We start from the raw sequence: 461,373 nt of genomic DNA, 5'->3' as shown, positions 1-461,373 counted from the left end.
AACAGGACAGCCCGAAATTAAATGGCCATAGGGAGTTTGATCGGCCCCAGGAAATCAGTTCTTCAAGTTTGGTAAGGAGAATACTTTTTTCTATATCTTCTGTGCTTATTGCTTCCGGGGGATTGCCGCGTTCAGTGGCAATGAGATCTTCGGCTTTGGTCAGCTTCCAGCGCATTATAAATTCTCATTATTGTGATCGGGATTGTTGCCGTTTATCCAAACTTTTTTGCTGTCCGCCCCAGTCAAGTGCCCCCAGGCGCCACAAGTAAATAAGCCCCACCAGCAGTATCAGGATAAATACCGTGGCCTCAATAAATCCGAGCAGGCCGGTTTCATAAAATGCGATGGACCAGCTGAACAGATAAATGGCCTCTAAGTCGAAAACAATGAATAAGATGGCAACCAGATAATAGGCGACAGAGAGGCGCAGACGCGCATTACCTTGCGAGACGATACCGGATTCATAGGGCTCATCCGTGGCCGGGTCTCTGCGTTTTTGGCCGAGAAAATAGGAGAGGCCGAGCATTAAGGTAATTAGAGCAAATACGGCCAAGCAGTAAACTATCAGCGGCCAAATCTGAGGGGTAAACTGATCTGGATAGTTCAACGGTTCTCTCTCCGTTTTCGTACTAGGCCTGGGCCAAGTTAACCACTGATGCCGCGACAAACTCTACAACACCTCAGTCATTTGTGGGGAGTATTTTTATCTGGCGTGGAAAGATACTTCTAGTTAGGCTCCCCAGCCTGTTTGGTGTAAATTTGCGCCCTGCTGGCACAAATTTAATGAGTTTGGCTGATCATCCATTGTTTATAAATCCTTGCGACAGTTAGCGCCAGTGCCTATAAAGAACGTTTATTTATTATAAAGTTTGTTTTTATAGAGGTTTATTCTGTGATTTTTTCTGCCGTGTGTTTTTGTGTGGCGTATTGCTTACATTGTTGGAATGTTTCGATTTTGGCCCGATAGTTAGCTTTATTTTCTTGGTTAGATTTTGATATTTTTTGATTTTTGACTCTGTGTTTTAGGTTTTGTTGTGGGTTTTCAGATTGTTTCAATTGGCTCGTTCTATGGAGGGGGCTGAAGAATCTATATGATCTGTAGGTTTTGAAGGGTAGGGTTCTCTTCAAAATATATCTTAAGTTTTCGTGTTGAGTTCTTAATCCTTACTGCTGGGGGAGGAGGCTGCCCTTTTGGGGGTGTCTGGATAAGTTATTATGCCAATTTTATAGGTGGGAGTGTTCAAGCTGGTTTCTGATAATAGTCAAGTGTAAAACTTGGTGGGTATATTTCGGGCAGGTCCCGAGAGGCGAGATCTGCCCGTGTAAGTCTCTTTTTTAAGTTATGATCTAACTCGGATCGTATAGAATTCAGGATAATAATTCTCACTACATCCGACAGTTCTTACCATTACGTCTTTACCTGTTACAAATGCTTCTCTTAAAACTTCGAAAGCTCTAGTCCCGCCTGGGTTTTCTTCAGTGTAGAGCTGAGGAAATTGGATATATCCAGAGTTACTACAGCCAGTTCCAGCATTTCCTGGATCATTTAGTGTAAATGATGGGGTACTACCTGTACCGGTATAGATCTCAGTAACTTTTGTCCAGTCAGACTCGCCAAGCCCAAATGCCGAGCTTGAAATGGCCAAAGTGGAGCATAACAAAATTGATTTTGTTTTCATTTTTACAGTCCTTGTAATTGATTTTTGCTGAGGTTTAAATATTGCTTATTTATTTGATGGTTTCAAGAATTGTTTGTATGTTAGTGAAATTCTAATATTTACGAAAATGCTTTTTGTTAACGATTTGAGGGTGACTTTGAGCGTGCTAGAAATTTGTGGTGGGTTTTTTGTGTTATGATTTTAGGGGTTATGTAAAGTTGATAGTGGTGTGCTTGTTGCACCTGCTTGACATAAATATTTTTAATCTATAAATTTTAAATCTCAGCCCGCATAATTAAACAGCCGTCCTTATGAGGGATAAGTGGGTGTGGTTCTAATGTGATGCTTTTTACGGCATTAAACCCCTGTTTCTCATAAAAGTTAATGGCCCGGCTATTGTCAGCAAATACGATAAGGCTAAGTTCGCTGTATCCCTCATTACCTGCCTTTTCTTTTATATGGTGTAGTAGGGATTGCCCAATTCCTAATCCTTGATGGGGCTTGTCAACGCAAATAGCATCCAGGAAATAGCTTCCTTCAACTCTGCTGGAATAAAATTCACGGAACCTCTCTAGCCGATCAGCCGGTAAAAAATTTTCAAGCTGATCAGTTATGCAGTGGTAGTGCGCAGGATATGATAGTGCCATTCCGATAATATTTTCATCAAGCTCGGCAACAATAGCACTGCGAAAAGTATGTGGATAAACGTCTTGTTTTAAGCCATTGTAAAGTAGCTGTAAAGCAGAGCAGTCTGGTATTAAATCATGAAAAAGATATTCAACAGCACCCTCGGACGCAATATAGTCGAGCTCAGCAATACGCTGACAGTCTGCTTGAGTTCCTTGTTTATAGTTTACATGCATCTTTCATTCCCTGAAAAATATGATTTAAGTGATCTGGTAGGGCTTTAACTGTATTTTATACAGAAAGTATTATTACCCTGCAAGATAACAATGTATATAGGTTTAGATAAGGGGGTGTTTTTAAGTCTGGATATGCCAGATTTTCTCTGTTTTCAAGGCTCTCAAGATATACTCTCTTGAGAGCCTTAAGTATCTCATTATAAGATATTGATGTTTCAATGATATTTTCTGAACCTCTTAAGATCAACACTTCGGACAGTTTTAGAAAGCTGGCGCTCTTAACTTATGAGGTTACAGCTTACCGAGGCCTACTTTATCAAAGGTCTAAGGTGGCCCAGAGCTGCTGATAACTGACCTGTATGGCTGTAAGCCGCAGGGTTACTGGGCTAAAACTGTCCGAAGTGTTGTTAAGGTATCAGGTTTTAGTAAGGCCTCGAATCTATTGAAACTCTCGTAGATTAATTATATGGAAGCTAAAAGAGTGTTTCTGTCAATGGTGGGTGTGTTGCCCTCTGTTTTTGGTTTTAATAAACAATGGATTTATTCATTTAACTTTTACCCGGAGAATTTAGAGTGGCGAAAAAGTAGTTGAAAGCTGTTCGTTGGTTATACCTAGCGATATACAACATTTTCTAGCTCATCATTTGCGTAAGCATCTGAATTTGTAAGGTGGCCGTCAAATGGCCCAATTTTGTTTACATGCAGTCCTTGCTTAAAAACTATTTGCAGTCCATGCTCACGCTCCCAATCGCAGGAACACTCTAATGAGATATATACCGACTTATCTCCGTGTGGGCGACGTGATACTGTTGCTGTGCTGCCAAATTTAATATGCTTCCAAATTTCATCTGGAGTAGCTATTTCAATATACCAGTCATCACCTGGTATAAGTTGTACAAAGATATCTTTGTAGTATCGGTATATATGATCTTGTGCTTCCTTTAATGTTGAGTCATCAATGGATAAAAAATTTTGTATTGCCTCATGAAATTCTTCTTTTGCTTTATCGTCCTTATACTCATCTAAGATAAACTCGAATTGCTCGCCACCAAGCGCGTTAACTGCAATTGGTTTGCTCATTATCCAATTGTTAAATTGATCTTCTTCAACTTCACCCAAAAATGGGATTTCAATCATCGTTAAATTCCTCAAGGAGTATAACGCTCAGCGCATTAAGGTTAGGCCAGTAGGGCCAAATTCGTTTCTGCTTACTGTGAGGTGCGGCTATTAAACAGCCTCCCCACTGTAATGGAGCTTAACCAGATAGTAACAGAAACTACTGTAAACTGGCCTAGTGAATGGAGGAAGAGTTTTTCCCAAAAATCTATTTCCTCAGTTAGCAATGGGTGCCATACATATATAAGTGTCAAATTTCCAGGGAATAGGAATAGTTTGTATCCGGGCATGCCACCGCCCCAGACATTCCAGTTTAGTGCAAATGCAATCAGCCCTATAGCTAAAGCTAAACTACCACTATAAAGTGCAATAGCAACTGTGTTAATTTTATTCATTGTGCCTCACAATGTCAGCAGGTGAGGGCGCAGAATGCGCCCTGTTGGTAGCCTGGCTAAATGTTGCATTACTTATGGTGAATCTCTAAGGGTAATATTACTCCATCAAGTGCATTGTCTGAAATTAAATACCTTTCGAGCCAAGTCATAAGGCCAGGCTTACCTTGTTGGTTTTTTTGAGGTGAAATTTTTGATTAACTGAGTCCAATCTTTTTCGAGTTCATTGAGTGTTTTCCCTGTAACTTTCTTGGGGTTTTCTCCCGCATAAATTTCTAGGTACTTGTCTAAGCCGTAATTCTCAATTAAGAACTGAGTAAACGCTCCCTCTTGCAGATATGCTAGCCTTCTTCCTAGACCTGTTTTTGCTGAGTGCCTTACGTTTTCTGCTTCTGGTAGTGCGATTAACTCTCCGTATTCCGTCGATTTTTCTGCGACAGCACGATACAAGTCGACACCAAAATCAGGGTATTCTGCTGATTCACCAAATCTATGTTGTAAAAAAACAGCTAGTCCATCATCAAAAAATCGGTCTTCATAGCCATTTTTTTTATTTTTCCGGTAAGCACTTACAGCATAAACGTGTGCAAGTTCATGAATGACGGCTAAGCCGTTATCTTCATTACTTTCTTCCGAGAATTCGGAGAGAACTCTTTTCTCTGGAATATGAATTGTATTCCAGTTTTGATAAGGAGTTCGACGTTGTTTCGAGATGTAGACGGTCAACCTTTCTTTAATCGGTGTCCCTGTATAATTATTCGACTGATTAAGGTAGGCCAATACGACTTTTCTATTGTTAATAACTCTTTCTGCAAGTTGTTCAACTATAGAGGTTGGTACGTTTGGATCGTATTCAATGGTAAAATCCCGGGTCTTGTAGCTTTCTGCGATCGTCGGCGTAGAAAGTATGAGGGTCAGTAGCAAGAGCTTCTTGAGCATAAAATCATCCTTGTAAGAGCTGTACCTTACATTGTGGCATACTTAGTCTTTTCGAGCTATTAGGTGCCACCTTTGTTTCAGACCCAGTGCATAGGTTAGGCCTAGGATTAAACATATACCAGAGCTGATAAGCCAGAAAGTTGGTGAGTTATCTGGAAAAGCGGGCATTATAAAGTAAAACCCCAGTGCGCGGACTAAAAGTAGTGCGGAAATAATTATTAAGCCAAGCCGAATCAAGGGTAGTCTAAGAATTAACCCCGCCCCAGAAAAAGCGTAGGCAGCGCAAAGCAATAAAACGGCAGAAATAATGCTGGTTACAATGGTCGGGTAGGGGTGGCCGCTTTCAGCGAGCTGGGCCATTTGCTCACCAGCACCGAGAAATCGATACCAATCACCGCCAAACACTATACATCCGATATGAACCAAAGAAGCCAAAACTGTAAGCAACCCGGCTACTTGTAAAAAGTTGACTTTCTGATTGTTCATTTTCTCTCCTTGAATAGCCTAATGCCTAAAGCACCGTAGAAAATTTTTCTAAATGGGTGAGACAAATTGTCTCGTATTATTGTGGATCAGAGTGTTTAGTAAAAAGTGAAGTTTGAGGGGGTTAGGAGGCATTTAGCCAGCCTTGTTCAACGGCATGCTCAAGTTTTGTAGTAAACCACTTATATATTTCTGGATTTTCATTTTCAATAAACGCATGCATTTTTAATACTTGATCCTTATGAATGTTGTTGTCCTGCCATGCACGACCTTCGCTAGTAATATTGTGTATAAATGGCAGCAGTCGGTCGATTACTTTTAGTAGTTTTGCCTCTTTACTCTCTCCTAATTCCTGTTCCTCCCAGAGCTCGACAAGACTTCCAATTGGATTGCCGGGATGTGAAGCGATTTTGTTTACACTTTTACGTTCCTCAATGTGGGCCTTGTCTCTATTGCTACTGTAAAGAAAAGTATCTCCTGTACCGATTTCACCAATATCGTGAAGCAGTGCCAGCTTGATAAGCTTTGCTACATCATAATCATCTTGCAATAGCTCTGCGAAAGCCCAGCAGGCCATGGCCAAATGCCAGGAATGCTCTGCTGAGTTTTCAACTCTCTCTCCACCGTTGATGTAGGTTTGTCGGTTCACAGATTTCAAGGCATCTAGCTGAAGCATGAAATCGGATACTGCTGAAATTCTATCGGTCAAGTATTGCCTCCTAACGCTTACGGCGCGGCCGCGAATTCAGGCCCAAAAAGTGTTTAATTGCGATCTTATTTGTTAATGTGACTTGTCCATCATGACATATTTTTATTGATCAGCCAAAAAAGTAGTACTGATAGGAAGAGTAGGGCTGTAAAACTTGCTATGAACCAGGCGCCACCAACAAGTAACCAAGTTTCCCAGTGAATTAAACCTTCACAATGTATTTCACACTGCGGGTTGTGCTTCCATGCAATATACATCGCTAAAATAGCTGGAATAGCACTGATTATTGAGGAATATATTAAAGATATTCTCATGTTTTATTGAAACCCTAATGGCTATATATTGGATTCTGAGAACGCTCACACCATACTTCTGTTAGCTGCATGTGACTTTCAGGTTCTCAGGGGATATTGCCAGGAATTTCCCGTAGAACTTGTTTGAAACCCTGTAGCTTGGCGTGTAGGAAACGATCACCATTGTAGCTGAAGGTCCAAGCAATAAAGCTAACATTAAGGATTACTGTAAGCCAGAATATAGTGCGGAAAGGTTGCTTTGATGTTTTATGCTTGAAAAGCGCCTGAGCAAATATTGCTCCAGGCCAGCCACCGAGTAATGACAATATATGAAGTGTATTTTCACTCACTCGCCACCTACCTTTTAAGGCCGCCGCTTTGTCTCGGCCATAGACGAGTATTGAGATAAAAGATAAAACACCAATCAGGCATATCATTTCAATTGGATATTCATTTTTATATACGGAATAACCGAGGAGGCTCCCAAAGCCAAGCGCTAGCATTGTATTAGATGTGAAAGGTGATCTGCTCTCTTTTTTGTTTGTGAGCTTCACACCTACTGCGCAGGTTCGTTTTTTTGAATCTTTTGAGGTTGTATATTCAACCTCTTCACCCACCAGAGAAGATGAGAGTCTGAATTTACAGTCAGTAGTGTGGACGAAAATATCTTTTCCATTACTACCCTCAATAAATCCAAATCCTTTAGAGCTATTGTATTCTTTTATTTTTCCTTTCATCAAAGATTTACTCATTAGGGATGAACAGATTTACCTTCATATGAGGTAAATGAATTATAGTTTACTGCTTTTTTTAATGTCAGTTTATCTGGTATTAGTAATCCCTGGAAATAGCAAGATATATTTTCATTATAATCTCTGGCCATGTAATACTGTTTTGGCTCTTGTGCTGTAGATGTTAAGTTCTTGAGCTTGCTAAGCATTACTTTTGTGCAAGTCTAGAGTGTCCCCTGAGCAGGATTTAGTGCTAACCCCTCTGATTAACAACCATAGACCAAATGTGATTTCAAAAAAAGCGCCTGGCAGCATGAGGTGTTTCAATATTTGAGGTGGCTCGAGTAGCAAAATATTTGAAAATCCATAAGCCACCATCGACATGTATGTGAAAGCCCCCCAAAGAGTCAGCCATTTCGGTACGTAATTTGAAACATAAAATAAATACATGAAGATAGTCGCGCCTATACCCATTATAATCAAAAGAACGTCCCAGATTGAGCCACTCATATTAACGAAGATACTGGCTAATGCATGCAGTTGGTCCTCTTGAAATACATTTGAGTACTCTTGGGTTCTTAAAATTGCAATAACCGTTAACGTGGTAATTGTTGCAACAAACCCAAGGAGGCCCTCCCCAAATCTGAAAAGTAGTGCTAGAAAAGCAATATTTTTATTTATCGTTTTTGTGACCAGGTACTGTGCCCAGGATGCCCAAATAACAGCGATAAACATAATAATGTCTATGGTCTGAGCAAATCTGAATCTAACCTCTGTCTCATTAAAAGCTCCAAAATCATATATTCCTTTCTTGAAAAGTAGCGAGTTGAGCATTCCTAGAATAATATAAGTTAAGTATGCTGCACCTAAGTGCCTAGCATATAGTCTAAGTGGTGACCCTGTATTATCCATCAGTAATTATCCTTCGATTGTTACGCGCGACTAGAATTCTAACGTATTAATAATCCACAGTTGAAGTGGGGTAGAGCTTGAGTCACTGAATTCCGAAAATAAGCTGTTAATTAATTTTTTGACGCTGGTTGTTAGGTTGGATCATTTGCCTGCTAATCTTGTCATACTGCCTATAACTTCAGTTTTTATTTCGGTGCAATTATCGGAATATTTTCAGTTGTATATAATACTAATTTTAGGTTAAGTTTTGTGCAAATTGGTACCACTCTCCTGCTAAGCGCAGTGTGGGCTGCCTGGTTTTGGATGAATATTTTACTCGCGAAGAAAATTTCAAAAATTTGTTATGAATTTAGTTTCTTCCAAAGCTCTTTTTCTGTTGGTGCCATATTTTTATGCTTGAGTTTAACGCCGCCACCACTTGTAACTGCCTTGGCCCATTTGACAACGTTTTTGATGGTTTTATCCTGCCAATTATTGCTCTTTAGTAAATCCTCTAATGATGCAATGTCAATGGATACTTTATTCTTATGAAGGGTTCTTAATGTAACCTTGATTCTATCTTCATCATTAGGGTGCAATGATGAAGTGTTGCATGTGATAGTTAGATATTCAAATGCTTTGTCAATTAATTGATTCAAGATTCACTTCCTTTTGATGTATAGCGTATAACCTGTATTTTATACACACCTTTTAGCCTTATTCAAAGCTTTATATGGAGAAATAGTCCAGTTCCTCCCGTTAAGCTGTACACAATTTATCCAGTGGTGTTATTTAAAAACCTTAAGCCTCTTGAGCTTTGCGATAAACTTAAAATTTCTTAGAAGTACAAGACTCACTGATTAGATAGCCGCCAGCCCGCCAGACAAGTCTCCAAGAAAATTACCCTCTTCAAGTGCTTTACCTAAAAATTTAATGTAACACTAAATTCAATCTGTGGCGGGTTGGCTTATTCGGTCTCAGCTGGTTTATATGCTGCTTCAATGAGTCTATAGCTCGCTAGGCCAACAGAGAATAGCATTACTCAGGTCGATTCTGGGAGGGCAGGCCTTATTAGCTAAAAAGTATGGGCAATACTGTATGACCTATGTGGATCTTAATTTCATTCGTATCAGGCTCAGAAGGTCCAACTATATCTCGATTCAGCAATGTATTCGTGTAGTGGCCTCCGCACAGTAGCCACAAGCTCCGTTGCCCTTTGCCGGTCCCGAGATAAAATGTCAAAGGGGCTTCCATTCCAACTAAATCATTAGCTGGAGCTGGTTGACTGGGGCGGAATGTATAGGAGGTTTTTCCTATTGCTCGGTTGTATTTTGATACTGTGCGTCTAGATTATTAATGGGCTTTTGCCGGAAGTGTATAAATCACTTATTGGAACTAGGGGGAGTGATTTAGATGTATTGGAGGGAAGATGGGCCGCTTTGAACTGTTGTGTATTGTTGCTTTTGGTGAGATGCGGATATCTTTCTGGTGGGTCTTTTTTTTGATAATAATCACGTCAATATTTTTTTCGAAAGATGCAATATCTGATGAATCTGTTGTGGAAATACAATGTCAGGAAGAGAATGAAGAGTGTTATAGCGCTAAGTTAGAAGATGAATGTAACGGGGATGAGGCCTGTATAGCAACGGGAAGGCTTCTTTCTCCCTTTGTCGATCTAACAAGTAGTCGTGCCGGTGAGGAGGCATTACAGGCAAACCTGCAAAAAACTGAAGAGATCTATCTAAATTCTACACGGAACGAGAGGGCCGAAGCCGCTACAAATTCTCAGCTTCAGGAAATAGTCATTCCAATAAGGAATGTTTGGGTTATTGCTGCGCCTGAGTTGAGTGAGAAATTTAATTCCGGCAACTTACCTGACCCAGGTCCTAATACCCCTCCGCAGAGCTACCTCAATTTGATCAGTGGCAGTACTAACGATTTCACCAGTATCGTTAGTTCACTAAAGAGTTACTTTGCCACCTTCGATGTTTATGGCAATGCTTATGGCCGCTTGCCCAATGTTACTAATCGGGACCCCAGGCCTTTTCAGGTCTCTCAATCGATCTATAGCAACGCCTGGACACCAGCCAACACTGATCTGTTTGCGGTTGAGATTCAACAGTGCACTGTGCCGCCTCCTCCCTACGCTGACGAATCTTGGGAAGACCTATCGGAAAGCCCGGCCTTTCCCAGTGGTCACTCAACTATTGGCAATACGATCGGGATTATCTCAGCGATGACTGCCCCGCAATATTTCAAGGAGCTCGTTTATGCCGGTACACAATTTTCTTATAGCCGAGTCATCTTTGGTGCCCACTATTCTCTAGATGTAATTGGCGGTCGTATTGTCGCCACCTACAATATTGCGAATGCTCTTAACGGTACCTACGATTATGATAATCCCATCACCTTGGCAGGCTTAAAAGCGGCGGGGGTGGACTTACAGGATTATCTCGGGTCGGGAGGTGAGTCCCCTTACGCAGCTGCCTGTGCGGAGGATGTCGGCGCCTGTATTCGAGCAGGCGTTATTCCCAGTGCTGCGGCTTTCGAGCAGGAGCGTGAGGCCTACCGCTACTTACTTACCTTTGGTCTGCCGCCGGTGGGGGCCACAGATTTGCCGTCCATAGTACCTGAGGGCGCGGAGATCTTATTAGCTACGCGGTTCCCTTATCTCTCCAAAGAACAGCGTCGTAGTGTCTTGGCGACTACACAGATACCCTCTGGGTCCGTACTGGATGATGGCAGTGGCTGGGCGCGGCTCGATCTCTTCTCTGCTGCCGATGGCTTTGGCTCCTTCGATAAGGATGTCTCTGTTAGCCTTGATGCAAGCCAAGGTGGTTTTAATGCTTTCGATATCTGGGCCAACAATATTACTGGCACTGGCGGTCTCATTAAGAATGGTAGTGGAACACTGGTTTTGGCTGGCGATAGCAGCTATTCAGGTGGCACTAATATTCAGGCCGGCACACTAGCATTGAGTGGTTCAATCAAAGGGGGGGTTACCGTTGCGGATGGAGCTCAATTTATCAATGGGGGAAGTCTCACCGCAATCGGCTCCAGTAAGGTGGTCTCTGCTGGCAATCTAATTAATGATGGCGTGATTCAGAGTGATGTAATGAACTCTGGATACCTGTCCGGTAACGGCCAGATCAAGGGCGACCTAGTTACTTACGGTACAGTTGCTCCGGGTAACTCTATTGGTCGAATGGATATTGATGGTACCGTGACTTTCAAGGCCGGCTCTGTCTACGAAGTGGATATCGCCGCTGCTGGTCGCAGTGATCTGCTCGCCGTTACTGGGCCGGTTACCCTCAACGACGTTAATCTGTCGGTTTCTGTAAGCAACCCCTCTACTATCGGCTTACAGAGCTATTCGATCTTAACCTCCGATACTGAGATTGATGGCAGTGTAGGCTCGCTGACGGACCCCTTTGCCAGCACTTATCCCTTCATAGATCTTACAGCTTCAGTTGATAGCGGCGTTCTCACCCTGGCTACGGTCCGCAGTGATGTGTCTTTTACTTCTGCGGCTCAAACGCCCAATCAAGTGAATGTTGCTGAAGCGCTTGATAGCCTTGCTCCCGAAGGGGGGTTGATGGATGCGCTCGTCTCTTTAGATCGACCGAGAGCACCTGCTGCATTTGTCGCACTTTCTGGTGAGATCTATGCTTCAGCCCAGACAGTTCTGCAAACTCAATCTATTTTTCTACGCGATGCAATCGGCGGTCGGCAGCGCCAGGTTGGCCTGCCAAGTACCGCTAGCGGTGGGCTCAAGAGTGGCCCGCAAACTGCCCCTTTGTCTGGAATGGAGGCAACGATTTGGATGCAGGGTTATAAGGCCTGGGGCAGTACCGGTTCCAGCTCCAACACAGGCAGGCTCTCGCGCTCCATTGGAGGGGGCACGATTGGCTTTGATGTAAGCCCTCGCGAGGATATTACACTCGGCCTGGCTGGCGGATATAGCCGTTCCAGCTTCGATATTGATTCCAGGCGCTCTACTGGAGACAGCGACAACTACGACCTCGCGGTTTACGCTGTGAGAAAATTACGCCCGGTTAATCTGCGAGGAGCCTTAACGTACACCTGGAGTCATGTTTCGATTGATCGAGATGTTATTGTCCTGAGCTATTCAGGCAGCTTTGAGAACAATTACGATGTTGGTACAGCCCAGGCCTTTGCTGAGATTGGCTATGACCTGGAATTGCAGAATCTATTTGTCGAGCCTTTCGCTAATATTGCCTATGTTAACCGTAGGGCGGACGGATTTACTGAGTACGGTGGTGGAGCTGCACTCCGAGGCATCGGTTATACTCAGGATAATGGTTTTAGTACCCTTGGATTACGGGTTGCCAGTGACCTGCTAATTGGCGATGGACGTTTGAGCGCTGAGGGCCGCCTGGGCTGGTTGCATACTTTCGGTGATCTAACGCCTGAGGCAAAACTAGCCTTTGCCACTGGTAGTAGTTCCTTCTTTGTGGATGGTGCACCCCTCGCGAGGGATAGTGCAGTGGTCAATGCCACTCTAGGGTATAGGCCCAGGGATAACGTTATTCTGGGACTCTCTTATTTTGGTTTACTCGCTGACTCCGCACGCGACAATGCCATAACCGCACAGATCTCAGTAGCTTTCTAGCTCCCCGGTCTACTTTGCTATTGATTGCGGAGAGGTGCTGTGTTGCTGATGCTATCAATAAGAAGGCGATCTATGGGTATTCAACAATTAGCTTGTCGAAAAGATGGGCTTGATTTCGTTACGTGATCGTTGTGTAGGGGTTCCTTATGGGTAAGGAGTCGCTATTGTGGACTTGCATGATGGGGGGCGAAGAAGCTACCGGCTACCCGATTTAAACTCTAAGATGCTGCTAAGACATACCATTTTCTGTATTCAACTCTGAAGTGCATCAGTTAATTATCTGGAAAAGAGCGGTCAGCTGAAGGTAGTATCAGCGGCTTCTTCTCTGTCAAGAGATTAAGTGAGGGTAAAACATTGCCGGCAGCTGACCAAAGAGCAGCGATACCGGATTTGGGTGCTAAAGAAAAGTGATTGGAGCCAGAGCGCAATTGCCAGGGAGATTGGTGTTAACCAGCCTACGATCAGCAGAGAGTTCTCTTGTAATCGAGGCGGAAGAGCGGCGTAGGTAGGCAGGAAATTAATTGCGGGTAGGGGGCCGCCCATTGCGGACCCGTTCGATGGGTGGTGTGGGTGCCGGTAGCTAGAAACTACCGGCTACCAGATTTATAGCTTTATCACAAATTTGTCAGACTCTAGCTTCTTCGATACAAGGTTAAAAACTTTGTAGCGAAGTTCATCTGACACTTGAACAAGCAAGCCTAACGTCTGTTTATCGGAGAAATACTCGTACTGGATGATTTTGTTTAATCCAGTATCAAGGCACTCAAGGGTTGTTCCATCCGTAGCGCTGACACAAGCACTTACCCCTTCAGATTTGGGGAGAATCTCCACATAGATGTAGTCGGACGTCGATTCATTTGTTTGATTATCATATGTTGTAAGAATGCGATGTTCAATAATTTGAGAATTATTGTCCGGAAGTAACCATATAGGCTCTTCCCCGATTTGACTTAAGAAAAGCAGGTTTCGAAGAGTTCGACTATATCCCCCAGAGTTTAAAACACCGTCACGCTTTGAATAGACGCGTATATACTGGATTCCTTTGTCTCGAATTGTTTCTACATCTGAAAGCTCAATTATTTCTTTAGTTTCTTTGTCAGGAGTAGCAATTTCTACCGAATTTATCCTTGTGCTTTTCGTTACCTCTTGAAAGATAAAAAAAGCCCCAATTAATGAAGTAGTTAATAATAGTAGAAAGAGTATTGAGTTAACTCTGTTGATTGTTAGAAATATCTTATTATTTTCCATATCTATCCTTGGCTATAACGAGGGTGTAGAAAAACTCAGCCCTCCTTTCGTATTGTGCTTCTACATGAAAAATAGCCTACTCATCAGTGAGAGCTAAATCAGAATTCAGGTAGAATCACCATATGTGGTCAATGTTTGATCATACTTGAGGGGCTATAGATGTACATTAGTTTTTCTACAGCTTGAACGCAGGTCGTCCTGCGAGGAGCCAAAGACCCGAAGCAACCTGCTTGTACTTGGTACGCTCAGTATGGGCGTGGACTAATGGGGTGAAAGCCCCCTGTGGGAAGGTCACCATTTAATGAATTCCATTAAATATTAACTGCCAGCGAATGGCAACTGCAACATCGTGAGGTCTTGTGGGGAGGAAGCCGCTAGCAAGAGGAGTCCTATTGAGGCTTAGCCTGGAGGCGAGGTGACCAGGGGCATCGAAGCCATGTGATTTAACGAGTAGAGTAAATGGCGTAGTTGGGTAGTGAAAGTTCACGTTCTTATCTGGGGAGATCTGTTTAGCGTGACCACTGATTCATAAATAGACCCCGCCCGCTAGCCACTATCCTGGGGATAGACAAAAGTGCTGGGACATAGCTATGCCTCAGTCAGTAATGGCCAAGGCAATCTCTAATGTCTACCCTTAATCTTGGTAACTATCTCATTAATTAATTCAGGAGGTAATAACGATTTAGACAAGTACTGCTGCCCCCCAGATTTAGCTACCAAAATAAGCCCTAAATCGGTTTCAATAATACGCACGATATCTGCCCACAACAGAGCTGTTATCGTATAAGGATTCTGCGTCTGGATTCCATCCTTATCTATGGTCAATTTCACTTCACTACCGGCACTTTTCCCAAGCATCTGTCGTGCTAACCACCAAGCTCGCCGATATCGAATGTGAATCAGTTCCAGCACGCCTAATGCAATTAACGTGCAACTTGCGATCTTAGGTTGCTCAGTAAATAACAGTAATCCCGCACCAGAAGATAATAATAATGTAGGAAGAAGATAATTGGGCTTGACATTTTTCCCATAGGGTAGAGATTGATCATAGCATTCGGCAAGGTAATCTCTAGATAAGGTAAATTGAGTATTAAAAGGCTGCATAAAAACAACTTATTGTGTCTGGTAAATTTGTCGTAGCACTACAGTGAGTGTCAGGATGATCCTTTAAGCTAATGTCAAATACGCCACATTTCTCAATAAGGCCTGGACTTAGCCCCACATAACGCCTTTAGCAACGGCAAATTACGGAATTGAAGGCGTAGTAATTTGTCCGCTTGCCTAAATTTGGCACGCCCAGCGTGGGCGTGGACTAATGGGGTGAAAGTCTCGTGCAGGAAGATCACCGTTTAATGGGCGCCATTAAATGCTAACTACCATCGAATGGCAACTGCAATACCGTGAGGTCTTGTGGGGAGGGGCTCGCTAGCAAAACTACGAGCTGGCGAACAGGCGAAGCAGATCTAGCGAAGCAGATCTAGACACCCACCAAACAGGAAGTATAAGTCGCCAACCCTCTTGACAAAGGGCGGAAACACTACAATATACTGGATATTCATCCATATAAATGTATGCCCAGCTGATGACTCTACCTAGAAGCAGTCAGATATCTCTCGATGCAACCCCTTATTACCACTGCGTATCTCGCTGTGTACGGCGAGCATTCCTTTGTGGTCGGGATACTGCTTCCGGGAGAGATTACGGGTATCGGCGCGAATGGATTCAAAATCGTATGCAGCAATTAGCTGAGGTTTTTGCGCTGGATATTGCCGCTTATGCGGTTATGAGTAATCACTACCATATTGTGCTCTATATCGACACAAAATCGGCTAACAAGTGGTCTCTTACAGAGGTAATTACTCGCTGGGAAAAACTCTTCAAAGCCTCTAGCTTGGCCCAGCGCTATCTTCAGGGTGATACCCTTGATCACGCTGAGGAAGACAGGCTAAAAGAAGTCGTTTCCCTATGGCGGGAGCGTCTAATGGATATCAGCTGGTTTATGCGCTGTTTAAATGAATCCATCGCCCGCCAGGCCAATGCTGAAGACAACTGTACAGGCCGCTTTTGGGAGGGCCGGTTCAAGTCTCAGGCTTTACTGGATGAAAGAGCACTCGCCGCCTGTATGGCCTATGTAGACCTTAACCCCATCCGTGCCAATATTGCCAAGACACCTGAAGAGTCTGATTACACTTCGATTCAACAGCGAATTCGTGCGGCAGTCTCAGGTAAGCAACCCAAAAATCTACTTTCGTTTGTCGGCGGTGAGCGTTTGAATATGCCGAAAGGGCTACCTTTCCAGCTGGATCACTATTTGGAGCTAGTGGACTGGAGCGGCCGGCATTTAGACCCCAGAAAACGAGGTTGTATTGCCGAAAACACGGCGCCTATTCTGGAGCGACTCGGAATTTCACCCAAGCACTGGCTCTATCTCAGCCGGAACTTTGAAAGTCGCTTTAAAGGCTTGGTGGGATCGGTAGAGGTTGTACAAAAAGTTTGTGCTCAACTCGATAAACGCTGGGTACACGGTATAAGCGACTGTCGGCGCCTCCTCTCAGCTACGCCCTGCTAATCTACCCCGGCCTCAAGTACTCAACAGCACGATTACCGCCCTTTTGTCGAAAAACAGCGATCCCAATAGCCTGAAGACCAATTCCAAGTATTTAATCTCCTTTACCTGTAAATCAAAGAGAAAGAGCCGCCAGAGAGGGAGCTAGCTCTATTGCCGGCACCACTCTCCAGTCATTGGCTGTCCTAGATCGCCGTTGGCTCCTTAGCCCAAGGAGACTCGATAAAGCACCATTCAACATCTTGCCAGCCGCCTTCCGAGGCAACAAACGAAACTCCTATTGACTTAGCAGACTTTAGGTCATATTTATTCGCAGAGCATAGATTTATAAGAGTATTTCGCCGTTCTCCCTTCTCTTTTTGAAGTAAGGGAAGAAAAAGGAAACTGCACTCAATTCTAGGCACTAAAAATCGAATCCTGGACACCCACCAAATAGAAAGTATAAACCGCAATCCCTATTGACAAAAGATTGAAATCCCACAAAATGCTGTATGTTTATACACATAAATACGCGTGTAACCGATGAATCTACCGCGAAGCACCCAGATATCTCTTGATGTAACACCGTACTATCACTGTGTCTCCCGCTGTGTACGGCGTGCATTTCTTTGTGGCAGAGATGCTGAATCTGGAAAAGATTACGAGCATCGGCGCAAATGGATTGAAAGCCATATGCATAAGTTGGCCGAGGTGTTTGCGCTAGATATTGCCGCCTATGCGGTAATGAGTAATCACTACCATATAGTGCTCTATATCGACACAAAATCGGCTAATAAGTGGTCTCTTACAGAGGTAATTACTCGCTGGCAAAAACTTTTCAAAGCTTCCTGCTTGGCTCAGCGCTATCTTCAGGGGGATACCCTCGATCACGCTGAGGAAGACAGGCTAAAAGAGGTCGTTTCCTTATGGCGGGAGCGTCTAATGGATATCAGCTGGTTTATGCGCTGTTTGAACGAGTCTATCGCCCGGCAGGCCAATGCTGAGGACGGGTGTAGCGGCCGCTTTTGGGAGGGCCGGTTCAAGTCTCAGGCTTTACTGGATGAAAGAGCACTCGCCGCCTGTATGGCCTATGTAGACCTTAACCCCATCCGTGCCAATATTGCCAAGACACCTGAAGAGTCTGATTACACTTCGATTCAACAGCGAATTCGTGTGGCAGTCTCAGGTAAGCAGCCCAAAAATCTACACCCGTTTGTCGGCGGTGAGCGTTTGAATATGCCGAAAGGGCTACCTTTCCAGCTGGATCACTATTTGGAGCTAATGGACTGGAGTGGCCGGCATTTAGACCCAAGAAAACGGGGTTGTATTGCCGAAAACATACCTCCTATTCTGGAGCGACTCGGCATTTCACCCAAGCACTGGCTCTATCTCAGCCGGAACTTTGAAAGTCGCTTTAAAGGCTTGGTGGGATCGGTAGAGGTTGTACAAAAAGTTTGTGCTCAACTCGATAAACGCTGGGTACACGGTATAAGCGACTGCCGGCGCCTCCTCTCAGCTACGCCCTGCTAATCTGCCCCGGCCTCAAGTACTCAACAGCACGATTACCGCGCTTTTATCGAAAAACAGCGATCCCAATAGCCTGAAGACCAATTCCCAGCATTTCATCTCCTTTACCTGTAAACCAAAGAGAAAGAGCCGCCAGAGAGGGAGCTAGCTCTATTGCCGGCACCACTCTCCAGTCATTGGCTGTCCTAGATCGCCCCAGGTAGTGGAGTTTTGGGGGTAGAGTGGCGTAGCCATTCTAAAACGGAGCGAAGACGAAAACGTCGGCTGGAGTAGTTTGTTAGGGCGTATGAACTTACCATTGTAAAGCCTCTGGTTTTTCCTTTTGCCTTGTAAGACAAACGTGAAAAGCCACATATGAATTTATACTTCCTTCGTATTTGAATTCTACTTCAGAGATTCTGGCAAATACTTTTACATTTGTAACATCTAATACAGCTTTTTCAATAACTTTAGTGTATTCTGTAATACTTAGTTTAGTAAAATCACAATCTTCATAAGCGGTAAATGCGTTCCCCACTTTAAGTTGAACGTTAATTGCAATGGAATCCGGCTCACTTTGACCATAATAATGAAAGCTATTAACTATTCTACTGTCATAAGATATGTTTTTAACTTCTTGTTTAAAGTGTTTTATAATCGAACTTTCGAGACAGTTAATACTTATGTCTCTTAAACCTATTTCATTTTTTTCCATTTCTTTACCTTTCTATACTCCGATAAATAAAGACCCTAACGCCCTACTCAGCTCCGTTTTGGTCTGGTTTGTTAGGGTACGTGGATTTACCATTGCAACGACTCTGGCTTTACCTTTTTCCTTGTAAGCCAGATTTGAAAATCTATATATGATTTTTCATATTCTTCGTATTTGAATTCTACTTTGGAGATTCTGGCAAATATTTTTACATTTGTAACATCTAATACAGATTTTTCAATAACGTTAGTAGATCCTGCAATGCTTAGCTTAGCAAAATCACAATCTTCATACGCAGTATATGAGTCTCCCACTTTAAGTCGAACGTTAATTACAATGGAGTCCGACTCCCCTTGACCAAAATACTGAAAGCTGTTAATTAATCTCCTGTCATAAGATATATTTTTAATTTCTTCCTTAAAGTATGTTCTAATCGAATTTTCGAGACAGTTAATACTTATGTCTCTTAAACCTATTTCAACCTCTTCCATATCTTTTCCTTTCTATACTTCGATAAACTGAGGCCCTAGCGACCGCAGCAGGCGCAATTATTATTTATAGCCGCAGGCGATGTGAGATAAATTTCGCTCTGATTGTGTTTGTTATGTGTTATCAAGAACATTGCTTAATGCGGCGCTCCAATTAGGGAGTATACCGTGATCGAAATGAATCAATCTACCTTCAAAATGCTCTTGTCCCCTACCACTAGTATGATCATCAATTAGAATATCACCCTTGAGCAAACCTTTGTTGCTGCACATTATTAAATTCTTAGTTAGATCATAGTCAAATTTATCTTCAACCCATATCCGCTTTTCTGTATAGGACTGCGGATTTCTAGTAGATGGGGCAGTAAGAATATATAAATCAATATGAGCTTCAGATCTCAATCTTTCAATTGCCCCATTTATTGGATCTAAATCTTTGAAGAATCCAGGTTTGCTTTGTGGAAACTCTACCTCAGGACTCTTTTCTTTCTCTGATGCTATTCCTGTAGTGTAATCACAGAGAACATCATCCATATCTACGTAAATTATCATTCGTACTCTCTTGCCACATAACAGTGTATCCAAAAGCAGCCGTATTATATCACCAGTCAATATATTCCAAGAGGGAAAAATCCTTCTCGTCAGAAAAAAACATATAAACCAGTATGTTAGCCTACACCGGTGAAATATTACTCTAGTAGATATATTGCGGCTGCATTATATCTCGATATTTCGCTGCTTTTAATCTTCGAAATGGAGATTACGAAAATGTAACAGAATGTATACAAAAGCAGCAAAGTGGAGCTGCTAGGGAGGATCTATTGTTTCTGGGTTCCAAAGCGAAAGGCAGTGAAGAGTACCAGTTTTAACTGCCACTTTTATGCACAGTCGAAATTTTCAAAGCATGAGCAACCAAAAATATAGGCACAAAAATAATCTTATTGGATTTTATTCAGTTTGTTTTAGTGTCAAAGCTGCGTAAAATCGGTGGATATTTATCGGTATTTGGGTTGTCATTGGGCAGCCTTCTGAAAGCCGATGATCAAAGAGATTCGAGAGAGCCAAGAATTTCCTAAAAACCATTCCCTCAAAGGAGAACGGTAGTGTGACATAAGAGTAGGTAAAAGGCGTTGAGCCAAGGTGTGCTAACACCTGGGGCAAGCTAACCAAATTGATAACTAGACTATCAAAATGGCTATAAGGATCATACGCTAGAAACCCGCTCGTCTTCAATAGAGTGGAGTCCATTCAGCAGTTTTGGGCATGTCTCCTGGCTCTGGAAGCGTTGCGTCTGCCTTTTCTACTTCTATGCCTACCATTCTCGCGCTCCAGCTGATACTTCCGTAACAGTTACTTCCAAATCCTTCCATTAAGGGAGGTCTACGTATGGTTTGAGTATTAATAGGAAGCAAATATGTTGATCTTAAAGCGCCGGACGGGTGAAAACTCACGGATTGGAGCGAGCGTCTCAATTACGGTATTGGAAGTTAAGGGTAATCAGGTAAAGATAGGCATACGTGCTCCCAAATCTCTACCCGTTCACCGTGAGGAAATCTATAGACGTTTGCAGAAGGAGGGGGTGTTAGGGGATGGCGTTGGTTGAGATTATGGAGCGCCGCGAAGTAGCGGCGCGCGTTGGCGTGTTCAGTCCGCCGGGTGATAGGGTTAACACCCTCTTAAACAGTTTGTTATGCCACTAGCGATCACTGGTTGCGACTTTGCTTGCTAGCCCAATAAGCAAAACACCCGAGACACCCTCAAGTGCTCGTGAGTAGCGCTGAGAGTTTGGATGACTAAAGACCCAACTACCAACTGATGCATATATGACATTACACAGTGTTGCTAATGCGCTAAACAATAAACCAAGCACCAATAATTGCATTGATGTCGAGCCTGTTGATGTATCAATAAACTGAGGTAGGAACGAAAGGAAAAATAGTGCTACTTTCGGATTCAAGACACTAACAATAACACCTTGTACAAATACATTTTTTTCGCTATCAACACTTTCACTTACCACTATTTGGCTATCCCCACGCCACATAGAGAGCAACGATTGAATACCCAAATAGACCAAGTAAGCGGCACCTAACCATTTTACCACACTAAAAGCCACCGCCGAGCTGAGGATTATCGCAGATAAACCTAAAGACGCTGCTAATGTATGAGCAAAGTAGCCAACACCAAGTCCCATTGCAGCTTTAAAACCAGTTACCAACTTGCCTTTCATCGTGTTTGAAACAATATAAATTACGTCTGGCCCAGGTATCATATTGATAGCAAGACAAGCGACTACAAATAGTAGTAGTGAGTTTAAATCCATTTTCTTTCCTCCATATTTAAAGCCTTGTGGCATAACATTTATATAGTACTTATTCTGACCACTATTATCATGATTACCATCCTGGAATCAATCTAACGGAGAAATGCGTAGAAACCTTGAGAAATCAATAAATTACCTACAAACTTGAACTCTTGTCCCAAATGCAAAAATGAACACTTTGCCCACTATCCCCAATGAATAGACTTTCTCTAACTCATTGTCGTACCTAGAGCTTTCAATCAATCTGGATCTTTACAAAAAATAGCAGTCAAGCCGATTGAAAATCATGTTGATTTCTTATCAGGTACTTAGGAGGGGTGAAAAATGAAGCGGTGCCTGAAGCGTTTCACCGCGTTTTAGGCCGTATACCATTTCGGTAAAGCTGATTTTGGAGCTGACAAACCCATAGGCGAAGCAGGTACATTGCGCACATGCTCGGATTCTGGAGTTGATAGAAAACCGAAAGGCACTAGTTCAAGAAGGGGTTGGCTGATTTATATCAAAAAAAGAAAAGGGGGCAGCGCCCCCTCTTTTAAATCAGCTCCACTCTTCACCGGAGCGGACTACCAGAACCATTAAAGGTTGCTGATTTCCTCAAGCTGCTGTTGCAGACGCTCGTGAGCACCTTTCATTTCTGCAAGCTTGTCCTTCTCCTTGGCAACAACGGCCTCGGGGGCTTTGTCTACAAACTTGGGATTGTTGAGCTTGCCTTCGACTCGTGCGAGTTCTTTGGACAGTTTATCAATCTCTTTTTGCAGACGGGCGCTTTCGGCTTTAACGTCGATCAGGCCGGCCATGGGTACCAGCAATTCCATATCGCCTACCAGGGCAGTGGCGGAGGCTGGTGCAGCTTCTCCACTTTCCAGCCAGGTGATTTCTTCGAGGCTGGCCAGTTTGATCAGCAGGCTGCGGGCTTGCTCCAGCAGTTCTTGGTCGCGGCTGGAACCGCCGCGCAGGATCAGTGGGATTTTCTTCGCTGGGGAAATATTCATTTCACCGCGAATATTGCGTACGCCTTCAATAACCTGCTTCAACCAGGCAACAGCCGCCTCCGCTTCCTCGTCGATCACGCTGTTATCGGCTTCCGGGTACTGCTGCAGCATAATGGTGTCACCGTTGGAGCCGGCCAGGGTTTTTACACGCTGCCAGATTTCTTCGGTGATAAACGGCATCAGCGGGTGGGCCAGACGCAAAATGGTTTCCAGTACGCGGATCAGGGTGCGGCGGGTGCCTTTTTTCACTGCGTCGGAGGCGTTGTCGTCCCACAGTACCGGCTTGGACAGTTCCAGATACCAGCTGCAGTACTCACTCCAGATAAAGTCGTACAGGGCCTGGGAGGCGAGGTCGAAGCGGTAGGTGTCCATGGCTTCGCGCACGGTGATTTCGGTGCGCTGCAGTTGGGAAATAATCCAGCGGTCGGCGATGGTCAGTTCAAAATCCGTGCTGCCGTCCTGTCCGCAATCGTGCTCTTCGCAGTTTTGCAGTACATAGCGGGAGGCATTCCAGATCTTGTTACAGAAATTGCGGAAGCCTTCGATACGGCCTACATCAAACTTGATGTCGCGGCCGGTGGATGCCAGCGAGTAGTAGGTGTAGCGCAGGGCATCGGTACCGTAGGCTTCGAGCCCTTCGGGGAAGTCCTTGCGGGTTTGTTTTTCGATCTTCTCGCGCAGGTGCGGCACCATCATGCCGGAGGTGCGCTTGGCTACCAGGCTCTCCAGGTCGATACCGTCGATCAAATCGATGGGGTCGATTACGTTGCCCTTGGATTTGGACATCTTCTGGCCGTGGTTGTCGCGCACCAGGCCGTGCACGTACACGGTATTAAACGGTACTTCCTTCTTGAAGTAGAGGGTCAGCATCATCATGCGCGCGACCCAGAAGAAAATAATATCGAAGCCGGTGACCAGTACGGAGCTGGGGTGGAAGGCTTTCAGTTCTTCGGTATCTTCTGGCCAGCCCAGGGTGCCGAAGGTCCACAGGCCGGAGGAGAACCAGGTGTCGAGTACATCGTCGTCCTGGCGCAGGCTGATGTCGGCGCCCAGGTTGTGCTTCTCGCGCACTTCCTCTTCGCTGCGGCCAACGTAGACTTTGCCTTCGTTGTCGTACCAGGCGGGGATGCGGTGGCCCCACCACAGCTGGCGGGAAATACACCAGTCCTGGATATCGCGCATCCAGGAGAAATACATGTTCTCGTAGTTTTTCGGTACGAACTCAACGCGGCCATCTTCAACGGCGGCGATGGCTTCATCGGCCAGGGGCTGGGTTTTTACGTACCATTGATCGGTGAGCCAGGGCTCAATCACGGCGCCGGAGCGGTCTCCGTGAGGTACCTTGAGGGTGTGGGGTTCTACTTTTTCCAGCAGGCCGAGGGCGTCCAGGTCGTCGACAATCTGGGTGCGCGCGGCAAAGCGCTCCATGCCCCGGTATTTTTCCGGCACTGCGTCGTTCAGGTGGGCGTCGGCATCGAGGATATTGATCATCTCGAGGTTGTGGCGCTGGCCCATTTCGTAGTCATTGAAGTCGTGGGCCGGGGTGATTTTTACACAGCCGGTGCCGAATTCACGGTCGACGTATTCGTCGGCAATAATCGGGATTTCACGATCCGCCAGGGGCAACTTGATGGTCTTGCCGATCAGGTGCTGGTAGCGCTCGTCTTCCGGGTGTACGGCGACGGCTGTATCGCCGAGCATGGTTTCCGGGCGGGTAGTGGCGACCACCAAGTGGCCGGAGCCGTCGGAGAGCGGGTAGCGGAAGTGCCACAGGTGACCCTGCTTTTCTTCGTTTAATACTTCCAGGTCTGAGATCGCGGTGTGGAATTTCGGGTCCCAGTTCACCAGGCGCTTGCCGCGATAAATCAGGCCGTCTTCATACAGTTTGATAAAGACTTCCTGCACCGCTTTGTAGAAGCCGTCGTCCATGGTGAAGCGTTCGCGGGACCAGTCGGGGCTGGCGCCCAGACGGCGCAGCTGGCGGGTAATGGTGCCGCCGGACTCTTCCTTCCACTCCCAGACCTTCTCAATAAACTTGTCGCGGCCCAGGTCGTGGCGGGATACGCCTTCGGCGCCCAACAGGCGCTCTACCACCATCTGGGTGGCGATACCGGCATGGTCGGTGCCCACTTGCCACAGGGTGTTGTCGCCCTGCATGCGGTGGTAGCGAATCAGGGCGTCCATAATGGACTCCTGGAAACCGTGGCCCATATGCAGGCTGCCGGTGACATTCGGCGGCGGGATCATAATGCTGTAGGGCTTGGCTTCTTTGTCCCCGGAAGGCTTGAAGTAGCCGCTCTCCTCCCAGGTTTTGTACCACTGCTGTTCTATGGCGTTGGGCTGGTATGTTTTGTCCATGCGGGTGGGAAACCTTGTATTTTACTGACTGCGTGCACAGCGTCTTGGCTCAGGATAGTCTGGTGCTTGCTCGGGCTGCGCGGAAAAGGCGGGAATTATACCGCCGGGGTCTAATGGGAAAAAGGCGGTATTTGAGCTTAGGAAGCCTCTGAATAACTCCGTAATGCCTCTGCGGGTCTTGAAGGCCGCAGATGTTAGGCGCAGCTCGCCGCGAATGGCCGTAGCCCTTGGCAAGAGCTGCAACGCAGCAGCTGTGGCCTTCAAGGCCCGCCCTTCGGGGCTTGCAGAGCGATTCACACTCCGCGTTACGACTTCTTGAAAGGTCTAGACATTCCTGCGAAGCCGCGCCTTGATTGTGAACCGCTCTGCATGCCAGAGGTATCACGGAGTAATTCAGAGGCTCCCTTAATCCCAAACGCCGAGTTCGTCGACCACCTGCTCTATTTGAGCGCGCAGGCGGCGCTCCAGTTTGGGCAGTTGTTGGGCGACGAGTTGCTCGATCAAATCTTGGCGCTGGCGCTCTTTGGCCGATAGCTCAGGGGCTGCGCTCGGAAGCCCTTTGTGCGGCTGGAGCTGGCTGTTCGCCGTCGCAGTTTTTTCTCCAGCCCCAGGGGCTTCGGTTTTTGGCTGCACAGTGGAGGCGATACCGGTGTCCGTTTTATTGGGCAGCGGGCGCCCGCCGGTGAGGCGAGCGCGAATATGGTCTGGCAGAAAAGGATTTTCTGTCCGGCCCCGGGGTTTTGGCGCTGGCTTTCGATTGGGCTCTGCGCTTGAGCCACTTTCGGCGCGGCTTAACGCGGGCTTTTTCTCCACCGGTATCTCAACCTGCCTCTGCTCGGCTGCGGCTTGGGCTTGTGGCTCAGGCTTTTGCTCGGGCTCTGCGGCTGAGCGGTTTTCTGCACTGCTGCTTAACGGGGAGCTTTCCTCCGCCGGCACCTCAACCTGTTTCTGTTCCGCTGAGGGTTGCTCCGCTGTGGCTTGGGGGCTTGGTTCAGGTTCCTGCTCGGGCTGTGCGGCCGAATAATTTTCAGTGCTATTTAAAGAGGGGCTGTCCTCTGCCGGCACTTCAACCGCTTCCTGCACCGCTTCGATTTCTGCGAGGGCGAGTGCTTCGTCCTCCTCGGCGGTCAGCTCTTGCAGCGGGCGCAAAAGCGCTAAGTCAGATTCCGCCAGCGACATAGATTGTTGCGCCAGCATCTCTTCTTCGACCGGTGAAAACAAAATCGGCAGATCGATATCCTCCAGCGAGATATCGATATCTTCAAATTCGCTGGTTGCCGGCGTCCCGCTGGGTTTGGCGGTGTCGGCAATGCTGGGAAGTGCCGGCGGCTCAGGGATTACAGGATCGCCCTGCTTGGCCACTTGGCTGAGCACGGGGATATCTTCACTGTTTTCGTCGCTGACAAGCAGGGTGTGCAGCGAATTCAGTTCATCCAGAAATTCGCTGGACTTTTTGTGCTCTTGTCTGCGGTGCTTGTGTTTGTTTTTCTTGCCGGACATGACTCTCGGACGCAGTTAGAGGCTCTGGTTAATCTTGTGGGATTGTAACGGATATCCGCGATCGCGGAAGTGACCAAATCGCAATCGTGACCGTTTTAATGGTTCTGGTTGCTGAATCACAATCTCTGCCAAGCGCTCGAAGCGGCTAAACCACTTGGGAACCTTGGTGCAGAGGTTGATCAGTAGGCCGTGGTGATCGGCGGGATCGTCGCCACTGTTAATTTCTATTTGCGCCTGCTGGTTGTCAGCCTGGGGGGCGTGGGGCAGGAAGCTGTCCTCGCGAAAGCTCCACAGCAGTTGGTCCATCTGTTCCACTCTCTGCGGATTATCCACCGCAATAAGTACCCGCATACCCGCGCGGTAGGCTTTCTCAGCCAGGCGACAGGCAAAAATATCGGCGTGTTCCGGTTGATCGGAGGAGAGGATATAGAAATCAATGCGAGTCATTAGGGGTACTGGTCAAATAATTCCGGCCGTATTGATGCGCTACCGATAAACAGAAGCGGCCCACTGGTGGGCCGCTCGGTGCGCCGGACACCGAGGGTGCCGGCGGCTATTGTGCGCTTTGGCTGCTTATTTGCCCAGTAGATATTCAACCAGTAGGGGCACCGGACGGCCGGTGGCCCCTTTCTGCGCGCCGGACTTCCAGGCACTGCCGGCAATATCCATGTGCGCCCAGTTGTAGTCTTTGGCAAAGCGCGCCAGGAAGCAGGCCGCAGTGACGGAGCCGGCTTCGCGCCCGCCGATGTTCTGGATATCGGCAAAGTTGGAATCCAGGGAGGACTGGTACTCGTCCCACAGCGGCATCTGCCAGGCGCGGTCACCGGTGGTTTCGCCGGCCTGGAGGAGATCCTTGGCCAGTGCTTCGTTGTTGGCGTAGAGACCGGTGGCGTGGTGGCCCAGGGCAATAACGCAGGCACCGGTGAGGGTGGCGATATCGATAACCGCGCTGGGCTTGAACTTGGCGGCGTAGGTGATGGCATCGCACAGCACCAGGCGGCCCTCGGCGTCGGTGTTGAGGATCTCGATGGTTTTGCCGGACATGGAGGTTACAACATCGCCGGGCTTGCTGGCGCGGCCGCTGGGCATATTTTCAGCAGCGGCAACCAGGCCCACGACATTGATAGACGGCTGTAACTCAACCAGGGCGTTCATCACACCGAAAACACTGGCGGCGCCGCCCATATCGTATTTCATCTCGTCCATAGCGAGGCCCGGCTTGATGCTGATGCCGCCGCTATCGAAGGTGATGCCTTTACCGACCAGTACCACCGGCTTTTCGCCGGTCTTGCCACCTTTGTAGTTCATGGCGATCAGCGCGGGCGGCTGGTCGCTGCCTTTGGATACGCTGAGGAATGCACCCATGCCCAGGGATTGCATTTTTTTCTCATCCAGCACGCTGGTGGTGAGTTTTGTGTGCTTTTTAGCCAGGGCCTTAGCCTGGGCGGCTAGGTAGCTGGGGGTGCAGATATTGCCGGGCAGATCGCCCAGTTCGCGGGCAACGTTGCTGCCCAGTGCCTGAGCTGCGCCCACTTCCATACCGCCCTGGATGCCTTTCAGCTGTTTTTTCTCCGGGGCGTGGATGGTAAATTTTGCCAGCGGCAGGGGCTTCGCATCGGTGCGGGACTGGGTGTAGCGGTAGCTTGCCAGGCCGGCGGCCATGGCGATTTGCTGTGCTTTCCAGCGGTTGTCGACACCCTCGACATCCACTTCACACAGGTAGCTGGCGGCATCTTTAAAGTTCTTTACCCCGTTGGCACTGCTGGCTGCCAGCTTGCGGAACTCTGCCTGGCTGAGAGCGCCTTTGCCGGTGCGTACTACCAGTACGCGCTCGCTGGGAACATCGATAAGATTGATCAGCTGGGTGCTGCCGGATTTGGCCCCCAAGTCCCCGCGCTTGAGGATTTTCGCAATCATTCCCCCGGTCAATTTATCCAGGTTTTTTCCACTTTCGCTGAGGTTATTTTTGGCATCTGCTGAAATAATCGAGCAGGCGCTGCGCTGTTTACTGATATCTGCAACCTTGGCGGAGAACTGCATTTTTCGCTTTCCTTAAAATCTGACAATAGATTGCATGCCTCAGAGTCGAGACATAGCAAGAATTTTTAGTGATAATGCGTCGCACAAGTTTAACCCGCCTGCTTATGGATTGCTGTACCCGGTGGGCAACTTACTCATTTTTGATTCAGCTACCATCACACCGCTGTCACCAAGGAATTTGTTCGCCCTGTGATTATTTTTCGCTATCTCTGCCGCGAGCTGCTGTTTGCCACGCTGGCGGTCAGCGCAGTTTTGCTGTTAATTGTGATGAGCGGCCGATTCGTGAAATATCTGGCGGAAGCTGCCGCTGGGGATATTTCCGCGAATATCCTGTTCTCCCTGATGGGGTTCCGCTTGCCGGGATTCCTGGAACTGGTTTTACCGCTGGGCCTGTTTGTGGGGATTCTCCTCGCCTATGGCCGCCTCTATATAGAAAGTGAAATGACCGTTTTGCACGCCTGTGGCTTTAGCGACTGGCGTCTATTGGGTTACACCATGATCCCGGCGCTGGCGCTGGCGTTGGTGGTGGCCTCTATGAGTCTGTATTTCTCCCCGGCGGGTATGGCGCGCTCTACCAGCTTGCTCACTGCGGAAAAAGCCCGCAACGAGTTTGATCATTTGGTGCCAAAGAAATTTGTCTCCTCCCAAGGGGGCCGCGCGGTTTACTACGCCGATGCGCTGAGTGAGGACAAGTCCACTATGTTGGGGGTGTTCCTGGCGGAGTTGGGCGGCGCAGAAGCGGAAACCGAGGCGGACCAACAGGTAGTTATCCGCGCCCGCGAAGGCGTGCAGGAAATCGATCCGAAGACGGGCCTGCGCTATTTGGTTTTGCGCGACGGGTTTCGCTACGAGGGCGTTCCCGGCGAGCGGGAGTACCGCCAGATGAAGTTCAGCAGTTACTCCGTCATTCTTGAGGTGCCCCGCGAGCGCAGCCGCCAGCGGGACCAGATGGAATCCGCCTCTACCCTGGAGCTGCTCAAGGGCGATGACCCGCAGCAGCGGGCCTATCTCTACTGGCGTTTCAGCCTGCCGATCTTGGTATTGGTGGTCGCCGTGCTGGCGGTGCCGCTCTCCCGCACCAACCCTCGCCAGGGGCGCTTTGCGAAGATGATCCCCGCGATTTTGCTGTATATCACCTACCTGGTGATCTTGCAGGGGGTTCGCGGGGCGATTGAGGACGGCAAGATTTCCAACCCGGCAATGATCTGGCTGGTACACCCGCCGTTCCTGCTGCTCGGCTTGCTGTTGTTAGCGGGCAGAAATTGGCGCAAGGCGCCGCCCAAGCGTTTGCCCGAGGGTGTGAAGGAGTCGTCAGGTGAGTAAGCTCGATCTATATATCGCCCGCACCGTTATCGCTGCTGTGGGCGGTGCACTGATGATTATCCTCGGCCTCACCGTGGTCTTTGCCCTGGTGGATCAGTTGGGAGAGCTGGAGAAGGACTACGGCTTTGTCGACGCCCTCAAATATGTGGGCTGGACCCTGCCGGCGCGTATTTACGAGCAGCTGGGCTTTTCCGCCCTGGTGGGCTGCCTGGTGGGGCTGGGCTCGCTGGCGGGCACCAGTGAGCTGACCATTATGCGGGCTGCGGGCATTTCCATTGGCCGGATTACCTGGTCGGTGATGAAGCCGATTACCCTGTTGATTTTGCTCGGCCTGGGGCTGGCGGAATTTGTTATTCCCCAAACCAACGTGATCGCCGAGAGCGATAAAGCCCGGGCGCTGGGTGAGCTGGAAGCGAGCGGTCTGGAAAGCGGTCTGTGGCTGAAAGACAGCGGTGAGTTTGTTCACTTCAATGCGGCGCTGCCGGATGGTGAACTCTACGGTGTTACCCGCTATCACTTCGGTGCCAATCGGGAGCTGGAGCGGGTAGAGTTTGCCGAGCGCGGCCATTTTGATGGCGAGCGCTGGGAGCTGGAGAATAGCCGCACCACCCTTTTTACCGGTGAGCATACCGAGAGTGAAACTGTATCCACGAGCGAGTGGAAAGCGGAGATCTCGCCGGAGTTGTTCGCCCTGGTGGTGCCGCTGCCGGCGGACCTGTCACCGCGCAACCTGTGGGCCTACGGCAAGTTCCTCGACCGCAAGGGTGAGGACTCCAGCCGCTACTGGTTGCAGTTTTGGAAGAAAGTGTTGCAGCCGCTCACCATCGCCAGCCTGGTGATGGTGGCGATCTCCTTTATTTTTGGCCCCCTGCGGGAAGTGACTACCGGGCTGCGCGTATTTATCGGCCTGGTGGTTGGCCTGGTGTTCCAGTTTATCCAGGATATCCTGGGGCCATCCTCCCTGGTATTTGGCTTCCCGCCTTTCCTCGCCGTGCTCTTGCCGATACTGCTGTGCTTCGGCGCCGGCTGGTATCTACTGCAAAGGGCCCGCTAGGGCCCCGCAGGGTCTATTTGGATTTCTTGGGCAGTATGCGCACTTGGGATTCGGAGATAAGGTCATGCCAGGTGGCCTTATCGGATCTGGCCCAGGCCGAGAAGAAACCGAGCCCCAGACAGGCAATCGACAGGGGCGCGACTATGGCGCGCAGAACACATTGGCGCCAGGTGAGCTGAACCCCATTGGGGCTCGCCAGCAGCAGGCGCCAGGCGCGCATTCCCACCGTTTGGCCCGCCGCCCGCCAGGACCAGAAGTAATAGCCGGCAATAACCGCCAGCGCGCCCAGCTGGAAGAAGGGTCCGCTGACACAGGGGTTGTAGTCATTTACCTCGGGCTGGCAATTGAGCCCCACCACTGTCGACGCAACCATCATCGCAATAAAGCCGTAAACCACCAATAGGCCCATCAGTATCAGCAGGTCGTAGAGCAGTGCCGCCAGGCGCCGGCCTACCCCGGCAATCGGGAGTTCAGGGAAAGATTTGGGGGGGGTTGAGCTACTCACGGTTATCTCCGCCGGTTTAGGTGGCGGAGATTCTAACAAACCTGTAAACGGGGAAGGAGAGGGGAGGCGCCGGACTTCAGGGACTCGTTAAAACTCCAGTTCAAAAGAGAACTTGAATTTGTCGTCGGACAGGGAGATTCCATAGTCCACCGAGCCGCCAATCTTGCCCTCGTGATCGGTGTAGCGGAGCAGGCCAATACGCGCGGCGCGGGAGTTTTGTGTCTTGTAGGTGTCGAGGCCCATGCGCAGGATTTTGGACAGCGCTTTGCCGCCTCTCAGGGGCTTAAACTTGTCCGGGCTGGTGTGCATTTGCAGCCACTGGTAATTCAGGCGCCGCTGCAAATTGCTCATACTGTTGGTACGCAGGTACTCGGCGGCCTGGGTTAGGGCGTCGTTATCCATGGCAAATGCGGAGTCGGGAAAGATCAAGCTGCCGGATTCCAGGTTCAGGGCTTCGCGGGAATCTGGAATAAACAAATCATCGGCAGAGCAGACACAGCACACCGGCAGGAGGGCTAGACCAAGAATCTTTGGCACTAGCTGATTGACGCTAAATCGAAAACTGCAAAGTAGCATTGCGGTTGCCCCTGGATATCAACTTCTCGTGTCATTGGTCGTATACGGTCGTTGAATTTATTATGGATCATCGCAAACAAAGCATTTTTTCGAACAAATTAGGCGGCTGTTGCCACTCTGCTTACTTGACGGTCGGAAATATTCAGCACCTTCCTTGAAGATCGCATGAAATGGGTACTTTTTCATTTTTGCCCAAGTAGTCGCAAATGTGATTAAGGGACCGCCAATGTTTTTTTATTATTATTTTGATATTTCTGCGCCAAAGCTGATGAAAAAATACTCTTAAATTACTACCGGTTCCACCGGGCCGGAGCCCGGTTGTCGGGAAGGCGCGCGCAAATACGCTACGCCACTATTTTCCCGCAAATAATCAGTGAGGAGGGGGCTGATAGAGGGTCGGCCTTGGGTTCGTGTATTGCATCTATAGCGAGGCCGCTGTTGTTAAATAACTGCACCCAGCTCTCCAGTGTGCGGAAATACCAGGGCGCGGCCTCGGCAAAGTTCCCCTCAATCCCGTCCCAGGAACCCGGGCGCCAGCCATCCCGGTAGGGCTGTTCCGCACAGGCCCAGTGGGGGTGAAGTGTTTGGACCACAAAGTGTCCACCGTCGAGCAGCAGTTCGCGCGCCCTGCCAAACAGCTGCTCGACGGACTCTTTTCCGATAAGGGAAAAATTACATACGATCAGTGCAAATTGTTGCTCCAACTTTTCGGCGCAGATTTCCTCGTATTGCAGTTGCCGGTAAGAGTCACAGCTACCGGCGCGGGCGCGGGCAATATTGACTAAATCTTTTACGCCATCGACACCGCATACCGGAATACCCTGTTGTGCGAACACTCTGCTGAGCCAGCCCTCACCGCAGCCGATATCCAAAATCGTTGCGGGTTGGTAGGCGCTGATGGCGCTGACAATGGCGGCGTCGGTGACCAGTCGGCGGCTGGGGATGGCGGCCTTATCTACTACTTTAGTCCACTCGTGCGCATTCTTATGCCAGCTGGCGAGGACTTGATCATCACTGAATTCGGAATTGGGCATGCTTGGGGGACCTCCAGCCTGTCATTATTCTGTGCTTGAGTGTACCGTCAGCTGACATCCAGCTACAAAGGTGCTGAGGTCCCATGTCCACTCAAATGATTTTTGATTATGTGATCGTAGGTGCTGGCTCCGCCGGTTGTGTTTTGGCAAATCGGCTCAGTGCCGAAGAGCAGCATCGAGTTTGTCTCTTAGAGGCGGGCCCCAAAGATCGGAGCCCCCTGATTTCTATCCCGGTGGGTATCGGCGAGTTGTTACCGGGTACCCGCTATAACCTGCACCACCACACCACGCCACAGCAGCATCTGAACAACCGCAAACTATTTTGGCCGCGAGGCAGAACCCTGGGCGGGAGCAGTGCGATCAATGCCATGATTTATATCCGTGGCAATAGCGACGATTACGATGCTTGGGAAGCTGCGGGCAATCCCGGTTGGGGTTGGCAGGGGCTGCTGCCTTACTTCCTGGTGGCGGAGGGCAATGAGCGCGGCACCGATGCCTATCACAGCGGCTACGGTCCTCTGTCGGTATCGGACCTAAAGTGGACCACCGAAGCGAGCAAGGCTTTTTTACGCGCGGCAGAGTCCCTGGGATACCGGCCGAATAATGACTTTAACGGCAGGCAGCAAAATGGGGTGGGCTTTTACCAGGTGACACAGCGGCGCGGGCGGCGCTGTTCTGCGGCAGCCGCTTATCTGCACCCGATTGCCAACCGTTCAAATCTGCGCGTTCGCACCGATAGCCAGGTGGCGCGAATTATTCTCAGTGGAGAAAAGGCCACCGGGGTCGAATTACTCGATGGCACTAAAATTTTGGCGAACAAAGAGGTGATCTTAAGTGCGGGTGCTATTCAGTCGCCACAGTTGCTGCTGCTGTCGGGTATTGGCGACCAGGATCAGCTGCGCAAGCAGGGTCTGGCCTCACAGGCGCACCTTCCGGGGGTGGGTAAAAATTTGCAGGATCACCTGGATATTATCCAAGTGGTGGAGGCCTCGGAGCCGGTCAGTTTTTCCGAAGCGCTATGGCCCAAAGTGCTCACTGCGTTGCGCCTGCCGGAACTGATCCTGTTTAATAAAGGACCCCTGAGCAGTAATGTGGCCGAGGCGGGGGGCTTTGCCAGTTCCAGTTTGGCGGGGAGCAACCCGGATATTCAATTCCACATGACGGCGGTCCCAACCTTTCAGCACGGTTTTAACAAGCGCACCTGCTATGGTTACTCCCTCCACGCCTGTGCCCTGAGGCCCAAGAGTCGCGGTGAGATCACCTTGAATTCCACCGACCCGCGCAAACTGCCGCGAATAGAGCCCAACTATCTGAGCGAGCCCGAGGACCTGCAAGTGATGGTGGAGGCGTTCGAAATGGCACAGGAGATCCTCGCCCAGGAGGAGTTGAGTCGCTATCAGAAAAAGTCACTGCGTCCAGAGCAGAAGTTGAGTGATAGAGAGGCAATCATCCACTATATTCGCCAGCATGCAGAATCCATCTATCACCCGATAGGCACCTGCCGAATGGGCGATGATGAATTAGCTGTCGTGGATAGCGAGCTAAAAGTACGCGGAGTGGATGGACTGAGGGTTGTGGACGCCTCCATAATGCCCACCCTGATCAGTGGCAATACCAATGCGCCTGTGATCGCTATTGCGGAGAAGGCGGCAGATTTGATTTTGCAGCGATCTCCGCACTCGTTTGTAAAAGAGAATAGACACACTCAGGAAGTTGAATGATCTGGCAATGCCCGCTCTGTGCTGCCCCCTTAACCTTAGGTAAAGATTCTTGGCACTGTACTAACCGACATAGTTTTGACCGCGCGCGCGAGGGCTATGTCAATCTGTTGCCTGTTTATCGCAAGCGCCGCAAAGATCCCGGTGATTCCTCCGAGATGTTGCACGCCCGGCGGCGCTTTCTCCACGCCGGTTACTACCGGCCCCTGGTCGATAGCATTGCGGCGCTAATGCCCTACAAGCCCGGCCGCCGCTTGCTGGATATCGGCTGCGGCGAGGGGTATTACCTGCGGGAACTTGAGGCGGCCGGCTGGCATGGCCACGCGCTTTCCGGTATCGATATTTCCAAGTCCGGTGTGCGTATGGCGGCCAAGCGCGATACCAGCGCTCAGTTTGTGGTTGCCAGCAATGTGAATCTGCCGGTGGCCTCAGAGTCCGTGGACAACCTGCTAAAAATCTTTGCTCCGGCGCCAGATCACGAGATGGCGCGGGTGATTAAAGTCGGGGGGCATCTGTTGGATGTATCCCCCGGCCCCGATCATCTGTGGACATTAAAGCAAGCCCTGTATCGGGAACCGCGCAAACACCCCGCCCCCAAAGTGATCGACAAGTTGACGCCGGAAGTCGATTTGCGCTGCTGCTTTCCTTTCGTGCTGAAGGGTCAGCAGGCCATTTCAGATTTTCTCGCGATGACGCCTTTTGCCTGGAAAGGCAATCGGGAAGCGCGGCAGCAGCTGGAAGAGCGCGACAGCCTGGAGCTGGAGGCGGATTTTGTTGTGCGCCGTTTTATAAAACACAGCTAGCGGTCACAGCGGCTAGACAGTAGCGCCTCCTATGTGGCGTTTGACAGAGAGACGATAGAGGTAAAAGGGCAGCTTGATGGCGACTCCCAGAGACTTTGGATTTATGCGGCGAGCCCTGGAGCTTGCCCAACTCGCCGCTGAGCGCGGTGAAGTACCGGTGGGTGCAGTTTTGGTACAGGATGGAAAAATTATCGGCGAGGGCAGCAACCGGCCCATCGGCAATTGTGACCCCAGTGCCCATGCGGAAATTGTCGCCCTGCGGCAAGCGGCGGATAAGCAACAGAATTACCGCCTGCCAAACACCACTTTATATGTGACGATTGAGCCCTGCACCATGTGCTTTGGCGCTCTGGTACACGCGCGGGTAGGGCGCTTGGTGTACGGCGCCACCGAGCCCCGGGCCGGTGTGGTGGAAAGCCAGTTGGAATTGGCCCAGGCCAGCTTTTTTAATCATAAGATTGCGGTGGAGTCGGGGGTTATGGCGGAAGAGGCGAGTAACTTAGTGCGCGAGTTCTTTCATGATCGACGCTGATTTACTGCTGGCCTTCGCGGTGAATGTGCTGGTTGTTGCCATTGTCGTCCTGATTCACCACGAAGCGCTCAGCGCCCTTGCCCGTATCGGCGGCTGGGTACCGATCAGGCACAATCTGGCGATTGTTCTGGGGGTGTTTGGTGCCCTGATTGCCCATGTGGTCGAAATATGGCTATTTGCCTACTGCTATTACTTTATGGTGAATTCGCCCTATTTTGGCACCCTGGTAGGTAACTTTAATGGCAGTCTGCTCGACTGTGCCTACTTCTCCTTTACCACCTATACCTCACTGGGGTTTGGCGATATTGAGCCACTGGGACACCTGCGTTTTACCGCCGGACTGGAAGCCCTCACAGGACTGGTAATGATTACCTGGACCGCCTCTTTTATGTTTTTAAAAATGCAGCGCTATTGGGAAGATTAAGGCGAGACCACTTGAGGCTTTGGGGGCCGGAATTGAGAGGGCAAAATAGGGGCTGAGGATGAACTCGGGCTTTATCAAAATGGCACTGGTCCTGGGGCTGCTCAGCTCTGTGGGCCCTATGGCCATCGATATGTACCTGCCCGCGCTGCCGCAAATAACCAAAGCCCTCAACACTTCAACGAGTGTCACACAATATACCCTAATGGTCTATTTTGTCGCCTTTGGGGTATGCCAGCTACTCTATGGTCCCACCTCGGATATCTTTGGCCGCAAACCGCCACTCTATTTTGGCTTATCACTTTTTACCATTGCATCAATTTGTTGTGCTTTAGCGCCAACGATTGAGTGGCTGATCGTTTTTCGGTTTTTTCAGGGGGTCGGTGCGGCTTCAGTGATGTCTATCCCCCGGGCCATTATTCGAGATTCTTACACTGGGATGCAGGCAACCCGCCTTTTAACCACCGTAATGCTGGTATTTTCAATTTCTCCTCTGCTGGCGCCACTTATTGGCAGCCTGTTGTTGGTGAATTTTGGCTGGCGCAGTGTATTTATCGGAATTTCCGTTGCTGCGGCCTTGTGCTTGGTACTCGCCATAACCAGTCTGCGCGAGAGCCTGAAACCAGAAAATAAAGTTCCCTTTAAGCGAAGCGCCCTGTTGCAATCCTTTGTGCTATTGCTGCGCGACCCTATTTATCTCGGGCTGATTGGCATTGGCGGATTTGGCTTTTCCGCGTTCTTTGCTTTCCTTTCGACAGCCTCATTTTTATATATGGGCTATTACGGTTTGCAGCCCACTCAGTTCAGCTTAGCGTTTGCCTTGAATGCTATTGGTTTCTTTCTGCCGAGTCAGTTTGCCGCGAATCTCGGCGCGCGCTTTGGCCCGGTGAGGCTGGTCAAATGGAGTGTGGCCGGTTTTGCCCTGAGTGCGATAACCATGTATACGGTCGTTACGGCGGGCTTCGATCAATTTATATTTCTTATATTAATGCTGTTGTTGTGCAATATGTTTTTGGGGATGTTGCTTCCCATGGTGCTTATCCTATCTCTGGAGCAGCACGGACCTATTGCGGGAACGGCCTCCTCTCTGGGTGGGGCGATGCAGTTATCGATGGGCGCAATATCAATTGCAATGATCAGTCTAATATTTGACGGTACCCCCGGGCCTCTGGTCAGCGTTATCGCTGTTTGCAGTCTTCTGGCACTGGCAGTATCGATTTTGGTCCTGCGCAATGTACACAGTATTGCGGCGGATTGAGGCGTGCTCTATCGGGTGCCGGCTGGATTTGATCACAACAGTCACCGCCACCCGATAGGAAGATTTTAGGGGAAATTTACGCGGCTCTAGTAGGCGCCGGCGCTGTAGATTAATTCATAGCTATGGCTGTAAATTTCCAAAATGTTACCGAATGGATCTTCCATGTAAATCATGCGGTAAGGCTTTTCACCGGGGTAGTAATAGCGGGGCTCCGGCATGCGTTTTTTGCCTCCAGCGGCAACAATTTTATCCGCCAGCTCTTCCAGGTTGGGATCTTGCACGCAGAAGTGAAAGATACCGGTTTTCCAGTACTCAAAATTGTCTTCGGGGTTTTCCTGATTGTTAAACTGGAACAGTTCTACCCCAATCCGGTCTCCGGTGGATAGGTGGGCGATGCGGAAACTGCCCCAGTTGGGACCAAATACGTCGGTACACATTTCACCGATAGCGCTCTTGTCCTCGGTGATATCGGTGGGCTTCATAATCAGGTACCAGCCCAGCACCTCGGTATAAAACTTTACGGCTGCTTCCAGATCTGGCACTGAAATACCGATGTGAGAAAAGGTTCTCGGGTATGCGCTGCTCATGGCAATCTCCTTGGTTGAATACGGCCAAGTTACAACCTATAGCTCATTACGTATAATTATCATTTGTTATCTTTTTGAGTAATTTCTGTAATGATTAATCCAGTGTGGCTGCGGAGCTTTTGCACCCTGGCGGAGGAGGGGCACTTCACCCGCACGGCGGATCGCTTACATATGACACAGTCTGGGGTAAGCCAGCATATTCGCAAGCTAGAGGAGCACCTGGGGGTCGCCCTGTTAATCAGGCAGGGTAAGCACTTCGCGCTCACAGATGCGGGTGGCAGGCTTTACCGGGAGGGGCAGGGGATTATTCAAGCGCTCTCCAACCTGGGGCATATTATTGGCGAGGACCCACCGCATCAGGGCGCGGTAAGGGTCATGTGCCCAGGTAGTGTGGGGCTTAAGCTCTACCCGAAGCTGCTGTCCCAGCAGCAAGTCCACCGGGGGCTGGCGATCAGCTGCCGCTTTGCCCCCAATTTGGATGTGGAGAAGGCGATCGCAGAAAACGACGCTGATATAGGATTAATGACTAGTCCTCCACAAGCGCAGGAGGTTGATAGCAGGCCGATCGCCAGTGAGCAGTTGCTGCTGCTGACACCGGCAGAGGTGGCAAGCCCTGACTGGCAGCAGCTGTTAGCCTTGGGGTATATCGGCCACCCCGACGGTATCCATCACGCGAGTCTATTATTGGGGGCAAACTTCCCGCAATTTCGCAGCCTTAACGATTTCCAGCAAAAAGGCTTTTCCAATCAAATCAGCTTGATTCTGGAGCCTGTTAGCCTGGGCTTGGGTTTTACCGTTTTGCCCAGCTATGCGGTAAATGCGTTTCGAGAGCCGAATTTGATCAGGGCACACAGCCTGGAGAAGCCCGTGAGTGAGACACTCTTTTTGGCGCTTCGACGCAGTCAGGTTGTGCCCGCCAGAGTGGAGTTTATTATCCGCGAAATGGAGAAATGGCTTTAATCAGGTGCGCAAAAATCCAGAATTGTAAGATTGACTCGCGGCGGGGCGAATAGCTACTGGTGCAAGGCCTTTTGCGCATGCTCTGTGAGATTGATCGTGATCTGCTTGATTAGCTTCGACTTTAAGTTCCAGACGTGCCAGTAAAGGGGGATCTGCAAATAGTGATCCTCTGTGAACTTGATCAGTTTTCCACTTTTTATCAGGCTGGCCACCTGAATGTCCGGCGCCATCCCCCAACCGAGTCCCAGGGTCAAAAAGCTGAGAAAGCTTTTTGACGAGGGGATTTCATGGGAGGGGTATTGGCCGGTCTCCACCCCCCAAAACTGTTTCAGGTAGCGGCTCTGTAATTGATCCTTGTAGCTGAACTCCACTGCCGGAGCGTAGCGAAACTCTTCAACATTAATTGGATCTGAGAAAAACTTCTTCTTAAACGCCTTGGTGCACACCGGGTAATAGGCCATATGACCCAGCAGTACCGACTGGCACCCCTGGAGGTTGCTGGTGGTGGAGCTGATGCAGCCGATAACCTCGCCATTCTTTAATAGCTCATGGGTGGCTTCCTGGTCATCTACTTTTAGGTCCACCAATAGCTGTTGAGATCGAATCAGTGGTGTGATCGCGGTCAGAAACCAGGTATCCAAGCTGTCCACATTCAGTGCGATACGAACCTTATTCTGATTGCTATAGCGGGTCTTGCCCCCCTCGGGATCGATATCCGTGAGCAGCTCCTGCTGTAATAGATGCATTTGTTGGTAGTAGCCCAGCACTTTGAGGCCGGCCTCAGTGGGGCGCAATGGGCTGGAGCGGATCAGCAACGCCTGCCCCACCTGGCTCTCTAGCGCTTTGATTCGCTGGGAAATTGCAGACTGGCTGATATGGAGTAGCGCGGCGGCTTTGTCAAAACTGCGCTCTTCCAGCACAAAGGCAAAGGCCTGGAGTTGCTTGAGGTCTAGCATAAGAATTTCTTATGAGGGATCAGTATAATTAAATTTACTTATTCTAGTTTGCCTCTTAATCTCGCGCCACCATTCAGGCCCGCAGCCCTGCGGGTATTTCCAAATTAGAGAGTGAAACACAGGAGGTATTGTGTTTTCAGGGTTGTTGTTGGCACCGCTCGCAAAAGGTTTTTTGACTACCATCAGCTTGATTATGGCGATTGGAGCGCAGAACGCATTTCTGCTGACGCAGAGTATCCGTCGTCAATATCACTATAGTATCGCGGCATTATGTGTAGTGATGGATATCGCCTTGATTTCTGCCGGTGTGTTCCTGGTTGCACATATTGCACAGGCCGGTGGCGACTGGATGATCTGGCTAACCTGGCTCGGTGCGGCTTTCCTTTTCTCCTATGGCGCTATGGCCTTCCGCTCGGCTTTCTCCAATAAAGGTCTGGGGGAGCAAAAAGAGTGGATGAAGTCCCGCCGCTCAGCTCTGCTCACTGCGGTAGCCTTAACCCTGCTCAACCCCCATGCCTACGTGGATACCATCGTGCTTATCGGCTCGGTGGGGGCTCAGTATGCCGGCCAGGGTTCCTGGTTTTTCGTACTGGGCGCATGCAGTGCCTCCCTGTTGTGGTTCACTCTGCTCTCTGTAGGGGGCAGCATGATGCAGCCTCTATTTAAAAACCCCAGAACCTGGCAGGTGCTCGATGTTCTGGTGGGGATTATGATGTGGACCATTGCGATCAGCTTGCTGTGGACACAGTAGCCATTTGATAACGGCTGCCAGAGATAGCTGTAGATCCGCTTTACAGCTATCTTTTTATCTCATCGCGATTTTTTATTGCCCGCCTTAGCTCTCCCCGAGCATAGCCCCCGATCTACTTGCTCGCTCACTGCGACTACTCAAATAGTGCCCCAATTGCATACAGGGTCTCTCCACCAGCCAGTAAAGAATTGCTGCCAGAGCAAAACTGAGCAGGGTGATAAGCACCAGAAGGGTGGGCAGAGGATAGTTTGCCAACCCTTGCCCCCAAGGTTGGGTTATCGCCCAATTGCCGACAAAGACAACCGCCAGGTGAAACAAGTAAATGGAATAGCTGATAGTCCCCAGCGCAGCCAGATATCGCAGGGGTTTTACTCGGAGCAATACAAAGGCCAGAAAAATTGCCAAAGCGATAAAATGAGATAAAGCGAAGCGCAGTGGGGTTTCACTGATCGATCTACCGATAAAGTGCAGGATGGCAACGAATAACGGAATAGAGAAAGTGGCAAGCAGCCCCCACAACAGGTAGCGGTAACCGCGCCTTGTCTCATAGTAATATCTGATCAGGGCCCCGCAGAACATTACTGCAATCGCAAAGGGGAGGTAACTGGTGGTAGCGGGAAGTTGTAATAGAGGGTTGGGCGATTGCCCCAGCAGTTGCAGGCCGACAAATACCGATAGAGTCCCCCAGCACAGCATAAGCAGGTATCTGGGATTCCCCAGTAGTCGCAAATGAAACATCAGCGCGCAGAGGCAGTAAAAAACCAGTTCTGCGGTGAGGGTCCAATAGAGAGTCTGGACACTTGTAAACCCTATAAGCCCCTGCAACATAGTCGTATTGGCCAGAATCGTCCCTGCAGAGAATGATCGCTCAGCGAGCGCCCATGCCAATCCGATTATTACGGCCAGGGACAGCCAATAGGCGGGGTACAAGCGGAAGAAGCGGCGAATCGCAAAGCTCTTTAGGGAGCGGTTTGATACGAGGAGGCTATGGGGAATGACAAAGCCGGAGATCAAGAAAAAGCAAAGCACCCCAATCCGGCCAAAATCCAGCTGACTGATAAGTTCAGCCAGCCCTGTGCCGTGCTGAGCGATAGAGGGCGTGCGGATAAATACTTCACTACCGTGTTGCCAGACAACTAAGGTTGCAGCCAGCCCCCGCAGTGCATCGAGATTGAGAAGACGTGTGCTCATGTCTGACGACCTATATCCTTGGTCAATTTAATGGTTCCTTCGGTGCTCTGGGGGTGTATTCCCGCTGAGTGGGCGGTCAGGAATCCGCCTGGGCAAGGCTGTAGTTTTAGAGGGGCTAACTCATTATTTTTCGCAGTAAAAGAGTCCCACCCCGAAGGGTGGGAAATCTATTAATGAGCCTGGTGTTCTAAGGCTCCCAGGAAAGTGGCGATTTCACCCACTTGCTGTGTGCTCAATTTTTGACCCAGCTGGTACCAGGCCATATCGTAAATTGCCTGTTCAATAGTTTCCACGCTCCCATCATGAAAGTAGGGGGCACTTCTGCTTACATCACGCAGCATAGGGACCTTGAATACCATCTTATCACTTTCATGACCTGTAACTTTATAGCGACCCAAATCTTCCTGGTGTGGATATTGATTGGCTAAGCCCAGTTTCTGGTACATGTTTCCACCCAGCGTTGCGCCATTGTGACATGCCGTACAACCGGTATTGATAAAGGTTTTCAAGCCTTTTAACTCTTCTTTTGTCAAGGCGTGATCGTCACCTTCCATAAAAACATCAAAGCGATCATTTGTGATCAGTGTGCGTTCAAATGCGGCAATAGCCTGAGCAATATTATCGTAAGAGATCGCATTCTCATTACCAAAAACACGCTTGAAGCTCACTTGATATTCATCAATTTTTGATATTTTTTCCTCAACAGCTTCTGCCGAAGGCATACCCATTTCCACAGGGTTTAGTATTGGACCTTTTGCTTGTTCTTTTAGGTCTTCAGCGCGGCCATCCCAAAATTGAGCTAACTGGAACCCGGAGTTCCATACCGTTGGGGAGTTGCGATCCCCTTGAGTACCGGGCAGTGCGCCCAGTGATGTTGCCTTGTTGTCAACGCCGGAGCCGTTATAGCTACCGACTTGGTGGCAGTCGTTACAGGACTGGCTGTCATTGATTGAAAGCCGTTTGTCCATAAAGAGTGTTTTCCCCAGCTCAACCATGGCAGGAGTGTCCCCCTCACTGCCGGGCATCGTATCTGAGAGAGTGCCAAACATAATTTTTGATTGCTGGCGTAGTTGATTTATATCAACTTCAACTTCTGCCGATATGGAACTGGACAGCAAGCTTGCCGCCGCCATCACACTGCCAATTATTGAAAATTTTAGATTTGTTTTCCCCGAAAACTTCTTTTTGATCACTTTAGTATCTCTCCCATGCCTCAAAAAATAATGCCGGTCCATCTGCCATTTTATCAAAAACTGAATGGCTTCACTATATGATTGGCAGCGCCTATCTGACATCGTAACTTATAAAAATTACTATTAATTTTTGCTTGTGCAAAGCTGTTCACAAAATAAACCTTCGTTGTTCAGTTTGTGCTCGGATAGGGAGTTCTTAACAGCGTATTGTTGGCTCTTGAGCTTTTAGTTGGCTAGTTGAAAAATATTGCATGCGTGAATTGATAGTCAGCTTAGGGGCTTGTTGCTGTATGAAGTGCAGTAGAGGCTGGTTGTTTAAAAATCGTGAAAGTGTTATTTCACTAAAGAAATATGGGGAAGGACTGGCAGCCTGCTCGCTACCGTTAGTATGCTTAGAGGGCGCTAGTGTGAGGTTAAAAACACTTCTGAAATTTTAACCTCATAGCTGTTGCGTTGCAGTACTTACCAAGGGCTATACCATTTGCACTGAGCTGCAATTAATCTCTGAGAGGTATTGCGGGGTTATTCACAAGTCTCTTAACTGCCAAGAGCCCATCTAACCCCAGACGCAAATACTCCCGTATTAACCGCCCAGTAAGAGCTTGCAAATGACCCAGCTGTCACTCCAAGGGCCACTTTTACCTGGCTAAACTGCCAGCGTTCGCGAAAGCCTAAATATACCAATATCCCCAGGGTGGTGAGCATCATGGGCTCGTAAAAATATCGAATGGGTGCATCAAAAGGGAATAGAAACAAGCCATAGATTAACCTGCCTAATCCAGGCGGCAGTATAACTATCAAACTTAGCATCATGCACAGCATATGTTTTTTAGGGGATTTTCGCTGAAGAAAGCCTGAGAGAAGAAAGAAAACAAAAAGTGGCAATAAAAATAAGTCAACCCAATAGACCAGCTGAAAAATTTTATCCTTTTCCAGGGTGGACTCAAGCGTAGTGGAGAACACCCAGGATGAGGTGCCGATAAACAAGGTGGCTACGATTAGGGACAGCCAGCCTAGATACTTATGCAGAGATGTATTTTGGCTGAGTGCCAGATAAGCTTGGCTGCATATCAATAAAATCCAAAGGAAAGAAATTATCCCGTGGAAATGGTGCATTGTAGATAGGCTTTGATAAGCCATAAAGTAGCTGGGGGAGAACCCTAGTACAATTATTGCGGATAGGCTACAAACCCAAAAGAAAATAGACCTGGAACTCAAACTGTCATCCTTACATAGTGATATCTGAACTTGTTGGGTGAAAATGTTGCTGACTAAAATTTATCCAAAAGCAATGTATAACTATCTAAACCTTAGCTGGGGTTAAATAGGGTAGCATGTATCTATTCTGTCACAGCGATCTTCATGCAATCGATCTCAGGCTGGGATATACCATAGTTACCAGTTAAATCATTTAGGGATGTCAAGCCAGTAAATATCTAAAGTAGGCAGCTTTGGTCTTGATTGCTATTGATAGTTATTTAAGTAACAGCCTGCTTTCAATGGGAAAAAATTCACTCGCTGCATTAATTAGTGCCCCAGCGGTTAAATCCGGCACGCCATATACTTCAACCTTCTTGCCTCTATCTAAGCGGAGTTTGTGGGCTAGAATATCAAAATCACCATCTCCTGAAACTAAAACGATAGTATCTGCCAGATTTGAATATTCCATTGCATCGATAGTTATACCCACGTCCCAGTCGCCCTTGGCGGAGCCATCGGACCTTTGTGTAAAGGGTTTTAATTTTACTTCAAAGCCGATAGATCTTAATATATTTTGAAATTCACTCTGTTTTCTATCGCCACGATCAATGGCGTAAGCCGTAGCTTTTACCACATCTCTTCCGCCGGTAGCTTCCCGCCAAAACTTATTGTAATCAAAGTTTCGTTTGTAGATTTGTCTACATGTATAGTAAACGTTTTGCACATCAACTAATAAAGCAACCCTTTCCATTTAAAAATCCAGTAGCTTGTTGCATCTAATGCTAACAGCAGTGGGCACCATTAGCTGTCACTTGGGCAGATACTTTATGACGCTGGTTTTTCATATTCAAGTGATGACTGTCTGATCAGTCTAGCTCGCCTCTCCGATTGATGCAGATTTTTGGTTAAAATTTGACCAGCCTGAAGGAAGCTCCAGGTATAGCTGGCGTACAGGAGCATCTTTCTCAGGCGATGGGCTACTAGATGGCGGCCTCTATGAGGGATTGGATACTACATAGTAGAGAATAAGCGGCCTAAATGGCTTTAATTGTGGGGTCTATCACTCGGTTGTTGTACTGGCGTCAATTTTGGGTTGACAGGGACGGGCCACTGTATTCTATACTGTATGCATATACAGTTACTGTGTGGGGGAAGCATGGGAATCAAAAGCATTATTTTTGACGGGGAGCCTATGCTGATCTGTCGTTACCGGTCGAGCTATAACAATCAGCCAATGTACGCAATCAGCATCCTCAATTATACAAAGTACGTACGCAGCTTTTCGGTTTCCGTAGATATAGATCTGCGCAGCGAGTTGGAGCTAACACTAGCGCAGATGCGAGGGGTTGAGACCAATATGAATTGGGTAGAGCCTTAGTAGAGGCGTGATCTACTATTGCCCTAAATGACTCCTCTTTGCTGGTGGCTGTTTAAAGAAATTTATATGGAGATAAAGCATGGAGAGAAAAACCAACAGATTTGCCATATTTGCTGAGCGTATTCATTTAATGAATGGTGGCGCAAAGAGTTTTAGAGGGTCTGCGCCAACTGGCGAGAAGGCAATGGAGCTTGCGGAAGAGATAGCCAAATCTGAGAAAGCGCAGTTTTATTCTTGGCTACAGATTCTTGATATATCTAGTGGGGAATTTATCGAGTATTCTATAAAGAGCGGTGGAGTGCTGGAAGAAAGGGATTGCTAGAAGTGAATGGTATACGTAAAGCTTGAATTTTAATATTTTGTTCTTTTTCAACCTGAAAGGATTCGGTAAGTTGGCTTTTGGGGCAGTTTAACTGCCCCAGAGTAAAATTTGCTACTTTTGTTGTTCGCTCTTAGGTGTGAGATAGTCTCTTAGCCTGAATAATAAAACTGCTAGGAATAAAGGAAACAAATACCCTGTTACATTGTTGGCAATCATTAGTACGATTTGCGTTTGCCTGAAAAGCTCCATGTCACCGATATACTTATGTATATATATTGGGGCGGCAAGGTTAATTATCTGCAACGCGAGTATAAGTATGCTTAGGATTGCCGATATAGTTATAAGTGCAAAATCTTTCGGTAGTAATATTTTTTTATACTTTATTGTCAATATTATATACAGGGTTGGCGGTATAAGTATAAGTACAGCGCAAAGAGCCAAGAGAATTACCAAATAAATCACAGTTGCCATCCGCGTCTAAACCCTTTAGTTATGGGTATTGTAGGAAATAAATTTTAAATTGTGCGCTTGTCTCAGTTTCTTGAGGGGTTATTTAGTCAACACTTCGGACACTTTTGAGGGGCAAATTGGGGGGGCGTGGTGCTGGAATCCATGGGCGGAGACTGAGAGAATAAGGTTTACGAAATCTGATTAACGCAGTAACCGCCCATGGAAGACACAATTAAAACAGTTTTTGCCAAAATGTCCAGTGTTGGTAAGCCCCAGCAGAAATTTATGATGACTCTATTGTCGGTACTGATGGTCTTTCGAGGCAAGGCGACCTATCTGAATATGGACAGATTCAGCACCTCAAGTGAGAAGCGTTATCGACGCTGGTCACATAGATGCTTTGACTTCACCCAGTTTAACACCACATTATTTGCCAGTGAACTCCAAGAAAATCGTGAATGTGTCGCCGCTACTGATGCCAGTTTTATCAGTAAATCTGACAAAAAGACTGATGGCCTAGGGTGGTTTTATAACGGCAGCGCTGGAGAATCACAACGCGGCCTTGAGATCTCTACGATTAGTGTCACCGACTTGAAAACAAATACTGCCTATGCCATAGATTCCCAGCAAACGATCGATGAAGAAGGAAAATCGAGGGTTGAACAATATGTGAGCCATGCTCTCAAAGTTCTACCGAAGTTGCTTAATCTTGAGATTAAATATCTTGCAGCAGACGAATTTTATAGTAAAAAGGCATTTGTTAACCCAATTCTTCAGGAAGGAATGCATATCGTTGGAAAGTTACGGATTGATGCTAATTTGCAGTGGCTATACGAGGGGGAATACAACGGTCAGGGACGCCCTAAACGGTTTGACGGAAAAGTTGACCTTGAAGATTTATGCCGTTTTAATTTTTCTGGAACTTTTGATGCTAAAGTTAAAGTCTACACGAAGGTGGTGCACGCCAAATTTTTAAAGCGCGCCATACGCGTGGTGCTGCTCAAGCCTATCGATGACGATAAAAAAGGAAGTGCGCTACTGTATTCTACAGATACGAATTTAGATGCAGTGAAATTGGTCTCGTACTACAAATCAAAATTTCAAATAGAGTTCTTATTCAGGGATGCGAAGCAATACACCGGATTAACTCACTGTCAATCCGTACGAAAGAAAGCCATAAACCTTCATGTTAATGCGTCTCTGACAGCGCTGAATTTACTGAAATTTGAAGATCGCAGAGAGATACAGACAGATGCACCTACAGTTATCTCAATCGCCAGCTGGAAGCGCCGCAAGTTCAACCAGCATCTGATGGATAGGGTTTTTAGCAGCTTAGGTCTGGACCGAAGCTGTGAAAAAGTCAGCTACATTTATGATCGCTACAGCGATTACGGGGCAATTGCGGCATAAAAGTGTCCGAAGTGTTGGTCCATAACAGTTCTCTTTAACTGTGCGGGCCTATTTTAAGGGCCGTAAAGAATAGGCTGAATAGCATGATTGCTGTGGGCTGAGAGAAGGGGTGAGTCTGAAAATAAAACCGCCCCCACTATGTGAGGGCGGTTTTTTAACAATGAATGAGTTATAGATCTTCGATTTCAACTTGGCAGGGGTGCCCATCTTTCCAGTTGGCATATAAGGCGTTACTGTCAGTATCTTTACTGCTACTTAAACGCTTCTCTACATCTTTACCGCCTAATACCATAGTAAGCTCACCACTATTTAGCAGTTCCCAGGCACAAATGCTGGATGCATCGACAGTCAAAAATGGTTTTACTGGCTCAACCCGAGATGTTGCAGCTCTAACATCCATGTAGTATTTATTGTCCTTGGCGTTAACTAATTTAAGATAAAAAGCGCCGTTTTTCTTGGAATAAAATTTCTTTTCAAATTCGGCGGCATGGGCTTTTTCTCCGCCGCTTCGGAAAATGTCACCCTTAAGAAAGACATAACTGCAATCCTTACCTTCTTGATTTAGCTTTATAATAACTTTGCTTATGATGATCTCTTTTGACCTATGTATGGTAGAGGTTTGAATAATTACGCAAATGCGCAATGCTATTTTGGTTCGATCGAGTGAGTTGGTGAATAGCACTTATGCTTTGAATAATACGGTATAGGGGGTTTTTTCTATATAGGCAGCATATAGGCTGTGTAAGAGGCGTGTTGTAGGTTTAGATGTACTCTAGGAGTCTTCTGTCTTTAAAAATTATTGAAGCTATAGGGTGTGGAGATTGTTTGTCGGTGACCATAGGTAAGCGTTGATTGAGTGGTAAGGAGGTGGGTAGATTTTCTGTAGGTATATATTTCTCGACTATCCTAAGGGGCGTAACACTTTCCTAATACTATATCGCTTAAGTATTCTACTTGGCGTAATGCAGATAGATTTTATAAAAAATGGACTTTTTCAGGGTTTGATTTCGAGCTTTGTATTGGGTTTATATGTTTGGCGCTAAAAACTACTGTCCTACCGGTGGAGGGAATTGCTTAAATTACTGTTATATGTTTTAAAGAAAATGGAACCTATGCTGGGTGGGAAAGGTTTTTAGGATTGAAGTAAATCGATGAATAACTCAGTAGAAAGTAGGAGGTGAGCAGTGGTGTTGCCGTAGTGGGTTGGGCAGGCCTCTGTATTGAAATTGAGGGCTTCTTGCATGGGCTCCGATGCACAAATAGTCTATAGAGTTAGACTTCAGTAGAAAAATCAACAAATCAATTAAAGAGATTCAAGATGAAAAAAGTTACTGATCGATTATATTTTACACTTTGGATATTTTTTTGTATTTTGTGTAGTCCCGCGCTTTCTAGTGATAAGTCAAAGGAAGATCAAAGCTATCAAATAGAGTCTAATCATTCCGATGATGAGCAGTTCGATGTGTATACCTACTTAGAATGGGATGAGGAAGCTGTTCAGCCGGACTTTTCTGGATATTACGCCCGAATCAAGAAACTTAGTGATGGTCGTCTCGCTTTAGTCTACGAGCGTGCACTGCGTACAAAGGTGAGATTCAGTTCAGACCTTGGTAAAACCTGGTTTGATGAAATCGATGTTTCAGGTAAGGACGGCTATAGTTATGCAAATCCTGAAATTATTGAGCTAGAGAATGGTTGGTTGGTCTATGGAGCAAATGGTAGACCGACAAATCAAACTTCTACTAACTTGTTACCTTATACGATAAGTGTCAATATTTCCATAGATAGGGGAGTAACATGGAGTAATGATATCCTTGTGTATACCTGTGGAACGACATTCAGTACCGGCTGCTGGGAGCCTAGCTTTCTACAGTTACCTAATGGCGAATTACAGATCTATTTTGCCGACGAGAGTGAATATCTCAACAGTAATGAGCAGCAGATTTCTATGCTGTCTTCACCTAATCATGGACTGACTTGGCTAAACAAAAAAGCTATCAGCTACAGCCAAGGTAGTCGCGATGGAATGCCTGTACCACTATTGCTCAATAATAGTCAGGAGATTGTTGTTGCCATTGAAGATAATGGAATCAATGGCCAATTCAAACCTACCACTGTTAGGACAAGTCTTGAAAATAATTGGAATCAAGGTCCGGTGCTGAAAGGAGATCCTCTCCGAGAGCTTGCGGTTTCTTCTAACCTGTTACCTTATGAAACCTATGCCGGTGCTCCTTATATTGTTCAATTGTCGGGAGGGGAGACCCTGCTCTCGATACAGTCAAATATCGGTCGGAAAACCACTAATAGAAATATACAGGTTTACATTGGTGATGAAGAGGCAAGAAATTTTACTCGCCCTTCAACGCCCTTTCCAAGTCTTGGAGATGATGAAGAGCTGCTCTGGAATGGCCTGGGAGTATTGGATGACTCAACTGTTATCTCAATAGCCTCTCCTGGTCTGAGAACTTCGGTAGGCCATGTTAAGCGAGTGCGACTTGAGTGGCAGAAAGGCGGTTGCCAGGAACACTTTGAGCCAGGATATTTTATCAAACAATTGTATTCGCAAACTATTGAGTCCTGCGCAAAAGCCTGTGAAGACGAGGGGTGTAGCATGTTTCAAATTGGACGGGAAGATGATGTTTCAGGGAGGCAGGGTTGGTGTAATCTGTATGCCAAGCAGTGTACTAACAATTATGACCCCACTTGGGATACATATACACCACTGGAACTATAGCGGCATCCACAATTCGCTAGATTGATGCTGGACTGTGAAGTTATGCTTCGATTCATATATGTAGCGAATGATACAGTGATATTAGGATTTTTCTAGAGGTCTGGGCATTCACGGTATTTTTGTGGGTGCCCAGGGCTACTTTTATATTGAGTTTATCTCATCAATATAAATTTGTTGAAAATTTGGCCAGTCGTAGAGTGCTTCAGGGTTAAAGTCTTGCCCGTCAGGCCACTCAAGGTTACCACCATCATTGAGTTTAACTTGCTTAAAGTAAGCTGTATCTTTCAGTTTGCTCAACCAGCCTTTGCCGATCACAGGTTCAAAGTCAATTGTTTGTTTTGTTCCATCAACAAAGTTTAGTTCAATGGTATAGTTACCAATAATTTTGTAGTTGTTAATTGACCACTTGTCTAAATCAGACATAATCTATCGTGATTTTATTAATGCTTGAGTGCTGAGGATAATCACTTGTTAAGCTTCCTCACTAACTCTAGACCATACATCATAGAATCCTACTAATTTCATATAGCATGAGATTTCATATTCGAGATCAGGTAACATTTCAAGATTATCTTTACTGCCCATTACCTCTATTCCGTCTCTATGGTCATTGTGAATAGAGCCTACAACGTACCAGATAAATAGGGAAAATTTTTCTGCTTCATTGGTAGTGCCCACTCCCTCTTTTAGTATCTTGTTTATAGTGCTATCTTTGTATGGTTCTACGTAATGGAGCAGTAAATCTTGAATGTGAAAATATCGTATAAATTTAATCATTATCCTGCTTGAGGTCTCAGGGTGGTTTTTGTTTTAGTGAGGTGTGAGGCAGCTTAAAAAATAGCTGTTTCAGCGATGTGAGCTTCCCCCACCTTTACTTTTCACTATTTCATAAGAGGTAAACCTATGGAAGGCAATCCCCCTATCTCAGTTGTTTTTTCTGGTTGATGCATCACGGGTAGGGGCTATAAGACTTTGAGGTGTCAAAAGTCATATATTGGGAAATAGCTTCTATAACCGCATTGGCACTATTCTTAGCATAACCACCACCACCAAGTATAACAGCGGGGATAGAGTGCTGATTAAGAGCACTTAAGGTTAACTTTTCCCTCTCTACGATATCTTCAATTTCTAAGCGAAGTCCGCCAGTTTATCGCAGCTTAGGGGGTCGGTACCTGCAACTACAAAGGCTATTTTATAATCAGAATCTAATTTTTCCAGTGCCTCGCTATATCGATTTAGATATTCCTGGCCTTCTGTACCTGGATTTAGGGGAACTGAGATATTTACCCGATTCCGTGTATAGTTTGATGCAGGATAAATTCCAGCATTGTATACATCTAAAATCGTTACGTTTTCATTCTCCATAAATGTGTGTGCGTTGCCGTTGCCATGATGAGCATCTGTGTCGATTATTAGTATTTTATCTTCAGGCTTTAGTTGGCCGCTTTTTATCAATTGCTGATAGCAAATCCCAATATCGTTATAGATACAGAACCCTTCCATACTTTGTTGCATAGCGTGATGATATCCGCCGGAGAGATTCCAGTAGATCTCACTCTTTTCAAGAGCAGACTCCGCACCAAGGATAGTTCCTGCAACTGCCCAGCGCATAGGGGAGAGGATTTCCTTGTCTAATAGTGAAAAGCTAATCAGCGGGATACCGGGAAGCTCAAGTGCTTGAAGAATTTCATCTTTACTGCGCACTCTAGGTCTCATGCTGCTTGATAGGAATTCATCGATAACCTCCATACTGGCTGGAGATTTAGGCTCTATAAAACTAATCCCTTTATTGTTTTTTAGTTGATGTTGAATCTTCTGAAACTTGGTCCCATCAAATGGGTGTAGATAATTTAGTGGTCCAAGATTTATATTGTAATGTTTGCTGTAGATGACATTCATGGGAATTCCTTTTCAAGTGTATTGAGATTTTTGGATGCCTTAAAGTTTTATTTTGGGTCTGGTGTCGCGTTTAAGCCCCTAGCTACCATGCTCAAATAGTATTTTTAATCTATCGGCCCCGGAGCGGCTAGATATTAAAGTGGTTTTATGCTCATCATCAATAATCACTGCCAACTTTCCATTTAAATAACGCTGAACCTCCAAGACTCTATCCAGATTAATTAGGTAGCTGCGGTGTAGGCGCAGAAATTGATCTGGGTTGAGCTTTTGTTCCAGTTGATCCAGGCCCATTTGTAGAGGTTTGATGCCTTTGCTGGTGTGAGCAATAATTGAGCCCTGTTCAGACTTAATATACGAAATATCACTCAGATCAATAAAGGTCATGCGATCATCGCACTTACTTACGAGGCGCTTCAATTCGGTTGAATCACCCTTAACCTGGGTGCTGTTATGGAGAAGTTCAATTCGCTTCTGAGCTTTTTCAATGGCAGCTTTTAAACGTTGTAACGGGAAAGGTTTGAGTAAGTAATCGATGGTATCGTGGTTAAAAGCATCAATAGCAAATTTGGAATATGCAGTTGTAAAAATAATATAGGGTTGGTAGGTTAGAGCGTCTAGTACATCCAACCCACTAAGATGCGGCATTTCAATGTCCATCAGCAGTAGCTGTGGTTGATGCTCCTCAATCAGACTCAACGCTTCTAGACCAGATTTTGCTTCTGCTACCAACTCAACAGAGCTAATAGTTGCCAGCTGAACTTTTAACTTATTTCTTGCCGGTGCTTCATCTTCGGCAATAATTACCCTTAAATTCATACAGATATCTCAACTTTAACGTGGGCGCCGCATTGATTACTCAGAGTAAGTTTACCATTTGGCTGTAGCTCAATACGCTGGCGTAAATTATGAATTCCAGTTCCCTGTGAGTGGCTTAAATTAAGAACGCTTTCCTGAAATCCATGTCCATTATCTACAACTTCAATAATTACCTTGTCATTCTCCAAATAGATACGGCATTGGATATGTAAGTTTTCTATCTTGCGGCAGTGCTTGAAGCAGTTCTCAAAGATTGGCTGTAATAGCAGGGGCGGAATAGAAATATCGCAGGCTCTTGGGTCTGCCACAATATCTACTGTTAAATGATCGCCAAAACGGGTTTTTTCTATTTCTAAATATTTGTTGATCAGTTCAATTTCTTCTTTAATTGTAGTTTTTTCTAGTTCGCCAGTGTCGAGAGAATATCTCAATATGTCCGCCAGCTTGTGTAAAATTTCATCCGCAAGGTGTGGGTCGCTATGAATATAGGAGGAGATAGTATTGAGGCTATTGAACATAAAATGTGGATTAAGCTGGTAGCGCAATTTTTGTAATTTGGCTTTCTGCATGGCGAGCTTTTGCTCAGAGGCTTTATGGCGGTATTCCAGCATGGCGTAAGAGCAGTATAAACAGGTAGCCCACATCAGCCCATTAAAGATAATACCAAGCCCCATATTCAAGCCGCCTTCAACACTGAATGCGAACTCTATAAACCAGCTGACGCACTGGTTTCCAATAGTCATATGGACTACCAGGATCATCCACTCTATTAACAATGAATGATAGCCCCTACGCCTAAGGCGCAATACAATGAGGGCTGTGGACCAGGTCGGCAGCCAATAAAAGAAGACAAACCATATCGGCGCACCAGTGAGAGCACTGCTAACCGAGCTTATATCTCCCGATTCAAAAAATACAAATACGCAAGCTATATCCAGTAACAGAACGACGACAAATGATTTTGCAAAGAAAGGATGTTTAAGATCTTGTAGTATTGACATAAAATATTGATGAGCAATAGTCATCACAGTTTATTTTAGATTGGTAAATTATATGGGGAATACAAAAGATAAGATAGTTCTAATTCAACCCAGCTTGCGTGTATATTTCTAACCCAAAGTTGAACATCAGCACTCACAAGTCATAACTTAAATGAGAGCTGATGCTATAAAGTTCTTTTATATGTTGTGACCTTGCTTCTCCGCTGAAGATTCACAGCTAGAACCGATAGGGGGAGTGGCATGACTCCTCTCGATAAGCTGTTTTCTTTCTATAGCTGCACCTGCAAGATAAATTTTTTCTGGGTTTGTAATTGCTTGTATGTTCTTAATCGGGTTTTCATTTAGCAGGATAAAGTTAGCGCGTTTTCCCTGGGAAATTGACCCTATATCCTCACCTGCATTTAGAGTTTGAGCTGCAACCTGTGTCGTAGAGAGTAAAACTTGTTGACTGGATAGACCAGCTTTGCGCAGGGCTAAAATTTCACTGATTAAACCCAGTCCGTGTGGTGAATAGGGGTTGCCAGAGTCAGAGCCTGCGCCAATTTTAATACCGGCTTTAGCAAGCTTTATAACATTATTATATGCTACGGACTTTTTCTGCCACGCTAGTTCTCTAATGGTCGTTGGTGCTTGGACTTCGTTAAATAGGCAGGCCTGCATTTTGGGGTGTATAGGTGCCAAGTCTAATTGACTGATAGATTGATGCTCATGTTCGTCCCCCTGATTATGATATACCGACAGAGTGGGTATATAGGTAACCTTGTTTTGTTGCATAAGCTCTATAAACTCATTGTCCACCGGCTCAAAATTAATACCGTGGGCTAAAGCGGTGGCACCGGCCCTGATTGCTCGCTTTCCATCCTCCAGGGTGGAGACATGAACAAAAAACGGCAGGTTGGCGCTTTGGGAGCGTTTGCCGATCTCTTCGAGTACATCATCTGAAAGCGGGACGACAGTGCCATCAAATGTCTCTATGATGGCTTTGGTTAACTTTGGTCGATAACTTAAATGTGCATCCCAGCTCGCGCTGATCTGCTCGACACTATCAATCTCATGAACCTTCACCCCGAACTGGGTACCGTGACCTTTAGGATTGGTGAAGGCGGGACCGGATGCAAACACTAGTGGAGCAGAATCGTCCAGCTGGCGTATAGACTGCATTATCTCGCTGGACATCAGAAGGTCTGTAACAGCGGTAACACCATAATAGAGATGATTGTTTAAATTGGTTTCTAGCGGTAAGTGCTGATAATTCTTATAAGTTGACCCAGATGCACTCAGATGCACATGTAAATCGATTAAGCCCGGTATCGCATAAGCACCCTGGGCATCGTGGCTAGTCTCGGCAGATAGGGCTGTGTTGGTCATTGGAGTGATTTTGGCTATGCGGTCATCCTGAATGTATATACGGCTTTTCTCACTGAAACCTTCCGCATTACTGGTCAATATTTGTACATTGTCGATTCTCAAATCGTAGTCACTCTCTTTTGTTTCAAGAGCGAAGCTAGTACTTGAGGCTAATAGTAAACTAGAGGCAATAGCTGTAGCTTTCATGTGGGTTTCATTTCCTATTGAGTTTTGATCTAGCTTATAGCGACAGCAATCTTGGTGTTGCAAAAAAGGATCAATCGACATATTCGTAGCTGAACGAACAGTTTAAGCTTGTGAGTGGTGTGCTATTGAGGTGAGTTGCAGTGGCTGCTCCCGGTTTGGCAGGGTGAACCCTGGCCGTGGGAGGCAGTTCAACGCGGTCTCTTTATCGATATAAAGGACGATAGAGCAGTAGTTGCTTGTTGCGGTATAAGCGATGATACCCCGGGCAAATTGCCAGTCGGGTTTTGCGCTCACTTGAGACGATGCCCATAGTGACCCCATATCTCTACCATACAGGCACTTTTCGGACACCCTGGTAGCTACAGTGGCATTTGAGCGCTGCGAGGAGGAGAGGGCGCTTTATCAACGGTTCTGACAGATGTCCAGAATGGTCGCTTCTAGACTTGCTCTGCCCAAGTAGCTGCCATCTAATAGCTCATTCAGATGGAAAGGGCATGATGCCTATAAATTTGCTCGCTATAGGGAACCTCAAGCATGGCAAACCGCGCTTATCTTTACAGTCTTAATCATCAGCCAAAATCCTATTCAGATCGCCCTGATACGATCTCGGGTTTATCCGAGTGGCCATATAGCGTCCCCTTCACTTATCGCGTGTTAATGTCCGGAAATCCAAAACTGTGTACATCGCTCGTCTCAGATGGCTTTGAGGATGATTCGCCCGATAGTAAAACTAGGCTTTATGCGATCAGCAGTGACTTTGAGGCAGGGTTTGCGCGCTTAAAAAAATTTATTGAAGTTCTGCGGGTTATCGGGAAGGAGATTTCTAATCTACAGGATTCAATGCTAAATAAAACACTAGAGTTCCTTGAAGATCATAAGAATCACTACCTGCTACTTGAGACTATCGAACTAGACTGCATGGATGGCAATGAGGAAGTAGTTTTGCGTGGCTATGTTGAAAGCGAAATCAGCGCTTGCCGTGCAGCGGGGGCTGCTATTGATGCACTGCCTGAAGACCCGAAAATATCAGCGGATATTGTCAAAAATGCAGCGGAAAACAACTCGGAGTCCGTTCTGAGCGCATTTTATGGGCTCCAGTTCAATGAGAAATTTGACGATATTAGCAGTGAGCCACCCATAGGTTTATATTGGAGTGATGTTCTTTTTTATGAATTGGAGAATAAAAAGGAATTTGAGGTGGCTCCTGATCATTGAGTAGGGCGGTCTCGGGTCTCCTTGTGCTAGCTTTGGGTCAGTTTAAAGGTTTGTTAGAGAGATGGCCTCGGCATCTAGCCATGCAGCTTCTTTGGCGACATAAAGGGCAATATAGTCGTGATTGCTCATCGTTTTATATACCTCTTTCTTAAGGCTGTGCGATGTTCAGCGCGCTCTTTAGGGCTGTGCCTTGATAGCGGAGTAGCTGATATGACAAAGCCCTTCAGCTTAAGACTGTGATGATAATTGTGCAGTCTTATCTTATCGGCATAAGATTTTTTAAGTCGCACGGGCTCGAATTCAAGTGCTTTCTTCATTTTATAGGTGTGAAGGTTTAAGGCATAGGCTTTGCGTTTAATCGATTTGCCACTTTCAAAGGCGCCCCATGATTCGATCTGGTAGTGACTGGTTTTCTTAGTACCGTGCCAATAAATAGTAGAAGGGGGATTTTTGGTGATTGAGGACAGTGTTGCCTTGTTGGGCTGAGATGCCTGTTTCCTCGGTGAACTTGGGACGGGTAGGTCTGTCCAACTGAACAAGCGCGGTTAGTACGGACATTTCATAGTTGACCGGAGATAGCCCAAAATAAAATGCTCAAATAGGTGTTATAAGTTGGGGCTGGCTGGCGATATGGTTGAGAATTGACGGATTTCTAGGGCCGTGTTTATCAAGGGGAAAATATGGAAATTTTTAGGGAATAATAGGAACAATAAACTACTATTTTGTTTTTATTAATAATTTTGTTCTGCACTTGATGAAGGTGACACTTGAGGTTGCTATTTTTGTGGATATCCAGAATGGGTAAAAGCGCTATTTAATGAGGTGATAATTATGTTTGCACGGAGGAAGTCTTACGGTTTTTTGTTGGTGATAGCTCTTATGGGGTACTGGGTTTCTCCTCCGGCATGGTCTCATGTGCGCTGGTTTGTACAAAATGATAGCAAGACAGTTGAGTTTGAGTGGAGTTGGATTTATGCACTCGTGCTTTTCGGTGGCTTTTTATATTGTATGGTGAATAGATCTTTACAATCACTTGAGTCTGTAGCGGTTCGCAAAGTATCTGATAAAATTCCCTACCTCTGGTCCGACATTGGCCGTCGCAAAGTTTGGCACTTAACATCCGCATTGATCGGGCTAACCTTTATTTTTAATTATTTTTCGGATGTATTGTTAGCGCCCAATCTGGAGTTCTCTCCCGCGCAAAGCTTTGTCAATAAGTTTCAATTAGCAATTGGTATTGCACTAACTTTAGGTATTAGCCTAAGAAGTTCTGGGTATCTAATCTTATCGCTCATGCTCTTGATCGCGGCTAGTTATCCGCTCTCAATCTGGATTGATTATAGTTTTGAATTTTTAGGGCTTGCACTGGCGTTTATTTGGTATAAAAAACCGGATCTTGGACTGTTTGCCTTACGTTGCGGACTAGGCCTTCAGTTAATGACTCTGGCAATTCACAATAAATGGCTCAACCCCCATTTAGGCCTTGAGTTTCTACAGCACTACCATTGGAATTTTATGTCTTACCTGGGATGGCATTCTTTCTCAGATTTGACGTTCGTTTTTTCTGCTGGAATGGCTGAGTTCTGCTTTGGATTGGTTATCTTATTGGGCTGGTCAACACGGTTGGTAACCATTACAGCATTAAGCTTCTTCGTTTTGACTGCATCTATTCTCGGTATTCATGAATTGATAGGCCATCTACCAATACTTGGTGCTGGAATTCTACTAATTGTTTTTGGTGGGGGAGGGTGTAACTTAAGTTATATCAGAAGACCACTGCAACTAGAATCTCAGGTAGTCACTAGGTATGCCAATTAAATAACTAGTGGGTTTGGGTGTCTGTAGATTAGGTTTGGCACTGATATGTAAGAGCATATCAGTGCGTATAATTGGAATTGACAATGTACCACATTGAAAATGGTAGTCGCTAGATCAAGCGTGATCTCTTACATAGTGAATTATTAAAGCTAGGCTTGGTCAGAGGTATCTTTCCAAATTTGAGAGTATCCCTGCTCCGCCATCAGCAATCTATTTAATACACTACACTAGTTGATGACCGTAGCTGCCGATGCCGGTCGAGAGAAAGCCAGTGTGTATATTTATGGGTGTTCATCTAGGTATGCGAATTAAATAACCAGTGAGATTTGAGCCTGCATGGAAGAGGCATTGGTTACGCTCTATTTGTAGTCATTGACTAGCTGCCCATTTGATGACTCCTTGAATTGAGGATATTTGTCATCAATTTCGTAAAAATCAGCTTTTTCGCCGGTGAAAATATGCCCCATAGTCTTCAACCCGGTTGGGCCATCTAGTGATCCTGCAATAATTCCAGTTGCATCGAGATTAAATGGTTCCCAGAATAGGCTTGAGCCACATTGCTGGCAGAAGCCTCTGCGGGCTACCTCTGATGTTTTATACCACGCCAGTCCGTCATCTTTTGTTATCTTAATATTGACCTTGCGGGCCTTTGTATGAGGGCCGAAACTTCCATGTAGCTTTTGACACATACTACAATGACAGTTAACTACGTTGCGTAGTGGCCCTTTAACCTCATATCGCACTGCCCCACACAGGCAGCCACCGGAAGTAACTGAATTCTTGCTATTCATATATTGAACCTGTAGATGCAAAAGCTTACTTAAATGGGGGTTGTTTGGCGGCAAGGGCTTGACGGGCAATAGACTCGTTTAAGCAGCGCATAAACCAGCTGGGATCCATCAAGCGATTTCGCCATAGGTTGATGGTTTCTTTGAGTGCCGTGATCGAGAGCATCCCCCCTGAAGATGGCGTAGGGCCAAGCTGGAGGCTTTGAATATTTTCTGCCAGCGGATATGACCTGGGTATCAGGCCAGTTCAGTGCTTTTTCTTTGTCGATATAAAGTACAGCATGGTAATGGTTGCTCATTACTGCATAGGCAGCGATATCAATAGTGAAGACTGAAGCCAGATCATGCATCCTAGATTCAATCCACCCGTGACGATGCTTATAGTTTTTACTAGGCTCTGTATCCCTGCCACACAGAAATGCTCTTTTTACGCAGCGGGAGACACAGTAATAACAGGGCGTGGCGTTGAGCACTGCGTGGAAGAGGTATTGGTTGCGCCCTATTTACACAGTATTTGATCCGGTATTTTATGTGGTGTCAATATGGGTGGCGCTTAAAGCTACTATTTTTGTGAGTGTCAGGGATTATCGCTTCCAGGATTACCTTTTATTTGTGAGGGCTGAACTCTGATATTTCATACCATCGTGCAAGTTAGATGGAAATATTCCTACTTTTTACCGCATAATAAAAACAGGAATATAAGCTATTTGACGCATGCTGTAATAAAATAATAGTATAGCTCAAAGCAAGCCAAACAAATATGAAGCGAGAGGGGAAAGGGATGATTCGCTTTTTATTTCATGGGGGAACAAGAGAGAAAAATTCGAATGGCTCAACTAGAGATATAGGAATAGCGCATAATAGTGCCTTTTATTTTGCGGCAAAAAATGTTGCTAATGATTACACTGATGGTGAAAAGCGCTCAATAAAAATAACTACCGGCGCCGACATGGTAAAAAAAAATAAATGCATGCGCCCCAACTCTATCCTCTCTCTTGATATTTTTAGCCATGGAACACCTTATTCTCTAAATTTTTCAGTTAATGAAAACGAAAATTGCGGACTAGTGACTGGTTGGGCAGCAAAGCAAGGACTTAGGTTTCACTACTCCTCCTTGGAAGATGGTATCTATAACTTTTCAGCAGATAGTCGATATGTATCTGATATAAACTTCAATGTATTCTGCAATGAAGCCAGAATTCAGATTCATGGTTGCAACACTGCTAAAGGCTTTATGCCTGGGAATACTCTCGTAGAGGAATTCTCTGAGCAGATATATATAGCAAACAAAAAAAAGTCTTACGTAATAGGCCATACAAAAAAATCAAATCCAAACATCAATGGAGACAACACAACTATAAAGGGGCAAGACTACCGTCATGGAGAAAGGTCCGTTTACTATAATGGAAAATTATTAAGAAAAACCACTCAAAAAGGGCTAATCTTACACTCAGAAATCCAAGGGTTGATAAAGTAATGAAGGCTAAATGGATCGCACTGGGTTGTATGGCTTTTTCTTTAGGAGCTTTGCTTCTTGCGCATCAGCTCAAATCTAAAGAGGCTGTCGTAAGTGCACGCTATGAAAAGCTGGCCTGTGAGAGTTGTTACCACATGACAGTTGTAAAAAGCAGCAGTCCAGATCTTTTGGGGAAGACGATAATACCAATAGCAAGCGATATCGATATCGAGAAGATGATTAATGATATCGTCTTAAAAGATCAAAAATCTTGCTTGAGAGGTAGGCCATATGTATTTAATTACAATATATTTAAAATCAATCCAGGCGGAATAAGATTCAAGGTGATATCTCAAGAGCTTGAAGAGGCTTGTGAATCCATAAGTAAGTAAAATTATGGTTGCCTAGTTATATTCAGAATTCCCTATCGCTCCTTTTGAAAACAATCGAGTAGAATTCTAGATGGATATTAAATAAAAATATAAACCGACAGCATAATTGATAAAAGAGTGAAAACCTATAGGGCGCTGGATTTTTGTACGGGTTGATGTGTGTTCGATCGACGACTGTACCCCGAAGCACAGAGATATCTCTTGATGCAGTACTCCATAATCATGAATGGATTGAGGGTCGTATGTACAAGTTCTAAGAGGTTTTTGTGCTGTTTAAATGAGTCTGCCAGCTCGCTAGGTCAATGCGAAAGACAGCTGTACAGATCGCTTTTAGGAAGGCCGTTTTAAGTCCCAGGCTTTACTGAAGAAAAGAGCCCTCACTGCCTGCATGGCCTATGTCGACCTCAAGCCGATATGTACCAGTATCGTAAAAATACCTGAAGAGTCTAATTACACTTCGGTTCAACAGTACATTCGTGCGGCGGTCTCAAGTAAGCAGTCCAAAAATCTACTTCCATTTGTCGGCGGTGAGCGTTTGAATATGCCGAAAGGGCTAGTTTTTCGGCTGGACCACTATCTGGAGTTGGTGGGCTGGAGCAGTCGGTATTTAGCCCTCAGAAAACGAGGTTGTATTACCGATAGCATGCCTCCTATCCTGGAACCGCTCGGTACCTCACCCAGGTACTGGTTTTATCTCAACAGGAATTTTGAAAGTCGCTTCAATGGCTTGGTGGGATCAGTGGAGACGGTACAGCAAGCTTGTATCCAGCTCGGTGAACGTTGGGTGAATGGCATAGGCGCTGCCGAGGCTTCCTCTCAGTCACGTTCTGCTAATCTACTCTCATCGTAAATACTCGATAGTACGACGACTCCTCTTTTCTCCAAAAATAGCGGTTTCCAAAACCTGAATACAAACCTTCAGTATTTTGTCTCCTTTACCTCTAAATCAAGGAGAAAGAGCGGTCGGAGGGGGGCTCCACTAATAGCACCATGCTCCAAAATGTGGGTGTCTAGGATTGCTTGTTTCGGCCGTTTTAACTGGTTTACACTGGTGCATTTTTCTTAATTTTTTGAAAAAGAGATAGTTAGAGACCTTTGTATGGGGGCAATATGGGTGGTACTTGAAGCTACCACTTTTGTGGGTGTCCAGAATCGTTGCCTATGGCCAGTCAGATCAGCCATTTATTAGAACGGTCTTGTCGCGGGGGGGGTGGAGTTCCTGCGCTCGATCGTGAGGATTTAGCATGGCAGCAAAGCGACTTAGTACGGCAGAGAGTGGACGCACAGGCAGAGTGGAGCCGGGAGACCCACGGGGATATTCTGGAAAGTTCATTGCGTAGGATTATTCAGGCTGCGGAATTGCAAAGCAGCTGTGACAACGAGTACCGACAAGTTAAAGAGCATTCGATAGAGGAAATTGCTGGCGTAAAAATTATTGAAGCACTTGGAGCTTTACGTTTCTTATCTGCTGGCAGTCTGAACTTATCAGCGCTGGATAATCTAAATATTACAACCGCTAGTGATATTGATATTTCAGCGGGACGCGACTTAAAAGAACAGATCGGAAATATTCGCGAATCAGTGGCCAAGGTTCGCCAAACCATCAAAGTAAAAGATGGTGGCAAGGTTTGGTTAGGTAGTGAATCTTTAAATGTGCTGAAAGTGCTAGAGGATTTAATAGGCGTAGTGTCTGCACTGGCCGCCACCCTGGCGACTCACTCGCACCCAGGGAGTGGGCAAAAGCCAACCCAAGAGGCGGCAATTAGTGGGCACAAGAGCAGCGCGGATACTTTGAAATCTCAGCTTAGCTCGATTCGGGCTTAAGCTGGTTATACACTTAAAAGGAGAGAAGTTATGAATAATAGAGTAAACAGGTACGCCATTTTCGCGGAGCGGGTTCACTTGATGAATGGCGGAGCTAAGAGCTTTAGAGACTCTGCGCCAACTCAAGAGGCGGCAAAAGAACTGGCAGAGAAGATTGCTAAATCTGAAAAAGCGCTGTTTTATTCCTGGCTGCAAATTCTGGATATTGTGACAGGCAAGTTTACTGAATACTCGATTGGGAGGGGTGGGGTTTTGGTGGAGCGATGCCTAGACTAATAGTCATCGCTTAATTCTTGGCCGCCACCGTTACGACTTTCGTTTTCAAAGGTTAATTGAAGTCGATACAAGTGGCGGCAGAGATTTGTCTGCTTGTTAATTATCTTGCTGAGATAGGTGAAGTATTTCACCAATTATTAGGTAAGTATTTAAAAATAATGCTCTTGCTTCCTCAGTGGTCACGTCACTATGGACACCGGTTGAGACCCGGCCATACAGATTGTTCAAGTTTTGCCTAAATCTTTTTCTTCTTGATGAGCTATCAGTTTTTTCATGAATAAACACATTGATTCTGTTTTGATATTTATTCGCTTTTAGAGATATTTCATTGCCGTCTATTTCAAATGTATCATCGGTTGGTGGATATATAGCATCTGCAAATGATTCTATTACTCTACGGCAGGTTGTTAAGGCTTGACTAGTCGCTTCTGAGTCACCTTCGGCGAGTCGGTTCATTACAGATGGAATCTGTTCAAGCACATCGCCACATGCTGTACCTATTAACGAATCCACATCATTTTTGTACATTTCAAATATAGATTCTGAAAGGCTATCAAATTCTTTTTCGTAATATATTTCACTTACAAACTCATGTAGTTTTGCAAGCACTCTGCTCCTTATGCCATTCAATCTAGATATTAATCTTGATGATTCTGATATGGAATTTGTCACCTGTCTGGTGGCGACAAATGCCATATTTCCAGATGTGTTTGGGATGCGTAACATTTGAAGCTTTGCTTTTTCAGCTTCGATAGCTGCTTCTTGTTCTGCTAGTGGTCCCCAAAATCCTTTTTTATTAGCCGCATCAACCCAACGACCAGTTAAGTTCATGTACTTGAGAGAGATTTCATTTGTATCGTTGTAGCCTCCCATTTCCATTTTTAGCCAATATTTAACCTCTTCTGAGCCTACCCAGCGAGAGAGCCTTGACGCTTTAAGAATCAAGTTTTCTGCACTAGTTCTGCTAAGCTCGATGTCGTCGAGTAATTCTTTTGCTAAATTTAGAATGTGTTCTGAACGGCTTTGATCTACCACGTGACTTCCTTCTTATGGTTGAAATTTTATCCTGCAAAGTGTTTTTGATATTTCAGTTTTTTCTCTTCTGTAAGTTATTTTTGGCCCAGAAGTCAGCACCTTCGGTATTTTTATCGGTGGGTGGTTTGGCTACTTTGGGTTTTTAATGGGAGAGCGAGCTGTAGGTAAACCTGTATTGTTGTCTGTTTACTAGATTTGCTACTTTTCTTTTTTTTGAGGTGGAATTTTAAAAGCTATTCGCCCAGTTTCTTAATCTTGACTCACGAAAGTAAACTAATATTTCTTTGTGGATGGATGCGTACATTTCATTTTTGTTTTTGCGATCTAACAATGCTTGTGCATATCTTCCTTTCACAAATTTATCTACGATATCATTCTTTTTTTTATCAAGATATTTTAATGCAAAAACCTCAGCATAGCCTTCAGCTTTAATCATATTTATGTCATGTCCATTGAATCGGATATTTTTGCCATTTTCCATATCTGATACATGGCCTAATTCGTGGAGTAGTGCAACGTATCGCAGAACTGTAGTTTTTTTATCATCACTGATATTTGACATTATAAAAACCGCTGATTTTATTTGGTTATCTACGCGAAAGAATGTGGTTTTACCTTTGGTACTTGTTCCTTGCCCGTAGTCGTCAGCGATGGTGTCACTATGAATAGATCCGCTAATTATTTCATCATGTACAATTTCTAACTGTCTAAAGAGAACCTCGGAATCTTCTAGAAGAACTTTTTGGGGCACTTCGTAAATGGAGGGGCTCTCTAGCCCCAATTTGGATTCCAATATTTCATTTATTCTAGAGTTGATTATTTCGCTCAGGTCTGTGCTTTTTATCTGATCAGCCATATTTTTCTGTACCTCCATACAGTTTTATTATTGGTGAGATGGTGAGTCGCCTACGACAATGAGGAGGTAGAGTGGTTTTCATTTTCCTTCATTGCGTCTTGGTAGCCCGCAAAAGCGGCCAAACAAGCATCGGGCTTTAAAACCCCCTTAAAAATTCGCATAACCAACTCCCTCTGATCGCCCTTGATCAATAATTGTGCAACAAAAAAGGGCGCAGGTCACTCCTCCCCACGCCTGCCGATTTTGGGCGCTGTTTTGGTTGATGAAATGAGACTAGCGGCCCTGGCCTGAGCTGGTGCGGGGTTTGGGTAAGAATTGGATTTCACACTTTGAAGAGTTGCGAAGAGAGGTGAAAGGATGTTGCACGGCCGGAAGGCTAGGTGGGTGCAAAGTGTCAACGCGATTTTGCGTTGACACCTTGTTGACACTTTGGCGCCAAAACCAACAAATAAGTCTTTTACAAAGTGGCTCGCGCAGAAACAAAAAACCCGCGAAAGCCTACGCTATCGCGGGTTTGAGAGATGGTACCAGAGGCCGGACTCGAACCGGCACGCTTTTAAGGGCGGGGGATTTTGAATCCCCTGTGTCTACCAATTTCACCACTCTGGCACTTTCGCTGTTCGACCTGAAGGTCGCTGCGAAGAGGGCGTGATTATAGCAATGCTTTGGCCAGGGTCAACTAGTGATTTCAATAACTTAGCGCATTTTCTGTCGTCCTAGTTGAGGAGCCTCTGAGAAACTCCGTAATGCCTCTGTGGGTCTTGAGGGCTGCAGATGTTAGGCGCAGCTCGCCGCGAATGGCACAGTCCTTTGCAAGAGCTGCAACGTGGCAGCTGTAGCCCTCAAGGCCCACCCTTTGGGGCTTGCAGAGCAATTCACACTCGGCGTTGCGGCTTCTTGCAAGGTCTAGACATTCTTGCAAAGCCGCGCCTTGATTGTGAACTGCTCTGCATGCCAGAGGTATCACGGAGTTTTTCAGAGGCTCCTTAACAGCTCCTAAAATTTCCTATAACCTTCGCGACCTCTCCATAGTTTCTAGATTTCCAGGATTCCATGCAGCGTCAGGACTTTGACTTTCATCTGCCCGATGAGCTGATCGCCCGCGCGCCCACCGAGGAGCGCCGTGGCAGCCGCCTTTTGTGTCTGGATGGGCCCAGTGGGGCCATCGTACATCGGCAGTTCCCAGATATTCTCGACCAGGTACAGGCCGGTGACCTGATCGTCTTTAACGATACCCGGGTGATCCCGGCGCGCCTGTTCGCGCAGAAGGAGACCGGCGGTAAGCTGGAAATCCTGGTGGAGCGGGTGCTCAACCACACCGATATCTGGGCCCATGTGCGCTCCAGCAAGTCGCCCAAGCCCGGTTCCAGCATCGTCCTCGAAGACGGTACCCGCATTGAAGTGACCGGCAGAAAGGACGCGTTGTTCGAGCTGTCCTTCCCCAAAGAGGAGGGCGTGCTGGCGATTCTGGAGCGCCTCGGCCATATGCCGCTGCCCCCTTATATCGACCGGGACGACGACGCCAGCGATCGCGAGCGCTACCAGACGGTCTACGGCCGCAACGCCGGTGCCGTGGCGGCGCCGACGGCGGGGCTGCACTTTGATGATGAGATGATCGGTGCATTGCGGGATAAAGGCGCCGAGGTGGTGTTCGTGACCCTGCATGTGGGCGCCGGCACCTTCCAGCCGGTGCGCGTGGACAATATCTTTGAACACCAGATGCACAGCGAAGTGCTGGATGTCTCCCAGGATGTGGTGGATGCGGTAGCCGCTTGCCGCGCCCGCAATGGCAGCGTGATCGCGGTGGGCACCACCAGTGTGCGCGCGCTGGAGAGTGCGGCGCGCAGTGGCCAGTTGCAGGCCACCGTGGGGGAGACCGATATCTTTATTTACCCGGGCTATGAGTTTCAGGTGGTGGACAAGTTGGTCACCAACTTCCACCTGCCGGAGTCCACCCTGTTGATGCTGGTGAGTGCCTTCGCGGGATACCAGCACATGATGGCCGCCTACCGGGCCGCTGTGGAGGAGCGCTATCGCTTCTTTAGTTACGGCGATGCCATGTTTATTACCCGCGATCCCAATGCCGTAAAAGAAGAAGTCGCACCAGCGAAAGGAGATACCCCGTGAGCCGCGAATGTTTTATGCAGTTTGAAGTGGACACCACCGATGGCAAGGCCCGTCGCGGCCGCCTGCGCTTTCCGCGCGGCGTGGTGGAAACCCCGGCGTTTATGCCGGTGGGCACCTACGGCACCGTAAAAGGCATGCTGCCGAGGGATATCGAGGGGATCGGTGCGCAGATTATTCTGGGTAATACCTTCCACCTGATGCTGCGCCCGGGCACCGAGGTGGTGAAAGCCCACGGCGATCTGCACGATTTTACCCAGTGGTCCGGCCCGATCCTTACCGACTCCGGCGGTTTCCAGGTATTTAGCCTGGGGGAGCTGCGCAAGATTACCGAAGAGGGGGTGTCCTTCCGCTCGCCTATCGATGGCAGTCCGGTATTTTTGGACCCGGAAGAATCCATGCGCGTGCAGCGGGACCTGGGCTCGGATATCGTAATGATCTTCGACGAGTGTACCCCCTATCCGGCTACCACCGATGAGGCGCGCAAGTCTATGGAGCTGTCCCTGCGCTGGGCGGAGCGCTCCAAGAAGGCCCACGGCGATAGCCCGTCGGCGCTGTTCGGCATTGTGCAGGGCGGTATGTACCCGGAATTGCGCGATGTGTCCCTGCGCGGTCTCACCGAGATTGGCTTCGATGGCTATGCCATTGGCGGCCTGTCTGTGGGCGAGCCGAAAGAGGAGATGATCAAGGTCCTGGATCACCTGGCTCATAAAATGCCGGAAGACAAGCCGCGCTACCTGATGGGCGTGGGCAAGCCGGAGGATATTGTTGAGGCGGTGCGTCGCGGTGTGGATATGTTCGACTGCGTTATGCCCACCCGCAATGCGCGCAACGGCCACCTGTTTACCTTCGAGGGGGTGGTAAAAATCCGCAACGCCAGACACCGCCATGATACGGGTCCCCTGGAGGAAGAGTGCGATTGCTACACCTGTGAGAATTTCTCCCGCGCCTACCTGCACCACCTGGATCGCTGCGGTGAAATTCTCGGCGCGCAGCTGAATACGATTCACAATCTGCGCCACTACCAGCGCCTGATGCAAAAGCTGCGCGATGCTATTGCCGCCAATGAGCTGGAGGCTTATGTCGCCGAGTTCTACCAGGGCCTGGGCCGCGAAGTGCCGCCGCTGGAGGCCTGATCGCCGCGCACTTTTATCCTATTTGGGGGGCAGTCGACCGCACGACTGTGCCCCTGTCATTTGTCCGCTCTCCCGATCCCCGTATAATCAGCCCCACTTTTGTCGGCGGCTGTGTACCTTGCAATCCGTTCACTGCGCCCACATATCCAGGCAATTGCCTCGGCAGATTGCCAAGATTTACCGGCCCTCGGGGTCACACTAGAACAATGAGAACAGCATGAATCGCTACCCGATCTGGAAGTACTTTCTGATTCTCGCGGTTGTGGCCTTTGGCCTGACCTATGCCGCGCCCAATCTCTACAAGCCGGACCCTGCCGTGCAGATTTCCGGGCAGTCCAGTGCGCTCACCATCGGCCCAGAGGTCCTGGAGAATGCACAAAAAGCCCTGGATGAAGTCGGCATTGCGCACTTCGGCGGCGAAGTGGGGGATAAGTCTGTACTGATTCGTTTAAATTCCATGGAGGAGCAGTTGCCGGCAAAGGAGGCGATTCAAAAAGCCCTTGGAACCTCTGACTATGTTGTCGCCCTGAACCTGGCCTCCACCACGCCCCAGTGGATGAAAGATATCGGTGCTAGCCCGATGAAGCTCGGTTTGGACCTGGCCGGTGGTGTGCACTTTCTGATGGAAGTCGATACCAACACCATCGTCAAGAACAACATGGAGAGCTATGAGCAGGAAGTGAAGACCAAGCTGCGCGCAGCCAAGGCCCGTTACCGCAATGTGGAGTTGGTGGAGGACCGGGAGATTATTGCCCGCTTCCGCAACGAGGAATTGCGCAGCCTGGCGATGTCCACCCTGCGCAAGGAATTCCCGCAGCTTCAACTGCGCGAGTCCGGCAGCGGTGAAAACCTGGAGATCCGCGCAACCCTGACCGAGCAGGAAACTAAGCAGCTGGAAGATGATGCCGTCACCCAGAACCTTTCCACCCTGCGCAACCGGGTGAACGAGCTGGGCGTTGCCGAGCCGATCGTACAGCGCCAGGGCCGCAACCGCATCGTAGTGGAGCTGCCCGGTGTGCAGGACACCGCCGAGGCCAAGCGTATTATCGGCAAGACCGCCAACCTGGAATACCGAATGGAAGCCCGCTCTGATGAGCTGGTCTCCAACAAGGAGTACTTCGAGTACCGCGATGAGCGCCAGGCGCAGATGTACGGCGGTGCCTGGTTGGAGCGCCAGATCATTATCAAGGGCGACAGCGTTACCAATGCCCGCGTCGGTTACGACGAGAGCGGCTTCCCTCAAGTAAATATCACTCTCGACGCCCGTGGCGGCGAGATGATGCACCGCGCTACCTGGAAAAATGTCGGTCGCCGTATGGGCACCCTGTTTATCGAGACTCGCTTTGAGCCGGTAACCGAGATCGACGAAAACGGTAACGAAGTAATCGTGCAGAAGCGCACCGAAGAGCGGAAAATTATCAGCCTGGCCACGGTACAGAGTGCCCTGGGCAAGCAGTTCCGCACCACCGGTCTGGACAGCCCGGCCGAGGCGCAGGAACTGGCCCTGTTGCTGCGCGCCGGTGCCCTGGCCGCGCCCATGTACTTTGTCGAAGAGCGCGTGATCGGCCCATCTCTGGGTGCGGATAACATCAAAGTGGGTGTGCAATCCGTACAGATCGGTCTGCTGGCCGTGATTATCTGTATGCTGATTTCCTACCGCGTATTCGGCCTGGCCGCGAACCTGGCGCTGGCGGTGAATATGATTCTGCTGGTGGCGGTGATGTCGCTGCTGGGCGCAACCCTGACGCTGCCCGGTATTGCCGGTATCGTATTGACTGTGGGTATGGCGGTGGATGCCAATGTGCTGATCTTCTCGCGAATACGGGAGGAGCTCAGGAATGGGATGCCTCCCCAGACCGCGATCAGCGCCGGTTTTGACAACGCTTACAGCACCATTGTGGATGCGAATATCACCACCTTAATTGTGGCGGTGATCCTGTATGCCATCGGCTCCGGCCCGGTACAGGGCTTCGCGGTAACCCTGTCGATCGGTATTCTCACCTCCATGTTCAGCGCCATTATGGGTACGCGAGCGATTATTAACTTGTTCTACGGCGGTCGCCGTGTACAGAAGCTCTGGATTTAAGGGGGTCAGTCATGAGTGAGACCAAAGTGGATAACGACAAAATTACCGAGTACATGGGCAAGCGCGTCTACGACTTTATGCGCTGGCGCAAGATCGCCGGGGTTGTCTCGGTGGTGCTGGTACTGGCCTCCATCACCGCGCTGGCCATGAATGGCCTCAAGTTCGGCCTGGATTTTACCGGTGGTACCCAGGTGGAAGTGGGCTACGAGGTGACACCCGCTATCAGCGATGTGCGCGAGCAGCTGGAAGCGGCGGGCTACGACGGTGCTACGGTGGTGAATTTTGGTTCTGAGAAGGACCTGCTGATCAAGTTGCCCCCTTCAGTGACTGAAGAGGAAACCAAGATCAGCGCTACCAGCCAGGAGACAGTAACCCCCATTGGCGACAAGGTGGTGACACTGTTGAGTGCGGGCAGCGACGGTGAGGTGGAACTGCGTCGGACCGAGATGGTGGGCCCCCAAGTGGGTGCGGAGCTGCGCGACGACGGCGGCCTGGGTATGATGCTGGCCCTGTTTATGGTGATGATTTACGTCGCCCTGCGCTTCCAGTACAAGTTCTCTTTCGGCGCGGTAGCGGCCCTCGGCCACGATGTGATTATCGTGCTGGGCTTCTTTGCGGTGATGGGTTTGGACTTCGATCTGACCGTACTGGCGGCGGTGCTGGCGGTAATCGGTTACTCCCTGAACGATACCATCGTGGTGTCGGACCGCATCCGCGAGAACTTCCGCAAGGTGCGCAAGGCTGAGGCGGAGGAGATTATCAATATCTCTATCAGCCAGACCCTGGGCCGTACCTTTATGACCTCTTTCACTACCTTGCTGGTGCTGTGGGCACTGCAATTCTTCGGTGGTGAGCTGATCCACAACTTCTCCCTGGCCCTGATCGTGGGTGTGGTTGTGGGTACCTACTCCTCTGTGTACGTGGCTGCCAACGTGCTGATGGGGCTGAAGATCAACAAAGAAGATCTGATGCCGCCGGTGAAAGAGGGTGCGGAACTGGAAGAGATGCCCTGATCTGAGCGATAGCTGGCTGCGCTAGCGCAGCCCTGCTCAAGCGGCCCCGGCCGCGCCTCGCAGTAAAGTTGCGCGGCGCTGTCGGGGTTTTTTTATGGCTGCGAGATTTTTGCCGCGCCTTAGGCTCTGGGTTTTTTGCCGAGGGTAATGTGCTTGGGGCCGGAGCTGTGGGTCTGGCCGCTGACGCCTTTGGGTACCTGCTCGATCTCACCGCCGCCGGCGAGGAAGGCCTTTACCTGCTCTTCAATACTTTCACTGGTTTCGAGGGGGGCAGTCTGTTTGCGGTTGGAAGAGGAGGGTTTTTTGGCCACGATGAATATCCGTTTCTTATTAGTGGGCAGGGCATCTTAGCATTGTCTGCACAAAAAATCACCCAAGTGGCCAGAGTCTGCGCATAGCGGATACTTTGCCGGCAGGTTTCGACACTCCGTGTCGCCTGCGGATAAATCGGGCTGCGTGGCTCAGCCCGATCGGCAGGGGGTTACTCGAGCTCTTCGATGGGCTCTTCTGTCGCCAGCGGCCAGCCGCCCAGGGCTTTCCACTTGTTGACGATACCGCAGAACAGAGTGGCGGTTTTCTCTGCGTCGTACTCGGCGGAGTGGGCGCAGTTGTTATCGAACTCAATGCCGGCCACTTGGCAGGCTTTGGCCAATACGGTCTGGCCGTAGGCGAGGCCGGCGAGGCTGGCGGTATCGAAACAGGAAAACGGGTGGAAGGGATTGCGTTTGATACCGGTGCGCTCAACCGCCGCATTGACAAAGCCCAGGTCGAAGTGCGCGTTGTGGGCAACCACGATGGCGCGGGTGCAGCTGTGCTTCTTCACGGCGCTGCGAATCTTGCGGAACAGTTCGGGAATGGCAATTTCTTCCGGCCAGGCGTCGCGCTCCGGGGACTCCAGATCGATGCCGATAAAGTCGAGAGCGGATTGCTCGACGTTGGCACCCTCGAACGGCTCCAGGTGGAAGCTGTGGGTCTCCAGGGGGAAGAGGTTGCCGTCGTCATCCATATCCAGGATCACTGCGGAAATCTCCAGCAGTGCGTCGGTGCGGGCGTTAAAGCCGCCGGTTTCCAGGTCGATAACCACAGGCAGAAAGCCTCGGAATCGCTGGGCGAGAGGGCTTTTTGGTCCAGTGGGTTCTTCGGCGGGTGTCACAGTGGTTCCTTGTAAATCTTGTCGTCAAGCCAGCAGCGTGTGGCGCTGCGGGGGCAGGGGTTATTGTCGAATCACGCGCCCGCCGGGGATGCTCCCCGCGCAGGCGCTGTTATTGGGTGTTGGCCGATTACGCCAGCTGCCAGTTTAGGGTTTCACCGGCGGCCAGGGGAATCAGATTTTCACCGCCCATCTCCAGTTTTTCCGGCAGGGTCCAGGGGCTCTTAACCAGGGTGATGGTGTCTTCGTTGCGCGGCAGCTCGTAGAAGTCGGGGCCGAACTCGCTAGCGAAGCCTTCCAGTTTATCCAGTTTGCCCGCGCGCTCGAATACCTCGGCGTAGAGCTCGATGGCGGAGTAGGCGGTGTAGCAGCCGGCACAGCCACAGGAGTGTTCTTTCTTGTGGTCAGCGTGGGGGGCCGAGTCGGTGCCGAGGAAAAATTTCGGGCTGCCGCTGGTGGCCGCTTCGATCAGCGCGTTTTGATGGTAGCCGCGCTTTAGGATCGGCAGGCAGTAGTAGTGCGGTTGAATGCCGCCCACCAGCATATGGTTGCGGTTGTACAGCAGGTGGTGCGCGGTGATGGTAGCGGCAACGCCTTCGCGGGCGCCCTGCACAAACTCTACCGCCTGGGCGGTGGTGATATGTTCAAACACCACTTTCAGGGTGGGGAAGTCGTCGACCAGGTGGGACAGGGTCTTTTCGATAAAGGCCTGCTCGCGATCGAAAATATCGATATCGCTGGTGGTGACTTCACCGTGTACCAGTAGCTTCATACCGCAGGCCTGCATTTCTTCCAGGGCTGGGTAGATGTTGGCGATATCGGTCACACCGGAATCGGAGTTGGTGGTCGCGCCCGCTGGGTACAGCTTGGCGGCGATAACCCCGGCTTCGTGGGCCTGGCGAATAACGGCGGCATCGGTCTTGTCGGTGAGGTAGATCACCATCAAGGGTTCAAAGGCGTTGCCGGCGGGAATCTGGGCGCTGATGCGCTCCTTATAAGCCACTGCGCTGGCGGCGTCAGTTACGGGGGGCACCAGGTTGGGCATGACAATGACGCGGCGGAATTGTTTTGCGGCATCGGGCACAGTGCGCCCGAGAGCGGCGCCGTCGCGCAGGTGAATGTGCCAGTCGTCGGGGGCGCGAAGGGTAATTTGCTCCGTCATGGTACTCCGTAAAGCTTCTTAGCGTGGTGACTCATTGTGCGGCGCGAATGCTACCCGAAGCTGTGCAAAATTGCGATGCGGCAAGGGTTAAAAAGTAATCAATTGTGCTTACTCGCGCCTTGGCGCTAGTCGATCGCGAGCTTAGGCGCTACAATCGCGCCCCGACAAAGAGTGTGGGTATTATTGTGCCCGCCATTTACCGATCCTGGGCATATCTCCAAGAATAACTCCCCCAGACTGACACTTGTTTCGCGTAGTGACATTCCACGTCTCCGCGCTTTTGTCGTGGCGACGTTTTTCCGGCAGCAGAGGACAGCAATGAGCAAAATCGAAAAGGTGGTACTGGCATACTCCGGTGGCTTGGATACGTCGGTAATCGTGCGATGGTTGCAAGAGACCTATGGCTGTGAAGTAGTGACCTTCACCGCAGATATCGGCCAGGGTGAAGAGGTGGAACCGGCCCGCGCCAAGGCCGAAGCCCTCGGGGTTAAAGAGATTTATATCGACGACCTGCGCGAAGAGTACGTGCGCGATTTCGTCTTCCCGATGTTCCGCGCCAATGCCATTTATGAAGGCGAGTACCTGCTGGGTACCTCTATTGCGCGCCCGCTGATCGCCAAGCGCCTGATTGAGATTGCCAACGAGACCGGTGCCGATGCCATTTCCCACGGCGCGACCGGCAAAGGCAACGACCAGGTGCGCTTCGAGCTGGGCGCCTACGCGCTGAAGCCGGGCATCCAGGTGATCGCCCCCTGGCGCGAGTGGGACCTGAACTCCCGCGAAAAGCTGATGCAGTACTGCGAGCAGCACAATATTCCGGTGGATTTCTCTTCCGGCAAGAAGAAGTCCCCCTACTCGATGGACGCCAACCTGCTGCATATCTCCTACGAGGGCGGCAACCTCGAAGACCCCTGGGCGGAAGCCGAAGAGGATATGTGGCGCTGGAGCGTGAGCCCCGAGGCGGCTCCAGAAGAGCCCACCTATATTACTTTGGGCTTTGAGAAGGGCGATCCCGTCTCTATCGACGGCGAGCGTCTGAGCCCTGCTACTTTGCTTGAGAAGCTGAACAAATTGGGCGGAGCCAACGGCATCGGTCGTCTGGATATCGTGGAGAACCGCTACGTGGGAATGAAGTCCCGCGGCTGTTACGAAACCCCCGGCGGTACCATTTTGATGAAAGCGCACCGCGCTATTGAGTCCATCACTCTGGACCGCGAAGTGGCGCATATGAAGGACTCTCTGATGCCGCGCTACGCCGAGCTGATTTACAACGGCTACTGGTGGTCTCCGGAGCGCCGCATGCTCCAGGCAGCGATCGATGAATCCCAGGATGTGGTGAACGGTGAAGTTCGCCTGAAACTGTACAAGGGCAGCGTCAGCGCTGTGGGTCGCCGCTCTGCGGACAGCCTCTTCGACGAGCGCATTGCGACCTTCGAAGACGATGCGGGCGCCTACGACCAGAAGGATGCGGAGGGCTTTATCAAGCTTAACGCCCTGCGTCTGCGCATTGCCGCCGGTAAAGGAAGAAAATTGATTTAGTTGATTTAGATCAGCAATCAGCGGACAGGGATACGCTTAAATCCTTATCCGGCCAATAGTAACCACAGCGTCTCACAGGTTGTGGTTACACACCTTCTGTGGTGGGCCAGTCCCGCACAGTGGAACCGAATCTTAAAAGCAACGGAAGTAAAAACATGACGACAACGGTGGCAAAGACCGGCCCTGTGCCGGACTATGACTACAATATCGTGCGCCAGTTCACCATCATGTCCGTGGTCTGGGGCATTTTTGGTATGGGCATGGGCGTATTGATTGCAGCCCAGCTAGCCTGGCCTGAACTCAACGACTTTTGGCAGCCCTTCTCGCACTTCGGGCGCTTGCGTCCCCTGCACACCAACGCGGTAATTTTCGCCTTTGGTGGTAGTGTTCTCTTTGCCACTTCTTTCTATGTGGTACAGCGCACCTGTCAGGTCCGCCTCTGGGGTGGCTGGCTGATCCCCTTCACCTTCTGGGGCTGGCAGGCTGTTATCGTCGCTGCCGCAATTACCCTGCCGATGGGCTTCACCTCCACCAAGGAATACGCTGAGCTAGAGTGGCCCATCGATATTCTGATCACCCTGGTTTGGGTTGCCTACGCGCTGGTGTTCTTCGGCACCATCATGAAGCGTAAGACTTCCCACATCTACGTGGCGAACTGGTTCTTCGGTGCTTACATCGTCACTATTGCCATTCTCCACGTTGTAAACAACCTGGAAATCCCGGTTGGCCCGTTCAAGTCCTACTCCATCTACTCGGGCACCAAGGACGCAATGATCCAGTGGTGGTACGGCCACAACGCGGTAGGCTTCTTCCTGACCGCCGCCTTCCTCGGCATCATGTACTACTTCGTACCCAAGCAAGCTGGCCGTCCGGTCTACTCCTACCAGCTGTCTATCGTTCACTTCTGGGCCCTGATCTCCCTGTACGTATGGGCCGGTGGTCACCACCTGCACTACTCAGCGCTGCCCGACTGGGCGCAGAGCCTGGCGATGGTAATGTCCCTGATCCTGCTGGCACCTTCCTGGGGCGGTATGATCAACGGCATCATGACCCTGTCCGGCGCATGGCATAAGCTGCGCACCGACCCGACCCTGCGCTTCCTGGTGGTATCCCTGTCCTTCTACGGTATGTCTACCTTCGAAGGCCCGATGATGTCCATCAAGACCGTAAACGCCCTGTCTCACAACACCGACTGGACCGTTGGCCACGTACACTCCGGCGCTCTGGGCTGGGTTGCGATGATCTCTATCGGCGCCCTGTATCACCTGGTTCCGGTTCTGTGGAAACGCCGCGAAATGTACAGCTCCAAGCTGATCAACGCGCACTTCTGGCTGGCTACTGTAGGTACCGTTCTGTACATCGCCGCGATGTGGGTCAACGGTATTACCCAGGGTCTGATGTGGCGTGCATTTAACGCCGACGGCACCCTGACTTACAGCTTCGTAGAGAGTGTTGTGGCGAGCCACCCGGGCTACGTTGTCCGCTGGTTGGGCGGTGCCATGTTCCTGGTCGGTATGCTGCTGATGGCTTACAACGTCTACCGCACGATTACCGAGAAGGTAAACGATGCCGAAGCCGATAACACCGTTCGTGCAGTGCCTGCGGCATAGGAGTTTAGATCGTGAAGAATCATGACCTCGTAGAAAAAAACATCGGCTGGATGATCTTTTTCACCGTGATCGCCATCAGTTTCGGCGCCCTGGTTGAGATCGTTCCGCAGTTCTTTACCAAAGATAACTACACGCCGCTGCCGGGGCAGAAGCCGCTGACAGCATTGGAGCTGGAAGGCCGCGATATCTATATTCGCGAGGGCTGCCACGTTTGCCACACCCAGATGATTCGTCCTCTGCGTGCGGAAGTTGAGCGTTACGGCCACTACTCCATGGCACAGGAATCCATCTACGAGCACCCCTTCCTGTGGGGCTCCAAGCGCACCGGTCCCGACCTGGCGCGCGTAGGTGGACGCTACTCTGACGAATGGCAGCGCGCGCACTTGTACAACCCGCGCAGCGTTGTGCCCGAGTCGATCATGCCCGCTTACCCCTGGTTGTTCGACAATGTGGTAACCGGTGAATACACCGCGCGTAAGATGGAAGCGCTGCGCTTTGTCGGTGTGCCCTACACCGATGAGGACATCGCCAACGCTGCTGAGCCTTTCAAAGGTGGCAAGGTGATGGAGATCGATGCGCTGGTGGCTTACTTGCAGCAGCTGGGTACCCTGGTTACCCAAAAACGCTAATAGCGAGGAAGGAAACTCGTGACTATTGAAACTTTGCGGGAAATCGGTCTGGTTCTGGGCTCTATAGCATTTCTGGCGATTTGCTGGTGGGCCTTCTCTCCGAAGCGCAAGAAGCGCTTCGAGGAAGATGCCAATTTGCCGTTTGCCGATGAAGAGCGACAAGCCGACAGGGACAAGTCGGCCGCTCAGCGGGACGAATCCAATTCCGGGGATAAGCCCGGAGCCAATCGAAAACAGGGGCAGGATAAGTAATGAGTACATTCTGGAGTGTGTGGGTAATTGTGCTCACCCTCGCCAATCTGGCGTTGATTACCTGGGTGCTGTTCGCCAACCGAAAAGTGGCGGTGGACGACCAGGCAGAACCGGAAAACAAAACAACGGGCCACGTATACGACGGCATCGAGGAGTACGATAACCCGCTACCCAAGTGGTGGTTCATGCTGTTTATCGCCACCTTGGTGTTCTCTGCGGCATACCTGGTGATCTACCCGGGTCTGGGTAACTTCAAAGGTGTTGGCGGTTGGTCATCTGTCGGTGCTCTGGAAGCTTCCCAAGCTGAGGCCCAGGAGAAGTTCAAGGAGACTTTCGGCAAGTACGTCGATATGCCGATCGATGAAATGGCACAGAGCCCGGAAGCGTTGAAAATGGGTTCGCGCATTTTCGCCAACAACTGTTCTGTGTGTCACGGTGCCGATGCCGGTGGTAACTTCGGCTTCCCGGACCTGACTGACAAAGACTGGCTGTACGGCGGCACTCCGGAGAAAATCCTGGAGACCCTGCACAACGGTCGTCAGGGCATGATGCCCGCTCAAGGTCCGGTGATCGGTGAGGAAGGCGTGAAGAACACTGCCGAGTATGTTCTCTCCCTGAATGGCCTGGAGCACGACACCACTATGGCCGCTGAGGGTCAGAAGGTGTTCAACACTGTGTGTATGGCCTGTCACGGTCTGGATGCCAAGGGCAACCAAATGCTGGGTGCGCCCAACCTGACTGACAACATCTGGCTCTACGGCAGCAGCCGCGACCAGATCCAGCACACTATTCGCGGCGGTCGTACCAATATGATGCCCGCGCAAAAAGACAAGCTGCGCGAAGACAAAATCCGCTTGGTAGCGGCCTATGTCTACAGCCTGTCCCAGCAGGAAGAAGAAAAGCAGTAATTTACTATTGAGGCCCGGCATTTGCTGGGCCTTGTTTTATCAAGGGACTCCGGGCGCTACAGGGACGGAGAAAAAAGCCTCAACATAAGTGGCTACCTGGCCCGCGTACAAGATGTGCCCGTGCGAGAGTGAGGTTTGTGTGAGTGATTTAATTCCAACCCGTGAGGAACAGGAAGGTGATGGCGAAGTTCGCTATCGCATGTTGTATGAGTCGGAAGACAAAGTCTACATCCGACATATCAAGGGTGTTTTCACCCGCGTTCGCAAATATACCGGCCTGCCGCTGCTGCTGGCTTTTTTCTTTCTCCCCTGGATCAATATCGACGGGCGCCAGTCGGTCTTCTTTGATCTTCCCACCCGCCAATTCCATATTTTCTGGACCACGTTCGGGCCCCAGGATGGCTTCCTTTTAGCTTGGCTGCTGATCATTGCCGCCTTCGCGCTGTTTGCGGTCACCACCTTGCTGGGCCGGGTGTGGTGTGGCTTCACCTGTCCGCAGACCGTCTGGACCATGATGTTTATCTGGGCGGAAAGGGTCTGTGAAGGCGATCGCAACAAGCGCATGAAGCTCGACAAGGCGCCCTGGAACCTGGAAAAGGTGCTGCGCAAGGGGGGTACGCACGCCATCTGGCTGCTGATCTCGCTGGCAACCGCGCTGGCCTTTGTGGGGTATTTCTACGGGGTGCGCGATCTGGTAGTGGATCTGGCCACGTTTAACGCCCACCCGCAGGGCGTTTTCTGGGTTGCTTTCTTTACTTTTGCCACCTATATGAACGCGGGCTTCCTGCGCGAGCAGGTGTGTAAGTACATGTGCCCCTATGCCCGTTTCCAGTCGGTGATGTACGACGAGGATACGCTGGCGGTCTACTACGATGCCAAGCGGGGTGAGACCCGGGGTCCGCGTAAAAAGAACGTGGATTACAAAGCGGAAGGTATGGGCGACTGTATCGACTGCTACTGGTGCGTGCAGGTGTGCCCGGTGGATATCGATATCCGCGACGGCATGCAGTACGAGTGCATCAACTGCGGTCTCTGTGTCGACGCCTGTAACAGCGTGATGGACAAGATGGGCTATGAGCAGGGCTTGATTCGCTTCACCTCTGAGGACGAGTTGCAGGACGGTAAGACCCGCTTCCTGCGCCCGCGCCTGTTTGGTTATGCCCTGATTCTGCTTGCCATGACCGGTCTGTTCGCGCAGCAGGTGATGACCCGCAGCCCCATCGAGGCTGAAGTCTCCCGCGATCGCGGCAGCCGTATGTTCCGCGAGTCCCAGGGGCAGGTGCAGAACGTCTACACGGTGAAGATCAACAATATGGATCAGGCGCCCCACGAATTCACCATCAAGGTGGAGGGCAAGCCCGGTTACGACTATTCCGTTCGCAAACCAAAGACGATCTACCTGGTGCCGGGGGAGATGTTCTCCGTTCCTATCCGGGTCGGCGTGCCCAGAGATCAGCTGAAGGACACCAAGCACGATATCGAGATTGTTGTCCAGGCAGTCGACAATCCTGAGCTGACAGATAGGCGCCGAGCGGTGTTTATTGGTCCAAAGCAGTAGACGGGGCGCCAATCCCGTTGCAAAGTACGGGCCCGCCCAGGCGGGCTCGACTTTTGTGTAAAAACGGTAACTTTTTGGTAACGCGATGAATGAACCAACCCCCAAACCCTGGTATCGGGAACCCTGGGCGTGGATGGTACTGGCGCCACTGATTACAGTGGTGGTGGTGTCGACAATCACAGTCTCAATAGCGGTGCGTTTTGCTGACGACAAGGTCAGCGATACCTACTACAAAGACAGCCGCATGTATCACTTCAGCGCCGAGCAGGATCAGCGCGCGCAAGCGCTGGGCTTGGCGGCACTGGTTCAGTTCCAGCGCTCTGAGAATCGGGTGACCGTGGAATTGAACGGCAATCTCGACTACCCCAAAGCTCTGCTGCTCACATTGAGCCACCCGGTAGAGTCCGATCTGGACAAGCATATCGAGCTGTCCCAGATCTCTGTGGGTCGCTATCAGGGCACATTGCCGGAGGGCCTGGCCGACCGCTGGTATCTGCGCCTGATGCCGGAGCTCGATCCAGATGCGCACCAGGACGCCGACTGGCGCCTGAAGGGTGAAATTAACTTTGATCTCGGCGATGCCGTGCCACTGAATGCTGTAACTCAATGACTTCGCCTTCCTCCCCCTGTTATCACTGCGGGCTCCCCGTCCCCACCGGCAGCAATCACTCGGTGGTGATCGAAGGGGTGGCCCGGGAAATGTGTTGTCCCGGCTGTGAAGCGGTAGCCAGCGCTATCGTTTCCGGTGGCCTGGACGGTTTCTATCGCTTTCGCGAGAAAGAGAGTGACAGGCCGGAGGAGGCCCAGCCCCGGGATCGCTGGGCGGCATACGATCTGCCGGAAGTACAGCAGCAGTTTGTCCACGACTGGGATAATGGCAACAAGATTGCCTCGCTGTTGATTAGCGGTATTACCTGTGCGGCCTGTGTGTGGCTGATAGAAAAACACCTGGGCCAAATGGGCGGGGTTGTGAAAGTCTCGGTCAACGCCAGCACCCAGCGCGCGCAGATCGCCTTTAATCCCGACGAGATTAAACCCAGCGAGCTGTTTGGCGCCCTGGAGCGGATCGGCTACAGACCCGCCCCGGCCACGGCGGCCAATCAGGAAAGTGTAATCCAGAGCGAGCACCGCGCCGCCCTGCGCCGCCTGGGGGTCGCCGGGCTCGGCACCATGCAGGTGATGATGTTTGCCATCGCCCTGTACTTTGGCGCAGCCGCCGAAGAGGGTGTCGGCGAGTTCGAGCGCTATTTCCGCTGGGTTTCCCTGCTGGTGGCGACACCGGTGGTGTTCTACGCCGCGCGCCCATTTTTCAGCGCGGCGCTGCGCAGTCTGCGCGCCCGTCACCTGAGTATGGATGTACCGGTATCCCTGGCGATTGGTATGGCCTATGTCGCCAGCTTTTACGCCACCGTATTCGGCACCGGCGAGGTGTACTTCGAATCTATTTCCATGTTCACCTTCTTCCTGTTGTTGGGACGGACGGTGGAGATGCGCGCCCGCCATCGGGCGGGCTTAGCCAGCGGTGGTCTGGCTCAGTTGCTGCCGATGACGGCGGCCAAATATCAAGGGGACGATCTTGTCCATGTGCCAGTGGCGGCCTTGGCTCCTGGCGATAAAGTGCTGTTGCGCCCGGGAGATACAGTCCCCGCCGACGGGGAGGTGCTGGAGGGCGTGAGCGGTGTGGACGAGTCCCTGCTCAGCGGCGAATCCGCGCTGCAACAGAAAGCTGCGGGCAGTCCGGTTTACGCGGGCAGCGTCAACGGCGACTCCAGCTTGACCATCAAGATCACCGCCGCAGGGCAGGCCACGCGCCTGTCCGCTATCGAGCGCCTGGTGGAGCGGGCACAATTGGACAAACCCAACCAGGTGGCCCTGGCCGACCGGGTGGCGGGTATTTTTGTCGGCGTTGTGCTGTTTGCCGCGCTGGCGGCATTTGCCGTCTGGTGGCAAATCGATCCCAGCCGCGCTTTCTGGGTATCCCTATCGGTTTTGGTGGTGACCTGCCCCTGTGCGCTGTCGCTGGCAACGCCGGCCGCTCTGGCTTCCGCCACGCTGCGCTTGCAGCAGCTGGGACTTCTTGTCGCCGGCGGCAATCTGCTGGAAACACTGCCGCGTATTGGCCGGGTGCTGTTCGACAAGACCGGCACCCTGACGCGCGGCGAGCCGAGAATCCTGCATATTGATTTGCTGCGGGCCAACTGGAGCGAGCAGCGGGTTAAGGACGTTGCCGCAGCCCTGGAATCCCAGACCAATCACCCCCTGGCCAGGGCCTTCCGCGCCTGGCGCGGCAATCTCAGCGCCAGCGATCTGCAAGTGCACACCGGTGCCGGCCTGGAGGGGCAGATCGAAGGGGAGTGTTACCGGCTGGGCAAGGCGAGCTTTGTCTCCAGTGAGGCCATTCCTACGCCTGAAGGGGAGGGGCAGTGGCTGTTGCTCGGCGACGCTCGGGGGCCCATTGCCTGGATTGCCCTGGGGGATAAATTGCGCGCTTCGGCAGCGGCGGCGGTTGCGGGGCTGAGAGAGCAGGGGCTCTCCGTCGAGCTGCTCAGCGGCGATCAGTCCGCGGAAGTCGAGCGATTGGCCGGGCGCGCCGGCATCGATAACTACCGCGCTGGCGCCTCGCCGGAGGACAAGCTCGAACATATGAAGCAGCTGCAAAGGGGCGGCGACAAGGTGCTGATGGTCGGGGACGGTATCAACGATGTACCGGTGCTCTCCGGTGCCGATGCCTCCGTGGCGATGATGTCTGCGGCGGATTTGGCCCAGTCCCGCGCCGATGCCATTTTGCTGAACGGAGATCTCGAAGTGCTGCCTAAAGCGATAGGGCTGGCGCACAAATGCCGCAGCATCGTGCGGCAGAACCTGGCCTGGGCGCTGGGTTACAACGTGATTGCCTTGCCGCTGGCCTTTTGCGGCTTGGTGCCGCCCTGGGCTGCGGCGATCGGTATGTCCCTCAGCTCGCTGATCGTAGTACTCAACGCTCTGCGCCTGTCCCGTGGGCAGGCGCAGGACGAAACCCCTGTGACCGCCGAGGCCTAGGGCCGCGCTCGCAGAAAGAGGAGGTGTAACGAATGGAAAGTCTGTATTTCCTGATACCCATTGCGGTGATTTTGGTTGGCTTTGCGGTAAAGCTCTTTTTTTGGGCCGTGAACAACGGCCAGTACGACGACCTGGAAACGGAGGGTCGCCGTATCTTGTTTGACGATGATATGCAGCAGGACAAACCTGAGGCGGAAGGGACGCGGGAGAAGTAAGTGGGAGAGTGGGGGTTTTTGGCTGCGGCGCTGGCGATCGGCTTTTTGGGTAGCAGCCACTGTATCGGTATGTGTGGGGGAATTTCCGGCGCACTGGGCATGGCGGTGCCGGGCAAGAAGACCGCCTGGATGCAGCTGGGTTCCTACCAGCTGGGGCGCCTGGGCAGCTATGCGCTGATGGGGGCACTGGCCGGTGCCCTGGGGGCGGCGGTATTGCCGGTGCTGACTCCGCTGCGCTTTGCCGCCGGGATTATGTTGATTCTGATGGCGCTGTATATCGGCGGCATCTGGAGTGGTTTGTCCTGGATTGAAAAGGGCGGCAGGTACTTGTGGCGCTACGTGCAGCCACTGTCGGCGAAACTGCTGCCGGTGCGCTCTGCGGGCCAGGCCCTGGCCCTGGGTTCCCTGTGGGGCTGGCTGCCCTGCGGTTTGGTCTACAGCGCGCTGACTTTCGCCCTGGCCCAGGGCAGTGCCGAGCGTTCCGCCCTGGCCATGTTCGCATTTGGTTTGGGCACAGTGCCGGCGATGCTGGCCACCGGGGCCGCCGCCGCTCAGGTGCGCGGCATAGTGCAGAAGCCGGGGGTGCGCTACGGTTTTGCCGCCGCAATTTTACTGTTTGGGATCTGGACCCTGTGGGGGGCAATGGGCCACAGCGGCCACGGCGATCACGCCAACCACGGGGCGATGGGCGAGATGCAGGCCCCCGCTGAAGACAAAGAAGAGCAGGGGCACCATCACCACCACCACTGAGCGCGGTGATGGTGGCTGCGCAACTGGGCGCTAGAGATCGATCCGCAGGGACAGGTCGATAGCGCGCAGGTGCTTGGTCAGGCTGCCGGAGGAGATATAGTCCACTTCCAGTTCGGCCAGTTGCGCGATGCGATCCCGGTCGACGCTGCCGGAAATCTCAATTTTGGCCTTGCCCTTGGCCAGTGCCAGGGCCGCCCGGGTGTCTTCGTCATTAAACTCGTCGAGCATAATCACGTCGACATTGACCGCCAGCGCCTGTTGCAGCTCCTCAATATTTTCCACTTCGACTTCGATCAGGGCCTCCGGCTTGATAACGCGGGCCTGGGCAACGGCGTGCTCAATACCGCCGGCGGCAGCGATGTGGTTCTCCTTGATCAGGAAGGCGTCGTAAAGTCCGATGCGGTGATTGTGGCAGCCACCGCAGAGCACGGCGTATTTCTGTGCGCTGCGCAGACCGGGAATGGTTTTGCGCGTGTCGAGAATTTTCACCTCGGTGCCCGCCGCTCGCGCGGCGAACTCCGCCGCAGTTGTGGCGGTGCCGGACAGGGTCTGCAAGAAATTCAGCGCGGCGCGCTCGCCGGTGAGGATGGTGCGGGCGTTGCCCTCCAGCTCAAAAATTACCGCGTTGGCAGCGATGCGCTCGCCGTCCTCGAAGTGCCAGGTGAGGGTTAACTCCGGGTCCAGGGCGTGAAAAATCGCCTCCACCCAGGCGCGACCACTCAGCGTGCAATCTTCGCGGGTGATTACCCGGGCCCGGGCCGTGCGCTCCGCTGGGATCAGCTGGGCGGTGATATCGCCACTGCCAATATCTTCCTCCAGGGCGGCTTGCACTGCGCGTTGCAGATCGGTAGTGATATTGGGAATAGCCGTGTCTTGTGGTCGCATTGGAAAACCTCGAAATTAACGCCGGCGCAGTTTACCAAAACCCCCGGGGTTTTGACTGCCCAACTGGGGCACTTGAGGGGTAGCAGCTGGCTCGACCAATGGCTGTGACAGGCATCTCAAATCTGTCGTGCAACGGTGTAAGTTTTCCCAATATCCCGAGTAGAATGGTCGGAGATTGAACTTGGTCAAAGCGCAGGCGCTATTCAGGGGGGTATGAAAGCGCCTTTTGTACGGTCAAATATTGAGTGAAATCAAGAACTTCGGCAGATATTTCGCGCATGATCGCGGCGACATATCAACGGGGTGGCAGTGTGCTGAGCGGGAGATATCAGGCGCCCGATCCGATTTGCAAGAGCACTTTTCCACCTATTAATTTTTGTTATTGCCACAGCGTTACTCGTCGAACGGCATTCGAAGGACCTCTTGGAAATGAGTGAATCCAGTAAGATAGTTTCCCTATCAGAAAAAAGTGGAGCGCACAGTATTTCTATATCCGGTAAGCCCGCTGTTCTGCCTGCCGCAGTGACTATGCTGAAAGAGAAGTCGGCGGAACAACTGCTAGAGCGGATAAAAACGTTATTCGGCAAAGTTGATGACTCCCTGTTTACCATGGCCGAGCGGGCCCATGGGCAGGAGGAGCAGGATGGCCTCTTTCAGGCGCTGCGCCTGTTGCGAGTGGAGCGCCGCAATATTGCCGAGCAATTTATCAAGAATATCTCCCGCGCTTTTGATATACGCGAGGAGGAAAAGTCAGAGAGCAGTTTCGCCTCCGATAACCTGTCGCTGGTTCACAACGATGACCTGGAGCAGCTGGTTGCCGCCGATACCATGGTGGCCAATGCCAAGCGCGATTTTGCCGAGCCGCTCACCGATCTGTGTATGAGGCTCGACAGGCTCTACTCCGTCAAGGTCTATGAAAAAAACAATCCCCTGGGGCCCGACGCTATCTGCGATGCCTTTGTCGAGGCGGTCCAGGATCTGAATCTGTTTATCCGCGCCCGCCTGATCCTGTTGAAAAAGTTCGAACAGGTGGTGATGTTGCAGCTGCGCGACTTCTATGAATTCTGTAACCAGCTGTTGATAGATCAGGGGGTACTGCCCTCCCTGCGCGAGCAACAGCGCGCGGCCAGGCAGCGCTCTGCCCACGCCCCCGCAGGTGTTACCGCAGGGGGCCAGGCCGGTATTCCGGTGGGCGGTCAGGCGGTGCCGGGCGGCGTTGCGGCGACGGGGCACTTTCCCCCGGGGCTAGTGCCCGCTGCGACGGGGGTTACCCCCATGCCCGCCGGGGATTTGCTCTCCCATTTGGGCGCACTGCAAAGCGGCAGCCACTATCAGGGCGGTGGTGCCGTACAGCTATTGAATGTGGGCGAACTGCTCCAGCAGCGCCTGGTGGATTCCAACCAGGCGGCCTCGCTGGCAAAAGTCGACAGCGATGTGATCAAGCTGGTGGAGATGCTGTTCTCCTTTATCCTGGAAGATCGCAGTCTCGCCACGCAAATAAAGTCTCTGCTGGGCCGCTTGCAGCTGCCGCTGTTGAAAGTGGCGATCGCGGACAAGTCATTTTTTAGTAAAGGCGGCCACCCGGCGCGCAAACTGCTCAATGAGCTGGCCGATGCCGCCACCGGTTGGCAGGCGGGGGATAACTACGAATCCGATCCCCTGTATCAAGAGATATCGGCCATTGTCGAGCGGGTGCTCAATGAGTTTGACCGGGATATCAATATCTTTGCCGTGCTGCTGGAATCCCTGCGGGAATTTATTATCCGCGAGCGCAAGCGCGCCGAGATGCTGGAGCGCCGCGTTGTCGATGAGGCCGATGGCCGCGCCAAGACCCAGGCCGCACGCGCGCGGGTTGCCGCAGTCATGGACGCCCTGGTGGCAGAGCGGGATCTCCCCCAGGTGGTGCAGGATTGGCTGAATAAAGTCTGGAACAATGTACTGTTTTTGACCTGCGTTAAAGAGGGCACCGAGAGTGACGCCTGGAACCGCGATGTGCGCACGGCGAGGGATCTCGTGTGGAGTGTGCAGGCGCCCATGCCGGATTCCCGCAAGCAGTTATTGAGTTTGCTGCCGGTGTTGCAGGAGCGACTGCGCGAGGGGGTTGAGGCCCTTTCCTATAACGCATTCGAGGCGCGCACCCTGTTCTCCGGTCTCAAAGAGGTCTATCGCGAGCGCTTTGCGCTGGCCCAGCAGTTGGCGGAGCAGCGTGAGCGCGAGGTGGCGGAGCAGGTTGCCCGCGAAGTGCGCGCGGCCCAGACAGTAGAGCCGGCGCCCGTTGTTGCCGAAGTGCCAGTAGCCCCCGCAGTCGAAGGGGAAAGCAGCGCCGAGCCCGCTGGCGTGGCGGCGGTTGCCGAGGCAACTACAGAGACGGCGGTAGAGCCGACCCCCGCCGAACCGCCTGCCGTGGTTGCTGAAACCGCACCGGCGGAGGAAGTGGCGGTGCCGCAGATGGAAGAGCTGGAGCAAGTGGTTGCCGAGGCGGAGGTGGCGGCACATGAACAGGACGGCCTGGCCCCCCTCGATGAAAATGATCCCCACTGGCAGATGACTTTCCGCCTGGCGCAGGGCAGTTGGTTCGAGTTAAAACGCTCCGAGGACGAACAGTTCCGCTGTCGTCTGGCGGCGGTAATCCGCGATATCGACCAGTTTATTTTCGTCAATCGCAACGGTGCCAAGGTGGCGGAATTCGCCCGTTTGGAATTGGCCCACGCCCTGCGCTCGGCACAATTGTTGCCGCTGGATGACGGTATGTTGTTCGAGCGGGCACTACAGTCGGTGATTGGCAATGTGCGCAAGAAGCGCAGTGAGCAGCGTTAGCCCATCGCGATTGAAGGATCGGGCAGGGGGCTGTTTTGGGGTACCCTGTCCGGCGGTTTTTCTGCAAGCGGTGTCGCGATACTGCCCCGATCCGATTGGCATATCGATCAACGCTCCATAAAATGGTAACAGCTGAAGCCTCGGGAGGTACCGGGGCTGTCTATAGGTTGCAGCGGAGATCGCAGATTGAAATATCAAGTGGAGTCCGGTTGGCTGACGGACGCACGCCGGGTTCCCAGTCCCCATTGTAATAGTCGTCCAGAAGCCTGTGCGGTGGATCTGCTGGTGATTCACAGTATCAGCTTGCCGCCGGGACAGTACGGCGGCCCCTATATCGATGCCTTTTTCCTCGGGCAGCTGGATATCGACGCACACCCCTATTTTGCCGAAATTGCCGCACTCCAGGTGTCCGCGCATATTTTGATTGATCGCGACGGCCTGGTGACTCAGTACGTGCCCCTGGACCGGCGCGCCTGGCACGCGGGCAAGTCCGAGTTTAACGGGCGCAGCAACTGCAATGACTTTTCCATCGGCATCGAGCTTGAGGGCCTGGATACCGATGTGTATACCGATGCCCAGTACGCGGCGCTGGCCGAGGTCAGTGCGGCGATCATCCGGGCCTACCCCGCCATCAATACGGATAGAATTGCCAGTCACTCGGATATAGCGCCGGGCCGCAAATTGGACCCGGGCCCCGGCTTCGACTGGGAGCACTATTTCAATAAATTGAAAGAAATAACCTGATAACACGCTAACGCCCTGTGGCGGTCGCTGTAGGAATTTACAACAAGCCCGGAATATTTATGACTTTGCTAATTGTCTTGATCGCCGTTGCTCTGGTGCAAATCTGGGGTTCGGGGGCTCCCTTGCACCGAGATGGCTGGTTTAAGCGCTGGAGTGAGCATTTGCAAACCTCCAGCCGCTTAAATGGCAATAGTGGCCTATTGCTTGGCGTGACTATTCTCGTTCCGGTATTGATCTCTGCGATTGTGATGGCGCTGGTGGAGAATACCGCCGGCAGCCTCGGTTATCTGCTGGTGGGGGTGCCGCTGCTGCTCTATTGTCTCGGTCGCGGCAACTTTAACGATATCATCGCGAACTACCTGCGCAATTGGTATAGCGGTGACCTGGACGGTGCCGCCAAAGCGGCGGCGCCGATTCTGCGCGAGTTACACGAGGCGCCCTCCGACGGCACCTGCCTGCATGAACAGGTTTTTCGCGGTGCCGCTTACTGTGCTTTCGAGAGACTCTTCGCCGTATTGTTCTGGTTTATCCTGCTGGGAATTCCCGGGGCGATACTCTTTCGCTTGAGTGCTATGTACGCAGAAAATACCCGGGACTCCTCCGAGGAGACAACGGCGGCGCGCTGGCTGTGGTTGCTGGAGTGGTTGCCGGTCCGGGTGATGGGACTGAGCTTTGCCATTGTGGGCAACTTCGCCGGCTGCTACCGCGCCTGGCGCCGGGTGTTGATGTGTCGCGAGAGCGATACCGACCAGGTGCTTGAGGCCTATCTGGAGGGCGCCCTCGGCGGTATTGATGCCAGCGAGTGCAGCGGCAGCGCCGATCTGTCGCAGCTACAGCGTCAAAGTGGCGCGGAGATCGAGGGGTTGCAGGCGCTGCTATCCAGAGCACTGCTGCTGTGGATTACCGCTCTGGCACTGGCGGTGCTCTTTATCTGAGCGGCAGCCTGTACAATCGCCCCGGAGTGCCCGATTAAACTCCGGGGGCGATTGTTGAACCTGTCGTCATTTTCAATATTTTCTTTCCTTTCTATCTTGACTTATCTCCCCTATCTGACGAAATTGCGCGCCCATCTGTCGAGCTTCGGTGCTTTGCCGTAGCACTAGAGCAGAGTTAGCCACTGCCTGTGACGACTTATACTCACTGGAGGACCCCGGGTTTGGAAGTTTCGGTATTGGAACCGCATATGTTGTCAGATTTGGCCCGCGCAAATGATAGGGATACCTCTACACAGGTGGCGGGATTGCGGACGTATTTTCGCAGTGGCAGCACGGCGGAAATCAGCTGGCGGCGCAGGCAACTGTCCCAGTTGCGCAAGATGATTGCAGATAATGAGGCACATTTTCTGCGGGCGCTTCACGACGATTTGCGCAAGCCCCACCAAGAGGGCTATCTCACCGAAATCTCCTTTCTCTACAGCGATATCAATCACAGCCTGAAATCCCTGAAAAAGTGGCTGCGCCCGCGCAAGGTCCAATCGCCGCTGCTGGCCCAGCCGGCGAGAAGCTATGTGCAGCCGGAGCCGCTGGGGGTCGTGCTGATTATTGGCGCCTGGAATTATCCGCTGCAATTACTGTTGTCGCCGCTGGTAGCGGCAATTGCCGCCGGCAACTGCGCGGTGGTGAAGCCCTCGGAGTTATCGCCGGCGACCTCCCGCTTAATTGCACAGTTACTGCCCCGTTATCTCGACAGCGACGCCTTTGCCTGTATCGAGGGCGGGGTCGCAGAAACTACGGCGCTACTGGAGCAGCGCTGGGACCATATTATGTACACCGGCGGTAGCCGGGTAGGTAAAATCATTATGGCGGCAGCGGCCAAGCACCTGACCCCGGTGACCCTGGAGCTCGGTGGCAAGAGCCCCTGTGTCGTTGCCGACGATGCGGATTTGGCCGTGGCGGCGCGGCGAATTATCTGGGGTAAATTTACCAATGCGGGGCAGACCTGTATCGCCCCGGACTATGTGCTGTGTAGCCGCGAAACCGCCAATCGCCTCACCCCCCTATTGCAGCGGGTACTCTGGGAAATGTTCGGTGAGCACCCGCGAGAATCCGCCGATTATGGGCGCATTATTAACCGCCAGCACACCCTCCGCCTGTCGGATTACCTGGGAGATGGGGAGGTGATATCGGGCGGTGAAGTCGATGTGGATGACTGCTATATGGCGCCGACTCTGATGCGCAATGTCAACCTCTCGGCGGGGGTGATGCAGGAGGAGATTTTTGGTCCGATACTGCCCATTATTGAACTCGATGATTTCTCCAACGTGGAGACGTTTATCAACGAGCGCGAAAAACCCCTGGCCCTGTATATATTTACCCGGGATGATGCATTGGCAGACCGCATTCTATCCCGTTGCAGCTCCGGCAATGCCTGCGTTAACGATTGCATGATGTTTATGCTGGCCCAGGACCTGCCTTTTGGCGGAGTGGGTGCCAGCGGTATGGGGGCCTATCACGGCGAGCACGGCTTTCGCACCTTCAGCCACTACAAGGCGGTGATGCGGCGCAGAAATATTCTCGATATCAATATACGATATGCACCCTACAGCGACAGGAAAATGAAATTCCTGCGTATGCTCAGCAAATAATCCCCGCATCAATAGGCACACGGTTCTGCTGTGCCTGCTCCGTAGAATACTCGGTGTCAGATCAGCTGGATTATGCCCAACTAGCCGAAAAGGAGACACCGAATGGCGCCCCTGGATCACAGCGAGATACCTACCAGTGAGGATGTATTTAGTGCCGCGCAAAATATTGCGGAACAAATACATCACACCCCGTTGCTGCGCTCTCGACAGCTAAATGAATTGACCGGTGCCAACCTGTGGTTCAAGTGCGAGCACTTGCAGAAGGTGGGCGCGTTTAAAGCGCGGGGCGCCGCCAATGCGCTGTCGCTTCTGCCCGAGGGGGTCGAGGAAGTTGCAACCCACTCATCCGGCAATCACGGTGCGGCCCTGGCCTGGGCCGCCGCCCAGCGGGGATTATCTTGCACGGTGGTTATGCCGGAGACTGCACCCAAGGCCAAGCGGGCTGCGGTAGAGGGTTACGGTGCCAAGGTGGTGACTTCGGGCCCCAGTCTGGCCGAGCGCGAATCTACGCTGGCCGCTGTGCTTTTGGAGAGCGGTGCGCACCCAGTTCCGCCCTACGACGATAAACGCATTATTGCCGGGCAGGGCACGGTGGCGATGGAAGTGTTGCAGCAGAGCCGCGAACAGGGTTTTACGCCGGACGTTATGGTGGTGCCGGTGGGCGGCGGCGGTTTGCTCGGCGGCGTGGGGCTGGCCGTGGCGGCACTGGCCCCAGACACCCTGGTGATTGGCGCCGAGCCCGCCGGAGCCGATGACGCCCAGCGCTCACTGCGCGGTGGCGTTCATATCACCACGCAGCAGCCCGATACGATTGCCGATGGCCTGCGCGCCACACTGGGGGATAAAAATTATGCCGTTATTGAGCGCACCGTGCGGGATATTGTGACGGTGAGCGAAGCTGGTATCGTCAATGCGATGCAGCTATTGTGGACGCGAACCAAACAGCTGGTAGAGCCGTCGGCGGCGGTGGGCCTCGCTGCAATCATTGAGCACAGCGCGCGCTTCCGCAATAAGAATGTCGTGGTTGTTTTGACCGGCGGAAATATGGATCTGGATAAAGTGGCGCCACTGCTGTCCAGTGAAAAAAAGTAGAAGAGGAAAACTGGGATATGAGTCAATGGTTGAAAAAAAGCGGCCGGGGAGTTGCCGGTTGGATTTGTGCCGCCACCCTGTCACTGACTGGGGTTAACGCCACTGCTGAGGAACTGACGCTGTCATCCAGCTCACTACAGGCCGGGAAAAAAATGCCCATGGCCCATGTTTACGGCGCTTGTGGCGGTGAGAATCTGTCCCCCCAGTTGAGCTGGAGTGGGGCGCCGGAGGGCACTAAAAGTTTTGCCATTACCGCTTACGACCCCGACGCACCTACCGGCAGTGGCTGGTGGCACTGGGTGGTATTTAATATTCCGGCGGACACGACCAGCTTGCCAGAGGGGGCCGGCGACCTGAAAAACGGCCTGATCCCGGAAGCGGTGCAGGGGCGCAATGATTATGGCAGTCCCGGCTACGGCGGCGCCTGCCCGCCCAAGGGCCACGGGGATCACCGCTATCGTTTTCGTGTCTATGCCCTGAAAGTGGAATCCCTGCCACTGGATGAAGATGCTTCTCCTGCTAAAGTTGGCTTCAATATCAATGCCAATAAATTGGCCGAAGCAGAGCTGCAAGTTGTGTGGGGCCACTGAGTAAATACATCAATCTAATCCCGCTGCACGGTGATCGCTGTTGCAGCGGCTCGGGCTCTGGAGGCCGCGCTTGACCAATTCGCAGAAGCCAATGACATGGGGGCAGGCGCTGGGCGCTTATTTGAAGCCCCGTGTATTCGCCATGTTCTTTCTCGGCTTTTCCGCCGGCCTCCCGCTTCTGCTGGTTTTTTCCACCTTGACCGCCTGGCTGCGGGATTACGGTGTCAGCCGCACGGCCATCGGCTTTTTTGCCTGGGTGGGGATTACCTTTTCCATCAAGGTGCTCTGGGCCCCGATTGTCGATCAGCTGCGCCTGCCGTTCTTTACGGATAAATTGGGCAAGCGCCGGGGCTGGATGCTGGTCTCGCAATTGGGAATAGCGCTTGGCCTGGTGGGAATGGCCAGTGTGAACCCCCAGCTCTCCCTGATGCAGATAGCCCTGCTGGCCCTGTGGGTCGCTTTCTGTTCGGCCTCCCAGGATGTGGCGATTGACGCCTACAAAATTGAGGCTATGGACAATGAGTACCAGGGCGCCATGGCCGCCAATTATGTGTTTGGCTATCGGGTGGCCATGTTGATTGCCGGCGCCGGGTCCCTGTTTATTGCCGATATCTTCAGTTGGTCTGGGGCCTATCTCGCCATGGCCGGATTGATGGGGGTTGGGGTGATTACCACCCTGATTATTGCCGAGCCGGATCACAGCCAGGTCAGCAGGGAGGCCGATGCGCTACAGAGTGAGTGGGCGGAGCGCCTGCTGGGCAAGGGGGAACACAGCCGCCTAAAACGGTGGTTTGTCCGCGCCGTGGCCTGTCCCTTTATCGAATTTTTCCAGCGCAATGGCCGTTTCGCCATCGTTTTACTGGTGTTTATCGGTATCTTTCGTTTAAGTGATATCGCGATGGGGGTGATGGCCAACCCCTTCTATTTGGATCTCGGTTTTACCAAAACAGAGATTGCTGAGATCAGTAAGCTGTTTGGCTTCTTTTGCACCATTATCGGCTCCTTTCTCGGCGGGCTTTTAGTGGTGCGTTACGGCGTTGTGCGCCCGCTGGTACTGGGCTCGGTAATGGTCGCCTGCACTAATCTGCTGTTTGCCCAGCTCGCAGTGATCGGCCCGGATAAGACGTGGCTGGCACTGGTGATCAGCGCGGACAATATCAGCGGCGGGATAGCCAATGCGATACTGATCGCCTTTCTCTCCAGCTTGGCCAATAGGGCCTATACCGCGACTCAGTACGCGCTGTTTAGTTCTCTGATGACCCTGCCGGGTAAATTTATCAGCGGCTTTTCCGGCATAGTGGTGGATGCTCAGGGGTATGCCTATTTCTTTATTTACGCCGCGCTGATGGGGATTCCCGCTATAGTGCTGTCGGTTTATTTCTGGCGGCGCGAACAGCGCGACTGGCCGGGAGAGGTGGTGCAGCCGGGGGCGGGCACTACCTAGGGTTTGCGGGAGCACTTTCCTCTTGGCTGGGGCTCCCCAATCCAATGTCATATCAAAACTCTTCACCGGGCACTTTGCCCGGCTTGTGTCTATGGTGGTTGTAGCGGTGCAACCCACTCCTCCTAGGCTCGCTGTTATAGCTGCTTGTGTGTCTGATAGTTGTTGGGTCGGGTATCACCGGCAAATGATACACAGCGAATAAAAGCGACAAACTATGGCCCACGAAACCATCCGGGAGGCGGTGCTCAATCGGCGTATGCTGATTTGTATCGGCACCGGCTTCTCCTCGGGGATGCCGCTCTTTGTGTTGATACAGCTGGTGCCGGCCTGGCTGCGTACCGAGGGCGTAGACCTGGCCACCATCGGTATCTTTGCACTGCTCGGGCTGCCCTATACGTGGAAATTTATCTGGTCTCCGCTGATGGAGCGCTACGCTTTTCCCGCGCTCGGGCGCCGGCGGGGCTGGATGCTGGTGATGCAGCTGTTGCTGATAGTTTCTATTGGCGCTTTGGGGCTGTTTAAGCCGGAGTTTGATATCGGCACGATAGCCGCGCTCTGTTTTGCCGTCGCTTTTTTTAGTGCCAGTCAGGATATTGTCCTGGACGCTTTCCGCCGGGAAATTTTGCCGGATCAGGAGTTGGGCCTGGGCAACTCTTTTCATGCCAATGCCTATCGGATCTCCGGTCTGGTTCCCGGCTCTCTCAGTTTGATTCTGTCGGATCACCTGGCCTGGGATCAGGTCTTTATTATCACGGCGGCATTTATGTTGATCGCCGTGTTTATGACCTTGCTGGTGGCTGAACCTGAGCACCCCGCCGCTCGGCCCAAATCCCTGCGTGAGGCTATCGCCTTGCCCTTTGTCGAGTTTTTTAATCGCAACGGGGTCAGGCAGGCGCTGCTGGTGCTGGCTTTTATGTTTCTGTACAAACTCGGCGACAGTATGGCCACGGCGCTGGCCACGCCCTATTACCTGGATATGGGTTATTCCAATACCGATATCGGCATAGTGGCAAAAAATGCCGGCTTGTGGCCTGCGGTTATTGGCGGCTTTTTGGGCGGCTTGTTGATGGTCAAGATTGGGATTAACAAGTGCCTGTGGATTTTTGGTGTGGTGCAGCTGGTCTCGATTTTCGGATTTATTATTTTATCGGAGGTCAATGGCGAGCTGGTGGGGACACCGGGTTTCGATCCGAGTCTCTGGCTGCTGGCGATAGTGATTGCCTTTGAATATCTCGGGGTGGGCTTGGGCACGGCGGTGTTTATTGCGTTTATTGCCCGCACAACCAGCAAATTGCACACTGCGACCCAGTTCGCCCTGTTTACCGCTCTGACCTCCCTGCCGCGCACCTTTGCCAATGCCTCCACCGGCTATCTGGTGGAGGGGGTGGGCTGGACACATTTTTTTCTGCTGTGTGCGGCGCTGGCGGTGCCGGGAATGATCCTGCTATTTTGGGTCGCGCCCTGGGGAGCCGATGAAGTCGCCTAGTTCTCTGTGCCCGATTACGGTTTCCAGCGGTATCTCCCCATATCGACCCGCCCTTTTAGCAGTGTGATCCCCTCGCTTTCCAGCCTCTCCCGCTGGCGGCTGGCTCCCGGTTCTGGCAGGGAGATACGCCCCTGGGCATTGATCACCCGGTGCCAGGGGAGCTTGGTGCCCCTGGGCAGTTTGCGCAATGTTTGACCCGCCAGTCGCGCGGCTCGTGGGTAGCCGGCCATTTCTGCCAGATCGCCATAGGTGACAACCCGCCCCTCGGGAATGGCTGCGAGGGCCTGGCAGATTCTCTCCAGGGCATTTTGTTTTTCCATCAAAGCTCCAAGTACCGGTAGTATTTGATCGCACTTTTATGCTTTCCGCTCTCACTAATCCGGATTTTTATTCGCTATTTATGGATACTTTACCAGTTTAAAAGGTCATACTCCTGCTGCTACTGAGACCGCGTGCTACATAGTCAGAGTTATGGCATCATGCGGCTTTGCTGTAGTTGCACGACTAGTTGCACCATTCTTACATTTAAATGTCCAAGGTTTCCCTGTGGTTTTACCGATACGACCTCCCAAATTCCTCGCTCACACCCTCCTGCTTCTCGCACCTTTGCAGGTTCAGGCCGGTGTGTTGACCCTGGAAAATGGCGATCGCATTCAGGGGGAACTGATTCTTGTAGAAAAGGATCAGGTCACTTGGCAATCGGAGACTTTCGGCGAAGTCCAGGTCGATAAATCCAAAGTGGTATCAATGGATATCGATACCGATATTAAAATTGCCGGTAGAGATGAACCTTGTACCTTAGCGGGTCATCGCCAGGAGCGCTGGGAAGTTTACTGTGCTGAAGGGCGCGGTTGGCTGATTGATTTTCCCGGAATCGAGCGGGCGGAACCCTACACGGCGTTTACCACGAGTCCTGTTTTGCTCCACGGTGATATTACCGCTGGGGGCGTATTCGAGAGCGGTAACCGTGAGCGTGAAGATCTCGATGCCAATATTAATCTGGATATTCGCCATGGGGATTTCCACCACCTGATAGGCTCTATTTATCAGAACCAGGACAGTGAAGAGGACGGCGATCTGGAAAAAATCCAGCTCAACTACGATTTGCGCTGGATATTTTCTGAGAAATGGTTTGCTGTCGCCAACAGTAAACTGGAGCGAGAAGAGGCGCAGAATCTGGACTTGGGCACAACGCTTGGTCTCGGTATGGGTTATCTCTTTTACGATACCAGCAAAACGTCTTTCTCGATGGAAGGCGGCTTGAGCAGTCTGCACGAGAACTTTATCGACGAAGAGTTGAGTGAGGATCAGGACGAGCGCTACGTTGCTGGTCGAATCGCATTAAATTACCGCTACAAGTTTTCCCTCGGTCCGGAAATTTATTTCGATCAGGAAACCCTGCAATCTTTCGACCACAGTAACGACTACGAAGCCAATGCCAAGCTGGGGGTGCGCACACCGCTGGTGGAAGGTGTGCTGATGGAGATCGGCTACGAGTGGCAGTACGACAATACCCCCTCCCTGGAAAGTGAAAAAGAAGATAGCAAAGTCACCGTTGGTGTAGGCTACGAATGGTAGTTTCCCTGCGGGCATGCATTGGGTACGCTTAAGCAGTCATAAACGATAAATCTAAAAAACGAGCGACGACGAGGAGTTCAATATGCAGATCGCTGACAGTATTGTTGCGATTACCGGTGCGGGCCAGGGACTGGGGCGCGCGATGGCCGAGTACCTGGCGGCGAGAGGTGCGCGCCTGGCCCTGATCGATATCAATGAAGAAAGCCTGCAAGACAGCGTGGCTGCCTGTGAAAAGCTCGGTGCAGAGACGCGCAGCTACGGGATCAATGTTGCCGATGAGGTGGCTGTGGATTCCGGCTTTGCAAAAATCGCAGCCGACTTTGGCGGTCTCCAGGTATTGATCAATAACGCAGGTATTATGCGCGATGGCATGTTGCTCAAGTGCAAAGACGGCAAAGTGACCGATCGTATGTCCCTGGCCCAGTGGCAATCGGTGATTGATGTGAATCTCACCGGGGTATTCCTCTGCGGCCGTGCCGCTGCGGGCATTATGGCCGAAAGTGGCAAGGGTGGGGTGGTGATCAATATCTCCAGCCTGTCCCGTGCGGGCAATATGGGGCAGACCAACTACTCCGCCAGTAAAGCCGGTGTTGCCGCGATGACGGTAACCTGGGCCCGCGAACTGGCGCGCTACGGCGTGCGTGTTGCGGCGATTGCCCCGGGCTTTATCGGCACCGACATGGTTGCGCAGATGCGCCCGGAGATTCTGGAGAGCCTGGTCAAGCAGGTGCCTTTGCGCAGACTGGGTGAGCAGGATGAGATCGCATCGACCGTTGCGTTTATCCTGGAAAACGATTTTGTCACCGGTCGGGTGATGGATATCGATGGCGGTGCGCGCCTGTAAGCTACAGGCTTAGCGAAGCGCAAAAAAGGGTGAACGCTGTTCACCCTTTTTTTATGCCCGCATTAATTTGAGCCAGAGGGGGCTCAACTCACACGTGTCACGCCGCCGGCGCGGAACTTCGAGTACATCAGTTGCCACAGCTGTAGTGAGCGGGCCCGGAAGGCGCCGGCGTAAGACAATAGGTAGTAGCGCCACATCCTGTAGAAGCGCTGGCCGTAGTGGTCGGCAAAGCGCGGCCAGTGTTCCTCAAAATTTTTGTGCCAGGCCATCAGGGTTCTATCGTAGTCGTAGCCGAAGTTGTGTAGGTCCTCGCACACCAGCAGGTGATCGGCGGCATCCCCCAACTGCCCGATAGAGGGAAGTTCGCCACCGGGAAAAATGTACTTCTCGGTCCACAAGTCGGTGGAAGCACTGCGCTGATTGTTGCCGATGGTGTGCAGCAGCATCAGTCCGTCTTTCTTCAGGCAGCGCTCCGCTGTTTCCATAAAGGTGCGGTAGTTCTTGCGCCCGACATGCTCAAACATTCCCACACTGGCGATGCGGTCGAAGGGTTCCTGGAGCTCGCGGTAATCCTGTAGTGAGACCGTAATGGGCAGCCCCCCATAGCGCTCTGTCACATAGGCCTGCTGTTCACGGGAAATAGTCACGCCGACGCACTCGACCTGATACTTTTGCGCAGCGTAGCCAATCAGGCTGCCCCAACCGCAGCCGATATCCAGCAGGCGCATCCCCGGTTTAAGCTCCAGTTTGCGGCAGATCAAGTCCAGTTTGGCTTCCTGGGCCTGATCGAGAGTCTGCGCTTCTTTCCAGTAGCCACAGCTATAGGTGAGGCGACTGTCCAGCATTGTGCTGTAGAACTCATTGCCGAGATCATAGTGTTGCTCGCCAACGTTGAAAGAGCGGTTCTTGCTCTGCAAGTTGATTAAATAGCTGCGCAGGGCGCGCCAGGACTGACGCCAGTTTCGGTAGTCTTGCGGGATTCTAGCACCGAGCAACCGGTGGAAAAATTGATCGAGATCCTGGACATCCCAGTCGCCGCGCATATAGCTCTCCCCCAGTCCCAAGCTGTGGCGGGCGACAATCTCATCCTGGGCAGCCTCCCGGTGGAGCTGAAGGTCCCAGGGCCTCTCCCCATTTATTTGAATATCTGCTTTTGCCAAAATATCGCCCAGCAAATGGCGACTGCGGCCGATAGCGGGAACCTCTACCGCATTCTGCTGTTCGCTAGTCATTCAACTCTCCCTTGGTCTCATTATTATTGGGTTGAAGGAGGCGCCCTTGAATAATTTGCCTCCCCGCTCCATTTATTACAGCATATTGAAAAATGTGATTGTCCCGGCTTTCTGCGAAGCTGGTTAACTAGGAATTCCCCCGATGCGCCCATTACTACTTCTATTTATAGCTCTCCCTGTACTCGAAATGTGGGTATTGATCGCCGTAGGGAGTGAAATTGGCGCCTTACCAACAATCGGCCTGGTTATTTTGACAGCTGTGGCTGGACTGACACTGCTTCGCCGTCAGGGAATCTCTACCCTGCTGCGGGCTCAGGAGAAGATGCGCAGCGGAAATATTCCCGCGAAAGAGATGGTCGAGGGGATATTCCTCGCCGTCGGTGGGGTGCTGTTGCTCACCCCGGGTTTTATTACTGACTTCTTCGGATTTATCTGCCTGATCCCCGGGCTCAGAAACCTGTTGCTCGGTTTTATTCTTCGTCATATCAGTGTGGTGCCCCCTCAGCACTTCACTCAGTCACCGCAGCAAAAGCGCGGCGATGACATTATCGAAGGTGAGTACTCGCGGGATGAAAAGCGCACGGCGGAGGCTAAGCACTCCGTTGAAGACAAGCGTCCCAAGCCCTAATCTGGTCAAAAAATATGCAAAATGCCCGCAGTAAGAATTTGCTGTGCAGTTTTTTTACCTGTTGGTGTTGAAATCCTTATTCCCGCCCTTAGATAGGGTTCAGCTAAGAATTAAGCCCCGCCTCTGGAGAACAGAGAGGGGTGAGGTTACCGGCCCCAGGGGCCAGTGCCGCCCATGTTGGAAACCATTAAAACGACTCAATGGAGAACTTATCCATGAAAATTCGTCCTTTACACGACCGCGTCGTAGTACGCCGTAAGGAAGAAGAAGCGATGTCAGCTGGCGGTATCGTGCTGCCAGGCGCTGCCAAAGAAAAGCCGAACCAAGGTGAAGTGGTAGCCGTGGGTGAGGGCAAGCAGCTGGACAATGGCGACGTTCGCGCACTGTCTGTGAAGGTAGGTGACACTGTTGTTTTCGGTCGCTATGCCGACAGCAATACCCTCAAGGTGGAAGGCGAAGAGCTGATCATCATGAGCGAAGGTGATATCTACGGCGTGTTGGAAGGCTAAGACAAGCCTTTAACTTTACTCGCAAAAAGAATTTGAGGAATTAGAATCATGGCAGCTAAAGACGTAATTTTTGGTGATGACGCTCGTCAGAAAATGCTGAAAGGCGTAAACATTCTGGCAGACGCAGTTAAAACTACCCTGGGCCCGAAAGGCCGCAACGTTGTTCTGGACAAGTCCTTCGGCGCTCCTACCGTAACTAAAGACGGTGTTTCCGTAGCGAAAGAAATCGAACTGAAAGACAAGTTCGAAAACATGGGCGCACAGATGGTTAAGGAAGTGGCTTCCAAAGCTTCCGACACCGCTGGTGACGGCACCACCACCGCTACCGTTCTGGCTCAGGCGATCGTAACCGAAGGCCTGAAATCCGTAGCTGCTGGCTTCAACCCGATGGACCTGAAGCGCGGTATCGACAAAGCGGTAACCGCAGCAGTTGACCACATCGCTGGTTTGTCCACGCCTTGCGCCGACACCAAGTCTATCGCTCAGGTAGGTACTATCTCCGCAAACAGCGACGAGAACGTTGGTACTATCATCGCCGAAGCCATGGAAAAAGTGGGTAAAGAAGGCGTTATCACCGTTGAAGAAGGTTCCGGCCTGGAAAACGAGCTGGACGTAGTAGAAGGTATGCAGTTCGATCGCGGCTACCTGTCTCCTTACTTCATCACCAACCAAGAGAACATGACTGCCGAGCTGGACAGCCCGTTCATCCTGCTGGTAGACAAGAAAATCTCCAACATCCGCGACCTGCTGCCGCTGCTGGAGCAAGTAGCTAAAGCTTCCAAGCCGCTGCTGATCATTGCTGAAGACGTAGAAGGCGAAGCGCTGGCTACTCTGGTTGTAAACAGCATGCGCGGCATTGTTAAAGTTGCTGCGGTTAAAGCACCGGGCTTCGGCGACCGTCGCAAAGCTATGCTGCAAGACATCGCTATCCTGACTGGCGGCACTGTAATTTCTGAAGAAGTTGGTCTGGAGCTGGAAGGCACTACTCTGGAGCACCTGGGTACCGCTAAGCGCGTAACCCTGTCGAAAGAAAACACTGTTATCGTTGACGGTGCTGGCGATGTGAAAGACATCGAAGCGCGCGTTGGCCAGATCCGTGCACAGATCGAAGAATCCTCTTCCGACTACGACAAAGAGAAGCTGCAAGAGCGCGTAGCCAAGCTGGCTGGCGGTGTTGCGGTAATCAAAGTTGGCGCCGCGACTGAAGTGGAAATGAAAGAGAAGAAAGCCCGCGTTGAAGACGCCCTGCACGCTACTCGCGCTGCGGTAGAGGAAGGCGTAGTACCTGGCGGTGGTACCGCTCTGGTTCGCGCTACTCAGGCTATCTCTGTAACTGGCGACAACGAAGACCAGAACCACGGCATCGCCGCTGCTATGCGCGCTATGGAAATGCCGCTGCGTCAAATCGTTTCCAACGCTGGTGACGAAGCTTCCGTAGTTGTTGACAAGATCAAGCAAGGCGAAGGCAACTTCGGTTACAACGCTGCTACTGGTGAGTACGGCGACATGCTGGAAATGGGTATCCTGGACCCGGCTAAAGTAACCCGCTCTGCACTGCAAGCGGCAGCTTCTATCGCTGGTCTGATGATCACCACCGAAGCCATGGTTGCAGAAATCCCGGAAGAAAAGCCGGCTGCTCCTGACATGAGCGGTATGGGTGGCATGGGCGGTATGGGCGGCATGATGTAATCGTCATGACTTAGTCTCATTAAGTCCTATAAAGCCCGTAAGCCTTTGGTTTGCGGGCTTTTTTTATGCCTTCTTGCCTCATGAGGTCTACTGGTGTCGCACAAAATCCTGAAGGATTTAGGGGGTTAATGAAGGGTATCGTCATATGTAATCGTCTAAAATTTGGGGTATTATCGTAGATGATACCCCGCATGATACCCCTACTTGTGCCCACATTGAGGTGAGATATGGCTTTAACAGCGTTGGAAGTTAAGAACTCTATCTGTCCTGAAGGTAAGAAGAAGCAGACAAAGAAAAGTGATGGTAATGGGTTGTTTTTATTGATAAAAAGCAATGGCGCGGTTTCAAGTAATAACCGCAATTCCATTATGCAGCGAGTAAATCTACTCGCTGCCCCATAAATAATTCATTCGGTGAACGGCAGCCCCTTGTCCTTCTCGGGCGATTGTTGAGGCGCTCCATAACATGCTTTATTTGCTCGTCGGTGACTTGGTTAAAGTCACTCCCCTTTGGGAAGTACTGCCGTATAAGTCCATTCGCATTTTCATTGATGCCACGCTCCCATGATGCATACGGATGAGCGAAGTAGATGTCGGCTTCAAGCGCCGCACCCATTCTTTCATGTTCAGCAAACTCAAGGCCGTTGTCGAAGGTAATGGTTTTAACCTTGGATTTTAGAATAGCCATATTCGCTATAGCAGCTTCTGCCTGCAAGTCGGCACGTTTCCCCGTCAATCGAACAATCACCGTATACAGCGTTTTCCGCTCAACTAGGGTCAATAAGGCACTCTGACGCCCCTTGCCCATGATGGTGTCACCCTCCCAATCACCGATACGATTGCGGCGATCCACGATGACTGGCCGATCATCTATGTCCACACGGTTCTTAATCTTCCCTCGCCGCTCATAACTGCCATAGCGCTTTCGATAAGGCTTAGAGGCGACCCTCAAATGCTGATGGAGATTCCCGCCGCTGGATTTGTCCCTGTAAATAAACTGGTAGACCGTCTCATGGTGCAACGACACTTTCTTATGTATCAGTAGATAATCAACAACCTGCTGAGGGCTCAGCTCCTGGCGTATCAACTGGCCAATCCACTCCTTCACTTCATCCGTCAACTTTATGGCCTTATAAGCCTTGGTTCTGCGGCTGTCGCTGAGCCGTTGCGCTTGAGCAGGCCTATAACCTCTAAGGCCTCGATTACGCTTCAGTTCCCGGCTGATCGTTGAAGGGCTACGCCCTAACTGATCAGCAATCTCTTTTTGCGTCAGTCCTACTTTCTTTAATGCGTCAATTTGATATCGTTCGTTCTCGGTCAGCTGGTTGTAGCTCATCAGTGCTTTTCTCTTGGTCGGGAGAGGCACAGACTCTACCTGTAGTGGCATAGTAAATTTGGCCTCTCAACTACCAATTGCACTTATTATCCGAAACCGCGTCATTAAAAACTGGCATAAATGACAGTTATTTTCTGCGTATCAAGCTGTTTCAATCTAAGTATTTCATATTGCATAAAACCGATTAACGTCGCCGTTCCCTTATTCAGGCCATTTGGAGTATGATAATGGGAGACTATCTAGTTGCATCACCTATTATGTCTGCTGATTTTTCCTGCTTGGGGGAAGATGTAAAGAATATGGTGCTATCTGGTGCGGATGTCATCCAGGTTGACGTTACGGACAACCATTTTGAGTCGGGTATCACGGTAGGGCCTTGGATATGCAAGACTCTACGTAAGTATGGCATAGCGTCCCCTTTACATATACATCTGATGGCATCACCGGTTGACTAACTGAGCATAGCCTTTGCTGAAGCGGGAGCAGATTTTATCTCTATCCATGCTAATGCCACTGATGATTTTGAAGGCTCTCTTTCCCTAATTAGGGAGTTAGGCTGTAAAGCTGGATTGGTACTTAGCGCTGACATTTCACAAGGTCTTAGTAGCTGTTTGCTAAATATTTTGGATTTAATTTTTGTTTTGCCATGCAACTCTAGTTTTGACAGTTATGGAGTGGACTCTTCGGTAATAAATGAGATTTCTCTGATTAAGCAGGCTATAAATGAAAGTGGCCACGATATTTTTCTAGGGGTGAGTGGTGGAATTGATTTGTCAAATGCAGCGGATATTGTCATTGCTGGCGCGGATATCATTACTGTTGAGGCAAGTTTCTTTGGACAGGATGATTACTACACAGCTCTGGCGAGGCTGCGTGCCAGTATTAGGCAAAGGAAAAACTAGATTGTTAGTTATGGAGTAGATCTTAGAGGTTGCCTACTTCCATAAAGAAGTAGGCAATACGAAAGAGCTGGTTTTAGCTATTTACTAATAACGATTTTGGTTTTCTAGTAAGTCTACCCAGCAGGCAATCAGTGAATAACCATCAATGATTTTAGGCGGCCCTGCACGACGAGCGATAATGCCTAATCCACGAAGAAGGCGTTCTATGCCGATAGGGGAGACACTGATCATATATTTAGCGCCATGCTGTCTGGCAACAGTCATCGATCTCTTTAATAATACTGCTGTCGCTGGGCTTGAAAGTTGCCCATTAGTTTTCAATTGCTGTGACTTTAAATCCATACTTGTGAACCGAGACAGCTCCCAAACCGTTTGATCCTTAGGAGGTAGCATTCCATTCAGCAATTCAGGAAACACCCTCTCAAGTAAATAGGGTAAGGTTGTAGGAAGTAGCCTGGCACACCCAACAACGTCATTGTCCCTGTCATTGGCAATGATATAAAGCGTTTGATCGTGATCGAATTGATCAGTTTCAATGTTGGGCTCTGTGTCCAGTTCCCAGGCAAGCTGCTCCACAAAGACTTGATAACGATAGCTAAAGAGCTTGTGTCTTGTTTGGTGAGAGAGTTGGCTGTGAAGACCTTCGGTGAATTGCAACATAGTGAAATACCTCTTTTTTAATTGAAAAGAGGTATTTGCGCTCACTACTACAGAAATAAAACTGTCAGAAATGACAGTTTCTTTGCCTTATTACATTGTAATGTGAAATTTCACGGTTTCTTGCCAGTCGATACTTTCAACGAAAGACTTTAATCGGTTTAAACGTACCTGCTCCGATAAAGCCCTACCAGATTTATCAATTAGTGTCATATTACTGTAAGGATAACCTGATATTAAAAAGACTAATCTTCCTTTTTTTATTACGGTTATCCAATCCCACCCGATAGAGATTGTGGGGCTGGTAGGTGATATCCATTCTGTGTATCCCTCAATAGTACTAACATGATCATTTATTCTTTTGTCGGCTTCGTTGAGTGTGACACTGGAAATTAGATGCTTGAGCTGTATTGAGGAAAGGTCGCTTAATGGTAATTTCATTTGTCTAAATTGTAGTGATAATTGTTCTTGTGTAGACGTGGTTCACATTTTGGGAAATAATAACCCTGTACCATCTAAGGTGATAATGAGCAAAAAAGCGTATAAATTGTAGACTATTTAATGAAAAATAAGGATGTTGAAATGAAGTTTTGGCTGGAAGAACAGCTGCATACACTGCTAACGTGTATGGATCATGCACAATTCGTTACGGAACTCACCCAAACTGTCCATCATCTTGGATTTGATTATTTTGCATATGGTATGCGAGTTTCGATACCAATCACACAACCCCAGTTTAAGCTTTTAAATAACTATCCTGAGGCCTGGCAGCAGAGATACGAAAGGCAAGGATATATGGCATGCGATCCAACAGTAAAGCATGGAATAAAGTCTAACACTCCCGTTACATGGAGTGAATCTCTATACAAAGATGTGCAGCATTTTTGGGAAGATGCAAAAAGTTATGGCCTGTGTTGGGGGTGGGCACAGTCATCTCGTCTAAATCGAAGTGCAATCGGTATGTTAACCTTGGCTCGGTCAGGCGAGGAGTTGAGAGCAAATGAACTCTATGAAAAAACACCTCACTTGCTTTGGATTAATCAGCTTGCTCAAGTAAAATTTCAAGAAGCATGGCTGGAAGGAATGTTGCCCCATCCAGAAAGCCCTCTGTCTAAGAGAGAAATTGAAGTAATTAAGTGGTGTGCTGAAGGTAAAACATCTTTTGAAATCGCAGCTATTTTAAATATTTCAGAGCGTACTGCGAATTTTCATATTGGAAACTCCATTAAAAAGCTAAACGTCAATAACAAGACAGCAGTTGTTATTCGTGCATTCCAGCTTGGAATTATCTGATTAGAAGGAAATTATAATGCAATCAGCTGTTTTTACCGGTCGGATAATAAAGCAACTTGGCTAATCGTCAAACCGTGACGTGGTGTAACATTTTCGTATACCTCTGTAAAGCCGCTTTTCTAATCTCTACCATTTTCTATTCATGTTGATTCGGACTTTAGTATCCCTGGTACGAATGCAAACGCTGGCTGTTGTGCCGAATGGAAATGTAATGCGATACATCTTGCTGTGCCTCATAGCGGGTTTGGTAATATCGCCACTGAACCCTCTCTTGCTTGAAAATTGGCTTTCATCAGCTGGCACGCTTTCTAGCGACTGATTGGATAACCTAGGACATTCAGTGAATTTTCACCCGGCAGCTACCGTAGGTATCATCACTGGCTTTGGAAGTTTCACGTACTACCTCCGGCAACTTCTGATGATTCAGATACCAATCATAGGCTGCTTTGTAGATGACCATAGTAGCCGCCACGAGTAACACCGAACAATCAACACATTACCCCCCATTCAGGTGATAAAAACGTATTCATTATATAAACTTAAAGAGGCTGTTTTGATTTTTGCGCATACGAAATTCTACAAACATTTCGATATCATCAAATGCCAAATAAATATTATTTTTGAGTAAAAAGCTTAGGGATTTTCCGCAGGGGTATACATAGGTATGGCCAGGATATATGCAAGTAGTGGGGTCGAGAGATTGCTTGAGCTTTTGTAGGCTTAAAAAAAGCTGATAAGGGTCTGATCCAGGGCCTACACACATGCCACAGCCTTCGATAAATAATGTGTCGCCGGTGAATAAAGAAGAATCTATTTGGTAGCAAACTCCGCCTATAGTATGGCCGGGGGTAGCATGGGGTTTGATTTTAAGCTTTCCAAGCTTAAATAGGTCCTCGTTTTGTAGGGCAACCAAGCCTGCGCAGTGGAAGCTATAGAAATCAATCTCCGTTTGGTTCATAAATACAGGTACGCTGTATAGTTTTGAGAGAGTGTCGCAGAGATCGGTGTGATCCGGATGGGAATGCGTTACTAGAATACCCTTCAATGTAGCCTGATTTTGTTCTAGAGCATTTTCCAGGGTATCAAGCTCCCAGGCCGGATCGACAAAAACGGCGTCGCGTGATTCTTCATCTACAATCAAAAAATTGTTATTTATGATTGATGAGCGAGAAACTTTTATGCTGTGAACTCTGGTGCCCATATATTCTCTCTTCCGGTTGTGTGGTTATTATAACTTAAGGTATGCAGGTTTTATGGAGAGCTAAAAACATTAAATTCAAACAGATCAATAGGCAATCTTAGATTTCTTGCTAACGACTAAATTGCTGAACACAATATTTCTCCGATTAATGTAATTAGTGACTCAGGAGGCATCTCCAAAGTCTTGAAAAACGATATTAGATAATTCACAAAGAAAATCTCTGATTGGGTCTAGATTGCGCGGGGAAAGCCAGATTTACGATGGTGTAATGGGTTTGGCAGCCGAAGAAGGTTACTAATATCAATAGGAAGTCAGCATGTAATCGAATGTGAAGTCTTGTATTATCGAAAAGATAGTCAATTACTCGCTACATGACTAAAATAAAACCGCCTGTGAAAAACTCGTAGTGATTTTTCTGAAGCTTATATTGCTTTTTCTATAGCTAGAATAAATTCACCGACAGTGTTTGAGTTTAGTATATGAGCAGGAAGGTCAGGTTTTCTGAGATCAGTATTTACTGAATAAAGTAATTCAACTAGATCAATAGAGTTTAATCCTAAATCAGTAAAGTAATTATTCTCGGATAAATTTTCGTTGCTTCCGGCAACATCAATTTTAGAAACAATGTCTCTCAGATGGGAAAAGACTACTTCCTTTATTTTAGTGCTATGCATGTAATATTCCTTAAAATCTCTTCTTAGCTTAAGCGTGAAGCGCTATATTTCTTTCTTCTAAAATTCAGTTTTCAGATAGAGCCAATAATAATTTTTCAGTTACTTATTATCCGAAACCGCGAAGTATTATGTCCCAGCATTGAATGAAGTTCTTTAGCACCTGTAAGACTGTATAGATCTGATTCAAATTTTATTTGGTAGACTCTGTGGTCTTTTTCGATAACCGAGAATTATCTGAAAGTTCATTGGGTAATCCTCCCGCGTAAAGTTCAAAATATCGAATAATCATCCTTAAATTAGGCTTTTCCGGATTTTAATGGAAGACCGGGGACTCATTTTGGAACCACTAAAAATTCTCAGGACTGATGCTGCTGAATAGTGTTGCTTAGAACTTCAGCTGACTTGGTCCAAAATTTATGCACACCAGTTGAATCTTCATTCTTAAAAGCATACTTCGGTCAGAAAACCTTTTTAGAATACACATCATATCCATAGCTTCTCACAGGTAAACTGTTATTTATTACAGTATTTAAAAACGAAGTTATTTGTTGGAATAGCTGATTAAGAAAGATACTGTTTTGGGTGTTTTTATTTCGACTAAAAATTAGACAAGTAAAGGTGGGTTGTAGTGGTCATTAAATTATAACAATTGAAAAAATACTGCTTTCATATGGATTGTGAATGGTATTTTTATGAAAGTACTAATCATATATCCATCATATATTCCATGTATATATTGTTAATAACTTAATATATTTACACCGATCCTGGATCTAACAAGCAGAAGCAGGTTTAGAAGATCTAGGGATAAACCTTTGTACGTAAATTCTCAGTTATCCGCAGAATAATAATCTGTCTATATCGTGAGCGTTTGGCAGGATGAGCGGTTGAAACAAAAGCGTGTTTGTTAAGAAAATAGTTATGGAGGCTGCTTCATATGAAAAAGGATACCTTAGAGCGATATATTGTAAGGGATCTAAAGATATCGGTTAGTGACCTGCTAGGCGTGCCAAAGGATGAGCTGGGGTTGGATGTCAATTTGGGCGATCTTGGACTTGGCTCCATTGGATTGTCGGCTTTCGCCATAACACTGGGTGAGCTGTACAGCATAGAGTTTAATCCCTCCATCTTTTTTAGCTATCCAACATTGGAGAAAGTCGGTGAGTATTTAATTCAAGATCATCTAGAAACTGTTGAGAGATTCTATGGGCAGGACTTTGCAAGCACCCAGAAAGGAACTACCACCGAAAAAAACAATACCTTTGTGCAAAGTCCATCGGGAGGTGAAGCGTGTGAAGCAGAATCAAAGGGAAGCGGAGAGAATCGGATTAATGATCCGATAGCGATAATAGGCATGAGTGGCCGGCTTCCGCAGGCGCGTAATATTCAGGAGATGTGGGAGATTTTGGAAGCCGGAAAAGAGGTTGTTACCGAGATTCCTGCAGACCGATTCGATTGGCGTAAATACTATAGCAGTATTACTCAAGAGGAGGGTAAAACCAACTCCAGGTGGTGTGGCTGTATTCCTGGCGTTGATGAGTTTGATTCTCTGTTTTTTTCCATTTCCCCCCATGAAGCTGCGAATATGGATCCGAAACAGCGCTTGTTGCTTCAGGAAGCATGGAATGCTTTGGAAGATGCGGGCTACGGTAGCGAACATATAAAAACCAATAAAATGGGCATGTATGTTGGCGTGGAACAAGGTGATTACCAATTGCTATCAAGTCGCGCGCAACCGGGATTGACATACAATCATGACGGTATTCTTGCATCGCGCCTGGCATACTTCTTGGATTTTGACGGGCCGGTTATGGCAGTTAATACCTCCTGTTCGTCAAGTTTGGTCGCGGTTCATTTGGCGTGTCAATCGTTGCGCAACGGAGAAAGTGATACGGCTATTGCAGCAGGTGTAAACCTGATGTTAACCCATAAGCCTTTTGTTGCCATGAGTGAGGCAGGAATGCTATCGGCTGATGGAAAATGCTATGCGTTTGGGGAGCAGGCTAACGGTATGGTTCCCGGCGAGGCTGTAGTGGCGGTGGTTCTAAAACCACTGTCCAATGCTAAACGGGATGGTGATCCGATCTACGCTGTCATTGATGGCAATGGTATCAATTATGACGGAAAGACAAACGGTATAACAGCACCAAGCGGTGCATCACAGACGGCTCTTTTGGAATCCGTTTACCAAAACTTCAACATTAGTGTTGAAGATATTCAGTATGTTGTTGCCCATGGTACAGGTACAAGACTTGGTGACCCTATTGAAGTTAATGCGCTGAATGACGCGTTTAAAAATAACACCTCACGTAAGGAATACTGCGCGCTAACGTCACCGAAAACGAATTTTGGTCACACGCTTGCGGCATCAGGAATTGTGGGTTTGGTTAGCTTGGTGAAAGCGTTAGAGCATGAAACCATACCAGCGAGCCTACATTGTCCCAAGGAAAATAATTATATTAACTGGAAAGATAGCCCGTTTTACGTCAATAAAGAAAATATAGCATGGCAGCAAAATGATCGGCCCAGAATCGGAGCTGTGAGTTCTTTTGGCATGAGTGGTACTAATGCACATGTTGTTCTGAAGAGCTATAGCCTTGATACACAGTATAGTGAGCCGGACCTGTTCCCCTATTCTATGCTTATCCTTTCCGCGAAAACACTTACCGCATTGCAACAGAAAGTTGACGACTTGATGTCATATCTTCTGTCCCATCCTTGCACGGGAGCGGAGCTTTCACAAGTTGCCTATACACTCATGGCAGGTCGCCAACATTTTAAATATCGCTGTGCGGTGGTTGTGCAAACCAGTGAGGATGCTTGTCAGGCCTTACAAATAATCTGTGAAAAAAGCACTCAGTCAAACGTATTTCAAGGAGAAGTTAAAAGAGGGTTTAGCGGTCAAAGGGCTGTATACCAATGTATTGAAGATCTTATTCGGCAAAGTCATGAAGTAAAACACCAGCCAGATGACTATAGGGAAAATCTGATAGCCCTGTCGGAGTTTTATTGTCAGGGCTATGCGATAGATTGGAAGCAGCTCTATTCAAATCGGCTGCCACAGCGTGTGCATCTACCGGCTTATCCTTTTGATAAAGAGCGTCACTGGATCTCTGATGACATTTACCAGGAGAGCGTAACTGCGGTGAGAGATGAAAGTTTTAGAAAAGAGGAGCCGATATCAACGGGTAACTCCTCTGACATGGGTGTATTGCTGTTCAAGCCGAATTGGGTGCAAAAAAACTGTGGCGCTGTCATCGCTGAAAGAAGTCAACAGCGCTATTTGGTGCTTTGTGACGCCGACAGATCATGGGAACAGCAGCTTTCCGAGCAGCTGGATGGCGTTGTTGTCGTGAACCTGGTATCAGAAAGTACGAATGTTGACACTCAGCCGGAACAGTATTTTGAACTGATGGCTTTACAGCTGTTTGAACAGGTCCAGGGAATTCTAAAAAGTAAGCCAGGTGGAATAATCCTTGTTCAAGTTCTGATGAGTAAGGTACCGGCATGGCTTTGCGGGATGTCAGGATTGCTTAAAACAGCAAATCTGGAAAACCCTCAATTCTTCGGTCAGCTGATTGAGTACGAGAATAATAAAAATGTAGCTCAACTGGCTGAAATAGTTAATCTGGAGGCTCAACAGCCACAGGATTCTCATATTCGTTATCACCGGGAGGTTCGTTATGTTGCCGACTGGGCTGAGATAGAGGAGTCTGGGAGAGGTTCTGAGGAAAATGCCATATGCTGGAAAGACAAAGGGGTCTATTTGATTACAGGCGGAAATGGCGGGCTTGGGCTGATATTCGCGAATGAAATAGCTCGACGTGTTACTCATGCGAGTATTGTACTGGTCGGGCGTTCAGAGTTGACAGACGTTCAGCAGGAACGACTTAGTGCGATAGAGAAATCGGGTGCGAGGGTTGTTTACCACGCTACAGATATTGCCAGTAAGCAGGCTGTTGTCGATTTGATACAGGGTATTCAGTCTGAATTCGGCAGGCTTAACGGGATTATACACAGCGCTGGTGCAATTCATGATAATTTCATCCTGAGAAAAACGAAAGATGAAATGAGTAAGGTTTTGTCTCCCAAGGTGAAGGGTACGATTTATCTGGATCAGGCAACGAAAGAGATGGATCTGGATTTTTACATATTGTTCTCTTCAATCTCCGGATGTCTTGGTAATGTGGGACAAGCTGATTATGCGGTAGCAAATACTTTTATGGATGCCTATGCGCATTACCGCAATGACCTAGTTAAAAACAAACAGCGCAGAGGGAAAACGTTATCAATAAATTGGCCTCAATGGAAAGAGGGCGGCATGAGAATAGATGCCGATACGGAAAAATGGCTGTTTGAAAACAGAGGTATGACTTCTCTGGAAAATCATCAGGGGATTGGTGCACTTTATTGGGGTACGGAGATAGATGCCGGCCAGGTAATGGTGATGGCGGGTGATTTAGAGCGACTGCGAACAAGCCTGTCTACTCCGCTAAGTGTTGAATCCGCTTCTCCGGAGCCCGCAGAGAGAAATACTAAGGTCGACTCTGAAAAACTCAAAGAAAAAACACTGCATCAAATTAAAGTGCTGTTTGGCGAAGTCACACATATGGCATTACCAAATATTGAGGTGGACGAGGCGCTGGAAAGCTATGGCATCGATTCGATTATGATAACGCGGCTTAATCAAAAGTTGCAGAAAGTATTTGGAGGTATATCAAAAACCCTGTTTTACGAATATCAGACGCTCGGTGAATTGACGGAGTATTTCGTAAGAGATTATTTTGAGGTGTGCTGTCAATGGGTTGGTCTGGGACAAGCGGGATCTGCGGCTGACATTTCCGGTGTTGACGCTTCCATCAGCGTTGCAACCGGGGAACAACAGAGATCAACAAAAACGGCTGCGATGTCGCACAGTACCCATGTGTCGGAACAGCGGACCGCCGACTGCCCCTCTGACAAAAATAACCGTGATGCGCAACAATGCTCCGGCCGGGAACCTATCGCCATTATTGGGATGAGTGGGCGCTATCCGGACGCCAATAACCTGGATGAATTTTGGGAGAATATCAAATTCGGAAAAAATAGCATTACAGAGATCCCTGAGGAGCGTTGGTCATTAGAAGGTTTCTTTAATGACGATGTACAAGAGGCTCTGGAACAGGGTAAAAGCTATGGTAAGTGGGGAGGGTTTTTAGAAGGCTTTGCCAATTTTGATCCGCTGTTTTTCAATATTTCTCCACGGGAAGCATTTACCATGGACCCCCAGGAGCGGGTATTTATTGAATCCTGTTGGTCTGTATTTGAAGATGCCGGATACACCCGGGAGAAATTAGCCGAGCGCCATGGTGGCCGTGTTGGCGTTTTTGCTGGAATTACCAAAACGGGATTTGATTTGCACGGACCGGGCTTGTGGCAACAGGGGCAAAATACGGTGATTCCGGAGACATCTTTTAGCTCGGTAGCTAATAGAGTGTCCTATTTCTTTAATCTTAATGGTCCTAGCATGCCTGTTGATACGATGTGTTCGGCATCGTTAACGGCGATACATGAGGCCTGTGAGCACATTTACCGAAATGAATGTGAGTTGGCCATCGCTGGAGGGGTGAATATTTACCTGCACCCCTCCAACTATGTCATTCTCAGCAAACAAAGAATGTTGTCGGTGAATGGATTGTGTAAGAGTTTCGGTGAGGGAGGCAATGGTTTTGTTCCAGGCGAAGGTGTCGGAACTGTATTGCTAAAACCACTTTCAAAAGCGCAGGCCGATGGTGACCGCATCTATGCTGTGATTCGCGGCACCAGTATTAATCATGGCGGTAAAACCAATGGTTATACAGTGCCAAATCCAACAATGCAGGCAGCATTGGTTCGTCAGGCATTGGATAACTCTCGGGTAAATGCGCGCTCGGTCAGTTACATCGAAGCACACGGTACCGGAACGGAACTGGGTGATCCCATTGAGCTAACCGGACTAAAACAAGCATTTTCGAAGGATACTTCGGATACACAATTCTGTGCACTTGGTTCGGTGAAATCCAATATTGGTCACCTGGAGGCGGCCGCTGGGATTGCGGGTCTTACCAAAATTGTACTTCAAATGCAGCACCAACAATTGGCACCTAGTCTGCATACGGAAACACTAAATCCGAATATTGATTTTGCCAATAGCCCTTTTGTTGTTCAGCGGCACTTGGCTGAATGGCCTCGCCTGAGTATGGAAGCGGAGGATGAACGTCGTAGCGTTCCCCGTATCGCTGGGGTGTCTTCGTTCGGCGCTGGTGGCTCAAATGCCCATGTAATTGTTGAAGAATATATTGCCGATGAGCACAAGGCGTCGAACAGTGTATGTAGACCGAATACACCACAGATAATTGTGTTATCGGCGAAGAATGAGGACCGACTCAAACACGTCGCCAATAACCTTAAAATCTATCTGACCAACGAAAACAACTTGTCCCAGGATGACCTGCCTTCATTAGCCTATACCCTGCAGACCGGTCGAGAGGAAATGCCAGAGCGTCTTGCTATGGTTGTCAACTCATTGGATGAGCTTAAGACCAAACTTGCCGGTTATCTTGACGGTAATGACAGTATTGAGGATCTATACTTTGGACGGGTCAACAAAAACAATAAGACGCTCAAGTCCTTCTCATCCGATGATGAATTCAAGGAAACAGTAGCCAAGTGGATTAAGCGAAGAAAATATTCAAAATTATTAAGCTTATGGGTTGACGGGCTAAAAGTGGATTGGCGTGGATTTTATTCTGATACGCAGCTTCCTCCGCTCGTTCAGTTGCCGACCTATCCTTTTGAGAAAGAGCGTTTCTGGATTGAAGTTGATAAGCGAAGCGATAGGGGCATTGGTGGGGCCGCTGTTGTTGAAAATTTACATCCGCTCGTTCATAAAAATCAATCCACTGCTTTTGAGTTCAAATTTGCATCCCATTTCACTGGTCGTGAATTTTTCCTGGAGGATCACCAGGTAAAGGGAACAAAAATACTGCCGGGTGTTTGTCACATTGAGATGGCACGTAAAGCTGCCTCCCTTATTCTGTGTTCAGATGGAAACTTTGTAGTCAGCGATGTAGTTTGGTTACGTCCGGTTCTTGTTGTTGATTCGCATATCGAAGTGCATACAAGCATTTATCCCGTCAGTGAAACAGAAGTAGAGTACGAGATCACGAGTGTTGATGGGGAAAACAATCCGGTTATTTGCAGTCAGGGCGTGGTTTCTCTGGTTGATGCGGATGGGCAGCCATCGGTTGATCTTGAAGCTCTGCAAAAGCTGTGTGATCGTCAGCCAAGGCAAGCGGAGCAGTTATATGAAGCATATCAGACACTCGGATTTAACTATGGACCGACGCACAAGGGTATAAACAGCCTCGCAGTAGGGCTAGACTCGCAACACAATGCAAATGTGTTGGCATGTTTACAAATACCATCGGCGGTCGCTGATAGTTCAGAGCAATTTTATCTGCATCCCAGCTTACTGGATAGCGCGCTGCAATCGACAGTAGGTATGCAATATGCTGAAGACAGAGATCCATTTTCGTCGTCAGAGATATTGTTACCTTTTGCGCTGGGAAGTCTGTCAATTTATCGGTCTTGTCCGGAAAAGATATGGTGTTGGATTCGCTATAGCACAAATTCTCATGCCGAAGATGCGGTTAAAAAGTTCGATATCAGTTTGTGCGATGAGCAGGGTAACGTCTGTGTCGAATTCGGTGAGTTTTCATTTCGGGCCATGAGTGAAGGATCTGATCTACATTCGAAGGGTCGGGCGATCATCATGAAGCCGATATGGGAGGTAAAGGACGCGGGTAGAGATACTGATCCGCAAGTCGAGGAACAATTTGAGGAGCATCACCTGTTATTGCTGGGTGGTAGCGAAATCGCAAACTTGGGGCGGGACCTTGAAAGTGTAATCCCGGGTATTCAATGTGAAATTGTCTCTCTTGAACGTTCGAATGTAGTAAATCAATACGAGCAAGCCACGATTGCCGTGTTTTCCAAGATCAAAGGGATACTGTCTGAGAGCTTGCGTCATCCCGTGCTGTTACAGGTTCTTATAGATGGAAAGTTAGTTGCAGATGGCAGTTGCCTTACAGGTATCAGCGGGATGTTAAGAACCGCGAGCCAGGAAAACCCCAACCTGGTTTCTCAGTGTATTCAATTGGAAACATCGTTATCGGGAAGCGAGTTGGCAAGTTTCCTAAAACATGACGCTTCTGACAGATCAGCCAAAGAAATCCGTTATCGTGATCAGTTACGGGAAGTCAGACAGCTGATAGAAGCTGATGTCGTTAATTCGCAACGGTTTAATGAGCGGATATGGAAGGACAATGGAGTCTATCTTATCACCGGCGGATTGGGTGGATTGGGGCTGATTTTCGCTAACGATATTGCATTAAACACGCAAAATGCAACCGTAATCCTGACAGGTCGAAAGACCCTGACTGATTCCTCTCAAGCCAAGCTAGATAATTTAACAGCGCAGGGGCTTCGAGTTGACTATCGGCAAGTGGATGTTGCCGATCTGCAAGCGGTGGAAGCGTTAGTCAATCACATCAACGATGTTTACGGTAAGCTCAACGCCATTTTACATAGCGCTGGCGTTATCAGGGATAACTATATTATCAACAAAACTGAAGAGGAAATGCGCGAAGTTTTTGCTCCGAAGGTAAGGGGACTTGTCAACCTTGATATGATGACAAAAGCCTTACCTTTGGAGAATTTTTTGTTTTTTTCTTCTACCAGTAGCGCTTTGGGTAATCCCGGTCAAGCTGATTATGCGGCTGCAAATGGATTTATGGATGCATATGCAGGCTACAGAAATCGATTGGTTGACTCGGGGCAGCGCCGTGGGAAAACGCTATCCATCAATTGGCCCCTGTGGACTGATGGGGGAATGCAAGTGGATGATACGGTACAGGAAAGGCTGCGCCGTCTGGGTTTACATCCCTTAAAAACAGATATAGGTGTTACTGCATTCAAACAAAGTTTGCAAATAGACGGTGCTGAACAAGTACTGGTGTGGACAGGTGACAGTGCCCGCGTTTCCGAGTTGTTTAGTCCCAAAGAGGATGAGAGACCTGATCGGAAAAAGCAAACGATCGCTGCTGACGCACCCCCTGTGAACGAAGACAGTCTGAAAGATCATGCGCTGCGTTATTTCAAACAGATACTCTCAAGTAGTCTTCAATTGTCGGCCGATCGAATTGATGCAGACGCTCCATTGGAGCAATATGGCATTGATTCGATTTTGGTCATGGAACTGAGCAACGTACTTGAAAATATATTTGGCCCATTATCGAAAACGCTCTTATTCGAAGTGCAAACCGTACAGGCGCTGGCAGAGTATTTTCTCGAATCCCATGCTGAAAAAATGCTGGAACTGTTAGGAAAGACTGGTAAGCCTGCTACGGCATCACCAAAATCATCTGACCAGCAGGTTATACCTTCCCACATACCATTAACCACAAAAGGTGAAGCTGCTCGGCTCAATGAGAATGCAATACGGCAAAAACGTCAGTATCGGCGAAATTTTACATCCAAATTTGCGGCGGCGCAGGACAATGCAATTGCAGTCATAGGGTTAAGTGGCCGTTATCCACAATCAAAGAATGTCAATGAATTTTGGCAAAACCTGGTTGACGGTAAAGACTGTGTCACGGAAGTTCCTGAAAACCGATGGGATCACAGTCAGTACTTTGATCCTGACAAAGATAAACCGGGAAAGTGCTACAGCAAATGGGGCGGGTTTATCGATGGCGTGGATGAATTCGACACCTTGTTTTTCAACATTTCTCCTAAAGAAGCAGAGATGATGGACCCCCAGGAACGCCTGTTCCTGCAATGTGTTTATGAAACAATTGAAGACGCCGGTTATACACGTCAGGCGCTTGCAAAATTGGGATCGAATGATCCCGATTGTATAGCAGGTAATGTCGGTGTGTTTGTGGGGGTTATGTACGAAGAATACCAGCTGTTTGGTGCCCAGGCCCAGGCAAAAGGAAAAGCGGTCGCAATTTCAGGTAACCCCGCTTCCATTGCCAACCGGGTATCCTACTTCTGTGACTTCCATGGCCCGAGCATGGCTGTCGATACAATGTGCTCCTCGTCATTGGCAACCATTCATCTGGCCTGCCAGAATCTGATTAATCAGCAATGCGAAGTAGCGATAGCAGGAGGCGTAAACGTATCAATTCACCCTAACAAATATCTTTCTCTTTCTCAGGGTAAGTTTGCTTCCAGTACTGGAAAGTGTGAGAGTTTTGGTGAGGGGGGGGATGGTTATGTGCCCAGTGAGGGTGTTGGTGCTGTATTGCTCAAGCCTCTCGCCAAGGCGATAGAGGATAATGACAATATTTATGGTGTAATAAAAGGTACAGCGATCAACCATGGCGGGAAGACTAACGGTTATACGGTGCCAAACCCGAAGGCTCAAAGCGATGTTGTAATAAAAGCACTCAAGCAAGCAAATATAGATCCGCGCACGATTAGCTATGTCGAAGCCCATGGTACCGGAACTTCGTTGGGAGACCCGATTGAAATTACCGGTTTGACAGACGCCTATAGGAAGTTTTCAGATGACGATAAATCTAGTCAGGGTAACGTATCCTACTGCTCCATAGGTTCAGCTAAATCAAATATTGGTCATTGCGAAGGTGCCGCTGGAATTGCCGGCGTGACCAAAATATTGATGCAGATGAAGCATGAAACGTTAGTGCCAAGCTTGCATTCATCAACGCTTAACCCGCGTATAGACTTTGCGAAAACGCCGTTTGTTGTCCAGCAAAAACTTGAACCGTGGACACGTCCGACAGTTACCATCAACACCAAGCAAAAGGAATACCACAGGACCGCTGGTATTTGTTCATTTGGTGCAGGTGGATCAAATGCGCATGTCATCATTGAAGAGTATATTCCCGAGTCTGTTCAGCAGCAGCGATCGGATTTTTACACTCGGCCTGTGATCATTGTGCTGTCGGCAAAAAGCAAACAGCAACTTAAAACGCAGGCAGAGAATTTATACGCTGCTACCAAAGAAAGATTTGAAGAAAGCGACTTGGAGAGCATTGCCTACACACTGCAAACTGGTAGAGAGGCGTTCGAATATCGTCTGGCGTTTGAGGCTGACAACTTAGCGATGTTGGTTACACGATTGGAAGAATTTCTGACTGACCAATTTTCATCGTCGATTTATCAGGAAAAAGTTGGTAGTGACAAGGGTGCCCTATCACTGTTTTTTGCCGATGAAGATCTCCGACAAGCTATCTCTACCTGGATAGCGAAGGGGAAGTACGACAAACTGCTGGAATTATGGGTTAAAGGGTTGAGCTTCGACTGGCAGGAACTGTATCAGGATATGAGGCAGCCCAAGCGTATCAGTCTGCCAACCTATCCATTTGCCAAAGAAAGATATTGGATTGATGAACTGCTCGTTGAAGACAATCGTTCTCAAAATGGATTCCACCAATTGCATCCGTTGCTGCATCAAAATACCTCGGACTTTTTTGAGCAACGCTTTACGTCCCATTTCAGTGGTGAGGAACAGATCTTTAAAGATCACCGGGTAAACGGGGAAAAAGTTCTGCCGGGTGTTGCCGTATTGGAGATGGCAAGAGAAGCGGTGGAAAGGGCGGCGGGTGGCGGCGAACAATACGACGGAGCCAGGCTACAACTCAAAAATATCGCGTGGACTCAGCCGTTGACCGTTGACAGTGAATCTGTTCAGGTAGACATGCGTTTATGTCCTGAAGAGAATGGCGACATCCGTTTTGAATTGACTGACCAAGGTGAAACTCTTTTCAGTCAGGGGTGTGCTCAATTTGTAGAGCAGGTAGAGCCCGCTTCACTAAACCTGCAGACGCTGCTGGAGGAATGTCGTGACGGCGATGTATCGGGGGACGATTGTTACAGCGCCTATCTTTCGATGGGCCTTGATTATGGTCCTTCACACCGGGGTGTAGAACATATATACGTTGGTGACAACCAGGTTCTGGCAAAGCTGTCGCTTCCCGTCGATGTTAATAAAGATCAGGTCAATATGGTATTGCATCCTGGTCTGATGGATTCCGCGCTGCAGGTTGCCATCGGTTTGTTACCAATTGAAAACTTACCTATTCAAGCGGCTCTGCCGTTTGCACTCAACGAGCTCAATGTTTTCTCTCCCTGTCCATCCAGTGTTTGGGTTTGGTTGCGAAGCTATGTTGATACAGCTGTTCCCGATAATCTTCAAAAGGTGGATATAGACCTGTGTGATGACAATGGGCATGTTTGTGTGCAAATGCACGGGTTGTTAACCAGAACTTTGACATCGCAGGATCACAAGCCTGTCGAAACATTGCTATTAACGCCGCAATGGGAGATGAGCTTTATTGAGCTAATGCCAAAGCCGGAATACCAAAAGAAGATAGTTGTGCTTTGTGATGCAGACAAACGTCTGCAGCGTCAGCTTTCGGAGCAGCTCGTTGATGTAGAGGTTATCAATCTTCTACCTGAGGGAGCAGCTTCGAACTCCCAGGTGGAAGTGTGCTTTGAGCAGTTGGCTTTACAACTGTTTGACAGAGTAAAAGATCTTCTGGGGAGCAAGCCAAAATCCGAGATTATGGTTCAACTGTTGGTGGATCGCTCAAAACAATCGTTGTGTTTTTCCGGCTTATTGGGGCTGTTCAAGACAGCGTGTTTGGAAAACCCCAAATTCGTGGGTCAGGTCATTGAGGTTGATAATTTGGATAGTGCAGTAGGGTTGGCTGCGTTACTGGAACGTGAAGATCAATGTCCACAGGACCCCTACATTCGCTATAGCGATGGCGAGCGTTATATTGCCGATTGGCGTGAATTAACAGCCGCTGAAGATAGCGTCCGCAGTGGTACGTTGCCCTGGAAAGATAGCGGTGTTTACTTAATAACTGGCGGTGCCGGTGGTTTGGGGCTTATTTTTGCGAATGAAATTGCCCGACACACATCTGCAGCGGTTATTATTTTGACCGGACGTTCAACGCTGAACGAAAGTCGACAAGCAGAGTTGCACAAGCTCGAAGAGCAAGGCGCAAAAGCGGTTTACCGTAACGTGGATGTGACCAACGAGCAGGAGGTGTTCGGCTTAATCCGTCAGATTGAAATGGAGTTCGGCGCGCTAAACGGCATAATCCACAGTGCCGGTGTGATTGACGACAGTTTCATTTTGAAGAAAACCAAAGCGCAGGTTAGTCGGGTATTGGCTCCTAAGGTTAATGGCACTGTCTATCTGGACCAGGCCACGAAGGAGCTGGATCTGGATTTCTTTGTTTTATTCTCATCAATTTCGGGTTGCCTGGGAAATACAGGGCAAGCGGATTACTCAATCGCTAACACATTTATGGATGTCTATGCACATTACCGCAATGGATTAATGGCAGATAATCTGCGAAGGGGACAAACCCTTTCAATCGATTGGCCGCTGTGGCGAGAGGGAGGGATGCAGATAGATGAGGAAACGGAAAAATGGCTGCGCAAAAACAGTGGCATGGTGCCATTGGAAACACGTGAAGGTGTAAGGGCTTTCTATAGAGGGCTGGAAACCGGTGCCGGACAGATTGCTGTGTTGCATGGCGATAAAAATGCCTTGTATTCAAAACATGTGAAAAGGGACGTGGAAAAATCGCTGAAAGCGAAGGTTGATGCAGCAATCGACAATAGTGAAAAATCAAAGGATTTAGACGTTGATGATATATTGAAAGAGAAAGTTGTTTCCTACCTGAAGCAGGAACTGGCGACTGTTACCAAGCTGGGTGCCGACAGAATTGATGCTGAAGCGTCTTTGGATCACTACGGTATAGACTCGGTAATGGTTATGCAGTTAACCGGGGAGATGGAGAAAAAGTTTGGTTCTTTACCCAAAACACTTTTCTTCGAATATCAGAATATTGATGAGTTGAGCGGCTATTTTATGGAGAACTTCCATGAAGAGTTGAAAACTCAATTCGAGCTAAATAAACCCTCGCCGGCAGCTCGTACTATTGGCAGCGTAGCTCTGGAAACCTCTTATAAAGACGACGTCAGGGGAAAAAATATACGCGCCGAAAAAAAACTGCGCCCCAGGTTCTACCAGGCAGAAGCGGTTGCGGAAAAACGAAGTGATGATATTGCCATTATCGGTGTTAGCGGTCGTTACCCAAAGGCAAATAACATTAACGAGTACTGGGAAAATCTGCTGGCGGGTAAGGACTGTATTGTAGAAGTACCTGAAAACCGTTGGGATCACAGCCGTTATTTCAGCGAAGACCGGTCAGAGCCGGGTAAAACGTACAGTAAGTGGGGCGGCTTTATTGATGGCGTTGACGAGTTCGACCCATTGTTCTTCAACATATCACCAAGAGAAGCCGAAGTCATCGATCCGCAGGAAAGACTCTTTCTGCAAACCGTGTATGAGACACTGGAGGATGCGGGTTACTCCACACAATCTTTATCTCGAAGAAAACACAATGACATTTCCGGCAATGTGGGTGTTTACGTTGGTGTCATGTATGAAGAGTACCAGTTGTATGGTGCCCAGGCTTTGGGCCATAAGGATGCAGTGGCAATAGGTGGTACAGCCAGTTCTATCGCCAACCGCGTATCGTATTACTGTGGATTCAGTGGGCCCAGTATGGCGGTAGATACCATGTGTTCCTCTTCCTTGACGGCTATTCATTTGGCATGCAGAAGCCTGCAGCAGGGCGATTGTGAAATGGCTGTGGCCGGGGGAGTCAACGTATCCATACACCCCAACAAGTACATTTTGCTGGCGCAAGGAAACTTTGTATCCAGTCGGGGGCGTTGTGAAAGTTTTGGCATCGGCGGTGACGGGTATGTCCCCGGGGAAGGTGTTGGTGCGATACTGCTAAAACCGCTATCGCGTGCGATTGAGGATGGAGATCACATCTACGGAACCATCAAAGGTACCGCTATCAATCACGGTGGCAGGACCAACGGTTATACTGTGCCCAATCCCAACGCACAGGCTTCTGTGATTGGTCAGGCCTACAAGCATGCAGGTATTAATCCAAGAACGGTCAGCTATATGGAGGCACACGGGACCGGTACCTCATTGGGTGACCCCATCGAAATATCCGGTTTGTCGAAAGCTTTTAAAGAGTATTCCAAGGACAAACAATACTGCGCAATCGGCTCTGCGAAATCCAATATCGGACATTGTGAAAGTGCGGCGGGGATTGCAGGTGTAACCAAAGTACTTTTGCAACTTAAGCACCAAAAGCTGGTACCGACATTACACGTCCGGGAGACAAATCCGAATATTGATTTTATGGAATCTCCATTCGTTGTTCAGAATGCATTGGAATCATGGCATCGTCCAACCGTTAGCGTTGAAGGTAAGTCCAAAGAATATCCCCGAATTGCAGGTGTTTCCTCTTTTGGGGCAGGGGGCTCGAACGCTCATGTCATTATAGAGGAGTTCACCCCTGAACAAGATGGGCATCAACAACACCGATTTGAACAGGGGCATCAGTTTGCCTTTGTACTTTCAGCAAGAACTGAAGAGCAGTTGATGCGTGTTGCTGAAAACCTCAAAAATGAATTGGAAAAGAAAAAGGAGATCTCAGCAAAGGATCTGGAATCTATTGCTTACACCCTGCAAGTTGGTCGAGCCGAGTTAAACGAGCGTTTGGCTGTGTTGGCGAAAAGCGGTGGTGAATTGCTGGATAAGTTGGAAGGGTTTACCAATGGTACTGGAGCGGATGCGGATGTCTATCGAGGTACTGTACAGCAGAATAAGCATATGACCGAGGTCTTGACTAAGGATAAAGACTTTAAAGCTATGTTGGATTCGTGGACCCAACAAGGAAAATTCTCCAAAGTGCTGGATCTTTGGACTAAGGGAATTGAAGTTGACTGGGGACGCTTCTATTCTGCCGGGCATCTACCCCATAGAGTCAGTTTGCCGACTTATCCCTTTGCCAGGGATCGCTATTGGATTGACTTCGTGCAATCAAATTCCACAAGTCTGCTGGCTAATGCGGGTGAAATGCCAGCGCCCGCTGAAAACAAGGTTGCAGAAACGCGATTTTTGGAAAAGGTCTGGACACACACTCCGGAAAAATCGAACCAGGTTCGTGATGACGATAACGTATTGATCCTTCACAGCGTACAAACAAAACCGTTAGCGGAGTTGGTTGCCGGTCACTTCGACAGAGTTACTCTTCTGTGCGAACAGGATATACCAGATCGTGGTGGAGCGTTAAACGCGTTGATAGGGCAGTGTAATGGCTGGGTTGATCTCATTGGTTGCGGTAGTGACGATACTCAAAGTCTGAACTGGATAAATGTTCTTCAGCAATTGATAGAGAACAGCAGGCAGCGTGAGCTGCGTTTGTTATGCGTAACCGGGGGGCTTGAAAGCTTCCGGAATTCACAGATCAATCTCTCTGGAGCGAGCAGGGCAGCGCTGTATCGCATGCTGCAAAGTGAGTATACCTCTCTGCAGTCTAAACACATTGACTTAGCTGCAAACGATCTTTTGTCAGAGGATTCAGCGAAGCTTATTGTTGATGAATACAATACCCGGTGTTCGGCAGTAGAAGTGTGCTATAGAAAAGGCCTGCGTTATGTGTCGAGTTTAGCGCAGTTGGATCCTGCAAGCCCCTCTCGATATTCACCACCGGTGCGTATGGGAAAAATTGACGAAAACCAGGTGTTGCTGGTCGTAGGTGGAACTCGCGGCCTGGGTCTTCTTTGTGCGCGGCACTACATAGAGAAGCATGGTGTAAGGCGTGTTGTATTAACGGGAAAACAACCTCTTCCGCCAAGAAGTCAGTGGCATCAAAACAACCATCATTCGCCTGATGTATTGGAAAAAATCCACGCGATAGAAGACCTGGAAAAGCTGGGTGCACGTGTAGAGGTGTTGTGTTTATCCCTTGCTGATGCGGAGGCTGTTAGTCAGCAATTAACGCGGGTACAAAAAGAGTTGGGTCAGATTGGCGGGATTATCTATTCAGCAGGTTGCGTAGATACTGAGAATCCGGCGTTCATTAGAAAGTCAACGCAAAGTATTGCCAGAGTACTGGAGCCAAAAGTCGAAGGAATTAACCATATTCTGCAATATTTTCAAACGACTGATTTGGAGTTTGTTCTGCTATTTTCATCTGTTTCAGCCGTTGTACCTACACTTGGTAGTGGTCAAAGCGACTATGCAATGGCTAATGCTTATCTGGATTATGTCGCAAGTGACACCAGTAAAAAATTCCCCGTGGTCAGCATACAATGGCCAAGCTGGAAAGACACCGGTATGGGTGAGGTTAATAGCGTTGCATACAGGGATACGGGCTTTTTGAGTTTGACGGATAAGAAGGGGCTTCAGTTGTTGGATCAGATTGTCCGACTGGGGCTCGGCAGGGTCGTAATGCCGGTTTTGATAAAAGATCCGGGAAGTTTTCGCGCGCAGCAATTGATGTTCGCGCAATTACATCCAAATAAAAATATACCAAAGAATGTTAACCGAACCGCTGTAACATCGGCCACATCACAGCGGATTGAAGAGGGGAATTTACAACATTTTAACCAGTGGCTCCACGAATTGTTTGCTGGTGAGTTGAAAATGGAACTTGATCAGCTCGATCAACAAACATCTTTCCAGGACTATGGTGTTGACTCAATTATTCTTGCGCAAATTTCAAGGAAAATATCCAATAAAATCCAGCTGGAGTTTGATCCATCGGCACTTTTTGAACACTCAACGCTTGGTGATTTGTCCGCATGGTTTAACAGAACATATCAAGAGGAGCTTGAAAGAGCTTTTACGACATCAGAAAAAGATGAGTTCAACACAGTGGAGTTCCGAGAACTCACACCACAAGAAGATGATCAGTCTAGCCGTACCGAGGAAACTGATAGGGCAGAAGAGGATATTGCGGTAGTCGGTATGTCCTGTAACTTTCCAGGGGCCGGAAATCTGGAGGAATACTGGCAACTGTTGATTCAGGGGCGCTCTTCGATAAGTGTTGTTCCCGAAAATCGTTTGGGTGAGGCAAAGGGGTTATACGCGGGGCTGTTAGATAGAAATCAGGAGATAGATGCCAAGTTCTTCAACTTGTCAGAGTCAGACGTAAAAGCGATGGATCCTCAAGCGTGTCTTTTGCTCGAAGAAAGCTTAAAAACGATTTATCACGCAGGTTATTCCCCCAAAGAACTGCAAGGGGGATCAGTCGGTGTATATATAGGGGCCCGTAGTCAACATCGTCCGAGTGAAACCAAGCTAGCTGCCGCAACTAACCCTGTTGTCGCTGTTGGTCAAAACTATCTGTCTGCGAATATTTCTCAATACTATAACTTCCAGGGCCCCAGCCTGGTTCTTGACACCGCCTGTTCGTCGACCATGGTAGCGACAGATATCGCAATACAGGCATTAAAAAGCAAGGCTGTCAACGCTGCATTGGTCGGCGGTGTCAGTTTGTTAACAAGTGATTCTACCCACCGACTTTTTTCCCAGCGCAATTTATTAAATAACGATGGCGAATTCCACATTTTTGACAAGCGCGCATCAGGTATTGTGTTGAGTGAAGGGGTTGGTATGGCCATGTTGAAAACGCGACAACAGGCGGAGCGTGATGGAGACACTATTTATGCGCTTATAAAGGGAATCTCCACCAACAATGATGGCCGCACGGCAGGACCGGCGACTCCCAATGTTGAAGCTCAAAAAAATGTCATGAAATCGGCATTGGCGAAGAGCGGCTTCTCAGCGGATGATGTGGAATATATCGAAGTTAACGGTTCGGGCTCCACCATTACCGATCTGTTGGAACTCAAAGCCATTGATTCGGTTTATGGACGGAATGTATCGAAACCCTGTTACCTGGGGTCGATGAAACCCAATATTGGTCATCCGCTGTGTGCAGAGGGCATTGCCGGGTTTATAAAAACCGTGCTCATGCTGCACAAGCGATCGACCGTTCCGTTTTTATCAGGCCAGGTACCGATGGACCACTTTGGTATCGAAGCATCGCGCTTTGAGTTTTGCAGAAAGCCTCAACCCTGGGATTCGGGGCTGGCTGTTCTGAATTCGTTCGGAGATGGAGGAACCAACGCCCATGTTGTTATTCAATCCTATGTTAATAGTGCTCAAAGGGTAAAACATACACCTAAAAAACCTCCGGAAGCAATTTGTTCAGAACAGCCCGTTCGTGAAAATGCGCATGGCGAGCATACGGATGGGCGGGCATTAACACACACATTTGAGCAATCCCGGGTGTGGGAATCGTTATTAAGTCCGGATAACCAGATTTTGCAAGGCCACTACCTTCAGGGTAACTCGCTGTTGCCAGGGTTGGCTTATATAGATTTGTTGTATCAATGGTTTACTGAAAGGGGCGAGGATTATCGCCAGTTTGAACTCCGTAACCTGGCCATTTTCAGACCCTTGATTGTCGCTAAGGGAGAAGGCGTCTATCTGGATATATCCGCACAGAAAACCGCGACCGGTTTCTGGAAAATATTCATAAAACGTGGCTTATCCGAGCAAAAGAATGTGGCTGCAAATGAACCATTTATCTATGCAACGGCCGAAATGCACCCCTGTGAAAACACAAGCTTTGCAGAAAGGGTCGATGTTTTAGGAGAGCTCGCCGGCTGTAAAAGCTCGGTCAGTATGAGCAGCGTTTATTATCGATGTCGTCATAAGGATTTACTGCATTCGGGCATTATGCAAGCGCAGGGAAGGGTATTTGGTTCAGACTCAGATACCTGGATCGAACTGTCTGTGAATGATAATGCCCGCGTCTGCGCACACGACTACCTGTTCCACCCGGCGTTAATCGACGGCAGTGCTGTGGGGGTGGATGGTTTTAATGAGGAAAGCCGGCTTTTCGTTCCGGTATTTTGTAAGAACTTTCGTGCCTCTGAGCCCTTTACTGTTGATCTTCTAACACGTGTAAGACGTCAGACTGTAGAGGAGAAGGGCGAAGTAATACGTATGAATATGGAGTTCTTCCACAGCTCGGGATACAAAATTGGAGAACTTACTGATTTCACCAGCAAACGCGTAAGAAAAGAAAACCTGCATTCAACTCTGAAGTGCATCAGTTAATCATCTGGAAAAGAGCGGGCAACTGAAGGTAACATCTGCCGCTTCTTCCCCGCCAAGAGATTAAGTGATGACAAAACGTTACCGACAGCTGACCGAAGAGCAACGATGCCAGATTTAGGCGCTAAAGAAAAGTGATTGGAGTCAGAGGGCAATTGCCAGGGAGATTGGTGTTAGCCAGCCTACGATCAGCAGAGAGCTCGCTCGTAATCGAGGCGGAAAAGGCTACCGCTATAAGCAAGCCCAGCAGATGGCTGAAGAGCGGCGTAGGCAGGCAGGAAGACCAACAAAGATGCTACCCACCAAGGCTATTGCTCTGATAGAGAGCAAACTGAAGATACAGTGGAGCCCAGAACAAATTTCCGGCTGGCTAGACCGGGAAGAAGGCCAGTCGATTAGCTATGAAACTATCTACTTGTATATCTGGGTTGATAAGCAGCGTGGCGGGACCCTTTACGAGAATTTACGGCGTAGGGATAGGCCCTACAAAAAACAGGCCAATGGAAAGTCAACTCGAGGACACATCAAGAACGCCATCAGTATCGAAGAGCGCCCACAGGTTGTTGACGATAAATCTCGCATTGGAGACTGGGAAATTGATACCGTTATAGGTAAAGACCATAGCGGTGCTCTGGTCACCATTGTAGATCGTAAGAGCAAATTTACCCTCTCTCAGCAGGTTGAACGCAAGACAGCAGAGTTGGTTGCTCAAGCTACCATTGCATTACTTGAGCCATACAGGGATTTCGTACACACGATTACCGCCGATAACGGCAAAGAGTTTGCTCTGCACGAGAAGATTGGTGAGGCCTTGGATGCGAAGGTCTATTTTGCGCATCCGTACTCATCTTGGGAGAGGGGCCTAAATGAGAATACTAATGGCCTACTGCGTCAGTACTTTCCGAAACAAACTGATTTCAAGCTTGTGGACCAAGCAGATGTCGAAGCAGCTATTGAGCGCTTAAATAATCGTCCGAGAAAGTTGTTGGGCTATAAAAAACCCAAAAACAAGTCATGGGAGAATATACGGCTGCCGCAGCAGCCTAAAGGGTGATGCACTTTAGAGTTGAATGCAGGAAAGGAAATTTTGCCCAAGAGTGAAACCGGACATCAGAAAGAACTGGGTTTAGGGATATGAATATGAGTATTGCTTCAGTTAGATTGTTTTTACAGGAACTTATTGCTTCGAAGTTAAGCTGCCCTTGTGAAAGTATAGATGTGGATAGCGGTTATTATGAGTTGGGATTAAGCTCCGTGACGTTAATGGAAGTTGTTCAGTCTATTGAAAGGGAGTTTTCTGTAGCGTTAAGTCCGATTTTATTATTCGAGTATGGAAATATTGCGGTTTTAGCGGAATATCTCTACGGTTTTTTTGAAAAGGAAGGTATTGAATTTAACCGCACGAATCCCCTTCATCCCTCTGACACGGTAACGGATGACAGGGTAAGCGATGACAAGGAAAAAGACACTCATCACTCTTTTTCCGAAGGTAGCGTTGAGACGGAGTCAGCGGTGCGCAGTATTGATCCCGACAATGAAAATGATATCGCCGTCATCGGTATGGCGGGAAGATACCCTGAAGCACCGAACCTGGATGTGTTTTGGGATAATTTGAAAAATGCCAAAGATTGTATCAAGGAAGTCCCCATCGATCGTTGGAATTGGCGTGAGTTTAAAGGGTTCAGCTCTCCTTCCGGAAAGAAAATATCAAAATGGGGAGGGTTTATAGATGACCCTTATTGCTTTGATGCCAGATTTTTCAGAATTACTCCAAAAGAAGCGCGGGCGTTGGACCCTCAGGAGCGATTATTTTTGGAAGTCTGTTGGGAGGCTATGGAAGATGCGGGGTACACACCGAAAAATATTGTCGCTTCGCAATCCACGGATAATATACGCCGAGTTGGAGTCTTTGTGGGTGTTATGCACAAAGACTATTCCATTATCGGATCTGAGGCATTAGAGAAAAATACGGATGATAATCCGCTGTCACTCAGTAATGCCTCAATAGCAAATCGCGTGTCCTATTTTTGTAATTTTAACGGACCTTCTGTTGCAGTAGATACACTTTGCTCTTCTTCGTTAACAGCGGTTCATATGGCGATGCAAAGTATTCTGTGTGGAGAAAGCCAGGTAGCAATTGCCGGCGGTGTCAACCTGTCTCTTCATGCAAACAAATATCTCTCCTATGGCATGATGGATATGCATTCCAGTGACGGGTATTGCCATACCTTTGGTGAAGGTGGTGATGGTTATGTGTCTTCTGACGGTGTTGGTTCGATCATTCTCAAGCCGCTCAGTGATGCGATTCGCGATGGTGATCGGATCTATGCTGTTTTGAAAGCCAGCGCGGTTAACCATGTAGGGAAAGCCAGTGGTATTACCGTTCCGGAACCGGTGATGCAATCAAATGTTATTAACGATTGTATGAAAAAGGCCAGGGTTGAGCCGCAAAGTATCAGCTACATTGAGGCCCACGGTACCGGAACTTCCTTGGGGGACCCCATTGAAATTGAGGGATTGAAACGGGCGTTTAATCTATCCGATGACACTACGCAGTATTGTGCCATTGGTTCGGCAAAATCGAATATAGGTCATGCCGAGTCTGCGGCAGGTATCAGTGGTTTAACGAAAACCATTCTGCAACTATTTCATCGAACACTTGTACCGTCATTGCACGCAGAACGTATTAACCCGTATCTTGATTTGCAGTCTACTCCTTTTTTTGTGCAAAAAAAGACAGAGCACTGGCAACTACTGAATGGTGAAGGAACCGTTCGGAGAGCGGGAGTAAGCTCTTTTGGGGCTGCTGGATCCAATGCGCATATTATTCTGGAAGAATATTGCGCTGAGCCTACTGTCATACAAAAGCAAACGTATCCACTCTTGTTACCGGTTTCCGCAAAAAATGCCGATCGACTGAAACAATATGTCGAAAGGATTATCGCCTTTCTCCAGTCCGAACCGGCTGCCAATATCAATCTATCTTCAGTGGCGTTTACGCTGCAGATGGGAAGGGAAGCAATGGAGGAGCGGCTCATTGTCCTGGCCGAAAGCGTGGATGAGTTTTTGCAGTTGTTACAGCGTGTGGTATCTGAAAATGCGTTACCCAAAAATGTGTGGCGAGCCAATGTAAAAGCGCACAAGACCGATACAGAGCTATTTGATTCCAATGAAGAACTCAATGAGTTCGTTAGCCTTTGGGCGAGCAAGGGCAAGTGGGATCGAATTGCCAGAGCTTGGGTTCAGGGTTACGACGTAAACTGGGATCTGGTACCTGTAAAAAATACCGGTAAACGCATGAGCTTACCGACCTATCCTTTCGAGAGGGAAAATTACAGGATTGAGACAAAGTGTGCTACCGGATTGGTTAAGTCGCAGCCGAGGAAGACTCAGGGTTTCTCACAACAGTGGGAGGGCTCTTTCGAACAGAGGCATGACAATGAACCATTGTTATTTCAGCCCCAGTGGAGGGAAAAATCGGTCCGAAGCGATTTTTCGTATGAATACAAGCAGCACTATCTTTTGCTTTGCGATACCACTGAAGCTATGCAGCATAAGCTGGCCGATCAAATGAGCGGTGTTAAATTAGTAAATCTTGCTCCGAACAATGAATGCATGACAGAACACTCAGCCGCAAATTTTGAAAAACTGGCGTTAGATACGTTTGATCAGATCAAGCATATCGTGGCCAGTAAACCTGCGGGCAAAGTGGCTATTCAAATACTTGTGCAAAACGCAGATCAGGCTCCCTGGTTTAATGCATTGTCGGGGATGCTTAAAACTACCCATTTGGAAAACCCGGCATTGGTTGCCCAGTTGATTGAGAGCGATTGCGACGATGCAGCATTGCTTGCTGAATCTTTATTTGGTGATGCACAACATCCGGAGGACAAACATATTCGCTATCGGGCTGGCCAGCGTGAGGTCAGTCAGTGGATTGAACAAGTCGATGGAAAGTTGGAGCACAGCGCACTTGATATGCCATGGGTTGAAAACGGTGTCTATCTGATTACCGGTGGTGCTGGTGGATTGGGCTTGATATTTGCCAGAGAGATCGCTCAGCGAACCAATCAATCCACCATCATCATGATTGGGCGATCAGTCTTGTCACAGGACCGGTTACTTGAAATTGAAGCACTGAAGGACCTAGGTACAAGGGTAGACTATCACCGCGTGGATGTGGCCGATAGAAAAGCCGTGAATGAACTGATCGGAAATATCAAGGCTGTTTTCGGCAAGTTAAATGGGATTATTCACAGTGCGGGGATTATACAGGACAATTTTATCATTAAAAAATCAAAACAGGAGGTGGCCAAGGTACTTGCACCCAAAATAAGGGGTACTGTTTATCTCGATGAGTGTACTCAGGATATGAGGCTCGACTTTTTCCTCTTGTTTTCATCGGTTGCAGGTGCGTTGGGCAATGCCGGTCAGTCAGATTACGCGACGGCTAACGCTTTTATGGATGCCTATGCTCACCATCGCAACCAACTGGTACAACATCAGCAACGGCAAGGAAGAACGCTATCGATAAACTGGCCGTTGTGGGAACAGGGAGGAATGACGGTTGACAAGGCAATGGAAGAAAGTCTGCACAATGATACAGGTATGCTTGCGCTTAAAACCGACGAAGGGGTAAGAGCCCTATATCAGGGGTTGCTTATGAGTGCGAACCAGGTGTTGGTTATGGCTGGCGATAAAGAAATGTTGCGCAATACGCTAGTTGAGTCATCCGTTGTTGAAGGTGCCGCACTGCCAGCAGATAATTCCGCAGTAGACAATGTAATGCTGCTGAAAAAAGTACGACATCACTGCAAACTCCTCTTTGGCAAAGTCACTCATTTTGCATTGGAAAAAATTGATGGTAACGAAACGCTGGAAAGTTACGGTATAGATTCGATCATGATAATGCGCCTTAACAGCGCCTTGCAGGAAGTGTTTGGAAATATCTCTAAAACCTTGTTCTATGAGTACCAGACTCTGGATGCATTGGCAGAGTATTTCGTCGATGAGTACTTCAATGCGTGTTGCCAATGGGTCGGTTTATCTTCGATCGCTGTTGACTCTACTGATCATGATGATGTTGCTGGCAATATCGATACCGCGATCGGAACAACTGCCGGGAACGAGTACAGAGCTGAATCCTCATACGGCAGAGGACAACTCGAACCGATTGCGATAATAGGAATCAGTGGGCGTTATCCACAAGCAAACACTTTGGAACAGTATTGGGAGAACCTGGAAGCCGGAAAAAATTGTATCACTGAGATTCCCTCTGAACGTTGGTCTCTGGATGGATTCTATAACACTGATGCGCAAGAGGCTGTTAAACAAGGAAAAAGCTATAGCAAGTGGGGCGGTTTCGTTGAGGGTTTTGCTGATTTCGATCCGCTGTTTTTTAATATCTCTCCGCGGGAAGCTATGAGTATGGACCCGCAGGAGCGCCTGTTTATTGAGTCGTGCTGGTCCGTATTCGAGGGCGCTGGATACACTAAGGAGAAGCTCGCTAAACAACATCAAGGTCGTGTAGGTATATTTGTAGGGATCACAAAAACCGGTTTCAGTCTTTATGGTCCGGATCTGGTTCGCCGGGGCGAAACGATGTTGCTTCCCCAAACATCCTTTAGTTCAGTCGCCAACCGTATCTCCTATATGCTGGATTTGAGTGGTCCCAGTTTGTCTATCGATACTATGTGTTCGGCGTCCCTGACCGCGATTCATGAAGCCTGCGAACATATACATAGGCAGGAGTGTGAATTGGCGGTTGCCGGGGGGGTTAATCTCTATCTCCATCCATCCAACTATGTCGCGCTCAGCAAGCAAAAGATGTTGTCCGGTGATGGGCTCTGTAAGAGTTTCGGGAATGGTGCCAATGGATTTGTTCCCGGTGAAGGTGTGGGAACCCTCTTGTTAAAACCGTTATCCCGAGCTGAGGCTGATGGTGACAGCATTTACGCGATTATTCGCGGCAGCAGTATTAACCACGGTGGAAAAACCCATGGCTATACGATACCGAATCCAAACAAGCAAGCTGAACTCGTCCGTAAAGCGATGGATAAATCCGGTGTCGACGCACGGACGGTTAGTTATATCGAAGCACATGGTACGGGCACCGAACTTGGAGATCCCATTGAGGTAACAGGTTTAAAGAAAGCTTTTGCCCAGGACACCGGTGATACCGGGTTTTGTGCCATAGGATCGGTGAAATCCAATATTGGTCACCTGGAGGCAGCGGCAGGCGTAGCGGGGGTGACCAAAATCGTATTGCAAATGCAGCATAAGAAACTGGTGCCCAGTCTGCATACGAAATCACTCAATCCCAATATCGATTTCTGTACTACACCGTTTGTGGTGCAGCGCGGCCTTGATGATTGGCGTCAACCCCTGGTTACCATAGATGGTGAAACAAAACGGTATCCAAGAATCGCCGGCATTTCCTCGTTTGGTGCAGGGGGCTCCAATGCACATGTCATCATTGAAGAATATGAATCCTGCTGTGGAGAGGACGTATACGCCGACAATGGCGTTGAAGATGAGCTGTCTAGACAGGATTCTGTACAATTGATTGTGTTATCGGCGATGAATGAGCAGCGGCTTAGGGAAGTCGCTGTAAACCTGAAGGAGTATATAGTTGCCAAGGGACTAAAAAATACAGCATTACCATCGATTGCTTATACTCTGCAAACTGGAAGGGAAGCAATGGATTTTCGGTTAGCCATGAAGGTGCATTCCGTACCTGAGTTAATTGAAAAGCTGAACGACTATCTAAATATCGGTCAAAGTGCCGGATCAGTGCTCACAGGTAAAGCGGAACACCGAGGCGTTTCCGATGGCTCTGTCAACAGCCCAGAGAAGAGGGATGTTGCAACCAAACAATGGCTTCGGGAAAAAGAGTATACCAAGTTGTTGAGTTACTGGGTGAAAGGGCTGGCAATCGATTGGACAGCATTACATAAAAATGGTCACCCTCGGACTATCCACTTACCAACTTATCCATTCGCTAAAGGTCGATTCTGGTTTGATAGTGGGCTCTTGGATAAACCCGGTCTTACTAATGAGTCGGCGTTGTTAAGCCCACCGGTGATTGAAGAAAAGGGGGATGTTGTTGATAAATCCCGCTCTGTCGAAACCAGCTATATCAGTTTGCGCCCATTGGAAGATACTGTGATTACGGATATGCAAAGTGCGAAGGCGCATGAACAATCCGTACAACTTGATGAATTGCCAAACAGGAAAGATGACTGTCGAGCAAGTACCACCAACTACCTTAAAGAAACAAATTCCAGTGTTGATATTATGAATATGAATCTGACACAAGAACTCATAAGCAGCTTTGCAAAGACGTTATTTATCGAAGAAAAAGATGTTGATATTGATCGACAGTTTATCGATATGGGGCTGGATTCCGTTCTGGGAGTGGAGTGGATCGGCGCTATCAATAAGCAGTACGGTTGCTCAGTTTCAGCAACAAAAGTTTATGACTATCCGACTATCAGGGAGATGTCCGATTATTTGCAAAATAACGTGTTTGAAAGCTGGAATATGGCAGTTACGCCTGTCGAGACGAGTAATAATGATGTTGTCAAACCGCTCAAGATATCCGTTGCGAGCAAGACGGTAAAAATAGAAGAGGATTTCGCTGTTTCCAATGAAACGGATGCGAAAGTTGATATACAGGAAGATGCTTTGATGGCGGAGCTGATTGGCAGCTTTGCTGAGGCATTATTGATGAACTCCGCAGATGTCGATATTGACAGGCAATTTGTCGATATGGGCCTGGATTCTATTATCAGTGTTGAGTGGATTGGAGCTATCAAAAAACAGTATGGATGTGCAATAGCGGCTACAAAGGTTTATGACTATACAACCATTCGTGAATTTACCCGGTATTTAGTGAATGAGTTGCGACAGCAGACATTGCAAAAAAATCCATTATCTATGGAACCAAAGGAAACAGAAGAGAGATTCATACATGAGCATTCGCAGGCGCCATTCAACCAGGATATCGATACCAATGGTGGCAGCTCGTATCAGGGAAAAATTGCTATCGTCGGTATGTCGGGTAAATACCCCGGTGCCGAAAATTTAAACCAATATTGGAATAATTTGAAGAAGGGAAAGAACTCCATCCGGGAGGTTCCGGCTTCCCGCTGGGATGTGGATCGGTATTTTGATCCGGATCCAGAACAAGTGGACAAAACATACTGCAAGTGGATCGGATTGGTAGACGATGTTGAATACTTTGATCCGCTGTTTTTCCACATATCGCCCGCTGAAGCTGAGATGATGGACCCGCAACATCGACTATTTTTACAGGAAAGTTACAGGGCCTTTGAAGATGCGGGTTATAGCCCATCATCCCTCAGTAAAGAAAAATGCGGCGTTTATTTAGGGGTTGGCGCCAGTGAATATGCTGCGATGCTCAATCGCGATAAAAGTAACAAACTGGATACCACTGGGCACAGCAGTGCTATTGCGGCTGCCCGCATTGCCTACCATCTTAATCTTAAAGGCCCCGCACTGGCGGTAGATACAGCATGCTCTTCGTCACTTGTGGCGGCACATCTGGCTTGTCAGGCGCTCAAAAGTGGTGAAGTTGACATGGCTTTGGCTGGTGGTGTTTCAATTTACCTGGCACCTGAGTCGTATATCGCCATGTCAGCTGCGGGAATGTTGTCGCCTGCAGGGCAATGTCATCCGTTTGACGATCGTGCAAATGGCTTTGTACCCGGTGAGGGTGTCGGCACCTTGGTGTTGAAGCGTCTGGAGGATGCGGAAGCAGATGGAGATCATATATATGGCGTAATCCTGGGGTCAGGCATTAATCAGGATGGCAGGACAAATGGAATAACTGCCCCCAGTGCAACCAGTCAAATTGAGTTGTGCCGGGATATTTATGACAAAAACAACATCGATCCGCAAAGCATCAGTTATGTAGAGATGCACGGCACTGGAACCAAACTGGGGGATCCAATCGAGCTGGACGCGTTAGCAACGGTTTTTCAGGAGAAAACCGGTCAACGCCAATACTGTGCGGTAGGGTCGGTGAAAAGTAATCTGGGGCATACATCCTGGGCGGCCGGTATTGCCGGTGTACAAAAAGTGCTGATGTCCATGCAGAACAAAACACTGGTGCCTACGCTGAACTACTCCAATTCCAACGAACACTTTGATTTTTCCGATTCACCGTTTTATGTGAATACACAGACGAAACCGTGGAACACGAAGAGCGGGCCCCGGCGCGCAGGGGTAAGTTCATTCGGCTTTAGTGGCACGAATGCGCATATGGTGATTGAGGAGTACGTGCAACCCGAACAAAATGCATTGCCGATCAGTCATGATGAGCGGGAAGCCTTCCTGGTTGTTTTGTCCGCAAAAAATAGCGACAGATTGAAGGATGTAATCAGACATTTGATCGCCTATTTAGACGATAGTGGTGAATTGTCAGCACAACAGATGAAAGACATAGTTTATACCTTGCAGGTTGGTCGTGATGCGATGGAGGAAAGGCTGGCGTTTATAGCGAGTTCAAAACAGGAATTTGAAGAAAAACTAAAAGCTGCGTTATGTGATGATGTTCATGTTGACCTTTTTAGCGCGAAGGTTCATCAGCATAAGGATGAAATATCGAATTTTAAACGAGATTTGTCTCATCAAAATACTATTGATACCTGGATCAAGGAAGAACAATTCCAAAAAATACTCGACATTTGGGTTAAAGGTTTGGATATCGATTGGCGAAAGCTCTATGGCATTAAGAAACTGCAGAGACTTTCCTTGCCAACTTATCCTTTCGTAAAGAAACGTTGCTGGATAAACCGTAGTGAAGGCAATCAGAGCCCTGCCATAGAAAATAAAAGTACTGTACCCAGTGCAAGTGACGAAATGTCAAAAATTGCTGTTGTCCATGATTCGGTTTGGAATTCCGATTTCATGCAAAGGGCTCAGTCATATCGGGGACAGGAAGTAAAGTTGGAGATTATTGATAAGCAGATTGCCATAGTCCGCATGGAGGATAGAGAGTCAAAAAATATGTTGTCTGACGCCCTGCAGCTTGGTCTGCAAAAGGCGATCTCTGATGTGCAGAAAAATGGTCAGATAAAAGTCATGATCCTTACTGGTTATGACAATTTGTTCTGCATGGGGGGGACAAAAGATGGAATGATGAATATCGCCAATAAAAAATATAACTATACCGCCGCGCCATTTCTCTACCGGGGGTTATTAGAGCTTGATATCCCCGTGATATCTGCGATGCAGGGACATGCGCTGGGTGGAGGGCTGATTTTCGGGTTGTACGCAGATATCTGCCTAATGGCTGAGGAGTCGATATATAGTGCGAACTTTATGCAGTACGGCTTTACTCCCGGGATGGGGGCAACCTACATATTAGGCGAAAAATTGGGTAAAAACCTAGCGATGGAGATGATGTTCACGGCGAAGCACTTCGACGGAAAAATGCTTAAAGAGCGGGGAGCAACAATAAATATTTGTCGCCAGCCATCGGTTTTCAATGAAGCGTTGCGCATAGCAAAAGAGCTGGCTAAAAAACCAAGAAAATCTCTTACGGTACTTAAGAAGGAGATGTCGGGCCGGGTATTGAATGAGCTGCTTCAGTATATCGACAGTGAAGTTGATATGCATGAGAAAACTTTCACCATTAATCTGGTTAAAGAGGCTATAGAGGACCATTTTTCGCAGACAGAAAACTCTCAAAAGGCGGATGATCGATCGAATGTCAGCGTGGGGATCAAACTTACCGATATTCGCAAGTCAACCGATAAAGTTAGTCTTAATAGTGATGAATCAGACCGTAAAGAGAATATCTCACCCTTTCCCATGGTTGAATTACGTGATGTGGCATGCGTTGCAGAGGATAAGCACAATATACGCCCAGGTCAGGATAAAGCTGTTACCGAACCTGCAGAGCCTATTTTGGACGCTGCTCAGATAGTTGAAAAAACCGCACGGATCATTCGCGCTGCATTGCAGCTGGATGATGAGGATCTGGACAGTGATAGCACCTTTCAGGAGCTTGGGGTGGATTCTATCGCCAGTGTACAAATTATCAGAAAACTGAATCGAGAGTTCGGTTTGGATATGGAATCGGCGACGTTATACGATCACTTCGATATGTCGCGCTTAAGCGCCTATATATCCAGTCAAGTGTCTTTTTCAGGCAGTGACAATTTCCAGAGAGAGAAATCTGGAATTGTGCTCGATATGCCGAAGAATAAGAAAAAAAACGAAGAACCAAATGAGAGTTTGGCGGTGTATGGCAGTGAAGACGACGATTCACAGATAAAAGAATCGATAAAACGTATCTTGCAAAACAGGTTAATGCTGGAAGAGGATGAAATTACTGAAACGGTGACGTTTCAGGAAATAGGTGTGGATTCCATTGCAAGTGTAGAGATAATTCGGGATATAAACCGTTCCTTCAGCATCGAGGTGGAAGCGGTCTCTCTCTATGATCATTGTAGTTTGAACGAATTTACCCGCTTTGTTTCGAAAATGATAGAACCGGGCAGCGTCCCCAACGGTAATACTGTTGACCTCAAACCGAACGGCGGTCTGGCAAGTAAACCGGAAAATATCGCATCAGAGGAAACAGGGAGAGAGAGTGCTATTGATCAGAGTGAATCAGAAACAGAGGTGTCTTTATCTCCTTCGCTAGCTGATGGTCCGGTAACCTCCCAATCTCTGTTGGGGCAGGGAACAGAACAGGATATAACTGACATAGCGATTATAGGAATCGCCGGTCGTTTTCCGGATGCTGATGACCTTGATGATTTTTGGCACAACATTGAAGAGATGGCAAACAGTATTACGGAAGTCCCCTCCCGCAAGTGGAAACAACAAAGCGGAGCGGAAAAACAATGGATTGCTGCACTGAAAGATGAAGACAAATTTGACCATACCTTTTTCAATGTTTCTCCACGTGAGGCCAAATTGATGGATCCTCAACAACGCGTTTTTTTGGAAAATGCATGGCATGCGTTTGAAGATGCGGGGTACTCGTCGAAGAGTTTGTCGGGAAAAGAGTGCGGTGTATATGTCGGTGTTGGGCAGGGAGACTATAGTCGCAACAGCGGTATGGAAATAGTACCGCAAACACTAATCGGAAATGCTGCTTCTATATTGGCCAGTCGAATCGCCTATCATATGAACCTGACCGGACCCTGCGTGGCAGTGGATACAGCCTGTTCATCTTCGTTAGCGGCGATACACCTGGCGTGCCAAAGCCTGAAACAGGGGGATTGTGAACTTGCATTGGCGGGTGGCGTACATATTGTTACCACTTCCGGTTTGATGTCGTTAACCGAACAGATGGGGATTATCTCAAAAACCGGTCAATGCAGGACGTTTGATAATTCAGCGGATGGCTGGGTTGTTGGTGAGGGGGTTGGCGCTATTGTATTAAAGCCATTACAAAAAGCTGTAGCTGACAACGATACGATACATGGCATTATAAAAGCTACAGGCATTAATCAAAATGGTAGAAGTAATGGTATTGCGTCACCAAAACCTTCATCGCAATCACAGCTACAAACGAGCGTTTATCAAAAGGCGCATATCAATCCTGAAACCATCGATTATATGGAGGTGCAGGGTACGAGTGATAAGGTTGGGGACGCTATTGAGTTCAAGGGGCTTGTCGAAAGTTTTTCTTCGAATACAGCTAAGAAACAGTTTTGTGCACTGGGTTCATTAAAGCCGAATATTGGTCATTCCCTGGCTGCCTCCGGTATCGCTGGGGTTATCAAAGTTTTGCTGGCATTAAAAAACAAAAAATTGCCGGCACTAAATACGATCGAAAAGTTAAACGAAAATATTGATTTGGAAAACAGCCCATTTTATATCAATAATGAACCCGAAGAGTGGACGGATCCGCGTGATGGTTGTCCCCGAAGGGCTGGTATTAACGGGTTTGGTATGAGCGGAACCAACGCCCATATTGTGATCGAGGAGTATCTCGGTGATGAGAATGACAAGCAGATGACCCGGGATGTAAAACCGCAGCTCATTGTGCTTTCGGCAAAGAGTCCGGAGCAGTTACGGACAAAGGTAAGTGATTTAAAAAATTATTTGTTGTCCAGCGCCTCTCTTGAAGATAAAAAACTGTCGGATGTTGCCTATACCTTACAGATCGGTCGTGATGTCATGGTTTACAAGGCGGCCTTTGTGGCGACCGACCGCGAGCAGTTGATTGATGTGCTGGAGGACTATCTTAAGCATGGAGAAAAACAGGATGCCAGTCAAGCCGGTAGCTGGTTTTCCGGAGGCGGTAAAAAAAATTCTTCAGAGATAAAGACTCTGTTGAAGGGAGAGACCGGCAAGATTATTTTGGAATGCTCAATCGAGAACTATGATCTGGAAAAACTCGCTTTCTATTGGATAAATGGTGGAGATATCCCCTGGCCTTCATTGCATAAAGGAAAATCACCCAAGAGGGTTTCTTTGCCAACCTATCCATTTGAGAAAACTCGCCACTGGTTAAGGGATGTCGCTGATGCTGATGATACCCAGGTGCCGGAAAGAACCAGGGGATCGATATCTGTACTTGACAATCTGGATTTAGGTCAACGGGTTGTTGCTATATTTTCTAACATAATGGGAGTGGATATATCTGATTTGGATCTTCACACGAGCCTGGATCAATATGGCTACGACTCAATACTATCTCTGCAGTTCTTGCAGCAGTTACAAGTATACATAAACCCGGATATAGATGCCGATCAGTTGTTCTCCTGTAAATCACTGCAGGAGATTGTCGACCTATTTCCTTCTGAGTATATCGACGGCGTTCCCCTAATAAGGGATATTCAAAAAGTTGCCTATACACGTTCCGGCCTGCTGGAAAAATTTCCCGAACTGATTCATTTAAATAAATGCACGGAGGGTAGACCGGTATTTTGGTTCCACGGTGGTTTAGGTGGTGTGGAACTGTATGCAGAGGTGGCCAAGCGCTGTGATCGACCATTTTACGGAATACAGGCGAAGGGGTGGATGACCGATCGAGAGCCTCTTCATGGCATACAGGCGATGGTGGCTTACTATCTGCATATTGTTCAGTCTATCCAGCCTGAAGGGCCGTATGATTTAGGGGGGTATTCACTTGGAGGGATGATAGCTTACGAGGCGACGCGGCAACTGCAGGAGTTTGGTCATGAGGTCAACTCCATAGTTATGCTCGATACAATGGATTCGACTGTTATCAAACGGACTAGCGTTGAAGTGAAAACAGCGATGTTACAGGCTGTGAACATCGCCTTGGAGGGCTGTGTTCCCAAAGGTAAATCGTCCACAGATATATTAATCCGGGGTAACGAAGTAAGTACAACATTGGGTGATGAGCAGTTCCTGGAAAAACTGATAAAGCTGGCAAAAAAACGTGGACTAAAAAAATCGGATTCACAGATCCGAAATTCGATTGAGAAAAGCTATAAGGTTCAGCTAGCCTATGAAGCCAATCGTTTCACCATTCAACCCCTATTGGATAGATCAACTGTCAGTTGCCACTATTTCCGCAACAAAAATGGTGTGTTCTGGGGAGAGATGGAACCTTATTTCACCTTTGAAGGGCATGGCTTCTCTATAGATCCTGAGCATGCCTGGAAGGAGTGGGAAAAGGAATGCCCCAATTTCAATCTGATTGACCTGGATACGGCTAACCACCTCACCCTACTTAGGGAGCCAAAGGTCGCCCGAACTATTGCCGACTATTGTCACTCACTTTACTCAAAAGAGCAGCCACAAGCTGAAGAAGCCAGGGATAAAGTGACATTGGATACAATATAGTTAAATCACGAAATTTAAATAATCAAAATAGGAATACTAATCAATGGATAGCAATGATATATACGCAATGGTTGTGGAACTTACCTGTGAAGTGTTACCTGAGCTGGAGGACCATCAGTTTCAACCCAGCGACAGTTTGGAGTCCTTGGGCGCTAACTCTATGGATAGAGCGGAGATCGTTATGATGGCATTGGAGCGCCTTAACTTAAAAATTCCGCGTGTGGAAACGGTCGGGCCGGAAAATATTGGTGAGTTGGCTGAGCTGTTCCTGGACAAAATGCAAAATGCCTGATGTCGTAATTACAGGCCTGGGCGTCACGAGCGCTATCGGTCAGGGAAAAGAGGCATTTATGCGCGCACTCGTGGCTGGCGAGCACCGATTTGATTTTATGCAGCGTCCGGGGCGACAGGATGGAAATACGCAATTTATTGGCGCCGAGATTACGAATTTCAGCTGTGCCGATGTCATTGCAAAGAGCCAGCTTCGTACCGCATCACTTTCGGCCCAAATCGCTTTAACAACACTATATGAAGCTTGGGGGGAAGCGTGTCTGGATGAGGTTGATCCCGCGCGTACCGGTCTTATTGTTGGCGGAAACAACGTGCAGCAGCGTGAGTTGCTGATCACGCAAGAGAAGTACCGGAAAAAGTCACAGTTCCTGTCCCCTGCTTATGGTTTGTCTTTTCTTGACACAGACCTATGTGGTTTGTGCAGTGCAGCTTTTGGTATTCAAGGGTTTGCGTATACCTTGGGTGGGGCATCGGCCAGCGGTCAACTGGCGGTTATTAATGCTGTTGAAGCTGTCGAATCCGGCCGGGTGGATATCTGTATTGCACTGGGTGCCATGATGGATATCTCCTATTGGGAATGCCATGGGTTAAGGGGCTTGGGTGCGATGGGGTCGGACAGGTATTTGTCCTCGCCTGAGTTGGCATGTCGTCCGTTTGACCGGCAACATGACGGTTTCATATATGGAGAGAATTGTGCTGCATTAGTGATAGAAAGGGCCGAAACACGTCCCAATGCATCACTCCGCCCTTATGCGAAAGTGGTAGGGAAAGGTGTCTATATGGATGCAAACCGACAGCCAAATCCGTCACTCAATGGCGAGATAACAGTTATCCGGCAGGCTCTGCGCGAGGCGAAGATTGTGGCGGAGCAGGTTGATTATGTTAACCCGCACGGCACTGGGTCAGTGGTGGGCGATGAGATTGAACTGCAGGCACTGACCGAATGTGGTTTATCCCATGCGGCGATCAATACGACAAAATCGATTACCGGCCATGGGTTGACTGCAGCGGGTGCGGTAGAAATAACTGCAACGTTGTTACAGATGCGGGAAGGCATTCTCCACCCCACAAGAAATCTGGAAAACCCGATAGATAACAATTTTGCTTGGGTAGGAAATGAAGCAGAAGAGTCCGATATTCAGACCAGTTTATGTATGAGTATGGGGTTTGGTGGAATTAACACTGCGCTGTGTTTACGTAACTCTGAAACGAATTAAAGGTAGGTTTTTCTATGGTAAACGTTGGAATTGAGGCAATGAACATTTTCGGCGGTTCCGCATCTGTGGATGTTACGGATCTCGCAAATCATCGGCGGTTGGATACCGCTCGATTGGAAAATCTGATGATGAAGGAAAAGGCAGTGGCGTTGCCTTATGAGGACCCTGTTACCTATGCTGTTAACGCTGCCTTCCCGATTGTTGAGAATTTGAGCGAAGAGGAAAAAAAACGTATCGAACTGGTAATTAGCTGTACCGAATCCGGTGTGGATTTCGGCAAGTCTCTCAGTACTTATATCCATGACTATTTGGGCCTGAACAGAAATTGCCGGCTGATGGAAATTAAGCAAGCATGTTATTCCGGTACGGCAGGCTTTCAGATGGCCGTAAATTTTATTTTGTCGCAAACTTCTCCGGGAGCCAAGGCTCTGATAATAGCAACCGACATTTCCCGTTTTACCGTTGCCGAGGGAGGGGATGCCCTGACGGAAGATTGGGCTTATGCCGAACTCAGCGCCGGCGCGGGAGCAGTAGCGTTACTGGTAAGTGAGAAACCGGTTATCTATCAAGTGGATGTTGGAGCAAATGGTTTTTATGGCTACGAAGTCATGGATACCTGTCGTCCGGTACCTGACAGTGAGGCCGGTGACTCGGATCTCTCTCTGCTTTCATACCTGGATTGTTTTGAAAATGCATTTATGGAGTATAAGAAGCGTGTTGTGAATGCGGATTACCGTGATACTTTTCAGTTTCTGGCATTTCATACGCCGTTCGGAGGTATGGTAAAGGGCGCGCACAGGACTATGATACGGAAAATGGCAAAAGTTAGTGTAAAGGAGCTTGAGGAGGATTTCAAAAATCGAGTTTGGCCCGGTATTCAGTATTGTCAGCGTATCGGTAATGCGATGGGGGCCACGGTGTTTCTTTCATTGGCTAGCACAATATATAATGGAAACTTTGATGTGCCAAGGCGTGTGGGTTGCTTCTCCTACGGCTCTGGATGCTGCTCCGAATTTTATAGCGGTACGGTCACCCCGGCAGGCGCCAGTCACCTGAGGAAAATGAAGATTGAGCATCATCTCAATGATCGATATACACTGACTTTGGCAGAATACGACAAGTTGCTGAAAAATAACATCAGTGTAAAGTTCGGAACGAGAAACGTAGAGCTTGACTTCGATATTATTCCGGGTGCCAAAGCAGCGATAAAAGGGAAGAAACGCCTGCTGTTAAAGGAGATTAAGGAGTTTCATCGGGAGTACGTATGGGGAATATAAACTTTAATACGCTTAAGATTGAGCACAGAGATAACACCTGTTTCGTACAAATCCACAGGCCAGAAGCCAACAATACAATTAACAACGAATTGGTTGATGAGTTAGCGCAGATCTTTTCTGAATTGACAGTCTCCAATACAACCCTTGTCGTATTAGAAGGTTTACCGGAAGTATTCTGCTTTGGGGCTGATTTTTCGTCGATGGTGGAAAATCAAAGGGAAAGCGGAGACGCTGGTGATGGTCTCGGGCATAGCCCTGAGAAACTCTATGATCTATGGTATCGGATGGTAACAGGGCCGTTTATCACCATTTCCCATGTAAAGGGAAAAGCCAATGCAGGAGGTATTGGTTTTTTAGCTGCCAGCGATATTGTACTGACAGATGAGTCAGCACAGTTTAGCCTTTCCGAGCTGTTGTTTGGACTGATACCTGCTTGTGTTATGCCCTTTTTGGTTCGCCGGATCGGTTTTCAGAACGCCAACTATTTTACGCTTATGACTCAGCCGATGGCGGTGGAAAAGGCGTTTTCATTCGGATTGGTTGACGCATATGACAGCAACAGCCAACTTTTATTACGTAGACATTTGATGCGTCTTAAATGTCTGTCGAAGAAGTCAATTACCCGGTATAAAAAATATATGAACAGCTTAAATCCAATTGCCGAAGAGGCGAAGATAGTGGCACTGAGAACCAATTTAGAGGTATTTGAAGATCAGGACAATATCAACGCTATTTCCCGTTATGTATCAGAAGGGGTATTTCCCTGGGAGGCAGTTGGTAATGGCAATTAATAACGTCTATCAGGAGAATGGGGCTGTCATACTCGAGGATATTGATACAGATATTGTCAAGATAACCATGCAAGACAGGGTTAACAAGAACACGTTTTCCAAAGACCTGGAACTCGGGTTACAGCGCGCGTTTGAAGCTGTTCAACAAAACGGTTGTTATAAAGTGGTCATATTGACAGGCTATGACAGTTATTTCGCCGCAGGCGGAACAAAAGACGGCTTGCTTTCGTTGCACGAGGGCAATGGAAAATTTACCGATATGGCGTTGTATGACTTGCCGTTACGTTGTGAAATACCTGTTATTGCTGCTATGCAGGGACACGGTATAGGGGGAGGTTTTGTGATGGGCCTGTTTTCCGATATCGTGATACTTAGTCGGGAAAGTGTTTACACAACAAATTTCATGAAATACGGTTTTACCCCGGGATTCGGTTCCACCTATATCTTGAAGGAAAAGTTAGGCCTGAGTTTGGCTCAGGAAATGCTTACAACAGCTAATCACTATCGTGGCTATGAGTTGAAAAAAAGAGGCGTACCGTTTTCTGTGTTACCAAAGGATGGTGTTTTGGAGCATGCGGTGGAGCTGGCGAGGTCATTAGCGGAAAAGCCTCGGGTTTCCTTGGTGACCTTGAAGGCGCATATGGTTGAGGAGGTTCGAAGTAAATTGCAGAGTGTTATTGAAAAGGAAGTTGCAATGCATGATAAGACATTTCATCTGCCCGAAGTGGGAGAGCGGATAAAGGTGTTATTCGGTAGTTAGATCCGAATGTGAAAATGGGAAGTAAAAACTTAAATGGGTTTGATACAGCTATGGAAAAAAAAATTAACGAATTAAGCGAGTGTCAGGATCAGGTTGTCGAAGATGTGAAGCTTGAAAAGGCGTCATTATATGCAGGGGAATATTACAACTGCTCTTTTAGAAATTGTAGCTTTGATGCTGTTGATTTTTCGGGTTGCCTGTTCGAAAAATGTGAGTTTATATCCTGCAGTATTGTATTGCCAAAATTTGACAATGCCAGGTTTTTCGATGTGTCATTTAAGGAGTGCAAGTTCGTAGGGGCAAAATTCAGTGTTTTAAGCGACTTTGCTGTTTCGTTTAGCATTTTCGACACTGTTTTACTATCGTGTTCATTTACCGATATGAGCCTGCCCAAAACAAAATTTGAGAACTGCAAAATTAATGACAGCTTGTTTGAAAATTGTGATCTAAGAAAGTCGAGTTTCTCTAATTCCAGGTTTGATGCTGGTCAGATTATCAACTGTGACCTGAGGGAATGTAATTTTCTGGAGACAAGTGGTTTCAATATCAATCCTAATGAAAACAAAATCAAAAATGCCAGATTTGATGTCAGCAATGCGTTAGAACTTCTTAACTGCTATGGATTGAAATATAAATAGGCTTTTGGTGATTAAAATAACTTTTAAAGTGAGGAGGTACAATGCCGGTGACGGATACAGCGGTTAAACAGCAGTTGGTTGGATTTGCCAAAGAAAGTATTATGACCAGTGATGATGTTGTCATCAGTGTTTATACATTGGGGGACTTTAGAAAACCAACACTTATTTGTTGTAATGCTGTTGGTGTATCAAATGATATACTTCTTCCATTAGCCCGAAAGCTTTCGGATGATTACTCCCTGATTACGTGGGATACCCGGACATTGAGTTCGGGGCATGACTTTAATGATAATATTGATGTAAGTCTTCAGCGCTTGGCGAAGGATATTGAAGAGATTCTCGATTACTATGCCATTGAAAAATGTCAGATTCTAGGATGGTGCAATGGCGCGAGAATCGCGATGAAATTTGCCTGTTTGCACGGCAATAGGGTTGAAGCTCTGTCTCTGTTTAATGGTGAGTATATTTACGGGGATAAACCGGCTGTTTATGAAAAAAGCCATTGGCGGGTGATGTCTCATATCGCAAAAAGCAAGGCAAATGCCGAAAGCTATTTCTCTGTGTTCAACAAGTCAGATAGCGGTGGTATGTCGGATGCAGATAACTCTACTAGCGGTATCTGTAATTATCGTAGTGCAGAGTTAAAAGGATATGTTGAACAGCCTTACCGTACCATAAACAGTCTATATAACTACGCAAAAATTGTTAATGAGATTACAAAAGAGCCTATTTCCGGTGAGGATTTTGCTATCGACTGTAAGGTTCTGATGATGTCAGGGCTTGAAGATAAAATGGTGAGCATCGATAGTGCAAGAGATGTTGCAAGAGATCTACAAAATGTTGAATACAGGGAGCTGGCAAGCATAGATCATTATGGGCTTTTCAATGCTGTTGATGATTATTTTCAAAATATATCAGATTTTATCAACAGAGAATCCGTAGAGTCATAATCTTATCGTTAGGTAGCAATGCGAAGGTTGATGTGAACTCTTCTCGTCAACCTACTTCTATTACATAATGTTGTATAACTTCACAGTTTATTTTCTCGGTGCGGCACAGGGTGCAAATGTGAAAAAAAGCAATCTTCAATATTTGTATCAGTGAATAGCACTACTTAATTCAAAGACCCAAATGGTACTTAAAGCTGTTCTAGGATTTTTATCATTCTCTGCAAAACCAAAGGGGTACGCTGGACCAAACTCACCGGTGGTAACTGCGATATATTGTCTGTCTTCAATCATGAAGCTGATCGGTGTACCATTTGGAACGCTATTTAGACGTACTCGCCAAAGTTCATCACCGTTAGCGCTGTCATGAGCAGAAAATACGCGGTCTCGAGAGCCGTAAAATAAAAGCCTCCCTGCAGTAGCCAGAACACCTGTACTCGGAACAGTTCGATATCGATGAGTCCATAGATTTTTTCGGGCCGTCAAGTCATAAGCGCTCAGTCCACCGAAATTTCCATCACTATCCGGCCTGGGAATTACATTTTGACCAAAGTTTCCGTGGGGTATATCGCCGGGGGATAGATTGCGTATCTTCATACAGGCTTCCCTGTACGGAATGTACAATATTTTTGTGTCTGGGTTGAGTGCAGTGGGGCGCCAGGTTCTGGCTCCTATAGCATCAGGACACACTAAGCGTGTTTCTCCCGCAGTGGGATAGGCCTCGGGTGCGATCTCCTTCTTCCCGGATATTGGATTAATTGCCTTCACCATATTTTGCAACCCCAAATCCAGAGAAAATAGATAGGAGCCCTTTGTTGCATGCAAACTATCAAATATAGCTTGTTTACCGCCGGTTATGATCGATTTGTGTGTGGTGCCGTTGTTTGAAGAGGTTGAAATGGTTCGTTCAAATGCCCAGTCATAGTTCCATTGGTCGTTTGCTAGATGTTGAAAATGCCAGGCCAATTTTCCTGTATTGATATCGAGTGCCAGAGTTGAGTTGGTATAGAGCCCGTCATTATTGGAATCGTTGTCTTTCAAATCACTTAATAGTTGTGGTTCGTAGGTATTTGCGGTGCCGAAATAGACCAGTTTTGACTCGGGATCATAGCTGCCGGGAACGTAGATACCTGCTCCCTGGCGTTTATCCGCGCTAATTCCATTCCAGGTATCGGAATTGCCACCAGGTTTTTCAATTGTGTAGAAGCGCCACTTCTCTTCGCCGGTATCGGCATCAAGTGCGACGACGAAGTTTTTGCCTGGATTTCTATTTGTTGTTGTACCAAGCACCACTTTACCGTCGGCGACCAGTGATCCACTGGAAAATATAGTAGTGTTTGAATTAAGTATGGGGGTATCCCAGACAACTTCACCTGTTTTAACATCAAGTGCCGAAACATTCCCATTGTCGGTAGTCAGGATCACAGTATTTTTATAAATGGATATTGCGCGCGGACCGAGATCGCGGGGAGAGTCGAATTTCGGTTCTGGTTCATAGCGCCAAAGTAAGTCGCCGGTTTGGGCATTGAAGGCATAGAGAAGGCTGCCAAATCCATACATAAACATGACACCGTCGTGTACCAGCGGGGTGGATACATTGCGTCCCTCTGGCATATTCCAGCTCCATACCACCTTGAGGTCATTCACGTTGGCTGTGGTGATTTGTTTAAGTGGGCTGTATCCATGTGCGTCGTAAGTTCGCCGCCACATCAACCAGTCGGCATCCGGAGGGGCAATCAGCATCTCATCAGTAACAGGCGTAATTCTATCCAAAGGGTTGTCGCGCGGGTTGGGGGCAGGCGGAATGTAAATGGCATTATTTACAGTTGGTCCGCTGGACGGGAGCGGGAGCGTAATGGCGGATAGTTGTTTGATGTCTGCTCTCAGTTCCTCATTCCCTGAAGGGAGTCCGGTTACCTGGAACATGTAGCTTAAAACGTCAACATACTGTTTATCACTAAGTGATCCTGGTAAACCCTTAGGCATATTTTTTCTGATGTACTGCAATAAATCGTTAGCAGATCGTCCGCCCCATACACTGTAGAAGGCGTCGCCGGTAATAGGTGTGGCGAAACCTCCGTCGTTCAGGTTATTACCGTGACATGTAGCGCAGTTTTTCGTGTAGATGATTTTTCCCTGTCCGGCTTGTTCGATCGTATAGATTGGAAAAGCATTATCAGATTGATGTGTATTCGCATCCGCAAAGAGATGAGAGCTGGAAATCAGGGTTGAAGCAAACAGAGTCGATAAGGTGGAAAGGTGGAATATTTTAAAAATAGCTGCACCGTCAGTATGCTTGGTGATACTTCTGCTTTTCATCATTTAGCTGAACTCAAATTAGTCAGGACGATGGGCGGTATTGTTGTAGAGGTAATATATCGTTGTGATTGTTGTCGAATTCAAACCTGTGCCCGAAGAACTATGAAATGGAAATTTGATGGACATGTCGTGACCACCTATTCAGATTAGGCATGCTACGTAGGTTGTAAGCTTATAGCAATGAATATATTATAAATATATTCTTAATATAAAATTGGTATGGTTTTGATAATGTAGTGTTATTGTCGTCAAGTTTATGAGCGTGATTGTTATTTGCGGTGTTTTTTGAGAAATCATGTACCACCCGCATAGCGGGTGGTTTGATGAAAACCCCCAGAGGGGGCTGTGGTCATAGCAGGAGTTCTTCCTGCCTTTTCTCCTCAACTTCTTGGCTACGAATATATTCTCTTATTACCCGCTCTTCCAAACCTACAGTGCTAACACAATAACCCCTAGCCTAGAAGTGGAAGCCCGTGGAATTCTGCTTCCTTCCCAGATAAGCTCGATGGATTTTGATCGCCGATTTACCTTTCAAAAACCTATTGTATTCGCTACGCTAAATTTTGGCGGAATACTCTGGCAAAGGTGTATGTGATCTGGAATTGCGTGTCCCTCTACCAAATCAATCCCCTGCCTTCGGCATAAATCTTTCATAATCTTGCCAATATCCCGCCTTAAACTCTCGTAGAGTGAGTGTTTCCTGTACTTTGGCACCCAAACTATATGGTACTTACAGTAATATCTAACATGAGCTTGGCTTTGCCAATCATCATCATGATGACCTCCTTCATTTTGAATATCGCGGTTCGTTAATGGAGGGGGTCATCTACCATAGCGCACGCCGGAACGGCAGAGCCTATGCGTGTCTCACCGCCAGGGGTGGTAGCTTACCAAGCTTTAATTAAATAGTTGAAATTATCAATAATCTACACTTTTTAAGTGTCGTGATAGTTTTTTAATCTCAATATATTAAAAATATATCCTTAATATATTGGTGGTCACAAGAAAATTCTGTAATAGAATTCTGACCACGAGATAGGCAAATTTCGCGGCAAATATTGAAGCGTTACGGAGCTTTTTGTGCTGTTAAAATCGCTGATTTCTGCAAGCAGTAAGCTGTATCCACAGAAAAAAATTCTTCGGATTATTTTATATTTGCGCACATATCATATTTTATTCAAGCAAATGCTTTGATAGGCTTTTTATATGGGAAAATATTACATTGGATTAGCAAATGGCGCACATGATGGATCTATTTCGATTGTAGATGGTAATGGAAATATTGTTTTTGCTGAGGATACCGAGAGATATCTTCAAAATAAAAGGGCGTGGGGATGCCCATCGGATCAATATGGCCGGGTGAAACGGTTGTTTAAGAAATACTGCAGTGACTGTACAGAGTTGGTTATTGCTAACTCTTGGAGGGAGGGGACCGCAGAGTACTTCTCTGAATTTTTGAAAAAAAATGTAGGTGATGTCTTCGGCAGTAGCCTGAAGGAGTCAGAGCGTTATCACAATTTTTCTGTGTATTCCGCCTTAAGAAATTTGATTGCCGGAATATACTCCGGCACTGCTGGTATCGCTTCCTGGGCGGGAACCGGTTGTAACAGTATCGCTGTTTCTCTCAGGGAGTATGATCATCATCTGGCCCACGCTGCGGCAGCGTGCTATTCAAGCCCTCATAAGGATGCTGTGTGTGCAATCCTTGATGGTAGCGGAGAGGATAACAGCATTGATTTCTATGAATATAAGGACCAGAAAATAATTCGTATTGAACAAGATATATGTGCAGCGGGAAATTACGCAAGCCTTGGTGTGTTTTACATGTATCTGTGTGATATCTGCGGTTTTGACAGCCTGGAGGGTGAAGAGTGGAAGGTTATGGGGTTGGCGCCTTATGGTGTTGTCGACGAAAATCTACATGCAATGCTGAGTTCTACAATTACGGTAGATGGACTGAGCCTGCATGATACGGATGAAGAAAAACTGAAACAGTTTAAGGCCGAATGCGACCGATGCAGAGTAAACGGGGACGAGCTTCCTGTTCCGGTTGAGAATATTGCGGCTACCGGACAGCAGGTCTTTACAGAAAAGACACTGGAGTTGCTTAATAACTTGCATGATCTGACGGGCGCGGAAAATTTGGTGTTTGGTGGCGGGTGTGCGCTGAATTCGAGTACCAACGGGCTCATTGTAAGTAATACCAATTTTGAAAATCTTTACGTGTTTAATGCGCCTGCAGATAATGGTAACTCTCTTGGTGCAGCCCTTCTTGCTTATTACCAAGATAACCCGGAAGAACGCCCTGAACTTAATGTTCAAAGCCCTTACCTGGGTTCTGATATGTCCACAGGCACATTGGATAACATTGTAAAATTTGGCTGCATTCCAACGCTTAAACATTGTCCGGAGGATATTTGTCAACAGGCGGCAAAATTGTTAGCTGACGGCAAAATAATTGGTTGGGTGCAAGGGAGGGCGGAATTCGGACCGCGAGCTCTGGGTAACCGCTCGATTTTAGCAGACGCACGTTCTCCAGGGATTAAGGATGAAATTAACAGCCGGGTGAAATTTCGTGAAGAATTCAGGCCTCTTGCACCTTCAATTCTGCATGAACACGGCGAAGAATACTTTATTGATTACCAAGAGTCGCCTTATATGGATCGCACGCTTATGTTTAAGGAGGCCGTACAGGAAAAAGTACCTGGCGTGGTTCATGCCAATGGAAGTGGGCGTCTGCAAACGGTTAAGCGCGAGTGGAACGAGCGTTACCATTCGTTGATTAGTTCCTATTATGACTTGACGGGTGTGCCTTTGGTGTTAAATACAAGTTTTAACGTGATGGGAAAGCCCATCATTGACAGTGTTGAGGATGCTATTGCAGTTTTCTACACAACAGGCCTTGATGCCCTTGTCATCGAAGACTACTTAATCGTTAAGGAATAAACTTTCGTATTTCGTTGGGTTCCCAATTGATGATTGGTCTATTAAAAGTGCGCAGATTTGGTGAGATGGTTGCTTTACTGTCACGGGATCAGCGTATTCAGTTGCTTCTCTTTCGTCGTAAGTGATATTAGCCGTCAGTACATTGTTTTCTAAGAGTACAAATTATGGAAAAAGACATGACATATATTGATGCTCTCAACGAAGTGTTGGAGATTCAGGGCTTAAATATTGTAGAAATTCATAATGAAACGGTTCTTTTAGGAGAAAGTCCAGATATTGACTCGCTCACTGCTGCAATGTTCCTTATCAAGGTCGAAGAAATTTCCGGAATTGCGGATTTTTCAAAGCGGCTTATGTCGTTGCCTACAAAAAATATTAGATTGGCAGATGTTGCTGAATTAGCGGAAAGAAAATGAAGAAGAATTCTACGACTGTCTGGAAAATAGTCTCAAATTACAATATGGATATTTTTTCTCGCTTTCTCAAGCGAGACTCCATCGCAGAAGACGTGACACCCTCGCTATACAATAATGTATATGAAGAACTGTTTTTCAGCACATTCAACGCAGACATTCTATTGATATGGTTAGATCTTAATATATTTCCAACCTACCGCAATCGTAAGAGTGAGTGCACTATAACGCTTGACTCAATTGAAGACGAGGTAAACAAATTTCTCTCGTATATCGACAATATTAAAAACAAATACAAAAATGTCATTTTTGTTAATTGGGACGACTATTTTAACTACAGGGGAGATGGGAGTGCAAACTACTGTAAACACGGAGCAAGCTATCTCATTGATCGCATAAGGTTGAAAACAGCTGAACGGTATTTGGAAGACAACCAGGTTTTGATTGTTGACTTCAAGCATATCAAGGAAAAGGTGGGTGGTTATGGATTGGATGAAAAGCTCTACTATGCGACAAAATGCCCTTTTTCTGTTGATTTCCTTAATGTGGCGACTTCTGAAATCGGGGCCGCTATAGATTGTTTAAAAGGTCAGCAAAAGAAACTCATAGTTCTTGATCTCGATAATACCTTGTGGGGCGGTGTGATAGGTGATGATGGGATAAGTGGTATCAGGTTAGGTGGCCATGATAGCGTGGGAGAGTCATTTGTAGATTTTCAGGAAGAACTGAAAAACTTGAGTAATTCTGGGTGTCAACTGGCTATTTGCAGTAAAAATTATGAATCTGTCGCATTGGATTGCATCAGTAAACACCCGGATATGGTGCTAAGAGAGTCAGATTTCGTTGCAAAGAGAATTAACTGGGAACCCAAATCATCCAACATTTCCAACATCGTCGGCGATATCAATATTGGGTTACAGTCTGTGGTATTTCTGGACGATAGTGCGTACGAGAGATCCGATGTGAGTAATACGTTAAAAGGTGTCCTCGTGCCGGAAATGCCTGACCAACCGTATTTTTATAAGAGAATTCTAAAGGAGCTTCGCTGCTTCGACCGGTTGTTCGAAACTGATGAGGATAAGAAGAGAACGGAAATGTATCGAGTGGAAGCCAAACGCCAGTCTGATTTTGCAACTGCTACTATCGACAGGGATACCTGGCTTAAAGGTCTGTCGCTTGAATTAAGAGGCGAACCGCTGTCAGATGAGAGCAGGGAGAGATGCTTACAGCTCTTGAACAAAACCAATCAATTTAATTTATCAGGTAAAAGATATACGGAAATTGAATTTCATGAAAATCTGGATAAGCACTCTGTGTTGAATTACAGGTGCTCAGACAAGTTTGGTGACTACGGAATTATTGCTGTTGTTATTTATAAAATGGCGGGAGAAGTCATGGAAATAATCGACTTCGTTATGAGTTGCAGAGTGATGGCAAGGGGAGTGGAGAGCGCCATCATCGCAACGTTGGCTGAAGAAGCGAAGATTAAAAATCTAAAAGAAATACATGTTCGCTATATTAATACCGATAGGAATATTGCTATCAAGGAGTTTCTTGATAAGAACCTGGAGCCGCTAGAAGGCAAGAATTCAGTTTACCTCATCTCTGATTTGGATAACGTTTCTATGCCAGGCTATATTAAAGCAATTTTTGAACCCGAGCATTCTTACGGTCTGGTGTAAGTATTTTATTTTTTGTCAGTGATAGTCAACTTTACGATTTCGAGATGATTAATCGATGGATTTTAAACCTATGAAGCCAGTATATGTATTTCCCGGACAAGGATCACAGCACAGAGGTATGGGTAAAGATCTTTTTGACAAATATCCGGAGCTGGTTGAGCAAGCAGATGAACAGTTGGGATACTCGATAAAGGAGCTTTGTCTGAGTGACCCGGACCGTGTACTGAATAAGACGGAATATACACAGCCAGCACTCTACACAGTCACCGTGTTGAGCTATCTGGATAGAGTGAAAAATGGCGGAATGTATCCTGAGTATGTAGCAGGGCATAGTCTTGGAGAGTACTGCGCTTTATTTTCAGCCGGAGCGTTTGACTTTATTACCGGTCTGAAACTTGTTCAAAAAAGAGGGGAGTTGATGGGGCGGGCCGGAAGTGGTGGAATGGCAGCCATTGTTAATGTTGACCAGCAAAGAGTTAAGGAAATACTGGCCGGACTTTCATTTGGCAATATTGAAGTCGCCAATATCAATTCCAAGTTTCAGTGCATAATTTCAGGCTTGTACGATGATGTATTTTCAACGGAAGTCGAAACTGTATTTGAAGATGCCGGTGCTCAGGTTGTTCCTCTAAATGTACGGACTGCCTTTCACTCTCGTTATATGGATGATGCTCAAAAGGAATTTGAAGTTTTTCTATCAGGTTTTGATTTGTTACCCTTGAAGATAACTGTAATATCGAACTATACGGCGCGCCCTTATCCTAGTGATGGTTACAAGAAGTATATGAGTCTTCAGATCTCTCATCCGGTCAAGTGGTATGAGTCCATATCCTGGTTAATTGCGCGTGGATATACTGACTTTGAAGAGTTGGGGCCCGGTGATGTACTCACTAAACTGTCCAAAAGAATAGTGGATGCTCCCCTGGAAATTGAAAGTGAAGATGTCGGAAGCACAGAGGTAGCAGGGGTTGGTAACGACAAGAGTCGCGTGTCAACTGCATCGGGTAAGGGCAATAACCCTAAAATTATTTTTATGTATGGTGGTCAGGGTTCGCAGTATTATCACATGGGGAAGGAGTTATTTGATACAAACGAAGTCTTTAGAAAAAATATGCTGCTTTGTAGCGATAAACTCTATCATGATCTAGGGATCTCTCTGGTAGATATTATCTACCCACAGTCAAAACACGGGGGTGAATTCGATAATATTATCTATTCTCACCCAGCGTTATTCGCTATTGGCTATAGCCTGACTCAAACACTTCTTGATAAAGGTGTTGAGCCCTTCGGTGTTCTTGGATATAGCCTGGGAGAGTATATTGCAGCTACTATTTCAGGGGCCATCTCACTTGATGACGGTTTGAATTTGGTTTTGACCCAGGCCAGGTTGTTGCAAAGTCATTGCCGTGAAGGGGGGGTATTGAGTGTACTGGATTCCGCAGACATATTTAGGCGACGTAGTGACATTTTTTTGAACGCGACTCTTGGTGGTGTCAACTTTTCCAATAGTTTCTTTGTGAGTGGTCTGGATGACGAGCTGAGAGATATAAAACTGAATTTAAACCGTGAGGAGATTGCATCAGTGAGGCTGCCTGTGCGGTATGGATTTCACTCCGATGCCATCGATTCAATTAGAGATGAATTTTTGGCTTATGCATCAGGGATTTGCGTCAGTCATCCCATTATGCCTGTTTATTCGACAGCGTGTACAAAAAAATTGAACTCTGATGTGATGGAATCATTTGCAAGTTATCTTTGGAATGTTGTCAGGAATGAAACGAACTTCAATAAGCTGATAGAAAACGCCTTTAATCCAAAGGAAGATTATACATTTGTGGATTTAAGCCCAACAGCTACCCTTTCAACCTTTTTGAAGCATGGTTTCGGTAATGGCTGTCAGCATGATTATGCGATAAACCCCTTTGGCAGGAATAATGAAACATTGGAAAAACTGGTATCGCGATTGGCCATTTAGTTGAGAATACGAATATTGGTTTCTGGAAGACTGAACGTGAAAGGGTATTTATATGTTTAGGTTGTTAGGAATGCTGTCTGCAGTGATCTTTATCGCATCTTTGCTAAATGGATGTTCACATGATGAAGCAAAACATAAAGCGGTTATCGAAGATATGGAGGCTTATCGCTCCATTATGGATCTTCAAACTGACTATCTGCTTTTGATAGATCGATTGTTTATGCATTCAAAAGGGATGAGGCCGAGTGAGATTTCCATAGCAGATCTTTTGTTCACTGAGGATGCTGAGTGGATTTTACATGCGGGGGCAAACGAGCGGCGGGTCTTTAGTGGCAGAGAGGGGCTGGCTGAACTCTTTAAGACCTTCAAAAACTCGTTTAACGGTAGTTACGTCAAGCATTTTACGACAAATCCTAAAATCGAAATTTCCGGAGATACAGCGACCAGTAAAGAGACACTATTGATTTTGTGGTCAATTCCAAATACTGATAAAAACCACTGGGTCATAGGTTCCTATAAAAATGAATTCAGGAAAACGTCGGATGGAGTTTGGCGGTTTGAGTCGAAAACGACGCGTATCGAAAATAAATCAATTTGGGATTCTGTAGCCTATAAGCTTGAATGTCCCACAGTTGATGGGAAGCCTTTACCGTGCATTGAAAGGCCGGTCAAATCACCACTATAGGCCTAGGTTAGGCGATAACGAAGTGCGCCAGGGGAGCTCTGTCTGTAAAATCTATATTGTAAGTTTGCAACGGCTCCTGAAGCGGATTGTTGACAGAGGATAGTTGGTTACAGACAGTCGGTTACAAGGGTTGATAAAATGATCATACCAGTTTTATACAGCCTTGCTCTGAAGAGCTTGTAAAAAGGGTCTTTAACGGAATCAATGACAAGGACGATTTCTAACCCAGTTAGGCGATTTCTGCAACAGAATATATTGTGTTCATAAGAGAAACTAATTTGTGTTAGTTTACCTCGTATGTGCGTAGAAACCTTGAGATCTGGTTAAATGACTATCAGTGATGATGGATATGATGAACTGACTTGCTCGCTAAAAAATTTGGAAAGGTCAATAAAGAGCAAATCCAAAAAACATGCTAAGGACCAAGAGGATTCAAATGAAAAAGGTGAGCTGACTTCAAGCAGTGAAGAATATATCGACAATAATGATGCTGAAAAGCTCCCATCAATACCATCGGATGAAAGGTTCTTTCAAGATAGAAGCCTTACAGATTTGGATTGGAAAAACCTGGATAAGCAGGAACTTACTTTTAAAAACTGTGTAATTTCCAACTCCAGTTTTGTCAATGCCAATTTGAATGGTCTGCACCTTGAAAGTTGCAAGGTGTTTAACTGTAATTTTGAGAACGCGAGTATTGAAGATGCCGTTTTTAGAGAGTGTATATTTTACGAAAAGACTCATGGAAATGGCTGCAACTTCAGATTGACAAATTTAAGACGATCTAAGTTTGTTCGGTGTGATATCTCAATGAGCAAATTTTCTCGAGCGGATCTTTTCCAGATCACACTTGATGAGTGTCAGGCTTAGGGGTGCGAGTTCGACTTGGCAAACTTTTCAAATATGATCAGTAGAAAATTACTAGTTTCTGCGGCAAGCCTGACCAGGACAAATTTTAGATACTCTGATTTTGAAGGTGTTCATTTGGAAAAGTGTGCTCTATCGGAAAGCAAATTTATTGCAGTTAATTTCTCAAGAGCAAATCTGGAGGGTTCAGATCTCACTAACACTGAGTTTGCCCCTAGTCTGTATGATGGTTTGTCAGTTGTTAACGCAGACCTGAGAAATGCGGATATAAGAGAGATAGGTGTAATTGACTTGGATTTTTCAGGCGTTAAGATATATGAGTGGCAGCAGGCATCTTTGATGGAAAGTATTGATATCCTTATATTCCCTGATAATTAGCCATTTTAAGATTTTCAAAATGCTATATCAGTCTCTGTTCATGTGTCTTTTCACATAAGTCATAATAGCATAGAAAAGGTAACAAGTATGATGAAATTTCTAACTGTTATTATTGCTTTTGTTTCATTAGCTGCTATTGGATATAAGCTATGCCCCGCGATGGTTAAGTCGGGAGACAAAAGATTTTCAGCAGGGTTGCAACCAATACCTGTGGCAACGGTAACAGTTGAGCCCACAAGTTTATCCCGTTCGCTATCAGCCATTGGAGTCCTAGAGGCTGTTAGACAGGTAAAGATTAGTTCTGAAGTGACTGGACTGGTTAGAGAACTATCGTTTCAGGCTGGTCAGCAGGTTAAAACGGATCATGTATTGTTGCAGATTGATGATGCCGAAGAACAGGCGAACCTAAGGCTTTTCCGTGCGGAGTTAAGCTCCCTTAAAAAAGAGTTGGAGCGGGTTAAAAAGCTAGGAGGTTTAGCGTCATCGCAATCGCGCATTGATGAGGCGCAAATGCTCTTCGAACGTTCTCAGGCGAATATTGACCACACGCTTGCGATGATTGAAAAAAAGCGTATAAAAGCGCCATTTGCAGGGACTATGGGTATAGCGAAAACTAAAAAGGGAGAACTGTTAAAGTCTGGCACTGTTATTGTCTCAATGACGGACACCACTCGGTTCCTTTTAAACTTTTCGTTAGCTGAACGCGTGATTGAAAAAATTGACATTGGCCAGTCTGTAGAGTTTCGGGTTGATGCTATTCCTGATCAGGTATTTTTTGCGACCATCGCAGCCGTTGAACCAATTATAGATCAGAATACTCACATGATATCCGTTCAGGCAGAGCTAGCTGAAACTACACGACGATTAAGACCTGGTATGTTTGGTCATGTGTCGGTGCTACTGGATCCTCTGTCTAACGTGCTGCTTTTGCCAGAAACAGCAGTACAAGTGACGACTTACGGTAATTCGGTTTATCTGGTCAAACAAGATCAAACGGGTGAGTATTCGGTTGTCCGTGTTGGGGTGAAGATCGGTCGGCGTCAAAATGGACAGGTTGTTATTCAAGGCGGACTTGGTCAAGGGGATGTTGTGGTTGTCTCTGGTCAGAACCGTTTGCGGGATGGTGCGTCAGTGGTGGTAAAAAGTGATTCAAAAACCACACCTATGGTTATTACACAGACATAAATCCCTTGGTTTTCGCTTCTATTTCTTATCATGTTTGCATGGTATCTAGTAGCTAATCTAAGGATTCTCTGTATATATAGAATACTCTCTAAATGAATATAGTTTTAGAGTACCTTGATGTCATTCACTCCTGTAGATAGTCATCTTGAAAGTCCACCTTTGATATTAGATATTTGTTATGGCATTTACAGACAAATTCATTAAATACCCCATTCTCGCATTTGTTTTCAACATACTGATTTTGGTAGCCGGCGTGATAGCCGCTACACAACTCCCTTTACGTGAATACCCGGCTTTGGAGTCGACAACAATATCGGTGTCGACCGACTACCCGGGAGCGTCTGCTGAGATGATGCAAGGATTTGTTACCACGCCGATTGCGCAGGCAATTGCATCAGCCTCTGACGTTGAATATATTCACTCCGATACCGTACAAGGAAGAAGCACGATTAATGCACGTCTAAAACTAAATGCTAATTCCCATCAGTCAATGACAGAAATTATGGCAAAGATAGATGAAGTACGATTCCGTATTCCAAAAGAAGCAACGGACCCTGTGATCATCAAAACCAAGGGGAATGCGATATCTATCATGTACATTGGATTCGGTTCGGAGGATATGAGCACCCCGGAGATTACCGACTATATCGAACGCTCTATTTTACCAAGACTTACTTCCGTTGAAGGTATTGGCAGCTTGGGGTTGGCAGGAGATCAAACCTTGTCTGTGCGTGTATGGCTGGATCCTGTTCGCATAGCTGCTTATGGGCTCTCGGCCAGTGATGTAGCCCAGGTTTTAAGGCAGAATAATGTGCAGGCCGCTTCGGGAAAAATAACCAGCCAATTTATCACTACATATATTAATGTCGATACCAGCGTTGACAGTTTGGATGACTTTCGGGAGATGGTCGTCAAGTCTGACGGGAATAATTTGGTGCGTGTAAAAGATATAGCAACGGTTGAGTTCGGGGCAAAAAACCTGGATCAGTCAGCGAGGCAAAATGGTCGTCCCGTTGTATTCGTAGCGGTTAACGCTTCCCCAACCGGCAACCCGCTGGAAGTCATAGCAGACGTAAAGACAACGTTGGAAAGTATGGAGAAAGATTTCCCGCAGGGGCTTACATCCGAAATAGCCTTTGATGTTTCTCGATTTATCTCCGCATCTATCGAACAGGTGATCGAGACGCTACTTGAGGCAATTGCAATCGTAGTATTAGTTATGTATCTGTTTTTGGGCTCTATTCGGTCTATTCTGATACCCCTGGTTACGATACCTTTATCAATTGTAGGCGCTGCTCTTTTGATGTGGATATGTGGTTTTAGTATAAATCTCTTAACACTGCTGGCTATGGTGTTGGCGATAGGGCTTGTTGTTGATGATTCTATTGTTGTTGTGGAAAATGTATTCAGGCATATAGAAGCGGGGGAGTCACCAATCAGGGCATCCCTTTTCGGAGCAAGAGAAATCGTACGACCTGTTATTGCGATGACTATAACCCTGGCGGCTGTATTTGCGCCTATAGGATTCCTGGGAGGGCTTACAGGAAGTCTTTTCAGAGAGTTTGCTTTTGCATTGGCGGCTGCTGTACTTGTCTCCGGAATCGTAGCTTTAACCCTTTCCCCAATGATGGCGTCATATACGCTTAAACCGTTCACCTCCAGAACGTGGTTTGCGCAATTTGTCGATCGACAATTTTTCAGCTTGAAAAACGGTTATCGGAGTGCACTAACAAAGGTATTGCATTATCGTTTTATTGTTCTGATTCTTGCTTTTATGATCTCTGTCGCACCAGTGTACATGTATCGCAACTCCCAACATGAGTTATCGCCAGTAGAGGATCAGGCCACGATTTTGACTGCAATGAAAGGGCCACAGCATGTCAATATAGATTACACAGAATCGTTTTCCAAAAGACTTGAAGAGAAATTCAGGCAAGTTCCCGAATCCAACGGCACATTTATTATCAATGGACCGAATGTGAATGAAGCATTTGGAGGCATGACGTTTACTCCATGGGAGCGGCGTGAACGTAAGGCAAGCGATATTCAGCAGCAGTTGCAAATGGATGTCAGTGATATCGAGGGGCAGCAAGTTTTTATTTTTCCTTTGCCTACGTTGCCTGCGTCAACGGGTGGTATGCCGGTGCAAATGGTTGTCAGTAGCTCGTTATCGGAGCAGACGATTCATGATACCGTCGAAGCATTAAAAGATGCAGCTATAAACAGTGGCCTGTTCATGATATTGGATAGTAATTTGAGCATAGACAAGCCCGTGATGTTGCTTGATGTTGATCGCGACAAAGCCAATAAGCTTGGAATTCGAATGCAGAATATCAGTGATACTTTGGCGATTTATATCAATGAAAATTACATAAACCGGATAAATATTGGTGGGCGTACCTATGAAGTCATACCACAGGTTGCCGAAAAATACCGTTTAACGCCGTCGTCATTTGATGACTTTTATCTAAATACTGATAGTGGTGTACAGGTTCCGCTATCAAGCGTTATCAGTATCAGGGAAACCGCTGAACCCAATAAGCTCTACCAGTTTAACCAATTAAATTCTGCCACTCTGGGCGCAATACCTGCTCCAGGCGTTAGTATGGGGGAAGCAGTGGGGTTTTTACAACGATACGCAGATAGCTCGTTTCCAGATGGCTTTAGTTATGACTGGCTGGGAGACTCCAGGCAGTTCGTAAAAGAAGGTAACGAAATCATGATAATGTTTGCATTGGCAATACTGGTTATCTATCTGACGCTAGCGGTTCAGTTTGAAAGCCTGCGAGACCCAATTGTTATTATGATGAGTGTGCCCCTTTCACTTTTTGGCGCACTTATCCCGATCTATTTCGGCTATACAACGATAAACATATATACGCAGATAGGATTAGTCACTTTGATAGGGTTAATCAGCAAGCATGGAATTTTGATCGTTGAGTTTGCTAATCAATTACAAAATAACGAAAAGCTCAGTCCAAAAGAATCGATTATCGAAGCCTCATCAGTTAGATTGCGGCCAATATTAATGACAACAACGGCCATGGTTGTTGGTCTTTTGCCGCTAGTAACTGCTAGCGGCGCCGGAGCTGAAAGCCGGTTTGCGTTGGGAGTCGTTATTGTAGTGGGAATGTTGTTCGGAACCTTGTTTACTCTATTTGCTGTCCCCGCCTTTTATACCCTTGTTGCCTCCGATCATAGTCAGAGTGAAATGATTGAGCGCAATTTGGCATTGGAAGGTGCCTAATGCGCTCTAATCGATAAGCAGATTCACCTTCTGTATCCACAGGTTTATGTTCGCGGTCTATGGCCATATCTAATAAGAATAGAAAGGCCTTATAAAGGAATTATCTATATAATGCCTTCGATTACTTTAACGAAGGATTAATAACAAAAAATATATTTTTATATTTATGAGAATTAACCACTACGTCGATGAAATAGCACGTTCGATGGTGAATAAGGTAAAGAAGAAGTCAGTTGTATCTTTTTTTTCCAAAGCTATTTTATTCAGTGTCCTGTTTTCTGCTGGTCTTTTGCATGCTGCTGAAAGTGGCCTAGAGACTGTGGTAGTTACTTCAACGCGCGATCAGTTACCAATTAGCGAATTAGCGAATTAGCGAATTAGCGAATTAGCGGGTAATGTGGCTGTAGTTGAAAATAATGCCCTACAGCTGGTAGGGCATGTGCATGTTCAAGAGGCTCTGGCTCGTGTGCCCGGTGCCAATCTAGCGCGGGGTAATGGCCAGGAATATCTGCCAGCATTACGCTCTCCGGTTTTGACCGGCGCGGGGGCTTGTGGCAGCATGCTGTCTGCGATGGATGGTATTCCTCTTCGTGCTGCAGGTTTTTGTAATATCAATGAGTTGTTTGATGCTCATACAGAAATGGCCAAGCGTATCGAAGTTGTGCGTGGTCCTGGTTCAGCCTTGTTTGGGTCCAATGCCATGCACGGGGTGATTAATGTAATAACTCCCTTGGTTGATGCTCACGGTGGCAGAGGATTCAGTTTGGATACGGGTTCTCACGGTTATTCGCGCCTTAAAGTATATGGCTCACGGACTCAAGATCAGCATGGTTTTCGTGCTGATCTATCGGTGGTACATGACGATGGTTATCGTGATGATTCCGGCTTTGACCAACAGAAGCTAACCCTGCGCCATGAATATAATGATGATGCTCTGGAAGTTACAACCGCCCTGGCAGTAACTAACCTTAATCAGGAAACGGCGGGTTATATCACGGGTTTTGAGTCTTACAAGGACAGTGATTTGAGAGACTCTAACCGCAACCCTGAAGCCTATCGTGACACGCAATCCCTGCGAATCTCTACTCAGGTTAATTATCTATTGCGAAATGGTACTCGACTGACAGTGACTCCTTACCTGCGTTATACCGATATGGATTTCTTGCAACATTTTTTACCAGGTGATCCTTTGGAGAAGAACGGCCAAAAGAGTATCGGTGTGCAGTCTGTTTATCGTGTAAGTTTGGTAGATAGCGTGGCGTTAGCGTTTGGCTTGGATTTTGAATACACTGATTCTTTTTTGAAGCAAAGTCAAGACAAGGTTAAGCATTACGACTATCAAGTGGATGCGCTCACAATCTCACCATACATGTATGCCGACTGGCGGCTAACAGACATACTCTCAGTAACGTTAGGTTTACGCTACGAAGTCATGGATTACGATTACAGTAATCGAATGCAGGATGGACATACCGATGAAGATGGTATTCCATGTGGTGGGAGTACATTTGGTAGTTGTCGCTATAGTCGACCTAGGGATAGCGGTGATAGCTTTACAAATTTATCGCCAAAACTGGGTCTGCTTTATACATTAAGTGAAAATCAGCAAGTCTACCTGAACCTTTCTCAAGGTTTTCGTACCCCCCAGGCTACCGAGCTCTATCGCTTACAGAGGGGGCAGTTGGTAGCCGATCTGGACTCAGAAGAATTACTAAGCGCTGAGTTAGGTTATCGGGGCCATCAGCAAAAACTGGCTTACGAAATCATTCTCTATACGATGAAAAGCAGAATGTCATATTCCGTGACTCAAGCTTTTTTAATGTGACCGATGGCGAAACTCATCATAAAGGATTGGAGTTGTCGCTGAATTATGATTATGCTGAGGTTGTGGACTTGGCATTAGTCGCTACCTATGCAGAACATAAATACCACGGTGATGAAATGTATTCTGCTGTTTCCATTGATGGTAACTATGTTGGTTCAGCTCCCAAGATTTTCGGTTCTGCTCGTTTGGGTTGGGAATATAGTGATCACGGTCGTATTGAATTGGAGTGGCTTAATCAGGGAAGCTATTATACCGATCCGGAAAATAAGCGCTCTTATGAAGGGCATGATCTGATTAATCTTCGATCCTCTCTAGTGATTACTGGTAATTGGAGTGTTCAGGCTCAATTGACCAGCGTAACAAATGCCAAATATGCGGAACGTGCTGATTACACAGATTTTAGTGGTGATCGCTATTTTCCTGGTGAACCTAGAGCTCTTCGTTTAAGCATTGAGGGGCAGTGGTAGGTCAGATATTCCACTTAATATGAGATTGAATATTTGTCTTGGATATGAGGCAAGTTGCAGTTATTGAAGAATAAATTTTCGATACAGAAAATATTTTATGAATAAAAATCTAAATCTACATAAGATGATTTTATGATTATTGGTGAAAATGAAATACATGTCTGGCTTGTTTATGATGAAAAGATGTGTAATGAAAATATAATTTCAGATTACTTTTCAATATTAAGTAGTGAAGAAAAATACAGACAAAAAAGATTTTATTTTGATAGTCATCGTCGCCAATATTTGATTACTAGAGCCTTTGTTCGCAGTACATTGTCGCATTATAATAGTTTTATTGATCCATCTAGTTGGAGATTTTGCAAAAACGAATATGGTAAACCTTCTATAGAAAATAGATTAGATATTCCTTTAAATTTTAATGTGTCTCATACTAAAGGGATGATCGCGCTGGCAGTTTCTAGGGGGGCACATATCGGTATTGATTTGGAATGGAAGTTAAGAGAAAGCACACCATTGGATATTGCTAGAAATTATTTTTCGTCACTTGAAGTAAGGAATCTTTTTTCCTTGCCGGAAGATCAGCGAATAAATCGGTTTTTTGATCTGTGGACATTAAAGGAGTCATATGTCAAGGCTTGTGGCATGGGGTTATCCATTCCCTTAGATCAGTTTAGCTTTTCATTCTATCTGGATAGATATATTGGAATAAGTTTTGACGAAGGTTGGAGTGATAACAATAGGAATTATTTTTTTTATCAGTATGATATCAATAGATTATATAGAATGTCTCTATGCATAAGGGAGAAAGATGCGTTACTTAGTGACTATTCACTAACTTTTTTAGAGGCCATACCGATGAAGAATTTTTTTGTCACTCCTCTAAATCCATGCCGTATTAGCAATTTTCTGTGATTGATATTTAAAAAATCCATTTTGATGTGATGCTCCTATTTGAATCGAAGGCTTTCCGATTCTTGGAGGTAAATCTAGTGCAACAGCTTATGGAGAGATAGTCCCGAGAAAATGAAAAGCTTACACAATAAGTAAAAGATCTGCATCCATTAAGGTCAAGGTGACAAATCGGTGATGGGGAGCTTTGGCCTGCCCAGATTGAGATAGATCTAATAGATCTAATAGATCTGTACAACCCAGTTAAGCAATAATGACCTTAACTAAAGTCCAATAAATTATCACAAGAAAGAAATGTTCGAAAGAATTTAAGCTGGATGCGATTGGCTTGGTTTTGGAGCAGGGGTAGGTCCGCCAAAGAAACGAAGTGAAATACGAGTTTCCCACCGGAAGAAAGAAGACCTACCCTGTTGGTACGATGTGACGGTTGTTGAGTGTTTCCAGTAGCCAACGTCTGCACTCGTATTTATGTTGCAAAAACCCGAACCAATGTGAATCAGAAATGGCAGAGATGAGAGATGAGAGATGCGGCTTAACTGACGTGTACAGAAGTGCCGGAGCACGTCAGATATCGAAAAAGTGAACGATGCCGGTACGGGATTGGAAAGAGGCAATGAGCCAGTTTGTGATTCTGTTCGGCGATCTAACATCACTGTGATTAACCGCCATTTACACAGAATAATTTACAACCTCTCTTGTTTCGTAATTATTATTGTTTAAAGGAAGGGATGGCACTGTTTCTCTATCATTTTTCTGCTGGTAAGATATTTCTCTTAAAGTCCCTGGCAGAAAATCTATTCTGCTCTTGTAAAAAGTTCTTAAATAGTCTCTCAGTTCTTCGATCTTGTCATCTCCATACAGACTTAAAATTAGTGAAATATCCTCTCTGTAATTATCTTGCGTTCCACACTCACAAACACGAATATAATGTAACCTGTTATTGATGTTATTTATATTTAGCTCGATTTGATTGTTTCCGGATTGTCGGGCCAAATCTAACATCAGTTTTTCGAATGATCTAATAAGATGGTTATTGCAAAGATTTTCATGTTGCACACCTGTATTTGTAATCGATCGAAACGAAAGGCTAGATTCCTCATTCTTTACTTTTCTGTTTAAAATTATTTCGATTGATTTTTCAAGTAATATATAGTTGAGTTCGTAAAGGTCAAGAATATCAGGCTCTATCAAGTTTTTCATAAAAAACCCCATTCTGGGGACCATGACAATTATATCTTCTGCTGAGAGTCTATTTAATATTTCTCTAACAGGGGTGGTGCTGACACGAAATTGCTCGGCTAACATATCAATATTAAGTCTATTACCTGGAGGTATTTGTCCGGTGATAATACACTCCTTAATATCGTTATAGACTCGATTAATAGTATTTCGATCATTTACTTTTTTATTCGAATCAACCCTTCGGCAATAAGTGCATTGATATTCCATTTTTTAGGTCTCCATTCAATTAGGGTAACTTTGATTGATTTGTAAATTTTGTAATCGTTGCTTGATTTTAGAAAGGCGTGTTCAACGATTAGAGCGTATTGAGGTCTTAATCTTCTATGCTTAAGCCAAAGTGTAGGTGTAGCGATAATGCTGGCGTCGACAAGGTTGCGTCACTGAAGCTTTAGACCCTGCGCTTCCAGATTTTCCTGCGCCGACTCAAATAACCGCTTACCGAATTTATACCGCTTGGTGAAGCGACGAAAATTGAGAATGGTGGTCTCGTCGGGGATGCTGTCAGAGAGCCTCAGTCCGGCAAATGGCGAATTGGCTCGCTCTCGTACAGAGAATCCTCTATGACAGAGTCGTTGAGGTTATAAATCAACTACATTAGTGAATAATGCTTTCCTCCCCCCTTTTACCTTGGCATATTTGTTGGCTAATTGTTTCTCAAACCGTCGCAGGGAGAGTCAAGTGTTTCGATTCGCTCCAGAAATTTCTCTCGGAGGGTGTTACGCTTCTTGAAATTGTATCCTGCTCTGGTAAAGGTTACTTGAGTCATAGCTTTCTCACAACTGTAGATCCAGGCTGCACTTTCTCAAAATTTTATCTGTTTTCTGAGTATCCCTAACTTTAGGTATTGATATGCGCAATGAAAACAGATAAATAAAGGTAGTACTACTGTAAGTTATAGCAGGTCTTACGAATTTTCTCGGCGAGTGCTTCTCGCTGCTAGACATCCAGCCCTCCGATATCAGAGAGCAGTATCTGGCGAGTCAGTAAACGAAGAATCCTGGGAAGTTTACCCTTTTGTAGATATAGGTATTTTACTAGAAGATAAGTCCCCTCGTCACTGCAATCTATGTAGTGACGAGGGGCGCGAAGCCACGTTATCTCTGGGTTACAGAATCTTTTCAGAAGTTATGAAAGAATTATGGGGGTATTTTTCTGAGGATTTAGCAATACTCTCTATTAACAGGCGTGACTACTGCGCATTCAGTAGTGCCCCGGCTCGGCTAGAGTCAACCCCAGCGCCCATGCAGTTTATGGGCTTCACTAACCAATAGAGGAGGAAATCAACGATATAAAACCAAGTAACGTAAAATTAAGTAACCGGAAGCGTTAAGACTTAACAGTACTGTATCCAACTGGAGACTGGTGCTGTTGGTAATAACCAATCTGGGTTTGAGGGAGTGGTGTCCCACGACGTTCGGCAACCTGTGTTGCCTCTCTATTAGTTGCAGCTAATGGACAGTCATAAACACTTACCAACTGCACTTACACCGTTTGTTTTGTAGTGTGTATAACCGTTCTGAACAGTGGCTTATTTTTCTTATCTTACGTTATCCACCGTTTTGAACAGTTGTTTGCCCGTTTCTAAGCAGTCATTGTCTGTTCAGAACGGTTGTCTGTCCGTTTAAACGGTCAGTTTGACGACACGAATCACTACTTAACGCAACAAGCCCAGCCTTAACACTCATGGTCAATTGAAACCGTTTTTACCGTTATAAAGTGGACACACCATAAACTTACTTATCGCTCTGAAAAGATGATTGCCGATTTACCCAGACACACTCGCAATAATTCTCGCCAAGATTGGTAACAACGAGGATTTGTCGTGAGGGACTTGAACTATCAGCTTAAAAATCTATGCGATCACAACAAAGACGGTAGTCAGACCACTAAGGCAGATCGTCATAAGAAACTGCAAATGATGGCTGATCATTTGTTTGAATTGGGCTTTCGGCGTATGAACGCCAATTCACTGAAGCCCAAACACGTCGATGCGCTTGTTGCACGTTACCTCAGTGAAGGGTTAAACGAAGGTACGATTAAAAATCGATTGGCGGCACTCCGTTGGTGGGCAGAAAAAGTCGGTAAACCGAATGTAGTTGCCAAAGACAATGCCTACTATGGTATTGAGTCTCGTGTATTTGTTACCAATGAATCAAAGGCGCGTGATCTTGATCGAGAACTGCTGAATAAGATCACCAGCGATCATGTACGCATGAGTCTGGAGCTACAAAAAGCCTTCGGTTTGAGACGTGAAGAATCCATCAAGTTTATTCCTGAGTATGCCGATCAAGGCAATCATATTCGTCTAAAAGCGACTTGGTGCAAAGGTGGCCGTGCAAGGACTATCCCAATCCGCAACGAATCACAACGTGAAGTATTAGATCGTGCCCGCTCATTGGCGGGACTAGGCTCGCTGATTCCTAGCCATTTGATGTACGTCGATCAAATGCGCATTTACGAATCTGAAACCAACAAAGTAGGCCTGCATAAAATGCACGGCTTACGTCATCGCTATGCTCAAGAACGCTATTACGAATTAACGGGTTGGCAAGCGCCAGCCTGCGGTGGCCCAACACGAGATGAGCTATCTGAAGAGAAACGCCTGGATGATAGAGTCGCCCGTTTAGCGATAACCCAAGAACTCGGTCATGGTCGTGAACAAGTCACGGCTGTTTATTTAGGTCGTTAGTTTCAAAGCAATACATTGCTCATTGAGCTTCGCCCAGGCCGCAAGGCCTTCCCACCCTCGCCGGGAGCAGGGGTTGCAGCGAGACTGCAACCCCACTGGAAAGGCTGAAGGTGATATGGGCATCAAGGACTACTCGGCTAAAGCCTGTGTTCCTCCTTGACACTGAATTCTCAACAGTGCAAACCCTGTCGCTATTGCAGTCTCAATAGTACCCGGCAGAGTTTCTGCCAAAACCAGGGTATAGCCACCCACCTCGGTGATTGGTTGTACCACCCCTACGGGAGAGAATATGTCCCGTGGGGTCATCTTTCTCTTCTTTACTCACTGTTAGGAGAAAGATGATGGAATACTTGGAAATGCGTGGAGAGGTAAAACTGAAAGACGATGCCGACTTGCCCGTTGTAAGCGAGGTTTTAAGTAAGCTTGTTGAAACCGAGTTCGTTGATGCTGGCTTTATCGATATTCGTCGTAAAGATCCGGTACTCAGTATTTATGCTGAAGGTACGATCTCTGAAAGTTACAGCCTCCGAGTGCAGTTGAGAAAGCTGCAAAATCAGTTGTCAGAGACATCTATGATTGGAGTCACCAGTGAACGATGGGAAACCCTCGTGGTACTGAAACACTCTGAGCCAGTATCGGCACTCAGTCTCGAACCTTATGACCTTCTGGTTGTTGCCCAGTAACCCCCGAAAAAGGCCTGACATTAATCAGGCCTTTTTCATTTTTACTGCCTTACATTTTTCTTTCTTTTCTCTCTGAAAGGTTTTCGCTCCAAATCACTCCCGCAGGTTCGTACCTTATCCATCGTCTTACGAATTGACCGGAGTGGTTTATGTCAGCAGCCAGCGTTATTCCAGCCTCAGTGCTTAGTCTTGTGCTTTTTTCGCCATCATTAGAAGCGGTGGATACAGATAACGTCGTAAAAGATAGTCGCTATGTGTCGGTTCAAATCGGCGCGACACCCGTGCAAAGCAATGTCTTGAAATCGGTGATTCGAGTTTCTATCCCCGACACAATCACCACAGTAGGTGCAGCATTGCAGTATCTGGTCGAACCCTACGGCTATCAGCTTGATGATGAAATTGAGACAGCGAAAAAATCTGATCTGTACGTGCTGTTAACTCGACCTCTACCAGCTCCACACTGAACGCTTGATGCTGTGACGCTACTAGAGGCTATGAGTGTATTAGGTGGTGAGAGTTTTGAGGTTGTTATCAACCCCGTACTTCGGACAATCAGCTATGACTTAAAACCTGATCAAAGTGAGTATGTGAGTGATACCGATAGACAAGTAGCAGAAGATCTTTGGCGTGAACGCAATGAGCCCGTATCAAGCTCTGGAGATATAGTGTAGTGGCATAGTAAATTTGGCCACCTGAGTTTGAGTGATATTATCACTTTCAATGAAGATCAGGTGGATAGATGACTAACTCAAAAAGAAGGTTCAACCCAGAATTCAAACTGGAAGCAGCGCAACTTGTTGTTGATCAAGGGTACACACTGAAGGCTGCATGTGAGGCCATGGGAGTCAGCAAGTCAACTATGGAATCTTGGGTGCGGAAGCTTCGTGCGGAGCGAGCGGGCAAGACGCCAACGGGCGGTGCCTTAACGCCGGAGCAGCGGCGCATACAGGAGCTGGAACGGAAACTGCGGTTAGTTGAGGAGGAGAAGGAAATCCTAAAAAAGGCTACAGCTCTCTTGATGTCGGACTCACTGAAAAATTCTCGATAGTCCAGCGGTTACAGGAGAGCCACCCTGTTCAACGCCTTTGCCTAGTATTTGATATTCATCGCAGTAGCTATCGGGCTTGGCGTAACAGGCCTACAGAGCCGACCCCAGAGGAACTGAAGCTCCAGGCACTGGTTAAAGCTGCATATAAGGCTAGTAACGGCTCTGCCGGAGCTCGCTCTATCGCAGAAATAGTGACACAAACTGGAGTACCTCTAAGTCGCTACAGGGCTGGTCGGCGAATGAAATTGCTGGGCTTGGAAAGCTCTCAACCTCCTTCGCATAGGTACAAGAAGGCGGAACAAGCACATCTGGATATCCCAAATCGGCTGAATCGAAAGTTTGACGTCGAAAGGCCAGATGCAGCCTGGGCTGGTGATATCACATATATTTGGGTGGGAGCCTGCTGGGCCTACCTAGCGGTAGTGCTGGATTTGTTTGCACGAAAACCCGTAGGCTGGGCATTGTCACTATCTCCAGATGCGAGCCTGGTAAAGAAGGCGTTAACAATGGCTTATGAATCTCGAGGAGAGCCGGAAGGAGTAATGTTTCACTCAGACCAGGGTTGCCAGTACACAAGCCAGAGTTTCCAGCAGCTGCTGTGGCGTTACCACATGAAGCAGAGCCTGAGTCGTCGTGGCAACTGCTGGGATAACGCACCAACTGAACGCTTTTTCAGGAGCTTAAAGGGGGAGTGGGTACCGGAAGTAGGCTATTCAAGTTTGCCTTCGGCAAAACAGGCAATCAACGATTATATTATTGGCTACTACAGCCAAGTTCGGCCACATCAGCACAACGACGGCTTGCCACCAAATATGGCAGAAGAAAAATTTCGAAATGCTCAAAAGAGGGTGGCCAAAAATACTTGACCACTACATAGACATTTCAGCAATTGCTGTATTGGGTTATGGCCCGGCGATACGCTTAGCCATATCGTGTTGCAATTGGATTTCCCTGATCTGACCTTAGATCAAGCTTTAGTCCATGCTTATCGCTCCAACCCTCATGCCTTTGCCAATGGCAATATGAATCACCTATTGATTGGTGTGCATCTGAGTATGTCGTCAATCGTTGATGAGGTGTTATTTCCTGCTGAGGCAAGCCGGCTCGTGGACGACCATTACAGCCGTTGGTTGCAGCAGGTGCAGCCATGAGATTTTTTACGGTAATTATATTCTTGGCTGTGTCTGACGGCGCTATAGCGAACAATTCCAGTAGTACGGAGAGCGCACAAACAAAAGTTTCCCAAACACCTATCGTGCAGACCCCTGACGCCGAAACGCTTGCAGGGTACTGGTCACTCGACGCGAAGGAGTATCAGCGTTACCAAGCATTAATGCGCGGGCCACTGGGTCATTGGAGCCCGACGATTGATCCGCTATTGGCGCTGGGTATGTTTGCTACATCGCCTACTCAGCAGAAACGTTATGCGGAGCTGTATGCTAGGCAGGAATTTGAACTGACTGAACGTACCTTACGTTTTCAGCAGGCGTATCGGGCAGCTTTTCAGCGTCTGTATCCGAATGTGGATACCGTTGATCAGCGCTTGCTTGCACCGTATCAATTACACCAGCAGCAAAAAGAATCGGCCAAAGCTGCACGCTGGCTGGCCAAAAAACAATTTCAGGACGGTGATCGTGTGATGGTCTTTGTGCCAGCAAAATGTGATCACTGTACTTCACTTATACCCCGGTTAATGAGCCTGGTCTCAGGAACCCGGAACGCAGGTATCGACGTGTATGTTCGCAACGCATCCGACGATAAGGCGGTTCGGGCTTGGGCTCAGGCTCACCATATTCGCACGGCGCAGGTGAATGGCAACACGCTAACGCTTAACCGCAACGAAGGCTTGTTGCAGCGCCTACAACATCGAACCGCAGAAAGCCGATCCACTAAGCATCATTCTGCGGTCGTGCCGATTTTTCTAAAGAGAAACGATCAATTCTTTCAGCTACGCGAAGAGGACTTGGGGCTATGACTATCAGTGCCATTCGACCGTTCATTGTGGGTGCTACGTTGATGCAATCTATCTCCGCAACAGCGTTAGATGATCTACCGATAGCGTATGTGGTTGTCGCCAAGGCCACCGATGTTCCGGCTGATATTTTATACGCCGTTGCCTTGGCAGAAAGTGGGCGCAGCTATAACGGCCAGCTATTGCCGTGGACGCTGAACATTGAGGGGCAGAGCTTTTATTGCGAGACACAGAGTGAAGCCGTGGTTATCGCGTCAGAAGCCATCCACCGAAAACAACTGGTTGATCTGGGGGTTACTCAGGTCAACTGGTATTGGCACCAGCAACGTTTTAACCGCGTTGATGATGCCTTAGTCCCGATGTTGAACCTAAGAGCGGGCGCGGCAATTTTGCGCGAGCAATACGAGGTTAGCGGTGATTGGTGGACAGCCGTAGGCCGATACCATGATCCCGGTCAGGATGATGAGTCGTTAGCGAGTGCAGAGCAGTATCGTCAACGGGTGCAGCGCCTTTGGGGAGGGACGTTTTAAATGAAGCGTTTGATTCTCGCACTCTGCCTATGCTACGGACAGCTCACTCAGGCGGTTCAGTCACTGACTGTGATTTATGATTCCGGCGATACCTTACCGATAGCACAGTATCTACCTAAGCGTTCTGAACCTCAACCCAAACAATCCGCGCTTCCCTCGAAGCATAAAGCTTTTCAGCTACCGATTGAGACGCCTTCCATGTCACCTGGGAGAGTGAGCGCGACGGAAAGGACACTTAAGTATTTGCAACAACCGCTATTTCTGATCGGTGCCGATAAGCAATCCAAAGCCTGGCTGCAAGCGAGGCGTGATCAGCTCGTCGAACTTAATGCCATAGGATTACTGGTACAAGTCGATACCCTCGAAGAGATTAAAGCGATAAAGGCCTTAGCCAACGGCCTGCGACTCATGCCAGCGTCAGCCGAGAGCTTTGCAAAACCGCTCGCGCTGAAACATTACCCAGTGTTGATATCCAAGGATGGCTGGGAGCAATGAGTGACCGCTATGAGGTGGAGGTTTTACTGAGGCCACCCGTGGAATTGGCCTCGTCCCCCGTCTCGCTCTGTGCAGCGGGTATTGTCCTCAAAGCGCCACAAACCCTAATGATGCCGCCCAGTGTGGCGGTCGTCAGTGCCGGTTGCTTAGGTGTGTTGGGTATTTGGCGAGGTCGCCAGGCGTGGCGGGTATTAACCTACCAGCGCCACCTTCGCCGAAGCCCTCGCTACACCATGTCCTCGACACAAATCCCCGTGAGTCGAGCGGTCTTGTTTTTGGGGAGGGGGTTTCGCTGGACACAAACTCACACCGAGCGCTTGTAAGCCGGCCTTAAGCCTATCGAAAAAGCCCCGCAATTGCGGGGCTTTTTTTGCCTTGGGGAAAGTGATTTACTAAAGGTAGTTTCTTTCAAGGTGTCTATTGACGTGGTTGAGAGCACTTACTACCTAGGCAGCAGCAAACAATACAGTCGACTCTTGAAAAAATGATTTCACAAGATTTCTATTTTTCTTGATGCTCTGCAAATCTGCATTTGCACGACTCAGTAGTGTCTCACCTTTTTTCAGCGGCTTCTTTGAGGTCCCTATATTTCTCATATGATTCCAGACCAATTCATCTGGATTTAGGTCTGGTGCATATGGCGGTAAGAACACCATTTCAAGCTTTCCATCCTGTGAATCGACATACTCCAATACCTTTTTCGATTTGTGTACTGGGTGCCCATCAACAATGAGAATCACTGGCCTTTTCTGACTTCTCTGGAAATTTTTGAAACATTCTACGCACTTTTCTGCCGTGAACTTTCCGCTATAAATATGATACCAGAAGCCACCTCTGTTCGATAAAGCTGAGATCGCATTGATTGACTGTCTTTGACCACTCGTTTTTACCACTGGAGTTTTTCCTTTTTCTCCCCATGTCCTTTGGAGTGGATCGTCTGATCTGATACTAGCCTCGTCCAGCCAAAAAATTTCTGCCCCAGTTTTTTTCGCATAAGATTTAATCTTTGGGTAAACTTCCTTTACCCATTTATTCACCGCCTTCTCATCTCTCTCATAAGCTCTTCGTAGAGGCTTTTGTGGCGTCAGGCCCAGTCGATGTAGAAGTGTGCCGACACTAGAAACGCTAAGTTCAATCTTGAATCTCTCAAAAATCAAATCCGATACGACCTGACGTGTCCACAATCCGAAGTCAAAGCCATATTGCCTTGGATCGCCACCAATAATCCATCGCTTGACTTCCTCTTCTTCAATGGCTGACAGTTTTCTACCGCGTCCAGGTCTAATTTTTGGAGATAGCGCTTCAATACCTTTCTCACGAGCAGTCCTTAACCATGGAAAAATAGTTCTGCTCCTCAGCCCTAAACTACGACTAACCTCCGCCGCAGATTCTCCATCAAATACTCGCTGAACAGCAATTTTACGTATGAGGTGCTGCTCCTCAGTACTAAGTTTTCTGGCATCGTATTTCATGCAGCTTATATTACCAGAGTGTACGGATTATTTCTGTCCCGCTAGTAGCTGCTGGAACTTGGTGTGATACAGGGAAGCAACAACATCGAGTGGAGCGGGGCTGGCAGGTGATGGTGAATTGAATAGCAAGCATAGAATGAACTCGGTGAGGAAATATGGATATCTACGAAATGGTCGAGTCGAGAGGCCTACAGTACCTGAGTGTGCGAAAATTCTGGGATTTGAGTTGATAAGTTATTCAGAGGCTCCCTAAACTCAATTTGTTCGCCCAGCTAAAGTGGGGCCACTTGAGGGGATTGGCAGAGTTGTATATAGAGGTGGAACTGTCTGCTTTCTGGAAGGAGAGCTTCTTCAAGAGGGGAAACTTATTGCGAGGGCAACGGCGACTACCTTGATAAAAGAGAAATTATCGTAATTTCTTGATGGACCCTGTGCTATTTGCGCAGCTGGCAGTCGTCGGAGTGTATCTGAATTACCGCGTTTAAAGGTTAGAAAAAAATCTGGAATCCCCGTGAAAGATTCCAGATTTTTAGCTGTAAGTACCGGTCAATTTCGAAATTACTGTAGGATTATTCCAGTATTGCCTGTTGTGGTCAACTCCAACCGGACACCTCTTTAAGCACATTTCTCAAATTCGATAGGGGTTACATCCCCCAATGTTGTGTGTATTCTGCGTGAGTTGTAATAAGCAATATAGGCTCTCACATCTGCTGTCGCGTCCACCCTTGTTTCATAGAGATTTCCCGTTAGCCAATCTCGCTTCAGGCTGCTAAAAAACCGTTCTGTTGGTGCGTTGTCCCAGCAATTTCCTTTACGGCTCATTGAACATACCATTCCATGCTCCTTCAGCAACGCCTGATAGGTATGGCTGGCATACTGACTGCCTCGATCAGAGTGGTGTAGAAGGCCTTGCGGTGGTGTGCGTAAATTGACAGCCATCATCAGCGCACGACTCGCCAAAGCTGTTTCCATCTGGCGATCCAGGTGCCAACCAACTATCCGGCGTGAATAGAGATCAATCACTATCGCCAAGTACAACCATCCCTGTAGCGTCCAGATGTATGTAATATCCGTAGCCCAAACTTGATTTTTAGCACTCGGCGAAAAATCCCTATTCAGAAGGTTCTCTGCAATGGGCAGTTGGTGTTTGCTATCTGTCGTCAACGTAAAACGCTTCTTGCGTTTTACTGCCAAACCTAGCTTTTTCATTAGCTTTCGGACTCGATAGCGCCCAATTTTAAAGCCTTCTCTGCGTAATAGCTTCATTAGTCGGCGGCTTCCCAAGCTCTGTCGAGATTCTGCAAATAAGGCCTTCAAGCGATGGCATAGTTGCCATGTTTGGCTATCTATTGAGCTATCACTGCGATGGCACCAATCGTAATAGCTGCTCTTTTTTACCTGCATTGCTCGGCAAAGCATCCTAACTGGAAAGCTACTTTTCTGCTCTTTGATAAAGCTGTACTTTACTTCATTTCTTTCGCAAAGAAGGCGCTGGCCTTTTTTAGGATTTCCTTTTCCATCCGCAAGCGTTTGTTTTCACGTCGCAACCGATCCAATTCAGCGCGCTCGCCTGTATCCAATCTTACTCCGCTCTCTTCCTGCTTCAGCTCCTTTACCCAGCGTCGCAAGTTATTAGCAGTGGTTCCTACAGCCTCTGCGGCCTTAGAAATCGAATAGCCTTGTTCAGAGACAAGAGCTACAGCGTCTTTCTTGAACTCCGGCTTGAATTGCCGGCGTGTACCTTTTGTTGTCATACGTCACCTCACTTGGTAGTTTTACCATCTTAGCGAAGTGTCCGGAAGTATTAGACCACTACAGCCTGTACCTAATTGGGTTGCGGAAGCGGTTTGGAAGTCATTGAATTGCGTGGTGTCGGCAGTGTTCATATCCCCGTTCTGGGTGATAGAAATATTAGATGACATTAGATCCATCTGTAATACCGTCAGCGAATTTTGCGTGCCAGTCTGTAGCGCAGTTACGCTGCTGGCGTCTACCAATGTATCTTGCGCTATATCTGCGCTGTTATCCGTGCCTGACTGAGCGATATTAATAAAGCTGTTGCTGATAAGGCCATCCTGTTCAGTATCCGCCATATTATTCGTGCCAACTTGACTGATGGTAATAGTACTGAATGAAATCAAGCCATCTATTTGCGTAATTTGTGCGTTATTGCTGTCTCCAGATTGGCCCACAATAGCGCTGGATGAATCGATCAGGAAATTCTGGTCGATACTGGCGAAATTCATACTGCCAGCTTGTGTAACCGTGGCCGCTGTTGAAGAAACCTCTTCCTCTTGAACCACTTCAGTATCATTCATATCACCGGTCTGCGAGATAATAATTGAGCTGAGGGAAACCAAATCCGTTTGCTCTGCGGTTGCGCTATTATCCGTGTTGTATTGGTGAATAGCGATAGTGCTGTCGGTAACCTCACTAGTTTGATCGGCCTCGACATCATTATTCATACCGGACTGAACAATCGTGATGGTACTAAAAGAAATTTCAGTGCTCTGAATTATATTCGCATCATTAGATGAGCCAAGCTGATTGACAGCGCTGACTGCTGAAGAAACTGTATTGAACTGGTCCATATCTACGGTGTTGTCATCGCCAACCTGATTGACGACCATGCTGCTGGAGGAGATCGTAAACACTTGCTGTGCGTATACCTCGTTTATATCACCATCTTGGTTAAGAATGATTACGCTGGAGTCTATGCTATCCATCTGATCCAGCTCAGCGGTATTTAATAATCCCACCTGGCTGGAAGTAACAGTGCTGGTCGCAATCTGGTTTCGTTGCCTGGAATCAAAGTCATTATCCTCCCCCGATTGATTCACTATAATGGAGCTATTTTCGATGGTCTCATCCTGCATAGTTCCCACCGTGTTCAGATCTCCCACTTGAGTCACTAGGGTCTGGCTGAGAGTAACCTCTGTCTCTTGGATAGAAAGAGCGGCATTTGAGTCGCCGCTCTGGTTTATAGTGATTTCTGAGGACTCTATATCGTCTGTCTGAATGGATTCGGCTTCATTCATATCCCCCTGCTGGTTAATCAGTAGGGTGCCGTTGTTGGTAATAGCTTCCTGTGCAGAAAGTGCTTCATTATTATCATCAATTTGTATGTGTGTGATCGTGCTGTTGGTAGTGCTGGTTACCTGTTCAGCCCCTGAGAGATTGCCGCTGCCTTCTTGGGTCACAATTATGTAGTTTCCACTAACTGTAGGGTCAGACTGGTCAGTTAGGGCCGTGTTTAGGGTACCCTGCTGGGATATGTCACTGACATTATTGTCTGCGACAGCAGCACAGTGTATTGCTGCTAAAGGAGTTATTCGGAGGCGCCTTAAATATTCCATTATGGAAATTTTAAATCTACCATTCCAAGTGCTGACCCAGGTAAAAATGGGGGCAGCAACAATGGATTGGTGGCATCGCTTCCATCTCTAAAGGTTCTCAGGGTGAGGTATATTGACGTTAGTTTGCAGGTGATAATGAACTGCTGAATATTTAGAACTATTCTCAAGTTGCTGCGTATAAGCGGGTCAATTACTCTTGGTAAGCATCAACTATAAATGGGCGTGTAGCTATAAGAAGGAAGTTTAGAAAAGCTAGTAAAGAAGTTTGGAGGGAAATTATTGCCCTGTCACTAAATAGAGTGCTCTTAATGTCCCTTGCCTACCCGGCGGCCTTATCATTAGCTAGGCAGGAAAATCTAATAGAGCGCTAGCGGAAATTGGCCGCTATTTCTTGCCAGTCTAAAGGCCCCTTGGTCGCAACACTTTAGCGCTCCTTTCGCTAAAATCAGCTTGAGAGGCTGGTCAGTCTATCTAGTAAGAAAAGACTTATTTAATCAGGAGCTTTCTGGGTTGTTCTGTAGAGGGGCTTTTAACGTCCTTTGGAATAAGCTTGCTCTCAGTACCTAATAGATAGCTGGGGGGAGAAATTTGTCCTACGTAATAAGAAGTATTTGTCCGGGCTCACACTATTTTCTTCTATTGCTTTAGTCGTACCCTCTCCACAGGCCCATACGGAAAGACTGCTTGATGCCACATTTCTTAGCGGTGCGGAGGAGAGTCCATAAATCCTGCACAAGCGCTGCCTAATAGAATACTACCTGGGGCACTTTGAGTTTGGTGGCTGTTACCGAGATGGCGATCATACATTTGCGCTGGTGCTGCGTAACAACCTCCGCTCTGACAACTACGGTGCAGTAGAGTTGATGTGGGGCTTGACGGTTGTCGATATTAGGCGCGGCTCGCCGCGATCTACTTATCGAAGGCAGGCTGGTGATGAGCAGTGATGAATTTTCCAGGGCCAAGACGCTCTCCAAGAAAAGTGAGCTGATTGAATATCACCGCCATTTTTCACATGATGAATATAAACAATTGCAGTAGGGGCTGGCTGCGGGAAATATGGATGAGAAGTGAGGTGGCTATTTTATGCTGGGCGCTTTTATCTTTATCGAAGTTGGACAGGTGTCTGTGTTTATGAAATTGATTTGGTGAAGAAGGGCGGTTACTCTACAGGAAATACTCGGCTTAATAGGGGTTTGAGCCAATATCGAGAGACTGATAATCTCTATGATGTATTGCTATTGAATTTCTTAGTCTCAAGCCTGATTCTGGGAGGGGTAGGGCCTTTTTCAAGGCGTTTAGCTAATAAGGTTCCTGATGAGTTTGTGCGGCACTCGGTTGCTGTGGCTGGCGTTACAGAGGTGGGCATAGGAAAGAAGCTTTAGTGTAATGGTAGATCAATATACATTCAGTTGATCAAGTGCGACTCACAGATCGTAAGAGGTGGTATGAGGGAAACAGATAAGTACTATTTTTTCTGGAAGCATCAATTTGGGCAGTGGACCAAAAGAGATATTACTGATCCAGATGGCGTTAAGTTTAATTGCTGTGAACAGTATATGATGTATAAGAAAGCGATACTGTTCGGTGATTTAAAGATTTCAGAAAGAATTCTTTTGGAGGCTGATCCAGAGGTTCAGCAGCGGCTGGGACGAGATGTTGCTGGGTACAATTCCAGTGTTTGGAATCTTCATAAGGTTGGTATTGTTTGGTACGGTAATTACTTAAAGTTTACTCAGCATATTGATTTGGCCGAACGGTTAATAGATACCGGTGATAAGATTTTGGCGGAGGCCTCCCCTTATGATCTTGTTTGGGGGGGTAGGTTGGAGTTCTGACTCCGATGAAATTCTGGATGAGGCTAATTGGCGGGGGCAAAATTTACTGGGTAAAATCCTTATGTCCGTACGCTCTTCAATCAACTTGACGCTGGAATTTTAATGCAGTTTCAGGTGTCAATTTAAAGTCAACAATTTTTAGGTGGGGCCTATGAAGTTAGATATAAATGATGAGGTTTTTAAGTGCTTGGGGCTTGGTGAAAGGGAGATTTTGGAGGTTTTGGCTGTATCTTTGTATAAGTTGGAACGGATAAATGGTGTTCAAGGTGGGAAGATGCTAGGTTCTTCAGAGGTGGAATTTCATGGATTATTGAAAAAGTATGGGCAGTTTGTTAATTATGATGAAGGGGATTTGAAGGAGGATCTTGATAATTTGAAGGATTTTTAAGTGGGAAATTCAGGGGTTGTGGGTGATGCGATTGTGATAATCTATTTTCTATTCAATCAAAGTGATATTGCTAACTGTGATAATGCCAGATTCCAATTTTGAAATGGGTGTGCCCAGCCCTAGGCGGCTTTCAGTATGCCGGTATAAAAAGTATTGAAAAATTATTCTCCATTTGTGCTCAAGTATGTATGGCCAGTGCAGGGAGCTAGTGAGGTGCGAATAGTAAAACCGCTTTCAGAAAAGCAGCGATCCTAATGTGGTAATTTCAGCTCTGAATATATAAGTGATAAGTGCAGGCTGTTATTGCTAAGTTAATGTGCTATAAAGTTGAGGCAGATAGTGTGCAGGGTGGAGGGCTTCGAGCGGGTATCGTTGTTTGGATTTCTTTAGGGTTTTGTAATAGGTTCTAGAAGAGAGATAAAGTCTGTGATGGAATATGGATATCTATGAAAAGGTTAAGTCTGGGGACCTGCCTATACCTGAAGGTGCGCAAACTCTGGGATTTGAGCTGATAAACTATTCACGTGAAACAATGGAAATGAAAGCTCGCTTTTATGCCGGAGAGTCGTTTTTAAACCCTGCCGGAACAATACAGGGTGGATTTCTATGTGCAATGCTCGACGATGTAATGGGGGCGGCACTTGTTTTTTCGCTATCAGTTGGTCAGTTTGCTCCAACATTGGAGCTGAAAACGCAATTTATTCGCCCCGCCATGATCGGTTCAGTTGAGGGCATTGGAAGAGTTGTTTCTAAAGGGGCAGCCGTTTGCTATCTGGAGGGTGAGCTTTATCAAAAAAATAAGTTGATTGCCCGGGCGACGGCTACCGCTTTGATAAAAGAGCAGTCATCATAATAATGGAATTAAGGCTATTTAAGATGATTTCCTTGAAATAGTCGTGTCGGATTTGGCGTTATGGGCGTAAAAAAGATAATTTTTAGGCTCTGAGGGGGCAGGTTGCTGAATGTTGGCTCTGTCTTTTTATAGGGAGGTAAATATGATAAATAAAGTTACTCTATTTTTTGTGCTTCTTGTTGGTTTTGTTCCACTTGGCTATTCAGAGTCAAAGGTGGCGTTGGTGGGGCAGTTAGATGGGCATGTTCGAGAGTATGTTGATAGAGAAAATTTTCAAGGTGTAATCCTTATTGCAAAAGATGATGAAGTCTTTTTTAAAGCAGCGTATGGCTATGCAGACTTGTCTAACGAAAACAGAAATACAACTGACAAGAAATTCTTGATTGGTTCGTTGGCAAAATCTATAACTGCGGTTGCAGTCATGAAGTTGGTTGAGCAAAAGAAGCTCAATTTACATGCGCCTATCATAGAGTATATTCCAAATTTAAAGCGTGAGCTTGCAGATGGCCTAACTTTACATCTGTTGATGAAGCACCAGTCGGGATTGCCTCAGCATCTGGAAAGATTGGTCAGTTTTGAATATAAAGATGTAACCTCTGATGAAATATTGGCAATAATAAATAAATCTCGGCGGTCTTTTACTCCTGGTTCTCAATATCAATACTCAAACCTAAACTATCACTTGGCGGCTATTGCCATTGAAAATGTCACAGGGAAAAGTTATGCGCAAGCCACTAAAGATTTAATCTTTGCACCGCTAAACATGAACGATACGGGTGTAGAAAGACTGAGCAACACGCCAGGTAATAGAGCAAATGGCTATCGGAAAAATCTCTTTGGAATTGGGTGGGATGAAAATATAGTTTCATATGCACTGGGCTCTGGAGATGTGTACTCAACTGTTGAGGATCTCTATATTTGGCAGCAGTCACTATACGACACAGGTTTCTTATCTAAAGCAAGCAGAGATAAATTGTTTTCTGGGGAGGGTGAATCTTTTGGCAACTATGGCTATGGCTTCAGAATCCGAGAGTATCAGCGCAGTAAGTCAGAGGATGATTATGGAACTCTTATACGTCACGGGGGCTCAATGGATGGGTTTTTGTCAAATTTCCACCGTTATACGGAAGATAATATTACGATTATTGTGCTGGCCAATATTCGCCCCTTCCCAATAAGAGATTTAACTTTTGAGTTAAAGGAAATTGTTTTAGGGGCTAAAGGGTTGGAAAGAAGTCGGGCTCTTAGAGAGTAGTCAGTTCTTACCTAAAGAACTTCTGAATAATTCTGCAAGGGCCTTGAAGACTACAGATGTTAGGCGCAGGTCACCGTGAGTGGCCGCGATCTACTTATCAATAGTGACATGATTGGATAGCCACTTGGCACCATCGGATTCTTGGGTGGCGCCTTCTGATCATATACTGGCCTCAAGATTCATACTTGAGAGACAGACTAATGGAAACGGCACTCATTACCGGAGCTTCCGGGGGGATTGGTCTTGAACTGGCCAGAATACACGCGGCTAAAGGCGGCAACTTGGTTTTGGTCGCGCGATCTGAAGGGAAGCTCTTAGCGCTGAAACAGCAGCTGGAGAGGGAGTTTGGTATCCAGGCCATGGTTATTGCTGAAGACCTTTCTGACCCACTGTCCGCACAGAGAGTGTTTGCATGTACCCAGCGCGAGGGCATAGAGGTGGATATCCTGATCAACAATGCGGGCTTTGGTGGTCACGGTCTTTTCCATCAGCGAGCTTTGGAAGCTGAGCAGGGTATGATGCAGGTGAATATGGTTTCCCTCACCAATCTTACCCATCTGTATATCAAAGGTATGGTTGGCCGCAATAGCGGGCGTATCCTCAATGTTTCATCCAGCGTTTCTTTTCTCCCCGGCCCTTTACAAGCGGTTTACTATGCCACTAAAGCCTATGTCACTTCCTTTAGCCAGGCGTTAGCGGAAGAGTTGCAGGGGACCGGCGTAACAGTCACCGCCTTGTGTCCCGGCGCCGTAGCCACAGGGTTTGTGGCAGCTGGCGATCTTCAGGGGGTGGATATCTGGAAAAATGCCCGTTCAGCGGAGTCCGTTGCCCGTTGCGGTTACCTGGCTATGGAGCGCGGGGACTTGGTCGCCTTTAATGAGATGCGCCTTAAAGTATTTCTCAATTGGATAATGCCGTTGCTGCCCCGTAGAATGGTGCTGAAGTTTTCCCGTCAGACAATGGAAAAGTCTTGATCGCAAGTGGACCTAGTAATGATCAAACGCGCTGCTAAATTTTCGGTACCTCCCAGTTGGAAGTTGATATTGCACGATATGAATATCGATTCAGCCCTGGCTCTAGCTTATGCGGGGCTGCCTGCGGATTTATTGCAGCGAGACTCTGTGACACTTACACCGGTGGAGTACTTCCGCTTTTGGTGTGGTATTGATTGGGCTTCAACGGATAGACCGCTACCGCTGCTCTTGGCAGAGCACCTTACCGCTGAGTCTTTTGATCCGCCGGTATTTGCGAGCTTGTGCAGTGCCAACCTAAATCAGGCATTACTGCGCATACAGCAGTACAAGCCCTTGATTGGCCCAATGGAATTACATTTGGATATTACCGAAGAGTATACAAAGCTCAATTTAGAGTGCTATGGCAGTGATGGAAATATCCCCGCCGCTCTGGGTTTGAGTGAGTTAATCTTTTATATCCGTTTAGCGCGGTTGGGAACCCGGGAAAAAATCCAGCCGCTGGAATTGGCGTTACCACAGTTACCGGAAGATCAAGCGCCTTATAGGGAGTTTTTGGGTTGCTCACTGAAACAGTCGGATCGGGTAAGAATTTGTTTCGCGGCGCAAGATGCCCAAAAACCCTTCCTGACTGCCAATGTATCTATGTGGGATTTTTTTGAAGGTCAATTGAGCCAGCAGCTAAAAGACCTGAAGAGTGAAGCCACCATGGGAGAGCGGGTCGGCTCTGTGTTGATGGAGTTATTGCCAGCTGGCGAGAGTTCAATCGACGCTGTCTCTGAGCGTCTGGCGATCAGTAAGAGAACCTTGCAGCGCAAACTGGGCGAGGAGGAGCAGACCTTTCAAACGGTGTTGCAGGGGGTGAGATCAAATTTAGCCGATCACTACCTGGCCAAGTCGAGCCTTCACCTGGGGGAGATTTCCTTTCTGCTGGGTTTTAAGGAGCCCAACTCCTTTATTCGGGCCTACCGGGGTTGGAAAGGAATGACACCGCTACAATACCGGGACTCCATTCACTAAGGAGTCCTTAAACGGTGTGCGGCGGTTTTAAATTAATCGGCTTTCCCCGTAACGCTTTGCGGATAAAACGGGTTGCCATAGTAAGGGGTAAATATCCCCTGCGAATCAATTTTCGCTTAATTGGCTGGCCAGTCAGCAATAATAATCCCATTATCGGGATTGACCTCTAATGCCCTTAGCTCTCCGCCATAGATTGCCCGGACTTTCCAGCGCCCGCCGACAAACTCGATCTCGGTGATAGGATTAAATCCCAGACCGTGCAGTATTGCTTTAATCGTAGATAAATCTAGGGCGATGACCGAGGGCTCTGCACCATAGACGTCGGGGCTGTCGTAGATGGGAGCGGGTGCATTGGGGTTGAGACCGGGGGGGATGGGATTGGTAAGGTTGCCAACTAAAGCTATGGCGGTAAGAAAAATCATCTACGGCTCCCAACTGCTAACAAGCCATAGTGATAGTTTGGACCAGGGATTATCGCAGCGCCAGTGCAGCGCAGTAATTTTGGCTTGATCAGGGAGCTGCTGTAGCGGTGCATAGTCCGGTAACAGAGGTTACCGGACTGCTATGATGTGGGGGCTTAGGACATCAGCGAGTGAGCTTTAGCATAAAATTGATAACACGCTCTGCGACTTTGCCATAAGGGGGACGCAGTAATTTCAGTAGATCAATGGGTCCCTGGTAAAAAATGGGGCGCAGTTTAGAAAACGTTAGAAATCCCTCGTAACCGTGGTAATGCCCCATACCACTTTCACCTACACCACCAAATGGAATATCGTGCTGGCCAACGTGCAGCACACAATTATTTACAGAGACGCCCCCAGACATCACTTTATCGATATACAAATCTTGTAGGGTTTTATCGTGGGTATAGGGATAAATGGCCAGTGGCCTCGGCCGGGCATTAATATATTCGATAACCTCGTCCGGTTTGGAGTAGGTGATAATCGGTAATAGAGGGCCAAAAATTTCCCGTTGCATTGCCAGCATATCACTATCCACATTGATAAGGATATGCGGGGGGAATTTACGCTGTTTATTCTCCCTGTCCAGTTTGCCCGCACTCAAATCGATCGCTTTGGCGCCTTTGGCCTTGGCATCATCCAGCGTTGCCCAGAGCCGTTGATAAGCGTTGTCATCGATAATGGAGGTGTAATCCTGGTTGTTGAAATTGGGGTAACGCTTTTGCACACAGAGTTTGGCCTGCTCGATAAACGTTTCAAGGTGCTCTTCGGGTAAAAAGAGATAATCCACATTGACACAGATCTGCCCGGCGTTGACTAATTTCCAGCAAATCAGTTGCTCGGCCGCTTTTTGGATGGGGTAATCCGGCGCGACAATGGCCGGCGATTTTCCGCCGAGCTCCAGGGTGACGGGCGTTAGATTTTCTGCGGCGGAGCGCATTACTGCGCGACCGGTATTACTGGAGCCGGTAAAGATCAGGTGGTCAAACTTAAGGCTGGAAAACAGCGGGCCTATTTCATCGGTATCGGCAATAAAAACAAGTTTTTCCTCGGGGAAATACTGCTGGCTAATGCTCCTGAGTAATTTGGCCAGGTGCTTGGAATTGGTGGACATCTTGACCATCGCCTGGTTGCCCGCAGCGAAAATACTGGTCAGCGGTGAGAAGCTTAAGTTTACCGGGAAGTTCCACGGTACTATGACGCCAATTATCCCCAGGGGCTGTGGGATAACCCGATTCTTGGACAGCGGGTAGGACTTAAAATCTGTATGTCGACGGCTGGGCTTCATCCATTTCTTTAGGCGCTTGATAGTCTCTTTAATTCCGGAGAGAGCTGGGTAAATATCATAGAGCAGTATTTCTTCCCGGGCGCGACTGCCGTAGTCGTTAATGATTGCCTGGATAATGGCTTCCTGCTGATCGCGCAGGAGCTGTGCAAGGGTTTTAAGATCCTGGATACGCTGTGGGTAGTTGGGGGCTGGGTTGGCCAGGTAGGCGCGGCGTTGATTGTCGTAATAGCTTTGCAGTACGGCTTTGTCTGCATCCTGCCGAGTCAGGGTTTGTGTTGTCATTTTATTATCCTGTGGCGTTGACCCCAGCAAGACTAAACGAAATTGCTGCGGAGTGGTTGACCAATCCCGTCAGGGACTTATCCAATTCGGTAAATCCCTTTGATGTCTGGAGAGCAAATTTTATCCGGGGGATGGTCGAGTTTGTTTTGCCAGGGCATTTATGGCGCAGATTACATCAATATATGAGAAGTGAATCGATTTTGGGGTCGGCTGTATCCACCGGCCGGACTGGGAGGGAGCTGCAAGCGTCAATCGCTATCGGGCTTTTCCGATAAAATCTCGGCAGAGTTTGGGTCTACCAGCAGCTGGTACTTCTGGCCCGTCTTGAAGGCTGCTACCTTCCACTTGCCCTTGTCCAGATCCACCTCAACGATTGGGGTATAGCCCCGCTGTTCCAATTTGGTTAACACAGTGGAGAGGGCCATAGCGCCGGGTGGGGGCTTTTCATCGGCGAGTGCGCAGGGTGCTGCTGTGGCGGCGATAATGGCCAGCAACAGCTTGCGAATAGGTTGCATGGTGCAATTACCTCGCTGTTCTGTGAAACAAATCCCCCTTTAGTCGGGTGCTCTGATGCCTATCTATTTATCGCTATCTCAGTGGGGGGGGGACAGAGTTTGTTACTCGGGGCTAGCGCTGTCCTGGCTAAGACGTTTTTGGATAGCCTCACACCAGGCCATTCCCCCGGGTTGTAAGCCCTCGGTGTTTGCGCCGCTGAGTTGGCTGATAGCCGAGAACCACTCCCCGCTGCCGGTAGCGGGCATTCCGGAGGGGTACAGCTCGGCCATAGCTCGGCTGTGTTGCGCAAGGATCTGCTGCTGAACTTGGGTAAACCACTGGGGGGTGCAGATGATCGCAGTGTCGACCTCCCCCAAGTTGTCGGGAGGGGCGATAGGCTCTTTCATTGCACGGGTGGCCGCCGCATCGGCGGGAGGGGGTGCAGGTGCCTTGGAATCTCTGGGACCCTCGCAACCACAGAGGGCGAGAAGCAGTACTATTGAAGGGCCAAAGCGATACATAGGGCCTCTAATCGGTGTGAGTTTCAAGTCCAAGCATAGGAGGAAATTCGCGACTCTGCTCTGGCGTTGGAGTCATATGTATTTTTATTGACATTGCGATTAAATCAAATGAGAATACTTCTCGTTTAAAATGAGGGTGATCAACGATAATGTCTACCAGAGCTCTATTGCAAAAAGTGCTGGCTGTGGCCGGTCTGCTGGGTACTGTGGGTGCCAATGCGGCCGAGCAGGTCAATATTTACTCCTACCGACAGCCTTTCCTGATAGAGCCAATCTTGAAGGAATTCACCGAGACAACCGGCATTGAGGCCAAGGTGGTCTACGCCAGTAAAGGCTTGAACGAGCGCTTGCAGAGGGAAGGGCGCAACAGCCCCGCCGACCTGGTGCTGACCTCCAATACCAGCAGCCTGATGGACCTGCTGAACAAGCAGCTGACACAACCGGTAAACAGTGAGATTCTGCAAGACAATATCCCGGCGCAATTTCGCGATAAGGACGGCAACTGGTTTGGTCTGACAACCCGTGCGCGCTTGATTTACGCCTCTAAAGATCGAGTCAAGCCCGGTGAAATTACCCGCTACGAAGATCTGGTGGACCCCAAATGGAAGGGCCGAATCTGTACTCGCAGTGGCAAGCATCCCTACACCCTGTCCCTGATCGCCTCAATGATCACTCATCACGGTGAAGCGGAGACCAAAGAGTGGTTGCAAGGCGTAAAAGCGAACTTGGCGCGCAAGCCCCAGGGCAATGATCGCGCCCAAGTAAAAGCTATCAGCGAGGGTGTCTGTGACCTCTCCCTGGGCAACAGCTACTACTTCGGCAAAATGATTACCAATACCGAGCAGCCGGAGCAGGTGGATTGGGCTAAATCAGTAAACCTGGTCTTCCCCAACCAGCAGGATCGCGGGACCCATATGTTTATTTCCGGCGCGGCGCTGACCAAGCACGCTCCCAACCGCGACAACGCCGTTAAGCTGCTGGAATTCCTCAGTGGTGCCGAGGCGCAATACACATACGCCGAGAAAAACTTTGAGTTCCCGGTACGCCCTGGCACCGCCCGCTCTGCGTTGATTAAAAAATACATGGGTGAGTTTAAAGAGGATGACCTGGGCCTCACGGAAATCGGCTCGCAAGTTCCGGCGGCTTCCCGTCTGGTGGATGAAGTGCGCTTTGATTTTTAAAATGGTTAACTAGAGGGAATCGCTGCCCGGTATAGCGGTAGCCGCTTTTCTACAGCCTTATTCGAGCGGCCCTGTCGAGAGACCTGGGCCGTTCTTTTATAATGAGCTTTTGATTTCTGTACTCATGCTAAACCGAGCGAATTTCTCAGCTTCCCGCTGGCTGCTACTGGTAGCCACGATTTCCCTACTGGTAGCCCTGCCAGTGCTGTCCATTTTCTGGTTGGCATTTTTCCCAGAAGAAAATATCTGGCCGCACCTGCTGGATACGGTGCTGTTTCACTATGTGTCTGCCACATTGATTTTGGCCGCAGGTGTGGGCTTGGCCACCCTGATAGCTGGGGTGGGCAGTGCCTGGTTGGTGAGCATGTGTCAGTTTCCCGGGCGTCGTTTTTTTGAGTGGGCCCTGTTACTGCCGTTTGCCGTACCCGCCTACGTGATTGCTTACGTCTATACGGATCTGCTGGAGTACGCGGGCCCGCTACAAAAGTCTCTGCGCACCTGGTTTGGTTGGCAGACGGCCAGGGATTACTGGTTTCCGGAGATCCGCAGTATGGGCGGGGCTATTGCCATGCTGTCACTGGTACTCTTCCCCTACGTCTATATGCTCGCGCGCGCGGCCTTTCTTGAGCAGTGCGGCAGCATACGCGCCGCCAGTCGATCTTTGGGCTGCTCGCCCTGGCAGAGCTTTTTGCGGGTATCTTTGCCGATGGCGCGCCCGGCGATTGCTGTGGGCCTGTCCCTGGTGCTGATGGAAACCCTGAATGACTTCGGGACCGTCGATTTCTTTGCCGTGCGCACCTTAAGTGTCGGAATCTACGATACCTGGCTGAGTCGGGGTAATTTAGGGGGCGCGGCACAAATTGCCTGTAGCACTCTGATTTTTGTTGTTCTGTTAATTGCGCTGGAGCGCATTGGGCGAGCGCGGCAAAAGCACTTTGTGCAGTCGCCAGATTCTCAGCGTGAACGCTACTTGTTGCGCGGCTGGCGGGCTGCTATAGCACTGCTGTTTTGCGCATTGCTATTCGTCGGTGGCTTCCTTATTCCCTTACTGGTTCTGGGGGGATATGCGCTCAGTAACTTTTCCAGCTATTGGAGTGAAGATTTCTTGCAGATCGCCAGTAATAGTTTGTTGCTGTCTACAGCTGCGGCACTGGTCTCGGTATTGCTGGGTTTATTGCTGGCCTACGGTAAGCGGCTGCAACCGCAAAAGCCTGTGCAGCTGTTAGTGGGCTTTTCCAAGCTGGGTTATGCCATGCCCGGGGCGGTAATGGCGATTGGCGTCCTGATTCCCCTGGCTGCTTTTGATAATGCCGTCGACCACTTTTTACGCGAGCACTTCGATATCTCCGTGGGGCTCCTGCTAAGCGGTAGTATTTTTGCCATTATTTTTGCCTACACCGTGCGCTTCCTGGCGGTATCTACAGGAGCAATTGAGTCCAGCCTGGAGAAGGTCACCCCGTCTATGGATAGGGCTGCCCGCTCACTAGGGCGCAATAGCTGGCAAACCCTATGGGCTGTGCATTTTCCCCTGGTGCGCACCGGCCTGCTGACCGGTGGTTTGGTGGTCTTTGTGGACTGCATGAAAGAACTACCGGCTACTTTACTGCTGCGCCCCTTCGGTTTTGACACTCTGGCAACCTATGTTTACCAGTTTGCTTCCGATGAGATGCTGGAGCGCTCGGCCCTGGGAGCATTATTAATTGTGCTGGTGGGGTTAATTCCGGTGATTGTGTTGAGCCGTTCCATTGGCTGGCGCAGAGGAGCGGAGCGCACAGCAGCGCCCCAATCCAGCTAACTCGTTATCCAGCTTGGTCAAATACCAGTGCGGAGGAGAGGTGCAGGGGAAGTTGATCACCCGGTGCCGCTTGAATATCGCTATTCAAGACGGCCTCGATCGTTTCTCCTTCGGCCAGTTGAAAGCGATAGTTTACGTGATGGCCGAGAAAACTCTTTTCCACAACCCGGGCCATAACGGCATTGGGGTGTTCGCCTGCGGAAATATCCTCACTGCGCACAAATAATTGGAGTTTATCGCCCGCTGTGCATGCAGTTGTCGGCAGCGTCACCTCACCAAGAGGGGTGCTGACGAGGCTGTTACCGACGACAGTGCCGGCAAGGATATTGCCCTCACTGATAATCCTGGCAACTGCCAAATTATTTGGCTTCTGGTAAGTGTCCTGAGGGCTATCCCACTGCTGTAGCCGCCCCTGACTGAGAACTCCTAGCTTATCGCCGGCAATAAAGGCCTCGTTGCGGTCGTGGGTAACAATAATTGCGGGGATGTTTTCCTCGCGCAGTATGCGGCGGACCTCAGCAGCGAGACTGCGGCGCAGCTCGGTATCCAGGTTGGAGAAGGGTTCATCCAGCAACAATAACTTGGGGCGCGGTGCCAGCGCTCGTGCCAGAGCGACACGCTGCTGCTGCCCGCCGGACAGCTGGTGGGGGTATTGTTGCCCGAAGCCTTGCAGACGCACCAATTGAAGTAGCGAATGAGTGCGGGAATCCCGCTCACTTTTTGGCAGCGACTGGAGACCGAAGGCAATATTCTGCGCAACTGTAAGGTGTGGGAAGAGGGCATAATCCTGAAAGACCACGCCAATTTTGCGCCGTTCTGCTGGAACCTGTGTGTCAGTGGCAGAAATTACTTGCCCGGACAGCTGAATACTGCCCGCAGTGACCGGCTGAAAACCGGCAATGGCGTGTAGCAGTGTTGTCTTACCACAACCGCTGGGGCCCAATAAACAGGCAATTTCTCCGGCCTGTAAGGCGAAGGAAACGGATTCGATAACAACCTGATCACCGTAGCGGCATTGCAGATTATTGACACAGAGTATGGATTGCACAGATTTTCCAGTAGTTTGCGTTCTCAGCACGTCAGACAGCTTGTGGAAGTAAAATTGAAGGCGACGACGGAGGCTAGAGTTAAAATGGTTTTTAACAAAATGTCTAGTGTTAGTCAGCACTGGTAGCAATTTATGCCGCAACGACTTCCAGCGCTGATACAACCCCTACCGTTAAAAAACTGTGCTTTCGGTGACACAAACACTTCTCTACACCAGCTTTGTTAGCCTGCTTATAGCTTGTGTTCACTTAAAGGGACGTTGTAGTAGATCGCTTTTTCGGCAGCTTCAAAGGTTTCTTTAATCCATAGGTTATATACAAATAAGTTTCTTTTGGCTAATTGTGCTATCTCTGGAGTGGAAATGAGCTCTCTCTCCGTTAGAATGCGAATCGACTCGATATCACACTCTTCTGAGCCGGTTTGAGCAGCCCATTTTTTTAAGTATTCAACACACTCATGTAAGGTTTCCTTGTCGTATTCGGATATGATTTGGGTAATAAGGGTATGCCTCCAGTCAAGATCAGCGGTTTCTGCTGTTTGTAAAACGCTGCGGAGCTCAAGCTTTCCAAGCTCCCTAAAATACTCATAAATTGAGCCGGCAATCGGCCAGTTGGGGTCACAGGTCCAAGAGAGCAGTTCGTGTATGTATTCAGAATTCTCGGGGTAACCAATAGCAATTATGTCGTCAACTGATTGCTGATCGCATTTATCTGATATTCTCAAAGTCATGGAGTGGGTTTCCTTTAGTAAACTATTCTAATCTTAATGCTCTAATAAATAGCCAGAGAACCTCTGATGGCGCCACAGGGCGAGTCTTGAAGGTTCGCAGAGATATTGCGGGGGCATTCAGAGGTTCCTTAGTACAGCAAAGTACCGGGAATCCAGTAGAGACCGTACCAAGAGTGATGCTTAAGGGGCTTTTGCTGGGGTGAACTCTCTAAGCTGAATGTGATTCCCCTCGGGATCAGCGATATTACAAAGCTTAAAAACTGGATTTGACCATTCACCTTCCAGCGTGCTGCCCCCTAACGCCACTACCCGATTTTTTATATCTTCAAGGCTGTCTACGCCCATAAATACTTTGACCGTATTAAAATTGCGTTCAGGAAGCTCAATAGGTGGGGTATGCACAACAATATTGAATCCATCTCCCCCCAGGCTAACCAGTTCATCAGTTTCGTGTAATACGGATAATTCAAATAGTTTCAGGTAGAATCTGGATAGAGATTGTATATTCCTTGCGTATATGATTGCGCCAAATTTAGCTGGTCCGTTCATGCTTTTCCTTTTGTTATTTTTCTGAAAATCCCGTTCTTAAAAAATATCTCTGGGTATCTTTGTGTGTCGTATTTTATTTTTTGAGCTCAGAAACTGATACCGGGAAAGTTTCGAGTATACCAATTTTTAGCTTTCCAAGTGAACCCTTTAAACAACTTCGTGATACTTCTGAAAGCTCCGCAGGGTGGGGTTTTCAGAAGGGGAAATTGATCGGGGCTATTGGGGAAGCCTTATTAGTCCTTATTTTCATGCCTTAAAATAAGACGGTAGTACTACCAGTCTTCGCTTTTGTTAGGTGTCGCGCACAATTGTTATCGTGTTAAAGCCTTCATCCGGAGTGGGTGCGACAAAAAATTTTGTAACCGCAGCAAACATTTCCCTGGTGTCAGTTGCCGCTCTCTCAGGCCTCTCGGCAGCTCTTTTGGTAACTTGTCTAAGGCATATATCATTGGGTGTGTCGAGATATATAAGTTTGTGTGGCGCACTAATTTCCGCGTAAATTGTTCGAAGCCAGTTTCGCTGTGAAACAGTGTTCGCAGGGAAGTCCATTACAACATTGGTTCCGGCTGCCAAAATGGATTGAACCAGTTTTTTGATTTGAGGCTTAAGTTGGTTTGAGTATTTGATGTAGTCGTTCAGTGATCTAATCTTGTTAGGGTAAAGAGACTCAAGCCACTCGTCTTCGGAAAGCAAAACTGCACTTCCACCATGAGTGATTTCTCCTGCTTTTGTGGATTTTCCTGCGCCCATCTTCCCGCAGAAAAATACTAGCTCTCCCTTGCTCATTTTTATCTCTGTTTGTGAAGCCTATTGTAGATGAATGTGGCGCAGCTCTATGCTGTGAGAGCTATTGCTGTATCTGTATTATGTTGTATCCGGTTTTATTGAGTGGAGAGTTGCTCCAAAGTGGATATCAGGCTCACTACTTCTGAAAATCCTTTGGCAAGATATGCTTTTATCCCGATTTTTTGGGCCGCAATTACATTGCTCTCATTATCATCAATGAATACTGTGTTTTCAGGGCGCACTTTCAGTTCACTCAATGCGTGAAGATAAATTGAGGGGTCGGGCTTTGCTATGCCCACTGTATGTGAAGCGATGATTTTCTCGAATACATTACATGCGCCAAACTCACCGATAATTCTGGGCCAGTGTATCTCATTAGTATTTGATAGCGCTGCTACACGATACTTTAAGGAAAGCTCTTTTAGGAGTTCAATAGCTCCTGGGTAGAAGCCTTTTGGCCAATTCCTAAAGTGCTCGATAATTTCATTCGGTGTTTCGGCAATGCGATACTCTTTTTTGAAAATCTCGGCAAATTGATGTTTTGAGATGCGGCCAAGCTCGAACTCCTTTGCTGTGGTAGATGTAAGCCATGCAGAGGCATTCATCTCTAAATTTGGTAGCGGTGTCCCCTCTAGCTCTATGACGACTCCACCCAGATCAAATAGGTATAGTTCGATGTTTTCGTTCATGTTTTAATGTGGGCTTCTAATGTTTAGTGCGTTTGTGTCAGAAAAAAAGGTTTTGATGCCGGGTGCCTTTACTTGCTGCAGGCGGGATTTGCTCGTGTGTAGCTAAAAAATAGTATTTCTGACAATAAGAGACCAAATACACTTGCAATAGCGAGAATACGGTTAATTTAAAAGTCTAATACTTTAGCTATTGGTACTATATCCTATGCTGACAATGAAGAATATAGGATGAGTATTGTCAGGTGTCATGTTTTTGGTGAAATCGAGGTCAAAGCTGGTGGGGTAGAGGTGCGGACAGAGCTAATGCTTGTCTGTTTTCTAAGGTCTTGTAGCTTTGCTTGACTGCTCAATAAGAGTTAGGTCTTTTTGAAATTTAGCTATATCCAATAGAGGTTTCCTTTGATATAAGTATCAGTCCTGGCGAGCTGGCAAGGCTCGACTTTATCTTGTTGTTCCATTTCGTTTCCATAAGCGCAATGCATGCAGGTGAGTAATGCAGCACTAAATAGTGCGCTACGAAAGGTATTCATAATTCTTGCTTTTATCGGGAAGTCTTCGTAATTATATGTTGGGCGTGCTGGAATGGCGGCACGCCCATTTGTTTTTTAGGCTTTACACAGATTGATCCAAGCTGTCATTCCAGATCTTGGCGCCTTGTTCGTGGCTATCAACCCCGTCAAAGAAACCATTGATACAAGCATTTAGGTCAAAGTCTTCGCAGTCTTCCCAGAGTAGTATTTTAGGCTTATGCACTCTAAACTTTTCACTGCCACTTGCGGGGCTGTAGGGGACACCGATAATAGCTTTTGATTGCGGCGAACAATAAGAGCGAATCTCTATTATCAGTGCATCATACCTTTTTTCTTCTAATGGAATACGCGCATCAAAAACAAAGGCGGCATCCTTTGCATTGCGCTCATTTTCTTCGAGCCACTTTTGTCCTATTTCAACCGATTCTTCAAGTTCTTCAGACATAATACGACTAAACGAACTCTTGCCATCTTGATCTGTGTATTAAGGTTTCCCCTCCAGAAACAGACCAAATAGCGTGCGCGGCGGTATTGCCAGCCAATTTGTGTGCTTGTATCATTTTTAATCTCTATACTTGTAGCTCTAATACCTTTGGTAGAGGCAAATTGTAATGCTGAATAAAAGCTGCCCCTAGGGGGGGAGATTTTTCTTTCGGAGTGTACTCATATACAGGCTACATGGCATTGACCGCGTTCTCAATTTGCCGTTTGCGAAGCAATTTGTATTTAGATAATACTTCGTTGAGTTGACTCTGCTTTACAAAAATGGAATTGAAGGTAGTAGTGCTTTGAAAAGTCATTTAAATAATATTTCTTTGTGCAGAAATTTATTGGGGGGAGGTGACTGTCCATTATTGCGAGCTCACACAATGGGGATGAGTCGGTAGATAGAAGCTACCGGTTTCTCGATTTAGGTAGCTCCTTGTACTCTACATGATGATAATATTTAGGCCTGGAATCAAAGCGAATATGTAACCATGCAACTCCTTGACCCGCCGTACTTAACCAAACTGGCTTGTCAGATGCTAATTCACTACCGATGCGGCCAACAGTACTCCATAATGCATGTTGCTGGTGAAAAGGAGCTGTATTTGTAAATGATGCGAGATGACAATAGTTGGCGTCAACTTTTATACATGTAGGTGCAACAAGATGAGCGTCTTTTCCTAGGCTCTGGAAGGAAACTACAGGCTCAGAAGCATCTCTGATATATGAGTTAAATGGCGCAGGGTCGGCATCGCGAATTATTGTAGGTGCATTGAGTACGACAAACTCAAATTTGTTGTTAAGTGAATTTTTTGTATACCCTGGTGTTTCCCATCTATATGCATCAAATGGAAGTAGTCTAAGTGATGAAATAAAAAACTCTCGAAACTCTTTGTTTTCCCGGAGAAGTTTAAGCGCTTCACCGATAGATATAACTCCATCATTCCCGTTGACTGTAAAATGGTATCCGTTACTGATTTCGGATTTTATTAAATTCCACATAATATCTCTTCCTAATAGCTATGCTTTAGGCGGGTAAATCTTATTTTGGTCGCCCCAGCTGCGGATCAGCGGTTCAATATACTTGATAGGCGTGGATGGCGAATTAGTGAGGTACATTTATGCTGCTGGGTAGAGATTCATTACGGATAGGGAACCGCCCATTGCGGACCAGCACGATGGGTGGTGTGGGGGTCGGTAGCTAGAAACTACCGGCTACCCGATTTAGCGCTACACCCGCTCATGTAGCAAACCCATAATTTTTTCATCGAATTCACCAATGATCGATGGTGTTTCCATGACGTAATATAAATCCTTTTTCATTTGCTCAATATCAAATAGCCGGTATTTTTGAAATATGCCTTTCTTGCTCGCTTGAGTTTTCACTCGAACATAGCCTTTAGGATTTAGCTCCTGCCAGTGAGCATGGGCATACTCATTTCGTATTCTTGCGGACTCTTCAAGGTGGTTCTGTATCTTGGTGAGCTCATTCGGCTCAAGCTTGATGCCACCGTACTCTATTATTTGCCCGTACAAATTAATCAGGGCTTTAGCTTTACCCTGAAACATCATTTCAGCCAGAAATACGTATGTTCGATCATCTTGATTCCCGGCGTGTGTGAGCTGTTCTGCAATCAAGTACTCTAGGGTGGATTCTAGAGAATTAAACTCGATTATTATCCTGCCTATGAAATAGGCAATATCATCGAGCTTGTCCTCAAGATCATCCTCGTTTTCGAATTCATCAAGTATATCTAAGTCAGGATGATCTTCTGATCGATGTTTTTTGAATTCACTCATGACTATCCCTGGAGTGCTAACGCCGCCAGCAGGGGCCGAAAAACCAGAGCGAAGCGGCGTTTTTTTGGTCCCTCTGGCTGGCTTTGTTAAGCTGCTGTGGCTCGATCCTGCTCCAACCAAGCTACAACAAACTGAGAGTAATCATTAAAAGTCATTTCTGTCTTTTTAATTTTTGCCTCCTTACACAGTCCTGGTAAGGCGGAGCTAAATTCCTTGTAACGACGTACGATTTCCGCACCTCCTGATATTTTCCTTCTAGGATTTGAGTTTCTTAACCAAGTGGTAACAACCTTAATAGATTCTTCAGGGCAGCCGTTATGTATGCGTATATCTTGGCCGGCAATGTCAGATAAAAATACTTGGTAACGCCAAGGCTTCTTGTCCGTTATCATGCATACCTTTTTCTTCTGGTCCGCATTTCCATATTTTTTTGCACCCAAAAACATACCAAGTTCAAGAGGCATGTTGAATCTCGGAAGTTTGGTTTTTGTACATAGCTCAGTTCTACTGATGTCGTGTATCCCGAATTTACATTGAGAGATTATTTTAGATATCTTCTCAATTCTAACTTCACCTCCATCTTCATCCTCTAATGCGCAGCGCGCGATAAAACCGCAATCAAAAATGCAAAATACCTTTGCATGGAACAAATCGAGGTACTTATTATCAAAGGGGCAGTTTATGAATACGCTGTCGTTATATTTTTTAACAGCCATATCATGCCCTCCTGGCCGGTGCTTTACGCTTTGCAGCTGGTCTTTTAGCAGCAACTTTTTTAGCTGTCGTAGGCTTGGCTGTTACCTTCTTTACGGCAGGCTTCTTAACAGTGACCTTATTAGTAGTTCCTGCAGCCTTCTTAGCTGCTACTTTCTTCACAGCAGCTACTGCAGCTGACCTAGTGACCTTGCCTGTCTTAGCCGGCCTGAGGACCTTGGCTGCCGCAGAAGCTGCTTTTTTGGAAGTGACTTTCTTGGTCTTTGACTGAGATAAGGTGCTCCCTGCTGCTGTTTTCGCCTTCTTCGTAACCTTACTACTTTTCAGTACTTTCGATGCAGAAGAGGCAGCCTTGGCAGACGTTTTTTTCTTGGGGGATGACGTCTGGGATAATGCACTGGCTGCAGCCTTTTTCTTTGCTGGTGCCTTTCTGGCAACCACCTTCTTGGGAGGGGCTTTTTTTGCTGGCATGCTTCTCTCCTTGGTTGATGCTTAACGCCGTAAGCAACGGCCGAAATGTAGCGGCGAAGCCGCAGAATGCAGGTCCAGCCCACGTAGTGGGCGGTGTTGCCTTGCTTTGGTACGCCCAGCATGGGCGTGAACTAATGGGGTGAAAGTCCCCTGCAGGAGGATCACCGTTTAATGGTCTCCATTAAATGCTAACTACTAGCAAATGGCAACTGCAAGACCGTGAGGTCTTGTGGGGAGGAAGCCGCTAGCAAAGCTACGAGCTGACGAACAGAAACATCATATAAGGCTTAGCCTGGAGGCGAGGTAGCCAAGGATACCGAAGCCATGTGGTCTAACGGGTAGAGTAAATGATGCAGTTGTGTAGTGAAAGTTCACGCTCTTATCTGGGGAGATCTGTTCAACCGGCTACTGTAAAGCTGTCAGCGTGGCCGCTGACTCATAAGTAGGCCCAGCCCGCTAGCCACCATCGCGGGGGTAAACAAAATTGGTGGAACACAGCAGCGCCTCGGCCAGTAATGGCCAAGGTGATTGAACAGAAGTCAGCCGACGGCATAGTAGCCTAATGCCAAGATTAATACCTTGGATACGGTGAAGGCCTGAACCCAAACTCCACGAGTTAAAAGACAGGGCTAGCCTACCGATGTGTTGCCAGCCGGATATAAAATTGACGTAGCGCACTACCATGACACTCAATTCAAATGAAAATCTGCTTGAAATCATCCTCAGCAAAGAAAATCTTAATGCTGCATGGAAACACGTGCGAAGCAACAAAGGTGCCGCAGGCATTGACGGGATTACTGTCGATAATTTTGTGCAGCACTTCAAGGCAGTTGGCGACGACCTCATCGAGACTATTCGACAGGGTCATTACCAGCCGCTTCCCGTCAGGCGCGTCTACATTCGCAAGCCAGATGGTGGCTAGCGTGGGCTCGGGATACCTACGATCTTTGATCGTGTTATTCAGCAGGCTATCGCCCAAATTATCGGTCCCAGTTTCGATAAAACCTTTTCGGAGTTCAGCTATGGATTCCGCCCAAAGCGATCACAGCATCATGCGGTGAAAAAGCTACAGAAGTATATCGAAGGCGGGAAGCGAATAGCCCTAGATGTCGATTTATCTAAGTTCTTCGACCGGGTCAACCATGACTTCCTCATGAGTTTACTTGGCCAAAGAATCAGCGATAAGCGTTTACTCAAGTTGATCGCAAGCTTAAGCTCAAAGTTAACGATACTAAAAGCCAAGTAGTTCCTGTCAGCCGCTGTAAGTTTTTGGGATTCTCTTTTCGCGGTGCAAGGCTCGTCTGGCATGACAAGTCCCTGCTCCAATTTAAATACCGCATCCGCCAGATTACAGGGCGATCCCGTGGTATTTCTATGGAAAAGAAACTGAAAGAAATTACCGTGTTCCTCCGTGGTTGGATCAATTACTTTGGTATAGCGCAAGGCTATCAAAAATGTATCGATCTTGACTGCTGGATACGACGAAGATTGAGAATGAGCTACTGGAAAAACTGGCGTAAAGTGAGAACGAAAGTCCGAAACTTACTACGCATGGGTGTGAGTGAATCACTGGCTGTCACTTGTGGATCGTCCGGTAAGAGTTACTGGCGAAATGCAAAGACCGAAGGTATTCATATTGCACTCAACAATGAGCTTTTCCAAAAGATGGGTTTGATTTCGTTACGTGACCGCTGGGTAGAGATTCATTACGGATAGGGAACCGCCCATTGCGGACCCGCACGATGGGTGGTGTGGGGGCCGGTAGCTAGAAACTACCGGTTACCCGATTTATGAATTAGATCCACTAAATACAAACCGTGCAGATTAATTGGTACAACTCAGATTTGTCTTTCATTGCAGGCTTAGATGAAACTCGGATTGCTTGGTCGAGATCATGCAAAAAACCTTTGCCGGGTGGAAAATGGCCTTCAAGCTCTCCCTGCTTTATTGACATCTCCCAATATTCCAGCTGCCCGCCTTCCATATAGTATTCAGCGAGCTCTTTCATTGCTGCATAACATTGTTCATTTGTAGGCCATTCCATCGCGATCCTTACGATTCATAACGCCTCAATAATGGGCGCCAAAAGCAAAGCTTTTGGTGTCCAGCCGTGAGGCGAAATTGATTGATTTGTTATAGAGCGGCCTACACAAACTATTCAGGCTTTGACAAAGTGCAATGCTCACGAGAATAAAGCCGCTCCATATATGTATTAGTATTTGGGAAATCATCTAAGAGTTTCTGCTCTTGACCCCAGCAAAGTGTGTATGCCAACACAATATCTGTCGCTGAAAAACGGTCATCAACCACGTACTCATGCTTCGAGAAATGCTCTTCCAAAGCAGCGACAGCCTTACGGTATAGCATGTTGTTCTGTGGAACTATTGCAGGCACATGTTGTTCTGGAGGCAGCACAAAATCCATAGAGTTGATTTCCGTGGATTGTACGAATGGCTCTAATTCACTCAATACGAAGCAGACCCACTGATTATGAAGATTGCGTGACCAACTACCTGAATTTGGAATCAAGTTTTTATCTGGTACTAAATCAGCTATTGCTGTAACAATTGCAGCAGATTCAAAAAGAGGATGGCCGTTGATTAGGATTGCGGGTAACTTGCCTAAAGGGTGAATTTTTAATAGCTCAGATGATTTAAATATTTCCACGCCATCCTGAATAGACTCGAACTCTAATTCAGCCTCTAACAAAGCCCAACGAACACGAGCAGATCTAGTTGGACCTAATTCGAATAGTTTTATTTCTATATTCTCAGTCATACTACCTATCTGTTTTCGGTATTAGTTCATGCCATATAACGACTACAACAGGGGCGGCCGGAGCGTAGCGTAGGCCGTCCCGCGAAGGGCCAAAGGCCCGTAGCAGCCTGCTTGTAATTGTTAAATGCTGCTGCCATAAAACTCTATTTTAATTTTTTTGGAGGTATACCACACAATGTATATTTTTGTACCGACGTACAGGCCATTTATGAGTTCACTTGTATGCACCACAAAGTCTGCTGTGCACTCAAATTTTTCATCCTCTTCATCGAACGGGTAACTCTCTTTAGTCCAGACATTTATAACAGTATCTAGAGTCTGTTCTCTCATAACCTCAACAATCTTACACTCTTCTGGAGTGATCGGATTCATAGGTATTGGATTAACATATGGATTTCTCATGGTATTTAACGCCGGCCACAGCGGCCTGCAGACCCGGCACATAATTGCGCCAGCAATTTGAGTGGCAGGTTTGCAGGTCCGTTGCTGGCCCTTGGTGCGCCCAGCATGGGCGTGAACTAATGGGGTGAAAGTCCCCTGTAGGAGGATCACCGTTTAATGCTCTCCATTAAATGCTAACTACTAGCAAATGGCAACTGCAAGACCGTGAGGTCTTGTGGGGAGGAAGCCGCTAGCAAAGCTACGAGCTGACGAACAGAAACATCATATAAGGCTTAGCCTGGAGGCGAGGTAGCCAAGGCTACCGAAGCCATGTGGTCTAACGGGTAGAGTAAATGATGCAGTTGTGTAGTGAAAGTTCACGTTCTTATCTGGGGAGATCTGTTCAACCTGCTGCTGTAAAGCTGTCAGCGTGGCCGCTGACTCATAAGTAGGCCCAGCCCGCTAGCCACCATCGCGGGGGTAAACAAAATTGGTGGAACACAGCAGCGCCTCGGCCAGTAATGGCCAAGGTGATTGAACAGAAGTTAGCCGACGGCATAGTAGCCTAATGCCAAGATTAATACCTTGGATACGGTGAAGGCCTGAACCCAAAATCCACGAGTTAAAAGACAGGGCTAGCCTACCGATGTGTTGCCAGCCGGATATAAAATTGACGTAGCGCACTGCCATGACACTCAACTCAAATGAAAATCTGCTTGAAACCATCCTCAGCAAAGAAAATCTTAATGCTGCATGGAAACACGTGCGAAGCAACAAAGGTGCCGCAGGCATTGACGGCATTACTGTCGATAATTTTGTGCAGCACTTCAAGGCAGTTGGTGACGACCTCATCGAGACTATTCGACAGGGTCATTACCAACCGCTTCCCGTCAGGCGCGTCTACATTCGCAAGCCAGATGGTGGCCAGCGTGGTCTCGGGATAGCTACGATCTTTGATCGTGTTATTCAGCAGGCTATCGCCCAAATCATCGATCCCAGTTTCGATAAAACCTTTTCGGAGTTCAGCTATGGATTCCGCCCAAAGCGATCACAGCATCATGCGGTGAAAAAGCTACAGAAGTATATCGAAGGCGGGAAGCGAATAGCCGTAGATGTCGATTTATCTAAGTTCTTCGACCGGGTCAACCATGACTTCCTCATGAGTTTACTTGGCCAAAGAATCAGCGATAAGCGTTTACTCAAGTTGATCGCAAGTTACTTGCGTGCAGGAAGTGTAGAAGATGGATGCTGGAAAGCCTGTCATGAGGGGGTGCCACAAGGGGGCCCCTTATCGCCGCTGCTCTCCAACATTGTACTCGACCTGCTCGATAAAGAGCTGGAAAAACGCCGACATGATTTTGTTCGCTATGCGGATGATTTTGTGATTGTTGTTGCTTCTAAGCGCGCGGGTGAACGGGTTATGGTGAGTATTAAACGCTTTGTTGAGCGCAAGCTTAAACTCAAAGTTAACGATACTAAAAGCCAAGTAGTTCCTGTCAGCCGCTGTAAGTTTTTGGGGTTCTCTTTTCGCGGTGCAAGGCTCGTCTGGCATGATAAGTCCCTGCTCCAATTTAAATACCGCATCCGCCAGATTACAGGGCGATCCCGTGGTATTTCTATGGAAAAGAAATTGAAAGAACTTACCGTGTTCCTCCGTGGTTGGATTAATTATTTTGGTATAGCGCAAGGCTATCAAAAATGTATCGATCTTGACTGCTGGATACGGCGAAGATTGAGAATGAGCTACTGGAAAAACTGGCGTAAAGTGAGAACGAAAGTCCGAAACTTACTACGCATGGGTGTGAGTGAATCACTGGCTGTTACTTGTGGATCGTCCGGTAAGAGTTACTGGCGAAATGCAAAGACCGAAGGTATTCATATTGCACTCAACAATGAGTTTTTCCAAAAGATGGGCTTGATTTCTTTACGTGACCGCTGGGTAGAGATTCATTACGGATAGGGAACCGCCCATTGCGGACCCGCACGATGGGTGGTGTGGGGGCCGGTAGCTAGAAACTACCGGCTACCCGATTTATACGAATTGTTCCAACCAAACCTGTTGAGCTTTAAAGCCTGAATCAACCCATTTCTCCAGTTGCTCAATGGACTCAAATCTCTTATTGAGTAATTCTCTCTCATTTGAAACAAAAACTATTGGTGCAAGGAAAGCCTCGTTGGCATCATTTGAAGAATCAAAGCTATCCAATTTTTCAGAAATATAGTTAAGATTATTTAAGTTTCTCTCACTATAGATCTCAGCATCTTCTGCTATCCCACTTAAACGAACCAGCTTCGTTAATGTGTTTCGTATCCCGACTGCGTACCTATGTGTAATGTAGTCTGACACTTCACTTAGGTCAGTTAAGAAAAGTGCTCGTCCATCAAATGAACCTGCAATATATTGCTTTCCTTTTTTCGATGCTCGTGCCACACCGCGAAGTGTAAAGAAATGAGTAAATGTCGACACGAAGGTAGTCAGCACTTTCATAATTCGATTTTCATAATAGTTTGGAATTTTGTTCAAAACTATTGATACTTCATCAGAACAAATAATGGCACCCAAAATAATGTTTTGAGCATCATGGGGGCACTTACGATGTAGAGCTTCAAATGTTTCGTCCATAGCCTCCCACATTAGCCCCTCAAAACGTTTATTTCTGATGCTGTTTTTAAGGTATTTTTTACTTAGACCAATACCATCTAAACGTATTATCAGGTATCCATCATCTGGGTAGGTTGAAAGCATTTCAGTCTGCTTTTCCACTTCCCTAAAGCGTCCATCCATACTCGTATATTTTTCAACTAGCTTCATGAACTCTCCCTATTCGTATAACGCCTGGCGCAACGGCGAAGCACATAGTACTGAGTCCGGCAGCCGATGGCTGCGTATTGCCGCCGCTTGGTACGCCCAGCATGGGCGTGAACTAATGGGGTGAAAGTCCCCTGTAGGAGGATCACCGTTTAATGGTCTCCATTAAATGCTAACTACTAGCAAATGGCAACTGCAAGACCGTGAGGTCTTGTGGGGAGGAAGCCGCTAGCAAAGCTACGAGCTGACGAACAGAAACATCATATAAGGCTTAGCCTGGAGGCGAGGTAGCCAAGGATACCGAAGCCATGTGGTCTAACGGGTAGAGTAAATGATGCAGTTGTGTAGTGAAAGTTCACGTTCTTATCTGGGGAGATCTGTTCAACCGGCTGCTGTAAAGCTGTCAGCGTGATTGGTGGAACACAGCAGCGCCTCGGCCAGTAATGGCCAAGGTGATTGAACAGAAGTCAGCCGACGGCATAGTAGCCTAATGTCAAGATTAATACCTTGGATACGGTGAAGGCCTGAATCCAAAATCCACGAGTTAAAAGACAGGGCTAGCCTACCGATGTGTTGCCAGCCGGATATAAAATTGACATAGCGCACTGCCATGACACTCAACTCAAATGAAAATCTGCTTGAAACCATCCTCAGCAAAGAAAATCTTAATGCTGCATGGAAACACGTGCGAAGCAACAAAGGTGCCGCAGGCATTGACGGGATTACTGTCGATAATTTTGTGCAGCACTTCAAGGCAGTTGGCGACGACCTCATCGAGACTATTCGACAGGGTCATTACCAGCCGCTTCCCGTTAGGCGCGTCTACATTCGCAAGCCAGATGGTGGCCAGCGTGGGCTCGGGATACCTACGATCTTTGATCGTGTTATTCAGCAGGCTATCGCCCAAATCATCGGTCCCAGTTTCGATAAAACCTTTTCGGAGTTCAGCTATGGATTCCGCCCAAAACGATCACAGCATCATGCGGTAAAAAAGCTACAGAAGTATATCGAAGGCGGGAAGCGAATAGCCGTAGATGTCGATTTATCTAAGTTCTTCGACCGGGTCAACCATGACTTCCTCATGAGTTTACTTGGCCAAAGAATCAGCGATAAGCGTTTACTCAAGTTGATCGCAAGTTACTTGCGTGCAGGAAGTGTAGAAAATGGATGCTGGAAAGCCTGTCATGAGGGGGTGCCACAAGGGGGCCCTTTATCGCCGCTACTCTCCAACATTGTACTCGACCTGCTCGATAAAGAGCTGGAAAAACGCCGACATGATTTTGTTCGCTATGCGGATGATTTTGTGATTGTTGCTGCTTCTAAGCGCGCGGGTGAACGGGTTATGGCGAGTATTAAACGCTTTGTTGAACGCAAGCTTAAGCTCAAAGTTAACGATACTAAAAGCCAAGTAGTTCCTGTCAGCCGCTGTAAGTTTTTGGGATTCTCTTTTCGCGGTGCAAGGCTCGTCTGGCATGACAAGTCCCTGCTCCAATTTAAATACCGCATCCGCCAGATTACAGGGCGATCCCGTGGTATTTCTATGGAAAAGAAATTGAAAGAACTTACCGTGTTCCTCCGTGGCTGGATCAATTATTTTGGTATAGCGCAAGGCTATCAAAAATGTATCGATATTGACTGCTGGATACGACGAAGATAGAGAATGAGCTACTGGAAAAACTGGCGTAAAGTGAGAACGAAAGTCCGAAACTTACTACACATGGATGTGAGTGAATCACTGGCTGTCACTTGTGGATCGTCCGGTAAGAGTTACTGGCGAAATGCAAAGACCGAAGGTATTCATATTGCACTCAACAATGAGTTTTTCCAAAAGATGGGCTTGATTTCGTTACGTGACCGCTGGGTAGAGATTCATTACGGATAGGGAACCGCCCATTGCGGACCCGCACGATGGGTGGTGTGGGGGCCGGTAGCTAGAAACTACCGGCTACCCGATTTACACCTCAATCTCTGAGACTTGAAATAACTCAGCGTATTGCGTGGTAGCAGCCAACAAATAATCTGTGACCCACTTCAAACACATTGCTGAATATTGGACTTCAATCCGAGACTCAACTCCTCTTCCACGTCCACCATCCAACATACGATAGAAACCCATTGGAAATGAATGTGTATGATTTGACAGAAACCTATACTTGAAACGAAATTCAGATAGATTTGCTTTTAATCGTTCTAAGATCTCATCATGTGTAAGAAAAAAAGCGTCATTCCCTTTTAGAAAGTGCTTCTGTTTCTTTTCACTTAACATGGCAAAGAAGCTATTTGATCTAAGAGCAAGAATCATTCGCTCTCTATCTTGCTTAGCTGCATCATCTTTCTCATATACACTCCCCATCGCATCGAACATTTTTACTCTAGATATGTGATCATGCAGGTCCATTAGGCTGACGCGTGCTTCCCACTCATCCACCGGACATTCATCAATAGCTAGATAATAGAATGCTAGATAGGCCTCCATAATATCTCTTGTTAGAGATGCTACAGACCTGTAATCCCAATGTTGGTCAGCACCTAATGTTTCAGGCTCAGGGCACAACTTGTATACAGAAACTGATGACGTACAGATTTTCGTAAAGAGCAACGAACCAAGCAAATTTCGATTTACAATTCCTTGGCATTGCCCAGATAAATCATGTGACAAATTGCATGCGCTCTTCATTGCCTCAAAGAAATTAGCGTGTATTTCTGGATAGGCCTTTACGAATACTTCTGGGTCATGCTCCATTGGCCATATCTTCCTGAAGGGTGTAACGCCGCTAGCACCGAGCGAAGCACGCAGTGCGTAGTCCGGTGCCTAGCCTGGTTAAATGCATGATTAGGCATCTGCTCGTCTTTTCAGCTTGACGCAGCACAACGTTGTAAACATGTAGCTGCCTTTTTCATGCTCTACTTCTACAACGACATTATCTTTTTCTAAAACGTTGTCTGTTGTAACCCATTGCAAAAATCCTTCTTCTAGTTCGCTGTGAGAATAGTCTTCTCCGAGCATTACAACATTTGCAGATACGAATTCGTTTGGGCCCACATCGTATTCAACGATATCACCCAATTTTACTTCTTCTCCAGATTCGTATTGCATAAGCATTTAGCGCCCGGCTATGGGGCGAGCAACTTGTTGCGAGTCCCATGCCATGAGCCGTTTGTTATGCATTTTCTATCATTTCACTAAGCTTACGGACTGTATTTAAGTTGCGACCAGTGGCTGTGACTCCCAAACAAGCCTCTATATTTGCGACTAACTTAGAACGACCAATTCCATCAGGTGCGCTCAAGTAGAACACGCCGTCAATTAGTTCATACTGCTCTGTTTGCGAGGCTATTTCCTCTAGCTTAATTTTGTTTATCTTTGGGCGTTCCTTGCAATAATAGAAATGAACCTCTTTCCCTTCTTGATCTTGAAAAGGGTTGTTTGAAACAGAAGAGTAAAATTCTTCTTCGTCTAGCACCATAACCTCGGCTGAAAAACCAAACGTGGTTTGAATTAAAGTTTCAATTTCTATTTCAGGTGACTTCTCATACTTCAGAACAATATTTCCGCTTTGAATATACGTTGCAACGCTTTCAAATTTATTGTCTTCCAAAAGAACTTTTAGCTCCTTCATTGGGACCAAATTCTTTCCTCCTACATTAATACCCCTCAACAAAACAATATAGGTTTTCATCATTTGTTTCCCGATGCATAACGCCGCTAGCAAGGGCAGCCGAAGCAACGCGTAGGCTGTCCAGCCCAGCCCCGAAGGGGTTGGGCGAGCTTGCCTAGCCTGGTTATGGTTGGCGCGCTCGGGACCGACTACCAGCACTTTGCCAGCCATAATTTGGCTGGCCGCTGCCCAATATTTACGAGGAAAGAATACCGCACTTTCCCCAACCAATTCCTATTTTACTGGCACTCCACGAAATTGCAGCAGACTACCCACCTCTACCACACTTGAGCAAATACCCTAGGAACGAAACTGCTTGAATAGCAACCAGTAAAAAGGGCTCAATATCGGCTGCAATTTAGTGGCACTAAAGCTTCAGTTACTACGAAAAATCAATAAAATCGACCGCCACAATAACGCCCAGCGTTGGCTGTCGCTCTGCCGCTGCTTGTTAGGGTATTACCCTTTTGGTACGTACTGAATTTCATTATTACACTGCCCTAACCATGACCTAAACTTGATTATATTTGCGTAAGGATATTCCCCGTTTGAGCTTGGTAGTTCTTTCACTGACCATATAGTGGACCCACACCATTGCTCATTGCGCCAGTAGCTTACAACAGCGTAGTCGCTAGAAATAAGCTCCTTAATGAATGAAACTGCATCGTCACCTTCCGGATCGATGAAGTCATAGAAATGTGCATGGTATGCATCAAAAGCTACCGTCACCTCGCCTCGAAACGTGTCAACACTCAACGGACACTCCTCACCGCCTGAAGGACTTGGAACTTTGACTGATAGTACCTCTTCTCCTTCATCCATTGCAGTAAAGCAAAATTTTTCCCAGTCGGGAAATTCCTGGATAAATTGAGCTTTAACTTTTCTTGAGAATTCATCCATAGCGTTGGCTGTCGCTCTGCCGCTGTTTGTTAGATTTTATGAAAGAGCCAACGTGAATGCTTTACGCTCTTTCTGATACTGGCGCCAACAGGATTTCCAATTTTCGTGATCGTGACAAACTCGCACAGGTTTTTCAGATTGAACGAAACGCCAAAAACTCTCTGTACGAGCTTTAACGTATTCGAACTGTTCTGTTCCAGGTTCGACTGGGGTGATACTCAACTGGGTTTTCTGATTATGGCAATCTTTGCATAGGAGCTGAAGGTTTGAGAGGTCGCCGATGGAGCCCTCAATGTGATCGATATCGCGGCCGTCTTTGCCACACTGTTCACATTTACCTTTTGATCTTTGAAGCACTTTAACCCTGACTTCACACGAAATTTCGCGAGATTTCTTGTCATATCCCCCGGACATAATGTGAGCCAATCTAATTTTAACTGCTTCCTGGACATCAGGCTGCTCGATACGTCCATCTAAAGTGCATCTTCTAACATAGCGAATCAGCTCTGCTTCTTGCTCACAGGCAAGCGAGCAGTACAGCCGTGGCTTTACAAAAGGTGGCATTTCGCCGCTACAATGCAGGCACTCAAGCGCGGACTGGTTCATTATGTTCTCCGATAAGAAAATCTAACGCCTTTGTAACGGGCCGTGTTGCTGCGAAGCAGCGCTTTTAGCGGTCCAGCCCGCAGGGCGAGCGTTGACAAACTTGTTAGCCATTGCTGCACCCCGGAACCCAGTATACAGGGGCTCTACCACCCCCGTCTTCAACTGTATAGCTTACACAATGACTCTCACCTTTTTTAGGTTTGCCGGCCTTTGAGTACTCTTGATCAGAGTAAAAGACTTCGTAGACTTTGCCTACGTGCCGCTGACAGTCAGTATAAAACTCACCCCTAGTTTTTAAAAATTTCTTTGTTTTCTCTACTTTTAGCTGAAACTTCAACCCGCGCTCATACCCTTGAACATCTGAGGCCACACGGCCGAACAAATGGCAGAATTCCATCGATGATGTCTCGGCCATGTATGGAAGCAGCAAAATGATAGCTACGTATTTCTTCATTTTATGGCTAATGCCTTGCTCAGTGGAGGCTTACTTTATGCGTATTTTGCGCAAAAATAGGAGCGAAGCAACCGCGGAAAATGAGCATAAAGTAAGGCGTGGGCTGCAGCACTTAGCTCAAGAAATATACATTGACGTACCGCTATTTTCTGAAATCACTGAACGAATAAGCTTTAGCATGAGAGTCATTTTTGTTAAATGACTCAGTAAAGACCAGCTGTCGGTTGACTTGGGAAAAGGTTACTACAGGATCATCAGGATGATTACGCCACCTACCATTTGGGTAATTTCTCCAGACTATCCGATTTCCCTCTATTCGGCATTGTACAGGACTATAGCTTCCTGGATGATCTACAACAGGTTGATCTCCTCTCCGGCTGACATATATCATGTTTAGTGGTTTTGTACCCACATTCGCCATATGTGCTCCGACTAAGCCACGGCATAAATCATATTTTGAATAAAGGAAGTTTTCTTTTGGTATGGAAGCGTCCTTGCCATTGAGTGCCGATGTAAGAATTGCCAAAAATACAACGACGCCAGTGATAGCGCCAATCACACGCTTCGAATTGTTATTGTTTTTACTGTTGCCACTCTCAACGGGCTCTCCAACCTCACCAACAATAGAAGTCTCAAGTTGCGCAGTACGATGATTGCCTGAAGCTGAAACGTTCCTTGACGGTGCTGATGAATCAACTACTCTCTGAGCCCCTGTAGCACTGAAGCTTAAAACAATAGTTTGGATTCTATCGCTTGACCATGTCTCTTGGGAATCCAATGTTCTCTCACCAGAGTCATTCATCAGTTTCGCGATAGCGTAACTGTCGTTCCCCGCGTTGTGCCAATCCATAATTTTACATATCTGCTTATTTGCGGCAGCGTTTTCAACATACATTGGATCAACTTTTGTGCTGCAAAACCTGCAGATTTTAGCTCTTTTTTGTATTTTCTCTGCACAGTATGGACATTCTCTTTGCATAAAAAATCAGACTCCCCAGTAGATCCAGATGCTTAAAATATTGCTAACGCCTTTGGAAGCGGCGCGGCTTTTAGCGTCCGCTTGCCAAAATTGTTATGAAAACAACCTCACAAATATTAACTTACTTTTAAAGTAGCCTTTATTCCGAGAACATCCTTTTGCCAGGAACTATAGTCTTCAGACTCTTGCCATAATTCTTTAAGTTCAGACTTGTCGGAAAGAAGCTTATCTATTGCTTTGATAGCCGTTTCATTCAGATGGCTTGAATCTAAAGATTTGTTTTTAGAAACCCACTCTGCGGCATTATCTGGGAACCCTAAATTAGCTTTACCCTGTAACGCGGCGATTACTTCCGCTGCTGCAAGAATATTGCAACCCTCTGGAGCTTCAATATACTCAGAAGCTGCTTCATTTAGAGCAGTTTCAATTACTGATAAATCTGACGACTCTTCTAAATCATATAGCCAATCCGATGAGTCATCGTTCTCAAATGTTTTTATTCCCCATGCACCCATAATCTACTCCTAATTTCTTTGTGTTTATAGCGCCTCAAGAACCGGCGGCGTTTTCGCCGTCCGTGTTGCTTGATTTGTTAGGTTCTAGCTCGCTAATTCTTTTATTTATTTCAGCTATTTTTTCAGAAGGTGAAGCGCTTGTATCTATTGCCTGAACAACAGATAAACCTTTAAACATGTGATAGATACAACCCATAAAGCCAACGACACCCAAAACAGGAATTACTGATCCGAAACATAGCCCAAGTGCAAGCCAAATAAGTCCTTTGTACAGCGAGCGTAGACTCTTATAAATAGATCCAGTAATAACATAGTTAGCAAATGGAATATTTTTGTCCTGATGTGCTTTTAGACCGATATACTTGTCACGGAGGGTTTTCAAATAGCGAATTTCATTTTTCTCAGACCTCTGCGAAATTATCCTGCTAGATAGAAATGTAATTTTTTGCCCTAACAAAAGCACAAGCCAAAATAAACCAGAGCCCAACGCTCCCTGAATAATTAATGGCCACTCTATAATTATAGTTAATATGTCACTCACATAAGACTCCATTTGGTGAACTTGGGAACCTAACAGCTATATAGTAATTATTCTGACCACTATTATCCTGATTGTTATCTCAGAATCAATTTCTACACCAAAGTCTAAATTTTTATTTAAAACCATAGACTTAAAGCGTCCTGATACGCCCGTGCAAACTGGAAAAACGATCACTTTGACTACTATCTCGATTATCCCGATTTTAACGCTAGTCCGTAACCCATTGATTTCATGATTGTTTTTGGGTTTATCCTCTTGTTCTCTAATATCACGGTCAATATGATCGCAAATCCCTAAGCTAGCACTCGCTAACTTTTACAGGCTGGTATTAGTTGGGGAGTGGTTAAGGTATCCAGGGTGCCTCTGAATCACTCTGTAATATCTCTGCGGATCTTGAAGGCTAAAGATGTTAGGCGCAGTTCGCCGCGAATGGACGTAGATCTTTGCAAGCGTTGCAACGCAGCAGATGTGGTCTGCAAGGATTGACCTGAGGGGCTTCCATAACGGTTCATGCACCGTGTTGAGATTTCTTCTAAGGTCTAGTCATTCCTGCGAAGCTGCGCTCTTATTGAAACCACTCTGTAAGTAGAGGCATCACTGGGTTGTTCAGAGGTTCCTAAATCTCGCAGTAATATCCTAAAAGTCTGCAAGTTACTTTGATCTATGGAGAGATCTTTTCTGTAGATATATGGAGTACGTATTAAGTCGAAGCATTGAAGTAAGAATAAGTAAAAGGCGCTGACCCAAGGTGCTGGAACACCTGGGGCCAGCTAACCAAATTGATAGAGAAAGTATCAAGATGGCTATATGCATAGTACGCTAGAAACCCGCTCGTCTTCAATAAAGTGGAGCACAATCAGCGGCTTGGAGAGATTCCCCAAGCCCTGGGGGCGTTGCGTCTGCCTTTTCTTTTTCTATGCCTACCGTTCTCGCGCACCACCTCGTAGTTACTCAAAACATTTCTATTCAAGCTTTCCCATTGTGGAAGGTCTATCCATGGTTTGAGTATCAATAGGAAACAAATATGTTGATCTTAAAACGCCGCACAGGTGAAAACTTACGCATTGGAGCGAATGTCTCAATCACAGTATTGGAAGTTAAGGGGAATCAGGTAAAGGTGGGGATACTTGCTCCCAAATCCCTGCCCGTACACCGCGAGGAGATTTATAGGCGGATCAAAAGGGAAGGAAATATGGGCAGTGGAAATCGTTGAGGATCTGATCAGGATTGTGGCGGGTAGCTATGAGCGGGTGGTGTTGCTATGAAAGCGCTAACTACTGATAGTTAGCGCTTTCAGTCGAGTCAAACTCTGCGAATAGAGCCACAGGTTAAGCTCGGGAGTGATCTGTATTAGTGATGCTTGAATCCAGCTTCAAACTTTTCTGCTAATTTAAAGTAGTGATTCAGATCCTTGCGGGTTTTTTCTGGACGGTTGTTTTCGGAGTTAATGTGGATGTTCTCCACAACAACGGCGATGTCTTTTGCCAGCTGCTTCCTTTCACCCTTCAGGTTCTCAGCGAAATACTCAACACTTTTTTCGAGTCTGTAGGTGATGACATGAATCTCGTGAAGTTCAGCAGGGTTAAGCTTTTTCTTGCCCTTAATTTCTTCTGTTGTTTCAACAAAAATCTTTCTCGCATCCTTCAAGGAAGTAACTTTCGCTACTTTAAAGTGCTGGATGGGCTTTTCTCCGGCAGCAGGGCTAGCTTGAGCAGTGGCAGCAAAAGAAACAGCAAAAAGTAATGCAATTAAAATTCTCATTTTTCCTCTCTAACGCCCAAACTTTAAGGGTTGGTAAGGCATTGATCGGGCGAGGTGAATGCCTAACATCTCTCAGTGGTCATTTTGACTGCTATCGCAAATGAGGATAACTATCATTAACATTTATGATACAGGAATTTTTAGGTGCTCAAAACACTTCTCGAAAAAATTGCGATCAAGTTGATCGAAATTTGCAAGGATTAAGAAAATGGAATCTGAGAGAGGCGCGTGCGGGAGGGGCAAACGGAGGTCTTTAGCCTGGAAGCGGCGACCCCCGTGTTAAGAAAAGTAATCAGGTAACCCACTATTTTCTGTAGCAATACCGCTGGTTTTTACAGGAAGAGCTGATTTTTCCGGGATTATTGCGACCGGCTTCACAAATTAATTGGTACTGACGCTATTGGATCTCTCCCAGAACATTGACCATTGCCGAAGTTAATTGGCTAAGGTCTTCTCCAGAAATGACATAGGGCGGCATGGCGTAGACCAGTTTGCCAAACGGGCGCAGCCACACACCGCGTTCGATTAAGGCTTCTTGCACCTTGGCCATATTGACCGGCTCGCACATCTCTACCACGCCAATGGCGCCGAGCGTGCGGACATCGGCAACGCCCTCGGCGGATTTCAGTGGGGCCAGTTGCTCGCTCATCTGCTGCTCAATAGCCGTTACCCGCTCCTGCCAGGGGCCACTGAGTAGCAGTTGGATACTGGCATCGGCGACGGCGCAGGCGAGGGGGTTACCCATAAATGTGGGGCCGTGCATAAAGACGCCGGCCTCTCCCCGGCAAATACCCTCGGCCACTCTATCTGTGCAGAGGGCGGCGGCGAGGGTCATGGTGCCGCCGGTGAGGGCCTTGCCCAGAGTGAGAATATCCGGGGTGATATCGGCGTATTCACAGGCAAACAGTTTACCGCTGCGGCCAAAGCCGGTGGCAATTTCATCGGCGATAAGCAGCAGCTCGTGTTCGTCACAGAGTTCACGTACGCGGCGTAAATAATCGGCGGAATAAAAACGCATACCGCCGGCGCCCTGGACGATCGGCTCTAAAATAATCGCGGCCAGTTGATCGCGGTTCGCTTCTACTTGCCGGCGCAGCTCGGCGATATCGCCGTCACTACAGCTGTGGCCAAACGGCACCTGGGGGGCGGGGGCAAACAGGTGTTGGCTCAGCTGTCCGGCAAACAGGTGGTGCATGCCGGTGACGGGATCACAGGTGGCCATGGCGCCGAAAGTGTCGCCGTGGTAGCCGTTGCGCAGGGCGAGCAGTTGGCTCTTTTGCGCTTTGCCCTGGGAGTGCCAGTATTGGAGCGCCATCTTGATAGCCACTTCCACCGACACTGAACCGGAGTCGGCGAGAAATACCCGGTTGAGGCCCGGCGGGGTGATTTCTACCAGCTTCTTGCACAGCTCGATTGCGGGTTCGTGGGTGAGGCCCCCGAACATCACGTGGGACATCTTGTCCATCTGCTCGCGCATGGCCCGGTTTAACTCGGGCACATTGTAGCCGTGCAGGGCGCTCCACCAGGAGGACATGCCGTCGATCAGGCCGCGCCCGTCCTTCAGGTAGAGCCGCACTCCCTCGGCCCGCGCCACCGGGTACACCGGCGGCGGGTCGATCAGGGAGGAGTAGGGATGCCAAATATGCTTGCGATCGAAATCCAGGTCCATAAACACTACATCTTTATTCTTGTGAGTCGGCAAGTGCCGGCTAGGCCAGTTCCCGCAGTACTCTGAGCGGGGGCTGGCTGACGGAACGGTAACAGGCCAGGGTGCCGGCGCTGCCAACTAATATGGCGCCGGTGAGGGGCCCCACCAGCCAGAGCATCGGGTGCAATACCACCGGCAGTTTAAATACCCAGTAGGACAGTACTGCCAGGGTGGCTTCGGCGCCAATGGCGGCGAGCAGGCCGGCGGTCAAGCCGAGCAGGCCAAATTCCAGTACCAGGCTGCGCAGCAGCAGGCGCCTGCGGCCTCCCAGTGTGCGGATAATTGCCGCCTCCTGCAATCGCTCGGCGATACTGGCACGCACCCCAGCAATCAGTACCAGGACCCCGGCTACGAGCATCAGTGCCATGACCGATTCGATGGCAAAGGAAACCTGGTTAATGGTGTCGCGGATACGCTGGATGATTTTATCCAGCTCTATCACACTGACGCTGGGGAAGGCGCGCACCAGGTCGTTAACCAGTAGCTTGTCCTGCGCTGGCAGGTAAAAACTGGTGATATAGGTGGCGGGAAAATCATCGATACTGCCCGGTGCGAAGATCATATAGAAATTCGGGCGCATGCTGTTCCAGTCCAGCGAGCGGAAGCTGGCTACCGGGGCTTCCACTTCCAGTCCGCCGATTGAGAAGCGCAACTGGTCCCCCAGGGACAAATCCAGCTGTGCTGCCAGCTCGACTTCTACTGACACGCCTTCGCTGGTCTTGTCCCACCATTCGCCCTCCAGGATGCGGTTATCCGGGGCCAGGGTGTCGGTGTAGCTCAGGTTGAGCTCCCGACGAACGCCACCGGGGCGATCCTTTCTCTCTTTAACCGAGACGCCGTTAATCGCCACCAGGCGGCCGCGCACCATGGGGTAAAACTCGGTGCTGCTCACCTCGCCCTGCGCCAGCATATTTTCCATCGCGGGTACATCGTGGGGGGCGATATTCAGGAGGAAGTGGTTGGGGGCCTTTTCCGGTAGTTGCATGTGCCACTCATCCACCAGGGCGGTGCGGGCAAATACCAGGGACAACATGGCCAGCAGGCCGGTGCCAAAAGCGGCGATCAGCAGGGTATTGAAGGCGGCGCGGCGTTGCAGGCTACCTAAAGCGATGCGCCAAGCGCCCCCCAGGGCGGCCAGCTTGCTGCGCACCAGACCTCGGTTGGCCAGGGCGCTGCCGGCCACCAGCAGGACCATGCCGGCAAACAGGGCGAGGGTCATAAGCAGGTTGCCGGAGAGCCACCAGATCAGCAGCAGCATGGCGCTGGGGCCGAGAATCAGTCCCAGCCACTCGCGTCTGTCCGGGTTGCTCCAGTCGTGGCGCAGGGTCTGCATCGGGTCGGTGCGGGCCAGGCGGAACAGCGGCGGCAGGGCGAAGCCCAGGGCGCAGGCGAGGCCGGTGGCGAGCCCGATCAGCAGCGGACTCCAGCTGGTGGCGGGGGGCTGTACCGGAAAGAAGCCGGCCATCAGGTGGACCGCTTGGACCTGAATAAAGGTGCCCAGTGCCAGTCCGATGGTGGTAGCAATCAGTGTCAGGGCGGCCAGTTGCCCCAGGTAGATCGCGAGGATTTTATTGCGCCCGGCACCGAGGCTTTTCATTACGGCTACGTAGGCGCCGTGGCGCAATCCGTAGCGCCGCGCCGCTAGGCCGACGGCGACACTGGCGAGCAGCACTGCCAGGCTGGCGGCGAGAAACAGGAAGGATTCAGCCCTGTCCAGGGCCGAGGCGACGCGGGGCTGACCACTGCGCAGGTCCAGTATCCGCTGGTGCTCGGTCAGCTGGGGCTTGAGCCAGTCGAAGTAGTCCTTCAGGGCCTGATCATCACCGGCAAACAGGTAGCGATAGCGCACCCGGCTGCCGGGCTGGATCACACCGGCGGCGGGCAGGTCGGCGGTATTGGCCAACAGCCGCGCGCCCATATCAAACAGACTGGTACCCCGGTCGGGCTCCCGCTCCAGCAGGGCCGATACGGTTAGCTGGGTGTCGCCAAGGGCGATAGCGTCGCCCAGTTGGAGGCCCATCAATGGCAAAAGGCGGGATTCCACCCAGGCTTCCCCCGGGGGCGGTCCCTGTAGAGCCACTTTGTTGGGGCCCTCTGGCGATTTGCGAATTTCCAGTTGTCCCACCAGCGGGTAGCTTTTGTCCACCGCCTTTACCGAGACAAACTGGAACTGGTCGTTGGCGGAGATCATGGAGGAAAACTGGACTACGCGGCCCTGCTCCAAGCCCTTGTTGGCGGCTTCTTCCAGCCAGGCGGTATCCACGGGCTTGCTGCTGCGCAGCACTCGCTCTGCGGCCAGGAAGGTGAGGGATTGCTGCTCCATGGCGCGAGTGAGGCGGTCGGTGAAGTGGGCGATAGCGGTGACACAGGTCACCGCCAGAATCAGGGCCGAGGCAATCAGTGCCAGTTCGCCACCGCGCCAGTCTCTGAACAGCAGTCTGAGTGGCAGCATCAGGCGGATACCTCCGACAGGTTGTCCCCGCCGATAAGGGGGCTATAGGTATCTACGGCGCCCGCCGACATATGTAGGTGGGAGGCACAGCGTTCCGCCAGGCGCTGTTCGTGGGTCACCAGTACCAAGGTGGTATCGGACTCCTCGTTGAGCTTAAACAGCAGGTCGATAATTTTGGCGCCATTGCCAGCGTCGAGACTGCCGGTGGGCTCATCGGCAAAGAGGATGGCCTCTGTGCTGCTAAAGCTGGCGAAGGCCCGGGCGATAGCGACTCGCTGTTGCTCGCCGCCGGACAACTGGCGCGGATAGTGGTGCAGTCGCTGCTCCAGGCCCACTCGGGCGAGGAACTCCTGCGCCCGCTTGGCGGCGCCCCGCTCGCCGCGCAGTTCGCTCGGCAGCATTACATTTTCCCGGGCGGTGAGGCCGGGCAGCAGCTGGAAGGTCTGGAACACAAAGCCCACGCAGCGGGCCCGCACCGCTGCGCGCTGCTCCTCATCCATAGCGGTAATCTCGTCTCCCGCCAGCCAGATTTTTCCTTCGGTGGGTTTATCCAATCCCGCCAGCAGGCCGAGCAGAGTGGATTTGCCGGAGCCGGAGGCCCCTGTCACGGCGAGGCTTTCGCCACGGGCGACTTCGAGGGAGATATTGTTTAATAGGGTCAGTGGTCCCTCGCTGGTGGAGACCTTGTGATAGAGGTTTTCTGCCGTGAGAATGGCGGACATACTGTATTCCCTTATGCGGATACGCGAGATTTTTGGAGAGTATGACATGACAACCGCCTTTTTTCGGCAGTTCCTGACTCGGTTCGGCTTGGTGTTGATGCTGTCGATCCCCAATCTGGCACTGAGTGCCGAGAGGGCCGGCACGCTGCTGGTATTGGGTGACAGCATCAGTGCAGCCTACGGTATGGACGAGGAGTTGGGCTGGGTCAACCTGTTGCGGGCGCGCCTGGAGAAACAGGGGCACCCGGTGAAGGTGGTGAATGCCAGTATCAGTGGTGAGACCTCGGCGGGTGGTTTGACCCGCCTGCCGCGCCTGATGGAGGCGCACAAGCCCCAGTGGCTGATTGTCGAGCTGGGTGGCAACGATGGCCTGCGAGGCTATCCACCGCAGAATTTGCAGCGCAATTTGCAGCAGATGGTCAAGCTGGCCAAAGACTCCGGAGCCGAGGTCCTGCTGCTGGGGATGCGTATCCCACCCAACTACGGCCGCGCCTATACTGAAGCTTTTGCCGCCGTCTTTCCCAGGGTGGCCGAGGCGGAGGATATCGGTTTGGTCCCCTTCCTGCTGGAGACGGTGGCGCTAGAGCGGGGCGCCATGCAATCCGATGGTATCCACCCCTCCGCCCAGGCCCAGCCGGCCCTGCTGGAGCATGTCTGGCCCTGTGTGAAGTCCCTGTTGGGGGAGAAGGCGGCTGGTGAGTCGTGTACTCCGTGATCGAAATGCGTACAATCGCGCCCCCAGGAACAGGAAAGCCTGTCTATCGTTTTTAAGCTGCGATTGTGCGCCCGGCCACTGGTCGCGAATGAGTTAGAGAGACACCATGCCCGATTTGGAAAACCGCCGCGAGCGGCTCGAGTTTAATAAGCTGCAAAAGCGTCTGCGCCGCCATGTGGGCCGCGCTATCGCCGACTTCAATATGATTGAAGAGGGCGACAAGATTATGGTCTGTTTGTCCGGCGGTAAGGATTCCTACGCCATGCTGGACGTTCTGCTGAATTTGCAGAGGACGGCGCCGGTTAATTTTGAGCTGGTGGCGGTCAATATGGATCAGAAACAGCCGGGCTTCCCCGAGCATATTCTGCCGGAATACTTGCAGTCCCTGGGCGTGCCCCACCATATTGTCGAGAAGGATACCTACTCGGTGGTGAAGGAGGTGGTGCCTGAGGGCAAGACCACCTGTGGGCTCTGCTCCCGCCTGCGCCGGGGTACCCTGTATGGCTTTGCCGAGGAAATCGGTGCCACCAAGGTGGCTCTGGGCCACCACAAGGACGATATCGTCGAGACCCTGTTCCTGAATATGTTCTACGGTGGGCGCCTCAAGGCGATGCCGCCTAAGCTGCGCGCCGATGACGGCCGCAATATTGTGATTCGCCCGCTGGCTTATTGCAGCGAGGACGATATCGCCCAGTACGCCGAGTACAAACAGTTCCCGATCATTCCCTGCAACCTGTGCGGCAGCCAGGAAAACCTACAGCGCCAAGCGATCAAGCAGATGGTGCGGGAGTGGGACAAAAAATTCCCCGGCCGCAGCGAAAATATTTTCGCCGCGATTACCCGGGTGTCTCCGTCACAGTTGGCGGACAGGGATCTCTACGATTTTGAGAGCTTGGAGTTGGACCGCTCTACGCCGTCGGCTGTCGAGCGTCCTGACCATTCAATCCAGCGCCAGGTGAACTCTTGGGAGCCGGAGGAGGCTCAGGAATCCGCGCCCCAGTATATTGAGGCGCTGAATCTGTAGGGTCGGCACCGCTGACCAGCTGCGCGTAGCTGCATTCAAAATCCCGGGTACTGGCGCTGGGCCCATGGTGAAAGTGCTGGTGCCACAGGCGCGCCATATTGGCCACGTCTGAGGTTTCCTCGTCCAGGATTTTGTGTACGCCAGCGGACCTGTAAATCAGCCAGGCAATGGCGGTGGCATAGCGCAGGTTGGTGGTCAGCTCGCTGTGGGGGTGGTCGAGAAAGTCCCGCTGGCTCGCCAGCCCTCGCACCTTGGAGGCGAGGGCCGGGTGATCGATCAGGTATTGGTCCCAGATTTCCCGGTGGGTGTGCGGTTGGATTTGGTAAATACCCAGTCCGTGGCGCCGCCCCTGTTTGAGGTGGAAGCCCAATTGCGACTCCTGGGCGGCGGTGCCCAGAAGAAGATTTTCCATGCTCTGGCTCCAGGCTCTCAAGTGCTTGAGGGTTGGACGGATAACCTGGAGTCGGAGCTCATTCAGACAAATGCCCATAGTGTTGTCTTTTTTCTGTAGGTGTGCTCAACATATATGTAGTTTGCTGATTGAGTCGGCGCCACCTAATAAGTAGATTTACGCGCAATAAACATAACAATTTCCACATGGCGCCCATCCCGCAGCTCGCTGTGTCGAAAATTTGAGCAGCAAGGTACAGGTCATTACCGTGCCAAGTGCCATTCCATTTTGATCAGAAGGAACCCCCTATGTCCGCCGAGTGGCTGATCGCCCTTACCTTTATTGCCTATCTGGCTTTGATTGTTGTTATTGGTGTTTACGCTTATATGCGCACCAAGAATGCCAGCGACTATTTCCTCGGCGGCCGCTCTCTGCCGCCGGCGGTGGCGGCGCTGTCCGCCGGTGCATCGGATATGAGTGGCTGGCTACTGCTGGGATTGCCCGGCGCGGCCTATGCAGCAGGGCTCTCCGCCGGCTGGATCGCGATTGGTCTGTTCTCCGGTATCGTTTTGAGCTGGGTGACGATGGGGCGGCGTCTGCGGATTTATACCTATGAGTTGGATGATTCACTGACAGTACCGGCCTACCTGGATCGGCGCTTTAAAATGGGGCACCCCTACCTGCGTACAGTCTGCGCAATATTCATCCTGTTGTTTTTCCTTTTTTATGTGGCCTCGGGTCTGATTGCCGGCGGCAAGTTGTTTGAAACAGTCTTTGGCTGGGACTACCGCTGGGCGGTGATTATCGGTGCGATTGCGGTAATTTCTTACACTCTGTTTGGCGGGTTTTTGGCGGTGTCCTGGACCGATGTGTTCCAGGGATTGCTGATGAGTGCGGCGCTGATTGCGGTGCCTTTAGTCGTTATTTCCGACCAGGGTGGATTTTCTAGCAGCTGGAGTCGCCTGCAAGCCGAGATGCCCCAGCTGACCCACTGGATGAGCGATAACAGCGGGCAAACCCTGAGCCTGGTGGCGATCCTCAGCTCTCTCGCCTGGGGGTTGGGCTACTTTGGCCAGCCGCATATTTTGGCGCGATTTATGGCGGTGCGCAGTCCCAAGGATATTCCCGCAGCGGCGACGGTTGCCGCAGTGTGGTCTCTGTTCGGCTTTTTGGGCGCTATGGCGGTGGGCCTGTTTGCGCACCTGGAAATCCAGCAGAGCCTGCCGGACGGTGAAACGGTGTTTATGGAAATGGTACAGGTACTGTTCCACCCGGTGGTTGCCGGTGTTCTGCTGGCGGCAATTCTGTCCGCCATTATGAGTACGGCGGACTCCCAGCTGTTGGTGTCCTCGGCGGCGCTGGCGGAAGATATTTACCACGTGTGGTTCGGCCGCGAGACCAGCCCCGAGGCCATGGTAAAAGTGGGGCGCTGGGCGGTGGTAGCCCTGTCGCTGGTCGCCGTGTGGATTGCGATGGACCCGGAATCCCAGGTTCTGGAGGTGGTGAGCTACGCCTGGGCGGGCCTGGGGGCCGCCTTCGGACCGGCACTGCTGATCAGTTTGTACTGGTCTCGCATGACCGGCAGTGGCGCTATTGCCGGGGTTATCGTTGGCGGCGTTACCGTGGTGGTGTGGGAGCAGCTCTCCGGGGGGATTTTCGATGTTTATGAGTTGCTGCCGGGTTTTGTTTTCTCTTCAGCTGCTATCGTGTTAGTTAGCGCGCTGACGAAGTGCCCGGAAGTCGTTGCCTCACAGCACCGCAAGCTGCTTGGTTGAGGGGGCAGGGCAGGTCTTGAACCCGAGCTGCGCGCTCGGGTCGAGGCGCACCAGCCGCGCTGGGGACGCACCTCTGGCAAAGGTGCGACTGTTGTGAAGTGAAATGGATTTCCATCCGCAGCAAATATTCAAATAGCGGTTGGAGATGCTGGGTGATCATAGTTCATCTGGGTGATATCACTCGATTGCACGTCGATGTAATCGTCAATGCTGCCAACAGCCGTCTCCTCGGAGGCGGCGGTGTCGATGGGGCCATACACCGCGCGGCGGGCCCCAAGCTACAGAGGGCTTGCCGCAGTTTGGGCGGCTGCCCGGTTGGCGATGTGCGCGCGACAAGCGCTTATTCCATTCCCGTAAAACGTATCTACCACACGGTTGGGCCGGTTTGGCGCGGTGGCAATTTGGGCGAGCCCGAATTGCTGTCCTGCTGCTACCGCCAATGTCTGGCGCTGGCTCGGCGTGAAAATATGCATTCAATCGCATTTCCGGCGATTAGCTGCGGTGTTTACGATTATCCACCAGAGCGCGCGGTAGAAGTTGCCGTCGAGCAGGTACAGCAGTTTCAGGAAAAGGAGGGCGCACCTGAGCAGGTGATTTTTTGCTGCTTTGATAAACCGATGGCAGACCTCTATCTGTCCCAACTCTACGCCTACGTTAGGCGCTAAAAGCCACGCTTTACCGGTCTAGTGATGCTTTCAGCCATTGATTGATATCTATGGGTTGGGGATTATTAGTGTTCTGACAATAACAATATAAGAAAAGAGGAGATTGTCATGCGCAGTGCCCAGCAGTGGTTTGCCGAGTATGGTGAGAGTCATCAGAATCCGATTAACAAATCCATTCACTGGATTGCCGTCCCAGTTATTTACGCCACTGTGGCCGGGCTCCTGTGGGCAATTCCCCAGCCGGAGTTTATGGGGGCGATCCCCTGGTTGAATTGGGCCGTAGTGGTCACTATCCCGATTCTCCTGTTTTATTTTGTGATGTCGTTTCCCATCGCCCTGGGAATGACGGGGCTAACGATTCTGTGTTTGTGGGCCTGGTCGGTATTGGAGCGCCTGGGGGTGCCCATCTGGCAGACGGCACTGGCGCTGTTTATCGTTATGTGGATATTCCAATTTATCGGCCATCATATCGAAGGCAAAAAGCCCTCTTTCTTTAAAGATTTACAATTTTTGCTGATTGGGCCGGCCTGGGTGATTGGGTTTATTTACCGGAAGCTGGGTATTCAATACTGATTACTCCCTGGTATCGATGAGTGGCTGTGGCCACTCATCGCTTGGCCCGCTAGCGGTTGTAGTGAACCGGTACTTCCAATGTCTCTTTAACCTCTTCCATCACCACATAGCTGGTGCACTCTTGTACTTCCGGCAGTGTCAAAAGGGTCTCGCCGTAGAATTTGCGGTAGGCGCTCATATCGGCCACCCGGGCTTTGATTAAGTAATCAAAATTTCCCGATACCAGGTAGCACTCCTGCACTTCGGGCAGGGCGGCGACCGCATTGCGAAACTCCTCAAAGGCGTCCTGAGCGGAGCGGTTCAGTCGGATTTGCACAAAGACCACCAGGGCCGCATCGAGGAACTCCGGGTTAATCAAGGCGGTATAACCCTGAATAACATTGTCATTTTCCAGGCGTTTGACCCGCTCGACACAGGGGGTCGCAGTCAATCCTACTTGCCTGGCCAGCTCCGCATAGCTGGTGCGCCCGTTCTTTTGCAGAACGCGCAATATATTCCGGTCGATGGTACTGAGCTCTCCCGCGCGCTTGCGCATAACGGCTGTCTCCAATGTAGTCGATACGCTTAAAAAGTAGACATATCTGGGGCTTTATTAGTGGATTCCACTAGTTTTATCCAAATTCTAGTAAATATCCACTTATTAGCTGTTCCTATAATGGTGAAAACATAGAAATTAGGTGCTTCTGTTTTTAGAGAAGTGCCAAGCGCAGAGAGCGAGGAGAAACAAAATGTTGATTGGCGTCCCTAAAGAGATTAAGAACCACGAGTATCGTATTGGCCTGACGCCGTCGAGTGTTCGCGAACTGATTGGCCACGGTCATGAAGTGATCGTACAGAAGGATGGCGGTGCCGCTATCGGTTTCCCCGATGAGATGTATATTCAAGCCGGCGCTAAAATTATCGATACTCCGGAAGAAATTTTTGCCACTGCCGATATGATCGTCAAGGTAAAAGAGCCCCAGCCCCACGAGTGCGAAATGCTGCGCCCTGGACAGCTCCTGTACACCTATCTGCACCTGGCACCAGACCCCAAACAAACTGAGCTGCTGGTGAAATCCGGCGCTACCTGCATCGCCTATGAAACCGTGACCGACCGCTTCGGCGGCCTGCCTCTGTTGGCGCCTATGTCCGAAGTGGCCGGCCGTATGTCGGTACAGTGCGGTGCCCACCACCTGGAGAAAGCCCAGGGCGGTCTCGGTGTACTGCTCGGCGGTGTTCCCGGTGTTGCCCCGGCTAAAGTCCTGATTATCGGCGGCGGTGTTGTGGGTACTAACGCAGCGAAGATGGCCCTGGGTATGGGCGCTGACGTGACTATCCTCGATCGCTCCCTGCCGCGCCTGCGCCAGCTGGACGATATCTTCGGCGGTGCGGTTCGCACTGAATACTCCACCAACGATGCGATCGAAAAGCACGCATTGGAAGCGGACCTGGTTGTAGGCGCGGTCCTGATTCCAGGTGCTGCGGCTCCCAAACTGCTGACCCGCGACATTATCAGCCGCATGAAGAAAGGCGCTGTTATTGTTGACGTGGCCATTGACCAGGGCGGTTGTTTTGAGACCTCCAAGGCAACCACTCACCAAGAGCCCACCTACGTGGTTGACGGTGTTGTTCACTACTGTGTTGCCAATATGCCCGGCGGTGTTGCGCGCACCTCCACTATGGCCCTGAACAACGCCACCCTGCCTTACGCTGTGGCTCTGGCCAATAAAGGCGCCAAGCAGGCTCTGCTGGACGATGCCAACCTGCTGGAAGGCCTGAACGTTCACGCGGGCATGGTGACCTACCAAGCCGTAGCCGATGTGCTGGGTTACGAGTTTGTAGATCCCAAGCTGGCTCTGCAAAAAGAAGCCGTAGCGAAAGACGCTGTAGCCTGATCCCCCTGTGGCCGCCACTAGGCGGCCGCACTGTACATAAGCGCTAGCGCGCTTGTTGGTGCAACGCTTCCCCCGGAGCGCTTTTTGCGCTCCTCTCTGTGAGACCTGGTGGCACTAGCCACTATATTGATAGCCGCGTATTTACGCGGCTTTTTTATGCGCGTTATTTATGCAGATTTTGATAGCCCCGCAGAGAGATTGCGGAATTACTCAGAGGCTCTTTATGTCTTGCAAAAGGGCTGGTGTAAAAACTTGGGGGGAGAACAGAGAAGAAAAAAGCGGGGAGGGACTTCCTTGTCACCTCTTTGGGGAAGGTTTCACCGCAGCGGTTAAATAATCCAGATTTCCACCCGGCGATTTTTAATTTTTGAACTTGAGCCGTTGGAGGCTACCGGCAGATAGGCGCCGAATCCCTGTACCGGAACCGTATTGATCTGCTGGTCCCTGAGGGCTGAGCGAACCGTAGTGGCGCGCAGTTTGGATAAAATAATGGAGCGGCTTGCACTGACTTTTTCATCGCCAAAACCAATCAATAACAGGCGTTTTTGTTTGTTTTCCGCTTTTTGCATAAACCGCACAAGCCGCTGAATATCCTGTTGTGCCTTATTGTCCAGTGAGGCGCTCCCCTCGGAAAAGCGGAAATTGATACTCAGGCGCTGGGCATTTTCCGTTAATTTAAGGTACTCCTCGGGCCCCTCGCGGTTGGCAGCCGGTTTTACCCCAATCGGTGTCTGCGCCACGAAGCCAGTGGCTTTGACTTGTTCCTGGCCCTGTTCACTCTGTACAAATTGGAGAAATTCCGCCGCCGCAGGTTTTGCCCTATAGGCGGAGGAGTACAAAAACAAACGGCGCGATAGCGGGTAATCCTCCGTGGCAATGGTCAGGTGGCCCGGGGACTGGGGCTGGGTGTTGTTATCGGCTACGGCGAGCGCCTTGGACTGGCGAATAGAGGCCAGGCCGACAAAGCCAATACTGTTGGGCTGCGCCGATACCCGATCCGATAATTGCTCACTGGATTCAAAGCGCGCGGCATCGGTGCTGAGGGCGCGCGTGTTGCCCAGGACGAGACTTTGAAATGTGTCCCAGGTACCGGATTGGTCGTCCCTGGCCAGCACCTTAATCGGGGCCTTTCGCCCACCGACCGCAGACCAGTCGGTGATTTCGCCGGCAAAAATCGCCGCAATTTGTTGCAGGGTTAGTTGGTTAACCGGGTTGTGGGGGTGAACAATAATCGCCAGGCCATCGATGGCAATTACGTGCTCCGCCCCGTGTCTGCGCAGATCGCCGAGGCGATTGAGGGCCGCATTTTCTGCCGCTCTGATTGGCCGGGAGGCCATGGCGATATCGGCCTGGGCTTGCTCCAGGCCTTTAAAACCGGTGCTTGAGCCGTGTGCGGCGATATCGATATAGACTTTCTCGCCGTTGACATCGGCCCGCACGCGGACTTCATTTTCACGATCGAGAGCAATCGTTTCCAGGTTGCTGGCGCCTCTTGAGCGCAGGTAGTTACTGATCAGATTGGGGGCCAATTTTGCACCCACTGTATTTGATCCGTGCAGGGTAAAGAGCAGGCCCGAGGTGCCTGGGGGGAAGCTGGTTTGGGTTGCCGAAGTTGCCGCTGACAGTGTTATTCCGAGAAGGAAGAGAACGGTTTGCTTTGTCCGGCTTAAGAATATGCGCATAGTCACTCGACCGTGGAAGGTAAAACGAGGGCGCAAAATATGACTTAATTATGACAAATTGATGAAATATTAATTATTTAACGGGCCCTGAGCAATCCCGCAGTATTTTTGCGGGCCGCTCTACAGAGTTGCTAACCGTTGCCGCGCAGCCCAGGGGCCCCTAGCCGTGAAGAAGTTTAAGAGGCGGGGAACAATCGGCTGATCAACACGGGCAGCGCCGTTTCTACACGCAAAATACGCGGCCCCAGGTGGACCGATTGAAAGCCAACCTCCTGGAGTTTCTCAACCTCATAATTGATAAACCCCCCTTCGGGACCAATGGCTAAAGTGGTGGGCTGTTTTATATCCACCGGGCAAGCGCTACCCCCTACCGGGTGGGCTACCAGTTTGCGGGACTCGGCGCAGAGTTCGGGAAGCTCGTCTTCGACAAAGGGTTTAAAGCGTTTGCGCAGTAAGATCTCCGGCATTTGTGTGTCGACAGCCTGCTCAAGCCCGAGCAGGCACTGCTCGAAGAGTTTGTCCTCCTGCAGCCAGGGTGTCTGCCAGTAAGACTTCTCGACCCGATAGCTATTGACCAATATCAGCTTTTTGACGCCGAGAGCGGTCAGGTGCTGGATAACCCGCTTGAGCATTTTAGGGCGGGGCAGGGCTAGTATCAGGGTGAGCGGCAGCGCCTGTGGGGGATCTATGGCGAATGTCACCTCAAGCTCAACACTGTGCGCATTGAGCGCAATAATCTCACCACTGCCTATTTGCCCGTTGAGCAGCCCGACACGTAGGCGCTGTCCCGGCTCAGCTCTGTGAACCTGGGCGATATGCTCCAGCTGGCGGCCGCCCAGCTGGACACGGTTGGGGCTAATAAAGTCGTGCTCTTGTAAAACAATCAGGTTCAACGTCTGGCGCCTTGGTACTTCAGTTTATCTTGAGAGCGGTTTGCGCGGCTCGGCTTAATGGGTTTTGGCCGAGGCAATTGCGCCTTTGCCAATGCCCTCGTAGGCCCGCACGGTAATCGCTATCCCCGGCTCCTCTGCCGCCAGGGCGTTGGCGATATATTGGGCCAGTTGCTCCACGGTGGTGTCGCAGTCAAGAATTTCGCAGGCCTTGGCCGGAATGGACAGGGTGAAGTCCCCCTGTTGTGCGCGGTAGGCGAAGTGGTGGGTCTTTTCACCGCGATCATCCTGCGTGGTTGAAACCAGATCCTCGCGAGTGCCCAGGTAAATGTCTTCCCAGCGCTCAGCCCAGTATTTTTCCCGCGCCTTATTGCGCTGACCATCGGTCATCACCTGAATGCGCGATCGGTGTCCGTGGGCGATACGCTGGCAATTGCCCAGGTGTTTTTTCAAGCCGTGGCTGTAGTGGTAGAAGGCGTCTTCAATATGTTCACAGTGGAAGTTGAGTTTGAGCTTTTCCACGCTGTCGGGGAAGTGGCTGGCCAGCTGCTGGACACACCAGACGGCGACGCTGTCCGCCGCAATTGTCTCGGCGTCCACCAGGGCAAAGGCCTGCTCCGGCCCCGAGACGCTGATAGAAGCGCCACTTTGCAGCTGCCAGGTCAGGTTTACCTGGGTTTCTTTGTGCTCCAGGGTCAGCTGAGGAGAGCGAATCGGCACTAACAGGCGGTGGTCGACCTGGTCATCGAGCCAGTGTCTCAGGGTCTTTTTCACGATACCAAAATCGCAAACCATCCCCTGCTCATCCAGGGCGCCATCTAGGGCGGCATCTGCCAGCCAGGTCTCGCCTACGATGCCTCGCTTAGGGTCGAGGTAGCTGAAGTCAACGTTGGTTAAATTATCGACAAACAAGTGCATGAGTAACTCTTTGCAGGGGGTGAGATAGTAGTCGTTTATTATAACCTGTTAATAGGGCTGGATATTATTGCTTTATACCTCTATAATCGCGCCCTCTTCGGATGCACAGACACCGAAGATCGTTGTGGTGGCCCTTCCGGTCCCCTCGCAATGAACAGCTGTGAACCCCGCCAGGCCCGGAAGGGAGCAACGGTAGCAGTAGTATCATGTGCCGAGGGTGTTGCTGGTTGGGTCGCCTCCAATCTCCCCCCTTTTTTCTAAAGAATTCCCTCTAAAAAAATCCTGGCCGAGCGCGTCTCTATTCGCCTGTCTCGCAGTTTTCAATCTATTCTTTGCCAAATTTTTTTCCGCAAAGGCGATATAAAAGGGGATTTTGTGTCGATCTGGCGGCATCTGTCGCCTTGCCGTCGCTGATCGGGCGGGGCTTATGCTATAAACGGCGTCAACTATAAGCAGATCTAACAAGGATTCTTGAGGAGAAAATGAAAAAAATTGCTCTCTCGATAGCAGTTGCTGTTGCCCTGTCGGCCTGTGACAGCGGACAGCAGGCTGCAAAGCCAGCCGCTGCAACTCAGCCAGCCGCTGCAACTCAGCCAGCCGCAGAAGGTTCAGCCGCTCAAAAGCTGACCGCCAAAGATGCTCAGGCTTTCCTTAAGGGGGCCCAGCAGCGTTTGGAAAAAATGGGGCAGGAGGCGAGCCATGCAGCTTGGCTTGCTTCTACTTATATCAATATTGATTCCCAATACGTGGAAGCTTTGGCGTCAGAGCGATATACCACTTTAGCGGTAGAGTTGGCTTCAGAGGCCGCCAAGTTTAACGACCTGGATCTGGACCCGGATACCCGCCGCCAACTGACCATGTTGAAGCAGGGGCTGGTATTCCCGGCACCGAAAGATCCGGCGCTAACGTCCGAGCTGGCGCAAATCGGCTCAAAGATGCAGGGCATGTACGGCGCGGGCAAATACTGTCGTGAAGATGCCGGTGAGGAAAAGTGCTACACCCTGACCGAGATGGGCCAGGTGATGGCCACTAGCCGCGACCCGGAGCTGCTCAAAGAGTTGTGGGCTGGTTGGCGCGAAGTCTCTCCGCCGATGAAGCCTCTGTATGAGCGCCAAGTGGAGATCGGTAATGCGGGTACCAAAGAGCTGGGTTACGACAACCTGAGTGTGTTCTGGCGCTCCAAATACGATATGACCCCGGATGCCTTTGCGGCGGATATGGATACCCAGTGGGGCAAAGTGAAGCCGCTGTACGAGGCTTTGCACTGCCATGTACGCGCCAAGCTGAACGAGCACTACGGCGATGATGTCGCGCCGGCGCAGGGTAAGATTCCCGCGCACTTGCTGGGCAATATGTGGGCGCAGGAGTGGGGCAACGTCTATGACCTGGTCAAAGACGACGATATGCAGGCTCCCTACGATCTGACTCAGCTGGTTGTCGATTCCGGCATGAGTGAAAAAGATATGGTTAAAGTGGGGGAGAAGTTCTTCACCTCTTTGGGCTTTAAGCCCCTGCCGGAAACTTTCTGGGAGCGCTCCCAGTTCACCCAGCCGCGCGATCGCGACGTGGTTTGTCATGCCAGCGCCTGGAATATGGATGGCCAGGACGATCTCCGCATCAAGATGTGTATCAATAAGACGGGCGAAGATCTGGTTACCATTCACCACGAGTTGGGCCACAACTTCTACCAGCGCATCTACAAAGATCAGCCGTTCCTTTATAAAGAGGGCGCCAATGATGGCTTCCACGAAGCTGTTGGCGACACCATTGCGCTTTCCATTACGCCTAAGTACCTGAAGGAAATCGGCCTGATGGATGAGGTGCCGGATGAGAGTAAAGATATCGGCTACCTGATGCAGCAGGCGCTGGATAAAATTGCCTTCCTGCCGTTTGGTTTGCTGGTAGACAAGTGGCGCTGGCAGGTATTCAACGGTGAGGTGCAGCCGGAGGATTACAACAAGGCCTGGTGGAAGCTGCGTGAAGATTACCAGGGTATTGCCGCTCCGGTAGAGCGCTCAGAAGCGAACTTCGACCCGGGTGCCAAATACCATATTCCTGGCAATACCCCCTACGCTCGCTACTTCCTCGCGCGTATCCAGCAGTTCCAATTCCACCGCGCACTGTGTGAAGCGGCCGGTGAAACCGGACCGCTGCACCGCTGCTCCATCTACAAAAATGATGAAGCCGGTAAGAAGCTGCGCGCGATGCTGGCGATGGGTGCGAGCAAGCCGTGGCCGGATGCGATGGAAGCGCTCACGGGTCAGCGCGACCTGGATGCCTCAGCTATTATCGATTACTTCCAGCCGCTAATGGCGTACCTGGAAGAGCAAAACCAAGGCCGCCAGTGCGGTTGGTAAGCTGAAGGGTTTCGGCGTTAGTTTTATCGCCGATAGAAAAAAAGGGGGCGTGAGCCCCCTTTTTTTATTGCGGTTTCTTCGCGTTCAATAACTCGGCGTACTGCCCGGTAATGATATTCATATTGCGCAGCATCAGGTCGGTTGTGCCGGTGATCACCTGGATCTGGCGCTTTTCCGATATCTTCATATTTCCCTCAAATCCCCGACTGGCGTAACTCAAGTGATCTTTTGCCTTGTGCAGGTTGCTATTAATTTGCGGGGTATTGAGTGGGCTTTCCAATAGTTGATTTAGGCGGCTGGAGTACTCACTCAGGTCTTCATGTAGTGCCGTCTCGGCAGCTTCAGGGGATACGCCCCAAAGTGTGGCGGCGTAGTTTTTGGCAATTCTCTGCGAGAGCATACGTTGGCGGCCGGCGATATTGATAAGTTCGGCACTGTTGTGGTTGGCGAGTTGTTGGAGTTGCACAACGTAAGTGTGAGTCGCAGAGAGGAGGGAGTTGCTGCGTTTAAATAACTCGCTGGCGCTTTCTTTGCTGACCGGCTGCCTGGTGATCAACTCAAATGCGTTCCACTCCCTCTGCACTTTAATCAGTTGCGCTTTAATTTTTTGGGCGCCGGTAAATTTACTGAGCTTTTCATGGTTTTTCTTAAAATCCAAAATTGACCTGGCGAACACTTTTTGGTGGCGTTCTGCATCTGGTTGAACGCCCTGCAAGATATAAGCTTGAGTGATGCGCTGCGACAGCATTCGCTGTCGGCCAGCGGTATTAATAGCGTCCCCCATGGAGAAAGCCGCTACATCCAGGCTTAAAATTAACAAGATAAATACTGCTGATAACTTCATGATTTTACTCTTGTAGTTTGACTTGCTTCTCAATTTAAATGGGTTTTGTGTTCGCTGTGTCTATGTCAGCCCCTGTTCAAGTGGGGCGATAGTACTGCTTGTTAGCGTAGCCTTACCCCTCTCTGTCCGAGCTGGGTTATTGGGAGCTGTATTGCAGATTGGCAAGGTGTTGGAATACATCTTGGAAACACGGGGGCGCAAGTTTACCAGAGCTACCCGCCATATAATGAGACTTTGACCAATATTGATTCTCTGGGGGGGCTCCGAATAATTCGGGGCTGTGGGGTTTGTTAGTAAGTCCGCACTATATTATTGGGCATTGCGGTTTTGCTCTTTGGTTTTTTAAGGGGGGAATATTGCCTGTGAAAGTGCGCCCTGACTGTGAGTGGCCCTGAAGATGTGGTGGTATTAAAGGGGTGCTTTGATTTATCGCAAGGTGGCGGGATATACCTTGGCTGGAAATAAAAAAAGGCCCTACCGGAGGTAGAGCCTTTTCTTACTCGGAACAGGGAGGCTTAGAACTTGTAGTTTAGAGCCAAGCTGAACAGGTAAGCTTCGGTTTTGGTGGTGCCACCATCGTAATAAGTTACCAGCTGAGGAATGCTGTAGCTTGCTTCCTGGATCGTTTCATCGTCGCCCCAGATATAGGCGAAGGCAGCATCTACAGTGAGCTGCTCGCTCAATGAGTAAGTGCCGCCAACGGTCAGCCACTGGCGATCGGTGTCGGGAATGGACAGTGTGCGCCAGGTAATTGGCAGATCCTCGCCTACCAGTGCCGAGACGGTTTCGGTCTCATGGTCGTTTAAACCGTCGCGGGCGGCGCCTTGGTCGTAGGCGTAGCCAAAGCGGAAGGTCCAGTCGTTATTGCGGTAGTATTCACCGGCAACGCTGAAGCGGGAGCCGCTCTGGAAGTTTTCTTCTTTCAGTAGTAGTGGGTTGTAACCATCGCCGGCAGACGGGATATAGGCTTCCAGGCTCTCGAAGCGGTCCCAGTTAGTCCACATGTAGCCTAGCGCGAGGCCCCAGTTATTGTTAAAGCGGTGGTAAAAGCCCAGTTCCAGGGTGTCTGGCAGGTTCAGGGTCAGTTCGCCGGAGGTGTCGTCGAACGGGCTGTACGGACTTGGAGCAATATCAGAGTTTACTTCGCCTTTGATTTCGGGGTCGTACTTGGCGTGGTAAGAGATGCCCGCACGGGTATTGTCACTGATGCGCCAGATGCCGCCGATGGTCCAGCTCAGGTCCCAGGCATCTCCTTGGACGTTCAGCAGGGTGGCGCCAGCGGGGTTAAATCCGATAACGGATTCTACGGTTTCACCGATCACGAAGTTGTCGGGGAAGCTGGTGCTCAGCTCTGCGTCGACATAGAAAATATTGGCAGCGATACCAACGCTGAATTGATCGTTAAAATCATAAGCGATAGACGGCTGAATGTTGACCGTCATCAGGGAGGTCTGGTTGGCGATTGTGCTTGCCGAGAAGGTGTCGGGGAAATCAGTTTCCAGACCGAAATCGGTGTACATGGCCAGGCCCCAGGACCACTCATCGTTGATGGGGGCTGCCAGGTAGGCATTGGGGATGACTGCGCTAGTGGCAAAGTCCTTGGCATCGCCTTGGGTTTCAACTGCCAGGTAGCCAATTCCAGGGTCGACATAGTAGGTGGTGTCACCTTCTACATCGATCTCGGGATCAACATAAGTCGCACCAAGAGAAATGGTGTAGGTATCGAACAGTGCCGAACCGGCTGGGTTACGCGCGAGAATTGCAGCGTTGTCGCCGATAGTATTTTCGGCAGCAAAAGCACGGCCGAGGCCAGAAGTGCTGGTTTCCTGCAAGTAGAAACCTGCAGCCATAGCGCCTTGGGAAACGGAGCTGATCGCCGCGGCTAGAACTGCGTGTCGCAGGTAATTTTTATTCATGAGAACCCATCTCTAAGTCTGCTGATTACTGAGAGCCATAAGCAGGTTGGTAGCAACCCCGCCATAGCAGGAAGGTCTTTAGATTTATATAAGTACCTTCCATTTCCGTAACAAATCCCTTCCTGAAAAGTCTAGCAATACAAAATTGCCTGAGTGAGGGAGAGGTGTGACTTTATAAAGACAATGGGAGCAAAAAGCTATCTAAGTCGGCGGATTTTTTTCCGCCAAGCGAAAATGTGGCCATTTATTGGCTAGGGGTGACTTTTTTACCGTTGATGGATAAATTTGTCAGGTTTATTTGATATTTTTTGCCATTTTCTTCTCTCTGAATAAGTTTCACCAGGGTGTAGTTCCACTGTGGAGCGATCCACACAGTTGTCTCTTTTCCTGAGTTTTTGCTCCTCATACGAGCGACCTTGATTGTCTCGACGGGACCCAGCGGAGTTTTCAGCGTTTCAGTGCCGATTTGATTAAATTTGTAGTTGCGAATTTTTTTACCGTCGGCAACCTGGTATTGCAGGTCTGTTTTTCCGGCAGCAATATCCAGTGCTAGTTGAACTTGATAGCTGACCTTGTCGAGAACATTCGGCGGTACGTCTTTAAGGTCTTGTTCGGGGTTGTGAACATTGAGGACCAAGCCCTTTGCCGGTTCGAAGTTGAGCACCGTGGTGCGGTTGCGACCGAGGCCTTTGCGGTGGTACTCGTAGTGTCTGGGGCTGATGTGGCCGTTCTCGCTGGTAAAGCGCGAGTATTCGGTGATGCTGGCAAATAAGGCGCTGCTATCGAAATCCAGGCGCCAGTTACCATCCTGCCCGGAGAGCTCGCGAGTGGCGGTAATGCTGATCCCATTAAAACGGGCGGCGTAGGTGGCTTTGAAAGGTTCCAGCTCAGCGGCAATTGCCTGGCCGGTGACGAAAAAAACAAATAGAAAAGTAGCAAGAAGGCGCACTGTGATATCCCACAAAAAACTCAACCTTCCTGAATACTAGCTGGCGAGGTGTGCAAAGTACATTGAAGAACTTTTACCCCGCCAGCTACCAGAGAGCGGTTCTATGCGGAAATTTGCACCCCGTGTTGGGGAAGTAATTCACCGTCGAGCCGAACCCGGTCATCGGCCATTTGCAGGCGCTGCTGTGCGAACCAGGTTACCGCCATTGGGTAAATAATGTGCTCCTGAACCTGTACCCGCTGTGCCAGCAGTTCGGGGCTGTCCCCTTCCTCTATAGGGACAATGGCCTGGACGATGGGTGGGCCACCGTCGAGTTCCTCGGTGACAAAGTGCACGGTGACACCGTGCTCTTTATCCCCAGCCTCCAGTGCCCGCTTGTGGGTATGCAGCCCCTGGTATTTGGGCAGTAGGGAGGGGTGGATATTGATCAGGCGGCCGCTGTAGTGGCGCACAAATTCAGGGGTCAAAATACGCATAAACCCAGCCAGTACAACCAGGTCCGGTTTGTACTGGTCGATCTCTTCGATCAGAGCCTGGTCGAAAACCTCTCTGCTGGAGAAATTGCGGTGATCCACCACTGAGGCGGGAACACCCGCCTGCTGTGCGCGGGTCAACCCGTAGGCATCCGCCTTGTTACTGATAACCGCGCTCACCGAAAAGGGCGCATCCGCCTGTGCAGCGGCATCCAGCAGGGCTTGCAGGTTGCTGCCACTGCCGGAGATCAATACGGCAACTCTACAAGACATTACAGCCCCGCCAGCTCTACAGCTTCTGCCCCGGCTTGGGCATCTTCGATAGTGCCGACCACAAAGGCGTCTTCGCCCAGCTGCTTGAGTGTCGACAGGGCTTGTTCGGATTGTGCAGCGGGTACGCAAATCACCATGCCGACACCGCAGTTAAAGGTGCGGTACATTTCGCGGCTATCAATATTGCCCGCGTCGCGCAGCCAGTTGAATACCGGCGGCATTGTCCAGCTGCTGACATCGATACGGGCGCTGCAACCTTCGGGCAGTACGCGCGGCAGATTTTCCAGCAGACCGCCACCGGTGATGTGGCTGAGTGCGTTCACCTGGCAGGTTTTCATGAGTTGCAGGAGGTTCTTCACGTAGATGCGGGTCGGGGCCATCAGTGCTTTGGCCAGGGTTTCGCCGCCGATGTCCTGCTGGAGATCGGCGCCGCTCACTTCGAGAACCTTGCGGATCAGGGAGTAGCCGTTGGAGTGGGGGCCGCTGGAGGCCAGGCCGATCAGTACATCGCCGGCTTTAACCTTGCTGCCGTCAATGATTTCGGATTTCTCTACGACACCGGTGCAGAAGCCTGCCAGATCGTAGTCGTCACCTTCGTACATGCCGGGCATTTCAGCGGTCTCACCGCCGACCAGGGCACAGCCTGACAGTTCACAGCCTTTGCCAATGCCGGTAACCACTTCTGCCGCTATGTCGACATTCAGTTTGCCAGTTGCGTAGTAGTCGAGGAAGAAGAGGGGTTCGGCACCGGCGACGATGAGGTCGTTCACGCACATGGCAACCAGGTCGATGCCAATGCTGTCGTGAATACCCAGGTCCATCGCCAGGCGCAACTTGGTGCCTACGCCATCGGTACCTGAAACCAATACCGGCTCTTTATAGCCGCTTGGAAGTTCGCACAGGGCGCCGAATCCGCCCAGTCCACCCATAACCTCGGGGCGGGATGTGCGTTTGGCGACATTTTTGATGCGCTCTACCAGTGCATTACCTGCATCGATGTCGACACCGGCATCTTTATAAGAAAGGGATGTTTGCGTAGATTGCGGCTTGGAATCGCTCATGATTCTTCCTGCGGTGGGTATTCGAAGGGCGCGTATTCTATCCGGGTCTTGTCTTGGTAGCCACGCCCAGACGGCATCTCAAAGGGGGATTTCGGCATTTTCTCGCCATTTGAGCTGTGAAATCACCCCGATAGTGAGAACTCGGGGCTGAGAGAAATGCCTGACGCTGATACAATAGCTGCAATTTTTAGTCCGCCCCAAAATCTGGCGCCTTGCACATCGACAATAATTTCTGCAAGCTCAGGGGGTGGAAAATAAGAGGTTTGGAGATAAGTCCTATGCACAAACTGCTCCGGCAGGGATTGGTGTTGCAGTTGCTGGCTCTGATCGTCAGTGTTCTCGCCCTACCGGTCCAGGCTCGAGTCATCTCGGATTTGTACGAAGTTGTCGAGGCTGTGCCGAGTCGCGGAGCCACGGATCGTACAGCAGCCGGAAGTCGCGGCCTTGAACGGGTATTCGTGCGTGTTACAGGAGATGCTGCTATCGGCAGCAACCCCAATGTGCAGGCAGTTCTGAAGAGTGCACAGCAGTTTGTCCAGGGGTATCGCTATACCCGCGAGGACAACCAGCTCTACCTTCACCTTTCCTTTGATCCCCAAGCCATCTCCCGGCAAGTCAATCAATTGAGCTTGCCAATGTGGCCCAATAATCGCCCCGGCACCCTGGTGTGGCTGGCGGTCGATACCCTGCAAGAGGGGCGCAGCGCACTCAGTGAGGAAGTGACTCCTGAGCTGTTCTCTGTTCTCGAGGCTATGGCCATTGAGCGCGGTGTACCCCTGGATTTCCCGGTTATGGATCTCAACGATCAGCGCAATATGCCCCTCGGCGCCCTCTGGGCCCAGGATGAGCAGGCCGCTGAGCGCGCGGGTTTCCGCTACAGTCCCGATGCCACCTTAATGGGGCGGGTACTTCAGGCCTCAGGCCATCGCTGGCAGGCGGATTGGCTGTTGATTCACGGTGGCCGCAGCTATGCGTTCGATACCACCGGCGGCTCCCTGGAAGAGGTCAGCCTGCGCGGGGTCAACCAATTAGCCAATATCCTTGCCCAGCGCTATGCAGTACTCCCTAATGGGCAGGGCAATCAACTGGATGCGGTGATTGTTGAGCTGTCTGGCATCGACAGTTTTGCCGACTATGCGAAAGCCTCGGGTTACTTACAGGGGCTGGCCCAGGTGACCAGCGCCAATCTACTCTCTGTTGAGGGGGACCGTATGCGCTTGGCACTGGTCACCTCAGTGGGGTTGAACAATTTGCGCGACACCCTGGCTCTAAATCATAAGTTGCGGGCACAAGCGGACGGAGACGCCATCAATCTAAATGGATACCGTTCACCTCTGGGCAGCGCAGAGAATCCGTTGCGCTATCACTGGGATTGAGATGAGTATTCCGCAACAATTGCCGCTGGGGGTATCCCTGCGGGATGACGCCACATTTGATAACTTCTACCTGTCGGATTCCGATCCAAATAGGCAGGTGGTCGCCTTGCTACAGTCTTTTGCGAGTGGTGAGAACCCGGAGTCTGTGATCTATATCTGGGGGGAGGCCGGCAGTGGTATTAGCCACCTGCTTCAGTCCGCCTGTCAGTGCGCAGAGGCCAATGGTCGCTCTTTCCACTATCTCCCGCTCGCAGATCTGATGGCCATGGATCCCGCCGTGATTCTCGATGGCCTCGAGCGACTGGACCTTGTGTGTATTGACGATGTGCATTTGCTGGAGGGGCAGCCCGAGTGGCAGACCGCCATTTTCCACCTCTATAACCGGGTTAAGGACGGTGGCAGGCAGCTGTTGATGGGGGCCCGCAAGTCCCCTCGCGGTATGGATATTGCCCTGGCAGATTTGCAGTCCCGCCTACACTGGTCCCTGGTGTTCCAGCTCAAAACCCTCAATGACAGCGATAAGGTTGCCGCCCTGCGCCGTCGCAGCCGCCTACGCGGTTTTGATCTGCCGGAAGATGTGGCCCAATACATTCTGCATCGCGCACCGAGGGATACGCGGGCGCTTTTCCTGTGTCTGGAGGAGTTGGATCGGGCGTCGCTAATGGCCAAGCGCAAGATTACCATTCCCTTTGTTAAGCAGGTATTGGATATCTGATCCCCACGTCGACTCTGGCCGGTTTGCGCCGGCGTTCCGAGTCCAGGGGGCTCAGCTATTCTGTGCCCCTTGAACTTTTCTGCATCCCGACGGGTTAGTTGCCACTCACATTGCCCCGGCACAGCGTATTCTCTCCCTCCGCCGTACTGATCCTATTTCTTTGTGAAATCTACTCTGCCAACGATACCAATTTAAGGGGCCTTCGAATGATTCCTTAATAGCGGTAGGGTTTGCGAGGAAGTTTTGCCTCTGTCGTTTACAAATAGTTATGGCTGAGGGCAGCGTTATGCCAAGTATTCATAAAATCCTGTATATCAGCCATGGGGCAGAGGATGAAAGCAGCGGGCTGATGCAGGCTTTTGCGCTGGCGCGCAATCATCAGGCAGAGATTAAAGTGTTGCTGGTGTGCCCCAAAGTGCCGGAGGGGTTTGAGGATTTCGGCCAGTTTTGTGTGAATGCGATGCTTGAGCGGGTCAGAGGAGAAATTGAGTCGGCTCGCGCTTATATGGCGATCCCTGTAGCGAAGAGCAACTTGGAAATTGAATCGGACTGTGGCGTTCGCCCTGCAGAGCGGGTGATTCGCCGGGTCTTGGTCGAGGGCTGTGACCTGGTGATCAAGAACGTTGAGGGGCGCAGTCAGCTTAAGGGCTTTAGGGCAATGGATATGGATCTACTGCGAAAGTGTCCCTGTCCGGTATGGCTGTGTCGTCCAATCGAGCGACCGCACAGCAAGATACAGGTGGCTGTGGCGATTGATCCCGAGTGCGAGGAGGGCCGTACTTACGATTTGGCGATTCGGCTGTTGCGCTGGTCGCGAGTGCTTGCCGATAGTTGCAGTGGGGTCTTGAGCGTTATTTCCTGCTGGGATTTCGATATCGATGAATACTTGCGCCGCCATTTTACCTTGAGCGCCTCGGAGGAGGCGCTGGACGAGGCCGCAGAATGGGCGCGAGCTCAGCACCGCTCCAAGCTCGATGTGTTGATGCGTGCGTCTGGAATTGAGGGGGAGATCCACATTCGTCACGCGGTTGCCCATCCGGATAATTTTATTCCACTGCTGATCGATGAAGAGCGGGTTGACCTGCTGGTTATGGGTACCGTTGCACGGGCGGGCATTCCCGGTTTCATTATGGGGAATACGGCCGAGAACATCTTGCAGAAAGTCAGCTGTTCCCTGTTGGCCCTGAAACCCAGCGACTTTGTGTCACCGATAAAATAGCTGTGAACTATAGGTCTATTTCAGTTCGGCTTCTGCGCTGATCGGTTTATCTAAATTCTTAATCGTGGGCGTTGAGACAACCCTTACGGTGGGACAAAATTGGTCTAAGGAATTTGGAGAAATACAATGATTAAGGCAGTTGCCAAAGGGGTTGGTGGTTTATTTCTTGTGGGGGTTTTAGCGGCTTCTACTTTTTTGATTAATGCTATTTATTTTAAGCCCTGGTCTATAGACGTATTTTTTGAGCGGGTTTTTATCAAAATTGGCAGCAGTAGCCCTGAAATGCTGTCACAAATTAGGATTTTGGAGCAGTTTGGAATCGATGGACACAACGCGCATCTCGACGATTTATCCCAGGAGCAGCAGCTGCGTGTTATTGAAATAATGAAAAGTGAGCTGGCGGTATTGCGCAGCTATGATCGAGCTAGCCTGGAGGGGCAGCAGGCCATCTCCTATGATGTACTCGAGCACCTGCTCAGTGTAAAAGCAGAGGTGGAGCGCTGGCGGCACCACGATTACCCGCTCAACCAAATGTCGGGAGAGCAGAGTAGGCTGCCGGAATTTCTTGCTGAAGTTCACCAGATTAACGATGTAAAAGAGGCCGATTACTATTTGTCCCGCCTCGGGGAGGTCGGCCGCAAGTTTGACCAGCTGTTGGATGGCCTGAAGATAAGGGAAGAGAAAAATATTCTGCCGCCTCGGTTTGTTATTGATCGAGTTTTAAAAGAAATGCAGGGCTTTATCGCCGTTCCGGTAGCGGAAAATATACTGTATACCTCGTTGCTGGAGCGACTTGATCGTATTGAAAACCTGGATAAGCAGGCGCAAAAGCGTATTCTGAGTCAGGGTGAGGTATTAATTGGCACAGAGGTCTATGCCGCCTATCAGAGGCTCATTGACTATTTCAATGCGCTTCAGTTGAAAGCTGTGGGAAATAATGGAGTTTGGGCTTTGCCGGATGGCGATGCCTACTACGCCTATCAAGTGCGCAATCACACCAGTGCAGATATTGCACCGGCAGAGCTCCACCGTATTGGTTTGGCAGAAGTTGCGAGGATTGAGGCGGAGATGAATAAAATTTTCGCAGCGCTTGGCAGAACCAGCGGCCCTATTAGCGAGCGATTTTCAGCACTCAATAGTGATTCTCAATTTCTTTACGAGGATTCAGATTTAGGACGAGAGGAAATTATTGCCGACTACCAGGCGATGATTAATGAAATTGATGCGGGCCTTGATGATTACTTTGACGTAAAGCCTAAAGTAGGAGTTGAGGTGCGTCGAGTACCTGAGTTTAAGGAGCCGGGTTCTGCGGGAGCCTACTATAATCCTCCCGCTATGGACGGATCTCGCCCCGGTGTATTTTATACAAACTTGCGGGATGTTCACGAAACCAAAAAATTTGCAATGCGCACCTTGGCCTACCATGAAGCGGTGCCTGGGCATCACTTTCAGTTGGCAATAGCGCAAGAGCTAAAAGGCGTGCCGACCTTCCGCAAAATGGGCTTGTTTAATGCTTACTCGGAAGGCTGGGCACTGTACTCCGAGAAGCTTGCTAAAGAAGCCGGTTTCCAGGAAGACCCCTATGATGATTTGGGGCGCTTACAGGCGGAGATGTTCCGGGCAGTGCGGTTGGTTGTGGATACTGGGATGCACTATAAGCGCTGGAGTCGCGAGCAAGCGATTGAGTATATGCTGGAAAAGACCGGTATGGCTGAGTCCGAAGTCACCACCGAGATCGAGCGATATATGGTTTGGCCCGGTCAGGCACTGGCCTACAAAACCGGTATGCTGAAGATTCTTGAGTTGCGTGAACGCGCTAAAGAAGCGCTTGGTAGCCAGTTTGATATCCGCCAGTTCCACAATGTAGTTCTCACCAATGGCGCTTTGCCATTGGCAGTGTTGGAGCAGCAGGTAGATCAGTGGATAGCAATCAACAAGAGTTAGGATTCACTTTTGCAGAGCATTCGGCTATAGGACCGTCAAAAGAGTAACTTAAAAATTTGAGCATCTTTACCGCTAGAAAGGGTGAAGGTGCTCAGATCATGTGATTTTAGTTAAGAGTAGTACTTGTAAGGGGTTGGTAAGTACTGAAGTCAAAAGCTATTACGGTAGATGATGGGTTCTCTAGAGTTAAATTTCTAAAAGGAAGAGCTCCCGAAACAACGGATGAGGAAGCTAAAGATGCATTTGCCTTATTGTCCGAGTATAGGGATGGTGGAATATACGTAGCCCACTATTCAGGACACACCAACTGAGCACAGTATTGCTAAGCCATGTGATACCTAAGAGATAAGATCATTCTACATACCGGCAGAGGTTTGCAGTACAAGAGCGAGTGCTGTTAGTTGGGGTTTTCAAGCTTGAGCTATAGGGTTCTAAAGATGCAGGTAAACCAAGTATATCGCTTGTCCTCGTGTATATTTGGCCCTCGAATTATTAGGTGTTCGCTAATAGCTCAAACAAAAAAGGCCACGGATAGTGGCCTTTTTTAATTCTGTTTTAACCTTTTAGTTATACTTTTGGAGTTCTGGTGTTTGCTATCCACTCGTCAATAATTTCTTCCAGGGCATCCAGCGGTACCGGGCCATTGGCGAGCACGGTATTGTGGAATTGGCGAATGTCAAATTGATCTCCGAGTTCTGTTTTGGCCTTTTCGCGCAACTCCAAAATTTTCAACATGCCAATTTTGTAAGCGGTTGCCTGGCCGGGCATGACGATATAGCGCTCGATCGCTTTAATAGCATCCCCTTCAGGGTTTGGGGTGTTTTCCATAAGGTATTGTATGGCTTGCTCGCGGGTCCACTTCTTGGCGTGAATCCCGGTATCTACAACGAGGCGAGCGGCTCGCCACAGCTCCATAGCCAGGCGGCCAAAATCTGAGTAGGGGTCTTGGTAGAGCCCCATTTCTTTCGGCACCATTTCAGAGTAAAGGCCCCAGCCCTCGGTATAGGCGGTATAGAGTCCATATTGACGGAATTTGGGGATGCCCTCTAGTTCCTGGGTAATTGACAGCTGCATATGGTGGCCGGGAATGCCTTCGTGGTAGGCCAGTGCTTCCATTTGATAGCTGGGCATGTCGTCCATATTGTAGAGATTGGCGTAGTAGATGCCTGGACGTGAACCATCGGGAGCCGGTTGTAGGTAAAAAGCCTTACCGGCAGATTTTTCCCGGAAGGGCTCAACTGCACGCACATCGAGGTCCGCTTTGGGCTTGACGATAAACAGCTCGTCGAGCCTTCCTTTCATGGTGTCGATAATTGCGCTGGCTTCTTCCAGATATTGGGCCTTGCCCTCTTCAGTGGTTGGGTAGTAGAACTGTTTGTCGGTACGCATAAATTCGAAAAAGTCATTTAACTTACCTTCGAATTTTACTTTGCGCATAATTTCACGCATTTCATTGTGAATGCGTGTTACTTCTTCGAGGCCAACTCTGTGAATTTCATCGGCCGTCATATCTGTAGAGGTGAAAAGGCTGAGGCGAAATTTATAAAAGTCATCGCCATCTGCCAGTTTCCAGGCGCCATCATCGGTATTGGCTTTCTTCTCCAGTTCTCGCAGGTAACGGATTAGTGCCCTGTAGGCGGGGCCGGTATTTTCTGTTAGTGCTTTTTGGGCTTTATCTATCAGGGATTGCTTCTGTACTCTGCTGATGTCCAGCGCTTCTACCTTGGTTTTAAAGTCGGCAAAAAGTGGGCTGTCAGTTTTTCTATCAAACGGGGCGCCGCTAATTAAGTTTTGTGCGTCGCTAATCACATAGGGAAAAACAAATTTGGGGGTAATAGTGCCAGCGTTGGCGCTTTCTTCTAGCACTCCCTGCAACTGGGAAAAGTACTCGGGGATAGCATTTAAGCGGGCTATATACGCTTCGGCATCTCCTGTATCGTCAATACGATGCTGGCTAATCAGTGTGGATGCCGCTCCGCTGTGGATGGCAAACATTTGATTAATCGGGTAGTTGTGGTTTCGCCACTGATAGGCTGCTATCTCTTGTTGCAGGCTGCGCTTGGCTAGGCGCAGGCTCAGTTTGGTGGGCCTATCCAGAATGGAGGGGTCAATTTTATTGAGTTCGGCTAGTTGGCGCTGATTAATCTCATGAGTTTCTTGTGCAAATTCTGGCGATAAATTATTCCACTTTCCGTAGTCCTCTTTGATACCCAAAAAAGTTTTAAACTCAGGACTGCGGTCGAGGCGCTCTTGGAAGAAATCCTCGAACAACTGGTTGACCTTTTTGCTCGCCTCACTCGTTTTTTTGCTGAGCTTGGCTGGGGGTGCCTGCTTGCTTGAACTTATTCCTTGGGAGGTGGATATTTGAGCGCCTGCACTGTTGGTACTTTCGTCGCAGCCAGTGATAATAAATGTGCTTATTGCCGCCGCAATCAGAGTTGTTTTTAACTTCATGAATACAATCCTTGCGTTCAAAGAGTAGCTCTTGCTTTTTTATCACTATTTTTGCCATCGATGGGCTTTTTTTTTGTGAATGCGCTCAATGATTGAGATATTCAGTTGAAAAGTCTGCTGGGGCTGAGAACTGCGCCTCCTTTTGGGTGAAGAGATGCCGGGAGTGTACTGTTTTGGTGCCACGGTGTGACTGTTGTGGGTTTTAGCACTGGCTGGCAATAGGGTGTTATGCCAGAGAAAAAAGTAGAACTTTAGTATTAATTATACGGACGGATTGTGCTTGTCCAATAAAAAACCCGGAATCTTATGGTTAGATTCCGGGTTTTTTACAGCGTTGCTTGTCGAGATCGACAAATTCAGCAGGCCTGCTTATCGGTGCGGCATTTTAGCGCAGACAGCCTGCGGACAGACGGGTACGCCGTTGTTACCCGTCTGCTATCTCTACAATTACGCTTGAGCCTTTACCTTGGCTATCCACTCATTGACCAGCTCTTCCAATACATCCAGAGGAACCGGACCACTGGCGAGAATGGTGTCGTGGAAGCCGCGCACGTCAAACTGATCTCCCAGCTCCGCTTTGGCTTTTTCGCGCAACTCGACAATTTTCAGCATACCGATTTTGTAAGCGGTCGCCTGGCCGGGCATGACGATATAGCGCTCGATCGCTTTAATCACATCGCCTTTCGGGTTCGGGGTGTTCTCTACGAGGTAGTCGATCGCCTGTTCGCGAGTCCATTTCTTGGCGTGAAGGCCGGTGTCTACCACCAGGCGGCCCGCGCGCCAAAGTTCCATCGCCAGACGGCCGAAGTCAGAGTAGGGGTCTTCATAGAAGCCCAGCTCTTTGGGGACCAGCTCGGAGTAGAGGCCCCAGCCTTCGGTATAGGCGGTGTAGCCGCCGTATTTGCGGAACTTGGGAATATCCTGCAATTCCTGGGCGATAGAGAGCTGCATATGGTGGCCGGGGATACCTTCGTGGTAGGCCAGTGCTTCCATCTGGTAAGACGGCATATCGCTCATATTGTACAGGTTGGCGTAGTAGATGCCGGGGCGCGAGCCATCGGGGGCGGGGCGCTGGTAGAAGGCTTTACCGGCGGACTTTTCGCGGAAGGCCTCTACCGCTCGCACGTCGAGGTCGGCTTTGGGTTTGGTGATAAACAGCTCATCCAGGCGCCCCTTCATGGTATCGATAATGGCGGTGGCCTTTTTCAGGTACTCCGCTTTACCTTCCTCAGTGGTGGGGTAATAGAACTGCTTGTCGGTGCGCATGAATTCGAAGAATTCCTGCAAGTTACCTTCGAATTTCACCTTGCGCATAATTTCGCGCATTTCATCGTGAATACGGGCAACTTCCTTGAGACCGGTTTGGTGGATCTCATCGGCGGTCATATCCGTAGTGGTGTAAACACCAAGACGGAATTTATAGAAGTCTTCGCCGTCTGCCAGCTTCCAGGCGCCGTCGTCGGTAGTGGCTTTTTTCTCAAGCTCTTGCAGGTAGCTGATTAATTTTTCGTAAGCGGGGCCGGCGCTTTCAGTCAGGGCCTGGCTGGCTTTATCGATCAGTGATTTCTTTTGATCTTCACTGATTTCCAGCTTTTCTACTTTGTCTTTAAAGTCTGCAAACAGCGGGCTGTCTTTGTCACCGTTAAACGGTGCACCGGTGATCAGGTTGCGGGAATCGCTGATAACGTAAGGGAATACGAACTTAGGTACGATTGTGCCGACTGCAGCATTGGCTTTCAGTTGTTCTTCCAGTTGGGAGAAATACTTGGGCATGCCATTCAAGCGGGAGATGTAGGCCTCGGCATCGCTGATATCATCAATGCGGTGCTGGCTGATCAGCAGAGTGGCGGCGCTGGTATGGGTGGCGTACATCTGGTTGACAGGGTAGCCGTGGTTGCGCCACTTGTAGCCGTCAATATCCTGTTGCCAGTTGCGTTTTGCCAGGCGCAGGCTCAGGCGGGTTGCATCATCCAGAGTGGAAGGATCAATTTTATTCAGTTCCGCCAGTTGGCGCTTGTCGAGCTCCAGAGTCTCTTTAACAAACTCTGGGGAGAGGTTATCCCACTTATCGTAGTCTTCTTTTTTACCCAGGAAAGTTTTGGTCTCGGGGCTGCGGGCGAGGTGTTCCTGGAAGAAGTCCTCGAACATCTGGTTAACGCGCTTGACTGCGGCTGGGTCTACTTTGCCCGCGACCTCTTGAGTCGCGCTGCTCTCCATGGCTTTAGTGGTTGCACTTTGCTCGGCGGCATTCGGGGTGCTGCGGTCACAGCCGCTGATTACCAGCGCGCTTATGGCCGCTGCGATCAGGGTTGGTTTCAACTTCATGAGCATATTCCCAGTGTTCGGTTTTTTGTTGCTAGTTTGTACCACTTAAGTGGCATTCTTTAGGTTGACTGCCTATAAAAGCTCGCAATTTGTGCGGGTTCTGTCGTGCAGGTCGGCAGCTATTGTGCTTACTGGAGTGGCGTTTGGCCAGTGGTAGGGCATTTTTGTTGGCTAGGCGGACTGGAGGTATAAAAAAAGCGGGCACAGGGCCCGCTTTTTTTGGTGGTTTCGCGATTAAGCGAAGTTCTGGTTTACAAACTCCCAGTTCACCAGGGACCAGAAAGCTTCCATGTACTTCGGACGCAGATTGCGGTAATCGATGTAGTAGGCGTGTTCCCACACGTCGCAAGTCAGCAGCGGAGTCACACCTTCTTCGGTCAGCGGGGTCGCAGCGTTAGAGGTATTTACGATAGCGACTGAGCCGTCAGCATTTTTTACCAGCCAGGTCCAGCCGGAACCAAAGTTGTTCACAGCACTGGTGGTGAATGCTTCTTTGAACTGTTCGAAGCTGCCGAAGGCCATATTGATCGCATCGGCGATCGCGCCAGTGGCTTCACCGCCACCGTTGGGGCTCAGGCAGTGCCAGTAGAAAGTGTGGTTCCACACCTGGGCTGCATTGTTGAATACGCCACCGGAAGAGGATTTGATAATCTCTTCCAGGGACTTGTTGGCATCGGCGGAGCCTTCTAGCAGGCCGTTCAGCTTGTCTACGTAGGTTTTGTGGTGCTTGCCGTAGTGGTACTCCAAAGTCTCTTCGGAGATGTGCGGTGCCAGGGCATTCTTAGCGTAGGGGAGTTCAGGCAGTTCGAAAGCCATGGGTTTTCCTTCCTTTGTCTGAGGGTTATTGGTGAGGGCATTCTACACGCGCCGCATCTCAGAATTAAGCCGGCGCGATGGATTAGGGGAAGTTGGGACGATTTCCTCAAACACAAGGGGGCGGGAGCTTTTACTGACAAGTCTGTTCGTCTGCCGTCTATTATTACCAGCGACCGCTTACTTTTTCGTCAATTTTTGGTATAACTGCCGCAGAATTCGACGAATCTGAATAGATTCTAGTGTCATAGATCTCTGAACAATACGGTACCGGAAAGAGTCACTTAGCGCTGGCGGGTACCGGACATATCAGCACAGTTACCGGGTGTATCGAACCATGCAACGCAAAGAGCCCACATTGGGCGGCAGCGCCGCTCTTGAGCCATCACTGGATCTGACTAGCAGTGAAGGCAAAAATGAATCACCAGAGCCCCAGGTGATCGTGGAGGAGCGCCGGGGTGGTTTCTCGTTCCTGGGCCTGTGTGCCCTGATTATGGCCATGGCTGGTCTGGGCGCCTCGGGCTTTCTATACCAGCAGTGGCAGGACAGTCGCACCTTGTTAAGTCAAGCTGAGGCCCGTATTGCCGATGCCGAAAGCCGCATCGCCGAGCTGGAAAAGCGCTTTAATCTCTCCGATGAGGAGTCCACGGCATCGGTTGAAGTCTTGAATGCCAAGGCCAAGGAAAATTCCTCGGAGATTCGCAAATTGTGGGGGGTTGCCTACGATACCAACCGCAAGAGCATCGCCACGAACAAAACGGCAGTTGCAGCCAACAAAAAGCAAGTTGCCGCCCTCAGCGCCAAGCTCAGTGGTCTCGAGGGTAGCGTAAAGAAAATTGCCTCTGTTGAGGCGTCGCTGGCGGAGCTGCGCGAGGGCAATACGGACTCCCAGCGTGAGATGACAGACAAGCTGGCGCGCCTGGAGCGCCAGTTGGCTTCAGTGCGCAGTGATTTGACCTTGCGCGTTGGCGCCAATGAAGAGGCGGTAGAGTCTATCGATGCCTACCGCCGCTCCGTTAACAAGGACCTGGTGCAGCTGCGCGATGCGATCCGCTCCCTGCAATCCGGTAGCGATTCCACCGCTTCCTCCCTGTAAATTTCCAGGTTGAGACAAAAAAGGCGGACTTAGTGTCCGCCTTTTTTATGCCGTTCTTCCCGCTGCCTGACTGGTTTTCTGGCAATCTCTGGGTCAATAACCCTACATTTCGTGTAGAATCGCCGGCCTTGAGACGTTAATCGGAGTTGGCTATGACCACTATCCGCCAGGATGATCTGATCGGCAGTGTGGCCGATGCGCTGCAATTTATCTCTTACTACCACCCACAGGACTTCATTCAGGCCCTGAACAAGGCTTATGAGAAAGAGGTCAACCCGGCGGCCAAAGACGCCATGGCCCAGATCCTGATCAACTCGCGCATGTGTGCCGAGGGCCATCGCCCAATCTGTCAGGATACCGGCATTGTGACCGTGAAGTTGAAAGTGGGCATGAATGTGCGCTGGGAAGCGGACATGAGCGTTACCGATATGGTTAACGAAGGGGTTCGTCGCGCCTATCAAAATGCCAGCAATGTGCTGCGCGCTTCTATCCTCGAAGATCCGGATGGTGCCCGTAAGAATACTGGGGACAATACCCCGGCAGTGATCCACTATGAAATCGTTCCCGGTGATACTGTGGAAGTGTATGTGGCGGCGAAAGGCGGCGGCAGTGAAGCCAAAACCAAGTTTGCCATGTTGAACCCGTCTGACTCTGTAGTTGAGTGGGTATTGAAGATGGTACCGCAGATGGGTGCCGGCTGGTGCCCGCCGGGTATGTTGGGTATTGGTATTGGCGGTACCGCTGAAAAAGCGATGCTACTGGCCAAGGAGTCCCTGCTCGATCCTATCGATATTCAGGAGTTACAGGAGCGCGGGGCCTCTAATCGCGCCGAAGAGCTGCGCCTGGAGCTCTACGATTCCGTCAACAAACTGGGCATCGGCGCCCAGGGCCTGGGTGGCCTGACGACAGTATTGGATGTGAAGGTCAAGGATTACCCGACCCACGCCGCCAACAAGGCTGTGGCAATTATCCCCAACTGCGCGGCGACCCGTCATACCCACTTTACCCTGGACGGTTCTGGCCCCGCGCGCCAGACGCCCCCGAAGCTGGAAGACTGGCCGGAAATCACCCGCGAAGCGGGCAGCAATACCCGCCGTGTCAACCTGAATACCGTGACTGCGGAAGATATTCAGAGCTGGCAGCCCGGTGAGACCCTGCTGCTGAACGGTAAGATGCTGACCGGCCGCGATGCGGCGCACAAGAAAATGGTCGATATCCTCGCTCAAGGTGAGAAACTGCCTGTGGATCTTACCGGCCGCTTTATCTACTACGTGGGCCCGGTAGATCCGGTGCGCGACGAGGTGGTTGGCCCCGCTGGCCCCACGACCGCCACGCGTATGGATAAATTTACCCGCACCATGCTGGAAGAGACCGGTCTGGCCGGCATGATCGGTAAAGCGGAGCGCGGCCCCATAGCGATTGAGGCGATCCGCGATAATAAAGCGGTATACCTGATGGCGGTAGGTGGCGCTGCCTACCTAGTGGCCCAGGCAATTAAGGCCTCTGAAGTTGTCGCCTTCCCCGAGCTGGGAATGGAAGCCATCTACGAGTTTGAAGTAGAGGATATGCCGGTAACTGTGGCTGTAGACAGCCAGGGTGAATCAGTGCACACCACTGGCCCGCTGATCTGGAAAGCCAAGATTGCCGAGGGTGAGGTGTAACGACTTCACCGCTTAAACAAAGGCCCCAACCGGGGCCTTTTTTATTGGAATTTATTGTCTTGTTTGGCCAAGTCCGCCAGCATTAATTGGCGAATCATCGGGATAGGCGCACTGCCATAGCTCAGAAACATCTCGTGGAATCCTTTCAGGTTAAAGTTGTTGCCCATTGTCTTTTTGAGTTCTTCGCGCAGAGCCAAAATATCGGTAAAGCCGGCAAAATAGCTGGTGAGTTGTACCTGGCTTAAGGTGGCCCTGCGCCATTTACCCTCCGCTTCCGCCTGTTGTTGAAAGGCATCCTCGACCATCAGTTTCATCGCCTGTGCTTGATCGATACCCTTTACCTGTACCTCATAATCCAAAATGGTGTTAGTGATGGTGCGCAAGTTCCACTTGTAGTACATCAGCCACAGCTCGGGGGAGAAGTTGCCGTAACCTGCATCCAGCATCATGCGCTCCGCATAGACAGCCCAGCCTTCGATCATCGCGGTATTGCCGAGAATAGCTTTCAGGATACTGGGGGACTGGTTGGCGTATACCAGCTGAGTGTAGTGCCCGGGAATCGCTTCGTGAATATTGAGTATTTGCAGGATGTAGTCGTTGTACTCCCGCAGTAGACTCTCGGCCCGTTGATCGGAGTAGGTCTCTATGGGCATTACGTTATAGTAGGTGTCGGCATTTTTATGGTAGGGGCCCGGAGCATTGATTGAGGCTACCGCAAAGCCCTGCATATAAGCGGGTGTTGTGCGCACTACCAGTGGTTTCTCCTTGTCCAGAGTCAACAAATTTTTTTCGCTAACGAATGCCGCTAACTCTGGAATTTGTTGCTCCACTTTTTTCTTGAAAGTTTCTTTACTGGCGTGGTGTTGGGAAAGCTTATTCAGTAACTTTCTAATTTTTTCCAGGGGCTCGCGGGGTGGGGGATTAGAAGGAAAGTATTTTGGCCAGAGCTGATCGGCAAGCCTGGTCATTTTATCGTGGGTTAATTGCTTTTCTATGATGGCACGCTGGTATAGTTTAGCTGCGCTCATTCCAATATTGATATCAAACTGGAATTTCTCTTCATAGAGTTTTTCTCCGATACGAAAATCATGGAAGTTTCCAGATTTAGTCAATTTCTTTTGCAGGTTCTGTAGGAAGTCGATATAGCCTTGTATCGCTGAGCGAGAATCGTGCAGTCGCTGTAGAAAAAGTTTCTTTGCATCCGCAGGCATCTGACTTGCTTTAACCGTTTTTTCCAGTTCTTCACCAAATACTTCCAATGAGCCCCTGCTTTGTTGAATTGCCAGTTCAAGCTGCGGTGCTGCTGGCCGAGAGATTGCCGCCTTGGCCGCCTGGTAGTATTCGGGCACTTGCCCCATACGAGCACTAAAGGTGTGAAGTCGTTGTGACAGGGGAGCGTAGTTGGTGTTGAGGATTAAGGCAAAGGCCTCGGAAACATTATAAAGAGAGGGGTCCCATTGATAGGCCATAAAGTCTGTATATTGCCACTGTAATCGTCGCAGAAAGTTTTCAATCAAGGCGAGATTGCTGCGCGAATTAATACTGAGCTGGTTTTTGTCTAAAGCGGCAAACTTGTATTGGTAGGATTGGGCAAACTCCATTAAGTGCTGGCGATAACCTTTATCCGGCACCTGGAGCTTCTCAGCCACGTCGTAATAGCCCTCACTGATCGCCCAGGAGGGGAATAAATTCCACAGGTCATTTATAAATCGTTGGCAGAGTTGCTCAAATGTCCGGTTGGCTTCGGAGTGCATTGCCTCCGGGGCAGCCTCTCCCTGCGGAGGAGGACTTTGCCTGTCTGCCCCCTGGCGCTCACAGGCGCCCAGCACAATCAGAAGTACTAGTAGATTGAAATATACTTTCATGACAATCCTTACATTTATGCGCTGGCATTTACTGGGAGATCTAATGGTTATAGATCGTCCAATATTTTTAGCATGTCGTTTCATTTTGTGATGACAAAACCGGATAAAATACGTTTTTGGGTCCTGTACTTGTCTCAGTGGAGGCTGCCGGGTAGAGTGAGGCCGGCCCAATTGAGCCGATAATAAACAAGGTTTTGAGGACCCATTCATGACCGAACTAGCTCAACAACAATGTGAAGCCTGTCGTGCCGATGCACCGCTGGTGAGTGATGATGAACTGCCAGGACTGCTGCGCCAGATCCCTGAGTGGACACCGATAGCCCGTGACGGAATTATGCAGCTGGAGCGTGTGTTCAAGTTTCGCAACTTCAAGCAGGCTCTGGCATTTACTAACCGTGTCGGTGCTATTGCTGAAGAGGTGGGACACCACCCGGCACTGCTGACAGAGTGGGGCAAGGTGACCGTTACCTGGTGGAGTCATGAGGCCAAGGGCCTGCACAAGAATGACTTTATTATGGCTGCCCGTACTGATGAACAGGTAGACGCCGCCTAGAGTGTGGCGCCTGTATCCGGCTTCCAAGGGGTAGCCCTTGGAAGTCATTCTCACCAGTCCCCATTGGGCTAGTGAGTTCCCAGTTTAACCCCTGCTATCCAAGGTGGAGAGTGTGGTGCAAAAGGAGATGAGTATTGTCTGAGTATATGTCAACGGTGGTCTGGAAGCGCGGCGAGCAGATTTTCACCGATAATCAATACAGTCGCGCTCACACCTGGCAGTTTGATGGTGGAGCATCTATCCCCGCCTCGTCCTCCCCCCATGTTGTCCCCATTCCCTATTCCGCAGTTGAAAATGTAGACCCTGAAGAGGCCTTCGTAGCGGCTCTATCCAGTTGTCACATGTTGTTTTTTCTATCGATCGCCGCCAAACGCGGATTTGTGGTTGATGAATACTGCGATGAAGCGATAGGCGTTATGGGGGCCGATAGGGAGGGACGAATTGCTATGACCCAAGTTACTTTGCGCCCTTTAATTCGTTTTTCTGGTGAAAAGCAACCCAGTCTTGAACAACTAGAAAAAATACATCACCTCTCCCATAAGCAGTGCTTTATTGCAAATTCTGTAAAAACTGAAGTCGTGACAGAGATTCGAGAATCTCCAGTTTAAGTATTTTTCTGTAGTGAATAGCTTGTCGCCAGGTGCTAAGTAAGCTTGGCGGCACTATTCATTGGTTTATTTTCGGCAAGATATGTACACAATTATTGAGAGAGTAGCTCCTACTGAGGATTTCCTCCGGCTGTGAGAGATAACAGGTCTGCCCCCCAGAAGTCGTGAAGCAGCAGAAAAAGGCCTTCCAAATAGCTTGTACGGTGTTCATATAAAAAGATACTCGGAAACTATTGCTATGGGGCGGGTAGTGGGGGATGGCGCGCTTAATTTTGAGATAGTGGATGTAGCTGTCGACCCTAAATTTCAGGGTATTGGCCTCGGGCACCAAGTAATGGAGCACATTATGGCTTACCTGGATCGGGAAGCGCTCCCTTCAGCATATATTACGTTGATGGCAGATGTTCCTGAACTTTATAGGAAATTTGGATTTGAATTGAGCCGTCCACACACTGAAGGGATGCATCTTATAAAATAATGGCACAGAGCTATTATTGTGGATTCGAAGTTGGTTTTATATCGATGAACAAATGACTGATTCAGTGTTGTCTATATCGTTTATAGTATTGAAATCATTTAGGTGTTGAATAGGTTGCTTGTGTTTCATCATACAGTTGATTCCTTTAATTGCGTTACTTTGGATCTCGAGAATTTTTCTGGTACGGAAGATCAGTTCTTGGTTGAACTGGTAGCCATTATAGAAGTATCCAGAGTTAACAGCCGAAAGTTGATCTGGGTAACTCTTCGAGATGCACTTACCCGGTTTATCCCTATATGCCTAAAGCATGGTTTTACATTCCACAGCTGTCGGGATTCTGCTACAAGGCTGGTTCTTAAGCTTCAGGAAGATGCATATGTTCCCTTCTACCCAACCCATACGGTGGGAGTTGGGGGCTTTGTGCTCTGTGATGGACAGTTGCTCTGTGTGCAGGGTCACAGTGCATCATCGAGTCCTAAATTACCCGGAGGCACAGTCGATCTGGGTGAAAAGATAGCCGATGCGGTGATTCGTGAGGTTTATGAGGAGACGGGTGTGTCCTGTGAGTTTTCCTCTGTACTGGGGTTTTCCACCCGCTTTCCTACAGCTTTAGGCTATACGGATATCTATTTCGTTTGTGAATTAACCGCTCTGAATCGGGATATCTCAATAACAGATACTGAAGAGATTAAGCATGCATTCTGGATGGATATTGACCAGTATCTCAATGGAGGGCAGGTTTCAGCATTTAATCGCCATATTGCTGAAATGTCCATGCAAAGGCTTGGTTTAACCCAGGTCAGCCAGGATTCTTACAAGGATCCCTTCGCAAAGCAGGAAATATTTTGGACTAATGCCTAAAAGGTCCAAATGATTGGTTGAGTATATATCGTAGTTTAACCACTTACTTTTGAGGCAGGGGGAAAGACTAGACTGTATTCTAAACACATTGTGAATTCTTCATTCTCATTGAGTCCAGAACGCGGCGTATGCTTTTCTTTCTCTTATGATTATTAAATTGTTAGTGGGTTAAATGGTTAGCTGGTGGAAAGATGGAGTGTTCCTATGAAAGGCAAATTTATAGCAATTTTAATTTCCGCAGTTTGGAGTTTGACTGCTCAATCCAATGAGTTAACTATTGGTGAGCGCAAGGTTATTGTCTCGCAAAGTCTTGAAGAGAAAAGGGAGTACTGGATTTCTCTTCCCACATCCTTCAAAGAAGGTGGATATAAAGATTATCCGGTTCTTTATTTACTTGATGCAGATTTTAATAGTTTCTTTCATGTCTTCACAGGTATGGTTCGGCAGCTGAGTTCTGATGCCACTCCAGTAATTCCTGAAATGATTGTTGTTGGTATCGTAAGTCAAGAACGTGTAAGAGATAGTTCACCTACTAGATCGCTAACTGAGTATGGTGGGCGTAAAAATCAGGCGCTATCCAACACAGGGGGCGCTGATCAATTTCTTGAGTTTTTAAGAGAAGAGCTTATCCCAGAGATAAACGAGGAATATCCGACATCTGGGTATCAAATTCTTGCAGGTTACTCATTTACAGGTCTACCTGTTATCCATAGCTTATATTCATCTCCTGAAGATTTTAATGCGTATATCGCTATTGATCCAAGTATGTGGTGGGATGAGCAGGTTATGTTAAAGCGGTATTCTGAATTCCTACAAGGTAAATCAACTGAAAAGCGCAGGCTGTTTATCTCTACTTCAGAGAGAGTGGAAGGTGTATATCCTGATGAAAACTATGTTGCAGAATTTATCAGGCTGCTAAATGAGAAGCCCAAGAAAGGGCTGTACGTAGATTCAGTAACATATGGGACAGAAGAAAATCATCATACAATGCCCGTTATTAGCTTTTATAGAGGGCTTCGATCAATTTTTGATGGTTATATGATCGATGATCAAGCTAGATTTCGCCCCGCAGTGAATGTTAAAAATCACTTCGAACAGTTTTCAAGAAAGCTCGGAGGAAGGTTCATGTTGAGGGAAGATGTTATTAGTTTCTTTGGCTATGATCGTCTCTATAATGATCAGTTTGGCATAGATGTTGATAAGGCAATAGAGTTTTTCGAATTGAATACACAGTTTTATCCAGGTTCATATAAGACCTGGGATAGCTTGGCTGAAGCTTATATGGTAAAGGGGAAGAAAGAGCTTGCTATAGATTGCTATAGAAAATCATTGTTAATTAATCCTGATAATGAAACAGCAAGAAATAGAATGGCTCAACTTGAGGTTGATTAGATTTATTTTCAGTAGTTATGCTTAACCTGGTGATCTGAAGTGCTGTCGTTGCCCTAAAGTCAGATCCCCAAGCTATTTGATGCTGTATTTGTCTGATTTTTATTGAGCTTGACTAGTTATCTAAAATGTAACTATTTAGCACTAATTTCAAAAGCTTTGAATTTTTCCAGTAAAAATCCAGGCCACTCTCCATTAAATAGTTGTGTTAATGCTTCTCTAGGGGCAATGTCATTTTTCTGACAGGTCAAAAGGCAAGAGCGGATAAGACAGAAGGCTCTTGCGCCTTCTTCAGAGCGAAAGCAACCTGAAATCTTTTGCTGTACCTTAGTCATTCGAAGATCTCGCTCCCCCTGATTATTAGTGAACGGTACTTCAGCACGCTCCATAAAACGGAGTACATCTTCCTCATAGTCACGAAGCCGTTCCAGTAGATTACGAGATTTGCTGCGCTTAAGTCGCCCCTGGCGAGGTGACGTTGTATCCGGCACTGGTGCCGGGTATTCGGTGCTTCCACGGCCGAGGATTTTTCGATAACGGGTTCTCCAGCGCTTGGCTTGCTCTTCCGGTAGGAAACCACCAGCAAGCTCAACAGCATCGTGTAGCTCCAGCAGTAGATTGCGCATGTTACCAGCCCAACGTTGCCCATCTTCCTCATGCGCATAGGTTAGTTCACGCAAGTGGTGGGCGTTGCACAACGCATGAGTGCAAGCAAAAGTGTAATAAGGCTTCCAATGGTCATGCACCAGTGTGCCGTTAAACTCGGGCAGCACACCTATCGCATTCATAGCTTCAGTCCCGCGCTTCGGCGATAAACCAAATAAAGTACACTTCTGAGCCGAAAGGACATGTAACCAGTGGCGCTTTCCATCCATGTTGAGGCTGGTTTCATCAGCATGTACTACAGATTCGGTTTTGAGCCATTTTCTAGCAAGATTTTCAAAGGGAGCTAGGCGTTCACAGGTAGCTAGATTGAAATTGACCAAGCTTCCGGCACTGAGCGGAATACCATATTGCTCGGCAAACATCGATTGTATTCGCTCATAAGGCAGCAACTGGAACATTGAAAGGTAAACGGCATGTGCCTTAACCGAGCTGCCATATTGCGCTGGTCGAGTTACGCCCGCAGGGAACTCAGCTACATAGCGTTGACCATGTTCATTCTCCAGAATTTGAGCACGATACTCGGTGACATGGCGTTGGATTTGGAGGTTAATAACTTGGCGACGCTCGTACCCTACGTCCTTCCAATTGCGGCGTGGTAAAGTGCGGAGATTTAGTTTAAGAGTCTCAATATCGTCCGGGTTATCGATCGGCATTAGGGTGATGCCTTTACGCCCAGATTGGCCGCCAGCTTTGCGCTTGCCTGCAGTTTTTTCTCTCTTTTGCGGTTTTGATCTTGTGATGGCGGTATGCTGCTATTTTTACTATTCATACCATTTTTAGCCATCAGTAGCCTGATGACGACCAACAAAATGGATATCACTGCACGTATTGATGGCGTAACCTGTTGATCTTCTTTCAACAGATTTTCTGCATCAGTAATAGCTATGTTGATATCAACTTTTCCCAATGTCATTGACTACTAGACAAGAGGCTTAAGGGTTACTCTATTATCTCATAAATATATTTTGTTGGGAGTTGTGTATTTTAGTGCTGAATAGTTACGCTTATACAAGCTCCCTTTGTACTTTTGATAACTCAGTTATCAGTAGTTTTTTACTGCTGGTTTCTGTGCATTTTCCTGCAACCTCAAGAGTTCGGCTTTGCTTTAGGGCAATTATACTGCTGATATAGATGTGACTATCTCGAAATTTCTTTTCATCAATCCCCATATGGGGGTGGCGTTCTGATTCCACCTTGCTAAGCCGAGTTCAAATACTCGCTTCTTAATCACCTTCAACTTGGTACCAATTTAAGCCGAGAAGTTTTCTGGTTTCCTTTATTCTCGTGCTGCCAGCAAAACCTAGGTTGTGGAAACCTCGAGCAACAGAGTAAATCAGCTATTCTTCCGGCCCGGGGGACGCCATTTAACCCCTTGATTCTTGCAGCGTGCTTTAGGTGTTTCACTATGAAAGTGGGTGACAAATTGCATGGTATCCAGGTGTCACTTGGCGCGTGCTTTTCTGAAATCGTAGCGGGACAGGTTTCGCCGTATTCTGGGTACAGTACACCCTTACTTTCATACTCAATAGTTACATCTACTCGGTGGGTAGCCACCTGTAAATTAGCGCTGGTTGCTCCCTACAGTGACTGAATTTCCAACAGTTGCGCATAGTACCCACTTACGTCTGCGAGTTTCTCTATCGCTCTATAAGGTTGAAGGGGCATAAGTCCAAGCTAATCTACGAAGAACCATATTTTTGTGGCTTTAGATAGTCTATGAGTAACTTGATCCTCTCTTTATTTTTCTTTATCCAACAGTTAAATCATATGTAGGCCTTCTGGTTTTGTTTTATGGTTTTCTGCTTGGAGGCTTCTCAGGGGGGTAAATTTTTTCTGAAGTTGATTTGTGATGAATGAGTGGATTGTTTGGGCTGAATTTGCAGTATTTTTGGCCTAGATGATCCCTCAGATAAAATTAGAGTATTTTCGGGGGGTTAAGTGCCAGTTTGTTTTTTGTATTTTCCTAGTTATAAAGTGTGAATTTTATATGGCTTGGAAAATAGTGTTTCACTTCTTTGTTTGTGCTGGGCATTATTGTGGAGTAAGAGTGTGGAAGGGTTGTAAAATGTATAAGGTATGCTTAGTTTCCTCGATGTTAAGTTGCTGGAGGTTGCTATTTTTTTATTAGGTGGATGTGCATCATTTTTTGATAATCTGGAGGGTGACTAAGTTTTGCGTGAGGGCGCAAATAGCTTCTTTTGGGATGGTCTACTTTTTCTAGGCTTTACTTAAAGATCCAGATTTGTGGGGGGTATGTCTACTATGGGGTTTGATTTATAGGCCTAGTGAGTGGCTCTTGGGTTTGGTTGGTGTTAGGGAGTGTGAGCTGGTTGAAACCGGCTTGGGAAGGGGGGTAGTTTTTTGACGCTTAATAAGTGTTGTTGTTTTATTTGTGTGAAATGAATAGCTAAAGGTGATTCTATGAAAAGCTTGAGATGTGTCTTGGTTATTTTATGTTTTGTTGTTAGCTTTCCGGTTAATGCAAATGATTCAAGTTTTGATGTCTTTGTACAGGACTCATATGCTGAATTGCTTAGGCGAGATCCGTGGTGGGTTTTGATTCGTCAGGTGCATGATGAGGTGGGGCTTTCCGCACCGGGGATTACCCCGATTTCATTGCCGTATAAGCTTAAAACACTTTCCATGTATGAAGATGCTTTGAATAAATTAAAGTTATTTGATAGGCGTGCATTGAGTGAGGCTCAGAAGCTGGATTATGATTATTATCGCTGGGTTTTAAAGAGTTATATCGCGATTGAAAGTCATTTGCAGTTCACGGTTAATGCATATACAGCTTTTAGTGTAACAAACATATTTTATTATTTGCCTCTTGACAATTCTTCTGATGTTGAAAATTACCTGGCTCAGGTGGATTATCTGTCTTCTTATTATTTTTCAATCTCGAGCTGGATTTCTTTTAGGGAAAGATTGGGTGTGGTTGATGATAAGGAATTAATTTTGGGGGTGGCAGACTTACTTCAATACTGGGGTGAAAATCCTGAGCAAGATTTGGCTTACCTGCTTTTGGAGGCTGGAATAAATGGGATGGAAGTTTCAGATGATCAGCGCAAGGAATGGTTGCTGCGGTGCAAATATAGTTTGGAAAATCAGGTGGCATTTGCGCGAGCGGTGGTTTCTACTAAACTTTTGGCGCTGCTGGATCAGGCTCCTGATAATCCTGGGTTTGCTCAATATCCAGGGGGTAGTGAATACTATAATGATTTGTTGAGCCGGTATGTCAGTATTCCGCAAAATGCCTTTGAGGCACATCAGATTGGTGTGAGCGCCTTAAAAAAAATTCATAAAGAAATGTATTCTGAGTTTGAGTTACTCGGTTATGACACTTCTTATGATTTGTCTACGCTATATGCTATGGCTCGTAGCGATGCGCCTCAGGTGGCTAAGGAAGATGTTATTGCGGTATTTAAAGTTCTTTTGGATGAGGCCGTTGAGAAAAGTGTCAACTTGTTTCCTGATATTCAGTATTCTCCAGTGAGTTTTGTGGAAGGTTATGGTTGGTCGTATTTCCCTGCTAATAGAAATGCAAGTGCTCATTTTACAGTAGATACTTCTGAGGATACCAACTTGTTAGAGCTTCCAGGAGTTGTTTATCATGAAGGAGCGCCTGGTCATCATACCCAGTTTTCACTGACAGGTAATTTAGACCTCCCTCTTTTTCGTAGTGTTACCGATATTGCAGGATTTCAAGAAGGGTGGGGTTTGTATGCAGAACGCTTAGCTTTTGAGCAGGGCTGGTATGATAATAATCGGTATGGTAATTTAGGTCGATTGCAATTAGAGGCACTCAGAGCGGCCCGAGTAGTAGTCGATACTGGAATTAATGTAAAAGGATGGACTGTAGCAGAAGCCGAAGAATACCTCTCTAATGTCACAGGGGTGACAGACCGAGATGTCTCTCTGGAAATAGGACGTTTTCTTTATACCCCTGCTCAAACAAGCTCATATTACTTAGGCTTTGAGCGACTTCTTCAGTTGCGTCAGAGAGAGCAGAGTGAAACAAACTTTGATCTCAAAGCGTTTCACGGGAAGGTTTTACAAAATGGTGTAATTCCTCTCACTCTTCTGTCTGAGCAGTTCAGCGATTCGCAATAGCTGCTATGGAGTTATTTGCAGTTTGAGAGGCCTTTGTTAAGGGCCTCTCATCTGGTTATTTTTCTTAGTGTTTGCTGCTTAGTAGCTCTTTAGCGGGGCTTGCCCAGAGTAAAAACTCCCGATTGCCATCGCCGCCTTTGATTGGGCTGTCAATATACTCTTTTACTTCAAGCCCCAGATCTTCGCATAGCGCAGTAATGCGCGCGCGCACCTCTGGATAGTATTTGGCATCTCGCACCAGACCGCCCTTGCCGATGCCTTCCGGGCCGACTTCAAATTGCGGTTTAACCAGGCTCAAGAGCTGCCCCGAAGGTTTAAGCAAGGCGGGTAACTGCGGCAGAATGAGCGCTTGGGAAATAAACGAGACATCCATAACGATAGCATCGAAACCGGCATCTCCGTGTGGGGCAATTTGCGTGGCCTCCAGATGGCGCGCATTAACCCCTTCAAAAAGGTGCATCCGGGGATCGTCCAGTAACTTCTGCGCCAACTGGTCTCGCCCGACGTCCACTCCCACTACCGATGCGGCTCCGCGCTGCAGCAGGCAGTCACTAAATCCGCCGGTGGAGCAACCCACATCCAGTGCGTGCCAGCCGGAGGGATTTAGTCCTGTTTGGTCGAGGATTGCGGCCAGCTTTAGGCCGGCTCGGGAGACATACTGGTCTTCCGGCAGGGGGGTGACTTCCAGGGCGCAATCTTCCGGAATACTCTGCCCAGCCTTGCGTGCGGGCTGGAGGGCGCCGCCATCGGATACCATGACTCTTCCGGCATCAATCAGTTTTTTGGCATGGGTACGGGAGTTTGCCAGTTTTTTCTGTACAAGCAGTTGATCCAATCGGGTCATGTTTTGCGCTGCAATCCTGTTCATATGGTTAAGAATACAGTGCCCATGCTAACCTCTGGCTCCAATCGGTAGAAGTGCGGTTCCACAAATTGTGGGACTAATCTTTAAGAAGCTTCGGAACAATTCCGGGATGCCCCTGAAGCCCCCGCAGAGAGGGCTTCGAAGCGCGGCTGCTGTATTCAGAACTGGCAGAGGGCTGTGCACTTGCGCTGAGCGGTAAGGCTTATAGAGGTATTGTGAAATTGTTCAGGGGCTCCTTAGTTAGGAGAGTGTCGGCTGATGGCAAAAAGCGTTCTGGATAGATTCAAAATTCGCAAGGGAAAAGTCTTTGAGGCGCCACTTGAGGGCGCGTTTGGGCGTCTGGTGACCCCCTTTGAAGAATTTATCCACCGCCAAAGCAGCAGTGGTATTTTGCTGATGCTATCTGCGCTGGCAGCGTTAATTATTGCCAACTCCCCCTTGCAGGAGGCGTACAAGCACCTGTTGCATATGCCCATTAGTCTCAGTGCCGGTAACTGGGAGTTTTCTCTTTCCGTACACCACTGGATCAATGACGGCCTGATGGCAATCTTTTTCTTTCTGGTGGGGTTGGAATTAAAGCGTGAATTTATGGTGGGGGAGCTGTCCGATTTACGCCAGGCAGTTCTGCCGGTAATGGCGGCCATCGGCGGTATGGTGGTGCCTGCACTGATTTATGCCTCTTTCAACGCGGGGGGCGGAGCAGAGCACGGCTGGGGGATTCCCATGGCCACGGATATTGCATTTGCGGTCGGCTGTATCGCCCTTTTGGGGAATCGAGTGCCTCGCGCGGTAGTCACTTTTCTGGTGGCGTTAGCGATTGTCGATGATTTGGGCGCAATCCTGGTGATTGCGATCTGGTATACCGAACAGGTAAATATCATTGCGCTGATCGCGGCCGGTTGCCTGGTCGGCATTATGTGGCTGCTCAAAGCAGCGGGGGTTCGCCGCTCTCCAGCCTATGTGTTTGTCGGTGTACTGCTCTGGTATGAGCTCTATCTGGCGGGTGTTCACGCGACGATAGCCGGGGTGATTACGGCAATGGCACTGCCGGCCAGACCCAAATATGATCCGGTGGCCTTCAGTACCTTTGTGAAGGATATTATCCGCAGCTTTGACCGCTGCTTCCGCCCGGGAGACAAGATTATTGCCAACGATGCGCTGCGCGCCCGTGTGATGGCCCTGGGCAAAGGTGTCAACCTGGCGCAGTCGCCGTTGCAGCGGATGGAAACCCGCCTGCATACGCCGGTGGGTTTTTTGGTGATTCCCATTTTTGCCCTCGCCAATGCGGGTATTCCGTTTGACAGTTTTACCAGCTCCTCCGCAATCATAAATCCGGTCACCCTCGGGGTGATAGCCGGTTTGGTTGTCGGCAAGTTGGTGGGTATCGTCGGGGCGACCTGGATCGGTTGGAAGCTGGGTTGGGGCAAGCTGCCCAAGTCGGCCAACTTCCAACATATTGTCGGTGTGGCACTCCTCGGCGGGATTGGCTTCACTATGTCGATCTTTATTGCCGAGCTGGCCTTTAACTCCGAGTATGAACTGCTGATCCAGGCGAAAGCCGGTATCCTGTTGGCATCGGTTATTGCCGGGGTGGCGGGGTTTTTGGTATTGCGTAAAGCGCCGGTGGCGGATGAGTTTGACCCTCACGGGGAGAGCGATAGCCCCAGGGATGGGGAAGATAGTGAACAGCAGCCCAGCCGTCAGGGTTGAGCTGTTTTGGTGTTTTTGTACCACTTGGCTCCGCCGCCCTGCCGGGGTCTGCTCCCTGTCATATCCCGCCACTCCTCTGATTAATGTAGGTGAGAGAAATAAAAACCATGTATTTGAAAACATTGGCACAGGTGCTACCCGTGCTGGCCATTTCCCTGCTACTCGGGGCCTGTGAGGGCCAAACTGCGGCGAGTCAGAAAGCCGTGAACGCACTGGATGCCGTTGATCAATCGGCCACAACCGAGCCCAAATCCGCTAGTGGAGATAATGCGATGGATAGTCTGGCCCAAGCTTATGTCCTTCTTGTACTCGAACTGGGGAACCACGACAGCGGCTATGTCGATGCCTATTATGGACCGGCACAATTGCGCAAAATTGCCGCCGAGAGTACGGCGAGCGCGGCGGATATTGCCCGGCGCGGTGAGTCCTTACTGGCTGAGCTGCCGGCAGTGGTGGGTGGCGACGGGGCGATAGACAACCTGCGCATGCACTATCTGAAGACCCAGTTGTTGGCTCTGGTATTTCACGCCCACAGTCTGGCGGGAGAGAGTCCGAGAAATTTTGCCAGGGAGGCGCGGGCACTCTATGACACGGAGCCTCCACAGCGGGATCTGCAAAGCTTTGAGCCAATGCTACAGGCGTTGGAAGCGCTGTTGCCGGGGGAGCAGCCCTTGGGAGAGAGGGTAGCCAGTTTCCGCCAAGCTTATGAGATTCCCGCCAACCGGCTCCAGGCTGTCTTCGATGCCGCGATAAAAGAGTGCCGCGCGCGCACCAAGCAGTATATTTCTCTGCCAGAGGATGAGAACTTTGTGCTGGAGTATGTCAGTGACAAGCCGTGGAGTGGTTACAACTGGTACAAGGGCGGTGCTCACAGCCTGATACAGGTAAACAGCGGTTTGCCGATTACGATCGATCGAGCTATTGATCTGGGCTGTCACGAGGGATACCCGGGGCATCACACCTATAACGCCCTGCTGGAGCAAGCGCTGGTACAGGAGCGGGGCTGGGCGGAGTACAGCGTTTATCCACTGTTTAGCCCCCAATCACTGATTGCGGAGGGGAGTGCAAACTACGGGATTGAATTGGCGTTCCCCGGTGAGGAGAAAACCCGTTTTGAGCAGGCGGTTCTCTATCCGCTGGCAGGTCTGGACCCTCAGACGGCAGAAAAATATGAACAGGTAATGACCCTGGTGGATAAGTTGGGTTTTGCCGGCAATGAAATTGCCCGCCAATATATCGATGGTGAGATTGACGCGGCACAGGTGCCGGCGCTCTTTGAAAAATATACCCTGATGAGCCCTGCTAAGGCGGCGCAGCGCAAAGATTTTGTCGATGCCTATGGCGCCTATGTCATTAATTACAATTGGGGTAAGAAACTGGTTGCCGACTACGTGGAGCGGGACAGCCAAGATAATGCTGAGCGCTGGCAGCGCTTCACCCGCCTATTGTCCTCCCCGCGCCTGCCTTCATCCCTGGATTGGTAGCTATGCAAAAAGACGCTTTGAGAAAGTATCTGCTCGCGCGGCCGGAAGCTATTGAGGATTTTCCCTTTGCTGCGGATGTGGCAGTGTTTAAGGTAAAAAGACGCATGTTTGCTACTTTAAGCTGTTACCGGGGCGTGGATGCCAGTAATCTCAAGTGCGATCCAGATGAAGCCCAGGCTTTAAGGGATATCTTTTCCGGTGTTATCCCGGGTTACCATATGAACAAGAAACACTGGAATACCGTGTTGTTGGATGGCACAGTGCCCGACTATGAGATTGAGCGCATGGTAGATCGCTCGTATGGTTTGGTGGTTAAGGGCCTTAGCAAGGTTGAGCGGGAGTCCCTGGAACTGGCCTATGGTGCAGAGGTACTCTACCGCTAGCGGTGCCGAAGAATAGAGACATCCAGATTTAATCTAGGAGAAGATGTGAGCGAATTTATTGTTGATGTAACGGCAGAAAATGCCCAGCAAATGCTGATTGAAGAGTCTATGCAGCGCCCGGTTGTAGTGGACTTTTGGGCCGATTGGTGTGAACCCTGCAAGCAGCTGATGCCGGTACTGGAAAAACTGGCCAACGAGTATAACGGTCAGTTTTTATTGGCCAAGGTCAATGCGGATACTGAGCAAATGCTGGCGGGCCAGCTGGGGGTGCGCAGCTTACCTACCGTGATGGTTTTAAAAGAAGGGCAGCCGGTAGATGGCTTTGCCGGGGTACAGCCGGAGTCGCAAATTCGCGAGATGCTGGATAAGTACCTGCCGAAACCCTGGGATATAAAGTTACAGCAGGCGCAGGCGCTAATTGATGAAGGCAAAGTCGCCGAGTCCCTGCCGCTACTGCGACAAGCCTATAGCGAATCGTCTGAACGCATCGATATCGCCAAACAACTGGCTGCTATTTTGCTCGATCAAAACCGGGCTCAGGAAGCGGAGACTGTGCTCAGTAAAATTCTGCTGGCGGATCAGGACGCGGAATACCAACAGCTGATGGCTCAGTTGGAACTCAAACAGCAGGCAGCGGAGACGCCAGAAATCCAGGCGCTGCAAAAAGCTCTGCAAGAGAATCCCGCAGATAGCGATGCGGCTTATCAGTTGGCGGTGCAGTACAGCCAGGCCAATCGCCATGAAGAAGCCCTGCAATTATTGCTGGATATTTTGCGTAAAGATATGGGTTTTGCCGATGGCGCAGCCAAACAGACTTTCCTGGATATTGTAAAGAGCCTGGGTGCTGGCGATCCTATCGCCACCCAGTATCAGCGCAAACTGATGACCATGATGTTTTAAGTTGGCATCGGCAAGTAAAGGGGCCCTTGGGGCCTCTTTGTTTTTTGCGGGAGTAGAGGAGGGCTATTGATGTATAAACTCTGTGTTTATATTCCCGAGACCCATCTGGACGCGGTAAAGCAGGCGCTTTTTGCGGCGGGTGCCGGTCGCATCGGTGATTATGACAGCTGTTGCTGGCAGGTATTGGGCACTGGGCAATTCAGGCCGCTGGAGGGGAGTCAGCCATTTATTGGTGCATCGGGCCAGGTAGAGACGGTTGCGGAGTATCGGGTGGAGATGGTCTGTGCCGATGAGCGGGTGGATGCCGCCCTCGATGCACTGCGGACAGCGCACCCCTATGAAGAGCCGGCATTTGACCTCTGGCGACTGGATGAGCGCTGCGCTGCCGGCTGATACTATTCTTTGCCGTACTTCTTAGAGATTGTCGAGCACCTTTTGCCGCTCGCGGCTTTTTTGCTCAATCGTTCGTGCATCTTCCATTAATTCTGAAAGGTTGGAGTGATGGCTGGGCATCGCCCTTTCTGAGTTGCTGCTGCCCCGTTCGCTCGAACCGGGTTTTAAGCTGAAGGGATCGTTGGCGCTGACGCTGTTTAGGGGTTTGACACGGTGAATGCGCACGTGTGAAGCCAGTCCCTCCGGCACCGTATCGGAGAAGTGCCAGTTGCCATCCCTGTCTTTCCAGGTAAAAACTTCTGAAGTTTGTTTGCTTGCATCCCCCTGGGGCATAAGCTCGCTGGAAGTTGTCAGCGCCTCAATTTGGGTGGCTGACTCCCGGGTGGTTTGCCGCACGCTTTGCAGGGCCTGTGCGCCGCTTGCGTGAATCGCTGAAATATCTGCTGCTGGTGGCAACCAGTCGGAGGGTGACATTATCGGTTTACCATCCGGGCCCGGTAAAATCATCGGCAGCACAATGCCTACCAGTATTAAGGCACCGAGCATTGGAAAGTATTTCATGCAAACGTCCTTTTAATGCAGGGTCAGTGATTAATTAAAATTGGCTTACAGCTTGCGATTAATTACTCCGCGGTGCAGTTGATACTGGCCGGTGCGGGTATCCTCGAAATAGTGCTCCAAAGTGCGCTGCATAATGGGGAAAGCGATCTCTCCCCAGGGAATTTCATCCTCGCGAAATAGCTCAACTTCAAGGGATTCCGGTCCGGGCCCGAAATTCATATCGGTGAGCTCGCCCCGGTACATGATATAGACCTGATTGATATGGGGGATATCGTAGATAGAGTAGAGCTCATCGACGCGAATACTGGCCCGGGCTTCCTCCCAGGATTCCCGCAGGGCCCCCTCTTCACTGGTCTCGCCATTTTCCATAAACCCGGCGGGCAGGGTCCAAAGCCCCAGGCGCGGTTGTATGGCGCGCTTGCACAGCATCACCTTATCGCCGATATAGGGCACGGCCCCGACAATCACCCGGGGGTTGATATAGTAAATGGCGCCGCAGCGGCCACAGGTATGGCGGGGGCGGTCATCACCCTTGGGGATGGAAAGTGTGACGGCGCTACTGCCGCATTGGCTGCAAAATTTCATGGCGTCAGTATACCCATGCAAAGTTGGAGCGCCAGCTTCCCGACCGGTTGACGCCTATAGTTGTTAATGATGTTGAAGTACAAAGGCGGTGTCTACCCTGTGATGGCGCGTTTCTTACTGTTCGGGTTAGCGCTCTTCGCCCTCGGTGCCTGTGGTGGTAAAGGTAGTGAGCAAAAGGTGCGGCCTCCACCACCAGTAGAAGTACTGGTTGTCAGAGAGGAGCCGGTGATTCCCCGCTATGAATTTGTCGGTCGGGTTGAGGCTACCGATGAGTATCAAGTTCGCCCGCGAGTACAAGGGTATATCCAGAGCCGCAATTTTAAAGAGGGGGAAACTGTCCAGCAGGGGCAGTTACTGTTTGAGATTGATGCGCGCCCGTTTGCGGCGGAGCTGGCCAATCAACGCGCCACCCTGGAGCAATCCCAAGCCTCCCTGAGAGTGGCCGAGCGCAACTTTCACCGCGGCCGCCGCCTGGTGGAGACCGGGGCGATCAGCCAGGTACAGATGGATGAGCTGCAAGGGAAGTTCGAAGAAGCGGAATCCCAGGTAGATGCCAACCGCGCCAAAGTACAAAGCGCCGAGCTGGACCTTTCCTACACTAAAGTCTACGCGCCACTCAGCGGGCGGATTGGGCGCACCGACTTTACCGTGGGCTCTCTGGTGGGGCCAAATTCCGAGCCCCTGGCCACGATTGTAAAAATGGACCCCATCTATGTGTTGTTCGAGGTGCCAGAGGAACAGCTCTATGCGGTGCAAGTGGATTCCCTGCGGCGGCAGCGGGAGGGCTTGAGCCCAACACGCCTGGATGTGCGTATTGAACTGCCCGACGGCAATGACTATCCGTACCGGGGTGAGATCGTATTTATCGATAACCAGATCGACCCCAATACCGGGTCGGTTGCGGTGCGCACCCTGTTCCCCAACCCCGCTCAATTGTTAGTACAGGGACAGTTTGCCCGGGTGTCGATCCGGGTCTACACCGGCAGTGATGCCCTGAGGCCCCTGGTGCCCCAGTCGGCGGTTATGGAGGATATGCAGGGGCGTTACGTCTTTGTCCTGGGTAACAATTATATTGCTGAGAAGCGCTACCTGACGCTGGGGCAGAGGGAAGGGGAGCTGTGGGCTGTAGACCGAGGGCTCGCCGTCGGTGAGTCTGTAATCGTCAATGGATTGCAGAGAGTTGTGGCTGGAAAGCCGGTTACCCCGCAAAACACACCGAGAGACCCTTACAAGGTTACTGCGCCACCGGCCCCGCCGGCCGAGCCCGAAGCCGCTCCCAGGGCAAAACCTGACTCTACAAATATGCCCGGCGAGGGAGGCCTGCCGGCAGCCGATAAGGGGGCAGCCCCGGCAAACCCTGCACCTGGGGAGAGCGACGATGACTACAAATAGCTGTCGCTACCCATGATCAGTGCCTTTTGCATTCGGCGGCCGCGCTTCGCCTTTGTTATTTCCATACTGATTACCCTCGCGGGCATACTCTCTCTGCCGCAATTACCGGTGGCGCAGTTCCCCGAAATCACTCCCGCGACCATCAATGTCACCGCCACCTATGCCGGTGCCAGCGCTGAGGTAGTGCGCGATAGTGTGGCGGTACCGATTGAGTCGCAAGTTAATGGTGTGGAGGGGATGGACTACATGTCCTCCACCAGTGGCAACGATGGCTCCTACAGTCTGACTGTGACGTTTAAGCCCGGCTACGACGACGATATTGCCCAGGTGAACGTGCAAAACCGGGTGGAGCAGGCCACGCCGCAATTGCCTGAGGATGTTACCCGGGATGGTGTGGTGGTTTCCAAGCAGAGTACCACGCTGCTGTTGGTGGTGAATGTATTTTCCCCGGAAGAAAAATTTGATGAATTGTTTCTGGCAAATTACGCCGAAATTTATTTAAAGGATGAATTGGCGCGGGTAGCGGGGGTGAGCAATGTTGTTATTTTTGGCTCGCGCAATTACGCCATGCGCCTCTGGCTCGACCCCAATCGTATGGCCTCGCTGGATGTCACCGCCCAGGATGTGATTGCCGCTGTAGAGGCGCAGAATGTGCAGGTTGCCGCCGGCCAAATTGGGGCACCACCGATCCGTAAAGATCAGCAGTTCCAATACAATATTCTGGTGCAGGGGCGCCTGGCCTCTCCCGGTGAGTTTGAGGATATCACCATCCGCGCCAAAGCCGATGGCGCCATGGTAAAAGTCAAGGATGTGGCGCGGGTGGAGTTGGGCAGTGAATCCTACTCTTCCTATGGGCAGTTGGATAATCAGGCTTCCGCAGTGATCGGGGTGTACCAGTTGCCAGAAGCCAATGCGATCGAGGTAGCCGAGGGGATTAAGGCCAAGGTTGCGGAGTTATCCCAGCGTTTTCCCGCAGGCTTAAAAGCGGAAATTCTCTACGACACCACCCTATTTGTTGAATCCTCCATAAAAGAGGTGGTGGAAACCCTGATCGTAGCCCTGGTACTGGTGATTCTCGTGGTTTTCCTGTTTTTGCAGGATTGGCGTTCCACACTGGTACCGGCTATTGCGATTCCGGTATCCCTGATTGGCACCTTTGCCCTAATGCTGGCATTCGGAATGACGATCAATACGATTACGCTATTTGCCCTGATTCTGGCGATCGGCATAGTGGTGGACGATGCGATTATTGTGGTGGAAAACACTCAGCGCTTAATGGCGGAGGGTCTCTCGGCCAGAGAGGCGGCGCTGGAATCAATGCGTGAAGTCACCGGCCCGGTGATTGCCACCACTCTGGTGTTATTTGCCGTTTTTGTACCGGTGATGTTGATGCCGGGCATTACCGGAAAAATGTATCAGCAATTTGCGATCACTATTTCTATGGCGGTAGCTATTTCCTCCCTAAATGCACTCACCTTGAGTCCGGCTTTGTGTGCCAGCTTATTGAGACCCGGCAAAGATGGCGAGGTGGCGGGAATTAAGGAAAGCGGTATTTTTGCTTTCTTTAATAAGTCCCTACATATTGCCACGGGCTTTTACGTCGGGCTCGTCAGGGCTTGCATTAAAATACCAATTGTCGGTGTTGCCTCAATTATTGTGATTTTATTGCTGTGTTTTTTACTCTTCAGCCGAATCCCCTCCGGTTTTATTCCCGATGAAGATCAGGGCACGTTTATGCTGCACGTGCAGCTGCCAGATGGCTCCTCCCTGGAGAGAACCGGTCCGGTCGTAAACCAGGTAACCGATATTCTGCGGGAGGAACCGGGTATGGCCCACGTGGTAGGTGTGCCCGGTTACAACTTACTTACCAGCAGTGTCTCCTCCAATACGGCGATGATGTTTGCCGTGCTCAAACCCTGGGATGAGCGCACGAGTAAAGCAGATAGCCAGTTTGCCATTATGGAGCGGGTACAGAAAAAATTATTCGCGATTCCCAATGCACAGGTTATGTCGTTTGTGATTCCACCGCTTCCGGGGATCGGTACCGTCGGTGGTTTTGAATATGTACTTGAGGATTTACAGGGGCGCAGTACGGTTGAGTTGTCCCAGGTTTTATTTGACCTGTTGGGCAACGCCAACCAGCGCAGCGAAATCGCTCAGGCCTTTACCAGCTTTCAGGCGGCTACACCGCAACTGGAATTAGAGGTGGATAAAGAGAAATCACATGTGTTGGGGGTGCCGCTTCCGGATGTCTATTTAACCCTGCAAACCTTTCTGGGTGGCTACTACATCAATGACTTTAATCTGTATGGAAAGGTATTTCGGGTTATCGCCCAGGCAGATGCACAGTTTCGCGACAACGAGGAAAACCTGTCGGGGTTTTACGTCCGCGCCAATAGTGGCGGCCTGGTACCGCTGACCGCTGTCTCAACCATTACCCCGGTGGTCGCCCCGCAAACCATAACCCGCTACAACCTGTATAACAGTGTGACGATTAATGGATCACCGGCACTGGGTTATTCCAGCGGCCAGGCGATGGACGCGATGGAGGACTTGGCGTCAGATCTGCCAGAGGGCTACGGGTATGAGTGGACTGGTATCAGCTTGCAGGAGGTGACGGCGGGTAATCTGGCCCCAATCCTGTTCTCTTTGGCCATTGTATTTGTCTACTTGTTTTTGGTGGCCCAGTATGAGAGCTGGACTATTCCCTTTGCGGTAATGCTGTGTGTTCCCATTGCGATTGGCGGTGCAATGTTTACGGTATTTATTGCCGGGTCCATCAATAACCTCTATACACAGATTGGTCTGGTACTGCTGATTGGTATGGCGGCAAAAAGTGCGATACTGATCGTAGAGTTTGCCTGTGTGGAGCGCGACAAGGGCAAATCGATAGCGGCTGCGGCCCTATCGGCGACCCGCCTGCGCTTCCGCGCGGTTCTGATGACGGCGATGTCGTTTATTTTGGGGGTAATACCGCTGCTGGTCGCCACTGGCGCCGGGGCGGTGAGTCGGGTCTCTCTCGGCCTGGTGGTCTTCGGTGGCATGTTGGCTGCGAGTATATTCGCCACTTTGCTGGTGCCGGTGTATTACGCTCTGGTGCAAACGGTACGGGAAAAGCTCAAAGGGGGCTATACCCCCAAAAATGAACCGGAAGAGGCTGCGAAGGGTAGGGCTGAAACCTCCTGACCCAGCTCGCAGATTGGATAGTAAGGTGGCAGAGCACAAATGGAGATTGTGGCATATCACTCAGTGTCAGCACTGAAAATCGGTATGATAAAAGTTAAGGGGTCCCCGCAGTGATCGGGGCAGGGCACGGATTTATGCTAGAAATTATTGAACACAAGATCATAGAACAAATAGAAGACTTGCAGGCGAGGGTGCCGGTTGGCCCCGATCTACAGGGGCATGCAGCGGTATTGATTGCCTTGACCGAGGAGCCCGACCCCCAGGTAATTCTCACCAAGCGCTCTGCTAATCTCTCCACGCACTCTGGCGAGGTCTCCCTCCCCGGAGGACGCTGGGATGCCACTGACCCCTCGCTTCAATACACCGCCCTGCGCGAAGCCGAAGAAGAGGTCAATCTGCCTATGGATGATGTGCGTATTCTCGGCCCCCTGTGGCCACGCACTACGCGCTGGCAGGTACATGTTACTCCCTGGGTGGGAATAATCTCACCGGATATGCAGTTGTCCCCCAATCCCGGGGAACTGGATGCGGTATTTCGAGTCCCCCTGTCATTTTTTCTTGCGGACCCACGCATTCGCACTGATCGGATTATTATTGATAATCAGGCGATTTATCTGCCGGCTTATCTGTATGAAAATTATGAAATTTGGGGCTTTACCGCAGGCGTCTTAACTGAATTCCTGGTGAGAATATTAGGTGCCTCTATTGGGCGTCGCGATGATGTGCCGCTGCGTGCATTAAATTAGTTTTAATTTATATAAGTTGAGTTTTATTTATTAAGTATTCCCTCCTTAATATTTCTGTTTTGTCGGGGTTTGTAATTAACGCGTAGCCTCGCAGGGTGCTCCCCGTCTTTTAAACCTTTTTAATATCGAGGGTAAACTGCTCCAAAAGCCGGGATATCACCGGCTTTTCTGTGTTAATCGTTTGGGTTTTTTTAACGGGGGAATAGAATACTTCTCCGTGCCCGGTGGTCGCCAAAAGCTTTTGTTGTTTGGTGACTATTTCACGATTTTAAATGATGGCAGGATTTATTTGTGGGGTAAGTCCTGCTTATATAGAAAGGTTCTTATATTCTTAACCTCCCTATTGTATTCGTATTGGATTACTTAAATGAGAGCTCTATCTTTTTTCTGTGTGTTGTTGGGAATGGGATTAGTCCAGGCTTGTGCAGTGTCCACAGTACCGCCGAAGTATCAGGGTCAATGGGCGGTGACTCAGGAATCCTGTAACAACGCTGCGCCGGCAGCTTCTATGATTTTGGCGAGTGACCGAGTTCAATTTAAAGAGTCGTCAGGCCAGTTAATGGCCGCCAGCCAGAGTGATAACAATCTTCACCTGGTGTTCAATATGCAGGGTGAGGGAGAGGTCTGGAAGTCAGAGGAAGTTTACTCCCTGGCTTCTGGTGGAGATGTATTGGTACGCTATACCCAAGACTCCACCTTCCAGTATTTTCGCTGCAACTGATCGCCAGTGAATATTGCTATTTTTTCCACTAAAAATAGCTGAAAAAGACTGTAGTGTTTTCCACTTTGCAAGCGGGTAAACCGCTACCTAAAGTTTGGCAAGGTAGGGTGCATGTCGGGGCTGAAATCTGCGTTCAGCCCCTAAAAGCGACTGGCTCCTGCTGTGTGGGTCATTTGGGCTCCCCAGTTAAAATTAATTTTGCCAAAGAGTGACTTCGGTACAGTTTTAGCCGCTCTCCATTAATGCACCTTTTCCCTATTCCTCTTCTTTGCGCGGAATCGCCCAGTATTATCATTTGATGCCATATCACCACTGGCATCAGCCTGGAATCAAGGCGCCTCTGCAAGATTTACAGAGGCTTATTGATTATTTTTGCGCGCTAAAAGCCTGTAACTGGGCCTTAATCGCCTTGATAAAGGTTTGCACCTTTGCCGGCGGCCTTTGGGAAAATAGATGCATATAGTGAATGGGGGCTGCGGCGATAGGGGTTATCGGACAAAGGGTGCCTTTGCCGACCATTTTCCGGGTAATGATATCCGGTAGCCGGGCAATGCCTATGCCGGCCTCAACCAACTGTACTATGTCGTGTAGGGAGTTACAGCGCACTTTGGGCGTAGCTCTTATTAAAACCTCGTTGCCTAACTCATATTTTAGCGGCGTACCCTGCCAGTCATTGGCAATATGTGGCCAGTTTTGCAGTTCGGAGAGGTCCGGGGGAATACCGCACTGTTTTTCAATCAGCTGTGGGCTTGCATAGAGGCTTTCCTCCAGCAATCCGAGCTTTGAGACTTTAGCCGATTGCAGCTCAAGGTTGCCCACGCGAATGGCCAGGTCTACCTGGGACTCAATCAGATCCATGGGGGAATCATTGGCCAATAGCCTGACTTTCAATTGTGGGTGCTGTTCGGCCAGTTTGATAATTGCTGGGACAATCAGCGGTTCACACAGTGCGTGGGGAGCCGTTACAGATAATGAGCCCGCCAATTTATCGCTGTTATGCCTGAGGCTTGCCAGTGCTGAGTTATAAATATCTTTAATTTCCCGGCAGTGGGCATAAAACTCCGCACCTGCCTCGGTGAGAGATAGGGAGCGGGTGCTGCGGTAAAGCAAGCGCGTGCCAATATCTGACTCCAATCGGGTAATGGTTTGACTGACTGCCGACTTGGTGCGCTCCAGGCGGTCTGCTGCCAGGGTGAAACTACGGGCCTCTACCACCGCTAGGAATACCTGCATATCTTCCAGGCTCGGTTTCATCGTTCAATTTTCCTAAACACTAATATTAACCAATGGGTATTTATCACAACCGGTGCCATGGTGCAATCTATGGGCATAAGGTCGTTACCTATAGCAGAAGAGGATTTTGAAGTGAGCGATATCTTGATTGAAAAAACAAAAGCTGCCAGTGAACAGTGGAAGTTTTACTTCAACAGTGGCAATGCCGCCGGGTGCGCATCCATGTATGAAGCGCAGGCCCAGATGACCGCTAAACCGTTTGGTGTATTTGAAGGTCGCGAGAGTATACAGACGTTCTGGCAAAATCTGATCGATCAAGGTTTCGCCGATGTGACCTATATTGGCGCAAAAATTGAGGTTGTGGATGAAATCTCCACCGTGCTGTCGAGCCAGTGGAAAATGAATCATGCACAAGGTGTGATCACCCGTGAGCTGTGGGTCCTACAGGAGGACGGTACTATGCTATTACGTGATGATCAATTCGAAGCAGTCAACCCGAACGACAAGTAAGGACACTAGCTGTGAACGAGTTTTGGTATAGCTTTAACCGCGAGAAAACTGACCAACAATATAACCCTACACTGTGGACGCGGCGCCTGCCGACGGATCTTTTGTTGCCGTCTCACGCTGAATTTACTGGGAGTCGCAGCGAGGCTTATCGCAAAGCGGTTAAGGCGGGCTTGCATACGGCCAGTTTTGGCGAGGGTGACTTATCCGGCTCGATGGATGTTTTCAGGCCGAATGACGTCTCGGAAAATGCCCCGATCGTAATATATATCCACGGGGGCTGGTGGCAGTGGTTTTCGAAAGAGCAGTTTTCTTTTCTGGCTGAACCTTTTAACAAAAAGGGTTTTGCGGTCTATATGCCGGGCTACCGTATGGCTCCAGACTGGGAAAACGACACCCCAATGGAGTCTATTGTCACACAGATGCAGTGGGCGGTGGCGAGTGTACTGAAAGAGGCTGAGGCAAAAGAGGCCCCGTCGGTATATCTGCTCGGACACTCGGCAGGCGGCCAGTTGGCTGCACTATTGCACCAGACTGACTGGAGTCAATTTGGCGTATCTGCATCGGCACAGAGCAAGTTGAAAGGGGTGTTTTCCCTCGCCGGGCTCTTTGATATTCGCCCACTGGTGAATAGTTTTGTCAATGATGCCATTAATATGTCGATGGAGTCCGCTGAAAAAGTCAGTCCCCAGCTATTGGAGTCTGGTGTTGATACAACGGCGTGTCCCCTCCATTTAATTGTGCCAGAATTTGATACTCCTGAATTCTTTCGGCAGACCAAAGAGTATCAAGAGAAAATGCTGAAAATGGATAAGCCCTGTCATTTCAGGCTGGCGAATAATCGGGATCACCTCGACCTGATAGAAAGGCTGGTAGATGACAGCGATGAAGTTTTGACTTATATGCTTGAGCATATGCAAGCCTAGCGGCGGCTTGTTATTTTTTATCCCGATAGGTCCACACTGACGCTTTTGTTGTTTGATGACTAAAACACTGGCATCGACAACAGGCTCAGTGTGATGACCTGCCCGCAGGGGTGATAGGGTGTTTTAGCATGGTGCTTAAGAGGCCGGCGTTTATATAACTTCTATTGGCGAATTATAATAAGCGTTTAGTTTCTCCGCCTGGATAGATTATGCCGAGACCCAAGTCCACGGTTGCGCTGGATGAAGTGCACTGGGGTGCCCTGAAAACCCTTTTTCCCTACCTGTTAGAATTTCGCCGCGCGGTGGTTTTGGCGATTCTTTGCCTGATCGGCGCCAAGGTTGCCGGTGTTACCCTGCCATTTTTACTCAAACATATCGTCGATGATCTGGACAGCGCCGGGGGAATCGCTCAGGCGGTGGCAGTGCCTTTGGGGCTGCTTTTGGCCTATGGGGCCGTCCGCTTTTCCAGCACCCTGTTTGGAGAGTTGCGCGATACCATTTTTGGCCGTGTGACCGAGCGAGCCCAGCGCAGGATCGGCCTGGAAGTGTTCCAGCATTTGCACAAGCTGGATTTGGACTTCCACCTGAATCGCCGTACCGGCGGTCTCTCCCGGGATATTGAGCGGGGCAACAGCGGTATTGGATTCCTGATGCGCTTTATGGTGTTCAATATCGTCCCCACCCTGGTGGAAATTGCCATGGTGGCGGGGCTGCTCTGGTGGAACTACAGCGGATTATTCGCGCTACTCGTATTGCTTGCGGTTATTGTTTATATCGGCTTTTCTATCGTGGCTACGGAGTGGCGCACGCGCTTTGTCAGGGAGCTGAACGAGGCCGAATCCCAGGCCAGTAGTCGCTCTGTCGATAGCCTGCTCAACTATGAAACCGTCAAGTATTTTGCCAATGAGCGACACGAATCCAGTCACTATGACCGGGAGCTGGCCAGCTGGGAAACGGCGCGGCGCAAGAATAGATTGTCCCTATTTGGCCTCAATATCGGTCAGGCCCTGATTATTGCCAGCGCCATGTGTGCGGCAATGGTGCTCGCTGCCGTCGGTGTCAGCCAGGGAACTATGACCATCGGCGATTTTGTGCTGGTGAACGCCTTTATGATGCAGATCTTTATACCGCTGAATTTCCTCGGTTTTGTCTACCGGGAGATGAAAGGGGCCCTGGCAAATATCGAAAAAATGTTCTCGCTGCTGAAGATAAAGCCCGCCGTTGAAGACCTGCCCCAGGCTCCCTCTCTGGCGATGGAGGAAGGGCGCATTGAGTTTGACCGTGTCCAGTTTGGCTACAAGGGCAACCGGGAAATACTCAAAGGGATTAGCTTTGCTGTGGAACCGCGTCAAAAGATCGCAATTGTCGGTGCCAGCGGCGCGGGCAAGTCCACCCTGTTTAAGCTGCTGTTTCGTTTCTATGACGTTAATAGCGGCTCAATTTCTATTGATGGGCAGGATATTCGCAGCGTTTCCCAGGAGTCGTTGCGCAGAGCGGTTGGCGTAGTACCCCAGGATGCGGTGTTGTTTAACCAGTCGATCCGGGAAAATGTGCGCTATGGTCGCGTGGACGCCTCCGATGGGGAAGTGGATGAGGCGATTAGGCACGCCCAGTTGGCAAATTTTATCCAACAGCTGCCGGAGGGGGCCGATACCCTGGTGGGCGAGCGCGGGCTCAAATTGTCCGGCGGTGAAAAGCAGCGGGTAGCTATTGCGCGGGCCTTACTTAAAAAGCCTCCAATTATGATTTTTGATGAGGCCACCTCATCTCTGGACAGCCACTCGGAGCAGGGCATAGTGACCTCTCTACAGGAGATTGCACGGGAGCAGACCACACTGGTGATTGCACATCGCCTCTCCACGATTGTCGATGCGGACCGGATTCTAGTTCTCGACCAGGGGGAGGTTGTCGAGCAGGGTGCCCATAGTGAATTGATACGCGCTGGCGGATACTACGCAGCCCTGTGGCGTATACAACAACAGGAACGTGGAACTGAGGCGCAAACGGCAGAGCTACCCGCATCCTAACGGTTGATAAATCCCCGCAGCCAGACTAATGTGGCGCCGATACAAAAAATTGATAGGCAGAGCGATATGACCATTCCCTTTCAGGCCACCAAGATAGCGGCAGCAGTGTTGGCACTGGCCCTTGTTGGCGCTTGTTCCAAAAAAGAGCAGCAGAGCGATGAGGTTGCCAAGGCGGAGGCTGAGGCCCAGATTGTCGAATCCAAGACAGTACCTGTACCCGAAGGCCAAAAGGTAGAGGATGCGGATAAGCGTTTTGATATCTATGTACCGGTTGAGCTCACCGCAGACCTGGGTGATCTGACCGAAAACCAGCGCAAAATGATCGGTTTGTTAATCGATGCCAGTCAGATTATGGACCGCCTCTTCTGGTTGCAGTCCTATGGTCCGGCAGAGGATTTACTGCCCGATATTGAAGATAACCGCGCGCGCAAGTTTGCCGAAATCAATTACGGCCCCTGGGATCGCCTGGACGATAATAAACCGTTTATTACCGGTTATAGCGACAAGCCCCTCGGCGCCAATTTCTACCCGGCAGATATGACTCGCGAAGAGTTTGAAAGCTGGGATCAAGCGGGCAAAGACGGCCTCTACTCCCTGGTGCGTCGCAATAGCGCCGGCAAATTGGAGCTGATTCCATACAGCCAAGCTTATAATACAGACCTCAATAAGGCCGCAAGCATTCTGCGCCAGGCCGCAGGCTTGGCCGAGAGCAAAGAATTTGCCCAGTATCTCACCATGCGTGCCGACGCCCTGCTCTCCGATAATTTCCGCCCCAGCGATATGGCCTGGATGGATATGAAGGAGAATGATATCGACGTGGTCATTGGTCCTATTGAAAATTACGAGGACCAACTGTTCGCCTACCGTACCGCTTACGAGTCCTATGTTCTATTGAAAGACAAGGAGTGGAGTAAAAAGCTGGCCAAGTTTGCCGCCCTGTTGCCCGAGCTGCAAAAGGGCTTGCCGGTTGAAGAGAAATACAAGTCTGAAGAGCCCGGTACCGACTCAGACCTGAACGCCTACGATGTGCTCTTCTATGCGGGCCACAGCAATGCGGGCTCCAAGACCATTGCGATTAACCTCCCCAATGATGAGGAGGTACAGCTGGCCAAGGGCACCCGTCGCCTTCAGCTTAAAAATGCCATGCAGGCCAAGTTTGACAAGATCCTGGTGCCGATCAGCGATGTATTGATCGCTGAAGATCAGCGCAAGAACATCACTTTCCCGGCGTTCTTTGCCAATACCATGTTCCACGAAGTGGCCCATGGCCTGGGTATTAAAAAGACGCTAGAGGGGGGAAACAACGTGCGTCAGGCCCTGAAGGAAACCTCTTCTGCACTGGAAGAGGGCAAGGCCGATATCCTCGGTTTGTACATGGTCACCCGCCTGCATGAAAAAGGCGAGCTGGAAGAAGGCCAGCTGATGGATAACTACGTGACCTTCCTGGCCGGTATTTTCCGCAGTGTGCGCTTTGGTGCCGCCAGCGCCCACGGTAAAGCCAATATGATGCGCTTTAACTACTTCAAGGAGCAGGGCGCATTCACTCGCGATACCAAGACCGGTCAATACAGCGTTGACTTTGATAAGATGCAGCAGGCGATGACCAACCTGTCCCGTCTGATTATTACCATCCAAGGGGATGGCGATTACAACAAGGCCAAGTCCCTGCTGGAAACCAAAGGCGTTATTGGCCCTGAATTACAGGCTGACCTGGATCGTTTGGCTGAGGCCAGCATCCCGGTTGATGTTACCTTTATTCAGGGTAAAGAAGTGTTGGGTATAAAGTAATTCTCTAGCGCTTTAATTAGTAAAAAACCCGGCCATGGCCGGGTTTTTTTATGTCGGGTTTATAATTAGTTTTGCCGTGTTAGTCACTGTTGTTACGGATTCTTTTTCAGCTAATCCCTTCGCATTAATAATGCGAGCCCCTCTGGGTATTTTTTCTTATTGCGGAATAGCTAATCCTGTCCAAGCTAGAGGGGGAATAAATGCCCCGCACCTCGGTTAAGCGAGCTTGCTTTAAAGTGAATAGGGTGCTGTTATTATTCTGAAAAATTTAAATGGCAATATTGTTAGCTGAAATGCCTCTTTGGGTGGTGCTCCTTATAATTTGAACGATACACTCGATACCGATTGTAGTGGTACGAATATTGGGTTTCTAACGGCTTTTTCAGAGAGGGCTGCCTGTTTGCAATAGCTACCCGTCTCTCTAGGCTGGTTGATTAATATTTTTGCAGTGATTTTGGTTTCGCTATTTTGATTCGGTTAATTTCCACTAAATAGTTGGCGCTTGCTGTTTTGAACTGCTTGATTTGTAGGGGCGATCAGCAACAATTTAAAAAGCAGGCTGCATATCGTTTAATTATGAAGAGTCTGTTTCAGGGGATGTGAAGTTGATCAAAAATAATCACTGACTTTCCGGTTGGTCCTTTAATGTGGTTTGCGATGTTGTTATAACGTAATGATTTCGGCGCGCTTGAAATAGCTTGTCAATAAAATTTCAATAACAATGGATTGACTATGTCTCGTGTTTTGCACTCGGGTACTAAAAACGCTTCCACCTGGGCCTTTAGAGCTTGGTTGGCCCTGCGTGAGCAGGAAATTGAGTTTGATGAAGTGGTTGTGGATATTCGCCAGCCACAGCGGGTGCAGAACTTACAGCGTATTGGTGAATTATCCCCCGCGAGAACTGTGCCTATTTTACAAGACGGGGATACCATTATCTTTGACTCCCTGGCGATTATGGAGTACGCCAATGATATTGGCTCCGCTGAACTTTTACCCAGAGAACCGTTGTTGCGGGCCAGATCCAGAGCCCTGCTCAGTTGGCAGCACTCGGGTTTGTCTGGGTTGTGCCCGCGCCTGTCTTTTGAGAGTGCGTTTTACCCGGATAAGCGCTCAATGACTCCAGAAGAGGAGATGGACGCGGAGCGCCTGTTTGCCGCTTGGGAGGGCGAGCTTGAGCAAAATGGTGGCCCCTACCTGATGGGGGACCTCTCCCTGGCGGATTTGGCTTTTGTACCAACGGTGATCAGAATCTATTCCCACAGCCCCCATTTGCAGCCCTGGCCACAGACCCGACAATGGATAGAGAGACTGTTGGCGCGCGCGAGTATCAAAGAGTGGATGTTGGAGGCCTCCCGCTTACCCCCGGTACTATTGCCCGATTATCACTAGAGTGCAGTTTCTTTACTTTTATGTGCCGGAAGCCGTCAACCGCTATCGGACAGTCTAGCCCCGATTTGTTTTCTGAATATCTCTGGCGCAAATCATCGAGGAAAAGACGCAGGCTGCGTATTTTTTATAAAGATAAAGTTTCAAGCGCAATTGTCGGCCGAAGATAATCTCAATGAGGTCTAAACTGTGCAGGGTTAAGCGAAGCGCCAGTGCGTGTAAGGCGAGAAAATTGGCAAATATTCAGGATAATAGTTAGGTCAATGAAAAGATTATTCTTTAGTTTATTTTTTCTGTTGAGTAGTGGTGCGCAAGCCTCATGTTATTTGGAAGAGTATGAGCGCTTTATCAATACCCAGAGTTTGGTGATGCTTGAGGCTCTGGTAAAACTCTTTGAGGCGGACAAAGAGAAGTTTAACGAGGTTAAACCGTTTGTGAAGTTAGAGGTTCGCAGCAATAAGTTAAAGGTTTATATCGCAAAAAAGCTCAGTGAGGAAAAATCCTCTATCCTTAACCTGGAGGGGCCGATCGCAAACTATGTTCCCAGTGTGTCAGTGCAAATTATGCCGGATGGCTCTATTCGGGATAAGGTCGATCTGGCAATGTCTGACGATGTTTTTTATCGGGCAGAGAAGGCCGCTATGGCGCCAATGCAAAGCCTGTATCTTTACTATGAAGGGATGAGTAAAGCGGAGAAACAGCGTTTTTCCCGCGCAAGAAATTCCCTCGGCGGCCATATGCAGAAGATTGAGCAATTCTCCTATATGAAGCGTGCATTTACGATGCGCCTTGAAAATGTATGCCCTGCAAGCAGTTGAGCATATAATTTTTTATGCTGCCATTTGAAATAAAAACAATCGCGTTGTTCCTGCTCACGGCGCTGGCTGAAATAGTCGGCTGCTATATGGTCTACCTGTGGTTAAAGCAGGATAAAAGTATCTGGTTGCTGCTGCCGGGCGCTATTAGCTTGGCCATATTCGCCGGGTTGCTGACATTGCACCCGGCCCCGGCGGGGCGGGTATATGCCGCTTATGGTGGGATTTATATCTTCTCCTCAATTATCTGGCTGTGGCTGGTCAATGGCGTTAAACCTACCGTTTGGGACCTGAGCGGTGCGGGAGTGGCGATGCTGGGGATGGCCATTATTATGTTTGCTCCAGAGCAGAGAATCGCCTAGGGTTTTGCAGGCAAGATTTTTACAAAAGGGCCCAGAAGACTAGTGATGGGCCCTATACTCGATACCGGTCTATTCGATGCAGGACTCATTAGAGGTGTTGAAGTCGTTTGCAAACCAGGTAGTTCCTACACATGGGGATGAGCTGTCATCAAACATGTCGCGTATAATATTGGATTGAGCTTGATTTCCAAGAATAATATTTCCTACGGGCCCGGTATCATCTACTAAAATACCGTATTCTCCGTTGCTTGAGGCTGTATTTTGTATAACACTGGTGTAATTTGCATCTATAAGAATTATTCCTGCGAAGTCATTGTTGCGCGCGATACTTTGGGAGATACGGGTGTAGTCTCCAAAAATGGCAATTCCAGCAGCTAGATTACCGCTCGCATCGACTGAAAAAAAGCTATTCTCATCTCCGCTAATATAGATGCCGGTGTCTTGGTTGTCGGTATGGCTGGAGCTGTTGAAAAAATTATTATCACTGCTAACGGACACGCCTAGAGTACCATTCTCTGATGTGGTGACCCCCACTATAGTGTGGAAACCCGTGCCCTCAACGGATATGCCGGCGGTGTCACAAGCTCTGATAGTTCCACTGGATGGTTGGCTATTACTTAATCCCGCGAAAGATCCATCCAATAAGATTCCAATAGCTGATCCATCACAGGAAAGCGTAAATCCATTCAGGTCAAGACTGCCGGTTGGCCCGGTGACGGTAATGGCCGGGGAGGCTGCGCAATTTATGATGTCGGCATCCAGCACCTCGGCAGTCGTGATAGTATCTCCGCAGCTTACCGCTGAGACGATACTGGCAAAACCGACCAAGCCGCAGCCTGTTGTGGCCATCAGTATCGATTTAATATGCAATGCTTTTTTCATTGGTGCGTCCCGCCGTGTTTAGTGGTTGGCTGGCCTATGCAAATATTTCGAAGTGTGGTCTCTATTTTGCCGTTCGCAATAGGAATTTTTTCCTATGTTTTCCGTAGGCTTATTTGTTTCGGGCTTTGAGAAACTTTCTTCTTAGATTTTCTGCACTATCTTCCTATTGTTGGGGCGGCTCCCCGGAATAATACTCAGGAGGCGTTGTAAATTTGGATCTTTGCAGGGTTAAAGTTTACGCGTGTGGGTGTTGACACTAGGGAATTTAAGTGCGGCTCAATCATGGATGGCTTTCTACCAAACTGATTGGATAAGGTGCAAATTGGTTTTTCAGTATAAAAAGCCGGGTTTAGAGACGTTCTATATTTGAGGGCGGTAGATATGAAAAGGTGTGCCCCGTTGGCGGCAGGGGTTCTGCTTGCTGTTGCAAGTTATGGGATTCTTGCTTCTGACAATACTGCGATTCAGAGTCAAGTCGGAATAGGGAATAGTGTGACCGTGGATCAAAGTGATCCAACGGTGACGTTCAATTTTGTCAATCAATTCCAAGATGGAGACGACAATACACAATTCGCCTCGCAAATAAACAGTAATACCTCGAGTACAATTATTCAGGGGCAAGTGGGCGATTTAAATGACTCCACCGTTGCTCAGAATGGGTCCGATACGGTGACCGCTAATATCGCCCAGACTGGGGACAGTAATATTAGTGTGGTTAATCAGACACTGTCTAATGCCGATGTGGTGGCAATTAGGCAGTTCAATACGTTTAACTTTGCCACAGTTAATCAATCTAATAGCACTTCTGGCAATATTACTATCACTCAGACCGGCGATTCCAATACTGGGACTGTTGTGCAAATTGGTAGTTCTGCCAGTGCCGCAGGCACTGTGCAGCAGGGCAATTCAAACACGGCTACGGTGAACCAGTCTTTTTCTACTAATAGCACTTCCTCATTGAACCAATTAGGTGATAGCAATTGGGCTGATGTTATGCAGGTGGATAGCGATAACGCGAGTACCATCAGCCAACAGAGTGACTCAAATAATATTGTCCATTCGCAGTCTGGCAGTTTCAATCAGGCGAATAGCACACAGATTGGTTTAAATAATGTGGGGGTAACAATTCAAAGCGGGGCCTTTGGCTCTGCTACTTCATTTCAGCAGGGTGATGCAAATTCATTTACGCTCAGTCAGGTTAATGATTTCCAGACTGCCAATATTTCCCAGAATGGGGATAGTAATATGGTGCTTATTGCACAGTAGCGTTGTATGAAAGCAGAAAACCGCCCTCTGAGTGAGGCTGACTCACTCAGAGGGTGGGCTTATAGCGATCGCTAGCGGGGCAAATTAGAAGCGGTAAGTCGCGGAGATACCGACATTGCGCGGGTCGATAATCGATGCGTAACCGTCTGGGTAGCGGCTGCCGACCGGCTCAACTGTCAGGTAGGCTTCCTCGTTCAGGGCATTGTTAATATAAGCAGAGATGCTCCAATCTTCGACTTCATAGTTAACATTGAGGCGCGCGATGGTGTAATCGCCGGCCACTCTCTCGTCGGTATTGCTGAAGTCGCCGTAGTACTCTCCTACATAGTTGGCAGAGACGCCCAGACTCAGTGCATCATTAATCCAGTATTTTGTGCCTAAATTTGCGGTGATATTCGGCGCTGAGTTGAGTTCATTGCCATCGGCATCTTCGTAATCAACACCCGCATCGGTGATGTCAGTTTCCAGCAGGCCCAGGCCGGCGCGCAACTCCCATTGAGGGGTTAGCATCGCAATAGCTTCGAGCTCTACACCGTAAGTCTCGACTTCATCCATATTGACGATAGTGCGGGAAGAGCTGAGCGCCTGATAGCCGGAGTAGTCGTTGAAGAACAGGTTACCGTTAAGGCTGACAGTGCCATTTGCCAGGCTGCTGCGCACGGCCAGCTCGTAGGTGTTAACGGTTTCTTCATCGTAGTAATAGTAATCGCCCGCGCTAAAGTTTAGAGCACCACCGGCGGAGTTGTAGCCTTTGCGCGCGCTGGCAGCAACGGTAGTGTCTTCGCTCAGATCGTATTGCAGGGCGATCTTCGGTAGGGTGATAGTTTCATCAATATCCAAGCCCGCGATCAGGTAGCCATTGTTGAAGTTGAAGTTGCGGTCTTGTTGTTCGTTTTCAACACGCAAACCGCTGATTAAGTTCAGCCTATCGCTTAGTGCGTAGGTCACTTCACCGTAAATAGCGGTAGAGGTGCTCTCGTCATCACCAAAATAGGTAACGCTGTTGGAGCTGTTAAAGTCCTGCTCTCGCTCAAAATGTGCGAGGCCGATAAAGCCGTGCAGGGTGTCACTGGTGAGACCGAAATTGAGCTTCGCATCAATAGTGCTGTTCTGCTCATCCATGCGAACGTACTGCTCGCTGCTGGCTTCTTCTTCATAGGCGTCAAAGCCCCACTGGTAGTCCATATAGGCTGCCAGGACTTCGATAGAGATATCATCGCTGATTTGGTAATCCACTTTAACACTGGTTGTGGTGGATTCGGTGTCCATGTCGCGGTAGAAATAAGTCTCGTAGTCGTCAACACCGGTTAGGGTGTAGTACATACGCCCGGTGTTTCCCTCTTCGCTGTTAGTGGACACGGTAAACAGTGTCTTCAGCTTTTCAGTGGGGGTCCACAGCAGTTTGCCTTTCAGGCGCTGGGTTTCCAGGGTATTCAGGTCGAAGTCAGCGGGATTGCCCTCATACTCTTGGGCATTGCTGATGGTGTCGCCGGTAAGCTGTTGGGCGGTCAGGCGGAAGGCGAGGGTGTCTTCAACAATCGGGCCGGAAATCATACCGGAAGTGTCGATATAGCCGTCCTGGTTGCGATAACCCACACGGGCGGCACCTTCCCAGTCGAAGCTGGGGTCCTTGGTTTTGATATATACAGAGCCGGCAATACTGTTGCGCCCATTGCTGGTGGACTGGGGGCCGCGGAATACTTCAATTTGCTCCAGATCCCAAATACCGCTGTCGCCAGTGAGATCCGCAACAAACGGCTCGGCAACGCCATCAATAAGCGTGGAGACTCGGGTTTTGGCGCCGCCGGAAAAAGAGTTAAAACCGGTGGCCGAACCGTTGCCGGAAACACCGCGAATATCCGGTGTGGCGCCAGATAGCACTACCACGTTGGAGATATTCGACACCGCATCAGTAATGCTCAGGTGCTGCATGCTGTTCAAGGTTTCTTCGGTAATTACAGATACGGAAGAAGTGGTTTCCTTGAGGGATCGCTCTGTCTTCTCGCCGATAACAAGGATGTTTTCCATTGCCTGCGGTGCATACTCATTCCCTTTCTCTTCTGCGGCGATAGCGTTCGCCCCAATTGAAGTAAGGAGGGTAAGTGAAACGGCGTTGCTGAGCAGGTGGCGTTTATACATGACGTAATCCCTAGCAAGATAAAGAAGTCAGAGCGACGAGGAAAATCGGCAGGGAATATAATGCTAATAATTCTTATTTGCAAATGCGGGCTTCTCGCAATAAAATTCCACTACTCTGTCGCCGGGCAATGGCTTGGGCTTGCTTGCGACAACTGACCAGGGCTTGGTAATCAGGCTGTCACCGTATGGGGCAGTACCTCTAATTCTTAAGTGAAAACTTGCAATGTATTCCTCAGTTTTAGTCGGACTCGGGCTACTTAGTTGTATTCTTGCCTCGTCTGTTTTTTATTTGGGCTGCCCTAATCAGCAGTGGCGCGAGCAGAGACCCCTCCAGTTTTACCCCGCTCTCTCCGCCAGTCTCGTACTTCTTGTCATCTCCTGGACACTTTTCCGTCAAACTTTTTCAGCAATGTCCTCCGCCTTTACACTTCTTTGCTTATTGATGTTGGCGCTGGGGTTATTGCCTTTTACTGGGGTGCTCGATAAGCCCGGAAAAGTATTAGCCGGGAAAAAGAAGCGGATTCAAAAGGGGCTGCAAGGCTATAAACCACAGTGGTGGGTAAAAAGCCTATGTGCAGTATTTTTGGGGTTGCCAATAGCGGTTGCTATTGCCAGCTTGCTGGCCGTGTGGGCCCCCGGCGATGCAGCGGTCGACGACAGAAGTCAGTTTACGATGTGGCTGATCAGCCCAATTTGGCTCACTGCGGTGAGCTTGGTCTATCTGTTTACCAGTGCCCGGCGCATGCTGTCCCTCTATCTGGGGCTGAATGTGTTGCTATTTACCCTGCTGTGGATTGCGAGATTCGGAGGTTGAGATTATGCGCGTTGAATTGATTAAAACTTATAAGAGTGTGCATACCTGGACCGGTATTATCGCAGGTCTGTTTCTCTATATCGCCTTTGTTGCCGGTGCCCTGACCATGTTTAAGGGGCCACTTAACCAGTGGGCCCTGCAACCTGAGACCACTTTGCCAACGATTCCTGTAGAAAAGTATGACCATCTGATTTCTGAAGTTTTGCAGGCGCACCCGGAAGCGGCAAAACAAATGACGGTGCAGCTGCCGTTAGCAGGTCTGCAAGCGGCACCGGTGAGCTGGGAAATAGAGGATGAGCAGACCCATGAGCACACGCTGTGGTATGCCAGCTTCGATAAGCAGGGCGCGCTGATTACTCAGAGTTTTACGGTTTCTGCGATTGGTGAATTTGTTGACCACCTGCATCGCACCGCAGGTATCCCCGGCGGTGAAGGTCACGATGCTTTTGGTACCTATGTACTGGGTGCAGTTGCAGCCCTGTATTTTGTGGCATTGATTTCAGGTCTGATCGTCTTCTTACCCTCCTGGTTCAAGGATTTACTGGTACTGAGAAAGGGCAAGAATCGCAAGCGCTACTGGCTCGACTTTCACAATGTACTGGGAATTACCTCGCTGCCATTTCATCTGGTGATCGCTTTTACTGCATTCGTATTTGCCTTCCACGACCCACTTTACGATGCCCTGCGCGTGACCGCCTATGGGGACTCGCCAATGTTCACCCGGCCTGCGCCACAGGAGGTGAAGCACTTCTCTGAGCTGGTGCCGGTTGCCGAATTGGAGACGGTGATCCAGCAGCGCGAGCCCAAATTCCAGATGGCAGAAATCCTCTATATAGGCCTGGATACGCGCTCCCCGCGTATGCGGGTGGGGGGAATAATGCACGGTGAAGTGGTGCGCGGCGCTGAGTATGCCTATGTGCTCGGCAATCCCTACCTGAGAGAGCTTCCCTACAGCAGTATTCTGCCCGGTAGTTTTAATGGATACAGTGGTACGGTAATAAGTATTTTCTCCCTGCATTTTGGTAGCTTTGGTGGCGATGCGGTGCGCTGGATGTATTTTGTACTGGGTATTATGGGGGCACTGATCTTCTTTAGCGGTAACCTCTTGTGGATTGAAAGCCGGCGTAAAAAGCGCCGGGGCCAGGGGGCCTTGCCCGTGCAAACAACCTCATCCCGGGTTATGGCGAGGTTGACCGTGGGGGTTGGCCTGGGAACTCTCCTGGGGATAGCCGTGAGTATGCTGGCCGTGAAGTGGCTGCCTCATGGACAGGTGGATATTGAGTTTTGGCAGAAGGCCGCTTATTACACCGGTTTTCTTTTGGCTGTGGCCTGGGCGTTTACCCACCGCCCAATGGCTGCCGCACGACAACTTATGATTTTCTGTACAACTGCAATTTTCCTGATTCCAATCAGCTCGCTGATAAGAGGTGAGTTACTGGGAGCGGCAACCCCGGTATGGGCCGTTGATTTTGTTGCCCTGCTGATTGGGGCATGCTTTGTGTTACTCCTGGCGCGCCTGCAAAAACGGCAATCCAAAATCGAGCCGGATAGTGTTTGGTTTGAGCCTTTAGAGAAGCCAGTGGTAGGCAGTGATATTTCGAACGCTCTACCCAATACCCGCCCGCAGGCATCGGCTTAATAGCGCAGGGGGCTGAATAATTTAGTAATATCCTGGTGCGGCTGACAGAGTGCTCACACTTTGCCAAGCCGCGCCTTGCTGGAGGTCTGGCTTTCCCCTCCAATCAGTGTTGCTGTCTTATTTCAAAGGTTGTAATAGTTACAGTTACCCTTTGTTGGCAGTGATATCATCTATAGCGTCCCTATCGCTAAGCGGTGGGGATAATTTAACCCAGCCGACACCGGTCAAATTTATCCTCTACTTCATCCCAGACTTTATCGTGATGATGGTAAGCCTCATAGGGAACAATAGTTTTAGTGTTCTCATCCCAAAGTTGGAGGTGTTCGCTATCAATAAATCCAATTGTAGGGCGATAGTATTTGCCATTATGTTCCCACTCGCCTTGATCTAAGTTTACGCACAGTTCGGCTAAAAATTCAGTGCATAGCTGCTCTTTCTTGCTATTGGATAGTTCAGTATTTTTCAGGCAGCGCTTAAAGTTTTGTATAATGAATAAGCGAAAGTGTTCCGCCAATTCTTCAAATGTATCATCTTTATCTAATTCTAACTTCACCTTCATCTTTTCCTATATTGTTGCGCGACATCACTACTGCCGTTGTTTGGACTGTGCTTCCTAATACCTTCTGTAGCACTCTGTTGTGGTCAAGTCCAACCGGACACCTCTTTAAGCACATTTCTCAAATTCGATAGGGGTTACATCCCCCAATGTTGTGTGTATTCTGCGTGAGTTGTAATAAGCAATGTAGGCTCTCACATCTGCTGTCGCGTCCACCCTTGTTTCATAGAGATTTCCCGTTAGCCACTCTCGCTTTAGGCTGCTAAAAAACCGTTCTGTTGGTGCGTTGTCCCAGCAATTTCCTTTACGGCTCATTGAACATACCATTCCATGCTCCTTCAGCAACGCCTGATAGGTATGGCTGGCATACTGACTGCCTCGATCAGAGTGGTGTAGAAGGCCTTGCGATGGTGTGCGTAAATTGACGGCCATCATCAGCGCACGACTCGCCAAAGCCGTTTCCATCTGGCGATCCAGGTGCCAACCAACTATCCGGCGTGAATAGAGATCAATCACTACCGCCAAGTACAACCATCCCTGTAGTGTCCAGATGTATGTAATATCCGTAGTCCAAACTTGATTTTTAGCACTCGGCGAAAAATCCCTATTCAGAAGGTTCTCTGCAATGGGCAGTTGGTGCTTGCTATCTGTCGTCAACGCAAAACGCTTCTTGCGTTTTACTGACAAACCTAGCTTTTTCATTAGCTTTCGGACTCGATAGCGCCCAATTTTAAAGCCTTCTCTGCGTAATAGCTTCATTAGTCGGCGGCTTCCCAAGCTCTGCCGAGATTCTGCAAATAAGGCCTTCAAGCGATGGCATAGTTGCCATGTTTGGCTATCTATTGAGCTATCACTGCGATGGCACCAATCGTAATAGCTGCTCTTTTTTACCTGCATTACTCGGCAAAGCATCCTAACTGGAAAGCTACTTTTCTGCTCTTTGATGAAGCTGTACTTTACTTCATTTCTTTCGCAAAGAAGGCGCTGGCCTTTTTTAGGATTTCCTTCTCCATCCGCAAGCGCTTGTTTTCACGTCGCAACCGATCCAATTCAGCGCGCTCGCCTGCATCCAACCTTACTCCGCTCTCTTCCTGCTTCAGCTCCTTTACCCAGCGTCGCAAGTTATTAGCAGTGGTCCCTACAGCCTCTGCGGCCTTAGAAATCGAATAGCCTTGTTCAGAGACAAGAGCTACAGCGTCTTTCTTGAACTCCGGCTTGAATTGCCGGCGTGTACCTTTTGTTGTCATACGTCACCTCACTTGGTAGTTTTACCATCTTAGCGAAGTGTCCGGAAGTATTAGACCACTACACTCCCATTCACTTGGGTCGATAGAGTTGTTATCTTCAAAGCTTTCGCACTCTACTAATATCTTATTGTTATCTGGATCGATAATCATTCCAGAATAACCACCCGGAGTCATTGCTATCACCTTAAATTTAACCCCTTTATCCATAAGTTTTTTGCAGTAACTAAGAAAGCCAGTTTTTAGTTTGTAGCTAAAATAACAATAGTTTTCCTGCGGGAAGTCTCTCTTGATCTGCGGCCGTATTCTAACTTTGTCATAGCCGGCAATGTTTAGTTTGAAGCCGTAATCATCCTCGAAAAACCCCATTTTATTTTCATAAAAATCTTTGGAGGCGTCTATATTCCTGGTGGGGATGTAGGTGATAAACATGGAGGTCATCCTTTCTCTTTGCGGCGTTTTATCGGGGGGTGTATTTTGTGGTGTTTTCATTCACATTTTTATAGTCCTCTTTCTTGCTAGGCGAATAGGCTGTTCTATTGGGTTCTTGTGGGGTAGACGATATCACTATAGCTTTGTAGGCAGCGTTCCATACCACTTGGCCTTCTTGATAGATAAAGCTATCGAGGCCCTGCTGGGTGTGGATATTAGGTTTGCGTTCCTGTAGAGGGGTATTGCCACCCCAGAGGCGGTCAGATTGCTTGCCGCTAGAAGATTTACCAAGGTGTTATCGTGGGTGTCCAGAACTGTTCAACCCTTTGGCGCGAGCGCCTGACCGATATCAGCTGGTTTATGCGCTGCCTGAACGAGTCCATCGCCCGCCAGGCCAATGCCGAGGACAACTGCACCGGTCGTTTCTGGGAAGGGCGTTTCAAGTCTCAGGCCTTGCTGGATGAAAGAGCCCTTGCCGCCTGCCTCGCTTACGTGGACCTCAACCCTATCCGTGCCGGTATCGCTAAAACTCCAGAAGAATCCGATTACACTTCGATCCAGCAACGCATACACACAGCCATCTCAGGCCAGCAGCCCAAAAGCCTACTGCCACTGGTGGGCGGGGAGCGCCAGGATATGCCTAAAGGCTTGCCTTTTCAGCTGGATCACTATTTAGAGCTGGTAGACTGGAGTGGCCGGCAGCTGCACCCTAAAAAGCGCGGGGCTATTTCCGAAAACATCCCACCTATTTTAAATCGGCTGGGTATTTCGCCAAAACACTGGCTCTATCTAAACCGCAATTTTGAAAGCCGCTTTAAACGCTTGGTGGGCTCGGCGGAAGCGGTACGCCAGGTCTGTGCGCAGCAAAATAAACGCTGGGTACACGGGCTGCGCGATTGCCAGCGCTTTCTTAGCCCCACCCCCTGCTAAATTACAGAAATCCGCTTCTCAGCTGCCCCTAGATTCCATCGCTCCCGACTCTACTCTCCCCTAATTCCCTACGGACTCCCCAAAAGATCTTTTAACGCCAAATTGCCATCTATTTTGAGACAGATATACCTGTCACCAAGTAGTGGCGCAAAAATTTTTTCCTAGATTCCGATTCTCCATTCTTTGGATGTCCAGGAATGTTTTGCTTCCAGGAATGTTTTGAGATTCCTTCTTTGGGTGTCTAGGATTATTTGAGGATTGTTTTGGGAGTGTCCAGGATTGCTCTTGGATTGTGCCAGCCAGTCTGTGGGTGTCCAGCATTTTGGCATTTTGTCTCGATTTCCCCAGTCTATGGATGTCCAGAACTGCATTCACAGAACTGCATTCAGAACTACAGAACTATTGTTTGCCCTGGACAGAGGGGCACATTAAAAGTGCCCCTTTATAAGCTCCAAATAAACCTCTTGTGCCTTGTAGGCCACCTCCATATCAAAGCTCTTAACTGCCTCCAAAAATCCTTTTGGAGGCAAATATTTATATCCCTTAATATAGTGGTAAATTAATGAAGGTGCTGCAAAATACTCTCCCTTTTTAATTGAAGGCAACCAAACTTCAGAACCACCCAAAAAGACCGCCTTCCCTTCATGTAAAACGGAGATGTCCGTTTTTCCTGATAAAGCACACGGATCAAGACTCCTCGTCCAATTTACATGAACATCAACATCACCTTTTAAAACTAGAATTTCAGCCAGCTTAGTTAAGATTGAGTCGTCAACCTCTCCCGTTGTAAACTTTTTGCTGCTATCGAGCCAACCAATATTTCTAACCGTTGCTACAGGTATTTTTAAGCAATAACAATAATTACTCAAATCTTCATAGAACATAAAATTTGCCTTTATTTATACTCAGTACATGCAGCCCATTGCACACAACCCATATTAGGCTGTAACAATCGATCCAAGGTGATTCCCGAATAAACTGTTGTTGAATTTTGAAGGATATTTAGAGGCGGGTTTGTAGGAGCACTTAAAGTGTAATTAGGCACCTTAGCTCCTGGAAGCCAGGTAGTCATACCTTTAATATCATTTGCGATTCTTGGGTTTTGAGCTGCGGCTCTCGCTAGACCGTCCCAGTCTCCTGTTTCAATATAGCGTCCAGTTTCATCAAGTATTCTTATACCTTCTCTCGGGAGGGTCACCGCTGATCCATTAGGCACTACAACGTCCCCACTTCCGAAAACATATTTACCGTGTCCCGCAAGCGCTGTTCCTGTGCCGCCTGGTGTTACACTACCTGCGAATTGGTGACCTTCACTACTACCTAGAAATGACCTTTCTAAAGAAGTATTGTTTAGAGCAGCACCTTTCTGAACTTGCGGCCCAGCAATCGTATTAACTTGCCTATAGGAATCTTCCTTCGCCGCAGTCAACCCCGACGGGTCTACCCACCCAACCGGATTGGGTACATACTGATAGCTATTCGCCCCACCCAACAATCCAACCGGGTCCTGCTGAGTAAACTCCCCAACTTCTGGATCATAATACCTAAACCGATTGTAGTGCAGCCCAGTTTCTTCATCGAAGTACTGCCCCTGAAAGCGGATAGGCTGCTCTATCTGATTCTTATGGGCTAAAGCGATATTGCCATAACTCTTATAGGCAACACTCCATACTACTTCACCTTCCTGATTGGTAAGGGTATCCGGCGTACCCAGATGATCCAGATGGTAGTGGTAAACCTGTTCTTTCTCTTGCTTGCCTTCCTTTAGTGCAACCGGCTTGAAAGTACCCGGCTCAAAGTAGTAAGTCCGAGTATTCAGGTCCTGCCGAGTGTGGATATCAGCTTTGTTTTCACGAAGCAGGACATCTCCATCCCAGAGGAAATTGGTGTATTCACTATTGCTGCTCTTACCAATACGGCGGCCCAGCGGGTCGTACTGGTAGTGAATCTCCTGCTGAAGCTGTTCTGCCCCTTCTTCCAGTTTGAGCTTTTCTACCCGCACCAACTGTTGACGAGTATTGTAGTGATAGCGGGTTTGCAGCTTCTGCCCTTTGCCACGCAATTCGGCAATGCGGTTGCCGTGAATATCGTAGCGGTAGTGGGTATCACCACGGAAGGCTAAGCGATTGCCTTTGACTTGAGTAGAGCTGGCCTGCTGTTTGGCTTCATCCTTTGAGTTGGCGGCGGCGAGAATATTGTGTGCAGGATCATGCACAAAATACTCGGGGTTGGGGCCATCTACCTGGGTGAGGCGATCCAAGGCGTCGTAGTGGTAGCTACGCGTGCCACGCAGACTGTCCTCAATTTTAGAAATCTGGCCAGCTTTGTTGTATTGATAGCCGCGCTCCAATATGGAGTTTGTACTTTGGGTTGGATCAGAGACTGGGCCGCTGGCTTTGTTTAGACGTAACTTTTGCAGCCGTCCCTGAGGATCATAATCTCGCTGGCTTTCCAGGCCATTGCCATGCTGGCGCTGGCTCTCCCGGCCCAGTTCATCGTGACTGATGCTGGTGATCAGCTGATTGGCGTCACCACCCACTGGGTGGCGGTGCAGGCTTTGGAATTGGCCGGCGGGGTTAAAGGCGAAGTTGAGCACTTCGCCATCGGGTAAGGTTGTGGCGATACGGTTGCCAGCGGCATCGTATTTATGGGTAAGCTTCTCTTTGCCCTGCCAGTCCGCAGTGACACGGCCATTGGCATCGTATTCCCAGCGCAGTTTGCGGTGGCTATTTTCCGCTTCGATTAGCTGGCCGCTGCGGTTGTAGCGGAAGTTGGTAATCCCATCTGGAGTCACTTCTTCCAACATACGCCCGAAAGGATCGCGTTCAAAGATCGTATCGATACCCTTGCCGGTATCAGGATCAGTTACCGCTCTTGAACCGATCAGATGGCCGGCGCGGTTATAGGCATAGCGGGTTACGCGGCCGTCGAAGCCTACCTCTTCAATCAGGCGTTCGTTGAGGTCGTATTTAAGCTGGTAGCACTCGCCATTTTCATTGGTGAGTCCGATTAAGTTGCGCTCGCCGTCGTAGTGGTATTCCAGGCGGCTACCATCCGGATTGGTGCGCGCCTTAACTTGGCTGAGGCCGTCGTAGGCATAGCAGGTGCTGCGGCCTTCGGAGTCAGTAATTTCGGTAAGCAATCCTTGGGCGTTGTAGCTGTACTGGGTGCGAGCACCATCTGGGGTAATAACCGCACGGATACGATCCTGGCTGTCGTATTCGTAGCGGGTGACTTGGCCGGGGGCGTGCTGCACTTCTTGCAGGCGGCGGGCAATATCATAGCGATAGTGCTGGCTGCGCCCCATGGGGTCTTTGATCGCGGCCAGCCTGCCTTCCGGGTTCCACAGGTAGCGGGTGGCATTGCCGAGGGGGTCGGTAACACTGCCGATCAGACCGACCGGGTTATAGCTGTAGCGGGTGCTGTTGCCGAGGGCGTCGGTGGTGGCGACGATCTGGCCGTTTTTGTTGTATTCGCGCTGCCAGGTGTTACCGGCTGGGTCGGTGACTTTGCCTGGCAAGCCTTCGCTGTTGTATTCGATACGGTGGCTATTGCCGGCGGCATCGGTCTTTTGGATTAGGCGTCCCTGATCATCGTACTGATAGATCTCTTCGCGCAGGCTGCCATCATCGCTGGGCAATTGGACCTTGGTTACCTGACCCAGCTCATTGTAGCTGTAGAGCGTCTCTGCGCCCTCGGGGTCGCGGTGATAAATGGGTAGGGCGCGCTTATTAAAGCGGTAGCGCTCCTCGCCACCACGGGTATCCGTCACCGTAACTCCGTGACCATCCTCATCCCAGGCAAAGGTGTAGTTGTAGGTGGCCTGGCCATCGATGGGGTCGCCCCACTGGCGTATACAGCGGGCTGAGGGACCTTCTCTATCCCATTCAAAGTAAAAGCGGTAGCCGGTTTTTAAAGTGCGCTCAGTAATAACATGCTGGTGATATTCATAGTGCTCGCTATAGCCATCCGCATCGGTGGCTTTTATCAGGTCACCTTCATCACTGTATTCATATTGAGCCAGTATTTTAATGCGGCCATCGCGGGTTTCTTTTTTTAACTCACCCATGCGCAGGCTGTTGCGCTGTCCTTCCGGTGGGCTGATATGCAGGGCTTCGCCGAGACTACTCTCGATACAAATCAGGCGCTCGCCGATATAGTGGAACAGGTAGTAGTTGCCATAGCCGTCGCGTATTTCAGAGAGTTTTAGAGTGCCGCTCTCGCCTATCGCCTTGAAATGTTTTTGTACGCCATTTAAGGCGCCGTAGGGGCTGATCACCCAGTGCTCATCGTTCATTCGGGTGAGCGATAGCTTTTCCACCACATTGTGGCTTCGCCCGCTATTGCCCGGTGTCGGTAAACTAATTACCCGACCCTCGGCATCATAAAACTTTACGGTTTTATTACCCGGGACCAGGCGCTCGTTTAAGGTGTGCGCCCAGCCATGGCCTAATCCAAAATCCTCACTATTACTGCTGCGATAAGAGCGGGTTAAGGTTAATGGCAGCGGGCCATCCAGTACCGCATCCACCAGGGATAAAAATTCCTCCCCGGTTTTTAAATTAATGGGATCGCCGCTGTGATAGGAGTCATCTGGACAGGGGACAACCTCACCCTCCGGTGTTTGTCCCACTGCATTAGTAGCATTGTCAGGCTCGTTAGTATTGTTCGCTGGGTTATTTTGCGCTTCATTTGAGTCGCTGCTGTGTTCATTGGAGTTTGAGGTAGTAATATTCGAAATATCGAGGCTACTTGAAGAGGTAGCGTCGTTCCTTAAACTCTCTTGTATATCAACCTCAAGGGAACTAAAGTCGGAGAAATTGGCGCCATCACTGTTGGATGCCTGTTGTTGCTGGCCGCCTCTGGCTGTCGCTACGTTGGACACCTGCTCGATAATCAGCTGATTCTGTATTAGGGCGCGGTGAATTTCCCGTCCATAGATGGATAAATGGCTCGGGGGCTCAGATGCGGGGCCCAGAGAAAGAGTGCCCGAGGTGTCAGCTGGGGTACTTGCAGTGAGCAGGTTATAGGAATTAGATCCCGGGTCGAAAAAGTGCTGGTAAATTTTCTCGATCGCTGCATCGTCAAACATCGAAAGCAAATGGCCGGCATCGGCTTGGATGGGAGTACCAGTTTGAGATGCCCAGCCCATACGGACTTCGTACTGGATACCGTCTTTATTCTCAATATTTAGCAGCATTGTATTTCCTTAAGTGTTCACGTTCTGGGATAACCTGGCTAAATACATGACAAACTTAGGGTGCTGGGCAACTATAAATGACTTGGGCACCTGTTGATTTAACTTATTTTTATAAGGGCTTCTAAAAACATGATTCAGTTGACCGTAAGTATGTGATTTTTTTAGGTAAGTATTGGTGCCGATCAAATTCGATTTTTAGATTTGTGAGTGATTTTCTATTAAAGCTGGTGGAATTCTAACGTTTAGACTTCCCTCTTTGTTTAAATTTTTAAAGCTGCGAGCCCAGTGTCGTCGGGTGGTACCGGGTTCTGAAGCCGATTAGATGAGATTACCGTAAATTCTATAAGAGTAATAGGCTGGGGTAGGGATATCGAAGGTGCAATCAAAATTGTATATGTTAACTAAAATATATTGCCGAAATTTTTTGTCTATATGGGATTTGTAAGCCGCTAGAAGTTAGTGTAGCTAGCAATAATGAAGTATAAGGTGTGATCGACAAGCCTGTGTTCGAATCCTGTGCTGGCGCGTGTATAGCGAAATCTGAGTAGATTTCTGAGCCAGATGAATCGATTGGCGGTAAAAGCTTCTGTAGAGGGATGTGTGCAAAGGGGGCTAGATAAGGATTAAGCTTATTGGTTGACGTATAGATATTGGTGATTAATCGAAGATCACAGATTAAAATACTGGCAATGGCCACTGAGATTGATACAGCCAAATGAATAGTGAAGCTCTGTAATTGCTGTGGGGATGATCCTCATAAAAGTTTTAATAGCCCATTTGATATTTTGCTCCGAGTTTAATGAAGCTTGGCAATATCTAAAAGACCATTTTGATGGTTTTTTATTGGGCAATTCCATCAGTGCCGCATCGCTTGGCTAAGTTTTTTAAAAAACGCTGCCGGCTCAGATTGTTCTAAGTGAACATTGAGAATCAGCGGCCCGTCAAATCTAGAGAAGGCCTTTAAGGCGTCACCGAGATCTTTCTCGGTACGGACCTCGTAGCCATTTAGCGCTTTATTACCACCAAAAGCCTCGGGAAGAAGATGGTAATTCCAAGGCTGGATATCATTGTAGGGGTCTTTAATCCCCGGGTGTATAGCGCGCTCACAACCGTATTCTGCATTGTTAAGAATAATAAGGAGTAGTTTAATTTTAAAGCGAACTAGCGTTGAAAGCTCCTGGCCGGTCATTTGAAAAGATCCGTCGCCATCAATACAGATCACACGCCTCTCCGGGTTGGCAATAGCCATGCCTGCGGCTGCCGGGAATGCAGAGCCCAGTGAGGCCCAGTTGCCCAGCCCAGCGGTAGTATTACCTTTGTGCAAACGCATCCGCGTGAGATTAATATAACCTCCGGTATTTCCCGTTATTATGTCGTTATCGTTAATAAAGTGTGCCAATTGCTGGTACAGACTATTGATAGTTATCGGTAGCTTACGCTCTATTTTTAGCGACTTGGTATAGGTAAAGGGGAAAGTGTCTGCATAGCTGCGCTCTGGCATTTGAAAGCCTACTTCAGCCACTCGCTCGACAAGTGCCGGAAGTAGATCCCGAAAGTAGACGTTGGGAAATTCTTTGGTAAAAACGGATACGGAATCTTGATTTAAAGCAATAGTACTCTCGGGGGATATTTTAGCTGAGAATACCCCGGTGTTGAATTCTGTTAGCGGCATGCCGAGATTTAACAGCAGATCTGCATTTTCGACTTTATCCCTTACGCTCTTTTCAGACATGCAGCCCTGATAAAATCCTATACAGTTGGGTAGATATTCCAGGTAGCCCGCTTTGGCGTCGAAAGTAGTTACGAAAGGGATGCGAGTGCTTGCCAGAAAAATTTCAGCGATGGTTTCCTGTTGATTTCTGTCAATAAGAGTGCCGGCAAGTGCGCAGGGGTTATTGGCGTTATGTAGTGCTTGTGTAATGTGATCCAGGGCTCTAATTAATTGCTTGGGATCGCTGCTTGGGGGGGAGTAGTGCCAGGGGGAAATATCCGTTAGTTGTCGAGTTTGTAGGTTAAAGGGGATTTCCAGGTAGACCGGCCTGAGCTCGGTTAGCGCAGTTTTAATACTGGAGTCAATCACTTCGATAAGCGGGTCGCCTTCCCGCAGTCGCACGCTGCTTACAGTAATGGGAGCAAATACTCTCAGGCTGGCGTCAAAATCAGTACCTACAGCGTGGTGCAGCAGCTTCCGGCTGTTTAAGTCTATCTCTTTGGGAGCGCCTACTAAGATCAGTAGTGGAACCTGCTCGCTAAAGGCGCCTGCCACGGCATTGACTGTGTTAAAAGCTCCGGGGCCGTAGGTGGCGGCAACAACGCCCAGGCCTTTTATGCGGGCATAGCCGTCGGCCAGGTAGGCGGCATTTAGCTCATTACATGTGCCGATATGGGTAACTGGGCTTTCATCTTTTACCATTGTTTCAAAGAAGGGCAGCACATAATCGCCAGGAATACCAAATATATGTTGAATGCCAATAGTGGAAAGGCGCGAGAGAATAAATTCTGACAGGCTAGCCATGCTCTGACTTCCTTGGCTTTTGGGGTCTATGACGTCGTATCGGTTGGATGCATACCGGCCTGAGATTGACTCAATCTAGCTATTGTAGCTGCCTCTTTGGTGGATTCTTGTAGTAATTGGCGATTTTTCATTTGGGCTAAGGCTGGGGTAAAACGTAAAAATATAGGCTTAGAACTTTTTGTAGCGTAAGGCGATAGCCAGAATAAAAAGGAAGCTGAAAGAAAAAATCATTGAGAGAGTGGTAAATTGAATAGGCGCTATTTCCAGATATCCCTGGGTGAAACTATAAATGGCTGAAATAAAGGCGAAGGAAAAAGTGAGCAATGCAGATGCCATTCCGTGGCCCGCCTTTATATCTGCCATGGCAAAACTGCTTGACAAGGGGTTGAGGAATCCTACAACAAAGCAGCATAGGTAGAGAGAGCTTAGCAGGGGGAATAGGTCGCTGTGGTACTGCGAAAATATAAAGGTGGTTAGGGGGATAAATAGTGTTATCAATAGCCTCAGTGTTGGCAGCTTGTCAGAGTTAACGAGTGCCCGGAAGGTGAATATGCCGAGGATATAGGTAACACTCAATCCGGAAACCACCAGGTTCATTTGTGCGTAGGAAAGTGTTGCTGCATGTTTCAGTATTCCGTGGATATTTCCGATAATGGTCTGCATCACGAGGGCGTAGCCAGCGCCAGTTGAAAGCATATTGAGCATACAGGTTTTTGTGGTCAGACACTGTTTCCATACCTTTAAAATGGTGTTTAACGCCAATAAGGGCTGTTGGTCTCGCCTTAAAACCAGTTGCGAGACAACCAGTGTGACCGCTTCTACGGTAATCATTATGTAGTAGGCAATTCTCCAGTCAATAGGGATAAAGGTGCGGGCTAAAATGGAAGATAGAATTGGAGCGACAATAACGGTCAGCGATATAAATGAAGTCCTTTTTTTAATGGTTGCAGGGGAGTTTGAGTGGCGCAGCATCACTGAGCGACCGACGGATGAGTAGCAGCCCGTACCACCTCCCACCAGAGCGCAACCTAGATGAAATATACTGAGGCTATGAGAGTTGGCTATAGTAAAAAGTCCCGCAATTGACATCAGTTGGGCGTATTTTAGGACACGCTCAGCACTAAAAATATCGGATAACATGCTCAGCACAATGGCAGAAATTGAGAACATCAAGTAGAGGGTGCTGATTCCTAAGTGAACTTGGCTGACCTTAACTTGCAGGCTGTTAGCGATGGTATCGCTCAAAGGCATGGATAGCATCAGCGTCATATAGCTGACAGCTGTCAGGGCATAGGAGAGGTAGTGGAAATTGGGTTCGCTGGTCTTTTTCAATGGATTAATTAGGGCTACCTAATTTTTCAAATCGATATAGGCAAAGAATGTAGTCCACTAGAACGTTTCATGTGCTATTCATTCTTTGTTTTACGCCATAAACGTAGGCGCATTTTATCATTTTTTAGACAGTCTCTTTTCATTTATGAATTTGGGCAAGCGTAAAGGCTCTGTGAGGGCGGGGCTTTTACTTTTTTAGCGTGCGTTTAGTTAATAGTTTTTGTGCAGGTCAGATATACATCCTGATGGCCGTTGGTAAAGCTGATGCCCTCCAAAGTTAGCGTACCTAGTCCAAAAGGGAGCCCCCCGGCTTTGCCGGGGAGGCACGCATAGTTTGACAGTTCCGGAAGTCTCATAGTAACTCCAATGTGTGAGCCGCCAAGCAACACACAAGGAGTTACCATGAGACAGGTGAATAGTTTAAGTCACATGAAATGGGAGTGTAAGTACCATATAGTCTTTATTCCCAAGTTCCGCAGGAGAGCTTTATTTGGGCAGATACGAAGAGAATTGCCTGCGGTATTCCATTAGTTGGCTCGTCAGAAAAAGAGTCTGATTGAGGAGGGGCATGTGATGATTTCTATCCCACCGAAATATACAGTATCTCAGGTAGTGGGATATATAAAGGGAAAGAGTGCAATCTATATAATGAGGACATTTATAGGAAAGCAGAGGAACTACGTAGGCCAGTATTTTGGGGTTAGGGTCTACTTTGCTTCTACTGTAGGCCGGGATGAAAAGGTGATCAGAGAGTCTATCTGTAATCAGGAAAAGGAAGATCAGCGAATAGACCAGCTGAGTTTAGTTTAAAGACGTAAGTAGCCCCCTTGGGGGGGGGGGGAGGAAGACCGCTTTGAGCGGTTTACAATTATAGCCCCCGGCTTTGCCGGGGGCTATTTACTTAAAAGTCATGCCTGCTACACGCGCCTTTAGCAGCGGTCGCTGATCAGGTAGGTCCGCCTGTCTAAACTTATTATGCCTTGCCTGATCTAAAATAAAAGCTGGCATTAATTTCTTGGCCCTGTTTTGTAATAAGGCCATCTTCAAATGGGGCGAAAGCCTCCTGTAGGAGGATCACCATTTAATGGTCTCCATTAAATGCTAACTACTAGCAAATGGCAACTGCAAGACCGTGAGGTCTTATGGGAGGAAGCCGCTAGCAAAGCTATGAGCTGACGAACAGAAACATCCTATAAGGCTTAGCCTGGAGGTGAGGTAGCCAGAACTTCGTAACGGGTAGAGCAAATGATGCAATTGTGTAGTGAAAGTTCACGTTCTTATCTGGGGAGATTGGTTTAACTTGTTACTGTGAATCTGTCAGTGTGGCCGCTGACTCATTAGTAGGGCTATCCTACTGATATGTTTCCTGTCGGATAAACTTGAGGTGAGGCACTGCCATGACACTTAGCTTAGATAAAGACCTACTCGACACTATCGTTGGGTAGAAATTCATTACGGATAGGGAACGGCCCATTGCGGACCCATACGATGGGTGGTGTGATAGCCGGTAGTTAGAAACTACCGGCTATCCGATTTAGCTAATTGTTACCCGGATAATCCTTAGTATATTTGTTTAAATCTTTTAAGTCAGCCTTAACAAAGTTAATCGTTGATAGTGAAGAAGGGTTTCCAAACTCGTATTTACCATTTTTAGCGGAAATAAATTCGACACTTTCAATAAAGCTCTCGCTATTCTCAATGAATAGCTTTAATGGTATCTGGGTGGTGCTTCTAAGTCCGTCTAGTTTTCTGGCATTGTAATTTAAGTTCGACTCGCCACTCCAAATAACGAATGCATACTCGTGATCTTCTATTTTATAGAAATTACCTTTTGTAATTTCTATTAGCTTAATTTCCTCGCAGGAGGATTTTTCATAAGAGTTTCCGAGGCAATTTTTAGAAGAGGGTTTGTATACGCCAACAACATCCACTTCATTTTTAGTGTTTGTGCATGCCAGCACAGAAAGTGTTAAAGCTATTAATGATAGATATTTAAAGCTCATTTTATTCACCAAGGATAATCTATAGTAATTCTTGTTTTTTGGTCTACCCAATCGTAGATGAGTTTTGCGTCACCAATTTCGGTGTGGATGCAACCTCCCGTTGGACCACCATTGCCAGCGTAGGTAGCCGGATTAGGCCACTCATGAATAAAAATCCCTCTTTGCCCCCATATCAGAATTGAATAATTCATGCGGCAAGGGAGAGTAACGCCGTCATAATCACAAACATATTCCTGGCTAAAGTAAGGATTAACCTTTGTTCCTTTCTTGTTTGGATCAATGGTCATGTCTACAGGATATTTTAATTTTTTTTTACCGAGGCACCTAAACGTTTTGTACCCTCTGCACTCCAGTGACCCTTCTCCAAGCTTGTTCATTGTGATATGTACCCGTTTCATTATATTTCCTTCTGTAGGTGTTTGGGTTATGCTTTTAGCTAACGAGGCTGTAGGAAAACAGTTCCGGCGTGTACCTTTTGTTGTCATACTTTACCTCGTTTGGTGGTTTTACCATCTTAGCGAAGTGTCCGGAAGTATTAGGCCACTACAAGGTTCCACTACCACTCAGCATTCTGTTTTAAAATTTTTGTAATGGATTGTGCAATTTCCCATCGTGGAGTATTGCTTGAGTTAGTAAGGAGAATTAACGCATTTTGACTATCAGGGTAAGTAAGGATAAGTGATTTATAGCCTCTAATGCTACCGGGGTGTCTGGCGATTTTATCATTTGAGCTTTTATATACTTGCCACCCCAGCCCCATATATATTTCCCCCCAAGAGGTTTTTACTTGAGGCTCTAACATATCTTTGTATGTTTGTTTACTCAAAAGAGACGAATTGCCACTAAGTGTTAATGTAAGCCACAGGCTTAGATCGTGTACACTTGAAATTAATCCTTCGCTTGGGTTAAAAGATAAGTCATAAGGTCTCTGGTCTAATTTATCTATTAATTTGCCCTTGTATGTTGGTTCTGCTTCAGAAAAATAAGTATTTGCACCATTAAAATAACCACTTTTATTCATTTTTGCAGGTATCAAAATATTGGCATGCAGATACTTTTCATAACTCTCTCCAGAAACAGCACTTATGATCGCACCTAAAACATTATAATTGGTGTCACTGTATTCAAAACCCTGGGTTTCAGTATTTTTTGGTAAGGATTGTTTGACGGTGTCTAAGTATGAGCTTATTGTTCTTTGCTTTTCAAAATTCACCGGCTTTATTGTGTCATCTAATCCTGAAGAATGAGTAAGTAGCTGCTTAACAGTAATGTTGCTATCTGTAAAGTCTGGCAAATATCGGCCTACTTTTTCATTTAGCTCTATCTCGTTTTTTTCTACTAACTGCATTATGGCTTGAGCAGTAAATAGCTTGGAAATTGAAGCTGTGCGAAACAGTGACTCTGAATTTGTAGCTTTTTTCTGCTCTTCATCAATAAAGCCGAAACCTTTAATGTAAGTTACTTCGCCAGATGTGATTACTGCTACGGACATAGATGGGATATCATTTTTTATCCGAATGTTTTCTAGGGTAAGTGTCAGTTCATCATGAATAATTGCTTTATTGGCAAGTGCACTAGAAGAGGCGAGAAAAAGTATTGTTAAAATTAATTTATACACGGGGCTACCTTGTGGGACTTAACAGCTATATAGTAATCATCGTGATCACTATTATCCTGATTGCTATTCTGGAATCAATCCGACGCCGTGATTAGAAAACATTGCTTAACTAAAAAAATTGCCCAATATTGGGTCGACTGTACCAAGTATAAAAATAGTCACTTTGACTATTATCCATTTCAAATAAAGGCTGCCTTTGTAACTTATTGTATTTCATCAGGTTTTTGTCTGATAAAGCTGTTCTACAAAATAACAGTCCTGTGATTCATGGATGTCCTATTTCCTATTGCCACGAGTTAAAGGACTGGGTTTGCCTACCGATATGTTTCCAGTCGGATAAAGTTAAGGTAGCACATTGTCATGGCGCTACAGATGAGCAGCCGCTCGACACTATTGTTGGGTAGGGGTTCAACGGATGGGGAACCGGCCATTGTGGACTGGCACGATGGGTGGTGTGGGGGCCGATAGCTAGAAACTACCGGCTACTCAATTTATGCGCCTGTCCCTGCCTAATCACAGCGACATCTATGTGGTTACCAAATAGTACTTATTTACGGCTAGCCCACGGAGATTTATTTTCAAAAGTTGAGATATACAGGCTCTCAACTTTATCGCGCGCCCACTGGGTTTTGCGTAAAAACTTGAGCGAAGACTTAATTGATGGGTCGCTCTTAAAGCAATTGATATTAATCCTATCTGCCAAACCATCCCAGCCATAATGCTCCTGCAAACGTGTAACAACTTTCTCAAGAGTAATACCATGTAGCAGATTTTTTGGTTGTTCTTTACTCATTCTTCAATCAATACTCTATGTTTAATGACGCATAATTCCGCGAGTATGAGCGAAGTACGCATCACTGTGTCCCATGCCTTGCGTTGGTACGCCCAGCATGGACGTGAACTAATGGGGTGAAAGTCCTCTGTAGGAAGATCACCATTTAATGGGTTCCATTAAATGCTAACTACTCGCGAATGGCAACTGCAAGACCGTGAGGTCTTGTGAGGAGGAAGCCACTAGCAAAGCTACGAGCTGGCGAACAGAAATATCATATAAGGCTTAGCCTGGAGGCGAGGTAGTCAAGGATACCGAAGCCATGTGGTCTAACGGGTAGAGTAAATGATGCAGTTGTGTAGCGAAAGTTCACGTTCTTATCTAGGGAGATCTGTTTAGCTTGCTACTGTGAAACTGTCGAGTTTATCTAGACACCCGAGTTGATCTAGACGCCCACTAAACAGAAGGTATAAGCCGCCAGCCCTATTGACAAAGGGCGGAAACACTACAGAATACTGGATATTAATCCAGGTAAATATATATTCAGCTGATGACTCTACCTCGAAGCAGCCAGATATCTCTTGATGCAACCCCTTATTACCACTGCGTATCCCGCTGTGTGCGGCGAGCATTCCTTTGTGGTCGGGATACTGAATCAGGGAGAGATTACGAACATCGGCGTGAATGGATTGAAAATCGTATGCGGCAATTAGCTGGGATTTTTGCGCTGGATATTGCCGCCTATGCAGTTATGAGCAATCACTACCATGTAGTACTCTACATCGACAAAAAATCTGCTGATAAGTGGTCTCTTGCGGAGGTAATTATCCTCTGGGAGAAGCTGTTTCGGGCTCCCTCTCTGGCTCTGCGCTATCTCAAAGGCGATACCCTCGATCACTGTGAGCTGAAAAAACTAAAAGAAGTCACTGCTATATGGCGGGAACGCTTAACAGATATCAGTTGGTTTATGCGCTGTTTAAACGAGTCTATCGCCCGGCAAGCCAATGCTGAAGACAAGTGTACAGGTCGTTTTTGGGAGGGGCGATTTAAGTCGCAGGCTTTACTGGATGAAAAAGCCCTCGCCGCTTGCATGGCCTATGTAGACCTAAACCCTATCCGCGCTAATATTGCCAAAACGCCAGAAGACTCTGATTACACCTCTATTCAACTGCGTATTCGCTCTGCAATCACCGCTGAGCAACCCAAAAGTTTACTACCGTTTGTGGGAGATGAGCGCTTAAGTATGCCAAAAGGGTTACCTTTTCAGCTGGGTCATTATTTCGAATTGGTGGATTGGAGTGGGCGGCATCTAGATCCCAGAAAGCGCGGCGCTATCGCTGAGAATACCCCTCCCATCCTTGAACGCCTGGGTATTTCACCTGAGCACTGGCTTTACCTGAACCGAAATTTTGAAAGCCGATTTAAAGGTTTGGTCGGGTCGGTTGAAGCAGTACGGAAAGCCTGTAACTTGTTGAATAAACGCTGGGCCCAAGGTGTGCATGATTGCCAGAAGTTTCTCTCTTACCCTTCATCTCAACTCAATTGAATCATTTTTTATCCCGCCGATCGATCCCCGTCCGCCCTGTGTGCTGAAAGCTCTGCACATCAAAAATAGACAAAATACTCCGCATATTCGTGCTTCGATGCTCCTCTGGCGAGCATGGCTTTTTATTTTGCCGTTTTCTCCCTCTCCTACATGATTCATGGGTGTCCTATTTGAGCTGGCAACTAGATAAAATCGCGGCTACGCGCGATCTATCCTTATTCGTTAGATGCCATCTATTGCACACTCAAAAGAAACCTTTTCTCTAAATACGTTATCGCGCTTGTACTCATCCGGTGGGAAAGCACCTTGGCGTAGTTTGCACAGTTCACCATCATCATTAAGGTATGAATGATTATGGACTTCTTTTACATCCTCGAATCCATAGCCGTCAGGCATATCGAAATAGTCAAACGAAAATGATGAGCCAAACTGAAAGAGCTTGCCATCATTCATTTCAAATACCCAGCCGGTCCAGCCCATAAAAGTCTCACCAAGAATCCTAGATCTTAGGGAGTCGGGAATAGCATATTTGGATGGAGTTACTTTGGAAATATCATAGCCATTTACTTTATTTCCTCCTGTAGCGAATACGGCAACAATTTGACCATAAGGATCATCGCCGCCTAAACATCCATCTCCACTAAGCTCCTCCTTAATTCTTCGTTTCGCTAGATCAACAATTTTTTCTTTAGACTTGAAAATCAGGCAAGGAATCTCTGTACCATCCTTTAAAATTGCAGCACCTCGATACGAGGTTCCATATATAGAATCTTCTGCCGATTCAAGTTTCTTTATATCTTCGATAATGCTCATATCTATCCGTGCATCTAACGCCTCAAACATCGGTGCCGCTTGCGACGTCTGAGTGCTTTGATTTGTTAGTATTTTTCTCTAAGTAAACATGTAAAAACAGGTGCGTGGCCGTTGGTAAAAAATATAAACCAAGCATGAACAGCTGGCTTTGCATATACCAAATGTTTGTCGTACTCGGCTCTGACAATTTGTGCACAGGCCAACTTATTAAGCTTACACAGACTGCAAACGCTGACAATGCAAGCCAAAACTTGTTTATATGACCACGTGTGCCCAAATTACCTAATAAAACCCAAAAATAGATACGCCAACCAGCAACCAAAAAAGCTAAAACTATCAATGAAGTTACAAAGTCTGCAAAATGCTCTGACGTAATCGCGCCCGACAAAAAAGGAATACTACCACCAAGAACTAAAAGCATCCCGAGTATCGATAGATAAGCGAGTATTAATCCTTCCAGAACCATCAATGTTTTGCTTGCTATGATCATAATGCTAATATTTATATAGTACTCATTCTGACCACTATTATCCAGATTGCTATCCTGGAATCAATCTTATGTCTTGCCTAAAAATGTTATTCAAGTAAAAAACTTGCTTAATTTTATGTTAATTGTACCAAGTGTAAATATGATCACTTTGACTGCATATCCAAAATATTGCCTCACTTTTTAACCAGTTATATTGCAACAAGTTTCATCTGTTAACGTCGTTCTGAAAAATAACAGGCAAGCTGATCAAGAATATCTCTGTGCGCCTTTTTATTACTCGCTGAGGCTAACACATATAGAACTGGCGTTGAGTAAAGTAACGGCTCATGATTCATGGGTGTCCTATTTGTGTTCACCGTCAATTATGACAAGTTCAAATCATAATCCCGCTTTGCTGCAAATTTAATCGAATTTAGAATTCCATCGATATCTTGGAGTTTCTCATCGAAAACTAACTTCTGCTCTTCATCGGTTGTCATTTCTGACATCTTTTCAAGGCGTTCCTCGTAGTGCTTAAGCGCTTCCCAAAGAATATTATATTCGCTGATAATTGGGTTTATCCCTCTATCCGACATTCTTAATTTCCTTTCCGTTTAATTTAACGTAACTATTCAGCGGATATTTTGAGTGTTGTCATTTTCTTTTGAAGAAATTCTGGCCGCTCGCCTGAAAATAGGCTTTCAAGGGCTTCCCCCACACCAACACCATGCTTTCTGCAAGTGGACAAATAGCTACGGATGCGACAAAAAATCTCAGCTCCAGCCATAGACCTAAAGCAACCTGATATTTTTTGCTGCACCTTAGCCATGCGAATATCTCTTTCACCCTGATTATTGGTATAAGGCGCTTCCGGATTTTCCATAAAACGTAAAACATCTTGTTCGTATTTTTGTAGACGTTCCAAGAGGTTCCGAGATTTGCTTCGAGCTAATCTGCCACGCTTTTTTTGTTCTGATTTGTTAATTTCTGGTGGCGGGCACTCCAGCTCAGCTTTTTTAAGTAGGCTTCTATATTGTCTACGCCAATTTCGGCATTCCTCTTCTGTTAGGCAGCCATCTGATTGCTTGACTGCTGTGTTGATTTTCTGCAACAGTAGCGCCATTTTTCTGGCCCATTCCTGTCCATCCTGCTCAAAAGCCCTGGTTAGTTCACGCTGATGGTGAGCATTACAAAGAGCGTGCAGACACATTGTATAACGGTAGTAAGGCTTCCAATGATCATGAACTAAAACGCCTTTATAGTGAGGCAGTATGTCCATTTCTTCTACAGCTTCATTGCCGCGTTTTGCATGTGGAGCAATCAATGTCCAGGAGGCACTGGAAGCGTTGTGCAACCACAGACGGCTGCCATTTACATTGATACTGGTTTCATCAACATGCAAGGTTTTTTCCTGGCGCAGCACAGCTTTAGCTGTTTGCTCAAACAACGCCAAGCGCTCAAAGGCTTCCAGATTGAAGTTATAAACACTGCCAGCACTGATGGGGGTATCAAACAGTTCAGAAAAGTGTGTCTCCACTCGCTCGTAGGGGATCAGCTGAAATATCGACATGTAAACCGCATTAGCTTTGACGCTGGCGCCATACTGCGTTGAACGCGTGACCTTTTGGGGAAAGTCTGCCACAAATCTTCGGCCGCTTTCATCAATTAAAACCTGCGCCCGATATTCTGTAACGCTTCGTGATATTCGAATATCAAATACCTGACGAGATTCATAACCGCCATCTGTGTAGGTGCCTTTCGGCAAAGTCCGACGATCAAGCTTGATGAAGCAGACTTTATCAGGATCTTCCACAGGTTCGAGATTTTTACCTGGATGTCCAGGCTGGCCACCACGAGGTTTATTGCTTTTTGTCTGTGGCCTTTTCTCTCGATTGGGATCGCTAGCGGGCGGTTTGTTACTATTGAGGCTATTTAAACCCAAACGATCCGAGAGCATTTTGACAACAATCAGCAGCATTTTTACAGACGCTTTTAGTGCGGGGGAAGCGCTGGTATCATTCGCTAGCAATTCCTCAGCTTCTTTTACGGCCTGATTAATGTCAACTGAATTTGTCATGGGCAACAGCATACCTTAGTAATATGGCAGTATTATCGCACAATTCATCTTTGCTGTATGATCTGTAGCTGTTTTTTTCTTGCCAGGCTAGGCGGGAGATTACCTGAGGCGTGCTGGTTTATGGCAGACTTGCTCAGCTTGCTTGGCGGTGGCTGGCGGGGGAGTTGTGCTAATTTTCCCGAAAAGCTCGCTGAATAGTTACAATTTAACAACCTTAGATCGATCAAGCCCGAACTCCTCAAGAAGCCCCAAATATTTTTTGAGAGGCATAGTTGTTTCTGGTTCAATCATATAATGGCCTTCATGTCCGGGGCATGATTCATGGGTGCATGATTCATGGGCATGATTCATGGGTGTCCTATTTGTGAATGATCACAGAAATATGCTCTACCTGACATCGTGAAAGCGATAAATCCGTCCATTCTCGTTCACCTCCGCAACCTTTCTCAACGCCTCCGCTGGCGACAAACCGAACTTTCGGGTTAACACCAAGAACAGGTGATAGAACTCGGATTTCAGATCCGCTGCGAAGATCCCCGGATCATCAGTTCCCAGACAAATAGACATAGGGACATCACCTTCAATCACCTCACCCGGCAAGCCCATCCAGCGAAAGATATGATGCTCGCTGACATCACGATACTGACTGATACGGGTATTACTGGTCGGAGGGCACTCAATCGCGATGTTTCGGTCTGCCATTTTTGCCATCACAGCCTGTTGCAATGAAACAACCGCCTCATCTGGCAGGTATTCAAGGGCGACTTCAACATATTCTGCACGCTGTTTTCGAACGTCGTCAGATGACAGCCATTTCCGATACAGCTTCAGAGGCCTTTTCATGCCCGCCGTTTTAGCTAACTCTCTAGCGCGCTCGTACTCTTCCAGCCAGAGGGATTTGGGTTTTAATGACCCATCCAGTTCACCCAGCAGACCTTCAGATTCAGCCAACACACCCCGTAATTCAAAAACCTGATCAAGGGTGGTAATCGAGATCTCTTCTTCCAACAAAAACACCTCATGGGCCAAACGAACAGCTTCGATCGCGGCATCACTGGCGTAACGCAGTAGTTCAGGATGACTTCGAAGTTCCCGCCAGATAAACACCAGATCGAGCAATCGCGTCTCTTTGGTCATAGCTAAAAACGATGGCAAAGAGCGTTTCCAGGTGTCAGGCTTGATGCCAATCGCCGTGCAGTGACCAAGACGGTCGCCATTACGCAGCGGCAAAAACCTCAAGGTATCATCAATTGATCGAATACCACTGATCAGATGCGGAAAATCCTCGCCAACATGATAGGTAAAATGAGCAATACCGGATTTGGCTAGCACCCGGAACAAGGGCCCAAACAATTCCGGTGGCGCGTGCATCTCGTTAGCAGCGGCATCCACTCCTCGAATCCAGCGTGTCAGGCGTGGTTCATGCTTCAGGATGTCCATCAGGATAGCTGCCTGATTCTTCAAATCCTTGAACAGCAACGCGTAGGGATAGACTTCATTCTTTTTGGGCTTTCTCTTGATGAAGTGCGGTACCAGCGCGAGCTCGGCACATTTACTGCCAGGCTCAACCTGCTCAAGATTATCAAGCATCTGAGTGATATTCAGTGGTTGGGTATGCATCCAGTCTACGGTCATGTGACCTTTCAGGTATTCCCAGTACCCACGTAACACTCTGAAGAGCAATTTTTTCATTTTGCGGGGATCGCTTTTTGGTGCAAATCGCCCTTCCAGATAACGCACCTGTGAATGCACACCGTTGCCATGAGCACTGTTGAAACGAGACAAATAGGACTTCTCCGTTTCCTCTCGAAGCTCGGTCATGGTGTATTTCTGGAACTGATCAAAACCGAAAAAATCGTCTCGCTGAACCAGCAAGCTCAGATACTGATTTTGAATCAGTAGGTAAATCCACAGTAGCCGCTCCAGCCCTTCCTGTGCGCCGTAGCGCCAGCGTTCAAGCAATTGCACCAACAGCTGGAATTCGGACTCCTGACTGTACTTATCGTCAGAGGGCCACACTGTGGTAAAACGATATTCCTTGCACTGACGCTCCTCCTTAGCCTGATGCAGAATCGTGACATCCGCCAACTGCTGCGGGTGCTGCAATGACGCCATCCACTCCGGTAATTCCATGCCCTGAGCCACCCGACAAAGGATTTCGCGAATATTGCTGGCAATCTGCAAACGATCCTTGAAGGTTTTGGGCGTCAGGGAGGAATCAATCTGGGCACAGAGTTGTTTCATCTCTTGAGAGTTCCAGCCCTTCTCGAAATCTCTGACGGTCACTTCAGGGTGCTTGAGTGCATCCAGCCAGCACTCTTCCGCACTGGTACTGCCATTCAGATGTTGGTGAGTTTCGTGCAGGCCTTCACGGGTAATGTAGTCCTCAACCGCCGGGTGATAAGGGTACAAAGGCCAGCGAAAGCTATATTCCTGACTGGCAGGCCCAGGATTAAATACCCGATGGCAGGCCATAATTGGCAGGCACGACACACGGCTCATCAGGGTTTGCCATTCCGAGAACAAAGTAAGGTCAGTTTTGGGGCCATCTTTCTCGTTTTTAACAAATCTTTCAGCAATCAGGCGCAAGGCCGCAACCGGGCCGAGTTTCATATTTCGCTGTTTGAGTTGTTGCAGCAAGGATGACCAAGCTGATTTGGCTACATGATCAGGCAAACTGCGCGTCTGCTCGTATTGAGCTAGAAACACGGATGACTCCACCCTTTCATCAAGTGATACCTCATCCAATGAGGCAGCACTCAGGCGATGCAACAATGCTGTTGAATTAAGAAGAAATCGTTCCATATCCGATCCTTAGACGGCTGCCATGATTATTCACCTGCACCATCTGTTGGTGAATTTTTATCTTATTTCTTAGCCGCCGTAGGGGTACTCTATTTTGCACCTGCGATTGTAGCCGAGTTCAATGATTTAATAGTTTTACCGGACAATGTCCTTTCTTTAGAACCACTTTGCTCAGTCAAACCTTTCCAGTCTTCACTGGGAAACAAATTACGCCCTACAATTTCAAATATAAGATCACGAAATCTTTCTTCTTTTTTAAGTGACTTCGGCGAACTATTAACACCACCAAGCGGGAAAATAAATGGATGGAGGATAGGGCAACTAATTAACAAGAAAAATAGTGGGTGAGTTTCACCCCACTTCTTTTTATGATTTTTCAAAGCGGTATTCATATTCCTGAGCTTTTTCTCAAACTCATCGACTGATGTAACCGGATTAAGCCGCAAACCATTCCCAATATAATCTCTTTCCTCCGCCGCATGATATAGACTCTCCTCAATCATAACCGCATGAAGAAGAGCTAACACATTAAACCGCATGATCTTTGCAGCATTAGACTGCAGAGCAAAAACTCCAAGCTGAGCGTTTGGTTTATTCAGCCTAGCTTTATGCGAATCTGCCACATTATTAATGTTAAAATAGAACCTCGTCCATATTTTACCCATCAATAGTGCAGAAGGTCGAATTTTCGGCTCCAGTTTTTGAACACTTTCAAGCCAAGTTCCAATTTCTTTAAAGGCATCTTTAAATTCCGCTTCAACTGCTTGGTAAACACCGTCTGATTCGTAATCATCTTCGTGATCAATTCCATCGTCTAACCGACCGAGAATTTCGCCTTCATCATCAGATTTACCAGCCTTCACCTCCGCGCGGGCAGCAGCATTACTCCAGGGAGGAGCAATACAAGTCGGTTGAGATATAGTTTTGCTGAAAACTTTAGAAGCTGCAGGAATGTCACTTGAACATGCAGCGATATCAGAAATAGCGCCAATCAAGTTGAAAACACTGCTAAAATCCATCAAGTTATTTGATGCAACTGTACTTAAAGATGCAGCCATTGCTGCTTTGGCTAAGCCGTTTTCGTTATCAAGATTAAACGTATGATAGTGTTCTCGTTTCCCTTTTTGCGAACCACGGTTCAATCGGACTTGACCGATGAAAACTCCAACTTTTCCGTCAACACTTGCATTCGCTATGACTGCACAACAACGGTTAGCCCAATGAGAGGCGCTTTCATTTCTGCCAACAGACATATAAGCGACATACTCACTAACAAGCTGCTCAAACTTTTCCTTATCATTTTCCGCCTGAACCAACCTGGAAACGAACTGATTAAATATACTGGCCGAGCCACAACCTACTAAAAGCATTTGTAATACTTTGGAAAGACTTCCCTGGCAGTTCTCACTTACTTGAGATGCCAAATAAATCGAACAATTCCTTAATGCCTCACTCTCAGACTGAGGCCGCAGATAAAACCCAGTATTAAAATCACGATCCTGCCTCACATAGGTAAATATATCTTTACAGAGCGAATCCATGCCAAACCGATGCTGTTCATAGTTCAAGCCCACACGATAGATGCTGCTTAGCATCGAGCCATACAAGGCATTTCTGAGTAAATTCGGAGCTAATAGCTTATCATTGTCTTGATTACCTTCGATTTTTATCGATGTAGCACGATACTTTTTGGTGTAGAAATCTTGAAGCACCTGCATCAATAACCGTACAGGCTGCTTCAGCAGTTCTCTCACATACATATCCGCATCAGAGCCCTTCCTCAGATTAAGTCCGTCCCTAACAGCCTTGCCAATCGCTTGCCGGATTTCTATGGCATCAATATCCTTCATGCCACGCTCGGTTTTAACCCTGATATTTTCTTTACGGACTTCTCCCTTTTCGCCAACCAGTTGCAGCATGGTTTTCAGCTGAATACGCTTCTGAACCGGGAACAGTTTTAACAAATATTGCTGTTCAAGGTGTTCCACCATATAGCCCCGTTCGGCTAAACGGGCACTTTCTTTTTCCTGATCGAGCAAGGTCTTGCCGTAGTTTTCATATTGCTTGCCTCGAATCAGCTGGGAATAAAGGCGCAAATCACCTGTCGCGACCACCACCAATCTCTGGCTATTAAAGAATCTACGAATGGATTCAAGTACATCCCAACCCGTATCAAACTGGGTATCGATATCATCAAACGAGATCAAAATCGCCGTGCAGTCGAGAATGTCACACGCACATTTAACCAGCTGATCAAAGATTTCTGACAAATCCTGGCCACCGATGGAGTAATCAAGCTGGGCATCCAGCTTCAAAGCGTCACTGAAATATTCCGGCTTGTATTCCTTGCCGGTCAGCAGATGTAAACCACGCTGGAGCTGCTCAAGGTGACTCTGCCATTGTTCCTTTTGCTTTGGGTGGTGATCCGATGAACAGCACCTTTTTAACTTGCTGGACACCATCTTATTCAGGCGAGCTGTCACCGTGACCAGAATAGGTTCATGACGTGGCAGTTTGGTGGGGTCGATGGTCGGAAGACACTTGATGCTAGTGTCGGCGTCACTTCTGTCATTGTCCAGGCGTTCGACCACACTGTTAATAAAGGTTGTCTTACCTGCACCGCGAGTACCGTCCACAAAGAACACATTACGGCCTGATTCATCAATAAATCGGGCAACCCCTGACGAATTGTTGGGTTTGGGGGGGGTAATCGAGCTTCGAATACTATCAACCAGCTGATCACGCAATGTTTTCTGGATTAAATCGCCCTCCTTGGTGCTGCCCGGAAGATTGGGGGCAAACAAGTCGATGATGATTCCGTTTGTCTCTTTGTTTTCGGTCTGCGTGCTATCAGTCATATCCGTATCGATCCAGTCATTTTACTTTTTGGTCAGCCAGTACATCAGAACTGGCGCTTTCAATTTACACAGCATTGATTGATGCAATGCTCAATATCCTACGCCTCAGTCAATTCGTTAGGCAGTGGTTTCACCAGGGCCCAACCTACATAGCTATGTGGAGCGCAGGTAAAACTGCACCACTTCATTCACTCCCCCTGCCACCCTTCGTTTACTGCCCGTTTGATCTGTTCGCTGATTTATTGATGCACTTCGGGGAAGGCCTGTTCGATAAAGGCATGGGCTTTTTCGATCTGGTGGCGTCTGACGCATATTGCCTACCAGCTGCGGCCCTAGCTCGCGGGGCTCACCCAGTCTGAGGATACAATCGATAATCAAAACTTCCCTGCGCCCATCCTCACGACTGAGCGGTTCGTTATGTCGAGCAGGCATTATTACGTGGAGAGTGGGAACGAGGGTAACGTATAACATTTATATAGTGATCATTCGGACCACTATTATCCTGATTGCTACCCTGGAATCAATCTTACGCCTTGCCTAAAAAATGCTATTCAAATCAAAAACCTACCTGCTCTTATGTCAATCGCGACAAATATAAAAATGATTACTTTGGTTACATATCCCAAATATGGACTCATCTATTAATCAATTATATTCCAACAAATTTTCGCCTATTAAATCCATTCTGAAAAAGTAACAGTCAAACTGATCAAAAATATCTCTGTACACCTTTTTATTACTCGCTGGGGCTAACACATATAGAGTTAGTGTTGAGCAAGGCAGCGGCCTGGCTGTTTGCAGAGCTAAAGAATCGCTGGATGATTTCGTGGTGCCTCTGGCTTACAGAGCGATTCAACTCCGCGTTGCGACTTCCTTAAAGGCCTAGGTATTTCTGCGTAGCTGCGCCTTGACTGTGAACTGTTCTGTAAGCCAGAGGCATCAAGGAGTTGTTCAGAGGTTCCTTAGGTGCGACTTCTCAACCGAGGCATTCTTAGAGAGATATTTAAAGTGAGCCCAATTGGCCCTTTCCCTCTGGGCCTCACTTCCTGACTTGCAAGTCTAAAGCCCAAAATGGTCAGTTCCGTTTATGACTAGTTCCGATACCGTCCAATCCATACACTGGTAGTCAGAAACGAGAGAGACTTATGAAGATTGATGCAGCAGTTTGCTCCAGTGCGCGATTGGCCCGAGACCGGCGCTTTGATGGGCGCTTCTATACCGCAGTGAAAACAACCGGCATTTTCTGCCGCCCGATCTGTCCCGCTCGGCCACCGCTGGAGCGCAATGTTACTTATTTTGAAACTGCGGCGGAGGCGGCCAATGCGGGCTTTAGGCCCTGCCTGCGCTGTCGACCCGATTCTGCGCCGGGCAGTCCAGCTTGGGGATTGGTATCGACCACTGTGCAGCGCGCTTTAAAACTGATGCGCAGTGAGCGCGAGCCTCAATCTGTAGAGCGACTGGCAGAGCGTCTTGGAGTCAGTAGCCGCTATTTGCGTCGTTTGTTCTCTGAGCACCTGGGGGTAAGCCCCTTAGCGGTCTGGCAAACCGAGCGGGCACTGTTTGCTTTTCGCTTACTGCGAGATACGGACTTGCCTATTGCTGAAGTTGCCTACGAGTCTGGTTTTAACAGCTTGAGACGCTTTAACGGCGTATTCAAACAGATCTATCAGCGCACTCCATCCGAGGTGCGCAGGGAGGGACACGCAGCGCGCGCGGAAAAGGCGAGTGCCACACGGGTGCGGTTGTACCTGGATTACCGCCCGCCGTTAGATTGGCAGCAACTCCTGGCTTTTTTGGGAACTCGCGCTTTGGCCGGGGTGGAGCAGGTGGAGGGGGAGGTCTATTCACGCAGTTTCGAACTGGATTCTTGTCGTGGCGTGATGGAGGTTTCCCACGATCCGCAACGCAATCGCCTGGTGGTGGAAGTTTTTGGTCAGGAAGGTGGGGCAGGGTTATATCTACTGAACCAGCGCCTGCGCCGGCTGTTTGATCTGGATGCGGATATTGAAGAGATCCAGACGGTATTAAATGAAGATCCACTGCTGGCGGATCAGTTGGCGAAGAATCCGGGCCTGCGCTTGCCCGGTGCTTGGGACCCATTCGAATATGCACTGCGGGCGATTCTCGGTCAGCAGATCAGTGTCGCGGCGGCGACCACTATTGCCGGACGTATCGTGGCCCGCTACGGGGAGTCTTTTGTGGATGATGCTGGCACAGAGCGGTTTTTATTCCCAACGGCGGAGCGTCTCGCTGAGGCTGACTTTGCCGATCTGGGCTTGACTCGGGCTCGGATGAAAACCCTACAGGAGTTTGTCGCCGCAACTTTGGATGGCCGTGTGAGTTTTGCCGATCAGTCCCTGGAGGACTGGTGCAGCCAAGCCACGGCACTGCCGGGTATTGGCGATTGGACAGCGCATTATATTGCTATGCGGGGCCTGTCGATGCCGGATGCTTTCCCCGCGTCGGATTTGGGTATTCTGCAAGCCTTGGGCAGTGATGGTGAAAAGGCAAAACCCAAGCAGGCCCTGGAGCGGGCAGAGCAGTGGCGGCCCTGGCGGGCATATGGAGCCATTTTGTTGTGGCAGTCCCTGAAATCTGGAGAGAAAAAATGATTGTCTATGAGAGTTACACCACGGAATTGGGGGATGTTGCCATCGCGGCCTGCGAGCAGGCGGGAGAGGGGCTTTCCCGGGGTATAGTTGCACTCCAGTTTTATGACGATGAACGGCCATTGCGTTTGGGGGCCGGTTGGCAGCGGGGCGCCTCGGAGCTGACGGATTTGGCCGCCCAGCAGTTGCGGGAATATATCACTGGCCAGCGCAAAAGCTTTGATTTGCCTCTGGCGCCAAAGGGCACTGAATTCCAGCGCCGGGTCTGGGATGCGCTGTTGCAAATTCCTTTTGGCGAAACCCGCAGTTATAGCCAGCAAGCCCAGTGGCTGGGCCAGCCACGGGCTATTCGCGCGGTGGCGCGGGCCAATGGTGCGAATCCGATTGCTATCGTTATTCCCTGCCACCGTGTAATCGGAGCCAATGGCAGCCTTACCGGCTACGCCGGCGGCCTGTCTTTGAAAGCGCGCTTGCTCACCCTTGAGGGTGCCAACTTTGTCCAGCAGGGCGAGCTGCTCTAGCGGGTCATATTGGGAAAAGCGCAATCATCTCTCCCTAGCCACGGCCTCTTTGGCGCGAGATAATAAGCGGTTCAAAGCCATATTGAACCGGAGGCCAAATGCTGTACAGATTGGGGGATAAGCAGCCACAACTGGAAGGTGAGGGCCACTATGTTGCGCCCGGTGCCCATGTGATTGGAGATGTGCGTATGCTTGCGCACAGTTCCGTATGGTTTAACGCGGTGGTGCGCGGTGACTGTGCGCCGATCACTATCGGTGAATACAGCAATGTACAGGATGGCTCGGTATTGCATGCCGATGTGGGTGTGCCATTAACCATCGGCACCGGTGTCACCGTAGGCCATAAAGTGATGCTGCACGGCTGTGACATTGGTGATTACAGCCTGATTGGTATCAATGCCGTGATCTTAAACCGGGCCAAAATCGGCAAGTGCTGTATCATTGGCGCCAATGCGCTGGTGACCGAGGGTACAGAAATCCCCGATTACTCTATGGTGCTGGGCTCTCCCGGCAAGGTAGTAAAATCTCTCGATCCCGCCACCTACGAGCTGCTCAAAGCCAGCAGCGATCACTATGCGGCCAACGGCAAACATTTCGCCAGTGAGCTGGTCCCGCTTGAGGCTAAAGATGTCTGAACAACCGGTAAAAACCGTGCAGCCGAAAGAGCGCCCGGTGAAATCCCCCTGTATCTCCGTATGTGCCCTGAATGAACAGGACCTGTGCGAGGGCTGTTTTCGCAGTGGTAACGAAATCAGCCGCTGGGGCTCCATGAACAATGATGAGCGCCGTGCAGTGTTAAAGCTCTGCACCGAGCGCGCGCGGCAAATGGGCCGAATCTGGTAAACAATCGATAGCGCTTTGTCGGGGCCGGGCCTCGCAGGGCCCGGAACTAAATGCGACTATGACCCAACCCTTTGTCCACCTAAGAATTCACTCAGAATTTTCCCTGATCGATGGCCTGGTAAGAATCAAGCCGGCCATCGCCCGCGCTCAGGAGTTGGAAATGCCAGCCCTGGCGATTACCGACCAGTGCAACCTCTACGGGCAGATTAAATTCTACCGGGCCTGTTTGGGCTCCGGTATCAAGCCGATTACCGCTGCGGATTTTTGGCTCAGCGAAGGCGGCGAAGGCAAGCCTACGCTGATCACGCTCTATGCGATGAACGCCGATGGCTACCGCAATATTACCGAGCTGATTTCCCGTGCCTGGATGGAGGGGCAGTATCACGGTAACGCCTATATCAAACGCGAATGGGTTAAAGAGTACAGCGAAGGGGTGCTGATGCTGTCCGGTGCCAAGTACGGCGATGTGGGCCGTGCCCTGGTAGCGGGGCGCCGCGCCCAGGCGGAGGAGCTGGCACGGGAGTGGGCGGAGTTATTCCCCGGTCGCTATTACCTGGAGTTACAGCGCACCGGGCGCGCTGGCGATGAGGACTACCTGCACTCGGCGGTGAAGTTGGCCCAGAACCTGAACTTGCCAGTAGTCGCCACTAACGATGTGCGCTTTATGGACGAGAGCGAGTTCGAGGCCCACGAGGTGCGCGTTTGTATCCACGAAGGCCGCGCTCTCGATGACCCCCGCCGCGAACGCCGCTATTCCGCGCAGCAGTATTTCCGCACACCGGAAGAAATGTGGGAGCTGTTTGGCGATATCCCCGAAGCCCTGGAAAACACCGTGGAGATTGCCAAGCGCTGCTCCGCACCGATCCAGCTGGGTAAATACTTCCTGCCGGAATACCCGATTCCCGAGGGCATGACCGAAGACCAGTTCTTCGAAAAAGTCTCCTATGAAGGTATGGAGCGGCGCCTCGCCACCATCCTCGACAAGTCCGCTGCGGACTATGCCGAGCGCCGCCAGATCTACGAAGACCGCCTGCGCTTTGAGCTGGATATCATTATCCAGATGGGATTCCCCGGTTACTTCCTGATCGTAATGGACTTTATCCAGTGGGCCAAAGACCACGATATCCCGGTGGGCCCGGGGCGGGGTTCCGGTGCCGGTTCCCTGGTGGCCTACTCGCTGGATATTACCGATCTGGACCCACTGCAATACGATCTGCTGTTCGAGCGATTCCTGAACCCGGAGCGGGTGTCGATGCCCGACTTCGATATCGACTTCTGTATGGAGAAGCGCGACCGGGTAATTGGCTACGTTGCGGATAACTATGGCCGCCAGGCGGTGAGCCAGATTATTACCTTCGGAACCATGGCCGCGAAGGCGGTGGTGCGGGATGTGGCGCGGGTACAGGGCAAGTCCTACGGCCTCGCCGATAAGCTGTCCAAAATGATTCCCCCCGATGTGGGCATGACCCTGCAAAAGGCCTTCGACCAGGAAGAGATCCTGCGGGAATTCCTCGACCACGACGATGAGGGCCAGGAAATCTGGGAGATGGCCCTGCAACTCGAAGGGGTCTCCCGTAACGTGGGCAAGCACGCCGGTGGTGTGGTTATCGCCCCCACCAAGCTCACCGATTTCGCACCGCTCTACTGTGACGAGACTGGCGCGGGTCTGGTAACCCAGTTCGATAAAAACGATGTGGAAGATGCGGGCCTGGTGAAGTTTGACTTCCTCGGCCTGCGGACGCTGACCATCATCGACTGGGCCAAGCGTATGGTGGACGAGACCCGTGCGCGCGAGGGTGAGGAACCCCTGGATATTGCCGCGCTGCCGCTGGACGATGAAGAAACCTTCAAGATGCTCAAAAGAGCAGAGACCACGGCGGTATTCCAGTTGGAATCCCGGGGTATGAAGGACCTGATCAAGCGCCTACAGCCGGACAACCTGGAAGATATGATCGCCCTGGTGGCCCTGTTCCGTCCGGGTCCGCTGCAATCGGGCATGGTTGATGACTTTATTAACCGGAAGCACGGTCGCGCCCAGGTGGCCTACCCGGATGCCAAATACCAGCACGAAAAACTGCAACCGATCCTGGAGCCCACTTACGGGGTTATTGTCTACCAGGAACAGGTGATGCAGATCGCCCAGGAATTGGCGGGCTATACCCTCGGTGGCGCCGACCTGTTGCGCCGGGCGATGGGTAAAAAGAAACCGGAGGAAATGGCCAAACAGAGGGCCACTTTTGAAAATGGGGCAAAAGAGCAAGGAATTGACCCCGAACTTGCGATTAAGATCTTCGACCTGGTAGAGAAGTTCGCAGGCTATGGTTTTAACAAATCCCACTCTGCGGCTTACGCACTGGTGTCATACCAGACCGCTTGGCTGAAAGCGCACTATCCCGCCCAGTTTATGGCGGCGACCATGTCTTCGGATATGGATAAGACCGATAAGGTGGTGACCTTTATCGAAGAGTGCCGAGCCATGGAGCTGGTGCTGGTGCCGCCGGATGTGAATCTGGGCAGCTTCCAGTTCTCGGTGGATATCGACAATCGTATTATCTACGGTCTCGGTGCGATTAAGGGCCTGGGTGAAGGTCCGATTGAAAATATTATTGCGGCGCGGGAAGAGGGTGGTCCCTTTACCGACCTGTTCGACTTCTGCTCGCGGGTTGACCCACGCAAGGTGAACAAGCGCGCGCTGGAGGCACTGGTGCGCTCTGGGGCACTGGATAGCATAGGCCCGGATACCAATGGTGCCGACGGCCTGGATTACTCCCGCGCTGTGCTGTTTAACGCGCTGGATGAAGCGGTAAAAGCGGCGGAGCAGCAAAAGGCCAATGCCAATGCGGGCATGATGGACCTGTTTGGCGAGGTGGTGCCTCAGGCATCGGAAGGCGATGTGTACGAGGATTTCCGCCGCACGCGCTGCTGGAGTATCCGCGAGCGCCTGGAGGGAGAAAAGAACACCCTGGGTCTGTATCTCACCGGGCACCCGATCGATGAGTATGCCGGCGAGTTAAAACACCTGGTGAAGGCGCGAATCGCCGATCTGAAACCCGGCCGCGAAGCGCAAAAAGTTGCGGGCCTGGTGGTGGCGATGCGGGTGATGAAAACCAAGCGCGGTGATTCCATGGCGATTGTTACCCTGGATGACCGCAGCGGCCGGATTGAAGCGGCCATGTTCAGCGAGGCCTTTGGCGAACACCGCGATAAGTTGGCCAAAGATGCTCTGCTGGTATTGGATGGACCGGTTGCCACTGACGATTACAGCGGCGGCCTGAAGATGACAGTGAACAGCGTTTCCACGCTCGATGAGTTGCGCCAGAGCCGGGTGACCGGGGTGCACTTGCGAGTGGATAGCGGCGGTGTGGCGCCGGGGCTGGCCAAGCGGCTGGCCGCCTGCCTGCAGCCCTATACCGGTGGTCAGTGTGGGGTCAGCCTTGAGGTTTCCCGTCACGACGCCCGGGGCCTGTACCGACTGCCGCCGCAGTGGAATGTAGAGCCGAATGACCAGATGGTCCAGTCCCTCAGGGAACTGTTGGGACGTGAGCAGGTGGCGCTTCAATACGCACAACGGCGTTAAAGTTCACCGGGCTCGACTGGCTGGTTCTGTACAGTTAAGCTATGCCGCTGTGATAGCCCGGTGGCATTAAAAAGAGTTAAAGGCGCAGATTTCATGAATTTCAATTTTCTCGAGTTTGAGCAGCCAATTGCGGAGCTGGAAGGCAAGATAAAAGAGCTACAGCTTGTGGGCGATGACAACGAGCTGAATATCGCCGATGAAGTTACCCGGCTGCGGGAGAAGAGTCGGTCTCTGACTGAGTCCATCTATTCCAACCTGAGCCCGTGGCAGGTGGTACAGGTGGCTCGCCATCCGCAGCGCCCCTACTCCAAGGACTATATCGAGCGCCTGTTCACCGATTGGGACGAGCTGCACGGCGACCGCCACTTCGGTGACGACAAGGCGATTATTGCCGGTATTGCGCGCTTAAACGGCAAGCCGGTGGCGGTGATCGGTGAAGAAAAAGGCCGCTCCGTTAACGAGAAGGTTGCGCGCAACTTTGGCATGCCGAAGCCGGAGGGCTATCGCAAAGCCCTGCGCGTTATGGAGATGGCCGAGCGCTTTAAGATGCCGGTGCTGACCCTGATCGACACCCCGGGAGCCTACCCGGGTATCGACAGTGAAGAGCGCGGCATCAGTGAGGCCATCGCCCAGAACCTGGCAGTGATGTCCCGCCTGCGCACGCCGATTATTTGCACCGTGATTGGTGAGGGCTCCTCCGGTGGCGCACTGGCGATCGGTGTGGGTGACCAGCTGAACATGCTGCAGTACTCCACCTACTTTGTGATTTCCCCCGAGGGTTGCGCCAACATTATCTGGAAAACTGTCGAGAAGGCACCTTTGGCCGCCGAGGCGATGGGGGTGACCTCCAGCGTGTTGGAAGAGCTGGGCATTGTGGATGAGACCATTCCCGAACCGCTCGGCGGTGCCCACCGGGATCTGGATGCAATGGCCAACAGCCTTAAAGATCGCCTCAGCGAGCAGCTGGATCAGCTGAGCGGCATCCCCATTGATGAGCTGCTGGAGAAACGCTACCAGCGCCTGATGAGCTACGGCAACATCGTTTCTTAAACGGTCTTTTTTGCCGCAGTAGTTTCCCGAACCGCGCCGAGAATATGAATTTTAATTCTCTCGGCTGCGGTTGCAGTTTCCCCTCTTATTCGATTTGTACCCGCGCGCGCTCTTTTGCCATTTCTGCGCTGGAAAACCGATTGTTGATGTTGTTCGGTTCGCCTGACAAGTGAGATTTTAGGCTCGTTGAAAGCGTTCCAGTGGAAATAAAGCCTCAAAAAAGTGGGTGCTTTTGTGGGGTAAGCTTCCCCAATTTTTTTACGCCCGACTATTCTAACAGTGGCTGGTCTGGCGCTTGCCGGCAGTGGTGTGTCCACGCTGCCCCCATTTTGAACCCCCTTATCGAAAAGCCCTCTGAGGCGGCGCTGCCTCCGTGATAGAAAGTACCGACAATAAAGATTGGTGCAATAGGCATAGGCTTGCCCGGATAAAAATATCCGCCGGTGAGTTGAAGTCTCAGGATTAATAATTATGGCAATAATGCAGAGTAATACAGCAACGGATGCTGCCCAGATACCGACCGGTGACCAGTCGGGGCACAGATTTGCCCTGGTGGCGCTGACCTCACTATTTTTTATGTGGGGCTTTATCACCTGTCTGAACGATATTTTGATCCCCTACTTGAAAGGGATTTTCGACCTGAACTATGCCCAGGCAATGCTGGTACAGTTCTGCTTTTTCGGTGCCTATTTTCTCGTTTCTCTGCCCGCCGGCGCCCTGGTCAGTAAAATTGGTTACCAGAAAGGGATTGTGACTGGCCTGAGCATTGCGGTAGTGGGCTGCCTGTTGTTTATTCCCGCAGAAAGAATGGAAGTCTACGCACTGTTTCTCGGTGCCCTATTTATTTTGGCTTCTGGTATTACTATTTTGCAGGTCTCCGCCAATCCCTATGTGACTGCGTTGGGTGATGAGCGCACGGCGCCCAGTCGCCTGACCCTGACCCAAGGCTTTAACTCCCTGGGCACCACTATCGCCCCGCAATTTGGCGCATTGCTGATTTTACCTGCTGCCGGCGTTGCAGCGGGTGCTGCCAGTGCCGCCGTGATTGAAGTGCCTTACCTGATCCTGGCCTCTGCGCTGGCGGTCCTGGCTATCGTTTTCGCTTTTTTGAATTTGCCGGCAATTGTCAGCAGTGCAACTTCTGAGTCTGTTGCCAACACTGAAGCCGCTTCCGCCTGGAGCCACCGCCACTTGGTGTTGGGCGCAATCGCTATTTTTGTCTACGTAGGTGCCGAGGTTTCTATCGGCAGCTTCCTGGTGAACTTTATCGCGGAAGATTCCATCGCCGGTTTGGAGGAGTCTGAAGCTGCCTTCTATATCTCCCTGTATTGGGGGGGCGCAATGGTCGGTCGTTTTGCTGGCGCCTTGGTCATGCGCTTTATTTCTGCCGGCAAGGTGCTCGCAATCTGCTCTATCGGCTCCTGTGTTCTGCTGCTGATTACCGTTATGGGTAGCGGCTACCTGGCGATGTGGGCGGTGCTGGCGGTGGGCCTGTGCAACTCGATTATGTTCCCGACTATCTTTAGTTTGGCGCTGGCCAAGCTGGGCCGCTCAACCAGTCAGGGTTCCGGAATCTTATGCCTAGCCATTGTGGGCGGTGCCATTGTGCCGCTGTTGCAGGGCCTCTTGGCTGACCAAATTGGTATCCAGTTGGCGTTCGTTCTGCCGATCTTCTGCTACCTCTATATTCTCTACTACGGTCTCGCAGGACACCGTACAGATAAGCGCGCTTAAGTTTTCTCATCTTCTCTTCTGAGCTCGTTTGCCGGCATTTTTATGCCGGCTTTTTTATGCCCGCAAGAAAAGGGCCAGCTTGCTGGGGTGTAGGGAGAGGAGGTACTGGCGATCCCTGCCAGTATTAGAAGGGTTAGGAGGCTTGGGGGGCGGTCAAGTCGGATTGCTTATTGGTGTCGAGAAACTCTTTAATCGGCAGGCGGTAATTGCGGCTGACTTTCAGCTTTGCACCGCTGCTCAGGGTGAGGAAGTACTCGCCTTTGGTCAGAACTTTGATATGGACAATAAAGTTCAGGTTGACCAGTGTGGATCTGTGGATGCGTTTAAAGGTGTCCGGGCAGAGCTGTTTTTGCAGATCTTTAATGGTGCTGCGCATAACATGGGTTTCCCCTTTGGCATGTACGCACATATAGTCCCCGGCGGCATCGATCCACTCGATATCCGGCTGGTTGACCATGGTAATACTGCCCCGGTCTTTAATGGCGAGGCGCTGATTGGTCACAGGGGCGCTGCTGTCGCCGCTTGGGGTTGGCTTGGCACTGTTTTCGAAGGAGCGCAGCAGGCGGTTTTTTTCTTCCTGATGACCGTCTTCGCCCTTGGACAACAGCTGCGCCTGGCGTTGTTGCGCCCGCTCCAGGGCGGTGTCCAGCCGGCGCGGGTCCAGGGGTTTGAGTACATAGTCAACCGCGTGGACCTCAAATGCCTTGAGGGCGTATTGGTCGTAAGCTGTGGCGAAGATCACCAGGGGCATGGTGTCGGCCTGTAGGTTGCGCACCACATCGAAGCCATTCATACCCGGCATTTGCACATCGAGAATAAGAAGGTCCGGGCTGTGCTCCGAGACGGCCTGAACCGCTTCCCGGCCATTGCGACAGCAGGCGAGGATATCCAGATCCTTGCGTTCTTCGAGCATACTTTTTAGCAGCCGTAAGGCCAGGGGTTCGTCGTCCACCAGTACGACGCTGAGCTTGCTCATTGAACTTCTCCCTGTGTCAGGTGGGTGGTTTGATTGGACAGTTCCAGTGGAATATTAATAAGTACTTGCATTCCGCCATCAGAATTTTGGTTTTGCTCTATCTTAAAATCTTGCGGATAGAGCGTGGATAAGCGTTCGCGCACATTTTTGAGGCCCACCCCCGTTGAGGAGGCTTCCGGGTCACAATCGCTCGTCAACTGGTCTGGGCAGCCGGTGTCGCAGACCTCCAGTATCAGGCGATGATCGGTGCTGTGTGCATAAATACCGATAGTGCCCCCCATTTCATTGGGGGCTATGGCATATTTCACTGAGTTTTCTACCAGTGGTTGCAGCAACATGCTGGGCACTTGTGCGCGGCGCACGGTTTCATCGATCGATAGCTCGACAGACAGCCTGTCGGCAAAGCGGGTTTTCTCGATCTCCAGGTAGAGCAGTACCGCTTCGATCTCGCGCTCAAGCTCAACTTTCTGCATCGGGTCTTCCTTGAGTGAGAGCCTTAAGAAGTCGCTGAGGCGCACAACCATTTCCCGCGCTTCGTCGGCTTGCTGAAAGCGAATTAGCGCGTTAATGGAGTTGAGTGTATTGAATAGAAAATGTGGGTTGAGCTGGTAGCGCAGCATTTTGAGCTGCGCTTCATTGGCAATAGCCTCAGCCTGAAGTCTGCGGAGCTGCTCCCGTTCGTGTACCGCCGCGACCTCTAGCATTTTTTTGTGTTCTATATTCAATAGGAAGTGATATTTTACCCCGCAGTACAGGGCACTCCAGAATAAAAATACAAATAGAGAGGCGTAATACCAGCCGCCGAATTCGGACCAGATTGAGTGTTCGCCGCTGAGGCGTATATAGGCCTCCATGCGAACTAGCGTCCATATTCCCGAGATAACCGCGACCGCCAACAGGTAAATAACGGTGCGGAAGGCAAGCTCCGACTCCCAGGCAACATCAAAAATCGGTTTTAAAAACAGGGATAGCAAAAATGCAATAGCACACTGGAACAGGGTGTTGACTGGCTCGAAGTGGGGCCACTCGGTAGGGGAGTGCCACAGTGTCAGGGAGAGAAAAGTGACCAGCAGTATGCCAATCCAGCTGACCAGCTGTAGTTTCCAAAACCAGCGGGTAGACTGAATTTCAGTGTTCTGTCTCGTGTCTAGACGGGTCGAGTACTGCATGGTGTCCCGCATATTTGGTATTGTGAAAAGGACGGGATAGACGCTCATCGTCGCGTTCATTATTATCCGCGAAATATTACCCTGCTGAAACGTGACCCGCCAGAGGGGAGAGCGCCATACATCCGGCTTACCCCTGGGAAAGTCCTTTTTATCTGATTCCGGGGTGAATAGTCGAGTAATTTTCGGCAATCTCGATTCAGAAGACAACTCCCCCCTCTTTTTTAAGGGCGATTTAATCGGCCTGGCTTTCTACGATATCAAATTTCAGTGGTACTTCTGTTTGTTCGGTTGGATACTATTAGGTTGTCTATCTGGTCAATGACAGTAATTTGGAATTTGGCAGGGCAGATAGGTAGTTGTCGTTAATTGTGGTAAAAATATACAGTGCCCGATGCCTATTTGATGTGTTGATGTGCCCACAATCGCGGGAGTGAAACAGACTTCTGCTGAGTAAGTATGTGGTGGCGTACAAATCCCGGGTGAATGTAATAGCCACTGGTTAGAAATAGTTTAGTTTTGGGGATCGGTTTCCGATGAGCCAGATGTTGCCGGAATCGGGGTTTTCCTCGAGCGAGATGGCTAAATATGATACTGATGCCCGCGCCGGAGCAGCGGCCGGCGTTGCGCCGCGCCATATCAATTTAATTGCACTTACGTCCCTGTTCCTGATCTGGGGATTTATTACCGGCCTAAACGATGTGCTGGTGCCGCACTTGAAAAACGTTTTTGAGCTGAGCTACACCAAGGCGGTCTTGGTGCAGTTTTACTTTTTTGCCGCCTATTTCCTCGTGTCTGTGCCGGCGGGCATGCTGTTAAGGCGGGTTGGCTACCAGCTTGGGTTGGTATTGGGGCTGTTGGTGGCCTGTGCGGGTTGTCTGGTCTTTATTCCCGCTGCCCGCTTGCAAATCTATGAAGTCTTTTTACTGGGCCTGTTTGTTCTCGCCTCCGGTATTACCCTGCTGCAAGTCTCCGCGAACCCCTACGTTATTGGGCTGGGCAGTGCCCGCACAGCCCCCAGCCGGCTCAATCTCACCCAGGCTTTTAACTCTCTGGGCACCACGCTGGCACCGGTGATTGGCGGCGCAGTCTTCTTTGCCGGGCTCACCGTTGCAGCAGATCCGGATACGGCGGCGAGTATCATCGAATTTAGGGCCCGCGAAGCGGCGTTGGTAGAGACCCCTTATTTCTGGCTGTCAGTACTTCTCTTGGTGATGGTGGCTTTCTTCTCCTGGATCAGGCTGCCGGCGGTTCCCGAGCACCAGCAGGGGGGCGCGAGTGGTCACGATGTATTTTCCCTGTGGCGTTTCCCCCGCTTGACTCTGGGGGCTGTGGGTATTTTTGCCTATGTGGGCGCAGAGGTGGCTATTGGCAGCTTCCTGGTCAGTTTCTTCGGCGAGCCTTCAGTGGCGCGGATGGCCCCTTTTGAGGCATCAAAATACGTCTCCTACTACTGGGGCGGGGCGATGATCGGGCGCTTTGCCGGGGCCTTTTTGCTGCGCTGTGTCTCAGCGGGGAAAACGCTGGCGGTGTGTGGCCTGGGCTCGGTGGTACTTATTGCCGTTGCGATGATGACTTCTGGTCCAATTGCGGTCTGGTCCATTGTTGCGGTGGGGCTGTGCAATTCGATTATGTTCCCGACCATATTTAGTCTGGCCCTGCGCGGGCTGGGCAGGCATACCAGCCAGGGGAGCGGTGTCCTGTGTATGGCCATTGTCGGCGGTGCAATTATTCCTCTGCTCCAGGGCGTGCTGGCGGATAGTGCCGGCATCCAGTATTCATTTTTGGTGCCCCTGGTTTGCTATTGCTACATCGTTTACTACGGTGCTTTTTCGCGAACTCTGCGCGGTAGCGCGGTGGAGTAGAGCGCTCTTTTCCCCTTCCGCCTTGTCTGCGATTTGGGCCGGCCCATCGGATTTCTCTTGGCCTGTAGAAGCAAGTGCTGCAATTTGTTGCCATTGCGAACTGTGCCCACAGAATAGCCGCAAGTTAGTTTTATGGCTATTTGCTGATGTGGCACTGCTAGAGCTTGATTCCAATAATGGCTGGAGCTTGGGGTAACCCTCAATATTTCAGTTCAGTGGAAGCAGACCGTGTGGGCCTGTCAGGGCAGTTGATGCGCGGCATAATAAATATGGCGATAGTTGGTCGCGCTGGATGCACAGCTTTGGGAGAGTTTTCCCCGAGGGTTTGCCCGGTGTTGCCCGTAGAGCCGGTTAACAAGCGTGGAATAATTTTGGGAGTTATTCGTGAATTTTAGTAAGCGATTTTCGCTGGGCTTTGTGCTCTGTGCCTCTGTGCTCGCCGGGTGCCATTCCGAGAGTCAACAAACTGAGCCAAAAGCCGATAAAGCGCAGGCTGGCACTGGCACCAGTGCCGCCGAGGGTATCGACAACTGGCCTGAACTAAAGCCAGCCTTACCGCGCGATGAAAAGCTGGAAGCCCAAATCACTGAAATCATGTCCCGCATGTCTCTGGAAGAGAAAGTGGGGCAGATGATCCAGGCGGAAATCCGCAGCGTTACCCCTGAAGATGTGAAGACCTATCACCTGGGTTCCGTATTGAACGGCGGTGGCGCCTTCCCGAACAACGATAAGTTTGCCACGCCGCAAGACTGGCTCGCGCTTTCCGATGCCTTCTTTAAGGCTTCTATGGATACTTCCGATGGCGGTGTTGCGATTCCGCTGATCTGGGGTTCCGATGCGGTTCACGGCCACAACAATGTGATCGGTGCGACCCTGTTCCCGCACAATATTGGCCTGGGCGCCGCCCAGGACCCGGAGCTGATCGAGCGTATTGGCAGCGCTACCGCCCGCGAAGTGGCAGTGACCGGTATCGACTGGACTTTCGCTCCCACCGTCGCGGTAGTTCGCGATGACCGCTGGGGCCGCACCTACGAGAGCTATTCCGAAGATCCCAAGATTGTTGCGGATTATGCCGAGGCAATGGTGAAGGGGCTCCAGGGTGAAAAATCCAGCGCTGAATTCCTGCGCGGTGAAAACCTGGTGGCCACTGCCAAGCACTTTGTCGGTGACGGCGGTACGACACGCGGTATCGACCGAGGTGACAACGCGGTTCCGGAAAAAGAACTGGCAGAGGTCCATGCGGCGGGTTACCTGACGGCTCTGCCGGCGGGGGTACAGACCGTTATGGCTTCTTTCAATAGCTGGAACGGTGACAAGCTCCACGGCCACAAATACCTGCTGACCACCGTTTTGAAAGAGCGCCTCGGCTTCGATGGCTTCGTTGTGGGCGACTGGAATGGTCACGGTTTCGTGCCCGGTTGCACTGTAGAGAGTTGTGCGGCGGCGATTAATGCCGGTCTCGATATGTTTATGGTGCCGGCGGACTGGAAAGCGCTGTACAACAACACCCTGGCCCAGGCCAAGAGCGGTGAAATCGGTGCAGAGCGTATCGATGATGCTGTTCGCCGTATCCTGCGAGTAAAAATTCGTGCGGGTCTGTTTGATCGCAATATGCCCCTGGCAGGTAAGGATGGCATCCTGGGTAACCCGGAGCACCGCGCCCTCGCCCGTGAAGCGGTACGCAAATCCCTGGTGTTGCTGAAAAACAACGACAAGCTGCTGCCATTGGCTGCGGACCAGAATATCCTGGTTGCCGGTGACGGTGCGGACAACCTGCCCAAGCAGAGCGGTGGCTGGACAATTTCCTGGCAGGGTACCGGTAATACCCGCGCAGACTTCCCCGGCGCGACTTCTATCTTTGAAGGTATTTCATCGGCGGTTAAAGCCGCTGGCGGTGAAGCGGTGTTGAGTGCGGATGGCAGCTTCTCGGAGTCCACTTTTGCCAATGGCAAGGCACCCAAGGTTGCTGTTGTTGTATTTGGCGAAGAGCCCTATGCAGAGTGGCACGGCGATATTACCAACCTGGAATACCAGCGCGGTAACAAGAAGGATTTGGCGTTGCTGAAAAAACTGCGTGAGCAGGGTGTTCCGGTAGTGAGTGTTTTCCTGTCCGGCCGTCCCCTCTGGATTAACAGTGAATTGAATGCATCCGATGCCTTTGTCGCCGCCTGGCTGCCTGGCTCTGAAGGGGCGGGTGTTGCGGATGTGCTGATTAAAGGCGCTGATGGGGAAGCCCGTTACGACTTTACCGGCAAGCTGCCATTTAGCTGGCCGATGCACAGCTATCAGAATGTCCTGAATCCATACCACGACAATTACGAGCCACTGTTTGAGCTGGGTTATGGCCTGGCTGCCGAGCAGGAGTCCCTGGTGAGCAGCGAGCTGCCGGAAACCAGCGAATCCCATGCCGGTGGTGGCCTGGAAGAAGCCTGGTTGCTGGTCTCCCGCCCGCAGGCTCCCTGGGTGCTGAATATCGCTGAAGCCGGGTCTGAGGCTGTCTCTGTACACGGCAACTACGCGGTGAGCGGAGAAGATGAGAATATCACTGTCAGCTCTATCGATATGTCTTCCCAGGAAGATGCTCGCCTGATCACCTGGAAAGGTCTGCGTTCCGGTGCGGTTCAGCTGTCGGCTGAATATATGCAAGACCTGAATGTCTACCTGGAAGAGAAGTCTGCGCTGACCCTGAATATCCGTGTCGACCAGCCGGTTGAAAAGCCAGTACTGGCCACGATGAACTGTGGTGATGGTTGTTCTGCCAAGGTGCCGCTGGAGTCCGCACTGAAATCCATGGAGCAGAAGAGCTGGACCCGGATTTCTGTAGACTTGCAGTGCTTCGCAAAAGCGGGTGCGGATTTTGGCAAGGTGTTTAGTGCCTTCGGTCTGGAGAGTGAGGCGCCAATGGCCATTGCAGTTGCCAACGTTAAGCTGACCCCAGAGGCGGGAGTTTCTGCTGATATTCGTTGTGACGGCTAAGTTATAACAGGGGTAATTACCTGGGCCACCAGCCGGCGTCAATCACGCTTGATGCCGGTTGGAGGCTGAAACAATTTGTTCTCACAGGAACAGTGCCAACGAGATGTTCTTTCCCGTTGGCATTTCTTTGCCTACCTGGCGCTTCTATTTTATCTCCGCTATTTATTTCGCCCCGCTAATTTCCTGTAGGAGATTTTCTCAGCCGAAATTTTATTGAGTGCTATTTGCTTCCTGGGCGCTGCTTGCCACAGGGTTATTGCTGCAAGAAGCACTTGGGTTTGATTTCAATATTATTTGATGTCTCTGGGCGATTAAAAATATATACGCCGACAAATAAGCCTGACTCTTTTTTCGGCATCAAAGCCTGAGGCTGTGTCTGCGCGAGCAAGTCGGTGCGCAAGTGCTAGGGGTGGCGGTTTATCTGCCTCTTTAGTGATAAGAGGTATACTGGCGGAAACTCAGATCTTGTCCGATGCCCTGTGAAAAATGTAAGCCCCACCGCAAAACTCCCCACCCTGTTAAAAAGTGCGCTGCAATCTCACCCGCTCAGGGGGCAGCGCTGGGTGGGATTTTCAGGTGGGCTGGACTCCACGGTGCTCTTACATCTCCTGGCTAGCTGCCAGATCCCCGTGCGCGCACTGCATATTCATCACGGCCTAAATGCCAATGCGGAGGTCTGGCGGGCTCACTGCAAGGCGTTTGCCGAAAGTCTGGCGGTACCCTTTACTGCAATTCAGGTCGAGGTTGATCGCAAAGATGGCGGTTTGGAGCAGGGTGCCCGCCGCGCCAGGTACCGAGCCTTTGACCAGGCGATGTCTGCAGGGGATCAAATTCTGCTCGGCCATCATGCGGATGATCAGGCGGAGACTTTCCTGCTGCGCCTGATGCGGGGCGCGGGTGTACTGGGGTTGGCCAGTATGTCAGAGAGCCGTCTTATCGGGCGTGACAAACACTTGCTGCGGCCCCTGCTCAAGGTTGGGCGAGCAGAGTTGGAGCAGTGGGCGGAGATGCACGGCCTCGATTGGATTGAGGATGATAGCAATGCGGATGAAGCTCTGGAGCGCAATTTTTTACGGCATCGAGTGATGCCGCTACTCAATCAGCGCTGGGGGGTGAGTCGCCAGGTTGCGCGGGCAGCGGAGAATCTGAGGGAGTCGGCAGAGCTGCTGTCGGAGTTGGCGCTTACTGACCTTGTGGCGGCGAGCTTAAGGGAAGAGCGTTTCGGTGAAAGTCTGGCCCTGCCACACTTTTTTAGCCTCAGTGAGGGGCGCCGTAAAAATCTGATGCGACACTGGGTGCTGCGTCAGGGGGGGCGGTCGCCGGAGTCTAATTTACTAAAGCAGGCGCTCTGCCAAGTGGCCTGTGCGGCGGAGGATGCGCAGCTTGAGGTCAACTTGGGTGGGCGCGTGGTGCGGCGTTTTCGCAATCGCCTCTATCTGACACCTGAGCTGGCGCCGGTCGCCAGTGGTACCGATAACTGCTGGCACTGGGATGGCCGCGCCGATCTGCCGCTGCCCGGGGGCAGCGTCCTTCAGTCGCCAGCGGGTTGGCCGCAGGCTGACTATAAAGTTTGTTATCGCCGGGGAGGGGAGCGCGCCCACCCAATAAGCCGCCCAAAGTCACAGACACTCAAGAAGCTTTTGCAGGAGTGGGCTCTTGAGCCCTGGCTCAGGGACCGTGTTCCACTAGTATTCTTGGAGGGGAATTTGGTGGCTGTCGCGGGGCTCTTTTCGTGTAAGGCAAGCCGCGCCATCCCGGACAAACCGCCCAGCTGGCGGTTTTTCGATTGAGTGTTGGGGGGCTTTCTGCTACCCTGGCGCCCCGTCTCAAAGGCACCGGGAGAAGCTGGATTATCCGCCCGGGCCAGCCCTGTAAGCTCGACATTCATCGAGCGCTCAACTGACCAAGGTTTTGCATGACGCGCTATATTTTTGTAACTGGTGGCGTGGTTTCCTCGTTGGGGAAAGGTATCGCCTCCGCCTCTCTGGCCGCCATTCTCGAGGCCCGTGGCCTCAAGGTTACCATCCTCAAACTGGACCCCTACATCAACGTAGACCCGGGTACCATGAGTCCCTTCCAGCACGGCGAGGTGTATGTCACCGAGGATGGTGCCGAGACTGACCTGGATCTGGGTCACTACGAACGCTTTATCCGTACCCGGATGTCCAAGCGTAACAACTTCACCACCGGCCGCGTGTACGAGACCGTACTGCGCAAAGAGCGTCGTGGTGACTACCTGGGTGGCACCGTACAGGTGATCCCCCATATTACCGACGAAATCAAACGCCGCGTTGTAGAAGGTGGCCGCGATGTCGACGTCGCTATTGTTGAAATCGGTGGCACCGTAGGTGATATCGAATCCCAACCGTTCCTGGAATCTGTGCGTCAGCTGCGTGTGGAAATGGGCACCAACCGCGCCCTGTTGATCCACCTGAGCTATGTGCCTTTCCTTGCCACTGCTGGTGAAACCAAGACCAAGCCGACTCAGCACTCTGTTAAAGAGTTGCGTTCTATCGGCTTGCAGCCGGATATCCTGCTGTGCCGTTCCGAGCGTGAGATCGATGAGGACTCCCGCCGCAAGATCGCACTGTTCACCAATGTTGAAGAGCGCGCTGTTGTACCGCTGCCCGATGCCAAGACCATCTACGGCGTACCGCGTCTTCTGCACAGTTACGGCCTCGACGATATCGTTGTGGAAAAACTGCAGCTGGAATGCCAGGCGCCCGATTTGTCCGAGTGGGATGAAGTGGTCGATGGCAAGCTGAATCCTCAGCACGAAGTGAAAATTGCCATGGTTGGCAAATACATGGAGTTGCTGGATGCCTATAAGTCCCTGATCGAGTCCCTGACCCATGCGGGTATCAAGCATCGCTGCAAAGTGGATATCGACTTTATCAACGCTGAAGACGTTGAAGGTGAGAACGGCATTGACCTGATCAAGGATGCCGATGCAATCCTGGTTCCCGGTGGATTTGGTGAGCGCGGTTTAGAGGGCAAGCTTGAATCTGTTCGTTACGCTCGCGAAAACAATATTCCTTACCTGGGCATTTGCCTCGGTTTACAGTCTGTGGTTATCGAGTTCGCGCGCAATGTGCTCGGCCTCGAAGGTGCCAACAGTACTGAATTCAATACTAAAACCCCGCACCCTGTTATCGGCCTGATTACTGAGTGGATCGATAGCGAAGGCAATATCGAGAAGCGCGACGAGCAGTCCGACCTGGGTGGCACCATGCGCTTGGGCGGCCAGGAGTGTCGCTTGGCGAAAGACACCAAGGCTCGCGATATCTACGGCGCAGACGTCATTGTAGAGCGCCACCGCCACCGCTACGAAGTGAACAACAACTACGTTGATCGCCTGCAACAAGCCGGTTTGAAAATTGGCGGCTGGTCAGCAGACGATACCCTGGTAGAAATGGTTGAATTGCCGAACCACCCCTGGTTCGTTGCCTGTCAGTTCCACCCGGAATTTACGTCAACGCCGCGCGACGGCCACCCGCTGTTCGAAAGCTTTGTTGCCGCCGCAATGAAGCAGCGTGAAAACCAGGGCTAAAAAATAATTCCGCCTCAGCTCTAAGTTAGTTGAGGCGGAGATAACAGGGAGTAAGCTGTGAAAACAATTGAAGTCGGAAATGTCCAGGTCGCCAACGATAAGCCTTTTGTGCTGTTTGGCGGTATGAATGTACTGGAGTCCCGCGACCTGGCGATGCAGGTGGCCGAGCACTATGTGACAGTCACCGAAAAACTGGGTATTCCCTATATTTTTAAAGCGTCTTTTGACAAGGCTAATCGCTCTTCCATCAATTCCTATCGCGGACCGGGAATGGAAGAAGGCCTGAAGATTTTTCAGGAAATCAAAGACACTTTTAAGGTTCCCCTGATTACCGATGTCCACGAAATACACCAGGCCGCTCCGGTTGCCGAGGTCGTGGATATTATTCAGCTGCCGGCCTTCCTGGCCCGCCAGACTGATCTGGTCGCTGCTATGGCGGCGACGGGCGCAGTGATCAACGTCAAAAAGCCCCAGTTTATGAGCCCGCCGCAAGTAAAAAATGTGGTGGAGAAATTTGCTGAGTGCGGCAACGAAAAGATTCTTTTGTGTGAGCGCGGAGCCTGCTTTGGCTACGACAACCTGGTTGTCGATATGCTGGGCTTTAGCACCATGATCAATGCCTCCGGCGGTGCGCCGCTGATTTTTGATGTCACCCATTCACTGCAAATGCGCGATCCCTCCGGTGCAGCCTCTGGTGGCCGCCGTGCACAGGTTACTGAGCTGGGCCGCGCAGGTTTGGCGATCGGCATTGCCGGCCTGTTCCTGGAAGCGCACCCGAATCCAGACAAGGCGCTGTGTGATGGCCCCAGTGCACTGCCCCTGGAAAAGCTGGAGCCGTTCCTGGCGCAAATGAAAGCGGTAGATGACCTGATCAAAGGTTTTGAGCCGCTGGATACGAAATAAAAAAGAGAGACCTTTGCGCGCCCTGACTGGGCGCGCGGCACTTTCCCCCTCAGTGATTTAACTGAGCGCGGTAGAAAAAAGTGCATAACGTCTGATTGACCAATTACCTACTTTCAGTAAGTACCAATACGGAGCCCATTGTAAATGAGCAAGATTGTCGCTGTTAAAGCCTTTGAAGTACTGGATTCTCGCGGTAACCCAACCGTTGAGGCCGATGTGATTCTGGAGGATGGATCTATTGGCTCTGCCTGCGCGCCCTCCGGTGCCTCTACTGGCTCTCGTGAAGCGCTGGAACTTCGCGATGGCGATAAAAGCCGTTACCTGGGCAAGGGTGTCCTGAAAGCGGTTGAAAATATCAATACCACTATCGCCGACCTGCTCAAAGGTATGGACGCTACCGATCAGCGCGCCCTGGACAAGGCGATGATCGATGCCGACGGCACTGAAAACAAAGCCAATCTGGGCGCCAACGCTATTTTGGCCGTTTCCCTGGCCGCCGCTAAAGCAGCTGCCGCTTCCAAAAAAATCCCACTGTACCAGCACATTGCTGAGGTAAACGGCACTCCGGGCGAGTACTCCATGCCGGTGCCAATGATGAATATCCTCAATGGTGGCGAGCACGCCGATAACAATGTGGATATCCAGGAATTTATGGTACAGCCGGTTAAAGCTGAGTCTTTTGCCGAAGCTCTGCGCCAGGGTGCTGAAATTTTCCACGCGCTGAAAAAAGTACTGTCCAGCAACAGCCTGAACACTGCGGTTGGCGATGAAGGTGGCTTCGCTCCGAACCTGCCCTCCAACGAAGCGGCACTGAAAGTGATTGCCGAGGCGGTAGAAAAGGCCGGTTACACCCTGGGTGATGACATTACCCTGGCTCTGGACTGCGCTTCTTCCGAGTTCTACAAAGATGACAAGTACGACCTGTCTGGCGAAGGCAAGCAGTTCGATAGCGAAGGTTTTGCCAGCTATCTGGCCGAGCTGTCCGCCAACTACCCGATCCTGTCTATCGAAGACGGTATGGACGAGAGCGATTGGGACGGCTGGAAAATTCTCACCGACAAGATTGGTGACAAAGTACAGCTGGTAGGTGACGACCTGTTCGTAACCAACACCAAAATCCTGAAAGAAGGTATCGAAAAAGGTGTCGGTAACTCTATCTTGATCAAGTTCAACCAGATCGGCTCCCTGTCCGAGACTCTGGACGCGATCAAAATGGCTAAAGATGCCGGCTATACCGCTGTGATCTCCCACCGCTCCGGTGAGACTGAAGACACCACTATCGCAGATCTGGCAGTTGCTACTGCCGCAGGTCAAATCAAGACCGGCTCCCTCTGCCGCTCTGACCGCGTAGCCAAGTACAACCGCCTGCTGCGCATCGAAGCCGAACTGAATGGTTCCGCGCCTTATCGCGGCCGCGCTGAATTCAAGTAATCCATTATTTGAATTAGCGTGCAAGCACTACAAGGAGGGGCCAGCCCCTCTTTGTAGTACTATTAATACGAACAAGCGAAATATCGTAATCTCGTATGAAATGGCTGCTGGCAATACTCACCACTATGCTCCTCGCCACCCAGTATCGACTTTGGGTTGGTGAAGGTAGTCTCGCCGAAGTTACCCGTCTCAAGCATCAATTAGCCCAACAGCAAGAAAAAAATATCGCGCTGGTGCGGGAAAATCGTCAACTGTTTAGGGAAGTTCGCAGTTTGAAAGTTGGCACCGATGGTGTGGAAGCCAAAGCCCGTTATGACTTGGGACTGATCAAGGAAGGGGAAACACTGTTTATCTTCCTGGATAAGGAAGAGGCTGAAAATTGATTAAGGATTATTGGGTCATTGTACCCGCTGCCGGTGTGGGCAAACGTATGGGGGCCGACCGTCCCAAACAGTACCTGCCGCTGCTCGGACGACCACTGCTATCCCTGACGTTAAAAAATATTCTCGGCTGGCCGGGTTTGGCCGGTGTGGTCGTATCGATTTCTGCGCAGGACAGTTACTTCTCCCACCTGAAAGAAGCGAGTCACCCCCTGCTACACACGGTGACCGGTGGCGCAGAGAGGGCGGATTCGGTCCTGTCGGCACTGGATTTCCTCGCGGAGCGCGAAAGTGGTGATACTCCGGTTTTAGTTCACGATGCGGCACGGCCCTGTGTGTCTGAGCGCGATATCTGCGCTCTGCTCGATGAAGAAGTGTCGCCGATGGCGCTTTTGGCACGCCCCGCCAGTGACACATTAAAACGCAGTCACCCGGTTGATGGCGTAGCCTGTGTGCAAGAGACCGTTGACCGGGAAACTATTTGGCTGGCGCAAACCCCGCAGCGGGCGCCTCTCAGTACTCTGCACGCCTGCCTCGGCAAGGCTCTGGAGCAGGGCGGGATTGTTACCGACGAGGCCAGTGCCCTGGAACTTTTTGGCCATTCACCGCAATTGGTTGCGGGTGATAGTGACAATATTAAAGTGACGCACCCCGCCGATATCATAATTGCAGAAACGATTTTACGTCTGCGCTACTCCCCCACTGAGGATAAGCGATAGTGAGTTTTCGAATAGGCCAGGGCTTTGATGTACACGCATTTGGCCCCGGCGATCATGTAGTGCTCGGCGGAGTACAAATCCCCCATGGGCAGGGTCTGGTAGCCCATTCTGACGGGGATGTTTTATTGCACGCCCTCGCAGATGCCCTACTGGGGGCTTTGGCCCTGGGAGATATCGGTAAGCACTTTCCCGATAACGACGAGCAATTTGCCGGCGCCGATAGCAGAAAACTGCTTCGCCATGTCGTTGGCTTAATCGATAGCAAAGGGTATCGCCTGGTGAATGCGGACATGACCCTGATTGCCCAGGCGCCCAAGATGGCTCCGCATATCGATGGAATGCGAGCCAATATTGCCGCTGACTGTGGTGTTGATTGCGATGCGGTCAGTGTCAAAGCCACCACCACAGAAAAGCTTGGATTTACTGGTCGCGGTGAGGGTATCGCCGCGCAAGCGATTGTTTTATTAGAGCGCAAAGATGTCTGAAGTTTGGAATCTGGATTGGCCCCGAGCGCTTGGGGGTGCGGTAATCTCTGGCGATTTCCGCACTGAGCCGGAAGATTTTATTGTCGATGAATTGGCTATGCCACCGGCTGATAATAGCGGTGAGCACGTTTATTTTCTGATTAAAAAGCGAGGGGCAAATACTGCCTGGGTCGCTAAGGAACTGGCGAAATTGGCCGGGGTGCAGAGCCGCGATGTCAGTTTTTATGGTTTAAAAGACCGGCACGCAGTGACTACTCAGTGGTTCAGCGTATGGCTAGGGCAAAAGCCTGAAGCAGACTGGTCGCAAATTAACAGCGATGAGATTTCGCTGCTGCAAACATTTCGTGGACCGCGCAAGCTGCGTCGCGGCGAACATATGGGGAACCGCTTTAAGATTCGCCTGCGCAATGTAGAAGGTGACAGGGACAAAGCTGAGGAAGTGCTTCAGCGGATTCCTGAAGGGGTGCCCAATTACTTCGGTGAGCAGCGCTTTGGAATTGATGGTAACAATCTGAGCCTGGTGAAAAATCTCGCTGAAGAGGACGGCCGTTGTCGCAAGAGTGAAAAAGCTTTTGCCATGTCCGCTGCTCGCAGCTGGCTGTTCAATCAGGTTCTCGCTGAACGCGTCAACGCTGGAACCTGGCAGGGCCCTCTTGCCGGCGAACCGGAAGATTACCCCACCGGACCTCTGTGGGGGCGGGGTAGAAACCTGGCTACAGATGCCCAGGGGGAACTGGAGACACAGGTGTTGTCTCCGTGGCAGCCCTGGTGCAATTGGCTGGAGCACTGCGGGCTCAGTCAGGAGCGACGGGCCATGATTTTATCCCCGGAGGCGTTTCGCTATGAATGGGAAGGTGATCATTTAATCGTTGAGTTTGCCTTGCCCCCGGGTACTTTTGCGACAGCTTTGCTACGGGAGATAGCGCAGCTGGTCAATGTTAAACAGCGCACATAAAGTTAAGGAGCCTTTGAACAACTCCGTAATACCTCTACGGGGCTTGCAGAGCGATTCACACTCCGCGTTGCGACTTCTTGAAAGGTCTGGATATTCCTGCGAAGCCGCGCCTTGCTTGTGAACCGCTCTGTAAGTCAGAGGCTCCTTAGATAACTGGCGCTGTTGTACAAACCATGGACAAGAAAAAGAATATGGATCGCTTGAGACAAGAAGGCCTGGGAATGACTTCCCAGCGAACCCGCAACCGCTTGATCCAGCGTTTGCGGGAAGAGGGGATTGCCAACGAGGAAGTACTGGATGTAATGGCATCCACCCCTCGACACCTTTTTTTGGATGAAGCCTTAGCTATTCGAGCCTACGAAGATACTGCCCTGCCCATAGGGTATGGCCAGACTATTTCCCAGCCCTATATTGTCGCCCGTATGACGGAGCTTTTGCTGAGTAGAGCCAAGTCTTTACAGCGAGTTTTAGAAGTGGGTACCGGTTCGGGTTATCAGACAGCCATTCTCGCCCGTTTGGTGGAACAACTTTATTCCGTTGAGCGTGTCCAACCCCTATTGCAAACAGCTCGTCAGCGTTTGGGGGAGCTGGGTTACAGCAATATAGAGTACAAACTCAGCAGTGGGGGTTTTGGTTGGAAGGAAGAGGGGCCTTACGATGCAATCCTGGCTGCCGCAGCACCGGCAATGATTCCCGATGAGCTGCGAGAGCAGCTGGCTCCCAATGGGGTTCTGGTAATTCCGGTGGGTGCTGAGCAGCAATACCTGACGATGGTGACGCGCCGTGAGGACAGTAATAAGTTTGATGTGGAAAAATTGGAAGCGGTGCGCTTTGTGCCTTTGCTCAGTGGTGTGGTTCGATGAAATTTTCTGAGGTTCTAAAAAGTCGTTACCCGGGGGTGGTACTGCGGGGAATGGCGATGGGGGCTGCGGATGTGGTGCCCGGTGTTTCCGGGGGAACTATTGCCTTTATTACCGGCATTTACCAGGAGCTTCTGGACTCCCTCAGTAGAATTGGCCCGCACTGTATTACAGTGTGGCGGAAGGAGGGGTTTCAATCCACTTGGCGCTATATCAATGGGAGCTTTCTACTCTCTCTTTTCCTCGGGGTATTGTTGAGCGTTTTTAGCTTGGCCCACCTGATTAGCGGTTTACTGCAAAATTATCCCATTGTTGTGTGGTCTTTCTTTTTCGGTTTGGTTCTCGCTTCAATTGTTCCCATTGTGAGAAATATTCCCCGGTGGTCGCCATCGGTACTGGTATTTCTAGTGCTGGGTATCGCGCTTGCAGTGACCGTGAGTGAGATGCGACCTTCAGAGATACCGGCAACCCCCCTAACGCTGTTTTTATCGGGTGCTTTGGCCATATGCGCCATGGCCCTGCCGGGGATTTCCGGTGCTTTCCTGCTGCTCCTTATCGGTATCTACCCCAAGGTTTTGGCCGCAGTTCACAATTTGCAAATCGCAAACCTGCTGTGCTTTGCCGCAGGGGCGGCAATAGGGTTGATGCTTTTTAGCCGCTTGTTGTCCTGGTTGATGCGCAACTATATGGCCCGAACGCTGGCATTTCTGGCCGGGGTTCTGCTCGGGAGCTTAAAGATTATCTGGCCCTGGAAGCTGCCGGCGTCAGGGGAAATCGAGGCCTCCAGCAAGTTGGCACCCCTGTTATCCAATACTTCTCCGCTAACTTTTTTGGAGCAAACTGGTGATAATGCGCATCTGGGCAGCGCTATCGGCGCAGCGCTAGTGGCAATACTCCTGGTTCTCGCTGTAGACTTCTTTGGCAGGGGACATAGAGAAAAGCCTTGCGCCACACAGCAATAAGGTCTGGAAAATCTCGGTATGGCAGCTTTTTATCAAGCGATTACATGGATTTTTGGAGATTTTCTTTAGACACTTTTTCCATAAATGCCGTGATCTGATGTAAAAAGAGAATAATGAAATGTCATTTCTTACAAGCTTCTGAGCGCCAATATTGGCGGAACAAGCTCTCTAAAACGGGTCATGGCTTGTGGAGGCTGTTTAAAATATTAGGCTTGCTCATACTGATGCAGGCCCTTTCCTCCTGTTCCAGCCACAAGGCCCCATCAAGCTCCCTGCGCCAACCCCCCGGCATCAAGATTACCCACCACACGGTGAGCAAGGGGGATACCCTCTATGCTATCGCTTGGCGTTACGGCAAGAATTTTCGCCAGCTGGCGGCGATAAATGGCATTCCCTCTCCCTATAAAATTTATCCGGGGCAGAGAATCAGGCTGTCAGGCTCCGCGCCAAGCAAGAGTGTTACCAGTGCAGCCAAGAAGCAAAAAGCGCCAGTTGCGAAGGCGAAGCCGGCAGCGACACAAACGACCACTGCTAAAAAATCTTTAACACCTAAGGTTAAACGCCAAACGGCATCATCCAGCCAGAAGGGGTCGGTTCGCTGGCGCTGGCCCGCCAAGGGGAAAGTAATTAGTCACTTTCGCTCTGGAGACCCCTTGCGCAAGGGAGTTGATATCGCGGGAGAAAAGGGAGAGGCTGTACTGGCAGCGGCTGATGGCACCGTGATCTACGCAGGAAGCGCCTTGAGAGGTTATGGAAAGCTGCTGATCGTCAAGCACAATGAGGTTTACCTTAGTGCCTATGCACACAATCACCGGTTGCTTGTAAAGGAGGGCAGCAGGGTAAAAGCGGGGCAAAGGATAGCGGAGTTGGGTTCTAGTGGTACCGACCGCGATAAGCTTCACTTTGAGATTCGTAAAAACGGTCAGCCAGTAGACCCTCTTGCCTACTTACCGTAAGTTCACGGCGGCAGCGGAGCTCTGCAAATAAAAATGGACTTTTAACTATACCACTTGAGGTAGTCACTGTAATCGTGGCCATCCCAGGGTCAGCCGATTCAGTGGCTGTCGCCACATACCTGAGGCGTTGATTGTTGTGTTATCGGTGTTCGGGTATGCCGTGCGGCTGAAATTGGCAAAGTACAAGGAGCAGGGGAAATGGAAGCACAACGGCAAGACCAGTCTATGACTGGCCAGGCAGAAGACTTTCCTCCTGAGTTAGACGTTGAAAATGATGAGCAGAAATTAGGTTCAACTGAAGCAGGTGTTAGTCGCAAGCGGAAATCTACAGCAAAAAAGACTTCCGCACCCTCCCAGGCAGAGAAAAGTAGGGTTTGCAGATTGGATGGCGATGGCCATTTGCAGAAAAATCTCGACGCTACTCAGCTCTATCTCAATGAAATCGGATTCTCCCCCCTGTTGACCGCAGAAGAAGAGGTGTATTACGCGCGCAAGGCACTGCGCGGAGATGCTGCGGCGCGAAAACGAATGATCGAGAGCAATCTTCGCCTGGTAGTAAAGATTGCTCGTCGCTACGTCAGTCGAGGCCTGGCGCTGCTGGACCTGATCGAGGAGGGCAATCTGGGCCTGATTCGAGCAGTCGAGAAGTTTGATCCAGAGCGAGGCTTTCGCTTTTCCACCTACGCTACCTGGTGGATACGTCAGACGATAGAGCGGGCTATTATGAACCAGACCCGAACTATCCGCCTGCCTATCCATGTAGTGAAGGAGCTGAATGTCTATCTGCGCGCTTCGCGAGAATTGGCCCAGAAGCTGGATCACGAGCCCTCGGCAGAAGAGATAGCCAACCTGCTGGAGAAGCCGGTCGAAGATGTTGAGCGGATGCTCGGACTCAACGAGCGGGTTACCTCAGTGGATACCCCCATAGGGCCCTCCTCTGAGAAGACCCTGGTAGATACCATTCCCGATCAGCAGGAGTCCGATCCCGCAGAGTTGCTCCAGGACAGTGACCTGTTTGACAGTATCAACCGCTGGTTGGGAGAACTTCCCGATAAGCAGTGCGAGGTGGTGTCCAGGCGGTTTGGTTTACGTGGTTTTGAAGCGAGCACCCTGGAAGAAGTGGGGCGGGAAATCGGCCTCACCAGGGAGCGGGTAAGACAGATACAGGTGGATGCGCTCAAGCGGTTAAGAGAAGTAATGGAGAAGCAAGGGCTCGACGGTCAATCCCTGTTTGGCGGCTTATAGTGTTTTCTCTCCACAAAACCCCGCAGCCAGTTTCTGGTTGCGGGGTTTTGTTATTTAGCTTTGTTCAGCCTAGATTCCGGCAAGAGGGCTGCTTATTTTCGCACCCAGCGTCCCCGGTTATTCTGGTAGTACTCCCCAGGGGACAGGCGGGCCTCCAGCTTTTCTGCTGCACGTGTAGCCACTTGGGCAATATCAATTTTATTGCGCTCAGCAATTCGGGTGTAAGCGGCTTTTCGCTTGGTATTTACTTCCTTAACCAGCTTTTTCAACTCTGGTGAGCTGGTACCTACAATCGCTATATAGCCACTATTGGCCTCCCCAACCAGCCCTTTATTTTTGGCTTCATTCAGGGAAATTGCCATTGCCGGAAGGGCGATGACCAGGCTCAGTGTCAAAAAGACGTTGATTAATGTCTTCATATCTCGCTTCCTCAGAAAATCCCTTCTTTGTCTTCAAATAGGCTGTCCAGGTCTTTATCGACCTTGACCCGAATCTCGTGCTCGATTTTTACATTCAGGTTTACTGTAATTGGTTCGCTGGGCGCTTTTACCGCTACGGTAGGTGTACACCCTGTAGCAACCATAGCGTATAGCAGCCCTATAGGAACCAGTCGGCTGGCTTTCATTTGACACTCCTCACAGTACCTCTTTGGTACCCTTTTACTTTTTGGAACCCGGGTATCAAGAAGCCTCTGATTAACCCCATAATCTCTCTGCGGGCCTATAGCGGCTCTCTGGGGCAGCATAGAGCAATCAGAAGTCCTTTAATCTACGTTACCAGCCTGGTTCATCCAGAGAGTGGATGGCGGCAGACACAAGTATTCTATTGGGTCAACCTTAACCGGTGATGAACCAGGTAGGGATATATATGCAAATAAAGGCTACTCCACACCAGACCTATTGGTCCAGTTGCTTTTCTAGTGTTTTGGTTAAGTCACGACTGGCCTGAAGTGAGCGCAGCATATCTGGGATATTGTTTTCGAGATTAAGGTTGATGACCAGGTCCCGGTCGGAATCAATGGCATCGCTGCGCCCTACCAGCTTGAGCTGTAGCTGGAGGTCCCCACTGGCGGGGTAGTCTACTCTGCCTTCGAGGGTGCGGAACTCATAATCTTCCAGCGCATTGGCTATCAATTTAAGCTGTGGGTTACTTGCCAGCATCTGGGGAGAAAAGGCCCCGTAGTAACGCAGTTGACCACCTGGAGCTTCGCCGCGCAGATGGCCCGCCTCTACGGTGATACCTTCCGCACCCGTCACCAGGGGGATTGTCAGATCGATATGTCCGCTGGCTGCAAAATTCTCTGAATGGGTTACTTCAGTCAAAGCCTCTAGAGAAACCCCCTGAGCGCTCAAGGTACTTTTTCGGCTTTCTTGATTGAGATTCCAAACAAGAGCCTCTGAAGTGACCCTGCCGCGCAAAAAATCAGCAGAAAATTGCTGTAGAGTAATATCCTTTTGTTTATCTAGTTGTAGCGATAGCTGAATTTTTTCCAGCGGTAATCCCGCATTAATGGATGCTATTGATAGGGGAGAGGGCACTGGTGTGATCCAGTGCCCATCTTTGTTTTCTATCTCTAGCTTGCCCACAATCCCCGTGGCAAAACTCTCTTTATAAATGACGGCGATATCTAACAGGTTAATGTAAAAATTATCCCCAGACTGGGGGGGGAATGACAAAGAGCCACCGGCGGATAGAGTGCCAGATACTATGTCGGCAGGGAGGCCCTGAAGCGTTTCGCTCAGCGTTTTGCCAGTATTGAAAGTGACGTCGGGAATTGAGAGCTTTAGTTTCCCTGAAGAGGTTAACAGGTCGTAATGGCCGTTCAGCTCAATTTCCACTGGGCCAGCCATAATTTGACTGTGACTGACTAGCTGGTTGTTTTGCAGGGATAATTTGCCTTTGGCCGCAGCGCTAACAGAGTATTTTTCTGGAGTCTCTAGCTCTAAGTGGCTTGTTTCAAAGGCGCTGTCGAAGCTTATTGATTCATTGTTGAGCGCAACCTTGCTGTCGATAAAGTTAAGCGTCCCAGAGAGGGAAGCTTGTTCTGAAGTAACAGTTCCGAGCTGACTGTTTATTGTGCGGATGGTACAAGTCAGAGGCCCTGCTATTTCACAGTATGCCGATGGTGCTTCCAAGGTAATATCGCTAACCTCTAATGTCGAAGTATCTATTTTCCCGGCAGATAGTTTGATGTTTTCTAACTTTAAATTCCTATCTACACGATCGCTTAGGATTTGCACCTTGGCGCTTGAGTAAAGATTGGTAGCGGTTAATTCTTTGGTGTGATCAATAAACCTGGGGACTCTTGTCTCTAGTTCAAAATGGCAGCTGGTGGTATTGGCGTGGCGGCACTGGATATCGCTAGCGGTTATTAAGGCCGAAGACTCCGTGTTAATAGCCTCTATTTTTCCAGTTATAGCCCCTTTGCTAACTTTAATCTCTCTGCGACTTGAATCAGTTAGATCGCCGGTGATAGAGATGGCTTCTGTAATATTTACTTGAGCCCGGCTGTGGTGTAAACCGGTAGTGTGCAGTAGTGAATCTTCTTGCGATATAGGTAGTGAAATATCCAGATAAAGTGTTTCACTCGATGTCAAATCTAGACGAAAGCGATTTAACCTTGGGGTGGATATACTGCTAAGCGAGCTCGATTGAAGATGCCCCTGGAATGCGACTTTCCCTTTCGTGATGTTTAGCGGTAGGGCTGGAAAGTGTCTGAGAAATTCCGGTGAGTGAAGTACGGTGTTTGCAGTGTTGAGATAGAGGATGCCTTCGATTGCCAGTTCGGGGCTTGCTCCCGGTGTGCTTGAGTCAAATTTTATATCAATTAGCGGGCTACTATTGGCCCCATTTTCTCTTAAGAATATTTCGAGCTGGCCATTGCCTTTGATAGATTGAGCTTTAAATGGAAATAGGGTTTTAGCATATATTTCAATAGGCTTGTCTGTGGATAGACGGGCTTCTATCTCGGACTTTAGTGGTGGGTAAGAAGTTGAAGCCTTTAACTCGCGTCCGCTAACTTGAATACTAATATCGCGGTAGTTTGGGGTCGACAGCAGGTTGTCGGGTACGGCCATGGTGGCGGTTGCTAGCACTTGACCAAATGCTGTTAGCTTAGACTTACTATTGTTTTGGGCATTAATGATGTCTATAAACGGGGCTAGCGTTTCCAGGTCTGATACGACTTTACTATTGATGGCCCATGTATCTGTCGATTTTTTATTAAGTGTTATATTGGCTTCAGACAGAACTCTTGAAGCGCTCGATAGTATTCTTGGATTTAGCTTAATGACAGATGGGGTTAAATCGGCCTGAAAATCTAAGTTCAGCTCGCCAAGCTGGGGGTGTTGGAAAGGGCTTTGAGCGTAAATGTTGACATTATTGCGCACTATGCTCAGGGGGCCTGCGGTCAATAGACCATCGAACACGACCTCCCTAACTGATACTTTACCGGGCAAAAAGCGAGTTAAATTTTGGTTTAGAGCATTTAACGATAGTCCCACATTTTTTGTTGCATTATTTACCCGGCGCTGTTTATCCGCAGAGCTTTCGTTTGAAGTCTCTGCAACGTCCATACTTCGAGTTAGCTTTTGTATGGAAAGCTCAACTTTTTGAGTGTTGTCTCGGTCATAAATAATATGGAAAGGATATACAATGGTTACGCCTTCAAGGAGTAGGTTGCTGTTGACAGTGGATTTTAGGCGCACTTCCTCAATGGAAACCTGTTTGAAGCCCAATCGCAAGCCCGTCAGCTCTTGAATAACGACCTCACCGGAGAAGAGATTGACCAGCTGAGAGATAACAATATCTTTTTTCCACCAGCTGGCAGCAATAAGAACGGCTAATAAGCAAGCCAGAGACATTATACTGATACGGAGTTTGCGCACACTGAACCTCAGAACTCCCGTGGGAGGCTAGCTTGAATTTACATCTATTGTTCTTCGTGAAAAGCTTTCTCGGCCAAGTTGAGGCCCCATAAGATCGCTTAGAGTCGAGTTTATCAGACTGGATAAATAATACTGATTGCCGGTTATCAGTGGCTCGCTCAAAGCTTCTGCTGAGGGTGAATAGTGAGTAATTTGTACTTCTGCGAAGAAGGGCTCACCCAACCTGGTATAGCTATGCTCTATTGTCGAGTTTGCTGTAATAGCTTTTGGTCGTATATGTTACCTTGCCTGTCTGGCGGAAATAGATATGCCAGAGGCCCCTTGGCCCTTATGCGTAGCGCCAATTGTGTAGGCCAGCTATAGTCCAGTTTTTAGCCGGGTGATACTAAAAGGCGGAAGGAAAGCACCCTGCACTCGGGGCCGTATGGCTGCCGAGTGCGAGCTTACAGGGGGTATTCGCAGTGCATCTCCAGTGCAGTGTATTCTGTCTCTCTGATCCAGTAGCAAGTCGCATTAACCTGGGAGCTGACAGTGTCAGTTCAAACAATTGAATTCATACTGCCCTACAGAGGCACAGAATGACTGAGGATGTTTCAATAATGAAAGATAGCCAGCCAAAGACCATTTACCTCAAAGATTATCAAGTACCAGATTACCTGGTGGATACTACCAAGTTACATTTTGAGCTGGAGCCAAAGGCGACGCTGGTAAAGTCTCGCTTAAGTATACGCAGGAATCCGCAAGCGGGTGCAGGTTTGCCCCCGCTAGTGCTCGATGGCGTTGAATTGGAATTGCTCTCTGTTGCTGTGGATGGGGTGCCGCTTTCTGCGGAAGATTACCAAGTTTTGCCCGAGGGGCTATCGATCCCTGTCAGCAAGGCGGAATTTCTTCTGGAAATTCAGAACCGTATTAATCCAGAGGACAATACTTCACTGGAGGGACTATATCTCTCTAATGATATGTATTGCACCCAATGTGAAGCTGAAGGGTTTAGAAAAATCACTTTCTACCCCGATAGACCAGATGTTATGTCCAAATTTACAACTACGATTGTAGCCCCGATGGACCATCCGGTATTGCTGTCTAATGGCAACGAAATTGAACGGGGCAGGAGTGAGGATGGTCGCCAATTTGTCACCTGGGAAGATCCCTTTGCCAAGCCGGCCTATCTTTTTGCACTGGTGGCCGGGGACTTGGAGCAGGTTGAAGATAGCTTTACAACCGCCTCAGGACGCAACGTAAAGTTACAGATCTTTACGGAAGCAAAGAATATTGGCAAGTGCGATCACGCTATGCGCTCTCTTAAGAATGCGATGCGCTGGGATGAAGAGGTTTACGGAAGGGAGTATGACCTCGACATTTTTATGGTGGTTGCGGTTGATCACTTCAATATGGGGGCTATGGAAAATAAAGGGTTAAATATCTTCAATTCAGCCTGTGTGCTCGCTAGCCCGGAGACCGCAACGGATACTGCTTTTCAGAGAATCGAATCTATTGTGGGGCATGAGTACTTTCACAACTGGTCTGGCAATCGGGTCACTTGTCGTGACTGGTTTCAGCTAAGTCTGAAAGAGGGGTTCACTGTATTTCGCGATGCGGAGTTTTCCGCAGATCTTAACTCCCGGGCGGTCAAGCGCATTGAGGATGTGTCGCTATTACGCACTACCCAATTTGCTGAAGATGCCGGCCCTATGGCCCACCCGATCAGACCGGACTCCTATATAGAAATTTCAAATTTCTACACTCTGACGATATATGAAAAGGGTGCAGAAGTTGTCAGGATGATTCATACCCTATTGGGGGCTGAGGGATTCCGTAAAGGCAGCGATCTCTACTTTGAGCGTCACGATGGCTGTGCGGTAACTTGTGAAGATTTTGTCAAGGCCATGGAGGATGCTAATCAGGTTGATCTACAGCAATTCCGCCGTTGGTACAGTCAGGCGGGTACACCGGTTCTTGATGTGACAGATAGCTTCGATCAATCTGAAGGTATCTATAGGCTGACTATTCGCCAATCCTGCTTACCCTCTCCGGGACAAACTGAGAAGCTGCCGTTCCATATCCCAGTCAGAGTGGGGCTGCTGGGGAATGATGGTACAGATTTAGCACTCAATGAGCAGGGGGATACTGAAATTGTCTTGCAGCTTAAAGAGACAGAGCAGGTATTTGAATTTAGCGGACTTGCAGAGAAACCTTTGCCCTCCTTGCTGAGAGGCTTTTCTGCCCCGGTAAAAGTTCGTTACAACTATAGTAATGAGCAGCTTCTATTCTTAATGCGGAAGGATGCTGATACCTTTAATCGCTGGGATGCAAGCCAGCGTTTGGCACTCAATGCTTTGTGCGATCTTCAGGCGGCTTTCCGTAAAGGTGAAGCGCTGAAAGTTCAGCCCAGCTTAATCAATGCCTACCGTGAGGTTCTACAGGATACGGACCTCGATCCGGCATTAGTTGCGGAAATCTTGCAGTTGCCAAGTGAGCAATTTGTTGCGGAGGAGTCTGTTGCTGTCGATGCCGAAGCAATTATTGTCGCTCGAGAGTTTGTGCGTAAGGCCATTGCAGTTGAGTTATTTGCAGAGTTCCGCAAGCGTTATTTGGAGCTGAATCTAAGCAAACCCTACAGCCCCAATGCTATAGATATTGCTCAGCGGCGCCTTAAAAATACCTGTCTGTCTTATATGTGTGTAACTGAGACTGAAGAAGCCCTGGAATTGGCAAAGAGTCAGTTTGAAGTGGCCGCGAATATGACTGATAGCGCAGCCGCTCTTGCTGTTATTATTAATTATGGGGAGGATAGATTGGCTGAGGATTCGATCAGCCAATTTTATCAGCGCTGGGAGTCTGATACGCAAGTGGTTGAGCTGTGGTTGAGCCAGCAGAGTTGCAGCCCCAAGCGCGGTACGTTGGAGAATATTATTGCACTTATGCAGCATCCCGCTTTTGAGATGAAAAATCCTAATAAAGTGAGATCTGTTATCGGTGGATTTGCCAATCGAAACTTTAAACAGTTCCATAAGAGTGATGGCAGTGGATTTGAATTTGTTGCCGATCAAGTTCTCGCTTTGGATAAGCTCAATCCACAAATAGCGGCAAGGCTAGTGATACCCATTACACGCTGGAAGAAATATTCCGGAGATTTGGCTGAAAAAATGAGAGGCGCGCTACAAAGGGTTTCTGACTCGGGGGAATTGTCCAAGGATTTATTTGAGGTGGTCAGCAAAAGTTTGCTGTAACACGATTATTGACATGGGGCATGTTATACATGCCCCAATATTTACAGAATTTCGCTGCTCTTTTCATCTCCCAGTGCCACCAAATGTAGCTGCCCGCCCCGATTGTGGATTTCTGTGATTGACGTATAGTCAGGGTTAAATTGACGCACTTTTTGCTGTTTTTGCAGGTGAGCTACCACTGAATTGATGACCATAAAGTGACAAAATATAATGGTGTCTTCAGAGCGACTTTCCAGGTATTTAATAATGCCGTCGCGCCAGTTCTTTTGTGTTTTGTCAGAGCTGTCCCAGTTGCCGTCAAGGAGTGTGCGTATCCAGGATAGGCGCTGTGTTTGAGCTATGCCTTTGGGTGTCGGTATCTCTGTTACTGTACTTTCAATAATGACTTCCTGTTTCCAGGCTTCGGCTAGAGGCTCGGCTGTTTGCTGGGCCCGTAACTTGGGGCTACTGATTAATTGCCCTCTATCGAGGGTGGAGAGCTTGAGAGCTAGCTCTTTGGCTTGTCTATAGCCCCTATCTGTGAGTGTTGGGTCAGAGATATATGTCCCTTTGGCGGCTTCTCCATGCCTGATTAAAAGAATTCTTGCCATTTATTCGGCCCTAAAGATAACCATTCAACCTATCATCGGGTATATGTTGCCACAAACTGAGAAGTTCCGCTGAGTCAAATGCCCTGGCTGAGGAATGGTTGCCAAATCGTTTGCTATGTTTGCCCGAAAATTCTGGCCAATTCCTTCCGGGTTGTCCTGTTTCAGAAAAACTCAGCCAGGCCTGCTGCATGGTGGCACTTAATAAGTGGGGGTTTTCTTCTTTGCCATACAAGGTTTGTAGCGACTGGTCGCTATGGGTCCCAAATACATAGCCAAGCTCAATGCCGTGGCAGGCTCCCAGTAGTGGCTGTGCGGCAAGAGGTTGAGCAAAGTGATAGTGGAAAGCCTGTCCCTGGTGCCGTTGTAGATAGCGCAGTCCCGGCAAGGTAAATACCATATCGGTGAGCAGCAGGTTCCAGGCTCGACTCCATTCTGGCCAGGGATTGGCTGCCATCGTCTTTGCTAATTGATGGTAGTGCTTGAGCAGAGGAGTCAGTTCGGATTCGGGAATAAGCCACTCCAGTTGAGTGCAGATTTCCCGATAGCTGATGGTGAAAATTTCAGGATTTATAACACTAAATAGGTTCCACTCTTCCAGGTTGTTGCCCAGTAGTAAAGGGTGGTTTTGCGAAGGATTCGGATTTTTATTTGAGGGGAAGAGCTCTGTATCTGCCACAGGTTTAAATGGCAGTTGCCCCCATTTGGCGGCCATTGTAGTGTTAGAGAGTATTTCCTTTTGGGTTTTAAGTAACAGCTTGGCTGAGCAGTCCTTTAATGAGGCGCCATGGGAGATTTGCTCAAACTGATAAACAAATTTTTGCGCAAAATGATTGGCACTTTTTGGGGAGTGTGAGGCTCTGGGGTGTCCACTTTGAACGATTGCGCGTCGTATAAGCCCTCTATATTGTGGCATCTCAAGCAGTGAGACAATACTCATGGCGCCGGCGGATTCACCAAAGAGGGTGATATTTTGAGGGTCCCCACCAAAGGCAGAAATATTTTCTTGAATCCATTGTAGAGCGGCTATTTGATCTAAAAGGCCTTCATTGCCGGTGGCAGGGATATCACTGATATCTTTTAAGCGTAAAAAGCCTAGTGCGCCCAGTCGATAGTTAATAGTGACTACAATAGCCCGACCACTGGCCGCTAAGTATCGGCCATTATAGATAGCTTGACACCCCGACCCCATGTAGAAAGACCCACCATGAATCCAAAGCATCACCGGTAATCTATTATTCTGCGAGGTTGTAGGAGAGAAGATATTTAAATAGAGGCACTCCTCTTTTTCAGGGAAATTTCCACTTTGATCACGCACCTCTATCAGGGTTGATGGATTTTGTGCAGCGGGAGAGCCAAAGTTGTGTGCCTGCAAAGGGGATTTCCAGCGTTCTAGTTTTTGCGGGGGAAGCCAGCGCAAATTTCCGCTGGGAGGTTGGGCGTATGGTATCCCCAGAAATTTGTAGACGCCGGTGTCTTCGTCGATGGTTCCAATAATAGGCCCGGCAGGTGTATCAACAACGGGAGTGGAGTCCGATTTTAAGGCGTTTTTGATCTTCGGGCCTATAGTCATTTGTAACTTTCCAATCTCTCTGAAGTTAATGTAAAAGCCGTCCTTCTTCTGCCGTTTTTTAACGCTCTCTTAAAAGACTTTAAGTCGTATTCATACAAAGGTAGTGCTGGTAAGAGGATTATTGTGTTACTGATTTTTCTTATAGAATATTTGCAGATTGCTGTATTGGTGAATCTAGTCGCGAACAGGTTCGAGGTGAAGTTTTAAGTTGGGGATATCGCAAAATTATTCAGCGGCCCAGAAATAGGGTTGGCGAGGCCGTGCGAGAGAGGAGCTAGTGTTTTTTATTACGCAATTTGTATGATGGAAAAATGCTCATCCTTCTAAATGCCCCTTCTGTTTTAATGTTTTGATAAGTATATAGTCCCTATCCAGTGGGGCGATAGGGACTATGGTTGGACTTTGGGTTTTAATCAGTTTCAATAGTCTGATCAGTCTTTTGGAGTTTGTCTAATAGTGCGGGAATTGAGCCAAAATCTGAGTTACTCCTTGAGCCTTTTAAAAGAATCAGGTCTGAGTCTTGGCAGAATTCCTCTAAATAACTTACCAGGGGTTGAGCCTTGGAAAAGTGCGGCCCCAGTATTTTCTTCGGTAGTATCTTGCGGAGATATTTCATTTCTTCTCCGTGGGTGACTACCCAGTTGACCCGACTTTGCATAAGGGGCTCGGCGAGACTTTCATGGAGCTCTTTGCTCTTCTCGCCCAGGTGTACAATTCTGCCCAGTACAGCAATTTTTCGCCCTTTATCCTCAGCCTCTGTTTGCGCAAACACCGAGAAGGCGTTGAGCATTGAGCTGACCGTAGCATTCCAGCTGTCATCAATAAGGTTGACGGATTTACCCTGTATTTTTATATTGGTGCGCTGTAAGTGACCTTCATCCAGTTGGAATTCCTGCAGGCGCAATGCCGCTTCATCCAGGTCTCGGCCGAGGGCATATACCGCACAGATGGAAGCGATTGCATTGTGTAACATACCGGTACTTGGAGCGGGAACGCGCAATTCCAGTTCTCGTTTGGGGAATTTCAGTTGAACCCAACTGCCTGATTCGTCTGTCCGTACCCGTAAAATACGCACTTCAGCATTGCTGCTTTCTCCAAAGACAATGACTCTTTTTGCATGTTGCTGCGCTTTTTCCAGGACATGCTCAAAACATTTTAAATGTTCGCCGGCAATGGCAATTGCCGGACCGCTGAGGCCATCGTAAATTCGGGATTTCCACCTGGCGGTATCTTCCAGGCACTTTACGTGGTGGCTGGTTTGAGACATCCCCACTTCGGTGATTAGCGCTACGGTTGGTTTTATTTGTTGGGTAATTGGGCCGCGCTTCATCCACAGGGCGCTTTGCGCTACTTCTATTACTGCGGCTTCATGGTCCCGATTCAGGCTGGCCATCATTGAGGGGGCGCCGACCCGAGAGTTGTAATTTCCCAAACTGGATAAGACTTTTTCCTTCGATCCCAGCATCTGCGCGATCATTTTAACGGTGGTTGATTTTCCTGCGCTACCGGTGACAGCAATGACATCACCGCTAAAGCGCTGCCTAGCGGCTAGTCCCAGCTCGACGATCAGTTTGATAGGGTCGGCTACCAGGAGGACCGGAAGGTCTTTGGGGAGTCCAGCCACGGGTTTTGCCACAACCACACCGGCAATTTGATCGGCAAACTGTGGAATTTTGGGGTGTAAATCCCACAGCTTAGTCGGTTTTTTGGTGCTTTGTTCATGATAGGCCCGATCGAGGCTGGTGCAGGCAACAAAGAGAATCGGATCAAGTGACTCTTCAATAAAACTGCTTCCCGAGATAACACTGCGCACGAACCAGCCTTTCGGGGGGGCTACCAGCCATTTTCCACCAGAAATGGCTTCGATTTGCTTGGCATTCCAAGTTTGTCCTGGGTGGTTCTGATGTGCAACAGGAGGAAAGTCTGTTGTGTAGACCGGTACCTTAGGACGGACTGCAGGTTTTTTCTTGGCGAGGTTCAAGTGAGCAATCATTCCGCCGACGGGCGTTGGCTTGATTTGTGTGGTATTTGAAATTAGCCCGACCGCCAAATGAAGGTGAACCGGCTGCAGTTCACTTTTAGCCGGTGCCCTCAGCCCATAGAGATCCCGGTAAATGACACCGGGTTGCCACTGGGTCGTAGGTACCTGCCAGTCACAGGGGTCGTGATCCATCGACTTGCCCCAATAGGGCATTGAAGTTTGCCGAGTGGGAATCGCTCGAAAATCGAGTCGGAAATCTTCCGTTACTTTTTTATCGGCGCTCCAGAAGGATTCTACCCACAACATCTGCCTGGACTTGATCTCGCGGGGGTAATATCTGACCCCTACCAATTTAAGTGGCCCGCATTGAACCGGTGGAATACGGGCGTCTACAGGAACCTGATTGACTGTCCAGCCAGGGTTTAACGGCCGCAACTCCTTGATTGGGTCCCGTTTGTATTGGGTTTTGAGTACGGGGGGAAGCTCGCGCTGCTGCCTGCCGGGAGGCGAGAGTACAATAGTGCCACTAGCATCCGGGTTTAGGCTGAGTTTTGTGCCCTGGGCCGAACAAGCTTCGCTAAAGCGCTGGGTGAGTTCTTTAGCGCTATCCCCACTCAATTGTTTACTAAAGCCAAAGCCTACTCCGACGGGAACAAATGTGATTTGCTCGACACCTTTTTCGCTTAGATGGAGGCGAAAAATACCGCTGTCGGCAAAGTCTTGGCGAATAGTATCAGACAGTAAATCTCCGGCATCGTGGATAATTGGCCTGTCTCGATAGACCTCAACGCCTTGCAAATTGTGCGCGCTGGTGCCTAATACAGCGTCGGCACCAGCATCGATAATGGCATGGCCGGTGGCTATTTCATCCTCTCCCGGTGCCGGCTCGTTGTTGTTACCCCAGTGTACAGCGACAAACACGAGCTGTGCCTTCTCCCTGGCGGCGGCGATACGGGGTTTCAAATTATCAAACCAGAGATTGGGTATTGTGAGGGGCAGGTGGGCACAGCCCGGTGTATTGGGGCCTGCAGCAAAGCGCGGTTGGGTTGCATCTATAGAGAACAGGGCAACATTTAGATGGCCTGCGGATCTAATAATTGGCGTTAGGGCCGCTTCGATATTAACTCCCGATCCGCTGTGGCCGATACCTGTTGAGTTGAGCCAGCGATGTTGCTCCATAAGGGCTGTAGGGCCGTAGTCGCCGCTATGGTTATTTGCTGTGGCAACAATATCTATACCCGCTTCCATCAGAATCGACAGCATTTCAGGGCGAGCCCGGTAGTAATAGGGGGCCGCCTCTCCCTTACTGATTCCCTGTTCGCCCTCAGTGGCGACCACGCACTCCAGGTTAACGACACTGAGGTCGGCATTTTTTAACGCCGTGATAGAATCGAGTACCTTGTCTGCGCCCAATTGAGCGGTGCGGTAATGCTGCCTACAGGATAGGTTAACATCGCCCCCCCAAGCCAATACCGGTAGAGACTTATACGGCTTGTTAGAGGATTCGTTTTCCAGTTCAGGGCCTGTTTCTGCTGTTGCCGATAAGGTATTTTTCTGGCTGAGGAGGTATTTTCTGTAGGCGATAAATCCGGATAGATAGTGTTCGACGTCATCAATGCGCACTCTAAAAGCCTGGTGCCGGATAAAGAAGCTTCCGACAATTCGCCTGGGGTTGCGGAAATACATGGCGAATTCTGGCCAAAAGTATCCATTTAATAGATACATTGCGCGTTTGTGTAAGGCGCAGTAGAAGTGCTCCAAATCCACTTGATCGAGTAAATACTGAAACTCAGGCTTGCCCCGTAGGCGGGAGACCATCTTCTCAGCAGCCATCATCAGTTCGAGTAGGGTGGGGAATGTGGTGATTCTGTTTTCGGCAAAATCCAGGTATTTAGCAAAGTTTCGAATGCCAAATTGGAAATATTCCCCTTTAGGGCGATAGCGCGTTAGCTCATTGACACAGTAGCTCAGCCAGTGGTCGTGCGCGCGCCAGTGATTGGCGCGGATAAAGTATTTAAAAGCCCTCTCTACCAAGGTTAGCCAGCGGTCATCTTTGCTGTGGCTGTAAAGTCGTATCAGGCCAAAGGCCGCCTCACCGTCATAATAGATAACCCGGTACTTATCTTTGACGGTAAGCTCGGGGTAGTTGAGAACATGGGAAAACTGCCCGCTAGTTGAGTCCTGCATATACTCGATGCCAAGCGCCAGCTGCTCCATGATCTCGGCATATTTATCGCTCTTGGCGACCTCGGAGTATTTGACCAGAGCGAGCAGGGATACGGCGTTACCCCCAAGCTTTATCTCATTATTGGCCTCTACCAAAAAGGCTGCGACCGCGCCGGAGGGAAGCCGCACTGTTTTGATAAGCTGTGTTATCAGATACTTCAGCGACCGGAGTATGGCCCCCGCAAGCGACTTGTCCCCGCTCACCTCCCAGGCTTCAATCATGGCGTAGGTGCTGCTGGCGTGGCGCAGGTTGTTATAAGTATTAATTTGCCGGTCGAAACAGGCGTGCCAGCCATAGTAGAAGGAGCCACTTTTTTTGACCTGAGAACCTAAATAGCGGCTGCTGGTTTTAATTAACTTACTGACATTGACGCTGTCCAGCTTGTCGACCACCCGCCGCCCAGTATTGGGGCCCGGGCCATACAGGCGAATGGGGTTGCGTTTAGGTTCACAAAAAAGCCCCTCTGTCGATAACAGGATAACGGGTTTATCCTCGGAAAAGTCCAATTTTGTATTGGTACCGAAGCGCTGCTTGGCGTAGCGGATAAAGTTTTTCTTGTTGATAACGGCATGGTCGATCTGGCTTCCACCATAGAGCATGGCGTTAGCATTGAGCTCTTGCTCCAGAAATGCTATTTCACAGTCACTATCCAGAGCGAGACCGTAGCGGAAATAAGACCTTTTAGTGTCTTTAAGTGTTTCCTCAAGGCCCGCAAACGTCATGGTACTTTTTTGCGTTACCCAATCCACCCGCAACCAGCAAGTGTTTATCTTGCTGGATTTCTCCGCCCTCTGTATCGCTTTCACTAAAGCTTTCCAGGTTTGCTGAAAATCCGGAGCGGTTATATGTTTGACAATAGCGCGCTGTTTGGCGTCAGTGATAGAGAAAAATAGGGTGTAGGGGGGCGGCAACTTTTCCAGTGCTTGCTCTACTTGAGGGCGCACCTGAACGAGCATGTTGGATAGGGACATGTCGCAACTTATCTCTCAAATTTAAAACAGAGTAGCAGTGTTTTTCCTGCTGAAGGACTTGGATACCTTCCCTGAAGGAGTATAGACGCGGGGAAAGATTCTGCTTTTTCCCACTTGCGCTGGGGATAGGTAGGCGGTAAATATTTTTATTTTATCTGTCTGTTTGGGTTTTCAAATAAAACCTTCTCAGATAGTATTGGGGAACCGCGTTCAGAATGATTGCTGTGCAATACACTTAAATTATTCTTTGTTGCCCCACTATTAGCCGTTTGGGTTAATGCCAAGGTTTAGAGTCTCTAGATAATTGCGTGAGGCTCTTTAGCGATAGGGCAGGAGCTTTCCCTGCCAGCGAGGAAACCCGGGGTTTTTGCCCCGGGTTTTTGTCGGTGAATACAGGTTGTTTGTCTCAACTCCAGCTTGCTTAGCTTAAATTGCTATTTATCTGCCCTGTCCTTTGCTGGGGCGGCTGACACGTCCTCTCTGGAAAGTGGAGCGCCTTGGCTGTAAGAAACTCCCGGGTTTGTATCGGTGCAATATCCTGCGGGCACTCAGCGAGTGGCCTTTGCGTCACTTTTTTCTTGAGAAAAAGCCAATTTAAAACGTAAGGGGCAGGTGTCTCTAGCGATTTTATTGGCAGTGAATCTATAGGAGTGTTAACTATGAGCGGGAAGTGGTGGAGAAGCTTGAAGAGCTTTCCCCCGTTAGTTTGGATTATTTTAATTGGCAGTTTTTTTAGCCGGGGAACCTACTTTATGGTCTGGCCATTCCTGGCCATTCTGCTATTTGAAAAGTTCCAGTTGGATGCCGCTGAAATCGGTTTGATCTTGAGTGCATCTGCGGTTGGCGCTGCCGTATTGGGGTTTTTTACCGGTGCGCTATCGGACCGCTATGGGCGTCGCAATATGATGTTGCTGGGCTGTTTAGTGAGCGTTACTGCCTTTGCCCTTTTGGCTGTAACACAGACCCTGGCAGGGTTTATCGGTGCGATGACTCTGTGCGCCATCGGCCGCGCCGTGTGGGAGCCGCCGGCCAGTGCCCTGATCGGCGATTTGATTGACGACCAGGCCAGCCGTGAACTGGCACTGCAATTTCGCTACTTTCTGATTAATGTAGGGGCTGCACTGGGGCCGATTATCGGTGTCTGGGCCGGGCTGAATGCGCAGCAGTCCACTTTTGGCTTGACCTCTCTCAGCTACGCGCTCTTGGCCCTGGCTTTTGTTTGGGGCTTTGCCAAAACCGAGAGTGGCCGGTTAGCCAATAAACAAAAAGATGCAGGCGCGTCACTGGGGAATACACTTTCGGTATTGCGCCGCGATCAGGTATTCCTGGTGGTGATTATTGCGAATATTCTGACGCTGTTTATCTATGCGCATATGGATTCAAGCCTGGTGCAATACCTCACCCGGGCCGAGGCGCCGCGATTGGTGGAACTGATATCCAGTATGATCTTTGTCAATGCGGCAACGATAGTGTTATTACAGTTCCCTATTATGAAGTTAATGGGGTCCCTGGCGATTAATACCCGTATTGTGATTGGCTTGGGTATTTTGTCGGTGTCCCAGCTTTGGTATGGGTTAAACCCGGTAGATTGGTTTTGGGGTTGGCTCGGAGCCACTTTTATTCTGAGTCTGGCTGAGGCAATTTTGTTTCCCACCATGAGTATTCAAATTGACCGCCTGGCACCGTCTCATTTGCGCGGCACTTACTTTGGAGCGGCTTCCTTTTATGCCATTGGTTGGTCGATGGCGCCATTAATTGGCGGAGTGATTATTCAGTGGTGGAGTGGCCCGGCGCTATACGGTTTGTTGATGGTGCTGTGTGGCATTGTGTTTGCGCTCTATCGTCTTACAGAATATCTGTCTCGCCCCGAGTGGCCCGAGCCCGAGGGAATCGTGGTTGTGGACAGGGTCGCCAATGTACCCTAGCGGGAGATATAGAAATCAGTGGTAAAAAAAATACCCCCGCCAACGGGAGTTGACGGGGGTATTTTATCTAGAGATCGCCGGGAGTTTAGATTTCAGCGGCGAGGCGTGAGCCCTGGTCGATAGCGCGCTTGGCATCGAGCTCTGCGGCTTCGTCAGCACCACCGATCAGGTGGGTGGTTACGCCGCGCTCTTGCAGAGCTTCGTATAGCTTGCGAGCGGGCTCCTGACCGGCGCAGACAATAATATTGTCGACTTCCAGTACTCTTTCTTCTTCGCCAACGCGGATATGCAGGCCTTTATCGTCAATTTTGTCGTAAAGGGCACCGGCAATCATCTCTACCTTGCGGTGTTGCAGGCTACCGCGATGAATCCAGCCGGTGGTTTTGCCCAGGCCGGCACCGACCTTGGTGGTTTTGCGCTGTAACAGGTAGACCTGGCGCGGGGTGCTGACTGCTTCGCGAGGCTTCAAGCCGGAGCGATTTTCCAGGGCAATATCGACACCCCACTCGTTGAAGAACTCCTCTTTATCGCTGGCGACCACTTTGTCTTCCGTAGAGTGGGGGCCATCGTGAGTCAGATACTCAGCCACATCGAAGCCGATACCGCCGGCACCGATAATTGCCACTTTCTCGCCAACTGGCTTCTTGTGCTTGAGCACATCCAGATAACCCAGGACTTTATCGCTCTCAATGCCGGGAATCGGCGGCGTGCGCGGTTCGATACCGGTAGCAATAATCACTTCATCGAATGATTGCAGGGTTTCCGCTGTGGCGATGGTATTGAGTTTTACGGTAACGCCGGTGACTTCCAGGCGGCGCTTAAAGTAGCGCAGGGTTTCCTGGAACTCCGCCTTGCCGGGAATCTGTTTGGCGATATTGAACTGGCCGCCAATCTTATCGCTGCCTTCAAATAGGGTTACTTCATGCCCGCGCTCTGCAGCAACCGTAGAGGCGGCCATGCCCGCAGGGCCGGCACCGATTACGGCGACCTTTTTCACCTTGTCGGTAGGCAGGTAGTTCAGTTCGGTTTCGTGACAAGCGCGGGGGTTTACCAGGCAGGAGGTCAGTTTCAGCTGGAAAGTGTGGTCCAGACACGCTTGGTTACAACCGATGCAGGTATTGATTTCGTCGGCGCGGCCTTCGGCGGCTTTGTTGACGAAGTCAGAGTCTGCCAGGAAGGGGCGCGCCATAGAGATCATGTCCGCCTGGCCGGAAGACAGCACTTCTTCGGCCACTTCCGGCATATTGATACGGTTACTGGCAATGACCGGGATCGACAGGTGCTTTTTCACCTTGGCGGTGATCTCGGTAAATGCCGCGCGGGGCACATTGGTGGCAATTGTGGGAACGCGCGCTTCGTGCCAGCCGATACCGGTATTGATAATCGTGGCACCGGCTTTTTCGATTGCCTGGCCGAGGGCCACAACTTCATCGAAATCACTGCCGTCTTCCACCAGATCCAGCATGGACAGGCGGTAGATAATAATAAAGTCCTCACCGACGGCTTCCCGCACACGGCGGACGACTTCGATCGGCAGGCGGATACGGTTTTCGAAGGAGCCACCCCATTCATCGGTACGCTTGTTGGTGCGTTTCACGATGAACTGGTTAATAAAGTACCCCTCGGAGCCCATAATCTCCACGCCGTCGTAGCCGGCTTCGCGGGCCAGGGTGGCGCAGCGCACATAGTCGTCGATCTGACCTTCGATTTCCTCGCTGGTCAATTCGCGCGGGGTGAAGGGGTTGATCGGCGCCTGGATGGGAGAGGGTGCAATCAGCTTTTCGTTGTAGGCGTAGCGGCCGGTGTGCAGGATCTGCATACAGATCTTGCCGCCCTCAGCGTGTACAGCATCGGTGACTTGTCGGTGCTGCTGGGCTTCTTCCGGAGTGGTCATCTTCGAGGAGCCCTGGAATACACCACTCTCTTCATTGGGGGCAATACCACCGGTTACAATCAGGCCAACGCCACCACGGGCGCGTTCGGCAAAAAAGGCCGCCAAACGGGTGAAGCCATTGGGGTGTTCTTCCAGGTTGGTATGCATGGAGCCCATCAGCACCCGGTTTTTCAGGGTGGTGAAGCCCAGGTCCAGGGGGGCAAGCATATTAGGGTAGGCTTGGGACATGGCAAATTTCTCTTCTTGTAACCTTTCGGGTTCATTTATGTATATGCAAAAAGGTGCATATCGTTGTCCCGCAGGATAACAAGAGGGCCCACGGTGAAACAGTGACTTAACCGGTCGAAATCAGTGATCAATTACGGGCTCTATTTAACCTGGATGCGTCCCATTCTCATCTATAAATAAAGTGTTTTTGTCGATCTCCCAATCCTTCTTTATTTACGCCTCGATCAAGTTGACCAACTTGCTCCTCAGCCACTGATTGGCCGGATCATCGTGTTGATTTTTGTACCAGAGCAGATGCCAGTCCAGCTGGGGGATCTGGAACGGAAGTTCAAACAATCGCGCCGAGTACTGCCGCGCCAAACTGGCGGGGGCTGTCAAGGCGAGATCGGTTCTCAAAACCACCAGGGGCGCGACTCTATAGTGCTGGACCCGTAGCTTGATGTTGCGGCGACGCCCCAGCTTGTTCAGGGCGATATCCTCCAGGCCCGGACCGCTGCGGCGGCTGGATACGTGAATATGCTCAAGCTTCAGGTACTGCTCCAGGGTCAGGCTGGCGGAATCTGCCAGGGGGTGATCTTGGCGCAGCATACACAGGTAGCGATCGTTCATCAGCCGCTGTTGCCGGATATGGGCGGAGGTCGGGATGGGAACATCCAGAGCGAAATCCAGGGTGTTGGCGGCGAGCTCTTTGACCAGCTGTTCCCTTGGGATTTGGAAGGACTCGACCGCAATACCCGGGGCCTCCCGCTCCAGTACTTCTAAAAGTCGGGGTAAAAGGAGGGTCTCCGCCATATCGTTCATAGAGAGGCGCAGGGTTTTGCGGGCCTCCCGGGGGACAAAGTGGCGCTGTTCACTGAGGCTGGCCCCCAATAGAGACAGGGCTTCCTGAACTCTCGGCATAATACTTTCGGTCAGTGGTGTCGGCGCCATGCCGGTGGGGCTTCTAGTGAATAGCGGGTCATCCAAAGTGCGGCGCAGCCGCGCCAGGGCATTGCTGACGGCGGGCTGGGTGATATGTAGTTGTTCGGCAGCGCGGGTCAGGTTTCGGGTTGTGTAGATCGCCTCCAGCACGGGAAACAGGTTCATATCGATTCGCTGTAATTGCATTCCTGTCACCATCATCACTCTTATGAATGATTCGATATTCGCATAATAAACTTTGATGATTCAAATCGGGGGGATAGGGTTAGGGCCTTAAAAAGGGAGGAAGCTCGGTGGCTGAATTTATCCTGGTGCGTCACGGACAGGCTTCGTTTGGGGCTGAGGACTATGACAACCTCTCTGATACCGGCTGGCAGCAGTCGCGCTGGCTGGGGGAGTACTGGCGAGATAAGGGGATTTATTTCGACCGGCTGATATGCGGCAACTTAACCCGGCACCGGCAAACCCTGGATGGTATTTGCCAGGGCCTCGGAAACTCTAGTGAAAATTCCCACACTGTGCTCCCCCAACTCAACGAATTTGATTTTCTGGCGGTGACCCAGTGCTATCGCGAGCGATATCCACAGCGGGCGCCGGGGGCGCACGCCAGTCGCGCCGATTTTTATCGCTTCCTCAAGCAGGGGATGTTGGCTTGGGCCGCAGGCGAGATCAGTCCGGTGGAATCCTGGTTGCACTTTGAAGCCAGAATCGCAGATGCGCTTAAAAGTATTTGCGATAGCCCCAAGGGTAGCCGGACTCTGGTTGTCAGCTCCGGCGGTGCCATTGCCATGATGTTGACGCAAATATTGGGCGGCCCGGTTTCCACCGTGGCCAATCTCAATATGCAAATCCAAAACACCGCTGTTAGCCGTTTATTTTTCAGTGCAGAAAATATCAGCCTGCACAGCTTCAATCATGTGCCACACCTGGATCGGGATGGGCGCCGCGAATATATCACTTACAGTTGATAAGGCAGCTAGCGATGGAATTTGAATACTCGGACAAAGTAAAAGGGCTACTGGAGCGCCTGCAAAACTTTATGCAGGCCCATATCTATCCCGCTGAAGCGCTATTTATGCAGCAGTTGCAGGAGGATCGCTGGGGTGAGCCGGCGGTACTGGCGGAGTTAAAGATCAAAGCCCGGGAAGCGGAACTCTGGAATTTGTTTTTGCCGGATTCCCGCTATGGCGCCGGACTCAGCAATTTGGAATATGCGCCCCTGGCCGAGGAGATGGGCAAGGTGCTTTTTGCATCGGAGGTATTTAACTGCAATGCCCCGGATACCGGCAATATGGAGGTTTTAACTCAATACGGTTCTGAGGCCCAGTGCGAACAGTGGTTAAAACCGCTTCTGGATGGAAAAATTCGCTCTGCCTTTGCCATGACCGAGCCCCGCGTTGCCTCTTCTGATGCCACCAATATCGAAACCTCCATTGTTCGCGATGGCGACAGCTACGTTATTAACGGACACAAGTTTTATATCAGTGGCCTGATGAATAAACGCTGCAAAGTGATGATCGTGATGGGTAAAACCGACCCGGAAAATCCCAATCGCCACCAGCAGCAATCGCAAATCCTGGTACCCACCGATACGCCTGGAGTCAAAATTATTCGCCCGATGACGGTGTTTGGTTATGACGATGCACCGGAGGGGCACGCAGAAGTTATTTTCGAAAATGTTCGTGTGCCCGCCAGCCATTTAATTCTCGGTGAGGGGCGCGGTTTTGAAATTGCCCAGGGGCGCTTGGGCCCGGGCAGGATACACCACTGTATGCGCTTGATTGGCCAGGCGCAAAGGGCACTGGAAATGATGTCGGCGCGCGCCGAGCAGCGCATTGTTTTTGGCCGGCCGATGAGCAAGCAGGGATCTGTGCGGGAAGATATTGCCAAATCCGCCTGTGAAATCGAACAGGCTCGCCTGTTGACCCTGAAGGCCGCCGCACAAATGGATCGGCTGGGGAATAAAGCAGCCAAAGATTTGATTGCGATGATAAAAATTGTTGCGCCACAGATGGCTTGTAAGGTGATAGATCGCGCCATACAGATTCACGGCGCCGCAGGATTGGGGCAGGATTACAGTCTCGCCCACCACTATGCCTATGCGCGGACTATCCGCCTGGCCGATGGTCCCGACCAAGTCCATATGATGCAACTGGGTAGAAACCTGGCTGCTCACTATGCCGCTGCGGAAAATCAGGGAGGACACAGTGACTGAAACGGTAAATACGATGCGCAGCTCGGTGGAAGAGCTACCGCTTGAGCAACTGCAAGAATATTTGTCAGGCAAGATTGAGGGCTTTAATGGGCCTGTGACGGTCAGCAAATTTCCCGGCGGCCAATCCAATCCCACCTTTAAATTGCAAACCCCAACGCAAACCTATGTTTTGCGCCGCCAGCCACCGGGCAAACTATTGAAATCTGCCCACGCTGTGGATCGGGAATACCGGGTAATGTCGGCGCTCGCCGAGACTAATGTGCCCGTGCCCAGGGTCTTACACCTCTGCGAGGACCGGGAGCTGATCGGCTCTATGTTCTATCTGATGGAATACTGTGAGGGCCGAATATTCTGGAATGCCGCGTTGCCGGAAGTGGACGCCGCGCAGCGCAGCGCTATGTACGATGAAATGAATCGCGTATTAGCGGCCATGCACAGCTTGGATATCAATGCCGTGGGTCTTGCGGATTACGGCCGCCCAGGTAATTACTTTCAGCGGCAGCTGGACCGCTGGAGTACCCAATATCGGGCCTCGGAGCTGGAGCCCATTGCCGCGATGGATGAGTTGATGGCCTGGTTGGGAGAGGTTCTGCCGGAAGATGATGGGCGTATCGCCTTGGTGCACGGTGATTACCGTCTGGACAATATGGTTTTCCACCCACAGCAGCCCAAGGTCATTGCGCTGTTGGACTGGGAGCTTTCCACCCTGGGGCACCCCTTTGCCGATCTGGCCTATCAGTGTATGCAGATGCGAATGCCTGCCGGCAAGGACAAAATGTCCGGTCTTTTGGGCCTGGATATCGACGCTCTAGGCATCCCCTCGGAAAGTGAATACGTCGCTAAATATTGCCAGCGGGTGGGTATCGACGGGATCGATAATTGGCCGTTTTATTTGGCATTTAGCTTTTTCCGCCTGGCGGCTATTGTCCAGGGGGTGGCGAAACGGGCAAAAGAGGGCAATGCATCGAATAAAAATGCGGCGAAACTGGGCGCTCTGGTGGAACCCCTGGCACAGGCCGCGCTGGATATTGCCGCTAAAGGTTAATTTTTGAAAGTATAAGGATAAAAAATGGCGAAGAATATTTTTGATCTCTCGGGGAAAATTGCTCTGGTGACCGGTGCCAGTCGGGGTATTGGCGAGGCCATAGCAAAGCTTCTGGCGGAGCAGGGCGCTCATGTGTTGGTTTCCAGCAGAAAAATTGAGGGGTGCCAGGCGGTCGCGGATGCTATCGTGGACGCCGGCGGCACTGCCGATGCGGTCCCCTGTCATATTGGCAATATGGAGAATATCCAACAGGTTATCGGCGATATTCGCCAGCGGTTTGGGCGCTTGGATATTCTGGTTAACAACGCGGCAACCAACCCCTATTTTGGTCATATTCTCGATACGGATTTAGCGGCCTTTGATAAAACCGTAGAGGTCAATATACGCGGCTATTTCTTTATGTCGGTAGAGGCCGGCAAGCTGATGCGCGAGCAGGGGGGCGGCGTTATTGTAAATACCGCCTCGGTGAATGCCTTGCAGCCGGGGGTCGGACAGGGGATCTATTCCATTACCAAGGCGGCGGTGGTCAATATGACCAAAGCATTTGCCAAAGAGTGCGCGCAATTTAATATCCGCGTCAATGCTCTGCTGCCAGGCCTCACCAAAACCAAATTCGCCGGTGCGCTGTTTTCCCACGAGGATATTTATAAAACCGCCGTTGGCCATATTCCCATGCACCGCCATGCGGAGCCGGAAGAAATGGCCGGTACCGTTTTGTACCTGGTCTCCGATGCGTCCAGTTATACGACCGGTGAATGTGTTGTGGTGGATGGCGGTTTGACCTCTTGTGGGGGGATTTGACCATGCAGGATCCAATGCTCGATTTTAGCGGTCAGGTGGCGCTGATTACCGGTGCGGCCAGTGGCTTTGGAGAGCTGCTGGCGCGGGAGCTCGGCGCTCGCGGCGCCCGCCTGGTATTGGGCGATATCAATGAAGAGGCCCTGATGCAGTTGGCGGATAACCTGGGCAACCAGGATATTGTCGTGCGCGCCCAGCGCTGCGATGTTTCCCAGGCATCTGATTGTGCTGCCCTGGCCCAGCGGGCCCAGTCTGAGTTTGGCCAGCTGGATATCGCGGTTAACAATGCCGGAATCGCGCCGCCGATGATGTCTCTCAAGCAAACAGAGGAGGCCATGCTGGATCAGCAGTACAACGTTAACCTGAAAGGCGTTTTCCTCGGGCTTAAATACCAGTTGCCCCTAATGCAAAATACGGGCGGGGTGGTGCTCAATGTTTCCTCTATGGCGGGTCTCGGTGGCGCTCCCAAAATCGCTTCCTACGCAGCGGCAAAGCACGGTGTAATTGGCCTGACTAAAACGGCGGCGATAGAAAATGCCAAGTACGGTATTCGTGTAAATGCGATTTGCCCCTTCTACTGCCTGACCCCCATGGTTACAAAGATTGCAACGGCAGAGGCCAGCCCGGAACAGATTCAGGCCTTTCTCGCCGAGGGGTGTCCGATGAAACGCCTGGGCAAACCGGAAGAGGTGGTCGCGGCCATGTTGATGCTGGTGTCCCCCAAAATGACTTACATTACCGGGCAGGCACTGGCGGTAGATGGCGGCCTCTCGGCCTATTGAGATTGGCAACTGCTGAAAATGCCCATGGAAAATCGAAAGGGAGTCTTCGATGCCTATAGAGATTTCACCTGATAACCTCAGCCACTATATCGGCTTTGAAACCGCGCCCACCGCCTGGCTTGAGATCGATCAACAGAGAGTGGACAGTTTCGCCGAGTGTACCCTGGATCGACAGTTTATCCATATCGATCCTGAGGCTGCGGCTAAAACGCCGTTTGGAGGAACAATCGCCCATGGATTCCTCTCTTTATCACTGCTGCCTTATTTTGTCGGTTCTTTACAGGTAGCGGTGGCGGGGGCCCATATGGCGGTGAATTATGGACTGGATAAGGTGCGTTTCCTGAATCCGGTCAAAACCGGCAGCAAGGTGCGAGTCTATGGGAAAATATTGGATATTGTCGAAAAGGCAGAGGCTCAATACCAAATAAAATTGTTGCTGACTATGGAAATTCAGGGAGAGCAGAAGCCCGCCCTTGTGGCGGAATGTATTTTCTTGCAGATGACGTGAACTCGTATTGCAAGCTTCCAGTGCCACTTGTGCTGAAAGCCTGAAGCCAAGTGGCCTGTTTATCGCTCTATTGTTTGCAGAGATTTCAGCCCCATACGGACAATGTTTAAATGGGAAACCTCCATCCCCTTCTCGTAGTCGGTGCCGGTAAAGTCAAACTGTTGAACATTGATAAATGCTGAGTGTACAGCCGTGCCCCAATAGGGGTTTGTTCCCCACCAGCCATATCTTCCTGCGGTTCTCGGATTTCGCTGAAAGAAATTGTATGCCCGGCGGATATTGTCATACTCGAGATTGAAAATACGGCTGTCAATCAAACTGTAGGCATCAAAAGTTACCAACTGTTGTATTGGAATATTTGCGCGTCCCAAGGTGTTGGCAATTTTGATTGCGATGCTACCGCCCCGACTATAGCCGAAGAGTATGGCCGCCTTGCCGCGTTCTACCCCATCGATCAAATAGTGGCTAATTGCCGTTTTTTGGAAGGAATAGAACAGCCGGCCGTGAAGCAGCTGAATAGCTGACCTCAATGTAGGATTATCTCCAGCCGAGGGGCCGCCGGCCCCGTAAATACCCGCCACAATACAGCGATCCGGGTGCAAGCGCTCTCTTTGACTCTGATCGAATAGTTCGTTCAATATCCGCCCTGGACTCCAGGTGTTGATTATTTATCGGCGATAATTTCCCCGGGAAAACCGTAAAGCCCCGAGTGTACTTATCTGGGGGGCTGTTTAACGCTGTGAATTGCTACTCGATAAGATACGACAGTGGCGTTTGGCACTTTTGCGCAGGGTATCAGGCAGGGGCGTTTCACTCTCGGCTTGTTGTTCCGCGCGCCAGTAGTGGCACAGAGCAAGGTACTCGCCCCGATCGACCTGACTGCGCAGCTGTAGCCAGGGATCGGGCTTTAGAGCGGCTGACTCGGCGATATCCTTCCAGTCCCTGAGTGCCGGCTCATACAGAATTTCTGCACTGCTGCTCTTGTGCGTCAGTGCGCCCAAGTGTTGAGCGGGATGAATTAACAGTAAAATAGCCGTCACCACACTGCAACTAACCGTTGCGCGGGAAAGGAGGCGGTTAAAATTGATCCTGGGCTTGTAGCCTTGTGCCTCTTTGAAAATGGCCTCATCGAGTTGTTGCGGGGAGGTCAGCTTTTTGGCTTCCTCAAAATACTGATTTTCCCAGTTGTTCATATCATTACCTCGACGACTCTTCGATAACTTCCACTTGCCAGGGCTTGCGCTCAGCCCCGTCAATATATTCTTCCAGCATGGCACGGGCCTGGTAATACAGGCTGCGACACTTGTGTAGAGATAGGCGCTCGATATCGGCTACGGTGACTAGTGGCAGTTTGCACTCCATATGTAGGAGTAGCACGTTGCGCAATTGTGTCGGTAACTTTTGTATAGCGAATAATACGCGGTTGTGACTTTGGACTTCCTCCTCCGCCACCTTGAGATTGGAAAAGTATTCCTGCTTGAGGCGTTTGTTAATATGGATAAAAAGCCAATTTTTAAGTCTGCGCCCGTGAAGTTCTGGCGGATTTTCCAGCAGGCCCCGCCAGAGTTGTTGCAGCAGCGGTGTGGTGGAAGAGGGTGCCATTTGCAGGCAGTAGCGATATAACGAATCCTTGTGGCGATCGTAAAGCAGGCGGAACACAGAGGGATTGCGCGTATCCTTATAATGCTGGAACAGCACTTCATCAGATAGATGACATAATTCTTTCCGAGACAAAGCCTTAAGCCTCCGTACGCAAATTATTCATTCTCGTGCCACAGACCGAGGATTTGGTTTATACCGCGTCAATTAAGAATGATTGTAGTCTGCTTCTGTGTCGCAATTATTTTTAGGTCAATACTTCCGATGTCAGCCCGCCACAGATATGAATCTACGGGCCGAAGTATAGTTGCCGCAAAATTGGGAAAACTGCCTTGGGGTAAGGGGCAGCGCCAGATTTCTCAGGTTGCATTCGGGTGACAAATAAAAGCAGGGAGAGTCAGAAGGAGGCTTGTTCCGGCAGGGGCAGCGGTAGTTGAACGGGCCCTTTTTCCGCACGCAGATCGGTCAGTCGTAACCCCACCCCTAAGAGGCGGATAGGCGCTGGGCGTTTTTCACGACACTCTTGCAGCAGCTGGCGGAATTCTGAGATTCGCCCGGCGCGACTGCTGCGCTCGTGAGTGCTGGTAGTAAAATCTGCATACTTCACTTTTACGCTGGCGCCGTTTACTTCGTAGCGATCGCCGAGTTTTTCCCGGCGTTCCAGTAGGCGCATATAGAGCTCGGTTAGTTGCTCTAACCACTCATCAAAATTGGCTAAATCCTCGTGAAAAGTGCGCTCGACACTGACACTCTTGCGGGAGCCATCGCCACTCACCGGGCGATCGTCAATACCACGGCAGAGATCGTAGAGGCGGCGGCCAAACTTGCCAAATTGCTTGCTCAACTCAACTTGTGAAAAGTTGCGTAGATCTGCGCAGGTGCGAATGCCCTGGCGGTGCATTTTCTCGGCGGTGACCCGCCCCACGCCGTGTATCTTGTTGACGGGCAGGCGCACAACAAATTGATCGACTTCGCTGGGCGTGATGACTGTCAGTCCGTCTGGTTTTTGCCAATCACTGGCTATCTTGGCCAGGAATTTATTTGGGGCCACCCCGGCGGAAATCGTGATACCCAGAGTGTCCTGCACCCGCTGTCGGATCTCTTGAGCGATCAGGGTGGCACTGCCGTGGCAGCGGCCACTGTCGCTGACATCGAGGAAGGCCTCATCCAGGGACAGGGGCTCAATATCGTCGCAGTAGTCGAGGAAAATTTCCCGTATCTGCCCACTGACCTCCCGATACTTGGCCATATTGCCGGGTACTACAATCAAATCAGGGCACAGTTTTTTGGCCTGAGCGGTGGGCATGGCAGAACGCACCCCGTAACTGCGGGCCTCGTAGTTACAGGTAGAGATAACCCCGCGCCGATCGCTGCTGCCGCCTACGGCTAAGGGGCGCCCACGGAGATTGGGATCGTCACGCATTTCGACCGAGGCGTAGAAGCAATCGCAATCACAGTGGATAATCTTTCTCATGCTGTGATTATATACAGTGTTCTACCGCGCCAGGAAGTAATTTGTGTCACTAGGGCATCTGGTGATGATAGGTAGGTAAACAATGAGCAGTATTCCGTTGGTGGAGAGCCCGGCTTCCGGTGATGTGGCCAGGGTTTTTACTGAAATTGAGGATGAACTGGGAGGAGTTCCCAGTTTGTTTCGGGTCTATGCCCAGCATCCAGGGCTGCTTGAGGCCAATTGGTACAAGTTTAAGGCCGTGATGATTCACGGGTGCTTATCGGTACAGCTAAAAGAAGCTATTGGCCTGGCGGTCTCTGCTGATAATCGCTGCGACTACGGTATCTACCATCACAGTATCTCTTTGCAGGTACTCGGTGTGGATACAGATGAGGTAATGCGCATTCGCACCGACCCCAAGCATGTGCACTTCTCCGAAAAAGAGCACGCCCTGTTTGATCTGGCGCGCAACGCAAACACGACACCGGATGACCATCGAGGCCACCTGATCGCCTCTGCGCGAAAGCTCGGTGCCGGTGACGATGAAATTTTAGAGGCTCTGGGGGTGATGGAGCTGGTGCTCGGTTTCAATCACCTGGCCGAAGCGCTCAGTTTGGACCCGACACGGAGGCCCCTCGCATAGTGATGTAATTGCGACCTATTGCGCGGGCTGCTAGTGATCGCCCGCTGTCATCAGGGTTAACTGTTCCAGTGTGGCAAACTGGAAGCCCTGCTGTCTGAGCTGGGCAGTAATCAGCGGGAGCGCCTCCATTACCTGGTGGTGCTGGTCATACATCGGCTGGAGTAACACCACACTCCCATCTTTGGCATTTTGGGATATGTAGTCTGCCGCAGCTTGAGCGCCTTCGGTTTGCAGCTGTTCGCTGGGATCGATATCCCAGTGAGCGATTTTGAACTGATGCTTACTCAGTAGTGAGCCCAATTCTTCAGAAACTTTTCCGTGAGAGGGGAGAAACATCGGTTTATCGGTATAGCCATTGCTTTGCAATAAGTGGCAGGTTTTCTTGATCTCCTCTTTGGCACTGCTTAAAGGCATTTGGGCGAGGTCCCGATGGGAGTAACCGCGATTGCCCAGTTGGTGCCCGGCTCGAATGATCGCTTGGGTCTGTTCGGGAAATTGTTCCATTTCCCGCCCCGAGGGAAAGAAAGTGGCGGTTATCTGGAGAGATTCAAGCCGCTCTAACAGCGGCTCGGTTTTATCCGCAGAGGGCCCCTTATCGAAAATAAGTGCCACCCACTTACTCTTTTCCGCTGTCGCCTGTGCCCAGCTTGAAAAAATAAATAAACAAATGCAAATAGTACTAATTATTATTTTCATTTTTGAAATTCTTGTAGACAGAAAAAAAGCCGTCAATGACGGCTTTTTTTCTGTACTGACTTAGCGCTCCAGCTGGTCCAGCTTGCCCGGCTTGCCATCCCACTCCTCGGCATCCGGCAACGGGTCTTTTTTCTCGGTAATATTGGGCCAAACCTCGGCGAGTTCTGCGTTCAGCTCAATAAATTCCTGCTGATCGTCGGGGACCTCATCCTCCGAGAAAATCGCATTGGCGGGGCACTCCGGCTCGCACAGGGCGCAGTCGATACACTCGTCTGGGTGAATGACCAGGAAGTTGGGGCCTTCGTAAAAACAGTCTACCGGGCAAACCTCTACACAGTCGGTGTATTTACACTTAATGCAGTTTTCCCCAATTACGAATGTCATGTTTGTCCCTCGATAGTGCCACTGAATTCTTCGTGTAGCGGATTTTATCAATTACTGGCGCGAATTGTAGTGGCTTTTCAGTCGATTTAGTTCACTATTTATAACAGGATGTATTGGGCGACCGGGGCCGCCCGCTCTTTTACTTCAATAATTTGTGCAGCGAGTAGAGTGCTTCCAGTGCCTGGCGCGGAGTCATATCGTCCGGGTTTAGCTCTTCCAGGGCATCCACGGCGGGGTGGCTGGGGCTGCCAAACAAATCTACCTGCTGGGGAGAGATGGGGGCTGCGGCCACTGGAACAGCGACTTCTTCCGGCTCCTGCTGGGGCACCGATGCCGGTTTGGCCATGGGCGCCGGCACATCTACCGACTGGGCGCCGGCCTCCAGTGCTGCCAGGCGGGTACGGGCCTCGGTCAACACATCGCCGGGAATACCTGCCAGCTGGGCCACCTGCAACCCATAGCTCTTTGACGCCGGTCCCTCCTGGATGCGGTGCAGGAAGACAATACCCTCGCCGTGCTCGGTGGCATCCAAGTGAATATTGGCGGCTTCAGAGCACTGGTTGGGCAGGTCGGTCAGCTCAAAGTAGTGAGTGGCGAAGAGTGTAAAGGCGCGCACTTCAGCGGCCAGGTAGTGGGCACAGGCCCAGGCCAGGGAGAGACCGTCGTAGGTACTGGTACCACGGCCAATCTCATCCATCAGCACCAGGCTGTGCTCGGTGGCATTGCGCAGGATATTGGCGGTCTCGGTCATTTCCACCATGAAGGTGGAGCGACCGCCGGCCAGGTCATCGGCGCTGCCGATACGGGTGAAGATGCGATCCAGCAAGCCGATTTGGGCACTGTCTGCGGGTACATAGCTGCCGCAGTGCGCCAGCAGAGCGATCAATGCAGTCTGGCGCATATAAGTAGACTTACCGCCCATGTTCGGACCGGTAATCACCAGCATACGGCGGTCGTTGTGCAGCTCGATATCGTTGGCCACAAAGGGCTCATCCAATACCTGCTCCACTACCGGGTGGCGTCCGCCGCTAATATGCAGGCCCGGCTCAGTGCCCAGTTCCGGGCGGCACAGGCGCAAATCGTCAGCGCGCTCGGCCAAGCAGGCCAACACATCCAACTCGGAGATACCCGCCGCCGCCGCTTGCAGCTCAGCCAGGGACTCATTTAGCTGGTTGATCAGCTCCTCGTACAGCGCCTTCTCACGAGCCAGAGCGCGGCTCTTGGCAGAGAGCGCCTTGTCTTCAAACTCCTTCAGCTCGGGGGTGATAAAGCGCTCGGCATTCTTCAGGGTCTGGCGGCGAATATACTCGGCCGGCGCCTTGTCGCTCTGCCCGCGGCTGATCTCAATAAAGTAGCCGTGTACCCGGTTGTAGCCCACCTTGAGTGTGGGGATACCGGTGCGCTCTTTCTCTCGCTGCTCCAGTTGCACCAGGTAGTCGCCGGCGTTTTCACTGATAGCGCGCAGCTCATCCAGCTCTTTGTCGTAACCGGTAGCGATAACCCCGCCATCGCGAATCACGACCGGAGGGTTTTCAATAATTGCGTCTTGCAGCAGCTCTACCGTTTCCGGCCACTCGCCGATCTGGTTGCACAGCTCATTTACCAGTGTTGCGTCAGATTCCGCCAACTGCTGCTGAATTTCCGGGAACTGCGCCAGGGACTGGCCCAGGCGGGCCAAATCCCGAGGGCGGGCAGAGCGCAGCGCTAGGCGGCCCAGGATTCTCTCCATATCGCCCACAGGCTTGAGGGCATCACGCAGGGGCTCAAAACTGTAGTCGCCGATTAATGTGGCGATAGCATCCTGGCGGTTGCGCAGGGTTGTGAGCTGGCGCAGGGGATTGTTCAGCCAGCGGCGCAGCAAGCGGCTACCCATAGCGGTTTTACAGCTATCAAAGACCGATAGCAGGGTATTGTCGTCACCGCCGTTCAGGTTCAGATCAATTTCCAGGTTGCGGCGACTGGCGCCATCCAGAGCAACCGTCTCATCCCCGCTCTCTGTCAGCAGGCCGCGAATATGGGGCAGCTCGGTACGCTGGGTGTCCCGCGCGTACTGAAGTAGACAGCCGGCGGCGACAACCGCACCGTGCATATGGCTGCAACCAAAGGCCTCCAGATTCATAGTGCCGAACTGTTGGTTGAGCAGGCGCAGAGCGCTTTCCAGCTCGAACTCCCAGGGCGCGCGGCGGCGCACACCGGCGCGGCGCTCGATTTCTACGGGCAGGGCGAGGTCTTCCGGTGCGAGCAGCTCGGTGGGGTTGTGGCGCTGTATCTGCTCGGCCAGGGCTTCCAGCGTATCGGTCTCTTGCACCACAAAGCGGCCGGTGGCCAGGTCCAGCAGTGCCAAGCCGAAGACATCGCCCAGATGTGCAATCGCGGCCAACAGATTGTCGCGGCGATCGTTAAGGAGGGCCTCATCGGTGACCGTGCCCGGGGTAACGATGCGCACCACCTGCCGCTCAACCGGCCCCTTGCTGGTGGCCGGATCGCCGATTTGCTCACAGATAGCCACGGACACCCCGGCCTTAATCAGCCGTGCCAAGTAGCCCTCGGCCGCGTGGTAGGGGATACCCGCCATCGGAATCGGCTCACCTCCGGATTTCCCCCGTGCGGTGAGGGTAACGTCCAGCAGCTCAGCGGCCTTCTTGGCATCATCGAAGAACAGCTCGTAAAAGTCCCCCATACGGTAGAACACCAGTTCTTGGGGGTGCTGAGCTTTGATGCCCATGTACTGTTGCATCATCGGAGTAAGAGCGGAAGTCTTTGATTTATCTACACTTTTCGTCAATTTTCTGCCTGTTGTCTAAAAGCTGTCTAAGGCTGGGGCCGGCTACATTATCAGTTTCGCGCAGGCGAATGTAGCGCTCTGTTATTGCCGGGCTGGCATGGCCGGCCAGCACTTGAGAGTCGATGCCTGCGCGCCCGGCATCAGTCAGAGATTTGGCCCGGATATCGTGGATAGTGGTGTCCTCAACCCCGGCTTTAGCTCTGCCCCTGTCGCAAGCATCTCGAATACCTCGATAGCTGTATAGAGTGCTCTTGCCACGAGGGTGGAACAAGTAGAGGCACATCACTTTATGCAGCTGTTTGGCCTCAGTAATAATCCGCTCCAGCTCGGGCTCCACCTGCACTAATAACCGTTTGCCCGTCTTCCCTTGCTGGAGCTTAATGTTCTCTTTGCTGATGTCGCTGTAGCTGGATTGCCAGCACCTCTGATATGCGCTGGGTTGTCAGATAGCACATATCCATCACCAACTTAATGGTTGGGTTGGCCTTGGAGCTAATTGCCTTAAGCCCACCGTCGGTGAGATAGCGATCCCGCTTTTTCTCTTCAAATCGTTTGATACCAACGGCAGGATTGATATCGGCCATGAAGTCTGAAAACCCATATTCAATGCGAGGGCGCATGCTCTGGTATTGCTTGAGAATGTTGAGTGCTAGCTTGCCGTCCGTATGTCGGTGTTCGTAGCGTTCGTACACTTGGCTAAAGGGCGCTATTTATTTTTCAACACTTCGGACAGTTTTAGAAAGCTTGTGCTCTTAACTTATGAGATTACAGCTTACCGAGGCTTACTTTATCAAAGGTCTTAGGGTGGCCCAGAGCTGCCGATAACTGACCTGTATGGCTGTAAGCCGCAGGGTTACTGGGCTAAAATTGTCCGAAGTGTTGTAATCGTTGGTTGCGGGAAATATGGGGGCTAAGCTCTGGGTAAGAACAACAGGGCGGTCCCGAATCATCCTGAATCGTATTTCCGTTTTCCTAAGTTCCTCAGCTTGATTCCTTGTCCGCTTCTTCTTGGTCAGCTCTTTAAGCTGGGCGTCGGTGAGCCATGGTAATGCCTTTGCTTCTTTAACTCCTGCATTCAACTCTGAAGTGCATCAGTTAATGTTCTGGAAAAGAACGGCCAGCTGAAGTGGAAACCTGGGTTGAAGGCATCGCAGCCAGTATGGGCAGTGTGATCGCCCTTGCCGGGGATACCCCAGAAATGAAAGCGCAGATCACTGTCGATGCCAAAGTGCAAAGACGATATTAAGGCCGTGTTTAAAGGCTTCGAAGCGCACAATACGGTAATGCAATCGTGTCTGGATGATATGGACTGCATCGACGAAAAGCCAAAGATAAACTGCTTGAAGCCCTCGGTAGTCAAACCCCAACCTCGGTACAAAGCTACAGGGTGGTAGTGCAGGAAGGTGAGGGTATTAAGCGCCTCAAGGCTGAGCCCGGCGTGCTCGCCATTGATGGCGTATTCACCGTGCCCAAGGTATCTGCAGCAGAGATCAATCAGGGTGAATCCCTCACCTGGGTGGTCGCCTCCAGCTCATTCGATGATAACGCCGCCACTGGTGATATCACCGGCTCCACGGCCTTCGCCGCCGAAGCTGCCGGGGATGGCGTCACTAGTTTTGCCGTCAAGTTTACCGGCGTACCGGGCACCGTTAAGGCCTAGGTGACTCATGGACCTGGACTAGAGAGTCGCAGAACACGCGCTCTGCAAATGGGGCAGGGCCGCTACCTATGACGACGGTAGCGGCGCTGAGCCTATTGATTGCCGGGTGGTCTTTGAGCGGGAGATCGATGAGTTTGAGGAAGATGAGCGGCTGCGGGTAGGGGGTGTTGAGTTGAGCCTGCTGGTGAGTGAAGTGGGTACTTACAACTCAGGGGCGGTGATTGCGCTGGGTGGTGTGGAGTATAGAGTGCGTAAGCGGCTGGCGGTGGATGGGTAGCCTGAGTGGGTAGGTCAGCGCAGGATTTATGATCATTGTGATTGTTATTTTTTTGAGTTGCTCAAACTTACGGGAAAATGCTTTAAAATCAGTGGATTGAAAGGGCGGCTGAAATTGGGGATAGTGGTCATGATGATCATTTTTCTAGGTGGGTCGATAGTGCCAAGTGGTCGTAATCTATTGATTTAATTGAAGAAGATGGCGTGTTGGCGTAAATTTGCATCAGAAATAGTAGTCAAAATAATAATGGTCATGATGACCACTATATAAATGTTAGTTGCAATTATTCGGCACCTGTTAGCAAATTGATTAATTATATAAATTAAAATTGAAAAGGATAAAAATGTATATTAAGGACAGACACTTTTCATTGTCTGATAAGACTTGGAACATAAATGAAGCCAAAGTAGCTATACAAGAAATTGCAACAGATGCTATACAGCACCTAAAGTCAGGGTATTTATGGCCGTCGCATCCTCTTGATGATGATGCTTCATCTCATAGTTTTTATTATGGAACGTCTGGTGTTAGTTGGGCGCTTGATTACTTATGTCGCGAAGATGTTGCTGACATTGAGTTTAATCTAAAATTTGCATTAAAAAATCAACTGGAAAAATGTCAGGCAGAATTGGTTAATATGCCTCACACTGAGAATGCTTCCTACCTTTTCGGAGATATACCAATCTTAATGATGCAGTTTCAACTGTCAAAAGATCAAAAGTTATTAGATGAATTGGCTAGCAAAATAACTGTTAATAACTCTCAGCCAACTCGCGAGTTGATGTGGGGTTCGGCTGGTACTATGATTGCGTTAACTCACCTACAGCGGTGGCTACCGAATGACATTAGATGGGAACAAGCGTATCAAGTGCAATCAACAAAATTAATGAATGAATTGCAAGAAAATAATGAATTCGGTTTTATGTGGAAAATCGATGTTTATGGCAAACAACAGTATTTTCTTGGTCCAATGCACGGTAACAGTGGAAATGTACTCTCTTTGATTAAAGGAAGACACTTGCTGAAAAATTCTGATTACAAAGAGTTTTGTGAGAAGGTTATGATCAGCACTGTTAGAACTGCTGTGACTGATCATAAATATGCCAATTGGCCTCCCATAGCAGGTAAAACGGATAGAATGCTTCTTCAATACTGTCATGGAGCACCTGGAATGCTAACTGCGTTGTCGGAACTTCCGGCAGATATAAATAGTGAATTTGACGAAGTACTTCTCAAGGGTGGTGAGCTAATCTGGGACGCAGGGCCACTTAGAAAAGGTTTTGGGTTGTGTCACGGAACTGCTGGAAATGGCTTTGCATTCTTGAAATTATTTCAGCGAACTAATAATCAAATCTGGTTAGATCGGGCTAGAGCCTTCGCAATGAAAGCAATTGAGCAACACAGACAGGCAAAAATTCTTTTTCAACAAGGGCGATACGCTTTGTGGAATGGTGATGTAGGTCTTGCAATATTTCTTAACGAATGTATAAAAGAAACAGCAAACTTCCCGACTATTGATAATTTTTAACAAATCAAGGCGATGATTGACCAAATAAGAATGATGGATGTTATTGTATTTGGATTGATCATCAAATTGAGCAGCTAACAGGGCCATGCAATCCGACTCCGCTTACTGCTGGCTTTCGGGCTATTTGCTGCGCAAATTTTAGCCCAAAACCCATCATTAAGCTCCACGGTTGATGGCAGGCGTTATTGTGGCGGTCGATTTTTAGATGTTCTGTAGCTGCTGCAAGCATCAATCTCTATCTGAGCACTTTTTTCTGAGATTTTTCCTGAAATTTGGTACCGCAGTTTCGCTCCAGTGCCATCGTTTTAAGTCAGCAAGCCCTGCAAGCCAGCTACGCCATCATGGAGTGCCAATCAGATAGTTAACCGGTTGGGAAAGTATGGTATTTTTCCCTTTAAATTTATCGGGCAGTAGCCAGCCAAAGTTGGCTGGTAGAGAGCAAATAGGTGGTTCAGTGCGCGCCAGCCATAACCAGGCTAGTCAAGCTCGCCCAACCCCTTCGGGGCTGGGCTGGACAGCCTACGCGTTGCTTCGGCTGCCCTTGCTAGCGGCGTTAAATGTACTTGCAGATGAATGGCATTGACTTAAAACCCGCAGCAATAATGATCACTGTGTGCCTCTTAATTGGTTCGGGCATCCAGTACTTCACTGGGTTCTACTGGCTAACAGCAACATTGCTGCTTATGATCGCAGTTTTGATTAATGGCCTCATCATCTTCAATGAAGATCTTGATGAAGGAGGTTTTGATCATCAAAAAGGAGTGACTGACACCCCTGAAGCCAAAGCTGAGCAACGTAAAGCCAACAAAATTCAGTTGGCAATAATAGTTCTACTTATCGTAGGTGCGGTGTGGTCATACATTTAACAAGCAGCGGCAGAGCGACAGCCAACACTACGCACCTTTTGTGTTACTCGCTGACGCTCAAACATTAACACAAAATGCGCTCCGTGCTGGCTGCGCCTGCGCTGGGCGTTATGAATTCATGAGAAATACTAAATCAATACTACTACTAGTTCTCTTGGGGCTGACCGCTTGTAGTAATAAGCCGTCCGGTGGGTTTATGCGAGGAGATGTGCCTATGGTTGTCGGTATGTTTGAAAATTACTATGGCAAGCATGTTCAAGTTGTCGGTTATATGTACAAACCGCCTAGAGGCAATGTTTTAGTATTAATTCCATCAAAAGATCATATTAATTTACAGGCACAGCCTCCAGCTAACGTATTGAGTTTACTGTTATTCTCCGACACAGCAATTAGAAATGGCAGCGTTCACTCCGAGATGGAAGGCTGTATCGGTAAGACTACCTATGTGTCTGGGCTAGTCGGCATTTTTTCTGGGTTACCTGCAATTGAAGAGATTCGTGAAGTGGCGTGCTAAATTCATAACAAACGCAAGCAGGATGCTCCGGCCCTTCGGGCCTCCGCGGGACGCCCAACGCTATGCACATTTTGTGCGGATCGCTTCGCTCCCAGTTTCGCACAAAATATGCATAGCATTGGTCGCCCCTGTTGCGGGCGTTATTGTGGCGGTCGCTTTTATTGATTTTTCGTAGTAACTGAAGCTTTAGTGCCACTAAATTGCAGCCGATATTGAGCCCTTTTTACTGGTTGCTATTCAAGCAGTTTCGTTCCTAGGGTATTTGCTCAAGTGTGGTAGAGGTGGGCAGTCTGCTGCAATTTCGTGGAGTGCCGGTAAGATAGGAATTGGTTGGGGAAAGTGCGGTATTCTTTCCTCGTAAATGTTGGGCAGCGGCCAGCCAAACTATGGCTGGCAAAGTGCTAGTAGTCGGTCCCGAGCGCGCCAACCATAACCAGGCTAGGCAAGCTCGCCCAACCCCTGCGGGGCTGGGCTGGACAGCCTACGCGTTGCTTCGGCTGCCCTTGCTAGCGGCGTTAGGGCTACGGCACGTCAAAGCTATGGATGAATTCTCAAGAAAAGTTAAAGCTCAATTTATCCAGGAATTTCCCGACTGGGAAAAATTTTGCTTCACTGCAATGGATGAAGGAGAAGAGGTACTATCAGTCAAGGTTCCAAGTCCTTCAGGCGGTGAGGAGTGTCCGTTGAGTGTTGACACGTTTCGAGGCGAGGTGACGGTAGCTTTTGATGCATACCATGCACATTTCTATGACTTCATCGATCCGGAAGGTGACGATGCAGTTTCATTCATTAAGGAGCTTATTTCTAGCGACTACGCTGTTGTAAGCTACTGGCGCAATGAGCAATGGTGTGGGTCCACTATATGGTCAGTGAAAGAACTACCAAGCTCAAATGGGGAATATCCTTACGCAAATATAATCAAGTTTAGGTCATGGTTAGGGCAGTGTAATAATGAAATTCAGTGCGTACCAAAAGGGTAATGCCCTAACAAGCAGCGGCAGAGCGACAGCCAACGCTACGCACCTTTTATGTTACTCGCTGGCGCTCAAACATTAACACAAAACGTGCTCCGCGCTGGCTGCGCCTGCGCTGGGCGTTATTGTGGCGGTCGATTTTTAGATGTTCTGTAGCTGCTGCAAGCATCAATCTCTATCTGAGCACTTTTTTCTGAGATTTTTCCTGAAATTTGGTACCGCAGTTTCGCTCCAGTGCCATCGTTTTAAGTCAGCAAGCCCTGCAAGCCAGCTACGCCATCATGGAGTGCCAATCAGATAGTTAACCGGTTGGGAAAGTATGGTATTTTTCCCTTTAAATTTATCGGGCAGTGGCCAGCCAAAGTTGGCTGGTAGAGAGCAAATAGGTGGTTCAGTGCGCGCCAGCCATAACCAGGCTAGTCAAGCTCGCCCAACCCCTTCGGGGCTGGGCTGGACAGCCTACGCGTTGCTTCGGCTGCCCTTGCTAGCGGCGTTATTGTGGCGGTCGGTTTTATTGATTTTTCGTGGTAACTGAAGCTTTAGTTCCACTAAATTGCATCCGGTGTTGAGCAATTTTAATGATTGCTATTCAAGCAGTTTCGCTCCTAGAGTGTTCGCTCGGGTGTTGTAAAAAGAGGTAGTTCGGTGCAATTTCGTGGAGTGCCAGTAAGATAGGAATTGGTTGGGGAAAATGCGGTATTCTTTCCTCGTAAATGTTGGGCAGCGGCCAGCCAAACTATGGCTGGCAAAGTGCTAGTGTAGTGTATTAAATAGATTACCGATATATAATGTGAGCTTAATTTAGCGATTAAGTGAAGACCAATGCCAGCTCAAGTTGAAATCAATTTATCACCGGAAGAAAAAAAGCAGTTAGAAAAGAATATAAAAAGTCGAAAAATATCGGTGAGATTGGCTGAGCGGTCAAAGATTATTTTGCTCGCTGCCAAGCAGGTTCCCAACTACCAAATTGCGAAAAAGTTAAGCATTGATGTCAATACGGTGGGCCGATGGCGCAATCGTTTTGCAGAAAAGCGTCTGGCAGGTATAGAGAAGGATTTGCCCAGGGGGGCTAATCATGGCGGTAAGAATTCAGAAGAGCAGGCAAAACTCCGCTCGAAAATTATCAAGATGACGACAGGAAGTAAGCCAAAGGATGGGACACACTGGACAACGCGAGGCATGGCGAAAGTCTTAGGAATTAACCACTCTTTTGTCAGCAGGGTATGGCAGGAAGTGGGCCTTAAGCCTCATCTAACCGAAAAGTTCAAGGTGAGTAACGATCCTGCTTTTGAAGAAAAATTACGCGATGTTGTTGGCTTGTATATGTCACCGCCAGAAAATGCTGTTGTCTTTTGTGTGGATGAAAAAAGCTCGATTCAGGCCCTGGATCGGACACAGCCTGGACTACCCATGAAACCGGGGCGGTGTGGCACCATGACCCATGATTATAAACGTCACGGGACAAGCACTCTTTTTGCCGCCCTTAATACGCTGACTGGTGAGGTCATAGGTGAGTGTAGAAAGCGCCATCGTCATCAGGAGTTCTTAGGCTTTTTAAAGACCGTAGAAAAGCAAACACCCAAAGAACAGGATCTTCATCTTATCGTCGATAATTACGCGACTCACAAGCATGAAAATGTAAAGCGCTGGCTCAAGAGAAACAAACGAGTTCATCTTCATTTTATTCCGACCAGTTCATCCTGGCTAAATCTGGTAGAAAGATTTTTTGGATTACTCACAGAGAAGCAGTTGCGCCGAGGGGTATTCACCTCAGTCAAGGAGTTGGAAACGGCTATCGTGAAATTTATTGAAACACATAATGAAGCCAAGAAAGCTTTTGTGTGGACGAAATCTGCTGAGGAAATTTTATTGAAAGTGGAGCGTGCACGCCAAGCACTCTCAAATCAGCAATCTATTTAATACAGTACACTAGTAGTCGGTCCCGAGCGCGCCAACCATAACCAGGCTAGGCAAGCTCGCCCAACCCCTACGGGGCTGGGCTGGACAGCCTACGCGTTGCTTCGGCTGCCCTTGCTAGCGGCGTTATTGTGGCGGTCGATTTTTAGATGTTCTATAGCTGCTGCAAGCATCAATCTCTATCTGAGCACTTTTTTCTGAGAGTTTTCCTGAAATTTGGTACCGCAGTTTCGCTCCAGTGCCATCGTTTTAAGTCAGCAAGCCCTGCAAGCCAGCTACGCCATCATGGAGTGCCAATCAGATAGTTAACCGGTTGGGAAAGTATGGTATTTTTCCCTTTAAATTTATCGGGCAGTGGCCAGCCAAAGTTGGCTGGTAGAGAGCAAATAGGTGGTTCAGTGCGCGCCAGCCATAACCAGGCTAGTCAAGCTCGCCCAACCCCTTCGGGGCTGGGCTGGACAGCCTACGCGTTGCTTCGGCTGCCCTTGCTAGCGGCGTTATTGTGGCGGTCGGCTTCATTGATTTTTCGTGGTAACTGAAGCTTTAGTGCCACTAAATTGCAGCCGGTATTGAGCCCTTTTTACTGGTTGCTATTCAATCAGTTTCGTTCCTAGGGTATTTGCTCAAGTGTGGTAGAGGTGGGCAGTCCGCTGCAATTTCGTGGAGTGCCAGTAAAATAGGAATTGGTTGGGGAAAGTGCGGTATTCTTTCCTCGTAAATATTGGGCAGCGGCCAGCCAAACTATGGCTGGCAAAGTGCTGGTAGTTGGTCCCGAGCGCGCCAACCATAACCAGGCTAGGCAAGCTCGCCCAACCCCTTCGGGGCTGGGCTGGACAGCCTACGCGTTGCTTCGGCTGCCCTTGCTAGCGGCGTTATTGTGGCGGTCGATTTTTAGATGTTCTGTAGCTGCTGCAAGCATCAATCTCTATCTGAGCACTTTTTTCTGAGATTTTTCCTGAAATTTGGTACTGCAGTTTCGTTCCAGTGCCATCGTTTTAAGTCAGCAAGCCCTGCAAGCCAGCTACGCCATCATGGAGTGCCAATCAGATAGTTAACAGATTGGGAAAATATGGTATTTTCCCCTTTAAATTTATCGGGCAGTGGCCAGCCAAAGTTGGCTGGTAGAGAGCAAATAGGTGGTTCAGTGCGCGCCAGCCATAACCAGGCTAGTCAAGCTCGCCCAACCCCTTCGGGGCTGGGCTGGACAGCCTACGCGTTGCTTCGGCTGCCCTTGCTAGCGGCGTTAAGCGCAAACATGGAAAGTCCAACTATCGTTAATAATCTTGATGGCTATCTTCAGTGCCTTAGAAGGCTTAGCAACAATGCTTGCGACTTCTGGGCAAATTCGTATGTACATGATGGCAATCTTGAAAAGGGGCTTATAAGCCACCTAAATGGCCAAGATGTGTCCATTGGTAAATCGTATAGAACCAATTACGAAGGCATCAGCGCTGAGTTATCCAAACACGTATTTCAAAAAGTAACCTGTGTAAGTGAAGACCAAAAAAATCTCATTGAATGGGATATAACCGAATACATTGAAATGGCTTGCAGAGAGGTTGATGAAGAAGCCAACCCAATTTACAAAGAACAATCTATGATCTTCCAGGCCAAATCAGAGTTTCATGGTGAATACATCTACTTGGTAGTTCCGGCTTCCAATCAGGCAATAGTTGTCGGTTTTGCAACACGCGCTTAACAAATTGCTGCATCCGACCACCTACACTGTGCTGTACGCTTACGCTAGCACAAAGCAGCTACGCTCCGGTGGCGGCTGAGCAAGGCGTTATGCATTATGGGGGTTTTAGTCAAAATGAATAATGCGGTTAAAATAATGCTAGGTACCTCGAGTGGGATACTCATTGGGATAGGTACCGCTTTTCTGGCAACGCTTTACTCTCAGATTTTTGGGATTGTTATGGGTTTGACTCTACTAATTTCAGGTATTTCTGGCTTAGTGGTTGTCAAGCACCCGTCTAAAGCTTTTTTCTATGCATCGGCTACCTCACAAGTTCTTATTGGTGCTTCCGTTTTTGGGGTAACTGCTGCCTCAAAGCCTCATCTTTTCAATTTTTCGTGGTCTCTTGCTGTTGTACTATTGGCTTTGTTTTCAATTATATTGGGCCGCAAACATGGTCATGCATAACAAGGTTAGGCAATATCAGTCGCTTCGCTCCTTGGACAGCCTGGTCATTGCGCCAGCTGTGCATGGCTTCGCCATTATTGCACAGCCACCACAACAACAAGTCTGCCGTTGCTAACGGCGTTATGTGTAAATTAGAATTATGAAAAATTTAAGAATTGGTGGTTTTTTCCTGCAGTTTCATGGCTATATTCTGCTGGCCTGTTTTGTAGGATTGATATTGTTTTCGTTGTTCTCTGGCGCTGTTGGTGTTTCATTGGCGCAGATTCTTGTACTTAGTATATTTATCGTATTCACCGCAGCATTAATCTTAACCGGTAAGAAAGTTAAGTTAGGAAACCGCAAATATAAGATTATTGGACTTGCGCTTGCCGCTATTAGTCTTGTTACATCTCCAGTGGGCATGATCTTGGGTCTGGTGTCTCTATTTTTCCAAGTAAAGGGAAGTGGTGAATATACAAACACATAACAATCGGCTGCAGCGCGAAGCCCAGCACTCCAGTTGCCTTGTGCTGGTTCGCTGCGCTCCCAGCTCAACACAAGGCAACTTCCGCATTGGGCTCGGCTGAGCCGGGCGTTATTGTGGCGGTCAATTTTTAGATAGTTTGTACTTGCTGCAAGTAACAATCTCTACCTGAACATGCTTCGCCAGAGAATTCTCCTTCAAATTGGTACCGCAGTTTCGTTCAAGAGCCTTCGTTTTAAGCCAACAAGTTCTGCAAGTTAACTGCCGCATTGTTGAGTGCCAGGCAGATAGTTAATTGGTGGGGAAAGTATGGTATTTTCCCCTTTAAATTTATCGGGCAGTGGCCAGCCAAAGTTGGCTGGTAGAGAGCAAGTAGGTGGTTCAGTGCGCGCCAGCCATAACCAGGCTAGTCAAGCTCGCCCAACCCCTCCGGGGCTGGGCTGGACAGCCTACGCGTTGCTTCGGCTGCCCTTGCTAGCGGCGTTAAATACCAATGATACATAAAGTCTCTGTAACACTAGCTGTAATACATCTCGTATCCGTATTTATTATGGGGTATCTGATTGTAAATAGTTCCGATGGCAGTGCGGTAATGGCTTGGCTCCTTTACCTCACAATAGATTTTCCCGTAGGTTGGGGAATGGTGCCACTAGCGTACGTAGTCGAAGCACTTAACTTCGTAGATAGTATTGGGAGCAATGGGGAGTACAGTATCTATCGAGATATCCCCAATTTTTGGTATCCAGCTATCTATATAGGTGTTGTCGGCACTGTTTGGTGGTATTACTTACCACAACTAATACTTAGATCAATTAGGTGGCTTCGTAGTGGCCGTAGTATTTAACAAAACAAAGCAGCACCGCCCACTACGCGGGCTGGACAGTTTTTCCGCAGCTTCGCTGCTCCAAATCTGCCACTGTTTGTGGCGTTATTGTGGCGGTCGGTTTTATTGATTTTTCGTGGTAACTGAAGCTTTAGTGCCACTAAATTGCAGCCGATATTGAGCCCTTTTTACTGGTTGCTATTCAAGCAGTTTCGTTCCTAGGGTATTTGCTCAAGTGTGGTAGAGGTGGGCAGTCCGCTGCAATTTCGTGGAGTGCCAGTAAAATAGGAATTGGTTGGGGAAAGTGCGGTATTCTTTTCTCGTAAATATTGGGCAGCGGCCAGCCAAACTATGGCTGGCAAAGTGCTGGTAGTCGGTCCCGAGCGCGCCAACCATAACTAGGCTAGGCAAGCTCGCCCAACCCCTTCGGGGCTGGGCTGGACAGCCTACGCGTTGCTTCGGCTGCCCTTGCTAGCGGCGTTATGTGCATACAAGGAATAAGTTATGGCAATAAACCTGAAGGAAGTTGACGGAGTTCCAATTAAACGGAAACACATCGCCAGTTGTCACTGCGGATCTGTCCAAATCGAACTAGATCTTCCAAATGGATTAGAAGATGTTCGCCGATGCGATTGTTCTCTTTGTCGTCGCAGGGGTGCAATAGCTGCATCAGTTCCACTTTCAGGTATAAATATTCTAAAAGGTGAGAGTGATTTAAATCTCTATCAATTTAACACCAATACAGCAAAGCACTATTTTTGTGGCAAGTGCGGTGTTTATACTCATCACCAAAGAAGGTCTAATCCAGAACAATATGGTTTTAATGTCGCATGCTTAGAGGGCATTAATCCATTAACCATAGAAGGAGTGCCAACCTATGACGGCGTCAATCATCCTGCCGATAGGAAGTAAGGCACATAACAAAGCGTGGCAGCAAGGGCACTTCGTGCCGGGACACATAAACAGCATGTGCCCCTGCACTCAGCGTTAAATAGCTTATGAAATATTTATACATCCTGTTAATGATGGTTTTTCTTTGCTCTTGTGAGCTTGGTAATGAAGGGCCAAGAAGAGTTGAGTACTGGAAGACAGAAATAGAATATGTCAAGTCAAATAGGCCGGAAATTGGTTATCTAATGGTAAAATATAAAGCGTTTGAGCCTATTTTTAACCCTTCTGAAAATACATTAACGATTGTTGACTCTGGTGAGGCTAATAGTATCGTCTGTAGTAAATGGCACTATATCATCACATTCAAGGCGGACTCTAAAGGGGTAGTTACTGAATCTACAATAGAGCAGGCTGGGACATGTTTGTAGGCCAGCTATTTAACAAAACCAAGCAGGCTCGTCCATCCCCTTCAGGTCTGGACTGGAGATCCTACGCTGCGTGCCTCGCACGCAAACGCTCCGGCTGCCCCTGTCGGCAACGTTAAATGTCTTATGAAAGAAAGGATTATCTACGCAAGCCTATACCTTATAAATTCCCTATATCCATTAGGCGCAGGGTATGTGCTAATTTTCACAGCAAGGCCTGAGTGCATTACATTGTCAGACTATATAAAGTCATTCATGCAAGAGCCGCAGTCTGTTTATATATTTCAGGGCTTGGTAGGCTCGTTTGTTTTAAACTTAGTTGCCTTTGGTGCAATCTTAAAAACAACAATGGCGCACCAAAATTTTAAATATGTATTGGCATATTTATGGTCACTGGTAATATTGGGCTCACTTTACTGGGGCGACTTAGTGTTTTTGTATGTTTTGGCGGCAGGTTTAATCTCATATGAATATTACAAAAAAGTTTATCGCACCAACATTTAATAAGTTTAGGCAACGGACACAAAAAGCCTATGGCTTTTTGGTCCGCTGCTAAAAGCGTTAAATTTCTATGAGCCATATTCACATTAATCACAGAGCTCTCTTGAAATCGGTGCTAGTTTCAGCGATTGTGAGCACCGTTGTAATGGCTTTTTTTTCAGGCTATGGAAAAACGATTACTCCTGATGGCGTTGTTACTCATTATTACAATTTAAGCTCCGTATTTTTATGGGTGCCAATATTGTTTATGGTAATGACGCCAACCATCGTGATAGTTGCCTACCTACTGGGTATTGCCTTAATCAAGAGCCGACTATTTTCATTGCCAATTGTGGTTATTGCTGGGGCCGTGGGTGGTGGCCTGGTTATATCTATGCTGTCGGGTAAATGGTTAATGTTCTCAATAGTTGGTTTGTATTACATTGTGCCAGGTATAGTTTCAGCAGTTACCTGCTACTACCTATACAAAAAATTTAAATCAGGTAGCCGGTAGTTTCTAGCTACCGGCCCCCACACCACCCATCGTGCGGGTCCGCAATGGGCGGTTCCCTATCCGTAATGAATCTCTACCCAGCGGTCACGTAACGAAATCAAGCCCATCTTTTGGAAAAACTCATTGTTGAGTGCAATATGAATACCTTCGGTCTTTGCATTTCTCCAGTAACTCTTACCGGACGATCCACAAGTAACAGCCAGTGATTCACTCACACCCATGCGTAGTAAGTTTCGGACTTTCGTTCTCACTTTACGCCAGTTTTTCCAGTAGCTCATTCTCAACCTTCGTCGTATCCAGCAGTCAAGATCGATACATTTTTGATAGCCTTGCGCTATACCAAAATAATTGATCCAACCACGGAGGAACACGGTAAGTTCTTTCAGTTTCTTTTCCATAGAAATACCACGGGATCGCCCTGTAATCTGGCGGATGCGGTATTTAAATTGGAGCAGGGACTTATCATGCCAGACGAGCCTTGCACCGCGAAAAGAGAACCCCAAAAACTTACAGCGGCTGACAGGAACTACTTGGCTTTTAGTATCGTTAACTTTGAGCTTAAGCTTGCGCTCAACAAAGCGTTTAATACTTGCCATAACCCGTTCACCCGCGCGCTTAGAAGCAACAACAATCACAAAATCATCCGTATAGCGAACAAAATCATGTCGGCGTTTTTCCAGCTCTTTATCGAGCAGGTCGAGTACAATGTTGGAGAGCAGCGGCGATAAAGGGCCCCCTTGTGGCACCCCCTCATGACAGGCTTTCCAGCATCCATCTTCTACACTTCCTGCACGCAAGTAACTTGCGATCAACTTGAGTAAACGCTTATCGCTGATTCTTTGGCCAAGTAAACTCATGAGGAAGTCATGGTTGACCCGGTCGAAGAACTTAGATAAATCGACATCTACGGCTATTCGCTTCCCGCCTTCGATATACTTCTGTAGCTTTTTCACCGCATGATGCTGTGATCGCTTTGGGCGGAATCCATAGCTGAACTCCGAAAAGGTTTTATCGAAACTGGGGCCGATGATTTGGGTGATAGCCTGCTGAATAACACGATCAAAGATCGTAGGTATCCCGAGACCACGCTGGCCACCATCTGGCTTACGAATGTAGACGCGCCTGACGGGAAGCGGCTGGTAATGACCCTGTCGAATAGTCTCGATGAGGTCGTCGCCAACTGCCTTGAAGTGCTTCACAAAATTATCGACAGTAATCCCGTCAATGCCTGCGGCACCTTTGTTGCTTCGCACGTGTTTCCATGCAGCATTAAGATTTTCTTTGCTGAGGATGGTTTCAAGCAGATTTTCATTTGAGTTGAGTGTCATGGCAGTGCGCTACGTCAATTTTATATCCGGCTGGCAACACATCGGTAGGCTAGCCCTGTCTTTTAACTCGTGGATTTTGGGTTCAGGCCTTCACCGTATCCAAGGTATTAATCTTGGCATTAGGCTACTATGCCGTCGGCTGACTTCTGTTCAATCACCTTGGCCATTACTGGCCGAGGCGCTGCTGTGTTCCCCCAATTTTGTTTACCCCCGCGATGGTGGCTAGCGGGCTGGGCCTACTTATGAGTCAGCGGCCACGCTGACAGCTTTACAGCAGCAGGTTGAACAGATCTCCCCAGATAAGAACGTGAACTTTCACTACACAACTGCATCATTTACTCTACCCGTTAGACCACATGGCTTCGGTATCCTTGGCCACCTCGCCTCCAGACTAAGCCTTATAGCAGCTTTCTGTTCGTCAGCTCGTAGCTTTGCTAGCGGCTTCCTCCCCACAAGACCTCACGGTCTTGCAGTTGCCATTTGCTAGTAGTTAGCATTTAATGGAGACCATTAAACGGTGATCCTCCTACAGGGGACTTTCACCCCATTAGTTCACGCCCATGCTGGGCGTACCAAAGCAATGCACGCGATAAACGCGTGATTGCGGCGTTATGTGCGTAGGAGCTGGAAAGTAAATGAATAATTCCAATTTCCAAAAGCTGGTATGGGTAAGCCTAATTTGGGTAGTTGTAGCTATAGCAGCTGCTTTTGTAGCCCCTTCTGATCTAAACCCTATTTTACTCGACCAGCTTGACAGGCAACTAGATGAAGAGTGGACACTGTTTGACTCATTTGGCCTTGGTGTTGTTTTGTTTGGTCTCGTTTGCAATATAGCCCTGCTATTTTATAAGGGGTGGGCTAGGCTTGGTTATCTAGTTTTAATTCCAGCATCAATGGTAATTACATACATAGATGGCCCCTTCATTCAATCATCAATTGACGCCTTAACTAATGATATTAACTTATTTTTAAGCGGTGTCTTATGGGCGGTTTTGCTATTCACTGAGATTAAATTTAAATTCAAAGCACATAACAATTCAAGTAAGCGGGACGCCGTAACCGGCGCCCCTTCTTGAGGTGTTAGTGCGTCAAGCTAAGCTTGATGCTTCTTGCAGGGTGGAAGTCCCTGTCGGGTAGGGCCTAACCAGCCACCCGTATCGAGTGTTGCGCGTAGGGCGGAGCAGAAGGAAAAAAAATATACTCATTTTTTTTCTCACTGTGAACAAACTATGTGAAGCGTACACAGAGAATTCTATAGGCCATAGGGGTTATCGTGACCCTGAAGTGCTGGTATCGCTCCGATAATAAAGTGAGCTCCGATCGACGAGATGTGTAACGCCATCGAAGTCCAGGCAAAGCAACCGCATTGGTGAGGTTGTGGCGGATCGGCGGGGTTATCAAGCCGTGGCATGTAGAAAGAGAGGTATTGAGAACTTGAGAGATCCGAGCAGGTTCCTGAAGGAACAGGTAGGGAAGTTAAGCCTAATGGTGAAACCAACGAAGACCACTCGGAAGTCGGATCAGCTCATAGTAGTCCGAGAGCGGGAAAGCCGCTTACATGGCGAAGGGGCTGACAGTAATATCGGTGTGCAACAGAAACATAGTCCGGACAAAGTAGGGCTGGAGACACTATGACAACCGCCTTGCACGCCATCGCATTTAAAGCACAGAGCCACCCCGCGCACAGGTTTCAGAATTTATACGGACTGCTAAATTCCAACCTGCTGTATCAAAGCTGGGGCCAGCTCAACAAGCAGGCCCGCCCCGGTATCGATGGAGTAACAACCGAAGCTTACCGGCAAGGTCTGCCACAAAATATCCAATGCCTACATCAACGGCTGTGTGACAAGCGCTACCGTACCCAGGCGATTAAGCGGGTATTGATTCCCAAAGGCAACGGCAAGCAGCGCCCACTGGGGCTGCCTACGGTGGAAGACAAACTGGTGCAGCAGAGCGTAGCGCAGCTACTGCAAAGTATCTGGGAGCAGGATTTTCTGCCCTTTAGCTACGGCTACCGCCCCAGGAAAAGCGCCCACCAAGCCGTACATAGCCTTGGCTTAAACCTGCAATTCAAAGGCTACGGCTACATCGTTGAAGCCGATATTAAAGGCTTCTTCGATCAGCTGGATCACGACTGGTTACTGCGCATGCTAGCCCTTCGTATCGACGACAAAGCCCTGCTGACACTGATTAAACAGTGGCTTAAGGTGCGCGTGCAAACTCCAGATGGTAAGTTTAGTAAAGCGGCAGCAGGCACCCCGCAAGGTGGCGTGATCAGTCCGGTACTGGCGAACATCTATCTGCACTACGTCCTGGATTTGTGGTTCGAGAAGAAGGTTAAGCCGCGTATGCGTGGCAGAGCCATGCTAATCCGGTACGCCGATGATTATGTAGCGGCTTTCCAATTGAAAACGGATGCAGAGCGCTTTTACCGGGTACTACCGCAACGGCTGAACAAGTTTGGCCTGCAGTTAGCCCCCGAGAAAACGCACCTGAAGCGCTTTAGCCGCTTCCATCCGGGCCGAAAACGGCAGTTCCAATTTCTGGGTTTTGAGTTCTACTGGAGCCTGGACGTCAACAAACGTCCCAGGCTCAGGCGCCGGACTGCCGCAAAGAAACAGAAGGGCACAATGGAAGCACTCTACCACTGGATCAAAGCCAAGCGCAGTGAGCGTCTGAGAGAATGGCTGCCCACACTGAAGCGCAAGCTACAAGGCTTCCAGAACTACTTCGGTCTGCCAGACAACAGTCGAAGCTTGTCCCGTTTGTACAGCTATGTTCTACACAGTATGCACAAATGGCTCAATCGACGGAGTCAGCGCAAGAGTTACAACTGGAACAGTCTAAAGGAAATGCTGGGATATTTTGGGCTAAAGCCACCGCGAGTATACAAACGCAGTATACTTGTGGACTGGTATTAGGGTTCGTGCTTTACACGAGCGAATATATTATTGAAGAGCCGGATGCGGTAGTTCCGCACGTCCGGATCTGCGTGGGGGCAGTTAGGGTAACCGGCTGTCCTACCACTACTACCTGAGAAAGAGTATATGTGCAGATACGGACAATATACATATAAAGAGCGTTACGCTTGCTTTGATTGCAAAAAGTCATTTAAGCAAACAAATTTTTACGAATTACCTCGAGAGTCTCGCCCTGAAAGGCAAGAGGACAGGGTTGTAAAATGCCCGCAATGTGCTAAGCAAATCGTAAATATGGGGCATGACTTTAAACCTCCAAAGCAGAATAACTCTAAACAGTGGTTAAAGGTTAAAGTATTATACGAAAACGGTTTCACATTTCACTCCTGCGGTTGTTGTGGCCCAGGGTTTCGACCAAAAGAACTTAATGATGTACAAGCCTTTTTAGACGATGGCCGAAGTAAATCGGAAGGAGAGTTACTTCTGGAAAAAATAATGGCTACACTTTTCGAAAAAGGTATAACGAAGGCAAGCATTCGGATAAATTAAACTCCGGCTTTGCCTCCATTTTGATTTACCGGTGTTGCCGGTGTTATGCGTTCCCTTTAAAAAATGAGGGTAGAAATATGTCAGATTGCATTACAACTTTTTTTGAAGCTTGGCAAATCGAAGAAGCTGAGACTCGGCTTGCTAAGATAAATAGTGCTGTGACAGAAAGTATACGGTACGACGATCCTCGCACGCCTGAAACTCTAAATGGTATTGAAGCATTAAGTAACTATGTAGCCATGTTTAGTGCAAATGCTCCCGGTTGGTCAGCGAGAGTGGTTAAAAGCGATACCATCTCCAGCGTCACTCGTGTCACTGTCGCTTTCGGTGGTATGGGCCCAGATGGTTCACAGCAAGTTGAGCTCGGTCAATATTTTGTAGAAAAGGAAGGAGACTTGATATCCCGTATGGTGGGGTTTGTTGGTACGGGTGAGCAGAATTGAATTTGCGTGTAGGCAATTCGCACAACGAGTCAAAGCGCTCGGACGCGGCAAAACTGCGCCGGTGTTTGAGACGTTATGCATCGGGAAACAAATGATGAAAACCTATATTGTTTTGTTGAGGGGTATTAATGCAGGAGGAAAGAATTTGGTCCCAATGAAGGAGCTAAAAGTTCTTTTGGAAGACAATAAATTTGAAAGCGTTGCAACGTATATTCAAAGCGGAAATATTGTTCTGAAGTATGAGAAGTCACCTGAAATAGAAATTGAAACTTTAATTCAAACCACGTTTGGTTTTTCAGCCGAGGTTATGGTGCTAGACGAAGAAGAATTTTACTCTTCTGTTTCAAACAACCCTTTTCAAGATCAAGAAGGGAAAGAGGTTCATTTCTATTATTGCAAGGAACGCCCAAAGATAAACAAAATTAAGCTAGAGGAAATAGCCTCGCAAACAGAGCAGTATGAACTAATTGACGGCGTGTTCTACTTGAGCGCACCTGATGGAATTGGTCGTTCTAAGTTAGTCGCAAATATAGAGGCTTGTTTGGGAGTCACAGCCACTGGTCGCAACTTAAATACAGTCCGTAAGCTTAGTGAAATGATAGAAAATGCATAACAAACGGCTCATGGCATGGGACTCGCAACAAGTTGCTCGCCCCATAGCCGGGCGCTAAGTTTTATACACAAGTGAACCAGTGAAAATTACTACTCTGATAAGCTCTACAAGAGTATTGAGAGCTTCAACTCTATCTACTACAGGCAAGATCAGATACCTAAGTAGAGAGGGATACTGGTGATTGTTTAATCAATATGCGCTCTACTCCAGGGAAAGCGCTAGATTTAGCGTAAAACTCAAGCGCTTTTGGTCTTATAGACGGTTAAATTTCATTCATTCCAGTCGGGAAATTAGGCTATTTCTCTGTATGAGACTTTGAATAGGATTCAAATATGTGTATAAAACACAGGCCGGGCGTTATTGTGGCGGTCGGTTTTATTGATTTTTCGTGGTAACTGAAGGTTTAGTGCCACTAAATAGCATCCGGTGTTGAGCAATTTTAATGATTGCTATTCAAGCAGTTTCGCTCCTAGAGTGTTCGCTCGGGTGTTGTAAAAAGAGGTAGTTCGGTGCAATTTCGTGGAGTGCCAGTAAGATAGGAATTGGTTGGGGAAAGTGCGGTATTCTTTCCTCGTAAATGTTGGGCAGGACCAGCCAAACTATGGCTGGCAAAGTGCTAGTAGTCGGTCCCGAGCGCGCCAACCATAACCAGGCTAGGCAAGCTCGCCCAACCCCTACGGGGCTGGGCTGGACAGCCTACGCGTTGCTTCGGCTGCCCTTGCTAGCGGCGTTATGGACAATCAGTAGTTTCTAATAAATGAATATACTAAAAGATCCTCCAACAGCGAATGAATTGGCCGCAATGTATATTGAGGCGGGATGGATAGAAGAGCCATCCAGAGAGAAAATGATTAGGGCAGTAAATTCCGCTTCAGAGTGGTATGTTGTCCGAGATACAAACAATGTAGCTGTAGGTATTGGAAGGTTTATTTCTGATTACGTCAGATATGCCTTCATTGTTGACGTAATAGTTCTTGAGTCACACCAAGGAAAAGGAATAGGAGCCGCCATAATGAAAGCTATTATTTCAGACTGCCGAAAGCTTGGCATCGATAGCGTCAACCTTTGGCCAAGTAAGGGCAAGGTGCCGTTCTATGAAAAACTTGGTTTTTATTGCCTTCCTTCAGATCAGCCTCACATGAAGTTGGGTAACAATTAATGGATCACTTAGCAGGCCAGCCCTTAACTAATAAGGATAAGTCGCTAATATTTTTTTCTTTCAGTATTTGTTATTACAGTAGTGTTGTTTTCACCGGTGTTTGCTCGTGCCCATATTCGATATCAGCGGTTGGGTATTGATCAGATCCTATATCAGCTGATGGCGCTGGGCATGAGTGTGAATATCTAACCTGGTTTGGTGTAAACTTCTCTTTGGCAGAAATAAACAAAAGAGCTGTGACAACCCTATTTAACTCATTTTTTTAACTGACTCACAGCTCATAACAAAACGCGGCAAATCGACCGCTAATGCGGCGCTTGCGCTCAACGTTAGGCATAAAAATAGTAATTGAGAGAAATAATATGAAAATAATATCGAAGCTACTTTTTCTGGGCGCGATCTTTTCATTCTTCGCGATTTCCTCCAATGCTTCTGAGACAATTGCCATCAACTCAACAAGTAAGGCTGCACTATTGGATGGCCGCTGCGGGAATGATGAATGGGATGTGGCAACAAAAATCGATTTGCCGGCACAGGTTGCGATTTATCTAATGCATGATGAAGACTATTTCTACATATGTGCAAAAGCTAAAGCAGAGGACATCACAGTCTTAGATCTCTACATAGAGCATGCCGAAACTGGCCGTCTTCACTCATTCCATCTCTCGGCTCAAATGGGTGAAAGTGTACTAACAGACAATGGATGGGAGCGAGTTTCGGGAAAATGGGATCTTAAAAATTATGCTGGATTCTGGGTGCCATTTTCTGGGCTTGAAGAACCGGAAAATAGAAAAGGTCCTATTTGGGCTAAAGGAACACATAGGCAAGTTCAAGCCTCGCGCGAGAAATTTCCAGGTAACACTTGGAATATGATGTTTGGCGTAAGTGCAATTTACCAAGAAGGTGAGAGAGCTGAATTATTGTATCCGAAGAATGCGGTATCTACCGATTCATTGACCTGGGCAAAATTTTCTTTCTCAGAGTAGCAACTCTAAGTACCATCAATCTAGCTTGAGGAGTCTGCAGCCTAACAAAGCGCAGCAGAGGGAGGGCTTACTTTTTGCACGTCTTGCGCTGGTCGCTGCGCTCCCATTTTCGCGCAAAACGTGCAAAAAGTAAGCCGCCCCTGTGCGCGGCGCTAAGTTTTATACACAAGTTTTTCCAGTTTTATTATGTAAATCAATAAGTTACAGTTTGTCCTGGTAAGAATTACAGATTTGATTGGATTATTATGCAGGACTGGGTCATGGACGAAGTAAAAAATCAGGTTATGGGTGATACACGCTTGAATAAGCGCTTGTCCAATATTCTTAGTAGTTTAAGTTCAGATCCAAAGAATAGCATTCCCTGTGCAAACAAAACTTGGTCAGAAACGTTTGCGGCTTATCGTTTTATCGAAAATGATAAAGTCAACTTTGACTCTATTATGAGCGGCCATAAATCAGAAACTCTTGAGAGAATCAAGGCGCAGCCCGTTGTTCTTATCCCTCAAGATACCACCTTTCTAAATTTTGCCACTGACTTAGAAAGTAAAGAGATGGGAACACTTAGGCGGAAAGAGACCAATCAGCAACTGTTGCACACCTCCATCGCTATAACGCCATCAAGAGTTAACTTGGGTGTCGTTGAGGGCAGTATGTGGCAGAGAGATAAGGAGGAGTCAAGCGCCAATTCCCGCTATACCAAGTCGATAAAGGATAAGGAGAGTCGACGCTGGCTAGACCATTACGAATCTGCTTGTCAGATACAGGAGCGCTGTCTTGAAAGCACAATTGTGAGTATTGCTGATAGAGAGGGTGATATTCATGAGTGGTTTCAACTGGCTGAAGATCAAAGCGAACAGCGGCGGGCGAGCTATATCGTTCGAGCTAAGGCCAATCGCACTTTAGAGATCGATGGAGAAGAAACGGTTTTGCTTTGGGATCATATGAATGAGCAGAAATCTATTGGTCAATACACGGTAGATATTCCCAAGCGGAATGGAGAACCTGGAAGAAAAGCCAAAGTCAGCGTATCCACTACTGAAATACGATTACTAGGAAAAGGAAAATCTAAAAGACCACTTTCTCTCTATGCTGTACTGGCTAAAGAATTAACCCCACCAGAGGGTGAGAAAGGGATTGAGTGGATGCTGTTGACGGATCTTTCAGTTGAAGACTTTAAGCAGGCGAGGGTTATCATTGAGTGGTATCGAAGCCGGTGGGAAATTGAAACCTATTTTCGAGTGTTAAAAGGTGGATGTCAGATAGAAAGTAATCGTTTTAGAACAGAGTAGCGAATGCTGAACTGCATTGCGATCTATATGATTATTGGATGGCGACTACATTCGATAACTACACGAGCACGAAGACTTCCTGAAGCACCGTGTACGAGTGCCTACTCTGAAAAAGAATGGCGTATGATATGGATGATGCGAGATAAAACTACTCCACCAAATGAACCCCCAAGCATGAGGGAGATAACCCGCATGCTGGCAGGTTTAGGAGGTTTTTTGGGACGTAAAGGGGATGGTGAGCCAGGGGTGAAAACCGTTTGGCAGGGATACACCAAGCTACTTCATTATATTGAGGCAACAGAAGCTCTAAATGGACTTAAATAATGTGTATAAAACACAGGCAAGGCGTTATGAGTCACAGTATGTATCCGCATATACCTAAGAAAGCCTCAGAGGTTAAAGAAGGTGATTTTTACTACATTCCTCTAAGTAACGGGTGGTTTGCCTGCGGTCGCCTTCTTGAAATCAAAAAGAAAAGTGGCCGTAAAACCAAGAGTATTCTGGTAGGTTTGCATGACTGGACTGCGGCTAGACATCCAACAGCCGAAGATATTCATAACTGCCCAATCATAGAGCAAGGCGTAATGCATATAAATTCAATTGGTCATGTTGGCGGTGAAGTTATAGGTTTCAAACCATTAATCGATGATAACTTAAAACCATCACCCCAATTCGAAGCTGGCTATCTTATCCAAGGCTTCGAGAATATGAGGCCATTACCGAAAGAAGAATATGAAAATTATAGTCGCAGGGTAACTTACGGTTTAAACAGCATTCGTCTAAAAGCTGAGAAGCACTTTGCCAAAAACTCATAACGAATAAGGATAGATCGCGCGTAGCCGCGATCTTATCCAGTTGTTGGACAAGCCCGTAGCGCCCGACTCGCTCTTTATAAGAAAATATCTTTTTGGGAGTGTGGAATATTTTGGGATTTATTATCGTTCAATTTTTTAAAGGCGATCGCCAGCCTTGGCTTCTCTGGTGCCAATCGATGTAGTGTTTTCTACTGAACTCTTATTCCCTCCTTGTTGGTAAGTGGCAATATTTTACTAAGAGATTGCTCATCAGCCCGAGAGCCAGCCCGGGCTAAAGACTTGTACAAACCGCATGGGGGCACAGCACTTTGGGCAACGCATTGATGGTCGACTTCTTGGTTTGAGCGTTTCAAGAATAACTTTGAGGGTCAGCTGTACAAGCTGCAATAATCGTTTGGCATTACTATGCAGAAAGCCGTAATCACGTACTCGCCGAAAGCCCTTCGGGAGCAGGGCAATCGCACTACAAATCAGGTAATTCAATACCAATTAATTGGGCTAGATAGTCGGTGCTCCATGCCGCTTTCATACGCTTATTTTTTAGCCCCATTTTTGTGGACTTATCCTGCTTCAGTAAATTGAGGGCAAACTGCCTAAGTCGGGATAGATTCTCCGCACTGTTACCACTACGCACACGGCAATCATCCTCCCTAAAAGCAATATCCAGTACCCAGTACAGACTATTTTCAATTGACCAGTGTTTCCGGACGGAGTCACTACAGGCCAGGGCACTCAAAGTATCACTCGATATGTAGTAGCGTCGCTCTATCACAGACTCGCCGTGGTGTCGGCGCTCGGTCTCGACCAACGCGATCGTCTTTAATGACGGCCACTTTTCAGCGTTTGCCAATTGGGTCAAGGATTGTGTTGTCCAGCATCGGCGAACCTCATAGCGGTCCCGATTTGAACCTTCACACTGATGAAAATCAATCTCCGGGCATTGGTAGGGTTTGGGCTTGAGGTTACTTAGCGTGGCTTCGATACCTGCTTTTAAAACTGATTGATTGTCCTTAACGGCGAGCAGGTAATCAGCATTTTTTGCGATAATTTTATCGGCGATGGCTGCCTGGCAACCCATTGCATCAATGGTAATCAGGCAATTATCCAGTACCAATGTATCCAGTAATTCCGGGATACCTATGTGTCAGGGTAGTTGTCGCTTGAAATTTTCAAAGGACAACCAAGCCCCACTATTCACCCGAACGTAAAGAGGCCATCCTCAAGAAGATGGCACCGCCTCACAGTATGACCGTGGCCGAACTGGCTAGTCAGGAAGGCATCAGTACCGCCACCCTGTACAATTGGCGCAAAGCTGCTAGACAACGAGGTGTTGTTTTGCCGTCCAACTCTGCCACTCCCGAAAACTGGAGTAGCGAAGAAAAATTCAGAATCGTCCTTGAGACCGCCCCGATGACTGAGGCGGAACTCAGTGAATACTGCCGCAAAAACGGCCTTTTTACCGAGTAGATTGAGGCCTGGAAAGCGACCTGCATGTCAGCTAATGCTGTATCTGATGAGCAGTCGAAGCGCAACCAGAAAGCCAGTAAGGCCGAGAAAAAGCGTATTAAAAAGCTTGAGGCAGAGCTGCAACGCAAGGAGAAGGCGCTCGCAGAAACCGCTGCGCTGCTCACACTGTCAAAAAAAGCCGAGGCGATCTGGGGCCATAAAGATGAGGACGAATGACCAGCCTTCCAGATCGCCAGCAAACCATTGCCCTGATTGCCGAAGCCAATCGCAGCGGAGCCCGGCTGGCTAAGGCCTGTGCCTTGCTGAACGTGAGCTACGCACCTATCAACGCTGGACCTCTGACGCGGTTGTCAGAGAAGATCAGAGGCCCGTGGTGAGCCATCGAACAAGCTGACCGTCGAGGAGCGTCAAGCCGTGGTAGCCCTGTGTAACCAACCTGAATACCGAAGCTGCCCGCCAGCATTTATTGTTGCCGACCAGCTGGATCAGGGCCATTACCTCGCTTCTGAATCGACACTTTATCGAGTTTTACGAGAGCACGATCAGGTTCACCGCCGAGGCCGGCAGAAGGCACCAGAGAAAAAGCGAGCAGCGACCACACACAAAGCCTCAGAGCCAAATTACCTGTGGTCTTAGGCTATCTCGTGGCTGCCGGGGCCAGCATGCGGAACCTGGTACTACCTGTATCTGGTCATGGATGTTTACAGCCGGAAAATCGTCGGCCATGAAGTGTATGAGCGTGAGACAGGAGAGTTGGCTTGTGATTTTATCGAGAAAGCCTACTGGCGGGAGCACCTGGCTGCCAAGAAGAAGCCACTTGTACTGCACTCCGATAATGGCAGCCCCATGAAGGCGGCGACCTTCCTGGAGAAACTGTACGACCTTGGCGTAACGCCCTCGAACAGCCGTCCCTGGATGAGTAACGACAATGCCTACTCTGAGTCATTGTTCAAGACGCTGAAGTTCCGGCCGGGCTTCCCGGTAACTGGCTTCAAAACAATCGATGAAGCTCGGAACTGGGTACTGACGTTTGTACGGTGGTACAACACCGAACATCGCCACAGTGGCTTGAACTACCTGACACCTGAGCAGCGCCATAATGGCGAAGCTCACGAGATACTGATCCAGCGCAAAGCGGTGCTTGAGGCTGCGAAGGCCAAGAACCCTCGCCGCTGGTCAGGAGAAACCAGAAACATCAGCTTGCCGGAATCGGTAACTCTGAATCCGGAAAAGGCGGTAAATTGTTAAAGAGCTAATACCTTAAACGCGACAACTACGTTGACAGATACCGGATGACCACTATATAAATGTTAGGCAAATCTAGAAATTACGAGAGATATAAATTATGGAATCTTTTACCCACGTCATTTTAGCTTTTGAGGGGTTTAATCATCCATATGAAAAAGGTGTTGGTCAGCCGATCCCACAGAATACAGAATACAAAAGACAATCGAGTTGTCGATATTTTAAATAAAGCTGCGGAGCGTTATACCCTCAAACCAGGAGAGACGATTAAAGTTAGAGCCTTTGCTACCGATATGTATGAAATGGTTCAAATGCATTCAAAGCTCTTCATAAAACAAAATTTGTCCTTTCGCGATGGAAAGCAAACCGGGAAACTACTCATATACGGCTATAGTATGGGGGGAGATACAGCTGTTGAGCTTGCCGAGAACTTGAACAAGCCGAATTGGTTCGAAAGGAGCATTGGAAATGCCCGACATGTTAATATAGACCTATTAATTACAGTCGATGCAGCAACTTTCAATAACTTTGGAGTAGATCGAAAAATTCCAGCAAACGTTAAACGAAACGAAAATTTTTGGACTGATACTCCTGAGACAAACTTTGGTCAGAAAGGTGGTAAGAACATTGCAGTAGATAAAAATGCGACCACAGTCAATAACCATAGAAAACCCGGTAACACCCATGCATCTATATCGAAAGCGACCAAAGAAGAATCTATTTGCCTGCTAGTCGAAGCTTTAAAAGGGACAAAATAATGCGGCGCTTAAAATATCCGATAATCTTCTTGCTAGTCTATACTTTTTCCGCCGTAATTACAGGAATCGTAGAACAGTCTTGGTACTACAATATAGTAAATAGTGGAAGCTCCCTTGAGCCCTATAGTGATGAGTATATTGAGTCTATGCCGTTCGTCACAAAGCTTTGCTACTACATTCATTTTTCTATACTTCGCTTTCCTCTTGGAACCATTCTTGCCAACAGCCAAAATACACTCCTGCAACAATTTGTTATTTTTAGTTTTGTTTTCAATAGCATGCTGGCCTGCGGAATATTTATATTTATTAAGAACCAGCTATGGTTTAGTTTCAAGAGATAGTTTACGTGTACTGATTTGGTTGAACGGGCAAATTTCGATTTTTCCCCCAACCATTGTCGGGTAGGCCACCTATGAAGATAAGTTTGGATCTGGTGATATAGATGAACTATGCTGACATCCCTCAGAAATCATCTATTCAAATAGGGCAGAACAAATGGCTTCGAAATGTAGACTACCTTTGGTATGCGCTGGGTGTTTTTCAAATTAGGTATGCTATCTATTCAGAGGCCTGTATTTATGGAAAATTATTTGTCATTCAAGATAAAAATCATGACAAAATTATGAATGAGCTTGATCCAGAAAATGAGTTGGAGCAGGAGATTGGTAAGTTCAAATGGTTGGTAAAGCAAGAAATTATTTCTAAAGAATAATCTGATCAAAAAGTCGCTCAAGCAGAGATGTTAAATAAAGAAAATTATGACCTTATTGGCGAATGTCTTAATTAAATGCCTAACAAATAGCTGCACCGGACTCGCTAACGCTCGCTCGGTGAGCTAGGCGTTAGCGTTTAAGATCTCAAAGAAATGGCAAAGTCAAAGAATAGGCTCACAGCTGAACAAAAGCGCGAAAAAGCTGATAGAAAAAAGAGATATAATTGGATTTTCATCAATGGAAAACAAGTCAGGGTCAAACGACCGTCTGTTATAGATGGAATGGATGTGAATGAGTATATCGAGAGAAATGCCGACGAGATTTGGCTACACCAGGAAGGTATGTGGGAAGTTCTCCACGGGCGAGAGAATGATGAAGACTATGAGGATATATTCTAATGATCAGTGTCTTGCACAAAGGCGCTAAATCGGGTAGCCGGTAGTTTCTAGCTACCGGCCCCCACACCACCCATCGTGCGGGTCCGCAATGGGCGGTTCCCTATCCGTAATGAATCTCTACCCAACGGTCACGTAACGAAATCAAGCCCATCTTTTGGAAAAACTCATTGTTGAGTGCAATATGAATGCCTTCGGTCTTTGCATTTCGCCAGTAACTCTTACCGGACGATCCACAAGTGACAGCCAGTGATTCACTCACACCCATGTGTAGTAGGTTTCGGATTTTCGTTCTCACTTTGCGCCAGTTTTTCCAGTAGCTCATTCTCAATCTTCGCCGTATCCAGCAGTCAAGATCGATACATTTTTGATAGCCTTGCGCTATACCAAAATAATTGATCCAACCACGGAGGAACACGGTAAGTTCTTTCAATTTCTTTTCCATAGAAATACCACGGGATCGCCCTGTAATCTGGCGGATGCGGTATTTAAATTGGAGCAGGGACTTGTCATGCCAGACGAGCCTTGCACCGCGAAAAGAGAACCCCAAAAACTTACAGCGGCTGACAGGAACTACTTGGCTTTTAGTATCGTTAACTTTGAGTTTAAGCTTGCGCTCAACAAAGCGTTTAATACTCGCCATAACCCGTTCACCCGCGTGCTTAGAAGCAACAACAATCACAAAATCATCCGCATAGCGAACAAAATCATATCGGCGTTTTTCCAGCTCTTTATCGAGCAGGTCGAGTACAATGTTGGAGAGCAGCGGCGATAAAGGGCCCCCTTGTGGCACCCCCTCATGACAGGCTTTCCAGCATCCATCTTCTACACTTCCTGCACGCAAGTAACTTGCGATCAACTTGAGTAAACGCTTATCGCTGATTCTTTGGCCAAGTAAACTCATGAGGAAGTCATGGTTGACCCGGTCGAAGAACTTAGATAAATCGACATCTACGGCTATTCGCTTCCCGCCTTCGATATACTTCTGTAGCTTTTTCACCGCATGATGCTGTGATCGCTTTGGGCGGAATCCATAGCTGAACTCCGAAAAGGTTTTATCGAAACTGGGACTGATGATTTGGGCGATAGCCTGCTGAATAACACGATCAAAGATCGTAGGTATCCCGAGCCCACGCTGGCCACCATCTGGCTTGCGAATGTAGACGCGCCTGACGGGAAGCGGCTGGTAATGACCCTGTCGAATAGTCTCGATGAGGTCGTCGCCAACTGCCTTGAAGTGCTTCACAAAATTATCGACAGTAATCCCGTCAATGCCTGCGGCACCTTTGTTGCTTCGCACGTGTTTCCATGCAGCATTAAGATTTTCTTTGCTGAGGATGGTTTCAAGCAGATTTTCATTTGAGTTGAGTGTCATGGCAGTGCGCTACGTCAATTTTATATCCGGCTGGCAACACATCGGTAGGCTAGCCCTGTCTTTTAACTCGTGGATTTTGGGTTCAGGCCTTCACCGTATCCAAGGTATTAATCTTGGCATTAGGCTACTATGCCGTCGGCTGACTTCTGTTCAATCACCTTGGCCATTACTGGCCGAGGCGCTGCTGTGTTCCACCAATTTTGTTTACCCCCGCGATGGTGGCTAGCGGGCTGGGCCTACGCGGCCACGCTGACAGCTTTACAGCAACAGGTTGAACAGATCTCCCCAGATAAGAGCGCGAACTTTCACTACACAACTGCATCATTTACTCTACCCGTTAGACCACATGGCTTCGGTATCCTTGGCTACCTCGCCTCCAGGCTAAGCCTTATATGATGTTTCTGTTCGTCAGCTCGTAGCTTTGCTAGTGGCTTCCTCCCCACAAGACCTCGCGGTCTTGCAGTTGCCATTTACTAGTAGTTAGCATTTAATGGAACCCATTAAATGGTGATCTTCCTACAGAGGACTTTCACCCCATTAGTTCACGCCCATGCTGGGCGTACCAAGGCGATGAATTTCGTTCCGGGCTAAAGCCCTCCACCGGACGGTCCACGCTTCGCGCGGCCCGCCGATTATCGCAGGCGTTAGTGCGACAAGCGAAGCTTGTTGCATCTTGCTGGGTGAAAGTCCCAGCCTGGTAAGAGTTAGCCACTCACCAGTATCGAGTCTTGCGCGTTGTGCGGAGCTTTAAATTAGGAGTATTTGAGAGGCAGGATGCACGAGCGAACAATCAACGTGAAGCGTAGACAGAGAAATATGTAGGCCATAGGGAGTGCGCGCTCCTGAAGTGCTGGTATCGCTTCGAAATGCAAATTCTAGGTGATGAGGCTTGTAACGCGGTCGAAGTCCATGCAAAGCAATCGACTCAGGAGTGAATTTGTTTTCGCTACCTGAATGGCAAGATTGTGGAGACCTAGCGGAGTTCTTAAGCCGTGGCATGCATACAGAGATGTAATGAGAACTTGTGAGACCCAAGGTAACTCCCAAAGGAATGGGTAGGGTAGTGTAGCTGAATAAGCGAGACGAACGATGGTGTCTTGGGAGTCGGACCAGCTCATAGTAGTCGGAGGGCGGGAAAGCCGTCTACAGGGCGAAGGGGCTGGCAGTTATATTGAGCTTGCAGTCGATACATACACCGGACATGTAGGGCTGGATATTGTATGAAAACAAAAGTGCAAGCATTACATTCAGTTGAATCTGAGTTTATGCACTTCAGTCATTGGGTGAAAAGGCGAAGATGGGTGGAGTGAATAGCTTTGATAGGGTTTAGCTGCGCGGTAAATAATATAACTGAGGAGCCGGATGCGGTAATTCCGCACGTCCGGATCTGCGTGGGGGCAGTCGGGTAACCGGCTGTCCTACCACTACGGTGTACTTGATGGAGTTTGGAATGGAAGCACTATTCGTTGGAGCAGGCACAATCATTCAGGCAATAGGTCCCTGGATGGCTATAGCCCTAGCTATAGGTGCGCCAGTCGCAGTGGGTAGCACTGTATCGAAGCTAACCTTTGGTTCGTATGCTCTCCATCGCAACAAGTACATTTTAGTTTCAACGCTTACTATTGCTGCTTTACTGCTTTTGGTTGTGTCAATATCCGTCGTCGTTATGGGTCAGTGGGGTTAGTATTATGCAAAAAATCGGGGGTGGTTTCATGGCGCTATACTGCGAGTCCGTACACCTAACGAGTTTAGGCATGCTCGCCCGGCAAAAAGCCGCCGGGCTGGACGTCCACTATTCCGCTTCGCTCCATAGCGGCCGCCCATGCTAAAGGCGTTAGGTGGTCAAGTTACCAGAAGGAAATTATGAATAACGGCAAGATTGAAGATGTACTTTCGGAGAACCTCGGTGAGGGCTACCGCATTGTTCAAGAAAATGGTCAGCTTTCAGCATCGATCGAATGGGTCGACTGGGTTCAACAATCTGAAGATGAAAACGATATTAGAGTTGAGGTCCACTTTTCAGATGATAGTGATCTTGTTTTTGATAAAGGTGTAAAACTTCGCCAAATATGGCATGAGGACTCATGAAAACTTACTTATTCCAAAGTCTGCACCTAACAAGTTTAGGCAACATCGCCCCTTCGGGGCTGGACCTACATTCCGCAGCTTCGCCGCTACATTTCGGCCGTTGCTAAAGGCGTTAGTGCGACAAGCGAAGCTTGTTGCATCTTGCTGGGTGAAAGTCCCAGCCTGGTAAGAGTTAGCCACTCACCAGTATCGAGTCTTGCGCGTTGTGCGGAGCTTTAAATTAGGAGTATTTGAGAGGCAGGATGCACGAGCGAACAATCAACGTGAAGCGTAGACAGAGAAATATGTAGGCCATAGGGAGTGCGCGCTCCTGAAGTGCTGGTATCGCTTCGAAATGCAAATTCTAGGTGACGAGGCTTGTAACGCGGTCGAAGTCCATGCAAAGCAATCGACTCAGGAGTGAATTTGTTTTCGCTACCTGAATGGCAAGATTGTGGAGACCTAGCGGAGTTCTTAAGCCGTGGCATGCATACAGAGATGTAATGAGAACTTGTGAGACCCAAGGTAACTCCCAAAGGAATGGGTAGGGCAGTGTAGCTGAATAAGCGAGACGAACGATGGTGTCTTGGGAGTCGGACCAGCTCATAGTAGTCGGAGGGCGGGAAAGCCGTCTACAGGGCGAAGGGGCTGGCAGTTATATTGAGCTTGCAGTTGATACATACATCGGACATGTAGGGCTGGATATTGTATGAAAACAAAAGTGCAAGCATTACATTCAGTTGAATCTGAGTTTATGCACTTCAGTCATTGGGTGAAAAGGCGAAGATGGGTGGAGTGAATAGCTTTGATAGGATTTAGCTGCGCGGTAAATAATATAACTGAGGAGCCGGATGCGGTAATTCCGCACGTCCGGATCTGCGCGGGGGCAGTCGGGTAACCGGCTGTCCTACCACTACGATGGAGACGAGGGAATACACTTGTTCGGATTTAGGAAGAAAAACAAAGAACCGATTAACCCACCAAAGGAAATTGACGTTAAAAGCTTTGACGAATTTTTATTACCAATTGATGGCCCTAATAAAGATTTAAACTTTGCCATCAAGTCTGGTGGGAAGAAGATCGCAGGGGTTATAAATAAATTCACTTTAGATTTTCAGCTTGTATCATCTGCAGATGCTAAAGATATCACTAAGCAGCTGCTCTTATTAGCTGCTAATGTTGATCTCAAAGAGAAGAAAAGCAATCAATTGCTTGCAGCTATTGGCAAATTTCTTTTAAAAGTAAGTAGTTCAACACCTGGTGCAAATTTCGTTTTTAAGGAATGGACTGAAAGACTTATTAGCGCTGACTTCTCTGACAGATCTCAATCCCAAATCGCCTTTCAATGGATCATGATTTTCAATCAGAAAGACGGATCTGCCATTTCACCGCAATGTCTAAGGCAAGTCTTCGATGAGTCTCAAACCATACTAGTCGAAATATATGATAAGATATTACAGTCATTTGATTCGCAAGCTGCGTATAGAGATAATAAAGGAGAACAACCTGGATATAAGCTCTTAGAAGTATTCGCTTGTACATATTTTTACCACTCGAATAAATCTTACAAACATTACGAGTCATTGATATTAGACTCGGTTTCTCGAAACATTATATTTGGAAACGGGCTTATCCTAAGTGTGCTTCAACGCTCCGAAAACCATCCCGAAATAATGGCAGAACTTCTAGATCTCTATGTTTGCGCTTCAATTGATGAAAATCATGATGGTATGGCGTGGACATTATTTTTGGATCTGTTCGATGTGGAAACAACGAAACCTAAAGACCTTAGTGCTATCGTAGAGAAAATGGAGCCCAAAATTGATTCTTGGAGTATCAGTCAAAAAAGCTTTGCTATTGAATGGCTATATTTAGGTGGAGATAGCCACAAGTGCAAGCGCCTTCTGGTGAAATCAAAAGGTGCAAGGGAACTGGCCACGATTTTGACCCAAGAAGGTAATACTAACTATATAAATGAACTGAAAACCTTATTAAACGAAAAACTTGAGCCTGAATATACCCTTCCATCAGGGGGGGAGGATCAATTTATTGATATAAACATCAAGCTAATGGTTATCAATGAATTGATGTATATAAGAAAAACATTAACTCCGGCTTTTGATATTTATAAATTTGCAAAGGAATATGATCACAGAGAAATCTCTGTAACTGGTTACGAAATCATCCCAGAGGCTCTCGATTATATGAGGGGCATCAGCATTCCCCAAGAACTCTTATCTACCATTAAGGAGCTAAGATATGATGCCAGCGAAGAAATATATGGAAATTTATCCCCATTCTGGGATGGCGAAGATGATATTTTTGAAGCAAGCTCACTTAGTGATTTAGACAAACTCAATAATTTGGAGAGCATTGGCGAATTCAGTGAGAAGTTAGTCAGTGAGTTTTCTAGCCTATTAGAAAACAATAATATTCAGGTGCAATGAAAATGGTTTTTTCTCAGGTTGACGGACATGCATCTAACGAATAAGGATAGATCAACGAATAAGGATAGATCGCGCGTAGCCGCGATCTTATCCAGTTGTTGGACAAGCCCGTAGCGCCCGTTCTCTGGTGAGTGGGGGACCTGTAATCCCGCTGCTTGCAAGGCTAATGCCCGCAGTTCTGCTGGCAGGGTAAAAGTCACTATAAAGTATTCCACCGGTAGTAGCTTGCGGCTCTGTCGATCTAACCACTGACTGGCCTCATGGTTTTGACATTGGGGGCCATTGCGATGTCCGCAGGAGCGTGGACTCAGTAGAGAGTAAGAGCAGGCCCCGCACTGCCACAGTGCTTCACCAGCCATAGTGGTACGGCAGTGACAAATAGCCGCTATGGCTCGGCGCTGCTCAGGTAGTAGACGGGTACCATACTTTTGCAGTAGAGCACTTTCATAATGTTCGATCACGGAGGCAAGGCGCATTACAGCCTCCTCAGGTTAACAGATAGGCTGCTCATTGTTGTCCTGGTCCGATGTACCCATGACATATCGCCGGAAATGCAAGGAAATAGCAAGCGAGCGTAGAGTACAGCAGGTCAGATTTGGAAGTGGGACGCGGCGACCCTTATGACCTTTACCTCGGCGGATATGTACTTGCTTGCGCCCTGCATCAATACCCCCAACTTCAAGAGCGAGTGTTTCACTTAATCGCAAGCCCATGGAATAAGTTGTGAGAATAAAAACACGATAGTGCAGTTTACGTTCCGCCCCGATAAGTTGCGTAATCTCCTGTGGCGTGAGAATATCGGGTAACGACTGAATTTTGGGTACTTTAACGATATCCAGCCACTGCCACTCGCGCTTGAGGATATGCTTCCAGAAGAACTGTAGGCCATTGCGATCAACCTTAACGGTACTCCAAGAGTGGGAGTCCACCAGCTCAGAAAAATATTGTTCGAGTTTATCGGTTGAGATTTTATCGGGGCAGGCATTAAAATGCCCAGATAAGCGCCGCACAGCTCGCGCGTAAGCGTCAATAGTTCTCTCGCTGAGCCCTTGCAGTTTTAGGGTGCGTAGATGGCGCTGATAAAGGCTGTTGAAACGGCGCTGCTCTTTAGGTGTCATGATAAGCTCCTTTAATCTTCAGTCCGAATTGGACTGAAAAGAGCTTAGCTTGTGAGGCGTTTATTCTGCCGCGAAGCGGCTTCGTTCAACAAATCGGTGTTGTCACCGCGTTGCAGCTGGGACCTCCGTTCCGGAGCTTCTCTCCTACACTGCGGCCCCAAACCTCAGCGTTAGCTTATTAAAAAGGAGAGCATAATGCTTACAATAGATAAAGATGGAAAGGTGATTGACAAAAGAATTAAATTAAAAATTAGCCTGTCAATTGAAAAAGGGCCTATGAGCAAGGTTCGTGGAATAATAGTACACCAAACTGGAGGGTCGACCGCAAAATCAACATTTAATAGTTATAATTCTGGAAAGTCAGGTGCTCATTTTCTAATAGACAAAGACGGGACAATCTATCAGACAGCCTCATTGACAAGGCACACATGGCATGTGGGTAAACTCAGGTCACGTTGTCTCGCAGAAATGACGTGCTCACCAACAGAGTTAAACTTACTCAAAAAATTTGATCCATCAGGCACACACCGAAGAGAAATGGCAAAAAATGTTCCAGACAGGTATCCTTCTAATCAAGATAGCATAGGGATTGAAATTGTTGGTCAGGCACTCCCTGTTAGTGAACCAGATCCCGACAAGCGAACCTATGAAGCATTAACAAAAGAGCAAAGCGATTCTCTTAAATGGCTTATCCAAGAATTAAGGCTCTCTCTTAAAGTGCCGCTAACGGAAATATTTCGACATCCTACTGTTTCTTATAAAAATAAAACAGAGGCGGCTACAGCATCATGGTAAAATATATACTATTGTTTTTCACTACCTTGGCGCTAAGTTGCTTAATCATTAATAATACGAGCCAAGCTCAGCAATTGCTTGACTTTAAATCCATTCATATTGTTAACAATGGCTCCTATTCTGGTTACATCAGTTCTGATGAAACAGCAGAATCTTGTAAAGCCTTTATTGTAAATAAATCTGAAATAATAGAATTTTTTAAGAATTCACGAGCAGCAACATCAAGAGAGTATGCGCACGATTTAACTGCATCTAATTGCTATGCAAGTGGGAGTTTTATCACGTCAACAGGCGTTGAAGGAACCTGGAAAATTGATCGTGCTCGGAGGGGGTTAATTAATTTTAATAATGGCGCTCATTCAAAATACTATTATTGTTCTGAATGCAAGAATACATTATTTTATGAGTCATGTGACATGGAGTGTATCCATGGTCAGTAGAATAATCACAAGTTAATAAGTAGCTCCAGCGGACAGCAAAAAGCGTCACGATTTTCGCAAAGCAAAAATACGCGCCACTTTTTTAGCCATAGATCGCGGAATTCAGGCTGTAGAAAAACTAATTTATGTCTTTACTTTCTTGGGTGTGATTAAACATTAACCATAAATGGTGATTCTACGTGATTTCTGATCTAGCTTTCACTGATGAGTAGGCTATTTTCATGTAGAAGCACAGTACGAAAAGAGGGCTGAGTTTTTCTACACCCTCGTTATGTTTCATGAGATATATGGAAGATTACACAGTAATTATTGAGGGGTGGCATCGAGGCTTTCAAAAAGTTAAAGCCGCAAAGCTGTTTCAAAGCTTTGCCAGCCATAGTCTCGTCGAGGCTAAGCATGCTGTTGGTGAGATTTTAGAAAACAAGTCCGTGTTTGTACATTTTTGACTCAAGAAAAGACATATGAATTCCAAGAGAAAATCGAAGAGCTTGACGCTGATATTAATAATGCTGAAAATATGAGTGGAAAACATAGTAAGACCATATCAGGCATGACAGAATTATCGGGAAAAATAGCTTCACTGGCTTTAACTCCAGCGGTTCCTGATGGTATTAGGGTTGAGGTGACAGCTTTAATAGCCGATCTTCTAGGGGGTGGAAAGGACGGGCATACTTGTATTAAATCGAACTTGGTTACTACAAGAGAGGTTGCGGACGGCTTGTTTGGTCACCTTTATAATTTTAGAGGCGGTTATCTTGTTTCTAATCACTACTTAAATCAAAGCTATGAGCAACAAGTAATTGAGTGCCTCAATCAGAATATATAACAAAACTCTGCACCCGACTCTGGCGTTATCGCGCCTCCGCAGGTGAGCTTGGTGTTATGCATAAAGGTGTCGAGCGGTGAAACGAATTTCGTTAATGCTCTTATTGGTATTGATACCTGCGCTGAGCTGGTCTTTTGTAAAACCAATCAGACTATTGTTCCCGCAGCTAAATGGAGTTGTGTGTGATGACTCCATATGCGTCGAGAATTCAAAAAATATGATACTAGCAACTGAGATATTCACAAAGTCTATAGAGCAACTACTTGCCAACGACATCTATTTAGAGGTTCGGCCTAACTTCGTCTACTGCTCTACTATTAAATGCTATGAATCTTTCGGAGGTGGTAATGAGCGAGCTATTTCTTACCCTTTTCTAGGAACTATTATCGGTCCGAATTCTTGGCAATCCTACATCACGCAACATGAGCTAATCCATTGGTTTCAGTTTTCTGAACTCGGAGTCGTCTCAACTATGACAAGACCCGAGTGGTTTAGAGAAGGCATGGCTTATGAATACAGTGGCGCACCAAAGTCTGATATTCCAAAACATTATTTACCAGTGAAAGAGGCGTATAAAAACTGGCATTCTGATAAACCATGGTCTGAAGTAATTCATCATGCGAGAGGACTATAAAATGCATAACAAGCGCCAGAACATCCAGGCACTCCGTGCCTTGGACTCGAAACAAGTTTCTCGCCTGTGTGGCGAACATTAAGCGTAAGGATGCACAGTGGTAGAAAAGAAGGACTGGAAAACTGAGCCATTACCTAAAGAGAAAGATGATCTTGGGTATCAAAACTTCTTCTGGGATGCCGATGCGGAAAAAATTCTAGCTGGGCATAAACCTGAGGATATGGATGATAAGTGGTTTATCTACTCTGAAAATGGTTGGGTGTATTTCGTCCGCAGTTGGACGGGGCATCACATTTTTGGATTCCAGCTTGCGGGCTCTCCAGCTGGCGGTTCCAAAGTAGTGGCAAGTTGGGTAAACACCAACCCTAACCAATATCGCTCGCCTGGCAGAGAAATTGATATACAAATAATCAATAACTTAATTAAAAGCAGGTTTGGTGTTGAAGGTCACACTTAACAAGGTGGTGTTGTTCGCTACTTCGTGGCTGGGGCAGCCTACGCGCTACTTCGTGGCTGGGGCAGCCTACGCGCTACTTCGTGGCTGGGGCAGCCTACGCGCTACTTCGGCTGCCCCAAACCACAGTGCTAAGTTTTATATACAAGTTCTCCAGTGAAAATTACTACTCCGATAGGCTCTACGATAGTATCGAGAACTTCAGTTCTATCTACTACAGGGAAGATCAGCTACTTAAGTAGCTAGGGGTTCTGATAATTATCTAATTAATATGCGCTCGACTCCAGGGGAGGCGCTAAATTTACCGCAAAGCTCAAATGGTTAAATTTCATACATTCCAGTCAGGTAGTTAGGCTATTTCTTTGTATTGGACTTCGAGTAGTGTTCAAATATGCGTATAAAACACAGGCTAGGCGTTAGGTGTTAGGTGTACGTATGGATATTACGATTGACGGGCCAACTTTCTATGACCAGGAAGATGAAAATATTTTCTTTTCCTGCATCTATGATCTTCCTGGTTACAAGCAGGTGCGAGGTCATGGAATGGAGCTAACCATCAGCTTTAACCAACCACCTTCAGATGAGGCCATAATTAAGTTATTGGTAATCTGCAGGCGCTGGCAGATTAGTACAAATGTGCTTGAGTGCTTTAAGCGTAAAACTAATTTGGAGTGCTACCTGTGGCAAAATGAAATCCCACAGTCAAGAGCCTAACAAACAAAGGCAGCATTATCCTGTGGACTGGGTGCGCTAATGCTTTATCCATCGGCCTCACTAACGTTCACCAGCGTCAAAGCATATAACCCTTTGACGCTGGCACTCTCTCTTTCCTATCTAATTAAGCCGCAACCCTTTCGAACAGCTTGCCAAAAAAACTATAGATATAGAGGTTTTTGTTAGTTTTAGGCTTTCGGCTCCCGCGCTTCCGGCTTATAAGTGGCTTTGGTATCTACCAAAATACTACCGCTATAAATGCACAGCAGTCGCCACATTGCATAGGAAATATTCTTCTCGCCACTGGTGAGTTTGCGCACCTGGCGGCTGGACTTATAGCCGAGTAGGGCCGCCGCCTGGGCGCGGGTCAATCCCGCGCGGGCAATCTCCGCCTTTATCTTTGCCCCGGTGGGGGGTTCAAAGCCCGCGTCGTAGCGCTTGTAAATCGCGGGCCTGGGCCCCTGGTTATAGGTCGAGTATTGTTCGTTCATGGTCAATCTGTAATAGTCTAATACTTCCGGACACTTCGCTAAGATGGTAAAACTACCAAGTGAGGTGACGTATGACAACAAAAGGTATACGCCGGTAATTCAAGCCGGAGTTTAAGAAAGACGCTGTAGCTCTTGTCTCTGAACAAGGCTATTCGATTTCTAAGGCTGCAGAGGCGGTAGGAACCACTGCTAATAACCTGCGACGCTGGGGAAAGGAGCTGAAGCAGGAAGAGAGCGGAGTAAGATTGGATGCAGGTGAGCACGCTGAATTGGATCGGTTGCGACGTGAAAACAAGCGCTTGCGGATGGAAAAGGAAATCCTAAAAAAGGCCAGCGCCTTCTTTGCGAAAGAAATGCAGGTAAAAAAGAGCAGCTATTACGATTGGTACCATCGTAGTGGTGGCTCAATAGATAGCCAAACATGGCAACTGTGCCATCGCTTGAAGGCCTTATTTACAGAATCTCGGCAGAACTTGGGAAGCCGCCTGCTAGTGAAGCTGTTACACAAAGAAGGCTTTAAATTAGGCTGAAAGGTGTGTATAAAACACCAGAACGTGTTATGTATTTATAGTTCGGAGAATTCTATGAAAGAATGGCTAGAAAGAGTTGAAAAAGTGCTTTCCATGGCTCTTCAGGCTGTTGAGGGGGATGACAGAATCTCTAGGGAAAATATGTATACGTTTGCTCCTGCATTTTATTCGCAAGTAAATCATGTAAACAACGAACAGTTGTTGGCTGAAATGTCGCAATTTAATGATGAGAAGCCTAAATTTCAATACAAATATCATTTTGTGTCAGCATATTTGTATTGCTATGTTGTAGCCGGGAAGATTGACGAATTTGAGTGCGACGAAATAATGGACTACTTAAGTTGGTCGCTTGACCTCTCCGAAGGAGGTTATAGTTGGTAGTGAACCACATAAAAGCAAAGTGTAGTTGTTGGAACAATTTAAGCAAATGGGGGCTGATTGCTTTCTAGCATGAAATATGGACAAATAATGCATGGATCATGGCTGCTCAATAAAGTTCTACCCTTTACTGGGTATTAGCAAGTAGATCCTTTAGATACCTGGGACTGTCCGTTAAACCGCTATGGCACATGCCCCGTATACCTGATGATACAGGAGGAGAGATGTCGTGAGGTGTCTTCCATCCTCGGTTATGTGTATTAAACATGAATAGAGTAGCGTTGGCAGAGACAGGAAATGCATTAGCTCTTGAGCTTGACGAGCTTTCCGGGAAATATCATGTAAAGTCAGACTACCATGAGATCTTGGCTTGGGAGGCTGATATTTTAAGGGCGAAGTCGCAAGATTTAGTTGAAAATTGCGGGGTGAGTGAGAATCTTCGGGTCTCAACTTTAATTAGTAAGTGGGATGAGAGTTTATCTGAAAAATCCCAGCTATTACTAACAAGATCAAACAATTCCATACTGAATATGCGTCAATCAAAAATACACAATAAGCAGTACTGTTCAAAAAGTCGAGCTAAGCTAGCTAATTTTCATCGTTGTGCTGGGTATATATCTTGGAAAATATAGTGCAAATCCATGAGTGAGCATGTAAAAAATATGATGTAACACCGCTCCCCTGTAAAGAGGGGCAAAAATTGGGTTTAGCTATTGAAGCTATCGGTAAATTACCAATTAATGGCTTGCGACTTAACCCTGAAAATGGAACTTGTGGTTGGTACATTTGGTGTGGTGAAGAAATGCTTGAAGATGTAGATTTTTTTAAGCCATTACATGTTGATCGTATATCTAAATATCTTCCGGAAATGGAGCGGTACCTATCATTGCCGTCAGGTTATAGGCTGTTGATTGCTGGTGAGTACGAGGATGTATGGTATGATCCACAGCTCACCAGTGTGTAATAAGAAAGGAACCTGATATTAAAGCGGCCACTTTACTTTTGTTGTGGTGTTTTAGGTGTTAATGCATAATGAATATTAAATGTTTTCTCACAATTATACTTATATTTCCGCTGGTAGCTTGGGCGAAAACGAGTACATGCTACGGAACAACCTCCAATGGAAGTCTTTCCAATGGGGTGAAGTTGCCATCGGAAGGAAAAAACTACGTAGGCTATAGCAGCATGGCTAGACTAGCTGGCCGCACCTACGTGCATTCAGAAGTAAGGGATATCATAGTATCCGCTTATAAATACTTAGAGACGGAACAACCCAAGAAAGTATACAAATATGCAGAGACCGGGTTTAAAGATGGAGGTCAATTCAAACCCCATAAAACCCATAGAAACGGGCTTTCTGTCGATTTTATGACTCCTGTAATGGATAAAAGTGGCAAATCAGTCCATTTGCCAACTAACTTATTAAATAAGTTAGGTTATGACATAGAATTTGATACCAACGATCACTATAATGGTATGTACATTGACTATGAAGCTATTGCTGCCCATGTTGTAGCTTTACACAAGAGTGCCAAAAAGCAGGGCTACGATATATGGCGAGTGATTTTTGATCCAAAATTACAGCCAAATTTATATAAAACAAAATACTCTCACTACCTGAGAGAGAATATTAAATTCTCTACGAAGCGGTCATGGGTTAGGCATGATGAGCACTACCATGTTGACTTCTCTATACCATGCAAATAGTAGTGCTAACAAGGCGCTGTAAACGACCTTTAAATCCGTTACTTATTTGGTAGAAATCCGAAAAATAATCGCCGTATTTGGCAGTGGCTGAAAGCGGTGTTATAGAGGGTAAGGATTAGGTATTGTAATGGAAATATAGCTAACACTAAATCCAGCGCTGCTTTCTAATCCAGATGCTGACTTAAGATATATTATTCCTGGTAAGGTTGAAGAATTAACTGGCAAAGCCGTCCGAGAGTATGGGTACGACTATGATGGCAACGATAAGATGATCATCTTTTTAAAAGCAGATGCCCAAATTCCCAAAATAGCTATAGCCACTGTTTTAGAGGTATGTAAGTTGCTAGAGTTTGAAGATGAAGCCATTGAAATTACTGTAAATGTATAGCTATGCTAGATAAGCGATACCAAAATTGACACATTTTTTCTAAAAATATGTCAAATTTTTTTGCTCCTGTAGTGGCAATTGGGAATCTTCATGGGTGAAATTAAGCTGTTCTTGAAGGGAAGGGTAGGTTTTACCTACAGGAAGTGTCAGTGGCGGATTCACCAATATTCTTGGTTCTGCATGCAGTGAATTCGATGGTTCACATTAAGCAGGGCAAGGGTGAGGACGTATATGGGAACCCGGCAGTATCATATAAAAACCAGGTGAGGTGAGTACGGTAAAATGAAAATAGATTTTAAGCTGCTTCTCATTGCTATAGGTTCATCGATGATGTCCTGCACACCTATAGAGAAAGTTTCAGATGTATATGTGGAGGATTTTCAAACAGATTTAATTGATAGTTGCAAGCCATCTGATGTTGATCTGAACAATAGCGAAGTTGAACAATTTTTCAAGAAATCTAGAAAGGTGGAATATAAGATAATACATGACCATTACAATGTGGCACCTTGTTACCTGGAGGGCGTGCTTACATTTTATGGTCTGGCTTGTGATTGGAAACTACAGCCATCTGCAATTGGTAGTATAAAATGTAATAATGAAGTTAATTATTACGTATGCGATACATGTGAGGAGCTATTTGAGTAGCTAATAGCTGAATTCAGTTTGGGCTCAAGATATACCTGTTAACCTGGCGGATTAATAGTTCCTGTGTGCTACATAATTAATTAGGTGGTATGTTTAGTAATATCCCATCCTGAACTGAATAATAGGCCCGCCGAGTTAATAACTTGGGTGTCGGGTGTTATATTTATGGTCTTTGATTTTTTGAGATTGTTGGCCTTAGCTCTAGTTTCAGTGGTTGCCAGCTGTACTTGTCATAGCAATGAAGATGACTTTGATGTTGAAAAGCTCTGCAGTATCTCCTCAGAGTTTTTAAATTTAGGTGAAGAGGTTGGCCTGCTCGGTGCCCAGTGGTGGCCTAAAGAGATAGTGGAGTTAAATTCAAAGGAAATACGGAAAACTAAGAAGGGTGTATATATACAGATTCGATCATGGTTTTCTGAAGAAAGTGGCTTGTATATACCCGTAGCAGATGCAAAAGTGGAGATTGATGATTCTTCCGATCCAAGTTACAGGCAGTTATGTGAAAATGTATATAGTTGCCATATTAAGGGTTGAATATAAAGGTAGATCAGGGGTTGCTCATTGAATGGTATAGGGCGCCAATATTGATGGTGTGTTGAAGATTGATAAAGTGAATTGTCATACAGTCTGACGTTTATATTTAGTGGTACGGGAATATGGGGACTGTATGGATGTTTTACTATTCCAATTGTATTTATTTATAATGTTATGAAATTTTTATTAAAACTTATTTTTCTGTTGATAGTCTTGTCGGTTGCTGGAGGCTATTATGTCTATCCTTATTGGGCTGGAGATAAGATGGAGTCAGTGAACATTAATGAGAATGAAAATGCTGAAATTGATTTAGTTGTGGTTCATCCAAAGTTTGGAGCTGGCGTAGTAATTGATATACGAGCATATGAAGCCAGCACCCTGATTTATATTGATTTTGGTAGTTCTGGTGAGAAGTGGCTTATACCGGAAATGGCGAATATAAAGTTGCAGAATTAAGTGCAATAAATGGATGTCTACAAGGCGGTTCCACTTTATTGATAGTTTGGTAAGTTGTTATAGCAATAAAGAGTCTCAATGAAAGTTTACTTAGATGATGAACGGCAAACCCCAGATGGATGGGTGAGAGTGTATTGGCCAGAGGAGGCAGTTGAACTCCTCAAGACGGAAAAAGTCACAGAAATAAGCCTCGACCATGATTTGGGTGATGATGATCATGGAACTGGCTATGATGTGGTTTTGTGGATTGAGGAAGCAGTTTTCACCCAAGGATTTAAGCCGCCTGTAATTAAAGTGCATTCGGCCAACTCATCTGCTCGTGCAAAAATGGAGCTGGGCATTAAAAATATAGAAAATCAGGTAAAAAAATAAGGAAAACTCGGTCAATATGGAGCTCTATCCACGCAGGGTGATAATGTCAAGTTTGTGCGGAAAACCTAAATGCATCAGCTGAAGATTTTTCTTGATCCCTTCCGTCCAAAGGGTGGTAAAAAACACTGTAGTTTCTTGAAAGAAACAATCTATGGTTAAGAAATCCCGGTTGAAATTCCAGTTGCTGTAAGAGCCTAGGCTTCAGTCTATATGATTTTTACGTTGCGCTCCAGTTCCACTGTTAAGTAAAAACCTATAAACTAAGCCATATCTTATTTTGTTGTTGAGAATATCGATGAATATCTCGTTTATGCGCTCTAGAGATCTGAAAAGAGCTGCAAATTTCACTTTTGAGAATATGCACCCGTATTACCAGCGTTTTGCTCCGGATTGGGATGTATCTAAAGTTCTTGAGGTTACAGAAAACCTGGAAAACCAGGATATTTTATATAATGGTGAGGTAGTTGGGGTAATGCGGCTTCAATTCGAGGAGGATTGCTGCTTTTTAAGGGATCTCCAAGTTTTGTCAATATTCCAAAGTAAAGGAATTGGAAAAGCGGCATTGATAGAGGCAAAGCGCCAGACTTTAGAGGCAAATTTAAACTTGCTCAAGCTGAGAGTGCTAAAGATCAGCCCCGCAGTGGCGCTGTATAAAAGAAATGGCTTTGTCGTGCAGGGTGAGGATGAACGTTTTTTCAATATGGAAGCGAAAATTTCTTAGCGCAGCTCTGCTATTTGCATCACATTATGCTAGTTTTTGCTCTATTTTATACGTACGTACATGGTGGCAATATTTTAAGAAGTGAGCTCTAGCTAGCACCGTGATATCTATATGTTCAAGTCAGTGTATTATCAAGTTCATACACACAAGCTAATATTCGGTACTTTTGAGGTGTTGTAATAAAGAGATTGACCCTCCCTATTAAGTAAGTTTGCGATTTGGTACCAGTTGAGTGGTTATTGCGTGGTGTATGCTACAGTATAGGAAGGTTGTAGAGGTTGTAGCTTTAGATTGGTACAGTTGAATTGTAGGGGCTGATGTTGTGTTAGAAATCATAAGAAAGATAATAGGTTTTTCCTAGTGCCTTAGTTGATTGTGCTATGCATAGGTCATTTGCGTCAAAGAGCCTTTCTAAAAATTTATATTTATAAATACAGTCCTGATGGGGCTGTAGATATTAAAATGACTGGGATAATTACGTTGAAAATACAGTACAAGTTGAGCTGGCAGCAGGCTGTTAAAAGTGTCATTCAAGCCACTGTAAAGTTAAGTTCTATTTTTGGGCGCAGCTGTGGCCGGCGCTCTAGTGAGATAAAAGTCCGAATAGGTTTTTTGATTCTACTGGCACCACTTTACTGTAACGGTGAGGGGGCGGTGCCGGTAATGGTCGGTGCTATTGAGGGACTTGATGCGTGTATGACCACAAGTAGAATTCAGGCTAAGGCAGAAATACGGACGGGGCCCTCTGGGAAGTATCCAGTTTCCCATATTATTAATCAGCCGAAGATAGCTTGGTCGTGCTCTTATAAGGGGGAGTGGAAAGGGGTTGTTTTTTCACTTGGAGATGAAGACTGTGGTGTGAGTAGTCCTGTTGATAAAGAGCAGGCATATAAAGGGCCGTGTCAATCCGGCTGGGTTCTAGATAGCCAGATCCTGGACTTGGCTGGTTAGCGATAAAAAATATCTGTTGAATCAGCCTATCTTTGCGGTTACTTTTTTGTAGGCTTAGGGTGTATCTCATGTTGTTGGATACACCAAGTATTACTATAGCTTTACAAACTTGAGTTGAACTCCGAAAACTAAAACTGCTACAAAGAGTCTCCAAGAGGACCAATAGGGCGTGAAGAAATTAAGCCTTTGGCTATAAATTGTGAAATCCCCATAGGAAAGCAGAAATTTTAGGTGGTGCCAATATGCTTGAGCCTTATTTGAATTATTTATTGATAAGTGTACAAGTTGCTGTCTATATCATGGCGATTTGATTTTAAATACAAGGTTTGTAGGGCAGTATATCACTATATTTAGTATGTTTTCTTTTGGCTAATATCTGTGCTTCCGTTGTGTGGGCGATGCTTGCTGTTGAGCCGGCGTTGAAAGTGCTGTCAATTTCAAAAGGAGACTACTGTGCAGATATTAGATCAGAGATATTGGGGTGGTGTTTGCGGGATTGTATCGGTTATTCATGGTATTTTGCTATCAAAAAACGATGATAATTCCCTAGATGGCTTAAGTCAGGATGAGCTGGATTATAATTTGGGGGAGTCTGTGTTGAACTTTCTTCGCTATGCGAAGACTGAGAATCAGAGCCTGGCGGACGAGTTAGTTGAGTTTACTCGAACCTTTGGTGGGCAGCACGCTAATAAGACCATTGACTTGCTGATTTCTGAGTGTGAGAGTGCGATTGAGGCAATCAAGACTGGCACTAGGGGACCCAAGGCTGCACAGGGAGGTTGGGGGGTCGCGATGTCAAAAGATGCGCTTGAGGCCTACATTAATTGGGTTGGCGCTAGATCCACTGAAGTTGCACACAATGGCATTTGGTCCCAGGAAAATTTAAGCACTTTTAGAAATTGTGTTTGCGGTGTTGGTGATATTGCAAAGAGAGATACTAAATATTCAGGCTTGCGCCACTGGGTTTATATCAATGATTCCGGTTATATGTATAACTGGGGTGTTAAAACTGAAATGGCACAAACCGCCGATCGCCCCTATGTGGGGCCGCCCACGCACAACTACTTAGTTCATGTTTTGAAGCTGGGTTAGAGGGCTAGCTCACCTTGCAATATCCCGATACGCTGCTTAATTTGCTTTGGTGGCTCTCGGAGAATGTGGAGGGTTTAGTTGGGACTGGAGAGATACTTTAAAAAGAATCTCTCCACTTTTGCCCAATTTAGCCGGCAAAATAGCCCTGAGTTGATTTAGGGCTAACTTTTAGGGTTTTCTTATTGAATCCACACTCTGGTATAAACCCGTTTCTGTTCAGGGGTGTCAATAAACCCATCTCGATCATGTAGAATTTTAGTGTTGTCGATAAAGGCCATATCGCCGGAGTTCATATAAAAGCTTAGTGTGTTTTTATCACTGTTTAACTCTTTGTCAAGAGCGTCCAGCGCATCTAGCGTATCCCTTGATAAAGGTTGACCGACACGCTCATGCCCTTTCTCAATCCAGTAGCGCATATAGCGAATACTGAGCTTTTTGTTGCTGTATTGAAAGATAGGAAAGCAGTTCTTAAGTATATTCTCTATATTTTTATCGCTTCCCGGAGTGACTAAATCCCTAATATAGTCGTTATATAGGGTTTCCAATTTTTGTGGCGCTGACTTCCTTAGATTTTCATGTACTTGGGCGGCGGAAATGATTTTTGATTTGCCCCCTTCAGCGGCTGGGGTAAGACAGCATAATCCAAGAATGTTAGGCTGTACGGTACGCTGGGAGCTGTCAGTGTGAACACCGGTCGGCGCGTTGGTCTGAGAGACGGGAATGGCTTCACGGGTATAATCTTTCCCAGTGTCTAGAATTCCGTAGAGTCGACCGTAGGTATCAATCGTCTTGCCCATGGCCAGGCTTATTTTTAGAAATAGGAGGTTGAGTGTTGGTTTACTCACTGACTCGTCACCCTGAATCCATGCAACACCACTACCTTGCTCTATCTCAGATTTGATCTGCTTTGCGAGTAGATCAAACTCAGGTGTGGCAACGGATTCCTGGGTTAGGTTGTCAATGGGATTGCTTTGACGCTTGGCCCAATCCTCCAGGGCATCTATTTCAGATCTCCAGTTACAGGGCCACAGAAATTTCCAGTTAGACTTTGCAGTCATATCGCTGCCAGTCCAGGCTTGAGCTTGAACTACTTCACTTGGAGCTAGATTAGTCATTTGCTTGAACCTTAAATAAAACATGTAGCGGATAGCCGGCTAGTGGCGTGAAAAAATCGGGATCTAAATCGAGATGCTCCTGGGTAACTGAAAGTTCTCTGACAATTGGGAGTGTATTGAAGCCAGCTTGAGCCAATGCTGCAAAGTAGTGAGAAAAGTTCTTGTGTACACAGCGAACTGAAACGGGTTTTCCGTCTCGCCGCCATATTTTTCCTTCAAATGTTTGGTCGATACCATCTAAGTAGCTTGTGTCGCCATGTTGAAAGTAGAAGGGGGGAGTTTCTTCCCTCATAAACGGCAGACAGGGATGGGGTACTGTAAAAACGAAGCTGCCCCCTTTTTTTAACAGGCTTCTGACCCTGCTCATGACTTTTGTCATCTCTTCTATGGTTAGATAATTGAAGAGAAAAACGGCAATGGCCTGATCAAATGTTTCCTGTGGGAAGCTAGAATATGAAACGGCATTTCCCACTGCATAGGTGGCATTGGTTAAATTATTAAGCGATGCGGTTTCCCTGGCTTGTGCGATCATCTCTGACGAGGCGTCAACACCAAAGATAGAGTTTGCTCCTCGATCTAATAGCATTCTAGACACATAGCCTTCACCACAGCCCATATCAAGGATGCTGGCCCCTGAAATGTCCCCGAGTTCTTCGATAACTCTGGGGCGGGCAGTGAAATCACTGAGTAAAATTTTCTCGGAGCGACTCCAGCTGTTGGCCTGTTTGTTATAGATAGCTTCAGTCGATACTGCTTGATTCATCCCGAACTGCTCCTTCAATTGCTGGGGTAAAATGCACTATGCCAAAAGTGAAATTATGGATTCTTTTTGCATAGTGGATATTTATTTGTTAGCGCCGGTTGTGATTGCTGTGGTGGGAGGTTGTATTTGTTACCAAAGGTAACTTTAGGTGGGAAATTAAAGATGTTGCCATAAAAAATCCTTTAAGGTTGGCCTGCGTATCTTTATCTCTTTATCGTTGCCAGCTTGCTGCGCATATCTGCTTGCCTTTCCCGACGATTTAATCGGGGGAGGGTGTGTGGGTAATAATTTAAAATGCATGTTGTTTTATTTTTATTGCATATGGCTTTTGAGTTTAGCGGGGTTGAATTTTGCGAAGTTGATATATGTCAATTTTTATAGATTTATCATGCTGCTCAATGTTTGCACAATGAGTTGTGGTGAAAGTTTGTAAAGAAAATAACTTTTGATATTTGAATGGTGGGGGGGAGCGGCCGGCGGATGAGTAAGATTTAATAGTTTTTTTGATTTTATATTGTTGAGGTTCAGTTGCTGGTAGTGCTGGCCTCTTGTAGGGCTGTAAATTTAGCTTTTGCTGATGATAGAGAGTGCCGGTTTTGGGCGCGTTCAATGGCAATTTTTAGGGGGGTTGATATTGACTGCGGGCAAGGTTGGACCTTAAAAATCAATCTGGCTATTTTAACGCTTGGCACAATTCGCCCCCCTGCTGCTGTGCAATATAAGTTCAGTAGCTGCTAGGACTGCACTTTTTCGAAGGAGAGGTGAAAAAATTCTGAGTCTATATTTGCACTTAGCGCAGTCTATAGCTCCGTTTATTGGCAGGCTTTCAGTTCCGCTACCAGGGTGGTAACAAGTCCCACCGCAGGTAGGGCGCGAATCAGTGCTGCGCCCTGGCCAGCCCACTGAACCGCATATTTGTCACTGCCCGCTTGCGTTGCCGCTTGGGCCAGAGCTTTGCCCGCTGAGTAGGCAATTGGATAATCCGGTAGGGGGGGAGCCTTGTCACTCAGCGCCTTATAAAACTGGTTGCTGATGCCGCGTGCCGGTCGCCCGGAAATATTGGCGGTGATTTCTGTATGCTGTGCGCGCTCACTTTGTAAGGCGCTGCGGTAGCTGTCAGAGGCCGCAGACTCGGGGCAGAGAATAAAGGCGGTGCCCATTTGCGCGGCACTGGCGCCGAGGGCGAGTGCCGCGTGAATGCCGGCGCCATCCATAATGCCACCGGCGGCAACTATTGGCAGGTGGCTGTGGCAGCTGAGCAGCCGCACCAATGCCAGGGTCCCCAACTCCCGATCATCCTCGGGATTAAATACTCCCCTGTGTCCGCCGGCTTCAACCCCCTGGGCAATGAGAATATCGATGCCGGCGGATTCGGCGAGTTCGGCCTCTTGGGGGGAGGTCGCCGTCGCCATCAGAATAATTCCGGCCTTTTTTAATGCGTCGATAAATTCATCGCTTGGCAGGCCAAAGTGGAAGCTGACAACAGTGGGTTTTTGTTCGAGCAAGACTGCCAGCATGGCGTCATTGCCGATAAATGTTGAGTAGGGTTCGCTGATTTGCTTCGGCACAGCGGCGCCAAGCTCGGCGAAATGTGGGGCCAGATGGGAAAGCCACGCCTGTTCCCGTACGGGGTCTTTGCAGGGGGGCTGGTGGCAAAAGAGATTGACATTAAAAGGGTGTTCGGTTTGTTCGCGGGTGGCGCGAATCTCATCTGCGGCTTTTTCCGCTGAGCAGGCGCCGAGTCCGAGTGAGCCGAGCCCTCCGGCATTGGACACTGCGGCGGCGAGAGCGGGGGTGGATACTCCGGCCATGGGGGCCAGGAAAATAGGGTGGGAAATTCCGAGTTTTTCGACTAATGGATTCATGGCCCTGCCTGTGAATTGCGCTCCCCTTTGGGGCCACCTTAGTGCAGATTGTGCGAGGTAGCTATACCTCGCGGACACCAGTGCGGCAAAAGTATTGAGGAGCGCGGAGCGGAATCCTTGCCGGATCGCTTACAGGTGCAGGTTAAAACCGATGTAAGGGCCCTTGATTTCAATATCGCTCTGCAAATCGTCGAGCTCTTCCAGGTCGAGGGTCATTACGCGGTAGCCGGCTTCGATAGCAAAGTCGATAGCCGGTACAAAGTCCCAGCGCACTTTAGCGGTCAAGTCAGAGTGGGTGTCGCCACGGTAGGCGGTGGCATTGCCCTGGGCAATAACGGACCAGCCGGTAAAGGGCAGATCGAAGCGCGCCATACCGTAGGCCATGGGCAGGTAGCCGGTGAGCTCGATGGTTTCTGCCTGGGTGTCACTCACAGCGGTAAATTCACCGTTATACATACGCGCAGTTAAACCGACATCCAGGTTTACCCAGTTGTCCAAAATTTCGTAGTAGAGGGTGGCGTCGGTGTGGGTGAGGCTCAGATCGGTACTGATCTCTGAGTCGGCGCTGAAGGTTTCATCGTCAAAAGTAACGGAGGTAGTCAGGGTATCGGCACCGTCGGTATCGATACTGCTGTGGGCCAAGAGTACGTTGGGCACCAGGGGGATTGGGTGTTCCAGGGCAACTTGCAGGAAAGTGATGTTGTCTTCCGCCAGGGACAGATTGTCCAGCTTGTACTCATCGGCGCCGATATTGCCGCTATAGCTCGGCAGCCATGCGCCGGCAGTGGCATCAAGGCCGAGGATCGTATCTGCGCTCGCGCTGCCGCAGGCGAGGAGGGTGCTCAAAACAAGTGCGGAATTCTTCATTGACTTCACTCCGGGATGAATTTGGCGCGAAGTTTACAGATAAATTTTCCTTATGCCGTGGCTAAGTTGCACATTTTTACAATTTTTTGAATTTGTTCGTGGGAAAATGTCGCGTTGAGTTATTGATTGGCGGTAGTGGCTCGCCCCGGGTTAGGCGGCGGCCTCGAACAGCATTTTCTGGAGGGCGCTGGCGGGGTTGCTTAGTGTGCGGCCGCGATGGCTGATTACGCCGAGATTGCGCAGCACTTGCAATTTTTTAACCGGCAGCATCGCTAAACTGCTGTCTACCAAGGTGCGGGGCAGTACGCTCCAGCCGAGGCCGACACAGGCCATCATCTTGATGGTTTCCAGGTAGTTGGTTGCCAGCTTTGCCGTGAGCTTTAAGCCTTGGGCATCAAACTCCCGTTTGATCAGGCGCCCGGTATAGGTATTCATATCCGGCAGTATGGCGGGGTAGTTGGCCAGATCGGTAAGTTCCAGCTCCGCCAATTTTGCCAGGGGGTGGTCCGGGGCCGCCACTACAACACAGGGGTCCGGCCAGATAATCTCTGCGTTTAGGTGGGGGTATTCCTTTAATGCCAGGGTGACCACCGCCAATTCATATTTGGCCGCCATCAGGGCTTCGTAGGCTTGCTCCGAGTCGACAAAATCAATATCCAGGGCGACTTGCGGGTAGCGGAGACTGAACTCCTTGAGCACTGGAGGCAGGTGATGCAGGCCCACGTGGTGGCTGGTGGCGATGCGCAAACTGCCGCTGACCGAGCTGCTCAGGGCGCGCAGCTCCCGCTCGGTATCGCTGATCTCATTGAGTATATGGCGGGCGCGGGGCAGTAGGGTGCGGCCGGCATCGGTGAGCTGCAAGCGCCGCCCGATACGGTCGAATAGGGCTGAGCCCAGCTGCTGCTCCAGGGCGGCCAGGCGCTTGCTTGCGGCGGGCTGGGTCAGGTGCAGCTGTTCGGCGCCCTCGGAGACCGAGCCCTGTTCGGCAATTGCCAGAAATGCCCGCAGCCACTGTAGTTCCAAGTTGGTTTCCCCTGAAGTCAGTCGTATTCATCGATAGCCGTGCAAGGGTATGGATCTTACCTCAGACACCCCTTCGAATTCCATATGGGAATACTTTGAATAAGAAATATAAATTGGTGTTATTTGTTGGGGCTGGGTAGACTCGAGGGCTTAACCACTGAGAGGAATGGCTGTGGCAGGGCAAACACTCTACGACAAACTCTGGCAGGACCACCTGATCAAGAACTGTGACGATGGCTCCTCACTTATCTATATCGACCGCCACCTGATTCACGAGGTGACTTCGCCCCAGGCTTTTGAAGGCCTGCGTCTGGCCGGTCGCAAACCCTGGCGCAAGGATTCGCTAGTCGCCACCCCAGACCACAATGTGCCCTCCGAGGCGGCCGAGCGCGCCGCCGGGGTCAGTGGTATTCGCGACGATATCTCCCGCATCCAGGTGCAGACTTTGGATGAGAATTGCCGCGACTTTGACGTGGTGCAGTTCGGCATCAATGAGCCGGGGCAGGGCATTGTGCATGTGATCGGTCCGGAGACGGGCGCGACACTACCAGGTATGACGGTAGTTTGTGGGGACTCACACACCTCGACCCATGGCGCACTCGGCGCCTTGGCCCACGGTATCGGCACTTCTGAGGTGGAGCATGTGATGGCCACCCAGTGCCTTACCCAGAAGAAAATGAAGAATATGCTGGTCCGTGTCGACGGCCAGCTGCGCCCCGGGGTCACCGCCAAAGATGTGGTATTGGCGATTATTGGCAGAATTGGCACTGCTGGCGGTACCGGTTACGCGATTGAATTCGGTGGCGAAGTGATCCGCAATATGTCCATGGAAGGCCGTATGACCGTGTGCAATATGGCTATTGAAGGCGGAGCTCGCGCGGGGATGGTGGCGGTAGACCAGATTACCCTTGATTACGTGAAAGGCAAGCCCTACGCGCCGAAAGGTGAGATGTGGGAGCGGGCAGTCGAGGCCTGGAGCCACCTGCACTCCGATGACGATGCGGTATTCGACGAGGTCGTGGTATTGGCCGGTGAGAATATTGAGCCCCAGGTCAGCTGGGGCACCTCCCCGGAGATGGTGGCGCCGATCAGCGCCCAGGTGCCAACCCCCAGTGACGAGAGCGATGCCACTAAGCGCACCGGTATGGAGCGAGCGCTGGAATATATGGGGCTGAATGCCGGGCAGAATATCAGCGATATCAAACTGGATCGGGTATTTATCGGTTCCTGCACCAACTCCCGAATTGAAGATCTTCGCGCAGCAGCAGAGGTGGCCAAGGGGCGCCGCAAAGCGGATAGCGTCAAACAGGTGCTGATTGTTCCGGGCTCCCAGGCCGTAAAAGCCCAGGCTGAGCGCGAGGGACTGCACGAGATTTTTGTCGCAGCCGGTTTTGAGTGGCGCGAGCCCTCCTGTTCCATGTGTCTGGCGATGAATGCGGACAAGCTGGGGGCGGGGGAGCACTGCGCTTCCACTTCCAACCGCAACTTCGAGGGACGTCAGGGCTACGGTGGCCGCACGCATTTGGTGAGCCCCAGTATGGCGGCCGCAGCCGCGATCGCCGGCCACTTTGTCGATGTGCGCGAGATGGCGCCATTACAGCTGCAAGAGGAGATGGTTTGATGAAAGCGTTTACCCAGCACGAGGGGCTTGTGGTGCCGATGGATCGCGCCAATGTGGATACCGACCTGATCATTCCCAAGCAGTTTTTGAAATCTATCAAGCGCTCCGGCTTCGGCCCCAATCTGTTCGATGAATTGCGCTATCTGGACGAGGGGGTACCGGGGCAGGACTGTTCCAGCCGCCCTCTCAACCCGGACTTTCCCCTTAATTTTCCCCGCTATCAGGGCGGTTCGGTACTGCTGGCGCGGGAGAATTTTGGCTGTGGTTCCAGCCGTGAGCACGCGCCCTGGGCATTGGAGGATCACGACTTCCGCGCCATTATCGCGCCGAGCTTTGCCGATATCTTTTTCAATAACTGTTTTAAAAACGGTCTTTTGCCGATCGTCTTGGCGGAGGACGTAGTACACCAGTTGTTCGAGGAAACCCACGGGCAGGAGGGCTACGCCCTCACGATCGACCTGGAACAGCAGCAGGTGCGCAAGCCCTGCGGCGAGCTGATTTCATTTGAGGTGGATGCCTTCTCCAGACACTGCCTGTTAAATGGCCTCGATCATATCGGCTTGACCCTGGAGCACGCCGACGATATTCGCGCCTATGAGCAGGCGCGGCGAGAGAAAGCCCCCTGGCTTTTCGATGCGGTTCAGTAACTAAAGGAAATCCCTGTGAGCAAAAAAGTAATGATTCTGCCGGGAGACGGCATAGGACCGGAAATTGTTGAGCAGGCAATGGCGGTACTGGAAGTTGCTTCGGAAAAATTTAATCTGGGGCTCAGCTTTGAGCAGGGCCTGATCGGAGGTTCCTCTATCGACGCCCACGGTGAGCCCCTGACCGACGCAACGCTGAAGGCGGCGGGGCAGTGCGATGCGGTGCTGCTCGGTGCCGTAGGCGGCCCCCAGTGGGACACCCTGGCGCGGGACATTCGCCCGGAAAAAGGCCTGTTAAAAATCCGCAGTGGCCTGGGTCTCTACGCAAATCTGCGCCCGGCGATTCTCTACCCGCAGCTGGCTGAGGCCTCGTCACTCAAGCACGAAGTGGTTGCCGGCTTGGATATTTTGATTGTGCGGGAGTTGACCGGCGGCATTTATTTTGGTGAACCGCGCGGTATCAAGACTCTGGAAAACGGCGAGCGCCAGGGCTTTAACACCTACGTGTACAGCGAGTCGGAAATTGAGCGCATCGCCCGCACCGCTTTTGAGGCGGCGCAGAAGCGCAACGGCAAGCTCTGCTCTGTAGATAAGGCCAATGTTCTGGAAGTGACCGTGCTCTGGCGCGAGGTGTTGGATCGCCTGGCCCCGGAATATCCCGATGTAGAGCTGTCCCATATGTACGTGGACAACGCCGCGATGCAGTTGGTGCGAGCGCCCAAGCAGTTTGATGTGATGGTAACCGGCAATATGTTCGGCGATATTCTCTCCGATGCCGCTGCCATGCTCACCGGCTCTATCGGGATGCTGCCCTCCGCCTCCCTGAACGAAAGTGGTTTTGGCCTTTACGAGCCCTGCCACGGTTCCGCCCCAGATATTGCCGGCCAGGGTATCGCCAACCCGCTGGCGACCATTTTGTCCGCCGCTATGATGCTGCGCTACTCCCTCGATATGAATGAGGCGGCGGAGGCGATTGAGGCGGCGGTGAGCCAGGTATTGGAGCGGGGTTTGCGCACTGCCGATATTTATACCGACGGCTGCCAGAAGGTCTCTACTGCCGAGATGGGCGCCGCCGTTGTCGCCGCACTTTAATTTTTGATTCCACTATCGCGCCGCTTTCCCGGCGGCGCACCTTAAACACCTCACATACAGGACACCGCAATGCAAAAAATAGGTTTTATCGGCTGGCGCGGCATGGTCGGCTCGGTATTACTGGAGCGCATGCGAGCAGAGGACGACTTTGCCCATATCGCCGAACCGGTTTTTTTCTCAACCTCGAACGCCGGTGGCACGGCGCCGGATATCGGCAGGCCCCTAGCGCCACTGGGCGATGCTTACGATATTGATGCACTGGCCCAGCTGGATGCGATTGTCAGCTGTCAGGGCGGTGATTACACCAAGGAAGTCTTCTCCCGTTTGCGCGAGGCCGGCTGGCAGGGTTACTGGATCGATGCGGCTTCCAGTCTGCGTATGCAAGACGATGCTGTAATCGTACTGGACCCGGTGAACCGCGATGTTATTGATCGCGCGATCGATGCCGGACAAAAGAACTTTATCGGCGGTAACTGCACCGTGAGCCTGATGTTGATGGCGCTCGGTGGGCTGTTTAAAGCCGGTATGGTGGAGTGGGTTACCGCCATGACTTACCAGGCGGCCAGCGGGGCCGGCGCGCGCAATATGCGCGAGCTGATCGCACAGATGGGTGCCTTGCGGGATGGTGTGGCAGCAGAGTTGGCCGACCCGGCCAGTGCCATTTTGGAGATTGATCGCAAAGTTGCGGCGGATATGCGCTCGGCGGAATTCCCCACCGCAGAGTTCGGTGCGCCACTGGCCGGCAGTTTGCTGCCCTGGATCGATAGCCAGCTAGACAGCGGTCAGAGTCGCGAGGAGTGGAAGGCTCAGGTTGAAGCGAATAAAATTTTGCAAACCCAAAGCCCTATTCCTGTGGATGGTACCTGCGTACGTATTGGCGCTATGCGCTGCCACAGCCAGGCTTTTACCATTAAATTGAAAAAAGATTTGCCAATTGCCGACATCGAACAATTGTTAAATGGTGCCAACGACTGGGTGCGTGTTGTGCCCAATGAGCGGGAGGCCACCGTGCAGGGCCTGACGCCCACAGCGGTTACCGGCAAGTTGGATATTCCCGTCGGCCGACTGCGTAAGTTGAGTGTCGGTCCAGAGTACCTAAATGCCTTTACTGTAGGGGATCAGCTGCTTTGGGGGGCGGCAGAGCCCCTGCGTAGAATCCTGCTGATTCTGCTCGGCAAACTATAACTGGTACGAACCCATATAAGTCCTCCACTAAGGGTGAAAATGCACTACTTTAGTGGAGGACTTTTTGTCAGGCTGTGAACTTCTTCGCGTAAAAAACGGCTACTGTTGGTGATAGCGCCTTTTTCGAATTTTCCCCACAGGTATAATCGCCCCTCATTTTTTTCCGATCTAATTTAACGAAGTGATTTGCTATGTCCGAAGCCGCCCGCGAACTGATCATTGTCGGTGTCGACAACGCCGCCTTTGGTCCCCTGCTGGAAGTACTCGAAGAGCGCGAAATAATTTCCGCCGAGCAGCTGAGTTTGCTGGAGACTGAGGAGCGCGAAGTGGACCCGCAGGTGTTTGCCAATCGCAATATCCCTGTGGAGCCTCTGGAGAAATTTACCTTCAGTGACGGGCAGGTGGTTATCTTGCTCAGCTCTGGTGCAGCGGTGGAAGCGGCGATGGCCGCTGCGGAAAATAGTGGTGCCTGGGTTGTGGATGTGGCCAATAATACCCGTGGAGACGAAAGTGTAGCGCTGGTCCACCCGCTGTTTAACGGTGGTGAGCTCGCCACTGCCGAGCGCCGTGTTGTGGCTCTGCCCAGTGCCGGTGCGGCAATGGTGGTGGATGCTCTGGCCCCGCTGAAAGGCAAATTGCAGGCGTTAGAGGTCCAGCTCAACCAGCCGGTCTCGGCTCTGGGTAAGAGTGCGATCGATGCGATGGCGGCGCAAACGGCACGTATGTTTAGTGGCCAGGATGCGGAAATTGATCCGGAGATCGGTCACCGCCTAGCATTTAACCAGCTCAGCGCCTGTGAAGCAGTACTCGCCAGTGGCCACACCCTCAGCGAGTTGACGCTGGTACACGATCTGCGCCGTCTTTTCGGCAGTGACACCGCTATTGATGCTGGCATCAATACCGTTTCAGTTTTCCACGGGCAGCTGGCTAACTTGGGCGTAGTGCTCAATGAAGATGTCGATTTGGACAAGGTGCGCGCATTACTGGCTAATGGTGCGGGTCTCAAAATGGTGGAGCAACCCTCGGCGGAAGACGCCGTGGGCAGCGATGTCACACTTATCGGCCGCTTGCGCCAAAGTCTACTGAGCAAGCGGCAGTTAAATCTTTGTGCGGTGTCTGACAACCTGCGTAAGGATGTGGCGATCAACTGCGCACAAACTGCTCACTTGTTGCTAAAAAACTACTGATATTTAATACTTAGCCGCCATAGTGTAGGTGCAGTCTTAACTTTGGCCTGGCTGAGAGTGGCGAGTAAATCGCCATAATAAACGGCCGTCGGAACGGCGGCTAAATAGTTGAACGATAACCGTTCAGTAATGGGGATATTCTGAAGGCGCGCTTTTCGGAAGCCCTGGGAAGATTCTAATAGTAAAGGGAATCGGATATGCGTGTGCGTAAGTTGGCACTTGCAGTTGGTCTAGTCGGTGCACTGGGAAGCAACGCGGCTCTGGCGCTTGGTCTCGGGGAGATCAAGCTCAACTCGACCCTTAATCAACCTCTCAATGCAGAAATCGGACTGCTGCAAACCCGTGGTCTGGAAGGTTCTGAGATCAAGGTTCGCCTCGCCAGCCCAGAAGAGTTTGAACGCGCTGGGGTAGAGCGTTCGTACCTTCTGACTTCTTTAAATTTTGAAGTGGACTACTCGGGAAGTAAGCCGGTTATTCGCATTACCAGCCGCGAAGATATTCGCGAGCCTTTTTTGAATTTCCTGGTGGAGACCCGCTGGCCCAGTGGCCGCCTACTGCGTGAATACACGCTGTTGATGGATCTACCTGCATTCTCTCACTCGACGGCCCAGCAGCCTGTGCGCGCCGCCGAGCGCGAACGCCAGCAGGTGCGCCGCAGCACACTGATACCGCAGTCCAACACAGAACCGGCGCCGGTAATCGAGCAGGAGCCGCCGCAGCCGACCATCAACGAGAGGACTGTTGAGGAAACCTACGAGCCCGCACGCCCGCAAACCCGCTATGCGGCCACAGAGAACAATGACAACAGCCAGGTATACGGCCCGGTAACGTCTTCAGATACCCTGTGGGAAATTGCGCTGCAAAATCGCACTGATCGCGAGTTCTCCGTGCAGCAAACTATGCTGGCGATCCAAAGGCTCAACCCGGAAGCCTTTATTAACGAAAATATCAATCTGTTGAAGAAAGGCGCGGTGCTGCGCCTGCCCAGCAGAGAAGAGCTGCGCTCCCTGACCATGACCGAGGCCATTTCTGAGGTGGCCCAACAGAATGACTCCTGGCGTCAGCGCGCCACTGCAAGCGTATCCACCGGCGCTCCCCTGGATGCCCGCGCAGTTGAGGCAGAGCCTGTCGCCAGTGAAACAGTGGAGGGCCGTGTAAGCTTGGCGGCCCCTGGCAATACGGAATCTGTCACGTCCGGTTCGGGTGTCGGCTCCGGAGATAGCCAGGCCCTGGAAGGTGATCTCACGGTGGCCGAAGAAGAGCTGGACAAGTCCAAGCTCGAAAACAGCGAGCTGCGCGAGCGCATAGCCGAACTCGATGAGCAGATCGATACCATAGAAACCCTGGTTGAGGTTTCCAGTGAAGAATTGGCGGCGGTGCAGGCCGCCGCTGAGCAATCCGATGTGTTGCTCGATCCCACCGAGGCAGGCGAAGCTGAGGCTTCAGTGGATGCCAGCCCGGCAGTCGATGCCGGTGAGGCAGAAGCTCAGGAAGCCGAGCCCGCAGTGGAGGCCCGCAATCGTGTAGTCGATGTGCAGCCCAAGCCCACCTTTATGGAGCAGCTTGCGGATAACGGCTTGTGGATTGGCCTGGGCGGTGCGGGTCTGTTGGCCGCTGTATTCGGTTTGTTTACCTGGCGTCGCCGCAAGGCCGAACAAGAGGCGCAGCAGGAACTTGAACAGCAGATGGCTATGGAAGAGGAGCCGCTGGACATTCCTCAACAGATCGCCGAGCCGGATGAAACGCTCGCTGCTGTAGAGAGTATGGAAGCGGACGATACTTTCGACCTGGGTGATCTCGGCGATGTGGGTACTGATGACCCGGTTTCTGAAGCGGAAATCCACCTGTCTCTGGGACAGTACGAAGAGGCGGAAAGTAAACTGTTGCTGGGTCTGCAAAAAGACCCGCAAGTAGTCGATGCGCGCCTGATGTTGATGGAGGTTTACGCCCACAACCAGGATGTTGAGAAGTTTGACGAGCACTACCGTCAGTTGCTCAGCATTAGCGATGGCCCGGCCGCTGACCGCGCCGCGCGCCTGCGCGAAACAATTGCCGGAGCACCGGATTTTGAAGCGCCGGCCCTAGGTCTTTCCAATGAATCCTTCGAGGCGGCGCAGCTCGACGATATTGGTGCGGCCCTGGATGATGACTTTGCCAGCGCCGAGCCGGGTCTCGACAGCGGTAGCGATGCACTGGAACAGGATACTTCACTCCTCGACGATCTGACGATGGATCTGTCGCTGGATGAAGGTAAGTCCAGCCCAGAGCAGGAGCTGTCTCTGGACCTGGATTTGGACAGCAGCTTTGAAGAGCCGGCGACGGTGGAGCAGGGTGAGTCCCTCGATACCGAGTTCAACCTGGATGATTTAGATCTGGATAGCGCGTTCGACGGAGATAACCTGGGGGTTACTGCTGAGACATCGCAGCCGGAAGTGGAAAGTGACCTGAATCTCGACGAGTTGGAGTTGGGGGAGTTGGACCTGGGCGATCTGGGTTCTGATGATTCCCAGCAGGCCTTGGTGGAAGAGGATGAGCTGGATTTGGAAGCGCTCGATAGTGCAGAAGAAAAGGCTGAAGCCCCGATAGAGTTCGACACCTCGGACCTGGATCTCGACTCCCTCGAGTTGGAACCTGAGACCTCCAAGGCCAGTGAGGCTTCAATTGAAGCTCAGCTGGAAGAAAAGGCAACAGCCAGCGTCAGTTCCATACCGGGGTTGGATTTCGAACTGGACCTCTCCATGATGGAAGAGGGCAAGCCGCAAGCGCAACAAGAGTCATCTGTCGAACAGGATATCGCTGTAGAAGCGGATACTACTGGGGAACTGGATACCGCTCTGGAGCTGGACGCGGGTCTGGAGTTTGAGTCGCCCGATAGCGACTTGAGCGAAGAGATCTCCCTGACTGCGGAAGCTGTTTCGGAGCAAGAGCCCGCACCCGTACAGGAGCCGGTAGAAGAGCTGTCCATGGACGACTTCTCCGAAGGCGATCTGGATATGATCGGTGCTGATTTGGATTCTGATCTGGATCTCGACAGTATTGACCTGGATGATATTGCTGCGGACCTCAATGCCAGTGAGGAATTCTCTGAAGAAGTTGTCCCCGCAGCGGCCAGCAGTGAGCCTGCAGCAGAACTATCCATTGATGCCGACCTGGAATCTCTCGACAGCACCGGTATGGCGCTGGCGGAAGATGAGAACCTCAATTTTAATGCCGATGCGATTGAAGAGGAGTTCTCCCTGGAGGGTGAGCTGGCACTTATCGACGAATCCACCGGCGGTGACCTTACCCCTGAGCCCCTGGCGGAAACTGAGACTGTGGAGCGGGTTGAGGCGATTGTTGAAAAGCCCACAGACTCCGATTTCGGCGATTTGGACTTCAACCTGGAAAGCGATCTCAACTCCGAATTGAGCCTGCTGGAAGGCGGTGATGAGATGGCGACCAAGTTGGAGTTGGCACAAGCCTATATGGATATGGGGGATGTTGAGGGGGCTAAGGATATTCTCAAAGAGGTAGCTCAGGACGGCAGTGGCGAACATAAAGACCGCGCTGAGGAAATGCTGGAACGCATGGCCTAATAGGGAAGTTCCTAAAGATTCCGCAGAGGTATTGCGGAATTGTTTATGGGTTCCTTAGGGGGCCTTCTCAGCGGCACAGGCCGTTTTAAAAAACCTCGCACTGGTTGCGAGGTTTTTTTATTTTTAGCGGGGTTTGCCCGCTAATAATCTTTCTCCAATTTGATTGGAATCTGTAGAGCAAGTGGTTTTGGTGATATGGCTCAGGTGATGCAGCGGGAATATATTTACAAACCGAACGGGGAGGTTCCCGAGGGCGAGGTGTTACCGGAGGGATTGCGCCGCATCGCCCTGGGTGTTGAGTATTGCGGTGCCAAACTGCACGGTTTTCAGAAACAGAAGTCTGCATCGGAGACGGTTCAGGCGCACTTGGAGCGCGCTTTATCTACGATTGCCGCAGAAACGGTGACCCTGGTTTGTGCGGGGCGCACCGATGCCGGGGTCCATGCCACCAATCAGGTAATCCATTTTGATACCCGCGCACAGCGGCCGGATCGCGCCTGGGTGCAGGGCGTGAATACGAAATTGCCGGATTCGGTGCGGGTGCGCTGGGCCCGCGAGGTGCCGGCGCAGTTCCACGCTCGATTTTCCGCCCGCGCCCGCAGTTATCGCTATCTGATCCACAGTGCGCCGACTCGCTCTGCCCATAGCGCTGCGGAGGTCACCTGGACTCAGCACCCGCTGGACTTGGAGGCGATGCGCGAAGGGGCCGGTTATCTGATAGGCCGCCATGATTTCACCAGCTACCGGGCGGCCCAGTGTCAGGCGAAGAGTCCGGTGCGTGAAATTACCCGCCTGGATATTGCCCCGGTGGGCCCACTGATCGCCCTGGAGATTAGCGCTAACGCCTTCCTTCACCATATGGTGCGCAATATCACCGGGGTTTTGATGGCTGTGGGGCGGGGGGAGCGCGCGCCCATCTGGGTGAAAGAGGTGCTGGATCAGCGGGATCGCTCCAGCGGTGGCGTTACTGCGCCGCCATTTGGTCTGTATCTCGTGGATGTCGACTATCCCGAGCAGTTTCAGCTCCCCCAGTGTGAACCGGGGCCACTATTGGTGTCCAAACCTTTGGGGGCTTTGCTCTCCAGCTAGGTCGCCAGTTTCCCTTGGTGAGGGTTGCAACGGGGTGCATTTCGCATTACGTGACTATCTGATAGTATCGATTCTCCCTTATTTGATCGGCCAGTCCGCTGGCTTTAGGTTGCATAATGCAAGTGAAAATTTGTGGAATAACCAACGTAAAAGACGCTGTAGTGGCTGTAGATGCCGGTGCTGATGCGCTGGGCTTGGTGTTTTACCAATCGAGCCCGCGCTGTATTGATCCCGCTACCGCAGTAGAGATTGCCGAGGCAGTTCCGCCCTTTGTTACCCTGACAGGGCTCTTTGTCGATGCCGCGCAGAGTGAAGTGGACGCTGTGCTGGAGTCGGTTCCCCTCAATTTACTTCAGTTTCACGGCAGTGAAAGCGCGCGTTTTTGTGAACAATTCCGGCGCCCCTATATCAAAGCATTGCGCATGAGGGATGATCTTGATCTAGATGCCGCCATGGCGGAACACCCCAGGGCGCGGGGCTTTCTGTTGGATACGTACAGGCCCGGTGTTCCCGGCGGTACTGGAGAGTCCTTTGACTGGGGGCGGGTGCCCCAGGACGGCGAGCGCCATATCATTCTCGCCGGCGGTTTAACCCCCAACAATGTCATCACCGCAGTAGAGATTGCGCGCCCGCACGGAGTGGATGTGAGTGGTGGTGTAGAGCTGGAGCCGGGGCGAAAGGACCGGCAAAAAGTTTTTGAATTTATCAGTGCGGCAAAAAGATAAGCCGCAAACGGGCACCAAAAGGTGCCGCCTGCCAACAGTCGCCAACCTGCGTATTTACACGGCTATTTCCAGGTGACGTTTGAATCGTTTAGGATAAATGACCGCTAACCCTGTTGAAGCGGTACAGAGACGTATTATCCGCCGCTATTGCTGGCGCGAATCGGTAAATACCCGCAGGTCGAGGTATCTGCGCCAGCACTTTCTGGCGATGTTTGAATAGCTCAGATAGAAGTACCCCGAATAGTATTAACGCGGCACAGAGACGTGCCGTTCGCCGGTCCTGCCGGCGCGAGCCAGTAAATATCAGCAGATTTGCGTATCTGCGCCAGTATTTTCTGGCGACGTTTGAATAGTTCAGGAGGAACTATCGCGAACAGTATTAAAGCGGCACAGAGACGTGCCGTTCGCCGGCCCTGCCGGCGCGAGCCAGTAAATATCAGCAGATCCACGTATCTGCGCCAGTATTTTCTGGCGACGTTTGAATAGTTCAGGAGGAACTATTCAAACATAAATAAACAGCAACACAATTTTAACCCCACGTGACCCACGGAGTGTGAGTGTGAGTAAGCCAGGTGCTATCGATTTTTCCACCTTCCCGGATGCGAGCGGACATTTTGGTCCCTACGGCGGTCGCTTTGTATCGGAGACACTGATCAGCGCATTGGATGAGCTTCAGGCGATGTATAGCCGCCTGAAAGATGATCCAGATTTTGTCGCTGCCTTTGATCACGATCTGGCGCACTATGTAGGCAGGCCATCGCCGCTGTATCTCGCTGAGCGACTGACTGAGCAGGCGGGCGGTGCGCGAATCTGGCTTAAGCGGGAGGATCTCAACCATACCGGTGCGCACAAGGTAAATAACACCGTGGGCCAGGCACTGTTGGCCAAACATAGCGGTAAAACCCGCGTTATTGCCGAAACCGGTGCGGGCCAGCACGGCGTGGCTACGGCCACTGTAGCGGCCCGTCTCGGGCTCCAGTGTACGGTTTACATGGGTGCAGAAGATGTTAAGCGCCAGTCCCCCAATGTCTATCGGATGAAGCTGCTGGGGGCAGAAGTGGTGCCGGTGGAATCCGGTTCCAAGACCCTCAAAGACGCGATGAATGAGGCTATGCGCGACTGGGTGACCAATGTGGATAATACTTTCTACATTATCGGCACTGTGGCGGGTCCCCATCCCTACCCGCAGCTGGTGCGGGACTTTAACTCTATTATCGGCCGCGAAGCCCGCAGTCAGAGCCTGGAGCGCTTTGGCCAGCTGCCCGATGCGCTGGTGGCCTGTGTCGGCGGTGGCTCCAATGCGATTGGCTTGTTCCACCCCTTCTTGAATGACACTGAAGTCAAGATGTTTGGCGTTGAGGCGGGCGGTGAAGGCCTGGCGACAGGCAAGCATGCCGCACCGCTAAATGACGGTATTCCCGGTGTTCTGCACGGCAACCGCACCTACCTGATGGAAGATGACGACGGCCAGATTATCGAAACCCACTCGGTTTCTGCGGGGCTCGACTACCCGGGTGTGGGCCCTGAGCACGCTTGGTTGAAGGATATCGGTCGGGTGGAGTATGTGACCGCCGACGATGACGAGGCTCTGGATGCCTTCCGCCGCCTCACTCGCACCGAGGGAATTTTGCCGGCATTGGAGTCCAGCCACGCGGTCGCTTACGCGCTCAAGCTGGCGGCCTCTATGAGCCCAGAGCAAAATGTTCTGGTGAATCTCTCCGGTCGGGGTGACAAGGATATTTTCACCGTTGCCGCTATCGATGGTATCGAGGTATAGCAAAATCGGCGCCCGCCCTGGAGGTGGGCAAAATGGCTGAAGATCCAATAATTGAACTGGTTTTTGCCAGGATTGCCTCAGGGAATACATTGTGACAGAACAAAATAGAATTGATCGCCGCTTTACCGAGTTGCGCGATGAGGGCCGCAAGGCGCTGGTAACTTACATTGTCGCCGGCGATGGCGGTCTGGAAAATACCGTACCGCTGATGCATCAGCTGGTGGCCAGCGGGGCCGATGTGATCGAGTTGGGGGTGCCGTTTTCCGACCCTATGGCGGAGGGGCCGGTAATTCAGAAGGGGCACGAGCGGGCGCTGGCCAATGGCACCTCGCTGCGCAAATGTCTGGCGCTGGTAAAGGAGTTCCGCCAGTCGAACGATGATACGCCGGTGATCCTGATGGGCTATGCCAACCCCATTCAGCGTATGGGTGAGCTGGAATTTGCCGAGGCGGCCTCGGCTGCCGGGGTCGATGGCGCTTTGACCGTAGACCTGCCGGCGGAAGAGGCCGGTTCTCTGAATGCCTTTTTGGCCGAGCGCAATCTGCGCAGCATCTTCCTGTTGACCCCCACCACCACAGAAGAGCGAATTCGCGAAATTACCGGCCTCGCCAGTGGTTTTGTTTACTACGTCTCCCTGAAAGGGGTTACTGGCGCCGGTCATCTGGATTTGGATTCTGTGCGCGACAATCTGGACCATATCCGCCAGTTTACCGATCTGCCCCTGTGTGTTGGCTTCGGTATTAAAGATGGTGCCTCGGCCCGCCAGGTCAGCGCCCATGGCGACGGCGCCGTGGTGGGCAGTGTGCTGGTGTCGGCAGTGGATGCGGCGGCAGACCTGGAGGCCGCTAAAATCGCAGTGGGGACTATTGTCAGGGAGATGCGAGAGGCCCTGGATCACTAGAAAACAGCCATAGCCCTAAGCGCAAATCTGGCCAGAAAGCCAAAAATAGCGGCTGATCTGGCCGGGTTTGTTAGTCAGCTTAGTGTTTTAATTCGTAGCCTGAAACCCATTGGTCGGTAAAATGTGCCGGCCCGAAGAAAGCATCCGGATGTGGAAACGAGATGAGCTGGTTAGAAAAAATTGTCCCTGCGGTAATTCGCACAGAGCGTCGCACCGGCAGCAGCAAGGTCCCCGAGGGGGTTTGGAAGAAGTGCGTCAAATGCGATGCGATGCTTTATCGCCCGGAGCTGGAACGCAATCTGGATGTGTGCCCCAAGTGCGATCACCACTTTAGAATCGGCGCCCGTCGCCGCCTGGATATCTTCCTCGACGAGGAGGGCCGTGAAGAGCTGGCCACCGATGTGCAGCCGGTTGATCGCCTGAAGTTTAAAGACGTTAAAAAGTACAAAGATCGCCTGGTACAGGCGCAAAAATCCACGGGTGAAAAAGATGCCCTGATCGCCATGCAGGGTACCCTAAACGATGCTCCCCTGGTCGCGGTGGCATTTGAGTTCGCTTTCCACGGCGGCTCCATGGGCTATGTGGTCGGTGAGCGCTTTACCCGTGCGGCCCAGCGCGCACTGGAGCAGCGTATCCCGCTGGTTTGCTTCTCCGCTACCGGTGGTGCCCGTATGCAGGAGGCCCTGATCTCGCTGATGCAGATGGCCAAAACCTCGGCGGTGCTGGAAAAAATGAAGATGGCCGGCGTGCCCTATATCTCCATTATGACCGACCCGGTGTACGGCGGTGTCTCCGCATCCCTGGCTCTGCTGGGGGATATCAACGCGGCGGAGCCCGGTGCCCGCGCCGGATTTGCCGGCCCCAATATTATCGAGCAGACCATTCGCCAGAAATTGCCGAAAGGTTTCCAGCGCAGTGAATTCCTGCTGGAGCACGGCGCTATCGATATGATTATTCCGCGCAAGGAAATGCGCTCTACAGTTTCCCGCATATTGGGTAAACTGACCGGAAATTGATTTCTATTCCCCTGGGGCAATGCTGTGATCAGCCTTAACAAGGGTTGATTACAGCCCCCATCACCGATGTTTTCAACTATGCCTTCACTGCAAGATTGGCTCTCCCGCCTGGAGCAGCTACACCCCACTGAAATTGAATTAGGTCTTGAGCGTGTCGCTTCTGTGGCCAGTGCGCTGGGTATCCAGAAGCCAGCGCCGACGGTTGTCACTGTGGCGGGCACCAATGGCAAGGGGTCCTGTGTGGCGACCATGGAGGCGCTGCTGTGTCGGGGCGGGCACTCCGTAGGTGCCTATAGTTCCCCACACTTGCTGCGCTTTAACGAGCGGGTGCGCATCGGTGGTGAGGAGGTTGCCGATAAAGATTTGGTGTTGGCCTTTGAGGCGATCGAAGCCGCTCGCGGCGACACCAGCCTGACCTACTTTGAATACACCACCCTGGCGGCGCTCTGGTTATTCCAGCGCGCGGGTGTCGAGTTTGCGCTGTTGGAGGTCGGTCTGGGCGGGCGCCTGGACGCCGTTAATCTGGTGGATGCGGACCTCGCCATTATCACCAGCGTTGCTATCGATCACGAGGACTGGCTCGGCAGCGATCGGGAAATTATCGGCCGCGAAAAAGCCGGTATCCTGCGCGCGGGAGCGCCTTTTGTCTGCGCGGATAGTGAACCCACCCAATCTGTGCTGTCTGCGGCAGAAAAATTAGCCAGTTCCAGTTATTTTATTGGGCAGGATTTCTCCCTGGTGACAGGGGGGGATAACAGAGAACTTTACCGCTTCGGTGAGTTGGAATTTGCGCTGCCTCAAATCAGTTTGCCGCGCCCGAGTATCGCCGCTGCGATAACGGCCCTGGCCCTGCTCGATGTGCTGCCTCAGGGGGGCGTTGAATCTGCCCTGACTGAAATTGGTCTGCCGGGGCGCTGCCAGCAGGTCCAGTGGCAGGGGAGCAACCTGCTCCTGGATGTGGGGCACAACCCGGCAGCGGCCCAGCACCTGGCCAAATGGCTCGGGGATCACCCTGTCGCCGGCAAGACCCACGGGCTGGTCGCGGCTATGTCGGATAAGGACCTGGCGGGACTTTTCGCACCGCTGCGGGAACTGGTGGATACCTGGCACCCCGCAGAATTGCCGGGCAACAGCCGTGCCGCAGGGGCGGAGGCCTTAGTGGCGGGGCTGCTTGAGGCCGGTGTAGAGGCAACGAACGTCGATAGCCGCTGTCCAAGCGTCGCCGATGGTTTGCAGCAGTTGCTAGCGACCATGGGGGCGCAAGATAGGTTGCTTGTGTTTGGTTCCTTCTTTACTGTGGCTGAGGTTCTGCAGCAGATGCGAGACGAAGGTAATGGAGAATTGCGAGGGTAACCCCTCCCGCCGAGGGCGACTGAACGACGGTTTTAAGCAGCGTATTGTCGGTGCGCTGGTATTGGCTGCGCTTGCAGTTATTTTTCTGCCCAGCCTACTGGACCGCGAGGCCGCCGGTAATATCAGCGAAACCAGCCAGATCCCAGCGGAGCCGGATATACGCCCTATTGAGATCGCCGAGCCGCAGCGGGTTGCGGATGCGCTGCCGGCGCCGGCGCCAGAGGATGCTTTCCAGCCGGATCTGCCGGAACACTTTGCCAATCCCGAGGCACCGGAGCCGGCTGCCGATGCCGGGGAGGCGCCGGAGGTTGCCCGGAGTGATGACGCGGTGGCCAGTCAGGCGGCGCCCAAGAAGGGGGCTTCCCCGCTGGTGGATGCCTATGGATTGCCCGTGGCCTGGGTGGTACAGGTGGGCTCCTATCGGGATGAATCCCGTGCGGAAAAGCTGCGTCTGCGCCTGATGGATGGTGGCTACAAGGCCTATACTCGGGCGGTGGAGACGGACAGGGGGCGCCTGGTGCGAGTTTTCGTCGGGCCCAAGGTCAACAAGGCCGATGCCCAGCAGTTGAAGAGAGAGCTGGATACCCTTCTGCAAGCGCAAACTCTTGTGCTTCAGTTCAAGGCCTAGCCGGCCTCTATATCTCCCCCAGGTTGTCACTGTTCCGGCTCGCGGCGGATGGTGACGGCCCAGGGGGATACTGTCACTCTGCACTTTTGTTCGTTATTAGCCAATTGCCACGGCGCCAAACGTCCAGGAAGGGCGGTACTATAAGTAATAAATTCCAATCGGTTGGCCTACGGCTTCACGCGCATAGTCCCTTCAGTTAGAATGCGCGCTCTTCGCGGCAACAGCCGCCACGCAGGTAGGATCGAATGAATTGGGCTGACTGGACCATTCTGGCTGTTGTGGGTATCTCCACGCTTATCGGCCTTAGTCGAGGTTTCATCAAGGAAACCCTGTCTCTGCTTACCTGGATTGCCGCCTTTATCGTCGCCATGATGTTTCGCGATCAGCTGGCGCCAATGCTTTCCAATCTCGTTGATACCCCCTCCCTTCAGATGATCGCGGCCTTTGCCATATTGTTTATCGGCACGCTGCTCGCTGGCGCCGGTATCAATATGATGCTCGCCGCCTTTGTCGAGGCGACGGGGCTATCCGGTACAGATCGGGTTTTGGGAATGGCGTTTGGCCTGGTGCGGGGCGCTATTGTCGTGATAGCTCTGCTGATCCTGGCCCCGGCGCTGGTGCCGGTAGAGCAGGACAGCTGGTGGAATCAATCGGTGCTGATTCCTCACTTCCTCGAATTTGAGGGTAGTGCGCGGGAGCTGGCGGGCTCCGTTAAGGAATTCTTTGTAAAGTTTTTTAAATAGGGCGCCACAAGCGCTCTTCTCGAGTCAATAGGGTCAAATATATGTGTGGTATCGTCGGTATCGTCGGTAAGAGTGACGTCAATCTACAGCTCTATGATGGGCTCACTCTACTACAGCACAGGGGACAGGATGCCGCCGGTATCGTGACCTGTGACGATGATCGCCTGAACCAGCAGAAAGCCAATGGTTTGGTTCGCGACGTATTCCGCGCGCGGGACATGGAGCGTCTGAAGGGTAATTTTGGCATCGGTCACGTGCGCTATCCCACTGCCGGTGGCTCTGGCCCGGCACTGGCTCAGCCGTTCTACGTAAACTCGCCCTACGGCATTGCCATGGCGCACAACGGCAATCTCACCAATGCCCACGAGGTGGTCGATGAGATTTTCCAGCAGGACCTGCGTCATATCAATACAGATTCTGACTCAGAAGTTTTACTCAACGTTTTCGCCCACGAGCTGCACAAGTTGCACAAGTTGCAGCCCAAAGCGGAAGATATCTTCAGCGCGATGCGCTCCGTACACAAGCGCGTGCGCGGCGCCTATGCCTGTGTGGCCCTGATCGTCGGTTACGGTATTGTCGCTTTCCGCGACCCCAACGGTATTCGCCCTCTGGTTTACGGCAAGCGCGAAACCGAGAAGGGCACCGAGTATATGGTGGCCTCTGAGTCTGTGGCTCTGGATGTGCTGGGTTATACCCTGGTGCGCGACGTGGCCCCCGGTGAAGCGATCTATATCGAACTGGATGGCACCTTGCACTCCGAACAGTGTTCAGATAACCCGTCTCTGAGCCCCTGTATTTTTGAGCACGTGTACTTTGCCCGCCCGGACTCCATTATGGATGGGGTGTCGGTACACAAGGCGCGCCTGCGTCAGGGTGAGCACTTGGCGGATAAAATCCTCAGCATACGCCCGGATCACGATATCGATGTGGTTATCCCGATCCCGGATTCTGCCCGCACCGCAGGGCAGACAGTGGCCCACCGCCTGGGGGTGAAATTCCGTGAGGGCATGGTGAAGAACCGCTATATCGGTCGCACCTTTATTATGCCCGGCCAGAAGGAGCGCAAAAAGTCAGTTCGCCAGAAGCTCAATGCCATTGAGCTGGAATTCCGCGGCAAGAACGTGCTGCTGGTGGACGATTCCATTGTACGCGGTACTACCTGCAAGCAGATTATCCAGATGGCCCGCGACGCCGGTGCTGCCAAGGTGTATTTCGCCAGCGCCGCCCCCGCCGTTAAGTATCCGAACGTATACGGTATCGATATGCCTTCGGCTACCGAGCTGGTGGCCCACGGCCGCAGCACCGAGGAAATCTGTGAGGAGATCGGGGCGGACTGGTTGATCTACCAGGAGTTGGAAGATCTGGTGGTCAGCTCCAGTGGCGGCAAACAGAAAATTGAGCGCTTTGACTGCTCTGTATTTGACGGCAATTACATCACCGGTGACGTGGACGAGGAATATCTCAACGACCTACACGCCCAGCGCAATGACGGCGCCAAGGGCAAGAAGGTCGATGCCAGCGCCCTGTAATTCCCTTTGACCGGGCCTGTCCCGAGCGGCCGGCGGCAAAAATCTGTTTTTGTAGCCTGCCGAAAGTAAAAAAGCGTAAGCGCCCTTTTCTCGCGGCAGAAGAGGGCGCCAGCTCAGAGCGTTTCGGTTAATATGACTGCTTCCCAAAATACTGACCAGGAAGCGGTATATGTTTGAAGACGACGGTTACGCTCTGGAAACCCTGGCGGTGCGCGCCGGCCAGGTTCGCTCACCGGAAGGGGAGCACTCCGAGGCGCTCCACCTTACCTCCAGTTATGTTTTCCCCTCTGCTGCGGAAGCTGCCGCACGCTTTTCCGGTGAAAGTGCCGGCAACGTCTATTCCCGCTATACCAATCCCACCGTACGCACTTTTGAAGAGCGCATTGCCGCGCTTGAAGGCGGTGAAGCCGCCGTTGCTACGGCCAGTGGTATGGCCGCTATTCTCAGTATTTGTATGGCGCTGCTAAAAAGTGGCGACCACGTTATTTGTTCCCGCAGTGTTTTCGGTACTACAACGGCACTGTTTGGCCGCTATATGGAAAAATTTGGCGTGCGGGTGAGCTATGTCGATTTGACCGATATGGATGCCTGGAAACAGGCGGTGAATGGCGCCACTAAATTGCTGTTTATGGAAACGCCCTCCAACCCTCTGTGTGAGGTGGCGGATATCCGCGCACTGGCGCAAGTTGCCCACAGTGCCGGTGCCATGCTGGTGGTGGATAACTGTTTTTGTACCCCGGCTCTGCAACGCCCGCTATCCATGGGCGCCGATATCGTGGTGCACTCCGCGACTAAATTCCTCGATGGTCAGGGCCGGGCGCTGGGGGGTGTTGCCGTTGGCCGCAAGGCGGTGATGGATGAGCTGGTGGTTTTCCTGCGCACTGCCGGGCCCAGTATGAGCCCGTTTAATGCCTGGGTATTTCTCAAAGGCCTGGAGACGTTAAAACTGCGTATGCAGGCGCACTGCACCAATGCCCTGGATTTGGCTTGGTGGCTCGACGAGCAGGAGATGGTGGAGAAGGTGAATTACACCGGCCTGCCCAAGCACCCGCAGCACCGCTTGGCGCGGGAGCAGCAGGACGCTTTTGGCGCAGTGCTGAGTTTTACCGTGCGCGGCGGTCGCGAGGCGGCCTGGAAGGTGATCGATAATTGTAAAATTCTCTCCTGTACCGCCAATTTAGGCGATGCAAAAACCACGATCGTACACCCCGCGACCACTACTCACAGTCGCCTCAGTGATGAAGACAAAGCCCGCGCCGGGATTAGCGAGAATCTGATTCGTATTTCCGTCGGGCTTGAAAATGTTGAGGATCTCAAGCGCGACCTGATGCGCGGATTGTTCCAGTTATAGGCGCTAGCGTAAGCGTCCAGCTACCTATGATTATTAGCGGACCGTGGAATACGGTTCGCGGGTTCCGGTAGCGCCTGTACTTGTTAGAGTTTCTGCCGGTGTGCAGTAACAATCCCCCGAGAAAAATTGAGCAGTAATGGATTTGCCGTGCAAAAAATAGTTTCCGCCATCGTGTCTGATATCGGCAGTGTTTTATTGGGTAAAGAGCGTCAGGTGAAATTGGCGCTGGCCTGTTTGCTGTCAAAAGGCCACCTGTTGATTGAAGACCTGCCGGGTATGGGTAAGACCACTTTGGCCCACGCGCTCGCGCAGGTACTGGGACTGACCTATAAACGGGTGCAGTTCACTAGTGATATGTTGCCGGCGGATATCCTCGGTGTTTCGATATTTGATCGGGAATCCAGCCAATTCCATTTTCACGAGGGGCCGGTTTTTAGCCAGGTATTACTGGCGGATGAAATTAATCGCTCATCGCCAAAAACCCAGAGTGCCTTGTTGGAGGCGATGGAAGAGCGCCAGGTGAGCGTCGACGGGGAGACCCGCACACTGCCGAAACCTTTTTTTGTGATTGCCACGCAAAACCCGATGCAGCAGTCGGGCACTTTTGCCCTGCCGGAATCCCAGTTGGATCGCTTTTTAATGCGTATCAGCCTGGGCTACCCCACCCGCGAGGCGGAGCGGGCTTTGTATATGGGTGCTGACCCCAGGCGGCAACTGGCGAGTTTAAAGCCCCGCATCGATACCGCCACACTCGGCAAAATGCAAAGCCTGGTAGGGCAGGTAAAGACTTCCGACAGCCTGCTGGATTATCTGGAGCGCCTGGTATTGCACACCCGGCAGAGCCCGGACTGCGCCGTGGGTTTATCGCCGCGAGGCGCTTTGGCGCTGCTGCGCGCGGCCAAGGCCTGGGCGCTGATTCACAATCGCGGCCATGTGTTGCCCGAGGATATTCAGGCGGTGTTGCCAGCGGTGGCGGGACATCGCCTACAGAGCGATGGCGCCAACGGTGACCAATTAGTAGAGCGCCTGTTGCGCCAAGTGGATGTGATTACAGCCTGAGTCGATAAGTGTGAATCATTCCTCAAGCCGAAGCGCCTCCCGCAATCCCCTGCGTATGCTGGCGGAGTCCTGGCGCAATCTGACGCAGCGCTGGCTCAGTCGCCGCGCGCCCCGGGCCCGTGCGATCACCCTCAACCACAGCCGCTTGTTTATCCTGCCCACTCGCGCGGGACTGGGCTTTCTCGTGGTGGTTGTGCTGCTGTGGCTGCTGGGTACCAATTATGAGAACAACCTGGTTTTCGCTTTAACCTTTTTGTTGGTCAGTATTTTCGCAGTGCTGCCGCTGCACACTTTTGCCAACTTGACCGGGGTGCACCTGCGTCTGCTGGGCACCCGGGCGGCTTTTGCCGGCGACTTTGCCGAGGCGGAAATTAATGTGAGCTGCGAGGGCCGGCGAGAGCGGGAGTGGCTCGAATTGAGCTGGCCGCCGGAGCAGGGCAGTCGCGTGGATCTGTGTGAGCAGAAAAGCGCCGATGTGTGTATCTCGCTGCCCGTAGTAAAGCGCGGCCGAGTACAGGCGCCGCGATTGCGGGTTGAAAGTCGTTTTCCCCTGGGGCTGTTTTGCTGCTGGAGCCGCATCGATCTGGATGTTGAATTTTTGGTCTATCCCCGCCCTATTTCTGCGGGGCCTCTCCCCCTTGGCGAAGCTATCGCCGAGGGGGAGTTTGGCGAGGTGCAGCGGGGCGGAGATGACTACGCAGCGCTAAAACCCTATCAAGCGGGGGATTCCCTGCGCCATGTGGCCTGGAAGCAATATGCGGCGGGGCGCGACCTTTACAGCAAAGACTACGAGCGCAGAACTGATACGCGTTTGTGGCTCGACTGGGACCTACTCGATGGCAGAGCTGTGGAAATGCGCCTGAGCAATCTCTGTGACTGGGCGCTGCAAGCGGAAAAGCAGGGCATTGCCTACGGTTTGCGCCTGCCCGGTGTCTCCATCGAGCCCGCGCTCGGCCCCGAGCATCAACAGCGGGTCTTGCAGGCCTTGGCCCTATATCCCGAGCGAGGTCAGTGATGGCGGGGAACAAGGATTTATTGCCGCGCGAAAGCCTGCTGTGGATTTTTGCCGCTCAGTTTGTCGCGCTGTTGCCACAATTCACAATACTGCCACTGTGGGTGGCTTTCGCCTGGGCGTTTGCGGTTTATTGGCGCCTGGAAGTTTTTCGTGGGCGCAGGGATCTACCGGGGCGCACGCTGAAAATAGTCGTGATTGTATTGACAGTGGCGGGGCTGGCCCTGTCTTACCGGCGCTGGTTTGCGCTGGAGCCGATGATCGCGCTGCTGGCAATCTCCTTTACGCTGAAAAACCTCGAACTGGTCAGCCGCAGGGATGCCTTTGTCAGCTTGTTGCTGGCCTATTTTGTCGCCGCCACCCTGTTTGTCCAAGAGCAGACTATTCCCTATGCGCTTTACGGTCTGCTCAGTGTGCTGGTGATTACTGCGGCGCTGGCGGCGCAGTTGGGGCGCTTTAGCGCGCGCCCGCGCCGGGCTCTGGGATTGTCCGTGCGCCTAGTGGCACAGGCTGCGCCGCTGATGGTGTTGTTGTTTTTGGTGATGCCGAGGCTGGGGCCCCTGTGGTCGGTGCCGCAAAATACTGCCGCTGGGCGCACGGGGGTCAGCGATTCCATGGCTCCGGGAGACTTTACCGAGCTTTCCAAATCCAGCAAGCCGACCCTGCGTATCTCCTTTGATGGCCCGATTCCCCCCCCTGAGCAGCGCTACTGGCGCGGGCTGGTGTACTCGGAATTTGACGGCCGCACCTGGCGCCAGGGCTATGGCGTGGACCCCCATAACGGTGGGCGGGTGTACTGGAGAAATGGTGAGCAGACCCTGCCGCAAGTGGGCCCCCGCTATCGCTATCAGGTGATTCAGGAGGCGAGCCGCAGCCCCTGGCTGTTCGCCATGGCACAGCCGGCCTCGGAGAGCCCGGGTGTTGGTGAGACGGCGGATGATCGCCTGGTAAAGCGCACTCCGGTTTTTAACCGCTTTGCATACCAGGTCAGTTCCTGGCCCCGGGAAGCCCTGTCTTCCCCTGCCGCCCTCAGCCCTGTGGAGCGGCGCCGGAACCTGCAATTGCCCGGCTCTGGCAATGCCCGTACCCGCCAGTGGCTCGCCTCTCTGCGGGACCGGGGGCTCGGCGCTGAGGCGATTTCCTCTCAGCTGCTGTCGCACTTCAACCGGACTTTTACTTACACCTTGAAGCCTCCGGCACTGGGCCGCGATACGGTCGATGAATTTCTTTTCGACAGCCAGCAGGGGTTCTGCGAACACTTTGCCGGCAGTTATGTGTTTGCCATGCGCGCCGCCGGGATACCGGCGCGGGTGGTGGCGGGCTACCAGGGCGGCGAGTGGGTGAGCGGGGAAGAGTACCTGCTGGTACGGGAATACGATGCCCACGCCTGGGCTGAGATTTGGCTCGACGGCCGCGGCTGGCAGCGTGTCGACCCCACCGCAGCGGTGGCGCCGGAGCGGGTGCGCGATGGCCTGGAGAGTGCGGCGGGTGAGGAGTTTATGCAGGATTCGCTGTTTCCCCTACACCGTATCGGCATTCTGACTAGGATGCGCTTGCAGTGGGATATGATCAACTACCGTTGGTACCAAACTGTTGTGAGCTTTAATGCCGACCGGCAACAGAATATATTGCAGCGCTTATTCGGTGACCTGTCTCCGCTGCGTATGGCCCTTTTATTGGGCGCGCCGATACTCGTACTGCTGCTCGGTATCAGCTTGTGGGCAGCCCGCTCTGGTCGAGGCCCTAAGCTGGCACCTGCGGAGAGGCTGTATCAGCGCTTTTGCCAGCGTATGGCCCGCAAGGGTGTTGAGCGGCGCTCCGGTGAGGCAGCCGGTGATTACGTCCGCCGTATTGCCGAGGAGAGGGCCTCGCTGGCAAATTATGCCCGAGCGGTGACTGAGGCATTTGAGTTGGCGACCTACGCTGGCGATGCCGGCGCATTAAAAACACTGCGACGGCTGTCGAGCGGGTATTTCTGGCTGCGGCATTCAGAGAATATGGCGCCGCAAAAGCGCGAGCTGGCAGGTTATTAATCATTGAGTTATTTCGTATCTAAAATGCCAAGCCGCTTGCAAAGATTTTTGTTGGGCTACAGTGGTACCTCCCTGGCAACCGGCCTACAGGTGATATTGCTGCCCTGGATTGCGCTGACCATTGTCGATCTTCCCGCCCTGCAGCTGGGCTGGATACAGGCGTCTGTGTTGCTGCCAAATCTGGTGTTTCTGTTATTTGGCGGCGCTCTGGCGGATCGGCGAGACCCGGCCCTGGTATCGGCCCTGGCCTGCTTTGGTCTGGCGCTTTGCCATAGCGCACTGTTGTTGTATTTCACCTTCCATGTTCTGACCCTATCCACCCTGATGATTTACGGTATTTGCCTGGGGGTGTGCAGCGCTTTTCTACAGCCGGCGCGGGATAACCTGGTGCAGCGCAGCGCCCGCAATGGCAGGGGGCGGGCCACCGAGCGGGGCGTGCAAAAAACGGTTACCTGGATGATGCTGGCACAGTACGGTGGCCAGGCGGTGGGTATGCTGCTGGCGAGCCGCTTCGATCAGTGGGGCTTGCAGCACCTACTGGGGGTACAGATCGCGGTTGTATCGGTGGCCTCGCTACTGCTCTTGTCTCTGCGTCAGCCCCAGGCGTGCCAAGCGGTATCGGAAAAGCGACCCCACGCTCTGATTTTGGATGGCCTCGGCCAGGCTTGGAAGCATCCAGTTCTGCGAGAGTTGACCGCATTGATGGCCTTTAATGGCTTTGTGCATATCGGGGTTTTCCTGGTGGTGTTACCGCTGCTGGCTGAGGATTACGGCCGTGGTGCCGGCT

Annotated in this window: 390 protein-coding genes, 1 tRNA gene, 1 other RNA gene and 12 pseudogenes (2 of these 404 only partly in view); 242 read left to right on the top strand and 162 right to left on the bottom strand. The window is 49.3% G+C overall.

The genetic code is table 11. From position 1 onward, the window contains the following. The 13 genes from ACJJIK_RS09995 to ACJJIK_RS09935 form a co-directional block, all read right to left on the bottom strand. On the bottom strand, positions 1-175 hold the start of the coding sequence (locus ACJJIK_RS09995) for an NADH-quinone oxidoreductase subunit B (RefSeq protein WP_444932079.1). 473 nt of this gene lie to the left of the window's left edge; only the first 175 of its 648 coding nucleotides appear in the window; the start codon lies at positions 173-175; its stop codon lies off the left edge, out of view. Positions 176-187: 12 nt separating this feature from the next. Further along, positions 188-607 carry an NADH-quinone oxidoreductase subunit A gene (gene ndhC / locus ACJJIK_RS09990; RefSeq protein ID WP_444932078.1) on the bottom strand — a complete coding sequence of 140 codons (420 nt, stop codon included), beginning with the start codon at positions 605-607 and terminating at the stop codon, positions 188-190. Positions 608-885: 278 nt separating this feature from the next. Next, positions 886-1,056 (bottom strand): hypothetical protein, encoded by a 171-nt coding sequence (locus ACJJIK_RS09985; RefSeq protein ID WP_444944944.1) that lies wholly within the window; start codon positions 1,054-1,056, stop codon positions 886-888. Between the two features lie 284 nt (positions 1,057-1,340). After that, entirely contained in the window at positions 1,341-1,679 is a 339-nt protein-coding gene (locus ACJJIK_RS09980) for a hypothetical protein (protein ID WP_444944943.1), read from the bottom strand. 254 nt (positions 1,680-1,933) lie between these two features. Further along, positions 1,934-2,521 (bottom strand): GNAT family N-acetyltransferase, encoded by a 588-nt coding sequence (locus tag ACJJIK_RS09975; protein ID WP_444944942.1) that lies wholly within the window; start codon positions 2,519-2,521, stop codon positions 1,934-1,936. 612 nt (positions 2,522-3,133) lie between these two features. Further along, complete coding sequence (locus ACJJIK_RS09970; protein ID WP_444944941.1) at positions 3,134-3,658, bottom strand: DUF6985 domain-containing protein; 525 nt, start codon at positions 3,656-3,658, stop codon at positions 3,134-3,136. A 71-nt stretch (positions 3,659-3,729) separates the two neighbouring features. Beyond that, positions 3,730-4,032 carry a hypothetical protein gene (locus ACJJIK_RS09965; RefSeq protein ID WP_444944940.1) on the bottom strand — a complete coding sequence of 101 codons (303 nt, stop codon included), beginning with the start codon at positions 4,030-4,032 and terminating at the stop codon, positions 3,730-3,732. A 159-nt stretch (positions 4,033-4,191) separates the two neighbouring features. Continuing rightward, complete coding sequence (locus tag ACJJIK_RS09960; RefSeq protein WP_444944939.1) at positions 4,192-4,968, bottom strand: hypothetical protein; 777 nt, start codon at positions 4,966-4,968, stop codon at positions 4,192-4,194. 42 nt (positions 4,969-5,010) lie between these two features. Then, the gene (locus ACJJIK_RS09955) at positions 5,011-5,454 is read right to left on the bottom strand and encodes a hypothetical protein (RefSeq protein WP_444944938.1); all 444 of its coding nucleotides are present in this window, start codon (positions 5,452-5,454) and stop codon (positions 5,011-5,013) included. 121 nt (positions 5,455-5,575) lie between these two features. Further along, positions 5,576-6,160: an HD domain-containing protein gene (locus ACJJIK_RS09950; protein WP_444944937.1), complete on the bottom strand. Its 585-nt coding sequence runs from the start codon at positions 6,158-6,160 to the stop codon at positions 5,576-5,578. Positions 6,161-6,560: 400 nt separating this feature from the next. Continuing rightward, positions 6,561-7,190 carry a DUF1294 domain-containing protein gene (locus ACJJIK_RS09945; RefSeq protein ID WP_444944936.1) on the bottom strand — a complete coding sequence of 210 codons (630 nt, stop codon included), beginning with the start codon at positions 7,188-7,190 and terminating at the stop codon, positions 6,561-6,563. Positions 7,191-7,385: 195 nt separating this feature from the next. Then, on the bottom strand, positions 7,386-8,096 hold the full coding sequence (locus ACJJIK_RS09940; RefSeq protein ID WP_444944935.1) for a DUF4386 domain-containing protein: 711 nt from the start codon (positions 8,094-8,096) through the stop codon (positions 7,386-7,388). 341 nt (positions 8,097-8,437) lie between these two features. Further along, entirely contained in the window at positions 8,438-8,734 is a 297-nt protein-coding gene (locus ACJJIK_RS09935) for a DUF1889 family protein (RefSeq protein ID WP_444932067.1), read from the bottom strand. Positions 8,735-9,633: 899 nt separating this feature from the next. On the opposite strand from ACJJIK_RS09935, the gene ACJJIK_RS09930 reads away from it, so the two are divergent. Both ACJJIK_RS09930 and ACJJIK_RS09925 read left to right on the top strand, forming a co-directional pair. Then, on the top strand, positions 9,634-12,708 hold the full coding sequence (locus ACJJIK_RS09930) for an autotransporter domain-containing protein (protein WP_444944934.1): 3,075 nt from the start codon (positions 9,634-9,636) through the stop codon (positions 12,706-12,708). 340 nt (positions 12,709-13,048) lie between these two features. After that, a complete protein-coding gene (locus ACJJIK_RS09925) occupies positions 13,049-13,213 on the top strand; it encodes a helix-turn-helix domain-containing protein (RefSeq protein WP_444944933.1) in 165 nt (54 codons plus the stop codon). Between the two features lie 98 nt (positions 13,214-13,311). On the opposite strand, the gene ACJJIK_RS09920 is transcribed toward ACJJIK_RS09925, so the two are convergent. Beyond that, a complete protein-coding gene (locus tag ACJJIK_RS09920) occupies positions 13,312-13,956 on the bottom strand; it encodes a hypothetical protein (protein WP_444944932.1) in 645 nt (214 codons plus the stop codon). Between the two features lie 621 nt (positions 13,957-14,577). Then, a complete protein-coding gene (locus ACJJIK_RS09915; protein WP_444932063.1) occupies positions 14,578-15,060 on the bottom strand; it encodes a YcxB family protein in 483 nt (160 codons plus the stop codon). Between the two features lie 628 nt (positions 15,061-15,688). Between ACJJIK_RS09915 and ACJJIK_RS09910 the strand changes: the two genes are divergently transcribed. Together ACJJIK_RS09910 and ACJJIK_RS09905 are read left to right on the top strand one after the other, a co-directional pair. Continuing rightward, entirely contained in the window at positions 15,689-16,525 is an 837-nt protein-coding gene (locus ACJJIK_RS09910; protein ID WP_444944931.1) for a transposase, read from the top strand. Between the two features lie 669 nt (positions 16,526-17,194). Continuing rightward, complete coding sequence (locus ACJJIK_RS09905; protein ID WP_444944930.1) at positions 17,195-18,031, top strand: transposase; 837 nt, start codon at positions 17,195-17,197, stop codon at positions 18,029-18,031. Positions 18,032-18,320: 289 nt separating this feature from the next. Here the strand turns inward: ACJJIK_RS09905 and ACJJIK_RS09900 are convergent, their stop codons facing one another. The 3 genes from ACJJIK_RS09900 to ACJJIK_RS09890 form a co-directional block, all read right to left on the bottom strand. Continuing rightward, positions 18,321-18,722, bottom strand: a complete 402-nt coding sequence (locus ACJJIK_RS09900; RefSeq protein ID WP_444932058.1) for a hypothetical protein — start codon at positions 18,720-18,722, stop codon at positions 18,321-18,323. An 86-nt stretch (positions 18,723-18,808) separates the two neighbouring features. Next, positions 18,809-19,210 (bottom strand): hypothetical protein, encoded by a 402-nt coding sequence (locus tag ACJJIK_RS09895; protein ID WP_444932057.1) that lies wholly within the window; start codon positions 19,208-19,210, stop codon positions 18,809-18,811. Positions 19,211-19,321: 111 nt separating this feature from the next. Next, positions 19,322-19,759 (bottom strand): 5' nucleotidase, NT5C type, encoded by a 438-nt coding sequence (locus tag ACJJIK_RS09890; protein WP_444944929.1) that lies wholly within the window; start codon positions 19,757-19,759, stop codon positions 19,322-19,324. 862 nt (positions 19,760-20,621) lie between these two features. On the opposite strand from ACJJIK_RS09890, the gene csrA (ACJJIK_RS09885) reads away from it, so the two are divergent. Further along, entirely contained in the window at positions 20,622-20,810 is a 189-nt protein-coding gene (csrA, locus tag ACJJIK_RS09885) for a carbon storage regulator CsrA (protein ID WP_444944928.1), read from the top strand. Between the two features lie 93 nt (positions 20,811-20,903). Here csrA (ACJJIK_RS09885) and ACJJIK_RS09880 read toward each other — a convergent pair whose 3' ends face one another. The 5 genes from ACJJIK_RS09880 to ACJJIK_RS09860 all read right to left on the bottom strand — a co-directional run bounded on the left by ACJJIK_RS09880 (position 20,904) and on the right by ACJJIK_RS09860 (position 28,420). Continuing rightward, complete coding sequence (locus tag ACJJIK_RS09880; RefSeq protein WP_444944927.1) at positions 20,904-21,530, bottom strand: LysE family translocator; 627 nt, start codon at positions 21,528-21,530, stop codon at positions 20,904-20,906. Between the two features lie 575 nt (positions 21,531-22,105). Next, positions 22,106-24,880, bottom strand: a complete 2,775-nt coding sequence (locus ACJJIK_RS09875) for a valine--tRNA ligase (protein WP_444944926.1) — start codon at positions 24,878-24,880, stop codon at positions 22,106-22,108. A gap of 405 nt (positions 24,881-25,285) precedes the next feature. After that, entirely contained in the window at positions 25,286-26,380 is a 1,095-nt protein-coding gene (locus tag ACJJIK_RS09870; protein WP_444932052.1) for a hypothetical protein, read from the bottom strand. 15 nt (positions 26,381-26,395) lie between these two features. Beyond that, positions 26,396-26,827: a DNA polymerase III subunit chi gene (locus ACJJIK_RS09865; RefSeq protein ID WP_444932051.1), complete on the bottom strand. Its 432-nt coding sequence runs from the start codon at positions 26,825-26,827 to the stop codon at positions 26,396-26,398. Positions 26,828-26,953: 126 nt separating this feature from the next. Beyond that, positions 26,954-28,420 carry a leucyl aminopeptidase gene (locus tag ACJJIK_RS09860; protein ID WP_444944925.1) on the bottom strand — a complete coding sequence of 489 codons (1,467 nt, stop codon included), beginning with the start codon at positions 28,418-28,420 and terminating at the stop codon, positions 26,954-26,956. Between the two features lie 189 nt (positions 28,421-28,609). Between ACJJIK_RS09860 and lptF the strand changes: the two genes are divergently transcribed. Then, positions 28,610-29,743 (top strand): LPS export ABC transporter permease LptF, encoded by a 1,134-nt coding sequence (gene lptF / locus ACJJIK_RS09855; protein WP_444944924.1) that lies wholly within the window; start codon positions 28,610-28,612, stop codon positions 29,741-29,743. Further along, positions 29,736-30,797: an LPS export ABC transporter permease LptG gene (gene lptG, locus ACJJIK_RS09850; RefSeq protein ID WP_444944923.1), complete on the top strand. Its 1,062-nt coding sequence runs from the start codon at positions 29,736-29,738 to the stop codon at positions 30,795-30,797. Before lptF ends, lptG begins: the two co-directional genes overlap by 8 nt. Before the next feature lie 13 nt (positions 30,798-30,810). Here the strand turns inward: lptG and ACJJIK_RS09845 are convergent, their stop codons facing one another. The 3 genes from ACJJIK_RS09845 to ACJJIK_RS09835 all read right to left on the bottom strand — a co-directional run bounded on the left by ACJJIK_RS09845 (position 30,811) and on the right by ACJJIK_RS09835 (position 32,912). After that, the gene (locus ACJJIK_RS09845) at positions 30,811-31,302 is read right to left on the bottom strand and encodes an RDD family protein (RefSeq protein ID WP_444932047.1); all 492 of its coding nucleotides are present in this window, start codon (positions 31,300-31,302) and stop codon (positions 30,811-30,813) included. A gap of 87 nt (positions 31,303-31,389) precedes the next feature. Beyond that, positions 31,390-31,878 (bottom strand): hypothetical protein, encoded by a 489-nt coding sequence (locus ACJJIK_RS09840; RefSeq protein ID WP_444944922.1) that lies wholly within the window; start codon positions 31,876-31,878, stop codon positions 31,390-31,392. 344 nt (positions 31,879-32,222) lie between these two features. Beyond that, positions 32,223-32,912 carry a class I SAM-dependent methyltransferase gene (locus tag ACJJIK_RS09835; RefSeq protein WP_444944921.1) on the bottom strand — a complete coding sequence of 230 codons (690 nt, stop codon included), beginning with the start codon at positions 32,910-32,912 and terminating at the stop codon, positions 32,223-32,225. A gap of 83 nt (positions 32,913-32,995) precedes the next feature. On the opposite strand from ACJJIK_RS09835, the gene ACJJIK_RS09830 reads away from it, so the two are divergent. The 5 genes from ACJJIK_RS09830 to ACJJIK_RS09810 all read left to right on the top strand — a co-directional run bounded on the left by ACJJIK_RS09830 (position 32,996) and on the right by ACJJIK_RS09810 (position 37,644). Then, positions 32,996-34,633: a GMC family oxidoreductase gene (locus ACJJIK_RS09830; protein WP_444944920.1), complete on the top strand. Its 1,638-nt coding sequence runs from the start codon at positions 32,996-32,998 to the stop codon at positions 34,631-34,633. Further along, positions 34,630-35,433: a putative RNA methyltransferase gene (locus ACJJIK_RS09825; protein ID WP_444932043.1), complete on the top strand. Its 804-nt coding sequence runs from the start codon at positions 34,630-34,632 to the stop codon at positions 35,431-35,433. Before ACJJIK_RS09830 ends, ACJJIK_RS09825 begins: the two co-directional genes overlap by 4 nt. 76 nt (positions 35,434-35,509) lie before the next feature. Beyond that, positions 35,510-35,965 (top strand): tRNA adenosine(34) deaminase TadA, encoded by a 456-nt coding sequence (gene tadA / locus ACJJIK_RS09820; protein WP_444944919.1) that lies wholly within the window; start codon positions 35,510-35,512, stop codon positions 35,963-35,965. Continuing rightward, on the top strand, positions 35,952-36,389 hold the full coding sequence (locus ACJJIK_RS09815) for an ion channel (RefSeq protein ID WP_444932041.1): 438 nt from the start codon (positions 35,952-35,954) through the stop codon (positions 36,387-36,389). The genes tadA and ACJJIK_RS09815 overlap by 14 nt, the downstream gene beginning before the upstream one ends. 58 nt (positions 36,390-36,447) lie before the next feature. Beyond that, positions 36,448-37,644 (top strand): multidrug effflux MFS transporter, encoded by a 1,197-nt coding sequence (locus tag ACJJIK_RS09810; protein ID WP_444944918.1) that lies wholly within the window; start codon positions 36,448-36,450, stop codon positions 37,642-37,644. An 86-nt stretch (positions 37,645-37,730) separates the two neighbouring features. Here the strand turns inward: ACJJIK_RS09810 and ACJJIK_RS09805 are convergent, their stop codons facing one another. After that, positions 37,731-38,231, bottom strand: a complete 501-nt coding sequence (locus ACJJIK_RS09805) for a lactoylglutathione lyase family protein (protein WP_444932039.1) — start codon at positions 38,229-38,231, stop codon at positions 37,731-37,733. A 90-nt stretch (positions 38,232-38,321) separates the two neighbouring features. Between ACJJIK_RS09805 and ACJJIK_RS09800 the strand changes: the two genes are divergently transcribed. Continuing rightward, on the top strand, positions 38,322-39,191 hold the full coding sequence (locus tag ACJJIK_RS09800; protein WP_444944917.1) for a LysR family transcriptional regulator: 870 nt from the start codon (positions 38,322-38,324) through the stop codon (positions 39,189-39,191). A gap of 53 nt (positions 39,192-39,244) precedes the next feature. On the opposite strand, the gene ACJJIK_RS09795 is transcribed toward ACJJIK_RS09800, so the two are convergent. After that, positions 39,245-40,147: a LysR family transcriptional regulator ArgP gene (locus tag ACJJIK_RS09795; protein ID WP_444932037.1), complete on the bottom strand. Its 903-nt coding sequence runs from the start codon at positions 40,145-40,147 to the stop codon at positions 39,245-39,247. A gap of 130 nt (positions 40,148-40,277) precedes the next feature. On the opposite strand from ACJJIK_RS09795, the gene ACJJIK_RS09790 reads away from it, so the two are divergent. Continuing rightward, positions 40,278-40,898 (top strand): LysE/ArgO family amino acid transporter, encoded by a 621-nt coding sequence (locus ACJJIK_RS09790; protein WP_444932036.1) that lies wholly within the window; start codon positions 40,278-40,280, stop codon positions 40,896-40,898. Positions 40,899-40,982: 84 nt separating this feature from the next. Here the strand turns inward: ACJJIK_RS09790 and ACJJIK_RS09785 are convergent, their stop codons facing one another. From ACJJIK_RS09785 to ACJJIK_RS09770, 4 genes are all read right to left on the bottom strand, one after another. Further along, complete coding sequence (locus ACJJIK_RS09785; protein WP_444932035.1) at positions 40,983-42,089, bottom strand: acyltransferase family protein; 1,107 nt, start codon at positions 42,087-42,089, stop codon at positions 40,983-40,985. Between the two features lie 170 nt (positions 42,090-42,259). After that, positions 42,260-43,282: a cytochrome-c peroxidase gene (locus ACJJIK_RS09780; RefSeq protein ID WP_444932034.1), complete on the bottom strand. Its 1,023-nt coding sequence runs from the start codon at positions 43,280-43,282 to the stop codon at positions 42,260-42,262. 537 nt (positions 43,283-43,819) lie between these two features. Next, positions 43,820-44,422, bottom strand: coding sequence for a hypothetical protein (locus ACJJIK_RS09775; protein ID WP_444944916.1), 603 nt, complete (start codon positions 44,420-44,422; stop codon positions 43,820-43,822). 334 nt (positions 44,423-44,756) lie between these two features. After that, on the bottom strand, positions 44,757-45,233 hold the full coding sequence (locus tag ACJJIK_RS09770; protein WP_444932032.1) for a LabA-like NYN domain-containing protein: 477 nt from the start codon (positions 45,231-45,233) through the stop codon (positions 44,757-44,759). A gap of 405 nt (positions 45,234-45,638) precedes the next feature. Here ACJJIK_RS09770 and ACJJIK_RS09765 point away from each other — a divergent pair, with 405 nt between their 5' ends. From ACJJIK_RS09765 to ACJJIK_RS09755, 3 genes are all read left to right on the top strand, one after another. Next, positions 45,639-45,860, top strand: a complete 222-nt coding sequence (locus ACJJIK_RS09765; RefSeq protein ID WP_444932031.1) for a hypothetical protein — start codon at positions 45,639-45,641, stop codon at positions 45,858-45,860. A 79-nt stretch (positions 45,861-45,939) separates the two neighbouring features. Next, positions 45,940-46,182 (top strand): hypothetical protein, encoded by a 243-nt coding sequence (locus ACJJIK_RS09760; protein WP_444932030.1) that lies wholly within the window; start codon positions 45,940-45,942, stop codon positions 46,180-46,182. 669 nt (positions 46,183-46,851) lie between these two features. Beyond that, the gene (locus ACJJIK_RS09755; protein WP_444944915.1) at positions 46,852-48,042 is read left to right on the top strand and encodes a transposase; all 1,191 of its coding nucleotides are present in this window, start codon (positions 46,852-46,854) and stop codon (positions 48,040-48,042) included. Between the two features lie 169 nt (positions 48,043-48,211). Here the strand turns inward: ACJJIK_RS09755 and ACJJIK_RS09750 are convergent, their stop codons facing one another. After that, complete coding sequence (locus tag ACJJIK_RS09750) at positions 48,212-48,724, bottom strand: hypothetical protein (protein WP_444944914.1); 513 nt, start codon at positions 48,722-48,724, stop codon at positions 48,212-48,214. A 636-nt stretch (positions 48,725-49,360) separates the two neighbouring features. Here ACJJIK_RS09750 and ACJJIK_RS09745 point away from each other — a divergent pair. Next, the gene (locus ACJJIK_RS09745; protein ID WP_444944913.1) at positions 49,361-50,776 is read left to right on the top strand and encodes a sialidase family protein; all 1,416 of its coding nucleotides are present in this window, start codon (positions 49,361-49,363) and stop codon (positions 50,774-50,776) included. A 141-nt stretch (positions 50,777-50,917) separates the two neighbouring features. Here the strand turns inward: ACJJIK_RS09745 and ACJJIK_RS09740 are convergent, their stop codons facing one another. The 5 genes from ACJJIK_RS09740 to ACJJIK_RS09720 form a co-directional block, all read right to left on the bottom strand. Next, positions 50,918-51,199, bottom strand: a complete 282-nt coding sequence (locus tag ACJJIK_RS09740) for a DUF2442 domain-containing protein (RefSeq protein WP_444944912.1) — start codon at positions 51,197-51,199, stop codon at positions 50,918-50,920. A gap of 705 nt (positions 51,200-51,904) precedes the next feature. Beyond that, positions 51,905-52,675 (bottom strand): hypothetical protein, encoded by a 771-nt coding sequence (locus ACJJIK_RS09735; RefSeq protein WP_444944911.1) that lies wholly within the window; start codon positions 52,673-52,675, stop codon positions 51,905-51,907. Positions 52,676-52,753: 78 nt separating this feature from the next. Then, entirely contained in the window at positions 52,754-53,491 is a 738-nt protein-coding gene (locus ACJJIK_RS09730; protein ID WP_444944910.1) for a LytR/AlgR family response regulator transcription factor, read from the bottom strand. Next, positions 53,488-54,234: a sensor histidine kinase gene (locus ACJJIK_RS09725; protein ID WP_444944909.1), complete on the bottom strand. Its 747-nt coding sequence runs from the start codon at positions 54,232-54,234 to the stop codon at positions 53,488-53,490. The genes ACJJIK_RS09730 and ACJJIK_RS09725 overlap by 4 nt, the downstream gene beginning before the upstream one ends. A gap of 435 nt (positions 54,235-54,669) precedes the next feature. Next, positions 54,670-56,046 (bottom strand): amidohydrolase family protein, encoded by a 1,377-nt coding sequence (locus tag ACJJIK_RS09720; RefSeq protein ID WP_444944908.1) that lies wholly within the window; start codon positions 56,044-56,046, stop codon positions 54,670-54,672. Positions 56,047-56,580: 534 nt separating this feature from the next. Between ACJJIK_RS09720 and ACJJIK_RS09715 the strand changes: the two genes are divergently transcribed. Beyond that, the gene (locus tag ACJJIK_RS09715) at positions 56,581-57,261 is read left to right on the top strand and encodes a DUF7822 domain-containing protein (protein ID WP_444932020.1); all 681 of its coding nucleotides are present in this window, start codon (positions 56,581-56,583) and stop codon (positions 57,259-57,261) included. 125 nt (positions 57,262-57,386) lie between these two features. On the opposite strand, the gene ACJJIK_RS09710 is transcribed toward ACJJIK_RS09715, so the two are convergent. Continuing rightward, a complete protein-coding gene (locus ACJJIK_RS09710) occupies positions 57,387-57,578 on the bottom strand; it encodes a YhfG family protein (RefSeq protein WP_444945053.1) in 192 nt (63 codons plus the stop codon). Positions 57,579-58,140: 562 nt separating this feature from the next. On the opposite strand from ACJJIK_RS09710, the gene ACJJIK_RS09705 reads away from it, so the two are divergent. Next, the gene (locus tag ACJJIK_RS09705; protein ID WP_444944907.1) at positions 58,141-59,079 is read left to right on the top strand and encodes a hypothetical protein; all 939 of its coding nucleotides are present in this window, start codon (positions 58,141-58,143) and stop codon (positions 59,077-59,079) included. Between the two features lie 359 nt (positions 59,080-59,438). On the opposite strand, the gene ACJJIK_RS09700 is transcribed toward ACJJIK_RS09705, so the two are convergent. Together ACJJIK_RS09700 and ACJJIK_RS09695 are read right to left on the bottom strand one after the other, a co-directional pair. Beyond that, on the bottom strand, positions 59,439-59,870 hold the full coding sequence (locus ACJJIK_RS09700) for a GFA family protein (RefSeq protein WP_444944906.1): 432 nt from the start codon (positions 59,868-59,870) through the stop codon (positions 59,439-59,441). A 29-nt stretch (positions 59,871-59,899) separates the two neighbouring features. Next, on the bottom strand, positions 59,900-60,217 hold the full coding sequence (locus tag ACJJIK_RS09695; RefSeq protein WP_444944905.1) for a hypothetical protein: 318 nt from the start codon (positions 60,215-60,217) through the stop codon (positions 59,900-59,902). A 431-nt stretch (positions 60,218-60,648) separates the two neighbouring features. Between ACJJIK_RS09695 and ACJJIK_RS09690 the strand changes: the two genes are divergently transcribed. From ACJJIK_RS09690 to ACJJIK_RS09670, 5 genes are all read left to right on the top strand, one after another. Next, a complete protein-coding gene (locus ACJJIK_RS09690; protein ID WP_444944904.1) occupies positions 60,649-61,344 on the top strand; it encodes a hypothetical protein in 696 nt (231 codons plus the stop codon). After that, entirely contained in the window at positions 61,344-61,715 is a 372-nt protein-coding gene (locus tag ACJJIK_RS09685; RefSeq protein ID WP_444932015.1) for a hypothetical protein, read from the top strand. The genes ACJJIK_RS09690 and ACJJIK_RS09685 overlap by 1 nt, the downstream gene beginning before the upstream one ends. Positions 61,716-62,103: 388 nt before the next feature. Then, positions 62,104-62,565, top strand: a complete 462-nt coding sequence (locus ACJJIK_RS09680) for a hypothetical protein (RefSeq protein WP_444944903.1) — start codon at positions 62,104-62,106, stop codon at positions 62,563-62,565. Between the two features lie 482 nt (positions 62,566-63,047). Further along, entirely contained in the window at positions 63,048-63,539 is a 492-nt protein-coding gene (locus ACJJIK_RS09675) for a hypothetical protein (protein ID WP_444944902.1), read from the top strand. 30 nt (positions 63,540-63,569) lie between these two features. After that, a complete protein-coding gene (locus ACJJIK_RS09670; protein ID WP_444944901.1) occupies positions 63,570-63,815 on the top strand; it encodes a hypothetical protein in 246 nt (81 codons plus the stop codon). Positions 63,816-63,911: 96 nt separating this feature from the next. Here the strand turns inward: ACJJIK_RS09670 and ACJJIK_RS09665 are convergent, their stop codons facing one another. From ACJJIK_RS09665 to ACJJIK_RS09655, 3 genes are all read right to left on the bottom strand, one after another. Then, positions 63,912-64,850 (bottom strand): AbiTii domain-containing protein, encoded by a 939-nt coding sequence (locus ACJJIK_RS09665; RefSeq protein ID WP_444944900.1) that lies wholly within the window; start codon positions 64,848-64,850, stop codon positions 63,912-63,914. A gap of 226 nt (positions 64,851-65,076) precedes the next feature. Beyond that, positions 65,077-65,706 carry a hypothetical protein gene (locus ACJJIK_RS09660; RefSeq protein ID WP_444944899.1) on the bottom strand — a complete coding sequence of 210 codons (630 nt, stop codon included), beginning with the start codon at positions 65,704-65,706 and terminating at the stop codon, positions 65,077-65,079. Positions 65,707-66,228: 522 nt separating this feature from the next. After that, positions 66,229-66,315: transfer RNA gene (locus tag ACJJIK_RS09655), tRNA-Leu, on the bottom strand. A gap of 444 nt (positions 66,316-66,759) precedes the next feature. On the opposite strand from ACJJIK_RS09655, the gene queA reads away from it, so the two are divergent. The 4 genes from queA to secF all read left to right on the top strand — a co-directional run bounded on the left by queA (position 66,760) and on the right by secF (position 72,065). Beyond that, positions 66,760-67,833, top strand: a complete 1,074-nt coding sequence (gene queA, locus ACJJIK_RS09650; protein WP_444944898.1) for a tRNA preQ1(34) S-adenosylmethionine ribosyltransferase-isomerase QueA — start codon at positions 66,760-66,762, stop codon at positions 67,831-67,833. Between the two features lie 14 nt (positions 67,834-67,847). Continuing rightward, a complete protein-coding gene (tgt, locus tag ACJJIK_RS09645; RefSeq protein ID WP_444932336.1) occupies positions 67,848-68,966 on the top strand; it encodes a tRNA guanosine(34) transglycosylase Tgt in 1,119 nt (372 codons plus the stop codon). Between the two features lie 217 nt (positions 68,967-69,183). Continuing rightward, a complete protein-coding gene (secD, locus tag ACJJIK_RS09640; protein WP_444932005.1) occupies positions 69,184-71,052 on the top strand; it encodes a protein translocase subunit SecD in 1,869 nt (622 codons plus the stop codon). A gap of 11 nt (positions 71,053-71,063) precedes the next feature. After that, a complete protein-coding gene (secF, locus tag ACJJIK_RS09635; protein ID WP_444944897.1) occupies positions 71,064-72,065 on the top strand; it encodes a protein translocase subunit SecF in 1,002 nt (333 codons plus the stop codon). Between the two features lie 119 nt (positions 72,066-72,184). On the opposite strand, the gene ACJJIK_RS09630 is transcribed toward secF, so the two are convergent. The 3 genes from ACJJIK_RS09630 to pyrC all read right to left on the bottom strand — a co-directional run bounded on the left by ACJJIK_RS09630 (position 72,185) and on the right by pyrC (position 74,377). Then, positions 72,185-72,376 carry a hypothetical protein gene (locus ACJJIK_RS09630; protein ID WP_444944896.1) on the bottom strand — a complete coding sequence of 64 codons (192 nt, stop codon included), beginning with the start codon at positions 72,374-72,376 and terminating at the stop codon, positions 72,185-72,187. 170 nt (positions 72,377-72,546) lie between these two features. Further along, on the bottom strand, positions 72,547-73,218 hold the full coding sequence (gene rnt, locus ACJJIK_RS09625; protein ID WP_444932002.1) for a ribonuclease T: 672 nt from the start codon (positions 73,216-73,218) through the stop codon (positions 72,547-72,549). 127 nt (positions 73,219-73,345) lie between these two features. Continuing rightward, a complete protein-coding gene (gene pyrC, locus ACJJIK_RS09620) occupies positions 73,346-74,377 on the bottom strand; it encodes a dihydroorotase (RefSeq protein WP_444932001.1) in 1,032 nt (343 codons plus the stop codon). A gap of 318 nt (positions 74,378-74,695) precedes the next feature. On the opposite strand from pyrC, the gene ACJJIK_RS09615 reads away from it, so the two are divergent. The 10 genes from ACJJIK_RS09615 to ACJJIK_RS09570 all read left to right on the top strand — a co-directional run bounded on the left by ACJJIK_RS09615 (position 74,696) and on the right by ACJJIK_RS09570 (position 84,877). Beyond that, the gene (locus ACJJIK_RS09615) at positions 74,696-75,916 is read left to right on the top strand and encodes an argininosuccinate synthase (protein ID WP_444932000.1); all 1,221 of its coding nucleotides are present in this window, start codon (positions 74,696-74,698) and stop codon (positions 75,914-75,916) included. A 155-nt stretch (positions 75,917-76,071) separates the two neighbouring features. Next, the gene (gene ccoN, locus ACJJIK_RS09610) at positions 76,072-77,526 is read left to right on the top strand and encodes a cytochrome-c oxidase, cbb3-type subunit I (protein WP_444931999.1); all 1,455 of its coding nucleotides are present in this window, start codon (positions 76,072-76,074) and stop codon (positions 77,524-77,526) included. Positions 77,527-77,537: 11 nt separating this feature from the next. Then, positions 77,538-78,155 carry a cytochrome-c oxidase, cbb3-type subunit II gene (gene ccoO / locus ACJJIK_RS09605; RefSeq protein ID WP_444931998.1) on the top strand — a complete coding sequence of 206 codons (618 nt, stop codon included), beginning with the start codon at positions 77,538-77,540 and terminating at the stop codon, positions 78,153-78,155. A gap of 18 nt (positions 78,156-78,173) precedes the next feature. Beyond that, entirely contained in the window at positions 78,174-78,407 is a 234-nt protein-coding gene (locus ACJJIK_RS09600; RefSeq protein WP_444931997.1) for a cbb3-type cytochrome oxidase subunit 3, read from the top strand. Beyond that, positions 78,407-79,315: a cytochrome-c oxidase, cbb3-type subunit III gene (ccoP, locus tag ACJJIK_RS09595; RefSeq protein WP_444931996.1), complete on the top strand. Its 909-nt coding sequence runs from the start codon at positions 78,407-78,409 to the stop codon at positions 79,313-79,315. Before ACJJIK_RS09600 ends, ccoP begins: the two co-directional genes overlap by 1 nt. Positions 79,316-79,454: 139 nt before the next feature. Further along, positions 79,455-80,873, top strand: a complete 1,419-nt coding sequence (gene ccoG / locus ACJJIK_RS09590; RefSeq protein WP_444944895.1) for a cytochrome c oxidase accessory protein CcoG — start codon at positions 79,455-79,457, stop codon at positions 80,871-80,873. Positions 80,874-80,958: 85 nt separating this feature from the next. After that, complete coding sequence (locus ACJJIK_RS09585) at positions 80,959-81,483, top strand: FixH family protein (protein WP_444931994.1); 525 nt, start codon at positions 80,959-80,961, stop codon at positions 81,481-81,483. Further along, a complete protein-coding gene (locus tag ACJJIK_RS09580) occupies positions 81,480-83,912 on the top strand; it encodes a heavy metal translocating P-type ATPase (protein ID WP_444944894.1) in 2,433 nt (810 codons plus the stop codon). The genes ACJJIK_RS09585 and ACJJIK_RS09580 overlap by 4 nt, the downstream gene beginning before the upstream one ends. A gap of 32 nt (positions 83,913-83,944) precedes the next feature. Next, positions 83,945-84,127 (top strand): cbb3-type cytochrome oxidase assembly protein CcoS, encoded by a 183-nt coding sequence (gene ccoS, locus ACJJIK_RS09575; protein ID WP_444931992.1) that lies wholly within the window; start codon positions 83,945-83,947, stop codon positions 84,125-84,127. Further along, the gene (locus tag ACJJIK_RS09570) at positions 84,128-84,877 is read left to right on the top strand and encodes a sulfite exporter TauE/SafE family protein (protein WP_444944893.1); all 750 of its coding nucleotides are present in this window, start codon (positions 84,128-84,130) and stop codon (positions 84,875-84,877) included. It begins immediately after the preceding gene. Positions 84,878-84,907: 30 nt separating this feature from the next. Here the strand turns inward: ACJJIK_RS09570 and nadC are convergent, their stop codons facing one another. Continuing rightward, positions 84,908-85,762, bottom strand: a complete 855-nt coding sequence (gene nadC, locus ACJJIK_RS09565; protein WP_444931990.1) for a carboxylating nicotinate-nucleotide diphosphorylase — start codon at positions 85,760-85,762, stop codon at positions 84,908-84,910. Between the two features lie 429 nt (positions 85,763-86,191). Between nadC and ACJJIK_RS09560 the strand changes: the two genes are divergently transcribed. The 8 genes from ACJJIK_RS09560 (at position 86,192) to ACJJIK_RS09525 (ending at position 96,519) form a co-directional block, all read left to right on the top strand. Beyond that, a complete protein-coding gene (locus ACJJIK_RS09560; protein ID WP_444944892.1) occupies positions 86,192-88,579 on the top strand; it encodes a DUF1631 family protein in 2,388 nt (795 codons plus the stop codon). 186 nt (positions 88,580-88,765) lie between these two features. Next, entirely contained in the window at positions 88,766-89,323 is a 558-nt protein-coding gene (gene ampD / locus ACJJIK_RS09555) for a 1,6-anhydro-N-acetylmuramyl-L-alanine amidase AmpD (RefSeq protein WP_444931988.1), read from the top strand. A gap of 59 nt (positions 89,324-89,382) precedes the next feature. After that, positions 89,383-90,258, top strand: a complete 876-nt coding sequence (gene ampE, locus ACJJIK_RS09550) for a regulatory signaling modulator protein AmpE (RefSeq protein ID WP_444931987.1) — start codon at positions 89,383-89,385, stop codon at positions 90,256-90,258. A gap of 248 nt (positions 90,259-90,506) precedes the next feature. Further along, positions 90,507-91,907, top strand: a complete 1,401-nt coding sequence (locus ACJJIK_RS09545; protein ID WP_444944891.1) for an aldehyde dehydrogenase family protein — start codon at positions 90,507-90,509, stop codon at positions 91,905-91,907. A 102-nt stretch (positions 91,908-92,009) separates the two neighbouring features. Further along, positions 92,010-92,999, top strand: a complete 990-nt coding sequence (locus ACJJIK_RS09540) for a threonine ammonia-lyase (protein WP_444944890.1) — start codon at positions 92,010-92,012, stop codon at positions 92,997-92,999. 17 nt (positions 93,000-93,016) lie between these two features. Further along, complete coding sequence (locus tag ACJJIK_RS09535; RefSeq protein WP_444944889.1) at positions 93,017-93,589, top strand: YbhB/YbcL family Raf kinase inhibitor-like protein; 573 nt, start codon at positions 93,017-93,019, stop codon at positions 93,587-93,589. A 70-nt stretch (positions 93,590-93,659) separates the two neighbouring features. Then, on the top strand, positions 93,660-95,033 hold the full coding sequence (locus ACJJIK_RS09530) for an AmpG family muropeptide MFS transporter (RefSeq protein ID WP_444944888.1): 1,374 nt from the start codon (positions 93,660-93,662) through the stop codon (positions 95,031-95,033). A 214-nt stretch (positions 95,034-95,247) separates the two neighbouring features. Then, positions 95,248-96,519 carry an AmpG family muropeptide MFS transporter gene (locus ACJJIK_RS09525; RefSeq protein ID WP_444931982.1) on the top strand — a complete coding sequence of 424 codons (1,272 nt, stop codon included), beginning with the start codon at positions 95,248-95,250 and terminating at the stop codon, positions 96,517-96,519. A gap of 14 nt (positions 96,520-96,533) precedes the next feature. On the opposite strand, the gene ACJJIK_RS09520 is transcribed toward ACJJIK_RS09525, so the two are convergent. After that, positions 96,534-96,839, bottom strand: coding sequence for an MGMT family protein (locus ACJJIK_RS09520; RefSeq protein WP_444944887.1), 306 nt, complete (start codon positions 96,837-96,839; stop codon positions 96,534-96,536). Between the two features lie 226 nt (positions 96,840-97,065). Here ACJJIK_RS09520 and ACJJIK_RS09515 point away from each other — a divergent pair, with 226 nt between their 5' ends. Together ACJJIK_RS09515 and ACJJIK_RS09510 are read left to right on the top strand one after the other, a co-directional pair. Then, positions 97,066-98,097 carry a DUF481 domain-containing protein gene (locus tag ACJJIK_RS09515; RefSeq protein WP_444944886.1) on the top strand — a complete coding sequence of 344 codons (1,032 nt, stop codon included), beginning with the start codon at positions 97,066-97,068 and terminating at the stop codon, positions 98,095-98,097. A gap of 82 nt (positions 98,098-98,179) precedes the next feature. Beyond that, entirely contained in the window at positions 98,180-98,941 is a 762-nt protein-coding gene (locus ACJJIK_RS09510) for an SDR family oxidoreductase (RefSeq protein ID WP_444944885.1), read from the top strand. An 83-nt stretch (positions 98,942-99,024) separates the two neighbouring features. Here the strand turns inward: ACJJIK_RS09510 and cfa are convergent, their stop codons facing one another. Beyond that, positions 99,025-100,173 (bottom strand): cyclopropane fatty acyl phospholipid synthase, encoded by a 1,149-nt coding sequence (gene cfa / locus ACJJIK_RS09505; RefSeq protein ID WP_444944884.1) that lies wholly within the window; start codon positions 100,171-100,173, stop codon positions 99,025-99,027. 142 nt (positions 100,174-100,315) lie between these two features. Between cfa and ACJJIK_RS09500 the strand changes: the two genes are divergently transcribed. The 3 genes from ACJJIK_RS09500 to groL all read left to right on the top strand — a co-directional run bounded on the left by ACJJIK_RS09500 (position 100,316) and on the right by groL (position 102,999). Next, the gene (locus ACJJIK_RS09500) at positions 100,316-100,801 is read left to right on the top strand and encodes an FxsA family protein (protein ID WP_444944883.1); all 486 of its coding nucleotides are present in this window, start codon (positions 100,316-100,318) and stop codon (positions 100,799-100,801) included. A gap of 215 nt (positions 100,802-101,016) precedes the next feature. Further along, positions 101,017-101,310 (top strand): co-chaperone GroES, encoded by a 294-nt coding sequence (locus tag ACJJIK_RS09495; protein WP_020412315.1) that lies wholly within the window; start codon positions 101,017-101,019, stop codon positions 101,308-101,310. Positions 101,311-101,358: 48 nt separating this feature from the next. Continuing rightward, entirely contained in the window at positions 101,359-102,999 is a 1,641-nt protein-coding gene (groL, locus tag ACJJIK_RS09490; protein ID WP_444944882.1) for a chaperonin GroEL, read from the top strand. Between the two features lie 366 nt (positions 103,000-103,365). Here groL and ACJJIK_RS09485 read toward each other — a convergent pair whose 3' ends face one another. After that, on the bottom strand, positions 103,366-104,334 hold the full coding sequence (locus ACJJIK_RS09485) for an IS30 family transposase (RefSeq protein WP_444944881.1): 969 nt from the start codon (positions 104,332-104,334) through the stop codon (positions 103,366-103,368). A gap of 221 nt (positions 104,335-104,555) precedes the next feature. Between ACJJIK_RS09485 and ACJJIK_RS09480 the strand changes: the two are divergent. Beyond that, a pseudogene (locus ACJJIK_RS09480) lies at positions 104,556-105,236 on the top strand (ribulose-phosphate 3-epimerase). 84 nt (positions 105,237-105,320) lie between these two features. Here ACJJIK_RS09480 and ACJJIK_RS09475 read toward each other — a convergent pair. Further along, positions 105,321-105,896: an acyl-homoserine-lactone synthase gene (locus ACJJIK_RS09475; RefSeq protein WP_444944880.1), complete on the bottom strand. Its 576-nt coding sequence runs from the start codon at positions 105,894-105,896 to the stop codon at positions 105,321-105,323. A gap of 90 nt (positions 105,897-105,986) precedes the next feature. After that, a complete protein-coding gene (locus ACJJIK_RS09470; RefSeq protein WP_444944879.1) occupies positions 105,987-106,334 on the bottom strand; it encodes a DUF4902 domain-containing protein in 348 nt (115 codons plus the stop codon). A 120-nt stretch (positions 106,335-106,454) separates the two neighbouring features. Here ACJJIK_RS09470 and ACJJIK_RS09465 point away from each other — a divergent pair, with 120 nt between their 5' ends. Continuing rightward, on the top strand, positions 106,455-107,186 hold the full coding sequence (locus tag ACJJIK_RS09465; RefSeq protein ID WP_444944878.1) for an autoinducer binding domain-containing protein: 732 nt from the start codon (positions 106,455-106,457) through the stop codon (positions 107,184-107,186). A gap of 157 nt (positions 107,187-107,343) precedes the next feature. Here the strand turns inward: ACJJIK_RS09465 and ACJJIK_RS09460 are convergent. The 4 genes and pseudogenes from ACJJIK_RS09460 to ACJJIK_RS09445 all read right to left on the bottom strand — a co-directional run. Further along, positions 107,344-107,463, bottom strand: a pseudogene (locus tag ACJJIK_RS09460) (IS3 family transposase); the annotation flags it as partial. Between the two features lie 60 nt (positions 107,464-107,523). Then, a complete protein-coding gene (locus ACJJIK_RS09455) occupies positions 107,524-107,646 on the bottom strand; it encodes a hypothetical protein (RefSeq protein WP_444944877.1) in 123 nt (40 codons plus the stop codon). Between the two features lie 69 nt (positions 107,647-107,715). Beyond that, positions 107,716-108,387 carry an MBL fold metallo-hydrolase gene (locus ACJJIK_RS09450; RefSeq protein ID WP_444944876.1) on the bottom strand — a complete coding sequence of 224 codons (672 nt, stop codon included), beginning with the start codon at positions 108,385-108,387 and terminating at the stop codon, positions 107,716-107,718. 422 nt (positions 108,388-108,809) lie between these two features. Then, entirely contained in the window at positions 108,810-109,061 is a 252-nt protein-coding gene (locus ACJJIK_RS09445; RefSeq protein ID WP_444944875.1) for a phosphopantetheine-binding protein, read from the bottom strand. Positions 109,062-109,998: 937 nt separating this feature from the next. Between ACJJIK_RS09445 and ACJJIK_RS09440 the strand changes: the two genes are divergently transcribed. The 10 genes and pseudogenes from ACJJIK_RS09440 (at position 109,999) to ACJJIK_RS09395 (ending at position 149,855) form a co-directional block, all read left to right on the top strand. Beyond that, positions 109,999-129,132 (top strand): SDR family NAD(P)-dependent oxidoreductase, encoded by a 19,134-nt coding sequence (locus ACJJIK_RS09440; RefSeq protein WP_444944874.1) that lies wholly within the window; start codon positions 109,999-110,001, stop codon positions 129,130-129,132. Positions 129,133-129,199: 67 nt separating this feature from the next. After that, positions 129,200-130,176, top strand: a pseudogene (locus tag ACJJIK_RS09435) (IS30 family transposase). A gap of 93 nt (positions 130,177-130,269) precedes the next feature. Continuing rightward, a complete protein-coding gene (locus tag ACJJIK_RS09430; RefSeq protein ID WP_444944873.1) occupies positions 130,270-143,931 on the top strand; it encodes an SDR family NAD(P)-dependent oxidoreductase in 13,662 nt (4,553 codons plus the stop codon). A gap of 43 nt (positions 143,932-143,974) precedes the next feature. Further along, positions 143,975-144,223 carry an acyl carrier protein gene (locus tag ACJJIK_RS09425; protein ID WP_444944872.1) on the top strand — a complete coding sequence of 83 codons (249 nt, stop codon included), beginning with the start codon at positions 143,975-143,977 and terminating at the stop codon, positions 144,221-144,223. Next, on the top strand, positions 144,216-145,439 hold the full coding sequence (locus ACJJIK_RS09420) for a beta-ketoacyl synthase N-terminal-like domain-containing protein (RefSeq protein WP_444944871.1): 1,224 nt from the start codon (positions 144,216-144,218) through the stop codon (positions 145,437-145,439). Before ACJJIK_RS09425 ends, ACJJIK_RS09420 begins: the two co-directional genes overlap by 8 nt. Before the next feature lie 14 nt (positions 145,440-145,453). Next, positions 145,454-146,716 (top strand): hydroxymethylglutaryl-CoA synthase family protein, encoded by a 1,263-nt coding sequence (locus ACJJIK_RS09415; RefSeq protein WP_444944870.1) that lies wholly within the window; start codon positions 145,454-145,456, stop codon positions 146,714-146,716. Beyond that, a complete protein-coding gene (locus ACJJIK_RS09410) occupies positions 146,704-147,507 on the top strand; it encodes an enoyl-CoA hydratase/isomerase (RefSeq protein ID WP_444944869.1) in 804 nt (267 codons plus the stop codon). Before ACJJIK_RS09415 ends, ACJJIK_RS09410 begins: the two co-directional genes overlap by 13 nt. Further along, on the top strand, positions 147,497-148,267 hold the full coding sequence (locus ACJJIK_RS09405) for a polyketide synthase (protein ID WP_444944868.1): 771 nt from the start codon (positions 147,497-147,499) through the stop codon (positions 148,265-148,267). Before ACJJIK_RS09410 ends, ACJJIK_RS09405 begins: the two co-directional genes overlap by 11 nt. Positions 148,268-148,281: 14 nt before the next feature. Beyond that, on the top strand, positions 148,282-148,905 hold the full coding sequence (locus ACJJIK_RS09400; protein WP_444945052.1) for a pentapeptide repeat-containing protein: 624 nt from the start codon (positions 148,282-148,284) through the stop codon (positions 148,903-148,905). Between the two features lie 41 nt (positions 148,906-148,946). Further along, a complete protein-coding gene (locus tag ACJJIK_RS09395; RefSeq protein ID WP_444944867.1) occupies positions 148,947-149,855 on the top strand; it encodes an alpha/beta fold hydrolase in 909 nt (302 codons plus the stop codon). Positions 149,856-150,002: 147 nt separating this feature from the next. On the opposite strand, the gene ACJJIK_RS09390 is transcribed toward ACJJIK_RS09395, so the two are convergent. Both ACJJIK_RS09390 and tnpA (ACJJIK_RS09385) read right to left on the bottom strand, forming a co-directional pair. Then, positions 150,003-152,174 (bottom strand): outer membrane protein assembly factor BamB family protein, encoded by a 2,172-nt coding sequence (locus ACJJIK_RS09390; RefSeq protein WP_444944866.1) that lies wholly within the window; start codon positions 152,172-152,174, stop codon positions 150,003-150,005. Positions 152,175-152,520: 346 nt separating this feature from the next. Continuing rightward, a pseudogene (tnpA, locus tag ACJJIK_RS09385) lies at positions 152,521-152,969 on the bottom strand (IS200/IS605 family transposase). A gap of 408 nt (positions 152,970-153,377) precedes the next feature. Between tnpA (ACJJIK_RS09385) and ACJJIK_RS09380 the strand changes: the two are divergent. The 12 genes from ACJJIK_RS09380 to ACJJIK_RS09325 all read left to right on the top strand — a co-directional run bounded on the left by ACJJIK_RS09380 (position 153,378) and on the right by ACJJIK_RS09325 (position 168,753). Beyond that, positions 153,378-155,117, top strand: coding sequence for a carbamoyltransferase family protein (locus ACJJIK_RS09380; protein ID WP_444944865.1), 1,740 nt, complete (start codon positions 153,378-153,380; stop codon positions 155,115-155,117). A gap of 164 nt (positions 155,118-155,281) precedes the next feature. Beyond that, entirely contained in the window at positions 155,282-155,533 is a 252-nt protein-coding gene (locus ACJJIK_RS09375) for a hypothetical protein (protein ID WP_444944864.1), read from the top strand. Then, positions 155,530-157,212 carry an HAD-IIIC family phosphatase gene (locus tag ACJJIK_RS09370; RefSeq protein WP_444944863.1) on the top strand — a complete coding sequence of 561 codons (1,683 nt, stop codon included), beginning with the start codon at positions 155,530-155,532 and terminating at the stop codon, positions 157,210-157,212. Before ACJJIK_RS09375 ends, ACJJIK_RS09370 begins: the two co-directional genes overlap by 4 nt. A gap of 55 nt (positions 157,213-157,267) precedes the next feature. Beyond that, positions 157,268-159,187, top strand: a complete 1,920-nt coding sequence (gene fabD, locus ACJJIK_RS09365; protein ID WP_444944862.1) for an ACP S-malonyltransferase — start codon at positions 157,268-157,270, stop codon at positions 159,185-159,187. A gap of 52 nt (positions 159,188-159,239) precedes the next feature. Beyond that, positions 159,240-159,872, top strand: coding sequence for a nuclear transport factor 2 family protein (locus ACJJIK_RS09360; RefSeq protein ID WP_444944861.1), 633 nt, complete (start codon positions 159,240-159,242; stop codon positions 159,870-159,872). A gap of 327 nt (positions 159,873-160,199) precedes the next feature. Continuing rightward, entirely contained in the window at positions 160,200-160,739 is a 540-nt protein-coding gene (locus tag ACJJIK_RS09355; protein ID WP_444944860.1) for a pentapeptide repeat-containing protein, read from the top strand. Between the two features lie 15 nt (positions 160,740-160,754). Beyond that, complete coding sequence (locus ACJJIK_RS09350; protein WP_444944859.1) at positions 160,755-161,114, top strand: pentapeptide repeat-containing protein; 360 nt, start codon at positions 160,755-160,757, stop codon at positions 161,112-161,114. A gap of 87 nt (positions 161,115-161,201) precedes the next feature. Further along, positions 161,202-162,299: an efflux RND transporter periplasmic adaptor subunit gene (locus ACJJIK_RS09345; protein ID WP_444944858.1), complete on the top strand. Its 1,098-nt coding sequence runs from the start codon at positions 161,202-161,204 to the stop codon at positions 162,297-162,299. A gap of 178 nt (positions 162,300-162,477) precedes the next feature. Beyond that, complete coding sequence (locus ACJJIK_RS09340; RefSeq protein WP_444944857.1) at positions 162,478-165,546, top strand: efflux RND transporter permease subunit; 3,069 nt, start codon at positions 162,478-162,480, stop codon at positions 165,544-165,546. Positions 165,547-165,922: 376 nt separating this feature from the next. Beyond that, positions 165,923-167,371: a TonB-dependent receptor gene (locus ACJJIK_RS09335; protein ID WP_444945051.1), complete on the top strand. Its 1,449-nt coding sequence runs from the start codon at positions 165,923-165,925 to the stop codon at positions 167,369-167,371. Further along, positions 167,368-167,838 carry a TonB-dependent receptor domain-containing protein gene (locus ACJJIK_RS09330; protein WP_444944856.1) on the top strand — a complete coding sequence of 157 codons (471 nt, stop codon included), beginning with the start codon at positions 167,368-167,370 and terminating at the stop codon, positions 167,836-167,838. The genes ACJJIK_RS09335 and ACJJIK_RS09330 overlap by 4 nt, the downstream gene beginning before the upstream one ends. 132 nt (positions 167,839-167,970) lie before the next feature. Beyond that, positions 167,971-168,753 carry a 4'-phosphopantetheinyl transferase family protein gene (locus ACJJIK_RS09325; RefSeq protein ID WP_444944855.1) on the top strand — a complete coding sequence of 261 codons (783 nt, stop codon included), beginning with the start codon at positions 167,971-167,973 and terminating at the stop codon, positions 168,751-168,753. A 666-nt stretch (positions 168,754-169,419) separates the two neighbouring features. Here the strand turns inward: ACJJIK_RS09325 and ACJJIK_RS09320 are convergent. Further along, positions 169,420-170,199 carry a GntR family transcriptional regulator gene (locus tag ACJJIK_RS09320; protein WP_444944854.1) on the bottom strand — a complete coding sequence of 260 codons (780 nt, stop codon included), beginning with the start codon at positions 170,197-170,199 and terminating at the stop codon, positions 169,420-169,422. 1,615 nt (positions 170,200-171,814) lie between these two features. Between ACJJIK_RS09320 and ACJJIK_RS09315 the strand changes: the two genes are divergently transcribed. From ACJJIK_RS09315 to ACJJIK_RS09275, 9 genes are all read left to right on the top strand, one after another. After that, a complete protein-coding gene (locus tag ACJJIK_RS09315) occupies positions 171,815-172,681 on the top strand; it encodes a phage integrase N-terminal domain-containing protein (RefSeq protein ID WP_444944853.1) in 867 nt (288 codons plus the stop codon). 341 nt (positions 172,682-173,022) lie between these two features. Continuing rightward, positions 173,023-173,364, top strand: coding sequence for a hypothetical protein (locus tag ACJJIK_RS09310; protein ID WP_444944852.1), 342 nt, complete (start codon positions 173,023-173,025; stop codon positions 173,362-173,364). A 149-nt stretch (positions 173,365-173,513) separates the two neighbouring features. Beyond that, entirely contained in the window at positions 173,514-173,828 is a 315-nt protein-coding gene (locus tag ACJJIK_RS09305; protein ID WP_444944851.1) for a hypothetical protein, read from the top strand. Between the two features lie 275 nt (positions 173,829-174,103). After that, a protein-coding gene (locus tag ACJJIK_RS09300; RefSeq protein WP_444944850.1) for an IS3 family transposase occupies positions 174,104-175,278 on the top strand; the annotation gives its coding sequence in 2 pieces (ribosomal slippage) (positions 174,104-174,359 and positions 174,359-175,278; 1,176 coding nt in all). A 66-nt stretch (positions 175,279-175,344) separates the two neighbouring features. After that, positions 175,345-175,563 (top strand): hypothetical protein, encoded by a 219-nt coding sequence (locus ACJJIK_RS09295; RefSeq protein ID WP_444944849.1) that lies wholly within the window; start codon positions 175,345-175,347, stop codon positions 175,561-175,563. Beyond that, a complete protein-coding gene (locus ACJJIK_RS09290; RefSeq protein WP_444944848.1) occupies positions 175,560-176,387 on the top strand; it encodes a TIGR03759 family integrating conjugative element protein in 828 nt (275 codons plus the stop codon). Before ACJJIK_RS09295 ends, ACJJIK_RS09290 begins: the two co-directional genes overlap by 4 nt. Before the next feature lie 41 nt (positions 176,388-176,428). Beyond that, positions 176,429-176,914 (top strand): hypothetical protein, encoded by a 486-nt coding sequence (locus ACJJIK_RS09285; protein WP_444944847.1) that lies wholly within the window; start codon positions 176,429-176,431, stop codon positions 176,912-176,914. Next, positions 176,915-177,409, top strand: coding sequence for an integrating conjugative element protein (locus ACJJIK_RS09280; RefSeq protein ID WP_444944846.1), 495 nt, complete (start codon positions 176,915-176,917; stop codon positions 177,407-177,409). Then, positions 177,406-177,732: a hypothetical protein gene (locus tag ACJJIK_RS09275; protein WP_444944845.1), complete on the top strand. Its 327-nt coding sequence runs from the start codon at positions 177,406-177,408 to the stop codon at positions 177,730-177,732. The genes ACJJIK_RS09280 and ACJJIK_RS09275 overlap by 4 nt, the downstream gene beginning before the upstream one ends. 123 nt (positions 177,733-177,855) lie before the next feature. Here ACJJIK_RS09275 and ACJJIK_RS09270 read toward each other — a convergent pair whose 3' ends face one another. After that, entirely contained in the window at positions 177,856-178,881 is a 1,026-nt protein-coding gene (locus ACJJIK_RS09270) for an IS630 family transposase (protein ID WP_444944844.1), read from the bottom strand. Between the two features lie 268 nt (positions 178,882-179,149). Between ACJJIK_RS09270 and ACJJIK_RS09265 the strand changes: the two are divergent. Next, a pseudogene (locus ACJJIK_RS09265) lies at positions 179,150-179,296 on the top strand (phenylacetic acid degradation protein); the annotation flags it as partial. A 200-nt stretch (positions 179,297-179,496) separates the two neighbouring features. Here the strand turns inward: ACJJIK_RS09265 and ACJJIK_RS09260 are convergent. Next, positions 179,497-180,635 (bottom strand): IS3 family transposase gene (locus tag ACJJIK_RS09260; protein WP_444944843.1). Its coding sequence is split into 2 segments (ribosomal slippage): positions 179,497-180,386 and positions 180,386-180,635, totalling 1,140 coding nucleotides; the frame shifts between segments, so codons are not numbered across the junction. 21 nt (positions 180,636-180,656) lie between these two features. Next, on the bottom strand, positions 180,657-182,081 hold the full coding sequence (locus ACJJIK_RS09255; protein ID WP_444944842.1) for a hypothetical protein: 1,425 nt from the start codon (positions 182,079-182,081) through the stop codon (positions 180,657-180,659). Between the two features lie 881 nt (positions 182,082-182,962). Between ACJJIK_RS09255 and ACJJIK_RS09250 the strand changes: the two genes are divergently transcribed. The 8 genes from ACJJIK_RS09250 (at position 182,963) to ACJJIK_RS09215 (ending at position 188,559) form a co-directional block, all read left to right on the top strand. Then, positions 182,963-183,181: a phospholipase A gene (locus ACJJIK_RS09250; protein ID WP_444945050.1), complete on the top strand. Its 219-nt coding sequence runs from the start codon at positions 182,963-182,965 to the stop codon at positions 183,179-183,181. Continuing rightward, complete coding sequence (locus ACJJIK_RS09245; RefSeq protein ID WP_444944841.1) at positions 183,117-183,275, top strand: hypothetical protein; 159 nt, start codon at positions 183,117-183,119, stop codon at positions 183,273-183,275. The genes ACJJIK_RS09250 and ACJJIK_RS09245 overlap by 65 nt, the downstream gene beginning before the upstream one ends. A gap of 407 nt (positions 183,276-183,682) precedes the next feature. Continuing rightward, complete coding sequence (locus ACJJIK_RS09240; RefSeq protein ID WP_444944840.1) at positions 183,683-184,072, top strand: NADAR family protein; 390 nt, start codon at positions 183,683-183,685, stop codon at positions 184,070-184,072. A gap of 151 nt (positions 184,073-184,223) precedes the next feature. After that, entirely contained in the window at positions 184,224-184,460 is a 237-nt protein-coding gene (locus ACJJIK_RS09235; protein ID WP_444944839.1) for a UPF0175 family protein, read from the top strand. A 436-nt stretch (positions 184,461-184,896) separates the two neighbouring features. Further along, entirely contained in the window at positions 184,897-185,313 is a 417-nt protein-coding gene (locus ACJJIK_RS09230; RefSeq protein ID WP_444944838.1) for a PaaI family thioesterase, read from the top strand. Positions 185,314-185,455: 142 nt separating this feature from the next. Beyond that, on the top strand, positions 185,456-186,568 hold the full coding sequence (locus tag ACJJIK_RS09225; RefSeq protein WP_444944837.1) for a serine hydrolase domain-containing protein: 1,113 nt from the start codon (positions 185,456-185,458) through the stop codon (positions 186,566-186,568). A 200-nt stretch (positions 186,569-186,768) separates the two neighbouring features. Next, entirely contained in the window at positions 186,769-187,542 is a 774-nt protein-coding gene (locus ACJJIK_RS09220; RefSeq protein ID WP_444944836.1) for an SDR family NAD(P)-dependent oxidoreductase, read from the top strand. 18 nt (positions 187,543-187,560) lie between these two features. Further along, a complete protein-coding gene (locus tag ACJJIK_RS09215) occupies positions 187,561-188,559 on the top strand; it encodes an AraC family transcriptional regulator ligand-binding domain-containing protein (protein WP_444944835.1) in 999 nt (332 codons plus the stop codon). Positions 188,560-188,675: 116 nt separating this feature from the next. On the opposite strand, the gene ACJJIK_RS09210 is transcribed toward ACJJIK_RS09215, so the two are convergent. From ACJJIK_RS09210 to ACJJIK_RS09195, 4 genes are all read right to left on the bottom strand, one after another. Continuing rightward, a complete protein-coding gene (locus ACJJIK_RS09210; protein WP_444931969.1) occupies positions 188,676-188,981 on the bottom strand; it encodes a hypothetical protein in 306 nt (101 codons plus the stop codon). A 163-nt stretch (positions 188,982-189,144) separates the two neighbouring features. After that, positions 189,145-190,590, bottom strand: coding sequence for a coniferyl aldehyde dehydrogenase (locus ACJJIK_RS09205; RefSeq protein WP_444931968.1), 1,446 nt, complete (start codon positions 190,588-190,590; stop codon positions 189,145-189,147). 248 nt (positions 190,591-190,838) lie between these two features. Continuing rightward, on the bottom strand, positions 190,839-191,105 hold the full coding sequence (locus ACJJIK_RS09200; RefSeq protein WP_444931967.1) for a PepSY domain-containing protein: 267 nt from the start codon (positions 191,103-191,105) through the stop codon (positions 190,839-190,841). A 102-nt stretch (positions 191,106-191,207) separates the two neighbouring features. Beyond that, positions 191,208-191,606: a hypothetical protein gene (locus ACJJIK_RS09195; RefSeq protein WP_444931966.1), complete on the bottom strand. Its 399-nt coding sequence runs from the start codon at positions 191,604-191,606 to the stop codon at positions 191,208-191,210. Positions 191,607-191,755: 149 nt separating this feature from the next. On the opposite strand from ACJJIK_RS09195, the gene ACJJIK_RS09190 reads away from it, so the two are divergent. Together ACJJIK_RS09190 and ACJJIK_RS09185 are read left to right on the top strand one after the other, a co-directional pair. Further along, positions 191,756-192,787, top strand: coding sequence for a Fe(3+) ABC transporter substrate-binding protein (locus tag ACJJIK_RS09190; protein WP_444944834.1), 1,032 nt, complete (start codon positions 191,756-191,758; stop codon positions 192,785-192,787). Between the two features lie 124 nt (positions 192,788-192,911). Next, positions 192,912-194,582 carry an ABC transporter permease gene (locus ACJJIK_RS09185; RefSeq protein WP_444944833.1) on the top strand — a complete coding sequence of 557 codons (1,671 nt, stop codon included), beginning with the start codon at positions 192,912-192,914 and terminating at the stop codon, positions 194,580-194,582. A 4-nt stretch (positions 194,583-194,586) separates the two neighbouring features. On the opposite strand, the gene ACJJIK_RS09180 is transcribed toward ACJJIK_RS09185, so the two are convergent. The 10 genes from ACJJIK_RS09180 to ACJJIK_RS09135 form a co-directional block, all read right to left on the bottom strand. Then, positions 194,587-195,630, bottom strand: coding sequence for an ABC transporter ATP-binding protein (locus ACJJIK_RS09180; protein WP_444944832.1), 1,044 nt, complete (start codon positions 195,628-195,630; stop codon positions 194,587-194,589). Between the two features lie 230 nt (positions 195,631-195,860). Beyond that, on the bottom strand, positions 195,861-196,358 hold the full coding sequence (locus tag ACJJIK_RS09175) for a DUF5071 domain-containing protein (RefSeq protein ID WP_444944831.1): 498 nt from the start codon (positions 196,356-196,358) through the stop codon (positions 195,861-195,863). Positions 196,359-196,538: 180 nt separating this feature from the next. Next, a complete protein-coding gene (locus tag ACJJIK_RS09170; RefSeq protein ID WP_444944830.1) occupies positions 196,539-196,907 on the bottom strand; it encodes a VOC family protein in 369 nt (122 codons plus the stop codon). Between the two features lie 291 nt (positions 196,908-197,198). Then, on the bottom strand, positions 197,199-197,693 hold the full coding sequence (locus tag ACJJIK_RS09165; protein ID WP_444944829.1) for an AAA family ATPase: 495 nt from the start codon (positions 197,691-197,693) through the stop codon (positions 197,199-197,201). A gap of 95 nt (positions 197,694-197,788) precedes the next feature. After that, a complete protein-coding gene (locus tag ACJJIK_RS09160; RefSeq protein ID WP_444944828.1) occupies positions 197,789-198,382 on the bottom strand; it encodes an HAD family hydrolase in 594 nt (197 codons plus the stop codon). 612 nt (positions 198,383-198,994) lie between these two features. Then, on the bottom strand, positions 198,995-199,357 hold the full coding sequence (locus ACJJIK_RS09155; RefSeq protein ID WP_444944827.1) for a hypothetical protein: 363 nt from the start codon (positions 199,355-199,357) through the stop codon (positions 198,995-198,997). A gap of 449 nt (positions 199,358-199,806) precedes the next feature. Next, on the bottom strand, positions 199,807-200,400 hold the full coding sequence (locus tag ACJJIK_RS09150) for a DUF6940 family protein (RefSeq protein WP_444944826.1): 594 nt from the start codon (positions 200,398-200,400) through the stop codon (positions 199,807-199,809). Between the two features lie 228 nt (positions 200,401-200,628). Next, positions 200,629-201,198, bottom strand: coding sequence for a hypothetical protein (locus ACJJIK_RS09145; RefSeq protein WP_444944825.1), 570 nt, complete (start codon positions 201,196-201,198; stop codon positions 200,629-200,631). A gap of 86 nt (positions 201,199-201,284) precedes the next feature. Then, positions 201,285-201,914, bottom strand: a complete 630-nt coding sequence (locus ACJJIK_RS09140; protein WP_444944824.1) for a hypothetical protein — start codon at positions 201,912-201,914, stop codon at positions 201,285-201,287. 1 nt (position 201,915) lies between these two features. Beyond that, the gene (locus ACJJIK_RS09135) at positions 201,916-202,383 is read right to left on the bottom strand and encodes a hypothetical protein (RefSeq protein WP_444944823.1); all 468 of its coding nucleotides are present in this window, start codon (positions 202,381-202,383) and stop codon (positions 201,916-201,918) included. A 757-nt stretch (positions 202,384-203,140) separates the two neighbouring features. Between ACJJIK_RS09135 and ACJJIK_RS09130 the strand changes: the two genes are divergently transcribed. From ACJJIK_RS09130 to ACJJIK_RS09120, 3 genes are read left to right on the top strand one after another with little or no spacing between them, the layout of a single operon-like run. Then, complete coding sequence (locus tag ACJJIK_RS09130) at positions 203,141-203,305, top strand: hypothetical protein (RefSeq protein ID WP_444944822.1); 165 nt, start codon at positions 203,141-203,143, stop codon at positions 203,303-203,305. Positions 203,306-203,317: 12 nt separating this feature from the next. Further along, on the top strand, positions 203,318-203,629 hold the full coding sequence (locus ACJJIK_RS09125; protein ID WP_444945049.1) for a reverse transcriptase domain-containing protein: 312 nt from the start codon (positions 203,318-203,320) through the stop codon (positions 203,627-203,629). 23 nt (positions 203,630-203,652) lie between these two features. After that, positions 203,653-204,099 (top strand): group II intron maturase-specific domain-containing protein, encoded by a 447-nt coding sequence (locus tag ACJJIK_RS09120; protein WP_444944821.1) that lies wholly within the window; start codon positions 203,653-203,655, stop codon positions 204,097-204,099. A gap of 88 nt (positions 204,100-204,187) precedes the next feature. On the opposite strand, the gene ACJJIK_RS09115 is transcribed toward ACJJIK_RS09120, so the two are convergent. The 3 genes from ACJJIK_RS09115 to ACJJIK_RS09105 form a co-directional block, all read right to left on the bottom strand. Beyond that, positions 204,188-204,427, bottom strand: a complete 240-nt coding sequence (locus ACJJIK_RS09115) for a hypothetical protein (RefSeq protein WP_444944820.1) — start codon at positions 204,425-204,427, stop codon at positions 204,188-204,190. A 110-nt stretch (positions 204,428-204,537) separates the two neighbouring features. After that, on the bottom strand, positions 204,538-205,161 hold the full coding sequence (locus ACJJIK_RS09110) for a glutathione S-transferase family protein (protein WP_444944819.1): 624 nt from the start codon (positions 205,159-205,161) through the stop codon (positions 204,538-204,540). A 120-nt stretch (positions 205,162-205,281) separates the two neighbouring features. Further along, positions 205,282-205,713 carry a hypothetical protein gene (locus ACJJIK_RS09105; RefSeq protein ID WP_444944818.1) on the bottom strand — a complete coding sequence of 144 codons (432 nt, stop codon included), beginning with the start codon at positions 205,711-205,713 and terminating at the stop codon, positions 205,282-205,284. Positions 205,714-206,230: 517 nt separating this feature from the next. Between ACJJIK_RS09105 and ltrA (ACJJIK_RS09100) the strand changes: the two genes are divergently transcribed. Beyond that, positions 206,231-207,502, top strand: a complete 1,272-nt coding sequence (gene ltrA / locus ACJJIK_RS09100; RefSeq protein WP_444944817.1) for a group II intron reverse transcriptase/maturase — start codon at positions 206,231-206,233, stop codon at positions 207,500-207,502. Positions 207,503-207,574: 72 nt separating this feature from the next. On the opposite strand, the gene ACJJIK_RS09095 is transcribed toward ltrA (ACJJIK_RS09100), so the two are convergent. Continuing rightward, on the bottom strand, positions 207,575-208,354 hold the full coding sequence (locus ACJJIK_RS09095; RefSeq protein ID WP_444944816.1) for a tRNA(His) guanylyltransferase Thg1 family protein: 780 nt from the start codon (positions 208,352-208,354) through the stop codon (positions 207,575-207,577). Between the two features lie 607 nt (positions 208,355-208,961). On the opposite strand from ACJJIK_RS09095, the gene ltrA (ACJJIK_RS09090) reads away from it, so the two are divergent. Then, entirely contained in the window at positions 208,962-210,008 is a 1,047-nt protein-coding gene (gene ltrA / locus ACJJIK_RS09090; RefSeq protein WP_444944815.1) for a group II intron reverse transcriptase/maturase, read from the top strand. A gap of 30 nt (positions 210,009-210,038) precedes the next feature. Then, a complete protein-coding gene (locus ACJJIK_RS09085) occupies positions 210,039-210,233 on the top strand; it encodes a hypothetical protein (RefSeq protein WP_444944814.1) in 195 nt (64 codons plus the stop codon). A 72-nt stretch (positions 210,234-210,305) separates the two neighbouring features. Here the strand turns inward: ACJJIK_RS09085 and ACJJIK_RS09080 are convergent, their stop codons facing one another. The 8 genes from ACJJIK_RS09080 to ACJJIK_RS09045 form a co-directional block, all read right to left on the bottom strand. After that, a complete protein-coding gene (locus ACJJIK_RS09080) occupies positions 210,306-211,094 on the bottom strand; it encodes a DUF5677 domain-containing protein (RefSeq protein ID WP_444944813.1) in 789 nt (262 codons plus the stop codon). Positions 211,095-211,184: 90 nt separating this feature from the next. Beyond that, on the bottom strand, positions 211,185-211,448 hold the full coding sequence (locus tag ACJJIK_RS09075) for a hypothetical protein (protein WP_444909075.1): 264 nt from the start codon (positions 211,446-211,448) through the stop codon (positions 211,185-211,187). A 64-nt stretch (positions 211,449-211,512) separates the two neighbouring features. After that, complete coding sequence (locus ACJJIK_RS09070) at positions 211,513-212,241, bottom strand: DUF1697 domain-containing protein (protein WP_444944812.1); 729 nt, start codon at positions 212,239-212,241, stop codon at positions 211,513-211,515. 228 nt (positions 212,242-212,469) lie between these two features. Further along, positions 212,470-212,910, bottom strand: coding sequence for a hypothetical protein (locus ACJJIK_RS09065; RefSeq protein ID WP_444944811.1), 441 nt, complete (start codon positions 212,908-212,910; stop codon positions 212,470-212,472). Positions 212,911-212,946: 36 nt separating this feature from the next. Further along, positions 212,947-213,516 carry an HNH endonuclease gene (locus ACJJIK_RS09060; RefSeq protein WP_444944810.1) on the bottom strand — a complete coding sequence of 190 codons (570 nt, stop codon included), beginning with the start codon at positions 213,514-213,516 and terminating at the stop codon, positions 212,947-212,949. A 596-nt stretch (positions 213,517-214,112) separates the two neighbouring features. Then, positions 214,113-214,949, bottom strand: coding sequence for a hypothetical protein (locus ACJJIK_RS09055; RefSeq protein WP_444944809.1), 837 nt, complete (start codon positions 214,947-214,949; stop codon positions 214,113-214,115). Positions 214,950-215,065: 116 nt separating this feature from the next. Further along, entirely contained in the window at positions 215,066-215,464 is a 399-nt protein-coding gene (locus ACJJIK_RS09050; RefSeq protein WP_444944808.1) for a DUF4259 domain-containing protein, read from the bottom strand. A 34-nt stretch (positions 215,465-215,498) separates the two neighbouring features. Then, positions 215,499-216,005, bottom strand: a complete 507-nt coding sequence (locus ACJJIK_RS09045; RefSeq protein WP_444944807.1) for a hypothetical protein — start codon at positions 216,003-216,005, stop codon at positions 215,499-215,501. Positions 216,006-217,029: 1,024 nt separating this feature from the next. Between ACJJIK_RS09045 and csrA (ACJJIK_RS09040) the strand changes: the two genes are divergently transcribed. Further along, a complete protein-coding gene (csrA, locus tag ACJJIK_RS09040) occupies positions 217,030-217,218 on the top strand; it encodes a carbon storage regulator CsrA (protein WP_299583554.1) in 189 nt (62 codons plus the stop codon). 137 nt (positions 217,219-217,355) lie between these two features. Here csrA (ACJJIK_RS09040) and ACJJIK_RS09035 read toward each other — a convergent pair whose 3' ends face one another. From ACJJIK_RS09035 to ACJJIK_RS09020, 4 genes are all read right to left on the bottom strand, one after another. Continuing rightward, positions 217,356-217,766: a DUF6746 family protein gene (locus ACJJIK_RS09035; protein WP_444944806.1), complete on the bottom strand. Its 411-nt coding sequence runs from the start codon at positions 217,764-217,766 to the stop codon at positions 217,356-217,358. A 397-nt stretch (positions 217,767-218,163) separates the two neighbouring features. Beyond that, complete coding sequence (gene bioA, locus ACJJIK_RS09030; protein WP_444944805.1) at positions 218,164-219,435, bottom strand: adenosylmethionine--8-amino-7-oxononanoate transaminase; 1,272 nt, start codon at positions 219,433-219,435, stop codon at positions 218,164-218,166. 40 nt (positions 219,436-219,475) lie between these two features. Continuing rightward, a complete protein-coding gene (locus tag ACJJIK_RS09025) occupies positions 219,476-221,926 on the bottom strand; it encodes an ABC transporter permease (RefSeq protein ID WP_444944804.1) in 2,451 nt (816 codons plus the stop codon). Beyond that, on the bottom strand, positions 221,926-222,648 hold the full coding sequence (locus tag ACJJIK_RS09020) for an ABC transporter ATP-binding protein (RefSeq protein ID WP_444931936.1): 723 nt from the start codon (positions 222,646-222,648) through the stop codon (positions 221,926-221,928). Before ACJJIK_RS09020 ends, ACJJIK_RS09025 begins: the two co-directional genes overlap by 1 nt. A 46-nt stretch (positions 222,649-222,694) precedes the next feature. On the opposite strand from ACJJIK_RS09020, the gene ACJJIK_RS09015 reads away from it, so the two are divergent. Continuing rightward, positions 222,695-223,363: an arylesterase gene (locus ACJJIK_RS09015; protein WP_444931935.1), complete on the top strand. Its 669-nt coding sequence runs from the start codon at positions 222,695-222,697 to the stop codon at positions 223,361-223,363. Positions 223,364-223,469: 106 nt separating this feature from the next. Continuing rightward, the gene (gene ttcA, locus ACJJIK_RS09010) at positions 223,470-224,387 is read left to right on the top strand and encodes a tRNA 2-thiocytidine(32) synthetase TtcA (RefSeq protein WP_444931934.1); all 918 of its coding nucleotides are present in this window, start codon (positions 223,470-223,472) and stop codon (positions 224,385-224,387) included. Here ttcA and ACJJIK_RS09005 read toward each other — a convergent pair. Continuing rightward, positions 224,272-224,799 (bottom strand): hypothetical protein, encoded by a 528-nt coding sequence (locus ACJJIK_RS09005; RefSeq protein WP_444931933.1) that lies wholly within the window; start codon positions 224,797-224,799, stop codon positions 224,272-224,274. The two genes, ttcA and ACJJIK_RS09005, sit on opposite strands and share 116 nt — an antisense overlap. 287 nt (positions 224,800-225,086) lie before the next feature. Here ACJJIK_RS09005 and putP point away from each other — a divergent pair, with 287 nt between their 5' ends. The 3 genes from putP (at position 225,087) to ACJJIK_RS08990 (ending at position 227,791) form a co-directional block, all read left to right on the top strand. Next, on the top strand, positions 225,087-226,553 hold the full coding sequence (gene putP / locus ACJJIK_RS09000; protein WP_444944803.1) for a sodium/proline symporter PutP: 1,467 nt from the start codon (positions 225,087-225,089) through the stop codon (positions 226,551-226,553). A gap of 152 nt (positions 226,554-226,705) precedes the next feature. Further along, positions 226,706-227,218 (top strand): macro domain-containing protein, encoded by a 513-nt coding sequence (locus ACJJIK_RS08995; protein ID WP_444931931.1) that lies wholly within the window; start codon positions 226,706-226,708, stop codon positions 227,216-227,218. Between the two features lie 108 nt (positions 227,219-227,326). Beyond that, positions 227,327-227,791 carry an Mpo1 family 2-hydroxy fatty acid dioxygenase gene (locus tag ACJJIK_RS08990; protein ID WP_444931930.1) on the top strand — a complete coding sequence of 155 codons (465 nt, stop codon included), beginning with the start codon at positions 227,327-227,329 and terminating at the stop codon, positions 227,789-227,791. Between the two features lie 49 nt (positions 227,792-227,840). On the opposite strand, the gene ACJJIK_RS08985 is transcribed toward ACJJIK_RS08990, so the two are convergent. After that, positions 227,841-228,326: an Lrp/AsnC ligand binding domain-containing protein gene (locus ACJJIK_RS08985; protein ID WP_444931929.1), complete on the bottom strand. Its 486-nt coding sequence runs from the start codon at positions 228,324-228,326 to the stop codon at positions 227,841-227,843. A 193-nt stretch (positions 228,327-228,519) separates the two neighbouring features. On the opposite strand from ACJJIK_RS08985, the gene ald reads away from it, so the two are divergent. Continuing rightward, positions 228,520-229,665: an alanine dehydrogenase gene (ald, locus tag ACJJIK_RS08980; protein WP_444931928.1), complete on the top strand. Its 1,146-nt coding sequence runs from the start codon at positions 228,520-228,522 to the stop codon at positions 229,663-229,665. A gap of 329 nt (positions 229,666-229,994) precedes the next feature. Here ald and ACJJIK_RS08975 read toward each other — a convergent pair whose 3' ends face one another. The 3 genes from ACJJIK_RS08975 to ACJJIK_RS08965 form a co-directional block, all read right to left on the bottom strand. After that, entirely contained in the window at positions 229,995-231,347 is a 1,353-nt protein-coding gene (locus ACJJIK_RS08975; protein ID WP_444931927.1) for a substrate-binding domain-containing protein, read from the bottom strand. 176 nt (positions 231,348-231,523) lie between these two features. Then, positions 231,524-232,240 carry a 16S rRNA (uracil(1498)-N(3))-methyltransferase gene (locus tag ACJJIK_RS08970; protein WP_444944802.1) on the bottom strand — a complete coding sequence of 239 codons (717 nt, stop codon included), beginning with the start codon at positions 232,238-232,240 and terminating at the stop codon, positions 231,524-231,526. 54 nt (positions 232,241-232,294) lie between these two features. Beyond that, positions 232,295-233,155 carry a 6-carboxytetrahydropterin synthase gene (locus tag ACJJIK_RS08965; RefSeq protein ID WP_444944801.1) on the bottom strand — a complete coding sequence of 287 codons (861 nt, stop codon included), beginning with the start codon at positions 233,153-233,155 and terminating at the stop codon, positions 232,295-232,297. A gap of 134 nt (positions 233,156-233,289) precedes the next feature. Between ACJJIK_RS08965 and ffs the strand changes: the two genes are divergently transcribed. Both ffs and ACJJIK_RS08955 read left to right on the top strand, forming a co-directional pair. Then, positions 233,290-233,387: signal recognition particle sRNA small type (gene ffs / locus ACJJIK_RS08960), an RNA gene on the top strand. A gap of 250 nt (positions 233,388-233,637) precedes the next feature. Next, positions 233,638-235,512: a M2 family metallopeptidase gene (locus ACJJIK_RS08955; RefSeq protein WP_444944800.1), complete on the top strand. Its 1,875-nt coding sequence runs from the start codon at positions 233,638-233,640 to the stop codon at positions 235,510-235,512. Positions 235,513-235,576: 64 nt separating this feature from the next. On the opposite strand, the gene ACJJIK_RS08950 is transcribed toward ACJJIK_RS08955, so the two are convergent. From ACJJIK_RS08950 to purM, 5 genes are all read right to left on the bottom strand, one after another. Then, positions 235,577-236,356 (bottom strand): type IV pili methyl-accepting chemotaxis transducer N-terminal domain-containing protein, encoded by a 780-nt coding sequence (locus ACJJIK_RS08950; protein WP_444944799.1) that lies wholly within the window; start codon positions 236,354-236,356, stop codon positions 235,577-235,579. 515 nt (positions 236,357-236,871) lie between these two features. After that, positions 236,872-238,272 carry an OmpP1/FadL family transporter gene (locus ACJJIK_RS08945; protein ID WP_444931922.1) on the bottom strand — a complete coding sequence of 467 codons (1,401 nt, stop codon included), beginning with the start codon at positions 238,270-238,272 and terminating at the stop codon, positions 236,872-236,874. Between the two features lie 244 nt (positions 238,273-238,516). Continuing rightward, positions 238,517-239,221: a DUF3108 domain-containing protein gene (locus ACJJIK_RS08940; RefSeq protein ID WP_444931921.1), complete on the bottom strand. Its 705-nt coding sequence runs from the start codon at positions 239,219-239,221 to the stop codon at positions 238,517-238,519. Positions 239,222-239,322: 101 nt separating this feature from the next. Beyond that, a complete protein-coding gene (gene purN / locus ACJJIK_RS08935; RefSeq protein ID WP_444931920.1) occupies positions 239,323-239,967 on the bottom strand; it encodes a phosphoribosylglycinamide formyltransferase in 645 nt (214 codons plus the stop codon). Beyond that, positions 239,967-241,028, bottom strand: a complete 1,062-nt coding sequence (purM, locus tag ACJJIK_RS08930; RefSeq protein ID WP_444931919.1) for a phosphoribosylformylglycinamidine cyclo-ligase — start codon at positions 241,026-241,028, stop codon at positions 239,967-239,969. The genes purN and purM overlap by 1 nt, the downstream gene beginning before the upstream one ends. A 278-nt stretch (positions 241,029-241,306) precedes the next feature. Here purM and ACJJIK_RS08925 point away from each other — a divergent pair, with 278 nt between their 5' ends. From ACJJIK_RS08925 to ACJJIK_RS08910, 4 genes are all read left to right on the top strand, one after another. Beyond that, positions 241,307-242,404 carry a DUF2066 domain-containing protein gene (locus ACJJIK_RS08925; RefSeq protein ID WP_444931918.1) on the top strand — a complete coding sequence of 366 codons (1,098 nt, stop codon included), beginning with the start codon at positions 241,307-241,309 and terminating at the stop codon, positions 242,402-242,404. 1 nt (position 242,405) lies between these two features. Continuing rightward, entirely contained in the window at positions 242,406-243,119 is a 714-nt protein-coding gene (hda, locus tag ACJJIK_RS08920) for a DnaA regulatory inactivator Hda (protein WP_108732222.1), read from the top strand. Between the two features lie 286 nt (positions 243,120-243,405). Next, positions 243,406-244,338, top strand: coding sequence for a universal stress protein (locus ACJJIK_RS08915; protein ID WP_444931917.1), 933 nt, complete (start codon positions 243,406-243,408; stop codon positions 244,336-244,338). Between the two features lie 126 nt (positions 244,339-244,464). Next, the gene (locus ACJJIK_RS08910) at positions 244,465-246,282 is read left to right on the top strand and encodes a DUF885 domain-containing protein (protein WP_444944798.1); all 1,818 of its coding nucleotides are present in this window, start codon (positions 244,465-244,467) and stop codon (positions 246,280-246,282) included. 567 nt (positions 246,283-246,849) lie between these two features. On the opposite strand, the gene ACJJIK_RS08905 is transcribed toward ACJJIK_RS08910, so the two are convergent. The 3 genes from ACJJIK_RS08905 to ACJJIK_RS08895 all read right to left on the bottom strand — a co-directional run bounded on the left by ACJJIK_RS08905 (position 246,850) and on the right by ACJJIK_RS08895 (position 251,877). Beyond that, positions 246,850-248,736, bottom strand: a complete 1,887-nt coding sequence (locus ACJJIK_RS08905) for a DUF885 domain-containing protein (RefSeq protein WP_444944797.1) — start codon at positions 248,734-248,736, stop codon at positions 246,850-246,852. A gap of 447 nt (positions 248,737-249,183) precedes the next feature. Then, entirely contained in the window at positions 249,184-251,061 is a 1,878-nt protein-coding gene (locus ACJJIK_RS08900; protein WP_444931914.1) for a DUF885 domain-containing protein, read from the bottom strand. A 234-nt stretch (positions 251,062-251,295) separates the two neighbouring features. Next, positions 251,296-251,877 (bottom strand): superoxide dismutase, encoded by a 582-nt coding sequence (locus ACJJIK_RS08895; RefSeq protein ID WP_444931913.1) that lies wholly within the window; start codon positions 251,875-251,877, stop codon positions 251,296-251,298. A 334-nt stretch (positions 251,878-252,211) separates the two neighbouring features. On the opposite strand from ACJJIK_RS08895, the gene ACJJIK_RS08890 reads away from it, so the two are divergent. Next, the gene (locus tag ACJJIK_RS08890; protein WP_444931912.1) at positions 252,212-252,970 is read left to right on the top strand and encodes a hypothetical protein; all 759 of its coding nucleotides are present in this window, start codon (positions 252,212-252,214) and stop codon (positions 252,968-252,970) included. A gap of 152 nt (positions 252,971-253,122) precedes the next feature. Then, a complete protein-coding gene (locus ACJJIK_RS08885) occupies positions 253,123-254,631 on the top strand; it encodes a fumarate hydratase (RefSeq protein ID WP_444931911.1) in 1,509 nt (502 codons plus the stop codon). Between the two features lie 41 nt (positions 254,632-254,672). Here ACJJIK_RS08885 and ACJJIK_RS08880 read toward each other — a convergent pair whose 3' ends face one another. Then, positions 254,673-256,496: a DUF885 domain-containing protein gene (locus tag ACJJIK_RS08880; protein ID WP_444944796.1), complete on the bottom strand. Its 1,824-nt coding sequence runs from the start codon at positions 256,494-256,496 to the stop codon at positions 254,673-254,675. A gap of 208 nt (positions 256,497-256,704) precedes the next feature. On the opposite strand from ACJJIK_RS08880, the gene ACJJIK_RS08875 reads away from it, so the two are divergent. The 5 genes from ACJJIK_RS08875 to ACJJIK_RS08855 all read left to right on the top strand — a co-directional run bounded on the left by ACJJIK_RS08875 (position 256,705) and on the right by ACJJIK_RS08855 (position 260,388). Then, positions 256,705-257,049 (top strand): 4a-hydroxytetrahydrobiopterin dehydratase, encoded by a 345-nt coding sequence (locus tag ACJJIK_RS08875; protein WP_444944795.1) that lies wholly within the window; start codon positions 256,705-256,707, stop codon positions 257,047-257,049. 134 nt (positions 257,050-257,183) lie between these two features. Beyond that, the gene (locus ACJJIK_RS08870) at positions 257,184-257,657 is read left to right on the top strand and encodes an OsmC family protein (protein ID WP_444931908.1); all 474 of its coding nucleotides are present in this window, start codon (positions 257,184-257,186) and stop codon (positions 257,655-257,657) included. Positions 257,658-257,853: 196 nt separating this feature from the next. After that, on the top strand, positions 257,854-258,135 hold the full coding sequence (locus ACJJIK_RS08865) for a GNAT family N-acetyltransferase (protein WP_444944794.1): 282 nt from the start codon (positions 257,854-257,856) through the stop codon (positions 258,133-258,135). A gap of 102 nt (positions 258,136-258,237) precedes the next feature. Then, a complete protein-coding gene (locus tag ACJJIK_RS08860; RefSeq protein ID WP_444944793.1) occupies positions 258,238-258,996 on the top strand; it encodes an NUDIX domain-containing protein in 759 nt (252 codons plus the stop codon). Between the two features lie 204 nt (positions 258,997-259,200). Next, positions 259,201-260,388: an alpha/beta hydrolase-fold protein gene (locus tag ACJJIK_RS08855; RefSeq protein ID WP_444944792.1), complete on the top strand. Its 1,188-nt coding sequence runs from the start codon at positions 259,201-259,203 to the stop codon at positions 260,386-260,388. 131 nt (positions 260,389-260,519) lie between these two features. Here the strand turns inward: ACJJIK_RS08855 and tnpC (ACJJIK_RS08850) are convergent. Beyond that, positions 260,520-261,964 (bottom strand): annotated as a pseudogene (gene tnpC / locus ACJJIK_RS08850) (IS66 family transposase). Between the two features lie 1,508 nt (positions 261,965-263,472). Here tnpC (ACJJIK_RS08850) and ACJJIK_RS08845 point away from each other — a divergent pair. Continuing rightward, the gene (locus tag ACJJIK_RS08845) at positions 263,473-265,164 is read left to right on the top strand and encodes a DUF885 domain-containing protein (protein ID WP_444931904.1); all 1,692 of its coding nucleotides are present in this window, start codon (positions 263,473-263,475) and stop codon (positions 265,162-265,164) included. Between the two features lie 64 nt (positions 265,165-265,228). On the opposite strand, the gene ACJJIK_RS08840 is transcribed toward ACJJIK_RS08845, so the two are convergent. Further along, positions 265,229-266,008 (bottom strand): TlyA family RNA methyltransferase, encoded by a 780-nt coding sequence (locus ACJJIK_RS08840; RefSeq protein WP_444944791.1) that lies wholly within the window; start codon positions 266,006-266,008, stop codon positions 265,229-265,231. A gap of 279 nt (positions 266,009-266,287) precedes the next feature. Here ACJJIK_RS08840 and nhaA point away from each other — a divergent pair, with 279 nt between their 5' ends. The 5 genes from nhaA to ACJJIK_RS08815 all read left to right on the top strand — a co-directional run bounded on the left by nhaA (position 266,288) and on the right by ACJJIK_RS08815 (position 270,899). Further along, complete coding sequence (nhaA, locus tag ACJJIK_RS08835; RefSeq protein WP_444931902.1) at positions 266,288-267,739, top strand: Na+/H+ antiporter NhaA; 1,452 nt, start codon at positions 266,288-266,290, stop codon at positions 267,737-267,739. A 107-nt stretch (positions 267,740-267,846) separates the two neighbouring features. Continuing rightward, positions 267,847-269,223 (top strand): hypothetical protein, encoded by a 1,377-nt coding sequence (locus ACJJIK_RS08830; protein ID WP_444944790.1) that lies wholly within the window; start codon positions 267,847-267,849, stop codon positions 269,221-269,223. A 2-nt stretch (positions 269,224-269,225) separates the two neighbouring features. Continuing rightward, entirely contained in the window at positions 269,226-269,606 is a 381-nt protein-coding gene (locus ACJJIK_RS08825; RefSeq protein WP_444944789.1) for an MmcQ/YjbR family DNA-binding protein, read from the top strand. A gap of 45 nt (positions 269,607-269,651) precedes the next feature. Next, positions 269,652-270,506 carry a thioredoxin gene (trxA, locus tag ACJJIK_RS08820; protein WP_444944788.1) on the top strand — a complete coding sequence of 285 codons (855 nt, stop codon included), beginning with the start codon at positions 269,652-269,654 and terminating at the stop codon, positions 270,504-270,506. Positions 270,507-270,575: 69 nt separating this feature from the next. Further along, positions 270,576-270,899, top strand: coding sequence for an NGG1p interacting factor NIF3 (locus ACJJIK_RS08815; protein ID WP_444931898.1), 324 nt, complete (start codon positions 270,576-270,578; stop codon positions 270,897-270,899). Positions 270,900-270,920: 21 nt separating this feature from the next. Here ACJJIK_RS08815 and ACJJIK_RS08810 read toward each other — a convergent pair whose 3' ends face one another. Together ACJJIK_RS08810 and ACJJIK_RS08805 are read right to left on the bottom strand one after the other, a co-directional pair. Then, on the bottom strand, positions 270,921-271,460 hold the full coding sequence (locus ACJJIK_RS08810; RefSeq protein WP_444931897.1) for a DUF4124 domain-containing protein: 540 nt from the start codon (positions 271,458-271,460) through the stop codon (positions 270,921-270,923). Positions 271,461-271,505: 45 nt separating this feature from the next. Further along, positions 271,506-272,045: an NUDIX hydrolase gene (locus ACJJIK_RS08805; RefSeq protein WP_444931896.1), complete on the bottom strand. Its 540-nt coding sequence runs from the start codon at positions 272,043-272,045 to the stop codon at positions 271,506-271,508. Between the two features lie 69 nt (positions 272,046-272,114). Here ACJJIK_RS08805 and ACJJIK_RS08800 point away from each other — a divergent pair, with 69 nt between their 5' ends. From ACJJIK_RS08800 to ACJJIK_RS08785, 4 genes are all read left to right on the top strand, one after another. Beyond that, positions 272,115-273,437 (top strand): efflux RND transporter periplasmic adaptor subunit, encoded by a 1,323-nt coding sequence (locus ACJJIK_RS08800; protein ID WP_444944787.1) that lies wholly within the window; start codon positions 272,115-272,117, stop codon positions 273,435-273,437. A gap of 12 nt (positions 273,438-273,449) precedes the next feature. After that, positions 273,450-276,623 carry an efflux RND transporter permease subunit gene (locus ACJJIK_RS08795; protein WP_444944786.1) on the top strand — a complete coding sequence of 1,058 codons (3,174 nt, stop codon included), beginning with the start codon at positions 273,450-273,452 and terminating at the stop codon, positions 276,621-276,623. A gap of 134 nt (positions 276,624-276,757) precedes the next feature. After that, entirely contained in the window at positions 276,758-277,369 is a 612-nt protein-coding gene (locus ACJJIK_RS08790) for a CoA pyrophosphatase (RefSeq protein WP_444931893.1), read from the top strand. A gap of 367 nt (positions 277,370-277,736) precedes the next feature. After that, a complete protein-coding gene (locus ACJJIK_RS08785; RefSeq protein WP_444931892.1) occupies positions 277,737-278,090 on the top strand; it encodes a hypothetical protein in 354 nt (117 codons plus the stop codon). Positions 278,091-278,456: 366 nt separating this feature from the next. On the opposite strand, the gene ACJJIK_RS08780 is transcribed toward ACJJIK_RS08785, so the two are convergent. Next, entirely contained in the window at positions 278,457-279,344 is an 888-nt protein-coding gene (locus ACJJIK_RS08780) for a LysR family transcriptional regulator (protein ID WP_444931891.1), read from the bottom strand. Positions 279,345-279,413: 69 nt separating this feature from the next. Here ACJJIK_RS08780 and ACJJIK_RS08775 point away from each other — a divergent pair, with 69 nt between their 5' ends. From ACJJIK_RS08775 to ACJJIK_RS08745, 7 genes are all read left to right on the top strand, one after another. Beyond that, positions 279,414-279,833 carry an isochorismatase gene (locus ACJJIK_RS08775; protein ID WP_444944785.1) on the top strand — a complete coding sequence of 140 codons (420 nt, stop codon included), beginning with the start codon at positions 279,414-279,416 and terminating at the stop codon, positions 279,831-279,833. Between the two features lie 11 nt (positions 279,834-279,844). Further along, on the top strand, positions 279,845-280,756 hold the full coding sequence (locus tag ACJJIK_RS08770; RefSeq protein WP_444931889.1) for an alpha/beta hydrolase: 912 nt from the start codon (positions 279,845-279,847) through the stop codon (positions 280,754-280,756). A 209-nt stretch (positions 280,757-280,965) separates the two neighbouring features. Then, positions 280,966-282,783: an ABCB family ABC transporter ATP-binding protein/permease gene (locus ACJJIK_RS08765; protein WP_444944784.1), complete on the top strand. Its 1,818-nt coding sequence runs from the start codon at positions 280,966-280,968 to the stop codon at positions 282,781-282,783. A 66-nt stretch (positions 282,784-282,849) separates the two neighbouring features. Next, complete coding sequence (locus ACJJIK_RS08760) at positions 282,850-284,571, top strand: dipeptidyl-peptidase 3 family protein (RefSeq protein WP_444931887.1); 1,722 nt, start codon at positions 282,850-282,852, stop codon at positions 284,569-284,571. Between the two features lie 732 nt (positions 284,572-285,303). Continuing rightward, entirely contained in the window at positions 285,304-285,960 is a 657-nt protein-coding gene (locus ACJJIK_RS08755) for a glutathione S-transferase family protein (RefSeq protein ID WP_444931886.1), read from the top strand. A 260-nt stretch (positions 285,961-286,220) separates the two neighbouring features. Continuing rightward, entirely contained in the window at positions 286,221-286,775 is a 555-nt protein-coding gene (locus tag ACJJIK_RS08750) for a hypothetical protein (RefSeq protein WP_444931885.1), read from the top strand. A gap of 14 nt (positions 286,776-286,789) precedes the next feature. After that, positions 286,790-287,134, top strand: a complete 345-nt coding sequence (locus ACJJIK_RS08745) for a YnfA family protein (protein ID WP_444944783.1) — start codon at positions 286,790-286,792, stop codon at positions 287,132-287,134. Positions 287,135-287,203: 69 nt separating this feature from the next. On the opposite strand, the gene ACJJIK_RS08740 is transcribed toward ACJJIK_RS08745, so the two are convergent. After that, positions 287,204-288,016 carry a right-handed parallel beta-helix repeat-containing protein gene (locus ACJJIK_RS08740; protein WP_444944782.1) on the bottom strand — a complete coding sequence of 271 codons (813 nt, stop codon included), beginning with the start codon at positions 288,014-288,016 and terminating at the stop codon, positions 287,204-287,206. 381 nt (positions 288,017-288,397) lie between these two features. On the opposite strand from ACJJIK_RS08740, the gene ACJJIK_RS08735 reads away from it, so the two are divergent. Next, positions 288,398-289,282 (top strand): hypothetical protein, encoded by an 885-nt coding sequence (locus tag ACJJIK_RS08735; RefSeq protein WP_444944781.1) that lies wholly within the window; start codon positions 288,398-288,400, stop codon positions 289,280-289,282. 84 nt (positions 289,283-289,366) lie between these two features. On the opposite strand, the gene ACJJIK_RS08730 is transcribed toward ACJJIK_RS08735, so the two are convergent. Next, on the bottom strand, positions 289,367-291,421 hold the full coding sequence (locus ACJJIK_RS08730; protein ID WP_444944780.1) for a TonB-dependent receptor: 2,055 nt from the start codon (positions 291,419-291,421) through the stop codon (positions 289,367-289,369). Positions 291,422-292,004: 583 nt separating this feature from the next. On the opposite strand from ACJJIK_RS08730, the gene ACJJIK_RS08725 reads away from it, so the two are divergent. Both ACJJIK_RS08725 and ACJJIK_RS08720 read left to right on the top strand, forming a co-directional pair. Further along, a complete protein-coding gene (locus ACJJIK_RS08725; RefSeq protein WP_444944779.1) occupies positions 292,005-292,235 on the top strand; it encodes a hypothetical protein in 231 nt (76 codons plus the stop codon). A gap of 4 nt (positions 292,236-292,239) precedes the next feature. Continuing rightward, positions 292,240-293,874, top strand: coding sequence for a PepSY-associated TM helix domain-containing protein (locus ACJJIK_RS08720; RefSeq protein WP_444931879.1), 1,635 nt, complete (start codon positions 292,240-292,242; stop codon positions 293,872-293,874). Positions 293,875-294,079: 205 nt separating this feature from the next. On the opposite strand, the gene ACJJIK_RS08715 is transcribed toward ACJJIK_RS08720, so the two are convergent. From ACJJIK_RS08715 to ACJJIK_RS08705, 3 genes are all read right to left on the bottom strand, one after another. Continuing rightward, positions 294,080-294,427 carry a hypothetical protein gene (locus ACJJIK_RS08715; RefSeq protein ID WP_444944778.1) on the bottom strand — a complete coding sequence of 116 codons (348 nt, stop codon included), beginning with the start codon at positions 294,425-294,427 and terminating at the stop codon, positions 294,080-294,082. A gap of 111 nt (positions 294,428-294,538) precedes the next feature. Further along, positions 294,539-295,677, bottom strand: a protein-coding gene (locus ACJJIK_RS08710) for an IS3 family transposase (protein WP_444944777.1) whose coding sequence is annotated in 2 segments (ribosomal slippage) — positions 294,539-295,428 and positions 295,428-295,677 — 1,140 coding nt in all. Because the reading frame shifts where the segments join, the coding sequence is not laid out codon by codon here. Positions 295,678-295,698: 21 nt separating this feature from the next. Further along, the gene (locus tag ACJJIK_RS08705; RefSeq protein ID WP_444944776.1) at positions 295,699-296,166 is read right to left on the bottom strand and encodes a hypothetical protein; all 468 of its coding nucleotides are present in this window, start codon (positions 296,164-296,166) and stop codon (positions 295,699-295,701) included. A 240-nt stretch (positions 296,167-296,406) separates the two neighbouring features. Here ACJJIK_RS08705 and ACJJIK_RS08700 point away from each other — a divergent pair, with 240 nt between their 5' ends. Then, positions 296,407-297,036: a transposase gene (locus ACJJIK_RS08700; RefSeq protein ID WP_444944775.1), complete on the top strand. Its 630-nt coding sequence runs from the start codon at positions 296,407-296,409 to the stop codon at positions 297,034-297,036. 428 nt (positions 297,037-297,464) lie between these two features. Here ACJJIK_RS08700 and ACJJIK_RS08695 read toward each other — a convergent pair whose 3' ends face one another. The 4 genes from ACJJIK_RS08695 to ACJJIK_RS08680 form a co-directional block, all read right to left on the bottom strand. Next, positions 297,465-297,920 (bottom strand): DUF7919 family protein, encoded by a 456-nt coding sequence (locus ACJJIK_RS08695; protein ID WP_444944774.1) that lies wholly within the window; start codon positions 297,918-297,920, stop codon positions 297,465-297,467. An 11-nt stretch (positions 297,921-297,931) separates the two neighbouring features. Next, positions 297,932-302,236: an RHS repeat-associated core domain-containing protein gene (locus tag ACJJIK_RS08690; protein ID WP_444944773.1), complete on the bottom strand. Its 4,305-nt coding sequence runs from the start codon at positions 302,234-302,236 to the stop codon at positions 297,932-297,934. A gap of 856 nt (positions 302,237-303,092) precedes the next feature. Further along, complete coding sequence (locus ACJJIK_RS08685; RefSeq protein ID WP_444944772.1) at positions 303,093-304,751, bottom strand: alpha-keto acid decarboxylase family protein; 1,659 nt, start codon at positions 304,749-304,751, stop codon at positions 303,093-303,095. Between the two features lie 168 nt (positions 304,752-304,919). After that, positions 304,920-306,083: an MFS transporter gene (locus tag ACJJIK_RS08680; protein WP_444944771.1), complete on the bottom strand. Its 1,164-nt coding sequence runs from the start codon at positions 306,081-306,083 to the stop codon at positions 304,920-304,922. Between the two features lie 402 nt (positions 306,084-306,485). Between ACJJIK_RS08680 and tnpA (ACJJIK_RS08675) the strand changes: the two are divergent. Next, positions 306,486-306,893: pseudogene (gene tnpA, locus ACJJIK_RS08675) on the top strand (IS200/IS605 family transposase). A gap of 728 nt (positions 306,894-307,621) precedes the next feature. Here the strand turns inward: tnpA (ACJJIK_RS08675) and ACJJIK_RS08670 are convergent. The 4 genes from ACJJIK_RS08670 to ACJJIK_RS08655 form a co-directional block, all read right to left on the bottom strand. Continuing rightward, complete coding sequence (locus ACJJIK_RS08670) at positions 307,622-308,086, bottom strand: hypothetical protein (protein WP_444944770.1); 465 nt, start codon at positions 308,084-308,086, stop codon at positions 307,622-307,624. A 5-nt stretch (positions 308,087-308,091) separates the two neighbouring features. Further along, entirely contained in the window at positions 308,092-308,571 is a 480-nt protein-coding gene (locus ACJJIK_RS08665) for a L,D-transpeptidase family protein (RefSeq protein ID WP_444944769.1), read from the bottom strand. A gap of 71 nt (positions 308,572-308,642) precedes the next feature. Further along, positions 308,643-309,704 carry a serine hydrolase domain-containing protein gene (locus ACJJIK_RS08660; RefSeq protein ID WP_444944768.1) on the bottom strand — a complete coding sequence of 354 codons (1,062 nt, stop codon included), beginning with the start codon at positions 309,702-309,704 and terminating at the stop codon, positions 308,643-308,645. Between the two features lie 547 nt (positions 309,705-310,251). Continuing rightward, positions 310,252-310,497, bottom strand: coding sequence for a VF530 family protein (locus ACJJIK_RS08655; protein WP_444930196.1), 246 nt, complete (start codon positions 310,495-310,497; stop codon positions 310,252-310,254). 679 nt (positions 310,498-311,176) lie between these two features. On the opposite strand from ACJJIK_RS08655, the gene ACJJIK_RS08650 reads away from it, so the two are divergent. Beyond that, complete coding sequence (locus ACJJIK_RS08650) at positions 311,177-312,022, top strand: transposase (protein WP_444944767.1); 846 nt, start codon at positions 311,177-311,179, stop codon at positions 312,020-312,022. A gap of 222 nt (positions 312,023-312,244) precedes the next feature. Here ACJJIK_RS08650 and ACJJIK_RS08645 read toward each other — a convergent pair whose 3' ends face one another. The 6 genes from ACJJIK_RS08645 to ACJJIK_RS08620 form a co-directional block, all read right to left on the bottom strand. After that, on the bottom strand, positions 312,245-312,865 hold the full coding sequence (locus tag ACJJIK_RS08645; protein WP_444944766.1) for a hypothetical protein: 621 nt from the start codon (positions 312,863-312,865) through the stop codon (positions 312,245-312,247). Next, positions 312,858-313,301, bottom strand: a complete 444-nt coding sequence (locus tag ACJJIK_RS08640; RefSeq protein WP_444944765.1) for a hypothetical protein — start codon at positions 313,299-313,301, stop codon at positions 312,858-312,860. Before ACJJIK_RS08640 ends, ACJJIK_RS08645 begins: the two co-directional genes overlap by 8 nt. A gap of 386 nt (positions 313,302-313,687) precedes the next feature. Then, positions 313,688-313,900, bottom strand: a complete 213-nt coding sequence (locus ACJJIK_RS08635) for a hypothetical protein (RefSeq protein WP_444930198.1) — start codon at positions 313,898-313,900, stop codon at positions 313,688-313,690. 32 nt (positions 313,901-313,932) lie between these two features. After that, positions 313,933-315,393, bottom strand: coding sequence for an IS66 family transposase (gene tnpC / locus ACJJIK_RS08630; RefSeq protein WP_444943104.1), 1,461 nt, complete (start codon positions 315,391-315,393; stop codon positions 313,933-313,935). A 375-nt stretch (positions 315,394-315,768) separates the two neighbouring features. Then, on the bottom strand, positions 315,769-318,186 hold the full coding sequence (locus ACJJIK_RS08625; RefSeq protein ID WP_444944764.1) for a hypothetical protein: 2,418 nt from the start codon (positions 318,184-318,186) through the stop codon (positions 315,769-315,771). An 89-nt stretch (positions 318,187-318,275) separates the two neighbouring features. Next, complete coding sequence (locus tag ACJJIK_RS08620; protein WP_444944763.1) at positions 318,276-321,044, bottom strand: hypothetical protein; 2,769 nt, start codon at positions 321,042-321,044, stop codon at positions 318,276-318,278. A gap of 1,145 nt (positions 321,045-322,189) precedes the next feature. Here ACJJIK_RS08620 and ACJJIK_RS08615 point away from each other — a divergent pair. The 6 genes from ACJJIK_RS08615 (at position 322,190) to ACJJIK_RS08590 (ending at position 329,644) form a co-directional block, all read left to right on the top strand. Continuing rightward, on the top strand, positions 322,190-323,656 hold the full coding sequence (locus ACJJIK_RS08615; protein WP_444944762.1) for an AlkA N-terminal domain-containing protein: 1,467 nt from the start codon (positions 322,190-322,192) through the stop codon (positions 323,654-323,656). Then, a complete protein-coding gene (locus ACJJIK_RS08610; RefSeq protein WP_444930202.1) occupies positions 323,653-324,174 on the top strand; it encodes a methylated-DNA--[protein]-cysteine S-methyltransferase in 522 nt (173 codons plus the stop codon). The genes ACJJIK_RS08615 and ACJJIK_RS08610 overlap by 4 nt, the downstream gene beginning before the upstream one ends. Before the next feature lie 98 nt (positions 324,175-324,272). Continuing rightward, positions 324,273-324,809, top strand: a complete 537-nt coding sequence (locus ACJJIK_RS08605; protein WP_444930203.1) for a gamma carbonic anhydrase family protein — start codon at positions 324,273-324,275, stop codon at positions 324,807-324,809. After that, positions 324,802-325,017, top strand: a complete 216-nt coding sequence (locus tag ACJJIK_RS08600; protein ID WP_226646208.1) for a DUF1289 domain-containing protein — start codon at positions 324,802-324,804, stop codon at positions 325,015-325,017. The genes ACJJIK_RS08605 and ACJJIK_RS08600 overlap by 8 nt, the downstream gene beginning before the upstream one ends. A 58-nt stretch (positions 325,018-325,075) precedes the next feature. Next, positions 325,076-328,594 (top strand): DNA polymerase III subunit alpha, encoded by a 3,519-nt coding sequence (gene dnaE, locus ACJJIK_RS08595; RefSeq protein ID WP_444944761.1) that lies wholly within the window; start codon positions 325,076-325,078, stop codon positions 328,592-328,594. Between the two features lie 93 nt (positions 328,595-328,687). Further along, complete coding sequence (locus ACJJIK_RS08590) at positions 328,688-329,644, top strand: acetyl-CoA carboxylase carboxyltransferase subunit alpha (RefSeq protein ID WP_444944760.1); 957 nt, start codon at positions 328,688-328,690, stop codon at positions 329,642-329,644. Here the strand turns inward: ACJJIK_RS08590 and ACJJIK_RS08585 are convergent. Continuing rightward, positions 329,641-329,961: a hypothetical protein gene (locus ACJJIK_RS08585; protein ID WP_444930206.1), complete on the bottom strand. Its 321-nt coding sequence runs from the start codon at positions 329,959-329,961 to the stop codon at positions 329,641-329,643. The genes ACJJIK_RS08590 and ACJJIK_RS08585 overlap by 4 nt on opposite strands. Before the next feature lie 154 nt (positions 329,962-330,115). Here ACJJIK_RS08585 and ACJJIK_RS08580 point away from each other — a divergent pair, with 154 nt between their 5' ends. Next, positions 330,116-331,378 (top strand): sugar MFS transporter, encoded by a 1,263-nt coding sequence (locus ACJJIK_RS08580; protein WP_444944759.1) that lies wholly within the window; start codon positions 330,116-330,118, stop codon positions 331,376-331,378. 133 nt (positions 331,379-331,511) lie between these two features. Here ACJJIK_RS08580 and ACJJIK_RS08575 read toward each other — a convergent pair whose 3' ends face one another. Continuing rightward, positions 331,512-332,354, bottom strand: coding sequence for a LytR/AlgR family response regulator transcription factor (locus tag ACJJIK_RS08575; protein WP_444930208.1), 843 nt, complete (start codon positions 332,352-332,354; stop codon positions 331,512-331,514). Next, positions 332,351-333,523: a sensor histidine kinase gene (locus ACJJIK_RS08570; RefSeq protein ID WP_444930209.1), complete on the bottom strand. Its 1,173-nt coding sequence runs from the start codon at positions 333,521-333,523 to the stop codon at positions 332,351-332,353. Before ACJJIK_RS08570 ends, ACJJIK_RS08575 begins: the two co-directional genes overlap by 4 nt. 533 nt (positions 333,524-334,056) lie before the next feature. Here ACJJIK_RS08570 and ACJJIK_RS08565 point away from each other — a divergent pair. From ACJJIK_RS08565 to rpoS, 14 genes are all read left to right on the top strand, one after another. Beyond that, positions 334,057-335,385, top strand: a complete 1,329-nt coding sequence (locus tag ACJJIK_RS08565) for a sugar MFS transporter (protein WP_444944758.1) — start codon at positions 334,057-334,059, stop codon at positions 335,383-335,385. A gap of 384 nt (positions 335,386-335,769) precedes the next feature. Next, complete coding sequence (locus tag ACJJIK_RS08560; RefSeq protein WP_444944757.1) at positions 335,770-338,361, top strand: glycoside hydrolase family 3 protein; 2,592 nt, start codon at positions 335,770-335,772, stop codon at positions 338,359-338,361. A gap of 479 nt (positions 338,362-338,840) precedes the next feature. Then, positions 338,841-340,151 carry a tRNA lysidine(34) synthetase TilS gene (gene tilS / locus ACJJIK_RS08555; RefSeq protein WP_444944756.1) on the top strand — a complete coding sequence of 437 codons (1,311 nt, stop codon included), beginning with the start codon at positions 338,841-338,843 and terminating at the stop codon, positions 340,149-340,151. 125 nt (positions 340,152-340,276) lie between these two features. Continuing rightward, positions 340,277-341,911 (top strand): CTP synthase, encoded by a 1,635-nt coding sequence (locus ACJJIK_RS08550; protein ID WP_252085084.1) that lies wholly within the window; start codon positions 340,277-340,279, stop codon positions 341,909-341,911. A gap of 57 nt (positions 341,912-341,968) precedes the next feature. Continuing rightward, complete coding sequence (kdsA, locus tag ACJJIK_RS08545; protein ID WP_444944755.1) at positions 341,969-342,814, top strand: 3-deoxy-8-phosphooctulonate synthase; 846 nt, start codon at positions 341,969-341,971, stop codon at positions 342,812-342,814. A 144-nt stretch (positions 342,815-342,958) separates the two neighbouring features. Next, the gene (gene eno, locus ACJJIK_RS08540; protein WP_444930215.1) at positions 342,959-344,245 is read left to right on the top strand and encodes a phosphopyruvate hydratase; all 1,287 of its coding nucleotides are present in this window, start codon (positions 342,959-342,961) and stop codon (positions 344,243-344,245) included. Between the two features lie 95 nt (positions 344,246-344,340). Further along, positions 344,341-344,628: a septum formation initiator family protein gene (locus ACJJIK_RS08535; RefSeq protein ID WP_444944754.1), complete on the top strand. Its 288-nt coding sequence runs from the start codon at positions 344,341-344,343 to the stop codon at positions 344,626-344,628. Next, complete coding sequence (gene ispD / locus ACJJIK_RS08530) at positions 344,625-345,344, top strand: 2-C-methyl-D-erythritol 4-phosphate cytidylyltransferase (RefSeq protein WP_444944753.1); 720 nt, start codon at positions 344,625-344,627, stop codon at positions 345,342-345,344. Before ACJJIK_RS08535 ends, ispD begins: the two co-directional genes overlap by 4 nt. Beyond that, complete coding sequence (ispF, locus tag ACJJIK_RS08525; RefSeq protein ID WP_444944752.1) at positions 345,344-345,829, top strand: 2-C-methyl-D-erythritol 2,4-cyclodiphosphate synthase; 486 nt, start codon at positions 345,344-345,346, stop codon at positions 345,827-345,829. The genes ispD and ispF overlap by 1 nt, the downstream gene beginning before the upstream one ends. After that, complete coding sequence (truD, locus tag ACJJIK_RS08520; protein WP_444944751.1) at positions 345,822-346,784, top strand: tRNA pseudouridine(13) synthase TruD; 963 nt, start codon at positions 345,822-345,824, stop codon at positions 346,782-346,784. The genes ispF and truD overlap by 8 nt, the downstream gene beginning before the upstream one ends. Before the next feature lie 191 nt (positions 346,785-346,975). After that, entirely contained in the window at positions 346,976-347,647 is a 672-nt protein-coding gene (locus ACJJIK_RS08515; RefSeq protein WP_444944750.1) for a protein-L-isoaspartate(D-aspartate) O-methyltransferase, read from the top strand. Then, the gene (locus ACJJIK_RS08510) at positions 347,644-348,606 is read left to right on the top strand and encodes a DUF368 domain-containing protein (protein WP_444930221.1); all 963 of its coding nucleotides are present in this window, start codon (positions 347,644-347,646) and stop codon (positions 348,604-348,606) included. The genes ACJJIK_RS08515 and ACJJIK_RS08510 overlap by 4 nt, the downstream gene beginning before the upstream one ends. A 224-nt stretch (positions 348,607-348,830) precedes the next feature. After that, positions 348,831-349,562 carry a peptidoglycan DD-metalloendopeptidase family protein gene (locus ACJJIK_RS08505; RefSeq protein WP_444944749.1) on the top strand — a complete coding sequence of 244 codons (732 nt, stop codon included), beginning with the start codon at positions 348,831-348,833 and terminating at the stop codon, positions 349,560-349,562. A gap of 198 nt (positions 349,563-349,760) precedes the next feature. After that, positions 349,761-350,807 carry an RNA polymerase sigma factor RpoS gene (gene rpoS / locus ACJJIK_RS08500; RefSeq protein ID WP_444930223.1) on the top strand — a complete coding sequence of 349 codons (1,047 nt, stop codon included), beginning with the start codon at positions 349,761-349,763 and terminating at the stop codon, positions 350,805-350,807. A gap of 92 nt (positions 350,808-350,899) precedes the next feature. On the opposite strand, the gene ACJJIK_RS08495 is transcribed toward rpoS, so the two are convergent. The 3 genes from ACJJIK_RS08495 to ACJJIK_RS08485 form a co-directional block, all read right to left on the bottom strand. Further along, entirely contained in the window at positions 350,900-351,226 is a 327-nt protein-coding gene (locus tag ACJJIK_RS08495; RefSeq protein ID WP_444930224.1) for a YdbL family protein, read from the bottom strand. A gap of 11 nt (positions 351,227-351,237) precedes the next feature. Continuing rightward, on the bottom strand, positions 351,238-351,432 hold the full coding sequence (locus ACJJIK_RS08490; RefSeq protein WP_444930225.1) for a YnbE family lipoprotein: 195 nt from the start codon (positions 351,430-351,432) through the stop codon (positions 351,238-351,240). Positions 351,433-351,703: 271 nt separating this feature from the next. Beyond that, a complete protein-coding gene (locus ACJJIK_RS08485) occupies positions 351,704-354,694 on the bottom strand; it encodes an intermembrane phospholipid transport protein YdbH family protein (protein WP_444944748.1) in 2,991 nt (996 codons plus the stop codon). 599 nt (positions 354,695-355,293) lie between these two features. On the opposite strand from ACJJIK_RS08485, the gene pepN reads away from it, so the two are divergent. After that, complete coding sequence (gene pepN / locus ACJJIK_RS08480; protein ID WP_444945048.1) at positions 355,294-357,924, top strand: aminopeptidase N; 2,631 nt, start codon at positions 355,294-355,296, stop codon at positions 357,922-357,924. 41 nt (positions 357,925-357,965) lie between these two features. On the opposite strand, the gene ACJJIK_RS08475 is transcribed toward pepN, so the two are convergent. From ACJJIK_RS08475 to ACJJIK_RS08465, 3 genes are all read right to left on the bottom strand, one after another. Then, positions 357,966-358,514 (bottom strand): histidine phosphatase family protein, encoded by a 549-nt coding sequence (locus tag ACJJIK_RS08475; RefSeq protein WP_444930226.1) that lies wholly within the window; start codon positions 358,512-358,514, stop codon positions 357,966-357,968. A gap of 10 nt (positions 358,515-358,524) precedes the next feature. Continuing rightward, positions 358,525-360,084 (bottom strand): carboxylesterase/lipase family protein, encoded by a 1,560-nt coding sequence (locus ACJJIK_RS08470; protein ID WP_444930227.1) that lies wholly within the window; start codon positions 360,082-360,084, stop codon positions 358,525-358,527. A gap of 409 nt (positions 360,085-360,493) precedes the next feature. Then, positions 360,494-365,263, bottom strand: coding sequence for a CapA family protein (locus ACJJIK_RS08465; RefSeq protein WP_444930228.1), 4,770 nt, complete (start codon positions 365,261-365,263; stop codon positions 360,494-360,496). A 659-nt stretch (positions 365,264-365,922) separates the two neighbouring features. Between ACJJIK_RS08465 and ACJJIK_RS08460 the strand changes: the two genes are divergently transcribed. After that, positions 365,923-367,188 (top strand): MDR family MFS transporter, encoded by a 1,266-nt coding sequence (locus ACJJIK_RS08460; RefSeq protein ID WP_444944747.1) that lies wholly within the window; start codon positions 365,923-365,925, stop codon positions 367,186-367,188. Positions 367,189-367,273: 85 nt separating this feature from the next. On the opposite strand, the gene ACJJIK_RS08455 is transcribed toward ACJJIK_RS08460, so the two are convergent. Both ACJJIK_RS08455 and ACJJIK_RS08450 read right to left on the bottom strand, forming a co-directional pair. After that, positions 367,274-369,310: an oxidoreductase gene (locus tag ACJJIK_RS08455; protein WP_444944746.1), complete on the bottom strand. Its 2,037-nt coding sequence runs from the start codon at positions 369,308-369,310 to the stop codon at positions 367,274-367,276. Between the two features lie 213 nt (positions 369,311-369,523). Further along, positions 369,524-370,417, bottom strand: a complete 894-nt coding sequence (locus tag ACJJIK_RS08450; RefSeq protein ID WP_444944745.1) for a LysR family transcriptional regulator — start codon at positions 370,415-370,417, stop codon at positions 369,524-369,526. Positions 370,418-370,524: 107 nt separating this feature from the next. Between ACJJIK_RS08450 and ACJJIK_RS08445 the strand changes: the two genes are divergently transcribed. The 6 genes from ACJJIK_RS08445 to ACJJIK_RS08420 are packed head-to-tail and all read left to right on the top strand — an operon-like array spanning position 370,525 to position 375,579. Then, positions 370,525-371,199 (top strand): histidine phosphatase family protein, encoded by a 675-nt coding sequence (locus ACJJIK_RS08445; protein ID WP_444944744.1) that lies wholly within the window; start codon positions 370,525-370,527, stop codon positions 371,197-371,199. A gap of 14 nt (positions 371,200-371,213) precedes the next feature. After that, positions 371,214-372,446, top strand: a complete 1,233-nt coding sequence (locus ACJJIK_RS08440) for an acyl-CoA dehydrogenase family protein (protein WP_444944743.1) — start codon at positions 371,214-371,216, stop codon at positions 372,444-372,446. A gap of 13 nt (positions 372,447-372,459) precedes the next feature. Next, entirely contained in the window at positions 372,460-373,491 is a 1,032-nt protein-coding gene (locus tag ACJJIK_RS08435) for a phosphotransferase (RefSeq protein ID WP_444932395.1), read from the top strand. Between the two features lie 24 nt (positions 373,492-373,515). Further along, positions 373,516-374,292, top strand: coding sequence for an SDR family oxidoreductase (locus ACJJIK_RS08430; RefSeq protein WP_444930234.1), 777 nt, complete (start codon positions 373,516-373,518; stop codon positions 374,290-374,292). A 2-nt stretch (positions 374,293-374,294) separates the two neighbouring features. Then, positions 374,295-375,071, top strand: a complete 777-nt coding sequence (locus ACJJIK_RS08425; protein ID WP_444930235.1) for an SDR family NAD(P)-dependent oxidoreductase — start codon at positions 374,295-374,297, stop codon at positions 375,069-375,071. A 49-nt stretch (positions 375,072-375,120) separates the two neighbouring features. Next, complete coding sequence (locus ACJJIK_RS08420) at positions 375,121-375,579, top strand: MaoC family dehydratase (protein WP_444930236.1); 459 nt, start codon at positions 375,121-375,123, stop codon at positions 375,577-375,579. A gap of 59 nt (positions 375,580-375,638) precedes the next feature. Here ACJJIK_RS08420 and ACJJIK_RS08415 read toward each other — a convergent pair whose 3' ends face one another. From ACJJIK_RS08415 to dinB, 4 genes are all read right to left on the bottom strand, one after another. After that, complete coding sequence (locus tag ACJJIK_RS08415) at positions 375,639-376,217, bottom strand: hypothetical protein (RefSeq protein ID WP_444930237.1); 579 nt, start codon at positions 376,215-376,217, stop codon at positions 375,639-375,641. A 93-nt stretch (positions 376,218-376,310) separates the two neighbouring features. Further along, on the bottom strand, positions 376,311-376,772 hold the full coding sequence (locus ACJJIK_RS08410; protein WP_444930238.1) for a hypothetical protein: 462 nt from the start codon (positions 376,770-376,772) through the stop codon (positions 376,311-376,313). 4 nt (positions 376,773-376,776) lie between these two features. Further along, the gene (locus ACJJIK_RS08405) at positions 376,777-377,313 is read right to left on the bottom strand and encodes an RNA polymerase sigma factor (RefSeq protein ID WP_444930239.1); all 537 of its coding nucleotides are present in this window, start codon (positions 377,311-377,313) and stop codon (positions 376,777-376,779) included. 262 nt (positions 377,314-377,575) lie between these two features. Next, positions 377,576-378,652 carry a DNA polymerase IV gene (gene dinB, locus ACJJIK_RS08400; protein WP_444944742.1) on the bottom strand — a complete coding sequence of 359 codons (1,077 nt, stop codon included), beginning with the start codon at positions 378,650-378,652 and terminating at the stop codon, positions 377,576-377,578. Positions 378,653-378,734: 82 nt separating this feature from the next. Between dinB and ACJJIK_RS08395 the strand changes: the two genes are divergently transcribed. Further along, the gene (locus ACJJIK_RS08395) at positions 378,735-379,274 is read left to right on the top strand and encodes a carboxymuconolactone decarboxylase family protein (RefSeq protein WP_444930241.1); all 540 of its coding nucleotides are present in this window, start codon (positions 378,735-378,737) and stop codon (positions 379,272-379,274) included. A gap of 30 nt (positions 379,275-379,304) precedes the next feature. Here ACJJIK_RS08395 and ACJJIK_RS08390 read toward each other — a convergent pair whose 3' ends face one another. The 5 genes from ACJJIK_RS08390 to ACJJIK_RS08370 all read right to left on the bottom strand — a co-directional run bounded on the left by ACJJIK_RS08390 (position 379,305) and on the right by ACJJIK_RS08370 (position 383,759). Beyond that, positions 379,305-379,970 carry a polysaccharide deacetylase family protein gene (locus tag ACJJIK_RS08390; RefSeq protein ID WP_444944741.1) on the bottom strand — a complete coding sequence of 222 codons (666 nt, stop codon included), beginning with the start codon at positions 379,968-379,970 and terminating at the stop codon, positions 379,305-379,307. Positions 379,971-380,030: 60 nt separating this feature from the next. Beyond that, positions 380,031-380,354: a ferredoxin FdxA gene (gene fdxA / locus ACJJIK_RS08385; RefSeq protein WP_444930243.1), complete on the bottom strand. Its 324-nt coding sequence runs from the start codon at positions 380,352-380,354 to the stop codon at positions 380,031-380,033. A 139-nt stretch (positions 380,355-380,493) separates the two neighbouring features. Further along, positions 380,494-383,079 carry a DNA mismatch repair protein MutS gene (gene mutS, locus ACJJIK_RS08380; RefSeq protein WP_444945047.1) on the bottom strand — a complete coding sequence of 862 codons (2,586 nt, stop codon included), beginning with the start codon at positions 383,077-383,079 and terminating at the stop codon, positions 380,494-380,496. 40 nt (positions 383,080-383,119) lie between these two features. Then, the gene (locus tag ACJJIK_RS08375) at positions 383,120-383,482 is read right to left on the bottom strand and encodes a hypothetical protein (protein ID WP_444930244.1); all 363 of its coding nucleotides are present in this window, start codon (positions 383,480-383,482) and stop codon (positions 383,120-383,122) included. A gap of 34 nt (positions 383,483-383,516) precedes the next feature. Next, positions 383,517-383,759 (bottom strand): hypothetical protein, encoded by a 243-nt coding sequence (locus ACJJIK_RS08370; protein WP_444930245.1) that lies wholly within the window; start codon positions 383,757-383,759, stop codon positions 383,517-383,519. A 689-nt stretch (positions 383,760-384,448) separates the two neighbouring features. On the opposite strand from ACJJIK_RS08370, the gene ACJJIK_RS08365 reads away from it, so the two are divergent. From ACJJIK_RS08365 to ACJJIK_RS08300, 14 genes and pseudogenes are all read left to right on the top strand, one after another. Beyond that, entirely contained in the window at positions 384,449-384,799 is a 351-nt protein-coding gene (locus ACJJIK_RS08365; RefSeq protein ID WP_444945046.1) for a DUF2190 family protein, read from the top strand. Between the two features lie 58 nt (positions 384,800-384,857). Continuing rightward, a pseudogene (locus ACJJIK_RS08360) lies at positions 384,858-385,076 on the top strand (head-tail joining protein); the annotation flags it as partial. Positions 385,077-385,419: 343 nt separating this feature from the next. Continuing rightward, positions 385,420-386,604 carry a lanthionine synthetase C family protein gene (locus tag ACJJIK_RS08355; protein ID WP_444944740.1) on the top strand — a complete coding sequence of 395 codons (1,185 nt, stop codon included), beginning with the start codon at positions 385,420-385,422 and terminating at the stop codon, positions 386,602-386,604. A gap of 569 nt (positions 386,605-387,173) precedes the next feature. After that, positions 387,174-387,470, top strand: a complete 297-nt coding sequence (locus ACJJIK_RS08350) for a hypothetical protein (RefSeq protein WP_444944739.1) — start codon at positions 387,174-387,176, stop codon at positions 387,468-387,470. A 214-nt stretch (positions 387,471-387,684) separates the two neighbouring features. After that, positions 387,685-387,984, top strand: a complete 300-nt coding sequence (locus ACJJIK_RS08345; protein ID WP_444944738.1) for a hypothetical protein — start codon at positions 387,685-387,687, stop codon at positions 387,982-387,984. 539 nt (positions 387,985-388,523) lie between these two features. Further along, positions 388,524-388,964, top strand: coding sequence for a hypothetical protein (locus ACJJIK_RS08340; RefSeq protein WP_444897043.1), 441 nt, complete (start codon positions 388,524-388,526; stop codon positions 388,962-388,964). Positions 388,965-389,780: 816 nt separating this feature from the next. Next, a complete protein-coding gene (locus ACJJIK_RS08335; RefSeq protein WP_444944069.1) occupies positions 389,781-390,878 on the top strand; it encodes an IS630 family transposase in 1,098 nt (365 codons plus the stop codon). A 1,066-nt stretch (positions 390,879-391,944) separates the two neighbouring features. Further along, positions 391,945-392,574: a hypothetical protein gene (locus tag ACJJIK_RS08330; protein ID WP_444944737.1), complete on the top strand. Its 630-nt coding sequence runs from the start codon at positions 391,945-391,947 to the stop codon at positions 392,572-392,574. 114 nt (positions 392,575-392,688) lie between these two features. Further along, entirely contained in the window at positions 392,689-393,021 is a 333-nt protein-coding gene (locus tag ACJJIK_RS08325; RefSeq protein ID WP_444928616.1) for a hypothetical protein, read from the top strand. 139 nt (positions 393,022-393,160) lie between these two features. Then, the gene (locus ACJJIK_RS08320; protein ID WP_444928845.1) at positions 393,161-393,487 is read left to right on the top strand and encodes a hypothetical protein; all 327 of its coding nucleotides are present in this window, start codon (positions 393,161-393,163) and stop codon (positions 393,485-393,487) included. A 1,324-nt stretch (positions 393,488-394,811) separates the two neighbouring features. Continuing rightward, positions 394,812-395,219, top strand: a complete 408-nt coding sequence (locus ACJJIK_RS08315) for a GFA family protein (protein WP_444944736.1) — start codon at positions 394,812-394,814, stop codon at positions 395,217-395,219. An 86-nt stretch (positions 395,220-395,305) separates the two neighbouring features. Then, the gene (locus tag ACJJIK_RS08310) at positions 395,306-395,626 is read left to right on the top strand and encodes a hypothetical protein (protein WP_444931952.1); all 321 of its coding nucleotides are present in this window, start codon (positions 395,306-395,308) and stop codon (positions 395,624-395,626) included. Positions 395,627-395,878: 252 nt separating this feature from the next. Continuing rightward, entirely contained in the window at positions 395,879-396,127 is a 249-nt protein-coding gene (locus ACJJIK_RS08305) for a hypothetical protein (RefSeq protein WP_444931953.1), read from the top strand. 100 nt (positions 396,128-396,227) lie between these two features. Further along, positions 396,228-396,617: a hypothetical protein gene (locus ACJJIK_RS08300; protein ID WP_444931954.1), complete on the top strand. Its 390-nt coding sequence runs from the start codon at positions 396,228-396,230 to the stop codon at positions 396,615-396,617. A gap of 56 nt (positions 396,618-396,673) precedes the next feature. On the opposite strand, the gene ltrA (ACJJIK_RS08295) is transcribed toward ACJJIK_RS08300, so the two are convergent. Next, positions 396,674-397,945 (bottom strand): group II intron reverse transcriptase/maturase, encoded by a 1,272-nt coding sequence (ltrA, locus tag ACJJIK_RS08295; protein ID WP_444944735.1) that lies wholly within the window; start codon positions 397,943-397,945, stop codon positions 396,674-396,676. 635 nt (positions 397,946-398,580) lie between these two features. On the opposite strand from ltrA (ACJJIK_RS08295), the gene ACJJIK_RS08290 reads away from it, so the two are divergent. The 9 genes from ACJJIK_RS08290 to ACJJIK_RS08250 all read left to right on the top strand — a co-directional run bounded on the left by ACJJIK_RS08290 (position 398,581) and on the right by ACJJIK_RS08250 (position 406,717). Beyond that, positions 398,581-399,021: a hypothetical protein gene (locus ACJJIK_RS08290; RefSeq protein ID WP_444944734.1), complete on the top strand. Its 441-nt coding sequence runs from the start codon at positions 398,581-398,583 to the stop codon at positions 399,019-399,021. A 555-nt stretch (positions 399,022-399,576) separates the two neighbouring features. After that, complete coding sequence (gene ltrA / locus ACJJIK_RS08285) at positions 399,577-400,866, top strand: group II intron reverse transcriptase/maturase (protein WP_444943735.1); 1,290 nt, start codon at positions 399,577-399,579, stop codon at positions 400,864-400,866. A gap of 623 nt (positions 400,867-401,489) precedes the next feature. Next, positions 401,490-401,855 carry a hypothetical protein gene (locus tag ACJJIK_RS08280; RefSeq protein ID WP_444944733.1) on the top strand — a complete coding sequence of 122 codons (366 nt, stop codon included), beginning with the start codon at positions 401,490-401,492 and terminating at the stop codon, positions 401,853-401,855. Positions 401,856-401,949: 94 nt separating this feature from the next. Continuing rightward, entirely contained in the window at positions 401,950-402,468 is a 519-nt protein-coding gene (locus ACJJIK_RS08275; protein ID WP_444944732.1) for a DUF1697 domain-containing protein, read from the top strand. 757 nt (positions 402,469-403,225) lie between these two features. Next, positions 403,226-403,627, top strand: coding sequence for a GNAT family N-acetyltransferase (locus ACJJIK_RS08270; RefSeq protein WP_444944731.1), 402 nt, complete (start codon positions 403,226-403,228; stop codon positions 403,625-403,627). A gap of 362 nt (positions 403,628-403,989) precedes the next feature. Next, a complete protein-coding gene (locus ACJJIK_RS08265; protein WP_444944730.1) occupies positions 403,990-404,613 on the top strand; it encodes a hypothetical protein in 624 nt (207 codons plus the stop codon). Between the two features lie 260 nt (positions 404,614-404,873). Further along, positions 404,874-405,902, top strand: a complete 1,029-nt coding sequence (locus ACJJIK_RS08260; protein ID WP_444944729.1) for an IS4 family transposase — start codon at positions 404,874-404,876, stop codon at positions 405,900-405,902. 3 nt (positions 405,903-405,905) lie between these two features. Further along, the gene (locus ACJJIK_RS08255) at positions 405,906-406,226 is read left to right on the top strand and encodes an IS4 family transposase (protein WP_444944728.1); all 321 of its coding nucleotides are present in this window, start codon (positions 405,906-405,908) and stop codon (positions 406,224-406,226) included. A gap of 26 nt (positions 406,227-406,252) precedes the next feature. Further along, positions 406,253-406,717: an Imm26 family immunity protein gene (locus ACJJIK_RS08250; protein ID WP_444944727.1), complete on the top strand. Its 465-nt coding sequence runs from the start codon at positions 406,253-406,255 to the stop codon at positions 406,715-406,717. A 463-nt stretch (positions 406,718-407,180) separates the two neighbouring features. On the opposite strand, the gene ACJJIK_RS08245 is transcribed toward ACJJIK_RS08250, so the two are convergent. Continuing rightward, a complete protein-coding gene (locus ACJJIK_RS08245; RefSeq protein ID WP_444945045.1) occupies positions 407,181-407,840 on the bottom strand; it encodes an ISAs1 family transposase in 660 nt (219 codons plus the stop codon). A 65-nt stretch (positions 407,841-407,905) separates the two neighbouring features. Here ACJJIK_RS08245 and ACJJIK_RS08240 point away from each other — a divergent pair. The 3 genes and pseudogenes from ACJJIK_RS08240 to ACJJIK_RS08230 all read left to right on the top strand — a co-directional run. Beyond that, positions 407,906-409,432, top strand: a pseudogene (locus ACJJIK_RS08240) (IS3 family transposase); the annotation flags it as partial. A 149-nt stretch (positions 409,433-409,581) separates the two neighbouring features. Beyond that, positions 409,582-410,187, top strand: coding sequence for a hypothetical protein (locus ACJJIK_RS08235; protein WP_444944726.1), 606 nt, complete (start codon positions 409,582-409,584; stop codon positions 410,185-410,187). A gap of 442 nt (positions 410,188-410,629) precedes the next feature. Then, complete coding sequence (locus ACJJIK_RS08230; protein ID WP_444944725.1) at positions 410,630-410,899, top strand: hypothetical protein; 270 nt, start codon at positions 410,630-410,632, stop codon at positions 410,897-410,899. 499 nt (positions 410,900-411,398) lie between these two features. Here ACJJIK_RS08230 and ltrA (ACJJIK_RS08225) read toward each other — a convergent pair whose 3' ends face one another. Next, on the bottom strand, positions 411,399-412,670 hold the full coding sequence (gene ltrA / locus ACJJIK_RS08225; RefSeq protein ID WP_444944724.1) for a group II intron reverse transcriptase/maturase: 1,272 nt from the start codon (positions 412,668-412,670) through the stop codon (positions 411,399-411,401). A 1,863-nt stretch (positions 412,671-414,533) separates the two neighbouring features. Between ltrA (ACJJIK_RS08225) and ACJJIK_RS08220 the strand changes: the two genes are divergently transcribed. Beyond that, positions 414,534-414,758, top strand: a complete 225-nt coding sequence (locus tag ACJJIK_RS08220) for a hypothetical protein (RefSeq protein WP_444944723.1) — start codon at positions 414,534-414,536, stop codon at positions 414,756-414,758. A 917-nt stretch (positions 414,759-415,675) separates the two neighbouring features. After that, positions 415,676-417,184 carry a DUF6892 domain-containing protein gene (locus tag ACJJIK_RS08215; RefSeq protein WP_444944722.1) on the top strand — a complete coding sequence of 503 codons (1,509 nt, stop codon included), beginning with the start codon at positions 415,676-415,678 and terminating at the stop codon, positions 417,182-417,184. 161 nt (positions 417,185-417,345) lie between these two features. On the opposite strand, the pseudogene ACJJIK_RS08210 reads toward ACJJIK_RS08215, so the two are convergent. Both ACJJIK_RS08210 and ACJJIK_RS08205 read right to left on the bottom strand, forming a co-directional pair. Next, a pseudogene (locus tag ACJJIK_RS08210) lies at positions 417,346-417,660 on the bottom strand (transposase zinc-binding domain-containing protein); the annotation flags it as partial. Between the two features lie 15 nt (positions 417,661-417,675). Then, positions 417,676-418,302, bottom strand: coding sequence for a tyrosine-type recombinase/integrase (locus ACJJIK_RS08205; protein WP_444944721.1), 627 nt, complete (start codon positions 418,300-418,302; stop codon positions 417,676-417,678). Between the two features lie 195 nt (positions 418,303-418,497). On the opposite strand from ACJJIK_RS08205, the gene ACJJIK_RS08200 reads away from it, so the two are divergent. The 7 genes from ACJJIK_RS08200 to ACJJIK_RS08170 all read left to right on the top strand — a co-directional run bounded on the left by ACJJIK_RS08200 (position 418,498) and on the right by ACJJIK_RS08170 (position 422,165). Continuing rightward, positions 418,498-419,097 carry a peptidoglycan recognition protein family protein gene (locus ACJJIK_RS08200; protein ID WP_444944720.1) on the top strand — a complete coding sequence of 200 codons (600 nt, stop codon included), beginning with the start codon at positions 418,498-418,500 and terminating at the stop codon, positions 419,095-419,097. Then, the gene (locus tag ACJJIK_RS08195) at positions 419,091-419,537 is read left to right on the top strand and encodes a hypothetical protein (RefSeq protein WP_444944719.1); all 447 of its coding nucleotides are present in this window, start codon (positions 419,091-419,093) and stop codon (positions 419,535-419,537) included. The genes ACJJIK_RS08200 and ACJJIK_RS08195 overlap by 7 nt, the downstream gene beginning before the upstream one ends. A 287-nt stretch (positions 419,538-419,824) precedes the next feature. Further along, on the top strand, positions 419,825-419,983 hold the full coding sequence (locus ACJJIK_RS08190; protein ID WP_444930270.1) for a hypothetical protein: 159 nt from the start codon (positions 419,825-419,827) through the stop codon (positions 419,981-419,983). After that, positions 419,980-420,363, top strand: coding sequence for a hypothetical protein (locus ACJJIK_RS08185; protein WP_444930271.1), 384 nt, complete (start codon positions 419,980-419,982; stop codon positions 420,361-420,363). Before ACJJIK_RS08190 ends, ACJJIK_RS08185 begins: the two co-directional genes overlap by 4 nt. A gap of 76 nt (positions 420,364-420,439) precedes the next feature. Continuing rightward, on the top strand, positions 420,440-420,997 hold the full coding sequence (locus tag ACJJIK_RS08180) for a hypothetical protein (protein ID WP_444930272.1): 558 nt from the start codon (positions 420,440-420,442) through the stop codon (positions 420,995-420,997). A 97-nt stretch (positions 420,998-421,094) separates the two neighbouring features. Continuing rightward, positions 421,095-421,454 carry a hypothetical protein gene (locus ACJJIK_RS08175; protein WP_444930273.1) on the top strand — a complete coding sequence of 120 codons (360 nt, stop codon included), beginning with the start codon at positions 421,095-421,097 and terminating at the stop codon, positions 421,452-421,454. Positions 421,455-421,886: 432 nt separating this feature from the next. After that, complete coding sequence (locus ACJJIK_RS08170; RefSeq protein WP_444930274.1) at positions 421,887-422,165, top strand: hypothetical protein; 279 nt, start codon at positions 421,887-421,889, stop codon at positions 422,163-422,165. A gap of 188 nt (positions 422,166-422,353) precedes the next feature. Here the strand turns inward: ACJJIK_RS08170 and ACJJIK_RS08165 are convergent, their stop codons facing one another. Beyond that, the gene (locus ACJJIK_RS08165) at positions 422,354-422,656 is read right to left on the bottom strand and encodes a helix-turn-helix domain-containing protein (protein WP_444944718.1); all 303 of its coding nucleotides are present in this window, start codon (positions 422,654-422,656) and stop codon (positions 422,354-422,356) included. Positions 422,657-422,766: 110 nt separating this feature from the next. Between ACJJIK_RS08165 and ACJJIK_RS08160 the strand changes: the two are divergent. The 12 genes and pseudogenes from ACJJIK_RS08160 to ACJJIK_RS08105 all read left to right on the top strand — a co-directional run. After that, positions 422,767-423,186 (top strand): annotated as a pseudogene (locus ACJJIK_RS08160) (transposase); the annotation flags it as partial. 54 nt (positions 423,187-423,240) lie between these two features. Further along, positions 423,241-423,567 carry a hypothetical protein gene (locus ACJJIK_RS08155; protein WP_444930276.1) on the top strand — a complete coding sequence of 109 codons (327 nt, stop codon included), beginning with the start codon at positions 423,241-423,243 and terminating at the stop codon, positions 423,565-423,567. A 263-nt stretch (positions 423,568-423,830) separates the two neighbouring features. Then, positions 423,831-424,196: a hypothetical protein gene (locus ACJJIK_RS08150; protein WP_444930277.1), complete on the top strand. Its 366-nt coding sequence runs from the start codon at positions 423,831-423,833 to the stop codon at positions 424,194-424,196. A 32-nt stretch (positions 424,197-424,228) separates the two neighbouring features. Continuing rightward, positions 424,229-424,528 (top strand): annotated as a pseudogene (locus tag ACJJIK_RS08145) (immunity protein Imm33 domain-containing protein); the annotation flags it as partial. A gap of 68 nt (positions 424,529-424,596) precedes the next feature. Beyond that, a complete protein-coding gene (locus ACJJIK_RS08140) occupies positions 424,597-425,271 on the top strand; it encodes a penicillin-insensitive murein endopeptidase (RefSeq protein WP_444944717.1) in 675 nt (224 codons plus the stop codon). 670 nt (positions 425,272-425,941) lie between these two features. Next, complete coding sequence (locus tag ACJJIK_RS08135; RefSeq protein WP_444930279.1) at positions 425,942-426,307, top strand: hypothetical protein; 366 nt, start codon at positions 425,942-425,944, stop codon at positions 426,305-426,307. Positions 426,308-426,472: 165 nt separating this feature from the next. Next, positions 426,473-426,841 carry a hypothetical protein gene (locus tag ACJJIK_RS08130; protein ID WP_444930280.1) on the top strand — a complete coding sequence of 123 codons (369 nt, stop codon included), beginning with the start codon at positions 426,473-426,475 and terminating at the stop codon, positions 426,839-426,841. 174 nt (positions 426,842-427,015) lie between these two features. Beyond that, complete coding sequence (locus ACJJIK_RS08125) at positions 427,016-427,297, top strand: hypothetical protein (RefSeq protein WP_444944716.1); 282 nt, start codon at positions 427,016-427,018, stop codon at positions 427,295-427,297. Between the two features lie 78 nt (positions 427,298-427,375). Beyond that, positions 427,376-427,669, top strand: a complete 294-nt coding sequence (locus tag ACJJIK_RS08120; protein ID WP_444930282.1) for a cyclic-phosphate processing receiver domain-containing protein — start codon at positions 427,376-427,378, stop codon at positions 427,667-427,669. A gap of 295 nt (positions 427,670-427,964) precedes the next feature. Then, on the top strand, positions 427,965-428,390 hold the full coding sequence (locus ACJJIK_RS08115) for a GNAT family N-acetyltransferase (RefSeq protein WP_444930283.1): 426 nt from the start codon (positions 427,965-427,967) through the stop codon (positions 428,388-428,390). A gap of 393 nt (positions 428,391-428,783) precedes the next feature. Further along, the gene (locus tag ACJJIK_RS08110) at positions 428,784-429,341 is read left to right on the top strand and encodes a hypothetical protein (protein WP_444944715.1); all 558 of its coding nucleotides are present in this window, start codon (positions 428,784-428,786) and stop codon (positions 429,339-429,341) included. A gap of 453 nt (positions 429,342-429,794) precedes the next feature. Continuing rightward, positions 429,795-430,433: a hypothetical protein gene (locus ACJJIK_RS08105; RefSeq protein WP_444930285.1), complete on the top strand. Its 639-nt coding sequence runs from the start codon at positions 429,795-429,797 to the stop codon at positions 430,431-430,433. A gap of 179 nt (positions 430,434-430,612) precedes the next feature. Here ACJJIK_RS08105 and ACJJIK_RS08100 read toward each other — a convergent pair whose 3' ends face one another. The 5 genes from ACJJIK_RS08100 to ACJJIK_RS08080 all read right to left on the bottom strand — a co-directional run bounded on the left by ACJJIK_RS08100 (position 430,613) and on the right by ACJJIK_RS08080 (position 436,066). Then, complete coding sequence (locus tag ACJJIK_RS08100; protein WP_444944714.1) at positions 430,613-431,572, bottom strand: TauD/TfdA family dioxygenase; 960 nt, start codon at positions 431,570-431,572, stop codon at positions 430,613-430,615. Continuing rightward, entirely contained in the window at positions 431,541-432,311 is a 771-nt protein-coding gene (locus tag ACJJIK_RS08095) for a class I SAM-dependent methyltransferase (protein WP_444944713.1), read from the bottom strand. Before ACJJIK_RS08095 ends, ACJJIK_RS08100 begins: the two co-directional genes overlap by 32 nt. 812 nt (positions 432,312-433,123) lie before the next feature. Beyond that, positions 433,124-434,176, bottom strand: coding sequence for an NAD(P)H-dependent flavin oxidoreductase (locus ACJJIK_RS08090; protein ID WP_444944712.1), 1,053 nt, complete (start codon positions 434,174-434,176; stop codon positions 433,124-433,126). 129 nt (positions 434,177-434,305) lie between these two features. After that, entirely contained in the window at positions 434,306-435,043 is a 738-nt protein-coding gene (locus ACJJIK_RS08085; RefSeq protein WP_444944711.1) for a TIGR04219 family outer membrane beta-barrel protein, read from the bottom strand. Between the two features lie 150 nt (positions 435,044-435,193). Beyond that, the gene (locus ACJJIK_RS08080) at positions 435,194-436,066 is read right to left on the bottom strand and encodes a LysR family transcriptional regulator (protein WP_444930290.1); all 873 of its coding nucleotides are present in this window, start codon (positions 436,064-436,066) and stop codon (positions 435,194-435,196) included. A gap of 172 nt (positions 436,067-436,238) precedes the next feature. Here ACJJIK_RS08080 and leuC point away from each other — a divergent pair, with 172 nt between their 5' ends. The 20 genes from leuC to ACJJIK_RS07980 form a co-directional block, all read left to right on the top strand. Beyond that, positions 436,239-437,687 carry a 3-isopropylmalate dehydratase large subunit gene (gene leuC / locus ACJJIK_RS08075; RefSeq protein WP_444930291.1) on the top strand — a complete coding sequence of 483 codons (1,449 nt, stop codon included), beginning with the start codon at positions 436,239-436,241 and terminating at the stop codon, positions 437,685-437,687. Continuing rightward, positions 437,687-438,334, top strand: a complete 648-nt coding sequence (leuD, locus tag ACJJIK_RS08070) for a 3-isopropylmalate dehydratase small subunit (protein WP_444944710.1) — start codon at positions 437,687-437,689, stop codon at positions 438,332-438,334. Before leuC ends, leuD begins: the two co-directional genes overlap by 1 nt. A gap of 15 nt (positions 438,335-438,349) precedes the next feature. After that, the gene (gene leuB / locus ACJJIK_RS08065) at positions 438,350-439,423 is read left to right on the top strand and encodes a 3-isopropylmalate dehydrogenase (protein ID WP_444930293.1); all 1,074 of its coding nucleotides are present in this window, start codon (positions 438,350-438,352) and stop codon (positions 439,421-439,423) included. Positions 439,424-439,492: 69 nt separating this feature from the next. Then, complete coding sequence (gene asd / locus ACJJIK_RS08060; protein WP_444944709.1) at positions 439,493-440,608, top strand: aspartate-semialdehyde dehydrogenase; 1,116 nt, start codon at positions 439,493-439,495, stop codon at positions 440,606-440,608. A 191-nt stretch (positions 440,609-440,799) separates the two neighbouring features. Next, the gene (locus ACJJIK_RS08055; RefSeq protein ID WP_444944708.1) at positions 440,800-441,795 is read left to right on the top strand and encodes an Asd/ArgC dimerization domain-containing protein; all 996 of its coding nucleotides are present in this window, start codon (positions 440,800-440,802) and stop codon (positions 441,793-441,795) included. Positions 441,796-441,992: 197 nt separating this feature from the next. Then, on the top strand, positions 441,993-445,370 hold the full coding sequence (locus ACJJIK_RS08050) for a FimV/HubP family polar landmark protein (RefSeq protein ID WP_444944707.1): 3,378 nt from the start codon (positions 441,993-441,995) through the stop codon (positions 445,368-445,370). 195 nt (positions 445,371-445,565) lie between these two features. Further along, positions 445,566-446,459 carry a tRNA pseudouridine(38-40) synthase TruA gene (truA, locus tag ACJJIK_RS08045; RefSeq protein ID WP_444930297.1) on the top strand — a complete coding sequence of 298 codons (894 nt, stop codon included), beginning with the start codon at positions 445,566-445,568 and terminating at the stop codon, positions 446,457-446,459. A gap of 116 nt (positions 446,460-446,575) precedes the next feature. Further along, positions 446,576-447,184, top strand: coding sequence for a phosphoribosylanthranilate isomerase (locus tag ACJJIK_RS08040; protein ID WP_444930298.1), 609 nt, complete (start codon positions 446,576-446,578; stop codon positions 447,182-447,184). A 559-nt stretch (positions 447,185-447,743) separates the two neighbouring features. Further along, the gene (gene trpB, locus ACJJIK_RS08035) at positions 447,744-448,961 is read left to right on the top strand and encodes a tryptophan synthase subunit beta (protein ID WP_444930299.1); all 1,218 of its coding nucleotides are present in this window, start codon (positions 447,744-447,746) and stop codon (positions 448,959-448,961) included. A gap of 91 nt (positions 448,962-449,052) precedes the next feature. Continuing rightward, entirely contained in the window at positions 449,053-449,862 is an 810-nt protein-coding gene (gene trpA / locus ACJJIK_RS08030; protein ID WP_444930300.1) for a tryptophan synthase subunit alpha, read from the top strand. A gap of 161 nt (positions 449,863-450,023) precedes the next feature. Next, positions 450,024-450,878, top strand: coding sequence for an acetyl-CoA carboxylase, carboxyltransferase subunit beta (gene accD / locus ACJJIK_RS08025; RefSeq protein ID WP_444930301.1), 855 nt, complete (start codon positions 450,024-450,026; stop codon positions 450,876-450,878). A gap of 78 nt (positions 450,879-450,956) precedes the next feature. Then, positions 450,957-452,231 carry a bifunctional tetrahydrofolate synthase/dihydrofolate synthase gene (folC, locus tag ACJJIK_RS08020; RefSeq protein WP_444930302.1) on the top strand — a complete coding sequence of 425 codons (1,275 nt, stop codon included), beginning with the start codon at positions 450,957-450,959 and terminating at the stop codon, positions 452,229-452,231. Continuing rightward, the gene (locus ACJJIK_RS08015) at positions 452,212-452,859 is read left to right on the top strand and encodes an SPOR domain-containing protein (protein ID WP_444944706.1); all 648 of its coding nucleotides are present in this window, start codon (positions 452,212-452,214) and stop codon (positions 452,857-452,859) included. Before folC ends, ACJJIK_RS08015 begins: the two co-directional genes overlap by 20 nt. 245 nt (positions 452,860-453,104) lie before the next feature. After that, the gene (locus ACJJIK_RS08010) at positions 453,105-453,602 is read left to right on the top strand and encodes a CvpA family protein (RefSeq protein ID WP_444930304.1); all 498 of its coding nucleotides are present in this window, start codon (positions 453,105-453,107) and stop codon (positions 453,600-453,602) included. A gap of 41 nt (positions 453,603-453,643) precedes the next feature. Next, a complete protein-coding gene (gene purF / locus ACJJIK_RS08005) occupies positions 453,644-455,131 on the top strand; it encodes an amidophosphoribosyltransferase (protein ID WP_444944705.1) in 1,488 nt (495 codons plus the stop codon). Positions 455,132-455,300: 169 nt separating this feature from the next. Then, positions 455,301-456,482, top strand: a complete 1,182-nt coding sequence (locus ACJJIK_RS08000) for an O-succinylhomoserine sulfhydrylase (RefSeq protein ID WP_444944704.1) — start codon at positions 455,301-455,303, stop codon at positions 456,480-456,482. A 147-nt stretch (positions 456,483-456,629) separates the two neighbouring features. Further along, positions 456,630-457,541 carry an AAA family ATPase gene (locus tag ACJJIK_RS07995; RefSeq protein ID WP_444930307.1) on the top strand — a complete coding sequence of 304 codons (912 nt, stop codon included), beginning with the start codon at positions 456,630-456,632 and terminating at the stop codon, positions 457,539-457,541. 10 nt (positions 457,542-457,551) lie between these two features. After that, positions 457,552-458,556 carry a DUF58 domain-containing protein gene (locus ACJJIK_RS07990; RefSeq protein ID WP_444944703.1) on the top strand — a complete coding sequence of 335 codons (1,005 nt, stop codon included), beginning with the start codon at positions 457,552-457,554 and terminating at the stop codon, positions 458,554-458,556. Beyond that, positions 458,556-460,586 carry a transglutaminase TgpA family protein gene (locus ACJJIK_RS07985; RefSeq protein WP_444944702.1) on the top strand — a complete coding sequence of 677 codons (2,031 nt, stop codon included), beginning with the start codon at positions 458,556-458,558 and terminating at the stop codon, positions 460,584-460,586. Before ACJJIK_RS07990 ends, ACJJIK_RS07985 begins: the two co-directional genes overlap by 1 nt. A gap of 51 nt (positions 460,587-460,637) precedes the next feature. Next, a protein-coding gene (locus tag ACJJIK_RS07980; protein WP_444944701.1) for an MFS transporter crosses the window boundary here: on the top strand, positions 460,638-461,373 show its 5' portion. The gene runs 458 nt beyond the window's last position; 736 of the gene's 1,194 nt are visible here — the first part of the coding sequence; its start codon is at positions 460,638-460,640; the stop codon falls past the right edge of the window.

Source organism: Microbulbifer regidiadema (SeqCode), from assembly GCF_052466995.1.
This window is presented reverse-complemented; position numbering and strand designations above follow the sequence as displayed.

Coding starts and splice junctions, on each gene's coding strand:
- rpoS (WP_444930223.1), top strand. CDS start 349,761: ATGGAAGCACAACGGCAAGACCAGTCTATGACTGGCCAGGCAGAAGAC.
- ACJJIK_RS09215 (WP_444944835.1), top strand. CDS start 187,561: ATGATCAAACGCGCTGCTAAATTTTCGGTACCTCCCAGTTGGAAGTTG.
- ACJJIK_RS08645 (WP_444944766.1), bottom strand. CDS start 312,865: ATGTTTGAGGCGTTAGATGCACGGATAGATATGAGCATTATCGAAGAT.
- ACJJIK_RS09690 (WP_444944904.1), top strand. CDS start 60,649: ATGATTCGCTTTTTATTTCATGGGGGAACAAGAGAGAAAAATTCGAAT.
- ACJJIK_RS09705 (WP_444944907.1), top strand. CDS start 58,141: ATGGGGTACTGGGTTTCTCCTCCGGCATGGTCTCATGTGCGCTGGTTT.
- ACJJIK_RS08875 (WP_444944795.1), top strand. CDS start 256,705: ATGACCGAACTAGCTCAACAACAATGTGAAGCCTGTCGTGCCGATGCA.
- ACJJIK_RS09775 (WP_444944916.1), bottom strand. CDS start 44,422: ATGGCTTATCAAAGCCTATCTACAATGCACCATTTCCACGGGATAATT.
- ACJJIK_RS09560 (WP_444944892.1), top strand. CDS start 86,192: ATGAGTGAATCCAGTAAGATAGTTTCCCTATCAGAAAAAAGTGGAGCG.
- ACJJIK_RS08200 (WP_444944720.1), top strand. CDS start 418,498: ATGCTTACAATAGATAAAGATGGAAAGGTGATTGACAAAAGAATTAAA.
- ACJJIK_RS08190 (WP_444930270.1), top strand. CDS start 419,825: ATGGAAGATTACACAGTAATTATTGAGGGGTGGCATCGAGGCTTTCAA.
- ACJJIK_RS09355 (WP_444944860.1), top strand. CDS start 160,200: ATGACTATCAGTGATGATGGATATGATGAACTGACTTGCTCGCTAAAA.
- ACJJIK_RS08475 (WP_444930226.1), bottom strand. CDS start 358,514: ATGGCAAGAATTCTTTTAATCAGGCATGGAGAAGCCGCCAAAGGGACA.
- ACJJIK_RS08535 (WP_444944754.1), top strand. CDS start 344,341: ATGAAATGGCTGCTGGCAATACTCACCACTATGCTCCTCGCCACCCAG.
- ACJJIK_RS08755 (WP_444931886.1), top strand. CDS start 285,304: ATGTCTCGTGTTTTGCACTCGGGTACTAAAAACGCTTCCACCTGGGCC.
- ACJJIK_RS09670 (WP_444944901.1), top strand. CDS start 63,570: ATGAATAATAGAGTAAACAGGTACGCCATTTTCGCGGAGCGGGTTCAC.
- ACJJIK_RS08640 (WP_444944765.1), bottom strand. CDS start 313,301: ATGGTTCTGGAAGGATTAATACTCGCTTATCTATCGATACTCGGGATG.
- ACJJIK_RS08355 (WP_444944740.1), top strand. CDS start 385,420: ATGTATATTAAGGACAGACACTTTTCATTGTCTGATAAGACTTGGAAC.
- ACJJIK_RS08455 (WP_444944746.1), bottom strand. CDS start 369,310: ATGTCCCAAGCCTACCCTAATATGCTTGCCCCCCTGGACCTGGGCTTC.
- ACJJIK_RS08325 (WP_444928616.1), top strand. CDS start 392,689: ATGAATAATGCGGTTAAAATAATGCTAGGTACCTCGAGTGGGATACTC.
- ACJJIK_RS09510 (WP_444944885.1), top strand. CDS start 98,180: ATGCAGATCGCTGACAGTATTGTTGCGATTACCGGTGCGGGCCAGGGA.
- ACJJIK_RS08100 (WP_444944714.1), bottom strand. CDS start 431,572: ATGTTTTATTTAAGGTTCAAGCAAATGACTAATCTAGCTCCAAGTGAA.
- ACJJIK_RS09965 (WP_444944940.1), bottom strand. CDS start 4,032: ATGAATAAAATTAACACAGTTGCTATTGCACTTTATAGTGGTAGTTTA.
- ACJJIK_RS09005 (WP_444931933.1), bottom strand. CDS start 224,799: ATGGAAAATCTTCTTCTGGGCACCGCCGCCCAGGAGTCGCAATTGGGC.
- ACJJIK_RS08000 (WP_444944704.1), top strand. CDS start 455,301: ATGTTTGAAGACGACGGTTACGCTCTGGAAACCCTGGCGGTGCGCGCC.
- ACJJIK_RS09390 (WP_444944866.1), bottom strand. CDS start 152,174: ATGATGAAAAGCAGAAGTATCACCAAGCATACTGACGGTGCAGCTATT.
- ACJJIK_RS08095 (WP_444944713.1), bottom strand. CDS start 432,311: ATGAATCAAGCAGTATCGACTGAAGCTATCTATAACAAACAGGCCAAC.
- ACJJIK_RS08350 (WP_444944739.1), top strand. CDS start 387,174: ATGAATGGCATTGACTTAAAACCCGCAGCAATAATGATCACTGTGTGC.
- ACJJIK_RS09810 (WP_444944918.1), top strand. CDS start 36,448: ATGAACTCGGGCTTTATCAAAATGGCACTGGTCCTGGGGCTGCTCAGC.
- ACJJIK_RS09680 (WP_444944903.1), top strand. CDS start 62,104: ATGGCCTATGTCGACCTCAAGCCGATATGTACCAGTATCGTAAAAATA.
- ACJJIK_RS08205 (WP_444944721.1), bottom strand. CDS start 418,302: ATGACACCTAAAGAGCAGCGCCGTTTCAACAGCCTTTATCAGCGCCAT.
- ACJJIK_RS09275 (WP_444944845.1), top strand. CDS start 177,406: ATGAGTGACCGCTATGAGGTGGAGGTTTTACTGAGGCCACCCGTGGAA.
- pyrC (WP_444932001.1), bottom strand. CDS start 74,377: ATGACGGAGCAAATTACCCTTCGCGCCCCCGACGACTGGCACATTCAC.
- ACJJIK_RS09235 (WP_444944839.1), top strand. CDS start 184,224: ATGAAGTTAGATATAAATGATGAGGTTTTTAAGTGCTTGGGGCTTGGT.
- ACJJIK_RS09230 (WP_444944838.1), top strand. CDS start 184,897: ATGGATATCTATGAAAAGGTTAAGTCTGGGGACCTGCCTATACCTGAA.
- ACJJIK_RS08890 (WP_444931912.1), top strand. CDS start 252,212: ATGCAACGCAAAGAGCCCACATTGGGCGGCAGCGCCGCTCTTGAGCCA.
- ACJJIK_RS09240 (WP_444944840.1), top strand. CDS start 183,683: ATGAGGGAAACAGATAAGTACTATTTTTTCTGGAAGCATCAATTTGGG.
- ACJJIK_RS08635 (WP_444930198.1), bottom strand. CDS start 313,900: ATGTCGGATAGAGGGATAAACCCAATTATCAGCGAATATAATATTCTT.
- ACJJIK_RS09150 (WP_444944826.1), bottom strand. CDS start 200,400: ATGTGGAATTTAATAAAATCCGAAATCAGTAACGGATACCATTTTACA.
- ACJJIK_RS09115 (WP_444944820.1), bottom strand. CDS start 204,427: ATGGAATGGCCTACAAATGAACAATGTTATGCAGCAATGAAAGAGCTC.
- ACJJIK_RS09095 (WP_444944816.1), bottom strand. CDS start 208,354: ATGAAGCTAGTTGAAAAATATACGAGTATGGATGGACGCTTTAGGGAA.
- ACJJIK_RS08815 (WP_444931898.1), top strand. CDS start 270,576: ATGTATAAACTCTGTGTTTATATTCCCGAGACCCATCTGGACGCGGTA.
- ACJJIK_RS09060 (WP_444944810.1), bottom strand. CDS start 213,516: ATGAACCAGTCCGCGCTTGAGTGCCTGCATTGTAGCGGCGAAATGCCA.
- ltrA (WP_444944724.1), bottom strand. CDS start 412,670: ATGACACTCAACTCAAATGAAAATCTGCTTGAAACCATCCTCAGCAAA.
- ACJJIK_RS08425 (WP_444930235.1), top strand. CDS start 374,295: ATGCAGGATCCAATGCTCGATTTTAGCGGTCAGGTGGCGCTGATTACC.
- ampE (WP_444931987.1), top strand. CDS start 89,383: ATGACTTTGCTAATTGTCTTGATCGCCGTTGCTCTGGTGCAAATCTGG.
- tnpC (WP_444943104.1), bottom strand. CDS start 315,393: ATGCTGTTGCCCATGACAAATTCAGTTGACATTAATCAGGCCGTAAAA.
- ACJJIK_RS08615 (WP_444944762.1), top strand. CDS start 322,190: ATGAAGATTGATGCAGCAGTTTGCTCCAGTGCGCGATTGGCCCGAGAC.
- dnaE (WP_444944761.1), top strand. CDS start 325,076: ATGACCCAACCCTTTGTCCACCTAAGAATTCACTCAGAATTTTCCCTG.
- ACJJIK_RS09970 (WP_444944941.1), bottom strand. CDS start 3,658: ATGATTGAAATCCCATTTTTGGGTGAAGTTGAAGAAGATCAATTTAAC.
- ACJJIK_RS08910 (WP_444944798.1), top strand. CDS start 244,465: ATGATTAAGGCAGTTGCCAAAGGGGTTGGTGGTTTATTTCTTGTGGGG.
- ACJJIK_RS08655 (WP_444930196.1), bottom strand. CDS start 310,497: ATGAGTAAAGAACAACCAAAAAATCTGCTACATGGTATTACTCTTGAG.
- ACJJIK_RS09905 (WP_444944930.1), top strand. CDS start 17,195: ATGCATAAGTTGGCCGAGGTGTTTGCGCTAGATATTGCCGCCTATGCG.
- ACJJIK_RS09730 (WP_444944910.1), bottom strand. CDS start 53,491: ATGAATTTAAGGGTAATTATTGCCGAAGATGAAGCACCGGCAAGAAAT.
- hda (WP_108732222.1), top strand. CDS start 242,406: ATGAGTATTCCGCAACAATTGCCGCTGGGGGTATCCCTGCGGGATGAC.
- ACJJIK_RS08125 (WP_444944716.1), top strand. CDS start 427,016: ATGAAATTTTTATTAAAACTTATTTTTCTGTTGATAGTCTTGTCGGTT.
- ACJJIK_RS09020 (WP_444931936.1), bottom strand. CDS start 222,648: ATGTCCGCCATTCTCACGGCAGAAAACCTCTATCACAAGGTCTCCACC.
- ACJJIK_RS09860 (WP_444944925.1), bottom strand. CDS start 28,420: ATGCAGTTCTCCGCCAAGGTTGCAGATATCAGTAAACAGCGCAGCGCC.
- ACJJIK_RS08650 (WP_444944767.1), top strand. CDS start 311,177: ATGCGGCAATTAGCTGGGATTTTTGCGCTGGATATTGCCGCCTATGCA.
- ACJJIK_RS09785 (WP_444932035.1), bottom strand. CDS start 42,089: ATGAGCACACGTCTTCTCAATCTCGATGCACTGCGGGGGCTGGCTGCA.
- ACJJIK_RS08845 (WP_444931904.1), top strand. CDS start 263,473: ATGAAAAGCTTGAGATGTGTCTTGGTTATTTTATGTTTTGTTGTTAGC.
- pepN (WP_444945048.1), top strand. CDS start 355,294: ATGAAAGATAGCCAGCCAAAGACCATTTACCTCAAAGATTATCAAGTA.
- ACJJIK_RS08465 (WP_444930228.1), bottom strand. CDS start 365,263: ATGTCCCTATCCAACATGCTCGTTCAGGTGCGCCCTCAAGTAGAGCAA.
- ACJJIK_RS08495 (WP_444930224.1), bottom strand. CDS start 351,226: ATGAAGACATTAATCAACGTCTTTTTGACACTGAGCCTGGTCATCGCC.
- ACJJIK_RS09765 (WP_444932031.1), top strand. CDS start 45,639: ATGGGAATCAAAAGCATTATTTTTGACGGGGAGCCTATGCTGATCTGT.
- ACJJIK_RS09310 (WP_444944852.1), top strand. CDS start 173,023: ATGGAATACTTGGAAATGCGTGGAGAGGTAAAACTGAAAGACGATGCC.
- ald (WP_444931928.1), top strand. CDS start 228,520: ATGTTGATTGGCGTCCCTAAAGAGATTAAGAACCACGAGTATCGTATT.
- ACJJIK_RS08515 (WP_444944750.1), top strand. CDS start 346,976: ATGGATCGCTTGAGACAAGAAGGCCTGGGAATGACTTCCCAGCGAACC.
- ACJJIK_RS09830 (WP_444944920.1), top strand. CDS start 32,996: ATGTCCACTCAAATGATTTTTGATTATGTGATCGTAGGTGCTGGCTCC.
- ACJJIK_RS08885 (WP_444931911.1), top strand. CDS start 253,123: ATGACCACTATCCGCCAGGATGATCTGATCGGCAGTGTGGCCGATGCG.
- ACJJIK_RS08855 (WP_444944792.1), top strand. CDS start 259,201: ATGAAAGGCAAATTTATAGCAATTTTAATTTCCGCAGTTTGGAGTTTG.
- ACJJIK_RS08310 (WP_444931952.1), top strand. CDS start 395,306: ATGAAATATTTATACATCCTGTTAATGATGGTTTTTCTTTGCTCTTGT.
- ACJJIK_RS08115 (WP_444930283.1), top strand. CDS start 427,965: ATGAATATCTCGTTTATGCGCTCTAGAGATCTGAAAAGAGCTGCAAAT.
- ACJJIK_RS09280 (WP_444944846.1), top strand. CDS start 176,915: ATGAAGCGTTTGATTCTCGCACTCTGCCTATGCTACGGACAGCTCACT.
- ACJJIK_RS09405 (WP_444944868.1), top strand. CDS start 147,497: ATGGCAATTAATAACGTCTATCAGGAGAATGGGGCTGTCATACTCGAG.
- ACJJIK_RS08605 (WP_444930203.1), top strand. CDS start 324,273: ATGCTGTACAGATTGGGGGATAAGCAGCCACAACTGGAAGGTGAGGGC.
- ACJJIK_RS08760 (WP_444931887.1), top strand. CDS start 282,850: ATGACCATTCCCTTTCAGGCCACCAAGATAGCGGCAGCAGTGTTGGCA.
- ACJJIK_RS08625 (WP_444944764.1), bottom strand. CDS start 318,186: ATGGAACGATTTCTTCTTAATTCAACAGCATTGTTGCATCGCCTGAGT.
- accD (WP_444930301.1), top strand. CDS start 450,024: ATGAGCTGGTTAGAAAAAATTGTCCCTGCGGTAATTCGCACAGAGCGT.
- ACJJIK_RS08335 (WP_444944069.1), top strand. CDS start 389,781: ATGCCAGCTCAAGTTGAAATCAATTTATCACCGGAAGAAAAAAAGCAG.
- ACJJIK_RS08590 (WP_444944760.1), top strand. CDS start 328,688: ATGAATTTCAATTTTCTCGAGTTTGAGCAGCCAATTGCGGAGCTGGAA.
- ACJJIK_RS09055 (WP_444944809.1), bottom strand. CDS start 214,949: ATGCAAAGAGAATGTCCATACTGTGCAGAGAAAATACAAAAAAGAGCT.
- ACJJIK_RS09075 (WP_444909075.1), bottom strand. CDS start 211,448: ATGCAATACGAATCTGGAGAAGAAGTAAAATTGGGTGATATCGTTGAA.
- ACJJIK_RS08010 (WP_444930304.1), top strand. CDS start 453,105: ATGAATTGGGCTGACTGGACCATTCTGGCTGTTGTGGGTATCTCCACG.
- ACJJIK_RS08270 (WP_444944731.1), top strand. CDS start 403,226: ATGAATATACTAAAAGATCCTCCAACAGCGAATGAATTGGCCGCAATG.
- ACJJIK_RS09420 (WP_444944871.1), top strand. CDS start 144,216: ATGCCTGATGTCGTAATTACAGGCCTGGGCGTCACGAGCGCTATCGGT.
- nadC (WP_444931990.1), bottom strand. CDS start 85,762: ATGCGACCACAAGACACGGCTATTCCCAATATCACTACCGATCTGCAA.
- ACJJIK_RS08830 (WP_444944790.1), top strand. CDS start 267,847: ATGTATTTGAAAACATTGGCACAGGTGCTACCCGTGCTGGCCATTTCC.
- ACJJIK_RS08800 (WP_444944787.1), top strand. CDS start 272,115: ATGTTGAAGTACAAAGGCGGTGTCTACCCTGTGATGGCGCGTTTCTTA.
- ACJJIK_RS09735 (WP_444944911.1), bottom strand. CDS start 52,675: ATGAATGTCATCTACAGCAAACATTACAATATAAATCTTGGACCACTA.
- ACJJIK_RS08780 (WP_444931891.1), bottom strand. CDS start 279,344: ATGAAACCGAGCCTGGAAGATATGCAGGTATTCCTAGCGGTGGTAGAG.
- ACJJIK_RS08985 (WP_444931929.1), bottom strand. CDS start 228,326: ATGCGCAAGCGCGCGGGAGAGCTCAGTACCATCGACCGGAATATATTG.
- ACJJIK_RS08735 (WP_444944781.1), top strand. CDS start 288,398: ATGAAAAGGTGTGCCCCGTTGGCGGCAGGGGTTCTGCTTGCTGTTGCA.
- ACJJIK_RS08720 (WP_444931879.1), top strand. CDS start 292,240: ATGCGCGTTGAATTGATTAAAACTTATAAGAGTGTGCATACCTGGACC.
- ACJJIK_RS08765 (WP_444944784.1), top strand. CDS start 280,966: ATGCCGAGACCCAAGTCCACGGTTGCGCTGGATGAAGTGCACTGGGGT.
- ACJJIK_RS08040 (WP_444930298.1), top strand. CDS start 446,576: ATGCAAGTGAAAATTTGTGGAATAACCAACGTAAAAGACGCTGTAGTG.
- eno (WP_444930215.1), top strand. CDS start 342,959: ATGAGCAAGATTGTCGCTGTTAAAGCCTTTGAAGTACTGGATTCTCGC.
- ACJJIK_RS08275 (WP_444944732.1), top strand. CDS start 401,950: ATGAAAACCTATATTGTTTTGTTGAGGGGTATTAATGCAGGAGGAAAG.
- csrA (WP_299583554.1), top strand. CDS start 217,030: ATGTTGATCTTAAAACGCCGCACAGGTGAAAACTTACGCATTGGAGCG.
- ACJJIK_RS08810 (WP_444931897.1), bottom strand. CDS start 271,460: ATGAAATACTTTCCAATGCTCGGTGCCTTAATACTGGTAGGCATTGTG.
- ACJJIK_RS09920 (WP_444944932.1), bottom strand. CDS start 13,956: ATGGAAAATAATAAGATATTTCTAACAATCAACAGAGTTAACTCAATA.
- ACJJIK_RS08135 (WP_444930279.1), top strand. CDS start 425,942: ATGAAAATAGATTTTAAGCTGCTTCTCATTGCTATAGGTTCATCGATG.
- ACJJIK_RS09875 (WP_444944926.1), bottom strand. CDS start 24,880: ATGGACAAAACATACCAGCCCAACGCCATAGAACAGCAGTGGTACAAA.
- ACJJIK_RS09455 (WP_444944877.1), bottom strand. CDS start 107,646: ATGGTCATCTACAAAGCAGCCTATGATTGGTATCTGAATCATCAGAAG.
- ACJJIK_RS08825 (WP_444944789.1), top strand. CDS start 269,226: ATGCAAAAAGACGCTTTGAGAAAGTATCTGCTCGCGCGGCCGGAAGCT.
- ACJJIK_RS08550 (WP_252085084.1), top strand. CDS start 340,277: ATGACGCGCTATATTTTTGTAACTGGTGGCGTGGTTTCCTCGTTGGGG.
- ACJJIK_RS08610 (WP_444930202.1), top strand. CDS start 323,653: ATGATTGTCTATGAGAGTTACACCACGGAATTGGGGGATGTTGCCATC.
- ACJJIK_RS09370 (WP_444944863.1), top strand. CDS start 155,530: ATGAAGAAGAATTCTACGACTGTCTGGAAAATAGTCTCAAATTACAAT.
- ACJJIK_RS08945 (WP_444931922.1), bottom strand. CDS start 238,272: ATGAATAAAAATTACCTGCGACACGCAGTTCTAGCCGCGGCGATCAGC.
- ACJJIK_RS08305 (WP_444931953.1), top strand. CDS start 395,879: ATGCAAGAGCCGCAGTCTGTTTATATATTTCAGGGCTTGGTAGGCTCG.
- ACJJIK_RS09205 (WP_444931968.1), bottom strand. CDS start 190,590: ATGACAACACAAACCCTGACTCGGCAGGATGCAGACAAAGCCGTACTG.
- ACJJIK_RS09410 (WP_444944869.1), top strand. CDS start 146,704: ATGGGGAATATAAACTTTAATACGCTTAAGATTGAGCACAGAGATAAC.
- ACJJIK_RS08775 (WP_444944785.1), top strand. CDS start 279,414: ATGGGCATAAGGTCGTTACCTATAGCAGAAGAGGATTTTGAAGTGAGC.
- purN (WP_444931920.1), bottom strand. CDS start 239,967: ATGTCTTGTAGAGTTGCCGTATTGATCTCCGGCAGTGGCAGCAACCTG.
- ACJJIK_RS09870 (WP_444932052.1), bottom strand. CDS start 26,380: ATGTCCGGCAAGAAAAACAAACACAAGCACCGCAGACAAGAGCACAAA.
- ACJJIK_RS08235 (WP_444944726.1), top strand. CDS start 409,582: ATGAAAAAGGTGTTGGTCAGCCGATCCCACAGAATACAGAATACAAAA.
- ACJJIK_RS08390 (WP_444944741.1), bottom strand. CDS start 379,970: ATGAAAATAATAATTAGTACTATTTGCATTTGTTTATTTATTTTTTCA.
- ACJJIK_RS09165 (WP_444944829.1), bottom strand. CDS start 197,693: ATGAGCAAGGGAGAGCTAGTATTTTTCTGCGGGAAGATGGGCGCAGGA.
- ACJJIK_RS09185 (WP_444944833.1), top strand. CDS start 192,912: ATGCTAAACCGAGCGAATTTCTCAGCTTCCCGCTGGCTGCTACTGGTA.
- ACJJIK_RS08440 (WP_444944743.1), top strand. CDS start 371,214: ATGGAATTTGAATACTCGGACAAAGTAAAAGGGCTACTGGAGCGCCTG.
- ACJJIK_RS09540 (WP_444944890.1), top strand. CDS start 92,010: ATGGCGCCCCTGGATCACAGCGAGATACCTACCAGTGAGGATGTATTT.
- ACJJIK_RS09430 (WP_444944873.1), top strand. CDS start 130,270: ATGAGTATTGCTTCAGTTAGATTGTTTTTACAGGAACTTATTGCTTCG.
- ACJJIK_RS08395 (WP_444930241.1), top strand. CDS start 378,735: ATGAGCAGTATTCCGTTGGTGGAGAGCCCGGCTTCCGGTGATGTGGCC.
- ACJJIK_RS09380 (WP_444944865.1), top strand. CDS start 153,378: ATGGGAAAATATTACATTGGATTAGCAAATGGCGCACATGATGGATCT.
- ACJJIK_RS09425 (WP_444944872.1), top strand. CDS start 143,975: ATGGATAGCAATGATATATACGCAATGGTTGTGGAACTTACCTGTGAA.
- ACJJIK_RS09660 (WP_444944899.1), bottom strand. CDS start 65,706: ATGGCTGATCAGATAAAAAGCACAGACCTGAGCGAAATAATCAACTCT.
- ACJJIK_RS09050 (WP_444944808.1), bottom strand. CDS start 215,464: ATGGGTGCATGGGGAATAAAAACATTTGAGAACGATGACTCATCGGAT.
- ACJJIK_RS09190 (WP_444944834.1), top strand. CDS start 191,756: ATGTCTACCAGAGCTCTATTGCAAAAAGTGCTGGCTGTGGCCGGTCTG.
- tgt (WP_444932336.1), top strand. CDS start 67,848: ATGCAGTTTGAAGTGGACACCACCGATGGCAAGGCCCGTCGCGGCCGC.
- ACJJIK_RS09140 (WP_444944824.1), bottom strand. CDS start 201,914: ATGGCTGTTAAAAAATATAACGACAGCGTATTCATAAACTGCCCCTTT.
- ACJJIK_RS08420 (WP_444930236.1), top strand. CDS start 375,121: ATGCCTATAGAGATTTCACCTGATAACCTCAGCCACTATATCGGCTTT.
- ACJJIK_RS08250 (WP_444944727.1), top strand. CDS start 406,253: ATGAGTCACAGTATGTATCCGCATATACCTAAGAAAGCCTCAGAGGTT.
- ACJJIK_RS09270 (WP_444944844.1), bottom strand. CDS start 178,881: ATGAAATACGATGCCAGAAAACTTAGTACTGAGGAGCAGCACCTCATA.
- ACJJIK_RS08905 (WP_444944797.1), bottom strand. CDS start 248,736: ATGAAGTTAAAAACAACTCTGATTGCGGCGGCAATAAGCACATTTATT.
- ACJJIK_RS08320 (WP_444928845.1), top strand. CDS start 393,161: ATGAAAAATTTAAGAATTGGTGGTTTTTTCCTGCAGTTTCATGGCTAT.
- ACJJIK_RS08690 (WP_444944773.1), bottom strand. CDS start 302,236: ATGCTGCTAAATATTGAGAATAAAGACGGTATCCAGTACGAAGTCCGT.
- ACJJIK_RS09525 (WP_444931982.1), top strand. CDS start 95,248: ATGGCCCACGAAACCATCCGGGAGGCGGTGCTCAATCGGCGTATGCTG.
- csrA (WP_444944928.1), top strand. CDS start 20,622: ATGTTGATCTTAAAGCGCCGGACGGGTGAAAACTCACGGATTGGAGCG.
- ACJJIK_RS08165 (WP_444944718.1), bottom strand. CDS start 422,656: ATGAACGAACAATACTCGACCTATAACCAGGGGCCCAGGCCCGCGATT.
- ACJJIK_RS08170 (WP_444930274.1), top strand. CDS start 421,887: ATGGATATTACGATTGACGGGCCAACTTTCTATGACCAGGAAGATGAA.
- truD (WP_444944751.1), top strand. CDS start 345,822: ATGTCTGAAGTTTGGAATCTGGATTGGCCCCGAGCGCTTGGGGGTGCG.
- ACJJIK_RS08990 (WP_444931930.1), top strand. CDS start 227,327: ATGCGCAGTGCCCAGCAGTGGTTTGCCGAGTATGGTGAGAGTCATCAG.
- ACJJIK_RS08090 (WP_444944712.1), bottom strand. CDS start 434,176: ATGAATCCATTAGTCGAAAAACTCGGAATTTCCCACCCTATTTTCCTG.
- ACJJIK_RS09135 (WP_444944823.1), bottom strand. CDS start 202,383: ATGCCAGCAAAAAAAGCCCCTCCCAAGAAGGTGGTTGCCAGAAAGGCA.
- ACJJIK_RS08925 (WP_444931918.1), top strand. CDS start 241,307: ATGCACAAACTGCTCCGGCAGGGATTGGTGTTGCAGTTGCTGGCTCTG.
- purF (WP_444944705.1), top strand. CDS start 453,644: ATGTGTGGTATCGTCGGTATCGTCGGTAAGAGTGACGTCAATCTACAG.
- ACJJIK_RS08150 (WP_444930277.1), top strand. CDS start 423,831: ATGAATAGAGTAGCGTTGGCAGAGACAGGAAATGCATTAGCTCTTGAG.
- ACJJIK_RS09745 (WP_444944913.1), top strand. CDS start 49,361: ATGAAAAAAGTTACTGATCGATTATATTTTACACTTTGGATATTTTTT.
- ACJJIK_RS08705 (WP_444944776.1), bottom strand. CDS start 296,166: ATGAAAACACCACAAAATACACCCCCCGATAAAACGCCGCAAAGAGAA.
- ACJJIK_RS09500 (WP_444944883.1), top strand. CDS start 100,316: ATGCGCCCATTACTACTTCTATTTATAGCTCTCCCTGTACTCGAAATG.
- ACJJIK_RS09695 (WP_444944905.1), bottom strand. CDS start 60,217: ATGCATGATCTGGCTTCAGTCTTCACTATTGATATCGCTGCCTATGCA.
- mutS (WP_444945047.1), bottom strand. CDS start 383,079: ATGGGCATCAAAGCTCAGCACCCCCAAGAACTGGTGTTCTACCGTATG.
- fdxA (WP_444930243.1), bottom strand. CDS start 380,354: ATGACATTCGTAATTGGGGAAAACTGCATTAAGTGTAAATACACCGAC.
- ACJJIK_RS08740 (WP_444944782.1), bottom strand. CDS start 288,016: ATGAAAAAAGCATTGCATATTAAATCGATACTGATGGCCACAACAGGC.
- ACJJIK_RS08565 (WP_444944758.1), top strand. CDS start 334,057: ATGAGCCAGATGTTGCCGGAATCGGGGTTTTCCTCGAGCGAGATGGCT.
- ACJJIK_RS08620 (WP_444944763.1), bottom strand. CDS start 321,044: ATGACTGATAGCACGCAGACCGAAAACAAAGAGACAAACGGAATCATC.
- ACJJIK_RS08510 (WP_444930221.1), top strand. CDS start 347,644: ATGAAATTTTCTGAGGTTCTAAAAAGTCGTTACCCGGGGGTGGTACTG.
- ACJJIK_RS08430 (WP_444930234.1), top strand. CDS start 373,516: ATGGCGAAGAATATTTTTGATCTCTCGGGGAAAATTGCTCTGGTGACC.
- cfa (WP_444944884.1), bottom strand. CDS start 100,173: ATGACTAGCGAACAGCAGAATGCGGTAGAGGTTCCCGCTATCGGCCGC.
- ACJJIK_RS08730 (WP_444944780.1), bottom strand. CDS start 291,421: ATGTATAAACGCCACCTGCTCAGCAACGCCGTTTCACTTACCCTCCTT.
- ACJJIK_RS08790 (WP_444931893.1), top strand. CDS start 276,758: ATGCTAGAAATTATTGAACACAAGATCATAGAACAAATAGAAGACTTG.
- ltrA (WP_444944735.1), bottom strand. CDS start 397,945: ATGACACTCAACTCAAATGAAAATCTGCTTGAAACCATCCTCAGCAAA.
- queA (WP_444944898.1), top strand. CDS start 66,760: ATGCAGCGTCAGGACTTTGACTTTCATCTGCCCGATGAGCTGATCGCC.
- ACJJIK_RS09890 (WP_444944929.1), bottom strand. CDS start 19,759: ATGATAATTTACGTAGATATGGATGATGTTCTCTGTGATTACACTACA.
- ACJJIK_RS09805 (WP_444932039.1), bottom strand. CDS start 38,231: ATGAGCAGCGCATACCCGAGAACCTTTTCTCACATCGGTATTTCAGTG.
- ACJJIK_RS08670 (WP_444944770.1), bottom strand. CDS start 308,086: ATGAGCTTTAAATATCTATCATTAATAGCTTTAACACTTTCTGTGCTG.
- ACJJIK_RS09800 (WP_444944917.1), top strand. CDS start 38,322: ATGATTAATCCAGTGTGGCTGCGGAGCTTTTGCACCCTGGCGGAGGAG.
- ACJJIK_RS09980 (WP_444944943.1), bottom strand. CDS start 1,679: ATGAAAACAAAATCAATTTTGTTATGCTCCACTTTGGCCATTTCAAGC.
- ACJJIK_RS08575 (WP_444930208.1), bottom strand. CDS start 332,354: ATGAGCAAGCTCAGCGTCGTACTGGTGGACGACGAACCCCTGGCCTTA.
- purM (WP_444931919.1), bottom strand. CDS start 241,028: ATGAGCGATTCCAAGCCGCAATCTACGCAAACATCCCTTTCTTATAAA.
- ACJJIK_RS08345 (WP_444944738.1), top strand. CDS start 387,685: ATGGTTGTCGGTATGTTTGAAAATTACTATGGCAAGCATGTTCAAGTT.
- ACJJIK_RS08840 (WP_444944791.1), bottom strand. CDS start 266,008: ATGACCCGATTGGATCAACTGCTTGTACAGAAAAAACTGGCAAACTCC.
- ACJJIK_RS09340 (WP_444944857.1), top strand. CDS start 162,478: ATGGCATTTACAGACAAATTCATTAAATACCCCATTCTCGCATTTGTT.
- ACJJIK_RS08665 (WP_444944769.1), bottom strand. CDS start 308,571: ATGACAACAAAAGGTACACGCCGGAACTGTTTTCCTACAGCCTCGTTA.
- ACJJIK_RS08055 (WP_444944708.1), top strand. CDS start 440,800: ATGTCCGAAGCCGCCCGCGAACTGATCATTGTCGGTGTCGACAACGCC.
- ACJJIK_RS08785 (WP_444931892.1), top strand. CDS start 277,737: ATGAGAGCTCTATCTTTTTTCTGTGTGTTGTTGGGAATGGGATTAGTC.
- ACJJIK_RS09770 (WP_444932032.1), bottom strand. CDS start 45,233: ATGGAAAGGGTTGCTTTATTAGTTGATGTGCAAAACGTTTACTATACA.
- ACJJIK_RS08955 (WP_444944800.1), top strand. CDS start 233,638: ATGAAAAAAATTGCTCTCTCGATAGCAGTTGCTGTTGCCCTGTCGGCC.
- ACJJIK_RS09975 (WP_444944942.1), bottom strand. CDS start 2,521: ATGCATGTAAACTATAAACAAGGAACTCAAGCAGACTGTCAGCGTATT.
- ACJJIK_RS08155 (WP_444930276.1), top strand. CDS start 423,241: ATGAAAGAATGGCTAGAAAGAGTTGAAAAAGTGCTTTCCATGGCTCTT.
- ACJJIK_RS08410 (WP_444930238.1), bottom strand. CDS start 376,772: ATGAACAACTGGGAAAATCAGTATTTTGAGGAAGCCAAAAAGCTGACC.
- ACJJIK_RS08580 (WP_444944759.1), top strand. CDS start 330,116: ATGGCAATAATGCAGAGTAATACAGCAACGGATGCTGCCCAGATACCG.
- ACJJIK_RS08950 (WP_444944799.1), bottom strand. CDS start 236,356: ATGAAGTTATCAGCAGTATTTATCTTGTTAATTTTAAGCCTGGATGTA.
- ACJJIK_RS09520 (WP_444944887.1), bottom strand. CDS start 96,839: ATGGAAAAACAAAATGCCCTGGAGAGAATCTGCCAGGCCCTCGCAGCC.
- ACJJIK_RS09225 (WP_444944837.1), top strand. CDS start 185,456: ATGATAAATAAAGTTACTCTATTTTTTGTGCTTCTTGTTGGTTTTGTT.
- ACJJIK_RS08435 (WP_444932395.1), top strand. CDS start 372,460: ATGCGCAGCTCGGTGGAAGAGCTACCGCTTGAGCAACTGCAAGAATAT.
- fabD (WP_444944862.1), top strand. CDS start 157,268: ATGGATTTTAAACCTATGAAGCCAGTATATGTATTTCCCGGACAAGGA.
- ACJJIK_RS09815 (WP_444932041.1), top strand. CDS start 35,952: ATGATCGACGCTGATTTACTGCTGGCCTTCGCGGTGAATGTGCTGGTT.
- ACJJIK_RS08460 (WP_444944747.1), top strand. CDS start 365,923: ATGAGCGGGAAGTGGTGGAGAAGCTTGAAGAGCTTTCCCCCGTTAGTT.
- ACJJIK_RS09710 (WP_444945053.1), bottom strand. CDS start 57,578: ATGAAGAAAGCACTTGAATTCGAGCCCGTGCGACTTAAAAAATCTTAT.
- ACJJIK_RS09615 (WP_444932000.1), top strand. CDS start 74,696: ATGAGCAAAATCGAAAAGGTGGTACTGGCATACTCCGGTGGCTTGGAT.
- ACJJIK_RS09475 (WP_444944880.1), bottom strand. CDS start 105,896: ATGTTGCAATTCACCGAAGGTCTTCACAGCCAACTCTCTCACCAAACA.
- dinB (WP_444944742.1), bottom strand. CDS start 378,652: ATGAGAAAGATTATCCACTGTGATTGCGATTGCTTCTACGCCTCGGTC.
- ACJJIK_RS09715 (WP_444932020.1), top strand. CDS start 56,581: ATGGCAAACCGCGCTTATCTTTACAGTCTTAATCATCAGCCAAAATCC.
- tadA (WP_444944919.1), top strand. CDS start 35,510: ATGGCGACTCCCAGAGACTTTGGATTTATGCGGCGAGCCCTGGAGCTT.
- ACJJIK_RS08130 (WP_444930280.1), top strand. CDS start 426,473: ATGGTCTTTGATTTTTTGAGATTGTTGGCCTTAGCTCTAGTTTCAGTG.
- ACJJIK_RS09360 (WP_444944861.1), top strand. CDS start 159,240: ATGTTTAGGTTGTTAGGAATGCTGTCTGCAGTGATCTTTATCGCATCT.
- ACJJIK_RS09415 (WP_444944870.1), top strand. CDS start 145,454: ATGGTAAACGTTGGAATTGAGGCAATGAACATTTTCGGCGGTTCCGCA.
- ACJJIK_RS08490 (WP_444930225.1), bottom strand. CDS start 351,432: ATGAAAGCCAGCCGACTGGTTCCTATAGGGCTGCTATACGCTATGGTT.
- ACJJIK_RS08140 (WP_444944717.1), top strand. CDS start 424,597: ATGAATATTAAATGTTTTCTCACAATTATACTTATATTTCCGCTGGTA.
- ACJJIK_RS08220 (WP_444944723.1), top strand. CDS start 414,534: ATGAATAACGGCAAGATTGAAGATGTACTTTCGGAGAACCTCGGTGAG.
- ACJJIK_RS09170 (WP_444944830.1), bottom strand. CDS start 196,907: ATGAACGGACCAGCTAAATTTGGCGCAATCATATACGCAAGGAATATA.
- ACJJIK_RS09320 (WP_444944854.1), bottom strand. CDS start 170,199: ATGGAATATCAATGCACTTATTGCCGAAGGGTTGATTCGAATAAAAAA.
- ACJJIK_RS08255 (WP_444944728.1), top strand. CDS start 405,906: ATGCTGAACTGCATTGCGATCTATATGATTATTGGATGGCGACTACAT.
- ACJJIK_RS09305 (WP_444944851.1), top strand. CDS start 173,514: ATGTCAGCAGCCAGCGTTATTCCAGCCTCAGTGCTTAGTCTTGTGCTT.
- secD (WP_444932005.1), top strand. CDS start 69,184: ATGAATCGCTACCCGATCTGGAAGTACTTTCTGATTCTCGCGGTTGTG.
- ACJJIK_RS09290 (WP_444944848.1), top strand. CDS start 175,560: ATGAGATTTTTTACGGTAATTATATTCTTGGCTGTGTCTGACGGCGCT.
- ACJJIK_RS08450 (WP_444944745.1), bottom strand. CDS start 370,417: ATGCAATTACAGCGAATCGATATGAACCTGTTTCCCGTGCTGGAGGCG.
- ACJJIK_RS09755 (WP_444944915.1), top strand. CDS start 46,852: ATGGAAGACACAATTAAAACAGTTTTTGCCAAAATGTCCAGTGTTGGT.
- ACJJIK_RS09470 (WP_444944879.1), bottom strand. CDS start 106,334: ATGAAATTACCATTAAGCGACCTTTCCTCAATACAGCTCAAGCATCTA.
- ACJJIK_RS08745 (WP_444944783.1), top strand. CDS start 286,790: ATGCTGCCATTTGAAATAAAAACAATCGCGTTGTTCCTGCTCACGGCG.
- ACJJIK_RS09465 (WP_444944878.1), top strand. CDS start 106,455: ATGAAAAATAAGGATGTTGAAATGAAGTTTTGGCTGGAAGAACAGCTG.
- ACJJIK_RS08050 (WP_444944707.1), top strand. CDS start 441,993: ATGCGTGTGCGTAAGTTGGCACTTGCAGTTGGTCTAGTCGGTGCACTG.
- ACJJIK_RS08965 (WP_444944801.1), bottom strand. CDS start 233,155: ATGCACTTGTTTGTCGATAATTTAACCAACGTTGACTTCAGCTACCTC.
- ACJJIK_RS09880 (WP_444944927.1), bottom strand. CDS start 21,530: ATGGATTTAAACTCACTACTACTATTTGTAGTCGCTTGTCTTGCTATC.
- ACJJIK_RS08505 (WP_444944749.1), top strand. CDS start 348,831: ATGCAGGCCCTTTCCTCCTGTTCCAGCCACAAGGCCCCATCAAGCTCC.
- ACJJIK_RS08265 (WP_444944730.1), top strand. CDS start 403,990: ATGAAAATAATATCGAAGCTACTTTTTCTGGGCGCGATCTTTTCATTC.
- ACJJIK_RS09545 (WP_444944891.1), top strand. CDS start 90,507: ATGTTGTCAGATTTGGCCCGCGCAAATGATAGGGATACCTCTACACAG.
- ACJJIK_RS09835 (WP_444944921.1), bottom strand. CDS start 32,912: ATGCCCAATTCCGAATTCAGTGATGATCAAGTCCTCGCCAGCTGGCAT.
- ACJJIK_RS08795 (WP_444944786.1), top strand. CDS start 273,450: ATGATCAGTGCCTTTTGCATTCGGCGGCCGCGCTTCGCCTTTGTTATT.
- ACJJIK_RS09960 (WP_444944939.1), bottom strand. CDS start 4,968: ATGCTCAAGAAGCTCTTGCTACTGACCCTCATACTTTCTACGCCGACG.
- folC (WP_444930302.1), top strand. CDS start 450,957: ATGCCTTCACTGCAAGATTGGCTCTCCCGCCTGGAGCAGCTACACCCC.
- ACJJIK_RS09285 (WP_444944847.1), top strand. CDS start 176,429: ATGCAATCTATCTCCGCAACAGCGTTAGATGATCTACCGATAGCGTAT.
- ACJJIK_RS09325 (WP_444944855.1), top strand. CDS start 167,971: ATGATTATTGGTGAAAATGAAATACATGTCTGGCTTGTTTATGATGAA.
- ACJJIK_RS08085 (WP_444944711.1), bottom strand. CDS start 435,043: ATGAAGAATTCCGCACTTGTTTTGAGCACCCTCCTCGCCTGCGGCAGC.
- bioA (WP_444944805.1), bottom strand. CDS start 219,435: ATGGACCTGGATTTCGATCGCAAGCATATTTGGCATCCCTACTCCTCC.
- groL (WP_444944882.1), top strand. CDS start 101,359: ATGGCAGCTAAAGACGTAATTTTTGGTGATGACGCTCGTCAGAAAATG.
- ACJJIK_RS09955 (WP_444944938.1), bottom strand. CDS start 5,454: ATGAACAATCAGAAAGTCAACTTTTTACAAGTAGCCGGGTTGCTTACA.
- ACJJIK_RS08695 (WP_444944774.1), bottom strand. CDS start 297,920: ATGTTCTATGAAGATTTGAGTAATTATTGTTATTGCTTAAAAATACCT.
- ACJJIK_RS08805 (WP_444931896.1), bottom strand. CDS start 272,045: ATGAAATTTTGCAGCCAATGCGGCAGTAGCGCCGTCACACTTTCCATC.
- ACJJIK_RS09155 (WP_444944827.1), bottom strand. CDS start 199,357: ATGTCTGAAGAACTTGAAGAATCGGTTGAAATAGGACAAAAGTGGCTC.
- ACJJIK_RS09345 (WP_444944858.1), top strand. CDS start 161,202: ATGATGAAATTTCTAACTGTTATTATTGCTTTTGTTTCATTAGCTGCT.
- ltrA (WP_444944817.1), top strand. CDS start 206,231: ATGACACTCAACTCAAATGAAAATCTGCTTGAAACCATCCTCAGCAAA.
- ACJJIK_RS09025 (WP_444944804.1), bottom strand. CDS start 221,926: ATGCTGCCACTCAGACTGCTGTTCAGAGACTGGCGCGGTGGCGAACTG.
- ACJJIK_RS09840 (WP_444944922.1), bottom strand. CDS start 31,878: ATGCTACTTTGCAGTTTTCGATTTAGCGTCAATCAGCTAGTGCCAAAG.
- ccoN (WP_444931999.1), top strand. CDS start 76,072: ATGACGACAACGGTGGCAAAGACCGGCCCTGTGCCGGACTATGACTAC.
- ACJJIK_RS08900 (WP_444931914.1), bottom strand. CDS start 251,061: ATGAAGTTGAAACCAACCCTGATCGCAGCGGCCATAAGCGCGCTGGTA.
- ACJJIK_RS09915 (WP_444932063.1), bottom strand. CDS start 15,060: ATGCAGCCTTTTAATACTCAATTTACCTTATCTAGAGATTACCTTGCC.
- ACJJIK_RS09725 (WP_444944909.1), bottom strand. CDS start 54,234: ATGACTATTGGAAACCAGTGCGTCAGCTGGTTTATAGAGTTCGCATTC.
- ACJJIK_RS09910 (WP_444944931.1), top strand. CDS start 15,689: ATGCAGCAATTAGCTGAGGTTTTTGCGCTGGATATTGCCGCTTATGCG.
- ACJJIK_RS09440 (WP_444944874.1), top strand. CDS start 109,999: ATGAAAAAGGATACCTTAGAGCGATATATTGTAAGGGATCTAAAGATA.
- ACJJIK_RS08195 (WP_444944719.1), top strand. CDS start 419,091: ATGGTAAAATATATACTATTGTTTTTCACTACCTTGGCGCTAAGTTGC.
- ACJJIK_RS09895 (WP_444932057.1), bottom strand. CDS start 19,210: ATGGAAGAGGTTGAAATAGGTTTAAGAGACATAAGTATTAACTGTCTC.
- ACJJIK_RS09720 (WP_444944908.1), bottom strand. CDS start 56,046: ATGAAAGCTACAGCTATTGCCTCTAGTTTACTATTAGCCTCAAGTACT.
- ACJJIK_RS09080 (WP_444944813.1), bottom strand. CDS start 211,094: ATGGAGCATGACCCAGAAGTATTCGTAAAGGCCTATCCAGAAATACAC.
- ACJJIK_RS08315 (WP_444944736.1), top strand. CDS start 394,812: ATGGCAATAAACCTGAAGGAAGTTGACGGAGTTCCAATTAAACGGAAA.
- ACJJIK_RS09865 (WP_444932051.1), bottom strand. CDS start 26,827: ATGACTCGCATTGATTTCTATATCCTCTCCTCCGATCAACCGGAACAC.
- ACJJIK_RS09210 (WP_444931969.1), bottom strand. CDS start 188,981: ATGATTTTTCTTACCGCCATAGCTTTAGTTGGCAACCTTACCAATCCC.
- ACJJIK_RS09145 (WP_444944825.1), bottom strand. CDS start 201,198: ATGAGTGAATTCAAAAAACATCGATCAGAAGATCATCCTGACTTAGAT.
- ACJJIK_RS08280 (WP_444944733.1), top strand. CDS start 401,490: ATGTCAGATTGCATTACAACTTTTTTTGAAGCTTGGCAAATCGAAGAA.
- ACJJIK_RS08015 (WP_444944706.1), top strand. CDS start 452,212: ATGGAGAATTGCGAGGGTAACCCCTCCCGCCGAGGGCGACTGAACGAC.
- ACJJIK_RS09700 (WP_444944906.1), bottom strand. CDS start 59,870: ATGAATAGCAAGAATTCAGTTACTTCCGGTGGCTGCCTGTGTGGGGCA.
- ttcA (WP_444931934.1), top strand. CDS start 223,470: ATGCCCGATTTGGAAAACCGCCGCGAGCGGCTCGAGTTTAATAAGCTG.
- ACJJIK_RS09940 (WP_444944935.1), bottom strand. CDS start 8,096: ATGGATAATACAGGGTCACCACTTAGACTATATGCTAGGCACTTAGGT.
- ACJJIK_RS09375 (WP_444944864.1), top strand. CDS start 155,282: ATGGAAAAAGACATGACATATATTGATGCTCTCAACGAAGTGTTGGAG.
- leuD (WP_444944710.1), top strand. CDS start 437,687: ATGAAAGCGTTTACCCAGCACGAGGGGCTTGTGGTGCCGATGGATCGC.
- ACJJIK_RS09450 (WP_444944876.1), bottom strand. CDS start 108,387: ATGGGCACCAGAGTTCACAGCATAAAAGTTTCTCGCTCATCAATCATA.
- ACJJIK_RS08750 (WP_444931885.1), top strand. CDS start 286,221: ATGAAAAGATTATTCTTTAGTTTATTTTTTCTGTTGAGTAGTGGTGCG.
- ACJJIK_RS08230 (WP_444944725.1), top strand. CDS start 410,630: ATGAACTATGCTGACATCCCTCAGAAATCATCTATTCAAATAGGGCAG.
- ACJJIK_RS09445 (WP_444944875.1), bottom strand. CDS start 109,061: ATGCATAGCACTAAAATAAAGGAAGTAGTCTTTTCCCATCTGAGAGAC.
- ACJJIK_RS08340 (WP_444897043.1), top strand. CDS start 388,524: ATGGATGAATTCTCAAGAAAAGTTAAAGCTCAATTTATCCAGGAATTT.
- asd (WP_444944709.1), top strand. CDS start 439,493: ATGCAAAAAATAGGTTTTATCGGCTGGCGCGGCATGGTCGGCTCGGTA.
- ACJJIK_RS09195 (WP_444931966.1), bottom strand. CDS start 191,606: ATGTATCGCTTTGGCCCTTCAATAGTACTGCTTCTCGCCCTCTGTGGT.
- ACJJIK_RS09160 (WP_444944828.1), bottom strand. CDS start 198,382: ATGAACGAAAACATCGAACTATACCTATTTGATCTGGGTGGAGTCGTC.
- ACJJIK_RS09495 (WP_020412315.1), top strand. CDS start 101,017: ATGAAAATTCGTCCTTTACACGACCGCGTCGTAGTACGCCGTAAGGAA.
- ACJJIK_RS08880 (WP_444944796.1), bottom strand. CDS start 256,496: ATGAAAGTATATTTCAATCTACTAGTACTTCTGATTGTGCTGGGCGCC.
- ACJJIK_RS09945 (WP_444944936.1), bottom strand. CDS start 7,190: ATGAAAGGAAAAATAAAAGAATACAATAGCTCTAAAGGATTTGGATTT.
- ACJJIK_RS08120 (WP_444930282.1), top strand. CDS start 427,376: ATGAAAGTTTACTTAGATGATGAACGGCAAACCCCAGATGGATGGGTG.
- ACJJIK_RS09760 (WP_444932030.1), top strand. CDS start 45,940: ATGGAGAGAAAAACCAACAGATTTGCCATATTTGCTGAGCGTATTCAT.
- ccoS (WP_444931992.1), top strand. CDS start 83,945: ATGGAAAGTCTGTATTTCCTGATACCCATTGCGGTGATTTTGGTTGGC.
- ACJJIK_RS09825 (WP_444932043.1), top strand. CDS start 34,630: ATGATCTGGCAATGCCCGCTCTGTGCTGCCCCCTTAACCTTAGGTAAA.
- ACJJIK_RS08895 (WP_444931913.1), bottom strand. CDS start 251,877: ATGGCTTTCGAACTGCCTGAACTCCCCTACGCTAAGAATGCCCTGGCA.
- secF (WP_444944897.1), top strand. CDS start 71,064: ATGAGTGAGACCAAAGTGGATAACGACAAAATTACCGAGTACATGGGC.
- ACJJIK_RS09685 (WP_444932015.1), top strand. CDS start 61,344: ATGAAGGCTAAATGGATCGCACTGGGTTGTATGGCTTTTTCTTTAGGA.
- ACJJIK_RS09400 (WP_444945052.1), top strand. CDS start 148,282: ATGGGAAGTAAAAACTTAAATGGGTTTGATACAGCTATGGAAAAAAAA.
- ACJJIK_RS09580 (WP_444944894.1), top strand. CDS start 81,480: ATGACTTCGCCTTCCTCCCCCTGTTATCACTGCGGGCTCCCCGTCCCC.
- nhaA (WP_444931902.1), top strand. CDS start 266,288: ATGGCAAAAAGCGTTCTGGATAGATTCAAAATTCGCAAGGGAAAAGTC.
- ACJJIK_RS08570 (WP_444930209.1), bottom strand. CDS start 333,523: ATGCAGTACTCGACCCGTCTAGACACGAGACAGAACACTGAAATTCAG.
- ACJJIK_RS09485 (WP_444944881.1), bottom strand. CDS start 104,334: ATGAGCTACAACCAGCTGACCGAGAACGAACGATATCAAATTGACGCA.
- ACJJIK_RS09035 (WP_444944806.1), bottom strand. CDS start 217,766: ATGAGAATTTTAATTGCATTACTTTTTGCTGTTTCTTTTGCTGCCACT.
- ACJJIK_RS08915 (WP_444931917.1), top strand. CDS start 243,406: ATGCCAAGTATTCATAAAATCCTGTATATCAGCCATGGGGCAGAGGAT.
- truA (WP_444930297.1), top strand. CDS start 445,566: ATGGCTCAGGTGATGCAGCGGGAATATATTTACAAACCGAACGGGGAG.
- ACJJIK_RS08260 (WP_444944729.1), top strand. CDS start 404,874: ATGGACGAAGTAAAAAATCAGGTTATGGGTGATACACGCTTGAATAAG.
- ACJJIK_RS09110 (WP_444944819.1), bottom strand. CDS start 205,161: ATGACTGAGAATATAGAAATAAAACTATTCGAATTAGGTCCAACTAGA.
- ACJJIK_RS09065 (WP_444944811.1), bottom strand. CDS start 212,910: ATGGATGAATTCTCAAGAAAAGTTAAAGCTCAATTTATCCAGGAATTT.
- ACJJIK_RS09535 (WP_444944889.1), top strand. CDS start 93,017: ATGAGTCAATGGTTGAAAAAAAGCGGCCGGGGAGTTGCCGGTTGGATT.
- ACJJIK_RS09900 (WP_444932058.1), bottom strand. CDS start 18,722: ATGGAAAAAAATGAAATAGGTTTAAGAGACATAAGTATTAACTGTCTC.
- ACJJIK_RS09395 (WP_444944867.1), top strand. CDS start 148,947: ATGCCGGTGACGGATACAGCGGTTAAACAGCAGTTGGTTGGATTTGCC.
- ACJJIK_RS08470 (WP_444930227.1), bottom strand. CDS start 360,084: ATGACTATAGGCCCGAAGATCAAAAACGCCTTAAAATCGGACTCCACT.
- ACJJIK_RS09740 (WP_444944912.1), bottom strand. CDS start 51,199: ATGTCTGATTTAGACAAGTGGTCAATTAACAACTACAAAATTATTGGT.
- putP (WP_444944803.1), top strand. CDS start 225,087: ATGTCCGCCGAGTGGCTGATCGCCCTTACCTTTATTGCCTATCTGGCT.
- ACJJIK_RS08600 (WP_226646208.1), top strand. CDS start 324,802: ATGTCTGAACAACCGGTAAAAACCGTGCAGCCGAAAGAGCGCCCGGTG.
- ACJJIK_RS08370 (WP_444930245.1), bottom strand. CDS start 383,759: ATGCGCCCTCGCATTGAATATGGGTTTTCAGACTTCATGGCCGATATC.
- ccoP (WP_444931996.1), top strand. CDS start 78,407: ATGAGTACATTCTGGAGTGTGTGGGTAATTGTGCTCACCCTCGCCAAT.
- ACJJIK_RS09015 (WP_444931935.1), top strand. CDS start 222,695: ATGACAACCGCCTTTTTTCGGCAGTTCCTGACTCGGTTCGGCTTGGTG.
- ACJJIK_RS09200 (WP_444931967.1), bottom strand. CDS start 191,105: ATGCAACCTATTCGCAAGCTGTTGCTGGCCATTATCGCCGCCACAGCA.
- ACJJIK_RS08685 (WP_444944772.1), bottom strand. CDS start 304,751: ATGGCTAGCCTGTCAGAATTTATTCTCTCGCGCCTTTCCACTATTGGC.
- ACJJIK_RS09175 (WP_444944831.1), bottom strand. CDS start 196,358: ATGACTTTGAGAATATCAGATAAATGCGATCAGCAATCAGTTGACGAC.
- ACJJIK_RS07985 (WP_444944702.1), top strand. CDS start 458,556: ATGGCGGGGAACAAGGATTTATTGCCGCGCGAAAGCCTGCTGTGGATT.
- ACJJIK_RS08975 (WP_444931927.1), bottom strand. CDS start 231,347: ATGCGCATATTCTTAAGCCGGACAAAGCAAACCGTTCTCTTCCTTCTC.
- ACJJIK_RS08290 (WP_444944734.1), top strand. CDS start 398,581: ATGAATAATTCCAATTTCCAAAAGCTGGTATGGGTAAGCCTAATTTGG.
- ACJJIK_RS09220 (WP_444944836.1), top strand. CDS start 186,769: ATGGAAACGGCACTCATTACCGGAGCTTCCGGGGGGATTGGTCTTGAA.
- ACJJIK_RS09585 (WP_444931994.1), top strand. CDS start 80,959: ATGAATGAACCAACCCCCAAACCCTGGTATCGGGAACCCTGGGCGTGG.
- ltrA (WP_444943735.1), top strand. CDS start 399,577: ATGACAACCGCCTTGCACGCCATCGCATTTAAAGCACAGAGCCACCCC.
- ACJJIK_RS09795 (WP_444932037.1), bottom strand. CDS start 40,147: ATGCTAGACCTCAAGCAACTCCAGGCCTTTGCCTTTGTGCTGGAAGAG.
- ACJJIK_RS08330 (WP_444944737.1), top strand. CDS start 391,945: ATGGTATTTTCCCCTTTAAATTTATCGGGCAGTGGCCAGCCAAAGTTG.
- ltrA (WP_444944815.1), top strand. CDS start 208,962: ATGACACTCAACTCAAATGAAAATCTGCTTGAAACCATCCTCAGCAAA.